This is a genomic window from Methylomonas sp. MK1 (genome assembly GCF_000365425.1).
Taxonomy (GTDB): domain Bacteria; phylum Pseudomonadota; class Gammaproteobacteria; order Methylococcales; family Methylomonadaceae; genus Methylomonas.
This window is the reverse complement of record NZ_AQOV01000001.1, coordinates 2,130,439-2,591,811: the sequence shown is the minus strand read 5'-3', so window position 1 is coordinate 2,591,811 and position 461,373 is coordinate 2,130,439. Positions and strand designations below refer to the sequence as shown.

General features: G+C 52.1%; 441 protein-coding genes, 4 tRNA genes, 3 rRNA genes, 2 other RNA genes, 2 pseudogenes and 2 riboswitches (2 of these 454 cut by a window edge). Of the genes and pseudogenes, 239 read left to right on the top strand and 213 right to left on the bottom strand.

Annotated elements, in window-relative coordinates:
* The 3 genes in view from G006_RS0112330 to G006_RS0112320 are tightly spaced (at most 3 nt apart) and all read left to right on the top strand, a layout consistent with a single transcriptional unit that may run on beyond the window.
* Nucleotides 1-55, top strand: the 3' end of a protein-coding gene (locus G006_RS0112330) for an ATP-binding protein (RefSeq protein ID WP_020483500.1). The gene continues 1,925 nt to the left of window position 1, outside the view; 55 of the gene's 1,980 nt are visible here — the last part of the coding sequence; its start codon lies beyond the left edge, outside the window; its stop codon occupies nucleotides 53-55.
* A 3-nt stretch (nucleotides 56-58) separates the two neighbouring features.
* Nucleotides 59-3,877, top strand: a complete 3,819-nt coding sequence (locus G006_RS27095; protein WP_020483499.1) for an eCIS core domain-containing protein — start codon at nucleotides 59-61, stop codon at nucleotides 3,875-3,877.
* On the top strand, nucleotides 3,877-4,842 hold the full coding sequence (locus G006_RS0112320; RefSeq protein WP_020483498.1) for a tetratricopeptide repeat protein: 966 nt from the start codon (nucleotides 3,877-3,879) through the stop codon (nucleotides 4,840-4,842). Before G006_RS27095 ends, G006_RS0112320 begins: the two co-directional genes overlap by 1 nt.
* A gap of 52 nt (nucleotides 4,843-4,894) precedes the next feature.
* On the opposite strand, the gene G006_RS0112315 is transcribed toward G006_RS0112320, so the two are convergent.
* Nucleotides 4,895-5,827 (bottom strand): XamI family restriction endonuclease, encoded by a 933-nt coding sequence (locus G006_RS0112315; RefSeq protein ID WP_020483497.1) that lies wholly within the window; start codon nucleotides 5,825-5,827, stop codon nucleotides 4,895-4,897.
* On the bottom strand, nucleotides 5,824-7,449 hold the full coding sequence (locus G006_RS0112310) for an Eco57I restriction-modification methylase domain-containing protein (protein ID WP_051067684.1): 1,626 nt from the start codon (nucleotides 7,447-7,449) through the stop codon (nucleotides 5,824-5,826). Before G006_RS0112310 ends, G006_RS0112315 begins: the two co-directional genes overlap by 4 nt.
* 872 nt (nucleotides 7,450-8,321) lie before the next feature.
* Here G006_RS0112310 and G006_RS0112305 point away from each other — a divergent pair.
* Entirely contained in the window at nucleotides 8,322-9,353 is a 1,032-nt protein-coding gene (locus G006_RS0112305) for an agmatine deiminase family protein (protein ID WP_020483495.1), read from the top strand.
* A gap of 71 nt (nucleotides 9,354-9,424) precedes the next feature.
* On the top strand, nucleotides 9,425-10,309 hold the full coding sequence (locus G006_RS0112300; RefSeq protein WP_020483494.1) for a carbon-nitrogen hydrolase: 885 nt from the start codon (nucleotides 9,425-9,427) through the stop codon (nucleotides 10,307-10,309).
* 66 nt (nucleotides 10,310-10,375) lie between these two features.
* On the opposite strand, the gene G006_RS25505 is transcribed toward G006_RS0112300, so the two are convergent.
* Nucleotides 10,376-12,604, bottom strand: a complete 2,229-nt coding sequence (locus G006_RS25505) for an Rne/Rng family ribonuclease (RefSeq protein WP_020483493.1) — start codon at nucleotides 12,602-12,604, stop codon at nucleotides 10,376-10,378.
* 418 nt (nucleotides 12,605-13,022) lie between these two features.
* Between G006_RS25505 and rluC the strand changes: the two genes are divergently transcribed.
* The 8 genes from rluC (at nucleotide 13,023) to G006_RS0112260 (ending at nucleotide 18,741) form a co-directional block, all read left to right on the top strand.
* Nucleotides 13,023-13,982: a 23S rRNA pseudouridine(955/2504/2580) synthase RluC gene (gene rluC, locus G006_RS0112290; protein WP_020483492.1), complete on the top strand. Its 960-nt coding sequence runs from the start codon at nucleotides 13,023-13,025 to the stop codon at nucleotides 13,980-13,982.
* The gene (locus G006_RS0112285) at nucleotides 13,966-14,613 is read left to right on the top strand and encodes an HAD-IIIA family hydrolase (RefSeq protein WP_020483491.1); all 648 of its coding nucleotides are present in this window, start codon (nucleotides 13,966-13,968) and stop codon (nucleotides 14,611-14,613) included. Before rluC ends, G006_RS0112285 begins: the two co-directional genes overlap by 17 nt.
* Before the next feature lie 7 nt (nucleotides 14,614-14,620).
* On the top strand, nucleotides 14,621-15,604 hold the full coding sequence (sppA, locus tag G006_RS0112280) for a signal peptide peptidase SppA (RefSeq protein WP_020483490.1): 984 nt from the start codon (nucleotides 14,621-14,623) through the stop codon (nucleotides 15,602-15,604).
* A gap of 115 nt (nucleotides 15,605-15,719) precedes the next feature.
* Nucleotides 15,720-15,816, top strand: an RNA gene (gene ffs, locus G006_RS27805) — signal recognition particle sRNA small type.
* Nucleotides 15,817-15,849: 33 nt separating this feature from the next.
* Complete coding sequence (dnaX, locus tag G006_RS0112275) at nucleotides 15,850-17,454, top strand: DNA polymerase III subunit gamma/tau (RefSeq protein WP_020483489.1); 1,605 nt, start codon at nucleotides 15,850-15,852, stop codon at nucleotides 17,452-17,454.
* Between the two features lie 17 nt (nucleotides 17,455-17,471).
* Nucleotides 17,472-17,795: a YbaB/EbfC family nucleoid-associated protein gene (locus G006_RS0112270; protein ID WP_026147014.1), complete on the top strand. Its 324-nt coding sequence runs from the start codon at nucleotides 17,472-17,474 to the stop codon at nucleotides 17,793-17,795.
* A gap of 2 nt (nucleotides 17,796-17,797) precedes the next feature.
* Entirely contained in the window at nucleotides 17,798-18,394 is a 597-nt protein-coding gene (recR, locus tag G006_RS0112265) for a recombination mediator RecR (protein WP_020483487.1), read from the top strand.
* A gap of 8 nt (nucleotides 18,395-18,402) precedes the next feature.
* Nucleotides 18,403-18,741 carry a histidine triad nucleotide-binding protein gene (locus tag G006_RS0112260; protein ID WP_020483486.1) on the top strand — a complete coding sequence of 113 codons (339 nt, stop codon included), beginning with the start codon at nucleotides 18,403-18,405 and terminating at the stop codon, nucleotides 18,739-18,741.
* 64 nt (nucleotides 18,742-18,805) lie between these two features.
* On the opposite strand, the gene G006_RS0112255 is transcribed toward G006_RS0112260, so the two are convergent.
* The 7 genes from G006_RS0112255 to G006_RS0112225 form a co-directional block, all read right to left on the bottom strand.
* The gene (locus tag G006_RS0112255) at nucleotides 18,806-19,798 is read right to left on the bottom strand and encodes a polysaccharide deacetylase family protein (RefSeq protein ID WP_020483485.1); all 993 of its coding nucleotides are present in this window, start codon (nucleotides 19,796-19,798) and stop codon (nucleotides 18,806-18,808) included.
* The gene (locus tag G006_RS0112250) at nucleotides 19,795-20,652 is read right to left on the bottom strand and encodes a hypothetical protein (RefSeq protein WP_020483484.1); all 858 of its coding nucleotides are present in this window, start codon (nucleotides 20,650-20,652) and stop codon (nucleotides 19,795-19,797) included. Before G006_RS0112250 ends, G006_RS0112255 begins: the two co-directional genes overlap by 4 nt.
* Before the next feature lie 54 nt (nucleotides 20,653-20,706).
* Nucleotides 20,707-20,973, bottom strand: coding sequence for a phosphopantetheine-binding protein (locus G006_RS0112245; protein ID WP_020483483.1), 267 nt, complete (start codon nucleotides 20,971-20,973; stop codon nucleotides 20,707-20,709).
* Between the two features lie 31 nt (nucleotides 20,974-21,004).
* Entirely contained in the window at nucleotides 21,005-22,108 is a 1,104-nt protein-coding gene (locus G006_RS0112240) for a 2-oxo acid dehydrogenase subunit E2 (RefSeq protein ID WP_020483482.1), read from the bottom strand.
* Between the two features lie 9 nt (nucleotides 22,109-22,117).
* Complete coding sequence (locus G006_RS0112235) at nucleotides 22,118-24,145, bottom strand: dehydrogenase E1 component subunit alpha/beta (RefSeq protein WP_020483481.1); 2,028 nt, start codon at nucleotides 24,143-24,145, stop codon at nucleotides 22,118-22,120.
* Between the two features lie 122 nt (nucleotides 24,146-24,267).
* The gene (gene rsgA, locus G006_RS0112230; protein WP_020483480.1) at nucleotides 24,268-25,179 is read right to left on the bottom strand and encodes a ribosome small subunit-dependent GTPase A; all 912 of its coding nucleotides are present in this window, start codon (nucleotides 25,177-25,179) and stop codon (nucleotides 24,268-24,270) included.
* Nucleotides 25,179-26,429: a M48 family metallopeptidase gene (locus tag G006_RS0112225; protein WP_020483479.1), complete on the bottom strand. Its 1,251-nt coding sequence runs from the start codon at nucleotides 26,427-26,429 to the stop codon at nucleotides 25,179-25,181. Before G006_RS0112225 ends, rsgA begins: the two co-directional genes overlap by 1 nt.
* An 89-nt stretch (nucleotides 26,430-26,518) precedes the next feature.
* Between G006_RS0112225 and orn the strand changes: the two genes are divergently transcribed.
* From orn to G006_RS0112205, 4 genes are all read left to right on the top strand, one after another.
* Entirely contained in the window at nucleotides 26,519-27,064 is a 546-nt protein-coding gene (gene orn, locus G006_RS0112220) for an oligoribonuclease (protein ID WP_026147013.1), read from the top strand.
* Nucleotides 27,064-27,771: a fluoride efflux transporter CrcB gene (gene crcB / locus G006_RS0112215; protein ID WP_020483477.1), complete on the top strand. Its 708-nt coding sequence runs from the start codon at nucleotides 27,064-27,066 to the stop codon at nucleotides 27,769-27,771. Before orn ends, crcB begins: the two co-directional genes overlap by 1 nt.
* A gap of 42 nt (nucleotides 27,772-27,813) precedes the next feature.
* On the top strand, nucleotides 27,814-29,085 hold the full coding sequence (gene serS, locus G006_RS0112210; protein WP_020483476.1) for a serine--tRNA ligase: 1,272 nt from the start codon (nucleotides 27,814-27,816) through the stop codon (nucleotides 29,083-29,085).
* A gap of 157 nt (nucleotides 29,086-29,242) precedes the next feature.
* Nucleotides 29,243-29,632, top strand: coding sequence for a group I truncated hemoglobin (locus G006_RS0112205; protein ID WP_020483475.1), 390 nt, complete (start codon nucleotides 29,243-29,245; stop codon nucleotides 29,630-29,632).
* Between the two features lie 52 nt (nucleotides 29,633-29,684).
* Here G006_RS0112205 and G006_RS0112200 read toward each other — a convergent pair whose 3' ends face one another.
* Nucleotides 29,685-31,715: a methyl-accepting chemotaxis protein gene (locus tag G006_RS0112200; RefSeq protein WP_020483474.1), complete on the bottom strand. Its 2,031-nt coding sequence runs from the start codon at nucleotides 31,713-31,715 to the stop codon at nucleotides 29,685-29,687.
* A 132-nt stretch (nucleotides 31,716-31,847) separates the two neighbouring features.
* Nucleotides 31,848-32,117, bottom strand: a complete 270-nt coding sequence (locus tag G006_RS0112195) for a hypothetical protein (RefSeq protein WP_020483473.1) — start codon at nucleotides 32,115-32,117, stop codon at nucleotides 31,848-31,850.
* A 193-nt stretch (nucleotides 32,118-32,310) separates the two neighbouring features.
* Here G006_RS0112195 and G006_RS25500 point away from each other — a divergent pair, with 193 nt between their 5' ends.
* On the top strand, nucleotides 32,311-33,036 hold the full coding sequence (locus G006_RS25500; RefSeq protein WP_020483472.1) for a pentapeptide repeat-containing protein: 726 nt from the start codon (nucleotides 32,311-32,313) through the stop codon (nucleotides 33,034-33,036).
* Nucleotides 33,037-33,086: 50 nt separating this feature from the next.
* Here the strand turns inward: G006_RS25500 and G006_RS0112185 are convergent, their stop codons facing one another.
* A complete protein-coding gene (locus tag G006_RS0112185) occupies nucleotides 33,087-33,869 on the bottom strand; it encodes a symmetrical bis(5'-nucleosyl)-tetraphosphatase (RefSeq protein ID WP_020483471.1) in 783 nt (260 codons plus the stop codon).
* A 576-nt stretch (nucleotides 33,870-34,445) separates the two neighbouring features.
* On the opposite strand from G006_RS0112185, the gene G006_RS0112180 reads away from it, so the two are divergent.
* Nucleotides 34,446-34,715, top strand: coding sequence for a hypothetical protein (locus tag G006_RS0112180; protein WP_020483470.1), 270 nt, complete (start codon nucleotides 34,446-34,448; stop codon nucleotides 34,713-34,715).
* A 239-nt stretch (nucleotides 34,716-34,954) separates the two neighbouring features.
* Here G006_RS0112180 and G006_RS0112175 read toward each other — a convergent pair whose 3' ends face one another.
* Together G006_RS0112175 and G006_RS28340 are read right to left on the bottom strand one after the other, a co-directional pair.
* Nucleotides 34,955-35,362 (bottom strand): DUF805 domain-containing protein, encoded by a 408-nt coding sequence (locus tag G006_RS0112175; RefSeq protein ID WP_020483469.1) that lies wholly within the window; start codon nucleotides 35,360-35,362, stop codon nucleotides 34,955-34,957.
* 45 nt (nucleotides 35,363-35,407) lie between these two features.
* On the bottom strand, nucleotides 35,408-35,674 hold the full coding sequence (locus G006_RS28340) for a hypothetical protein (RefSeq protein WP_152428858.1): 267 nt from the start codon (nucleotides 35,672-35,674) through the stop codon (nucleotides 35,408-35,410).
* On the opposite strand from G006_RS28340, the gene G006_RS0112170 reads away from it, so the two are divergent.
* On the top strand, nucleotides 35,667-36,875 hold the full coding sequence (locus G006_RS0112170; protein WP_020483468.1) for an HD-GYP domain-containing protein: 1,209 nt from the start codon (nucleotides 35,667-35,669) through the stop codon (nucleotides 36,873-36,875). The two genes, G006_RS28340 and G006_RS0112170, sit on opposite strands and share 8 nt — an antisense overlap.
* Nucleotides 36,876-37,013: 138 nt before the next feature.
* Here G006_RS0112170 and G006_RS0112165 read toward each other — a convergent pair whose 3' ends face one another.
* From G006_RS0112165 to G006_RS0112150, 4 genes are all read right to left on the bottom strand, one after another.
* Nucleotides 37,014-37,355 carry a hypothetical protein gene (locus tag G006_RS0112165; RefSeq protein WP_020483467.1) on the bottom strand — a complete coding sequence of 114 codons (342 nt, stop codon included), beginning with the start codon at nucleotides 37,353-37,355 and terminating at the stop codon, nucleotides 37,014-37,016.
* A 184-nt stretch (nucleotides 37,356-37,539) separates the two neighbouring features.
* Entirely contained in the window at nucleotides 37,540-38,337 is a 798-nt protein-coding gene (locus G006_RS0112160; protein WP_020483466.1) for a cobalamin-binding protein, read from the bottom strand.
* Nucleotides 38,338-38,444: 107 nt separating this feature from the next.
* A complete protein-coding gene (gene gpmI, locus G006_RS0112155) occupies nucleotides 38,445-40,085 on the bottom strand; it encodes a 2,3-bisphosphoglycerate-independent phosphoglycerate mutase (protein WP_020483465.1) in 1,641 nt (546 codons plus the stop codon).
* A gap of 92 nt (nucleotides 40,086-40,177) precedes the next feature.
* A complete protein-coding gene (locus G006_RS0112150) occupies nucleotides 40,178-40,756 on the bottom strand; it encodes a Uma2 family endonuclease (protein WP_020483464.1) in 579 nt (192 codons plus the stop codon).
* 431 nt (nucleotides 40,757-41,187) lie between these two features.
* On the opposite strand from G006_RS0112150, the gene G006_RS0112145 reads away from it, so the two are divergent.
* The 3 genes from G006_RS0112145 to G006_RS0112135 all read left to right on the top strand — a co-directional run bounded on the left by G006_RS0112145 (nucleotide 41,188) and on the right by G006_RS0112135 (nucleotide 43,703).
* Entirely contained in the window at nucleotides 41,188-41,403 is a 216-nt protein-coding gene (locus tag G006_RS0112145; RefSeq protein ID WP_020483463.1) for a DUF2283 domain-containing protein, read from the top strand.
* 107 nt (nucleotides 41,404-41,510) lie between these two features.
* Nucleotides 41,511-42,467 carry a hypothetical protein gene (locus G006_RS0112140; RefSeq protein WP_020483462.1) on the top strand — a complete coding sequence of 319 codons (957 nt, stop codon included), beginning with the start codon at nucleotides 41,511-41,513 and terminating at the stop codon, nucleotides 42,465-42,467.
* 459 nt (nucleotides 42,468-42,926) lie between these two features.
* Nucleotides 42,927-43,703 (top strand): LamG-like jellyroll fold domain-containing protein, encoded by a 777-nt coding sequence (locus tag G006_RS0112135; RefSeq protein ID WP_020483461.1) that lies wholly within the window; start codon nucleotides 42,927-42,929, stop codon nucleotides 43,701-43,703.
* Between the two features lie 112 nt (nucleotides 43,704-43,815).
* Here G006_RS0112135 and G006_RS0112130 read toward each other — a convergent pair whose 3' ends face one another.
* The 4 genes from G006_RS0112130 to G006_RS0112115 form a co-directional block, all read right to left on the bottom strand.
* On the bottom strand, nucleotides 43,816-44,148 hold the full coding sequence (locus G006_RS0112130) for a type II toxin-antitoxin system HicB family antitoxin (protein ID WP_020483460.1): 333 nt from the start codon (nucleotides 44,146-44,148) through the stop codon (nucleotides 43,816-43,818).
* On the bottom strand, nucleotides 44,145-44,399 hold the full coding sequence (locus tag G006_RS0112125) for a type II toxin-antitoxin system HicA family toxin (RefSeq protein ID WP_020483459.1): 255 nt from the start codon (nucleotides 44,397-44,399) through the stop codon (nucleotides 44,145-44,147). Before G006_RS0112125 ends, G006_RS0112130 begins: the two co-directional genes overlap by 4 nt.
* 38 nt (nucleotides 44,400-44,437) lie before the next feature.
* Entirely contained in the window at nucleotides 44,438-47,929 is a 3,492-nt protein-coding gene (mfd, locus tag G006_RS0112120) for a transcription-repair coupling factor (protein WP_020483458.1), read from the bottom strand.
* Nucleotides 47,930-48,088: 159 nt separating this feature from the next.
* Nucleotides 48,089-48,838 (bottom strand): flagellar brake protein, encoded by a 750-nt coding sequence (locus G006_RS0112115; protein ID WP_020483457.1) that lies wholly within the window; start codon nucleotides 48,836-48,838, stop codon nucleotides 48,089-48,091.
* A gap of 79 nt (nucleotides 48,839-48,917) precedes the next feature.
* On the opposite strand from G006_RS0112115, the gene G006_RS0112110 reads away from it, so the two are divergent.
* From G006_RS0112110 to rimO, 4 genes are read left to right on the top strand one after another with little or no spacing between them, the layout of a single operon-like run.
* Nucleotides 48,918-49,238, top strand: coding sequence for a DMT family transporter (locus tag G006_RS0112110; RefSeq protein WP_020483456.1), 321 nt, complete (start codon nucleotides 48,918-48,920; stop codon nucleotides 49,236-49,238).
* Complete coding sequence (locus tag G006_RS0112105) at nucleotides 49,238-49,531, top strand: DsrH/TusB family sulfur relay protein (RefSeq protein ID WP_020483455.1); 294 nt, start codon at nucleotides 49,238-49,240, stop codon at nucleotides 49,529-49,531. Before G006_RS0112110 ends, G006_RS0112105 begins: the two co-directional genes overlap by 1 nt.
* Entirely contained in the window at nucleotides 49,522-49,854 is a 333-nt protein-coding gene (locus tag G006_RS0112100) for a TusE/DsrC/DsvC family sulfur relay protein (protein ID WP_020483454.1), read from the top strand. The genes G006_RS0112105 and G006_RS0112100 overlap by 10 nt, the downstream gene beginning before the upstream one ends.
* 21 nt (nucleotides 49,855-49,875) lie before the next feature.
* Nucleotides 49,876-51,186 carry a 30S ribosomal protein S12 methylthiotransferase RimO gene (gene rimO / locus G006_RS0112095; RefSeq protein ID WP_020483453.1) on the top strand — a complete coding sequence of 437 codons (1,311 nt, stop codon included), beginning with the start codon at nucleotides 49,876-49,878 and terminating at the stop codon, nucleotides 51,184-51,186.
* A gap of 38 nt (nucleotides 51,187-51,224) precedes the next feature.
* Here the strand turns inward: rimO and G006_RS0112090 are convergent, their stop codons facing one another.
* The 5 genes from G006_RS0112090 to G006_RS0112065 form a co-directional block, all read right to left on the bottom strand.
* Nucleotides 51,225-51,434 carry a cold-shock protein gene (locus G006_RS0112090; protein ID WP_020483452.1) on the bottom strand — a complete coding sequence of 70 codons (210 nt, stop codon included), beginning with the start codon at nucleotides 51,432-51,434 and terminating at the stop codon, nucleotides 51,225-51,227.
* Nucleotides 51,435-51,893: 459 nt separating this feature from the next.
* Complete coding sequence (nhaD, locus tag G006_RS0112080) at nucleotides 51,894-53,180, bottom strand: sodium:proton antiporter NhaD (protein ID WP_081607959.1); 1,287 nt, start codon at nucleotides 53,178-53,180, stop codon at nucleotides 51,894-51,896.
* A 384-nt stretch (nucleotides 53,181-53,564) separates the two neighbouring features.
* A complete protein-coding gene (locus G006_RS0112075; protein WP_020483449.1) occupies nucleotides 53,565-57,215 on the bottom strand; it encodes an oxidoreductase in 3,651 nt (1,216 codons plus the stop codon).
* 48 nt (nucleotides 57,216-57,263) lie between these two features.
* Nucleotides 57,264-58,193 carry a protein translocase subunit SecF gene (secF, locus tag G006_RS0112070; RefSeq protein ID WP_020483448.1) on the bottom strand — a complete coding sequence of 310 codons (930 nt, stop codon included), beginning with the start codon at nucleotides 58,191-58,193 and terminating at the stop codon, nucleotides 57,264-57,266.
* Nucleotides 58,194-58,291: 98 nt separating this feature from the next.
* Nucleotides 58,292-59,749: a TrkH family potassium uptake protein gene (locus tag G006_RS0112065; RefSeq protein ID WP_020483447.1), complete on the bottom strand. Its 1,458-nt coding sequence runs from the start codon at nucleotides 59,747-59,749 to the stop codon at nucleotides 58,292-58,294.
* Between the two features lie 276 nt (nucleotides 59,750-60,025).
* On the opposite strand from G006_RS0112065, the gene G006_RS0112060 reads away from it, so the two are divergent.
* Nucleotides 60,026-60,547 (top strand): phosphatase PAP2 family protein, encoded by a 522-nt coding sequence (locus G006_RS0112060; RefSeq protein ID WP_020483446.1) that lies wholly within the window; start codon nucleotides 60,026-60,028, stop codon nucleotides 60,545-60,547.
* Nucleotides 60,547-61,587, top strand: a complete 1,041-nt coding sequence (locus G006_RS0112055) for an MJ1255/VC2487 family glycosyltransferase (RefSeq protein ID WP_020483445.1) — start codon at nucleotides 60,547-60,549, stop codon at nucleotides 61,585-61,587. Before G006_RS0112060 ends, G006_RS0112055 begins: the two co-directional genes overlap by 1 nt.
* 6 nt (nucleotides 61,588-61,593) lie before the next feature.
* On the opposite strand, the gene G006_RS0112050 is transcribed toward G006_RS0112055, so the two are convergent.
* The gene (locus G006_RS0112050) at nucleotides 61,594-62,625 is read right to left on the bottom strand and encodes a hypothetical protein (protein ID WP_020483444.1); all 1,032 of its coding nucleotides are present in this window, start codon (nucleotides 62,623-62,625) and stop codon (nucleotides 61,594-61,596) included.
* 170 nt (nucleotides 62,626-62,795) lie between these two features.
* On the opposite strand from G006_RS0112050, the gene gcvH reads away from it, so the two are divergent.
* The 9 genes from gcvH to G006_RS0112000 all read left to right on the top strand — a co-directional run bounded on the left by gcvH (nucleotide 62,796) and on the right by G006_RS0112000 (nucleotide 68,612).
* Nucleotides 62,796-63,179 carry a glycine cleavage system protein GcvH gene (gene gcvH, locus G006_RS0112045; protein ID WP_020483443.1) on the top strand — a complete coding sequence of 128 codons (384 nt, stop codon included), beginning with the start codon at nucleotides 62,796-62,798 and terminating at the stop codon, nucleotides 63,177-63,179.
* A 9-nt stretch (nucleotides 63,180-63,188) separates the two neighbouring features.
* Nucleotides 63,189-63,548 carry a diacylglycerol kinase gene (locus G006_RS0112040; protein ID WP_020483442.1) on the top strand — a complete coding sequence of 120 codons (360 nt, stop codon included), beginning with the start codon at nucleotides 63,189-63,191 and terminating at the stop codon, nucleotides 63,546-63,548.
* A 104-nt stretch (nucleotides 63,549-63,652) separates the two neighbouring features.
* Nucleotides 63,653-64,585 carry a carbohydrate kinase family protein gene (locus G006_RS0112035; protein ID WP_020483441.1) on the top strand — a complete coding sequence of 311 codons (933 nt, stop codon included), beginning with the start codon at nucleotides 63,653-63,655 and terminating at the stop codon, nucleotides 64,583-64,585.
* On the top strand, nucleotides 64,582-65,397 hold the full coding sequence (mazG, locus tag G006_RS0112030) for a nucleoside triphosphate pyrophosphohydrolase (protein ID WP_020483440.1): 816 nt from the start codon (nucleotides 64,582-64,584) through the stop codon (nucleotides 65,395-65,397). The genes G006_RS0112035 and mazG overlap by 4 nt, the downstream gene beginning before the upstream one ends.
* Nucleotides 65,390-65,854: a hypothetical protein gene (locus G006_RS0112025; RefSeq protein WP_020483439.1), complete on the top strand. Its 465-nt coding sequence runs from the start codon at nucleotides 65,390-65,392 to the stop codon at nucleotides 65,852-65,854. The genes mazG and G006_RS0112025 overlap by 8 nt, the downstream gene beginning before the upstream one ends.
* Nucleotides 65,855-65,971: 117 nt before the next feature.
* Nucleotides 65,972-66,901, top strand: a complete 930-nt coding sequence (gene msrP / locus G006_RS0112020; RefSeq protein WP_020483438.1) for a protein-methionine-sulfoxide reductase catalytic subunit MsrP — start codon at nucleotides 65,972-65,974, stop codon at nucleotides 66,899-66,901.
* Between the two features lie 2 nt (nucleotides 66,902-66,903).
* Nucleotides 66,904-67,536 (top strand): sulfite oxidase heme-binding subunit YedZ, encoded by a 633-nt coding sequence (locus G006_RS0112015; RefSeq protein WP_033193926.1) that lies wholly within the window; start codon nucleotides 66,904-66,906, stop codon nucleotides 67,534-67,536.
* Nucleotides 67,537-67,577: 41 nt separating this feature from the next.
* Nucleotides 67,578-68,093 carry a hypothetical protein gene (locus G006_RS0112010; RefSeq protein ID WP_020483436.1) on the top strand — a complete coding sequence of 172 codons (516 nt, stop codon included), beginning with the start codon at nucleotides 67,578-67,580 and terminating at the stop codon, nucleotides 68,091-68,093.
* A gap of 189 nt (nucleotides 68,094-68,282) precedes the next feature.
* Nucleotides 68,283-68,612: a hypothetical protein gene (locus G006_RS0112000; RefSeq protein WP_020483434.1), complete on the top strand. Its 330-nt coding sequence runs from the start codon at nucleotides 68,283-68,285 to the stop codon at nucleotides 68,610-68,612.
* 115 nt (nucleotides 68,613-68,727) lie between these two features.
* Here G006_RS0112000 and G006_RS0111995 read toward each other — a convergent pair whose 3' ends face one another.
* Entirely contained in the window at nucleotides 68,728-69,177 is a 450-nt protein-coding gene (locus G006_RS0111995) for a hypothetical protein (protein ID WP_020483433.1), read from the bottom strand.
* Between the two features lie 528 nt (nucleotides 69,178-69,705).
* On the opposite strand from G006_RS0111995, the gene G006_RS0111990 reads away from it, so the two are divergent.
* The 19 genes from G006_RS0111990 (at nucleotide 69,706) to hypD (ending at nucleotide 83,319) form a co-directional block, all read left to right on the top strand.
* Nucleotides 69,706-70,797: a hydrogenase small subunit gene (locus G006_RS0111990; RefSeq protein ID WP_020483432.1), complete on the top strand. Its 1,092-nt coding sequence runs from the start codon at nucleotides 69,706-69,708 to the stop codon at nucleotides 70,795-70,797.
* Nucleotides 70,797-72,593 (top strand): nickel-dependent hydrogenase large subunit, encoded by a 1,797-nt coding sequence (locus G006_RS0111985; protein ID WP_020483431.1) that lies wholly within the window; start codon nucleotides 70,797-70,799, stop codon nucleotides 72,591-72,593. The genes G006_RS0111990 and G006_RS0111985 overlap by 1 nt, the downstream gene beginning before the upstream one ends.
* A 9-nt stretch (nucleotides 72,594-72,602) precedes the next feature.
* Nucleotides 72,603-72,818 (top strand): hypothetical protein, encoded by a 216-nt coding sequence (locus G006_RS0111980; protein WP_020483430.1) that lies wholly within the window; start codon nucleotides 72,603-72,605, stop codon nucleotides 72,816-72,818.
* The gene (gene cybH, locus G006_RS0111975) at nucleotides 72,815-73,510 is read left to right on the top strand and encodes a Ni/Fe-hydrogenase, b-type cytochrome subunit (protein ID WP_020483429.1); all 696 of its coding nucleotides are present in this window, start codon (nucleotides 72,815-72,817) and stop codon (nucleotides 73,508-73,510) included. Before G006_RS0111980 ends, cybH begins: the two co-directional genes overlap by 4 nt.
* 2 nt (nucleotides 73,511-73,512) lie before the next feature.
* The gene (locus G006_RS0111970) at nucleotides 73,513-74,196 is read left to right on the top strand and encodes a HyaD/HybD family hydrogenase maturation endopeptidase (RefSeq protein ID WP_020483428.1); all 684 of its coding nucleotides are present in this window, start codon (nucleotides 73,513-73,515) and stop codon (nucleotides 74,194-74,196) included.
* Nucleotides 74,196-74,492, top strand: coding sequence for a HypC/HybG/HupF family hydrogenase formation chaperone (locus G006_RS0111965; protein WP_020483427.1), 297 nt, complete (start codon nucleotides 74,196-74,198; stop codon nucleotides 74,490-74,492). Before G006_RS0111970 ends, G006_RS0111965 begins: the two co-directional genes overlap by 1 nt.
* Nucleotides 74,489-74,911: a hypothetical protein gene (locus G006_RS0111960; RefSeq protein WP_020483426.1), complete on the top strand. Its 423-nt coding sequence runs from the start codon at nucleotides 74,489-74,491 to the stop codon at nucleotides 74,909-74,911. The genes G006_RS0111965 and G006_RS0111960 overlap by 4 nt, the downstream gene beginning before the upstream one ends.
* Before the next feature lie 226 nt (nucleotides 74,912-75,137).
* On the top strand, nucleotides 75,138-75,377 hold the full coding sequence (locus G006_RS0111955; protein ID WP_020483425.1) for a type II toxin-antitoxin system CcdA family antitoxin: 240 nt from the start codon (nucleotides 75,138-75,140) through the stop codon (nucleotides 75,375-75,377).
* Nucleotide 75,378: 1 nt separating this feature from the next.
* On the top strand, nucleotides 75,379-75,696 hold the full coding sequence (locus G006_RS0111950) for a CcdB family protein (protein WP_020483424.1): 318 nt from the start codon (nucleotides 75,379-75,381) through the stop codon (nucleotides 75,694-75,696).
* 413 nt (nucleotides 75,697-76,109) lie between these two features.
* Nucleotides 76,110-76,904: a hypothetical protein gene (locus tag G006_RS0111940; protein ID WP_020483422.1), complete on the top strand. Its 795-nt coding sequence runs from the start codon at nucleotides 76,110-76,112 to the stop codon at nucleotides 76,902-76,904.
* 138 nt (nucleotides 76,905-77,042) lie between these two features.
* On the top strand, nucleotides 77,043-77,564 hold the full coding sequence (locus tag G006_RS0111935) for a hypothetical protein (RefSeq protein WP_020483421.1): 522 nt from the start codon (nucleotides 77,043-77,045) through the stop codon (nucleotides 77,562-77,564).
* A gap of 515 nt (nucleotides 77,565-78,079) precedes the next feature.
* Nucleotides 78,080-78,928, top strand: a complete 849-nt coding sequence (locus tag G006_RS0111925) for a hydrogenase expression/formation protein (protein WP_026147006.1) — start codon at nucleotides 78,080-78,082, stop codon at nucleotides 78,926-78,928.
* Complete coding sequence (locus G006_RS0111920; RefSeq protein ID WP_020483418.1) at nucleotides 78,925-79,146, top strand: rubredoxin; 222 nt, start codon at nucleotides 78,925-78,927, stop codon at nucleotides 79,144-79,146. The genes G006_RS0111925 and G006_RS0111920 overlap by 4 nt, the downstream gene beginning before the upstream one ends.
* Before the next feature lie 2 nt (nucleotides 79,147-79,148).
* Complete coding sequence (gene hybE / locus G006_RS0111915) at nucleotides 79,149-79,610, top strand: [NiFe]-hydrogenase assembly chaperone HybE (protein WP_020483417.1); 462 nt, start codon at nucleotides 79,149-79,151, stop codon at nucleotides 79,608-79,610.
* The gene (locus tag G006_RS0111910; RefSeq protein ID WP_020483416.1) at nucleotides 79,611-80,768 is read left to right on the top strand and encodes a hypothetical protein; all 1,158 of its coding nucleotides are present in this window, start codon (nucleotides 79,611-79,613) and stop codon (nucleotides 80,766-80,768) included.
* Nucleotides 80,769-80,787: 19 nt separating this feature from the next.
* Nucleotides 80,788-81,129, top strand: a complete 342-nt coding sequence (hypA, locus tag G006_RS0111905; protein WP_020483415.1) for a hydrogenase maturation nickel metallochaperone HypA — start codon at nucleotides 80,788-80,790, stop codon at nucleotides 81,127-81,129.
* Entirely contained in the window at nucleotides 81,129-81,956 is an 828-nt protein-coding gene (gene hypB, locus G006_RS25495; protein ID WP_033193925.1) for a hydrogenase nickel incorporation protein HypB, read from the top strand. The genes hypA and hypB overlap by 1 nt, the downstream gene beginning before the upstream one ends.
* 29 nt (nucleotides 81,957-81,985) lie before the next feature.
* Nucleotides 81,986-82,213 carry a HypC/HybG/HupF family hydrogenase formation chaperone gene (locus tag G006_RS0111895; protein ID WP_020483413.1) on the top strand — a complete coding sequence of 76 codons (228 nt, stop codon included), beginning with the start codon at nucleotides 81,986-81,988 and terminating at the stop codon, nucleotides 82,211-82,213.
* On the top strand, nucleotides 82,210-83,319 hold the full coding sequence (hypD, locus tag G006_RS0111890; RefSeq protein ID WP_020483412.1) for a hydrogenase formation protein HypD: 1,110 nt from the start codon (nucleotides 82,210-82,212) through the stop codon (nucleotides 83,317-83,319). The genes G006_RS0111895 and hypD overlap by 4 nt, the downstream gene beginning before the upstream one ends.
* Before the next feature lie 73 nt (nucleotides 83,320-83,392).
* On the opposite strand, the gene G006_RS0111885 is transcribed toward hypD, so the two are convergent.
* Nucleotides 83,393-83,650: a hypothetical protein gene (locus G006_RS0111885; RefSeq protein WP_020483411.1), complete on the bottom strand. Its 258-nt coding sequence runs from the start codon at nucleotides 83,648-83,650 to the stop codon at nucleotides 83,393-83,395.
* 237 nt (nucleotides 83,651-83,887) lie between these two features.
* Between G006_RS0111885 and hypE the strand changes: the two genes are divergently transcribed.
* Together hypE and hypF are read left to right on the top strand one after the other, a co-directional pair.
* A complete protein-coding gene (gene hypE / locus G006_RS0111880) occupies nucleotides 83,888-84,931 on the top strand; it encodes a hydrogenase expression/formation protein HypE (RefSeq protein WP_026147005.1) in 1,044 nt (347 codons plus the stop codon).
* On the top strand, nucleotides 84,931-87,243 hold the full coding sequence (gene hypF / locus G006_RS0111875; protein WP_020483409.1) for a carbamoyltransferase HypF: 2,313 nt from the start codon (nucleotides 84,931-84,933) through the stop codon (nucleotides 87,241-87,243). Before hypE ends, hypF begins: the two co-directional genes overlap by 1 nt.
* A 21-nt stretch (nucleotides 87,244-87,264) precedes the next feature.
* Here hypF and G006_RS0111870 read toward each other — a convergent pair whose 3' ends face one another.
* The 3 genes from G006_RS0111870 to G006_RS0111860 all read right to left on the bottom strand — a co-directional run bounded on the left by G006_RS0111870 (nucleotide 87,265) and on the right by G006_RS0111860 (nucleotide 91,935).
* Nucleotides 87,265-90,363 (bottom strand): efflux RND transporter permease subunit, encoded by a 3,099-nt coding sequence (locus tag G006_RS0111870; protein WP_020483408.1) that lies wholly within the window; start codon nucleotides 90,361-90,363, stop codon nucleotides 87,265-87,267.
* Nucleotides 90,364-90,551: 188 nt separating this feature from the next.
* Nucleotides 90,552-91,226, bottom strand: coding sequence for a PEP-CTERM domain protein (locus G006_RS0111865; protein ID WP_020483407.1), 675 nt, complete (start codon nucleotides 91,224-91,226; stop codon nucleotides 90,552-90,554).
* Nucleotides 91,227-91,284: 58 nt separating this feature from the next.
* The gene (locus tag G006_RS0111860; protein ID WP_081607930.1) at nucleotides 91,285-91,935 is read right to left on the bottom strand and encodes a PEP-CTERM sorting domain-containing protein; all 651 of its coding nucleotides are present in this window, start codon (nucleotides 91,933-91,935) and stop codon (nucleotides 91,285-91,287) included.
* A 355-nt stretch (nucleotides 91,936-92,290) separates the two neighbouring features.
* Between G006_RS0111860 and G006_RS0111855 the strand changes: the two genes are divergently transcribed.
* Nucleotides 92,291-93,517, top strand: coding sequence for an HD-GYP domain-containing protein (locus tag G006_RS0111855; protein WP_020483405.1), 1,227 nt, complete (start codon nucleotides 92,291-92,293; stop codon nucleotides 93,515-93,517).
* A gap of 152 nt (nucleotides 93,518-93,669) precedes the next feature.
* Here G006_RS0111855 and G006_RS28850 read toward each other — a convergent pair whose 3' ends face one another.
* The 3 genes from G006_RS28850 to G006_RS0111840 form a co-directional block, all read right to left on the bottom strand.
* Nucleotides 93,670-94,347, bottom strand: coding sequence for a VPLPA-CTERM sorting domain-containing protein (locus G006_RS28850; RefSeq protein WP_020483404.1), 678 nt, complete (start codon nucleotides 94,345-94,347; stop codon nucleotides 93,670-93,672).
* Between the two features lie 453 nt (nucleotides 94,348-94,800).
* Complete coding sequence (locus G006_RS0111845; RefSeq protein ID WP_020483403.1) at nucleotides 94,801-95,364, bottom strand: VPLPA-CTERM sorting domain-containing protein; 564 nt, start codon at nucleotides 95,362-95,364, stop codon at nucleotides 94,801-94,803.
* 22 nt (nucleotides 95,365-95,386) lie between these two features.
* Nucleotides 95,387-96,550, bottom strand: coding sequence for a LamG-like jellyroll fold domain-containing protein (locus tag G006_RS0111840; protein WP_020483402.1), 1,164 nt, complete (start codon nucleotides 96,548-96,550; stop codon nucleotides 95,387-95,389).
* Between the two features lie 346 nt (nucleotides 96,551-96,896).
* Here G006_RS0111840 and dnaB point away from each other — a divergent pair, with 346 nt between their 5' ends.
* Entirely contained in the window at nucleotides 96,897-98,291 is a 1,395-nt protein-coding gene (dnaB, locus tag G006_RS0111830; protein WP_026147003.1) for a replicative DNA helicase, read from the top strand.
* Nucleotides 98,288-99,406, top strand: a complete 1,119-nt coding sequence (alr, locus tag G006_RS0111825; RefSeq protein WP_020483399.1) for an alanine racemase — start codon at nucleotides 98,288-98,290, stop codon at nucleotides 99,404-99,406. The genes dnaB and alr overlap by 4 nt, the downstream gene beginning before the upstream one ends.
* Here alr and G006_RS0111820 read toward each other — a convergent pair.
* Complete coding sequence (locus G006_RS0111820; protein WP_020483398.1) at nucleotides 99,401-100,216, bottom strand: DUF2797 domain-containing protein; 816 nt, start codon at nucleotides 100,214-100,216, stop codon at nucleotides 99,401-99,403. The genes alr and G006_RS0111820 overlap by 6 nt on opposite strands.
* 72 nt (nucleotides 100,217-100,288) lie before the next feature.
* Here G006_RS0111820 and ppa point away from each other — a divergent pair, with 72 nt between their 5' ends.
* The gene (ppa, locus tag G006_RS0111815; RefSeq protein WP_020483397.1) at nucleotides 100,289-100,834 is read left to right on the top strand and encodes an inorganic diphosphatase; all 546 of its coding nucleotides are present in this window, start codon (nucleotides 100,289-100,291) and stop codon (nucleotides 100,832-100,834) included.
* A gap of 15 nt (nucleotides 100,835-100,849) precedes the next feature.
* On the opposite strand, the gene G006_RS27090 is transcribed toward ppa, so the two are convergent.
* From G006_RS27090 to G006_RS0111795, 3 genes are all read right to left on the bottom strand, one after another.
* The gene (locus tag G006_RS27090) at nucleotides 100,850-101,617 is read right to left on the bottom strand and encodes a GGDEF domain-containing protein (RefSeq protein ID WP_020483396.1); all 768 of its coding nucleotides are present in this window, start codon (nucleotides 101,615-101,617) and stop codon (nucleotides 100,850-100,852) included.
* Between the two features lie 345 nt (nucleotides 101,618-101,962).
* Nucleotides 101,963-102,820, bottom strand: coding sequence for a transglycosylase SLT domain-containing protein (locus G006_RS0111800; RefSeq protein ID WP_026147002.1), 858 nt, complete (start codon nucleotides 102,818-102,820; stop codon nucleotides 101,963-101,965).
* Nucleotides 102,821-103,344: 524 nt separating this feature from the next.
* A complete protein-coding gene (locus G006_RS0111795; RefSeq protein WP_020483393.1) occupies nucleotides 103,345-104,232 on the bottom strand; it encodes an NF038132 family protein in 888 nt (295 codons plus the stop codon).
* Between the two features lie 285 nt (nucleotides 104,233-104,517).
* Between G006_RS0111795 and coaBC the strand changes: the two genes are divergently transcribed.
* From coaBC to argB, 4 genes are read left to right on the top strand one after another with little or no spacing between them, the layout of a single operon-like run.
* On the top strand, nucleotides 104,518-105,729 hold the full coding sequence (coaBC, locus tag G006_RS0111790; protein WP_020483392.1) for a bifunctional phosphopantothenoylcysteine decarboxylase/phosphopantothenate--cysteine ligase CoaBC: 1,212 nt from the start codon (nucleotides 104,518-104,520) through the stop codon (nucleotides 105,727-105,729).
* Complete coding sequence (gene dut, locus G006_RS0111785; protein ID WP_020483391.1) at nucleotides 105,701-106,156, top strand: dUTP diphosphatase; 456 nt, start codon at nucleotides 105,701-105,703, stop codon at nucleotides 106,154-106,156. The genes coaBC and dut overlap by 29 nt, the downstream gene beginning before the upstream one ends.
* 15 nt (nucleotides 106,157-106,171) lie before the next feature.
* Nucleotides 106,172-108,709 carry a phosphomannomutase/phosphoglucomutase gene (locus G006_RS0111780; RefSeq protein WP_020483390.1) on the top strand — a complete coding sequence of 846 codons (2,538 nt, stop codon included), beginning with the start codon at nucleotides 106,172-106,174 and terminating at the stop codon, nucleotides 108,707-108,709.
* 12 nt (nucleotides 108,710-108,721) lie between these two features.
* Nucleotides 108,722-109,615: an acetylglutamate kinase gene (gene argB, locus G006_RS0111775; RefSeq protein ID WP_026147001.1), complete on the top strand. Its 894-nt coding sequence runs from the start codon at nucleotides 108,722-108,724 to the stop codon at nucleotides 109,613-109,615.
* Here argB and G006_RS0111770 read toward each other — a convergent pair.
* The 4 genes from G006_RS0111770 to murJ form a co-directional block, all read right to left on the bottom strand.
* Nucleotides 109,598-110,602 carry a DUF4124 domain-containing protein gene (locus tag G006_RS0111770; protein WP_081607929.1) on the bottom strand — a complete coding sequence of 335 codons (1,005 nt, stop codon included), beginning with the start codon at nucleotides 110,600-110,602 and terminating at the stop codon, nucleotides 109,598-109,600. The genes argB and G006_RS0111770 overlap by 18 nt on opposite strands.
* 18 nt (nucleotides 110,603-110,620) lie before the next feature.
* The gene (locus G006_RS0111765; protein ID WP_020483387.1) at nucleotides 110,621-111,196 is read right to left on the bottom strand and encodes a YggT family protein; all 576 of its coding nucleotides are present in this window, start codon (nucleotides 111,194-111,196) and stop codon (nucleotides 110,621-110,623) included.
* On the bottom strand, nucleotides 111,196-112,023 hold the full coding sequence (gene proC, locus G006_RS0111760; RefSeq protein ID WP_020483386.1) for a pyrroline-5-carboxylate reductase: 828 nt from the start codon (nucleotides 112,021-112,023) through the stop codon (nucleotides 111,196-111,198). Before proC ends, G006_RS0111765 begins: the two co-directional genes overlap by 1 nt.
* Before the next feature lie 85 nt (nucleotides 112,024-112,108).
* Entirely contained in the window at nucleotides 112,109-113,656 is a 1,548-nt protein-coding gene (gene murJ / locus G006_RS0111755; RefSeq protein ID WP_026146999.1) for a murein biosynthesis integral membrane protein MurJ, read from the bottom strand.
* Nucleotides 113,657-113,758: 102 nt separating this feature from the next.
* Here murJ and rpsT point away from each other — a divergent pair, with 102 nt between their 5' ends.
* The 3 genes from rpsT (at nucleotide 113,759) to G006_RS25485 (ending at nucleotide 115,709) form a co-directional block, all read left to right on the top strand.
* The gene (rpsT, locus tag G006_RS0111750; RefSeq protein WP_020483383.1) at nucleotides 113,759-114,022 is read left to right on the top strand and encodes a 30S ribosomal protein S20; all 264 of its coding nucleotides are present in this window, start codon (nucleotides 113,759-113,761) and stop codon (nucleotides 114,020-114,022) included.
* Nucleotides 114,023-114,236: 214 nt separating this feature from the next.
* Nucleotides 114,237-115,253, top strand: coding sequence for a Gfo/Idh/MocA family protein (locus tag G006_RS0111745; protein ID WP_020483382.1), 1,017 nt, complete (start codon nucleotides 114,237-114,239; stop codon nucleotides 115,251-115,253).
* Between the two features lie 51 nt (nucleotides 115,254-115,304).
* Nucleotides 115,305-115,709, top strand: coding sequence for an ankyrin repeat domain-containing protein (locus tag G006_RS25485; protein WP_020483381.1), 405 nt, complete (start codon nucleotides 115,305-115,307; stop codon nucleotides 115,707-115,709).
* A gap of 50 nt (nucleotides 115,710-115,759) precedes the next feature.
* Here the strand turns inward: G006_RS25485 and clpB are convergent, their stop codons facing one another.
* Nucleotides 115,760-118,333 (bottom strand): ATP-dependent chaperone ClpB, encoded by a 2,574-nt coding sequence (gene clpB, locus G006_RS0111735; RefSeq protein WP_026146998.1) that lies wholly within the window; start codon nucleotides 118,331-118,333, stop codon nucleotides 115,760-115,762.
* A 292-nt stretch (nucleotides 118,334-118,625) separates the two neighbouring features.
* On the opposite strand from clpB, the gene G006_RS0111730 reads away from it, so the two are divergent.
* The 3 genes from G006_RS0111730 to G006_RS0111720 all read left to right on the top strand — a co-directional run bounded on the left by G006_RS0111730 (nucleotide 118,626) and on the right by G006_RS0111720 (nucleotide 120,256).
* On the top strand, nucleotides 118,626-118,829 hold the full coding sequence (locus G006_RS0111730) for a cold-shock protein (RefSeq protein ID WP_020483379.1): 204 nt from the start codon (nucleotides 118,626-118,628) through the stop codon (nucleotides 118,827-118,829).
* 136 nt (nucleotides 118,830-118,965) lie between these two features.
* A complete protein-coding gene (locus G006_RS0111725; protein WP_020483378.1) occupies nucleotides 118,966-119,889 on the top strand; it encodes a hypothetical protein in 924 nt (307 codons plus the stop codon).
* A gap of 112 nt (nucleotides 119,890-120,001) precedes the next feature.
* Nucleotides 120,002-120,256: a hypothetical protein gene (locus G006_RS0111720; RefSeq protein WP_020483377.1), complete on the top strand. Its 255-nt coding sequence runs from the start codon at nucleotides 120,002-120,004 to the stop codon at nucleotides 120,254-120,256.
* On the opposite strand, the gene G006_RS0111715 is transcribed toward G006_RS0111720, so the two are convergent.
* The 11 genes from G006_RS0111715 to G006_RS0111665 all read right to left on the bottom strand — a co-directional run bounded on the left by G006_RS0111715 (nucleotide 120,253) and on the right by G006_RS0111665 (nucleotide 129,631).
* Nucleotides 120,253-121,104 carry a radical SAM protein gene (locus G006_RS0111715; RefSeq protein ID WP_020483376.1) on the bottom strand — a complete coding sequence of 284 codons (852 nt, stop codon included), beginning with the start codon at nucleotides 121,102-121,104 and terminating at the stop codon, nucleotides 120,253-120,255. The two genes, G006_RS0111720 and G006_RS0111715, sit on opposite strands and share 4 nt — an antisense overlap.
* A 45-nt stretch (nucleotides 121,105-121,149) precedes the next feature.
* Nucleotides 121,150-121,962 (bottom strand): formylmethanofuran dehydrogenase subunit C, encoded by an 813-nt coding sequence (locus G006_RS0111710; protein WP_020483375.1) that lies wholly within the window; start codon nucleotides 121,960-121,962, stop codon nucleotides 121,150-121,152.
* Entirely contained in the window at nucleotides 121,959-122,855 is an 897-nt protein-coding gene (gene fhcD / locus G006_RS0111705; protein WP_020483374.1) for a formylmethanofuran--tetrahydromethanopterin N-formyltransferase, read from the bottom strand. The genes G006_RS0111710 and fhcD overlap by 4 nt, the downstream gene beginning before the upstream one ends.
* On the bottom strand, nucleotides 122,852-124,516 hold the full coding sequence (locus tag G006_RS0111700) for a formylmethanofuran dehydrogenase subunit A (RefSeq protein ID WP_020483373.1): 1,665 nt from the start codon (nucleotides 124,514-124,516) through the stop codon (nucleotides 122,852-122,854). The genes fhcD and G006_RS0111700 overlap by 4 nt, the downstream gene beginning before the upstream one ends.
* A gap of 10 nt (nucleotides 124,517-124,526) precedes the next feature.
* Nucleotides 124,527-125,786 carry a formylmethanofuran dehydrogenase subunit B gene (locus G006_RS0111695; RefSeq protein WP_020483372.1) on the bottom strand — a complete coding sequence of 420 codons (1,260 nt, stop codon included), beginning with the start codon at nucleotides 125,784-125,786 and terminating at the stop codon, nucleotides 124,527-124,529.
* A 10-nt stretch (nucleotides 125,787-125,796) separates the two neighbouring features.
* Nucleotides 125,797-126,174: a 4a-hydroxytetrahydrobiopterin dehydratase gene (locus tag G006_RS0111690; RefSeq protein ID WP_020483371.1), complete on the bottom strand. Its 378-nt coding sequence runs from the start codon at nucleotides 126,172-126,174 to the stop codon at nucleotides 125,797-125,799.
* A gap of 188 nt (nucleotides 126,175-126,362) precedes the next feature.
* A complete protein-coding gene (locus tag G006_RS0111685; protein WP_020483370.1) occupies nucleotides 126,363-126,746 on the bottom strand; it encodes a ClpXP protease specificity-enhancing factor in 384 nt (127 codons plus the stop codon).
* The gene (locus tag G006_RS0111680; RefSeq protein WP_409521151.1) at nucleotides 126,743-127,351 is read right to left on the bottom strand and encodes a glutathione S-transferase N-terminal domain-containing protein; all 609 of its coding nucleotides are present in this window, start codon (nucleotides 127,349-127,351) and stop codon (nucleotides 126,743-126,745) included. The genes G006_RS0111685 and G006_RS0111680 overlap by 4 nt, the downstream gene beginning before the upstream one ends.
* 174 nt (nucleotides 127,352-127,525) lie before the next feature.
* Nucleotides 127,526-128,167, bottom strand: coding sequence for a DUF47 domain-containing protein (locus G006_RS0111675; protein WP_020483368.1), 642 nt, complete (start codon nucleotides 128,165-128,167; stop codon nucleotides 127,526-127,528).
* A 14-nt stretch (nucleotides 128,168-128,181) separates the two neighbouring features.
* Entirely contained in the window at nucleotides 128,182-129,216 is a 1,035-nt protein-coding gene (locus G006_RS0111670) for an inorganic phosphate transporter (RefSeq protein WP_026146996.1), read from the bottom strand.
* A gap of 22 nt (nucleotides 129,217-129,238) precedes the next feature.
* Nucleotides 129,239-129,631: a glycine zipper family protein gene (locus tag G006_RS0111665; protein ID WP_020483366.1), complete on the bottom strand. Its 393-nt coding sequence runs from the start codon at nucleotides 129,629-129,631 to the stop codon at nucleotides 129,239-129,241.
* Nucleotides 129,632-129,792: 161 nt separating this feature from the next.
* On the opposite strand from G006_RS0111665, the gene rpmH reads away from it, so the two are divergent.
* From rpmH to mnmE, 5 genes are read left to right on the top strand one after another with little or no spacing between them, the layout of a single operon-like run.
* Nucleotides 129,793-129,927 carry a 50S ribosomal protein L34 gene (gene rpmH / locus G006_RS0111660; RefSeq protein WP_020483365.1) on the top strand — a complete coding sequence of 45 codons (135 nt, stop codon included), beginning with the start codon at nucleotides 129,793-129,795 and terminating at the stop codon, nucleotides 129,925-129,927.
* Nucleotides 129,928-130,296 (top strand): ribonuclease P protein component, encoded by a 369-nt coding sequence (rnpA, locus tag G006_RS0111655; RefSeq protein WP_020483364.1) that lies wholly within the window; start codon nucleotides 129,928-129,930, stop codon nucleotides 130,294-130,296.
* Nucleotides 130,278-130,502: a membrane protein insertion efficiency factor YidD gene (gene yidD, locus G006_RS27790; RefSeq protein WP_081607928.1), complete on the top strand. Its 225-nt coding sequence runs from the start codon at nucleotides 130,278-130,280 to the stop codon at nucleotides 130,500-130,502. Before rnpA ends, yidD begins: the two co-directional genes overlap by 19 nt.
* A 2-nt stretch (nucleotides 130,503-130,504) precedes the next feature.
* Entirely contained in the window at nucleotides 130,505-132,211 is a 1,707-nt protein-coding gene (gene yidC / locus G006_RS0111650; RefSeq protein WP_026146995.1) for a membrane protein insertase YidC, read from the top strand.
* A 5-nt stretch (nucleotides 132,212-132,216) separates the two neighbouring features.
* Nucleotides 132,217-133,557: a tRNA uridine-5-carboxymethylaminomethyl(34) synthesis GTPase MnmE gene (gene mnmE, locus G006_RS0111645; protein ID WP_020483362.1), complete on the top strand. Its 1,341-nt coding sequence runs from the start codon at nucleotides 132,217-132,219 to the stop codon at nucleotides 133,555-133,557.
* A gap of 19 nt (nucleotides 133,558-133,576) precedes the next feature.
* On the opposite strand, the gene G006_RS0111640 is transcribed toward mnmE, so the two are convergent.
* The 3 genes from G006_RS0111640 to G006_RS0111630 all read right to left on the bottom strand — a co-directional run bounded on the left by G006_RS0111640 (nucleotide 133,577) and on the right by G006_RS0111630 (nucleotide 136,226).
* Nucleotides 133,577-133,972, bottom strand: coding sequence for a hypothetical protein (locus tag G006_RS0111640; protein ID WP_020483361.1), 396 nt, complete (start codon nucleotides 133,970-133,972; stop codon nucleotides 133,577-133,579).
* Between the two features lie 125 nt (nucleotides 133,973-134,097).
* Complete coding sequence (locus G006_RS0111635; RefSeq protein ID WP_020483360.1) at nucleotides 134,098-135,690, bottom strand: SagB/ThcOx family dehydrogenase; 1,593 nt, start codon at nucleotides 135,688-135,690, stop codon at nucleotides 134,098-134,100.
* 266 nt (nucleotides 135,691-135,956) lie between these two features.
* Complete coding sequence (locus G006_RS0111630; protein WP_020483359.1) at nucleotides 135,957-136,226, bottom strand: nitrogen fixation protein NifZ; 270 nt, start codon at nucleotides 136,224-136,226, stop codon at nucleotides 135,957-135,959.
* A 196-nt stretch (nucleotides 136,227-136,422) separates the two neighbouring features.
* Here G006_RS0111630 and G006_RS0111620 point away from each other — a divergent pair, with 196 nt between their 5' ends.
* From G006_RS0111620 to nifS, 3 genes are read left to right on the top strand one after another with little or no spacing between them, the layout of a single operon-like run.
* Entirely contained in the window at nucleotides 136,423-136,779 is a 357-nt protein-coding gene (locus G006_RS0111620) for a HesB/IscA family protein (protein ID WP_020483357.1), read from the top strand.
* An 18-nt stretch (nucleotides 136,780-136,797) separates the two neighbouring features.
* Entirely contained in the window at nucleotides 136,798-137,709 is a 912-nt protein-coding gene (nifU, locus tag G006_RS0111615; RefSeq protein ID WP_020483356.1) for a Fe-S cluster assembly protein NifU, read from the top strand.
* Nucleotides 137,702-138,916 carry a cysteine desulfurase NifS gene (gene nifS / locus G006_RS0111610; protein WP_020483355.1) on the top strand — a complete coding sequence of 405 codons (1,215 nt, stop codon included), beginning with the start codon at nucleotides 137,702-137,704 and terminating at the stop codon, nucleotides 138,914-138,916. Before nifU ends, nifS begins: the two co-directional genes overlap by 8 nt.
* A 577-nt stretch (nucleotides 138,917-139,493) precedes the next feature.
* Here the strand turns inward: nifS and G006_RS0111595 are convergent.
* The 3 genes from G006_RS0111595 to G006_RS0111580 all read right to left on the bottom strand — a co-directional run bounded on the left by G006_RS0111595 (nucleotide 139,494) and on the right by G006_RS0111580 (nucleotide 141,899).
* Nucleotides 139,494-140,123 carry a PEP-CTERM sorting domain-containing protein gene (locus G006_RS0111595; protein ID WP_020483353.1) on the bottom strand — a complete coding sequence of 210 codons (630 nt, stop codon included), beginning with the start codon at nucleotides 140,121-140,123 and terminating at the stop codon, nucleotides 139,494-139,496.
* A gap of 354 nt (nucleotides 140,124-140,477) precedes the next feature.
* A complete protein-coding gene (locus G006_RS0111585; RefSeq protein WP_020483351.1) occupies nucleotides 140,478-141,455 on the bottom strand; it encodes an SGNH/GDSL hydrolase family protein in 978 nt (325 codons plus the stop codon).
* A gap of 156 nt (nucleotides 141,456-141,611) precedes the next feature.
* Nucleotides 141,612-141,899 (bottom strand): hypothetical protein, encoded by a 288-nt coding sequence (locus G006_RS0111580; protein WP_020483350.1) that lies wholly within the window; start codon nucleotides 141,897-141,899, stop codon nucleotides 141,612-141,614.
* Nucleotides 141,900-141,968: 69 nt separating this feature from the next.
* On the opposite strand from G006_RS0111580, the gene nifV reads away from it, so the two are divergent.
* From nifV to G006_RS28330, 18 genes are all read left to right on the top strand, one after another.
* Entirely contained in the window at nucleotides 141,969-143,093 is a 1,125-nt protein-coding gene (gene nifV / locus G006_RS0111575; protein WP_020483349.1) for a homocitrate synthase, read from the top strand.
* A gap of 11 nt (nucleotides 143,094-143,104) precedes the next feature.
* On the top strand, nucleotides 143,105-143,272 hold the full coding sequence (locus tag G006_RS28845; protein WP_020483348.1) for a hypothetical protein: 168 nt from the start codon (nucleotides 143,105-143,107) through the stop codon (nucleotides 143,270-143,272).
* Entirely contained in the window at nucleotides 143,272-144,045 is a 774-nt protein-coding gene (cysE, locus tag G006_RS0111565) for a serine O-acetyltransferase (RefSeq protein ID WP_020483347.1), read from the top strand. The genes G006_RS28845 and cysE overlap by 1 nt, the downstream gene beginning before the upstream one ends.
* A complete protein-coding gene (locus G006_RS0111560; RefSeq protein ID WP_020483346.1) occupies nucleotides 144,045-144,584 on the top strand; it encodes a hypothetical protein in 540 nt (179 codons plus the stop codon). The genes cysE and G006_RS0111560 overlap by 1 nt, the downstream gene beginning before the upstream one ends.
* 74 nt (nucleotides 144,585-144,658) lie before the next feature.
* On the top strand, nucleotides 144,659-144,781 hold the full coding sequence (locus tag G006_RS29370; protein ID WP_256438917.1) for a hypothetical protein: 123 nt from the start codon (nucleotides 144,659-144,661) through the stop codon (nucleotides 144,779-144,781).
* Nucleotides 144,782-144,786: 5 nt separating this feature from the next.
* Entirely contained in the window at nucleotides 144,787-145,101 is a 315-nt protein-coding gene (nifW, locus tag G006_RS0111550; RefSeq protein ID WP_026146992.1) for a nitrogenase-stabilizing/protective protein NifW, read from the top strand.
* Nucleotides 145,098-145,574 (top strand): nitrogen fixation protein NifZ, encoded by a 477-nt coding sequence (locus tag G006_RS0111545; RefSeq protein ID WP_020483343.1) that lies wholly within the window; start codon nucleotides 145,098-145,100, stop codon nucleotides 145,572-145,574. Before nifW ends, G006_RS0111545 begins: the two co-directional genes overlap by 4 nt.
* Nucleotides 145,574-146,428 carry a nitrogen fixation protein NifM gene (gene nifM, locus G006_RS0111540; RefSeq protein ID WP_020483342.1) on the top strand — a complete coding sequence of 285 codons (855 nt, stop codon included), beginning with the start codon at nucleotides 145,574-145,576 and terminating at the stop codon, nucleotides 146,426-146,428. The genes G006_RS0111545 and nifM overlap by 1 nt, the downstream gene beginning before the upstream one ends.
* Before the next feature lies 1 nt (nucleotide 146,429).
* Nucleotides 146,430-147,731, top strand: a complete 1,302-nt coding sequence (gene clpX / locus G006_RS0111535) for an ATP-dependent Clp protease ATP-binding subunit ClpX (protein ID WP_020483341.1) — start codon at nucleotides 146,430-146,432, stop codon at nucleotides 147,729-147,731.
* A gap of 74 nt (nucleotides 147,732-147,805) precedes the next feature.
* Nucleotides 147,806-148,423 (top strand): Grx4 family monothiol glutaredoxin, encoded by a 618-nt coding sequence (grxD, locus tag G006_RS0111530; protein ID WP_020483340.1) that lies wholly within the window; start codon nucleotides 147,806-147,808, stop codon nucleotides 148,421-148,423.
* Nucleotides 148,424-148,447: 24 nt separating this feature from the next.
* Nucleotides 148,448-148,978, top strand: a complete 531-nt coding sequence (locus G006_RS0111525; protein ID WP_020483339.1) for a flavodoxin — start codon at nucleotides 148,448-148,450, stop codon at nucleotides 148,976-148,978.
* A gap of 10 nt (nucleotides 148,979-148,988) precedes the next feature.
* Nucleotides 148,989-149,429: a SoxR reducing system RseC family protein gene (locus G006_RS0111520; protein ID WP_020483338.1), complete on the top strand. Its 441-nt coding sequence runs from the start codon at nucleotides 148,989-148,991 to the stop codon at nucleotides 149,427-149,429.
* A gap of 453 nt (nucleotides 149,430-149,882) precedes the next feature.
* Entirely contained in the window at nucleotides 149,883-150,044 is a 162-nt protein-coding gene (locus tag G006_RS28840) for a hypothetical protein (RefSeq protein WP_020483337.1), read from the top strand.
* Nucleotides 150,045-150,705: 661 nt separating this feature from the next.
* Nucleotides 150,706-150,795 carry a potassium-transporting ATPase subunit F gene (locus G006_RS29535; protein WP_081607927.1) on the top strand — a complete coding sequence of 30 codons (90 nt, stop codon included), beginning with the start codon at nucleotides 150,706-150,708 and terminating at the stop codon, nucleotides 150,793-150,795.
* Nucleotides 150,795-152,603 (top strand): potassium-transporting ATPase subunit KdpA, encoded by a 1,809-nt coding sequence (gene kdpA / locus G006_RS0111510; protein WP_020483336.1) that lies wholly within the window; start codon nucleotides 150,795-150,797, stop codon nucleotides 152,601-152,603. The genes G006_RS29535 and kdpA overlap by 1 nt, the downstream gene beginning before the upstream one ends.
* Nucleotides 152,604-152,622: 19 nt before the next feature.
* The gene (kdpB, locus tag G006_RS0111505; RefSeq protein ID WP_026146991.1) at nucleotides 152,623-154,722 is read left to right on the top strand and encodes a potassium-transporting ATPase subunit KdpB; all 2,100 of its coding nucleotides are present in this window, start codon (nucleotides 152,623-152,625) and stop codon (nucleotides 154,720-154,722) included.
* Between the two features lie 9 nt (nucleotides 154,723-154,731).
* Nucleotides 154,732-155,310 carry a potassium-transporting ATPase subunit KdpC gene (gene kdpC / locus G006_RS0111500; protein WP_020483334.1) on the top strand — a complete coding sequence of 193 codons (579 nt, stop codon included), beginning with the start codon at nucleotides 154,732-154,734 and terminating at the stop codon, nucleotides 155,308-155,310.
* A gap of 209 nt (nucleotides 155,311-155,519) precedes the next feature.
* Nucleotides 155,520-155,789, top strand: coding sequence for a hypothetical protein (locus G006_RS28330; RefSeq protein ID WP_152428857.1), 270 nt, complete (start codon nucleotides 155,520-155,522; stop codon nucleotides 155,787-155,789).
* A 485-nt stretch (nucleotides 155,790-156,274) separates the two neighbouring features.
* Here the strand turns inward: G006_RS28330 and G006_RS0111485 are convergent, their stop codons facing one another.
* Genes G006_RS0111485 through nhaD (G006_RS0111470) form a run of 4 tightly spaced genes read right to left on the bottom strand, consistent with a single transcriptional unit; the run spans nucleotide 156,275 to nucleotide 161,036 of the window.
* Nucleotides 156,275-156,976, bottom strand: a complete 702-nt coding sequence (locus G006_RS0111485) for a response regulator (protein WP_020483331.1) — start codon at nucleotides 156,974-156,976, stop codon at nucleotides 156,275-156,277.
* Nucleotides 156,977-158,524 carry a DUF4118 domain-containing protein gene (locus G006_RS25480; RefSeq protein WP_020483330.1) on the bottom strand — a complete coding sequence of 516 codons (1,548 nt, stop codon included), beginning with the start codon at nucleotides 158,522-158,524 and terminating at the stop codon, nucleotides 156,977-156,979.
* A gap of 12 nt (nucleotides 158,525-158,536) precedes the next feature.
* Complete coding sequence (locus G006_RS25475) at nucleotides 158,537-159,538, bottom strand: FAD:protein FMN transferase (protein WP_235048855.1); 1,002 nt, start codon at nucleotides 159,536-159,538, stop codon at nucleotides 158,537-158,539.
* Nucleotides 159,539-159,569: 31 nt separating this feature from the next.
* The gene (nhaD, locus tag G006_RS0111470; RefSeq protein WP_020483328.1) at nucleotides 159,570-161,036 is read right to left on the bottom strand and encodes a sodium:proton antiporter NhaD; all 1,467 of its coding nucleotides are present in this window, start codon (nucleotides 161,034-161,036) and stop codon (nucleotides 159,570-159,572) included.
* A 606-nt stretch (nucleotides 161,037-161,642) separates the two neighbouring features.
* Here nhaD (G006_RS0111470) and G006_RS0111465 point away from each other — a divergent pair.
* The 7 genes from G006_RS0111465 to G006_RS0111435 all read left to right on the top strand — a co-directional run bounded on the left by G006_RS0111465 (nucleotide 161,643) and on the right by G006_RS0111435 (nucleotide 169,919).
* On the top strand, nucleotides 161,643-162,011 hold the full coding sequence (locus G006_RS0111465) for a hypothetical protein (protein WP_020483327.1): 369 nt from the start codon (nucleotides 161,643-161,645) through the stop codon (nucleotides 162,009-162,011).
* Between the two features lie 48 nt (nucleotides 162,012-162,059).
* Nucleotides 162,060-162,590, top strand: coding sequence for a potassium channel family protein (locus G006_RS0111460; protein ID WP_020483326.1), 531 nt, complete (start codon nucleotides 162,060-162,062; stop codon nucleotides 162,588-162,590).
* Between the two features lie 120 nt (nucleotides 162,591-162,710).
* Complete coding sequence (locus G006_RS0111455) at nucleotides 162,711-165,452, top strand: sensor histidine kinase (RefSeq protein WP_020483325.1); 2,742 nt, start codon at nucleotides 162,711-162,713, stop codon at nucleotides 165,450-165,452.
* Between the two features lie 24 nt (nucleotides 165,453-165,476).
* Nucleotides 165,477-166,175, top strand: a complete 699-nt coding sequence (locus tag G006_RS0111450) for a response regulator (RefSeq protein WP_020483324.1) — start codon at nucleotides 165,477-165,479, stop codon at nucleotides 166,173-166,175.
* 25 nt (nucleotides 166,176-166,200) lie between these two features.
* The gene (gene dapA, locus G006_RS0111445; protein ID WP_020483323.1) at nucleotides 166,201-167,160 is read left to right on the top strand and encodes a 4-hydroxy-tetrahydrodipicolinate synthase; all 960 of its coding nucleotides are present in this window, start codon (nucleotides 166,201-166,203) and stop codon (nucleotides 167,158-167,160) included.
* 7 nt (nucleotides 167,161-167,167) lie between these two features.
* Nucleotides 167,168-167,815 (top strand): MarC family protein, encoded by a 648-nt coding sequence (locus tag G006_RS0111440; protein ID WP_020483322.1) that lies wholly within the window; start codon nucleotides 167,168-167,170, stop codon nucleotides 167,813-167,815.
* Between the two features lie 226 nt (nucleotides 167,816-168,041).
* On the top strand, nucleotides 168,042-169,919 hold the full coding sequence (locus G006_RS0111435; protein WP_020483321.1) for a potassium transporter Kup: 1,878 nt from the start codon (nucleotides 168,042-168,044) through the stop codon (nucleotides 169,917-169,919).
* Between the two features lie 279 nt (nucleotides 169,920-170,198).
* Here the strand turns inward: G006_RS0111435 and G006_RS0111430 are convergent, their stop codons facing one another.
* The 4 genes from G006_RS0111430 to G006_RS0111415 form a co-directional block, all read right to left on the bottom strand.
* Nucleotides 170,199-171,128 (bottom strand): 2OG-Fe(II) oxygenase, encoded by a 930-nt coding sequence (locus tag G006_RS0111430; protein WP_152428855.1) that lies wholly within the window; start codon nucleotides 171,126-171,128, stop codon nucleotides 170,199-170,201.
* A gap of 228 nt (nucleotides 171,129-171,356) precedes the next feature.
* Nucleotides 171,357-172,667, bottom strand: a complete 1,311-nt coding sequence (locus G006_RS0111425) for a hemolysin family protein (RefSeq protein ID WP_020483319.1) — start codon at nucleotides 172,665-172,667, stop codon at nucleotides 171,357-171,359.
* Nucleotides 172,668-172,753: 86 nt separating this feature from the next.
* Nucleotides 172,754-173,551, bottom strand: a complete 798-nt coding sequence (locus tag G006_RS0111420) for a transglutaminase domain-containing protein (protein ID WP_020483318.1) — start codon at nucleotides 173,549-173,551, stop codon at nucleotides 172,754-172,756.
* Nucleotides 173,552-173,652: 101 nt separating this feature from the next.
* Nucleotides 173,653-175,353: a glycoside hydrolase family 17 protein gene (locus G006_RS0111415; RefSeq protein ID WP_020483317.1), complete on the bottom strand. Its 1,701-nt coding sequence runs from the start codon at nucleotides 175,351-175,353 to the stop codon at nucleotides 173,653-173,655.
* 334 nt (nucleotides 175,354-175,687) lie between these two features.
* Between G006_RS0111415 and G006_RS0111410 the strand changes: the two genes are divergently transcribed.
* The 9 genes from G006_RS0111410 to G006_RS0111370 all read left to right on the top strand — a co-directional run bounded on the left by G006_RS0111410 (nucleotide 175,688) and on the right by G006_RS0111370 (nucleotide 186,428).
* A complete protein-coding gene (locus G006_RS0111410; protein WP_020483316.1) occupies nucleotides 175,688-176,206 on the top strand; it encodes a sigma-70 family RNA polymerase sigma factor in 519 nt (172 codons plus the stop codon).
* Between the two features lie 146 nt (nucleotides 176,207-176,352).
* Entirely contained in the window at nucleotides 176,353-177,378 is a 1,026-nt protein-coding gene (locus G006_RS25470) for a FecR family protein (RefSeq protein WP_020483315.1), read from the top strand.
* A gap of 237 nt (nucleotides 177,379-177,615) precedes the next feature.
* Complete coding sequence (locus G006_RS0111400; protein ID WP_235048854.1) at nucleotides 177,616-180,147, top strand: TonB-dependent siderophore receptor; 2,532 nt, start codon at nucleotides 177,616-177,618, stop codon at nucleotides 180,145-180,147.
* 78 nt (nucleotides 180,148-180,225) lie between these two features.
* A riboswitch (cyclic di-GMP riboswitch) is annotated at nucleotides 180,226-180,304 on the top strand.
* A gap of 72 nt (nucleotides 180,305-180,376) precedes the next feature.
* Nucleotides 180,377-181,165, top strand: a complete 789-nt coding sequence (locus G006_RS0111395; RefSeq protein WP_020483313.1) for a hypothetical protein — start codon at nucleotides 180,377-180,379, stop codon at nucleotides 181,163-181,165.
* Between the two features lie 153 nt (nucleotides 181,166-181,318).
* The gene (locus G006_RS0111390) at nucleotides 181,319-182,152 is read left to right on the top strand and encodes a hypothetical protein (protein ID WP_020483312.1); all 834 of its coding nucleotides are present in this window, start codon (nucleotides 181,319-181,321) and stop codon (nucleotides 182,150-182,152) included.
* Nucleotides 182,149-183,126: a hypothetical protein gene (locus tag G006_RS0111385; protein WP_020483311.1), complete on the top strand. Its 978-nt coding sequence runs from the start codon at nucleotides 182,149-182,151 to the stop codon at nucleotides 183,124-183,126. The genes G006_RS0111390 and G006_RS0111385 overlap by 4 nt, the downstream gene beginning before the upstream one ends.
* Nucleotides 183,126-184,916, top strand: a complete 1,791-nt coding sequence (locus G006_RS0111380; protein ID WP_020483310.1) for a hypothetical protein — start codon at nucleotides 183,126-183,128, stop codon at nucleotides 184,914-184,916. Before G006_RS0111385 ends, G006_RS0111380 begins: the two co-directional genes overlap by 1 nt.
* 117 nt (nucleotides 184,917-185,033) lie before the next feature.
* Nucleotides 185,034-185,615, top strand: a complete 582-nt coding sequence (locus G006_RS0111375; protein ID WP_020483309.1) for a cohesin domain-containing protein — start codon at nucleotides 185,034-185,036, stop codon at nucleotides 185,613-185,615.
* A gap of 156 nt (nucleotides 185,616-185,771) precedes the next feature.
* Nucleotides 185,772-186,428, top strand: coding sequence for a RipA family octameric membrane protein (locus G006_RS0111370; protein ID WP_020483308.1), 657 nt, complete (start codon nucleotides 185,772-185,774; stop codon nucleotides 186,426-186,428).
* A 539-nt stretch (nucleotides 186,429-186,967) separates the two neighbouring features.
* On the opposite strand, the gene ubiH is transcribed toward G006_RS0111370, so the two are convergent.
* From ubiH to G006_RS0111340, 5 genes are read right to left on the bottom strand one after another with little or no spacing between them, the layout of a single operon-like run.
* Nucleotides 186,968-188,182 (bottom strand): 2-octaprenyl-6-methoxyphenyl hydroxylase, encoded by a 1,215-nt coding sequence (gene ubiH / locus G006_RS0111360; RefSeq protein WP_020483306.1) that lies wholly within the window; start codon nucleotides 188,180-188,182, stop codon nucleotides 186,968-186,970.
* Between the two features lie 5 nt (nucleotides 188,183-188,187).
* Entirely contained in the window at nucleotides 188,188-188,424 is a 237-nt protein-coding gene (locus tag G006_RS0111355; RefSeq protein WP_020483305.1) for a DUF2442 domain-containing protein, read from the bottom strand.
* A 12-nt stretch (nucleotides 188,425-188,436) separates the two neighbouring features.
* Nucleotides 188,437-188,706 carry a type II toxin-antitoxin system toxin DhiT gene (gene dhiT / locus G006_RS0111350; protein ID WP_020483304.1) on the bottom strand — a complete coding sequence of 90 codons (270 nt, stop codon included), beginning with the start codon at nucleotides 188,704-188,706 and terminating at the stop codon, nucleotides 188,437-188,439.
* Between the two features lie 19 nt (nucleotides 188,707-188,725).
* Nucleotides 188,726-190,036: a Xaa-Pro aminopeptidase gene (gene pepP, locus G006_RS0111345; RefSeq protein WP_020483303.1), complete on the bottom strand. Its 1,311-nt coding sequence runs from the start codon at nucleotides 190,034-190,036 to the stop codon at nucleotides 188,726-188,728.
* Nucleotides 190,037-190,051: 15 nt separating this feature from the next.
* Nucleotides 190,052-190,579 (bottom strand): UPF0149 family protein, encoded by a 528-nt coding sequence (locus tag G006_RS0111340; RefSeq protein ID WP_020483302.1) that lies wholly within the window; start codon nucleotides 190,577-190,579, stop codon nucleotides 190,052-190,054.
* 102 nt (nucleotides 190,580-190,681) lie between these two features.
* Here G006_RS0111340 and G006_RS0111335 point away from each other — a divergent pair, with 102 nt between their 5' ends.
* The 8 genes from G006_RS0111335 to G006_RS0111300 all read left to right on the top strand — a co-directional run bounded on the left by G006_RS0111335 (nucleotide 190,682) and on the right by G006_RS0111300 (nucleotide 197,937).
* Nucleotides 190,682-190,909: a TIGR02449 family protein gene (locus G006_RS0111335; RefSeq protein ID WP_026146988.1), complete on the top strand. Its 228-nt coding sequence runs from the start codon at nucleotides 190,682-190,684 to the stop codon at nucleotides 190,907-190,909.
* A complete protein-coding gene (locus G006_RS0111330; RefSeq protein ID WP_020483300.1) occupies nucleotides 190,906-191,205 on the top strand; it encodes a cell division protein ZapA in 300 nt (99 codons plus the stop codon). The genes G006_RS0111335 and G006_RS0111330 overlap by 4 nt, the downstream gene beginning before the upstream one ends.
* A 22-nt stretch (nucleotides 191,206-191,227) precedes the next feature.
* Nucleotides 191,228-191,407, top strand: a non-coding RNA gene (gene ssrS / locus G006_RS27780) — 6S RNA.
* Between the two features lie 226 nt (nucleotides 191,408-191,633).
* On the top strand, nucleotides 191,634-193,532 hold the full coding sequence (locus tag G006_RS0111320; protein ID WP_020483298.1) for a GspE/PulE family protein: 1,899 nt from the start codon (nucleotides 191,634-191,636) through the stop codon (nucleotides 193,530-193,532).
* Between the two features lie 17 nt (nucleotides 193,533-193,549).
* Nucleotides 193,550-194,386 (top strand): HDOD domain-containing protein, encoded by an 837-nt coding sequence (locus G006_RS0111315; RefSeq protein ID WP_020483297.1) that lies wholly within the window; start codon nucleotides 193,550-193,552, stop codon nucleotides 194,384-194,386.
* Nucleotides 194,387-194,550: 164 nt separating this feature from the next.
* On the top strand, nucleotides 194,551-196,080 hold the full coding sequence (locus tag G006_RS0111310) for a hypothetical protein (protein ID WP_020483296.1): 1,530 nt from the start codon (nucleotides 194,551-194,553) through the stop codon (nucleotides 196,078-196,080).
* A 533-nt stretch (nucleotides 196,081-196,613) separates the two neighbouring features.
* A complete protein-coding gene (locus tag G006_RS0111305; protein ID WP_020483295.1) occupies nucleotides 196,614-197,402 on the top strand; it encodes a hypothetical protein in 789 nt (262 codons plus the stop codon).
* Between the two features lie 160 nt (nucleotides 197,403-197,562).
* Nucleotides 197,563-197,937: a hypothetical protein gene (locus tag G006_RS0111300; protein WP_020483294.1), complete on the top strand. Its 375-nt coding sequence runs from the start codon at nucleotides 197,563-197,565 to the stop codon at nucleotides 197,935-197,937.
* 277 nt (nucleotides 197,938-198,214) lie between these two features.
* Here G006_RS0111300 and G006_RS0111295 read toward each other — a convergent pair whose 3' ends face one another.
* From G006_RS0111295 to nifH, 9 genes are all read right to left on the bottom strand, one after another.
* Nucleotides 198,215-199,177 (bottom strand): hypothetical protein, encoded by a 963-nt coding sequence (locus G006_RS0111295; RefSeq protein ID WP_020483293.1) that lies wholly within the window; start codon nucleotides 199,175-199,177, stop codon nucleotides 198,215-198,217.
* Complete coding sequence (locus G006_RS0111290) at nucleotides 199,170-199,934, bottom strand: 4Fe4S-binding leucine-rich repeat protein (protein ID WP_020483292.1); 765 nt, start codon at nucleotides 199,932-199,934, stop codon at nucleotides 199,170-199,172. The genes G006_RS0111295 and G006_RS0111290 overlap by 8 nt, the downstream gene beginning before the upstream one ends.
* Before the next feature lie 9 nt (nucleotides 199,935-199,943).
* On the bottom strand, nucleotides 199,944-200,210 hold the full coding sequence (locus G006_RS0111285) for a DUF6129 family protein (RefSeq protein ID WP_020483291.1): 267 nt from the start codon (nucleotides 200,208-200,210) through the stop codon (nucleotides 199,944-199,946).
* Between the two features lie 2 nt (nucleotides 200,211-200,212).
* Nucleotides 200,213-200,905 carry a nitrogen fixation protein NifX gene (nifX, locus tag G006_RS0111280; RefSeq protein WP_020483290.1) on the bottom strand — a complete coding sequence of 231 codons (693 nt, stop codon included), beginning with the start codon at nucleotides 200,903-200,905 and terminating at the stop codon, nucleotides 200,213-200,215.
* A gap of 4 nt (nucleotides 200,906-200,909) precedes the next feature.
* Nucleotides 200,910-201,110, bottom strand: a complete 201-nt coding sequence (locus G006_RS0111275) for a 4Fe-4S binding protein (RefSeq protein ID WP_020483289.1) — start codon at nucleotides 201,108-201,110, stop codon at nucleotides 200,910-200,912.
* Between the two features lie 4 nt (nucleotides 201,111-201,114).
* A complete protein-coding gene (gene nifT / locus G006_RS0111270; RefSeq protein ID WP_020483288.1) occupies nucleotides 201,115-201,336 on the bottom strand; it encodes a putative nitrogen fixation protein NifT in 222 nt (73 codons plus the stop codon).
* A 111-nt stretch (nucleotides 201,337-201,447) separates the two neighbouring features.
* Nucleotides 201,448-203,031, bottom strand: coding sequence for a nitrogenase molybdenum-iron protein subunit beta (nifK, locus tag G006_RS0111265; RefSeq protein WP_020483287.1), 1,584 nt, complete (start codon nucleotides 203,029-203,031; stop codon nucleotides 201,448-201,450).
* 149 nt (nucleotides 203,032-203,180) lie between these two features.
* Nucleotides 203,181-204,662 carry a nitrogenase molybdenum-iron protein alpha chain gene (gene nifD, locus G006_RS0111260; protein ID WP_020483286.1) on the bottom strand — a complete coding sequence of 494 codons (1,482 nt, stop codon included), beginning with the start codon at nucleotides 204,660-204,662 and terminating at the stop codon, nucleotides 203,181-203,183.
* Between the two features lie 103 nt (nucleotides 204,663-204,765).
* A complete protein-coding gene (nifH, locus tag G006_RS0111255; protein WP_026146987.1) occupies nucleotides 204,766-205,650 on the bottom strand; it encodes a nitrogenase iron protein in 885 nt (294 codons plus the stop codon).
* A gap of 559 nt (nucleotides 205,651-206,209) precedes the next feature.
* Between nifH and G006_RS0111250 the strand changes: the two genes are divergently transcribed.
* On the top strand, nucleotides 206,210-207,532 hold the full coding sequence (locus tag G006_RS0111250) for an HD-GYP domain-containing protein (RefSeq protein WP_020483284.1): 1,323 nt from the start codon (nucleotides 206,210-206,212) through the stop codon (nucleotides 207,530-207,532).
* Between the two features lie 345 nt (nucleotides 207,533-207,877).
* Nucleotides 207,878-208,396, top strand: coding sequence for a hypothetical protein (locus G006_RS0111245; protein ID WP_152428854.1), 519 nt, complete (start codon nucleotides 207,878-207,880; stop codon nucleotides 208,394-208,396).
* A 162-nt stretch (nucleotides 208,397-208,558) separates the two neighbouring features.
* On the opposite strand, the gene G006_RS0111240 is transcribed toward G006_RS0111245, so the two are convergent.
* From G006_RS0111240 to G006_RS25465, 5 genes are all read right to left on the bottom strand, one after another.
* A complete protein-coding gene (locus G006_RS0111240; RefSeq protein ID WP_020483282.1) occupies nucleotides 208,559-211,645 on the bottom strand; it encodes a multidrug efflux RND transporter permease subunit in 3,087 nt (1,028 codons plus the stop codon).
* Nucleotides 211,642-214,764 (bottom strand): MdtB/MuxB family multidrug efflux RND transporter permease subunit, encoded by a 3,123-nt coding sequence (locus tag G006_RS0111235; RefSeq protein ID WP_020483281.1) that lies wholly within the window; start codon nucleotides 214,762-214,764, stop codon nucleotides 211,642-211,644. The genes G006_RS0111240 and G006_RS0111235 overlap by 4 nt, the downstream gene beginning before the upstream one ends.
* Before the next feature lie 2 nt (nucleotides 214,765-214,766).
* On the bottom strand, nucleotides 214,767-215,981 hold the full coding sequence (locus tag G006_RS0111230; protein ID WP_327036681.1) for an MdtA/MuxA family multidrug efflux RND transporter periplasmic adaptor subunit: 1,215 nt from the start codon (nucleotides 215,979-215,981) through the stop codon (nucleotides 214,767-214,769).
* A gap of 114 nt (nucleotides 215,982-216,095) precedes the next feature.
* Complete coding sequence (locus G006_RS0111225; protein ID WP_020483279.1) at nucleotides 216,096-216,371, bottom strand: cupin domain-containing protein; 276 nt, start codon at nucleotides 216,369-216,371, stop codon at nucleotides 216,096-216,098.
* Nucleotides 216,372-216,433: 62 nt separating this feature from the next.
* A complete protein-coding gene (locus G006_RS25465; RefSeq protein WP_152428853.1) occupies nucleotides 216,434-217,900 on the bottom strand; it encodes a GumC family protein in 1,467 nt (488 codons plus the stop codon).
* Between the two features lie 641 nt (nucleotides 217,901-218,541).
* Between G006_RS25465 and G006_RS0111215 the strand changes: the two genes are divergently transcribed.
* On the top strand, nucleotides 218,542-219,765 hold the full coding sequence (locus tag G006_RS0111215; protein WP_033194192.1) for an HD-GYP domain-containing protein: 1,224 nt from the start codon (nucleotides 218,542-218,544) through the stop codon (nucleotides 219,763-219,765).
* A 46-nt stretch (nucleotides 219,766-219,811) separates the two neighbouring features.
* Complete coding sequence (locus G006_RS0111210) at nucleotides 219,812-220,330, top strand: DUF3391 domain-containing protein (RefSeq protein WP_020483276.1); 519 nt, start codon at nucleotides 219,812-219,814, stop codon at nucleotides 220,328-220,330.
* 12 nt (nucleotides 220,331-220,342) lie between these two features.
* On the opposite strand, the gene waaC is transcribed toward G006_RS0111210, so the two are convergent.
* The 3 genes from waaC to G006_RS0111195 are packed head-to-tail and all read right to left on the bottom strand — an operon-like array spanning nucleotide 220,343 to nucleotide 223,363.
* The gene (waaC, locus tag G006_RS0111205) at nucleotides 220,343-221,353 is read right to left on the bottom strand and encodes a lipopolysaccharide heptosyltransferase I (RefSeq protein ID WP_020483275.1); all 1,011 of its coding nucleotides are present in this window, start codon (nucleotides 221,351-221,353) and stop codon (nucleotides 220,343-220,345) included.
* 3 nt (nucleotides 221,354-221,356) lie between these two features.
* On the bottom strand, nucleotides 221,357-222,382 hold the full coding sequence (waaF, locus tag G006_RS0111200) for a lipopolysaccharide heptosyltransferase II (RefSeq protein ID WP_033194191.1): 1,026 nt from the start codon (nucleotides 222,380-222,382) through the stop codon (nucleotides 221,357-221,359).
* Between the two features lie 54 nt (nucleotides 222,383-222,436).
* The gene (locus tag G006_RS0111195; protein WP_020483273.1) at nucleotides 222,437-223,363 is read right to left on the bottom strand and encodes a branched-chain amino acid transaminase; all 927 of its coding nucleotides are present in this window, start codon (nucleotides 223,361-223,363) and stop codon (nucleotides 222,437-222,439) included.
* A gap of 360 nt (nucleotides 223,364-223,723) precedes the next feature.
* Here G006_RS0111195 and G006_RS0111190 point away from each other — a divergent pair, with 360 nt between their 5' ends.
* Nucleotides 223,724-223,933 (top strand): hypothetical protein, encoded by a 210-nt coding sequence (locus G006_RS0111190; RefSeq protein WP_020483272.1) that lies wholly within the window; start codon nucleotides 223,724-223,726, stop codon nucleotides 223,931-223,933.
* 62 nt (nucleotides 223,934-223,995) lie between these two features.
* Here the strand turns inward: G006_RS0111190 and G006_RS0111185 are convergent, their stop codons facing one another.
* The 18 genes from G006_RS0111185 to G006_RS0111095 all read right to left on the bottom strand — a co-directional run bounded on the left by G006_RS0111185 (nucleotide 223,996) and on the right by G006_RS0111095 (nucleotide 243,611).
* Complete coding sequence (locus G006_RS0111185) at nucleotides 223,996-225,381, bottom strand: DUF3526 domain-containing protein (RefSeq protein WP_020483271.1); 1,386 nt, start codon at nucleotides 225,379-225,381, stop codon at nucleotides 223,996-223,998.
* Complete coding sequence (locus G006_RS0111180) at nucleotides 225,378-226,790, bottom strand: DUF3526 domain-containing protein (protein WP_020483270.1); 1,413 nt, start codon at nucleotides 226,788-226,790, stop codon at nucleotides 225,378-225,380. The genes G006_RS0111185 and G006_RS0111180 overlap by 4 nt, the downstream gene beginning before the upstream one ends.
* Nucleotides 226,787-227,512, bottom strand: a complete 726-nt coding sequence (locus G006_RS0111175; protein ID WP_026146984.1) for an ABC transporter ATP-binding protein — start codon at nucleotides 227,510-227,512, stop codon at nucleotides 226,787-226,789. Before G006_RS0111175 ends, G006_RS0111180 begins: the two co-directional genes overlap by 4 nt.
* 269 nt (nucleotides 227,513-227,781) lie before the next feature.
* The gene (locus G006_RS0111170) at nucleotides 227,782-229,752 is read right to left on the bottom strand and encodes a methyl-accepting chemotaxis protein (protein ID WP_020483268.1); all 1,971 of its coding nucleotides are present in this window, start codon (nucleotides 229,750-229,752) and stop codon (nucleotides 227,782-227,784) included.
* Nucleotides 229,753-230,151: 399 nt separating this feature from the next.
* On the bottom strand, nucleotides 230,152-230,328 hold the full coding sequence (locus tag G006_RS27765; protein ID WP_020483267.1) for a hypothetical protein: 177 nt from the start codon (nucleotides 230,326-230,328) through the stop codon (nucleotides 230,152-230,154).
* Nucleotides 230,329-230,354: 26 nt separating this feature from the next.
* The gene (locus G006_RS0111160; RefSeq protein WP_020483266.1) at nucleotides 230,355-231,269 is read right to left on the bottom strand and encodes a DUF1259 domain-containing protein; all 915 of its coding nucleotides are present in this window, start codon (nucleotides 231,267-231,269) and stop codon (nucleotides 230,355-230,357) included.
* Nucleotides 231,266-232,657, bottom strand: coding sequence for a chromate efflux transporter (chrA, locus tag G006_RS0111155; RefSeq protein ID WP_020483265.1), 1,392 nt, complete (start codon nucleotides 232,655-232,657; stop codon nucleotides 231,266-231,268). Before chrA ends, G006_RS0111160 begins: the two co-directional genes overlap by 4 nt.
* Nucleotides 232,654-233,595: a chromate resistance protein ChrB domain-containing protein gene (locus tag G006_RS0111150; RefSeq protein ID WP_026146983.1), complete on the bottom strand. Its 942-nt coding sequence runs from the start codon at nucleotides 233,593-233,595 to the stop codon at nucleotides 232,654-232,656. The genes chrA and G006_RS0111150 overlap by 4 nt, the downstream gene beginning before the upstream one ends.
* Before the next feature lie 355 nt (nucleotides 233,596-233,950).
* Nucleotides 233,951-234,517 (bottom strand): elongation factor P-like protein EfpL, encoded by a 567-nt coding sequence (gene efpL / locus G006_RS0111145; protein WP_020483263.1) that lies wholly within the window; start codon nucleotides 234,515-234,517, stop codon nucleotides 233,951-233,953.
* A 3-nt stretch (nucleotides 234,518-234,520) separates the two neighbouring features.
* A complete protein-coding gene (locus G006_RS0111140) occupies nucleotides 234,521-235,243 on the bottom strand; it encodes an arginyltransferase (RefSeq protein WP_020483262.1) in 723 nt (240 codons plus the stop codon).
* The gene (aat, locus tag G006_RS0111135; RefSeq protein WP_020483261.1) at nucleotides 235,240-235,932 is read right to left on the bottom strand and encodes a leucyl/phenylalanyl-tRNA--protein transferase; all 693 of its coding nucleotides are present in this window, start codon (nucleotides 235,930-235,932) and stop codon (nucleotides 235,240-235,242) included. The genes G006_RS0111140 and aat overlap by 4 nt, the downstream gene beginning before the upstream one ends.
* Nucleotides 235,933-236,055: 123 nt before the next feature.
* A complete protein-coding gene (locus G006_RS0111130; protein WP_026603377.1) occupies nucleotides 236,056-236,769 on the bottom strand; it encodes a response regulator transcription factor in 714 nt (237 codons plus the stop codon).
* A gap of 28 nt (nucleotides 236,770-236,797) precedes the next feature.
* On the bottom strand, nucleotides 236,798-238,384 hold the full coding sequence (locus tag G006_RS0111125; protein WP_020483259.1) for a sensor histidine kinase: 1,587 nt from the start codon (nucleotides 238,382-238,384) through the stop codon (nucleotides 236,798-236,800).
* A 5-nt stretch (nucleotides 238,385-238,389) separates the two neighbouring features.
* Complete coding sequence (locus tag G006_RS0111120) at nucleotides 238,390-238,965, bottom strand: hypothetical protein (RefSeq protein WP_020483258.1); 576 nt, start codon at nucleotides 238,963-238,965, stop codon at nucleotides 238,390-238,392.
* A gap of 5 nt (nucleotides 238,966-238,970) precedes the next feature.
* Entirely contained in the window at nucleotides 238,971-240,428 is a 1,458-nt protein-coding gene (locus tag G006_RS0111115) for a sensor histidine kinase (protein WP_020483257.1), read from the bottom strand.
* 403 nt (nucleotides 240,429-240,831) lie between these two features.
* Nucleotides 240,832-241,308, bottom strand: coding sequence for a NifB/NifX family molybdenum-iron cluster-binding protein (locus G006_RS0111110; RefSeq protein WP_020483256.1), 477 nt, complete (start codon nucleotides 241,306-241,308; stop codon nucleotides 240,832-240,834).
* Between the two features lie 129 nt (nucleotides 241,309-241,437).
* Nucleotides 241,438-241,755, bottom strand: a complete 318-nt coding sequence (locus G006_RS0111105) for a hypothetical protein (RefSeq protein ID WP_026146981.1) — start codon at nucleotides 241,753-241,755, stop codon at nucleotides 241,438-241,440.
* Nucleotides 241,756-242,711: 956 nt separating this feature from the next.
* Nucleotides 242,712-243,611: a hypothetical protein gene (locus G006_RS0111095; protein WP_152428850.1), complete on the bottom strand. Its 900-nt coding sequence runs from the start codon at nucleotides 243,609-243,611 to the stop codon at nucleotides 242,712-242,714.
* Nucleotides 243,612-244,380: 769 nt separating this feature from the next.
* Between G006_RS0111095 and G006_RS25460 the strand changes: the two genes are divergently transcribed.
* The 4 genes from G006_RS25460 (at nucleotide 244,381) to pqqA (ending at nucleotide 247,860) form a co-directional block, all read left to right on the top strand.
* Complete coding sequence (locus G006_RS25460; RefSeq protein ID WP_020483252.1) at nucleotides 244,381-246,159, top strand: PQQ-dependent dehydrogenase, methanol/ethanol family; 1,779 nt, start codon at nucleotides 244,381-244,383, stop codon at nucleotides 246,157-246,159.
* A 34-nt stretch (nucleotides 246,160-246,193) separates the two neighbouring features.
* A complete protein-coding gene (locus tag G006_RS0111085) occupies nucleotides 246,194-247,048 on the top strand; it encodes a substrate-binding domain-containing protein (RefSeq protein WP_020483251.1) in 855 nt (284 codons plus the stop codon).
* Nucleotides 247,049-247,083: 35 nt separating this feature from the next.
* On the top strand, nucleotides 247,084-247,713 hold the full coding sequence (locus G006_RS25455) for a c-type cytochrome (RefSeq protein WP_081607926.1): 630 nt from the start codon (nucleotides 247,084-247,086) through the stop codon (nucleotides 247,711-247,713).
* 72 nt (nucleotides 247,714-247,785) lie between these two features.
* Nucleotides 247,786-247,860 (top strand): pyrroloquinoline quinone precursor peptide PqqA, encoded by a 75-nt coding sequence (gene pqqA, locus G006_RS27760; protein WP_081607957.1) that lies wholly within the window; start codon nucleotides 247,786-247,788, stop codon nucleotides 247,858-247,860.
* Nucleotides 247,861-248,040: 180 nt separating this feature from the next.
* Here pqqA and G006_RS0111075 read toward each other — a convergent pair whose 3' ends face one another.
* From G006_RS0111075 to G006_RS0111010, 14 genes are all read right to left on the bottom strand, one after another.
* Nucleotides 248,041-248,361, bottom strand: coding sequence for a hypothetical protein (locus G006_RS0111075; protein WP_152428849.1), 321 nt, complete (start codon nucleotides 248,359-248,361; stop codon nucleotides 248,041-248,043).
* 145 nt (nucleotides 248,362-248,506) lie between these two features.
* A complete protein-coding gene (flgL, locus tag G006_RS0111070) occupies nucleotides 248,507-249,415 on the bottom strand; it encodes a flagellar hook-associated protein FlgL (protein WP_020483248.1) in 909 nt (302 codons plus the stop codon).
* A gap of 9 nt (nucleotides 249,416-249,424) precedes the next feature.
* A complete protein-coding gene (flgK, locus tag G006_RS0111065; protein WP_020483247.1) occupies nucleotides 249,425-251,092 on the bottom strand; it encodes a flagellar hook-associated protein FlgK in 1,668 nt (555 codons plus the stop codon).
* A 9-nt stretch (nucleotides 251,093-251,101) separates the two neighbouring features.
* Nucleotides 251,102-252,148: a flagellar assembly peptidoglycan hydrolase FlgJ gene (gene flgJ, locus G006_RS0111060; RefSeq protein ID WP_020483246.1), complete on the bottom strand. Its 1,047-nt coding sequence runs from the start codon at nucleotides 252,146-252,148 to the stop codon at nucleotides 251,102-251,104.
* A gap of 44 nt (nucleotides 252,149-252,192) precedes the next feature.
* On the bottom strand, nucleotides 252,193-253,278 hold the full coding sequence (locus G006_RS0111055) for a flagellar basal body P-ring protein FlgI (RefSeq protein WP_020483245.1): 1,086 nt from the start codon (nucleotides 253,276-253,278) through the stop codon (nucleotides 252,193-252,195).
* A gap of 22 nt (nucleotides 253,279-253,300) precedes the next feature.
* Nucleotides 253,301-254,005, bottom strand: a complete 705-nt coding sequence (gene flgH / locus G006_RS0111050) for a flagellar basal body L-ring protein FlgH (protein WP_020483244.1) — start codon at nucleotides 254,003-254,005, stop codon at nucleotides 253,301-253,303.
* A 15-nt stretch (nucleotides 254,006-254,020) separates the two neighbouring features.
* Nucleotides 254,021-254,809 carry a flagellar basal-body rod protein FlgG gene (flgG, locus tag G006_RS0111045; protein WP_020483243.1) on the bottom strand — a complete coding sequence of 263 codons (789 nt, stop codon included), beginning with the start codon at nucleotides 254,807-254,809 and terminating at the stop codon, nucleotides 254,021-254,023.
* 51 nt (nucleotides 254,810-254,860) lie between these two features.
* The gene (gene flgF, locus G006_RS0111040; protein ID WP_020483242.1) at nucleotides 254,861-255,604 is read right to left on the bottom strand and encodes a flagellar basal-body rod protein FlgF; all 744 of its coding nucleotides are present in this window, start codon (nucleotides 255,602-255,604) and stop codon (nucleotides 254,861-254,863) included.
* A gap of 16 nt (nucleotides 255,605-255,620) precedes the next feature.
* On the bottom strand, nucleotides 255,621-256,952 hold the full coding sequence (flgE, locus tag G006_RS0111035) for a flagellar hook protein FlgE (protein WP_020483241.1): 1,332 nt from the start codon (nucleotides 256,950-256,952) through the stop codon (nucleotides 255,621-255,623).
* A 13-nt stretch (nucleotides 256,953-256,965) separates the two neighbouring features.
* Nucleotides 256,966-257,646, bottom strand: a complete 681-nt coding sequence (locus tag G006_RS0111030) for a flagellar hook assembly protein FlgD (RefSeq protein ID WP_020483240.1) — start codon at nucleotides 257,644-257,646, stop codon at nucleotides 256,966-256,968.
* 7 nt (nucleotides 257,647-257,653) lie between these two features.
* Nucleotides 257,654-258,070: a flagellar basal body rod protein FlgC gene (flgC, locus tag G006_RS0111025; RefSeq protein WP_020483239.1), complete on the bottom strand. Its 417-nt coding sequence runs from the start codon at nucleotides 258,068-258,070 to the stop codon at nucleotides 257,654-257,656.
* 2 nt (nucleotides 258,071-258,072) lie between these two features.
* On the bottom strand, nucleotides 258,073-258,468 hold the full coding sequence (gene flgB, locus G006_RS0111020) for a flagellar basal body rod protein FlgB (protein WP_020483238.1): 396 nt from the start codon (nucleotides 258,466-258,468) through the stop codon (nucleotides 258,073-258,075).
* Nucleotides 258,469-258,646: 178 nt separating this feature from the next.
* Nucleotides 258,647-259,513: a CheR family methyltransferase gene (locus tag G006_RS0111015; RefSeq protein ID WP_020483237.1), complete on the bottom strand. Its 867-nt coding sequence runs from the start codon at nucleotides 259,511-259,513 to the stop codon at nucleotides 258,647-258,649.
* Nucleotides 259,514-259,551: 38 nt separating this feature from the next.
* The gene (locus G006_RS0111010; RefSeq protein ID WP_020483236.1) at nucleotides 259,552-260,484 is read right to left on the bottom strand and encodes a chemotaxis protein CheV; all 933 of its coding nucleotides are present in this window, start codon (nucleotides 260,482-260,484) and stop codon (nucleotides 259,552-259,554) included.
* Nucleotides 260,485-260,601: 117 nt separating this feature from the next.
* Here G006_RS0111010 and flgA point away from each other — a divergent pair, with 117 nt between their 5' ends.
* From flgA to istB (G006_RS0110965), 8 genes are all read left to right on the top strand, one after another.
* Nucleotides 260,602-261,291, top strand: a complete 690-nt coding sequence (gene flgA / locus G006_RS0111005; protein ID WP_020483235.1) for a flagellar basal body P-ring formation chaperone FlgA — start codon at nucleotides 260,602-260,604, stop codon at nucleotides 261,289-261,291.
* A 69-nt stretch (nucleotides 261,292-261,360) separates the two neighbouring features.
* A complete protein-coding gene (gene flgM / locus G006_RS0111000) occupies nucleotides 261,361-261,666 on the top strand; it encodes a flagellar biosynthesis anti-sigma factor FlgM (RefSeq protein WP_020483234.1) in 306 nt (101 codons plus the stop codon).
* 4 nt (nucleotides 261,667-261,670) lie between these two features.
* Nucleotides 261,671-262,165 carry a flagella synthesis protein FlgN gene (locus tag G006_RS0110995; protein ID WP_020483233.1) on the top strand — a complete coding sequence of 165 codons (495 nt, stop codon included), beginning with the start codon at nucleotides 261,671-261,673 and terminating at the stop codon, nucleotides 262,163-262,165.
* 33 nt (nucleotides 262,166-262,198) lie between these two features.
* Entirely contained in the window at nucleotides 262,199-262,978 is a 780-nt protein-coding gene (locus G006_RS0110990) for a flagellar brake protein (RefSeq protein WP_020483232.1), read from the top strand.
* A gap of 31 nt (nucleotides 262,979-263,009) precedes the next feature.
* Nucleotides 263,010-263,086, top strand: a tRNA-Arg gene (locus G006_RS0110985).
* Between the two features lie 304 nt (nucleotides 263,087-263,390).
* Complete coding sequence (locus G006_RS0110980) at nucleotides 263,391-264,122, top strand: hypothetical protein (protein ID WP_160167674.1); 732 nt, start codon at nucleotides 263,391-263,393, stop codon at nucleotides 264,120-264,122.
* 564 nt (nucleotides 264,123-264,686) lie between these two features.
* Nucleotides 264,687-266,222, top strand: coding sequence for an IS21 family transposase (gene istA, locus G006_RS0110970; protein ID WP_020481979.1), 1,536 nt, complete (start codon nucleotides 264,687-264,689; stop codon nucleotides 266,220-266,222).
* Nucleotides 266,215-267,036: an IS21-like element helper ATPase IstB gene (gene istB, locus G006_RS0110965; protein WP_020481978.1), complete on the top strand. Its 822-nt coding sequence runs from the start codon at nucleotides 266,215-266,217 to the stop codon at nucleotides 267,034-267,036. The genes istA (G006_RS0110970) and istB (G006_RS0110965) overlap by 8 nt, the downstream gene beginning before the upstream one ends.
* Before the next feature lie 106 nt (nucleotides 267,037-267,142).
* On the opposite strand, the gene G006_RS25450 is transcribed toward istB (G006_RS0110965), so the two are convergent.
* From G006_RS25450 to G006_RS0110945, 4 genes are read right to left on the bottom strand one after another with little or no spacing between them, the layout of a single operon-like run.
* A complete protein-coding gene (locus G006_RS25450; protein ID WP_020483229.1) occupies nucleotides 267,143-267,325 on the bottom strand; it encodes a type II toxin-antitoxin system RelE family toxin in 183 nt (60 codons plus the stop codon).
* Entirely contained in the window at nucleotides 267,309-267,449 is a 141-nt protein-coding gene (locus tag G006_RS28630; protein WP_020483228.1) for a hypothetical protein, read from the bottom strand. Before G006_RS28630 ends, G006_RS25450 begins: the two co-directional genes overlap by 17 nt.
* Nucleotides 267,450-267,466: 17 nt before the next feature.
* Nucleotides 267,467-267,829: a DUF1640 domain-containing protein gene (locus G006_RS0110950; RefSeq protein ID WP_020483227.1), complete on the bottom strand. Its 363-nt coding sequence runs from the start codon at nucleotides 267,827-267,829 to the stop codon at nucleotides 267,467-267,469.
* A gap of 15 nt (nucleotides 267,830-267,844) precedes the next feature.
* The gene (locus tag G006_RS0110945; protein ID WP_026146976.1) at nucleotides 267,845-268,963 is read right to left on the bottom strand and encodes a tyrosine-type recombinase/integrase; all 1,119 of its coding nucleotides are present in this window, start codon (nucleotides 268,961-268,963) and stop codon (nucleotides 267,845-267,847) included.
* 1,444 nt (nucleotides 268,964-270,407) lie between these two features.
* Here G006_RS0110945 and G006_RS0110935 point away from each other — a divergent pair.
* Together G006_RS0110935 and G006_RS0110930 are read left to right on the top strand one after the other, a co-directional pair.
* Complete coding sequence (locus G006_RS0110935) at nucleotides 270,408-270,914, top strand: hypothetical protein (protein ID WP_020483224.1); 507 nt, start codon at nucleotides 270,408-270,410, stop codon at nucleotides 270,912-270,914.
* A gap of 310 nt (nucleotides 270,915-271,224) precedes the next feature.
* Nucleotides 271,225-272,082, top strand: coding sequence for an SDR family oxidoreductase (locus G006_RS0110930; protein ID WP_020483223.1), 858 nt, complete (start codon nucleotides 271,225-271,227; stop codon nucleotides 272,080-272,082).
* A gap of 46 nt (nucleotides 272,083-272,128) precedes the next feature.
* On the opposite strand, the gene G006_RS0110925 is transcribed toward G006_RS0110930, so the two are convergent.
* The 10 genes from G006_RS0110925 to G006_RS0110880 form a co-directional block, all read right to left on the bottom strand.
* Complete coding sequence (locus G006_RS0110925; protein WP_026146975.1) at nucleotides 272,129-273,631, bottom strand: B12-binding domain-containing radical SAM protein; 1,503 nt, start codon at nucleotides 273,629-273,631, stop codon at nucleotides 272,129-272,131.
* 318 nt (nucleotides 273,632-273,949) lie between these two features.
* Complete coding sequence (locus tag G006_RS29365) at nucleotides 273,950-276,946, bottom strand: FimV/HubP family polar landmark protein (protein ID WP_020483221.1); 2,997 nt, start codon at nucleotides 276,944-276,946, stop codon at nucleotides 273,950-273,952.
* Nucleotides 276,947-277,015: 69 nt separating this feature from the next.
* The gene (locus tag G006_RS0110915; RefSeq protein ID WP_020483220.1) at nucleotides 277,016-278,038 is read right to left on the bottom strand and encodes an aspartate-semialdehyde dehydrogenase; all 1,023 of its coding nucleotides are present in this window, start codon (nucleotides 278,036-278,038) and stop codon (nucleotides 277,016-277,018) included.
* A 5-nt stretch (nucleotides 278,039-278,043) separates the two neighbouring features.
* Nucleotides 278,044-279,123, bottom strand: a complete 1,080-nt coding sequence (gene leuB / locus G006_RS0110910) for a 3-isopropylmalate dehydrogenase (protein ID WP_020483219.1) — start codon at nucleotides 279,121-279,123, stop codon at nucleotides 278,044-278,046.
* A 21-nt stretch (nucleotides 279,124-279,144) separates the two neighbouring features.
* Nucleotides 279,145-279,783 (bottom strand): 3-isopropylmalate dehydratase small subunit, encoded by a 639-nt coding sequence (gene leuD / locus G006_RS0110905; RefSeq protein ID WP_020483218.1) that lies wholly within the window; start codon nucleotides 279,781-279,783, stop codon nucleotides 279,145-279,147.
* A complete protein-coding gene (gene leuC / locus G006_RS0110900; protein ID WP_020483217.1) occupies nucleotides 279,780-281,195 on the bottom strand; it encodes a 3-isopropylmalate dehydratase large subunit in 1,416 nt (471 codons plus the stop codon). The genes leuD and leuC overlap by 4 nt, the downstream gene beginning before the upstream one ends.
* A 33-nt stretch (nucleotides 281,196-281,228) precedes the next feature.
* On the bottom strand, nucleotides 281,229-281,915 hold the full coding sequence (gene adk / locus G006_RS0110895) for an adenylate kinase (protein WP_020483216.1): 687 nt from the start codon (nucleotides 281,913-281,915) through the stop codon (nucleotides 281,229-281,231).
* Between the two features lie 167 nt (nucleotides 281,916-282,082).
* Nucleotides 282,083-282,874 (bottom strand): 16S rRNA (adenine(1518)-N(6)/adenine(1519)-N(6))-dimethyltransferase RsmA, encoded by a 792-nt coding sequence (rsmA, locus tag G006_RS0110890; protein ID WP_020483215.1) that lies wholly within the window; start codon nucleotides 282,872-282,874, stop codon nucleotides 282,083-282,085.
* Nucleotides 282,875-282,877: 3 nt separating this feature from the next.
* On the bottom strand, nucleotides 282,878-283,864 hold the full coding sequence (pdxA, locus tag G006_RS0110885; RefSeq protein ID WP_020483214.1) for a 4-hydroxythreonine-4-phosphate dehydrogenase PdxA: 987 nt from the start codon (nucleotides 283,862-283,864) through the stop codon (nucleotides 282,878-282,880).
* A gap of 86 nt (nucleotides 283,865-283,950) precedes the next feature.
* Complete coding sequence (locus tag G006_RS0110880; RefSeq protein ID WP_026146973.1) at nucleotides 283,951-284,514, bottom strand: MarR family winged helix-turn-helix transcriptional regulator; 564 nt, start codon at nucleotides 284,512-284,514, stop codon at nucleotides 283,951-283,953.
* Nucleotides 284,515-284,728: 214 nt separating this feature from the next.
* Between G006_RS0110880 and G006_RS0110875 the strand changes: the two genes are divergently transcribed.
* Genes G006_RS0110875 through G006_RS0110825 form a run of 11 tightly spaced genes read left to right on the top strand, consistent with a single transcriptional unit; the run spans nucleotide 284,729 to nucleotide 292,135 of the window.
* Nucleotides 284,729-286,309, top strand: coding sequence for a nitrite reductase (locus tag G006_RS0110875; protein ID WP_020483212.1), 1,581 nt, complete (start codon nucleotides 284,729-284,731; stop codon nucleotides 286,307-286,309).
* Nucleotides 286,306-286,617 (top strand): c-type cytochrome, encoded by a 312-nt coding sequence (locus G006_RS0110870; protein WP_020483211.1) that lies wholly within the window; start codon nucleotides 286,306-286,308, stop codon nucleotides 286,615-286,617. Before G006_RS0110875 ends, G006_RS0110870 begins: the two co-directional genes overlap by 4 nt.
* A 3-nt stretch (nucleotides 286,618-286,620) precedes the next feature.
* Entirely contained in the window at nucleotides 286,621-286,923 is a 303-nt protein-coding gene (locus G006_RS0110865; RefSeq protein WP_020483210.1) for a c-type cytochrome, read from the top strand.
* A complete protein-coding gene (locus tag G006_RS29130) occupies nucleotides 286,893-287,555 on the top strand; it encodes a cold shock domain-containing protein (protein ID WP_081607925.1) in 663 nt (220 codons plus the stop codon). Before G006_RS0110865 ends, G006_RS29130 begins: the two co-directional genes overlap by 31 nt.
* Nucleotides 287,556-287,575: 20 nt before the next feature.
* On the top strand, nucleotides 287,576-288,754 hold the full coding sequence (locus G006_RS0110855; protein WP_026146971.1) for a cytochrome D1 domain-containing protein: 1,179 nt from the start codon (nucleotides 287,576-287,578) through the stop codon (nucleotides 288,752-288,754).
* Nucleotide 288,755: 1 nt separating this feature from the next.
* Complete coding sequence (locus G006_RS0110850; protein ID WP_020483207.1) at nucleotides 288,756-289,211, top strand: Lrp/AsnC family transcriptional regulator; 456 nt, start codon at nucleotides 288,756-288,758, stop codon at nucleotides 289,209-289,211.
* Nucleotides 289,204-289,773 (top strand): siroheme decarboxylase subunit beta, encoded by a 570-nt coding sequence (gene ahbB / locus G006_RS0110845; RefSeq protein WP_020483206.1) that lies wholly within the window; start codon nucleotides 289,204-289,206, stop codon nucleotides 289,771-289,773. Before G006_RS0110850 ends, ahbB (G006_RS0110845) begins: the two co-directional genes overlap by 8 nt.
* 2 nt (nucleotides 289,774-289,775) lie before the next feature.
* A complete protein-coding gene (locus G006_RS0110840) occupies nucleotides 289,776-290,219 on the top strand; it encodes an Lrp/AsnC family transcriptional regulator (RefSeq protein ID WP_020483205.1) in 444 nt (147 codons plus the stop codon).
* Entirely contained in the window at nucleotides 290,219-290,698 is a 480-nt protein-coding gene (gene ahbB / locus G006_RS0110835; protein WP_020483204.1) for a siroheme decarboxylase subunit beta, read from the top strand. The genes G006_RS0110840 and ahbB (G006_RS0110835) overlap by 1 nt, the downstream gene beginning before the upstream one ends.
* A 3-nt stretch (nucleotides 290,699-290,701) precedes the next feature.
* Entirely contained in the window at nucleotides 290,702-291,841 is a 1,140-nt protein-coding gene (nirJ, locus tag G006_RS0110830; RefSeq protein WP_026146970.1) for a heme d1 biosynthesis radical SAM protein NirJ, read from the top strand.
* A gap of 27 nt (nucleotides 291,842-291,868) precedes the next feature.
* A complete protein-coding gene (locus tag G006_RS0110825; RefSeq protein ID WP_020483202.1) occupies nucleotides 291,869-292,135 on the top strand; it encodes a hypothetical protein in 267 nt (88 codons plus the stop codon).
* Between the two features lie 20 nt (nucleotides 292,136-292,155).
* Here the strand turns inward: G006_RS0110825 and G006_RS0110820 are convergent, their stop codons facing one another.
* Nucleotides 292,156-292,641, bottom strand: a complete 486-nt coding sequence (locus tag G006_RS0110820; protein ID WP_020483201.1) for a SixA phosphatase family protein — start codon at nucleotides 292,639-292,641, stop codon at nucleotides 292,156-292,158.
* A gap of 229 nt (nucleotides 292,642-292,870) precedes the next feature.
* On the opposite strand from G006_RS0110820, the gene erpA reads away from it, so the two are divergent.
* Nucleotides 292,871-293,203: an iron-sulfur cluster insertion protein ErpA gene (erpA, locus tag G006_RS0110815; protein ID WP_020483200.1), complete on the top strand. Its 333-nt coding sequence runs from the start codon at nucleotides 292,871-292,873 to the stop codon at nucleotides 293,201-293,203.
* On the opposite strand, the gene G006_RS0110810 is transcribed toward erpA, so the two are convergent.
* Nucleotides 293,195-294,310, bottom strand: a complete 1,116-nt coding sequence (locus tag G006_RS0110810) for an anhydro-N-acetylmuramic acid kinase (RefSeq protein ID WP_026146968.1) — start codon at nucleotides 294,308-294,310, stop codon at nucleotides 293,195-293,197. The genes erpA and G006_RS0110810 overlap by 9 nt on opposite strands.
* A gap of 4 nt (nucleotides 294,311-294,314) precedes the next feature.
* Nucleotides 294,315-295,607: a peptidoglycan DD-metalloendopeptidase family protein gene (locus tag G006_RS0110805; protein WP_026146967.1), complete on the bottom strand. Its 1,293-nt coding sequence runs from the start codon at nucleotides 295,605-295,607 to the stop codon at nucleotides 294,315-294,317.
* A gap of 147 nt (nucleotides 295,608-295,754) precedes the next feature.
* Here G006_RS0110805 and tyrS point away from each other — a divergent pair, with 147 nt between their 5' ends.
* From tyrS to rrf, 6 genes are all read left to right on the top strand, one after another.
* Complete coding sequence (tyrS, locus tag G006_RS0110800; protein WP_033194184.1) at nucleotides 295,755-296,948, top strand: tyrosine--tRNA ligase; 1,194 nt, start codon at nucleotides 295,755-295,757, stop codon at nucleotides 296,946-296,948.
* Between the two features lie 375 nt (nucleotides 296,949-297,323).
* Nucleotides 297,324-298,857, top strand: a 16S ribosomal RNA gene (locus tag G006_RS0110795).
* 60 nt (nucleotides 298,858-298,917) lie between these two features.
* Nucleotides 298,918-298,994 (top strand) — tRNA-Ile (locus G006_RS0110790).
* Nucleotides 298,995-299,111: 117 nt separating this feature from the next.
* Nucleotides 299,112-299,187, top strand: a tRNA-Ala gene (locus tag G006_RS0110785).
* A gap of 322 nt (nucleotides 299,188-299,509) precedes the next feature.
* A 23S ribosomal RNA gene (locus G006_RS0110780) occupies nucleotides 299,510-302,404 on the top strand.
* 230 nt (nucleotides 302,405-302,634) lie between these two features.
* Nucleotides 302,635-302,750, top strand: a 5S ribosomal RNA gene (gene rrf, locus G006_RS0110775).
* Together the 16S, 23S and 5S rRNA genes with 2 tRNA genes alongside form the textbook arrangement of a ribosomal RNA operon.
* A 164-nt stretch (nucleotides 302,751-302,914) precedes the next feature.
* Here rrf and G006_RS0110770 read toward each other — a convergent pair.
* Nucleotides 302,915-303,391 (bottom strand): TlpA family protein disulfide reductase, encoded by a 477-nt coding sequence (locus G006_RS0110770; protein ID WP_033194183.1) that lies wholly within the window; start codon nucleotides 303,389-303,391, stop codon nucleotides 302,915-302,917.
* 95 nt (nucleotides 303,392-303,486) lie between these two features.
* Between G006_RS0110770 and serA the strand changes: the two genes are divergently transcribed.
* From serA to G006_RS0110665, 21 genes are all read left to right on the top strand, one after another.
* Entirely contained in the window at nucleotides 303,487-305,070 is a 1,584-nt protein-coding gene (serA, locus tag G006_RS0110765; protein ID WP_026146966.1) for a phosphoglycerate dehydrogenase, read from the top strand.
* The gene (locus G006_RS0110760) at nucleotides 305,067-305,708 is read left to right on the top strand and encodes an HAD-IB family phosphatase (RefSeq protein ID WP_020483194.1); all 642 of its coding nucleotides are present in this window, start codon (nucleotides 305,067-305,069) and stop codon (nucleotides 305,706-305,708) included. The genes serA and G006_RS0110760 overlap by 4 nt, the downstream gene beginning before the upstream one ends.
* 68 nt (nucleotides 305,709-305,776) lie before the next feature.
* Complete coding sequence (locus G006_RS0110755) at nucleotides 305,777-306,529, top strand: YebC/PmpR family DNA-binding transcriptional regulator (protein ID WP_020483193.1); 753 nt, start codon at nucleotides 305,777-305,779, stop codon at nucleotides 306,527-306,529.
* 33 nt (nucleotides 306,530-306,562) lie between these two features.
* The gene (gene ruvC, locus G006_RS0110750) at nucleotides 306,563-307,060 is read left to right on the top strand and encodes a crossover junction endodeoxyribonuclease RuvC (RefSeq protein ID WP_020483192.1); all 498 of its coding nucleotides are present in this window, start codon (nucleotides 306,563-306,565) and stop codon (nucleotides 307,058-307,060) included.
* Nucleotides 307,057-307,659: a Holliday junction branch migration protein RuvA gene (ruvA, locus tag G006_RS0110745; protein WP_020483191.1), complete on the top strand. Its 603-nt coding sequence runs from the start codon at nucleotides 307,057-307,059 to the stop codon at nucleotides 307,657-307,659. Before ruvC ends, ruvA begins: the two co-directional genes overlap by 4 nt.
* Nucleotides 307,659-308,693, top strand: a complete 1,035-nt coding sequence (ruvB, locus tag G006_RS0110740) for a Holliday junction branch migration DNA helicase RuvB (RefSeq protein ID WP_200860459.1) — start codon at nucleotides 307,659-307,661, stop codon at nucleotides 308,691-308,693. The genes ruvA and ruvB overlap by 1 nt, the downstream gene beginning before the upstream one ends.
* An 18-nt stretch (nucleotides 308,694-308,711) precedes the next feature.
* The gene (gene ybgC / locus G006_RS0110735) at nucleotides 308,712-309,107 is read left to right on the top strand and encodes a tol-pal system-associated acyl-CoA thioesterase (RefSeq protein WP_020483189.1); all 396 of its coding nucleotides are present in this window, start codon (nucleotides 308,712-308,714) and stop codon (nucleotides 309,105-309,107) included.
* Nucleotides 309,107-309,784 (top strand): protein TolQ, encoded by a 678-nt coding sequence (gene tolQ, locus G006_RS0110730; protein WP_020483188.1) that lies wholly within the window; start codon nucleotides 309,107-309,109, stop codon nucleotides 309,782-309,784. The genes ybgC and tolQ overlap by 1 nt, the downstream gene beginning before the upstream one ends.
* 44 nt (nucleotides 309,785-309,828) lie before the next feature.
* Nucleotides 309,829-310,239, top strand: coding sequence for a protein TolR (gene tolR / locus G006_RS0110725; RefSeq protein ID WP_235048853.1), 411 nt, complete (start codon nucleotides 309,829-309,831; stop codon nucleotides 310,237-310,239).
* Between the two features lie 8 nt (nucleotides 310,240-310,247).
* On the top strand, nucleotides 310,248-311,771 hold the full coding sequence (tolA, locus tag G006_RS0110720) for a cell envelope integrity protein TolA (protein ID WP_020483186.1): 1,524 nt from the start codon (nucleotides 310,248-310,250) through the stop codon (nucleotides 311,769-311,771).
* A gap of 21 nt (nucleotides 311,772-311,792) precedes the next feature.
* Entirely contained in the window at nucleotides 311,793-313,076 is a 1,284-nt protein-coding gene (tolB, locus tag G006_RS0110715) for a Tol-Pal system beta propeller repeat protein TolB (protein WP_020483185.1), read from the top strand.
* A gap of 65 nt (nucleotides 313,077-313,141) precedes the next feature.
* Nucleotides 313,142-313,702, top strand: coding sequence for a peptidoglycan-associated lipoprotein Pal (gene pal / locus G006_RS0110710; RefSeq protein ID WP_020483184.1), 561 nt, complete (start codon nucleotides 313,142-313,144; stop codon nucleotides 313,700-313,702).
* On the top strand, nucleotides 313,699-314,559 hold the full coding sequence (gene ybgF / locus G006_RS0110705) for a tol-pal system protein YbgF (RefSeq protein WP_020483183.1): 861 nt from the start codon (nucleotides 313,699-313,701) through the stop codon (nucleotides 314,557-314,559). The genes pal and ybgF overlap by 4 nt, the downstream gene beginning before the upstream one ends.
* 12 nt (nucleotides 314,560-314,571) lie before the next feature.
* Nucleotides 314,572-315,216: a 7-carboxy-7-deazaguanine synthase QueE gene (gene queE / locus G006_RS0110700; RefSeq protein ID WP_020483182.1), complete on the top strand. Its 645-nt coding sequence runs from the start codon at nucleotides 314,572-314,574 to the stop codon at nucleotides 315,214-315,216.
* Nucleotides 315,206-315,898 carry a 7-cyano-7-deazaguanine synthase QueC gene (gene queC / locus G006_RS0110695; RefSeq protein ID WP_020483181.1) on the top strand — a complete coding sequence of 231 codons (693 nt, stop codon included), beginning with the start codon at nucleotides 315,206-315,208 and terminating at the stop codon, nucleotides 315,896-315,898. Before queE ends, queC begins: the two co-directional genes overlap by 11 nt.
* Nucleotides 315,899-315,998: 100 nt before the next feature.
* Nucleotides 315,999-316,613, top strand: coding sequence for a hypothetical protein (locus G006_RS0110690; protein WP_020483180.1), 615 nt, complete (start codon nucleotides 315,999-316,001; stop codon nucleotides 316,611-316,613).
* Between the two features lie 41 nt (nucleotides 316,614-316,654).
* On the top strand, nucleotides 316,655-317,383 hold the full coding sequence (locus tag G006_RS0110685; RefSeq protein ID WP_026146965.1) for an MBL fold metallo-hydrolase: 729 nt from the start codon (nucleotides 316,655-316,657) through the stop codon (nucleotides 317,381-317,383).
* Between the two features lie 105 nt (nucleotides 317,384-317,488).
* Nucleotides 317,489-318,844, top strand: coding sequence for a tRNA (N6-isopentenyl adenosine(37)-C2)-methylthiotransferase MiaB (gene miaB, locus G006_RS25445; protein WP_051067680.1), 1,356 nt, complete (start codon nucleotides 317,489-317,491; stop codon nucleotides 318,842-318,844).
* On the top strand, nucleotides 318,844-319,833 hold the full coding sequence (locus tag G006_RS0110675) for a PhoH family protein (RefSeq protein ID WP_020483177.1): 990 nt from the start codon (nucleotides 318,844-318,846) through the stop codon (nucleotides 319,831-319,833). The genes miaB and G006_RS0110675 overlap by 1 nt, the downstream gene beginning before the upstream one ends.
* Before the next feature lie 3 nt (nucleotides 319,834-319,836).
* Nucleotides 319,837-320,298, top strand: coding sequence for an rRNA maturation RNase YbeY (gene ybeY / locus G006_RS0110670; protein ID WP_020483176.1), 462 nt, complete (start codon nucleotides 319,837-319,839; stop codon nucleotides 320,296-320,298).
* Nucleotides 320,298-321,134 carry an HlyC/CorC family transporter gene (locus G006_RS0110665; RefSeq protein WP_020483175.1) on the top strand — a complete coding sequence of 279 codons (837 nt, stop codon included), beginning with the start codon at nucleotides 320,298-320,300 and terminating at the stop codon, nucleotides 321,132-321,134. The genes ybeY and G006_RS0110665 overlap by 1 nt, the downstream gene beginning before the upstream one ends.
* Here the strand turns inward: G006_RS0110665 and G006_RS27080 are convergent.
* From G006_RS27080 to glgB, 5 genes are all read right to left on the bottom strand, one after another.
* Nucleotides 321,127-324,882, bottom strand: coding sequence for a bifunctional diguanylate cyclase/phosphodiesterase (locus G006_RS27080; RefSeq protein ID WP_020483174.1), 3,756 nt, complete (start codon nucleotides 324,880-324,882; stop codon nucleotides 321,127-321,129). The genes G006_RS0110665 and G006_RS27080 overlap by 8 nt on opposite strands.
* Complete coding sequence (locus G006_RS0110655) at nucleotides 324,883-325,929, bottom strand: extracellular solute-binding protein (protein WP_033194179.1); 1,047 nt, start codon at nucleotides 325,927-325,929, stop codon at nucleotides 324,883-324,885.
* A 160-nt stretch (nucleotides 325,930-326,089) separates the two neighbouring features.
* Nucleotides 326,090-326,875, bottom strand: a complete 786-nt coding sequence (locus tag G006_RS0110650) for a hypothetical protein (RefSeq protein ID WP_020483172.1) — start codon at nucleotides 326,873-326,875, stop codon at nucleotides 326,090-326,092.
* Nucleotides 326,865-328,298: a glycogen synthase GlgA gene (gene glgA / locus G006_RS0110645; RefSeq protein ID WP_020483171.1), complete on the bottom strand. Its 1,434-nt coding sequence runs from the start codon at nucleotides 328,296-328,298 to the stop codon at nucleotides 326,865-326,867. Before glgA ends, G006_RS0110650 begins: the two co-directional genes overlap by 11 nt.
* Before the next feature lie 10 nt (nucleotides 328,299-328,308).
* On the bottom strand, nucleotides 328,309-330,489 hold the full coding sequence (glgB, locus tag G006_RS0110640; protein WP_020483170.1) for a 1,4-alpha-glucan branching protein GlgB: 2,181 nt from the start codon (nucleotides 330,487-330,489) through the stop codon (nucleotides 328,309-328,311).
* A gap of 215 nt (nucleotides 330,490-330,704) precedes the next feature.
* Here glgB and glgC point away from each other — a divergent pair, with 215 nt between their 5' ends.
* From glgC to malQ, 3 genes are read left to right on the top strand one after another with little or no spacing between them, the layout of a single operon-like run.
* The gene (gene glgC, locus G006_RS0110635; RefSeq protein ID WP_026146964.1) at nucleotides 330,705-331,985 is read left to right on the top strand and encodes a glucose-1-phosphate adenylyltransferase; all 1,281 of its coding nucleotides are present in this window, start codon (nucleotides 330,705-330,707) and stop codon (nucleotides 331,983-331,985) included.
* Entirely contained in the window at nucleotides 331,975-333,666 is a 1,692-nt protein-coding gene (locus tag G006_RS0110630) for a glycoside hydrolase family 57 protein (RefSeq protein WP_020483168.1), read from the top strand. Before glgC ends, G006_RS0110630 begins: the two co-directional genes overlap by 11 nt.
* A gap of 18 nt (nucleotides 333,667-333,684) precedes the next feature.
* Nucleotides 333,685-335,157: a 4-alpha-glucanotransferase gene (gene malQ / locus G006_RS0110625; RefSeq protein WP_026146963.1), complete on the top strand. Its 1,473-nt coding sequence runs from the start codon at nucleotides 333,685-333,687 to the stop codon at nucleotides 335,155-335,157.
* Nucleotides 335,158-335,172: 15 nt separating this feature from the next.
* Here malQ and G006_RS0110620 read toward each other — a convergent pair whose 3' ends face one another.
* The 3 genes from G006_RS0110620 to msrA all read right to left on the bottom strand — a co-directional run bounded on the left by G006_RS0110620 (nucleotide 335,173) and on the right by msrA (nucleotide 338,867).
* Entirely contained in the window at nucleotides 335,173-336,030 is an 858-nt protein-coding gene (locus tag G006_RS0110620) for a quinoprotein dehydrogenase-associated putative ABC transporter substrate-binding protein (RefSeq protein WP_020483166.1), read from the bottom strand.
* A gap of 94 nt (nucleotides 336,031-336,124) precedes the next feature.
* The gene (locus G006_RS0110615) at nucleotides 336,125-337,978 is read right to left on the bottom strand and encodes a methanol/ethanol family PQQ-dependent dehydrogenase (RefSeq protein ID WP_020483165.1); all 1,854 of its coding nucleotides are present in this window, start codon (nucleotides 337,976-337,978) and stop codon (nucleotides 336,125-336,127) included.
* 256 nt (nucleotides 337,979-338,234) lie between these two features.
* On the bottom strand, nucleotides 338,235-338,867 hold the full coding sequence (gene msrA, locus G006_RS0110610; RefSeq protein ID WP_020483164.1) for a peptide-methionine (S)-S-oxide reductase MsrA: 633 nt from the start codon (nucleotides 338,865-338,867) through the stop codon (nucleotides 338,235-338,237).
* A 75-nt stretch (nucleotides 338,868-338,942) separates the two neighbouring features.
* Here msrA and hslO point away from each other — a divergent pair, with 75 nt between their 5' ends.
* Together hslO and G006_RS0110600 are read left to right on the top strand one after the other, a co-directional pair.
* Nucleotides 338,943-339,824 (top strand): Hsp33 family molecular chaperone HslO, encoded by an 882-nt coding sequence (gene hslO / locus G006_RS0110605; protein ID WP_020483163.1) that lies wholly within the window; start codon nucleotides 338,943-338,945, stop codon nucleotides 339,822-339,824.
* Between the two features lie 7 nt (nucleotides 339,825-339,831).
* Nucleotides 339,832-340,605, top strand: a complete 774-nt coding sequence (locus G006_RS0110600; protein ID WP_020483162.1) for a hypothetical protein — start codon at nucleotides 339,832-339,834, stop codon at nucleotides 340,603-340,605.
* Nucleotides 340,606-341,231: 626 nt separating this feature from the next.
* Here the strand turns inward: G006_RS0110600 and G006_RS0110595 are convergent.
* From G006_RS0110595 to G006_RS0110580, 4 genes are all read right to left on the bottom strand, one after another.
* Nucleotides 341,232-341,573, bottom strand: coding sequence for a YdbL family protein (locus G006_RS0110595; RefSeq protein ID WP_020483161.1), 342 nt, complete (start codon nucleotides 341,571-341,573; stop codon nucleotides 341,232-341,234).
* An 11-nt stretch (nucleotides 341,574-341,584) separates the two neighbouring features.
* Complete coding sequence (locus G006_RS0110590; protein WP_020483160.1) at nucleotides 341,585-341,782, bottom strand: YnbE family lipoprotein; 198 nt, start codon at nucleotides 341,780-341,782, stop codon at nucleotides 341,585-341,587.
* Nucleotides 341,779-343,644 (bottom strand): intermembrane phospholipid transport protein YdbH family protein, encoded by a 1,866-nt coding sequence (locus G006_RS0110585; RefSeq protein WP_152428847.1) that lies wholly within the window; start codon nucleotides 343,642-343,644, stop codon nucleotides 341,779-341,781. The genes G006_RS0110590 and G006_RS0110585 overlap by 4 nt, the downstream gene beginning before the upstream one ends.
* A gap of 85 nt (nucleotides 343,645-343,729) precedes the next feature.
* Nucleotides 343,730-344,779, bottom strand: coding sequence for a threonine aldolase family protein (locus G006_RS0110580; protein WP_020483158.1), 1,050 nt, complete (start codon nucleotides 344,777-344,779; stop codon nucleotides 343,730-343,732).
* A gap of 145 nt (nucleotides 344,780-344,924) precedes the next feature.
* Between G006_RS0110580 and G006_RS0110575 the strand changes: the two genes are divergently transcribed.
* Nucleotides 344,925-345,896 (top strand): oxidoreductase family protein, encoded by a 972-nt coding sequence (locus G006_RS0110575; RefSeq protein ID WP_020483157.1) that lies wholly within the window; start codon nucleotides 344,925-344,927, stop codon nucleotides 345,894-345,896.
* Nucleotides 345,897-345,913: 17 nt separating this feature from the next.
* On the top strand, nucleotides 345,914-346,798 hold the full coding sequence (locus tag G006_RS0110570) for a 3'(2'),5'-bisphosphate nucleotidase CysQ family protein (protein WP_020483156.1): 885 nt from the start codon (nucleotides 345,914-345,916) through the stop codon (nucleotides 346,796-346,798).
* A gap of 40 nt (nucleotides 346,799-346,838) precedes the next feature.
* Here the strand turns inward: G006_RS0110570 and G006_RS0110565 are convergent, their stop codons facing one another.
* On the bottom strand, nucleotides 346,839-347,039 hold the full coding sequence (locus G006_RS0110565) for a KTSC domain-containing protein (protein WP_020483155.1): 201 nt from the start codon (nucleotides 347,037-347,039) through the stop codon (nucleotides 346,839-346,841).
* A 157-nt stretch (nucleotides 347,040-347,196) separates the two neighbouring features.
* Here G006_RS0110565 and G006_RS0110560 point away from each other — a divergent pair, with 157 nt between their 5' ends.
* The 3 genes from G006_RS0110560 (at nucleotide 347,197) to G006_RS0110550 (ending at nucleotide 350,416) form a co-directional block, all read left to right on the top strand.
* The gene (locus tag G006_RS0110560) at nucleotides 347,197-347,892 is read left to right on the top strand and encodes an SDR family oxidoreductase (RefSeq protein WP_020483154.1); all 696 of its coding nucleotides are present in this window, start codon (nucleotides 347,197-347,199) and stop codon (nucleotides 347,890-347,892) included.
* 268 nt (nucleotides 347,893-348,160) lie between these two features.
* A complete protein-coding gene (locus G006_RS0110555; RefSeq protein WP_020483153.1) occupies nucleotides 348,161-348,793 on the top strand; it encodes a carbonic anhydrase in 633 nt (210 codons plus the stop codon).
* 30 nt (nucleotides 348,794-348,823) lie between these two features.
* Complete coding sequence (locus tag G006_RS0110550; RefSeq protein ID WP_020483152.1) at nucleotides 348,824-350,416, top strand: SulP family inorganic anion transporter; 1,593 nt, start codon at nucleotides 348,824-348,826, stop codon at nucleotides 350,414-350,416.
* Nucleotides 350,417-350,508: 92 nt separating this feature from the next.
* On the opposite strand, the gene G006_RS0110545 is transcribed toward G006_RS0110550, so the two are convergent.
* Nucleotides 350,509-351,177 (bottom strand): hypothetical protein, encoded by a 669-nt coding sequence (locus tag G006_RS0110545; protein ID WP_020483151.1) that lies wholly within the window; start codon nucleotides 351,175-351,177, stop codon nucleotides 350,509-350,511.
* A 143-nt stretch (nucleotides 351,178-351,320) separates the two neighbouring features.
* Nucleotides 351,321-352,220: a LysR family transcriptional regulator gene (locus G006_RS0110540; protein ID WP_020483150.1), complete on the bottom strand. Its 900-nt coding sequence runs from the start codon at nucleotides 352,218-352,220 to the stop codon at nucleotides 351,321-351,323.
* 102 nt (nucleotides 352,221-352,322) lie between these two features.
* Between G006_RS0110540 and G006_RS0110535 the strand changes: the two genes are divergently transcribed.
* From G006_RS0110535 to G006_RS25435, 4 genes are all read left to right on the top strand, one after another.
* Nucleotides 352,323-352,922, top strand: a complete 600-nt coding sequence (locus G006_RS0110535; RefSeq protein ID WP_020483149.1) for an FMN-dependent NADH-azoreductase — start codon at nucleotides 352,323-352,325, stop codon at nucleotides 352,920-352,922.
* Between the two features lie 28 nt (nucleotides 352,923-352,950).
* The gene (locus G006_RS0110530) at nucleotides 352,951-353,832 is read left to right on the top strand and encodes a pirin family protein (protein WP_020483148.1); all 882 of its coding nucleotides are present in this window, start codon (nucleotides 352,951-352,953) and stop codon (nucleotides 353,830-353,832) included.
* A 34-nt stretch (nucleotides 353,833-353,866) separates the two neighbouring features.
* Nucleotides 353,867-354,655, top strand: coding sequence for a 4,5-DOPA dioxygenase extradiol (ygiD, locus tag G006_RS0110525; RefSeq protein ID WP_020483147.1), 789 nt, complete (start codon nucleotides 353,867-353,869; stop codon nucleotides 354,653-354,655).
* A gap of 163 nt (nucleotides 354,656-354,818) precedes the next feature.
* Nucleotides 354,819-355,682, top strand: a complete 864-nt coding sequence (locus G006_RS25435; protein WP_235048852.1) for a class I SAM-dependent methyltransferase — start codon at nucleotides 354,819-354,821, stop codon at nucleotides 355,680-355,682.
* Here the strand turns inward: G006_RS25435 and G006_RS0110515 are convergent.
* The 4 genes from G006_RS0110515 to G006_RS0110500 form a co-directional block, all read right to left on the bottom strand.
* Nucleotides 355,679-356,098 (bottom strand): type II toxin-antitoxin system VapC family toxin, encoded by a 420-nt coding sequence (locus G006_RS0110515; protein ID WP_020483145.1) that lies wholly within the window; start codon nucleotides 356,096-356,098, stop codon nucleotides 355,679-355,681. The genes G006_RS25435 and G006_RS0110515 overlap by 4 nt on opposite strands.
* On the bottom strand, nucleotides 356,085-356,321 hold the full coding sequence (locus G006_RS0110510) for a FitA-like ribbon-helix-helix domain-containing protein (RefSeq protein ID WP_020483144.1): 237 nt from the start codon (nucleotides 356,319-356,321) through the stop codon (nucleotides 356,085-356,087). Before G006_RS0110510 ends, G006_RS0110515 begins: the two co-directional genes overlap by 14 nt.
* Before the next feature lie 68 nt (nucleotides 356,322-356,389).
* Nucleotides 356,390-357,631, bottom strand: a complete 1,242-nt coding sequence (locus tag G006_RS0110505; RefSeq protein ID WP_020483143.1) for an amidohydrolase family protein — start codon at nucleotides 357,629-357,631, stop codon at nucleotides 356,390-356,392.
* Nucleotides 357,632-358,149: 518 nt separating this feature from the next.
* On the bottom strand, nucleotides 358,150-360,672 hold the full coding sequence (locus tag G006_RS0110500) for a TonB-dependent receptor (RefSeq protein ID WP_200860434.1): 2,523 nt from the start codon (nucleotides 360,670-360,672) through the stop codon (nucleotides 358,150-358,152).
* Nucleotides 360,673-361,290: 618 nt separating this feature from the next.
* On the opposite strand from G006_RS0110500, the gene G006_RS0110495 reads away from it, so the two are divergent.
* Nucleotides 361,291-361,779, top strand: a complete 489-nt coding sequence (locus tag G006_RS0110495; RefSeq protein ID WP_020483141.1) for a TlpA family protein disulfide reductase — start codon at nucleotides 361,291-361,293, stop codon at nucleotides 361,777-361,779.
* 268 nt (nucleotides 361,780-362,047) lie between these two features.
* Here G006_RS0110495 and G006_RS26650 read toward each other — a convergent pair whose 3' ends face one another.
* Entirely contained in the window at nucleotides 362,048-363,352 is a 1,305-nt protein-coding gene (locus G006_RS26650; RefSeq protein WP_200860433.1) for an amino acid permease, read from the bottom strand.
* A gap of 82 nt (nucleotides 363,353-363,434) precedes the next feature.
* Between G006_RS26650 and G006_RS0110485 the strand changes: the two genes are divergently transcribed.
* Together G006_RS0110485 and G006_RS0110480 are read left to right on the top strand one after the other, a co-directional pair.
* On the top strand, nucleotides 363,435-364,199 hold the full coding sequence (locus tag G006_RS0110485; protein WP_020483140.1) for an exodeoxyribonuclease III: 765 nt from the start codon (nucleotides 363,435-363,437) through the stop codon (nucleotides 364,197-364,199).
* A gap of 71 nt (nucleotides 364,200-364,270) precedes the next feature.
* Nucleotides 364,271-364,816 carry a uracil-DNA glycosylase family protein gene (locus tag G006_RS0110480; RefSeq protein ID WP_033194176.1) on the top strand — a complete coding sequence of 182 codons (546 nt, stop codon included), beginning with the start codon at nucleotides 364,271-364,273 and terminating at the stop codon, nucleotides 364,814-364,816.
* A gap of 73 nt (nucleotides 364,817-364,889) precedes the next feature.
* Here G006_RS0110480 and G006_RS27755 read toward each other — a convergent pair whose 3' ends face one another.
* The 7 genes from G006_RS27755 to G006_RS0110440 all read right to left on the bottom strand — a co-directional run bounded on the left by G006_RS27755 (nucleotide 364,890) and on the right by G006_RS0110440 (nucleotide 371,840).
* Nucleotides 364,890-365,192, bottom strand: a complete 303-nt coding sequence (locus G006_RS27755) for a type II toxin-antitoxin system RelE/ParE family toxin (protein ID WP_081607924.1) — start codon at nucleotides 365,190-365,192, stop codon at nucleotides 364,890-364,892.
* Nucleotides 365,189-365,419: an addiction module protein gene (locus G006_RS0110475; protein WP_020483138.1), complete on the bottom strand. Its 231-nt coding sequence runs from the start codon at nucleotides 365,417-365,419 to the stop codon at nucleotides 365,189-365,191. The genes G006_RS27755 and G006_RS0110475 overlap by 4 nt, the downstream gene beginning before the upstream one ends.
* Before the next feature lie 119 nt (nucleotides 365,420-365,538).
* Complete coding sequence (locus G006_RS0110470; protein ID WP_020483137.1) at nucleotides 365,539-365,976, bottom strand: hypothetical protein; 438 nt, start codon at nucleotides 365,974-365,976, stop codon at nucleotides 365,539-365,541.
* A gap of 103 nt (nucleotides 365,977-366,079) precedes the next feature.
* Nucleotides 366,080-366,601, bottom strand: a complete 522-nt coding sequence (locus tag G006_RS27075) for a hypothetical protein (protein ID WP_020483136.1) — start codon at nucleotides 366,599-366,601, stop codon at nucleotides 366,080-366,082.
* 502 nt (nucleotides 366,602-367,103) lie between these two features.
* Complete coding sequence (locus tag G006_RS0110450; protein WP_020483133.1) at nucleotides 367,104-368,498, bottom strand: efflux transporter outer membrane subunit; 1,395 nt, start codon at nucleotides 368,496-368,498, stop codon at nucleotides 367,104-367,106.
* Nucleotides 368,499-368,751: 253 nt separating this feature from the next.
* Nucleotides 368,752-370,689: a MacB family efflux pump subunit gene (locus tag G006_RS0110445; protein ID WP_020483132.1), complete on the bottom strand. Its 1,938-nt coding sequence runs from the start codon at nucleotides 370,687-370,689 to the stop codon at nucleotides 368,752-368,754.
* Entirely contained in the window at nucleotides 370,686-371,840 is a 1,155-nt protein-coding gene (locus G006_RS0110440) for an efflux RND transporter periplasmic adaptor subunit (RefSeq protein WP_020483131.1), read from the bottom strand. The genes G006_RS0110445 and G006_RS0110440 overlap by 4 nt, the downstream gene beginning before the upstream one ends.
* Here G006_RS0110440 and G006_RS0110435 point away from each other — a divergent pair.
* On the top strand, nucleotides 371,824-372,108 hold the full coding sequence (locus G006_RS0110435; protein WP_020483130.1) for a hypothetical protein: 285 nt from the start codon (nucleotides 371,824-371,826) through the stop codon (nucleotides 372,106-372,108). The genes G006_RS0110440 and G006_RS0110435 overlap by 17 nt on opposite strands.
* Nucleotides 372,109-372,232: 124 nt before the next feature.
* Here the strand turns inward: G006_RS0110435 and G006_RS0110430 are convergent, their stop codons facing one another.
* Nucleotides 372,233-373,882, bottom strand: coding sequence for a phospholipase D-like domain-containing protein (locus G006_RS0110430; RefSeq protein WP_020483129.1), 1,650 nt, complete (start codon nucleotides 373,880-373,882; stop codon nucleotides 372,233-372,235).
* A 101-nt stretch (nucleotides 373,883-373,983) separates the two neighbouring features.
* On the bottom strand, nucleotides 373,984-374,532 hold the full coding sequence (locus G006_RS25420) for a ribonuclease T2 family protein (RefSeq protein WP_020483128.1): 549 nt from the start codon (nucleotides 374,530-374,532) through the stop codon (nucleotides 373,984-373,986).
* 121 nt (nucleotides 374,533-374,653) lie between these two features.
* Here G006_RS25420 and G006_RS0110415 point away from each other — a divergent pair.
* A protein-coding gene (locus G006_RS0110415; protein WP_235048809.1) for an IS3 family transposase occupies nucleotides 374,654-375,837 on the top strand; the annotation gives its coding sequence in 2 pieces (ribosomal slippage) (nucleotides 374,654-374,918 and nucleotides 374,918-375,837; 1,185 coding nt in all).
* A 130-nt stretch (nucleotides 375,838-375,967) separates the two neighbouring features.
* Here G006_RS0110415 and glnE read toward each other — a convergent pair.
* Nucleotides 375,968-378,841, bottom strand: a complete 2,874-nt coding sequence (glnE, locus tag G006_RS0110410; RefSeq protein ID WP_026146957.1) for a bifunctional [glutamate--ammonia ligase]-adenylyl-L-tyrosine phosphorylase/[glutamate--ammonia-ligase] adenylyltransferase — start codon at nucleotides 378,839-378,841, stop codon at nucleotides 375,968-375,970.
* Between the two features lie 174 nt (nucleotides 378,842-379,015).
* Here glnE and G006_RS0110405 point away from each other — a divergent pair, with 174 nt between their 5' ends.
* Entirely contained in the window at nucleotides 379,016-379,489 is a 474-nt protein-coding gene (locus tag G006_RS0110405; RefSeq protein WP_020483126.1) for a cytochrome c, read from the top strand.
* A gap of 57 nt (nucleotides 379,490-379,546) precedes the next feature.
* Complete coding sequence (locus tag G006_RS0110400; RefSeq protein WP_160167673.1) at nucleotides 379,547-380,992, top strand: DcaP family trimeric outer membrane transporter; 1,446 nt, start codon at nucleotides 379,547-379,549, stop codon at nucleotides 380,990-380,992.
* Between the two features lie 75 nt (nucleotides 380,993-381,067).
* Here G006_RS0110400 and G006_RS27070 read toward each other — a convergent pair whose 3' ends face one another.
* The 10 genes from G006_RS27070 to hslV form a co-directional block, all read right to left on the bottom strand.
* Nucleotides 381,068-381,877: a general secretion pathway protein GspB gene (locus tag G006_RS27070; protein WP_020483124.1), complete on the bottom strand. Its 810-nt coding sequence runs from the start codon at nucleotides 381,875-381,877 to the stop codon at nucleotides 381,068-381,070.
* A gap of 10 nt (nucleotides 381,878-381,887) precedes the next feature.
* Nucleotides 381,888-383,483 (bottom strand): ExeA family protein, encoded by a 1,596-nt coding sequence (locus G006_RS0110390; protein WP_020483123.1) that lies wholly within the window; start codon nucleotides 383,481-383,483, stop codon nucleotides 381,888-381,890.
* Nucleotides 383,484-384,431: 948 nt separating this feature from the next.
* The gene (locus tag G006_RS0110380; protein WP_020483121.1) at nucleotides 384,432-385,097 is read right to left on the bottom strand and encodes a hypothetical protein; all 666 of its coding nucleotides are present in this window, start codon (nucleotides 385,095-385,097) and stop codon (nucleotides 384,432-384,434) included.
* 4 nt (nucleotides 385,098-385,101) lie between these two features.
* The gene (gene ubiB, locus G006_RS0110375; protein ID WP_026146956.1) at nucleotides 385,102-386,670 is read right to left on the bottom strand and encodes a ubiquinone biosynthesis regulatory protein kinase UbiB; all 1,569 of its coding nucleotides are present in this window, start codon (nucleotides 386,668-386,670) and stop codon (nucleotides 385,102-385,104) included.
* Between the two features lie 13 nt (nucleotides 386,671-386,683).
* Nucleotides 386,684-387,319 carry a ubiquinone biosynthesis accessory factor UbiJ gene (locus G006_RS0110370; RefSeq protein ID WP_020483119.1) on the bottom strand — a complete coding sequence of 212 codons (636 nt, stop codon included), beginning with the start codon at nucleotides 387,317-387,319 and terminating at the stop codon, nucleotides 386,684-386,686.
* Nucleotides 387,319-387,912, bottom strand: coding sequence for a Uma2 family endonuclease (locus G006_RS0110365; RefSeq protein WP_020483118.1), 594 nt, complete (start codon nucleotides 387,910-387,912; stop codon nucleotides 387,319-387,321). The genes G006_RS0110370 and G006_RS0110365 overlap by 1 nt, the downstream gene beginning before the upstream one ends.
* Before the next feature lie 37 nt (nucleotides 387,913-387,949).
* Entirely contained in the window at nucleotides 387,950-388,699 is a 750-nt protein-coding gene (gene ubiE, locus G006_RS0110360; RefSeq protein WP_020483117.1) for a bifunctional demethylmenaquinone methyltransferase/2-methoxy-6-polyprenyl-1,4-benzoquinol methylase UbiE, read from the bottom strand.
* An 8-nt stretch (nucleotides 388,700-388,707) separates the two neighbouring features.
* The gene (locus G006_RS0110355) at nucleotides 388,708-389,097 is read right to left on the bottom strand and encodes a gamma-butyrobetaine hydroxylase-like domain-containing protein (protein WP_020483116.1); all 390 of its coding nucleotides are present in this window, start codon (nucleotides 389,095-389,097) and stop codon (nucleotides 388,708-388,710) included.
* A 2-nt stretch (nucleotides 389,098-389,099) separates the two neighbouring features.
* Nucleotides 389,100-390,419, bottom strand: a complete 1,320-nt coding sequence (gene hslU, locus G006_RS0110350) for an ATP-dependent protease ATPase subunit HslU (protein WP_020483115.1) — start codon at nucleotides 390,417-390,419, stop codon at nucleotides 389,100-389,102.
* Nucleotides 390,420-390,423: 4 nt separating this feature from the next.
* The gene (gene hslV / locus G006_RS0110345) at nucleotides 390,424-390,984 is read right to left on the bottom strand and encodes an ATP-dependent protease subunit HslV (RefSeq protein ID WP_020483114.1); all 561 of its coding nucleotides are present in this window, start codon (nucleotides 390,982-390,984) and stop codon (nucleotides 390,424-390,426) included.
* Between the two features lie 206 nt (nucleotides 390,985-391,190).
* Between hslV and G006_RS0110340 the strand changes: the two genes are divergently transcribed.
* The gene (locus G006_RS0110340) at nucleotides 391,191-391,637 is read left to right on the top strand and encodes a hypothetical protein (RefSeq protein ID WP_152428846.1); all 447 of its coding nucleotides are present in this window, start codon (nucleotides 391,191-391,193) and stop codon (nucleotides 391,635-391,637) included.
* Here G006_RS0110340 and G006_RS0110335 read toward each other — a convergent pair.
* Genes G006_RS0110335 through G006_RS0110320 form a run of 4 tightly spaced genes read right to left on the bottom strand, consistent with a single transcriptional unit; the run spans nucleotide 391,631 to nucleotide 394,332 of the window.
* Nucleotides 391,631-392,095, bottom strand: a complete 465-nt coding sequence (locus G006_RS0110335) for a nucleoside deaminase (RefSeq protein WP_020483112.1) — start codon at nucleotides 392,093-392,095, stop codon at nucleotides 391,631-391,633. The genes G006_RS0110340 and G006_RS0110335 overlap by 7 nt on opposite strands.
* A complete protein-coding gene (metA, locus tag G006_RS0110330) occupies nucleotides 392,095-393,159 on the bottom strand; it encodes a homoserine O-succinyltransferase MetA (protein WP_020483111.1) in 1,065 nt (354 codons plus the stop codon). Before metA ends, G006_RS0110335 begins: the two co-directional genes overlap by 1 nt.
* A gap of 13 nt (nucleotides 393,160-393,172) precedes the next feature.
* Nucleotides 393,173-394,021, bottom strand: a complete 849-nt coding sequence (locus G006_RS0110325) for an ATPase (protein WP_026146955.1) — start codon at nucleotides 394,019-394,021, stop codon at nucleotides 393,173-393,175.
* Nucleotides 394,022-394,029: 8 nt separating this feature from the next.
* The gene (locus G006_RS0110320) at nucleotides 394,030-394,332 is read right to left on the bottom strand and encodes a DUF6763 family protein (protein WP_020483109.1); all 303 of its coding nucleotides are present in this window, start codon (nucleotides 394,330-394,332) and stop codon (nucleotides 394,030-394,032) included.
* A 129-nt stretch (nucleotides 394,333-394,461) separates the two neighbouring features.
* On the opposite strand from G006_RS0110320, the gene G006_RS0110315 reads away from it, so the two are divergent.
* Nucleotides 394,462-394,668, top strand: a complete 207-nt coding sequence (locus G006_RS0110315) for a SlyX family protein (protein WP_020483108.1) — start codon at nucleotides 394,462-394,464, stop codon at nucleotides 394,666-394,668.
* An 8-nt stretch (nucleotides 394,669-394,676) separates the two neighbouring features.
* On the opposite strand, the gene G006_RS25410 is transcribed toward G006_RS0110315, so the two are convergent.
* From G006_RS25410 to G006_RS28625, 7 genes are all read right to left on the bottom strand, one after another.
* Entirely contained in the window at nucleotides 394,677-395,954 is a 1,278-nt protein-coding gene (locus G006_RS25410; protein ID WP_020483107.1) for a D-alanyl-D-alanine carboxypeptidase family protein, read from the bottom strand.
* A gap of 99 nt (nucleotides 395,955-396,053) precedes the next feature.
* Nucleotides 396,054-396,956 carry a cation diffusion facilitator family transporter gene (locus G006_RS0110305; protein ID WP_020483106.1) on the bottom strand — a complete coding sequence of 301 codons (903 nt, stop codon included), beginning with the start codon at nucleotides 396,954-396,956 and terminating at the stop codon, nucleotides 396,054-396,056.
* A gap of 149 nt (nucleotides 396,957-397,105) precedes the next feature.
* Nucleotides 397,106-398,302: a PepSY-associated TM helix domain-containing protein gene (locus G006_RS0110300; RefSeq protein WP_020483105.1), complete on the bottom strand. Its 1,197-nt coding sequence runs from the start codon at nucleotides 398,300-398,302 to the stop codon at nucleotides 397,106-397,108.
* Nucleotides 398,303-398,314: 12 nt separating this feature from the next.
* The gene (locus tag G006_RS0110295) at nucleotides 398,315-400,660 is read right to left on the bottom strand and encodes a TonB-dependent receptor domain-containing protein (protein WP_020483104.1); all 2,346 of its coding nucleotides are present in this window, start codon (nucleotides 400,658-400,660) and stop codon (nucleotides 398,315-398,317) included.
* Between the two features lie 127 nt (nucleotides 400,661-400,787).
* The gene (locus G006_RS0110290) at nucleotides 400,788-401,744 is read right to left on the bottom strand and encodes a FecR family protein (protein WP_020483103.1); all 957 of its coding nucleotides are present in this window, start codon (nucleotides 401,742-401,744) and stop codon (nucleotides 400,788-400,790) included.
* Nucleotides 401,745-401,756: 12 nt separating this feature from the next.
* On the bottom strand, nucleotides 401,757-402,272 hold the full coding sequence (locus G006_RS0110285; RefSeq protein WP_020483102.1) for an RNA polymerase sigma factor: 516 nt from the start codon (nucleotides 402,270-402,272) through the stop codon (nucleotides 401,757-401,759).
* A gap of 197 nt (nucleotides 402,273-402,469) precedes the next feature.
* Nucleotides 402,470-402,625: a hypothetical protein gene (locus G006_RS28625; protein WP_020483101.1), complete on the bottom strand. Its 156-nt coding sequence runs from the start codon at nucleotides 402,623-402,625 to the stop codon at nucleotides 402,470-402,472.
* A 473-nt stretch (nucleotides 402,626-403,098) separates the two neighbouring features.
* Between G006_RS28625 and G006_RS0110270 the strand changes: the two genes are divergently transcribed.
* From G006_RS0110270 to G006_RS0110255, 4 genes are read left to right on the top strand one after another with little or no spacing between them, the layout of a single operon-like run.
* Nucleotides 403,099-403,767 carry a CerR family C-terminal domain-containing protein gene (locus G006_RS0110270; RefSeq protein ID WP_020483099.1) on the top strand — a complete coding sequence of 223 codons (669 nt, stop codon included), beginning with the start codon at nucleotides 403,099-403,101 and terminating at the stop codon, nucleotides 403,765-403,767.
* A complete protein-coding gene (locus G006_RS0110265) occupies nucleotides 403,757-405,319 on the top strand; it encodes an efflux transporter outer membrane subunit (RefSeq protein ID WP_020483098.1) in 1,563 nt (520 codons plus the stop codon). Before G006_RS0110270 ends, G006_RS0110265 begins: the two co-directional genes overlap by 11 nt.
* On the top strand, nucleotides 405,316-406,428 hold the full coding sequence (locus G006_RS0110260; RefSeq protein WP_020483097.1) for an efflux RND transporter periplasmic adaptor subunit: 1,113 nt from the start codon (nucleotides 405,316-405,318) through the stop codon (nucleotides 406,426-406,428). Before G006_RS0110265 ends, G006_RS0110260 begins: the two co-directional genes overlap by 4 nt.
* Nucleotides 406,425-409,526 carry an efflux RND transporter permease subunit gene (locus tag G006_RS0110255; RefSeq protein ID WP_020483096.1) on the top strand — a complete coding sequence of 1,034 codons (3,102 nt, stop codon included), beginning with the start codon at nucleotides 406,425-406,427 and terminating at the stop codon, nucleotides 409,524-409,526. Before G006_RS0110260 ends, G006_RS0110255 begins: the two co-directional genes overlap by 4 nt.
* 239 nt (nucleotides 409,527-409,765) lie before the next feature.
* Here the strand turns inward: G006_RS0110255 and G006_RS0110250 are convergent, their stop codons facing one another.
* Nucleotides 409,766-413,101, bottom strand: a complete 3,336-nt coding sequence (locus G006_RS0110250; protein ID WP_020483095.1) for a leucine-rich repeat domain-containing protein — start codon at nucleotides 413,099-413,101, stop codon at nucleotides 409,766-409,768.
* Between the two features lie 317 nt (nucleotides 413,102-413,418).
* Nucleotides 413,419-414,591, bottom strand: a complete 1,173-nt coding sequence (locus G006_RS0110245; protein WP_020483094.1) for a phosphoglycerate kinase — start codon at nucleotides 414,589-414,591, stop codon at nucleotides 413,419-413,421.
* Between the two features lie 136 nt (nucleotides 414,592-414,727).
* On the opposite strand from G006_RS0110245, the gene G006_RS0110240 reads away from it, so the two are divergent.
* The 5 genes from G006_RS0110240 to G006_RS0110220 are packed head-to-tail and all read left to right on the top strand — an operon-like array spanning nucleotide 414,728 to nucleotide 418,452.
* Nucleotides 414,728-416,536 (top strand): VWA domain-containing protein, encoded by a 1,809-nt coding sequence (locus G006_RS0110240; protein ID WP_020483093.1) that lies wholly within the window; start codon nucleotides 414,728-414,730, stop codon nucleotides 416,534-416,536.
* The gene (locus G006_RS0110235) at nucleotides 416,533-417,168 is read left to right on the top strand and encodes a hypothetical protein (protein WP_020483092.1); all 636 of its coding nucleotides are present in this window, start codon (nucleotides 416,533-416,535) and stop codon (nucleotides 417,166-417,168) included. The genes G006_RS0110240 and G006_RS0110235 overlap by 4 nt, the downstream gene beginning before the upstream one ends.
* Nucleotides 417,165-417,677 (top strand): hypothetical protein, encoded by a 513-nt coding sequence (locus G006_RS0110230; RefSeq protein WP_020483091.1) that lies wholly within the window; start codon nucleotides 417,165-417,167, stop codon nucleotides 417,675-417,677. Before G006_RS0110235 ends, G006_RS0110230 begins: the two co-directional genes overlap by 4 nt.
* A gap of 30 nt (nucleotides 417,678-417,707) precedes the next feature.
* Entirely contained in the window at nucleotides 417,708-417,998 is a 291-nt protein-coding gene (locus tag G006_RS28325) for a hypothetical protein (RefSeq protein WP_051067679.1), read from the top strand.
* A 37-nt stretch (nucleotides 417,999-418,035) separates the two neighbouring features.
* A complete protein-coding gene (locus tag G006_RS0110220) occupies nucleotides 418,036-418,452 on the top strand; it encodes a type VI secretion system amidase immunity protein Tai4 (protein ID WP_020483090.1) in 417 nt (138 codons plus the stop codon).
* 216 nt (nucleotides 418,453-418,668) lie between these two features.
* Here the strand turns inward: G006_RS0110220 and glgX are convergent, their stop codons facing one another.
* Entirely contained in the window at nucleotides 418,669-420,867 is a 2,199-nt protein-coding gene (glgX, locus tag G006_RS0110210; protein WP_026146952.1) for a glycogen debranching protein GlgX, read from the bottom strand.
* 217 nt (nucleotides 420,868-421,084) lie between these two features.
* Here glgX and G006_RS0110205 point away from each other — a divergent pair, with 217 nt between their 5' ends.
* From G006_RS0110205 to G006_RS29125, 9 genes and pseudogenes are all read left to right on the top strand, one after another.
* The gene (locus tag G006_RS0110205; RefSeq protein ID WP_020483087.1) at nucleotides 421,085-421,735 is read left to right on the top strand and encodes a DUF4912 domain-containing protein; all 651 of its coding nucleotides are present in this window, start codon (nucleotides 421,085-421,087) and stop codon (nucleotides 421,733-421,735) included.
* A gap of 7 nt (nucleotides 421,736-421,742) precedes the next feature.
* Nucleotides 421,743-423,332: a glycoside hydrolase family 57 protein gene (locus tag G006_RS0110200; protein WP_020483086.1), complete on the top strand. Its 1,590-nt coding sequence runs from the start codon at nucleotides 421,743-421,745 to the stop codon at nucleotides 423,330-423,332.
* A 48-nt stretch (nucleotides 423,333-423,380) separates the two neighbouring features.
* Nucleotides 423,381-424,877, top strand: a complete 1,497-nt coding sequence (locus G006_RS0110195) for an endonuclease/exonuclease/phosphatase family protein (protein WP_020483085.1) — start codon at nucleotides 423,381-423,383, stop codon at nucleotides 424,875-424,877.
* Between the two features lie 60 nt (nucleotides 424,878-424,937).
* Nucleotides 424,938-426,530: a phospholipase D-like domain-containing protein gene (locus G006_RS0110190; RefSeq protein ID WP_020483084.1), complete on the top strand. Its 1,593-nt coding sequence runs from the start codon at nucleotides 424,938-424,940 to the stop codon at nucleotides 426,528-426,530.
* A gap of 66 nt (nucleotides 426,531-426,596) precedes the next feature.
* Complete coding sequence (locus G006_RS0110185; protein ID WP_020483083.1) at nucleotides 426,597-426,839, top strand: FitA-like ribbon-helix-helix domain-containing protein; 243 nt, start codon at nucleotides 426,597-426,599, stop codon at nucleotides 426,837-426,839.
* Nucleotides 426,836-427,237, top strand: a complete 402-nt coding sequence (locus G006_RS0110180; protein ID WP_020483082.1) for a type II toxin-antitoxin system VapC family toxin — start codon at nucleotides 426,836-426,838, stop codon at nucleotides 427,235-427,237. Before G006_RS0110185 ends, G006_RS0110180 begins: the two co-directional genes overlap by 4 nt.
* A gap of 78 nt (nucleotides 427,238-427,315) precedes the next feature.
* Nucleotides 427,316-427,522, top strand: a pseudogene (locus G006_RS0110175) (type IIL restriction-modification enzyme MmeI); the annotation flags it as partial.
* Nucleotides 427,523-427,624: 102 nt separating this feature from the next.
* A complete protein-coding gene (radA, locus tag G006_RS0110170; RefSeq protein WP_020483080.1) occupies nucleotides 427,625-428,992 on the top strand; it encodes a DNA repair protein RadA in 1,368 nt (455 codons plus the stop codon).
* Between the two features lie 36 nt (nucleotides 428,993-429,028).
* Nucleotides 429,029-430,684: a tetratricopeptide repeat-containing sulfotransferase family protein gene (locus tag G006_RS29125; protein ID WP_020483079.1), complete on the top strand. Its 1,656-nt coding sequence runs from the start codon at nucleotides 429,029-429,031 to the stop codon at nucleotides 430,682-430,684.
* Nucleotides 430,685-430,882: 198 nt separating this feature from the next.
* Here the strand turns inward: G006_RS29125 and G006_RS0110160 are convergent, their stop codons facing one another.
* Together G006_RS0110160 and G006_RS29120 are read right to left on the bottom strand one after the other, a co-directional pair.
* The gene (locus tag G006_RS0110160) at nucleotides 430,883-431,653 is read right to left on the bottom strand and encodes a hypothetical protein (RefSeq protein ID WP_152428844.1); all 771 of its coding nucleotides are present in this window, start codon (nucleotides 431,651-431,653) and stop codon (nucleotides 430,883-430,885) included.
* A gap of 99 nt (nucleotides 431,654-431,752) precedes the next feature.
* On the bottom strand, nucleotides 431,753-432,865 hold the full coding sequence (locus G006_RS29120; RefSeq protein WP_235048851.1) for a hypothetical protein: 1,113 nt from the start codon (nucleotides 432,863-432,865) through the stop codon (nucleotides 431,753-431,755).
* A gap of 99 nt (nucleotides 432,866-432,964) precedes the next feature.
* A riboswitch (cyclic di-GMP riboswitch) is annotated at nucleotides 432,965-433,049 on the bottom strand.
* 377 nt (nucleotides 433,050-433,426) lie between these two features.
* Between G006_RS29120 and G006_RS0110145 the strand changes: the two genes are divergently transcribed.
* From G006_RS0110145 to G006_RS25395, 6 genes are all read left to right on the top strand, one after another.
* The gene (locus tag G006_RS0110145) at nucleotides 433,427-433,702 is read left to right on the top strand and encodes a hypothetical protein (RefSeq protein WP_020483075.1); all 276 of its coding nucleotides are present in this window, start codon (nucleotides 433,427-433,429) and stop codon (nucleotides 433,700-433,702) included.
* 289 nt (nucleotides 433,703-433,991) lie between these two features.
* The gene (locus G006_RS0110140) at nucleotides 433,992-435,365 is read left to right on the top strand and encodes an ATP-binding protein (RefSeq protein WP_020483074.1); all 1,374 of its coding nucleotides are present in this window, start codon (nucleotides 433,992-433,994) and stop codon (nucleotides 435,363-435,365) included.
* Entirely contained in the window at nucleotides 435,343-435,891 is a 549-nt protein-coding gene (locus G006_RS0110135) for a response regulator transcription factor (RefSeq protein WP_020483073.1), read from the top strand. Before G006_RS0110140 ends, G006_RS0110135 begins: the two co-directional genes overlap by 23 nt.
* 102 nt (nucleotides 435,892-435,993) lie before the next feature.
* Nucleotides 435,994-436,069 (top strand) — tRNA-Lys (locus G006_RS0110130).
* A 364-nt stretch (nucleotides 436,070-436,433) separates the two neighbouring features.
* Nucleotides 436,434-436,757, top strand: a complete 324-nt coding sequence (locus G006_RS27740; RefSeq protein ID WP_235048850.1) for a hypothetical protein — start codon at nucleotides 436,434-436,436, stop codon at nucleotides 436,755-436,757.
* Nucleotides 436,758-437,214: 457 nt separating this feature from the next.
* Complete coding sequence (locus tag G006_RS25395) at nucleotides 437,215-437,913, top strand: tetratricopeptide repeat protein (RefSeq protein WP_020483071.1); 699 nt, start codon at nucleotides 437,215-437,217, stop codon at nucleotides 437,911-437,913.
* Nucleotides 437,914-438,001: 88 nt separating this feature from the next.
* On the opposite strand, the gene G006_RS28315 is transcribed toward G006_RS25395, so the two are convergent.
* From G006_RS28315 to istA (G006_RS26640), 8 genes are all read right to left on the bottom strand, one after another.
* The gene (locus tag G006_RS28315; protein WP_152428843.1) at nucleotides 438,002-438,283 is read right to left on the bottom strand and encodes a hypothetical protein; all 282 of its coding nucleotides are present in this window, start codon (nucleotides 438,281-438,283) and stop codon (nucleotides 438,002-438,004) included.
* Between the two features lie 63 nt (nucleotides 438,284-438,346).
* The gene (locus G006_RS0110110) at nucleotides 438,347-439,765 is read right to left on the bottom strand and encodes a hypothetical protein (RefSeq protein ID WP_020483069.1); all 1,419 of its coding nucleotides are present in this window, start codon (nucleotides 439,763-439,765) and stop codon (nucleotides 438,347-438,349) included.
* 614 nt (nucleotides 439,766-440,379) lie between these two features.
* Nucleotides 440,380-441,348 carry a tyrosine-type recombinase/integrase gene (locus G006_RS0110105; protein WP_442785762.1) on the bottom strand — a complete coding sequence of 323 codons (969 nt, stop codon included), beginning with the start codon at nucleotides 441,346-441,348 and terminating at the stop codon, nucleotides 440,380-440,382.
* A 14-nt stretch (nucleotides 441,349-441,362) separates the two neighbouring features.
* Nucleotides 441,363-441,752, bottom strand: a complete 390-nt coding sequence (locus G006_RS29115) for a hypothetical protein (RefSeq protein WP_020483067.1) — start codon at nucleotides 441,750-441,752, stop codon at nucleotides 441,363-441,365.
* 152 nt (nucleotides 441,753-441,904) lie between these two features.
* Nucleotides 441,905-442,465, bottom strand: coding sequence for a hypothetical protein (locus G006_RS0110095; protein WP_020483066.1), 561 nt, complete (start codon nucleotides 442,463-442,465; stop codon nucleotides 441,905-441,907).
* A gap of 374 nt (nucleotides 442,466-442,839) precedes the next feature.
* On the bottom strand, nucleotides 442,840-443,589 hold the full coding sequence (gene istB / locus G006_RS0110090) for an IS21-like element helper ATPase IstB (protein WP_020483065.1): 750 nt from the start codon (nucleotides 443,587-443,589) through the stop codon (nucleotides 442,840-442,842).
* The gene (locus G006_RS29110) at nucleotides 443,579-443,815 is read right to left on the bottom strand and encodes a hypothetical protein (protein WP_235048847.1); all 237 of its coding nucleotides are present in this window, start codon (nucleotides 443,813-443,815) and stop codon (nucleotides 443,579-443,581) included. Before G006_RS29110 ends, istB (G006_RS0110090) begins: the two co-directional genes overlap by 11 nt.
* A complete protein-coding gene (gene istA, locus G006_RS26640; protein ID WP_235048848.1) occupies nucleotides 443,758-445,113 on the bottom strand; it encodes an IS21 family transposase in 1,356 nt (451 codons plus the stop codon). The genes G006_RS29110 and istA (G006_RS26640) overlap by 58 nt, the downstream gene beginning before the upstream one ends.
* A gap of 38 nt (nucleotides 445,114-445,151) precedes the next feature.
* Between istA (G006_RS26640) and G006_RS0110080 the strand changes: the two genes are divergently transcribed.
* Nucleotides 445,152-445,487 carry a hypothetical protein gene (locus tag G006_RS0110080; protein WP_020483064.1) on the top strand — a complete coding sequence of 112 codons (336 nt, stop codon included), beginning with the start codon at nucleotides 445,152-445,154 and terminating at the stop codon, nucleotides 445,485-445,487.
* Nucleotides 445,488-445,554: 67 nt separating this feature from the next.
* Here G006_RS0110080 and G006_RS29530 read toward each other — a convergent pair whose 3' ends face one another.
* Complete coding sequence (locus G006_RS29530; protein ID WP_442785761.1) at nucleotides 445,555-445,716, bottom strand: hypothetical protein; 162 nt, start codon at nucleotides 445,714-445,716, stop codon at nucleotides 445,555-445,557.
* A gap of 127 nt (nucleotides 445,717-445,843) precedes the next feature.
* Between G006_RS29530 and G006_RS0110070 the strand changes: the two genes are divergently transcribed.
* On the top strand, nucleotides 445,844-446,215 hold the full coding sequence (locus G006_RS0110070) for a hypothetical protein (protein WP_235048849.1): 372 nt from the start codon (nucleotides 445,844-445,846) through the stop codon (nucleotides 446,213-446,215).
* A gap of 186 nt (nucleotides 446,216-446,401) precedes the next feature.
* Here the strand turns inward: G006_RS0110070 and G006_RS0110065 are convergent, their stop codons facing one another.
* The 4 genes from G006_RS0110065 to G006_RS0110050 form a co-directional block, all read right to left on the bottom strand.
* The gene (locus G006_RS0110065) at nucleotides 446,402-448,012 is read right to left on the bottom strand and encodes a hypothetical protein (RefSeq protein WP_020483061.1); all 1,611 of its coding nucleotides are present in this window, start codon (nucleotides 448,010-448,012) and stop codon (nucleotides 446,402-446,404) included.
* A 26-nt stretch (nucleotides 448,013-448,038) separates the two neighbouring features.
* Entirely contained in the window at nucleotides 448,039-450,333 is a 2,295-nt protein-coding gene (locus G006_RS0110060) for a CHAT domain-containing protein (protein WP_020483060.1), read from the bottom strand.
* A 539-nt stretch (nucleotides 450,334-450,872) separates the two neighbouring features.
* Nucleotides 450,873-451,229 (bottom strand): hypothetical protein, encoded by a 357-nt coding sequence (locus G006_RS0110055; RefSeq protein WP_020483059.1) that lies wholly within the window; start codon nucleotides 451,227-451,229, stop codon nucleotides 450,873-450,875.
* A 51-nt stretch (nucleotides 451,230-451,280) separates the two neighbouring features.
* Nucleotides 451,281-452,261 (bottom strand): hypothetical protein, encoded by a 981-nt coding sequence (locus G006_RS0110050; RefSeq protein WP_020483058.1) that lies wholly within the window; start codon nucleotides 452,259-452,261, stop codon nucleotides 451,281-451,283.
* Between the two features lie 612 nt (nucleotides 452,262-452,873).
* On the opposite strand from G006_RS0110050, the gene G006_RS28820 reads away from it, so the two are divergent.
* Nucleotides 452,874-453,179 carry a YccF domain-containing protein gene (locus G006_RS28820; protein WP_020483057.1) on the top strand — a complete coding sequence of 102 codons (306 nt, stop codon included), beginning with the start codon at nucleotides 452,874-452,876 and terminating at the stop codon, nucleotides 453,177-453,179.
* A 158-nt stretch (nucleotides 453,180-453,337) separates the two neighbouring features.
* On the opposite strand, the gene G006_RS0110040 is transcribed toward G006_RS28820, so the two are convergent.
* Nucleotides 453,338-453,781: a DEAD/DEAH box helicase family protein gene (locus G006_RS0110040; protein WP_020483056.1), complete on the bottom strand. Its 444-nt coding sequence runs from the start codon at nucleotides 453,779-453,781 to the stop codon at nucleotides 453,338-453,340.
* A gap of 38 nt (nucleotides 453,782-453,819) precedes the next feature.
* On the opposite strand from G006_RS0110040, the gene istA (G006_RS26635) reads away from it, so the two are divergent.
* The 8 genes and pseudogenes from istA (G006_RS26635) to G006_RS0110015 all read left to right on the top strand — a co-directional run.
* On the top strand, nucleotides 453,820-455,175 hold the full coding sequence (gene istA / locus G006_RS26635) for an IS21 family transposase (protein WP_235048848.1): 1,356 nt from the start codon (nucleotides 453,820-453,822) through the stop codon (nucleotides 455,173-455,175).
* Nucleotides 455,118-455,354: a hypothetical protein gene (locus G006_RS29100; protein ID WP_235048847.1), complete on the top strand. Its 237-nt coding sequence runs from the start codon at nucleotides 455,118-455,120 to the stop codon at nucleotides 455,352-455,354. The genes istA (G006_RS26635) and G006_RS29100 overlap by 58 nt, the downstream gene beginning before the upstream one ends.
* The gene (gene istB, locus G006_RS0110030; protein WP_020483047.1) at nucleotides 455,344-456,093 is read left to right on the top strand and encodes an IS21-like element helper ATPase IstB; all 750 of its coding nucleotides are present in this window, start codon (nucleotides 455,344-455,346) and stop codon (nucleotides 456,091-456,093) included. Before G006_RS29100 ends, istB (G006_RS0110030) begins: the two co-directional genes overlap by 11 nt.
* Nucleotides 456,094-456,254: 161 nt before the next feature.
* A pseudogene (locus G006_RS29360) lies at nucleotides 456,255-456,377 on the top strand (hypothetical protein); the annotation flags it as partial.
* Nucleotides 456,378-456,386: 9 nt separating this feature from the next.
* Nucleotides 456,387-456,551: a hypothetical protein gene (locus tag G006_RS29525; protein WP_200860458.1), complete on the top strand. Its 165-nt coding sequence runs from the start codon at nucleotides 456,387-456,389 to the stop codon at nucleotides 456,549-456,551.
* Nucleotides 456,552-456,937: 386 nt separating this feature from the next.
* A complete protein-coding gene (locus G006_RS0110025) occupies nucleotides 456,938-458,950 on the top strand; it encodes a multicopper oxidase family protein (protein WP_081607919.1) in 2,013 nt (670 codons plus the stop codon).
* Between the two features lie 26 nt (nucleotides 458,951-458,976).
* Nucleotides 458,977-460,380, top strand: coding sequence for a transglutaminase domain-containing protein (locus G006_RS27060; RefSeq protein ID WP_020483054.1), 1,404 nt, complete (start codon nucleotides 458,977-458,979; stop codon nucleotides 460,378-460,380).
* 341 nt (nucleotides 460,381-460,721) lie between these two features.
* Nucleotides 460,722-461,373, top strand: the beginning of a protein-coding gene (locus G006_RS0110015; protein WP_020483053.1) for a hypothetical protein. Its footprint extends 833 nt past the window's final position; the window shows 652 of its 1,485 coding nt (coding positions 1-652); the start codon lies at nucleotides 460,722-460,724; its stop codon lies beyond the right edge, outside the window.

Sequence of the window (461,373 nt, the reverse complement as noted above, 5' to 3'; positions counted from 1 at the left end):
ATATCAAAAATTGGGTCGCAATCCGCCGGCGCAGTTAAAGCAGTTAAGGAGTTAGCTTATGACAACCTTGGCGTCCAAACTCCGCAAAAAGCAGCCGCAGCGCAAAACCAGTGCGCCGCCCAAACCCAACGAAGAGAAAAAACAGCGGAAACCGGCGTATCTGCAACGCAAGATGGCCGTCAGCCAGCCGCAGGACCCTGAAGAAAGGGAAGTCGACCAAGTAGCGCAGGAAGTCAGCCGCGCCAAAAAAACCGGCGAACAGCCGGGGGTGAAGGAAGACAAGGAGATGATTTCCAGCAAGCCGGTGCCGAGTGCTCAGCGCTTGTTGCGGCGGCTGAACCGGGCTGTGGCGGATGCAGCCAAGCCGGAAGAGGAGCAAAAACCGGTGCGCCGGGCGAAAAAGCCGGATGAGGAAAAGAAAAACCCAGCCGCGCAGCGTTCTGTGGAAACCGAGGATAAAAAACAAGATCAGGCCAAACGGCTGAGTCGTAAGGCCGAAGAAGAAAAGCCCAAGGCTGCGCGGCTATTTCGCAAGGCCGCAGGACCGGAGAAGACAGACGAACAACAAACGACTGCCGCGCGTTTGTTACGCAAATCCAAACCGGCGGATGAGGAGCAAACGGTCGCCCAAACCCGCCTGCACAGGGCTGCCGCCGAACAAGCAGAGCAGCCTGACGATACCGAATCAGCCGCGTCGGCAAACACAGTCGAGCAGTCGGTGGAGGCGCGAATCGAGGAAAGCCGGGGTAAGGGAGCGCCGTTGCCGGAAAATATCCGGCGCGAGATGGAGCAACAGCTTGGTGCGGATTTTGCCGGGGTGACCATTCATAACGATGCCGAAGCGGCGGATTTGTGCAAGCAACTTAATGCCCGTGCCTTTACCGTTGGTAACGATGTTTACTTCGCGCCCGGCGAGTTTGCGCCGGAAGCCGACGCCGGACGCGAACTGCTGGCGCACGAGTTGAGCCATGTGGTGCAACAAAGCGGCGGGGTGCAGCGCGTGATGCGCGCGCCGCCGGTGGCACCTGCTGCCGCTCCCGCCGCGGGCGGTGCCAAAAGTGCCGGTAAAGGTACGCTGAAGGGTGGGGAATTGCATGTGCCCCTGCTGACTTTGCCGCAAAAACCGGGCATGCAGGAAAAATTCAGCGCTAAATACGGCGGGCTGACCAATTGGAAACTGCCACAAGCCGACGAGCGTACCAACCAGATTGACGACTGGAAAAAGCAGATCAAACCGTCGTCCGGTGGCTGGGATTTAAAACCCTACCTCGGCAGCGACAACACTTTGCCGGATACCAACGGTGCCAGCACGCAATATGCCTTGAAGCTGAAAGCCGGGGGTGGCGGCCAAGGCTATCTGATCGGCTCCGAAAGCGACATCCGCGAGCAGGCCATTCTGCCGTGGTGGAATAGTCAGGGCGCGCCGCACCTGTTCGATGTCGATCATATTCTGGAGCTTCAATTGGGCGGTGATGCCGACAAGCTGGAAAACTTCCAGTTACTGGATGCCAGCGCCAATCGCAGTTCGGGTAGCAAGATTAAAAACGCCATCGATAAGGCGATACGCGCGGCCATCCCGCCCGAAGTGGAAGGTGGTGGCGACTTGCCGGAAAATCTCTCCAAACCGTTGCCTGGGCGGGGCAAAGCCGCCCCTGGCGCTGCACCGGCACCGGCTGCGAATGCCGCGGCGCCTACTCCGGCCCCAGCTGCGGGAGGCGGCGCAGCACCGGCTACCGCAGCCAAAGATCCGGCGTCGGCTGCACTGGACGCGATCAAAACCAGCTATCAGGATAAGCTGATTTTCGACGAAGTGAAATTCGAGGGGGCCGTCGGCGGCAATCCGGGCATCTGTTGGCAGGCCGACCGCGTCACGAAGATGGAACATCTGAAGCCGTTGGAGAAGGCCACCAAATCCAATGCGCCCGATCTGTTTGCCAACGATAAATTGCGGCTGCTGCCGCGTCCCGGCGCCGGGGTGATGTTTGTTAGCGCCATGAAGGGCGACCCCGGCAGCGAAACCTTCGACGCCGGCAGTTGGGGCGGCATGTCGGTGGTTGGCGGAACCTTCAACCGCAGCGCCGGTAGCGGTACGGTGACACTGACCATGCCCAAAACCAAAAAAGTCGATGCGCAGAACACTACACTAAATTTTGTCAGCAGCGGTGCGCCGACGCTATGCCATATTCCGCCCGGCCAAGTAGCTGATGCTTATCGCAACGCCTTTAAAGCCAAGACTTTGAGCCCGATTGCGCTGAACAACGCCGATATGGATGCCAGCGCCAATATCGTCGGCGGCGGCGTCTTAACCATCGACGGTATTCCGCTGTTGGCTGGCACGACTGTCGACGTGGCGCTGGTAGGCGGCGATCTGGTGTTCTCGAAAACCTTTTCTACCGATGAATTCGACATGAAAGGGCCTATCCAATTGGATAGCAGTTCGCTGACGCTGAGTGCCGGCGCGGCCACGCCGATTGCCGCCGCCGGCTTGGTGGAGTTTCATATCGGCGAACTAGCTAAAGGTTCTTTGGAGGGCAGTGCCACCGCCGGGGGCTTTGCGATGGCCGGCCAATTGGAATTTGATAAACAGCTGTTCACCGGTGCGGGGCGCATCGATTATGACAGCGCTAAAGGCATCAAAGCTTCGGGTACGCTCGGCCTGAAGCCGGGGGCGTTGAAAGGCATCAAAAAAGCCAGTTTTACCCTAGCTTACGACGATGCCAAAAAAGCCATCGATTTTGCCGGCGATGCCGAGGTTTCCGTGCCCGGCTTTAAAGGCGCCAAATTGTCCGCGCATGCCGACGATACCGGCAATATCAGCTTGGGCGGCGAGGCAACGCTGTCCGACACCATCCCGCGTATCAAAGCCGGCAAGCTGAATGTCTCGGCGGAGCGCAAGGGCGATGACTGGTCATTGGGCGGCGGCGGCGAGCTTGAGCCCGATTTGAGCGGATTGGACGCCAGCGCCAAAATCAAACTGGATTATAAAGATGGCTTATTGAATGGCAAACTCACGGCCAACTACAAACGCAGCATGCTGGCCGGTAATATCGATTTGAATGCCAAAGCCGTGGTCGGTGAAGGTGGCGGCGAGGCCGAACCGATCAAGGTCTGGGGCAGCGGCACGGTCGACGTGACCGCAGCGCCCTGGCTGAAGGCGACCGTTGGCTTGACATTGGACGAGACAGGCGAGATTACCGTGTCCGGCGAATTGGGTTTACCCAGTTCGTTGGAGATCTTTCCGCGCAAGGAGATCAACAAATCGCTGTTTGCCGTCGCCACGCAAGTACCGATTGTGCCGGGTATCGTCGCGGAAGTGGGCGGCAATCTCAGTGCGACGGCAGGCATTGGCCCCGGCAGCCTGGATCAGTTGAAAATCGGTTTGACCTACAATCCGGATCATGAAGAAAACACCAAAATTACCGGCGACGCGCATCTTAAAGTGCCGGCCGATGCCGGCTTGCGCTTGGCGGTGCGGGCCGGTATCGGCTTGGGTATCACAGGTGCCAGTGCCACCGGCGGCCTGGAGATAGGCGGCAAATTGGGAATTGAAGGTGCGGCGGAGGCGGGCGTGCACGTCGATTGGACGCCGGCCACCGGTCTGGATTTGACCGCCAAGTTATCGGTATCCGCTCAACCCAGCTTTACCTTCGATATATCCGGTTACGTGGCGGTGACGGCGTTGGGCTTTAGCGTTTACGATCAACGCTGGCAACTGGCCTCGTATCAATTCGGTTCGGATTATAAGTTCGGTATCAGTCTGCCGGTGCATTACCACGAAGGTCAGCCCTTCGATGTGTCGCTGGACGATGTGCAGTTCGAGGTGCCGGATATTTCGCCGGGTGACATATTGAACGGTTTGATTGCCAGGATAGCTTGATGAATGTGCTTAACGATCTGCTCAGAGAAGGGGTAATCGCCCATCACGCCGGCAATCTGGTCGAGGCGGCGCGTTTGTATCGGGCGGCGCTGGAATTGGACGCTGACAATGCCAGCGCGCATAACAATCTGGGTTTTGTGCTGGCTCAGCGGCAAGAGTGGTCGGAGGCCTTGGTGCATTTGCGTACCGCGCTACGTCTGAAACCGAATATGGCTATGGCGCATTGCAATATCGGACAGGTGCTGGTGAATACCGGTCGTGCCGGCGAGGGCTTGGCACATCTGGAGCAGGCTACGGTATGCGATCCGGATAGCGTCACGGCTTGGGACAATCTGGCCCGCATCAGAGTCTTGCTCGGCGACTTTCAGGGCGGCGAGTATGCGGCGATACGCGCCTTGAAACTGCAACCCAACGCGCCGCAGCTGCATACCCGCTTGGGCATCGCCGTGGCCGCTCAGCAACGGCTGCCCGAGGCCTTGCAGCATTATCAGCAGGCTTTGGCAATGGACAACAGACATCAAGAAGCCTGGGCGCAACTGGGTATTACCTGTTTTCTACGAAACGATCTGGGCAGCGCCCGCGACGCGTTGGAAACCGCGCTGGCCCTTAACCCGGAAGATAGCAACGCGTTGCGGCATCTGGCCTTGGTGAACCTGAGTCTGGGTAACCGTGATGTCGCCATCGCCCAGTTCGAGCATTTGCTGGAACATAATCCGGACGATGACGAATCACGCCTGGATTTGGCGGTGGTTTTGCTATCCGGCCAGCATACGGCGGCGGCGTTGGAACAGCTGGGGTCGATAAGCGAGGCTGCGCGCGCGTCCAGCAAATATCAGTTCTATTTGGGTTTGGCCTTGCAACAAAACGGCGAGCAGGAATCCGGCGCGCAATTGCTGCGGCAACTGGCCGATTTGCCGGATGATGCTTACGGGGTTAAGGCGCGGAAGATGTTGTTGGTGAGTTAGACAGAAAATAACCTATTGCGTAGTTAACACTCTACCTAAATATACATTTCTACTATGTGCTTGTTGACTGGATAAAGTCACCAAGTTTCCTCAAGTCGTGTGCCCAATACAAGGCAAGACCCCGTTCTTGCGCTTGCTCCAAGTTGAGTACGTTAAAGACACCGGAGAGTACAGCGGCAGGTACTATTTGCGATGTGCCAAATTTTTTTAGCCAGTATTCCGCCTTGACTGCTGCATCGTTGTTGAGACGTTTTACGCTGTTGGTGGCGCTATTGGATACTTTGCATTCAATGGCGAGTAAACGGGTATCGTGCAACCGGATTATGACATCTGCTTTACGATCACCAAGCTTGCATTCCACGCAAAACTGCATGGCTTGCGGTCCTTTAACAATTGTGTTGATAGTCGCGGGAGCTACTTCGGAGAAGCCCACGCTTCGAAGATAGTCCTTAACTTGGGTTTCCTGATTGGTTTTGCCATCGTTACGGCGTTCGGTAGCAATACGTTGGGCAGCAAGCAATACTGATGACGCAAGAATAGCCGTTTCAATCTGCTGTTCCGTTGGTACGCTGTCTTCTGTTTTCTCGGCCTTAAGCCATGGAAATCGATGGGGATCAATCACGCGATCAATGACACTAAACACTCTGCTTAGTGCATCTGGGTTTTGTCCAAGTATGCTGGGTTTCAGCGAATCAATATCAGCAATTACTTTTAAATCATCGTCTGAAATAGGTGGTCCTGCTAAATAGCGTAGTGCTTCTCCAAGTCCTTTGTCGTAAGCATCTGCCAAAGCGGCATTCGTAATGCTGTCTGGATTTAAGTTATTAAGATGTTGAAATAGTAGCTCAAATTTTTCACGGGCAGCTTGATAGTGAGATGTCCACGCAGTAGTGGCTGCTAGCCTATTGGATCGAAATTCTAATTTTGATGTGGTGGCATCCGTGGTTAGTTCTTCGGTGGTCCATTGTTTAGGTGATATTGTCATGTAGTTAGGGTTTCCAGACTTGGTATGCGTAATCGCTCTATTTCCTTAGGTTCAAATTTGGTAAGGCCACCAGCATATGTCCTGCCACTGTCGGTATAAATATTTTCGTTGAGCCACGTCACTAATCTGGCCATAGTATCTGCAGGCAGGTTTTCTCGTGGGTACAGACCATGGGCAATATTGATATGTCTGGCGTTACAAGTGTTCAATGTGAATTGAGGGGGACGTCGAGCCATGTAAGTGCAGAGAATCGGTGCTGGCGACTTTAATCCTACTGACCACCATGCTTTTCGATGTTGGGCGATATAACTCTGGTCGGCCCCATGGTATTTTGCCCAGGTCAGAAATTTATTAACGCATTTGAGTTCCTCGTTCGTGAACTCATCTAAATCAATCGGCAAATCAATTACGCGACGCAGTGATTGGGTTGACTCTAAACGCGGGCCAGCTTGAATCAGATCTTTAGCCTTGGTGATAGCAGGCAATTTAACGCGGTCAGGCAAAAATGTTGCGTGTTCTCCGGCAATCCAAATGCCATTTGCTCCTGTTACTTGTCCGCGATGTACGCGGAAAAATTCGCCTAATTCAATGTCGCCGGAATTGATTCGGAGGGACGGGCGCACGATGATGGACCAACGATGCACCGACTGGAGTTTTTTGCGTGGTATGTCGATGCCTTGCGTCAATCCATTAAGTTCTGATATTCCGCCTACGGATTGGACTCGTACTGGTTGAGTCGTTTCGCCGATACGAAAGCAGGTAATTGCCGCTGTGGTAGAGGTTCCTGGAAAAGCCTCGGTAGCTGGATCAAGCACATGTAATGCAATTCCCCCTAGTTCTTCCAGCAACAAGCGACGCAATGCCGAGCCATAGTTGACATCGAGCCACTCGGCCGAGGTTATGAATGTCCCCACGTCGCCAATTTTAGCTAAAAGTCGAGTTTGTAAAAAAAAATACAGGTGTAGTCCTGCTAAGGCGCTAGCGGTTATATTGAAAGTAGCAAACCGAGATGCATACCAGTTTTTCCAATTTTCCGGAATGTCGTGGTGTCGGACATAGGGAGGATTCCCTATAAAGGCTGTAACACCGTCACATTTAGGTAAGAGGGCTTCGCGGTAGTCGGTAACCATGATAGTTGTTCGGTCACTCCATCCATGCACGCAGATATTGGCTCTTAACATTAACGCAGCCAAGGGATCCATCTCTATCGCTATGAGCTGCGCTTTGGTAAAAACCTTGCCGGCAGCCATAATAAAACGTCCAGAACCCGCTCCCGGATCAATGACACGCGAGGGAGTTTCCTGGCTTGCGAGCCAAGTTGTCATCGAATGCACAATGGGGATTGGTGTATAAATAGCGCCAGAACTGCGCCTTATGTTCGACAAACGGATTAACGAGAAGCTTTCTCCGAGAGGATCGTCTCCGTTTAGAATGGCTTCACGAAATAAGTCGATTTGGTGTTGCTTAATGTTATTCGAAGTAGCTGATTGTACTAGTAGCGTTTCTTCGGCCGATAATCCAGAGTGTCCGTTGATCAGCGAAATGCATATGGCAATTAAATCTTGCTCTGTTTTTAACGTGGCAGTAACACATGCTGGGTACGGATTTGATGAACTAGCCATAAATGTTTCAACATAAAATTCGGAGCTTCGTAGAATCAATATATCAACATGATTGCTACTTGTTTAGCGTATTTGTTAATTGAATTTGTTTTTGTGTGCACGCTCGGTTTCCAAGTTAGGATGGCGGCACCCCTCAGCGATAATTGTACTTTATATTTGTATCTCGCTGAGATGAGGTATCTGCCTAAGTTGTCATTCTTTTGGGGCTTACGTAGTGCTGTAATTTCTGAAACTGCGTCAATAACCCCCCGCAAAATCAATATTCCCACTTGAAAAAATCGGCCGTAGGGCCAGAATGAAACGCAGAGCGCTACTGCGGTGTTAACACCGCGCAAGCGGTCGATGACGAGTGGAACAAATGAGCGGCAACGCGTGTCCTGTCTGAGGATTGAACGTTAGGGGCAATTACCACGTAAAGAGCGGGTACGGAAAGATTCAAATTAGTGCATAGTGGCGTCGAATCCCTCGAGCAATCGTGGTTTCGTATTTTGTTCATAATTGGCTGAAATGATGGCAGATGTCTTGGTTAGTGCGGCCTCACGGTAAATTTCGGGATTTCTGACTGACTACAGACCTCGAGTCTGACCTCGTCAACGGCATCGGCGGTAGGCTGGCGGGTTGGAGACTACAGTTTAGGCTGTCGAATCCCCCGCCGGCGGGCTCATCATCCATCTCCGGTTATGTCTCCCTTTCTGCTTTGCGAACGGCACTTCGGCTGTTTCTCGGTGTTAGCAACAATCCTGTTGAAACCTTGCTTCTGTATCCAGGCATACGCCGCAATGACATTAAAATTCCGTGGAATAGGCCTAACCGGTCAGCATTGATACAATAAGGCATTATTTCTCAAAGCCACATTATCCAGGGAGTACTTCATGATTCGCTTTCCAGCAGAATGGGAAACACAATCAGCCGTTATCATTGCTTGGCCGCACCACAGCGGCGACTTTACCAATCTGTCCGCTGTCGAAGACACCTACCATTTTGTTGCGACTACCATTAGCCGCTTTCAGCCCTTGGTGATTATTTGCAAGGACGGCGAGCATCAGCAGCATATTCAGACGCAACTGGGCCACAACGAAAAAATTCATATGGTGCAGGCCGATTACAACGACATCTGGCTGCGGGATACGGTGTTTTTGACGATGGAATGGGAGCATCCCAAAGCCAGCGTGCAGTTGCTTAACTTTCGATTCAATGGCTGGGGTAAAAAATATCCGCATGCGGCTGACGATGCCTTAAATCTGGCCTTGTTTGCGCATCCGATTTTTAAAGGTCATCCCACCGCGACACTTGATTTAGTATTGGAAGGCGGCAGCGTGGAGTCGGACGGTCAAGGTACCTTGATGACCACCAAAAATTGTCTGCTCAACCCCAACCGCAATCCGGACTTGTCGGAAGCGGCGATTGCCGGTCAGTTGCAAAATTATTTGGGCGCGAAACGGATTTTGTGGGTCGAGCAAAGCAATTTGGCCGGCGATGATACCGATGCGCACATCGATACGCTGGCGCGGTTTTGCGATGCCAATACTATTGCCTATACCAGCTGCGACGACAGCGAAGATCCGCATTTCCAAAGTCTGAAAAATATGGAAACGCAGTTAAAAACCTTTAAAACCGCAAATGGTGAAGCGTATCGGTTAGTGGCGCTGCCCTTGCCGAAGCCGATTTTTGACGAACAAGGCCAGCAATTGCCGGCCAATTACTCAAATTTCCTGATTATCAATGGTGCGGTATTGGTGCCGGTTTATGAAGACGCGATGGATGCGGTGGCGTTGGAGCGGCTGAAAACCTGCTTCCCTAATCATGAAATTATCGCCACGCCTTGTCGGCCATTAGTACATCAGTATGGCAGTTTGCATTGCGCGAGCATGCAGGTGCCGGCCTTCGTTAAATTGAATTTCTAGGTTTTTGCCTGATTTTCCGGTGCAATGCGCTGGCGTATTGCACCCTGTATAGACTTCAAACCGATCAGCCTATGAAAAAATCGATCATCGCCTGTGCCGTACAGCAGCCTTGCAATCGCGGCCGGGAAACCAATCTGGCCTATTCGATCCGCCAAATCGAAACAGCCGCCCAACAAAATGCCGACTTGGTGGTGTTGCCGGAACTGCATCTGGATCATTATTTTTGCCAAAGCGAAGACACGGCTTGTTTTGATTTGGCGCAGCCGATTCCCGGCCCGACATGCGAAACGCTGGCCGACGTAGCCAAGGCCAACAAGGTGGTGATTGTCTCGACGATTTTCGAGAGGCGCGCGCCGGGTTTGTATCACAACACTGCCGTGGTGTTTGATAAGGACGGCAGCATTGCCGGCACATTCCGGAAAATGCATATCCCCGACGATCCTGGTTTTTACGAGAAGTTTTATTTCACGCCCGGCGACCTGGGCTTTACACCGATCAAAACCTCGATAGGCAAATTGGGGGTGTTGATCTGTTGGGACCAATGGTATCCGGAAGCGGCGCGTTTGATGGCGTTGGCTGGTGCGGATGTGTTGATTTATCCGACCGCCATCGGCTGGAATCCCGAAGATGACGCCGCTGAAAAGCAGCGGCAGTGCGATGCCTGGATTACGGTACAACGCGCGCATGCGGTGGCGAACGGCATTCCAGTCATTTCGTGTAACCGCATCGGTTTCGAAGCTGCGCCGGATCAGGCGCCGGGCATTCAGTTTTGGGGAAATAGCTTTATCGCCGGCCCGCAAGGCGAGATTCTAAGCAGTGCAGACGAGAGTCAGGATGTATTGTTATTTGCCGAGCTTGATGCGCAGCGTAGCGAAGACGTCAGACGCATCTGGCCGTTTCTGCGGGATCGCCGGATCGATGAGTACGCTGATTTGAAGAGAAGGTTTATCGATTAAACGCTGATGAGTTCAGCGACTTGAGAAAGCCGGGCAACAGCAAGAACTGTTGCCCGGCTTTTTTAATCAGTCTTCGCTGGCGCTACGGCTGATAGGTTCTTGAGGTGTTTCGCTGTGGCGATTGTTGCTGCGCTCGGCGAACTCTCTGTCATAAGAGCGCGGCTGGCTGTTTGCTTCGCCGCCTTCGGAATAGCTGGGGGCAGTGGCTGGACGTTCGTCGCCTTGATTTCCCGCTTGGCTATTATCGCCAGCTTCGCCACCGGCACTTTGCTCGGGACGTCTCTCGCCGCCGTTGCGCGGGCCGCGTCTGCGGCTGCGGCTGCGTCGGCTACGTTCTTGGCCGCCGTTCTCTTTTTTGGCGGTTGCAGCGGCGTCTCCACCGTTTTCCTGATCAATAGCCACGGTTTGTTTCGGCTCGGCCGGTAAGTTGCCGGTAGCTTCACTATTTGCCGCGCCGTTGGGTGGGCGACGGTTGTTGTTACGGCGGTTGTTGTTACGACCTGATGTTGAGCGCTCGCCTCTCTCCCCTCTGTCGCCGCGATCTCCACGGTCCCGGCGATTGTTTCTACCGGATCTGGGTTTGTCTTCGCTGCTTTTTTCAGCGGCTTCAGCGCTTTCTGAGGCTTTGCTACTCCCGATCAGACGCTGCCAGAAGCGTTGAATCAAACCGGCAGAGGTTTTTTTACTTTGTACGGGGGCAGGGGAGTCTGGTAAAAACTCCTTGATAGCGGCTTTTTCGGCTTTGGGGCCGGCCTGTTTGGCAAATTCCGGTACTGAAATATCTTCTTCCTTGATATGCAAATGGCTGGCTTTTTCTTCGCTAACTTCGCCGGCCGATTTGATGCGTTCGATGTCGTAAGACGGCGTTTCCAGATGTTTGCTGGGCAACACGATAATGCCGACTTGCAGTCTGGTTTCGATTTCCTGAATCGCCGCGCGTTTCTCGTTCAACAAGAACGTCGCGCAATCGATAGGCAGATGGGCGATGACGCGCTCGGTGCCTTTTTTCATCGCTTCTTCTTCGATCAAGCGCAATACAGCCAGCGTGACGGATTCGACGTTACGGATGGTGCCTTGGCCCTTGCAGCGTGGGCAGGTCAGTTGCGTGGAATCGCCCAGTGAGGGACGCAGACGCTGTCTGGACATTTCCATCAAACCGAAACGCGAGATGCGACCGGTCTGGATGCGGGCACGGTCGATTTTCAAGGCATCACGCAGACGGTTTTCTACTTCGCGCTGGTTTTTGTTGGACATCATGTCGATGAAATCGATGACGAACAAACCGCCCAAGTCGCGCAAACGCAGTTGGCGGGCGATTTCGTCGGCAGCTTCCAGATTGGTGTTCAGCGCGGTTTCTTCGATGTCGCTGCCTTTGGTGGCGCGCGCCGAGTTGATGTCGACCGAGGTTAGGGCTTCGGTATGATCGATGACGATGGAGCCGCCGGAAGGCAGAGACACTTCGCGGCGATAGGCCATTTCGATCTGGGTTTCGATCTGGTAGCGGCTGAATAGCGGCACGCTGTCCTGATACAATTTGGCCTTGTGCAGATTGTGCGGCATCACCTGTTTCAGGAAGTTATGCACCAACTTAAAGGCGCCTTCCTGGTCGATCAGGATTTCGTCGATGTCGCCGCGCAAGTGATCACGCAGGGCGCGGATGATCACGTTGCTTTCCTGGAAAATCAGGAAGGGCGCGGTTTGCTCGCTGCTGGAACGGTCGATGGCTTCCCACAGTTGTAACAGGTAGTTCAAGTCCCATTGCAGTTCTTCGACGTTTTTGTCGGAGCCGGCGGTGCGGATGATCAAGCCCATGCTGTCCGGAATTTCCAAAGCAGCCATGGTTTCGCGCAATTCGCTACGGTTGTCGCCTTCGATGCGGCGGGAAATCCCACCGGCTTTCGGATTGTTCGGCATCAGCACCAAGTAGGTGCCGGCCAGACTGATGTAAGTCGTTAGCGCCGCGCCTTTGTTGCCGCGTTCTTCTTTTTCGATCTGAACGACGATTTCCTGGCCTTCGCGAATATTGGACTTGGAGGATTTACCTTCTTCGTTATCGCCTGTTCTATATTCAGGAGCGATTTCCTTGAACGGCAGGAAACCGTGTTTTTCGGCGCCGTAATTAACGAAGGCGGCTTCTAGGCTGGGTTCTACCCGAGTGATGATACCTTTATAAATGTTAGATTTTTTTTGTTCTTTTGAAGGAACTTCGATGTCGAAATCATATAGTTTCTGACCATCTACCAATGCCACCCGCAGCTCTTCGGCCTGCGTGGCGTTGATAAGCATTCTTTTCATTAAATTATCCTTATTGTGTTATGTATCCTACCTAGAGCTTAAACAGGTTTGGTTGTCGCGGATAAAGGCGGCGTGTTTCCCAATATGTACTTAAGTGAGCGGCCAGACTGACTGAAAACTGCAAGTGATTGTAGTTATTGTCGCAGTGGATTATCGGCAATTGCCGAGGGTGGCGCTTGAAAAATGGGATATCTGTTATACCGAACTCTATACTAAGGATGCAGCACGCTCATCATGGGTTGAGCGATAAAACCCGAAAAAATTCTTTAAGCTTAACGCGAAGCTACAGCGCTAAAACCCGGTCTTTAAATTTTTATAGTTAAAGTCTATCCAAAGATAAACTAGCCTAATATAGCAATGTTTATACACAGCAGCAATTTTAAACATGGCTGGCGGATATGTTGTTATTATTTGCCGCATGAATACCGCAGAAAATCAGACCAATCCGCAAGTACAATGGTTGGAAATTACCGAGGCAAACAGCGAACAAAGGCTCGATAATTTTCTGATCACTTATCTCAAAGGCGTCCCTAAAACCCGCATCTATCGTATGGTCAGAAAGGGCGAAGTACGGGTGAATAAAGGCCGTATCGACGTCAGTTACAAGTTGCAGTTAGGCGACATCGTAAGGATTCCCCCGGTCAGAGTCGCGGAAAAAAAAGACGAAATCATCGTCCAGCCCACCTTGAAGTTCAGTCTGGAAAACCACATTCTCTACGAAGACGACGGCTTTATCGTGTTGAACAAGCCGGCCGGCTTTGCGGTGCATGGCGGAAGCGGTGTAACGTCCGGGGTGATCGAAGGGCTAAGACAGATTCGGCCGCAGCAGAAATTTCTGGAACTGGTGCATAGGCTGGACAAGGAAACCTCCGGTTGCTTGTTGATTGCCAAGAAGCGCTCGGTATTAAAGGTGTTGCATGAACTTTTTCGCGGCGATGGCATTCAGAAGACCTATTTGGCTTTGTTGGTGGGGCAGTTTCAGCGTAAGAAACAACTGGTCGAGGTGCCTTTGTTGAAGAATGTCGCCCAGGGCGGCGAGCGGATGGTGGTGGTTAGTCAGGCCGGTAAATCCGCCGAGACCTTGTTCACCCGCTTGAAACAGTTCCAGGATGTGACCTTGGTGCATGCCGCGCCCAAGACTGGCCGCACCCACCAGATTCGCGTCCATGCCGCCTGGCTGGGGCATCCGATTGTGGCCGATGATCGTTATGGCGACGACGGCACGAATAAGGCCTTTAAAAAGCGCGGTTACAAACGTTTGTTTTTGCACGCCGAGCAATTGCAGTTTGCTCATCCCGTCAGCGGAGCCTTGCTGCACTTCACGGCGCCCTTACCCGAGGATTTACAAGAATTACTGAATCATGAAAAACCGCTTTGATTTAATCATTTTCGATTGGGACGGTACTTTAATGGATTCGGTGGACTGGATCGTGCATTGCATCCAGCAAGCCGCGATGCGTCGCAAGTGCGCAGTGCCGACCGCACAGGCAGTCAGGGACATCGTCGGCTTGAGCATCGAAAATGCGATGAAGCAGCTGTTTCCGGATGAAGATAGCGAAAACCGGCAAAAGATAGCTACCGATTACGCGCAAACCTTTTTTACCAAGCAGATCGGTCCCGAGGACTTGTTTCCCGGTGTGCATGACATGCTGAATCAGTTTCGTAGCCAAGGTTACCGCCTGGCAGTCGCGACCGGCAAGAAAAGCAAGGGTTTGCAGGCAGCGATCAAATCTACCGGTGTGGCGGATCTGTTTTGTACCACGCGCTGCGCGGACCAAACCGCTTCCAAACCCAATCCGCTTATGCTGGATGAAATCATTATGGAACTGGGCGTGGATAAGCAGCGTACCTTGATGGTCGGTGATTCGGTGCATGATTTGCAAATGGCCCTAAATGCACAAGTCGCGTCAGTCGGAGTTACTTGCGGCGCGCATCCCGCTACAACCTTGCAAAAGTACAAACCCTTGCTGTGTTTGAACTACCCCACCGACTTGATCGGAATCATATAGGAGACAAATGGTGGAGAATAAACAAGATCTTCCCGAAGATATTGCTGAAAATAGTCCCGGTTGGGAAAAGTCGGTGCTGGAGAAATTGGCGTTTGCCGCCATCGACGAACAGAAAGCTGCGCGGCGCTGGGGAATATTTTTTAAGCTGCTGACGTTTGCTTATCTAACCGTCGCGTTGGGCATAGCGGTATATCCGAAATTTAAGGAGGGTATCGATTCCGGTACGGGCGAGCATGTGGCTATCGTCGATGTATTGGGGCAGATTGTCCAAGGCGAGGCCGCCAGTGCCGACACGGTGATTGAGGGCTTGCGCGATGCGGCCAAGGATAAAAACACCAAGGGTATTATCCTCAATATCAATTCACCCGGCGGTAGCCCGGTGCAGTCGGCGTACATTTATGACGAGATCAGGCGCTTGAAAGTCGAGCATCCGCAGTTGCCGATTTATTCTGTGGTCGGCGATATGTGCGCATCCGGCGGTTATTATGTCGCGTCGGCCACCGACAAGATATTCGTGAATCAGGCCAGTATCATCGGCTCTATCGGCGTAATCATGAACGGTTTTGGCTTTACCAATGTGTTGGACAAACTGGGCGTGGAGCGGCGATTGTTGACCGCCGGCGCGCACAAAGCCATGCTCGATCCGTTCTCGCCGGTCAATCAGCAAGAAAGCAAGCATATGCAGTCATTGCTGGATCAAGTACACCAACAATTCATCGGTGCGGTGCGGGAAGGACGCGGCAAGCGTTTGAAGGAAGCCGAAGCGCCGGAGATGTTCTCCGGGCTGATTTGGACCGGTACAGAAGGCGTCAGGCTGGGGTTGGCGGACGATTTCGGCAGCGTTGATAGTGTGGCGCGCGATCAGTTCGGCACCGACGAGAAAGTGAACTTTACGCCGCAGGAGCGCCTTATCGACCGCTTGGCCGGCAAGTTCGGTGCTTCGTTCGGTCATGCCATCGCCAGTAGTTTGCCTATTCCGGCAATACAGTAGCCGAGGGGCGTTGTCGGAGTTATTTACTTAATTTTGGCAAGACAGTTGCTTATCTGTTGGCTTTTATGGATAATGCTCAACTCTTCAGCGTCTTGCTGATGTTTTATGGTTACTGTGTCGGTCCTCTCGCAACGATACGCTGTAAACCCCGCCAGGTCCGGAAGGAAGCAACGGTAGCAGCGGACTCGTGTGCCGGGATGTGGCTGGCGCAGTAGCCGCCCAACTCTTGCCTTTCCGCGTTGCTAATGGCTTATCAGGTTCTTGCCAGAAAATGGCGTCCCAGCAACTTCACCCAGCTTGTCGGTCAGGAGCATGTCAGCCAATCGCTAATGCACGCCTTGCAACATGATAGATTGCATCATGCCTATCTGTTCACCGGCACGCGCGGCGTCGGCAAAACCACGGTGGCGCGGATTCTCGCCAAAGCCATCAACTGCGAAAATCTGAAAGATTTAAATCCTTGCGGTGAATGTTCGGTCTGTTTGGCCTTTGAGCAAGGCCGCTTTATGGACTTGATCGAAGTCGACGCCGCTTCCCGCACCAAAGTCGAAGATACCCGCGATCTGCTCGACAACGCCCAATACGCGCCCAATCAAGGCCGCTACAAAGTCTATTTAATTGACGAAGTACATATGCTGTCCGGGCATAGCTTTAACGCCTTGTTAAAGACCCTGGAAGAGCCGCCCCCGCACGTCAAGTTTCTGCTGGCTACCACCGATCCGCATAAAATCCCGGTTACGGTCTTATCGCGTTGTTTGCAATTCAATCTAAAACGACTGTTGCCGGAACAAATCGACACGCAAATGCAGTTTATCCTGGGCCAGGAGCAAATCGCTTTCGAGCCCGCCGCGTTGAAAATGTTGGGCCGAGCCGCAGACGGCAGCTTGCGCGACGGTTTGAGTCTGCTGGATCAGGCTATCGTTTATGGTAGCGGCAGTGTTACAACTGAAGCGGTGATCGGCATGCTCGGTACCGTCGCCCAGCAACCGATCGACGACATGTTGCAGGCGTTGGCGGCTGGAGATGCGCGGGGATTGCTGGCAAAAGTTGCCGATGTGGCAGAGCTGACGCCCGATTTTGCCGATATTCTGCAACAGATGCTGCGAGTCTTACATCGGGTGGCGCTGTTACAGCAAATGCCGGATTTCGTCGATCAGGAATTCGATAAACAGTTACTGGATACGCTGGCCCAGAGCTTATTGCCGGAAGACGTGCAACTCTATTATCAGATTGGTTTGATCGGCCAACGCGATTTGCCGCTGGCGCCCGATCCGCGTAGCGGTTTTGAAATGGTGATGTTGCGCATGCTGACCTTTCGGCCGCAGGCCGCAGAAGCGCAAGCGCAAGCGCAAGCGCTTGAGCCCATCAAGCCGGCTGTCGTTAAACCGACTGCCAGTTTATCGGCGCCGACTGCGGCGACCGAGGCCCGGCATATCGAAGAGCCGCGTCCCATATCGGTCTCGCAAACCGAAAAACCCGGCAATTGGACCGAGATTATCGCCGCGCTGAATATTAGCGGTCGGACCCGAGAGCTGGCGAATAATTGTGTGTTGGACGGTATCGACGACAGCAGTTGCCGCTTGCTGCTCGATCCGAGCTTTCAGCAGATCGGTACTAAAGCTGAGGACAATCTCCGTGCGGCCTTACAGAATTATTACGGTAAACCTTTAAAACTGGTCATAAGCAAGCAAGCAGAGCAGCAAATGACACCGGCACTGGAAATTCAAAAAGCTCGCGAAGATCGGCAGCAAGCGGCGGTGGATAGCATTAATACCGATGAAAATGTACAGGCTTTGAAAGACACGTTTGGCGCCAGAATCATGCCTGGTAGTATCGAACCGCTGAATTAAATATTGGAGAGACGATGATGAAAAATGCGCTAGCGGGCATCATGCAACAAGCCCAAAAAATGCAGGACAACTTAAAAAAAGCCCAGGAAGAACTGGGGGCGATGGAAGTGCAAGGCGAATCCGGCGGCGGCTTGGTGACGATAGTCATGACCGGCAAACGCGAGGTGCGTAAGGTCAGTATCGATCCATCCCTGGTCGGTGACGACAAGGATATGCTGGAAGACTTGGTGGCGGCGGCGATTAACGACGCCGTACATAAAGTTGGCAAAATGAAAAAAGAAAAAATGGCCGACGTCACCGCCGGCATCCCGATTCCACCCGGTTTTCAAATGCCGTTCTAAACATGCAAAACCAGGGTTTGCTGAAAGAGTTGATCCAAAGCCTGTGCTGCCTGCCCGGCGTCGGGCCGAAATCCGCGCAACGCATGGCCTTTCATCTGTTGCAGCGCAACCGCGATGGCGGTATGCAGTTAAGCAAAATGCTCGCGAAAGCCGTCAACGAAATCGGCCATTGCCGCGAATGCCGGACCTTGACCGAAACCGAGTTGTGCGAGGTCTGCGCTAACCCGTTACGCGATTCGGAAACCTTGTGTGTAGTCGAAAGTCCGGCTGATGTATGGGTGATCGATCAAGCTACCACCTTCAAAGGTAAATACTTTGTGCTGCACGGCCGCTTGTCGCCGTTGGATGGCATCGGTCCCGATCAGCTTGGCTTTGACTTGCTCGAGCAACGCATGGCGACGGGACAGATCAGGGAAATCATTCTGGCCACTAATTCCACCGTGGAAGGTCAGGCCACCGCACATTTCATCGGCGAAGTCGCCGGCAAATTCAATATCCGCGCCACCCGCATCGCGCACGGCGTACCCATGGGCGGCGAGCTGGAGTTTATCGACAGCGGCACCTTGGCACATGCCTTTAACGGCCGCCGGGAATTTTAGGAGGAAACATGAGCGATTGTTTGTTTTGTAAGATGGCCAGCGGCGAAATCAAGCCGGATGTGGTTTACGAAGATGAGCAACTATTGGCGTTCCGAGATATTCATCCGCAGGCGCCCTTGCATGTGCTGATTATTCCGAAACGCCATGTCGCCAATTTAAATGATTTGGACGACGCCTTGCTAGGTGGGCTAATGCTGCAAACCGCCGCTAAAATTGCGGGGCAGTTTGGCTATGCGGAAAGCGGTTACCGGACAATATTCAACTGCAACGACGAGGGTGGGCAGACTGTGCACCACTTACATCTGCACCTGCTTGCGGGCAGACAGATGCATTGGCCTCCGGGTTAAATAAAATGTAAAAAAGCCGCGTAATTCGCGGCTTTTTTATGGGTTCGGGCAACCTCCGGGCGGATCAATGCTGTTCCAGCCAGTCCTTTATCTCCAGCGGGGTCATCGCGGTTCCGCCCAGTTCCCGCATAAAAAAGTCGAAGTAGCGACGGCATTTTTCCAGAAACCTTTCAAGGTCCGCATCGCTTTTTACGTAAGGCGTACCGCCTGGCATCACAGAGGGTGAGTGAAAGCTGAACACAAAGATTCGCACGCCATCTGCCAGCAAGGATTTGGTTAAGCGGCGCATTTCCGGTTCACTGTAATCCTCCGGCGACAGCCTAATCCGTTCCAATAGCCGGAGTCTGGCGACGGCTCCCGATATCTTGGCTTTTCGCAGCCAGGGATGCATCAGTTGCCGGTAAAGGGGCGTGCCGCCTGCTCGTAACCTTCCGACATAACCGCCGGAGCCCGGTAAGCCGAGCAGGCGGCGCTGGCTGCCAAACCAAAACGGGTCACTGGTGTAGCTAGAGTAGTCCGGACCGCCGTCGGCGCTGTAATCGATTGAAGCAGCAACGCTGATATCGACTTCATAGCCCAGATCCTCGAGAATCTCGCCGGTGTTGGGACCGAAGCCATAGCGGCCCGCCAGATAAGTTAAGGGTGAGGTGCCGAACGAGTTTGTGATTTGCTCGGTGAGTATCCGGAGTTTTTCATGTTCCAGAGCGCGCGGCAGGTTGCCGGGATAGGAGTTGCGCGCATTGAGTTCTTCATCGTGCGGTGGCGACACCCAGGGATGCAAATGCGCTCCGATCAGTGCCCGGCCCGAATCGGCGTAGGCTTTAAGCGGACCGAAGGCTTCTTCTTGCGAGGCAATCGGATAGTCGACCACATAGTTCGGCACAATTCCAAAACTATCGAAAACATTCTGCGCACGGTCGATGTGACGCATATGCTTGACGCCTGTGGCGTGTCTGTCGTGCGGCTTGTTCCAGTCGAACTCCTCTTCGGTATGGATGACGACGGTGAGGATGGGGCGGGTTTCGCTGTCTACGCGAATCAGTTTTCGTTCGCTCACTGGTTTAGCCCTACGATCTCGGAATAAAAGTTGCTGATGTCTGATTCGACCAGCGTGTCGCTGCGAAATACTTTGTTGCGATAGCCGGCTAGTTCGTGCGAAATCAGCGGTAACCTAGGTAGCAGACGTGATTCCACTCGCGTATAAAAACAGTCGTTTTGTAACAGGTGCCAGCCGATGGTTTGTCGGTAATTCAGAAACAGCTCGGGATCGCTGAATCCTATTATTAGCGCGCCGGGTATGCCTTTCAATCGGTTCGGTTTCCACGTCACAAGACAATACGCGCCGGGTTTCCCAACGGCAAGATGTCTTAGCCAGGGTAGGTGGCGGTGATCATGAAATACCTTGGCATCCTCTGGGGTCAGAGCGCCTTGGATTGCGTCGTAATCGGTAAGTACTTGAACACCGCCGAGTCGGGCAAATGGCCAGGGAAGATTGGGCCACAGTGCGTGGCGTTCGTTCATCGGCTTGAACTTCAGGAACTGTAGCGTCTTCGATACCACTTCCGTCGGTGTCAGGTCGGTGAAATGGAAGCCGGGTTGCGAGACGACAGCCATCGCCAGCCGCATGCTTTGGGAGCGGAAGGCCTCCAGCACGCACCAACTGGTGATATTGCAAAATTGTTCCGCTTGGCCGCGGATGATGCGTTCGGCGTAGATCGCCCCGATGCCGCCGACGATTTTGCCCTCGTCGCGGATCAGAAAACCGTTGTTGGGTTTGGCTACTCCCCAGCTCTGCTGGAAAGCTTGTGCCCATTGTTCGGCGCTGCGTTCGGAGCTGAGGTGTTCAGTGAGAAATTGGCAGAAAGCGAGCAGGTCGCCGTCTTGAATCGGTTCCAGCGTCGGCATGGCCATGATTATTCCTTCAGCGCAATGGGGTCAAATAGGCGTATGGGGTGATTGTTATGGTTACGCTGGTTTGCTGGAAAGCAGAAAGTTGGTCATCGCGTTAATCGAGCCGAGATTGTCGATGTTCATGTCTTCCTGTTTGATGCGAAAGTCGTAGCTGGCCTCGAACCAGACCACCAGTTCCAGAATGGCGCCGGAGTCGAGCAGGCCGGTGGCAGGCAGAATGTCGTCGTCGGTAATGTCGGATGCGTCCATGTCCAGCGCTTTGGCAAGCTCTATGACCTTGTTGCGAATCGCAGCTTTAATCTCGTCGGGATTTAAGTTCATTTATCGGTAGCCTCTGGTTTATATGTGTGGGTTATGCCGGACGAGACAACGCCAGCAGCACTTGTGCGACGTCAAAACCCGTAAGAACGCGATGATCGTAAGTGGCGCCCAGGACGGCCTTTTCCGAATTTTTCGGGGCTGCGTGGGCGATAATTAGCGCTGTTTGCGGCGGTAAAATGGGGGTGTGGCGGCTGACATTCCAGCGCGCCATACTCGAAAACGATAAGGTGGCGCCGGAGGCTTCCTGCGGCGGTAGCTTGTGAGCCATGGCGTGGCGCTGTACCTCGCCGAGGGCGCCGATGAATTGCGCCGCGTCCATGTCTTGAGTGTCGCGGACCACGGTCAGATAAAGCATAGAGCCGGCCTGCACGGTAAAGCCGATATTCACCGGCGTATATTGGAAACGCTGGCCGTTGACTATCGTGGAATTGATCAGCGGACGTTCGCGGCCCAGTTCGGCCAGACGAAAGGCCATCAGCGGCAGCAAGGGCGAGAGCATCAGCTTATGTTCCGCCGCATAGGCGGCGGCTCTTTCCTCCCAGGGCTTGGGGTCGTATTCGACCTCCAGATAGGCCGAGGCCGCAAAATCCCGATGCCAAGCCACTGTATGCAGCATGCCCGCGGCTTCCGGCGACAGTTCCCGCAAGTCGCCGGCAACCGTTGGCGCGTCTTCCCGCCGTATCGCCGTTTGGCTAGATACGGCGGCTTTGCCGGGCTTACCGCCCTTGCTTAACCAGGTTTCGATGTCGGCCACCGAAAGGCGTTCACCGCTGGCGGGGACGCGGGCCGGGTCGATGTCCAGTTCCTTTAGCATGGCTCTGGCTTTGGCCGTGGGTTGGCGCACAGCGCTTGCTGTTGACGAAGTGTCCTTGGTTTCTTCGGGGATGGCTTCGTCGCGCGTGGCGCCCAGCCAGAACATCACTGCACCGACGCGAATTTTTTGTCCCGGTTCGCAGTCGACCCTCAGCACGTAGCCGTCCTGTTCCGCTACCACGTCTATCATGGATTTGTCGGTTTCGACGGTGGCGACTATGTCACCGCTATTGACGAACTCGCCTTGCTTGACGTCGATGCTGACGACGTCCACGAACTCGTCGTTGATGTTCACGCAGGGGACGGTTTGGAAAGTGGGCATGGCTGTCCTTTAAAAAAGGTCGAGAATTTGGTCGATGATCGATTGTTCGTCGGGAATAATGCTGCGCTCCAGGCTGCGGGCGGAGGCGATGGGCACGGGCGGCGTGCCGATGCGCAGAAACTGGCCCTTGAATCCGGATTCCAGCAAAGCGGCGGCTATTTCGGCGCTGACGCCGAAGTCGTGGTGAGATTCCTCGATCACCACCACGCACTCCCGCGTTGCCAGATGCTTTATCAACGATTCGCGCGGCAGTGGCGACAGCAGGGACGGCGATACGATTTCGACTTCCAGCTCTTCTTCGCTTTCCAGTCTGTTTGCCACGGCTTCGGTCATCGTTAGCATGCCGCCGTAGCTTACTAATGTAAGGTCAGGTTCGGTTGCGCCGCGACGTAATGTAGGGAACAGGTGGGTAGCGACATCATCCGTTGCCGGCAGCGCGATATAATCCGCCGGATCCATTTTTTCGCCGTAAAGTAGCTTGTGCTCAAGAAACAACACCGGATAGTGCCAGCCCAGTACGGCGTCGATCAGAAGTTCGGCAACATTATGTCTGTGGCTGCCGTAAACCACGGTCAGGCCAGGCACCGAGGTAAACAAATGCTCAGGACTTTGGCTGTGTGTGGGGCCGTAACCGCGTCTGCCGCCGCAAGGTGTGCGGATTACGATAGGTACCGAGGTATCGGCGAACATGCCGGGAAACTTCACGGCATGGTTCAGCAGTTGATCCAGGCATAGCGACAGGAAATCGGCGAACATGATTTCCACGATGGGTAAGTAGCCGTCAAGCGACAAGCCGATAGACGAGCCGGTGATGCCGGCCTCGCTGATCGGTGTGGAAATGACGCGACCGGGAAATTCGCTGGACAGGCCTTGAGTGACTTTGAAGGCGCCGCCGTAGGGGTCGTGCAGGTCTTCGCCGATTAATAGCGTGCGCTGATCGGACTTGAGCAGGAATTGCAAGGCGGTGTTAAGCACCTGCCGCACATTACTACCGGCCGGGATTGGCGGATAACTGGGCAAAGGGTGCTCAAGTTGGTTGGTGAAGATGTGTGTAGGGGGTTCAGCGAGTGTGGCTTCCGGCGAGGCGTTGGCTGCTTGGCGCACTGCTTCCACGAATTCGCGATTGCGTGACTCGATAGAAGTCAGCGTATCGGCTGGCAACTGCCTGGCCAACGCCGCCAAAGGATCGCGGGCGCGAATTTCTGCAAGCTCATTTGGATCGCGCAGATCGTCGCCTTTGCTGTGGGGGCCCATCCGCCGGGTGTCGATCACAAGGAAGCCTGGGCCGCGACTCGTGCGGACTGCGCTGACTACGTCCGCCACTTTGCTGCAGAACTCGGGGTCATTGTCGGCAAGGCGCCAAGTGGGTAGTCCGAATGCCGCGCCGCGGGCTTCGATATCGCCGCCCAGGTTGTCGCGACTGACGGTAGTTTGAGAAATGCCATTGTTCTCGACCACGACCAGCAACGGTGCGTTCCAGACCGACGCCAGATTCATAGCTTCGTAGACCAAGCCCTGGCCGAGCGTGCCGTCGCCAATGATGGCCGCCACGATTCCGGAACTGCCGTGCAGCTTGCGCGCCAGCGCCAGACCCGCGCCAATGCCCAACATGCCGCCCTGCACGCCGTTACTGTGAAAATTGCGGTGAACCAGATGTTGACTGCCGCCCCAACCGCCGCAGGCGCCAGCCTCGCGACCCATAATTTCGCCAACCAGCCCGACAAAGTCGCCGGAGTACGACAGGAAATGCCCGTGATTGCGATGATTGGAGAGGACGGCGTCATCAGGATGATCCAAGGCACGCACCACCGATAATGCGGTAAGTTCTTGGCCGATGCAGGTGTGGGTGGTGCCCGAGACCAGGCCGCGGGAAAATTGATCAAGCACCAGCTCTTCGGTCAGGCGTATCAGATGACCGTAAGCATAAAGACTTTCCGGCTCAAGACCGATTTGCGGTTTACCGTGTTCGTCTCGTGTGAAGCCCGGCACTTCCCAAGTTTTATCCTCCGGAAGGCGTGCTACTTTATGTGTGTCCATTTACTGGTTCCGGCGGTCTTGGATAGTGCTTTAGTCATAAGAATATAATTTACGCGAACCGAGAATACCGTGCAAGAACCGATTGAATTGATCCGGGGTGCGAAATCATCTGTTTGGAGAGATTAGTTGCGATTGCCTGGCGGCATCTTTTCTCTGAGTTTTAAGAAGCGCTGATAGCGCTCGGAAGCAATTTGCCCCGCTTCTACGGCCAGCCGCACCGCGCAATCCTTGTCGGTGACGTGCCGACAGTCGTTGAAGCGGCATTTTGAAATGTAAGGCTGAAACTCTCTATAACCCCAAGCCAGTTGCCCTTCCGACAACCCCGCCAAGCCAAATATCGCGACGCCGGGGCTGTCGATCAGATCGCCGCCGCCGGGTAAATGGTAAAGCGTCGCGGCAGTAGTGGTGTGGCGACCGTGGCGGGTGATTTCAGATACGCTGTTGATCTTTAAATTCCGATCCGGCAATAGCGCATTAGTTAATGAGGACTTGCCAACCCCGGATTGGCCGGCGAACATGCTGGTTCGCTGCGCCAAAACCTGTTGCAAGCCGGCTATGCCGATTTTTTGGTTGGCACTGACTCTATGCAGGCTGTAGCCCAAGTTTTGATAATAGGCTAACCCTTCTTCAACCACAGGTGACAGCGGCAGATCGACTTTATTTAACACCAAAGCAGCATCGATATTGCAGTTTTCGCAGATTGCCAGGTATTGATCCAGCAGCAAAAAATCGCATTCCGGTTCGGCGGCGAAGACGATAAAAATGGTATCTAGATTAGCCGCTACCGGCCGCGTGTCGTTGCCGCGGCTGGGACGCTGCAACACCGAGCGTCTGGGTAGTATCTGCTCGATGCGGCCTTGATCGGGCGAGGACATCGACAGCATCACCCGGTCGCCGACCACCACAGTGTCCAGTTTACGTAAAGTCTGGCAGAGCACGAGTTGTTCGGCAGCTAAGCCATCATCGTCGCTCACTTCCACGGCGATACCCTTGCCGAGATGGGCGACGACCAAGCCCTGGTGCAGGTCTGCCATCAGGCGGACTGCATCTTTTCTTCGATATGCGCTATGCGGATCGCGGCGGGCGGATGGCTGTAATGGAACGCCGAGTAAAGTGGGTCGGGCGTCAGGGTGCTGGCGTTTTCTTCGTAAAGTTTCACCAAACCGCTGATCATTTTGCTGCCTTGGGCATTGCGGGTGGCAAAGTCGTCGGCTTCGAACTCGAATTTACGCTGAAAGTAGGCGCTGATCGGTTGCATGAAGGTGGTGAAGACAGGCGATACCAGCATAAACAGCAACAGCGCCGCGGCGTTGGAGTGCGTGCTGACGCCTAGGCCGTCAAAAAACCAATCCTGAGTAATCAACCAGCCCAAGACTGCAAAGCTGATTAGTGTCATCACCGACGAAGCGACCAGCATTTTAATGGTGTGTTTGCATTTGAAATGACCTAGCTCATGCGCCAGCACCGCCTCCAGTTCTTCCTCGTCCAGCGAATTGACCAGGGTGTCGAAGAACACGATACGCTTGTTATTGCCCAAGCCGGTGAAATACGCATTGCCGTGGCCGGAACGGCGTGAGCCGTCCATGATGAAAATGCCTTGGCTGTTAAAGCCGCAGCGTTCCAGCAAACCCTGAATGCGTTGTTTCAGAGAGCCTTCCTGCATAGGCTCGAATTTGTTGAACAGCGGGGCGATCACGGTCGGAAACAGCCAGCTCATCAACAGCGAAAAACTCATGATGATGGCCCAGGCATACAGCCACCAGAGGCCGCCGATGCTCTCCATTACCCACAGAATCAGCGCCAGAATCGGTAAGCCGATCACCAAGGTTAAGCCCATGGACATCATTTGGTCTTTCACGAACTGCGGCAGTTTGCTCTTATTGAAGCCGTATTTTTCTTCGATGACAAAGGTTTGGTACAAACTGAACGGGATTTCAATCACGGTCATCAGCAGAAAAATGCTGGCCATTGAGAACAAACTGGCCATCAGTGGCGACAAATCGAAGGTCGACCAGAAATCGAAGACCAGGCTGATGCCGCCACCCAAGGTCAGCGCCAGCAAAAAGACCATGCCGACCACGCTGTCGATGTCGCCCAGTTTGCTTTTCTCTATGGTGTAATCGGCAGCCTTTTGGTGGGCGCTGAGCGACACCCGGTCTTGAAAGGCGGTCGGCACCTGTTCGCGATGCTGTAAAACGTAGGATTTCTGGCGCATTGCCAGCCAGAATTGGATGCCGTAGGAAAGGGCTAAAGCTACTAAAAAAATGCCGGTAAACGTGTTCATCAAGCCTATGTAGGTGGGGTTAACAATTAGCGGTACAGATTAGCTAATGCTACAATTTGCCGCAACATTATTAATACCATGGAATGAAAATGGCTCAAGATGCCGACAATCTTATCTGGATCGATCTGGAAATGACAGGCTTAGATCCTGATAACGATCTGATCATCGAAATCGCCACGGTAGTCACCGATAAACATTTGAACATTCTTGCCGAAGGGCCGGTGATGGCGGTGCATCAATCCGACGCGGCGTTGGCGGCAATGGACGACTGGAACCAGCAGCATCATGGTCAATCCGGCCTGATTCAGCGGGTCAAAGACTCCAAAATCGATGCTGCCGAAGCGGAGGCTCGCACCATCGCGTTTTTGCAGCAATGGGTGCCCGCCAAAACCTCGCCGATATGCGGTAACAGCATTTGTCAGGATAGGCGGTTTTTGTATCGCTACATGCCCAAATTAGAAGCGTTTTTCCACTACCGTAACCTGGATGTGTCTACCGTGAAAGAATTGGCCGCGCGCTGGGCGCCGCAGTTGAAGGACGGCTTCAACAAGCAGGCCTCGCACAAAGCCTTGGACGACATTATCGAGTCCATCGAAGAACTGCGTTACTACCGGGAAACGTTCTTTAAATTCTGATGTTGCAATTGTTCGCGGTCGCTCTCGGCGGCGCTATCGGTTCCATGTTGCGCTATCTGGCCTCCAGCGGCATGTATCTGTGGCTGGGTAGGGGCTTTCCTTACGGTACCTTGACTGTAAATTTGCTCGGCTCGTTTCTGATCGGGCTGATGACTGAAGCACTGATTCTGCAACGTCTGACCATTGCCTTGGAGTACCGCACCGCGATTCTGGTTGGGGTGATGGGTGGCTTTACCACCTTTTCCAGCTTTTCCCTGGAAACTTTCTATTTGCTGGAACAAGGTCAAATCAGCAAGGCCGGGCTAAATATTGTCGCCAGCGTGTTTGGGTGTCTGTTGGCCGTATGGGCCGGTCTGGCGCTAGGCAAAGGGTTATTTTTCTATTCGCAAGGTACATTCCGCCTGTTCGATTGGCCGTTTCCTTATGCCTTGACGCTGGTTAATGGCATCGGCGCGTTTTTGATCGGCATCGTCGCCACGGTGTTGATGCACAAACTGTCCATTTCAATAGAATACCGGGCTATTTTAGTGACCGTTCTGATTGGTTTATTCATCACCCTGTCCGGTTTATATTTAATTCTCTACCTGCTGGAAAGCGGCCATTCCTTCGAATCGCATATGGGTGCAATGCTTACCGTTTTTTTGAGTAATGTCGTTTTTTGCAGTGCTGCGCTCTGGCTTGGCTTGTGGCTGGGCAAGCAGGTATAGCCGCCGTTTTCTCTCTTTTTTCAAATCAGGATACTCATCACCATGCTAGACCCCCGTTTATTCAGAAGCGACCTGGAACTGGTTCTGCAACAATTGCAAAGACGCGGTTTTCAATTCGATGCCGCTGTCTATCAAGCCCTGGAAGACCGGCGTAAAGAGGTTCAGGTCAAAACCCAGGAACTGCAAAACGAACGCAACACCCGTTCTAAAGCCATCGGCCAAGCCAAGGCCAAGGGCGAAGACGTTCAGCCTTTGCTGGATCAGGTGGCGGACTTGGGCGATCAGCTAAAAGCCGCAGAATCCGAGTTGAACGACATTCAAAACCAATTGAGTGTCCTAATGGAAGGCATTCCCAATATTCTCGACGAAGCGGTGCCGGCCGGTAAAAGCGATGCCGACAACGTCGAAATTAGCCGATGGGGCGAGCCGCGCCAGTTCGATTTTCCCCCTAAGGATCATGTCGACTTGGGCGAACCGCTGGGAATGAATTTCGAGTTGGGCGCTAAGATTGCCAGCGCCCGTTTCGTGGTACTGGCCGGCAAACTGGCGACCTTGCAACGCGCGATCATTCAACTGATGCTGAACACGCACATCAACGAGCACGGCTATCAGGAAACCTATGTACCGTTCCTGGCCAACGCCGATAGCTTGCGCGGTACCGGCCAATTGCCCAAGTTCGAGGCGGATTTGTTCACTGTCCAGAACGATCCGACTTTTTACCTGATCCCGACCGCCGAAGTGCCGGTCACTAACATCGTTCGCGATGTGATCGTCGAAGCCAAGCAAATGCCGTTGAAATTCGTTTGTCATTCACCGTGTTTTCGTAGCGAAGCCGGCGCATACGGCAGCGACGTACGAGGCATGATTCGTCAGCATCAATTCGAAAAGGTCGAGTTGGTGCAAATCGTCACGCCGGAGCAATCGGCGCAAGCGCATGAAGAATTGACCGCCCATGCCGAAACCATTCTGAAAAAGCTGAACTTGCCGTACCGTAAGGTGCTGCTGTGCGCTGGCGACACCGGCTTTTCATCGTCTAAAACCTACGATCTGGAAGTCTGGTTACCCGGTCAGCAAAAATACCGCGAAATTTCTTCATGCAGTAACTTCAAGGATTTCCAGGCGCGGCGTTTACAAGCGCGCTGGCGCAATCCGGAAACCGGTAAACCTGAATTGGTGCATACCTTAAACGGCTCCGGATTGGCAGCTGGACGGACCTTAATCGCTGTGATGGAAAATTATCAAAACGAAGACGGTTCGATCACTGTGCCGGAAGCTTTGCGACCTTATCTGGGCGGTCTCGAAAAGATTCAATAACTTACAATCAGTCGGGTCTTTGGCGGTGGTGAAATAGTTTGGATGCGAAACTATCATCGGGTATCATCGCCGCCGAGGCCGCTAAATCAGTCAAAATCAATAGTTTGCCGGTTTAGACGCCGCCTCGAAAATTAGAAAATTATAATGAGGGGGTAACATGAGTGAAGAAAACGAAGTGCAAGGACCATCGTTGTATGAACGTATCGGCGGCGAAGCGGCAGTCAACGCGGCGGTCGATGTGTTCTACGGCAAAGTGCTGGGGGATTATCGAATCAACCGCTTTTTTGAAAGAACCGACATGGCTAAACAAGCCGAGCATTTAAAAACCTTTATGACGGTGGCTTTCGGCGGCCCCAACAACTACACCGGACGTTCTTTGCGCGACGGCCATGCACGCTTGGTGAAAATGGGTTTGAACGACTCCCATTACGATGCCGTCATGGAACATCTGGGCGCAACCATGCAAGAGCTGAATGTGCCTGCCGAACTCATCGCGGAAGCTGCGGCACTGGTAGAAAGCGTTAGAGGCGAAGTGCTGGGTAAATAAAATTGGTTCCGCTACCTGGTCGCCTGCGCAAATCGGGTAGCGGCTTCTCCTGCTAGATATTCAGTTTGAATTGCGTGGTTAGTTTTTGTAAGTTTTCCGCCAGCTGATTCAACTGGTGGGCTTCAGAGGTAGTCTGATTCGCCCCGTTACTGGTGTGTTCCGATAAATTGGTAATGTGGACGATATTCCGATTGATTTCCTCGGTCACGGCCGTTTGTTCTTCGGCCGCGCTGGCAATTTGCAGGTTCATCGCGTCGATGGTTTCCACCGATTGGCTGATCGCTTCCAGGGATTGCATCGCCTCCCGAGATTTCTCCACACCTATATGAGCTTGCGTACGGCTTTGCTGCATCACAGCGACCGCCTCGCGCGATCCGGCCTGTAATTCACCTATCATGTTTTCGATTACTGCAGTTGATTCTTGGGTACGGCTTGCCAGGCTGCGAACTTCATCGGCCACTACCGCAAAACCGCGTCCGTGTTCGCCGGCGCGGGCGGCTTCAATGGCGGCGTTCAAGGCCAATAAGTTGGTTTGTTCGGCGATACTTTTAATCACGTCCACCAAGGAGCCTATGGATTCGCTGCTTTTTTCCAGGCTTTGAATCACATTGGCGGCGCTTTCGATGTCTTTAGCCAATTGGCTGATCGATATTGTGGCGCTTGCCACTATGCTTTGACCGTTTTTTGTTTGCTCGTTAGCGGTGCTGGCCGCTTGGGCCGCCGTATTGGTGGTGGAGGCAACGTCCTGGATGGTAGCGCTCATCTGGTTGACCGCCGTCGCGACCGAGGTGGTTTCTTCGCGTTGCCGGTCGAGATGAATCGCGCTTTGGCTGGCAACTGTGTAGACTTTTTGCGCCGACGTATGCAATTCGGCACTGGTATGAATGATTTCCCTCAGCAAAGCCGAACTGGTGTCTATCATGGCGTTGAAGTTTTCGGCAATCTCCCGCATTTCATCGTTGGCATCGATATGTACTCTCGCGCTCAGGTCGTTTTGAGCAACGCGTTTAGTCGCGATGTTAATAGCGGTTATGTTGCGACTGACCGACTTGGTCAAGCCCAGCAATAGCACAATGACCACCAATAACACCCCGAGTAGTCCGGCCAGCGTAAATTGTAAAAATCGGTCAGCCGCCGCGCTGCGGGTGCGAAAAAGCAGGTCGAGTTCCGCTATCAGTCCGGTGTAGAGTTGGTAAGACTGGGTGATGGCTTGGGTGGAGGTTTCGAATACCGTATCGCTACCAACAGAAATGGTTTCGCTTTCGACCAATTGCTGGCGTAATAAACCGAGCATGGTTTGTAAGGCTGTTTGGTAGTTTTCATTGGTGCCGCGCAAATTTCGCGACACCTCTGGATTTTCCGCAAACGCCACGGCCAAGCCTTCATCCACCTTGCGGGCATGGGTTTCTATATTGGCGATTAAGATTAACAACTTGGTCAATGTTTGCGGCGTGTAACTACCCTTGGCTGCGATGCCGGAGGCCAGAGCCCGCGCTTGCCCCATCACTTCGATTAATTCGGGCAAATCGGACGTTAGTACGAATCCCATATGAAAACTATCGAGCTTGGGGTCGAGGATGATGCCGGATGTATTCGAAATATGGTTTAGTAGCTTCAAACCATCGGCAATCAACACGTTATGAGCGGTTATCGCTGCACTTAACTCTTGATCCTGGGAATGTGTTTTGATGTCGTTCCATTGTTGGCTGAGCTTGGCGAGCATGCTGTCGGTTTGCAAGGCGTCATGCAGTTCGCGGTCGGTTTTTTCAAGTTCCGCAAAATAGCCATCGATTTCTTCGCGTTTACTAGTGATGCGTTCCTTAAATTGGGTCGCGCCGTTGCGAAACGCGCTGGTCATGCCCCGATGCTGTTGAATGTGCTCGATAGGTTTTCTGAGGGCGGCGATGTAACTTAGGCCATGGCGTTCTCGCTCCAAGGAGTCGATTTCCGTCTGAAATTGCCTGACCAAGGTGCCGGCCATGAACAGCATGGGGATCAGCACGATGCTGAATAGCAGCGCAAATTTTGCGGGATAGCGGAGCCTATCCATCAAAGCGATTGCGGGCGAAATAACAAAATCCATAGTTAAGATCCTGGCAATGTTGTTGAGGCGCGTTTGCAGGCAACTATAGTTGTTTTATGTTTTTTGGAAAGTATCTAGTAAATTTAATCGGCGGCTTAGCGCGGCGGTGAGCTTGTTAAGCCGTTTTATGTTCTACAGGCGGGCAATCAGCAGGATCACCGCCGAAATGATTAAACAGCTTCCCGCCAGCCAAGTGCCTGGACGGGACGGTTTTTTCGAAACTCGCAGCATGATGAGGATTGTCAGGGAAATCAGTAAGGCCGGATACGCTATCATGAACGCTAACGCCGGTAGCGCGGTGTTTGGACCGGCTTCTTCAAGCGTGTAATAGCTGAAACAGCCTAAACCGGGTAGCGCTAGTATCAGTGCCAAACTCAATAATTTATGACAGAACGCGTTCACGGTATAAAGCCTACCTTGGTTGTGTTGCGAAAAGTGTATAACTTGCCGGTAAGCCCTTAATCATGACTGGCCTGAAGTAGTGCTTCTATAGGGTGGGAAAATTTGCCTAAAGCCTGATTTATTGGATTATGATGCACTGAAACTCGCAAGATGGCGGTCCTTGTGTCCGTCTAACCCGCTTTGAGGAGTAGTTATGCAATACGATTCCGGTGTTTGCCAAACATTGGTAGCTTTCGGTTTGGGTTTTTGGCTATTGCCGTGCGCTGCGGCGGAACTCACTCGAGAAGGTGTTATCGCGATTATAGCTGAAGCCGGCAGTCAGCGGCCGAACTTGATCAAGAAAGACCTGTCGGGTTTGGATTTATCCGGGATCGATTTCAATAAAGCCGACTTGTTTTCCAGCAATCTTGACGGTGCAAAGCTAACGGCGGCTAGGTTGGTAGGTGTCAATCTGAATCTTGCGCAGATGCGTAATGCGAATTTGCAGAATGCCAATTTATCCTATGCCAGCTTATATGGCGTGCTGATGGATTATGCCGACTTATCCGGCGCGGACCTGAGCCGCAGTCGTGTGACCGGATCGCTGAACAATGTTAATTTCGCGGGCGCCAAATTAGCACAGGCCAATTTAGGTCCCAATTCCGCGAGTCCGCGGCAACTGCGCGATAAGCTGGAAATCAACAATGCGATACTGAACGATGCGGATTTGAGCGGCGCTAATTTTAATTATGCGCTGATGAGCAATACATCGCTCCGCCATGCCAATTTAAGCGGCGGTCAGTTTATCTGGGCGGACTTGTCCGGTGCTAATTTAGACGGTGCGACCATTTCCGGCGCGGATTTTAGAAGTGCCAACTTTGATGACGCAAATTTGAGTAATGTGAAAGGGGCCGATACAGCCCTGGGCTTTAAAAAATGAGTTTAAATTGGCTGGTCCGGCAGGACAGGCTGAGTTCAAACAAACGCTCATTAAGACATTGCTGCGATCATTTCGCCGGGTGTCGATAATGACAACGCCGACAAAGCGGGCAGCGGATAGAAGCCCACGCAATCACTATCGGCAAAATGCGCGTCATCGGCAAAAACTATGTTCAATTGCGATGTCAGTCGGTTGGGTACACGATACCAAGGCATTAAACCGGCTGGTTGAGAATAGACTGAGCCCGTTGCTTTAAAATCCAGCTTGCCTTGCTCGTTACAATACGCCATTTGCGTGTAAGCATTGGCAATAAAATTCAGTCGTTTCCAGCCGCGCAGTTTGGCATGCCAGCGCGACTGGTCTTGCTTGCGGTTTTCCAGAAACGCCGCGTAATTGCTTCCCGATAAAACCGATTCCACTTCATACGCAAAAGTCAGCGCCTGGCTGAAAGTCCATTCGCCAGGAAGACCGGCATTCACCAACGTAAAATTAAGCTTGGAATCGTGATGAATCAGGCTGCGCAGCCGCAGCCATTTCAATAACTCGTCCCGGTCCGGTGCGTTAAGAATTTCATCCAAATTATCATCCGGGCCCAATTGGGCGTAGCCGAGCGCAACGCTGAGGAGATGGAGTTCTTGTTTGCCCAATACCGCGACTGCCGCCTTGCCCAGACTTTTAACGTAACGCAGTACCTGCAAAGATTCCGGCCCGTGATTGACAAGATTGCCGGCAAACCATAGCCGGTCTTCCAACGGATCGAAGCCGATAGTCGTCAGAAGTTGCATAAGTCTTTGGTAATCGCCGTTTACGCTGCCGATGGCATAGGTGGTCATAGGTATTTAAATTCCAAAGCCATGTCTGAACAAATGCCCGGCCATGACCGGAAGGTCAGCGCAACGCCGGGAGATTTCCATCTTATCGTTAAACCCTATCAATTTTGATGCCATCAGTCTTGGCGCCGGATTTCTGGAGATGATGATCCTGCCAACTCACTGATTATTCGTTGGAAACAGATGAAAAGTCGGCAATAGGGTGTTGGGACTTAACTGGGTAAATCTGGTTCGTTCCCCGCCAAATCCGCAGTTTTGCGTGTGAAATGTAAAGTATTCGACAGGTTTTGCAGCGCTGATGAACAAAGCCAATCATCGCCCGCTGGCGATACTGAGAACGCCGTTATATTCGACAAGTCGGGAAGGAATTTACTATATGTAAAATCTATTGAAGCTATAAAAACAATCAATTTTATTTGTTGCAGGGGTTTGTTCACAATGGTCCCCAAGCTGGATCGGTTGAATTTCCAATCAGATTTCCAGTGATTTATTAACCCAGTCGGAAAATACCGTTCTTACCAACGGAATGTCAGTAACAGATACGGCCGGTTCATAACAATTATTACCAGGAGACTTATCATGAAAACCTTAAACACCATCCAAGTTGCTATCGTCCTTACTGCCGCTCTTGTTTCGACAAGTGTTCAAGCACAGGGTGATCGCATCGCCTCCGGCGGCTTTTTAAATAGTTGGGTTGCTGAAGTGGTTTACGACAATCCCGCGCACAATCGCGGCATACATAGTTATCCCAATCCGCTTGCGCCTGTTGTGGTAGCGGAAAAAGATATGATTTATGTCGATAAGGCCTATGGACAAGCTATTTACAGCTATCCCAGAAATACAAAATGAGCTCAACTCTTGGCGGACGCCTTCGGGCGTTCCGCCTGTATCGCCCGAATAAGCCTGCCGCTGTCATTCTCGCGAAAGCGGGAATCCAAGACCGTTGGGTTCCCATCTGCGCGGGAGCGACGATAATTAAGGGTCGGATTAGCAGATTCTTGCCTATCCGGGAACCAAGGCTTTAGGGGCGTCTAAGGGCATGGTTGATAATCTTGAAAAGGTTCAAACCAGCTGATTGGAATACGCGCTTACAAAGCCCTTACTAATAGCACCGGCATCCACGGGCTTACCAATAACAGAAAGCCGGTAAACCAGATATCGAAAGTAGGGCGCAAGGCCGGGGCTTCGAGTTGGTCGGCGGCCGGATTGCTGGGGGCGAATATTAATACCAAAGCGACCAACAGCATCAGCGGTGGCGCGAACAAAAATCCGAGCAATATTCCCCAGGCCGAAGAGCCGATGTCGCGGCAGCGTTTTATCATGGCGGATACACCGAATAAGCCGCATGCCAAGGCGATAATTAGGTAAAACGGCACGGCATATTCGTCGGACGACCCGCGGGTCGTTATCTGATGCGCATACAAGGGTAGTGCCAAAGCATTCAGCAAAGCTGGCAGCCCTAAAGCTATATATCGAGAGCGGTCGTAACGCAGCATGGTTCTGTGTATTCCCTAAATTAGCAGTTAACGGGATCGTCTAGGTTAGCTCAGCGGCTGGCGATTGCCAATTTTTGCGTGTTTTTTGATGATCCCGGCACGAGGATTAGGGATTGTTTTAGTGGCTTTATTGGTTACTGCTATGGCCACGACCACTGCTGATACACTTACAGCTAACCCGCTATGAATCCGGCCCTTCAATATCGTCGCCTGCGTCTTCGCGGGAATCACGATTCCAGGGAATTTAAGCCCCGGGTTAATAAACGTACCGCAATTCAGTCGCAATTCGGCAGGCAAATGCGCAATGATCAAAAAAATCGATGTAGCCGACCTGAAGCCCAAAATGTTTATCCACAACATCAACTGTCCCTGGATAGACCACCCGTTCTTGCGTAACAGTTTTTTCATCGAATCCGCGCAAGACATCGAAAGAATCGCCGCCTACGGCATTCGCCAAGTCTACATCGACACCACGCTCGGGCCGGATATGCCGGAGGCACCGACGGTTCATGACATAAACCGGCAACTTGATGCACATATGCAGCACTTGGGGCGAACGCTCAAGCGTGTGCCGCCACCGCTGGTTAGCGTCGAAAAGGAACGGGTTAAAGCCAAGCAAGTCTGCCGCGAAGCCAATCGCATCGTACATAACGTCCTGCAGGATTGCCGGCTGGGCAAGCAGGTTGAATTGGAGCAGGTTGAACCGGTGGTTTCCGGCATCATCGATTCGATTTTCCGTAACCCGGATGCCATTGTCAGTCTGCTCAGAATCAAGCAGGCCGATAAATATACTTTTCAGCATTCCGTGGCGGTCGGCACCTTGCTGATCAGTTTTTGCAGAGCCTTGGATATCGACCGCAAACTCATCGAACAGGTCGGGCTGGGCGGTTTGCTGCACGACATCGGCAAAATGCAGGTACCGAATAACATCCTCAACAAACCGGGAAAACTGACGGAAAGCGAATTCGAGATCATGAAAAATCATGTGCGCTACGGCTGTCAGGTATTGGAAAAAACGCCGGATATTTCACCGATCACGCTCAGTGTTGCGGCCGAGCATCACGAGTGCTACGACGGTAGCGGCTATCCATTGGGCCTGAAGGGTGATGAAATCAGCCTGTACGGGCAGATGGCGTCAGTGGTGGATGTCTACGATGCGCTGACCTCCACGCGTATCTATCACACCGGCATCGAACCGACGGAAGTGTTAAGAAAATTGTTGGAATGGAGTGACCACCATTTCAATCTGACACTGGTGCATCAATTTATCCGCAGCATAGGCATTTACCCTGTCGGCACCCTGGTGCGGTTGGAGAGTGGCTATCTGGCTGTGGTGGTCGAACAGCATCATGAAAATTTGCTGCACCCCAGGGTGAGGGTGGTATTCAATAGTCGGACTCGCCGTTACACGTCTCCCGCGGATTTCGATCTGTCCAAACCCGGTTGTAATGACCGCATCGCCTCGTTTGAAGTGCCCGCGAAATGTGGGGTAGATCCCCAGCGGTTTTTATAACGACGGGCCAGCTCAGCGGAAAAATTTAAGCGACGCCACTACTGATTTGAAGTTGCCGTCCAACTATATGACGCTGTATTGGGCTACTTACCTTAGCCCAATACAGATTTGATGATTGCTTTGGCCGGCAAAATCAGTTTATTCGGCTTCTATGGCTATAGGTTCGCCGGATTCATCGACTGGCTGCACAAATTCAAACAGTTTGGAGCCGGCGTTGATGACTTCGACGTTACCTTGAAAACCGCTACGCACAGCGACATTTTTGCAGAAAGTTCTTTTGATAAAGCCGGTTGTACATTTATTGGTGCCGTTGCTCAGGTCGTCGGCTATGGTCCAGCCGTCTGGACAAATAATCGTGGGAATATCAAAAGTCTTGCATACCGGTTTGGGTGTTGTGCCTCCACCTGTCGGCTTGGCATAGGCAGTGGCGCTGGCGCTGAGCAAAACGGCGGTCAGGAAAAATAATTCTGGCGTTTTCATGTTAGACCTCTTCGATGATTTAATGGATCAAGCTCCCTGAAATTTGGGGTGGCATGAAGAATCCCTTTCGAAGAGGAGATTAAGATTTAAGCCTGGTTTTTTATATGAACTATTCCATCTGATTCGGCGTGATTAATTAACAGCTATTGTCTGCGCTATTGAACGGGGTTGAGTACCTGTTAGGCTAAGAAAAATCTCGCTGCCAATCATCGATGATTCGGCTCAATTGGGCCAAACCGTCGCTGAGCGAGGCTGGGCCAGGTTGTAAAATATCGCAAGATTTAATTTCGTAAACCCGCTGCTGTTGCACGGCGGGAATACTATTCCAGCCGGGGCGCACAGCCAGATGATCTGGGCGGAATTTTTTGCCGCACCAGGAGCCGATGATAATATCCGGCGCGCGGCGCACCACCTCTTGCGGATCGGCGATGATACGCTGCTTGGCGGAATGTTCGGTGGATAGCTCGGCAAAGCAGTCGTCGCCACCGGCGATGCTAATCAACTCCGATACCCAGCGGATGCCGGAAATCATCGGCTCATCCCACTCTTCAAAATACACTTTAGGGCGCTTGGCAAACTTAAGACTGTTTTGGCGAACGGTTTCCAGTTGCTGCCGGTATTGAGCGACTAGCACAGCCGCTTTTTCCGGAACGCCGACCATCGCGCCCAGCAAGCCGATCATTTTCAAAATACCGTCCGCCGAGCGTTGGTTAAACACGTGCATCTCAACGCCGGCCCGGATTAAATCCGCGGCGATGTCGGCTTGCAAATTGGAAAAGCCCAGCACCAGATCCGGCTCCAGCGCCAGAATTTTGTCGATTTTGGCGCTAGTAAATGCCGAGACTTTGGGTTTTTCTTTGCGCGCTTGGGGTGGCCTGACCGTATAGCCGGAGATACCGACGATGCGTGCTTGTTCGCCCAGCAAATACAAGGTTTCGGTAGTTTCATCTGTTAAACAGACGATGCGTTCGGGATAAGCCATTGGGGTGTCCAAGTTGTTCAGTCAGTGGGGTACTGATTTGTACCAAGCAATAAAAACCGCCTAGCGGCAGGCCGGTAGGCGGTTTATAAACCAGCGGCAGTTTTCGCTTAGTTGGCTTCGATCAAGCTGGGATCGTAATCTTCCGGTGCTTCAAAACCCAGCAGATTCAAAATGGTCGCCGCCACGTTCGACAGACCCGCTTTCGGCAAGTCCTGACGTAATGTGAAACCTGGATTTTCCCCGGAAACCAGCACAAACGGCACGGGGTTTAAGGTGTGCGAGGTCTTGGCTTTGGTGCGGCCTTCGGCGTTGCGAGTCACATTGCCTTTTTTGTCCAACTCGTACATTTCATCGGCATTGCCGTGGTCGGCGGTGATGATGGCGGTGCCGTTCATTTCCAGAATCACTGGAATCAAGCGCGCCAATTGCAAATCCAGACCTTGCATGGCGGTAACCGCCGCTTCGAAGTTACCGGTATGGCCGACCATGTCGCCATTGGCGTAATTGACCCGCAGGTATTTGTATTTGCCGCTGCGCACAGCGTCTATCAAGGTATCGGTGATTTCCGCGCATTTCATCCAGGGCCGTTGTTCGAAGGGCACGACGTCGCTGGGGATTTCTACATAGGTTTCGGAAGCCTCGTCGAACTTGCCGGAGCGGTTGCCGTTCCAGAAATAGGTCACATGACCGAATTTTTGGGTTTCGCTGATCGCGTATTGGCTGATGCCGTTTTTAGCTAGATATTCGCCCAAGGTGCGGTCAATGGTGGGTGGCTCTACCAAAAAGCGTGGCGGTAATTTGGTGTCGCCGTCGTATTGCATCATGCCGGCATAAGTCACTTTCAGCAGTGGGCCGCGCTCGAATGGGCTGAATTGCTCTTCGATGAAGGCGCGGGAGATTTCGATAGACCGGTCGCCGCGGAAGTTAAAAAACACCACCGCATCGCCGTCAACGATAGTACCTAGCGGTTTGCCGTCTTTGGCAATCACGAAGCCAGGCAAATCCTGGTCGATGACGTTGGCTTCGGTGCGGAAGGTTTCAATCGCTTCGTGGGCACTGGCAAATTGTCTGCCCAGACCCAGTACGTGAATGTCCCAGCCGCGCTTGACCATGCTCCAGTCGGCTTCGTAGCGGTCCATGGTGATCTGCATCCGGCCGCCGCCCGAGGCAATCGCCACGTCGAACTCAGTGCTACGCAAACCGTCCAGATAAGCTTCGAACGGATCGACATACTCCAAGGCAGAAGTCTCGCCGACATCGCGCCCATCCAGCAGGATATGCAGGCGTACTTTGGCTACACCTTCTTGCTTTGCGCGTTCGATCATCGCTTTTAAGTGATCGATGTGCGAATGCACGTTGCCGTCGGAGAACAGACCTAAGAAATGCAAAGTGCCGCCTTGTTTGGCGGTGGCGACCACATCGTGCCAGGCTTGGCCTTGCCAGAGATGGCCGCTGCTGATGGATTCGGCGACCAATTTTGCGCCTTGGGCAAACACACGACCGGCGCCGAAGGCATTGTGGCCGACTTCGCTATTGCCCATATCTTCGTCGCTGGGCATGCCGACAGCGGTGCCGTGCGCCAGCAGTTTGGTCATGGGATAGCTGGCCATGTAACGGTCCAGATTAGGTGTGCGCGCGGCTTTCACTGCATCGCCGTCTTCGCGCGGCGAAATACCCACGCCATCCAGCACGATGGTAACGACAGGACCGGGGCAGGCGGGAAAACGGGAAGATTTTGCTAATTTCATGGTGTTATTCAATGGGTGGTACTTTGGAAGTTAAAGGAAATGGGGTCAGGTCAACAGCGGAAATCACGCTTGGGCGATGACAAAGCTGAACATCATACCTGATCGGCAAGATCCAACAGCACGTCCTCATAAATCGCGTTTAAATCCAGCGTAATGTTCAAGCCGGCTAGCGGCAGACGGTCGCCGATGTTGGAAAAACTATGCAACAACCAGCCTTGCGCGGTAAGCTCGAAACAGTCGATCGCTTGGCTTTGGCTGTCGATCAGCCAATAATGTTGTAGGCTGTCCAGTTGGCGGTAGGCGGCGAATTTGCCGCCGCGATCAAAACCTTCGGTGGAAGGAGATAGTACTTCGGCGATGAATAGCGGATGTTGTTTAAACAGGCGGTTGTCGCGGTCTTTGGCTTCGCAGGTCACCAGCACATCGGGGTAAAAAAACGCGTTGGCTTTAGCAACATTGACTTTCATGTCGGAAATATAGGCGCGGCAAGGAGTGTCTTTTAGTGTTTGTTTAAGAAGAAACGCCAGATTCATCGCAATCGAAACATGCGCATCGCTGGCACCGACCATGGCCCAAACCTCGCCGTCGAGATATTCATGTTTTATTTGCGCCGAGGCCTCGCCTTGCAGGTAGTCTTCCGCGCTTAGTTTTAATTTCTCTGCCAGAGCCATCGCTGATTTGCCTTGGATATATAAAACGATTCTAACGGTTGCCGGCAAAATGTGGAACCCTTATTAAGCTAATTACACCTGGGGTTCCTGGGTAACGGCCGCCGTTCGTAGAATACCGGGTAAACCGGTTCTGCCATACGGATTTGTGGTGGAGCAAATGAGGGCAACGCCTAACAATTCGTTATAATCCAACAATGAACGAATTAGCTACAACAGATTATTTTCGCAATGATGTATTGATAAAACGACCCTACATCAAACTGGATGTGGTGTGAAGTGGCATTATCAGATCCATTTCGACGCGAAATTCAAGATGACGGACGAATTCGGCATTGGATCTTTGTGGCCGAGCTAAACAAGTATTTGCGAGTAGTCACGTTGGAAGATGGGCTAACTGTCCATAATGCCTTTCCTGACCGGAGATTTAAACCATGAAATTACGTTACGACCAAGCGACTGATTCCCTTTACATCCATTTAGCTGACAGGCCTTCGGTCGACTCCGACGAAGTCAGCGATGGTGTGGTTTTGGACTACGATGAAAATGGCACCCTGGTTGGCATCGACCTGCAGCACGCCAGCCAAAAAGCGGATATTGAGTCGTTGGCCTTAGTGCATTTGCCGTTAAGGAATTTGCAGGCGGCTTGATTTATTTGTTGTTATCGAAGATGTGTCTTTTGAGGACACGTTCTCGTGTGGACGATGAAAAAACTCCGCCCGTGGGAACGAGATAAAAGTCTTTACGAGGTGCAGCCATGACTATATCGCAACCGCAAAACCCGCTAGAGCAGTTGCAGGAAAATTGCCGCTATTTTGAATATACCCAAGCCGCCGATCCAATTGGTTCAGGAACGATTTCCAAACTGCCGTTCGCCAATTTCGGCAGCGAACTGCATCAAACCGGCGGCACCCGGATTATCCCGCTGGATGTCAGCGCGCAATTAAATTGTCCCGGCCCGGCCACAAGTCCGGCGTTGTGCGCAAACTTTGTGAGAATTTTGGCTGGCGAGTCGCTGGCGACTAATTTCAATGCCACCTCGCTGTTGTTTTACGTGATGTACGGCAGCGGCCACACCGAATTCGATGACCTGACTATTCCGTGGCAAACCGGTGATTTTGTGGTGCTGCCGATAGGCAAGGACACCCGACATTTTGCCGACAGCGATGCGGCTTTTTATCTGGTGCACGACCAGCCCTTGTTGACTTACCTGGGTGTTAAAGCCGAAACACAATGCTTTAAACCCACGCTGTATAGCGCCGCCGATTCGCTCCGTGAATTGGCGGCGGCGCAAAAAGCGGCAGAGGCCGTGAACCGCAACCGCATCAGCGTCTTGCTAGCCAACAAAGCCATGGACCAAACCTTGACCGTGACTCACACGCTTTGGGCGATGCTGGGCGTGCTGCCCAAGGGCGCGGTGCAATTGCCGCATCGCCACCAATCGGTGGCCTTGGATTTGATTCTGGATTGCGCGCCGGGTTGTTACACCCTGGTCGGACCACAGATTTCGGCAAACGGCCAGATCGTCAATCCCACCCGCGTCGATTGGCAACCCTATTCAGCCTTCATCACCCCGCCGGGCTACTGGCATGCGCATTACAACGAGTCGGGCAAAGAGGCGCATTTGCTTCCACTACAGGATGCCGGCTTGCAGACTTATTTACGGAGTTTGGATATTAAGTTTGTGTTGCCGGATGGGAGTGTTTCGCGGTGAGGTGGAGGAAGTATAAGGGAGCGATAATTGGGCAGCCCTCCCGCCGTTACCTTAACTGTAGGACAGATGCCGATAGGCGATCCGCCAAAATGCCGCCCAAAAAAAACAACAACCATCGATCAGACCTAACGACACCGGCGTGATGACGGATCTGTTCCCATTCGGCGGAACGTCTGTCGGCTTCCGCTTTTCGGACTTGTTTACCACATCCTGCAGGCAATGCGGTCTATGATGATTTGTGCCGGAGTACGAGCTAGTCTAGGGTCATGTTAGTTATCAGGATCGTAGGAGCTAGATAGCGAAGGAAAATGTCAGTAAATTTTACACTCAACTCAGCTCAGGCGTAAGGTATCGCAATGATTTTAAGATGATAATTCTAAAGCGGCTTAATTTATGCTTTAAATAACTTGGTTTCGTAAGTAAACCGCAACAAGCTGTATTTTTAAAAAAGGAGAAATTATGAAGATTATTACTGCGCTATTTGCTTTGAGCATGCCTTTACTCTACGCAGTGCCGTCACACGCTGCTTTGGTTGCATTTTATACCTTTGATGGTAACGCAATTGATGTTACTGGGAACGGGAATGATGGGGTGGTCAATGGCGCTACGTTGGCTGGCGGTTACGAGGGACAAGCATATCGCTTCGATGGCTTAAACGATTACATTTCAATTCCACTCAACCTAAATTCATCGAATATGGCAAGTGTTACGATGGGAGCATGGGCTAACGCTTCAAATTTAGGCAGCATCAGAACAGTTATATCGCATGACGACGGAGGCTATGACCGAGATTTAAACATAGATTCTCGTGGCGCTGGCAGCGGTTACCGCTATTCTGTATTCACAGGTAGTGGGGTTGATTCAGTCGGGCCTGATCCAGCTCCTACAAATCAGTGGGTGTTTGTTTCAGCACGTTACGATAGTGCGGCCCATACTGTAACCCTGGATGTTGGTAACGAGCGAGCTACGTTTGCAGCCACTCCTGGGGCTGGATTCAATACCGCCAGAATTGGGGGAAGTCCTATTCACGGTGGAGCTGAGTTTTTTAGTGGTTTGATCGACAACGTTTTTGTTTATGACGAAGTTCTGAGCAATGACAAAATTGATCAAATTAGGCTTGGTGGCGTTGCAGCTATACAGCCGGTGCCTGTTCCTGGTGCATTTTGGTTATTTGGCGCAGGTATATCCGGATTCCTAGGCCTAAACCGTCGCAGAAGTATTAAACCAGCTCAATAAGCCAGGTAGGTCAGGGTTCGCGCTAGCGTTCCCTGACAATTTGGCTTCGATTTGTCACGTAACCGCTATCGCGTCAAAGTGACCTACAAAACTAGCCTAACGTTGAAGAATGTCAGATGTGTGACGCTTCATTCAACACTTCCGTTGCCCACTGATTCAGACTTTTCCCTTTCGCTTTAGCGGTTAATAGCGCTGCTGCATGGATTTCGGGCGGTATGCGCAGCATCAGTTTGCCGCTAGCCGGTTTTTCCGGCGATTTGCCGATGCGGGCGCAAGCTTCCAGATAGTCGTCAACCGCTTCCTCGAAAGCGCTGCGCAATTCGGTCACCGTATCGGCATGAAAGCCGATGACATCTTGAATGCCCAGCAAGCGCCCAACCAACAAGTTGTTTCTGTCGTCGAAATCGATGCGGGCGGTATAGCCTTTGTAAGTCATGGTGTTCATGGTCTGACTCCAATAGAAGATAAAAAATCGCGAGCCTGCTCGACTTGGTAGGGTTTGGCTTCCTTGCTTGGGTGAGGGCGATGGAATGTCGCGATTCGGCCTTGGAATACAAAACGTACTCGCGACCCACGCCCCTCAATTACCTCGCAACCTATTGCGGCAAAAAGCGATTCGATGCGTTGCCATTCCAGTGTGGCTGAAGTGGGTTTGGCAAAGATGGCTTGCAAGGTCTTGGTGTGCTTTGCGTTCATGCTGTTATGCTAGCAAATAATGCAAGCGTTTGTAAGCGTTAAGCCTTCGCCCCCAGCCTCGCCAACAATTTCTCCAAAAACACCACCTTATCCTCCATATCCTTAAAGGCTTGGGTAAAGCGCAACTTATCCGCGCCATCGAATTTATAAACCTGCGACTGGCTTTGAATCATCAAGATCAACTCGCCGGTATCGATTTGCGGCGTGGCGGTAAACACGATGCGGCCACCGGTTGCGTGGGCTTCGATTTTACGGATGCCTAGGTGCGCGGCTTGTTGTTTCAGTTCGGTGATGGCGAACAAGGCTTTGACTTGATCCGGCAATAAGCCGAAGCGGTCGATCATTTCGATTTTTAACTTGCGCAAATCGTCTTCGGTTTCGGCGCTGGCGATGCGTTTGTATAACACCAGACGGGCGTGGATGTCCGGCAAGTAGTCTTCCGGGATCAGCGCGGCAATTTGCAAATCCACTTCCGGGCCGGTATCCAGCGGCGCGTCCAGTTCCGGTTGTTTGCCGGATTTCAAGGCTTTCACCGCGCGTTCCAGCAACTCGGTGTACATGGTAAAACCGATTTCCTGGATCTGCCCGCTCTGCTCGTCGCCCAGCAACTCCCCGGCGCCGCGGATTTCCATGTCGTGCGAGGACAGCATGAAGCCGGCGCCCAGTTCGCCGGAGGTCTCGAAGGCTTCAAGGCGTTTGATGGCGTCCTTGGTCATCAAGGATTTCGGCGGCACGATGCAGTAAGCATAAGCGCGGTGATGCGAGCGGCCGACCCGGCCGCGCAACTGATGCAATTGAGCCAGGCCGAGCTTGTCGGCGCGGTTGATGACGATGGTGTTGGCGCTGGGGATGTCGATGCCGCTTTCGATGATGGTACTGGCAATCAGCAGATTGAAACGCTGGTGATAAAAATCCAGCATGATCTGCTCCAGCTCGCGTTCGGCCATCTGGCCGTGGGCGATCTGAATCCGCGCTTCCGGCACCAGTTCGCTCAGCTCGCGCATCATTTTCTCCATGCTTTTCACGTCGTTGTGCAGGAAAAACACCTGGCCGCCGCGTTTGATTTCCCGTTGGCAGGCTTCCTGCACTTGCGAGTCTATCCATTCGGTGACGAAGGTCTTGATGGCGTGACGGTTCGGCGGTGGTGTGGCGATGATGGAAATGTCACGCAGGCCGGCCATGGCCATGTTCAAGGTGCGCGGGATTGGTGTCGCGGTCAGCGTCAGCAAGTCCAACTCGTGGCGCAGTTTTTTGAAGTGCTCTTTTTGCGTGACGCCAAAGCGGTGTTCTTCGTCGATGATCACCAGGCCCAGGGCTTTGTATTTCATCTCCTTGGACAGCAATTTATGCGTGCCGATGACGATGTCGACCTTGCCGTCTGCCAAGTCGTCGGCGATGGCTTTTTGCTGTTTAGGCGTAACGAAGCGCGAGGTGACTTCGATGCGCACCGGCCAGTCGGCGAAGCGGTCGCGAAAATTTTGATAATGCTGTTGGGCGAGCAGGGTGGTGGGCACCAGTACGGCGACTTGTTTGCCGCTTTGCACTGCCACGAATGCCGCGCGCATCGCCACCTCGGTTTTGCCGAAACCGACATCCCCGCAGACCACGCGATCCATCGGTTGGGTGGCGGCCATATCTTGCAGAATGGCTTCGATGGCGCTGAGCTGATCCGGGGTTTCCTCGAAGGGGAAGGCGGCGGCGAAAGCGTTGTAGTCGCTGTTGTCGATGTTAAAAGCAAAGCCTTCGCGGGCCGCGCGTTTGGCGTGGATGTCCAGCAATTCGGCGGCCACGTCGCGGGCGCGCTCCATGGCTTTTTTCTTGGCCTTGCTCCATTGATCGGTGCCTAAACGATGCAGCGGCGCATTTTCGGCGCTGACGCCGCTGTAACGACCGATCATGTGCAAGGACGATACCGGCACATAAATCTTGTCATTATTGGCGTATTCCAGCATCAAAAATTCGGCGTCGATGCCGCCGACGTTGAGGATTTGCAAGCCCAGGTAACGGCCAACGCCGTGTTCCTGGTGCACCACCGGCGAACCGATACTTAGCTCGTCGAGATTGTTGAAAATGTTTTCCAGCGCTCGGGCCGCCGATTTTTGTCGGCGCCGGCGTTGTTGAACTTTTTCACCGCTGAGTTGGCTTTCGGTGATGATGGCGAGCGGCGGCAATCGTTCCAGACGATTTGCCGCACTTCCACCATCCATGGCGGTCGTACTTTCAAGCCAAAGCCCATGATCCATCGGCGCGACGACTATGCATGGTGAATGATCGGTTTGGAGAAACTCCGGCCAGCTTTGTACTTGTTTCGCAGTGAGTTTGACGCTTTTCAGTTTGTCGATAAGGCCTTCGCGGTGGCCGGCGGTCTCAGCGACAAACAGGATCTTGCCGGCAAAGCCTTCGATGAATTGGCGCAGGCGTTGGGCGGGTTCTTTCAAACGGCTGTCGATAGCGACATCCGGCAGCAACTTGCAGTCGAAGGAGTGGGCGGTTTCTGCTTGGTTGTCCAGCACTACGCGACTAAAGCTATCGGTGTGTTGCTGGATTTCCTCCGCTGACAAAAATAGGCGCGTTGGCGGCAACAAGGGCCGGTCGGTATCGTATTTGCGTTGTTGATAGCGTTCGTCGGCTTCGCTGTAAAAACGCTGGGCGTTTTCGGCAAATTTGGGCGGCAGTACGAACAATGCAGTCTTCGGTAAATAGGCAAACAGCGATTCGGTGCGTTCGACGAACAGCGGCAAGTAATATTCGATGCCGGCCGGGGCGATTTGCTTGGAAACATCCAGATACAGATTGTTCTTGGGCGAAGCGTCCGGGAATTGCTCGCGGAAGGCTTGGCGGAAGCGTTTGATGGCTTCGTCGGTAAACGGAAACTCCCGGGCCGGAAACAGCTCGACTTTCTGCATTTTGTCTTGCGACATTTGCGTGTCGGGGTCGAAGCTGCGGATCGATTCCACGTCGTCGTCGAACAATTCGATGCGGTAGGGCTGCTTGGAACCCATCGGGAACAAATCCAGGATGGAGCCGCGCACCGCAAATTCGCCGTGTTGATAGACTTGCGACACGCATTGATAGCCCACTGCTTCCAGCTTGGCGCGGGTGACTTCCAGGCTTAAAGTGCCGCCGACTTCGATCGCAAAACTATGGGCCAGAATATGCTCGCGCGGCGCCAGCCGGTGCATTAGCGTCGCCACTGACAGGATCAGCGCGCCGCGTTTGGTGTCGGGCAGCAGCGCTAAAGTGCGCAAGCGCTCGGAGATAATCTCCGGCAACGGCGAGAATACATCGTAGGGCAAGGTTTCCCAATCCGGAAAATGCAGAATCGGCAGGCTGTTGTCTAAAAAGAACGCCAGCTCGTGTTCCAGGCGCAACGCGGTTTGCGTGTCCGGCGTGACGATGACCAGCAGGCGTTTTTCCTGGGTAATTGTTTGGGCCAGCGTCAGGGAGTCGCCGCAACCGTTCAGGCCGCTCCAGAATACCGTGGTGGGTTGCTGCGGCAATGCCGCGGCGGGTATTGGCGGTAAGGACATTAGTTTGAAATCAGATTTTTGAAGCGCTCAATTATAACCAGTAAGGTCAGGCTTGGGCTAAGCATCCGCGCTTTGTCAGTGGCCGGCGTTGGAAATACTGTTTTGGTGAGTATTTGCCGCAAATTCGCGGCCTAAAACCTATGCTCAGCTGTTTGGGATTTAAATGCTCAAATTTTTCTGCTGTAACTCGATTTCCTGCATGTAACGCTGGAGGTTGTTTTCGAACACTTGGGGGATATGGGTGAATTTGCAGCCTATGCGATGTTGATAGGTTGTGGCGTTGGCTCGAACATTGGTCACGCTTTTAATCACAAAGCCTACGTGGGCCCTGCTGCCATCGTGCAAATACAAGGCGCATTCGTCTATGACGGTATCGGGCACTAAAAAGTCGGCAATTTTTGTGTCGGGATTCAAAAACGAAAATCCGGAAATACTGATGTCGGCCACGCTGAACACTTTGGTTTGCGTATCGACTTCGCCCGCTTCATTTTCTGTGGCAAGATTGAGTTCGCAGGTACTGTTTTTATGTGACAGCGGCACTTTAACCCGATAATACTGGCGGCGTTGCATCCAAAAAATGGCGTCCGGGATAGGCATCGCAAAAACCGGGTGGCCGTCGCTTTGCGACTTTTTGATGGCTTTGCCGCGGAATGAAACTTTAATACCTTCGTATTCGGTGCGGAACAGCACTTTCGCTGAGCCTAGCAGCTGCTTATTCAGTAATTCTGTCGGCGCAACATCCAGTGTAATCAGATTGGCTTTTTGATCGAGATCGATGATGGTGGTCAAAAATGATTGGTTATGTTCGCCAAAATGCGCGGAGATAATGCATTTCTTTTTGATTAGATCGCTCAAGTGGCCAAAAATCAGTCTGGCGCTTCTAACAAGATAGTCGGATTCTTTTTCCATTAAATTACTAAATTTTGCGGATAGGTGAGAGCACTGCTGTAAAATACCGCAGATTATAGTGCATAGGAAAGGAGTTTTGATGGGTTGGTTGCTATTGTTCGCCGCGGGTTGCTCGGAAATCGTGTTTGCGATTAGTCTTAAATACAATGACGGGTTTACCAAGCTATGGCCGAGCGTAGTAACCGGCGTGTCGGGGGCGGGCAGTTTTTACCTGTTAATGCTGGCGATCAGAACCTTGCCCCTGGGTACGGCCTATGCGGTGTGGACCGGCATGGGGGCAGTGGGTGTCGCGATAATCGGGATTTTTCTGTTTAAGGAATCGGCGGACTGGTTCCGCTTGGCGTCTATCCTGTTAATCATCGTCGGCATCGTCGGTTTGAAGCTGACGCATGTGGAATAATGCTGCACTTGCTGTCGCAATTGCCGTTGCAAGCGGCGGTCATCGAGCGCATTGGCAGTGGTGATGATGTTGTCTTGATGGATGGCGCGGTATGTGCCGCGCGGGCCGGGCATATTGCTAATGATTTGTTGCGGCAATTGCTGAATCAGTCGTGTCGAATTTATGCATTGCAAGAGATGTTATTGGTTCACGGCGTTGAGCCGCTAATGTTGTTGTCAGGCGTGGAATCAGTCGATTACGCGGGCTTGGTCGAGCTGACCGTGCAGAATCCGGTGATTCATTCGTGGTGTTGATAGTTGATGGTGTTGCGTTGCCAACCAGTGACGATGGTTTTTTGCGCGATGCCGGGCAATGGAATCGACAAGTCGCGGATGAGTTGGCCCGCCTTGAGTCCATCGAAATTAGCGACGCACACTGGGAAATCCTGTTGTACATTCGCGATTACTATCAAAAATTCCAGCACTTGCCCAATGCTCGGATGTTTGTGGCGGCTATCCGCAAACAATTTGGTGAAGACAAGGGCAATAGCCGCTATCTGCAAAAACTGTTTCCGCAAGGGCCGCTGAAATACGCCTGTAAAATCGCCGGCTTGCCCAAGCCACCCACCTGTTTATAAAAATGTTTTCAAGAGAGTTTCATGACTAACCCCCGTGTTGGATTTATCAGTTTAGGTTGCCCGAAGGCCTTGGTCGATAGTGAGCAGATTCTGACCCGGCTGCGCAGCGAAGGCTACCAAGTCTCGCCGAACTACAAGGATTCCGATTTGGTAATCGTCAATACTTGTGGCTTTATCGATGCGGCGGTCGAAGAGTCGCTGGATAGCATCGGCGAGGCCTTGGCGGAAAATGGTAAGGTGATCGTCACCGGTTGTCTCGGTGCGCGCCAGGATGAGATTTTGGCGCGGCATCCGCAGGTTTTAAAAATCACCGGCGCCCACGCGACTGACGAAGTGGTGTCTGCGGTGCACGAATACTTGCCGCCGGCGCACAATCCGTTTACCGACATAGTGCCGCCGCAAGGTATCAAGCTGACGCCTAAGCATTATGCCTACTTAAAAATTTCCGAAGGCTGCAATCATAGGTGCACGTTTTGCATTATCCCGTCGATGCGGGGGGATTTGGTTAGTCGGCCTATTGACGAGGTGATGCAAGAGGCCGAGAAACTGGTCGATGCCGGCGTTAAGGAGCTGCTGATCGTTTCGCAAGATACCAGTGCTTACGGTTTGGATTTGAAATACGAGAGCCGGCGTTGGCGCGGGCGGGAAATGCAGGCCCGGTTTTACGATTTGGCCGAAGCCTTGGGTGAGTTGGGTATCTGGGCGCGGATGCATTACGTCTATCCGTACCCGCATGTTGATGACGTGGTGCCGTTAATGGCGGAAGGCAAGATTTTGCCTTATCTGGATATTCCGTTTCAGCATGCCAACAGCCGAATCTTAAAGTTGATGAAACGTCCGGCGGCAGCGGAAAATAATCTGGAGCGCATCCGCGCCTGGCGGAAGATTTGCCCGGATTTGACGATCCGTAGTACGTTTATCGTCGGTTTTCCCGGTGAAACCGAGCAAGATTTTGCAGAGTTGTTGCAATTCTTAAGCGAAGCGCAAATGGATAGGGTAGGTTGTTTTGCTTATTCGCCGGTGAAGGGTGCGGTAGCCAACGATTTGCCGGATGCTGTACCGGAAGAGGTCAAGCAAGAGCGCTTGGCGAGATTTATGGAGCATCAGTCGGCAATCAGTGCGGCACGTTTGCAGCGTCGGGTTGGCAGAGTCGAGACAGTATTGGTCGATGAAGTGGTCGAAGAAGGCGCGGTTGCGCGCAGCCGAAGCGACGCACCTGAAATTGACGGTCAGGTGTTTATCGACGGCGCAAGCCATTTACAAGTCGGCGATTTCGTCGATGTGGAAATCGAGGAAGCCGACGAGTACGACTTGTGGGCTAAACTGATCTAACGAAAAAGCCGCTGGTTAGGCGGCTTTTTCAGTTCAATTTACAGCGGTGTTACGTTTTCCGCTTGTGGACCTTTTTGACCATTGGTCACTTCCATCGTGACTTTTTGGCCTTCTTTCAAGGTTTTGCGGCCGTTGCCGTTGATGGCGCTGAAATGTACGAATACATCTTTGCCGCCTTCTTGCTCAATGAAGCCGAAGCCTTTTTCATCATTGAACCATTTTACTTTGCCTTCTACTTGAACTGACATAAATCTCTCTTGCTAATAAAGTGCTATTCGCTGGTTTGTAACTAGGGTTGGTGAATAAAGCAGGTAGTGGAAAACAATGTTTGTTGATCCGATTGCAGACTTGAAAAGCGACAACGATACCGAGCTAAATCGACTCCATTATACATCGCAATCGGCGGGTATCCACAAAAACTAGCTAGATTTTGCGTGTTAAATGATTGTTACAATAGGTTCTCAGCCGCCTTTGTTGGGTGCGTATGTCAGGCTAACGCAGGTTGCGGGTGGCTATTGGCTGGCTAAGATATTGAAATGAAGTGGTTTTTTATCAGGCTTTTGGGGGGGTGGCCGTTTTGCTTAAGTCCGACTTTGGGCGATTGCAAATGCGAAATTGATCGTCGCAAAAAAGCAAAAAAATAGTGGATTTTGCAATTGACCTATTGGGCAAGCCATGAAAAAGACTGCCCAATAAAGCTTATCGTTTCAAAAATAGCTGCCGTTAATCAGAAAATGGGTAGCAATGCTGCCGAAAAAACCGATCAAAATGACCGGCATCCATTTCAAATGCGCGCTAAAGGAGTAAACGCCTTTCATTTGGCCCATCAAGCCTACGCCTGCCGCCGAGCCGATTGCCAGTAAACTGCCGCCGACGCCAGCGGTTAATGTCACTAACAGCCATTGGCCTTGCGAGATGTCGGGATGCATGGTGAGTACCGCAAACATGATGGTACCGTTATCGATGAACGCCGACAGGACGCCGACCACAATGTTGGCGATGGTCGGGTCCATGCCGACATACAATACATCCGAGGCCATGGTCAAATAACCGATGAAACTCAGGCCGCCGACGCTGATCATCACGCCGTAAAAAAACAGCAGGGTGTCCCATTCCAGCGTGGCAACACTTTTAAATACGTCGAATTTTTGGCTTGGCCTCGCGTCGGGAACCGCAACGTTAAATAACTTATACACGTGGGCGAAATCGCTAATTTTGCCGTTGTCTTTATCGGCGGTTTTTTGCAAATAAAAACCTAAGAATTTTAGATAAGTCAGGCCCGCCAGCATGCCGGCCGCAGGCGGTAGTTTCAACATGTTTTCGAAGCAGACCGCGGTAATAATCGTCAGTAAAAACAGCACGATCATCGTTATTGCACCGCGTTTCATTTTTGGGGCTTTACCCACTGCCGCCGGTTGTTGCTTGGGTATCCAGAAATGCATGATTATCGCCGGCAGTGCGAAATTGACCACGGCGGGAATGAACAGTGAGTAGAAATCTTTAAAGGGTACTACCCCGCTTTGCCATACCAGCAGCGTGGTGATATCGCCGAAGGGGCTGAACGAACCGCCGGCATTCGTGGCTACCACTACGTTGATGCAAGCCAACGTAACGAATTTGCGATTGTCCTTGCCCATTGCCGCGATCACTGCGCCCATCAGTAGTGCAGTGGTCAGGTTGTTGCAAACCGAGGACATAAAAAACGACATGATGCCGGTAATCCAGAATAGCTTACGGTAGCTGAAGCCTTTACTGAGCAACCAAACTCGCAGATTATCGAAAACGCCGCGATCTTCCATCGCATTGAGATAAGCCATGGACACCATGATGAACAAAAACAATTCCGCGTAGCCTTCCAGACAAGCACGGAATGCGTGGCCGGCCTGTTCGCTCATACCGTTATGCACGTAAATGCCGGCGATAAAGGCCCAGATCAAGCTTGCGGCTAACACCATGGGTTTGGATTTGTTTAATTCGGTGACCTCTTCGGTCATTGCCAGCAGATAGGCAACGGCAAATATACCGATAGCCAAATAACCCACCCAATGCTTAGTCAGATTAAGCGCTTGTGCTGCTTGTTCTGCGTCTGCCCAAGCTAGTAGTGGTGAGCAGGCGAGTAAAATGAGTAGAAGGATGCGCGAAAACACGGGTGAACTCCTTTCAATAACTTGGTGCTGGACAGTCACGGTAGGGGGTGAGTTCCTCGACCGTGATTGCTTTTTGCCCTGCCCGCATAGCTACGGGCCTGGCCTTCACGATGCTACAAAGTTTGTAACATTACAGCGAGTCTAGTTTAGTATTTCTAAATACGGGCATTCGGCTTCGAATGCCCGTATTTTATAGTCTACCGGGGTTAGGCTTAAAGTCAGCCTATCTTGTTACGATTGGGCTTCCAGCAAATACGTCAGCCAGAGCGAGGACAGTTTTTCCTGTACCGTGTTTTGCCGCAGACGGGCAGCCAGGTTCGGGAAATCTACATAGTCCAGCGCCTGATCCTGGTTGTAACAAGAGTACATAAAGCTCTCTTCGCCGCTTTCCGGATCCACGTGTTTGCATAAGCATTGGGCGCAGACGCCTTTCATCATGCATTGCATAGGCGAGTTGATTGAGCCGACCGCTTCGTGGCCTTCCTTCAAGTACGGTTTTAATGCGGCAAAGCGTGCCGCTTTTACCGCTGCCATCATCCGATCCGAGCCGATGACGATCAGGTGATCGACGTCTTGCAGATGTATGCTGGTTTCCCCCAATTTTCCGGTGGCATATGACACCATGGCTTCGACGATATTACCGACGAAGGTTTTATCCTGAGGTCGGGTGACGGGTATGGCGTCGTTGCCCGGCCGGTCATCGACAGCCCAAACGATCACGTCGGATGCCTCTTCGATTTCCGGCACTTTGAATAAGTCTTCGCTGTTACGGTAACCGGCGAAATACAGCACCTTGTTACCCGCATTGCGCATGGCCTTACCGATTGAGAACAATACCGCATTGCCCAAACCGCCGCCCAGCAGCAAAACGGTTTTGCCGGTTGGAATTTCGGTCGGGGCGCCTGTTACGCCCATCAACACCAGGGGATCGCCGACTTTCCAGGTTGCGCATAAGCGGCTGGAGCTGCCCATTTCCAGGGCAATCAAAGATACCAAGCCTTTTTCCTTGTCTACCCAGGCGCCGGTTAGGGCCAAGCCTTCGGCGGCTAGCGTGGTGCCTTCGACTACAGGGGCTAGTGATTCGTAATTTTGCACCCGGTAAAACTGGCCGGGCTCAAAATGTTTCGCGGCGGCGGGCGCTTTGATTACCACTTCGATGATGGTTGGTGTCAGGCGATTCACTTCAACGACATGCGCCAGGAAAGTCGCATCTAGTCTATCCTGCAAGTCGCGTAACTGAGCATCGCGTTGCGGTTGCTGTGATGCATCCAATTCAGCAATCTCGTTGGCAAACAGTTTAACGATATACGGATAACCGTCTTTCGCGCTGGCCATGGCTTTTACCACGTTGCCGGCGTAAACCGGGTGGTTGTCACCATAGAAAGTGATGTACCGGCCGTTGCTAGCATAAGACGTAAACGGTGCCGGTTTGCCCACTTTGACTTGCGCTTCGTCGGCCATCGGCGCCAGTTGCGCCTTGCCGTCCAACCAGTCGGGTTCGTGGCGTTTGTAAAATTTGCCTTCCATCGCGAACGTGCGGGGATGCTCGGACTGGTAGATCGTGTTGGGAGCGGTGCCGGCGGCGATAAACAGGCCGCGTAGCTTCACTTCCACTTCATCCGTTTTGCGCCATTTACCGTCTTGTTCGGTCAGCCTCTCAAAACGTACGGCTTGCAAATGGCCGTATTGGTCTTCGATAGCTTCCAATGGGCTCATGCCTTCGGCCAGGTAAATACCTTCCGAGAGTGCTTCGTGAATTTCTTCGTGGTTTTGCCGGTACGCTGGCGAATCCTTGATACCTTTGCGGTAGAACAGCGTTACGCCGCCCCACTGTTTCAGGAAAGGCAGGAAATTAGGCATTTCACCGGCGGCAGCCGCACGTTCGCGTTCTTGCTCGATCACACGGCCATGCGCCAAAAACTCCTCGAGGATTTCTAGCTCTTCGGCATCATAGCGGCTACGTACTGAGGCCTCGCCGTATTTAGCCACTAATTTTTCGTAGCGATGTAGAATTTTGCTGACTTGACCAGGATAGTAAGCCAGTAATTCGGTGGTGGTATCGATGGCGGTCAAGCCGCCGCCGATCACGCCGGCCGGCAGACGCACTTGCAAATTGGCTAGCGAGGATTCTTTGGCCGCGCCGGTCAATTGCAAGCCCATCAAGAAGTCGGAGGCCTTGCGGATGCCGCGGGTCATGTTGTTTTTCAGATCGATCACCGTCGGCTTGCCGGCGCCGCTGGCGATGGCGATGTGATCGAAACCCATTTCCCAGGCTTCATCGATAGTGATGGTGCCGCCGAAGCGCACGCCGCCGTAGCATTTGAATGCATTACGACGCAGCAAGGTCAGGTAAATGACTTTCAAAAAGTTTTTATCCCAACGCACGGTAATCCCGTATTCTGCCACCCCGCCGAAGCCTAACAGAACCCGCTTATCCAAGTCTTCGTAGAGGCTTTGAAAGTCCATGATAGGCATGGGCAAGTTATCGCGGTCGCCGGTCAGATGCAGGGGTAGCGGCTCGATTTTCAAGGCATCGATACCAACCACGCCAAAGCCTTCATTCAAAAGATAGTGCGACAAGGTATAGCCGGCAGGGCCCATGCCCGCTACCAGCACATTTTTGCCGTTGTAAGGCAATGTGGTGGAGCGTTTGATATTCAGCGGGTTCCAGCGGGTCAACAGGCTGTAAATTTCAAAACCCCACGGCATGAACAACACGTCGGTCAAAACATTGGTTTCGATTTGCGGAATATTCACCGACTCGGTTTTTTGGTAAATACAACCGCGCATGCAATCGTTGCAAATCCGGTGGCCGGTGCCCGGGCACATCGGGTTGTCGATGATGATCATCGCCAATGCGCCGATGTTGTCGCCCTGGCGTTTGACGACGTGCATCTCGGAGATTTTTTCTTCCAGCGGGCAGCCGGTCATCAGTGCGCTCAAATGATTGGTTTTGAACGTGCCGTCTTTTTTGTTCTTAATGCCTTTGGAGCAGGAGTCGTTATCGCGGTCGTGGCAGTAAATGCAATGATCTACTTCATACAGCACTTGGCGCTGTTTGAAGCGTTTGTCGGTCAAGGCAAAGCCGTCGCGGCGACGGTGATGGTGATCGTCGCAAGCCCAAACATCAAAACCGTTTGGCGACACGGTTTCGTGTTCAACCAGATTGTCCAGATTGGTTTTTTCCGGGATTTTGAAGCTCAGCCATTTGGCTACATAGGCTTGCAACTCAGGATCTTGCTGGGCGGCAAAACTCCAGCGGCGGACGATGTCCAGCAAGCCGGCAACCAAGGCGGCAGTGCTGTCGTAACCGGTCAATTGGTCTTTGAACGGGGCAACGCCGGCATCGGTAATCTCTGCCTGTTGCGACAAGCGCCATAAATCGGCACCGAGTTGGCTGATCGCCAATTCCGGGTCGGCCCGGAATAAATCCTGTTTGTCGGCGGCGGTTAACAAGCCATCCAGTTGCGCCCGCAATGCGGCAATATCCCATCCTTCGATAGTTTGGCCTTTGAACAGTTTGTTCAAGGTGCCGACGATTTCGGTCCGATAAACAAACACGGCATCGAATTCGCCGCGAATATTGCCGATTTGCTGCTCGCGCACATCGCTGACATTGAATAAACGCGCAACGAAGGTGCCGACCAGCGGCGCCATCTTTACCAATAACTCGGAAATGTCCTCCGGCTTCATGCCCTCGCCGCCGCAGGCGCGGTAAGCGGTAATTTCCGCAAACAAGGCTGCATCGTGTTGCTGTACCGACTGATCGAATACTGTCAACAAATCAGACAGACGTTTGGCATCGTATAAATCTTTATATTCGAAGCCGGGGATGCCGAGGGTGAGTTGGGTAAGGTCGCGAGTATTAAGCTTTTGTGTCATCAAGTTATTCCGTGAGCGTTCGCTTGAAGTGATAAATTAAAATTCGGGTTAAGGCATATCGTCGACGACGCTGTCCTTGGCGGGCGGCATCAGGTCGTCGCGGCTCAAGCCCAGGCTCAGAGCGAGTGAGCTGGCGATGTAAATCGATGAGTAGGTGCCTTTAACGACGCCGATCAGCATCGCAATGGCAAAGCCGTGGATGGTTTTGCCGCCGAGGAATGCCAGAGCCAACAGCGTTAAAAATACGGTCAACGAGGTCAGGATAGTTCGGCTCAAAGTGTCGTTCAGCGCGGTGTTAACGATTTCGTTAATGGATTCCTTGATTCGGCTAGAGCGGACGGTTTCGCGAATCCTGTCGTAGACGACGATGGTGTCGTTGATGGAATAACCGATCAAGGCCAAAATCGCCGATAACACGGTCATGTCGAATTCCCAGCCAAATACCGAGAAAAAACCCATCGTAATGATACTGTCGTGGAATAAAGCCGCGATCGCGCTCAAGGATAATTTCCACTCGAAGCGAATGCTGACATAGACCATGATGCCGACAAAAGCGAAGAATAGCGCCAGACCGCCATCGTTGACCAAATCATCCCCCACTTGCGGGCCGACGAATTCTACGCGACGCAGTTCGCCAGGTTGGCTTTGGCTGCTATTGGCGACGCTTAGCACTTTTTCGCTAAGTTCTTTTTGACTAACGTTTTCTACCGGTTTCAGGCGGATTAACACATCGGCCGCGCTGCCGAAATGTTGCAGATTGGCATCGGCGAAGCCCTGTTGCTCCAGCGTGCTGCGCATCTTGTCAAGATCGGCGGCTTGGTTGTAATGCAATTCGTAGACGCTGCCGCCGGTAAAATCTATGCCCAGATCCAGACCCTTGACGAAAAACGAAACAATGGAAATCAATAGCAGAGTGCCGGAAAAGTAAAAGGCCAGTTTTCTTTTACTAAGAAAATCAATGTGTGAAGCGGAAGTCATGCCAATGTTCCTGATAAATAATTATGGTTGTGGTCCGACCGGATTTAATGGTTCGGCAATAAAACTAAGTTTGTCTGCTTAAAGGGATGAGAATTGTACTATTTTCTCCAGAAAGCAGGCGTAAAAAGCATTATCAGAGTAAAGACTTCGAAGCGCCCCAACAGCATTGCAATCGAACAAATCCAGGTCTGAAAATCGCTTAAACCCTGGTAATTGCTGGCAGGCCCTACCTGTCCAAGGCCTGGGCCGGCGTTGTTGATGCAGGCCAATACCGCGCTGAGTGCTGAAATCGGCTCCAAGCCGGAAAATAGTAGCGAAAAAGTTAGAACTACAATCGAAATGAAGTAAAGAAAAATAAAGGCTAATACCGAGAAAATAATTTTATTGGCAACGGGAGTGCCGCCGATGCGTATGGGATTGATAGCGCGCGGATGCAGAATGCTGAACATTTCCCGTCCGGCCTGTTTCCATAACAATATGGTACGGAACATTTTGATACCGCCGCCGGTTGAACCAGTGTTAGCAACGATACAGCTCAAATAAAGCATCCACCAAGGCACAAACGGCGGCCATTTATCGTAATCGACGCTAACGAAGCCGCTGGAAGTGCCAACCGAAACCAGGTTGAAAGTGACATGGCGCAGAGCGGTTAGAAAATCGGGATAAACATGGTGATACCAGATCAGCCCGGTACACAACAAAATACTGCCGGCAATCACGCCCAACATGGGAATGGCCTCCGGATCTTCTAAATAGGGTTTAGCGCTGCGCTGATGCAAGGCTTGAAAATGCACGGCAAAATTCATCGCCGAAATAAGCATGAACACGGTTAGAACGAGTTCGATGGCCGGAGAATCGAAATAGCCGACACTGGCGTCATGGGTCGATAAGCCTCCCAGGCCCATCGTCGCGAAGCCATGGCAAATGGCGTCGAACCAGCTCATGCCGGCCAATTTCAGGGATACGATGCAGGCAACTGTAATGCCGGCATAAACTATCCAAAGCAATCTGGCGGTTTCGGTGATTCGTGGCGTCAGTTTGCTGTCTTTGATCGGGCCGGAGATTTCGGCTTTGTAAAGCTGCATGCCCCCGATTCCCAGCAGTGGCAAGATAGCTACCGCCAAAACGATAATGCCTAGGCCGCCGATCCAGTTCAATTCGTGGCGCCAGAGGTTTAGCGACGGTGCCAGATTATCCAGGCCGACGAAAACGGTAGCTCCCGTGGTGGTTAACCCCGATGTGGTTTCAAAAAACGCATCGGTAAACGATAGCCCCGGCATCCCCCAAAGCAACGGAAATGTTGCTGTTGCAGACATCAATATCCAGAAAGAGGCTACCAACAAATAGCCGTCGCGTGTTTTTACTTCGCCGCGAAAGCGCATGGTTATGCCGGATAGCAGGCTGCCGACCCCGATATTCAGCGACATGCCGTTCAAAAAATGATCGACCATGCCATCCTCGAAGTACAGCGAAGTGGCTATCGGTAGCGTGTAAGTGATGCCGAAGACCATCAAGATCAGGCCGAGTACAAACCCTAAAGTGCAAAAACGTTGCATAGTGCCCTGATTAAAACCGAAAAGGTTTTGCCGTGTTGTTATGGATCGCCGGTCGAGCGCACCAAACAGCCGAGCGCCCCGCAGCCGGCAATTGTAACAAACAATCGCCGAAATGGGCCTGTCACATAAGCTTAAACAAAGCTTCATATTGTTGTCACAAAGCATCTCTAAGCTGGCCTCGTTATCAGGGATAAACGTGAAACGGAAAATCGACGATTTTCAACTGCTGCATGAAGCTCGCGGTCGACGCGTGCGGCAAACAACGAGGGCCAGACCATGAAGCTGATTTACTCGATCCATAAGTACGACGTGACGATGTTTACTTGGCTAAACAGCGTTGCCATTCATGCCTATTTAGTGCGCTTTTGCCGCATGATTTCCCGCACCGCCGATGGTTTTCTGTACGTTATTCTCGCGGCTTGGCTTTACTGGGATCAAGGCATCAACGATGCGTTGTTGCGGGCCATGATACTGGCGTTTTTGATCGAAAGGCCGGTCTATACGCTGCTGAAAAAAGGCTTTAAGCGCAACCGCCCGCAGCAAGCGTTACCGGATTTCAAAAGCGTGATTACGCCATCGGATCAATTCAGTTTCCCCTCCGGACATACCTCTGCCGCGTTCATGGTGGCAACCTTGGTAGGGTATTTTGCGCCGTCGTTGCTGCCGGTTCTTTATGTTTGGGCCGCGCTGGTCGGTTTTTCCAGAGTGGTTTTGGGCGTGCATTTCCCCACCGATACGCTGATGGGCGTGGTCTTGGGGGTTAGTACGGCAATTTTTAGTCTCGATTACATTTTATGATGAAAATTTTTTACGGTGTGCAAGGCACGGGCAATGGTCACATCACCCGCGCCAGAGTGATGGCGAAAGAACTATATGCGGCGGGGTTTGATGTCACCTTCCAATTTACCGGCCGGCCGGCGGACAAATACTTCGATATGGAAGTGTTTAACGGCTATCAAGTCAAAACCGGTTTGACCTTTAATACCCACAACGGCCAGGTCAGTTATGTGAAAACCGCGTTGGATGCCAGCCCGATCCGTTTTGTCAGAGACATCAACAGTCTGGATTTAAGCACTTACGACTTAGTGATCAGCGATTTCGAGCCCGTTACCGCTTGGGCCGCGAAACGGCAAAAGAAAAAAGTGCTGGGTATTGGTCATCAATATGCGTTTAGACACAAAATTCCCCGCGCCGGCGGCGACCCGATTGCCGAGCAGGTGATGAAGTATTTCGCGCCAGCCGACATCGGCATCGGTTTGCACTGGCATCATTTCGGTCAGCCGATCTTGCCGCCAATCATCGAAACGCCGGCGTTTCCACAAAATACCCAAGCCAATAAGATTGTGGTGTATTTGCCCTTCGAAGACCCGCAAGCAGTGGTTAAGCTCCTGTGTCCATTCGAAAACTTCGAGTTTCATGTCTATGCGCCGGAACCGGCGGTATCGAAATATCCGCACATCGTTTGCAAACAGCTGTCCAGAGAAGGTTTTCAGCGCGATTTGTACGATTGCGCCGGCATCATCAGTAATGCCGGGTTCGAGTTGGCCAGCGAGTCCTTGCAGTTGGGCAAGAAGATTCTCGTCAAGCCCTTACACGCGCAAATGGAGCAGATTTCCAACGCCGAGGCTTTAAAGCAACTGGGCTACGGTCACACGATGTTCGATTTGGACGATGCGGTGATCGAGGACTGGCTGCACAATCCGCATGCGGTGCATGTCACTTATCCCAATATCGCTAAAGTAATCGTGCAATGGCTTCAGGACGGCATGCCAGCGATGGATGCGGAATTCACCGAGCGGGTTTGGGAGTCGGTGCAAGTGTTGCCGATAAAATACTAAGCAGGCTTAATCCTTATCTTCGTCGGGTATCAGCCCTTTCAATTGTTGCGATAACAGCGTTTGCGCGCCAGTGGTCACGATTTCCTCGCCAGGCTGCAAACCGTCGGCCACGAAATAGCCTTGGCTAGTGCTGCTGTATTGCTTGAGCGCCCGGCGGCTGAAATGCTCCGCATCGGTTTTGATAAACACAAAAGCCTGACCCAAATGCCAAACCAAGGCTGGTTGCGGGATAATGACGCCAGTATTGGCTTGGCCGCCCTGCGGAATCCAGACGGTGATATGGGTGCCGAACGGCAGGCGGCAGTCCGCGCATTTGAAGAAATAACGCAGGCCTTGCGACACCGGATCGACTTGTGGTGCTGCGGAAATTAACTCGGCTGGCAAAGCGGCCTGACGCTGGCCACGTTCGTGAATATGAATAATATTGACGCCCGGATCGAGCCGGCTATTGGCGGGCAGGGTAATTTGCAGTAACTGGGCGCGATGTTCCAGCAATTGCGCGGCGTTTTTATCCTGAGCTTTGGTAAACCAGCTGCTCAAGGTGTCGCCCCAGACCAGGCGGCTGTTGACGGCGATCAGTTGCTGCTGGTAGCTATTGGCGGCCAGGTTGGCTTTGTCCGCCTGCCAGATCGCTTGCTGTTCTTGCAGGCGGCGGGTGGAAACGATGTCTTGTTGATGCAGGTCGCGGGTGCGATTCAAGTTTTGCGCCGCCTCGCTATAGCGGGCTTGCGCGCTGTCTTGCTGGGCGCTGGCGGCCAGGAATTGCTGACGGATGCTAAGCAGCGGTTCCGGATTGAGTACTGTGCCGTATGCGGTAAATTCGGGCGTTTGTCTAACCGTTACGAGTGTTTGGGTTTGAATACCGGCCAACTTTTGAGCCGCCCGGTCCAGATGTAATACATCGGGGTTGGCATTCGGCCTGGCCTGTTTGGTTTGGGCGGTGCTTGAGGGGGGGGCGTCGTCATCGTCCGCCAACGCGGCGGTCGGAATCAGACTAAGAACGCCAAGCCAGCCGGCGAGGAAAAGTGCTATTCGCATGAATTTTATTGAATGTAGTTTGACGCCTTAATGGCCGGACTTAAGTTAGGTACTCTCCGCATGGCCCAAGATTATAAAGTTTGGGCTGGCGGGGGCTGTAATTTTTTGTTGTGTTAAAAAAATAGCCGGTTATCCTTTTGGATTACTGTTACGGCTTGAGGGAAATGCAAATGAGTGAAACACCTGAAAATTTGAAATATGCCGAGACCCATGAATGGGCCAAGCTGGAAGACGGCAATGTCGTGCGCGTCGGTATTACCGACTTCGCCCAGTCCGAGTTGGGCGACATCGTCTTTATCGGCTTGCCGGATGTCGGCAGAGTCGTGAAGGCGGGCGAACAACTGGCAGTGGTGGAATCGGTAAAAACTGCTTCCGATCTGTTCAGCCCGGTCAGCGGCAGCGTAGTTGAAGTCAACGAAGCGGTGTCGGATGAACCTGAGTTGGTGAATGACGGCGCGTATCAAACCTGGCTGTTTTGCATCAAAGCCGATAATCCGGCGGAACTGGAACAATTAATGGATGCCGATGCCTATCGGACCCTGATCGAGGAGTAGGAATAAGTAATGGCAAATCAAAATGCAAAGGGATTTAAGCGGCTGATTAATGCCTGCTTTTTTTCGGTCGCCGGCTTCAAAGCCACCTGGCAGCATGAAGAGGCGTTTCGTCAGGAAGTCGCGTTGTTCGTGGTAACGACGCCGTTGGCGATTTGGCTGGGGCAAACCGCCATCGAAAAAGTCTTGTTGATCGGCAGCGTGGTACTGGTGTTGCTGGTGGAGCTGTTGAATTCCGCGGTGGAAGCCGTAGTGGATAGAGTCGGTTTCGAACATCACGAATTATCCGGACGCGCCAAGGACATAGGCTCGGCGGCGGTCATGTTGTCCTTGATTTGGGCCGGCGTGACTTGGGCGTTGATTCTTTTGTAAGCGGTAAAGACGACGAAGCGCGGCTGATTTTGTCGCTTTCGTCTTGTGCCTATTTCAAACATCCGTTACCTTAGGGCCGCTGAAATCGTCAAACAAGGATAATAATGAGTGCATTGATCTGTGGCTCCATGGCCTACGACACCATCATGGTGTTTCACGACAAATTTAAACATCACATCCTGCCAGAGAAAGTACACATGCTTAACGTGTCTTTCCTGGTGCCGGCCTTGCGCCGCGAATACGGCGGCTGCGCCGGTAACATTGCTTACAACCTGAAATTGTTGCAGGAAGAGCCGTCCATCATGGCGACCGTCGGCCACGATTTCGAGCCCTATGCCCAATGGCTGAGCCAATGCGGCATCTCCAGTCGTTATATCAAGGTGCTGGACGATCATTACACCGGTCAGGCCTATATCACCACAGACGTAGACGACAACCAAATCACCGCTTTCCATCCCGGGGCGATGAGCTTTTCGCATTTAAACACCGTGCCGGCCGACTCTGGCATTACCATCGGCATCGTCTCGCCGGACGGTAAACAAGGCATGCAGGAGCATGCCCAGCAGTTTGTTGAGCAAGGCATTCCGTTTATTTTCGATCCCGGCCAAGGTATGCCGATGTTCGATGGCGACGAGTTGTTGGCGTTTCTGGAACTGGCCAATTACGCTACTTTCAACGATTACGAGTCGGAATTGATGCAACAACGAACCGGCTTGACGCTGGAGCAAATCGCCGAAAAAGTCGATGCCCTGATCATCACCTTGGGCGGCAACGGTTCCAAAGTGTATACCCGCGGCGAATGCATCGACATTCCGCCCGCCAAACCCAAACAATTGTTGGACCCCACAGGCTGCGGCGACGCTTATCGTGCCGGTCTGCTGTACGGTTTGATTAACGATTACGATTGGGATGTTACCGGTCGGATTGCTTCCTTGTTGGGCGCGATCAAAATCGAGCACAACGGCACCCAAAACCACACCTTTACGATGGCGGAGTTCAAAAAACGCTATCAGGATACGTTTGGTTCGACATTTTGAGTTTGACTAAAACCCAGGAACTGCTGGCTTTGATGGCCCGCTTGCGCGACCCGGAAAAGGGTTGTGCTTGGGACGTCAAGCAGGATTTCCATAGCCTGATTCCCTACACCATCGAAGAAGCCTACGAGGTGGCCGACGCCATCGAACGTAATGACTTCGACGATTTGCGCGGCGAATTGGGCGATCTGTTGTTACAAGTGGTGTTTCACTCGCAGATTGCCGAAGAACGCGGCTTATTCGACTTTGAGCAGGTGGCGGCGGCAATCAGCGAGAAATTGGTTAGCCGGCATCCGCATGTGTTTGCCGATGTCAAATTCGATACCGATGAGCAACGCCAACAAGCCTGGGACGCAGCCAAAGCTCAGGAACGCCGTTTGAAACAGCCTGCGCAGCAAACCGAAAGTGTGTTAGCCGGCGTTGCGCAAAGTCTGCCAGCCTTGGTGCAGTGCGAGAAAATTCAGAATCGCGCCGCCAGCCACGGTTTTGATTGGCCGGAAGCGGAACCTGTATTCGACAAAGTGCGCGAAGAACTCCAGGAAGTCCACGAAGCCTGGCAATCCGGCGATCAGCCGCATATTCAGGAAGAAATCGGCGATTTGCTGCTGGTAGTGGTCAATCTGGCCCGGCACCTGAAAGTCAATCCGGAAATTGCCTTGCGCGAAGCCACTAAAAAATTCACCCGCCGGTTTAATTACATCGAGAAGCAGGTGGAAGCCTCCGGCCGGGAGTTGCGCGATTGCGAATTGGCGGAGCTGGACGGCTTATGGAACGAAGCCAAGCGTCACTTAAAGCAATTGCAGAACAATGGCTAATTTGCGCAAGGGTGGCTTCAAACCCTCAAGTTACAAAGCGTGCTATTTGAGTGTGCTTTTCAGCGTCTGGGTATATAGCGGCAGCGCAACGGCCGAATTATTGGGGACAATCTCTGATGACACCGCGCCGGTTGTTAAACCGCTCGAACCCAAAACCGGCAAAAACGACGACCGGAAAATCATCTATCGCGTAATTTGCTCGCCTGAAGATCAAGACTTACCGGATTGTGACCGGTCCGCCGTTGATGACGGCAACGAAACCGCCGTATTGCCGATGCCGGATTTGCCGCCGGATAGCGCGGATCTGGCAGAGCAGTCTGCGCAGAATGACGCTGCGAAAGTGACTGCCGAGGAAAATCCGCAGAAAGCCGGGCATAAAAAAGTAGCCAAGCCCAGTAAGTCTGCAAAAAAGACGACGGCCAAAAAACCGGATAGCAAGAAAAAGCCGCGCAAATAGAGTTTAAGCTGATGCGGATCGCCAAATCGACAAAGCCCGTGGCGTGACTTTGGAGCAAACGGAACTGCCTGCTCGGTTTATGGTCGAGTAGTTCTAAACTTTTCACGAGGCGTCCCCATGAAACTTCCCGGCATCCCTGCAATTCCCGCTTCCGAAATCACCCCCCGTGAGCTGTTTTACCAGCGCCGACATTTTATGCAGTTGGCACTGGGCGGCTCCACTGCCTTGCTTGCCGGCGCAGCCTTTGGCGGTGAAAAATTAGCGAGTAGCCTCTCCGAAGCGTATGGCTTGACCGATAAATTGACGCCGTTAGAAGACGTCAGCCAATACAATAATTTCTACGAGTTCGATACCAGCAAGGAAGGTCCGGCCAAAATGGCCGGCCGTCTGAAAACCCGGCCGTGGACGGTCAGTGTGGAAGGCGAAGTCCGTAAACCTAAACAATTTGCCATAGAGGATTTACTAAAGCTGGCGCCGATGCAGGAGCGCATCTACCGCTTACGGTGCGTGGAAGCGTGGTCGATGGTGATTCCCTGGCTAGGTTATCCCTTGGCGGAGTTGCTGAAACAAGTCGAGCCGACTAGTGAGGCCCGTTATGTGGAGTTCGTCAGCCTGCACGACCCCGAACAACTGCCCGGGCAGCGGCGCGCTGTCCTGGAATGGCCGTATCGCGAGGGCCTGCGCATCGACGAAGCCATGCATCCCTTGGCTTTACTGACTTTTGGTTTATACGGCGAAGTGTTACCCAATCAAAACGGCGCGCCGGTGCGCATCGTCGTGCCGTGGAAATACGGCTTCAAAAGCGCCAAGTCCATCGTTAAGATTCGCTTGGTTAATCAGCAACCGACGACCAGTTGGATGCAGGCCGGCCCCAGCGAATACGGATTTTATGCCAACGTTAATCCGGAAGTCGATCACCCGCGCTGGAGTCAAGCCAAAGAACGCCGCCTCGGCGATTTTCTAAAGCGGCCAACCCTGCCGTTCAACGGTTACGCCGAACAAGTCGCCGGCTTGTATGCCGGCATGGATTTGACTAAAAACTTTTGACTGTGAATTGGAAAACGCTTGACGATACTCACCTGCGGCGTCTAAAACAGCTAGTGTTTTTGGCGGCTTTGTTGCCCATGGCGCTATTGTTGACGGCCGCTTGGCAAGACGAATTGGGTGCCAACCCCATCGAAAAAATCACCCATAACACCGGTTACTGGACATTGGCGTTTTTGCTGATAAGTATCGGCGTCACGCCGCTGCGGCAACTGAGCGGCGCAAGCTGGCTTATCCGGCTTAGACGTATGCTGGGATTGTTTGCCTTTTTCTACGCCTGTCTGCACTTTCTGACTTATCTGGTTTTGGACCAGTTTTTCGATTGGTCGGCAATAGCCAAAGACATCCTGAAACGTCCCTACATTACTGTCGGTTTTACGGCGTTCTTGTTCCTGATTCCTTTGGCCGTAACCTCCACGAATGCTATGCAGCGCCGGCTCGGCGGCAAACATTGGAAACGCTTGCACCGTATGGTTTACCCGATTGCAGTTGCCGGCGTGATGCATTTTGCCTGGCTAGTAAAAAAAGATCTGAGCCGGCCGCTGCTGTTCGGCGGGATACTGGCTTTGTTACTGGCCTTGCGCTGGTTTTATAAAATTAAATCTGCCCGTTTACGTCGTTCGTATTCGTCGATATAGGCTAGGCTTACACGTTTTACGATGTGCAAAGGGATGCTCAGTTGCAAATCATCAGACCGAATGTAATCGATTTCGAAGCTTCCGGGTTTGGCTTCGATAGTTATCCCATCGAAGTAGGCGTGGTATTGGGAAACGGGCAAAAATATTGCGCGCTAATCAAGCCTGCCAGTGACTGGACTTATTGGGACGCGCAGGCCGAACGGGTGCACGGCCTCAGTCGAGAGACCTTAATCAGTTATGGAAAGCCCATCGCTCTGGTAGCCAGCGAATTGAATGATTTTTTAGCCGGTAAAACGGTGTATAGCGACGGCTGGGTGGTCGATAAGCCTTGGTTATCTCGCTTGTTTTTTCGCTGCGGCGTACAACCGGGCTTTTACCTCAGCGCGTTGGAAATGATATTGAAAGAAGCGCAAATGGACATCTGGACCCAAACCAAACGGCAAGTGATTCAGGATATGGCCTTGTTGCGGCATCGGGCCAGTACCGATGCCTTAATCATTCAGGAAACCTATGCCCGTACCCGGCAATTGATTAACAGCGGCTTCACGCCGGCTTGAGGTTGAATTGATTGCCGAAATTCGCCTCTTGGAGCGCAACGAATTTGCCGAAAGTTGATAACTGGTCGTGGCCTTGATAGCCTATGCCGCCGGCCGAAGCTTAGCGGCGTATTTGGCGGAAAACAATTTGAGCCAGGGTTGGCGCCAACCCGATAATTATAATAAACGAGAAAATCGAGAGCTCGCATCATGAAACTGGAAACCCAATTTAGCAATCAGCAACTCAAACGCATCAACGTTCAGGGCATTTTGTATATGTGTTCCTGCCCGTCGCAGGTTGGCGGACAAATCGATAGCTTGCGCAAGCTGTTTGACTATCAGGCCAATTGCTCCGAGCGCAGCGGCAGCGAGGTGCAAACCAGAGTACACCAGCGCATCGCCGATGCTACCCAGAAAGCCCATTTGATCATGGAAGAATGCCTGAAAGATGTGCTGGAGCTGGAAGGCTGGGATCCGGAAACGCTGGAAATGCCGGCCGGCCTGCGGACTTTGCTGGAACAAGAGATAGACAGCGAGTGAGTAAGCGCGGGCATTCCTTGGTCGAGAACATGCGCTGGATTAACGTGAATATCCAGCGTTGATTAGCTTAGCCCATTTGATTTTTCCGCACTGCAAGCGTGCCGGGCTGCATTCGTCATTGCCCGTATTTCTTTTCCAATTCCCGCGATAGGGCTTCGGCTTCCTCATCGGACATATTTTCCAATTCTTGTAGGCTTTTGCCGGTCACTTGTTTTACCGCAGCTGCGCCTTTGCCTTGACTAAGCGCACTGCGAGCTTCCTGAGCCAAGCGAGTGGCGTCTTCCGTGGTTTGTTTGATCTTGGCGTCGTACAGACGATTCACTTCTGCATCCGATTTGCCCTTGGCCGCCGCGCCCAGGTTTTTACGCTTACTGCCCATCATCTCCCGGTTTGCCTTGGCATTGGCTTCGTTAATCAATTTTTGCGCCTCACGTGCCCTGGCTTGTTCGGCGCGCTGGGTAGCTTCGCGCTGCGCTTGTTCTTGAGCTTCCAGTTCCGGGTCCCAATCCGCCGGGGCATTGGTGTTAAAAATAGTCAGTAACATCAGCACGATAACGCGGTTCATAAGAGCTCTCCCGGCGATGCGGTGGAACGGATTTTAGTGCCGTCTCCGCTTAATTATTTTGAGTTAATCCCGTCTTCAAAGGCTTCGAGGACGGTTATTCACTTTAGTAGCCACCGCTTGGGCCTGTCAACCATGCTGACAGGTTTTCGAAGCCTCATTCTAAAAGCTATGCATATGTCGTATTTCAGGCAATCATTGTGTGGTTTTGTTGGGTTTGTTAGTTAGCAGACAGAGGCTAAGCCGCGTTAAACGCTAATAGTCCCACTAATGCAAAGGTTTTAGCGTTGCCCTATGGCCGGCATAGATGTTGCTCTGGCAAGGCGGGGCAACGCTGGTTCTTAGTGTTGTCACCTAAATAATAACAAGCAAAGGTTTTCAACCTTCCGGCGAATTCCGGCCGGCATAGCTGCGGGGGCGGCTTTGAAAACCTGCTATTAAAGCTACTGGATAACAACCATCAGCGCCTAACCTCGCGCGGTGTCGTCAAACCAGTCACTTTGCTTAGCCTTAACGACGACTGGAGTATCCATGATCGAAACCTTTTACGATGTGATGCGCAGGCAAGGCATCACCCGCCGCAGTTTTCTGAAATTTTGCAGTTTAACCGCCGCCTCGCTGGGCCTATCGCCGGCATTCGCGCCGAAAATCGCCCATGCCATGGAAACCAAGCCGCGGATTCCGGTGTTGTGGCTACACGGTCTGGAATGCACCTGCTGTTCAGAATCCTTCATCCGCTCCGGTCACCCCTTAGCGAAAGACGTGATCTTGTCGATGTTGTCGCTGGATTACGACGACACCATCATGGCTGCCGCCGGTCATAACGCCGAAGCCATCGTTACCGAGATCGTCGAGAAATACAAAGGCAATTACATCCTGGCCGTGGAAGGCAATCCGCCGCTGGCCGAGGACGGCATGTATTGCATCATCGGCGGCAAGCCCTTCGTTGATCAGCTGAAATACGCCGCCGAAAGTTGTAAGGCCATCATTTCCTGGGGCTCTTGCGCCTCCTGGGGGTGCGTACAAGCTGCCAAACCCAATCCCACTCGGGCGACGCCGGTACACAAAGTACCCGGTTTGGCTGACAAGCCCATCATCAAAGTCCCAGGTTGCCCACCGATTGCGGAAGTGATGACGGCGGTGGTGGCGTATCTACTAACGTTCGACAAACTGCCGACGCTGGACAAACAAGGCCGGCCGCAAATGTTCTACAGTCAGCGCATCCACGACAAATGCTATAGACGGCCGCATTTCGACGCCGGCCAGTTTGTCGAGCAATGGGATGATGAAGCGGCCCGCCAAGGCCATTGCCTCTACAAAATGGGCTGCAAAGGGCCAACCACATATAACGCCTGCTCCACGGTGAAATGGAACGAAGGCACCTCCTTTCCGATTCAATCCGGCCACGGCTGTATCGGCTGTTCCGAAGACGGTTTCTGGGACAAAGGTAGCTTTTACGATCGCCTCACCGGCATCAATCAATTTGGTATCGAAGCCAACGCCGATGTGGTCGGCGGAACCGCCGCAGCGATTGTCGGGGCCGGTGTTGCCGCGCATGCCGGTTTGACCGCTTTAAACAATGCCAAACAAGCCGGGGATAAACAACCAGGAGCGCAGCAATAATGACAGTCCGAAACACCCCCAACGGTTTTAACTTAAACGATGCCGGTCGCCGCGTCGTGGTCGATCCGGTTACCCGCATCGAAGGCCACATGCGCTGCGAAGTCAACATCGACGACGACAACATCATCCGTAACGCCATCTCCAGCGGCACCATGTGGCGCGGCCTGGAAGTGATTTTGAAGGGCCGCGACCCGCGCGACGCCTGGGCTTTCGTGCAACGCATTTGCGGCGTCTGCACCGGTACCCACGCATTGACCTCGGTGAGGGCGGTCGAAGATGCCTTGAAAATCAAGATCCCGGAAAATGCCAATTCGATCCGCAACATCATGCAGCTCAGCTTGCAAGCGCACGATCACTTGGTGCATTTTTATCATTTGCATGCCTTGGATTGGGTGAATCCGGTCAATGCCTTAAAGGCCGATCCGGTAGCGACTTCGGCTTTGCAGCAACAGATTTCGCCGAGCAATCCCAAGTCTTCGCCGGGCTATTTCCGCGACACCCAAAACCGTCTGAAAAAGTTTGTCGAATCCGGCCAGTTGGGTCCGTTCAAGAACGGCTACTGGACCAATCCGGCCTATTTGCTGCCGCCGGAAGCCGATTTGCTGGCGGTCACCCATTATCTGGAAGCGCTGGACTTTCAGAAAGACATCATGAAAATCCGCACCATCTTCGGCGGCAAAGATCCGCATCCGAACTGGCTGGTCGGCGGCGTGCCGTGTGCGATCAATCTGGACGGCGTCGGCGCGGTCGGCGCTATTAATATGGAGCGGCTGAATCTGGTGTCCTCCATCATCGACCGCACCATCACCTTTATCGATCAGGTTTATATTCCGGATTTACTGGCGATTGCTCAGTTCTACAAAGGCTGGATGTATGGCGGTGGTTTGGCCGGTGCCAGCATGCTGTCTTATGGCGACATCCCGGACAAAGCCAACGACTATTCTGCCGGCAACTTGCTGATGCCGCGCGGCGCGATCATCAACGGCGATTTGACTAAAGTTCATGAAGTGGACTTGACCGATCCAGAGCAAATCAAGGAATACGTGCCCCACTCCTGGTACAAATACCCGGACGAAGCGCTGGGTTTGCATCCTTATGATGGCATCACCGAACCGAACTATAAAATCGGCGCCAAAACCAAGGGCGACCGCACCAATATCCAGGAACTGGACGAAAGTGCCAAATATTCCTGGATCAAAGCCCCACGCTGGCGCGGCCACGCGATGGAGGTTGGTCCTTTAGCCCGTTATGTAATCGGCTATGCGCAAGGCAATAAAGAAATCACCGAGCAAATCAACTTTGTCCTGAAAACCCTGGACGTGCCGGTCAGCGCCTTGTTCTCGACCTTGGGCAGAACCGCCGCGCGTGGTTTGGAAGCGCAATGGGCAGCCGGTAAGATGCGTTATTTCATGGACAAGCTGATCGCCAATCTGAAAACCGGCGATTTAAGCACTGCCAATGTCGAGCGTTGGGACCCGGAAACCTGGCCGAGCAGCGTCAAAGGTGTGGGGTTTACCGAAGCGCCGCGCGGTGCCTTGGGTCATTGGTTGAAAATCGAAGACACCAAAATCGCCAACTACCAATGCGTGGTGCCAACTACCTGGAACGGTTCGCCGCGCGACGAGCAAGGCAATATCGGCGCGTTCGAGGCTTCGCTGATGAACACCAAAGTCGAGGTGCCGGACGAACCGGTGGAAATTTTGCGCACGCTGCATAGTTTCGATCCGTGTCTGGCTTGTTCGACGCATGTGATCAGCCCCGACGGTACCGAATTAACCCGCGTCCAAGTCAGATAAGGAATAGCCATGAAAAATTTGTTTTCGATTCTGTTTCTGCTGGCGCTGGCCGGCAATGCCCAAGCGCACAGCCATCCCGGTATCGATAGCCTAACGCACGCCCTTGAACATATGTTTTTACTGCAAGGCTTGTCTATGCCTTACGCCATGGGTGGAAGCCTATTGCTGCTGGTAATAGCTGCGGCAGCGGTCTGCTGGGCTAGTCGGTGGCGGAGACCGTTATGAGCGCGCCGCTGGCTCCGGTTTATGTTTACGAACTGCCGGTCAGGCTCTGGCATGCCATCAATGCGCTGGCGATCACAGTGTTGGCGGTCAGCGGTTATTTGATCGCATCGCCGCTGCCGTCCCCGGTTGGCGAAGCCAGCGAGCATTATCTGATGGGTTATATCCGTTTCGCGCATTTTGCCGCGGGATATGTATTGCTAATCGGCTTTCTAGGCCGTATTTACTGGGCGTTTGCCGGCAACGAACATGCCCGGCAAATCTTTCTGCCGCCCTTGTTGCAAGCGCATTTCTGGGATGGCGTTTTGCAAGAAGTGTTGTGGTATGCGTTTTTGACCAAGTCACCGCGTCACTACATTGGTCACAACCCGCTGGCAATCTTGGCGATGCATTTTGTGTTGGTCTGGGGCTCTTTGTTCATGATCTTCACCGGTTTTGCCTTGTACGGCGAAGGCGAGGGGCAGGGCAGTTGGCAGTATGCGCTGTTCAGTAGTTGGCTGCTGCCCCTGTTCGGCGATAGCCAAACCGTGCATACCTGGCATCACTTGATGATGTGGTTCATTGTCTGCTTCGTGCTGATTCATATTTACGTCGCGGTGCGTGAAGACAAATTGTCCGGGCAAAGCATGCTGTCCACCATAGTCAACGGTTGGCGCACTTTTAAAGACGACAAGCCGGTGGACGACGCGCATTGAGTATGACTGCCACGCCGCAAATACTGTTACTGGGTATCGGCAACCTTTTGTGGGCTGACGAAGGCTTCGGCGTGCGCGTCATTGAGCATCTGCAAAAGCACTACCGTTTCCCGGATAACGTGCAGGTTGTCGATGGCGGGACGCAGGGCGTGTATCTGATCGAGCATGTGCAGGCGGCGGACGTCTTGGTGGTGTTCGATGCGGTCGATTATGGTCTGCCGCCGGCGACCATGAAACGGGTCGAAAACGACGAGGTACCCAATTTTCTGGGCGCCAAGAAAATGAGTTTGCATCAAACCGGTTTTCAGGAAGTATTGGCGCTGGCGCAAATGCTCGGTCAATATCCCCAACGTTTACTGCTGATCGGCGTGCAGCCGGAGGAACTGGAAGATTATGGCGGCAGCTTGCGGCCAGCCGTCAAGGCACAAATTCAACCGGCTATCGATGTGGCCTTGGCTTATCTACAAGAGTTTGGTGTGAAGGCTGAAGCTGTGGCTGTCCCAGCAGAATTAGCCGACCCGATATTGAATATCCAACGCTACGAACAAGAACGACCTTCGCCCGAACAAGCCTGTCGGCTCGGGGATGAACGCATCGTGTTATCCGCTGCCTTTGAGGTGAAGCCGCCGCCCGCTTCCGACCTGCCTAGTCTGCAAGTGGATGTCGATTACCGGGGTAAATACTGATGTGTATCGGCATCCCCATGCAAGTTATCGAGCTGCGCGGCGATTCTGCACTGTGCGAGTATCGCGGCCAAACCACCCTGATCGATATGATGTTGGTCGGCGAACAAGCCCCCGGCACTTGGTTGTTGGTGTTTTTGGACGCAGCGCGGGAAGTCATCTCCGCCGAAAGAGCCGCACAAATCGCCGATGCCTTAGAAGCCATGCGCTTGGCGATGCAAGGCGAAACCAACTTCGATCATTTATTCGCCGATCTGGTTGACCGCGAACCCGAATTGCCGGAGTTTTTAAGAACATGAGCACGCCCTTGCTGGAACAACTGCAAACCCGCCATGGCCTGCCGCTGCTGAATGCCGACAGTTACGATTTATTCGTGCACGGGCATGACACTGTCGTACTGTTCTTTGCCAACGATCCGCTGATGTTTCCGGAAAGTCATGATGTGGCGGTGATTTTGCCGGAGTTGTTAAAAGCCTTTGCTGGGCGTTTACACGGTGCGCTGATCGATAAATCCATCGAGCGTGAGTTGCAGGCCAGATTTAGATTTACCAGCTGGCCGTCCTTGGTGTTTTTGCGCGGCGGCGAGTATTTGGGCGTGATTACCGGGATCAAGGATTGGGCGGAATACGGGCAGGAGTTTGCACGGATTTTAGCTGCGGAGCCGGGGCAGCCGCCGGGGTTTGATCTTGGGAAGGTTTGTGGGGTTGGGCATGCTTAGTTTTCAAAAAATGTAGGTTGGGTTTACCCGAGGGCATAAAAGCTCGATAGAGCGTAACCCAACATTCGAAGCCAAAAGCCAGTTTTCTGGCTAGCGCGCTTTTTGGTCGAGGATTAAGTTCTCACCGGCTCTTTAACAATTTGGTGTCACTATTGCGCAGTACTCCAACAGTCTTTATGTTGGAGTACAATGCGCATACTAAAGCCATATTCATGGAGACAACATCATGGCAGTCACGAATAGCGCAACAAAGAAAGCCACCAATATCACCTTGTCTGCCGATGTGCTGGCCGAGGCCAAGGCATTGAATATCAATATTTCGCAGGCCTGCGACCGACACCTGCGCGAGTTGGTGCGCGGCGAAAGAGAAAGGCGTTGGCAGCAAGAGCATGCCGAGTTTATCGCAGCCTACAACCAAACGATTGAGCAAGACGGTTTGCCGCTAGACGAATGGCGGTCTTTCTGACATGGCGCGTTTCGATGTTTACCGCAATAGCAGTACAACGTCCGACGACGTACCGTATCTGCTGGATGTGCAAAGCGATGTCTTGAATTCTTTGGACAGCCGAGTCGTCGTACCGCTGCGCCGGCTTGATCGCTTTCCGGCAGTCAAATTACCCATTAATTTGAGCCCGATTGTGGTGGTCGATGGTCTTGAGTGTGTGTTGGAAACGCCGAAATTGGCAGCTGTTCCGGCGCGGATTTTGAAATCACCCGTGATGTCGTTGGAAGCGCAGCGGTTTGAGGTTGGGGCAGCGTTGGATTTTTTGTTTCAGGGGTTTTGATTGATTTGGTGTCGCTATCGCGGTTTATTTTGATGTCGGGTCTCGGCCCGACAGCCGAAATACTTTCTTTTGCGTGGCCAAAAGAAAGTATTCAAAGAAAAGGCCACCCGACATTCCGCCTTAATCCTGCGCTTCTCGCTTTTGGCGAGGGTTTTCGGAAGGGGCTTCCCAGCCCCTCCGAAAACGAGCGGCATCCCTGCCGCTCCCCTGCGGGCTAATCTCGCCAAAAGCTGCGATGCTCGGGGCGGAATAACGGGAACAGTCCACTCCAACGGTTATTGTGCGCAGCAAAGATTTTTTGGTAGGCTGGGTTGGAACGGTAGTGTAAACCCAGCTTTGGCCTATTTTGCTGGGTTTCATGTTGTTTTGCCCAGTCTAGTGAACTCCCACAAACCTATAAGAAGTTGTTGATTATGGAAATTGGAAAACGTCCAATTGATAGCTCATATGCTCAGGCCATTAAACCAATCCGAAATAAAATGCGTCAATTTAATTTTAATGGATTACTTGATGCGATATTACGTTATTTAAATAGACCTATCTCGAATGAGATGGTAGAAGACTTATCTGGTCTTCCTTGGGTAGTAGAGAGGTTGGCAATATGGCTTTTGTCTGACAAGGCTTGTTTTTATGGTGAGAAATCAGCTAATGAAGTAGACGTAAAAATACTTGCAAATTTTGCATGGAATTCTATAGACGATCTGTTCTCAAAAAATCAAAATATTAAGTCAGTAAAGCTATTTGTGAGGCAGATTTTTTTGCCGCAAATGCCATGGCAAACTCATCTAGATCATCATGCTTTTATTTTGCAGATTTATTTAATTAAAAGACTTGAGAAAAATAGCAAGCTCTTATCATTTCTTGATAAAAAAGCTGGCATGCCAATCGATAAGTACTGCGAAATTGGCTTGATGTTTTGGTCTCGCTCAATTAGTGAAACGCCATGGTTCAATTATCACTATTTTAAAGAACTTAAACCATTTTATTCGGAAGATGAGTTATGTATTTTTTTAAGTTCAATAGCTTTGACAGAAGAAAATTTACATATAGCTTTGTCTCAACGGATAATTGAACTTGACGAATGGTATCAGCCGACACCTTTTTATAAGACGCCCTGTATTAGCCATGAAAATGCAGTAATTCCATTTGGAAGGCCTTGTTTAAGAAGGTATTTTGAAAACTTAATGGGAGATTGGCTAGAAAATTAAGATATTAGTCTTCGACAGAGCTATGACGAGATAATTTCTAGATATGTTGACTTTGGCTTTAAAAGAAGCGGAGCGAGTTATCTTAACGAATCTCAAATACAAGAATTAATTGGAAAAGATCTTAAGGTATGCGATTTCATGATAATAGAGCCTAAAGCGTATTTATTATTTGAAGTAAAAAATAAATCGCTAACGAAAGCAATTCCAACTGACTCTGCTCCCGAAACCTTGAAAGCTAAATTGAAAGGCACAATACTTAAAGCTAAGAATCAGCTTGATAGTACAAGAAGTAAATGCGCAGCTCTCTCTGTTTTTAAAAATTCTATCTGCTTTCGAATTATTGTTACAAATGACGATTTGTGGATTGGTGATGTGCAAACGTTAATTGAGGACTATGATGATCCGTTGCCAATATGGATTTTAACCTTAAAAGATATTGATTCTCTTGTGGAATTGGTTGTGCAAGGGGTAGAGACTTTTTGTGGGTTCTTTGAAAAAGTGGTGGAGTTTAACCAATATTCACATCATTCTGTTTTTTCGGCTGGAAAGCTCTTGCAAATGCCGCCGTATACTCAACAAACTCTCCCTAAGCACTTACAAGAGGAGTTGGAGATGAGTGTTGAATTATTGAAACAAAAGTTCCAAGGTGTTAGAACTTAATATTGCATCGCCTGCTTTAATCGAATGAGTGCCAATTATTTTTACAGGTCTCGTATGCTTTCGTGTGCTGCAGCTCCATTTGCTCACATTCATTTCCTTAGATTTTGGGGGGTGGTCCCGTTATTTCGCCCCGAGCATCGCAGCTTTTGGCGAGATTAGCCCGATAGGGGAGCGGCAGGGATGCCGCTCGTTTTCGGAGGGCCAGGGATGGCCCTTCCGAAAACCCTCGCCAAAAGCGACAAATTTGCCTGGAGCAAATTTGAACAGCCGATAGGCTGGCCCGAAGGGCGAAAACCATGGATGGTTTTCGTAAAGCGCAGGATTAAGGCGGAATGTCGGGTGGCCTTTTCTTTGAATACTTTCTTTTGGCCACGCAAAAGAAAGTATTTCGGCTGTCGGGCCGAGACCAGACATCAAAATAAACCGCGATAGCGACACCAAATAAACCAACAACCCAATGCCGGATGCACTTCGCTTATCCAGCCAACAAACTTAATTCAACAAACCACCAAAAAATGACCAGTATATCTCTCCCAATTTTCGGCCAAGGCAGCCAACCCGCCGAGGAAGACGGCGTCGAACTCGACTATCTGGCAATGCCGGAAGAAATGGCCACCTACCGGATGCCGACGATTTCGGTGGACTTGAACGCGGCTGATCTGGCGCAGGCCAAAACCGCGTTGCAGCAGCTTGAGGAGGATTTGGCAACGTTCCCGGCAAACAGCCAAACCATAGATTTGATAAGCCTGGACCAAACCAATCGTCAGTTCGTAGACGAACTGCTCGGCGAAGGCGAGGTCAGCATGCTCTGTAAAGGCGCGCAAACTCTGCGGATTCAGGAATCGGTGCTGGCCGGTGTCTGGCGTTCGCAACGCCTCGACGCGCAAAAGCAGATCGTTACCGATACATTGGAAGTCGGCATCATTCCCCAAGCCATCCTGCAAACCGCATTTGCCGATGCCGCCAAGCATATCGATACTGACATGAGCGCGTTGCCGGAAGGGGTGATGAACGCACCGCCGTTGTTGGCGGAATTGAATGCCAAGATCGCCGAGTATCATCCCGGTGCCGAAGCGCATATCATCAACTTGAGTTTGCTGCCGCAAACCGAGCAGGATTTGGTGTTTTTGGAGCAACGCTTGGGCAAGGGGGCGGTGACGATTTTGTCGCGCGGTTACGGTAACTGCCGGATCGACGCTACCGCCACCCGCAACGTCTGGTGGGTGCGGTATTTTAATTCGCAAGACACGCTGATTCTCAATACCCTGGAAGTTAGCGACGTGCCGAATGTGGCGTGCGCGTCGGCGGAAGACATTGCCGACAGCCACCAGCGTTTGCAGGAAATTTTGCAGGTGTATTTGTGAGCGAAGACTTCTTTGCCGGGGCTTACGGTGGCGATGCCTCGCGCTTGCCTCCCGAGGCCAAGCTGGAATGCAAGATTTGCTGGCATGTCTACGACCCGGCCGAGGGCGATGCCGTTTGGCAAATGCCGCCCGGTACCGCCTTTGCCGACTTGCCTGAGCATTGGAGTTGCCCGCAATGCGGCGCGCCCAAACAAGGCTTTTTGGTGCTGGACGACTAAGTATGCACTGGCAGGACGGTGAGCAGATTCGGCAAATGCTGGACGCTGTGTTTAACGATATCCTGGCCCAACGGATGCGCGAAATGCCGGTGCTGAATCCGGCATTAGCGGTGCGCGCTCTAGGGTTTAACCGCTACAACGCCGATTGGGTGGGGGTGTTGATTACGCCCTGGTTTATGAATCTGTTACTGCTGCCAGTCGAGGATAGCCAATGGCCGGCGCAAGCGCCAGGAAGCAAGTTTGACCAGGCTTTTCCGTACGGCAGTTTCGAATTTGTCGTCGCTGACGAAGGGCAATTGGGGCGCTACGCGCAATGTTCGCTATTTTCGCCGATGTTTCAATTTGCCGATCAGGCGGCGGCCGTGGCGGCTGCAGAAAGTGCATTGCAAGCTTTGCTAGCCGTTCCCGTGCCACGAGCCATCAGCCGCCGCGATTTGTTGCGCGGCAATTTGGTAAGACCTTAAGTGACGCCGGCGGGCGAGATTACTATCGAACTGACGCATCGCGCCGGTCAGGTCGGTGCGGTGAAGATAGACTCAACTCGGCCCGAAGCGGCGCGGGTGTTTCGCGGCAAAACCCCGGAACAGCTGTTGAGTATGGTGCCGCTGCTGTTTTCCCTATGTAGCAATGCCCAGGCTTACGCCGCATTACTGGCTTGTCGCGCCGCGCTGAGCTTGGACGCCGAGCTGGAAGCGGATGCCGCTCGGGAATGCTTGGTGCAACTGGAAACGGTCCGCGAACATGCTTGGCGGATATTGCTGGATTGGCCGGTTTTGCTGGGTCAGCCTGCCGATAAGCTCGCGCTTGCGGCGCTATTGAAATTGGATAGGCAGTTCAAACCGTGTTTATTCAAAGATGGCGAGGCGTTTAAGCTGGATAGCCAGTTGCAGATCGACGGACCGTTTTTGCAGACTTTGCTTGTTGAATTGACCAGCTTAATCGATCAAGCGATTTTTGCTGGAGGCCGCAGCGGGTTTCTGGCGATTTCGGACGAAGTGCATTTGCGCGACTGGTTGGACAGTAATACAGGATTGGCAGCGCAACTATTGAATGCTGTATATCAATGCGATTGGCCGCTGCTGGGGAACAGTCCAGTGTTGGGTTTGCCGGAATTGGATCCGGCCGAACTGAACAGGCAGATGCAAAACACAGATCCTTTGGCCTTCTGTCGGACGCCACAGTGGCAGGGCCGCTGTTTTGAGACGACGCCATTGAGTCGTCAGCAAGCGTCACCCTTGCTCGCGGATTTGCACGGCCGCTACGGGAATGGTTTGCTGCTGCGCTTTGTTGCCGTGTTATTAGAAGTGGCTGCTATCCCGCAGGGCTTAAAACCATCGCTTGGAACGATGTCGGCGTGTGCCGCCGATGGCATTGGTCTGGCACAACTGCAAGCCGCGCGCGGCTTATTGATTCATCGCCTGGCCTTACGTCAGGGCCGGGTGTACGATTACCGCATAGTGGCGCCGACCGAATGGAATTTTCACCCCGATGGCGTGCTGGCCCAAGATTTAAAGTCTTTGCAAGCGGACGATGTCGATGGTTTGCGGCAGCAGGCGGAATGGCTGATAAATGCGGTCGATCCTTGCGTGCAATACCGACTGATTTTGATGCCGGAAAACTGAAATTTACAGAGCAATCATCATGCACGAAATGTCGCTCTGCGAGAGCGTGTTACAGATTATCGAACAACAGGCCAAAGCCCAGCAATTTGCCAAAGTCAAAACCGTGTGGCTAGAGATCGGCGCCTTGTCGGGCGTGGAGCCGGAGGCGATGCAGTTTAGTTTTGAAGTGGTGATGCAAGGTTCTCTGGCCGACCAGGCCCGCTTGGAAATTATCGACGTGCCGGGTGTGGCTTGGTGCATGCCCTGCGGCTGTGAGGTGCTGGTGAGACAGTTATACGACGAATGTCCACACTGCGGCAGTCATCAATTACAGATCGTCGATGGCGATCAAATGCGAATTAAAGAACTGGAGGTAGAGTAATGTGCGGCGTATGCGGCTGCGGCGAGGGCCATACCCACTCGCACGACGAACCACACGATCACGAGCATGCTCATGATCACCACCACAGTCACGAGCATGGACATCACCATCATCACGAACATACTGCAGAACATTCACATGCTCCCGGTCTGACTCAGGCGCGGATGGTGCAGATCGAGCAGGATATTCTGGCCAAAAATAACCGCTACGCCGACGAAAACCGCCACTATTTCAGCGAACGCGGGATGCTGGCTTTGAATCTGGTGTCCAGTCCCGGCTCCGGCAAAACCACGCTGCTGACCGAAACCATTCTGCGATTGAAAGACGAGTTGAGCATCGCGGTGATCGAAGGTGACCAACAAACCGCCCGCGACGCCGACCGCATCCGAGCTACTGGCGTGCCGGCGCTACAAATCAATACCGGCAAGGGCTGTCATCTGGACGCGCATCGGGTCGGTCATGGCCTGGAAAGTTTGAATCTACCCGAGCATAGTTTGTTGTTTATCGAAAACGTCGGCAATTTGGTGTGTCCATCGGCTTTTGACTTGGGCGAAGCGCATAAAGTGGTGATATTGTCGGTCACCGAAGGCGAAGATAAACCGATCAAATACCCGGATATGTTTCACGCCGCCGATTTGATGATCTTAAACAAAACCGATTTGTTGCCTTACCTGGACTTTGATAGCGCCCAATGTATTCAATACGCGAAACAAGTTAACCCGCGCATCAAGGTTTTGTCGCTATCGGCCAAAACCGGCGAAGGCATGGACAACTGGCTAACGTGGCTGCGCGCCGAGATGGCCTTGCAGCGCATCGCGTATGCTTAAGCAACTTTGCCGCCACTTTTAATACTGCTATGTGCCTAGCCCTGCCTGCCCAAATTACCGATATCGATTTTGCGACGCAGATGGCGACGGCGTCGGTAGACGGCGTCAAGGTCGAAGTGTCGCTGGCTTTGGTGGATGACGTGAAAGTCGGTGATTATGTGCTGGTGCATGTGGGTTACGCCCTGAACAAGATCGACGAGGACGAGGCCCTGAAAACCTTGGCATTGTTTGCCGAAGCGGGGCTAACCGCATCATGAAGTACATCGACGAATTCCGTCAGCATGATGTAGCAAAGCAATTGGCGCAGGTCATTGCCCAAACCGTTAATCCTGATCGGCACTACCGGCTAATGGAGTTTTGTGGCGGCCATACCCATGCGATTTTTCGTTATGGCGTACAGGATTTAATGCCCAGCAATGTCGAGTTCATTCACGGTCCCGGTTGCCCGGTGTGTGTGCTGCCGACGGGACGCATCGACAACGCGATGCAGTTGGTGGAACAGCAGGATGTGATTCTCTGCACTTATGCGGATCTGATGCGGGTGCCCGCTTCCGAACGGAAGAGTTTGCTGAAGGCCAAGGCGGCCGGCGGCGATATTCGCATGGTTTATTCTACCCAGGACGCCTTGAAAATCGCCCGGGATAACCCGGACCGGCAAGTGGTGTTTTTTGCGATTGGTTTTGAGACCACTACGCCGCCGACTGCCGTTGCCATTAAACAGGCACAGGCCGAAGGGCTGACTAATTTTTCGGTGTTTTGCAACCATGTACTCACCCCGTCTGCAATGAAGGCCATTCTGGATGCGCCGGAACCTGTGGCTATCGACGCTTTTCTCGGGCCTTCACACGTCAGCAGCGTGATCGGTAGCAAACCCTACGAGACCTTCTCTGAACATTACGCCAAACCCATCGTCATTGCCGGTTTCGAGCCCTTAGACGTGATGCAGTCTTCACTGATGCTGATTCGGCAACTCAACGATGGCCGGCATGAAGTGGAAAACGAATACAGCCGGGCCGTGACGCGCGACGGCAACGTCAAAGCGCAAACCTTGATGGCGGAGGTGTTTGAGCTACGTCCGCAATTTGAATGGCGCGGTCTGGGACTGATTCCGAATAGCGCATTGAAATTACAAGCCGGGTTTGCCAACTTCGACGCCGAACAGCGCTTCGAGATGCCGGCTATCAAAGCCAGCGATGTGAAAGGCTGCGAATGCCCAGCCATCCTGCGCGGCGCGAAAAAACCACAAGATTGCAAATTGCTGGGTACGGTCTGCACCCCGGAAAACCCGATGGGCTCGTGCATGGTATCGTCGGAAGGCGCGTGTGCCGCTTATTGGAGTTATGGCCGGCTGCGGCAAGCTTAGGGGATAAGAAGGTGGACACCGTAAAGTATCCACCTGGATCACACCAGGTTGCACTGGGGTGAGAGGGCAGGGCTTATTTATAGATTTCTGCAGCAGCGGCTTTCAATTTGGCTTCGTTGCCTTGCATAGGTTTCATCATCTCGTTTTTAGAGGCTTTCGCGCCGGCCACTAATTCGTCAGCGGTTTTGAATTTGGTTTTCAAAGCGTCAACAGCCGGCGCCACGGAGCCGTTATGGCAACCTTTGCAGGTGTCCGCTTCGCCCGCTGCGGACAGGGAAGGAATTAAAGCAACAGAAGCAATCGCCAGCAGTGCAAAAATTTTAGTTTTCATTGTGGTTTCCTCGTGATTGTAGTTATTTTACCGAGCGGTGAGCGCTAACACTGTTTGACATCAGTATCCGGAGCCAACCGATGGTGCTGATGATTTTTTCACCGGCGGAAGTTTTCTATCACAGCCTGAAATGCGAAGCAAACATCTCGCGGTGCTGTGTGTGTTTTAAGTGGTTTGTGGTGCATGCCATTACAAGTTTGTCCGCCAATGACTTCTTTCAAAAACGAGACCTGAACCGTGCCAGACCGCTATGCAATCCCTTTAAATCTAAAATCCGGCCACGTCGATCTCAGTCACGGTGGTGGGGGTCGCGCCATGGCGCAATTGATTGATGAGTTGTTCATCAAGCATTTTGACAACGACTTGCTGCGCCAGCATAACGATCAAGCCTTATTCAATTTACCGGCTGGGCGCTTGGCGATCAGCACCGACGGTCATGTGATTTCACCTTTGTTTTTTCCGGGCGGCGACATCGGCTCTTTGGCGGTGCATGGCACGCTGAACGACGTGGCGATGTCCGGTGCAAAACCCTTATATCTCTCGGCGGGTTTTATCCTGGAAGAAGGTTTGCCGCTGGTCGATCTGGAAAAAATCGTTATCAGCATGGCCGCCGCTGCCAAGGCTGCCGGCACGCCGATTGTTACCGGCGATACCAAGGTGGTGGAACGCGGCAAGGGTGATGGGGTGTTCATTACCACGACCGGTGTGGGTCTGGTGCCTGAGGGGGTGACTATCTCCGGCGACCGCGCTGAGCCAGGTTGCGCGATTTTAATTAGCGGATCGATTGGCGATCATGGCGTGGCGATCATGGCCAGTCGCGAGAATCTGCAATTTCAGACCACTATCGTTTCCGATTCAGCGGCCTTGCATAGTTTGGTCGCCGATTTGGTGGCAACCGCACCAACGGCCTTACGCTGCTTGCGAGACCCGACGCGTGGCGGGCTGGCGACGGCATTGAACGAGTTAGCCAAACAGTCCGGCGTGGGTATGGTGATCGACGAAGCCAAGATTCCGGTCAAAGCCGAAGTCAAAGCCGCCTGCGAAATCCTCGGCCTCGATCCTTTATATGTCGCCAACGAAGGTAAATTAGTCTGCATTTGCGACGCCGCTGCCGCCGACGACTTGTTGGCGGCGATGCGACAGCACCCTCTGGGCCAAGATGCGGCTATCATCGGCGAAGTCATTGCCGACCCGCACGGCTTCGTGCAGATGATCACGGCTTTCGGCGGACGGCGTATCGTCGATTGGCCGGTCGGTGAGCAGTTACCGCGCATCTGCTGATGCCTGGCAAGGCCATTCGAGTGCGCGGTGTGGTGCAGGGCGTCGGGTTTCGACCGACGATCTGGCATTTGGCGCGCCAGCACGGTTTGACCGGTTCGGTATGGAACGACGGCGAAGGGGTGATGATACATGCCTTCGGTGACACGCAAGATCTGAGCAACTTTTTGCAACAAATTGCCCTGCGGTTGCCGCCCTTAGCGCGTTTGGATAGTTTGGAAGTTGATGAATTGCCGGGCATCGCGCCTGATGAATTTACGATTGTAGTTAGCAGTCACAATTGCATCGATACCCCGGTCGCCGCTGATGCCGCGACCTGTCCGGAGTGCTTGGCGGATATTGCCGATCCGCATAATCGCCGTTATCGCTACCCCTTCACCAATTGCACGCATTGCGGCCCACGCTTATCGATTGTACGCAGCGTGCCTTACGACCGCCAAAACACCAGCATGGCGGCGTTTGCTATGTGTCCGCAGTGTCAACAGGAATACAACGATCCAGCCGACCGGCGCTTTCACGCGCAGGCCAATTGTTGTCCAGTGTGTGGGCCGACATTGCGGTTGGAGGATCATCAAGGGCAGACTTTGGCAGCTGATGATCCGATTGGCCGTACCGCCGAATTGATCCGCCAAGGTTATATTGTCGCCATCAAAGGACTGGGAGGCTTTCATCTTGCTTGCGACGCGAGTAATGCTGAGGCTGTCGATAGAATCAGGCAGCGTAAGCGCCGTTATGCCAAACCGTTTGCGTTGATGGCGAGGGATGCGGCTATGGTTAGTCGTTATGCTTCCCTAAGTCAACTGGAGCTGTCTGCCGTGCAGCAGCGCGCTGCGCCGATTGTGCTGTTGTCAGCCCGAGGCGACCAACTTCCTCCCGGTATCGCGTCGGGTGACGACAAGCTCGGTTTCATGTTGCCTTATACGCCTTTGCATACCTTGTTGATGCAAGAACTGGACAGTCCTATCGTCTTAACCTCCGGCAATATCAGCGACGAACCGCAATGTATCGATAACAGCCAAGCACGGGAAAAACTCGCGGGCATCGCCGATTATTGGCTCCTGCACGACCGCGAGATTGTCAATCGTCTGGATGATTCGGTGGTGCGTTTGATGGATGGACAGATGCGGATGTTGCGCAGGGGGCGAGGCTTCAGTCCGGAGGCTTTGCGGTTGCCGACCGGTTTTAACGACGCAAGCAATATTCTGGCGATGGGTGCGGAATTAAAAAATAGTTTTTGCTTACTGAAAAACGGCCAAGCCATTGTCAGTCAGCATATCGGCGATTTGGAAAATGCCGTCGTGCAACACGATTACCGGCAAGCTATGGATTTGTACCGAAAACTTAACGATTTTCGTCCGAATCAGATAGTTGTAGACGTTCATCCCGGCTACCTGTCTACCCAATACGGACAGACTTTGTCTGCAACGGAATCCATCGAGTTATGTAGCGTCCAGCATCATCACGCCCATCTAGCGGCTTGTTTGGCCGAACAGGGCGTTGGTCTGGATGCACCGCCGGTATTGGCGGCGATTTTCGACGGTTTGGGCATGGGCGAGAACGGTGAGCTCTGGGGCGGCGAATTTCTGCTTGGAAATTACAATGGCTACACCCGGCTTGGACATTTTCAGCCCATCGCAATGCTAGGCGGCGCGCAAGCGATGCGCGAACCCTGGCGTAACGCTTATGCGCAACTACGGCATTATTTCGACTGGCAAACTTTGGCACGCGATTATGCGGATTTGGACATCATTCAGTTACTAGCCGAAAAACCCTTGCTGACGCTGGATACGATGTTGGCAAAAAATCTCAACTCGCCGCTCAGCAGCTCCTGTGGCCGCTGGTTCGACGCTTTCGCTGCCGCGTTGGGTTTGCATGCCGAACGGGTCGATTATGAAGGACAGGCAGCGATTGCGATGGAAGTATTGGCGACTCCTTTCTTTGGCGAAGAACAGCCTTACCCTCGAGCTTGCGCTATTGCCAACTGCACCGGCTTGGCTGTGCTAAGTTGGCCAGGCTTATGGCAATCGGTGCTGAATGACCTGCAAAGCGGCACCGAGAAGGCTCGCATCGCTGCCCGCATCCATCATAGTCTCGCCGCCGCGACGGTCGATGTGTTGAATGGCTTGAGCGGCCAAACCGGCGCGAATAGTATCGTCTTGAGCGGCGGCGTATTTCAAAACCGCTTGTTGCTGGAAGCCGTGAGCCAGCAATTGCGCCAGCACGATAAAACCGTATTGTCGCCGCAACGCTATCCAATGAACGATGGCGGGTTGGCTCTGGGACAGGCGGTGATCGCGGGAGTATCGAAAGGTTAACAAAAGAGCCTATTCTTTCCGCTAAATCTGTTTCTCAAACGCCACCTCAAACCGGCCATAACGCTGCAAAATCGCCGGCAACAATAGTAAGTTCAACACTGTGGAAGATGCCAAACCGCCGATGATGATCGCAGCCATCGGTCCCATGATTTCCCGGCCCGGATTATCGCTGCCTATCGCAATCGGCAGCATCGCCAGTGCCGTGACCAACGCAGTCATCAGGATGGCCGGCAGGCGTTCCTGGGCGCCGCGAATCAAGGTCTCCGTCGACCAGATTTGACCTTCCAGCTCGACCAGATGGCGGTAATGCGAGATCAGCATGATGCAGTTGCGCACGGTGATGCCGAACAAGGTCACGAAGCCGACGAAAGAGCCGACCGACAGCGTGGCGTCGGTGATCACGACCGCCGCCACGCCGCCCAATAGGGCAAAGGGCAGGTTTAACAAGGTCAGCAGCATGTGCCGAAGGCTACCCAAGGCGATGAACACGAAAATCAGCACGCCGGCGCCGGCCAGCAGGGCGTGGATGATCAGCGTTTCGCGGGCCTTGGCTTGTTCCAGCGCCGCACCGATGAACTCCGGGTAGCTGCCGTCGCGCCAACTCATTTCGTTTTGGACCCGTTGTTTCAATTCGATCATGAAGGCGTCCATATCCCTGTCTTCCACCTTGCAAGTAACGGTCTGAATGCGCTGTGCACCTTGATGCAGGATGTTATAGCGGCCTTCGCCGTAGCGGATTTCGGCCACTTCGCCAAGCAGCACCCGCTGGCCTTCAGTATTTTTTAACGGTAGCTGAACCAGGTAATCCGGTTGGCTGCGCCATTCCGGAGCCAATGCTACTGCGACATTGAAAATTCGGTTGCCTTGCAGATGTTTGCCGACGATGCGACCTTCGTAAGCGGTTTGCAGGGCGCTCATCACTTGGGCCGGACTGATGCCGCGAAACTTCAACTGCTCCAAATTGAGTTCGACTTGTAGCATGGCCGTGGCCGGCGGCGAGCGCAGTTGCACGTCTTCGGCGCCGGGAAGCGTATTGATGATCGCAGCCAGTTGTTGGGCCTTGCGGTCCAGTTCGGTTAGATCGTTGCCGTAGATATTGACTACCACCGGCGCGGTGTAACCGGAAATGGTCTCGTCGACCCGTTCAGTTAAAAAGGTATTGGCTTCAAAATTGATGCCGGGGAATTGTTCCAAAACCTCGCGTAAGCGGTCCTGCACCTGCTGTTGTTCTTGGCCGGATGATGGTTTTAAGCGCACTTCGTATTCGCTGTAATGGCTACCGTAGGTATCGGCGCCGCGTTCGGCGCGGCCAGCCCATTGTGACACCGATTCCACGCCGTCGATAGCCGTGATTTGCTCGGTGAGTAAACTGCCGACGCGAATCGATTCCTGCAAGGACGTACCCGGCACGCTGGCGGTGTGGACGATGAAATGGCCTTCGCGTAGTTCCGGCAGAAACTTATGATCCAAACGCAGAAACGCGGCCACGCCGATGAGGCAGGCTACCGCACCTATCGCCATCACGGCTTTGAAGTGCCTAATAGCCCAGAGTAATTGCTTGGCATACAGTGGTTTAAGCCGGCGCAACAAGGGAGGATCGCTGTCGTCCGGCAGTTTGTTACGAAACAGTAAATGGCATAGAGCCGGTGTCAGGGTTAACGCCACCAGCAACGACATCAAAATCGCCAGAATATAAGACACGCCCAGCGGCGCGAACAAGCGGCCGCTGACGCCATCCAAGGTCAGCAAGGGTACAAATACCAAGGCGACGATGAAACTGGCGTAAACCACCGAGCTACGTACTTCCAACGAAGCTTGATAAATCACCGTTTCAGCGCTATCGGGGAAGATTTTTAAACGATTTTCGCGTAGGCGTCTAAAGATGTTTTCGGTGTCGATGATGGCGTCGTCCACCACTTCGCCCAACGCAATGGCCAGCCCGCCCAGCACCATAATATTTAAGTTGACGCCGCATTCTAAGAGTACTATCGCGGCGGTCAGCAGCGACAACGGAATGGCCGTGGCGGCGATAAAGGCACTGCGCAGATTGAATAAGAACACATACAACACCACCAGTACGAACAGACCGCCGATCAGTAAATGTCCGGACAAATTATGCGCCGAGGTTTCGATGTAATCGGCTGGCCGGAACAAGTGAGAATAGAAATCCACGGACTGTTGTTTGAAAATCGGTTGAAACTCCTCCAACACCGTTTCCACCTGCCGCGACACCGACAAGGTGTTGGCGCCGTACTGGCCGATCACCATCATCACGATCCCAGGCTTGCCCATGATCTGTGCCGCGCCGATGGGCGGTTCCGGCCCATAACCGATCTGCGCGACATCCCCCAAGGTCACGTTCATGCCGTCCTGGCGTTTGACGACCAGTTGTTTGAACTGCTCGGGATTGGCCGGCTGGCCGCTGATTTGCAGTGTAAAACGCTGGTTGGCGTTTTCGATGAAGCCGGCCCCGTTCATTTCCGCCGCACCGGCCGCCGCGTTGACAATGTCGTCTATCGATAGATTGAAGCGCTGTAAGGCCGCCGGTTGTAACTGCACCTGTAGTTGCTGGATGTCGCCGCCGAACACATTCACATCGGCCACGCCCGGAACAGCCAGCAGGCGTGGCACTAAGCTCCAGTCCACCAAGCTGCGCAGTTCCATCAGCGTCTTGCTATCCGAATGCATGCCTATCGTCAATACTGTGGCCGACGAGGACGACAGCGGTACCGCTACGGGCATACCGACGCCGGCCGGCAAGCGTTGGCTTAGACTGTTCAGGCGTTCGCTGACCAATTGCCGATTGCGATACACGTCGCTGTGTTCGTTAAACGTCGCGGTGACGATTGACAAGCCCTGAATAGACTGCGAACGTAAGTTTTGCAGACCAATCAGGCCGCTGATGCTGTTTTCAATTTGCTGGGTGACCAGTACTTCCACTTGCTCTGCGGCCAGGCCGGGAGCTTCGGTCTGGATGATGACTTGCTTCGGCGAGAACTCCGGGAAAATATCCAGGCCGGCGTTCGCCAGACGGTAAATGCCGTAAGCGAATAGCATTAGGGCCAAGGCTACGACAATGCCGGAATAACGGATGGAAAAACGGACCAGAAGTGCGAGCATGAGCGACGAAAGGGATTAAATAGCGGGCTATTGTGCCTTGTCGGTCAGGATTGGTCCATGTTGATACGCCGCCTCCGGCTATGCGGGGAGAAAGAAGCGCTAGCTCTGCGGTGTTTTCCGAGCGGAATAGTGCTTAAAAAATCACCTCCGCACTAGAGGCGGAGGTGAGCGTTGTAGATTTTTGAGAATCAGGAAAGTGATTTTTTGCGGGATACGGCGATGAAACCCAATAATGCCGAACCCATTAAGCCAAAGGCCGCAGGCACAGGAACTGGGGTTGTGGTGGTTAACAGCCTGAACTGTCCATCCCACTTTGCCGGGCCGGTGAAGTTCAAGCGAAAACTATGCAGGTTGGTAAACACCGCAAGATTGGTGAAGTCGCTGAAACTTACCAAGTAATTATTGTTGCCGGTAAACGTTTTGATACCTGAGCTTGAGCTGCCGTTGGCTACCATTTCCACATTGACACCCAGGTCGATTGCCAACACCTCAAGTAGGATGGCGTTGCCGTGAGCGGTTAAATCAAGTGGGTCGAAATTCCACAGAATGGAGGCGCTCCCGGCTGAACGGCCGTCATTTGATATGATCAGCTGGTTACCGCCGGAAACGATTTCCGTGGTGTTGGCTGACGCGGTTCCCGAGGCTTCGGCGATAAAGGTCCTTGAGGCATTGCTCAGGTCCGTGCCGGTAAGAACAGATACTGTATCGCTGGTAGAGCCTGAGCTACTGCCGTCGTCGAATACGGTTTGAGAATGGCTGAAATTATCAATCGTCAGTATACCTGCTTGGCTTGGGCTGGATAGCGCTAAGCCCAGGCTTAGAAGCAAAGGCGCGAGGTTTTTGTGAAAATGTTTAGCATTCATGTGAATTATCCGTGATCAGAATTGAAATTTGGAAATCAGAAGATTTTGACGGCAGGCGTTAAACGGCTACTAATTTTTGGCGTTTGCCTACGGTAATGCCCAAAGCGCCTATGATCAATAAAGCGGTGACGGAAGGTTCGGGGACCGTTGATAACTGGCTGAAGTCAGCGTCCCAAGCGGCATTGGTACCCCGCAATTTCAGCTCCAGACTGTTTAGATTCTTGAAAGCCGCGGGATTCGAGAATTGTGAGAAGTCGAATCTAATAGTGCTGGGCGAACCGATCGCAACGCTGGCCAAATTCTGAAAACTTAGCATCGAAGTGCCGTTGGCGATCATTTGAATTTGGTAACTGGCATCGCTAGATTCGGTCGTTAGCAGTATTGCGTTAGCGAAAGCAGTAAAGTCGACGGCAGCGAAATTGTAAAAGATGCTGGCGGTACCGGTTGAATTGCTACTGTTACCGACCGTCAACAAGCCATCTTCCACAAAAATTCTGGTGGTACCGCCTGGGGTAGGGCTGGAATTTAATGTTCGTTGCAAATTACTTAGATTTGATCCGGATACATTAACTGGGCCGTTGACGGTGTTAGTGGTGGATTGACGGTTGGCAAAATTATCGATCACTGTTGCCGACTCGGCGGCTTGAGTGAATAAGGCTAAAATCAGGATTAATCCGGATAAGGGCATTTTCGGCATTCCAGAATTCATGTCGATTCCTTTTTGTCAGTGGCTGAAAGATAAGTGATTCGCTTGCAATCGATTGGGTTGCATAGTGCGTCACTCTATTCAAGCATTAGTGGTGCCAACTTAATTTAAATTAATCCAATCAATTATTTAAATGTGATTTGGTAGTAATTTTTCAGTTAAGCAGCTGACAGCCGGGGCAGATGTTGCGACAGTTTTGGCAGGCTGGCATGGCGCTGTCATGCGAGGCATATAAGAGAGCTGCGCGAAGTTGTAGCTTGTTATCTTGGTTAACGAGTGGGAATGTTTGCGATGCTTTGCCGATCTTTTCAAAGTACGATAGCATCGTACTAACACCTTCAATCTGGAGTCCAGCCTAATGGATAGTCAACATATCGATTTGCACCGCTCCATCATCTCCCTGAGTTGTGCGCTGGATTTAGTCGGTATCGACGAAGTGAAACACGGCAAGCGGGTCGCGATGATGGCTTGGCATATTGCCGGTAAGCTCGATTGGTCAGCTGTCGATAGATTGAGCATTTTATATGCCGGCATGCTGCACGATTGCGGGGTGGCGAAGGTTCGCGAGCATAGGCATTTGACCGAATCGTTGGAGTGGGACGGCGCCGAGGCGCATTGCTTACGCGGCGCGGAATACTTACAAGCCTGCCCACCGCTGGCCTATCTGGCAGAGGAGATTCGCTACCATCACACGCGCTGGGAGCAATTAGTTGAGTTGCCGCTGGCGCCTCGGGTGCGGTTGCGTGCCAATCTGTTGTTTCTGGCTGATCGGATTGATGTGTTGCAAGTCCCGTATTTGGCCAGCGAACAAATTCTGGTGGCCGCGCCCAAAATAATGGAGCGATTACTGAGCTATTCGGGATCGCTGTTTGCGCCTGAGCTGTTGGCTGCGTTTGCGGAACTGGCGAAAAGCCAGGCGTTTTGGCTGGCGATGGATCCGGATTATTTGGATGAGGATTTACGCGAATTGGGGCGCGACTTGCCGACGGTAGACTTGGCTTATCCTTCGCTGCGGGAAATGGCGCGGCTATTTTCGCGAGTGGTGGATGCGAAAAGCCCGTACACCGAGCAGCATTCTGAACGGGTTGCGCAAATCTCCAGGCAATTGGCATTGGATTTGGGGGTGACTGGTTGCGATCTGGAGCAGGTGGAAATTGCTGGTTTATTGCACGATCTTGGCAAATTGCGGGTTTCCGAAGACATCATCGACAAACCGGGTAGCCTGACCCCTGAAGAACGGGCCTGCATGCAGCGGCACAGTTACGATACTTACCGAATTTTGCAGCGGGTATTTACCGACTCTAAGATTCCGCAATGGGCTGGCTTGCACCACGAAAATCTGCGTGGCGAAGGCTATCCGTTCAAGACTATCGGCAAGTCTTTGGAGTTGGAGTGTCGGATTATCAGCGTCGCTGATATTTTTCAGGCCTTGGCGCAGTCCCGCCCCTATCGCGAGGGTATGTTATTGGCGGACATTATCGAGCATCTGCGGCAACGCGTGGCTGAAGGCGTATTGGATGGCGAGGTGGTTGCTAAGTTGATCGAGAATGCGGACGTTTATTACGAACTGGCGCAAGGCAATTGATCAATGGCTTAAACCGGCCGCCAAAGCACTGTGCTTGTCCGCGACATATAGGTCTGGGCCTTGTAAAAATATTCGCTCGCAGCCGAAAACACAAAAGCCGAAGGCATCAATACACGCCTCCGGCTTTTAGCGACAGCGAACTAAACCGCTGATTACGCTTGGCGTTGTTTTCTGGTATTAAAGCCCATCAAACCGAGTAAGCCGGAACCCATCAGCCAGGCTGCGGCAGGAACCGGTACCGAGGTAATTGGACCACCGCCATTGTTGTCTAGGCAATATTCAACATAGAGCTCTGCCGCTTTGAAAAAATAATCTTTGCTACCAGAATCCTTCACGCCCAATACGGCCGTCAATGAGGCGAAGCCGGTTTTGGAAAGAAAATCGCTAACATCCAAACTAATATATTGTTTGTAGCCATCGACTTCGGTCCAGCTTGTGGAAACGTTGGAGCCGTTAATCGATGTAATACGGGCGTATTCGTTTCTATCTTTTATCAGGCCATTTGAGTTGGAATCGTCCGCCGATGTTGAGTCATCACGCAACCATATTTTCAGTAGAGCGTTATTGATAAAGGTGGTGTCCAGTTGATAGTCGAAGTTAAGGGTGTAGCTATTATTGCTGGTATCGCTATCTGCTTTCGAAATTAGCGTGCCGTTGCTGCCGCCGGATAAAGTCAGACTCAATTTTTCTAAATCGCAAGACGCTTGGTTGCCGCAGCCACCGTGTCTGGAATCGTTGTCGTGTTCATGTTCAAACCCATTGGACGCAAAGGCGGAGGAAGTGAGCAGGGCCGAAGATAATAGGATGGAAGCAGTCAATAGCGTTTTCATGGCAAGTACTCAGAAGTAATGAATGGAAATTTATCGGAGGCGATTGGACGCAGAACAGGATGTGTGCGGCAAATCAGCTGGTGATCAGTGTATCCAGGTATGTAACTGTGTTTAATTGTCCGTTCGTGCCATGACAATTTTGTCATGGCGGACGGTTTGGACGGAGCGATTGGATTGGCGAGAACGCTTAGGTCTGTATGGATTACTGCCCTCCCGAGTCCGCTGTTGAGCGGGATGAAAACCTAACAGAGCTGAATAGCGGCATCAAAAGAGCGAATTGCTCGCTCATTTGCTTAAAGATGCTGCGGTGAATTCGAATGGTTGCAGAACTTGTATGGGTGCGTCTTAAGCACAAGCATTTAATGAATGCTCCCGATTGCCTTGCTGTGGAGAATATTTTGCGAAAACACCGCCTCAATTTTGCAGGCGGTGTTTATCTTGAGTCCTCGTATTTCAGATGCGGCGTGGTCCGACAAATCCCAATCCCGCCAATGCCGCGCCAAACAACCAGGCGGCCTCAGGTAACGGCACGGTATTGATTTTGATCGAGGCATTTGCGGTTAATAAATTACCGTTGGACAGGGTGTCGGTGTCCGGATCGAACAAGGGATTAAACGGGCTGCGGGCGAATAAATCGTAAGTCAGTACAATTTGGCCGAACACAGTGCCTTGCGCGGCGTTGTCGGCAATTCTAAAACTACCGATGCCGGTTTGGCTGGCGGCATCGAACGTTTGTCCCCAGACGGTGCTGGCGCCAAAGCCCGGTCCTACAACGAAGAAATTGTCGGGTGCGCTGATAAAGTCCGTGAATACGCCTGAGGAGGTTGAGGACTGAAATTCCGCACCGGTCACGACTAGGTAGTTTTGCGTGTTGGTGAGCAGGAAGCCCCAGCCCACGGTATCGCCTGCAACGCCTTCGATTAAGCCGTTTGTCGGCTCTAATTGTAAGGAGGTTGCGGCTTGGCTAGAGGGAAGAATAAACAGCAAACTGGCTAACAGGATAAGTTGTTTGATCATGAGAATATCTCCTTAATAAGGTCTAGCGGAATTGGTTGGTCAAGGTTTTTGATCCGGTTACTTCGCCGTTATTGCTGCTAAAGGGGATGACAGCTTTAAATCTGGCGCTATTTGGGCAGCCGCTAAAATTGATTGTGGTGGTGCCGCTCACTTTAGCCCCTGCCTGGATGTTGCCGACGCCTAACGGAAAAGATAAGGGACTTGTAATGACTGGGGTACAAGTGGCTCCGGAGGTTTGTGCAAGGGTTAAGCCGTCGATCTGGGTATTCTCGGCGATACATCCGCTCTTGTTTGATAGGGTGATAGTCCATCGGCGTTCTATTTGAGTACCCGATTTAGCGGTTATAGATGCAAACAACTCAGGAAGTTCACCTACTCCACAAACCACTGGGTTTTCTATGAACCGGTCAGAAAAATCAGTTTTAACATCGTCCCAAATAATTAAATTGTCAATCGCAACACTCGCGCCTGAGATATTGTAAAAGTAGGCGAGAGCAAGGCGTGAGCCATCAGGTATGGCACCCCATGGCGAGGCATCATGGTAGCGCTGTGTTGTGACAAGGTTTCCATCAAGATAAAGATAAAGCTTACGTCCACCAAATTGCGCAATACCTGTTTCATTCCATACCATCGCATAATGGTGCCAGGCTGAACGGTTACCAAGAATGCTATCTAATGTTCCGGATTGGGTTGCAGTGTCGACTAACCCATTACAATAGCCGTCAGTCGCAACCCCCACTGTCCCGTAAAAACCGAAGCCGCCGCAACCGTTATTAGACCCAAAACCAATTCTCCAGTGAAATATCGGAAAATTAGGTGGTGGCACGTAAAAAATCATAGTCACTGCATCAAAAAAATTACTTGGGAAATTACTGAGTTTTGCCCAGAATTCTATTGTTCCCTTACTTTTTGACACAACGGATGTGGCAGGAAAAGTTAGGGCAAACTCGTTTGAGTTCCCAACGTCATTCACAAAAGACTGACCAAAATTAGCAAAAGGGCCTGGTGCGAAATGCCCAGCTGTTTTTTGGCCTCCAGGCCCCACTTCGCTATTCGCAATCTCAGCATCACTGCCCAATTTGTTCCACAACACTAGATTCCCGGTTTCAGCTTGGCTGGCGGCAGGTGTCGACAAAGCCAGCAAGCATGCAGTGGCAGATAGGGTTTTGCGTTTAATTCCGTTCATAGAAACCTCCTTTAGGGAGTCAAGAAATACAATTTGCCGCAACCCGTTTATGGTGTCGGTTAGCCGGGTAGGGCAGGCGGATAGTTAGAATTATTTTAAGAAAAGAGGATGGAGCGAAGCGTCATGGCCGGCAACAAGCCGATAAAAGCCAGGATAGACGCCAAAATTTATGGTACGAAATATAAGGTAATTAGGCAATCGATAACTAGTGAGTTAATTCTGTGGCTTGATGACATGTAGAGTTGATTTGTCTGGTTTACCGGCATTCGGTAAAGAAATCGACGCTGCCGCGATTACCGCATAGCCGGGTATAATCCGCCGCTATTGTTTGCAACCGCTGTTCGCCATGTCCGAAGACTACTATTTCACCCCCGACCAAGCCGTCGAATCCCTAAAAGTACCGCCGCATTCCATTCAGGCCGAGCAGTCGGTGCTGGGCGGCTTGATGCTGGATAACCAAACCTGGGATTCGGTCGCCGACAAAGTGGTGGAGACAGACTTTTATCGCCGTGATCATCGATTGATTTTCCGTGCTATAGCCCAGTTGGCAGAGAAGCAAGATCCGTTCGACGTGGTGACCTTGTCAGAGGTGCTGGAAACTACCGGTGAGTTGCAAGATGTGGGCGGTTTGGCTTATTTAAGTATGCTGGCGCGAGATACGCCCAGCGCTGCGAATATCGTGGCCTACGCCAACATCGTCCGTGATCGCTCGGTTTTACGGCAACTAATCCATGTCGGTACCGAAATTTCCGATTCGGCATTTACCACCGAAGGCCGCGAGACCGCCGATTTGCTCGAAAATGCGGAACGCAAGGTATTCGAAATCGCCGAGCAGCGGCAGCGCGGGCAGGGTGGGTTTAGCTCGATCAAATCCTTGCTGGCCAAAGCCGTGGATAAAATCGAAACCCTCTACGAACTCGATGGCGACATCACCGGCGCCAGCACCGGCTTCACCGATCTGGACGAAAAAACCTCGGGTTTGCAGCCCGCCGATTTGATCATTGTCGCCGGCCGACCGTCGATGGGTAAAACCACTATCGCGATGAATATGGCTGAAAACGTCGCGCTGAAAAGCGGCATGCCGGTCGCGGTATTCAGTATGGAGATGCCGGGCGAATCATTGGCGATGCGGATGATGTCGTCGCTGGGCCGCATTGACCAGCACAAAGTCCGTACCGGCAAATTGGACGACGACGATTGGCCGCGCCTGACCTCAGCGATCAACCTGCTCGCGGAAACCAAGATGTTTATCGACGACACGCCAGCCTTGACGCCGACCGAAGTGCGTTCGCGCGCCCGCCGTTTGACCCGCGAACACGGTCAGCTGGGCTTGATCGTGCTGGATTATTTGCAGTTGATGCAATCGCCGGCCAGCGGCGATAACCGGGTGCAACAGATTTCTGATATTTCCCGCGGCTTGAAGGCGCTGGCCAAAGAGCTCAATGTACCGGTGATTGCACTGTCTCAGCTCAATCGTAATCTGGAGCAACGCCCCAACAAGCGGCCGGTGATGTCCGATCTGCGTGAGTCCGGCGCGATCGAGCAGGACGCCGATTTGATCATCTTCGTCTATAGGGACGAGGTCTATCACGAAGACAGCCCGGACAAAGGCATCGCCGAGGTGATTATCGGCAAGCAGCGGAACGGCCCTTTGGGGACGGTGCGGCTGACTTTCCTGGGCCAATACACCCGCTTCGAAAACTTTGCCGGCGTCTATAACGGCCCCGAGGATTATGAATGACGCCTGCGGCTTTTGTGCATCTGGATTTGGACGCCGTGCGCCACAATTTGGCGCAAGTGAAGCGTTACGCGCCGGACAAAAAAATCATGGCGGTGATCAAGGCCAACGGCTACGGCCACGGCATGACGCGGGTAGCCACCGCTTTGGACTTGGCGGACGGCTTTGCCGTCGCCAGGGTGGACGAGGGCGTCAGGCTGCGGCAAGCCGGATTTAAACAAGCCATCACCGTGTTGCAAGGCTTTGTCTGCGTCGATGAGTTGTTGCAGTTGTTGAAGTATCAATTGGCGGCGGTGATCCACACTCCCCAGCAAATCGCTATTTTGCAACAGCAAGCCGACTCCGAAGGCAAGCTTGCCGTCTGGCTGAAAATGGACACCGGCATGAACCGCCTGGGTTTTAAGGGCGCGGACTTCAGCGCTGCTTATCAGCAGTTATTGGGCTGCGCGCTAGTCGAGCAACCGATCAATCTGATCACCCATTTTGCCAACGCAGACGACTTGCTGGACGACAAAACCCGCCGGCAAATCGATTTGTTCAACGACGCGGTAAAAGACTATCCCGGCGAATGCAGCATCGCTAATTCTGCCGGGATTATCGGTTGGCCCAACGTCCGTTTCGGTTCAACTCAGGATAGAGCTAGCGATTGGGTGAGGCCAGGGCTGATGTTATATGGCTGCTCGCCGTTTGCCGGCAAGACCGGTGCGGATTTTGGGTTAAAACCGGTGATGAGTCTGCATTCAAGGTTGATTGCGGTAAAGGATGTGGCGGTCGGGGAAACGGTGGGTTACAGCAGCACCTGGCAATGCCAGGTCGCGACGCGCTTGGGGGTGGTTTCCATCGGCTACGGCGATGGCTATCATCGCCACACCAAAAGCGGCGCGCCGGTACTGGTTAATGGTAGGCGGATGTCGCTGATCGGCAGAGTGTCTATGGATATGATTACCGTGGATTTGAATAGTCAGCGGGATGCGCAACCCGGCGACCCCGTCACTTTGTGGGGCGATGGACTGCCGGTCGAGGAAATCGCCCGCCATGCCGACACTATTCCTTATACCTTGCTCTGCGGGATTACCCAACGGGTGCAAGTAATTGAGCAAGGTTTATCTGTCTCATAACGACACTTCTACTTCGTAGCCGGCAAATTTGCGGATATTGATCACGCCGTTGTCGAAGATCAAATACTGGCCTTTGATGCCTTCCAAGATGCCGGACACCAGCGGTTCTTTGTCAAAATTAAACGATTTTACCTTGCTAGGGTATTGCTGCACCGGATAGTCCAGCGTCAGGGATTCGGCATCGCTGAGCAATTGCGGCGGGCTGTCGGGAAATTGCGCGGCGATGCCTTGCAACTGATCCGCGCATTCTTTCAGCAATTGATCGCGGATTACAGCCAGATCCAAGGGCACGGTGTTGTTCTTCAACATTTGTTGCCAGCTGGTTTTATCGCTGACATGTTGCGCCAAGGTGACTTCGATCAAACCCGACAGATGGCGGGAAACGACCTTAAAAATGGGTAAGGCTTGCACCGCGCCTTGATCGATCCAGCGGGTTGGGGTTTGCGATTGGCGGGTGATGCCGACCTTAATTCCGGAAGAGTTCGCCAGATAAACAATATGCGGTTGAAAGCAAAACTCCTCGCCCCAACTGGGTTCGCGGCAAGTACCGGCAGCGTAGTGGCAGGTTTCCGGTTTCATGATGCACATATCGCATTGCGCCAGCTTGATGAAACAGGGGTAGCAGTAGCCTTGATTGAAGCTTTTATTGGTTTTTTTCGCGCAATGGACGCAAAAAATCTGGCCGGTGTAGCGTAACGACAGTTGTTTGCCCAGCAGCGGGTTCAATTCGATTGCTTGTGCGCCGACCGGCAAGCGGTATTGCACTGGCTCGGCCAACGCGCTGGTCATTTTTTGCAGACTGCCTAACACTTGATTTAATCCCGATAGCTTAATAACGGCGGCTATAATGACAGCGTTTCCAGCGTACTCAAAGAGGATTCGATGTCATTCATGCAAGTTGCTGCTGGTGGCAATATTCCGTTTGAAATAAATGTGGTGGTCGAGATTCCCGCCTTCAGCGATCCGGTCAAATACGAGGTGGATAAACATACCGGCGCTCTAACAGTGGACCGCTTCATGGGCACCGCCATGCAATATCCCTGCAATTACGGTTACATCCCGCAAACCTTGTCCGAGGATGGCGATCCGGTGGATGTAATGATCATCACTCCGGCACCTTTGCTAAGCGGTTGTGTGATCAATTGCCGGCCGGTAGGGGTACTAAAGATGATAGACGAAGCCGGCCCTGATCCTAAACTGCTGGCGGTGCCGGTATCGCGCTTGACACCGTTTTACAATCACGTTGCCGATTACAAGGATTTGCAACCGGACAAGCTGGCCAAAATCACCCACTTTTTCCAACACTACAAAGACCTGGAGGAAGGCAAATGGGTCTGCGTGGAAGGTTGGGGCGGTATCGAAGATGCGCGGCAGGAAATTCTGGCTAGCGTCGGCCGCTATAAAACGTCGCATAGCAGCCGCCGCTAATCCTATTTTCCGAGGTCATTCAATTTCTTGCGAGAGTTTCAGTTTTTTCGCCCGGTACATCGCGCTATCGGCTCGGTTTAGTAAGTCGAGACTGCTTTGGCCGTCGTGGTGATAGATGGCCGCGCCTATGCTGGCGCTGATAGCAACCGTTTTGCCATTAATGCTGCAAGCTTCTGCCAATTGCGACTGGATTTTTTCTATCACCGCCGCCACGCTGCGGTCAGCATCGATTTCGCCAAGCAGCACCAAAAATTCGTCGCCGCCGTAGCGGCAAGCAGTGTCGCCGCAGCGAAGACAAGCCGACAAACGCCCCGCCACTTCTTTGAGTAATTGGTCGCCGGCCGCGTGGCCGAGTTCGTCGTTGATGTTTTTGAATTCGTCCAGATCGATAAACAATAGTGCGACCGGCCGTTGCTGACGATCCGCTTGGGCCATGGCTTGTTGCAGTCTATCTAGCAACAAAACGCGATTGGGTAAGCCGGTTAACTCGTCGTGATGTGCGCAATGCAGGGCGTGTCTGTAATTCTCGTTACTTTCCAGCAGCTGCTGTTCCAAGGTTTTGCGTGTCGCGGCAAGCGATTCGATTTGTCGGCGGGCATCGGCCAACTGCTGTTGACTAATCGCCAATGCGCGTTCCAATCCGACAATCTCCGCACGGGATTGCTCTAACTGACAGCATTCGCTGTTGCTTTCGCATTCTGGAGTTTGGCTGAGCCAGCGTTGGGCGACAACCGATGAGATAAGGCTTTGCTTCTCGGGCTGGTGTCTGATTCGGCTATTCATCACAGCACCTCCATTAGGGCAGCTGCTGAATCGATGGCAGTCAACGCCGCGATGAATAAGATCGAATTATCAATTTTCATGACAATAACCTTTATGAATTGAGTGGCCGGAAAGCTCGTTAACCGAGGTTTGTTGGCTTAACACGGTCAATTCTTGTGCCAGACGCGCTGGTTTTAATGTTGTTGTCGGCTAACTGCCTGTTGTTGAAGGCGTTTAGGAGGAATGAAAAAAGGGGAGAGGAGCTGGATAATGCGAGGTGTTGGGGCTAAGTGCAGACGGTATTTCGTCAATATTACGAAATACCGTATTCCTAAGCTTGGGTAGCGTAGGTGAATTGGCGATAATTTAGGTTTTTTGTTCGATAACCAAGTTTTTTTGCAGTTCTTGCGGCGGTACCGGATGGGTTGGTTTTTGATACGCCGCCAGAATTTGCTTAACATAATTGCGGGTTTCCTGATACGGCGGGATGCCTTGATAGCGCTCCACCGCACCTTCGCCGGCATTATAGGCGGCCAGTACCAGATCTACTTTGCCTTCGAAATGCCTCAACAGCCAATGCAGGTAGGCGGTGCCGCCTTTGATGTTTTGAATCGGATTCCAGCTGTCTTTTACCCCAAAGCGTTCTGCGGTTGCCGGTATCAACTGCATCAGACCTTGGGCATTTTTGCCGGACAGTGCGCTGGGGTTGAAAGCCGATTCGGCTTGAATCACCGCCATGATCAGTTGCGGATCGATGCTGTAAATCGGCGCAATCTCTTTAACCCAGGCTTCGACCAGTTCGCGCTTAGGATTGGGTTCGGCAACCAGTTTAACTTCAGGTTCCGGTGCCGGTGGTTGGCAGGCTGGGTCTTCACTGGGGTTGACATCGCCAAAACGGGTCAGCATTTGTTGCGCATGCGTGTCGCCATGCTCTGCGGCTAATTTAAACCAATGACTGGCTAGCGGAATGCTACGGGTTAGGCCGCGGCCGTTGAAGTACATAAATCCGATGCTGTAAGCCGATTCTGCATCGCCTTGCAGCGCGGCTTTGCAGTACATATCAAATGCTTGACGGTAATCTTGTTTGACAGTGCGACCGTGTTCGAAATCGGCAGCGGTCTTGCGGATTTGTTCCAGATTAACTGGTGCAGCATCCTGGGCGTTGCCGATTTGGGCGGCGAAGCCTAAGCACATGGCAAGTAGCGATTGGCGTTTCAAGTTCATAAAATTCTCGTTCTGTATTGCTGAGACTAGGCTCTTCCAAACCCGGCCGGAAAAGGATCGAAGTGTCAATCCTCCAAGCTTCCAGCTACCGTATACATTGCAAGTGCTTGATCGCCCATATGGCCGAGTTTCCGTGCAATTGCGCTTGATTGCATCCCGCGGGATGCTGGCAAACCTTGAAATAGTTCCGGCGCCGCTGAGGGTGTTAGCTTTACCGGAACTGCTTCAAGGTTGTCCGCACTATACCCTCTGTTTTGCTGAGGCTATATTGCCCATATGGGCAGGTGAGCGTGGCGCGAATATATCACAGGGTTGAGTTTACGGCGATTTAAACTGTTGTTTTTGATGTGGTTGTGGCGGCTTCTTAGGCGCGGCGCCTGATTTAGCTCCTGGTTCTCGGCCCCCTGTTTTTTCACCGGGGGACCGTCTATCGGCGGTACGTATTCGCCCGGAGCGACTGTGCTATTCGCCAAAGTAAGTATCCAATTTGTCTGTTGCGGATTTCAAACTTGCCGCCGATTATTTCAGGACTGTCTGGTAAATTTATTTTTGCCAGACAGTACGCTCATTAAGCCCATGCCCAAAGACATCAGCAGGAAGCCGCCAGGCAGAGGTACAGCCGCTGGTGGCGGTACTATTGTGACACCGCTGAAATTCACTTGCTGTAGTCCGCCAAAATCAAAAGCGAGTGCAGTGTCAAACGCTTCGTCGCCCCAATTGATTACCCCAAACTCAAGAAAATACGATCCCGTTGCGGTGAACGAGTAAGCAGACTTAATCCAGCCGGTCGGGCCACAGGTGTTGGCGTTATCCCAGCAAACGCCGCTTGAGCCACCCAATGGGGTCCAATTTGTGCCAGCTACAGCAAAGCCAATGGTGTTACCGTCATTCAATACGGCATCGAGTTCATCCGGTAAGTTGTTATCTACCTGACGGTTCAACACATTACCCGGTACGACATTCCCGTTAGCGGAATTGGTGCTGCGCGCTGTAAACAACCAGGCGGCTGTATTGTTAGTATCCGCATTGACCAAGCGTGCCCAGGCATAGTCGTCGTAACCGCGACCATCGGTTGAAATGTAATTGAATTGTAAAGTCAAAGTGTCATTTGCATTGGCATTGAAAGCATTCGATTGAATTTTCGAGCCATTGGTTTGGTTCTCGGTGCCGCGTCCTTCATCTCTCAGAACCAAAGGCGAAACATCATAGACACCGCCAGATGTCGACACGTAACCGAACTGAGCGTTTCCCGTCGGTGAATTATTGACCGTGTTGTCCCCGTAAATCAGCCCTGCTGCGCCGCTTGCCGTCCAGGTGTTACTGTTTAAGGATATATTGGAAGCTTGTGCGGCGGGTATCACAAGCGCTCCGCTCAAACTAAGGGCGATCAGGGGAATACGCGTAATTTTCATGGTTTTGCCTTTTAAAATCTGTCTCTATAAGTAATCAGGGTTTTGTTGAATAAGCCGCGCGAATCCTATTAGGTCGTGCTATTTGCCTCTTTCAACGGCGCAACTTATTTCGCGGTGTATTCCGTGTGGCGGCTAAAAGGTTCAAAACGGGAGGCAGGTTTTAAGTGAGGCAACTGTAAAATCCACGGTTTAAGTCTCGGCGGCATGGACTGATTGCAAAATAAGCTGTTCCTATACATCAAAGGTCGAGTTTGCCATAATTCCAAGAACTGATCTTTTTGGGGCATGAACATTAACAAGCGAATTTTGTTGGGGGTTTGCGGTGGTATCGCGGCTTATAAAGCGGCGGAACTGGTGCGCTTGTTGCGTAAGCAAGGCCATGAAGTTCGCGTGGTGATGACCGCCGCCGCCCGTCAGTTTGTCACGCCGCTGACCTTTCAGGCCTTGAGCGGCCATGCCGTGCATAGCGATTTGCTGGATGTCGAGCAGGAACAGGCCATGAGCCATATTCATTTGGCGCGCTGGGCCGACCTATTGCTGATTGCGCCGGCGACCGCCGATACGCTGGCGAAAATGGCCCACGGTTTGGCGGATGATTTGCTATCCACCTTGTATCTTGCGGCCGAATGTCCGGTATTCGTTGCGCCGGCGATGAACCAGGCGATGTGGCGTAAACCGGTAACCCAAGAGAACATTGCCAGATTGCAAAGCCACGGCATTCATTGCATTGGTCCAGCTGTCGGCGAGCAGGCTTGCGGCGAGCAAGGCTTGGGACGCATGGTCGAGCCGGCCGAGATTTGTCGGCAAGTGCTGGAATATGGGCAGTCCGGTTTGCTCAAGGGCATCGATATAGTGATCAGTGCCGGACCGACCCGCGAGCCGCTTGATCCCGTGCGTTACCTCACCAACCGTAGCTCAGGCAAAATGGGTTATGCCTTGGCGGGCGCAGCCCTGTCAGCAGGCGCTAGTGTGACACTGGTCAGCGGTCCGGTGAATCTAAGCGTACCGGCCGGAGTCAAACTTATTCCGGTGGAAACCGCCTTGCAAATGTATGATGCGGTGATGGTGCATTGCCGGATGGCGGATATTTACATTGGTGCGGCGGCGGTAGCGGATTACCGGCCGCAACAACTGGCTGATGGCAAGATAAAAAAGGATGGCGACACCAGCAATATAGCCTTGGTAAAAAATCCGGATATCATCGCCGCTGTGGCTGGTTTGCAACCAAAACCCTTGGTGGTGGGATTTGCCGCAGAAACCGACGATCTGGAAAATTACGCCAAACACAAGCTGCAAAGCAAAAACCTGGATCTGATCGCCGCGAATTGGGTGGGGCAGGCCGAAGGCGGTTTCGAGAGTGATCGCAACGCCTTGCAAGTATTTTGGCCGGGCGGTCAACAAATCCTGCCGATGACCGATAAACATACCTTAGCCGCACAGCTGCTTAAATTGATAGCCGAGAAATTGCATGAAAAAAATCCAGTTAAAAATTCTTGATCCGCGCCTGGGCCAGGAGATTGCTTTGCCCGCCTACGCTACCCATGGCTCTGCGGGACTGGATTTGCGCGCTTGCCTTGATCAGGCTTTGACCTTGCAACCCGGCGAAACGGCCTTGATACCCACCGGTCTTGCTATTCATATCGACGATCCGCATTTGGCGGCGGTATTGCTGCCGCGCTCGGGACTAGGGCATAAGCACGGCATCGTGCTGGGTAATTTGGTGGGCTTGATCGACTCGGATTATCAGGGACAGATTTTTATTTCTTGCTGGAATCGCGGCAATAGCGCTTTTACCGTCGAGATAGGCGAGCGCATTGCGCAAATGGTGTTTGTGCCGGTGGTGCAGGCCGAGTTTGAGTGTGTGGCCGAGTTCGACGAAAGCCATCGCGGCAGCGGCGGTTTTGGGCACAGCGGCCGGCACTAAGCGGAGCCGCGACGGATGGGACGCATATTTAGCATAGTTGCCGGCATCGCGGCGCTGATGGTGTTATTGGCCGGCGGCGGCGCCTATTGGTTTTCGGCAGCTCAGGTTAGGGAAACCCAGCAAACCAGTACCACGGCGATTGCCAGCGGTATGACGGTCAGCATCGTTAGTCAGATCGAGACTTTACAGCGGGTTATCGATGGTCTGGCGCAGGCGCCGGATGTGGTGGCGCTACTTGCCAGCGATAGTCACAATCAAGCGGCGCTGGATAACGTCGCTATCAGGCTGCAGAACACGATTCCGCAAGCGATGCGTGTGCGTTTGCTGCCGGCCACGGTCAGCGAACCGGACCTTACCCAAGTGCCGAATATGGGCTTTGCCGATCTGGAGATGGTGCGCGCCACGCTCACCGCCAAGCAAAAGCCCTTCGTGCAAGGCGAGGGCGAGCATCGGCATTTGGCAATGACGGCTGCGGTCAGTCAAAACCAGCAGGTAATCGGCGTGATTTTGGTCAGTTTAAAGCCGGATTTGTTGCAACAGCTGATTACCAAGACTACCGTCAGTAATGGCTATGTGGAGATCAAGCAAGAGCAGGCCGTATTGGCCAGTGTCGGTATGGCGGAGTTGAAGGACGACGAGCCGCAAGTGATGCCGCTGACTAACAGCCGATGGTCGTTGGAGCTCTCGATCGGTGGCGGCACCAGTGCCGGCGACATCATTTTATTTTCCTGTATTATCCTGATCCCCGCCTTGTTGGGTTGTCTGGCGTTTTTTATCGGTTATCGTAAATTGGCCGATTATCTGCACCACGATCAAAGCAGTATTTTAAAAGCCGCCAAGGACATGATGACCGGCAAGCAGGTTGGTCACTATCCGGTGCAGCTCGATGAAATGCGGCCGATTATTTCGACTTTGGCGCAGTTCAAACGCATTTTGGAACAAGAAAAAACTCCGAATAAAGCACCTGACGAAGTGGGTGAATATGACTTTTTCGACGAGTCGTTCGACATCGATTTTATCGAAGAGTCACCTAAAACAGCCGAACAATATGCCAGTGTGCCGGTGAATCTGGGCACGGTGCCTATCAGCATGGCCGAGCAGGTGCCGCTTAGTGCGGCGGCTCCCGCCGAGAAATCGGCACCCGTAGCGATGCCCGCTGCCGTGCCGACGGCGGGGGAGTCATTTGCCGATATTTTCCGCACTTATGATATTCGCGGTATCGTCGGCAAGGGATTGACCTCGGAAACTGTGCGAAATATCGGTCGGGCTTTGGGTAGCGAGGCCAGGCAGTTGAATATCAAGACTATCGTCATGGGCAGAGATGGCCGGTTATCCAGTCCGGGGTTGGCGGATGCCTTGGCAAAAGGCATCACCGAAGCGGGTTGCGATGTGTTGAACATCGGCCTGGTGCCGACGCCACTGCTGTATTTTGTCACCCAGCACAGCGAAGGCCGCAGTGGTGTGATGATTACCGGTAGCCACAACCCGGCTGACTACAACGGCCTTAAACTGGTTTTGAACGGCGAAACCTTATCCGGCGACAAGATCCAGCAGATAAAAAAACGTATCGAAGCCGGCGATTTTAGCGAAGGTGCGCCTGGATCTATCGAGCTAAACAGCCTATTCAGTAACGAATATATCGGCATGATTTCCGACGACGTGCATTTGGTCAGACCGATGAAAGTGGCTGTCGATTGCGGCAACGGTGCAGCCGGACAGTTGGCGCCAATCTTGTTGCGTACCATGGGTTGTGAAGTGATCGAGTTGTATTGTGAGATTGACGGCAACTTCCCCAATCATCATCCCGATCCCAGCAAGCCGGAAAATCTGGCCGATCTGATCAAGGCCGTGCAGCATTACCAGGCGGATATTGGCGTAGCCTTCGACGGCGACGGCGACCGGATTGGTGTGGTCGACTCCGGCGGCAAAATCATTTGGCCGGATCGGCAAATGATGCTGTATGCCCGCGATGTGCTGGCGAATAAACCGGGAGCGGAAATTATTTATGACGTGAAATGCTCGCGGCATTTGCACGATCAAATCGTTAAGCGCGGCGGGCGGCCCTTGATGTGGAAAAGCGGTCATTCCCTGATGAAAGCCAAGCTCAAGGAAACCGCAGCGGCACTGGCAGGCGAGATGAGCGGGCATATTTTCTTTAATGACCGTTGGTTTGGTTTCGACGATGCATTGTATGCGGCGGCGCGGTTGATCGAAATTTTGTCTGGCGATATGCGTAGTAGCAGCGATGTATTTGCCGAACTGCCGGATAGTATCAACACGCCGGAGCTGCATGTGCCGATGGCCGAAGGCGAGGGCGTTCGCTTTGTGGAGCAGCTATTTAGCCAGGCCAAATTCAAAGATGGCAAGATTATCAATATCGACGGTATGCGTGTCGAATTTGCCGACGGCTGGGGGCTGGTGAGGGCCTCCAATACTACGCCGGTATTGACCGTACGTTTCGAGGCGGATAGCCAGGACGCGATGCAGCGTATTCAAACTCAATTCAGGCAGCTGATGCTGCAAATCAAACCCGACATCAAACTCCCTTTTTAATTGTTAGCGATCATGAAAGAAAAAAACGCGCACCAGATTGCCCACGTTCTTATCGAAGCCTTGCCTTATATTCAAAAATTCAAGGGCAAAACCGTTGTGATTAAATTCGGCGGCAATGCGATGGTCGACGATGCGTTGAAACACAGTTTCGCTCGTGACATCGTCTTGATGAAGTTGGTGGGTATTAATCCCATCGTGGTGCACGGCGGTGGTCCGCAAATTGGCGACTTGTTAAAACGCTTGGGAAAAACCTCCGAGTTTATCGACGGCATGCGCGTTACCGACAGCGAAACCATGGATGTAGTGGAAATGGTGCTGGGTGGCCTGGTGAATAAAGAGATCGTGAATATGATCAATATGCAGGGCGGGAAGGCCGTGGGGCTGACCGGTAAGGACGGAAATTTCATCCACGCCCGCAAGATCAATATGACCAAGGCCGGTGCGACCATGGAGGATGCGCCGGAAATTATCGATCTGGGCCATGTCGGCGAAGTCAGTAGCATCGATCCTGCGGTAGTGGAGATGTTGGGTAACAGCGACTTTATTCCGGTGATCGCGCCGATTGGCGTGGGTAAGGATGGGCACTCCTACAATATCAATGCGGATCTGGTGGCCGGCAAGGTTGCGGAAGTATTAAAAGCCGAAAAACTGATGTTGTTGACCAATATCCCAGGCATTATGGACAGACAGGGTAATTTGCTGACTGGCCTGACCTTAACCGATATTGATAATCTGATCGCTGACGGCACTATTTCCGGGGGAATGATTCCGAAAACCCGCTGCGGTACTGATGCGTTGAAGGGCGGCGTGACCAGTGTGCATATCATTGACGGGCGGGTCGAGCATGCGGTGTTGCTGGAACTGTTCACCGATCAGGGCGTCGGTACTTTATTGCTGCGCCGCTAAGCTGGATTGAATAAAAGGGGCAAAGGCCTGGCGAATGCTCTGCGCCTTTGCTCCTGAACATAATTCGTTGCCCATACTGGATTGGCGGCAGCGGATATCCAGAAATATCTGCAACGTGTTGTTACGCTCCAGCAGCGATACCGACAAGCTTAAATCATCGTCTTTCTGTGGCGCTGCGCGCATGATCAGCTTCTCGCTTTCCACGTCTTGACCGGTGGTGGAGTGAGTCGCGACAAACTCGCCGGCGATTTTCCAGGCTTTTTCGCATTGCCCGGCGTCTTGACAAACAAACAGGCCTAGCTCGTTGCTGGCGTTACTGGCCGCTAAGCTGTCGCCGTTGACCGGTTTTCCGTCGTTGCTGTTGGCTTGGGTGAGGAATTGAAAGCGGGCTATGTCGGCTTTGAATTCTTTTTCGCTGTTTTGTCTGTCTTGTTGGTGACGCAAAAGTTCTTGTTTGCCCGCTTCTATCTGTTGTTTGCTGGCGGCAATATCCGCCAGTAATTTCGGTGGGATCTTGCTGCCGCCACGCTCAAGATTGGCGGCTTGTTGCTGTTGCTGCTGCAATTGCTGCTGAATGCGTTCGATATTGCCTTCAATCACTTTTTGCCCGGCATCGAAGGACGCCATTTTATTACTCAAGGCTTTATTCATATCGTCGATGCTACGAAACGTGCTTAACAGCACCTTGTCATTGGCATTTTGCCTGGCAATGATCTTTTCCTGTTCCTTACGTAGTGCATCCAGCCGTTTTTGTTGAGCGATTTGCTCGGCGGTTTTGGCTTTTTCCAGCACATCGAGCACGCGGGCTTTCTCGCTCAATGTTTCCCGTTTGTGCTTTACCTGGTCGGGTGGCACTTGATCGGAGAAATAGACGTTACCGTTTTCATCCACCCAACGATACATTTTTTTTGCATATGCCGGCTCGCCCATTGCCAATAGCAAAGCTAGAGCGACAAATGATGTTCGTTTGAAGGTGATATGTCGCATGACAATACCAGCCGAGGCCTAACCCAGTAGGCTAACCAATTGATGCAGGGGCGGCAAAATCATCATTTTTGCCAGTTGCAACAATACCAGCGCCACCAGCGGCGATAAGTCTATCCCGCCCAGGTCGGGTAAAACCTTGCGGCACACATTCAACAGCGGATCGGTCAAACTGTACAAAATCGACGAGGCGGAGCCATAACTGCCTGGTGCGAACCAGCTCAGGATGGCGCCGGCAAAAATGGCGTAAACGAAAATATCGATCAACATTTTCAATAAGTCGGTAAACGACAATAGCGTCAATGCCACAAAACTGACCGATAAGCCTTTAATAGCCAGTATCGAAAAGTTGGCGACTATTTGCAGCAACAACGCCAGCACTAGGGAAGAGCTATCTATGCGGCCGATGGAAGGAATAAAACGGCGTAAAATCCGTAATGGCGGGTGGGTGATTTTCACCAGAAATTGCGATACCGGGTTGTAAAAATCGGCCTGGGTCCATTGCAACAAAAAGCGCAATGCCACCGCCAAAATATACAACGAAAACAGGGTGTCGATCAGGAACACTATCGGGTCGGTCATATAATTACTGCCCATTAGTCGGCTCCCAGTTGTTTTGACATTTCAATCGAACGGTCTTTTGCGGCATGTAAGGCTTTGGCAACCAGTTCGACAAAACCGTTTTGGATAAATGTTTCGATAGCTTGTTGAGTCGTACCGCCCGGAGAGGTAACTCTGGCGCGCAATTGGGCGGGCGATTCGGACGATTCCAGCGCAATTTTGGCGGCGCCCAGTGCTGTTTGCTGAATCAGCAGTCTCGCGGAGCGTTCGTCCAGGCCCAATTCCAGGGCAGCTTTTTCCATCGCTTCCATCAGCAGAAAAAAATAAGCCGGCCCGCTGCCCGATACCGCAGTCACGGCGTCGAGTTGGTTTTCGTCGTTTACCCACAGCGCCAAACCGACTGCGCGCAGAATATTTTCGGCTAGATCTTTTTGTTCGTCGTCTACATTCGCGTTGGCGTGCAATGCTGTTGCGCCGGTTTGTACCAGTGCTGGCGTATTAGGCATGCAGCGCACGATAGCCACATCGCTGCCTAGCCATTTCGACAGGCTTTGCTGGGAAATGCCGGCGGCAATCGATACTACCAGCACATTTTTTTGCTTCAGACAGGGGGCGATTTGCAAAGCAACGTCACGCAGTATTTGCGGTTTAACTGCCAACACCACCACTTCGACTTCGTTAACGACTGTCTCATTACTGGCGGTAGTATTCACGTGAAGTTGATCGGCGTGAGCCTGCAAGGTGGCGGGCGCGGTATCCGATACCCAGATCTGCTGCGGTGAATGACCGCTGGCAATCAAGCCGCTGATTAGACTGGTCGCCATGTTGCCGCCACCAATAAAACCGATTGTTTTTGTTTTCATAGCTTACTGATTATTATGTTGAATCGTTACGGAAACCGCTGTTTGCGGAGCATTCTACATGACAATGGTGGCGTCGCAGAGAATCTCAAGTCGTTACGGATTTTTGCAAGCCGATATGTCGGGGCCGGATGCCCAACAATACTAGCGTCAAACTATAAATCAATATTGCCAATCCGATTGTCATTCCCAGATGCAATCCTCGTTGCGAGGCGTTCCAATCCAGCCAAAGCGTGGCATCGACAAAATAATACAAGAACCCTGACATAACTGCGTTGGCTGCCACAATCCGCAGAATGTATGACAGCCATTGTTCGCTGGGACGGTATGTTCGGGTTTTTAGCAGTCTAAGCAACAGGAGTAGCGCGTTTAGGTATGCCGACAAAGTCGTTGCCAGGGCGATGCCGGCATGCGCGAAGGGAAATGCCAGCAATAGGCTCAACACGATATTCGCGACGATGGAATACATGCCAAAACGCATCGGCGTTTGCGTGTCCTGGCGCGAGGTGAAGCCTGGAACCAAGATCTTGATCAACATAAATGCCAATAAGCCTAGTGCATAAGCCATCAGGCTTTTACCGGACATCCGCACATCGTCGCTGCCGAATTCGTTATATTGAAATAGTGTCGATAACAAGGGTTCGGCTAGCAGTGTCAAGCCCAGGGTGGCTGGTAGGCCGATCAATAACACCAATTTCAAGCCCCAGTCCAAAGCTTTGGAAAAGGCCATCGCATCGTCGGCGGCATGATTTTCAGATAGTCTGGGTAAAATTACTGTCGCTAACGCTACACCCAAAATCCCGAGCGGAAACTCCACCAGTCGATCCGAATAATACAACCAGGAAACGCTGCCAGATGTCAAAAAGGAAGCGACCAAAGTGCCAAATAGTAAATTAACTTGCACCACGGATACCCCAAAAATGGCGGGTAGCATCTGTTTTAGCATGCGTTTCACTGCCGGATCTTGGTAACCCCAGCGCGGCCTAGGCAGCAAGCGGAGCCTTGCTAGTGCGGGAATTTGAAACAGCAGTTGCACCACGCCGGCTGCGAATACGCCCCACGCCAGCGCCATGATCGGTTGCTCCATAAGCGGCGAAATCCATACCGCAGCGCCTATCATGCAAATATTCAGAAATACTGGGGTCAGGGCCGGAATTGCGAATTTACCGTGTGCGTTCAAAATCGCACCGGCGAATGCAACCAGTGTAACGAAGAACAAATACGGGAAGGTGATGCGCAGCATCTGCACAGCCAGTTCGTACTGGCCGCCTTCCCACAGAAAGCCCGGCGCAAAAAGCAGGATTAGCAATGGGGCGGCAATGACGCCCGCCACTGTGAATAGCATCAACAAGACTGCCAACGTGCCGGCAGTGCGGTCGATAAACAGTTGCAATGCCTCGCGGCTACCTTTTTCGTTATAATCGGCCAGGGTCGGCACAAATGCCTGCGCGAACGCGCCTTCCATGAATAAGCGGCGTAGAAAGTTCGGAATTCTGAAGGCCACGAAAAACGCATCGGTTGCCGCGTTAACGCCGAAAATGTTGGCAAATAGCATGTCTCTTACAAAACCCATGATCCGCGAAATCATGGTCATACTGCTAACGATTGCGGTGGATTTAAACAGCTGCTTGCTCACTGCAGGCCTCAGATTGGGTTTGGAAACACTAAAAATTTGACAATCATAGCATCCAAAATGATAATACGCGGTTCCAGATTAACTCAAAAGAACTGATAGACTATGGCTAATTCACCACAAGCTAGAAAAAGAGCGCGTCAGGCTGAGAAAAGCCGTATTCGCAATGCCGGACAGCGCAGCAACTTACGCACTTTCGTTAAAAAAGTGATCGCCGCTGTTAGAGCAGGCGATAAAGAGCAAGCTCAAGCCGCGTTTAAAACCGCTGTTCCTGTAATCGATTCGGCTGTTAACAAAGGCCTTATCCACAAAAACAAAGCTGCTCGCAGCAAAAGCAGACTTAACGACAGATTGCGCGCGATGGCTTGATCTCGACAGTAGGTCGATAGATCAACAAGGCCTATGCAACAGATGTTGCTTGGGCCTTTTTTATGCGCGGCGTTTTCATATTGCGCACATAACCGCCTCTCTGGTTTGTAGGCTTGCGCCTTACGTTTCGTAACTTTTTTGGGTTGAGGTGCTTGCGGCGCGCGGACAAGCTGCTAATCTGATAGCTCTCAGCTCATCAGTCTAAGGTACTGTCATGAATAACCAAGACCAAGCCAAACTTCGTTGGGGCATTCTCGGTGCTGCCCGTATCAACGAGCGCCTGTTGCCGGCGATAGTCGAAGCGTCCAATGCAAAGCTGGTCGGCATAGCCAGCCGCCGGGCCGGTGCCGCAGCACAAACCCTCTCCCAATACGCCCCTTGCCATCCGGAAATACAGAGTTACGACAATCTGGATGCATTGCTAAACGACGAAGACGTGCAGGCTATCTATTTGCCGATGGCCAATCATGAGCACGCAGAATGGACCTTGCGAGCCATTGAACACCGTAAGCATGTGCTGTGCGAAAAGCCGATGGCTTTGACGGTAGAAGACATTGACGCAATCGAAACCGCCGCGCGCCGTTATCGGGTGACCGTGATGGAAGGTTTTATGTATCGCTTCCATCCGCAGCACGCCCGTGTGTTGGAGTTGATCAGGTCCGGTTTGATCGGCGAAATCCGCTCGGTGCGCGCCAGCTACTCGTTCATGATGCGTCCGGCGCGGATGTATCGATTGGCCGAAGACGTCTCGCGCGGCGGCGGGGCGATGTGGGATATTGGCTGCTATGCGATCCATTCGTTACGCATGTTCTTTCAACAAGCACCACGTACCGTCACTGCCTTATCCAAATATGTTGAAAGTGGTGCCGATATTACGACCAGCGGCATTCTGGATTTTGGCGACGGAAAGTTCGCGCATTTCGATTTCAGTTTCGAACGCGCCCGGCGCTGCGAATACGAAATTATCGGTACCCAAGGCGGAATCAAATGCCACGTGGTCTGGCAATTACCTGGGGATGTCCCGGTAATCTCTTGGTGGACCGAAGACGGACGGCAGTCGGAAGAGCGTTTGCCTGTCGCCAATCATTTCCGTTTGGAAGTCGAGCATTTCAGCGATTGCGTATTAAACGGCAAGGATCCGCAATTGTCGTTCAACGACGCTCGCGACAATTGCCGGGCCATTGTTGCCGCGCTGCAATCGGCCGCCGAGGGGCGGGTGATTAAAATTTGATTTAGCCCCACATGCGCTGGGTGTTCCGGTTCATTTTCCACGGAGACAAAAATGGTCAATAGACTCTTGCCCAGCAATCGCCGAGCTAGCGCCCTGGTCGTTTTGACTCTGGCGGTGTCCTGCCTGTTTCAAACTGAAGTAGGGTTTGCCGCGGATGCCGTAGCCGCCAGAAAAGAATTGCAACAAATGGGCATCGAATATACCGAGCCGCAATTCGCATCATCGGCCGGTGTTGGGGACATGTTGGTCGTAAAGCTGTTTCTCGACGCCGGCATGGATGTGAATGCCGGAGGCGGAGCGGCGCTGGGATTGGCCGCCGGTAGAGGGCAGTTGGAAATGGTCAAGCTTTTATTGGCCAACGGCGCTAAGCCGACAGCCAATGCGTTGCAGTTTGCCCGAACACGAGGGCATAAGGAAATTGAGAGTATTTTGGTTCAGGCTGGGGCGAAGGAGTAGTCGCCGGAAGCCGGGCTAGACTTGGTCTAACCCGGCGCTCAGAACTACATTTATTTGCTAAAAGCTAGTCCGTCGTTGGCGACATCGATTTTAATTACATCCCCAGGAATGAAATGTCCGGACAAAATTTCATTCGCTAGCGGATTTTCCAGTTGCCGTTGTATTGCTCTTTTCAACGGCCGCGCACCATAGACCGGGTCAAAGCCGGCCTCGCCAAGTAAATCCAGCGCCGTTTCGCTGACTTCCATGCCCATGTCTTTTTCCTGTAAACGTTGGTGTAGCAGCTCGATCTGTATTTTGCAGATCGCGCGGATTTGACCTTGTCCAAGCGGATGGAAGACTACTGCTTCGTCAACCCGGTTGATGAATTCCGGCCGGAAATGCTGGCCGACGATGTCCATTACCGCATCCTTCATTTCGATGTAATTACTCTCGCCAGCCAGTTCCTGGATCACGCTGGAGCCCAAGTTCGACGTCATGACTACCACCGTGTTTTTAAAGTCCACAGTCCGGCCCTGGCCATCAGTCAAGCGGCCATCGTCCAATACTTGCAGCAATACGTTAAACACATCGTTGTGGGCTTTCTCGATTTCGTCGAGCAGGATGACCGAGTAGGGTTTCCTGCGCACCGCTTCAGTCAGATAGCCGCCTTCCTCATAGCCGACATAACCGGGAGGTGCGCCGATCAAGCGGGCCACCGAATGTTTCTCCATGAACTCCGACATATCGATGCGGACCATGGCTTCTTCGGTGTCAAACATGAACTCAGCTAGAGCCTTGCATAACTCGGTTTTACCGACACCGGTCGGACCTAAAAACAGGAACGAGCCGTTGGGCCGGTTCGGATCGGACAGGCCGGCCCGAGAACGGCGGATGGCATTGCTGACGGCTTTTAAGGCTTCGGTTTGGCCGATCACCCGTTTGCCCAATTCTTCTTCCATGCGCAGGAGTTTTTCGCGCTCGCCTTCCATCATTTTCGAAACTGGAATGCCGGTCCATTTCGAGACCACTTCAGCGATTTCTTCTTCGGTCACCCTGCTGCGAAGCAAGGTCGTTTCTTGCATTTCCGCTTGCGAAGCCAGGTCCAGCTCTTTTTCCAGCTTAGGAATTTCGCCGTATTGCAGTTCCGACATGCGCGCATAATCTTGGCTGCGGCGGGCTGCTTCCAATTCCAGGCGGGCGCGCTCCAGATTTTCTTTTATGCTGGCGGTGCCTTGCAGCGCGGCTTTTTCGGCCTTCCAGATTTCGTCCAGGTCCGAGTATTCTTTCTCCAGATCGGCGATTTCCACTTGCAGTATTTCCAGACGTTTTTTCGAGGCCGCGTCGGTTTCGTTTTTCATCGCCTCACGCTCAATTTTCAGCTGTATCAAACGGCGGCTGAGTTTATCCATAGCCTCGGGCTTGGAGTCCATTTCCATGCGGATCCGGCTGGCGGCTTCGTCAATCAAGTCGATGGCTTTGTCCGGCAGCTGGCGGTCGGAGATGTAGCGGTGCGACAGCATAGCTGCTGAGACAATGGCCGGATCGGTGATTTCGACACGGTGATGAATTTCGTACCGTTCTTTTAAGCCGCGCAAGATAGCGATGGTGTCTTCGACGCTGGGCTCGTCGACCAGTACTTTTTGAAAGCGCCGTTCCAAAGCGGCGTCTTTTTCGATGTATTGCCGGTATTCGTCCAGCGTGGTGGCGCCGACGCAATGCAGTTCGCCGCGGGCCAGAGCTGGCTTCAGCATGTTGCCGGCGTCCATCGCGCCTTCGGCCTTACCGGCGCCAACCATGGTGTGCAACTCGTCGATGAATAGGATGATCTGGCCTTCCTGTTTGGCAACGTCGTTCAATACAGCTTTCAAGCGTTCTTCGAACTCGCCGCGAAACTTGGCGCCAGCAATCAGCGCCGCCATATCCAGCGACAGCAATTGCTTGCCCTTGATACCCTCGGGTACTTCGCCGTTGACGATGCGCTGTGCCAAGCCTTCCACAATCGCGGTTTTGCCGACACCGGGTTCGCCAATCAAGACCGGGTTATTCTTGGTGCGGCGCTGCAAGACCTGGATCGTGCGGCGGATTTCGTCGTCACGACCGATCACTGGGTCGAGTTTGCCTTGCTCAGCGCGTTCGGTCAGGTTGATCGTATATTTTTTCAGGGCTTGACGTTGATCTTCGGCGTTCGCGTCGTTGACATTTTGGCCGCCACGCATGTTTTCTATGGCTTTTTCCACAGCCGACGCGGTGACGCCGGCCTGTTTCAGGATTTTTTGCAGGGAACTGCTGGCTTCCAGGGCTGCCAGCAAAAACAATTCGCTGGAAATGAACGCATCTTTACGTTTCTGCGCCAGTTTGTCAGTCAGATTTAGCATCCGCGACAGCTCATTGGAAATTTGCACGTCGCCGCCGGACCCGGAGACGCTGGCCAGGCGGTCGATTTCCTTGCTTAGTTCGTTACGCAACGCGTTGACCTGAATGCCGACCTGCATCAGCAATGGCTTGATGCTGCCGCCTTCCTGATCGATCAGCGCCAACATCACATGCACGGGCTCTATGAATTGGTGATCCTTGCCCAATGCCATGCTTTGCGCGTCGCTGAGCGCTTGTTGAAATTTACTGGTTAATTTATCCATTCGCATGTTGCGTACCTCATTTGGAATATAAATTGTGTTGCCGCAGAGATGGGGCGCTACGTAGCGCTTTTCAAGCGAGGACTGGCGGATAATTCCACTATTTTTTGGGTGAAATTATTGCTATTGCTTGGCGGGTTGAGATGGACATCGTTGGTAGCCTTGATAAATGTTTCAAAGTACAATGTCGCCGCTCAGATAACAGATGTTGAGGGATTATGGCCATTGCTAGTCAGCAGGTCCGGTTGTCAATATTGTCGGTCTGCGTAACCATTAGTTTTATTTTGTAGGAGTTTTAGAAATGGCAACAGGCACTGTAAAGTGGTTTAACAATACCAAAGGGTTTGGATTTATCGAGCCTTCCGAAGGCAAGGAAGATGTTTTTGTACATCATTCCGTTATCAAGGGCGAAGGTTTTAAGACCTTGTCGCCAGGCCAATCGGTTCAATTCGATATCGAGTCCGGTCCTAAAGGTTTGACTGCCGCGAATGTCCTGCCCAGATAAGCGTTAACGGTTACGGGTAAAAAGGCTCTTGCTTGCAAGGGCCTTTTTTATGCCCGCAACAATATGGAATTTTCGGTTAACGGTAATATAACCAAGCTATAATGCAGCCACCCCTCTCTTTTCGGTGTAACTGACCATGGCACGCGAATTTTCTTCTTTAAAACAAATGGATACCCCTGTCAAAGTGCTGTTTACCGGCTATTTGACTACCGTGGCGGTCGGCTATCTGATGGCCTTGATCCAAATTCTGTTTACTCACGGTATGGCTGACGGCAAGTTTGGCCTGTCGATAGACGATATTGTCTACAGTTATTACGGCAACCGCTCGGGAACGATGCTGGAAACTCAATTAAACGGGGCTATGAAAGAAAACGCCTCGGAGCAGGAGCGTTTCGCCATCATCCAATGGGTGCGCGATGGTGCGGATCAGGATGATTTTGTTGATCGCGGAGTCGATAAAATCATCGAGAATCGTTGCGTGATGTGCCATAACAAGGATGCATCCATCCCCAATTTGAGTGATTTCAAGGTGTTGAAGGAATACACCAAGGAAGATGAAGGTGCCACCTTTAGCTCTCTGACGCGGGTTTCGCATATTCACTTGTTCGGCATCAGTTTTATCTTCATGTTTGTTGGCTTGATTTTCAGCTTTTCGGAAACCAGTACCATAAAGTACAAATGTATCGCTATCGGCATGCCGTATGTGTTTTTACTGGTGGATATATTGTCGTGGTGGTTGACGAAGCTGGATCCGATCTTCGCTTGGCTGGTGATCGTGGCGGGTGGTGGCATGGCGGTATCGTTTGCGTTTATGTGGACGGTGTCCGTGGCGGAAATGTGGTTGTTTGATAGGGTGTTTCTGGATGCCGATGGTCAGCCCAGACCACAGTGGAGTACGATAGTCGAAGCTAAATTTAAGCAGGTTGGCGGGGAAGCTGCGGTTAAAAAATTAGCTCAGTTACTGAAGCAAGCCGGTGTTTATGCCTGGTCGATATTCCAGAGCCAAGGTCTGCCGTTTTTGAAAGATCTCTACGTAAAAATAGTTAAGAAAGACAAATAGTTAAGTAAGTGTGACTGGCTAGGCAAAACGGTGTTGAGAAGTTAAAGCTCTGCGCTTGGCAAGCCGATAACCTGAGCGGTATGATGCAAACTCGATTTGCAGGAGGTGTACCATGATTAGCAATGTACTGAATAGCGCAACCACTCTGATCAGCAATGCTCAGCAAAAAGCCAGTACCGCCGCGCAAACGATTGCGAATTTGCCGGTGCAAGCTCAGGAAGTCGGTGGTTCAAAAGATGTCGGTTCAGCTGACTTATTTAAGCCGGTGTTGAGCTTGAAAGAAGCAGAGTTGGAAACCTCAGCTGGCGCCAAAATGATCAAGGCTCATGAAAAAATGCTCGGATCTCTTCTCGATGTTATGGCCTAATGGCTAACGCTGACATCATAGCCCAGCGCTTTGATGTCAGCGGCAAACGCATTCATCTCTTCAATATTCATTCTTTCTAGCTCGTTTGCTTCCGCTTGGAACGATTGTCTGGCCACGCTGTAAAGCATAATTTCTTGCAGTTTAATCTTGCTAGCTCGTAATTCCTGCAAAAGCGCTAAATAGGCTTGTTTTTCACTGTCAGACCACGCTTGCCGATAACGCAGCATGCAGGTTTGTAGTTTGGTTGGGCAAAGGCTGGTGGCAATCTTTAGGTGTTCTAATAATTTGTGCTGACTCTGGCCGGTGTTGTTGATCAGTTTACGGCCCTGTTCGGTCGCACTGTCCAGCTTGAACCAGAGTTCGCCGTGATACCGGCCGAATTCCGCCAAGCCTGCTTGCACTGTTGATTGGTGTATTAAGCTGCCATTACTGATCAAGACGAATTTGCTGGCAGGAAATACGCCTGATTCTGTGGCAATCTCGCCGATCAGATGTACGGCTTTATCGAAATCCATCAGGCTGGTCGGCTCGCCGTTGCCGGAAATGGCGATATCCTTGATAACACGCTGGTTGATTTCTACGTTAAATTGCTCGAAAAAATCACCGTGCTGCACGTATTCCAGAAAGAAACGCAGTTCCTGCTCCAGCAATGCAAAATCCATTTCCGGTGCGTTGCCGCGCTGTAACTCCGGTACTTGGCAATAAATGCAGCGCCAGTTGCAGGCACTATTTGGGTTGAAATTTACCCCAATAGACAAACCGCCCGCACGACGCGAGATGACCGGATACACATATTTCAGACCGGCAACGTTGCGGTTATGATTTGTGGTGGTTAGTATCGGCTTCACTTGAGATGCGCCGCGCAAACCGTAATCGGTTTGCGCGGCAATGGGTTAGATTCGGATCAGCACTTCGCCGCGTCCGGTTTCCGCCATGTCGCCGCCGTAACGCTGCACGCGGTTAAACGCCGCACCACTGTCGGCAAACCGGGAGTTGAAGGATTTGAACGATGCGAACAGTATGGGCAGGAAGGCCAGGGTATGTGAGCCACAGTCGTTGAAAGTCGCTGATAATTGCGGCTGATTCCACAGCAACAAAGTGCCGCGCCGCATGGCATAGCCCAGATAGCGGCCGGTGTTACCCATCACGGCAATAGTGCCTGCTAGCATGCGCGAGCCGCAATAATCGCCGACATTGCCTTCGATCAGAATCTGGCCGCGCCGCATGTGGTCGCCGGCGCGCTGGCCGACATTGCCTTTCACCAGCACCGTGCCGCCTTTCATACCTTGTTTGTTGCCGGGTAGGGCGCCGCCCAGAAAATCTCCGGCATCGCCTTCGATTTGCAGAAAGCCGTTTTTCATTTCACAAGCGGCGTACAAGCCCGCATCGCCACTAACGTTGATAGTGCCCGATTTCATTTGCATGCCCAGATAAGCACCGGCATCGCCTTGCACACTGATGCTGCCGCCGTCCAGTTCTTTACCGATAAAGTCCAACTTGCCGTCACTGTAGGCAATGATGATTTCCTGGGTGTTCATGCCGGTTATATAAAACAATTCATCAACTCGCATCCGCCGCTTGCCGTTTTGAAGTTCGATAGCGGCAATCGCATCCACATCCAAACCTTGCAGCTTTTGACAGACCAGCGGAGACATGTCGATGCGCTGGTCGGTTGGCTGTTTCAGGGTAAAGGTTAATGCGCTCATGCCATGATCTCCTGCAAATGAAAGTGGAACGGGCCCAGTTTGCCGCCATAGTTGCCGGCGCTGATACGCTTGATGCCATTGGCGGCGCCCAAATCGCAAACCGCTTGAATACCAACGCGCATGGCCTTGTCGATGTCTTCCTTGCTCAAGCCGTCGATGACAATTTCCATCACTGACTCGATTTCTGGTGAAAGATCGGTCTTGGTAATGCCCTTTAACGTCGGGCAGAACGCATCGTTGGTCGATGCGCCCAATGAGGCGTATTTGGACCCGACCTTTGAGCCGGAGCGCACGACACCACCAGGGAAGGGCATGATAACATTCGGGATTTTACGCATTTGTTCGATTGCTGCCTCGCAGGCCGCTAAGGCTTGCGGTTGCGATTCCGCCAGTACCAGAAAGTTGCCGCCACCAACCGCATCCACCATGCCGGTCGTGGCTTCGGTCAAGAACTCGCCGTCCATTACCGGCACTCGCCAATAACGCTTGCCGCCGATTTTCTTGGCGATTTGAAAGCCGTCGCCGAAGTAGCGCAGGTTCTTACCCAAGGGAATTGGCTTACCGCCTTCGATGCCTGCAAATAGTGCTGAGGTCGGCGAGGTCAATACGCATTGGCCGGCACGGGTTTCCAATTGCTTGGCCAAACCTTTGCCGCCCATCGCATAAATCATGATGGCGACGCCGGGCCGTCCGTCCGGCGTTTCGTTCGGGCTCAACACCCGTTCGATCCCAGCCTCGCAACCGCAAGCGATCACCGATGTGGCAAAACCGGTCATCGCTTGCGCGGAAATCATCGCCCATTTTTCGTTTTGCGCGGTGATGATGGCGCGTGTCGCCTTCATCGGGAAGGCTTCGGCGAAGGTTTTATCGATGGTTACGCCGTTAATGATCATGCTGCACCTCTTAATGGATGTGCCGTCAAACTGCCGCGCCCGTCCTCGCTAATTTCATCGTCGCTGATTTTAAAGTTGCCGAGTTTCATGGTCAGGTATTTGTCGAAATAAGGTTTGAGGTCTTTTTCGATGGATAGATCGTAGTCCGGTTTGACGATGTGGGTGGTGCCCCAGGTGACTTTCACGACTTCGCCGTCTTTGACTATCAGTTCACCGTCTTTGAACACGTAATCCGGTTTGGTAAACATGGTCTGACGGTCCGCGTTTTCGGTGTAAACGGTGATGTCGGCGAAGTTACCGGCACTCAAGGCGCCGCGGTCCTTCAAACCGATGATGCGGGCCGCGCCAGCACGGGTCATGATGGCGATTTCATTCAATGTATATTCGCGTTCAATCGAGGCCAGCGTAGTCATCTTTTGCGCTTCCGGATGGATGGTCGCCAGCATGTCGTTACGGAAGCTGCGGTCCATCAGCAAGCGGATCAAATGCGGATAGCTGGTGAACGGCGCGCCGTTGGGGTGGTCGGTGGTCAGGAAGATTCGCCAGGGGTCTTCGACCAACAGGAAGATTTCCAAACCAATCGCCCACTGCAAGGCATTGACGAAGTTTTGGTCTTTGTATTTAAACGGCACCACGCCGCAGCCGGCATCGCATTCGATGTCCATGCATACCCATTTATTGGGGCTGGCGAAGCGATGGTTGGCATGTTGGCGCATGTTGTCGCCGGAGGCGGTGACGGTCTGGCCGAACAGGATTTGGCCGACGTCGGCGGTGATGTTCGGATTACTATTGATCGCTTCGGCAATTTGCGCGGCCCCGGAGGAGAATTTGAAATCGCCTTCTTTACCGTAGCTATGGAACTGAATATGCGTCAAGTGCATCGGCAAGCCGTCGATGCCTTCGATAGTGTTTAGGGTTGTTTCCAGATTGCCGGGGACGCCCAGGTTGCAACCATGCACATGTAGCGGATGCGTGATGCCCAACTCTTGCACGGCTCTGGCTAGGGTTTGCAGGATTTGTCTTGGCGTCACAGCGTAATGGCTGTTTTGCTCGTCCAAATCCAGTTTGCGCTGGTTAAATTTAAACGCGCTGATGCCGCCGGCATTCACCACTTTAATGCCGATACCCTTGGCGGCGTTAAGTGTCCAAGCTACGTAATCATTGATGGCTTTTTGATCTTTGTTGGCGGTCATCATGCGCAGTAAAAAGTCATCGCTGCCCAGCATCACGTAACCGCCCTTGTCGACTATCGGCGTGTCGCCCATTTCCATGTGTGCTTGGCGGGCGTTGATCGGCAATACCGCCGGTTCGAAGCAGGCGGTATAGCCCATTTCCGCGTAACGATAGCCGGCGACATAGGTGCTGGGCATCGCGTGGCCGTTGCCGGAGCGGGTGATGGGTGTGCGGTGCACCGGGTCCTGGCGATGGTCTTCAGGCAGCAGGGTGCGGGCGATATTGCCTTTGCCGCCGCCGATATGCGTGTGCATGTCGATGGCGCCGGACATGACTACCTTGCCGAGCAGATCGTATTCTTGATCGACCGGTCTGCCGTCTTTTGGCGCATCGATAATGCGGCCATCCTGTACGTAAATGTCTTGCTGTTGCCCGTCGATGCCGCTGGCCGGATCGTAAACGGTTCCACCTGTAAGTTTTATCAGCATGTGTTTGATCCTAAAGTGCTTGTTCGATAGCGGTCAGGACTTCGGCGGTGCTGGGTAGGCCGGAGTCGCGCAATTTTTTCAGGCGGATCGCTACCACGTTGTCCAGGCGATAAGCGTGTCCGGCATGGTCGATGCCGGGCGTGCCGACCGGAATGAACACATCCGGCTCGTTCTCGAACTTCATGCCTGAGCGGCCGATGACGATGGTCGGTAAGTCGGTTTTTGGCGGCAGTGCGCTGCTGTTAAAGGTCTGAACCCACACCAAGGCATCGGCCTCGCCGTTATTTAGCAGCGCTTGGGTGTCGTACAGATAAGGATCGTACTCAGGGTAGCCTCGGGCAAAATTGACGCGCGCCGGGTAGCCGGTAGTCCAGCCGCAGACTTGGTTGGCGGTTTGATCGCCTTCCTTGCCGCCCAATGGAAAACCGGAGCAGCGTGTGCCTAACTGGTTAAGGTCTTTGACAATACTACACAGAGTTTGTACGGTCAGTTCGGCTTGCTCGAATGCCAATGCCGCCGCGCCCCATAGCACTACGCCGTAATGGGCGGCTTTCAGTTTGTCCGCGATGGCTTGCAGATCAGCTATCGCAATGCCGGCGACGTTTTGCGCGTGTACTATGTGGCCTTTGACCAGGGCTGACAATACGGCGGTCACATTCGGCAAGTCGGCGTCAGCACAAGGTAGTACTCTGGCTTTTTGGCCGGTAGGAGACGTTGAGGCGTTTCCTGAGGGGGCTTTACCCAGATAAATAATTTCCCGGTTGGCAGTGCTGTCGAGGAACATTGATTCCTCATTCCACAAATACTTCTCGAAAAAGCGCGGGGCAAAGGCTTCCAGGTCGGTGCCGACTACCAGCAACAGATCGCAGCGGTTTTTCAGCTCGGCCAGCGTGGTGTTCATCCAGCCGGAGTCTTGCAAAGCCAGCAAATTGCGGCGGGCGTTACTAAAATTGAGGTTATCGACCACCGCGCCGCTCTTGTCGGCTAAAGCCAATAGGGCGCGCATGCCGTTAACATCGGTCGCGCAGCCGCCGATCACAGGTTGATTAGTGTCTCGTAGCAATTCCGCAGCTTTGCTGGCCGCCGCTTCCAAGCTCGCTGCCTGCCCGGCAATGCGCGGCGAGGTGTCTGCTATGGCCTGTTCGAATGCCGGTTTATTGACTGAGCAACCGTTTGCGGTCACTTTCAAGGTTGTGCCGTCCACCCGTATGCTCAGGTCGTCGGTACCAATGCCGCAAAAAGGGCTGGGTACCTCGGTAATTTCAGTCATAGAAAAGTCCTCAATCTTTTTTAATGTATTTGAATCGTGGATCGTCGGGTGTACCTTCAAAGATGCCGGCGGAGGTTTCCGCTGCATCCCACAACAACACTTCTTCAATTTTTTTGGCCAGCAGAAAATCTTTATCCGTGATGCCTTTTGCCGAATGCGTGACCAGTTTGACGATCACAAACGCATAGGAAACAGTTAAATCCGGGTGGTGCCAGGCTTTTTCGGCCAAGTGGCCGACTGTATTGACAACCATTAAAGTCGCTTTCCAGCCGCTGGTCTTTATTTTGCGGCGGATCCAGCCGTTTTCGTAATACCAGTGCGGCAGTTCCTGTGTTAAACGCTCGGCGATTTCGGTCTCACTATAGACCTTGGCAGTATCGTGCGACATCGTTTATCCCCCGGATTGAAATGACTCGGCATTCTATCGCACAGTTTAGTCGGTGTCTTTAAGGTGTACAGGTGTTTGGCTGGGTTTCGGTGCCAATTGTCGGTAACTGGAGGAGGCTTTTTTACAGGTTTGCTTAGGCTGGCTGAAGAATGCCTCGGTACCGAGGCATTCCTTTCGGCATACGTCTGCTATTTAACCACTCTTAATTGCGGTTTTTGCGGAGGTTTGGGTTCTGTCGGTGTCGGTGGGGTTTCGTCATCATTCTCTTCCGGGTCGAAAATCATACCCTTGCCGTTTTCCTTGGCATAGATGGCCAACACCGCTTTGCACGGCGCGATAATGCGCATGGGTTTGCCGGAAAAACGGGCGTTGAATTGGATTTCTTCATTGCCCAGCACCAAGCCTTGAATGGCTTCCGGGCGCATGTTCAGCACGATTCGGCCGTCTTCCACGAAGTCGCCCGGCAGCGTTACGCCGGGGTAGTCGGCATTGACTAACAGATGGGGGGTCAGGCTGTTGTCGACGATCCATTCGTAGATGGCGCGAATCAGATAGGGTTTTAGTGGGGTCATTTGCTTGGGGCTTGCATCATGTCTTTTTCTTCGCGGCTCAGGCTTTCTTGAAAAGCCCGTCTGGAGAAAAGTCGGTTGGCGTAGGCAGTGATGCCTTTGCCTAGGCCGGCAATATCAATGCCGATGCTCGGTAGTCGCCACAAGAACGGCGCCATCGCACAATCGATCAGAGAATACTCCTCGCTCATGAAATACGGTGTGGCTTCAAATACCGGCGCGGCAGCCATCAAACTTTCCCGGAGCTGTTTTTTAGCTTTGGCGGCCTTTTTGTCACCGTTGACGAGAACGTCATCCAGCAGCGGATACCACTCCTGATCGATGCGTTTGATCAGCATCCGGGCGTTGGCGCGGGAGACCGGGTCCATTTGATGCAAGGCGGGGTGAGGGAAGCGTTCATCCAAATATTCCATGATGATGCGGGCGTCGTACAGCACCAAGTCGCGTTCCACGAAAGTCGGGGCATTACCGTTGGGGTTCAGTTCCAGCAGGTCTTCGGGCGGGTCATTCGGGTCGAAAAACTCAACTTCCGCTGGCACGCCTTTTTCGTATACAACTAGCCTGGCGCAGTGGCTCATTATGCAGGCTGGCGATGAAAAAAGAGTCATTGCGGATTTTCGGCTGGTGATGTTTGCCACGAAGTGAACCTCTTTGAGTAACAGGATTTAAACCGGGGCAGATTGTAGCATGGATGATAGGGCTTTTGGGGGCGATGCCGGACGCATTCGCCCGTTGAAAATAACGGGCTGCACGGGGCTATTTTAAACGGCTTGTCGCACTATTCAGCCCAGTTTGACGATGATGTCTTCCAGTACATTCGCGGTGGCATGAACCTTGTCGGCGGCATTGGACAGATGCCGGTAAAGCTCGCGTTGTTTAAACATGTTTAAGTAGTCTTCGCCTTGGAATAAGTCGGCGATGGCCTTGCGGTACATCTTCTCGATACGGCGTTCCGAATGGCGGGCGGCAAAGGCGTGTTGTTCGGCCTCGGAAGGATGTTTGCCCAAGACTGCGAAGCCGCGCTCCAGCGCTTTGATGCCCACTTGCAGCTCGATGACCATCGCCTGTGAATGGCTGTCGGGGTTCAGTTCCAGTGCTTCCATCTCGTTATAAGTGCTTTTGCAATAGGTAACGATGCTGTCCATGGAGGCGATGGCGCGATAAATGTCTTCGCGGTCTATCGGCGTGGCAAACGAGCTGTTTAGTTCGTGCAGGTTGTGAATGCGGATCCGGTCGGCTTCGTGCTCGTCTTCTTTCAGCATCTTGCCGGCTTCCACCGATTCGCTAGCCATGAAGCGGACCAGATTGTCGACGGTGACGCAGACCTGCTGGCACTGTTGGTGCAGTAACAGATAAAAGTCTGCGGTTTTGGGGAATATTCTCTGGAACAGCCGTGAGGCCAGTGAAAGCTTGGGAGATGACATGAAGATTGCAGTGGCTATTTAAGAAGGTAATCGAATATCAGAAAACTGATGCAGGCGATCATTGCCGAGCCGGGGATGGTGATCAGCCAGGTTCGCAAAATTTCCAAGGCTTTTCCCCAGCGCACCGCTCTTGGGCGATCAGAAGCGCCTATGCCCATAATCGAAGACGCCACCACGTGTGTCGTCGAAACCGGTGCGCCCATCAGCGAGCTGCCGAAAATGGTCAGGCATGCGCTCAGTTGGGCATTTAGGGCGTGGATCGGGCGGATTTTATAGATGGCAAAACCTAAGGTCCGCACGATGCGCCAGCCGCCGGTCAGCACGCCGGCGGTCATGGCGCAAGCGCAAAACAACATCACCCAGCCTGGCACTTTAAAGCTGTCGATTTCCCCGCTAAGTAACAAAATCAAGGTCAACACGCCCATGCTTTTTTGCGCGTCGTTGGCGCCGTGAGCAAAAGCCAGCGCGGCGGCGGTTAGCCACTGGACGTTACGAAGCTGCCGATTAATGCTTGGCGATGCGGACCGCAATAAGAACATCGTCATCCGCTGAATTACAAAGCCCACCAGAAAGCCCAAGACGGGCGAGAGCAATAAAGCCAGTAGAATTTTGCTGAAGCCATGTATTCGGCCGTCGCTTAATTCGTTGAATCCCCAGGCGATGGGTTCGCTGCCTATGCCGATTAGCGTGGCGCCGATCAAGCCGCCTACCAGTGCGTGCGAGGAGGAGGATGGCAGGCCGCGCCACCAGGTAAACAAATTCCAGAACACCGCGGCAAAAAGGCCTGACACCACGATTAACAGCGCATCGGCTTTGGGGATAAAGGAAAGGTCGAGCAAGGTGCCTACTGTATTGGCGACAGCAGTTCCGCCCAGTAGCGGTCCCAGGAATTCGAAGATTGCAACCAGCATAACCGCCTGAGCCGGCGTCATCGCGCGGGAGGCGATGACGCTGGCAATGATATTGGAGGCATCATGAAAACCATTGGTGTAATCAAATACCAGTACAATGATGATCGCAACACCGATAAACGGAACCAATGCCTCCAAAATAGCGACGGGTTAATGCGGATTAATTGACGACGTTGTGACCGCGTTGTCTGAGGCAGTTGCGGTAGGCATTTTTATAGCTGTCGTTGGAATGTATGCCTTGTTGAGCGCCGCCGCCAATACCGCCGGCCGCGGCGCCAATGGCAGCGCCAGTGCCAGGGTTGCCGACTACCGCGCCAATTGCCGCGCCGCCCGCCGCGCCTATCAAGCCGCCGACGGCTGCACCGGTCGCAGTGTCCTTAACCGTGCTGGCCGACTGCGAAGCCAACTGTTCGCATTCCTGCATGTCTTGATTCAAACGGAACGCATTGGGATCGTTATAGGTGTCCACGGTGGGAGTCCAGCCGGTGGTGGTGGCGCAACCCGCGACTAACAAGCTGGTTGCTAAAATCGATTTAAACGGTAATTTATGCATAATAAGTCTCCTTCAATAATGCTGAATGCATCGGTAGTGTTCCAGAGAGTAGTTCATTTTGCACTGTTTTGGAAATTTACAAGTCAAATTGACACTGGCAAGCCTGTCACGTATGATTCGCAGCCTTTTTTATCCGTTTTTATCACCATAGGCACTAGCACATGAAAAGAACTTATCAACCCAGCAAAATTAAACGCGCAAGAACTCACGGCTTTCGTGCCAGAATGGCTACCGTAGGTGGCCGCAAAGTGATCAATGCGCGCAGAGCCAAAGGCCGCGCTTCGCTGACGGTTTAATTGTCGGCGGAAGATTTCGGCTTTCCCGATCAGTATCGGCTAGGGACGCCCGCTGAGTATAAAAAAGTATTTACCAATCCCGTAAAGTCCACAGATAAATATTTTACGGTATTGGCGACGAGCAATATCCTGCCGCATCCGCGGCTGGGTTTGGCCATCGCAAAAAAAACTATAAAAAAAGCAGTCGCACGGAACCGCATAAAAAGGGCTGTCAGGGAAAGTTTTAGATTACAGCGTCAACATATCGTCAGCATTGATATTGTTGTTTTGGCACGAGGCGATGCAGCAAATGCAGCCTCGCCGATATTGAGGAAGTCATTGGAAAGGCATTGGCATAAACTGGTAGATCGATGCGATTCCTGCTCATAACCCTGATCAAGCTTTACAAATACTTCATAAGTCCTTTGCTGGGGCCCAGATGTCGTTTTTTTCCCAGCTGTTCAAGTTATGGCTTAGAGGCAATCCAGATTCATGGTGCTTTCAAAGGCTCTTACCTCACGCTTCGACGATTATTGAAATGCCACCCGTTCCACGAAGGTGGCATCGATCCCGTTCCGGAAAAATTGAGTAAATAACAATGGATAACATAAGATTTGTACTTGTCATGGCGATGTTGATGATCTCCTACATGTTGTGGGAGTCATGGCAGATTGATTACGGTCCCAAGCCGCAGGCCATCATCTCCGACAAGCCCATTGTAGCCGGCGATGCCGGGACTGTGGCTAATGCGGATCCCGCCCAGCCAGGTACACAACAAATTGCCGGTCAGGCTGCTGCTGCGCAAGTTGCCGCCGACAAAGTCGTCAAAGTCAAAACCGATGTGTTTGCACTGGAAATCGATACCGAAGGCGGTACCTTACGCAACCTGGATTTGTTGCAATATCCGCACGAGAAAGAAAATTCCGCAGTCAGCGCGGCTTATGCCTTGATAGGTATGCAAGCGCCGGCGAAAGATTTATCGCCGATTCGGCTGTTCGATAGCAGTCCGGAAAAAATGTTTTTGGCGCAAACTGGTCTAGTCGCCAGTCAGAATTCCGCTGCTGCTCCCGATCATCACGCGGTGTTCACTGCCGAGCAAACGTCCTATGAGTTGGCAGACGGTCAAGAGCAAATCAGCATCCCGTTAACGTGGACTAATCAGCAAGGTTTGAAGGTCACCAAAACCTTTACGTTCAAACGCGGCAGCTATTTGGTGCAAGTCGAGCAAAAAGTCGCTAACCAAACCGCTAACCCTTGGGTCGGCAAACAATACGACCAACTGTTGCGGGTCGAGCACAGCGATAAAAGCAATAACAACTTCATCAGAACCTATTCCGGTGGCGTGGTTTACACCGAGAAAGACAAGTACAAAAAAGTTAAATACGAAGACATGGCAGACGACACCTTAAACGTCGTTAGCCAAGGCGGTTGGAGCGCGTTTATCCAGCATTATTTCGCTGCTGCCTGGATTCCGCCAGCGGATCAGGAAAATCATTTTTACACCAAAGCCCTGAACGATGCCCGTTATGTCATCGGTTCCTATTCGCCTGATGTCAGCGTGCCGGCCAATGGCGAAGCGGTGCTTAAATCGCAATTGTTTGTTGGTCCCAAAATTCAGCCGGTCATGGAAGCCATTGCCCCAGGTCTGGAATTGACAGTCGATTACAGTTGGTTGACCGTGGTCGCCAAGCCTATCTACTGGCTGTTGAACCAAATCTACGGCTATGTCGAAAACTGGGGTGTGGCAATTTTGGGTGTGACTCTGTGTATCAAATTGCTGTTCTTTAAGCTGTCGAAAGCCAGCTTCCAGTCCATGGCAAAAATGCGCAAAATCCAGCCGCGCTTGAAAGAGCTGCAAGAGCGTTATCCCGACGACCGCCAGAAGTTCAACACCGAAATGATGGCGATGTACAAAAAGGAAAAGGTCAACCCCTTGGGCGGCTGTTTGCCGATCATGGTGCAGATTCCGGTGTTCATTTCCCTGTATTGGGTATTGATCGAAACGGTGGAATTGCGTCAGGCCGAGTTTGCCTTGTGGATACATGACTTGTCCGCGCAAGACCCATTCTATCTGTTGCCGATCCTGTACGGCATCACCATGAAGATTCAGCAAAGCTTGAATCCAGCGCCTATTGATCCGCTGCAAGCCCAGGTGATGAAAATGTTCCCTATCGTTTTCACCGTGTTCTTCCTGTTCTTCCCGTCCGGTTTGGTACTGTACTGGATCTGCAACAACAGCTTGTCGATCATCCAACAGTGGTACATCACCAAACACGTGCTTGCCGAAGACAATCACGCACACTAAAACCCATGCTTGACGGCGACACCATAGCCGCCATTGCCACGCCGCCCGGTAACGGCGGCGTTGGCGTCATCCGCATCTCCGGGCCATCCGCGCCCGGAATCGCGCAAAGCCTCACCGGCAAAACGCTGCCCAGGCCCCGCTACGCACAATATACCAATTTCCTTGATGCTGATGGCCAGGTAATCGACAGCGGCTTGTTGTTGTATTTTGCTGCGCCGGCTTCGTTTACCGGCGAACAGGTAGTAGAACTGCAAGGGCATGGCGGCAGCGTGATGCTGGATATGCTGTTGCGGCGAGTATTGGCTCTAGGCGCGCGCTTGGCCAACCCAGGCGAGTTCAGCCAGCGAGCCTTTCTAAATAACAAAATCGATCTGGCTCAAGCCGAAGCCATAGCCGACCTGATCAGCAGCGGCACCGAACAAGCCGTGCGCTCTGCCCAGCAATCCATGCAGGGCGTGTTTTCCGAGCAAATCAACGAACTGATCGACGAACTGATTGAGCTGCGGGTGTTTATCGAAGCCGCCATCGATTTTGTCGATGAAGAAATCGACTTCCTCGGTGATGGCGTCGTGGCCGGGCGGATCCAGCGCTTGCAAAGCAAACTTGCCGAAATCTGTAAAACCGCTCAGCAGGGCAGGCTGTTACATGACGGCATGACCGTGGTGCTGGCCGGCAAACCGAATGCCGGCAAATCCAGTTTACTAAATGCTTTGGCTGGTCACGACGCCGCCATCGTCACCGACATAGCCGGCACCACGCGCGACGTGCTGCGCGAGCGGATTCAATTGGATGGCATGCCTTTGCATATTATCGATACCGCAGGCTTGCACGACAGCGACAACCCGGTCGAGCAGGAAGGCATTCGCCGCGCCCGCCAGGAAATCGCCAAAGCCGACCGGATTTTATTGCTGATAGACAGCACAGATCCGGACAGCGCCAGCCTGGACGCCAGTCTGCCTGCCAATATAGCGGTCACCAAAGTCTTCAATAAAATCGATTTGGTCGGCAGTCAACCGCAAATTGTGGAAACCCAGCAAGGTTTGGAAATCCATTTGTCCATCAAACACCGGCTGGGCTTGGACTTACTGCGCCAACACCTGAAGCAAAGCATGGGCTTCACCGAAAGCGCGGATAACGTGTTTGTCGCTAGAACGCGCCACATCCAAGCCCTGCAACTGGCGGCGCAGGCCGTCGACCGCGCCGCCGAGCAATTGCAGCATCAAGCCCACGAACTGGTTGCCGAAGAACTGCGCCAGGCGCAAACCAGCTTATCCGCCATCACCGGCGAATTTACCTCGGATGATCTCTTAGGCGAAATTTTTTCCAGCTTTTGTATCGGCAAATAAGCGCTTGGCGCGGCCCGGATCAATCAATTTGTTCCAATACCACCGGCTTGGCGCTAAATACTTCGGCAACCAGTTCTAGTTGCGCGGCAAATAGCGGCAGGGTTGGAATTTTCCAGGCTTTGCCGGTGAATTTGGCCAGGATGTTGTTCAGCCAAAGCCGGTCGGAATTGGCGCGGTGAATAATAAAACGATAGGACTCGCCGTCGTTGAATACCGCAAAGTCTTCCAGCGTGACTTCTATGGTGTGCTCCTCGCCGTAAAGCCGGGTCTGCACATAAACCTTACGGGCATCGAGATCGAAATTAAATTGGGTTAACTCCGCGATACCTTTCATGATGATGTTCGCGCCCCAAATGATCAGGGCGTTGGGCGTTAATTTGATGATAAAGCGGATCACGTTGGATTTAAAACTCATGGCGGGCCTTCATATGGTGGCAGGGATAAAGTCATGATTTTAAACATTGTTGGCGGGATTGTTTCGTAAATATTTCAACGCGGTTCGCCCGCTCGCCAAACCCAAGCTAATCGGGCGTTCGCGACCTAATAGCTCAAATGCGTATAGGCCGGAAACGTTTGCAAACGACTGTCTTCCAGCGGTTCGCCGATAGTAAAATGATACAGACTTTGCCAGTCGTTATGCTTTAAACCCAATATGCCATGTACCGCATCGTCGAAGAAGCAGCCGATGCCGGTGCCGCGCACGCCGGCAGCTTCGGCTTCCAAATACAAAATCTGTCCCAGTAGGCCGCTTTCCCAAAATAGCCGGCGATAGCGCCAAGCTTCGGCTTCTACATTCTCGGCAAAATGCGCCAACATGCCTAAGCTAAACGCGCTGTCACTGGCGATGGGTTGGTGGCAGGACAAGGTTTTTGCGGCTTGTCTGACGTTGCCGGCCGTCAGCCGATAAAATTCGAACGGTGCCTCCACCCTTTGCCATTCGTAGTCGGCAGAACAAGCCTGTTTTAATTCCGCCGCCGCATCCGTGGTACGCGGTAGTAAATAAAGGCCCGGTTCCAGACCATCCACCCGATGCACAAATAAGACTATATTGACTTGTGCATCCCAATTCCAGGCGGTAAATGGTGGCTTGGTATTAGGCAGCAGCGCCGCCAGCATTCGATGAAAATCTGCCAAAGGTAGATCCGGCGATTTGCCATTAAAGTGCTGGGCGCTGCGGCGTTGGCGAATCAGGCTGCTGGCAGGGAGGTTGTGGCTGGGCGCCGGTAAATCCAGACTCGGCGGCGCTAACCGTTCAGCAACGGTGGCAGGCTTGATGACCTGGGCGGCAACTTCGTCGATAATCGGCCAGCGATAAAAATGCCGGCCGCTCAACCGCTCGGCTTTCCCAATCCATTCCGCACTTTGGGCAAGCTCCGGCAAATGTGCGGTGGAAAACTCGCCGTCGGCAGTTTGGGTCGCATGCAATCGGCAGAACAAATCCGGTGCTTCGTGTTCGGTAGCGACAAAATCATCGCTGCGGTCCAGTCCCAGCCAGGTGGCGATGTCAGCATCGGCAGTCTCGCCGAGCAACTCTATCGACCAACCCAAGCAAGCGGCAGCGTAACTTAACGCTGCCAAAGCGTGGCCTATATCATGTTGGCAATAGCGAAAGGCCCGTTCGCCGTATTTCCAGGCTTCTCGCCAGTGGACGGATGACAGACCGATATAAACTTCCTTAGTCGCCGTATCGGCCATAAACCTGCTGCGGCGTTCCAGATGATGATCGTGACTAACGTAGTGATACGCGCCTGGTTGTAATAAGTCCCGGTCAGTGCAAAGCAAATAAGCCTCGGTCGGATGCAAGTTGCCGCTGGACGGATTACAGCGCAAGGCCCAGCGGTCCGGACCGAATTGCTTCCAGGCCGACAAACCGAAAGACAATTCCAATAACAGACCCAAATTGGTCAGGTTTAAAGGCAGCCGCTCTATCCGTTCCGGTTTGTCCAAATCAGCGAACAAACAACTTAGTTCGGCGCCAGGCGGCGGCAGTTTCACCGCTTCGCAGCCGCTAAAACGCCGAAACGGATTGGGTTGGTCGTCCCAATCCAACGATTCCGGGCCTTTGGCGTAGGCATTTAATTGATGTTTGGTGCGGTTGTGGTATTGGATAACGGACTCGGAAGGAGTTGGCATGAGTTGGCCTTAATTAAGCTGAGTGTATATTCATTCAAGCACACACCATGCCTCGGCGCATGCAAACCTTTGATTGCGGCGATTCCTGACGCTTGTTGGAAGGCTGCGCGGCGGGACATTGGTGGGCCGGGCACGGCATTCCCACGCGAGAGCGTAGGAATGTTACAAAGCCAGTCGCCACTTGGCCCAGGGCAAACCGCCAATACCTCGGCGGGACGAGACGCTCGGCGGCTAAATCACCCTTTTTAATGGTGGGCGGAATCGGGTTAATGGGTAACCAACTCGTTTTCCGGGACGATCAAGTCTTCGGTCCAGCAACCTATCGGCCGGCCCAGATTTAGATCCTGGTCTTCGAAGCGAACTAAAAAAACCGTGAGTCCAGGATCTTCCTCGACATGTCCTTTCATCACGATCACGCCGCGGGCGCCTTCTTGCGCCAGCACTTCGCCTTCTTCGCTGTCCGGCATACTGCCATCGTCAACAATCGTATGCGCGGCGTACACCACGTCGCCCAAATCCAAATCTTCTACGTTCATGCTGTGCTCCTGTGAGAGTTTTGTAGTAAAGCCGACAAACGCTCTCGGTTTGTTGTGAAACGGCGTGCCGATTAAGGTTGGCCATCTGCCGGCGAGTGAGCAATTTCAGCGGCTTAGCCGAAATTTTCGCGTATGGCATGCTGGTTGCTTTATCTGTTTACAAAATCAATGCCAAACCCGTTCAGGAGACTTAAAGATGATTACATTAACCGAAAGCGCCATTCAAGCCGTGGGCCGTTTTATCAGCAGTTCCGACAAGCCGACCGGTGGGCTGCGCATCGAAGTGACCGATGGCGGTTGTTCTGGTTTGTCTTACGGCATGAAGTTGGAAGCAAAAGAAAATCAAGATGACACTGTCATCGATTGTGGCGCCGTCAAAGTGTTTGTGGACCCGTTGAGCCTGCCCAGCCTGGACGGCATGTCCATCGATTTTGTCGATAGCCTGGAAGGTTCGGGCTTCAAATTTACCAATCCCAACGCGGTTAAAAGCTGTGCCTGCGGATCATCGTTTACCACCGGAGACGCCGGCGGTACACCAAAAACCTGTTCTTAAGAATTCGAGGAAATAGCTATGTGGGATTATTCAGATAAAGTAAAAGATCACTTCTTCAACCCAAAAAATGCCGGCGCGGTTGCGGGTGCTAATGCCATTGGCGAAGTGGGTTCCATCAGTTGCGGCGACGCTTTGCGTTTGACCTTGAAGGTCAACGACGACACTGAAGTGATCGAAGATGCCGGTTTTCAAACCTTCGGTTGTGGCTCGGCGATTGCGTCTTCTTCAGTGCTGACCGAAATCATCAAAGGCCTGACTTTGGACGAAGCTTTGAAAGTGACTAACCAAGACATTGCTGCCGAGTTGGACGGTCTGCCACCTGAAAAAATGCACTGTTCGGTGATGGGGCGCGAAGCGCTGCAAGCCGCTGTTGCCAACTATCGCGGCGAAGAATGGAAAGACGACCATGAAGAAGGCGCCCTGGTCTGCAAATGCTTTGCCATCGATGCCGTGATGATCGAAGAAATGGTCTGGGCCAACAAGTTGCGTACTGTTGAAGACGTGACCAACTACACTAAAGCCGGCGGCGGTTGCGCGGCCTGCCACGAAGACATCGAAGCAATCCTGGAAAAAGTTCTGAAAGAGCGCGGCGAGACTTTCGATCCGAATGCGGCGCCGGTCGCCAAACCCGAGCCTGTGGTTGCCAAAGGCCCGCTGACCAACCTGCAACGCATCAAGAAAATCGAAGAAGTGATCATGTCCTTCCGTCCGCAATTGATGGCCGACGGCGGCGACGTGGAATTAGTGGAAGTGGTCGACAAAACCGCTTACGTCAACATGACCGGCGCTTGCAACGGTTGCCAAATGTCTGCCATGACCATTGCCGGCATTCAGCAACGTTTGATGGAAGTGATGGGCGAATTCATTAAAGTCGTGCCGGCCTCGCAAATGCCGAAACTGGTCACGATTGAGGAGGCCAGTCATGCCTGATATTTATCTGGATAACAACGCGACCACCAAGGTGGACAGCGCGGTGGTCGATGTGATGATCCCTTATTTTACCGAGTACTTTGGTAATCCATCGTCTATCCATCGCTTTGCCGACGGCGTGGCCAAAGCCATCAAGAAGGCGCGCTCGCAAGTACAAGAGTTGATTGGTGCCGAGCACGATTCGGAGATTATTTTCACATCCTGCGGTACGGAATCCGATTCGACGGCAATCTTGTCGGCGATCAAGGCCCAGCCCAATCGTAAGGAAATCATCACCACCTCGGTGGAACATCCGGCTATTTTGGCTTTGTGCGAAAACCTGGAGAAAGAGGGCTACACGATACACCGCATGCCGGTGGACAAATGCGGCCGCTTGAATCTGGAAGCTTACAAAAACCTGTTATCCGACGAAGTGGCGATTGTGTCGGTGATGTGGGCGAACAACGAAACCGGCACCATCTTTCCGGTGGTGGAAATGGCCGAAATGGCCAATGCGGCCGGCGTGATGTTCCATACCGATGCGGTGCAGGCGGTTGGCAAGATTCCGATGATGCTGCAAGACACCAAGATCGATATGTTGTCGATTTCCGGCCACAAATTGCATGCACCGAAAGGTATAGGTGTGTTGTATCTGCGCCGCGGTACCCGTTTTCGTCCGTTATTACGCGGCGGTCATCAAGAGCGCGGTCGTCGGGCCGGTACTGAAAATACCGCGTCGATTGTCGGCTTGGGTAAAGCCTGCGAACTGGCGCTGGAGCACATGGAATACGAAAACGTGCAGGTCAAAGCCATGCGCGACCGGCTGGAGCAAGGTATCATTGCCGCCGTGCCGCACTGCTTTATCACCGGCGATTTGAACAACCGCTTGCCCAATACCACGGACATTGCTTTCGAATATATCGAGGGCGAAGCGATTTTGATGCTGTTGAACAAAGCGGGAATCGCGGCTTCCAGCGGTTCGGCGTGTACCTCGGGTTCTCTGGAGCCTTCGCACGTGATGCGGGCGATGGACATTCCTTACACCGCCGCGCACGGTACTATCCGCTTTTCCTTCTCGCGCTATAACACTATGAGCGAAGTCGACGAAGTGCTGAAAGTGATGCCAAGCATTGTCGCCACTTTGCGGAAACTGTCGCCTTATTGGGATAGCGTGAACAATTGCCCGGTTGCCGACCCTGAGCAGGCTTTCCAGCCCACGTACGCGTAAAGATCTTTGCAGTTAATCGACGCTCCCGCTTTTGCGGGAGCGTCTTGTTTAAAGCCCGCCATAAACTCTGTTTACTATCCGGTAAAACCACTGCGGTCTACTCAGGATGATCACAAATGCGACAACCGGTGTCACCGGTACCGGCGCAATATCGACAATGAATAATCCCAATAGGCTTAAAAAGCACTTGGTTCTGCTCTGTCTGGTTTGTTCGACGGAATAGGTCGGGAATATATCGGCGGGTGCGCCGGCGTTGGCGTATATATTCTCAATTAAGGTCCTAAACCAGCGCGGCCGCAGCGCAACCACATACATACCTATCAAGCAACCCGGTGAAACGGGCCCGAAGCCTATGATTGCAAACAAGGAAAACACGGCAAGGCATTTTATTTGGAATGAATTCATAAAGCATACTGGGTATGAAAAAAAATTAAGATTAATATCAATAGCTTATAATATAATTATCGCTCGTAAACTAAATGGGAATAGCTGTGGTTGTTGCGCTACGCCTCCCTAGACGGTTAACAAAAAAGGCGGTTGTTTAACCGCCTTTTCTGGATTTGGACGAGCTATTTGATCAAACTTTCCGGGTTTTTCTGGTAAGACCCAGACCGGCTAATGCGGTGCCGAACAACCACACGGCGCCTGGTAGAGGAACGGCGGCAACGGTAAAGTTGATATTGTTAATGCCGTTGTTCCAGTCGGTTCCCAATATAATATTTAGCGAATGTGCGGTCAGGTTGGGTGAAAAAGTCTGTGCAGCGAAACGAGAAACCTCGTAGGGCCCGTAATTGACCAGAATATTGGAAAAATCATTGCCATCGACCACTCGGAAATCAGTAGCAGTCAATGTGGAGTTAACGGCTCCCGTTGGATATGCCGCAACGTCGAAACTATTAAGGGTTACAGATTGATTAGGATTAACCGCAGTCAGCGTGATGCTTAAAAGCAAGCCGCTGGTATGGGCAAACGCTGCGGTATTGAGGTCTGCGTATCCGTCATTCCACAACAAAACATCTGCATAGGCCACCGAGCCGTCCGGGTTCAAGCTTGAGTAAGATACTGTCACATCAGCTGTAGAGCCATATCCAGCAAGAATTGGATCATAATCGTTAAAGGGCTGTAAGGCATCGAAATTAATTATGGCTGCCTGAGAGTCAAATGCGGCGGCAATCAGAATGAGTGGATAAATTTTTTTGGATAACATCTAAAAACTCCTTCAATCTTTGTGTAAGTTAAGTCTATCGATTCACTGCAATCCGGCAAAAGTAGGCACAGTTTTTGGTTCACTAAACAGTTCAGCAAACAACGGGCCATTTTTAATTGTTTCTTTAATGTTGGTTTTATTCAACGGCTTAGTGGCGGCTTTCTGTCGAAATTCTATACGTAGGTACTTTAAAGGCCGGGTTATGTAAATAAAGCTGACACTGTTGGCGAGGGGCAATATTTCGACTGCATCGATTAAACGCTATTTCCGGAACACGCCAATATTTTCCCGGTTTGCAAACACTGGAAAAGGGGAAAACAGCGAAAGGATTGGCTGCGTTCCCCACGCTTTGACTTACGCCGGACGGCGTTTGCCGAAAAGCAAGCCTATTACTCCACTGATCAAGAACACAATGGAGCCAGGCAGCGGTACCTGGCTGACTACCGCGCCGGCAAATAGCGCATGCACTTGTGTAGTGGGATGGAAATCGTCCCAAAACACTCGGCCAGCCGGATCGGCACAAACATCCGGCAAACTTACGCAGGCTTCGGTGCTATTAGTAAATCCGTAAGCGGTCGGGTTCTGAACCAGATTATTAAAAAAACTATAAGAATCGAATTGCACGATTTGCGTGTCGGGGAACAGCGTGGACAAGGTACCGAGTTTGTCCGCCAACTCTTGGTTGAATTCTAGGGAATAGTTTTGTGCTGCCGCTGTGGCGATTGGAGGTAGTGATTGCGCAAAGGGTGTAATGCTCAAATCCGGTAAATTCGGCACCACGATGTGTTGCGCGCCAATGCCGATTAACGCGCCGACGTAGCCGGCGATATTCCGTGCTGCCAATGTCGCGGAATCGCCGGTCAAAAAATCATTGGCTCCAGCCCATACAAAAAACAGCGAGTCAGGGGTGACGGCGTTGGTATAGCTCGATGAAAAAAGGCCTAATTGTTGCGTCATGCCAGGCGCGAATTTCGTGCCTAAGCTGGTTTGGCTGCCGCCATCGCCCTCATTGCCTATCCCCGTGGTCGAACCGGCGACCGCGAAATTAAAGAAATTGCCGGCATTCCCGCCACCCGAAAGAACCGAGTTGGCTAAATACTCCACGGCGGTCGGGCCGTTGCTAATGCGCCCTTGATAATAGGTCGGGCATGGGTGGTTCGGATCGCATTGCCCGGCCAGATTGTAAGCACTCAATACCGAGGACGCGCTAGATCCGCTGTCGGAGAGGCTATCCCCGAAAACGAATATATTTGCAAAAGGCGTAGCGCCAGCTTGGCTGCTTGCCAGGAAAAACGTGAAAAATAGCGCGAGAGCATAGGGTTTCTTCGTCATGTCTATCTCCAGTGAGTTATGTATGAATCTACAAGACTTAGTAAATAAAGCCCCTCGCTGCTTAAGCCAAGATCCGGGAAGCTCAATATGTTTAAGTCGCGTTTGTAGCAGTGCATTGGCGTGCTTCTCCGCGCTTTAAATAAGGTACGCGTTCCGTCAAAACGCCCGAATCGGTACCTTGTGCGCTATCTCAACAATCGCCACCGAATTGAGACGGTGCCAGCGTAACCCAGGCTTAGCGTTCTCGGCAACTTCTAACGCTTTAGCCGTGTTGCGGGCCTTTTCTTGTGCATGTGGACCGACGGATTTGCCTATGTGTTGATCGATTGTCGCATTTCTGACAATTTCGTCTTCAACTATTGGGATTGTCTTGTCGGCATTGCGCCAACCCCTCGTTCCAACCCTTAAATCTCCGCAGTTTTTCAGTTGGCAAGTCTTTTGCATTAGTCCTATCGAAGGCGTTATTCACGCACCGGTTTTCAAGTATTTAACTTTGCGACTCAAGGTTCCACCATGAAAAGCAACTCCCGCACCATCATCATCGACGACACTACGCTCCGCGACGGCGAACAATCGGCCGGCGTAGCGTTCTCGCTGGCGGAAAAGTTGGCGATTGCCGCACAGTTGTCCGCGTTGGGTGTGCCTGAATTGGAGATTGGAATTCCGGCCATGGGCGCACAGGAACGGGACGAAATCAAAGCCATCGCTGCGTTAAAACTGCCCAGCAATTTATTGGTGTGGTCCAGAATGCGCGATGACGATTTGCAGCATTGTCTGGGTTTGGGCGTAACCAGTATCGATCTGTCCATTTCCGCTTCCGACCAACACATTCAACACAAACTCAAACAAAGCCGGGCCTGGGTGCTGGCCACCATCGAACGCTGTGTGAAAACTGCGGTCGATGCCGGTATGCAGGTGTGCGTGGGTGCCGAAGATGCGTCCCGCGCCGACAGCGATTTTCTGGCTTTGATGGCCGAAGCCGCGCAAGCAGCCGGCGCCTGCCGGATCCGCTTTGCCGATACGGTCGGCATCATGGAGCCGTTCGGTGTATTCGAAGCCATTCGCAAACTGCGGGCCGTCACCGATATGGACATCGAAATGCATGCCCACGACGATTTGGGTTTAGCAACCGCCAACACGCTGGCTGCGGCGTTCGCCGGCGCGACCCATGTTAATACCACGGTAAACGGTTTGGGCGAACGGGCCGGTAATGCAGCTTTGGAAGAAGTAGTCGTAGGCTTGAAGCAACTGTACGGTTTCGAAACCGGCGTGGATTTGCGTAATTTCCCAATGCTGTCGCATCAAGTAGCCACGGCTTCCGGCGACACGATAGGTAGCCGAAAAAGCCTGATCGGCCGCGATGTGTTCAGCCACGAAGCCGGCATCCATGTCGACGGTTTGCTGAAAGACCCCAACAATTATCAAGGCGTCGATCCTGCTCTGGTAGGCCGCAGCCACCAACTGGTGCTGGGCAAGCATTCCGGCAGTCAGGGCGTGATGCACGCTTATAAACAACTGGGCATCCAAATTAACCGCTGGCAGGCCGGCCGCCTGCTGCCGCTGATTCGCGAGTTTGTCAGTCTTAACAAACGCGCACCGCAATCGACCGATTTAAATCAATTTTTACATAGCCTATAGCGAGGTGTCCGATGAGTAGCAATCGTCAAAAACCAGCCGTGCCCAGCACTGCCAAAGTAGACGTACCACAGCACAATACGGCTCAAAACGAGCTGCAGGATGATCGTTATCCCGGTACTTTCTTCCGGGTGCCTGGCGTGCCGATGCCCGGCAAAACCACCTGGAGCTTGGCAAAATGATGTTCTTCTCGCCGTCGCGTCCAAGCGTTGCGTTTGGACTCTGGCAAGACTGGCGCGACGATGTGGCCTGCGTGTTTGCCCGAGACCCGGCGGCACGCGGTTTGCCGGAAGTATTACTGGCATATCCGGGGGTGCACGCAGTGTTGCTGCACCGGGTAACCAATCGCTTGTGGCATGCGGATTGGAAGTTGACGGCGCGTTTACTGGCGGCTTTTGCCCGCTGGCTGACCAATGTCGATATTCATCCGGGCGCGACGATAGGCAAACGCTTTTTTATCGATCACGGCGCCGGCGTGGTGATCGGCGAAACCGCCGAGATCGGTAACGACGTGACCATGTACCACGGGGTCACCTTGGGCGGCACTACCTGGAACAAGGAAAAACGCCATCCCACATTGGGCAATAACGTGTTAATCGGTGCCGGCGCCAAGATACTCGGCGCGATCACGCTGGGCGACAACGTCCGTGTCGGCGCGAATTCGGTGGTGATAAAAGACGTGCCGCCTTGCTGCACCGTCATCGGTATTCCCGGCCGGATCATTCAGCAAAAAGGCTTGAAGATTCAAGATCCGCGCGGTATCGATCTGGATCACCATCTGGTGCCGGACCCGGTCGGAAAAGCGCTGAGTTGTTTAGTTGACCGCCTGGATGAGCTGGAAAGTAACCAAAAACGTTTTGTAGTGGCGGAAGAGACTTGCGGCAGTTGCGAAGCGGAAGGCGTCTGTCACGGTGAAGATCTAGTGGTACTGAAACAAGCGGCGGGCGGTAAGTGATGGAAATGGATCTGTTGCAATTCGACGCCAAGGACCTGTACTACGAGAAGGCCGACAGCCAAGAAGTGGAGGACTTGATCCAATACGCTTCCGAACTTTACGCCACGGGCGAAGCGGAACTGCCGCTATTACAAGCTTACTTGCGGGCACCGGAATCCTTGAATGTGCTGGTGTCGTTGAATCGATTTTATTACTACCAGCATCGCTTGGCCGAAGCTTTGTTGATTTCCGAGAGAGCGTTGGAGCTGATTCGCCCCGGCATCGATTTCCCGGAAGATTGGCGGCAATTGGAAAGAGAGCATATCAGCGAAGCGCCGAAAGACTTGCTGACCCGGATCAGGCTGTATTTGTTTACGTTGAAATCGATCGGTTTTTTGAACATGCGTTTGGAGAACCTGGAACTGAGCAAGGCGATTTTTGAAAAATTGGTGTCATTGGATGACAAAGACCGGATCGGTGCACGCGGCTTGCTGGAGTTAGTCGTGCGTCGTCAAGAAGCGGCAGAAGGCATTTTCCGGATGCCGGAAGTTTTCGGGTAGGCATCGCCCACTAGTCAGATGCAAACGATAAGTGATGTTTGTTGTTCCGCGCAATTAACCTAAAGGTGATCGCCATGATGAAGAAACAAAAATCCGATCCATTTTTGGCCCAAACAGCTGTGATGCTGGTGGTTTTATTAGTGGTGTACGCATTGGGAGAACAACCTGCCAATCTTGATCACCTGATGATGAGGTAATGACGATGAGTTTAGAAGAAGATATGGAAGAGCTGGAGGCCGCGGAAGATTTTCTGCGGTATTTCGAGCTGGAATACGATACTACCGTCGTCCACGTCAACCGGCTACATATCCTGCAGCGCTTCCACAATTATCTGAGTCAAGCCGGCGAGAACATGCCGGAAGACGAAGATGCGCAACGGGAAGTCTACAAAAAGCTGCTGCATCGGGCTTACAGCGACTTCGTGGACTCCGACGCACAGACCGAAAAAGTATTTAAGGTCTTTAAGATGATGGAGCCGCAAACCGTGTTTGTTTCCCTAGGGGATATTAAAACATGATAGACGAACGTTACGATGAAGAGCGCTTCGAATTCGGCGAGCGTGTTAGGCTGACACGTAACGTCCGCAACGATGGCACCTATCCGGGCATGGATGTCGGCGACTTTTTGCTGCGCCGGGGTAGTGTCGGCAACGTGATTGAAGTGGGCACTTTCTTGCAAGATCAAGTGATCTACACCGTACATTTTTTGGATGCGGGACGCATGGTAGGCTGCCGGGCCGAAGAATTGATCCCGGCCGATGCGCCCTGGAACCCAAGCCGTTTCGAGTTCCGCGACCAGGTGGTGTGCACGATAGACATCCCCACCCAAGAGGGCAGTTACCCCGCCGGCACCCAAGGTGAAATCCTGAAAGTATTGCGGGACAGCGATCCCATGCTCTACCACGTGCGTTTTCCGGGTAAAACCATGCAGGTACCCGAGAGCGTGCTGGAGCCGGCGGACCCGGCTACGTTTAAAGAACCGGAGGCATAATGATGAGCCAGACGTCGATAGAGCCTTACACCCTGTTGCGCGCCGCCTTGAGCCTGTTCCAGAAGGCGCCGGCCGAGTTGGAGCAACTGCAATTGCGCCAGGTGGAAGTGCAAGCCAAAAACGAATACGAAATCGAAGGCCGAGTATTGAATTCGGCCGAAGCGACTGGTGTGGTGATTTCCGATACGGAACTGGACAGAGCTTATAAGGAAGTGCGCGGCCGCTTCGAAGACGAAGATGCATTTCTTGCGGCGCTGAGCGCCAACGATTTAGATATTGAAAAACTCAAAGCCGCCTTATATCGGCAGTGCAAAGTGGATGCGGTGATGGATAGAGTGGCGGCTCGCGCGCCCAAGGTCAACGAGGTGGAAATCGGGATTTTCTACCACTCTCACCCGGAAAAATTTCACAAACCCGAAACGCGTCAGGCCCGACATATCTTGATCAGTATCAATCCGGATTATCCGGACAATACCCGCGAGGCAGCCTGGGCGCGAATTAATGAGATCGCCGGCACCTTGAAGCGTAAGCCGCATAAATTCGCTGATCTGGCGCTGAAATATTCGGAATGTCCGACGGCGGTGCAGGGCGGCGAAGTGGGTACAGTAGCCAAAGGTACCTTGTTTCCGGAGCTGGATGCGGTATTGTTCAGTTTGAAAGAAGGCGCCATCAGCGATGTGGTGGAAACCGAGATGGGCTTTCATGTGATTCATTGCATGAAAGTAATCCTCGCCGAAACCATGTCCTTAAAAAAAGCGACACCGAAGATTCAGCAGATCATGCAGGATCGTTACCGCAGAAATTGCCAGCGTACGTGGCTGGCCAGTCTGCCCGCAGTCAACAGGAGTGCCTAACATGGTAAAAGAACCCAAGCATTGTTCGTTTTGCGGTATCGAAGCGTCGGCGGCAGTGCCGATGATCGCCGGCACGGAAGGCTACATCTGCGAAGCTTGCGTGATGTTGGCCAGCCAGGTGGTATCCAGCTGGGGCAAGAAAAAAGAATTAGCCGATATGCAAGGGCCCCTGCCCAAGCCGGCGGAAATGAAAGCCATGCTCGATCAGTATGTGATCGGTCAGGATTTGGCTAAGGAAATTTTGTCGGTAGCGGTGTATAACCACTACAAACGTTTGAAAAACGTCAGCCGCAAAGCCGGCGGTCTGGGCGAGTCCGATGACAGCGTGGAAATCGGTAAATCCAATATCTTGATGATCGGTCCCTCAGGCACCGGTAAAACCTTGCTGGCCAGTACGCTGGCAAAAATTGTCGGTGTGCCGTTTGCCGTCGCTGATGCGACGACCTTGACTCAAGCCGGTTACGTCGGCGACGACGTCGAAAATATCCTGGTGCGCTTGCTGGACGTGGCCGACGGCCAGATCAGCAGAGCGGAGTGGGGCATGGTTTACATCGATGAAGTAGACAAGATTGCCCGCAGCCCGGAGCAAGCCTTCGGTACTCGCGACGTCTCCGGCGAGGGCGTGCAGCAAGCTTTGTTGCGACTGGTGGAAGGCTCGCAAGTCAAAGTCTCCGCCAAGGGCCGGCGTAAGGATCACAGCGGTAACGACTCGGTGATGATCGACACCAGCAATATATTGTTTATTGCCGGTGGGGCGTTTCCGGGCTTGGAAAAGCATGTCGAAAAACGTTTGTTGCCGCCGAAAACCGCTATCGGTTTCCATGCCGAAGTCAGCAATCCCGACGACAAACCGACGCTGGAAGCGATGTTAAACGCCACGCAGCCCGACGATTTGAAACGCTTTGGCTTGATCCCGGAATTTATCGGCCGCTTCCCGGTACTGGCACCGTTGGAGCCGTTGGACGTGGACGCCTTGATTCAAGTCTTGACCGAACCGAAAAACGCCTTGGTCAAACAATACCAACATCTGTTTGCCTTCGACGATGTCGAGCTGGAGTTCACCCAGGATGCGTTGGCGGAAATCGCCGAAAAAGCCATCGCCCGCAACACCGGCGCCAGAGGCCTACGCGGCATCATGGAGCACGTTTTGCGCCGCACCATGTTCGATTTACCCTCCAGGCCCGACGTCGAGCGCTGCATCGTGAATGCCGAGGTGATACGCGGTGAAGCGGAAATTGAAGTGGTGCCGCGCGACAAACCTACTGACGGTGATGATTTGAAACGCTTATCGGGCGGGGAATAATTTTGGCGGCCGGGCTGCGCAAGCTGAAGCCCAGCCGTTGCATTGAAAAGTTTTAGTTAATCGAGAAACCTACTATGAGCGTTAAAGAAAAAATCTTGCAACAACTTGCCGAAAATCCGGTGATTATTTATATGAAAGGCGTGCCTAGCGCTCCGGAATGCGGTTTTTCCGCGAAGACTGTCGGCATCTTGAATGAAACCAAGATTCCTTACGCTTATGTCAACGTCTTGCAAGCGCCGTTCATCCGCGAAAAACTGCCGTCCATTTCCAAATGGCCGACGTTTCCGCAAGTGTTCATCAAAGGCGAATTGGTCGGCGGCGCCGACATCGTCGAGTCCATGTACAAGGACGGAACTCTGTTACCGCTGTTGCAAGCGACAGTGCAGCCCGCCGAGAATGCGGACGCCAGTCAAACCATTACCCATTCCGAAGTGGAAGCCTTGATTCTGGCCTCTTATCCGGGAGCGACCATAGGCATTGAAGGTGCGGGTTGCGACTTAAACATCACAGTGGTCAGCGAATTGTTCGCTGACCAACCTATGATCAAACAACATCAAGGCGTTATGGCGACTTTGAGCGTGCCGCTGGCTTCCGGCCGTTTGCATGCCGTCACTCTGAAGACTCATACGCCTGAAGCTTGGGCCGCGCTCCAGCCGGCGGCCAATCCGGGCTTACTGCAAATTCAAATCTGATCTAGTTAACAAGGAGACAACACTATGGCAAAAGTAGGCATTTTTTTCGGAACCGATACCGGCAACACGCGTAAAGTGGCCAAAACCATTGCTACGAAGTTGGGCGATGCAGCCGACAAACCGGTCAATATCAACAAAGCCTCCGTGGACGATTTGTTGGCCTATGATGTATTGATCGTCGGTTCGCCCACCTACGGTGAAGGCGAATTACCGGGCATGAGCGCCGGACACGATAACGAGAGCTGGGAAGAGTTTTTACCAACGCTGGCTGGCGCCGATTTCTCCGGCAAAACCGTGGCTATTTACGGTTTGGGCGACCAGGAAGGTTATCCCGGCAATTTCGTCGATGCCTTGGGCTTTTTATATGACGCCTTTGCCGACGCTGGCGCGACCATCGTCGGCATGACCAGCAGCGAAGGTTACACCTTTAAAAAGTCCAAAGCGCTGTTGGGCGACCAATTCGTCGGTTTGGCCTTGGACGAAGATAACCAGAAAGAACTGAGCGAAGGCAGGCTCAGCGCTTGGCTGGATTCGATTTCCTCCGCCTGGGCTTGATAGGCGAGCCATGATCGAAGAAGCGGCCGTCGTTACCCGCGTTAGCGATGGTCGCACTTGGATTAAAAGTCTGCAAACCAGTGCTTGCAGCGGCTGTGCGCAACATCAGTCCTGCGGCACGGCCACGCTGGCAAAAGTCCTCCCCAAACGCGAGTTTCCAGTCGATTGCGATTTAACATTGCAAGCCGGCGATCATGTGATGGTGGCGATAGACGATGGTCAACTGCTGCTCACATCGTTGCTACTCTACCTGGTGCCGTTGGTTTTTATGCTGGTTGGTGTGGGCCTGGCCGAAGCCTGGCTACCCGAGCCATATAATACCGATTACCTACCCGAAGTGGCGTTAACAACATTGCTGGCGGGCTTTTGGTTGATCAATCGCAGTCAAAATCTGTTACTGCTCCACCTTTGTTTTAAGCCGCAAATTGTCAAGAAACTCGGTAACGAGTGATTTTTCGCTTGTTGATACCGGTTGCGATAAAACCCGTCACCCATTCCGATACAAAGGCAGCTAGATTTTGAATGCCTCGGATCGGCCATTTCGGCATATTCAAGACTCTATTTCACTCTCTCCAGGACCATATGCTCTGCGACTCTGCCAACAACCCAAGAGTCGAAGTCCAAAAATTCATGCCCTAAATTTCAATCGGGTACACGCGAACTAGGCGAACGGTTTTATTGGCATTGGTAGGCAAAGAACACAGCAGTCAATCAAATTTTACATTCTCTTTATAAGCAAGCTACTGATTTTTACGATCTTTTTATTCGTCTTTCTGTAAATTAAGCAACATGCAATTAAGGACAATTGCTTAAATCGGTGAAGGGATACGTTTTATATTTTACTAACTGCTATCGATGAACATTGTGTTCTATTATCGACGGCGGTGGTCCTTTAGGGGGCAAAATGAACAAATCGAACAATTTATACAGAGACATTTTTACCGGCATTACCTTTACAGCGGGTATGTTTGTGTTTATGTCCGGCGAATTCATTATTTCTACCATGCTGTTTTGTCTGGCTAGCATCTCCAGTAATCTCGATTTCGGTTCATCGCTCCGCGCTTGACTTCTAGTCATGCTCAACATCGTTAACCCTTAGGTAATGCCATTTGGTAACAGCATTGCCGCGGCAAGCTTTCTCGTAATCAATTCATTGAAGGCTATTTTAATAGGCGGGACCAGATCACTTAGCAGAGCGCCTTATTAACTTTCAAAAATAGGTATTGCGAGTAAATATCGTTTTTTTGCTATTCATGGCAGCAGTTAGGGGCGTGACAGCGTTGGGGATGATCACGTAAACATCACAACAATTCACAGGTTATTGATGGTGGTCTGGCTTGATCACAAACTGCTTTTCACCTGGAACACAGGTTTCACGTTCCTGATTTCATGTTGGCTCCTGCTTGTCGGTCAGCAGCAACACTGCGGATTGACCTCTGCCCCTTTTCCTAGGTGAAGGGGCCTTTTTTGTCCTGAAAATCTGTCCACAGTTTCGGCTACATTTATTTTTATATTTCCTTTATATCGGGCATGGATATTTTTACGACTTTTTTATCGATCAATCTGTACATTGTTTAACTGGCGATCAGGGGCGATTGCAAGGTTGAGTTTTTTCACTTTTTTCAAGAGGTCATGTAGATGGACATGGTGTATTTGCTATTAACAGCGGCGTTCTTTGTCGCGACGGCGTTATTGATCGCTGGTTGCGAAGCATTAAGGGGGCAATCATGAGCTGGATTTATCTTTTGAGCGGAGGACTGACTCTTGCTGTGTTCGTCTATTTACTGGTCGCGTTGTTTTATCCGGAGAAATTCTGATGACTGGTCAAGGTTTTTTACAGATTGCTATTTACGTCATCGCCCTGGTGGCGCTGGCCAAGCCTTTGGGCATTTATATGGCGCGGGTTTATCAAGACGAATCGGTGGGATTGAACCGTTGGTTCGCCGGGATTGAGCGACTGTTCTATCGTCTGAGCGGCGTCAAACCCGAACAAGAGATGCGTTGGACCCAATACGCGCTGGCGATGCTGGCGTTCAATCTGTTTGGTTTGTTGGCGGTTTATTGCTTACAACGTTTCCAAGACGTGTTGCCGCTAAACCCCCAAACGCTGCCGGCTGTGACGCCGGACTCTTCGTTCAACACCGCCGTCAGTTTCGCCACCAACACCAACTGGCAGGGTTATAGCGGCGAAGCGACGATGAGTTATCTGACCCAGATGCTGGGTTTGTCGGTACAAAACTTTGTCTCCGCCGCCAGCGGCATGGCGGTACTGGTGGCTCTGATTCGTGGCTTCGTGCGCCGTAACAGCAACAGCATCGGTAACTTCTGGGTGGATATGACACGCAGTACGTTATACATCCTGCTACCGTTGTCGTTGGTGTTGGCGCTGGTATTGGTCGGACAAGGCGTGGTGCAAACTTTTAATCCCTACCAAACGGTTAATTTGCAAGAAACAGTCAGCTACTCGGCGCCGAAATTGGATGCTGACGGTAAGGCCTTGTTGGATGCCGAGGGCAAGCCGGTGACTGAAACGCTGCAAACGCAACAACAAACCTTGGCATTGGGACCTGCTGCATCGCAAATCGCTATTAAACAATTGGGCACCAATGGCGGCGGTTTCTTCAATGTCAACTCCGCTCATCCGTATGAAAATCCCACACCGCTTTCCAATTTTCTGGAAATGCTGGCGATCCTGCTGATTCCGGCCGCGCTGTGCTACACCTTCGGGCTGATGGTGGGAGACACTCGCCAGGGCTGGACGATATTGGGTGCCATGACGCTGGTGTTTGTCGCCTTGATCTTTGTCACTGTACCGGCCGAGCAAAGCGGCAACCCGGCGTTAACTGCCTTGGGTGTTGATCAAACTGTATCGGCACAGCAGCCCGGCGGCAATATGGAGGGCAAAGAAGCGCGCTTCGGCATCGTCAACTCCGGCTTGTGGGCGGTGGCAACCACGGCCGCTTCCAATGGATCGGTTAACTCGATGCACGACTCCTTCACGCCACTCGGCGGCATGGTACCCATGTGGCTGATGCAATTGGGTGAAGTGATCTTTGGCGGTGTCGGTTCCGGTCTGTACGGCATGATCGTGTTTGCCATCGTCGCGGTGTTTATCGCCGGCTTGATGATAGGTCGCACCCCGGAATACCTCGGTAAAAAGATCGAAGCCTATGAGATGAAAATGGCCGCCATCATTATTCTGATACCCCCTTTGATGGTATTGGGCGGTACCGCAGTGACACTGATGCTGGACGCCGGCAAAGCCTCCATCTTCAACCCCGGCGCCCATGGTTTCAGCGAAGTGTTATACGCCTACTCCTCGGCGGGCAACAACAACGGCAGCGCCTTTGGCGGTCTGTCAGCCAACGTACCGTTCTATAACTTCATGCTGGGTCTGGCGATGCTGTTCTCTCGCTATTGGTTGATGATTCCGGTATTGGCGATTGCCGGCTCCTTGGCGGCTAAAAAGACTGTGCCGGTTGGTCCCGGTACGCTGCCGACTCATACCCCATTGTTTGCCGTTTTATTAATCATCACTGTGTTGATGGTCGGCGCACTGACCTTCGTCCCGGCACTGGCTTTGGGGCCTATCGTCGAGCATTTGCAAATGATCGGTCATCAATAATTTCAGGACAGGTAATCCTATGACTAGCAAACCCGTTTCAACATCCTTAATGGATCCGCAAATTTTGCAACAGGCGTTCATAGACGCTTTTGCCAAGCTCACGCCTAAGCAGCAATGGAAAAACCCGGTGATGTTCGTGGTCTACTTGGGCAGTTTGCTCACCACTGTATTGTGGCTGCAAGCCTTGAGTGGCAACAGCGAAGAATCGGCTGGATTTATTCTGAGCATCACGCTGTGGCTGTGGTTCACGGTATTGTTCGCCAACTTCGCCGAAGCGGTGGCGGAAGGCCGCAGCAAGGCTCAGGCCGCGTTCCTGCGTAGCGCCAAGCGCGACATTGCTGCCAAAAAGCTCGATGAACCCAAATATGGTAGCAATTACAGCAAAGTCGAAGGCTCCAGCCTGCGCAAAGGCGATGTGGTCTTGATCGAAGCCGGCGATTTCGTGCCCGGCGACGGCGAAGTCATCGAAGGCGTGGCCTCGGTGGACGAGAGTGCCATTACCGGCGAAAGCGCGCCGGTGATCCGCGAATCCGGTGGTGACTTCAGTTCGGTGACCGGCGGAACTAGGGTGCTGTCCGATTGGCTGGTGGTGAGCATTACTACCAATCCCGGCGAGACCTTCCTCGACCGCATGATAGGCATGGTGGAAAGCGCCAAACGGCAAAAAACCCCCAATGAGATTGCTTTGACCATTTTGTTAGTGGCGTTAACACTGGTGTTTTTGATGGCGACCGTCACCTTGCTGCCGTTTTCGTTGTATAGCGTGCAAACCGCTGGTACCGGCAACCCGATCAGCGTCACAGTGTTGGTGGCTTTATTGGTGTGTTTGATTCCAACCACCATCGGCGGTTTATTGTCTGCCATTGGTGTGGCCGGTATCGGCCGGATGATGCAGAAAAACGTTATCGCCACCTCTGGCCGCGCCGTAGAAGCAGCCGGCGACGTCGATGTACTGCTGCTGGACAAGACCGGCACCATCACCCTGGGTAACCGCCAAGCCTCCGGTTTCTTTCCGGTCAAAGGCGTGACGGATCGCGAGCTGGCGGATGCCGCGCAATTGGCTTCGATGGCCGATGAAACCCCGGAGGGTCGTAGCGTGGTGATCTTGGCCAAGCAAAAATACGGTATTCGCGAACGCGATATTCACTCCTTGGGCGCCACTTTCGTGCATTTCAGCGCCCAAACCCGGATGAGCGGTGTCAATTTACCCGGAGAGGAATGCAAAATCGGTGAGCCTTGCCGGCAAATCCGTAAGGGTGCGGCTGACTCGATAAGACAACATATCGAAGAGCAAGGCGGCAAATTTCCGCCGGAATTGAAAACGCTGGTCGACGACGTCGCCCGTCGCGGTAGTACGCCGCTAGTCGTCGCCGATGGTACGCGCGCCCTGGGTGTGATCGAACTGAAAGACATCGTCAAGGGCGGCATCAAGGAGCGCTTCATTGAGCTGCGGCAGATGGGTATCAAAACCATCATGATCACCGGCGACAACCGCCTGACCGCCGCCGCCATCGCCGCCGAAGCCGGCGTCGATGACTTCTTGGCAGAAGCCACACCGGAAGCCAAACTCAGCCTGATCCGCCAGCACCAAACCGATGGTCGCTTGGTGGCGATGACCGGTGACGGTACTAACGACGCTCCGGCATTGGCCCAAGCCGACGTCGCGGTAGCGATGAACAGCGGCACCCAGGCCGCCAAGGAAGCGGGCAATATGGTCGATTTGGACTCCAATCCGACCAAGCTGATCGAAATCGTCGAAACCGGCAAACAAATGCTGATGACCCGTGGCGCATTAACCACGTTTAGCATTGCCAACGACGTCGCCAAGTATTTTGCGATCATCCCGGCGGCCTTCGCCACTACCTATCCGGCTTTGAACGTGCTGAACGTGATGGGCTTGGCGACACCAGCCAGCGCTATCCTGTCGGCGGTGATTTTCAATGCATTGATCATCATCGCCCTGATTCCATTGGCTTTGAAAGGTATCAAATATCAACCCGTCGGGGCGGAAAAGCTGCTGCAAAACAACTTGCTGGTCTATGGTGTCGGCGGCTTGATTGTGCCGTTTATCGGTATCAAGGCGATTGATTTAGTCTTGGTTGCTATGAATTTGGTGTAAGGAACGAATATGTCTACCTATTTAAAACCCGCAGCGATGATGTTATTCCTGTTGACCTTGGTCACCGGCGCCGCTTACCCGGCCCTGGTCACTGTCTTAGCCCAAATGCTGTTTAACGATCAAGCTAACGGCAGTTTGATCCAGGATGACAAAGGCCAACTGATTGGTTCGGAACTGATCGGCCAAACCTTCAGCGAGCCGAAATACTTCTGGAGCCGGCCGTCGGCGACCGGGCCCTACAGTTACAACGCCGCTGCCTCCAGCGGCTCCAACCTGGGCCCGACCAATCCGGCGTTGACCGACGCCGTCGTGGCCCGTATTCAAGCCTTAAAAGATGCCGATCCTGACAATAAAGCGCCGGTGCCGGTGGATTTGATTACCGCCTCCGGCAGCGGTCTCGATCCGCACATTAGTATCGCCGCCGCGGAATACCAGATCAAACGCATCGCCAAGGTGCGCAAAATCAACGAAGCCAAGTTGCAAGACTTGGTCAATGCCCATACCGAAGGCCGGCAATGGCTGGTGTTTGGCGAACCTAGAATCAACGTCTTGAAGTTGAATCTGGCCTTGGATCAAGCAGGCCGCTAGTTGATACAGCCTGGGAGTTATCCATGAACAAGATGGCCTATATGGGCAAAGTTGAGCGGCAAAAACCGGCAAAAGTGTCAATGGCAAATGTCCTTGCCAAAAGCAGGCGTAGGGTGAGGTTACGAACCGCACTAATCGTGATCGATGCGGTGCACGCTGTTTACCGCATCCTACCGGGCTGGGTTATGAAATTAAGTTGGAGCGGGCTAATGCTACTTGCATCAGTGCAAGTCGTTAACGCCGACGTCGGTAAAACTGATAGCTATGCCTTACCGCCAAGTAAGGTTCATCTAAAAACTTGCCAACACGAAGCGCTGCGATTGCATCCGGGTTTGATCGATGAATTACGGGTGTTACCGCAACCGAAAAGCTTCTGGATTCGCTACAAAATACAGATGCGTGGCGGGGCGGAATGGTCTGTGATATGCGACTTGTCTAACGGACAAATTGTTCGCGATCAATCGCTCGAAGTGAATTGATAAGCTTCTGATCGGACGGCTACGGCTGTGCTCAAGTCGGCAAATAACCGGCTAATCAGAAGCCCTAAAGCCCAGTCATCCCAATTTGGCTTTCAACAATGACGCAATAATACCGACAGTCATTAGGCAGACGCCCCAAGCAAAATAGCGTAACAATTGCCCATCGCCGGCAGAGTTTCGTTTATGCCGAATCAACACGTGATGACTGACTACGAAAGTTGTAAAAGCGGGAACTTGCAGGATCGGACTTAAGAACCGTTCCCAAGGATCGACGGGCAGCACTGCGAAAAATGTCGCCAAAGACAAGAACAGCGCAGCCAGCGAAAAACAAATGCAAATCTGAAATATCCAATAATGTCTTATTTTATCCAGCGCCGCTTGGGAAAACCCATAGCCGCATGGACATTGGCTTGTTGTCCCTAATCGTCCCTCGCCATGGTTTTCCCTTCCGCAGTTCGGACAAACGCACCGGCCCAAGCGCAACATCAATTTTCCCCGTCGTTCAGGCGGTAACCAACCCCCGCTTCGGTTAGCAAATAGCGGGGGCGGGTGGGGTCGGCTTCCAGCTTATGGCGCAATTGCCCCATGTAAATACGTAAATAGTGGCTGTGTTCGACATAGCTCGGTCCCCACACTTTTTCCAGCAATTGCCGATGGGTGACGACAAAACCGGCGTTGCGGACCAGTTCGGCCAACAAGCGAAATTCAAGTGGCGTTAAATGCACTTCGCGTTCGCCGACAAACAAGCGGCGTTTGCTCAGTTCTACTATTAGGTCGCCGGCTTGGAAAGACATCTGCTCATTAGCGGCGGGCGCAGTCACGCGCCTGAGCAAGGCTTTGATTCGCGACAGCAGTTCGGCGTTGCCGAATGGCTTGGTCAGATAATCATCGGCTCCGTTATCCAAGGCCTGCGTGATGTCATTTTCCTGATCGCGTGCCGACAGCACAATGACGGGCAACTTCGACCATAGACGTAACCGGCGTATGACTTCCTGGCCGTCGAGATCGGGCAAGCCCAAATCCAGTATCAGCAGGCTGGGATGCTGGTTGCGCGCGGCGTTGAGCCCTTCTCGCCCGCTCGCGAACGCCGACACGGCGTAATTTTGATTCTCCAGTGTCGTCGTCAACAATTGACGCAGAGGCGGATCGTCTTCGATGAGCAAGATTCTGGGCTTATCGGTTTTCATTTATTCCCCTTCATTCTCTTCCAAGACGATAGTCGGAGGACATTCGGAATACGGCAGCCAGAGTCGAAAAATAGAGCCGCCGCCTTGGCGGCGACTAGCGGTAATTTCCCCACCGTGGGCTTCGATAATGGCCCTGCAAATGGATAGCCCCAAACCAACGCCGCTTTGTGCACCTTCGGGATGAATTTGGAAAAACTTATCGAAAATTTTTTCCTCGTATCCGCTGCCGATGCCAATCCCGCGGTCCGCTATTTGAATGCCGACGCCTTGCGCGCTGGTTTCGACCGAGATGTCGATGGGTTTGCCGCTTGGCGAATATTTGTCAGCGTTATCGAGCAAGTTGACGATGACTTGTTGCAGCAATACCGCATCGACATGGATCAGGGCCTGGTTATTGGCGATTTGAATATTGACCGGACGCACTTTTAGGTTTTTGTCCAGTCTGCGTAAGGCGCTGCCGATGATCTCCTCCGGCTCGTACCATTGCCGATTGAGAATGACTTCGCCGGCTTCCAAACGCGCCATTTCCAGGATTTTGGTGGTCAGATCGGACATGCGATGCGCTTCGCGGCTAATCGTCCTTACCAGGTTTGTTCGGCTGCTATCCGGCAGGCGTTCTTTGTCGGTTTCCAGGGTGCTGGCAGCAGCGACGATGGTCGCCAACGGTGTCCTGAGGTCGTGGGAAATACTACTCAACAAGGAATTACGCAGCGTTTCGGATTGAATTTTTAAGCTGGCTTCCTTGGTTTGTTCGACCAGATAAGCCCTTTCCAAGGTATTTGCGATCTGGCCGATAAACGTATCCAAAAATAAGCGTTGCTCCTCTTGTGCGAGTTTCTCTGCTTCGGATAGCTCTAAAACCAATACGCCGATGCTGCGGATAGCGCCTTTGAGAGGTAAGTAAACGGCGTTCTCTTCGGCAAAATAGTCGCTGCCATGGCCCGCGCTCTTACCGTGGCTAAAAACCCAACGCGCTACGTTCAAATTGGTGCCGCGCAAGGAAATAGGCCAGATCGTTTGCGTTGGATAAGATAGTTCCCCAGCGCGATTGGCCAACAGTAGCGTATTTTTGCCGCCGAATTCGGCATGGATGTGGCGCACGCCAATTTCGACTATGTCCCGTTCCAAGCTGGCTTCTGCCAGTTCCTTGCTTAATCGATACAGCGCGGAGGCGCGTTTTTCTCTTAATGTCGCCGCGAGAGACTGCACACGCACGGTTTCGGCGAGTTTGCTGGTTACGGTGCCGATAACCAACATCACGGCTAAGCCGAGCAGATTGTCTTGATCGGCGATTGCAAACGAAAAAATAGGCGGGGCAAAAAAATAGGCGAAGGCGCCGGCACAGGTCAACGATGCCAACATCGACGGCCATAAGCCAAAACGCAAGGCGACAAAAAACACCCCCAGCAAATAAATCAACAAAATATTGCTGGGCTTGAGGACATGTCTGAACGGCCAATCGAGCAGGGTCAACAACAGCGGCGTAGCCAAGCTAACCAGCAAATTGCCGAAAACTTTTGCGATGTCCTGGCGCCGGGTCTTCATCATTGTAGGTTCGGGCTATTGCGCAGCATCGAAGGCTTTGCTGGTGTATTCCTTTAACTTGTTGTCGTTCTTGTAGACCAACAGCACTCTCAGGTTTTCAGCTTCGGCGATTTGCATGGCTTTGCTTTCACCGACACAGAGCAAGGCAGTATCCCATGCATCGGCCCAGGTTGGATTGTCGTGAATGACGGTCACAGAACGCAAATGATGGTCCACGGGTTTGCCGGTTTTTGGATTCAAGATATGAGAATAGTTTTGTCCTTGGTCCTCAAAGAAATTCCGGTAAGTGCCGGCGGTCATGATGGCTGTGCCTTTCGTTTCCTTGATGTCGATGATTTTCTGTAGATCCCGAGTAGGGGATGTGGGCATTTCGACGCCGATACGCCAATCGTCGCCATTCGCTTTGCGGCCTTTCACCAGCATTTCGCCGCCTATTTCGACCAGATAATGTTCAATCCCTAGAGCATCCAGGCGCTGAGCAATCATGCCGACGCTGTATCCTTGGGCGATAGAAGATAGATCGATTTTGAGTTTGGGGTCTATTTTTCTGATCCGATGCCCGGCCGCATCGATTTCCAGTAAGGGCATGCCGATATGCGGGATCAGTTCGGCAATTTCTTGATCGGTCGGCACCCGGTTTTCATGTTTGGAAAATCCCCAAAGATCGAATAGCGGTTTTACCGTCAGATCGTAACAGCCTTCGGAGCGCCGATAAACCTGATCGGCAATGGCTAACAATCCGGCGATCTCCGGCGATACCGACAACCAGTCGGAGCTCTCTTGGCCGTTCAGCCGCGAGATTTCAGAGTCCTCCCGGTAATTGGACATTTGAGCGTCTATTTCAGCCAGCACCGCGGTGATTTGATGGCTAACTTCCTCCAAAGAAGCGGAGCCTTCGTTTAAAACTAGCTTAATGTGATAAGTCGTCCCCTGGGCATCGCCGGAGACTTCAGCCTCGCGCGGCGTATCTCTGCAACCCAGCAAAATCAGACTCAATAGTAACAATGAAAACAACATTTTCATTTCCGGGTTCGGCAAGGGCTCAGGTCTAGAATTGACCGCCGTTGATGATATAAAGGGTGAAAATACTGGCGATAAAACCCAATAAGATGGCAGGCATCCAGCGTAAATGAAGGGTAAATGTGTAACCTTCGCCTTCTTCCATGTTGCCTTTCATCAATCCCAGGACATGCAGAGCAGGCGCCGAACCGATCGCCAGCAAACTACCGCCGACGCCCAATGTCAGTGTCAATAACAGCCATTGACCCATCGGAAAAGGCGGATGCATATTTAACACCGCAAACATCAATGTCCCATTATCGATACAGGCCGATGACAGACCGATTAGTACGTTGGCAAGGGTCGGGCTAATTTGGGTAAACAAATAATGGGCCATTGCATCCAAATAACCCAGGAAACTGAGTGCGCCAACGATCATCATCGCGCCGTAGAAAAATAACAAAGTATCCCAATCGACGCCGGCTATACACTTGAAAACATCGAAACCTTTTTGCGATTCAATATAATCCTGTTTTTCATGGTCTGTTAAAAAATGATGAATTCTTTCGGATTTATGTTCAGACTTAGTTAAATAATACGCAAAGAATTGCAATAACGCTAAACCAAATATCATCCCTGCTATTGCCGGCATATCAAGAAAGACGTTCGATAAAATGGTTATGCTGAAGGTGAGGATAAATATAAAAATGATCCGTTTGCTACCGCGTTTTAAAACTGGGGTTTCTTTAGAAAAACTAGGCGTTTCTTTGCTGACAGCAAAGTGCATAATCGCTGCCGGCACAAAAAAATTCACAATGCACGGAATAGTCAGAATAAAAAAATCAGTAAAATGCAACATATTCTGTTGCCAAACGAAAAATGTAGAAATACCTCCCAATGGGCTCATCGTGCCACCGGCATTGGCAGCGATCACGGCGCTCAAGCCGGCTAAGCCCACAAATTTGGGCTGGCCTTTTCCTATCTGTAAGATGATGTAGCCCATCAGCAAGCCCACCGTTAAGCTGCTGATCACCAAAGACAGTAAAAAGGCTAATACACCTGTAATCCAAAATAATTGCCGATAACTGTACTGTTTATTGGCTAATACAATACGCAATGCATCGAAAATACCCCGCTCTGTCATGGAGTTTAAAAAAGTCATCGACACCGTGATAAACAGAAATAATTCCGCATAAGCCGTTAAATTACTTTGAAAAACAGCGGCGACATTTTTTGCCGTTCCATATTCGGATGAATAATAAATAAAAATTGCAAACCAAATTAAAGCCGAGCCTAAAACCATCGGTTTTGCCTTGCTCAATTGATGTAAATCTTCCGTCATCGCCAATATATAAGCGATAACGGTGACTGCAACCGCAAAGTAACCCACGAAATGATCCTTCAAATCCAATTGATTTGCCGCAGCTGTTTCTTGGGCAAAGCTTATCTCTGGAATAATGAGTGCTAACGTTAATAGAATAAATTGATAGAAACTGATAATCCGAGATTTTTTCACTTGGTTTGCCGATAAATAAAAAGGATCGCACTTTCCACTTAAGCCGATTAGGCATGAATGGATATTTTGACGGCTGAAATCGTTAATGCGATAAGTTCTGAAATTAACGAGACTGACGGGCTTTTTTGAGCTATAAAAATCGCTTGGACTGATTTCGGCGCGAGGGAATAGTAAATTTTCCGAGATAAAGATTTCGTTAAGATATGCCTACCACGGTGTAACGCATTGTTTCCGATTTGCAAACAGTCGTAGGAGCGTGATCCGCGCCTAGGCCTTTGGAAAAGAGGTCAAGAAGGTCTAAATCCTCAATAGTCCTAGCTCGGGGAGACCGTAACAAGGCGGATAACCTCCAAGCCCCCACCTATCGATGTCGTACCGACTTCCCCTTAACAAGTTTCGGCTATGTGACGCGGGCCGGAGGCCGCCTCAAGAATTGGCAACGGCGTCATGCTGGTCGATTTTTCGAATTGGGATGCCAGAAACCATTGAATTCAGCATTCATCCCGCGAATTTTTATATTTTCTTTATGTTTATGCTTTGAATATTAACGACCTTTTTACGAGCTTTTTCATAAACTGTAGACGTTTTCAACTCCAGGGGTAACCCATGAACGAGCGAAGTTACGTAGGTATCGACAACACGGATAAAAACGAGTGGATAGTGGTTTTGTGGTGCGAGGGGAAAAGCATTTTTTCCAGACCGTACGGGCATACTCCCGCCGAACTCGAAGCCTTGGTGCGCTTCATTAACGAACGTTGCGACAGGCCGAAAATCTGTTTGAACCCGACGAATCCGCATGCTTTCGAAGTAGTGAAATATATCAGCGGTATCGCTGGCGTCGAAGTGGTGTTGATGTCCAATGCCGGTTTAAGACTGCACCTGGATTGGTTGCCAACAGAATCGACAGCGCCCGCATTTCAGGCGAATTCGCGTCGCGCTTATCTGCTGGCCTGCTGCGCCGAACGCATGATTTGATCATGGCGTTATTTGAAGAATCACTGTCCGTATATCGAGAGAAAAATCATGAGTGGAATAAGCGACTTTTATCAAGCGCTACATTGGGCTAATCACCTACGCGCCGATCTGTTCAAATCCAAACATCTGGGTTACCTGATGCTGCTGGCGTTGGCTGCGACCTTGACGGTCGGCATGCTGCTATTTTTGATCGACGTCAATATACATTCGCCGCTGGATGGCATTTGGTCGGCTTGGGTAACAATGACTCATGTCGGCTATGGTGATGTGGTGCCGGTATCGTTTCTCGGTCGTGTATTGGCGGCGGGATTGATTTTATTGGGTATGGTGTTATTTTCGTTGTTCACCGCACTGGTCTCGGTGACTTTAATCGGCAGAAATAAGGATATCTTGGGTAGCCTTCCGTTGGGACGCGAAGCGGAGAGCAACCGTTTACAAGGTAGCCATGAGCTGATTCTCGACGAATTGGCCCAATTGCAACTGCGCATGGAAGTCTTGCAAAAGTTATTGGTGAACAATGCCGGCCATACCAAAACGGCTAGCCGGACCATCGGCGAAGCAATTGAAGAGTCGGTATGACGCGGTTCGAACACAACAGAACTCCTGCTGCGCCATCAGAAATACGTGAGCTAAATTTCCACCAGCGATAGCTCTTTTTTATACCGACATCCAACTTGCAGCTAACACCGGAAGGCGACGATGAATGCAGAACGACCCGATCCCGACCAACTCCTGGCCCGCGTCGAGCGGGATCAGGCCAAAGCTAAACGCGGCCGGTTGAAGATTTTCTTCGGCGCTGCTGCCGGCGTTGGCAAAACCTTCGCGATGTTATTGGCGGCGCGAGAGCGACGTTCCGAGAACCTAGACGTGGTTATTGGTGTCGTGGAAACCCATGGTCGGAAGGAAACCAAAGCCTTGCTGGATGGACTGGAAATTCTGCCGCCCCGGAAGATCGATTACAAAGGCACCGTGCTGCAGGAATTCGACATCGATGCCGCGCTAAAGCGCCGGCCAGCCATCATTTTGGTTGATGAGTTGGCGCACTCCAATGCGCCGGGTTGCCGGCACCCGAAACGTTGGCAGGATATACACGAACTACTAGAGGCCGGTATTGATGTCTACACAGCGCTCAATGTGCAGCATCTGGAAAGCCTGAATGACGACATCGGTCAGATTTCCGGCATACGGGTTTGGGAAACCGTGCCCGATACCGTATTTGAAGAAGCCGACGAAGTGGAACTGGTGGACTTGCCGCCGGACGAATTGTTGCTGCGCCTGAAAGAAGGCAAGGTGTATCTGCCGCAACAAGCCCAGGAAGCGGTCAATCACTTCTTTCGTAAAGGTAATCTGATTGCCTTGCGAGAATTGTCTTTGCGGCAAACGGCCAATCGCGTTGACGCGCAGATGCTGGATTATCGCGAAGACAATGCGATACGCGAAGTATGGCAGGTCAGCGAACGCATTTTGGTTTGCATCGGCCCCAATGATTTGGCCGAGCGATTAGTAAGGGCCGGTAAGCGTTTGGCGACTAGTCTGCGTGCCGAATGGATTGTCGCGTATGTTGAAACACCGCAATTACAACGCATGCCGGCGGTGAAGCGCGACGGCATCTTGCGGATTTTACGCTTGGCCGAACAACTCGGCGCCGAAACCGTTACCCTCAGCGCACCGGAGATGAGCGAGGCGCTGATCCGTTTCTCCCGCGAGCGCAACATCAATAAAATTGTGATCGGCAAGCCGAGTCGGCGGGGCTGGCGGCGCTGGCTAATGGGTTCGGTCGTCGATGTGTTAATTGCACATGCTCACAACATCAATATTTATCTATTGGGTAGCCCTCAAATCCGGGGGCGCACCACAGAATTACAGTCCGAGTTATCCTTACTAAGAAAGACCTCTTTGCCGGGGTTGAAGCAACGCATACCGACCAAAACTAAAAAACGCTACGGCGGTTATTTCTGGGCTGTGGCGGTCACCCTATTGAGCACGGCCGTCGGCCGTTTGCTGCTCGGTCATGTTGAGTTGGCCAATCTGGTGATGGTGTATTTACTGGGCGTGGTGTTTGTGGCCACGCGTTTCGGGCGCGGACCGTCTATTCTGGCATCGTTATTGGGCGTCGGTAGTTTCGATTTTCTGTTCGTACAGCCTTATTACAGTTTTTCCGTGTCCGACAGTCAGTACCTGATAACCTTGCTGGCCATGCTAGTGGTCGGTATCGTCATCAGCAACCTGATGATTAACGTTCGTTCGCAGGCCAAAGTAGCGGCGCATCGGGAAAGACGGGCGGCGGCGCTGTACTCGATGAGTAAAGAGTTGAGCAGCATCCAGTCGGAAGACGAGGCCGTGCGTATCGCCGTCAAACATCTGTACTCGGAATTCAGCAGTCCCAATGTGATCTTGTTTCCCAATAGTCATGGCCGGGTGGTTTTTCCCCGGAAGCCGGGTATTGCCGTGTCATTAAGAGGCGCCGATCTGAGTGTTGCCCAATGGGTATTCGACCACAAAGAAATTGCCGGGCATGGTACCAACACCTTGCCTGGCGCCGATGCGGTTTATTTTCCGATTCATAACGAAGACAAAGTGTTAGGGGTGTTGGCGCTGTTGCCGGTCAATTTGCGTCGGGTTTTTCTACCTGAGCAACAGAAACTACTGGAAACTTTTTTGCGCCAGATCGGCCAGGCGGTGGCCCGGATACGCTTTTCGGAACAGGCCCGTTCCACCCAATTGCAAATGGAAGCCGAACGCTTGCGTAACTCCCTGCTTAGCGCGATTTCCCATGATTTGCGCACCCCGTTGGCAACGATTATCGGCTCCGCCAGTGCGCTGGTGGAAGACAAGGGCCAATTGCAACCGCAAGATAAATTGGATCTGAGCCGAGGCATTGTTGACGAAGCGGAACGTATGTCGAATCTGGTCAACAATATTCTGGACATGGCCAGGTTGGAAGCCGGTGTGTTGGAATTGAACAAGCAGTGGTATCCGCTCGAGGAAATCATCGGCACGGTGTTGACGCTGTTGCACACGCAACTGCTGGGCAGACCCGTGAAAGTCAAATTGCCGGAAGGCATACCGATGATTCTGGCCGATGCGGTGATGATCGAACAGGTGCTGATTAATCTGTTGGAAAACGCTGTGCGTTATACACCGCCAGGCAGCGGCTTGGAGATTGTTGCCGAGATAAACGATTCTTCGGTGGAAATAGCGGTTGCCGATCACGGTCCCGGTATCCCCAAGGGCCAGGAAGAGCGGCTGTTCGAGAAGTTTTACCAAACCCGTCATGAGACCGCGCAAAGTGGCGTAGGCCTGGGCTTGGCAATCTGTCGAGCTATCATAGAGGTGCATGGTGGCCGGATTGTGGCGCGTAACCGCGCTGACGGCGGGGCGGTATTTATTTTTACCTTGCCGCTGGATCAAACACCACCTACAGTGGAGCCGGAAGAATAATGCCCACGCTAAGGATGTTTTGTTATGGCTAAAACCGATCCTGTCATTATTGTCATAGAAGACGATCCCTCCATTCGGCGTTTTCTGCGCACCAGTCTCAGTACTCACGGCTTTAACGTATTTGATGCCGATACCGGCAAACGAGGTATCGTCGAGGTTGGTGTGCGCAAGCCCGACTTACTGATACTCGATCTGGGGTTGCCGGATATGGATGGTGTCGAGGTGATCAAGGCTATTCGCGCCTGGTCAGCCGTGCCCATCATTATTCTATCGGCGCGGAGCAGCGAGCAGCAGAAGATCGACGCCTTGGATGTCGGGGCCGACGATTATTTGACCAAACCGTTCGGTTTTGGCGAATTGTTAGCCAGGATACGCGTGGCGCTGCGGCATGCGAGCAGGCCGCAGGAACAAAGTCAGTCTGATGTGTTCAGCACCGGCAATCTGAAAGTGGACCTACTCAATCGCGTGGTCAGTGTCGATGACCAAGAAATTCACCTCACCCCGATTCAATACCGCTTGCTAACGGTCTTGGTTAAAAATGCCGGCAAAGTCCTGACCCATCAGCAAATCCTTAAGGACGTCTGGGGGCCTTCTTTCGAGGAGAACGCCCATTATCTGCGCATCTACATGAGTCAACTCCGCCAGAAACTGGAAGCAGACCCCACCCAGCCAAAATTGTTACTGACTGAGTCCGGTGTCGGTTATCGACTGAAAGTCTCGTAACACCTCAATCGAGGATAAAAACACTATGCAACTATTGAACGGCTCCGTTGTAGCGCTGGTTACCCCTTTTCATGGCGATAACGACCAATCCGTCAACCGGGAAAAACTTGTCGAATTAATCGAGTTCCACGCCATCAGTGGCACGGTGGCCATCGTTCCTTGCGGCACGACCGGCGAGTCGCCGACTTTGTCGGACGACGAGTGGGCAACTGTGGTGTCGACAACAATCGAAGCCGCCCGGTCTACCTCTCTCAAAATCATTCCGGGCACCGGCTCGAACAGTACCCGAGAAGCCGTGCGACGGACCGAGCAAGCCGCCAAGTTAGGTGCAGATGCTTGCCTGGTTGTCACGCCGTATTACAACCGGCCTAGCCCGGAGGGGATACTGGCGCATTATCAAGAACTGGATAAAGTGGGTCTTCCCATCATTCTTTACGATATTCCCAGCCGAACCGGTGTCGAGTTGGGCGTCGAGCTGATCATGGCGCTTTGCGAAAAATGCCCGTCTATTATCGGATTAAAAGCTTCTAATGGTAATCTCGATCAAATCACCGAAATTGTCTACCGGTCTTATCAACTTGACCGGCCTTTCTCGGTGTTTTCCGGTGACGACTCGCTGACTTTGCCGATTCTTGCGGTGGGTGGCGTGGGCGTCATTTCCGTGGCGGCCAACGTGATGCCTAGCGTGATGAACGAACTGGTCGCCAGTTTCGAGCGCCGGGAACTAAATCAATCGAAATTTATTGCGCAAGCCATTCATGGTTTTTGCCGGGCATTGTTAAAGTCAGGGTCGAATCCCGCACCCATTAAAGCCATCATGAATCATTTGGGTCTTAATGTGGGTGGATGCCGCTTACCTTTGTCCGGCATTAGCAATGAGAAGATGGCGGCACTGTTGCACGAACTTCAGATCATGACTGCAAAACTCACTGCCCCACATATTCCCATCGATGACATCCTGATAAAAGGCCAAAATCTACCGTGAAAGAACCATGATTGTGGAAGTAGATGAATACATCAAATTGCTTGCGGGACTCTTGTCGGTAGTGGACCCTATCGGCGCTATCCCGCTTTTCATCAGCTTGACCGATCACCGCAGCTCTGAGGAGAGGCGACGTATCGCCTGCGTTTGTGCTTTGTCGGTTGGCGCGGTACTGCTATTTGCACACACTGCCGGCAATAGTTGGCTGGCATTTTTTGGGATCAGCATTCCGTCGTTTCAAATTGCCGGTGGCATAGTCATCATGTTAATGGGCGTTTCCATGGTCAAAGCGTCGCATGATCGATCCAGAAACACGCCGGAGGAACGGGCCGAGTCTGTCGATAAAGAGTCTATCGCGGTCGTGCCAATGGCCATTCCCTTGCTCAGTGGGCCCGGCGCAATGAGTACCGTGATCGTCAACCATAACCTAAATCCGTCCTGGAATTATGACGTCTTGGCCGTTTGCGTCATCGCCACCATAGCCTTGATCGTTCTGACATGCTTGTTAATGGCCGAGAAAATAGCCCATTTGCTGGGCAGAACCGGCATGAATGTAATTACACGGGTTTTTGGATTGATCATTTTGTCGATAGCCGTGGAGTTTATTACTAAAGGATTGGGCGCTGTTTTCCCGATATTGGTGAAACCGTTGGCGTAACCGCAGCCAAATACTGATTCCAAACCAACAATTTGAGCGTCAGAATCGAAAATTTCCGAATTTACAGGGCAAATTTTTACAATTTTTTTAGATGAAATTGCGTATAGTCGCGCGCTTTTCCTAGTAAGACTCGGGTTTGCTAAACCAATTGTTTCGAGCCTTTCATTTGATTCAGATCCAAAAACGGTCTGCTTGATTTTCTCCTGATCTACACAGGTTTTTTGTAATGTCTGCTGACAATAAATCTCAACCATTAACCGGATTAACGCTGAGCGCGATAGGTGTCGTCTTTGGCGATATAGGCACCAGCCCCCTATACGCCGTTAAAGAAGTCTTTCATGCCGGATTAACGACGGATACCACCCACATTCTTGGCGCGCTGTCACTGATCTTTTGGTCACTGACGCTAGTCGTCACCACCAAATACGCGATTTTCATCATGCGTGCCGACAACAAGGGCGAGGGCGGTATCATGGCTTTGCTGGCTTTGGCCCTACAAACTGCTAAGGACAATCCGCAAAAAACCAGTTTCATCGTCACTACCGGCTTGATTGGCGCGGTGCTGTTTTATGGCGACAGCATTATCACACCGGCTATATCGGTGTTGAGCGCGGTGGAAGGGCTGCAAATCATCGCGCCAAAGCTGGAGCATTACGTGTTGCCGATAACCTTTGCGGTATTGGGGGGCTTGTTTTTGATTCAAGCCAGGGGCACCGAGGCGGTCGGCAAATTGTTTGCGCCTATCATGTGTGTTTGGTTTGCGGTCTTAGCGATCATGGGCCTAGTCAATATTGTCCAGCAACCTGAAGTATTACAGGCTATCAATCCGTATTACGCGATTAGTCTACTAGGTGAATTGGGTTGGAAAGGATTTTTAATCATGGGTTCGGTGGTGTTGGCCATTACCGGTGCCGAAGCGCTGTATGCCGACATGGGCCATTTTGGTTTAAAGCCGATTCGGTATGCCTGGTTTAGTTTTGTGTTTCCTGCCCTGCTGCTCAATTACTTCGGACAAGGGGCGCTGTTGATGGGCCATCCCGACGCGATTGAAAATCCGTTTTATCTGCTCGCGCCAAACTGGGCACTTTACCCGCTACTGATTTTGTCGACATTGGCCACGGTGATTGCCTCGCAAGCGGTTATTTCCGGGGCATTCTCATTGACCAGACAGGCTATCCAGTTGGGCTATTCGCCACGCATGAATATTCTGCATACCTCGGGTGACGAAATGGGCCAAATCTATATTCCAGCCGTGAACTGGTTGTTGATGGCATCGGTATTTATTCTGGTAGCAGGTTTTAAATCATCCACCGCATTGGCTTCTGCCTATGGCTTGGCGGTAACGGGCACGATGATTACCACCACGATACTGGCGTTTATCGTCATTTCGGAATTGTGGCGGTGGAATAAAGTCACCAGTATCAACTTTCTGTCAATTTTTTTGACCCTGGATATTTTATATTTCTTGGCCAACACGCTGAAAATACCCGAGGGCGGTTGGTTGCCTTTGACCGTGGGTGTCGTATTGTTCCTGATCATGACCACCTGGATTAAAGGTCGCGAGTTACTGGCCAGAAATATGGATGAAAAACGGGTGATGTTTGAAGAACTGGAAGACAAAGTTCAGGGCCAGAAGCTAGCCAAAGTGCCCGGTACCGCGATTTATTTAGCCAAAAATCTACACGGCGTACCGCAGGTGCTGCTACACAATTTGGCACACAATCATGCGCTGCATGAGCAAATGATTGTGCTGACGATAGTCACCAAAGACGAGCCGTACGTCGATGAGTCTCACCGTATCAAAATTCGCGCTTTCGGTGACGAGGGCAATTTTTATAGGGTGAAGATGTATTTCGGCTTTCAGGAAGAACAGGATGTGCGTCGCGCGCTCCAGCTATGCAGCCATGAGGGACTGGTAATTGATCAAAAAGCTGCATCGTTTTTCATCGGTAACGAGAGAATATCGTTTCGCCGGAGAAGCCCCATGCCGAAATGGCGCAGGGCGCTATTTAGATTCTTGCTCCACAACGCATCCAGCGCTATCGAATATTTCAAAATTCCGGTCGAACGCGTGATTGAGGTAGGTATTCGCCTTGAGTTGTGACGAAACAAATAATCCTATGGAATGTGTAATTTCGTATCGTGGTGACGAAGTCAATTCTTTCCGAACTAAAATCTATCGCGGTTTCAAAAAATAGGAAAACCACCGATGGCCTATGGGCTTTGCGCAGCCGCCGCGCCGTTTTAAGGGATAATATTTGCCTGTCGGCGAATTGAATTAATGCAGAGATAGGTTACTGAGATAGACGAAAGACCGCTTGTGGGTCGATTGCGACAATCCGTTACGGGAATGGGTGGCAGACTTTCCATTGCCAAGCCATCTCTATTCCGGCAGACAATGCTGCCATGTAGGCTTCAGGCGTGTAAACATTTCCATTCCTTCAAGCTCGTTTTGCAAGATTTGCCAACGGGCCAGATCAAACGAATCCCGATACAAAGACGCAACCCAATCCGCCAGCCGCACGGCTGAAAAGGTCTCGGCAGCGTTGGTGTCACAGACAGAAAGCCCGGCGCTGTGCCGGTAGCCCGCGATAACGGTAGTCTCGTCATAGCCCCAGCGATGGAGTGCAAGCGCAGCCAATCCGGCATGAAATGTTGCATCCTCGGGCAGACTCGCTTCGGCAGCCGAGGCTACGGGGTTAAGTGTTGCCGGTAGCTCGGAAAAATGCATGTCGGCAAACAAACTTTGCACGTGTTCGGCAAGCTCGGGTGTATTGGCCGCGTGCCAGAAATTGAAGACCACGGTTTGTCGCGGCTGAATAGCCGCCGTGACGCCGTGGTATGAATCGCCGTGCAGCAGAAAGCCGAAAGCTTTGTTGTGCTCTGGATTAACCCTAAAAACCGCTTCACTCTCCGGCGAAGAAAATAATTCCAGCACCCCGCCATGCTCGGCTTGCCATTGCTTATTCAGTTGCACGACCAGTCGGGCAATCTCATAACCGACTAGTGGCCGGTCGCTGTGTATGCCAATCACTTGTCCAGGCAGCATCCGTTGCGCCGTGACCAAAACACGATTGGTGAGTGGTAATCCGGTAATCTCGCGCATTCTAGCGAGGACTTCTGCTTGAAAAGCGGCGGGAATGTTCTCAGTAACGTCCTTGAGAGAGCAGCGATAAAACGCCCCATCCCGATGCTGCCAATCACCGTCTTGCAAAAATAAATCTTCAAGCGCAGCGCACTGCTCCGCAGAAAATGCGGAATGGTCATAAAAAAACGGGAACGGGGTATCGTGGTGGATGGGCTGCGAGAGCAACGGCTAAGCTCCTATTAGAATCAAATTGAGAGGTAGCAATACAGGCTTGAGTCTTACGGAAAACGGCGTCTAGGATTGTTTCACCAAGTTTTCAGTTTTGATTAGTTTAGAGGGGAGAATCCAAGGGCGCAGCAATCCAACTACAACTGAATATTCCCGCGATTACGCTTTGCTAATCGCGGCTACAAGGGGTGGCTGAGTCGCTAGCTACACTGTGAGCTTTTCACATTATTGCTTAGGATAAACCTGCACCCACTCGATACGTGGGCCGCTCATTTCCTTGACGACGATTTCAAAGTCGTTAAAGGCGATGCGCTCGCCGGCTTCGGGGATGTCGCGCAATTGCGCCAGGATCATGCCGCCCACGGAATCGACGTCGTCAAGATCCAGTTCTTCGTTTTCCACATCGATACCTAGAATCCGCTCCAGCGAGAAAATCGGCAAGCTGCCTTTCCCGAGCAAGCTGCCGTCGTCTTGACGGGTCCAGTCGCTTTCGGTTTTTCGAAATTCGTCGCGGATTTCGCCGACCATGGCCGACAACAAATTGTCCAGCGTGATAAAGCCGTGCGGCTTGTGGCCTTTCTGGCCGATGACGGCAAAATGCGGCGAGCCTTGAGTAAAGCGTCGGAATAATTCCAAGGCCGGCATATGCGCGGAGATATGTTGAATCGGGCGTAAATAAGGTTCCAAATCGTCGATTTGCTGGCCGTGTTGTTGCGCCAAGAACAAATCTTTTAAATGGATAATGCCCAGCACATCGATACCGTTACTGTCGAAATACGGGTAACGGCTAAAACAGCTGCTATAAACCGTTTCCAGCATTTGTTGTTGAGATTGGCCTTGATACAGCGCGGTAATTTCGTGAATCGGCCGCATCAGATCAGAGACCTCCAACTTGCCGAAATCCAGCGCCTTGGCCAGCACGTTGCATTCGTCGCTGGTCAGGTTCTCGCCGGCCCGGCTGGAGCGCAGAATCAGTTTCAATTCCTCGTTGGAATAATGACTGTCCAGGTTGTGACCATCGCTAAGTCCGGCGATGCGTAACACCAGGTTGGCGCTGCCGTTCAACAACCATATAGCCGGATACATCAACCAGTACAGCGCGTAAAGCGGTCCGGCGCTCCACAGGCCTATGCCTTCCGGATTGCGGATGGCCAGCGACTTGGGGGCTTGCTCACCAACGACGATATGCAGAAAGGAGATCGTGCAAAACGCAAACGCAAACGAGACGTTATGGATGATTTCCGGGGAAGTGATTTCGGCCTTGGCAAATAGCGGTATTAACAGATCAGCGAAAGCCGGTTCGCCTATCCATCCCAGCCCCAGCGAGGCTAGGGTAATGCCGAGTTGGCAGGCTGATAGATAGGCATCGAGTTTTTTGTGTACTTTTGCGAGAATCCGGCCACGCCAGCCTTCGGTTTGTTCGATGGTCTTGATTCTGGTCTGCCGTAGTTTGACCAGACTGAACTCGACCGCAACAAAGAAGCCGTTTAGAAATACCAGCAACAAGGCGCAGGCGACCAGAACAAGATTACTCATAAATAAAGCGTTGATTACAGCGGAATGGCCATTATACCGGGAATCCGCACCTTTGCTCGATGTGTGATGGCGCCGCCGGGCGCGCGCTAATCCGGCGGGCCAGGCAGGCGTTCGACATTGGCGGCCATATGCATGGGATAAAGCGCCGGTCCGAATTGGGTAAAGATCGCCACATCCGCCGCGTCGTGGCCGTAAGCGACGATGACCCTACCGCCGCACGGTTCGGCTTGGGTCGGGTCGAAGGTATACCATCGACCGCCCACATAAGCCTCGAACCAGGCGTGAAAATCCATAGGCTGCAAGCCGTATAGATAGCCCACCACCATCCGTGCCGGAATGCATAAGGCCCGGCACAGAGCGATGCCCAGATGGGCAAGTTCGCGGCAGACGCCTTCGCCGGCCATATTGGTTTCGACTGCCGAGAGCTGGAAATGCGGCGAGTCCGGATTGAAACGGATATTGTCACGCAGCCAGCGATGCAGCGTCGCGACTTGGTCGTAGCCGGGTAAGGCGTCGGCGACGATTTCCTGGGCCAGATCGATAAACCGGTCGGATTCGCAATAGCGGGTCGGGATCAGATAGGTCAGTACCGAATCGGGCAGACTCTGCACTTCCGTAAACGGTGCGCCGGGGCAGACGTCGATATGCTCGTTAGTATGAATATCGGCGCTGGTGCGCACGGCAAACTCGCCGGGTGGCGCAATCAGGCGCTGGCAGAGATTGCCGTAGTAGTCGGTATATTCGAATACCGGCACCGTCGGATTCAATGTATACGACTCGCGGGCTACCCATTGATTGGCGCCGTTGCGCGGTCGCAGCATCAAAATGAACGGAGTCTCGATGCTGACATCGAAGGTTATTTCGCAACTAGTGCGCAGCCACATATGGGGTGTCCTTGTGTTGATTACCGAAAAATTAGCCTTGGGGCACGCGCCGATAGGCGCGTTGCCGGAGCCAGCCGCTTGAGCAACATTGATCGTACGTGCTAAATCTTGGCTTTGCCTGAGCGGAGGGGCCAGAACGGGATCGACAGCACCAGTATACACAGCAACCAAGCGATGAGTTGCTGATTGTAAAACGTGTAACCCAGGGCTACCGGTAAACCTTCGCTAAAGCCCGGATGCGCTTGGATAAAGTCGTAGGCAGCCATGAATTCGTGCGTCTCACCTATCACCACGGCGACAGTGCCGAAACTTAAAAAATACGCCAACAAGCGGTCGCGCGGCGTTTGTGAATCACCGCTGGACAGGCTGTCGAAGCGCAGCATCTGCCAGTTTAGCCGGCGTTGAGCCAGGTATAGGCAAACGCTCAAAGCGCAGATGCCAATGGCCGGAATCGCGAATTGTTCGACAGGGAAACTCAGATACCGGCCGTTCAATGCCAGACTGTAGGTTTTATACAGCGCCAGCACCACGAAAAACAGATAGGCGCTTCTCAAGCGGTTTGCCAGGGCCGGCAGCGCGGCTTGGTTGGCTAAAATCGCATAACCGCGTTGCAGCAACAAGCCGCTTAATAGGGTGTTGGCTACTATTAGCAAAATGGTGTAAGCCTGTTGCCAGATGCTATAGCTGGTAAACCACAGAAAGTCCGCCAGCGTCACCAGGCAAGCGCCAAACACTTGGGCCAAGGCTAAAAACACCAATAGGCGCGGCAGCGACAGCTTTGATAATTTCTTGAAGTAGACCGCAACCAGCAACAGCCACAGGCCGGTCGCCCAGGCAAAATGCAGCAACCAGTCAGGGTTTTCGTAAACCGGGCCGGTCAACGGAAATACCGGTTCGCGGTCGATAGTCAACAAGCCCCAATTCGCGCCGACCACGCCTTCGTTATGACTTTTCCAGGGCTGGTTAAAGGCTTCGACGATGTTGTAGTCCAAGCCGTGCCGGTTCACGACTTCGATCAGGCTGCGTATGAAGCGGGTTTCGTTAACGACGCTGGGAATGGCTCGGCCGCGTTGGCGGCCGGCGGCGGGCCAGCCGGACTCGCCGATCAGAATCGGTTTGTTCAGGCCCATGCTATGTGCTTTGTCTTCGATCTGCTGGACGATTTTCTCGACATGGCCTGCGGCATCTTCAATAGCCACCGGCTCGTCTTCCCAGTAGGGCAGAATGTGTACGGTGATGAAATCCACTTCCTGCATCAGTTGCGGGTATTTCAGATAAATCGACCAGACATCGGCATACGATACCGGCTGTTTCACCGCCTGTTTGACCTGGCGGATATAACCGATCAGCGTGTCTACATCCATGTCTTTGCGCAGCAGGACTTCGTTGCCGACCAGCACCCGTTTCACCACATCCGGATTGGCGTTCACCGCTTCGATCAGCGCGGCGATTTCCTTTTTATTACTGGCATGGCCGTCGCCCAGCCAGCCGCCTTGAATCATCTCCACGCCGTGTTTGCGCGCAAATTCGGGAGTAGGCTGCATACCGCCGAGAATCGAGTAGGTACGGATGGTATGGGTTTTATCCGCAATCAAGCCCACGTCCGCGTCGATATGTTCCGGCAGCGGAAATTTTTCGTCTATCGGGCTAAAACCGTCCCGGTAAGGCGCAAACGACAAGCTGCGCAATTTACCCGAAGGTACATCGACCCCGGCGTCTTGCGGGCGATTCAGGCTCCAGGCGATAGCGCCGTGAACGACAACGATGAAAACCAGGCAGAACAAAAGATGGGTGGGGCGCATTACAGGAGATGGTTAAGCTGAGTGAATAAAAACGTGGGTTTGCGGGGATTATACAGGCTTGGCGCGCGCTAAAAATCAAAGTCGGTGAGGCAGACGGCGATTCTCGATAAAACTATGTTATCTGCCGGCCATTTCGCGGGTTATTTGCCGCATTCCCGGATTGCAAGCAAGCAAGGTTCAAAGCCAGGCTGCATGTATGGTGGGGCCTGCCAAGCAGCATTTGTCGTTGGTTCAATTATTGCAAACGCTCTGACGCAAGGCTGCGCTGCGACATTTTGGTGGGGTATCAGCCAGTCGCTGTTTTTGAATAAAGCTTTGGATATTTTCGATACGCATGAGTGCACAGCCATTGACCGATATTTCCGCGTTCTGGACCGAGTCCTTGGCCGATGAGTTATTGCGTTTTTTGACCGGACGCTTGAAATGCCCGGACATTGCCGCTGAATTAACTCATGACACGTATCTGGGGTTACGGCAGATTGCCGAGAAAAGTCAGCCGGATAATGCCCGAGCCATGGCGTTTCGGATCGCGATCAATCTTGCCATTGACCATCAGCGCAAAACCATAGTCAGGGACCGTTACGGCGCTGACGAAGATTTCGATGCGCTGGCTGAAACTATTCCCGGTAACGCCGTGCCACCGGAACAGGTGTTGATCAGTCAACAACGTTTGGCCGCATTGCAACAGGCGCTGGACGAGTTGCCGCAAGCCTGCCGTAGTGTGTTTTTACTACATGGGGTCGATGGCCTGACCTATACGCAAATTGCCGAACGCTTGGGGATTTCCAAATCCCAGGTCAATAAGTTACTGGCCAAAGCCATGGCGCATTGCGCCCGGCAACTGGCCGATTGAACAAAACGCCCGCATTATTTTTCCGCAACCTGCTTCACACCGATGCCGTTAACGCCTGCCGCTTGTTTGCAAAGCCCGTCTTGCTATGATCGCTTTCGTGCCTGGCACGTCTTTATCAATAATACCCCTGCTTAATTGGAGCTCGCATGCCCGCGCCGTCCGACAAATCCGCTCATACAAGTCTGCAAGATCAGGCCATCGCCTGGCTGGTTTGTCTGCGCGACGACAGTTTGAGCGATGCGGAACTCGAAGCGTTCGCCGATTGGCTGAGCCGCGACACCTTGCATGCCGAAGCGTTTACCGAGGCGGAGAATTTGTTCAGAGATATGGTGCTGGCCGGCAACCAGTCCAGACAGGCCGAGGCCCAACAACCAGCGTCTCGGCAAATCGCCCCGGTGACATTCCGCGCCGCTAAAATCAAGCCAGCCAAACCCCAATCGCGCCGGCCCTGGTTTACTGCCGGGCTTGCCTTTGCTGCGATGTGGCTGCTGGCGATTGGTCTGATCATGCCGCAGCAAGCGCGCTTATTTAGCGATTATTTATGCGACTACCGCACGCAAACCGGCGAAATTCGCCAGATTCAGCTCAGCGACGGCAGCCGTTTGCTGATGAACACCAATAGCGCGGTTTCGGTAGCGTTCACCGCCGCGGCCAGGCGTATCGTTTTGCACCACGGCCAAGTGCAGTTTACGGTGGCAAAGGATAGTCGGCGGTCTTTCGAAGTGGTGGTCGACGACTTGACGGTACGCGCGTTGGGTACCGTGTTTGAAGTGTATAAAACCGCAGAGGATCATACCGAGGTGACTGTCCAGGAGCATGCTGTAGCGGTCAGCAGTGCGGGTCTCGACAGTGACGTTACCGTCGCCCAGGGGCAGGGCTTGGTCTATCAACCCGGATTGCCGTTACCGCATCCGCGGGCCGTGGGTGCGGAACAGTACGCTTGGCAGCAACATCGGCTGGTGATCAACGATAGGCCTTTAGCCGAATTGATCAGCGAGTTGGAGCGTTATCGCTTCGGACGGATATTTCTGGCCGATGCAGCCCTTAAAAATCTACGGGTGACCGGAGTGTTTTCTCTGGATACGCCCGATGAGGCGCTGTCCTCGGTGCGCATAGCGCTGGGTTTGCAAGAAACCCGTATCGGTCCCTGGTGGGTGTTATTGCGTCGCTGAGTTTTTGGCGCGGAAACCCTGCGTGCATATTTCGTCAACCCAGCCCTTGAACATCGTCGCTCCCGCACAGACGGGAACGACGATGCGGCTTTAATTTGGAGTCGAAAGCTCGAGCGCATAAGCTCAAACCGTCCGCTTCGACTCCCTCATTTCGAAAATAGTTAAATTTTTGTGATCGATTTTTGTGCTGAAACGACTTCTATGTTGAGAAACATTTTTTTTCGGACAGGACGGATCTTGAAAGCACGGATTAACGATTTTCGCTACCAGCTTGCAGTCGGCGTATGGCATCGGCCAGCCGTATATCTTTGCTATGCGCTGAACGGCAACCGTGTCGGCGTCGATACCTGGGTGTTGATTGGGCTGGTGGCGGCCGGCGGACAATTGAGCAGCAGCCAGGCGGTTGCCGCGGAAGTTATCCGTCACTTCAACATCAGCGGTCAGTCCTTAAATAACGCGTTGATTCAATTTGCCGCGCAAGCAGAGTTGGAATTGATTTTTTCAGCGGACATGTTGCGTGAGCTCGCCAGTCCCGAGCTGCGCGGTGACATGTCGGCGGAGCAGGCATTAACACACTTGTTGCATGGCAGCGGCTTTACCTACCGTTTTATCGATGCCGATACGGTGACTTTGGAACGCAGCCTGACGGCAACGGAGTCATCTAACCTGCCGCCCGTTACCCTGGATGCCATGACTGTCGTGGGCTTGAAAACAAGGGAGGCCGGTGCGGAAATCCTCACCGAGCCGATGCTTGACGAGGCGCGGACCTATGCCGTCAGGCATATTGCCAGCGCTACCGGAACGGACACGCCAATCAAGCAAATCCCGCAGTCGGTGCATGCGCTTAACCGCCCTTTGTTAGACGACCAGCAAACGATCAACGTCAGCGAATCCTTAGTCAATGTCAGCGGCATAGTGGCGCGCAATGAGCTCTACAGTCCGGTTATCGAGGGTACATTGATTCGCGGTTTTCGTTCCGAACAACTGATGGACGGCTTTACCCAGTACTACAACCCCGGCGACCGGGAAAGCACCATTAATATCGAGAGAATCGAGGTGCTGAAGGGGTCTAATGCCTTGCTCTACAGCGGCGGTTCGGGTTCGCCGGTGGGCGGGGTGGTGAATCTGCTTTCCAAATTGCCGCAGGCCAAAGCCTTCGGCGAAGTGGGTTTTAGAATCGGCAGTCACAGCTTTTATCAGCCGTTTTTCGATGTCAATCAACCGCTAAACGCCAATATTCTGTTGCGCATGACTGGCGAGTACACCAACGCCAGACATAACATCGACATGATCGAAACTCAGCGTTTCAACATCAATCCGGCGCTGACGCTGACCGATAACGACAAAACCCGTTTAACGCTCCAAGCCAAACTGTCGCGCTGGCAGCAACCGGAGTATCAGGGCTTACCCGCCACCGGCAGCATTGCCGGCGATTTTGCTACCCGGCCCGACCTGTTCTTGGGGCCGGCCAATCTGCCCGATAGTCATTCGAATGCCGATGCGGTGTGGGCCTCGTTGGAAAGGAGCATCAATCGGAGCTGGCGCTTAAACCTGAAGGCGCGCTATGCGCACTCGGAATTCGACGAGAAAATTCAGACCCTGTTCGGCAGCGATGGCCTCATCGCGGACCGGCCCTTGCTACCGGCATCGAGCTGGGCATTGGTCAATGCCGAATTGTTTCAACAACAGCAAGAGCGCAGCGTGCTGGGCAATTTGCAGGGTAATTTCAAGCTGGGTCCGAGCGAAAACAATCTGTTGCTGGGCGCGGATTACAGTCGCTTGTGCGATGCAGGCTTTATCGAGGGCGATTTTGGCCCCTTGGGTTTGGGTGTCGGTACGGTCGATCTGCGGGCGCCGATATTTGACACCCCTTATGCTGTGCCGGGGCCGGGCCTGGAAAATCAGTTCATCGAAAACATCACTTACGGCGCTTACCTCCAGTGGCAAAGCACTCTGTACCGGCGTTTGCATTGGCTGTCCGGTGTCAGGCTGGGCAAGGTTGGCATCGATTTTAATAATGCCCAAACCGGGGTACACGCTAAAACCGATACGCTGAAATGGCTGCCGCGACTCGGTGGTGTGATCGATCTGAGCGACGAGGTTTCCTGGTTTATTTCCTACAGCGAAGGCATGCGCGGCCAACCCTTTGTGAATTTCGTCGATACGCCGGCGCCGGAATTGTCGAGTCATCTGGAAACCGGCCTGAAATTCAATTTTTCACATCAATTCAGCGGCCAGCTGGCGCTGTATCAAATCGAGCGCAGCCAGGTCGCGGTCACCGACAGCAGCGATTTTCAGCGGCGTTCGGTCGCCGCCGGCCAGCAACGCTCGCGTGGTGTTGAAATGGATTTGCTCTGGCAACCGGTCGAGGGCTTCAGCGTGCTGGCGAACTATGCGCATACCGACGCCCGGTTCATGGACGACGAAGCCGGGGTGGCTGCCGGCACTCGCTTAGCCCAAGTCCCGGAGGATGCCGGGCGGCTCTGGGCGCATTACCGTTTTCAGCAGGATGCGCTGCAAGGCTTTAGCTTGGGTTTCGGCGTTTATGCCCGTGCCGGGGCGTATTTGTCCGACGACAACCGCTTCAAAACCGCCGGCTACCACAGCTTCGACGCGGCGTTAGCTTACGAAACCGGGAGTTTCAAATGGGCGGCTACCGTCAAGAATCTCAGCGATGAGGATTATTTTCAGCCCTACGGCTATTTCGAGGGCCGGGTGGCGCCGGCACCCGGCCGCGCGGGATTCCTGAGTCTTTCGATCAAGTATTGATGCCGTCGTTATCTATTTGCCACAGGAGTTTTTCAGGAGCACCTCACTCAGGGATTTAGAGTGATGTCGTAAGGACCGCGACAAACATGCCACATCCGCCGCGAGACGGAGCCGGAAAGCCACGGGTCTTGGAGATTAAGACAGCCGGGTTACCTGCAAGTTAAATGCCCTAAATTCGGGTTGGCGATTTGCAGATTAACTTTAACCGTAATTTATTAAGGAATAAAAAATGACAATCTTGCACTACAACCGCACTCAACTGGCAAGCGCCGGCCTGTTAGCCTTCAGCGCATTGACCGCCGTTTTAGCGCCTGCAACAGCGAGCGCTGCACAAGTTAGCGGCGATGCCACCATCACCATCAACAATGCCGCTTTTGCGGCGGCATCTGTCAATGTCGGCAGCGGGTATCCGAATGGCTGGATTGTCGCGAAACATTGGGGCGCCAGCGATAATTTACTCGGCATTACCGGCGCAACCAACGGCGGAACGGCGCTATCGGCAACCGCTAGCACAGCGATGTCGTTTGCGGTTAACAGCAACACCACGACCAACAGCTATCCGGCTGCCGGCCCCTATGGCCGTACCGAACAAGCCACAACGATGGACGCCGGCAACACCTCGATCGGTCAAATCGGTCTGAGCGGCGCCTGGTTGTTGACCAGCCAAGGCGGCAGCGGCATTTTGACGCCCTACGACTTTAGCCTGGTAAAAACCGGGAGCACCTGGAATATAAAAACCTTCGATACCGGTTTCGGTTACCAAAATTTCTTGAAGCTGACCAACGTCGCCGAGTCGTTGAACAGCAATGGCGAATTACTACTGAGCGGCGATTTGCAATGGACCGGGTTGTGGGCCGGTTTGGTTGGTGCCAATACCAATGCCGTGGTCGGTACTTTTAGTCTGGCTCCCAGTACTGCGCCATCGGCGGTACCGGTACCGGCGGCGGTCTGGATGTTCGGCAGCGGTCTGCTGGGCTTGCTGGGTGCAAGTCGCAAAAAAGCCTCTGTCGCGGCTTAACTCGAAAGTGGGCTTGGGGCGGTCGCCAAGATTCGCTCCGGGCCTTAGCTTATTGAAATAAATCCTTCTTCTTGCCAGCATGCCGTGCACTGCGGCTGTTTGCGTATTCAGGCAGGGAGAGGGCTTATTCTGACTATCCGCTGTAGGGCTTTTATGAAGATCAACAAAAACCACGGCTATCCCGTTTTGGCCGTGCTGGCTATCGGCATGGGGATGGTATCTCCAAGCGCCGATGCCGCGATATTGAATGCGCCATCCGGCGGCACTTTTACGATGAACCTGGACCGCAATGCGCTGGCGCCTTACGCCGGGGGTTATTACTTGTCGACGTTTTGGAGTACTGCAACGTCCAATGCCGATAATCCGGCCAATACCGGCGACCATTTGCTTAGCCAACTCAACAACACCGAGATTTCCGGACTTAATCAGGTGTTCGAGTTGACGGCTATCGGTAACGATCCTAGTCCGCAAGCCAGTCAGCGTCATGTCAAAGCGACGTCAGCCGAGTTTGCCATCGATACCGGCACTCTGGCCGGTATGGCCGGGGCGCAAGTCGGTATGAGCGGCGTGCAGGGGTTTTATGCGCCCAACTGGCCACCCGGCGGGGCCGGCTTGGTCAACGGCGATTTTTCGCTGCTATACGATGCCGGCCGGCAAACTTTGGGCCGCACCGGCTGGTACCTAGCCAATAACATTTATTTCACGATGGCGGTGTACGACTTAAACAACCTAAGCCTGAGCTTTACCAACGCCGAAAACTGGCAGTTTAGCGGCGATTTACTGATGTCGCCGGAAAACGCCGGCATGTTGCAAGGCGTGCAACTGGTCGATGTCGGCAGTTTCTGTTTGGGCACGGGTGCCTATGCCGGTTGCGGTCAGGTATCGGCGGTGCCGCTGCCCGCTGCGGTCTGGTTATTCGGTAGCGGCTTTTTGGGCTTTATCGGCATAGGCCGTAGGCCATATCTTTCAAGGAGTGTGACATTATGAAAATCAATAATCATCGATCATCCGGCATGCTGTTGGCCGCGAAACTATTAAATTCCCTGGATTCGCCATTCCCGTGCAGGTTGGAATCCACTACAGTCGCTCAACCGCCGTCTGCACCGGAACGACGCTATTTAGGAGCCGGGTTACTACTGGCGGTTTGCGGTATTTTAATGTCCGGCCATGTCCACGCCGCGACAGTAAGCGGCGGTGCGCTGGTCCTTAACCTAAACCGCGATGTGCTAATCGCCAGCGTCGATGTGAATGACTATCCGGACACACCCACCGCCGACTTTCCGATTTGCTGCCGGCCTTCTATTTATCTGGAAGAGTTTTACGACGCTTCGGCCGCATCAAAAACCTTTGTACAGTTGCGGGACGGCAATGCTCCGGATTTATACGATCTGGTATCCGATGAAATTCCGGCGACCGGGCTGCAATTTAGTGTCAACGGGTTGAGTCCGATAGTTAATCCGGGCGGGCGGCAGAACAGAAATACCACTTTCCAGTTCGAACCCGGCAATTTGTTCGGCACTGCCAGCGGTAGTATCGGTCTGGGTGGCGTCATGCGGTTTAGAGTGGACGTCGAGCCACCAACTAATAGAGTGTTGTTGGGCGACATGACCTTGGAATACGATCCTGCTCTGGAAGCGGCTACGCCCGGGCGTTCCGGTTGGGTGATTACCAATCACATCGGCTTCGATGCGGGCGGTTTTGAGCTGTTTGATGTCACCACCGCAATAGTCGGGGATACTTTAAGTCTCAACGGCAATCTGGGTTTAGGGTGGGGCTTCGATCATCTGGGCGCTCGCGACGCCCGTTTGCGCGATACCCGCATCGGCACCTTCAGCTTTCAAACCACGGTGGTGTCCGGAGAACTGCCGGCGGCAGTGCCGGTGCCGATGACGGTATGGCTGTTTGCCAGTGGTTTGGCTGGACTGGTTCTGAATGGTCGTTCTAAAAGAGAGATCGTCTGATGAAACAGGATGAAGTTACAGGATTGACTCGGCCGCGAACTGCTGTGTGCTCCGAGCCTGGCGAATGGCGTATACCCTTTTTCCGTAACGTCAGGCTGGTAAAAATCGCGGCAGGCGTAGGCGTCGGTTTGACATTGACGACAGCCGCGCAGGCAGGGCCTTCCCCGGTAATAAGCTTTGGACAGTATCGTAGTCATCAGGTCAATGTCGATGCCGGCGGGCAAAACATCATCGGTGACAAAGGCAACGAGCCAACGCTGGCCCTGAACCCGCTAAATCCCGCCAATATTGTCGTGGGCTGGCGTAAGTTCGATTCACCGCCCACTGCTGTCAAACACGGCGGCTATGCCTATAGCTTTGACGGCGGCGCGAGTTGGACTACCGGTATGCTGCCGGCCTTACCGCTGCAAACCCGCACCGATCCGGTGTTGGAGGTCGATGGCCAGGGGAATTTTTATTACCAGTCCCTGGCAATATCGGATAGCACGTCGGTGTTTAAATCCGGCGACGGCGGCGTGACCTGGTCGGAGCCGGTGTATCAGTTTAAAGGCGACAAGAACTGGCTGGCCATCGATAAAACCGGCGGTCCCAGCGGCGGGCATATTTACAGCACCTGGCGGCGGCCTGCCGACAGCAATCCAGACCCACATTATGTGCCCAAATATTTCAGCCGTTCCACAGATGGTGGTTTGAGTTACCAGGAGCCGGACGCGGCATTGCCGGTGGCAAACTTCGGTTTCGGCCGGCTGGCCATCGGCCCGGACGGCGAGGTTTATTTATTTGGCGTCGATGAAACGATTTTGTCCGTCAGTGCCTTGGGCATAGTGCGTAGCGGGCATTATTTCCTGAAATCGGTTGATGCCAAAGATCCTAATACCTCGCCCAGCTTTAGCGCGCAAAAAGTCGATATGGGCGGCCACGGCATGATGTTCCTGTCGCCGAGTTTGCAGTTACCCAATCCGTTGGGCGGCGACGGTGATGTGCAAATCGCTGCCGATCAATCGGCCGGGCCGTTGCGCGGCAATATTTATTTGCTGGCACACGTCACGTCCTACGCTTGGCAAGCGGGCGACGATCCGCAGGATATACATTTCGTGCGCAGCAGCGACGGCGGCGCCACTTGGTCGGCACCGGTACGCGTGAATGACGACCCTCCCGGCGCCAATGCGTATCAATGGTTTCCGATGCTAGGCGTGGCGGCCAATTCCCGCATCGACGCGGTGTGGTACGACACCCGCAACGGCAGCGGCAGCGCGCCGTACCGCTATTCCCAACTTTACTACGCCTACTCCTGGGATGGCGGCGCAACCTGGAGCAAAAACCAGGCGGTCACGCCCGTGTTCAATACGCATCTGCCGTATAACATCGTGAACGGCGAAGAGCGGCAAAGCGACAAAATGGGCGATTACACCCAGTTAGTCTCCGACGCCAACGGCGCACACATTGCTTACACTGCCACCTACCACGGCGAGCAGGATGTGTATTACTTAAACGTATTTCCGGATTGCAATAGCAATGGCAAGTCGGACGTGCTGGATATTCAAAACCGCGTTAGCGGCGATACCAATTTGAATCATCTACCGGATAGCTGCGAGAACATCGCGGTAAAAGGCGATCTGGACGGCGACCGCGATGTCGATCAACTGGATTTGAACGTGGTCATTGCTGCCCGCAACAAACCGGCTTCCGGCGTAAACGACCCGCGCGATCTGGACAAAAACGGCGTGATCAATGCGTTGGATGTGCGCAAGCTGACTTTACTGTGTACGCGGTCACGCTGTGCTGTGTAACCAGACCGGCGCCAGTCGGCCCGCCATCGACACACCTGCCCGGCTAAATGAACCGAAAGTATCCCGTCATTCCCGCGCACGCGGGAATCCAGGATGCCGAATATAGGAATAACAACGATGATGAAACAATTCAAAGCCGGCCTGGCCGGCATAGCTTTATACGCGGCCAGTGGTGTCGCCGATGCTGCCATTGATTTACATTTTGTGCCGCTTGACCAAACCGCCGAAGCCATTGAAATTGGCCTGAGCATTTCCGGCTTGGGCGACGCTGCGTTAGGAACGTATGACTTTAATATTCAGTTCGATCCGACGCATTTGGCGTTTGCCGGCGTGGCTTTCGGCGACCCGCTTCTGGGTGACGAGTTGGATGTGTTTGATTTGGGTGGAAACAGTGTCGCCGCCGATTTGCTTGCGCCCGGCGTGCTGAACCTGTTCGAGTCGTCCTTGGACGACGCGGCGGATTTACAAACCCTGCAAGCCGATAGCTTTACGCTGGCAATCATCCGCTTCAATGTGCTGATCGGGGGTAGCAGTCAGCTTGATTTACTGATTAACAGTTTGGCGGATGCCAGCGGGGATGGCTTGTCGGTAAACACCGCGCCGCTTAACGTCAACACTGCCGCCGCCGTGCCCTTGCCGGGGATGTTTTGGCCGATGGTTGGTGGGTTTTGGATGGTGTTGAGGCGGCGTAGGGTTTAGTCTAATGTAGCCTGGATGAAGCGAAGCGTAATCCAGGGGGCGATTCGGTGAATAACCTAGATCGAATTGTACTTCATGCGGGCTAGTTGCTAAGCATGTGTTTGGGTGATATACGGAAACTTTATAATCACTTGTTAGAACTCATAGGAGGCTTTGGTGACTTCGGAAGAAAAATACAAAGAATCGTTCGGTCTCGGCACAACTCCAGATCCGAAGAAAACCGATAGCGCACTTCAGCACGCCCTCGATATCAGAAAATTTGAAATTTCCCTGTACTGGCAACGCGCCACGTATTTCTGGACGCTCATTGCAGCCACGTTCGCAGGGTACTTCGCTGTGTTATCTGCCGAGCACATGAAAGACAAGGAATTTAATGCCTACGTACTCGCTTGCGTGGGCTTGATCTTCTCTCTTGCTTGGTTTCTTACAAACAGAGGGAGCAAGTACTGGCAAGAGAACTGGGAAAACCACGTTGACATGCTTGAGGATGGAACTACCGGCCCTCTATATAAGACCGTTCTTCACAGGCCAAAAGCGAAGGGCGTTTTATCTTTAATTGAAGGGCCTGCACCATTCTCTGTTTCGCAGATCAATCAATGGGTAAGCCTGTTCACTCTTGCCGTATGGCTACCGCTGATAGTGACCGTATTGCCCGAGTTTGACTTGAAATCCGGTGTTTCCGGGAAACATGCTGTCATCGGCACCATCACATTGGTAGCAGTTGCCATGATGCTATTCCGAACAAGATCAAACATCGTCGAAGGTCACAAACATTCAATGTCAGTGAAACGCACTGTGGTCATAGACGAATGACTTCTAACATGGTGCTCAACCTCGCTCCCTTCGGTCGCTGGACGCTGCGCGATAAAGCCCCGCAGCGCCGGTTGGCCTGGTAGCTCATGGTGAGCGTTAACATTCCCTGTCATATCCAAAAGCTAATATTGAAATGTCACATAACCGCTTACGCGGCAATGTGACCTACGGCTACGATTTGCACGAAATTCGAAAGCCGCATTCCATGTTGGTATCAAGCGCGACATTTTTTTCGGGGAGGGTCAAATCGGTTTCAGATGGCTATTGCACCTGGCAGGTGTAATTCTCGCAGTCGCTTTGGACGTCGGCTTGTGGAAACAGTGGACATTAATCTGCAACGAAGCTTGTGCGCCGTGGCGGGCGTTAATGATGATTTTACTGAGCTTCTTGCTGCCGGCCGCGGCGTATTCGACGCAGTTGGTATGGACTGCTGCACGTCCCAGGCCCGTTGCCCGAGTTATCTGCGCTGCTTTGACTTTAGCCAGTCTGGTGGCGGCGATTTGGCTAAGTTTCTTTGAGTGAGGCGGCGCGATTTGGGTTTATTTGCGTTCGCCGATCTTAGGCAACCGCCCCGCCAAACCCATCGCATGCCGCGTCAGCAATTGTTTGGCAAACGGCAGGTGGTCCAGCAAGGTCAGGCCGGCGTTGCGGACGGCGGCCAGGGGTAGGTTGTCGTTGGAGAACAGCTTGACCACGCTGTTGGTAAAACCGATGGTTTTACCGTGATCTTGCTGACGTTGCCGGCTGTAGTTTTTCAGCAGGCGGGCGTCGCCCAAATCGCCGTGTTTCTCTTGTTGGTCGAGCAGCATTTCCGCCAGTAAGGCCACATCGCGTATCCCCAGGTTAAAGCCTTGGCCGGCCACCGGATGCAGTTGATGCACGGCGTTGCCGATGATGACGGTGCGGCCGGAGACCATGCTTTCGGCGCGGATCAGGCTTAACGGAAATGCCCGGCGCGGTGCGGCCAGTTTTAGTTCGCCCAAGCGGTAGCCGAAGCAGTTTTGCAGCTCGGCGAGAAATTCGCGGTCGCTAACGTTAATCAAGGTTTCGGCTTGCTCGTGAGTGCGCGTCCACACCACCGCCGATTGTTTACCCGCAACCGGCAGCAGGGCTAGCGGACCGAATTCGGTAAAACGTTCGAAGGCGATGTTGCGATGCGGCAGGGCCGATTGCACGGTGGTGACCAGCGCGGTCTGGCCGTATTCGGTGACTTGCTGCGGTATTTCCAACAGCTTGCGCACGGTGGAGTTGCCGCCGTCCGCGCCGACCAACAATTGCGCGCTGACATTCAAGGAACTGCCGTCGTGCTGTTTCAAACTGACATTCACCGCGTCACGGCCGGACATCAAGCCGGCGACTCGGGTTTGATACAGGCAAACGGTGTCGGTTTTCTCGACCAGGTCGGCCATGTGCTGTTCGATGTCGCGGGCGACGATCACATAACCTAAGGCTTCCACGCCCTGATCTTCAGCGGCTAGCCGGGTTTTCCCAAAATGGCCGCGATCCGAGACGTGAATATGTTTGATGGCAGTGGCTTTATCGGCGACACCGCGCCAGGCGCCTAAGTCATTGAGCAGTTCAACGGTGCCGGCCGCCAACGCCAGCGCGCGGTCGCCGGCCGGCGAGTGACGCAGTTGTTCGCGGCTATTGGCTTCGACCAAGGCTATCTTTAAGCCGCTGTTTTTCAGCGCCAGGGCCAGACAGTTACCGGCTAGGCCGGCACCAACGATGATCAGGTCGAAATCGTGCTGCATTTGTTTTAGCCCAGCGCTATTGATCGATCATAAAGCGTTTCCGGCGCGACATCTAGCTCACCCGGCCAACACACGGTACCCAGTCCGACATAGGCTTGATCGAATAGCGAGCGGTCCTTAAGCTGAATGAAAACGCCTTTGTTCAGATAAGGGGACATGTCGAACAAGCGGTGCTCGCCGTTATCGAACCAAAGTTCCAGTTTATAGTTGTCTTTAGGTAGCACTTGAATCACGGATTCCATAATGACCTTCCTTTAGCGTAAAGGATCGATAGGGAAGAGTTTTTCGCCATTGATCGCCAAGTTCCAATCGGCTAACAAAGATTCCCGATGAATTTCAATCCAGGCCTGCACCAGCCTGGATTTGGCAACCGGCAGGTCGCCGCCAAGTAATGCGCCGTCGGCTATGGAGAACGAGGCATTGTAGTCTTGATATTTGGCGTGGATATGCGGAAGTTTATGACGCTCATCGTCGAAGAAATACATACAAACAACGATGCCATAAAACATGCTGATGGTTGGCATATCGAATATCTCCGCCTTGCTAGCTCGATTGCATTAACGCTTCGATGGCTTCTATCGACTTTGGCACGCCGCCGGTCAGTATCTCGTGGCCGTCTTTAGTCACCAAGACATCGTCTTCGATGCGAATGCCGATGCCGCGCCATTGTTTGTCCACTGTTTCGCAGTCGGCCGGCACGTACAGGCCGGGTTCCACGGTTAACACCATGCCGGGTTCCAGCAAGCGCCATTCGTCCTTAATCTTGTAATCGCCGACGTCATGTACGTCCATGCCCAGCCAGTGGCCGATGCGGTGCATGTAAAACTGTTTATATTTTTCGTCTTTGATCAGTTTTTTGGGTTTGCCTTTTAACAGGCCCAGTTCGATCAGGCCCTTGGTCAGGGTTTCCACAGAGGCGTCGTGGGCTTTGTTCCAAGGGTTGCCGGGTTTGATCTCGGCCAGCGCGGCGGCTTGGGCATCCAGCACCAATTGGTACAACAACCTTTGCGGTTCGCTAAATTTGCCGGATACAGGGAACGTGCGGGTGATGTCGGCGGCGTAATGGTCGCATTCCACGCCGGCGTCGATCAGCAGCAAATCGCCTTTGTTGAGTTTGTCTTTGTTTTCCACGTAATGCAGCGTGCAGGCGTTTTTGCCGCCGGCGACGATGGATGGGTAGGCCACTGCACGCAGGCCGTCTTGGATAAATTCGTGGATCAATTCGGCTTCGATTTGATACTCGTACAAGCCGGGTTTGCAGGCCTGCATGGCGCGAATATGCGCCTTGGCCGATACTTCGCCGGCGCGGCGCATCAATTTCAGTTCTTCCGTGCTTTTGAACAAGCGCATCTCGTGGACGATGTGTTCCAGCGACACCAATTCGCCCGGCGCGGTGACGCCGGTACGCGACTGCTTGCGGATGTGGTTGATCCACTCCAGCAGTTTGTGGTCCAAATCACTGTCCTTACCCATCGGGTAGAACACCTTGCTTTTGTTTTCCAGCATGCCGGGCAGGATGTCGTCCAGATCGTCGATCGGGAAGGAATCGTCGGCTTCGTAGTGTTTGGTGGCACCTTCCAGGCCGGCGTGGGCGCCTTCCCACTGCGCTTTTTTCTCGTCGAACTCGCGGCAGAACAGAATGTATTCGCCTTGTTCGCGGCCGGGGATGAATACGGCCATGGATTCGGCTTCGTTAAAGCCGGTTAAGTAATAAAAGTCGCTGTCTTGGCGGAACGGGTAGTGCACGTCGCGATTGCGGGTGCGCTGCGGCGCGCTGGCAATGATGGCGATATTGCCTTTGCCGATTTGCTTCATCAGGCTCGCGCGGCGTTTTTTGAATTCGCTTTGTTTCATGGTCGATCTACCTGATTAATGCGTTTGCGAATGGCCGAGTTCGGCAAATTGATCGCGGACGGTAAACACGGCGGCGCGCACATATTCGCGCAGTTCTACCAAGGCATTTTCGTCGTCCTCGTCGCCGACATCGGTGTCGATTTTGGTGAGCTCTATCATGTCGCGCATCACTTCGGCGGTATCGCCCGGCCAGTCGGCGCCGGTTTGTGCGTAACCCACGCCAAACAAAAAGCCCTGGCACCAACAACGTAGTGCTTCCACTTGTTCGTCCAGTGGATCGTCGTCTTCAGGCATCAGCAAGTCGAAGGCAAAATCCTCATTCTGATTTTCCAGCAATACGCGGGTTTTTTCGAATACGCCATGCAGTAGCGCTTTGTCTTCGTCAATCAATTGTTGCTCGTCGTCGATCAGTTCGCGTAGCCAGTTTTCGGCGTCGGCGCGGATTTCGACGCAGAGCATGCCGGTGGCGATACCGTGCGCCTCGGCAGCGCCGATATCGGCGTCTTGTTGCTCTAAAATTGCTTCAACCGAACGGTAGGTCATCTGGGCTGTGTTTCCTATTAAAGCTGTTTAATAACATGGCTTATGCTAACATTCTTAGCCATCTACGATGATTATAACGTCATATCGGCCCATACTCTTGCTATGTCTGAAACAGAAAAAGATCCGTCAACCGAACTCGAAGCATTGGAAGCGAAACTGGATACGCTCATTGCCCAGTTCAATCAAGTCAAAAGCGAGAATAAGTCCTTGAAAGTTAAGCAGGATGCCTTGGTTAAAGAAAAAGCCAAATTGCTGGAAAAAACTACGTTGGCTAAAACCCGAGTGGAAGCGATGATTGCCCGTTTGAAAGCCATGGAGCACGATTCGTGAGTAAAGCCGTCCAGCCTGTTTCGCTGAATATCCTGGATAAGGAATACAAAATCGCCTGCGCCGCCGACGAAAAAGAGACTTTGATCAGTTCCGCTCGTGAGCTGGATAGGCAAATGCGTAAAATTCGCGACACCGGCAAGGTCAGCAGTACGGACCGCATCGCGGTACTGGCCGCCTTGAACTTGGCCCACGACTTGGTGGCATCCAATAAAACCGAAAGCGGTGGCGGCATCGACATATGTGCGCGTTTGGCGGATTTGCGCAACAAAATAGAAAACGTTTTGGAAAACCCGTAAATCCCCGGTAGACTATAAGTCCAATCTCCTGCGGCGTTCGAGCAGTACTGGGTGTTTCCTGAACCTGTTTTTACCCCGGAAACTTTTTGCCATTCATGGTGCGCATGCCTGTTTATTCAGGAAGCCTGATTGACTGGATTTGGTTTCCACTTGAACCTTCGGTTCAAGGACGAAAGTATCAGACGGCGCAGGCGGGAGATCTCTTGATTTTTCTTGTCTCGATTTCCCGTGCTCTTTCGATATTCCCCCACGTGTTTGTTGTTAGTCTGCTGCTAACCGGCGCCCAGGGTGGTATAAGGCACGGCGACTATATCGCCGGCTTAAAATTCGGTTAGCTAGCGCTGTATTGACTAAGTCCGTCCCCCAGCATCTCTTGATAACATGCCCCTTTCCTTTTCGCTCCGCTGGACAACAACGATTACGCGATAATGAACATAAGCGACACGAACACTGGCGATTCCGGTAAAAGCTTTACAGAAAACTTCTTGGGCCTATTGGTTGGTCAGGGCCTGATCGATGCGGAAAAACTGAAATACGCCTTGCGGGTGCAAAGCAAACTGGAGTCGCCAAAGCCGATTTTGTTGGTGCTTTGCGATCTGGGTTATGTCACTCACAACCAGCTGGTCGAGTTGTTTCGTAACCATCCGGTCAAAGTCAAATTAGGCCTGTTCTTGGTGGAGTTCGGGTACATCACCAACACCGACTTGGAACTGGCGCTGGCCGAGCAACGGCAGAAAGCAGGGCGCAAACGCCTGGGCGAAATTCTGGTGGAACGCAATCTGATATCAGAAATGAAAATGCTCGAGGTTTTGGCGGACCTGATGGGATTTTCGGTTATCGATTTAAGTACTGCCGTGATCGATCAGACGCTGATGACCAAGCCGATGTTGAGGTCCGCCAACAAGCATTGTTTTTTGCCTATCGAAAAACAAGTGGACGGCGTATTGGTGGCTTTTGGTGATCCGCTGGATCAAAACGCCATCGAAATGGCCCGGCACGTCTTGGGTGCCGAGATCATTCCGGCGGTGGGGCGTTATTCGCAGATCATGCGTTTTCTCCTCAATTACGAGCGCAACACCGGCACCGAAAAAGCAGCAGTGGGCGAGCAGTCGGCCGTCGCGGTTGCCAACCGGATCTTTGAAGACGCGATACGCCAGGGAGCCAGCGACATTCATATCGAACCGCTGGAGCACAAGGTCCGGGTTCGGCATCGGATCGATGGCGTAATGGTGCACTACCGGGATTTTCCGCTCGAAATCGCCCAGGCTTTGATTAGCCGGATCAAAGTAATGGCCGGCGCCGATATTGCCGAAAAGCGCCGGCATCAAGACGGTCGGGTCATGTATGAACAGGCCAGCAGCAACCGCGTGATCGACATGCGCGCTTCGTTTTTCAGTACCATCAACGGCGAAAAAATCGTGTTGCGGCTATTGAACCGCAAGACAGAATTGCTGGACATACACGAAGTGGGCATGGCGCCCTTGATGCTGGAACGTTTTATTCTAGATTCGCTAGACGTGCCGACCGGCGTTATCATTATCACCGGACCGACCGGTTCGGGTAAAACCACGACGCTGTATAGCGCAGTGGATTATCTGAACGCCCCGGAAGTCAGCATCGTTACCGCCGAAGACCCAGTCGAATACGTGATCGACGGCGTCGCGCAATGTTCGATCAATCCGAAGATCAATCTGACTTACGAAGAAACCCTGCGCCACATCGTGCGTCAGGACCCGGACAACATCGTGCTCGGCGAAATTCGCGATAAGTTTTCTGCGGACACCGCGATCCAGGCGGCCCTGACCGGCCACAAAGTGTTGACCACATTTCACACCGAGGACAGCATCGGCGGCCTACTGCGGCTGCTGAACATGGAAATCGAGGCCTTTCTGATTTCTTCGACCGTGGTTTCGGTAGTTGCCCAGCGCCTGTTGCGCCGGGTGTGCCGGCATTGTGCCGAACCGTTCAAGCCCGATCCGGCTTTGCTGCGTCGACTGAATGTGACGCCGGATGACATTGCCGGCGCCCAATTTTTGCTGGGCAAAGGCTGCGAAAAGTGCCGTTTTACCGGATACTCCGGCCGGGTATGCGTGTTCGAACTGTTGTCGATGAACGAATTGGTCAAAGATGCGATATTGCAGCGTAAAACCTCCTACGAAATCCGTCGGGTTAGCCTGGAGACGGCGGGCTTGGTTACCCTGGTCGAGGATGGTTTGGTAAAGGCCGCCGCCGGCGCAACTTCGCTACAGGAAGTGATCCGCAATCTGCCGCGTTTTGGAAAACCCCGTCCTCTTTACGAGCTGCGCCGCTTGTTGGGCAGTCGATGAACGAATAAAACAATCCTATGACTGAAAAAACGCTTTCCGAATTGATAGACGAGGCCATTACCTCGGGGGCCAGCGCCTTGCCGGTATTTCCGCGGGCGATAACCGAGCTGCGTTTGGCCTTGCAAGACGAAAATAGATCGCTGGACGCGATTGCTAAACAATTGGCGATGGACGCCAGTTTGGCCAGCCAGATTTTGCGCGTTGCCAACTCGTCATTCTATGCGGGCTTGGGATCGATCAACACGGTCAAGGACGCCCTCGTCCGCTTGGGTTTGCCGCGCATCGTCCAGATTGCCACCTTAGTCATGCAGAAAGGCTTGTTTGCGGCAAAAGATGCCGCAACTCAGCAATACATGGTCAAACTTTGGCAGCATAGCGTCGCGGTAGCCTTGGGCGCCGAATGGCTGGCCAAGCGTTTGTCGTTCCACGCGATAGCGGAAGAAGCCTTTATGGCCGGCCTGTTTCACGATATTGGCGAACTGTTGCTGCTGCGCTGCCTCGAAGATCTGGCGGCCAAGGACCCCAATCTAAATTTACCCGCCAATTTGCAACGAGAACTGATAATTCGCCAGCACGAGAGCAAAGGCGCATGGCTGCTGCAAGAATGGAATTTACCGGAAACCTATCGTACGGTTGCCGCCAACCATCATCAGCCGGCCACCGAACATACCGGCACGGTGGAATTGTTGGTGCGAGTAGCCGACATGGTGGCCTACAAGCTGGGTATTGCGCCGCGGCCGCAGCCTGATCTGGTGATCTCCAGCAGCGAGGAAGCCAGTCGGCTCGGCCTATCGGAGATTATGCTGGCCGAATTGGAAATTGCGCTGGAAGATTCGCTGGCCTTGTCTGTCTGACGCGCCAACCCCTCATACACCTGCGATGCGGGGGCAACCCTGCTGGTACCGGTTCCAAATACCGGGTCGACCAATTGCCGTCGCTAAAACGCAAGGCTTTGCTTTAGAATGGCTGTCAGCCGGCATGGCCGCTTTCCCAAACTTTGCACAATCACGTTGGAACAATGACCATCGAATTTCTGATCAATTTTCTGATTCTGTTGCTCGGCACTCTGGCCGCCGGGTTTTTGGCTTACCGCTCGTTTCAAAAGCGCCGGATCCAGCTCGGAGCGGAACCCACTTTGCCGCAGTACTTTATCCGGCGCGGCACTTACTGGAGCGGAGTTGCCCTTTACTGCGCGTTAATGGCCGCTTTGTTCTATTTGCTGACCTGGCAGTGGCTGCCTTTGGAGCCGCTGGTAACCTTGATTGTTAGCCATCTACGCGCCGGCGAGCTGGTGAATCTGCTCTTCGGTTTGGACGGCAATAAACTGTTGCCGTTGATTGCTGCCGGCATCATGTTGTTTTTTGTCGCCTGGGAAAGCCCGTTTAACCCCTTGCTGATTTTACGGGACAGTATTCACGACGCTTTTGCCATTCCGACTAAAGCGGTCGAAGTGTATAACGCGCTGATCAAATCCAGGCTGTCGGCGGTTGACGATAAAATCAAAGCCCAAATCGCTGATCGGCTGTTGGTGCAAAGCATCGACGCCGGCGATTTCGATAAATCCGGCGCCACGGTCGAATACAAATGGGCCCATAACAGCCTGCTGTTCGACCAGATTCAACATTACGCCGACCAATCCTCTTATCGACGCTTGTTCAGCGAGCCTTCGCTGAAATGGGGCGAAATCTGCATTTCCTATAATGCAATGTCGGAAAAAGTGAATATTTGGAAAGAAGCCGAACCGCATTACACCAAGACCGTCAACTTGCTGAAGGACTTGGACCGACTGACTAGTCTGCTGTGCCGATTGCTAGCGGCGGCGGTGGTATTCGGCAGCCCCAGCGAAAACGACATGTGGGAAACGGTCAGAAAGCTCGGCGGCAATGTGCACGAAGCGCGCTTGAAGCACACCTATAAATACTTGCTGATATTCGCGGCGGCGACCGCGTTTGGCGTGATTTTGGGGCGCGAAGTGTCGGTGGCGTTGCACAATGTATTTTTGTTTCCGGATAAACCGTTGCCGCACTTTAGCTATACCACCTTGCGCTGGATAGCCTATTCGATCGCGATTTACGTGGTGCCGATCACGCTGGTTTTCGCTTTGCGCAGTGTCGCATTCCGGCACCAACAGGAGCCCGTCGAACAGAATTACGGCTTCTACATGGCAATCATGTTCGTCTGCTTCCTGGTCAGTACCACCATCTCGACATTTATTCTGGAGTTAACCTTTTATCGCCGGGATGATTTTAATTTCCTGGACAGTTTCCTCGACCATGCCCGCTGGGGGATTATGCCGGCGCTGATTTGCGGTTTCGTCGCCTACCGGATGGACGCGCCGGCCAGCGAATCCGAAGCCTTGAGCAAAACCATTCTGTCCGCCGTGTTGGGCTTTCTGGCCTGGGGCGGGATTGCGGTGATTTTCATGCTGTATGCGACGGATGATTTGGCGATTGAGAAGTTGAATTTGCGGTTTACGTTGGTGGGGACGGCGTTTTTTGTATCGGGTTTGTTGGGGGCGGCGGCGCGGTTTAAGACGGCTAGTGATTGATGTTGGGTTTGTAATTTGTAGGGTGGGCACGGCTTTTTGTGCCCACGTGGGTTTGATGTTTTTTGTGTCGCTGTCGCGACGGTTTTTTTGAACGTCGGTTCGCGGACCGACAACCGCGATACTTTCTTTTGCTCCGCCAAAAGAAAGTATCCAAAGAAAAGGCGGCCCGGATGCCGCTTTGATCCTGCGCGCCGAAGCTTTTATCGAGGGTCGGCAGAAGGGGCTTCCCAGCCCCTCCACCGACGTGCGGCATCCCTGCCGCACCCCTTCGGGCTATTCTCGATAAAAGCTCCGGTGCTCGGCGCGGCATACGGGAGAAACCCCCGCGCCAAATCCGACAGCTTATTATTTACGAAGTTTTGTAGAATGATTTAAGGCTAACATACGACACAATATGGCTACGCTTATTGGCCTCCTACGAATTGCAACTCACAGTCTTTAAATTCACAGAATTAAATATCGTCTAATACAGAAAGATATAAGGAAACCATGTAGTTATTTGTTAGGCGATATTCACACTTGGTATCAAATATATGTTCGACGATGATTGGGTAAATTCCGTTAAAGGTGCTGAAAATAGTTGGGTATCTGCCGTTTTAGAGGATATTCATGGGCCTGGGGGCGTTTATCTAAAATGTATCCAAAGATGGTTTGCTGAGTTACCTGGGTCCAATAAGCAAAAAAATCATCTAAAAGCTTCCTTGAAAAGCATAAACAATCCTGATCACTTGGGCGCAGTTAATGAGTTGTCCTGGTGGAGATTTTTAATATCTCGTGGCTTTGAACTGGAACCTGTTCCTACCGGAAAGATGAAGACGCCAGACTTTAAGCTAAAAGTCGACAAGTCGTGCGTGTTTTTCGAAGTTACAACATTAAATCCAGCTATGAACCCAAATTGTAGCGAAATTAATTGCTCTCAAAAGAATGGTCTGAAGCGAATTGTGGCAAAAGCATATAAAGAGAAAGCTGAGCAGTTCGAATATGGATTGCGGAAGCAATGTCCATCGGTGCTCGTTCTCTTTAATTATGATGAATGGAGCGGACTCGGAACCTCGCTCCATACGTTGATGGACAGCATTACTTTATTTTCCACTCCACTCCCGGAACTGTCCGCAATCATTTACGTTGAGCGATTTGTTATTGGTGGAAAACCACATTTCAAAAAAGATACCATTATGATCGTCGATAACCCTAATGCGCGATTTTCACTTGTATCGGATATCAAATTGCGGCTTGTAGGCGGGGGTGATAATGAAAAATTGATTGACTGTGAAAATGCAGCCAGTTTAGTTTGGAATAGCGAAGCGTATTCGGACGAATGAAGGGCTTTAAATTAGTCCAATTATCGGTCCTACGGTCCTATAGATTTACCTATTCTCAAAGTGTGAAGAATTTTATGAAGTGCTAAGATTGTTTTTATTAACTCGTTTGATATTAAAAATAACTTATTTTCTTTAAAACCAAGTATTGCACTATTTTAAAATGAATAAACGATCCATCTATTTGTTGTTCATCTGCATTGCCTTCTTGGCTGGATGTGGTCCAAAGAATGCCTCTGAATGCAAAGATGAATATTTGGAAGAAACAAATTTTCAACCTGGTAAACAGGTTATTAGGAAAGCTTGTTATCTAGGGTATGAGCAAAGCCAATCTGATGATATTGACAAAGTTGCAAGATGTGTATTATCGGATGCCAGCGAGCTTTATTCGAAGGAGTCAGCTTTCAAAATAATCGATAGCTGTGCAAAAAAGTACAAATCCAAATTAGGCTACAACAAGCTTACGGCACCTTTGCTAGAGGATATTGAAGAGCTTGAAGACCGCTTAAGTGATATTGAATATAGGCTCGATAATTGATGATACTGTGGTGTACCTTTTTCCCGTATGCCGCGCCGAGCACCGGAGCTTTTGAACGGAATAGCCCGAAGGGGTGCGGCATGGATGCCGCACGTTGCCGAAGGGGCAGGAAGCCCCTTTCGGCAACCCCGTTCAAAAGCGAGGAGCGCAGGGAATAAGCGGCATTCGGGTGGCCTTTTCTTTGGATACTTTCTTTTGGCCAAGCAAAAGAAAGTATCGCGGCTGTCGGTCCGCGAACCGACATATAAATAACCGTCGCGTTAGCGACACAAAAAAATCAAACGTTATAAGGCGTAGAAATCCAATCCCTCAACACCGCCTCATCCCGCTCCGGCAAATAAGCAAAATCCCCGGAAATATCCTTATAAACCGACTCAGCGCTATAGGTCGAAACCAACTTGCCTTTCACCATGTAAAAAAACCAGGCAAACGGATAGCCGGCCTGACGATCAAACCGACTTAGCACATTGCTTAACGCGCTGCCTTTCTTGCCGGCAAAGTCTTCCAGATGCGGCAGGTTGTTTTTGTGGGTGTTGACGATTTCCACGTTGACGATTTGTTCGCCAAAGCGGCCGGTGTGCCGGTAGGGGCGGATGATCCAGTCTTCGGACATGCTGTGTTTCTGGCCGGCGCTACTGCGGTTCCAGTCTTCCATAAAGCGTTGTACCGGGTGTTCGCCCGGATGCCGCTCGTTGATGACTTCCATGAATAGCTTGACATCGGTTTTGCGCCGATAGGTATATCGTGAATGCCCGAAGCCGAAGCTCTCGATGCAAAAGGGTTGCAGCGGGTCGATGAATTCTTCCAAATCGTCGGGCGGATTGTTTTCGTCCACCAGCATCCGGTCCGAAACCTCATGGGTTTTATCGATTTCGATCAGCGTGAAGTCTTCGGCTTTAGTACCGGTCTGCACCACAAAATACAGGGTTTTGCCGGTCTGTTTGGTGGCGATCAGCTTTTGTTCCAGGGTGTAATCGATCAGGGTTTGCAGGTTTTGCCCGCATTCCAGATAGGTGCGCTCCACCCATTCGATTAAGTCGTTGGCGATGCGCTTGCCGTCCATGTCCACCACGCCGCCCAGCCGGTACCATTCGTCGCCGGTTAAGGCTAGGCGGATGGGGTGGTCGGGTATCAGCGCCTGTAGTTTGCTGAGCAGCAAATCGTCGGTTTGACCGGGGATGATTTTTTTACAGCAATCGGTAATGTCTTGTCCGGCAAGATTGAGTCGTGATTCAGTCATGATCGGCTTCAGGAGTGGAGTTTGAATTTAAGCGTTGCTGCACGAGTTCGCGGACATCCGGTTCCGGATCGTCGGCTAGCCCGGCCAAATGTGCCGGATCGACCTTTAAGGCCGCGGTGTAGCGCACGACCCAATCGCTGTCGTTTAACAGCATGGTGGCGTCTTCCGGGGCCATGCGTTCCGCGACGATGCGGCGCACGTCCGGCGAGAGGTCATTGGCCATCAGCCCCAAGCTGACTTCCGGCAGCCTTTCGGCTACGCGTTTGCGTACTTGTAAGTCTTCGTCTTTGATGAAACGGAACAAGCGGCCGGGCGCCAAGCGTTTGGCTACCATTAAGCGCACGATATAGTCTGGGTCGTCAGCCAGCAATTCCAGTTGTTCGAGGTCGATGCGGTCCGCTACCGTCATGCGTACTTCGCGGTCCGGGTCATCGATCAAGGCGCTTAATTGCTGGGCGGGCAGCCGAAAAGCCACGGCGCGGCGCACCACTTCGTCTTCGTCGGTAATGAGCGCCGACAAGGCTTTTAGCGGGGCGTAACGTACGGCGATGGCCCGGCGCTCCCAGAACGGGTCTTGCAGATAGTGTGCGGCATAGGCAGGGTTGACCCGAAAGAAGCGATCGATTTGCCGGCCGCTATTGATGAACACGCAGGTATCGCCGGGCATGCAACGGCCCATTAGCAGGGTTTTTCCCCGGAATGGGCAGAGGCTGCAATCGGCGACGGGCAGGGTAACAGGGCTGTCTTGTTCCGCCATGTTATCGCCTTATTCGCCGATAACTTCTGCGATCACAATGCCGGAGGCATTCTCGTAGTTATCGGTAATCCGTAGGCAATGTTCGCGGCCGTCGACCAGATAAAGATTGAAGCCTGCGCCTTCCAATAAAGGTTCATTGTTGGGCAGGTCGTCGTCCATGCAATAGGTGAAATGGACGCCGGGGTATTCGCCGCGCAGTCCACTTACCACGGTTTCGTTCAAGTCTTGGCCGTTAATTTTGTCGGCTATGGTTTGCAGTTGCTCTGGACTAATCATCGCTAGGATTCCTGTTCGAAACAAACGCGTTGCACGGGCTGGATGCCCATCGATTTAGCCAGCCACGGTGGCGGAGCGTGCGCTAAAACGATTTGCAGCTGCTTGATAATTTGAGTTATGGCTTCGCCCTGATCGGCTTTGACCGGATGAATGCCGTATTTGATAATTTTCGCCGCCGCCGGGCCGCCGATAGAAGCAATATACAGCACTTGGCAATCGGCTATCAGTTCCGCGCGATAAACATTCTTGTCATCATGCTGTCTTTGGGCGTCGCTATCGATGCTGCGCACATCGATGAGACGGGCGTCGTCTGCGGCAATCTGGTAAACCAAAAATTGCCGGCATGAGCCGAAATGTCCGCTGATTAACTGTGGATCGTCGCTGCCGATGGCAATTCGGATCGAGCTGGCCGATTCAATTGCCTGAGCGAGTTCAGCTTTTGGTGCTTGTGCCTCGGCGTTTTGCAGGATGTGCAACGACTCGCGGATGCTGTCGGTGTCGGCCACGATGCCGAAATTGTTCAAGGCTTGTTGGAACTGTGCTTTGCCGAGTTCGGCCAGGCTTTTGTCGTTTAAAACCGTGCCGGTACAGGCACGTAGCACGGAGATAAACAGCTTGGGTGGGGTATCGGGCAGGGCGCGAGCCGCAAGCCCGATGCGCAGTGCCAGTTCCCGGGTTAAGGTAGACTGGCTCATGGCGTCACGCCACTAAAGGCAGAATGCAGTTGTCGATCGGACAAACCTTGACGCATTGCGGTTCGTCGTAATCGCCATTGCACTCGGTGCAGGTTTTTTTGTTGATTTCAAAAACAATCGCCCCTTCCTTGATGGAGTCGGTAGGGCATACCGGCAGGCAATCGCCGCAGGAGATGCATTCTTCGGCAACAATATACAGAGACATAGCTTTATTCCTCCGATAACCGTTTAGCTTGTAACGTCGTAGGGATTTTAGGCGGAGGTGACAATGGATCAAAGTAATATTTGGATCCGTCACCCAAAACCACTTCGCCGCCCCATTTATCGGCGCTGTCGAATTCTAAGGATTCGATGGTTTCTTCAAGGTCTTTTTTGGCAATATAGAACAGCAATTTGCCGTCTTCGCGTTTCCTGAGCATGACGCTAGGCATTGGGATTCTCCAGACAAGAGTAGGTCGGGTTAGGCGTTAGCCGTAACCCGACACGAGGGCTTTGAAATGTTGGGATACGCTGTGATTAGGCTCAGCGTATCCCAGGCTACATTAACGAATCAAATCGTAGTTGTAGTCGGTGGTTCCCATACCTTTGGTTTCTTTATCCAGCTGTTCCAACAAGGCGTTGACGATGGTGGTCAGCAGATACATACCGCCTTCGTAACCCAGAGTCGTCATCCGGTGCAGATGGTGACGATCGAAGATGGGGAAGCCGATACGGATCAACGGTACTTCGAACTCTTCGCCTTTGTAGAAGGTGTCGCGTTGGATAAATTTACCGTAGGAGTTGCCGATCATGAAGTCCGGTTTGTTGGTGAACATCAATGAACGGAAGTGCCACAAATCCTTGCCGATATGAACGGTAGCTGTTTGGCCGTAAGGAGAGGCTTTCAACACTTCTTCAACCGCTTTTTTGTAACGTTTGTTCGCGTGGTTGACTAACACGTCTGTTACCTCGGCGCCCATTTCCAGCAGGAATTTGGTCATACCCAAAGCAAAGTCCGCGTCACCGTACAGGGCAAACTTTTTGCCGTGTAACCAAGCGTGGGAGTCGGTCATCATATCAACATAACGGCCGCGTTCAACTTCCAGAGATTTTGGAATCGGTTTGCCGGTCAGTTCGGAGATTTTCATCAGGAACTGGTCGGTCCACTCCAAGCCCATTGGGATGTTCAGCTTAGGCGCGTCATGTTTCCAACTGGTTTCCAAGAATTTTTTGGTTTTTTCCAATTGCCAAGGTTGCAACAGAATGGTCGTAATCGCATTCGGCGCGTCTTTGACTTCATCAATGGTGGTGCCGCCGGCATACATGTTGAAGTGACCGTCAGCAGGCGTATCCAATACTTCGGTAGGATCGCTCAACAAGGTATGGTCGACGCCCATTTCGTTCAGCATCCGGTGAATTACGCGGAAGTTGCCCAAATAGGTTTCAAAGCCAGGGACTAAGTTGATTTTGTTGTTACTGCCAACTTCGTATTTACCTTCAGGCATCACACCTTTCTCAAGGGTGAAGTAGCGGGCAATGCCTTCGAACATATTGTCCCAACCGGTGGTATGGCTACCAACGAAGCTAGGAGTGTGAGCGAATGGTACAGGGTAGTCTTGATCGACGTGACCTTCTTTTTTGGCGTTGTTGATGAACGCGTTCAAGTCGTCACCGATAACTTCCGCCATACAGGTGGTCGATACCGCGATCATGGTAGGTTTGTACAAGGCTTTCGCGTTTTCCAAACCGGCGAACATATTTTTCTGACCGCCGAATACCGCCGCGTCTTCAGTCATCGAGTCGGACACGCAAGAGATAGGCTCTTTGAAATGACGGTTGAAGTAAGTACGGAAGTAAGCCACGCAACCTTGCGAACCGTGCACATAAGGCATGGTTTTTTCGAAACCCAGTGCGCACAGTACCGCGCCCAAAGGTTGGCAAGCTTTTGCAGGGTTAACAGTAATCGCTTCGCGTTGGAAGTTCAGTTCTTGGTATTCCTTGGTGGTCGTCCATTGGAATACTTCGTCTATCGTGTCTTGCGGATGACGTTCTTCGTACTGTTCGCGTTTGTTGGCCAGACTCTCCTTATATTCGTCGTTTCTGAATAAAGGATAACTTGGTTCTATTTTATCGACATTTTGGCTCATGATAATCTCCTAACGCGCCACTAATCTGTGGTCCGGCGTTGATTGGATTTTGCCGGGAATGAAATCCCGACCGACATTTTGGCACCTGGTAAGGTGGACACAAGCCCACCTTACCGGGAATTAAGGTGGGCTTTCACCCACCTTACGGATTACGCAACCGCTTTAACAGGTTCGCTCTCGGTGGCCTCGGTTTTCCAAGGTGCTTTGAAGCTTTTCCAGCAAGGGTTGTTGATGGTCATGTCCATATCGCGGGCAAAGATCGCAAAACCGTCGTAGCCGTGATAAGGGCCTGAGTAATCCCAGGAGTGCATTTGGCGGAAAGGCACACCCATTTTTTGGAAAATGTATTTTTCCTTGATGCCGGAGCCGACCAAGTCAGGTTGGACTCTTTTTACGAACTCTTCGAATTCGTAGCCTGTGACGTCGTCATACAACAATGTCGCATTGCCCATTTCTTTAATGGTACGGTCGTAGTCGTCGTTGTGACCGAATTCGTAACCGGTACCCACTACTTCCATGCCCAAATCTTCGTACGCGCCGATCACGTGGCGAGGACGCAGACCGCCGATGTATAACATCACGCGTTTGCCTTCCAGGCGGGGTTTGTATTTAGCGATGACTGCATCGTATTCGGCTTTGTAGCGTTCGATCACGCGCTCAGCACCTTCTTTGATGGTGTCATCGAAGTGAGCAGCGATTCTGCGCAAAGACTCGGCGATTTTAGTCGGGCCAAAGAAGTTGTACTCGATCCAAGGGATGTTGTACTTTTCTTCCATATGGCGCGCGATGTAGTTCATCGAACGGTAGCAGTGAATCAGGTTCAGTTTCACTTTTGGGGTTTTTTCGATCTCGGCAATGGTACCGTCGCCGGACCATTGAGCAACCACGCGCAGACCCATTTCTTCCAGCAAAGTACGTGATGCCCAAGCATCGCCGCCGATGTTGTAGTCGCCGATCACGGCTACGTCGTATGGAGTGGTTGGGAAGCTTTCGTCGCCGTCGCGATTTTCCAAAACCCAGTCGCGGATTGCGTCGTTAGCGATATGGTGACCCAAGGATTGAGATACACCACGGAAGCCTTCGCAGCGCACTGGCACGATGGTTTTGTTGTACTCTTTGTTTTTAACTTTAGAAACCGCTTCGATGTCGTCGCCGATCAAACCGATTGGGCACTCAGATTGAATGGAGATACCTTTGTTGAGCGGGAACAAAGTTTCGATTTCGTCGATACATTTGGCCAGTTTTTTGTCACCGCCGAATACGATGTCTTTCTCGGTAAAGTCCGAAGTAAAGTTCATCGTACCGAAGGTGTTGACGCCTGTGGTACCAACGTAATAGTTACGGCGGCCGGCGCGGGAATATTGTCCGCAGCCAACCGGGCCGTGAGAAATATGAATCATGTCCTTAATAGGACCCCAAACCACCCCTTTGGAACCGGCATAAGCACAACCACGGATGGTCATGACTCCCGGCAGGGATTTACGGTTGGACGTAATACATTTATTTGATTTTTCCAAGCTTTGATCGTTGATGGCCAAATGTTTGGCGCGATCAGCTTTGGCTTTTTCGGGATAGACTTCCAGCACTTCTTGAATAAGCGCTTCGGTCTCTTCTCTTGTCATGGCTGCCATGATGAAATCCTCCTGGTAGTCGTGGGTAATCCCCCACAGACCTGTTAGGAACAATGCGAAAGCAAGTTGGGTCGGCTAATAGCCAACCCAACCTACATAGTGATTAAGCTGTGGCTTCTGCTGCTGCGGTTACACCAACAACGCTTTCATCCACTTCTTCCATGACGCCAAATTCCATCAACAGGTCTTCCAGTTCGTCCATAGTGATTGGAGTTGGAATAACCAGGTTTGTGTTGACGATGATTTTGTTCGCCAGGTCGCGGTACTCTTGCGCTTGTTTAGCTTCTGGTTCGTACTCGATAACTGTCATACGACGAATTTCAGCGCGTTGTACAACGTTGTCACGTGGTACGAAGTGGATCATGTGAGTGCCCATTTTTCTGGCCAATTCCATGATCAGTTCGTCTTCACGAGCGGTTTGACGTGAGTTGCAGATCAAGCCGGCTAAACGTACGCCGCCTGAGTTAGCGTATTTCACGATACCTTTAGCGATGTTGTTGGCAGCATACATAGCCATCATCTCGCCTGAGCACACGATGTAAATTTCTTGCGCTTTGTTTTCACGAATTGGCATCGCGAAACCGCCGCATACAACGTCACCCAATACATCGTAGAATACGAAGTCTAGGTCGTCGGTATAAGCGCCTTCTTCTTCCAAGAAGTTGATCGCGGTGATAACACCACGGCCGGCGCAACCTACACCTGGCTCTGGACCGCCGGATTCAACGCATTTGATGTCGCGGTAACCCACTTTCAATACGTCTTCCAGTTCCAAATCTTCTACGCTGCCGGCGTCGGCTGCCATTTGCATGATAGAGTTTTGCGCTTTCGCATGCAGGATCAAACGAGTAGAATCGGCTTTAGGGTCGCAACCGACGATCATTACTTTTTTGCCAAGCTCTGCCAAGCCAGCAACCAGGTTTTGCGTGGTGGTAGATTTACCAATACCACCTTTACCGTAAATAGCACATTGACGTAATTTCGCCATGATCTTCTCCTCTTGAGTAGGTGTTGTTAATAACAACCTGATAAGAGCAATGGCCGTGCCAAAGTTTTGATTCGTTTTAAGTAATTGAAAAATATAGATAAAAAATAATATTTCCGGCTTTTTCGATAGTCGGATTAGCAACATTCTTTGTAAGGCCTGTTATCTAACCAACATAAATCGCGGGGTTTTTGTATTGAGGCGGGGGTTAGGTGCATATCCGCCTCGGATTATGGCTCCGATCTCTCAATGGTTGTCACTCGCGCGCTGAGCTCGTAGAAGCGAGTTGGTTAGCCCTTCGATAGATTCAGTACCCTCAAGCACATTAAGGCGAACGGTATTTATGGGCCGATAACGGGAGTCTGTTGCGTTGCACGGGCGACTTCGGAGAATAATCGGCTACACACTCTATAATTGATGGCAATCTCGGGCGCCGGGCATAAGCAGGCGTGTACCCGGTTTTGTCATAGGACTTGTAAGTGGCGGTTTGCAGCCACATTTTTTAACTGGGAACGGTTACCCATGCGGTATTTCTCATATTTAATAATGATATTTTCTATGTATGTTTTTTAAGAATTGGTGGCCTTTCCGCCGGAAGCTGAAAAATCAGGCAAAGAAGGATGATTCCTTCGACGTCAACCAGCGGATCTACACACCTGTTAGTCAGTTGACAATTGGCATGTATGTCATCGAATTGGACCGGCCTTGGCTGGAGAGCCCGTTTTTGTTTCAAGGATTTGAACTGGAGACCGAAGCCGATATCCGCGCGGTAAAAGACGTTTGCCAGTATGTTTACATCGACGCCACCCGAAAAAGAAAACGCCCTGTCCAAGCGAAAACCACACAAGACAGTTTACTAAGCGAAAGCAATATCGATTTTGGCGCGCCGCCGCCGCCAAAATTAAGCGTTTTCGAGAAAGAATTTGCCCGTGCCGAACACGTTCATAAAGAAGTCGGTCAGTTGGTTTCCAACTTTATGGAACGCATCGCCAATGGCGAAGGCATAGACACCAAGGCCGCCAAAGAAGCGGTCGCGCAATGCGTAAACAGTATTTTGCATTCGCCGGATGCGTTTTTGTGGCTGAATCAGCTAAAGAACAAAGATAAATACACCGCACAACATAGTTTGAACGTTTGCGCCTTAGCGATTGTATTGGGTCGGTACCTGAATTTTTCCGTAGCCAACCTCAACAATGTCGGCTTGTGCGGGATGATGCACGACATGGGTAAAATGTTGGTGCCTTTGGATATTCTGAACAAGCCGGGCAAGTTGGAGCCGGATGAATTATTGATTATGCGCTCGCATGCCGCTTTGGGCTACGAACTGCTGAAATCCAGCGACCAAATGTATCCCGGTGCGATAGACACCGCGTATTCTCATCATGAAACCCTGGACGGCAAGGGCTATCCCCGACAAATCGGCGAGAGAGGTATTTCGCTATTTACCAGAATGGTTACCATCGTTGACATGTACGATGCCATCACCAGCGACAGGGTGTATCAAAAGGGCCGGACTCATCTGGAAGCGACCAATATCCTGGCAAATATGGCCGGCTCTCAACTGGACGAGCGTTTGGTGATCAAATTTATAGAATGTCTCGGCGTTTATCCGCCCGGCAGCATCGTAAAAATGACCAACGGTTACATCGCGATTGTGGTGGAAGTGAACGAATTGCAGAAGCTCCGACCGAAAGTCATCATGTTGCTCGATGCCCAGAAACAGCGGATCCCGGAAAGAATCGTCAATCTTGCGGATATGTTGCTGGACGAACACGGCAAGGTGCTGACTATCAAAGGCATTGTCAAAGCGCAAGATTACGACATCGACATCAAAAAATATTATCAACAGGGCGTATTGCAAAAGGGGTTTGCTAACGACAAATGATGGGGGCAATGGGTGATTTCGACCCGTTGCGGCCTGTCGTCCGAAGTGGTTCAATGGCTGAAATCTGGCCATTACCGGCCATTATTTCTGATCACCGAATGATATATAGCCAATCAGTTATCGCACAAATGAGTCTTAGTTTGGTGGCATACGGAAACTACTTAATTATTAGTTAGAGCACGCCAGCATGACATTCCGCCGTCAAGACCTCGCCAGCCTAGATCTGACCCCACTCGGGGTTGACCGGTACAAGAAAACTGGGAAGAATGCGTAGTAGATTCGTTGCGGGACGCCGTAGTGATCAGGTGCTGGACGCACCATAGCGACTACCCAGATCAGGGATTCTTGCTTTTTCTTCGCAAACGAAAGACCGTTTTCATCTTCTCGCACTCACGGAACCATACACCAGAGCAGCCGGACCTCACGTATTTTGATGCGCGCTGGACAGTTCCAGACGATATTTCAGAACACGAGATTGAGGAACACAATGACGTAATAGCGGAAGCCATTCGATGTCTGTACGGGTTCGACGGGAAATCGACGGATGGAAACGCTCGAGAAATTAGGGTGACGGCCAACCGACCAGTCCCACCCACGTCTCTGACGCTCGAAGCCATTATTTCCAGGATCAATACATTGGTTGAATTATCGTACTCTGCTGATCATCTGAAGGGCCGTAAGAAAGACGAACTCGCCAATAGCAGCACATTTCAGGCGGAGGTCGTGGACCGCTTGCGGAAGGTGATTCTCCAAAATCCCCGATCTCGCGCACTGCTGCTTGACTATCTTTCGAGAAACCACGAAGGCGCATTCACCAAAGAGGCACAACGTGCCGTCGACTGGTGGAAAGCTTCCGAGCATTGAAGATGCGACTTGGGCTATCTCCGTTGGAATACTCTAACCCGAGTATGAACACGAACGCTCAAGCAAACGGTTAAACTAGCAACTTCGGACATAAACCGGCCATTCAAAAATCAACCTCGATGGTCTGCAATTGGCCGTTCGGAGCTCCTTGTCTTAAGCGCTTTAACCTGGTTTGGCTGTCTTGCTAAAAAATCGGCGGCCCCAGGCACTTAATCCATCTAAATACAGATACACCACCGGCGTGGTGTACAACGTCAGCATTTGGCTGACCAATAGGCCGCCGACGATGGAAATCCCCAAGGGCTGGCGCAGTTCTGCGCCGTAACCCGAACCCAAAGCCAAAGGCAGCGCGCCCAGCATCGCCGCCAGCGTGGTCATCATGATCGGCCGGAAACGCAATAGACAGGCTTGGAAAATGGCTTCCTCAGCGCTCAGGCCATGGTGGCGCTCGGCGTCCAGCGCAAAATCGATCATCATGATCGCATTCTTCTTGACGATGCCGATCAGCAAAATCACCCCGATCAAGGCGATGATGCTGAATTCGGTATCGCAGGCCAGCAAGGCCAGTAAGGCACCGACCCCAGCTGAGGGCAACGTGGATAATATGGTCAGCGGATGAATATAGCTTTCGTAGAGTATGCCCAGCACGATGTAAATGCTCAACAGCGCTGCGGCAATCAGCCAGGGTTGGTTACGCAACGATTCCTGAAAAGCCTTGGCCGAACCCTGGAAGCTGCCGCGCACCGCAGCCGGCGTGCCGAGGTCGCGCAGGGTCTGTTCGATTAATTGCGTGGCGACGGACAGCGAGGTGCCAGGCATTAAATTAAACGACACGGTGGCGGCGGCAAACTGGCCTTGATGATTGATGGTCAACGGCGCGTTGCTGGTCTGGAAGCTGGCCAGCGTTGCCAGTGGAATCTGCTTGCCGTTGCTGGAGCTGACGTAAAGTTGTTGCAGGGTGCGCGGGTCTTGCCAGTATTCCGGCGCCAGTTCCATCACCACCCGGTATTGGTTCAGCGGCTTGTAAATCACCGAGACCTGACGTTGGCCGAAAGCATTGTTCAGTGCAGTATCGATGGCCGCCTGACTGACGCCCAAGCTGGAGGCTTTGTCTCTATCGACTGCCAGGGATATTTGCCGGCCCTTGTCTTGCTGATTGGTGTTGACGTCGGTTAGCTCCGGCCGCTTGCGTAGTGCCGCGACAATTTTGGGCGTCCATTCGCGCAGCAGGCTCAAGTCTTCGGATTGCAAGGCAAACTCGTACATTGCCGCCGAGCCGCGGCCGCCGATGCGTAAATCCTGCACCGGCTGTAAAAACAAGCTGGCGCCGGGTTCGTCGGCCAGTTTTTCCCGCAGCCGCTGGCTGATTTCGGCTATCGGTGCGTCGCGCTGCTCGGGTGGCTTGAGTACCGCAAACATCAAACCGGAATTGGTGTTTTGCATGCCGCCGGCAAAGCCGACCACCGCAGTGACGGCGGAGTCTTGCCGTAAAATATCGACAAAATCATGTAACTTGGTCTGCATGGCCTGGAAAGAAATGCTCTGGTCGGCCTGGATGGTGCCGCTGAGCCGGCCGTTGTCTTGTACCGGGAAAAAGCCTTTCGGGACGATGATGTAAAGGTAGATATTCAAGCCGATGCAGGCCAGCAGCACTATCAGCATCAGCTTAGGATGGTGTAGTGCCCAGCTTAAACTGCGGCGATAGCCGTTGTGAAGGCGCTGGAACTGCAATTCAATCCAAGCCGACAACCGATTGGGCCGGCGTTGTGCTTCCGGCTCCAGCCAGCGGGCGCAAAGCATCGGCGTGACGGTCAAGGACACCACCAGCGACACCAGCACTGCTGCCGACAAGGTCACGGCAAACTCCCGAAACAGCCGGCCGACGATGCCGCCCATCAACAATATCGGCGTGAATACTGCGATTAGCGACAAACTCATCGCCAGCACGGTAAAACCAACCTCGCCGGCGCCGCGCAACGCCGCCTGGAATGGCGGCACGCCGTTTTCGATATGCCGGCTGCTGTTTTCCAGTACCACGATGGCGTCATCCACGACAAAACCGGTGGCGATGGTCAAAGCCATCAACGACAAATTGTCCAGGCTGTAATCGCATAAATACATCACCGCGCAGGCGCCGATCAGCGATACCGGCACGGCGATAATCGGGATCAGAGTTGAGCGCAGCCGGCGCAGAAACAGCAATACCACCAGAATCACCAGCACCACCGCGATCAACAGGCTGCGCTCGACTTCATCGACCGAGGCGCGGATGGTTTGCGAACGATCCGAGACAATCGACAATTCCATCGCTGCCGGCAACAGCGCTCGTAATTGCGGCAGCATGGCTTTGACGTGTTCGACGGTGTCGATGATATTGGCGCCGGGCTGTTTATTGATGATCAGCAACACCGCCGGTTGGCCGTTTTTCAGGCCGGTGCTGCGCAGATCTTCCACCGAATCCACTGCCGTACCCAGATCGGCGATGCGCACCGGCGCGCCATTTCGGTAAGCAACGATCAGCGGCAGGTAGTCGGCGGCGTGTTCGGCCTGATCGTTGGCGTGGATTTGCCAATGTCGCTCGCCGCGTTCCAGCGCGCCTTTTGGCCGGTTAGCATTGCTGGCGTTGATGGTCTTGGCGACCTGATCCAGGCCAATACCGTATTGCGCCAATGCGCCGGGATTGAGTTCCACCCGTACCGCCGGTAAGGAACTGCCACCGACATTGACTTGGCCGATGCCGGGTAGCTGGCTGATTTTCTGCGCCAATATCGTCGAGGCGGCGTCGTACATCTGGCCGCGGCTGAGGGCGGTGGAGGTGAGTGCCAGAATCAGAATCGGCGAATCGGCCGGATTGACTTTGCGGTAATTGGGCCGATTGGGCAGATTGCTGGGTAGCAAACTGCTGGCGGCATTGATCGCGGCTTGTACGTCGCGCGCCGCGCCGTCGATGTCGCGATTTAAATCGAACTGTAAGGTAATTCGGGTCGAACCCAGCGAACTGGCCGAGGTCATTTCACTGATGCCGGCGATGCGGCCCAACGCCCGTTCCAGCGGGGTGGCGACCGTGGCGGCCATGGTCTCCGGACTGGCACCGGGCAGGTTGGCGGATACCGAGATGGTCGGGAAATCCACTTGCGGCAGAGGCGCGACCGGCAGTTGCAGAAAGGCGATGATGCCGGCTAGCGCCAGGCCCAGCGTCAGCAGTGTCGTAGCGACCGGGCGGTAGATGAACAGCGCGGAGAGGTTCACAACTGGGCGGGGCCGCTGTCGGCTACTGTCGGTTCGGCAGCGCCGCGCAGGCGGCGGGCAAGCCGGTCCAGGCTCAGGTAGATTACCGGCGTGGTGTATAGCGTCAGCAACTGGCTGACCAACAAGCCGCCGACCATGCTAATCCCCAATGGGTGGCGCAACTCAGAACCGACGCCGCTGCCCAGCATCAAGGGCAGGGCGCCTAGTAAGGCCGCTAGCGTGGTCATCAGAATTGGGCGAAAACGCAGCAGGCAGGCCTGGAAAATCGCCTCGCGCGGGGTCAGGCCTTGTTTGCGCTCGGCGTCCAAGGCAAAGTCTATCATCATGATCGCGTTCTTCTTCACAATGCCGATCAATAGCACGATGCCGATCACCGCGATGATACCCAAATCGTTGCCGGACAGTTGCAAGGCCAGCAGCGCGCCGACCCCGGCCGAAGGCAACGTGGACAGAATGGTGATGGGATGAATATAACTCTCGTAAAGCACACCCAACACGATATATACCGTGACGATGGCGGCCAGGATCAACCAAAGCGTGCCACTCAGCGAGGCGTTAAATGCCAAGGCCGCGCCTTGGTAATCGCTTTGCACGGCCAGCGGCAAACTAAGGTCCTGCTTGGCTTGCTCGATCGCATTGATCGCATCGCCCAAGGCGGCGCCAGGCGCCAGATTGAAGGAAATGGTCGCGGCGGGGAACTGATCCAGGTGGTTGATGGCCAGCGCGGTTTGCCGCTCGGATACGGTCGCCAAGGCCGATAGCGGTACCTGAGTGCCATTGCTGGAGGGAATGCGCAATTGCTGCAAGGCTTCCGGGCCGCTCTGCTGCTTTGGGTCCACTTCCAGCACCACCCGGTATTGATTGGACTGGGTGAAGATGGTCGAGACCAGGCGTTGGCCAAAGGCGTTGTACAAGGCGTTGTCGATGTCGGCGGTGCTGACGCCCAAGCGGCTAGCGCTGGCGCGGTCGATTTCGATATAAACTTGCAGGCCTTGATCCTGTACGTCGCTGGCAGCATCGACGATGCCGGGAACTTGGCGGATGCGTTCGACCAGGCGCTGGGTCCAGCGGTTCAGTTCTGCCAGATCGACGGTCTGCAAGGTAAATTGAAATTGGGTGCGGCTGACTTTGTTTTCCAAGGTCATGTCTTGCACCGGTTGCAGATAAACCGAGATGCCAGAAACCTCGGACAGACGTGGCCGTAAACGTTCTATCACCGCCGTGGCGCTGTCGCGTTGGGCTTGGGGCTTGAGGTTGATCAGGAAACGGCCGCTGTTCAAGGTCGAATTACTGCCGTCCACACCAATGAACGACGATAGGCTGGCGACTGCCGGGTCGGCTAATATCTGTTTGGCCATGGCTTGCTGGCGTTCGGCCATCGCCGCGAAGGAAATGCTGGGCGGTGCCTCGGAGATGCCTTGAATCAGGCCAGTGTCCTGGATGGGGAACAGGCCTTTAGGCATGGCGATGTATAACAACACGGTCAGTGCCAATGTGGCGATGGCGACCAGTAGCGTCAGGCCTTGCCGCTTTAGCACCCATTCCAGGCTGCGGCCATAGCCGGCGATGACTTTACCGATGAAGTAGTCTCGTTTTTCATGGTCGGCCTGAAGCGGCCGCAACATCTTCGCGCACATCATCGGCGTCAGGGTCAGCGAAACTACCGCTGAGATCAGAATCGCCACGGCCAAAGTGATTGCAAACTCGCGGAACAAACGGCCGACCACGTCCCCCATGAACAGCAGCGGAATCATTACCGCCACCAGCGAGACAGTCAAGGAGATGATCGTAAAACCGATCTGCTCCGAGCCTTTCAAGGCAGCCTGCAGGGCCGATTCGCCGCGTTCCAGGTAGCGGGAGATGTTTTCGATGACGACGATGGCGTCGTCCACTACAAAGCCGCTGGCGATGGTCAGCGCCATCAAGGTCAGATTGTTGATGCTGAATCCAGCCAGATGCATCACCGCAAAGGTGCCGACCAGCGACAGCGGTACCGCGACTGCCGGGATCAATGTGGCCGGTAGGTTGCGTAGAAACAGAAAAATCACCATCACCACCAGTGCCACGGCCAGCAACAACTCGAACTGCACATCGTGCACCGAGGCACGGATGGTCACGGTGCGGTCGGTTAATGGCATCACGTTGACCGCACTCGGCAGTGTCGCTCGTAGCTGCGGCAGCAACTTGTTGATGCGGTCCACCACTTCGATGACATTGGCGCCGGGTTGGCGTTGGATGTTGACGATGACGGCGGCGCTGTCGTTGGCCCAGGCCGCCAGCTTGACGTTTTCGGCCGCGTCGATGGCGTCGGCCACTTCCGCAAGGCGCACCGGCGCGCCGTTGCGGTAAGCTACCACCAAGTCGCGGTATTCGGCTGCCGAACGCAGTTGATCGTTGTTGTCGATGATGGCGGAACGCTGTGGGCCGTCGAACATGCCTTTGGGTTGGTTGACATTGGCTGCGGCGATTGCGCTGCGCAGGTCTTCCAGACTCAGGCCATAGGCGGCGAGAGCTTGGTGGTTGGCTTGGATCCTGACCGCCGGCCGCTGGCCGCCGCTGATGCTGACCAAGCCGACGCCGGGCAGTTGGGCAATTTTCTGCGCCAGACGGGTATCGACCAAATCTTGAACTTTGGGCAAGGGCAGGCTGGACGAGGTGACAGCCAGGGTCAAAATCGGCGCGTCGGCCGGGTTGACCTTGTTGTAGATCGGCGGCAGCGGCAGGTCGTTGGGCAGGAAATTGTTGGCGGCATTGATCGCCGCTTGTACGGTTTGTTCGGCGATGTCCAAATCCAGTTCCAGATCGAATTGCAGCGTCACCACCGAGGCGCCGCCGGAGCTGGTCGAGGACATCTGCCGCAGTCCGGGCATTTGCCCGAACTGGCGTTCCAGCGGGGCGGTGATTGCCGAAGTCATCACTTCCGGGCTGGCGCCGGGGTAGAGCGTAGTAACCTGGATGGTCGGGTAATCGACTTGCGGCAATGCGGAAATCGGTAATAAACGGTAAGTCAAAATCCCGGCCAGCAGCAGCGCCACCATCAGCAAGGAGGTGGCGACCGGGCGCAGAATAAAGTGTCGTGAAGGGTTGAAGCCGGTAAGCGGGTTTTGCTCGGCGGACATGTTCAGTTGGCGGGTTTGCCGGGGCTGGGAGCGGCCGGCTTGGTTTTATCGATGACCTTAACTTGGCTGCCTTCGCGCAGCTTGTCGGCGCCGTCGATCACTAGCTTGTCGTTCGGTGCCAGACCTTCCAGGATAGCGACGGTTTCGCCGTCCGCCGGTCCGGTTTTTACCCGCCGTACCGTGATGCTGTTGTCGTCCTTCACCAAATACACGAAGGCGCCGTTGGCGCCGTGCTGGATCGCCGCGCTAGGCGCCAAGGTGGCGGCGCGCAGGGTGTCCAGACGCATTTTGACGTTGACGAACTGGTTGGCGAATAAGGTGCGGTCTTCGTTATCGAACTGGGCTTTTAATTTTAGTGTGCCGGTACTGGCGTCGATCTGATTGTCCACCGCCATTAGTTTGCCGCTGGCCAATTTTTGCTGGCCGGTCCGGTCGTAAGCGTCGATGACTAGCGTGTCGCCGGAGCGCCAGCGCCGCATCACCGCCGGTATCTCGTCTTCCGGCAGGGTGAATACCACCGAGATAGGCTGGACTTGGGTAATCACCGCTAGGCCATTCACATCGCCGGCGCGGACCATGTTGCCCTGATCGACCAGGCGCAGTCCGATGCGGCCGCTGACCGGCGCGGTGATGCGGGCGTAACTGAGTTGCAGCTTGGCGTTGTCGAGTTGGGCGCGGTCGATTTCGACGGTGCCGCGATATTGTTTGACTAGCGCGGCCTGAGTGGCGGTTTGTTGGGCGGCGATGGAGTCTTGCTCCAGCAAGGTTTGGTAGCGGTCTTGGTCTAATTCGGCGTTTTTCAGCAGCGCTTCGTCGCGCAGCAATTGGCCTTCGGCCTGTTGCATGGCCACTTGATAGGGGCGGGGGTCGATTTCGGCGAGCAGTTCGCCCTGTTTAACTGCTTGGCCCTCGTTAAACGCCACCCGGATCAGTTCGCCATCGACGCGTGAGCGCACCGTGACGGTGTGCAGCGGGGTAACCGTGCCCAAGCCGTTCAGGTAAATCGGCAGGTCGCCTTGTCGGGTCAGTGCTATGGCCACGCTGACCGGGGTGTTTTCATAGGGGTTACTGCGTGCATCCTTGTTTTCCTGATTTTGCTGGCCGGCGCGATGCAAATAATAGCCGCCTACCGCAGCAAGCAATGCGAATACTAACGCCCAGCGCCAGCGCGACCTCCGCGGTAATGCGGAAAAATCCTGATCCTTGTTCATAGCCATGCGAATATCAGTAAGTGGAGTCTGGCATCGTGCCAGTTAGCCAAGTCTACCGGCACAACTAAAAAAGGCATCCTGAAGATGCCTTTTTCGGATTGTCGACCGATGTGGCGACGATCAATCGTAGTGGTAATGCTTGCGCAAAGGCTTAACCACTTCCCAATGACTATCCAGGCCCTCGTGGAACATGACCAAGTCGCCCGGTAAAATCCGCACCGGCTCGCCGCCGACTGGGGTGACGATGATTTCGCCTTCCAGTACATAAGCGGTCTCGGTCTCGTCGAAATCGATGGTGAATGTGGAAATTTCTTTTTCCCAGATCGGCCAGCTTGATACGCCCAGCTCCTGTAAACGTTCTTCGCTAGGGTTGTGTTCGACGGTAATTTGGCTCATGGGTTTCCTGTTTGAATGAAGTTGATCGAGCGGCGAATTTTAGCATTGTTGCCGCATTGCAGCTATGAATCGGTGGTTTCGTCCGATAATCGCTTGGGATCGTCCGCGCGGCGCAGCCTATGACGCCGTTCTGTCCCGACAGTGCGGTGACCGGCTTGGTTCTCCAACTTGGGCTCGCTTTGCTGGTAGATTTGAAATTCGGTGACCGAATTTATCGTGGTCTGCGTCGGCTCCTTATTCAGATAATCGTTAAGCCAGACCACCAATAACGCGATTGCCAGGCTGGCAGCGCCGGCGATGCCGGCGTCCTGTCCGTAATCGGGTTTCACCGGCTTATCGGGTAGTGACGCCCAATCCACGACGTCCAATTGCGGATTGCTTTGGCGTTGTTTGACGTCGATTTCCACCAGGCGTTGTTTGGTTTGCTGCAATAATTCCTCCAATTTAACCAATTCTTCCTGCATGGCTTGGTGTTTGGCGAATTGATTGGTGTATTCGGTGGCTTTTTGTTTATGCTCGGCCATTTGTTTTTGAATGGTCAGTACGGTGCGATGTGCTGCGCCGTAGGCGTTTTCCGCTTCTTGCGTCGCATAGCTCGAGCCGGCTTGTTCCTTGCTGGCGATTTTTTCATCCAGCTCGGCCAATTGGGCTTTTAAATTGCGCAAGCTGGGGTGGAATTCGATGTATTCGTCGGTGTATTGGCTTCTTTGCGCTTCCAGGCGTTCGCGCAGGCGTTCGGCTTGCTGGGTTAACACTGCCAGACTTTGCGAATCGGCTTCCGGTACCACGGCTTTGCCTTCTGCGATGGCTGCACGAATGGCGTCCAGTTTGGCCTTGGCTTTCGCTTCTTCTTCCAACGCGGCATTCAAGGAATTATTTAAACCTTGCAAGCGGGCGTGGGCCTCGTTATCGGTGCTCTCCAGGGAGAGAATGTCATGCTGCAAGCGGAACGATTCAATGTCCTGGCGTTTGTCGCGCACTTGTTGTTCGAGGCGAGTCAATTCCGATTTAATCGAGGTACTCGCTTTATCGGTGATTTCGGCGATGTACTCGGCGCGAATTTGTTGGTAGGTCTTGATCCAGGTATTTAAGGCCATTTGCAGAAATTGCGGATGCGAGCCTTCCGCTGCCAATTGCACCAGATTGGTTTCCGCTACCGGTTTTACTTGGAACAGCTCTTTTAGCTGGTTGACACTGGGATGCTCAATATCATTCTGCTGCTTCAGCGTGTCGGCGGTTTTTTCCAATACCGGTTGTCCCAGCAAGACCTGCTTTTGAATGTTGACATGCTCCAGGTCGGCCTCTGCATGAGTTTGATCAATGTCGGTTGCAGCGGTCGTCAATACTAAGGCTCGGCTTTCAAAAATGGCCGGCTGCAGAAAGACATAGGTTTCGGTAATCAGCAGCAATGGCAGAAGTACCAGCAAGAATAAGGTTCTACGCCTTAAGCGGCGTGGCCAAGGCGTGGGATTGGAACGGTAAAAATCGTCTCCGACGATGTGGAAATCATGGCGATATGGAAGCATCACGATTTTCTCCCTGGCGCTAAGTCCGAAGGTTATAGTTTTTATTCTGGCCCACCTGACGGAATTTTAGAAAATCCTACTAAGCTATCCATGTCGGTGAAAGTCAGTTTCGATAACGGCACTTAAATGAATATCGTGTTTAGTGTTGTCGATATTGACTGCTGACCTCTGAAGCAATAGGGCAATCTTGATTGTGCTTTACGCCTGTAAAGCCATTTTCAGGGCCGTAGACCCAAGATCCACGCTGGTAGGCCAACTTTGATAACGGAACAGTCAATATCGCCGAGCCGCCAGTTTAAACCAATCCAAAAATCTAGCAATTCTAAATTTGCTAACGGCTTTAACGGGTTGTCATCAGTCCCAGTTAAGTTGTGAGCCGAAAAACGATTAGCGGGGCGGTGTGGGAGCAGCTTTCAAATCCGAGATATTAAGCCACGATAAAATATGCTTCGCCTATACTAAAAAGCCAATTGGATTTGTGATCCGCCGCCGGTTTGCGGGCTTTTGGTTCGGACAAGAACGACTGAACTAGGTATGCTGGCTAACTGGCGTCTGAGGTTAGGCGGACACAATTTTCCTTGATGCCGTTTTTGCGGCTGTTTTTCAAATTTTTGGATTTCCACAAATCCCCCGATTGGATTCGTATGGCAGATAAAGAGGATGGAATACTCAGAATTCATGTATATGAACTGAGAGTTGGTATGTGCGTAAGCCGTTTGGAAGCGCCGACGGCAGATTCACCTTTTTTATTGGATAGAATCGTTATTGAAAGCCATGCGGATATTCAGGCCATTCAGGCGATTTGTGATTATGTCTATATCGATGTCAAATACCAAAAATCCTTCTCCGGCGCGATTCCAACCAGAAACACTGAAGCGCGTAAACATCTGAGTTTTGCGCGATCTTTTAACCAAACCGCCAATACCTTTCAACGCACCGGTAATTTAATTAAAACGGTGATGGACGATATTCGTTTCGGTAATCAATTTAGTGTCAGTGCGGTTAAACAAGCTGTTTCCGAGTGTGTCGATAAAGTATTGGCAAATCCCGATACGATGCTGCTGCTGACCCAAATTAAAGATCAGGATCAATATACGGCACAACATAGTATGAATGTTTGCATATTGTCGATTCTGTTGGGTCGTGAGTTGAATTTTTCGATGGAAGACCTGAATAAAGTGGGTTTTTGCGGCTTGATGCACGATGTCGGCAAAATGAAAATACCTTTAGAGATACTTAATAAGCCAGGCTCTTTAGAAGACTATGAGATGGACATTATGCGTAAACACACGCTATACGGACGCAACGTGTTAATGTCGGCCCGTAATGTATATCCCGGTGCGGTCGACGTTGCCTACGATCATCATGAACATTTGGCCGGCACCGGTTATCCGAGAGGTTTGAACAAAACGACCTTATCGATATTTACCAAGCTGGTAGCGGTGGTCGATACCTACGATGCCATCACCAGCGACCGGGTGTATCAGCGTGGTAAGCCGCATCTTATGGCTTTGGGGATTTTGGTAAAAGGGATGGGGCAGCAATTTGAAGCTAATTATGTTACGCAGTTTATTAACTGTATTGGCTTTTATCCGCAAGGTAATTTAGTCGAATTAAGCAGCGGCGAAATTGGCTTAATCGTCGAGCAAAATAAAGCCGATAGGCTAAAGCCAAAAATATTACTGATTCAAGATGGTAATAAAAATCCTATTGAAGAGAAGATACTCGATCTGTCCTTGAATATTGCCGATGCAAGCGGTAAGCGCTATGGAGTCAAACAGGTGATAAGGCCGCAGGATTGCGGTGTCGATTTAGCCAAATATTATCAAGACGGCAAATTTACGAAAGAATATGCGGTAGTTGGCTAAGGTTTTAGTTCTGTAAATAACATGCCTTGGATATTATTTTTTCAACATGGTTAAAAAAATTAATATTAACCAGCTCAGAAAAGGCATGTTTGTTTGCGGCACTGATCGGAAATGGATAGATACACCTTTCTTTCGAACCAAATTTCTGATTTCATCTGATAAACAAATTAATACTTTAAAAGAGTATTGCCAAACCGTTTCTATCGATACCGGCAAAGGTATCGATGTGGAAAAGCCCGCTGAAACCGACATAATCGATTCCGGCGGTTCTGCGGCTACGGAGATGCGCAGCCGCGCCAAGGAAAATGATTCTGCTTACCTGGTTAATTGCATCGTCGAATTGCAGACTGATGAACTAGCTATAGTGGTCAAGGAAAATTCACAATTTCCCCAGCGTCCATTATTAAAGGTGATCACCAATCCGCAGAAACAATTGCTGTTCCAAGAACGCCTGCTTGATCTGGCCGATGAGCAGCAAAACCAGATCAACATAGTCAGAGTGTTGGCTAGTGATGAACCGATTATCGACCTACTGAAAATGTTTGTCGAACTGGAAAAAACTTAGGCAGCCAATCACTCAGGCGAGTTGTTGGGTCTTGCCGAATAGTTCATTACTCAGGGCAATGACGGCGCGAGGATCGATTTCGGCAATGGAGAAATCGTTTTTATCGAGTTTGAATGGATTGACCTGTGAAGGCGACTTCAACGCTTTATTGATGTCGGTTTGGTAAATCCGGCTGACCGGCGTTGGTCCGAACAAGGTAATCGACGGCCGATTCAAACCCCAAGCCATGTGGGTGGGCCCGGTATCGTTACCGATCACTAAGTCGGCTTTGGCCAGCGCCGCTTTCAAATCATTGAGGCTCAATTGCGGTAATACCCGTGCCAGGCTGCGTTCGGCCAGCCACTGCGCCATCCAGTGTTCCTTCTCGTTGCCCCAACTGATCAGAAAATTAGCTTCCAGGCCGAAGATGACCTGTAGAAATTTTTCTAAAGGGTAGTTACGGCTGGGCCAAGTAGAGCCAATGACCAGAATGATGTTGGGCTGACCGGCTGGAAAATACTCATCCAACGCGGTTTGCGGCGGCTGAAAAAACAAAAACGGCTGCTTTGCCTGGATTTGCTCAGTTGTCACATTCAGACCCAGCGGCTGGGTCAGTACGGCGACATTTCGATCGATGGTATTGGCGTCGTAAGGGTACGCGACATGCCGGTTGTAAAAAAAAGCCGCCCATTTTTCCCGGATCGAATCCTGATCGAAACCGGCGCAATTGGCCGACAGCAAACGCGCGACCACTGCGGACTTAATCAAACCTTGCGCATCCAGAACTAAGTCGTAGCCCTGCTCGGCATAAGTGCGTATCTTGCTGATCTCGGCAAAGACACGCCATTTGTCGGTTTTCAGGGCTTTTAAATTCACACCCAAAATATTATCCAGGTGTGGATTGTCGGCGAGCACGCCGGCGAAGCGTTCCTCGACTATCCAGTCGATTTGTGCCAGCGGCAATGCGGCTTTGATGAATTGCAAGGCTGCCATCGCATGCACGATGTCGCCCAAGGCTGACAGCTTGACGATGGCAATTTTCATCTCTCAGGCGTCCAGCGCTGCCAGCACCTGTTCCGGCCGGATTTCCGTCAAGCAGCGAGTATGGCCTAACGGACACTCACGCTTAAAGCACGGCGAACACTCTAGGTGTAAATCCAGAATCTCCGCCTTGGCATGCAACGGCGGGGTAAAGCCGGGGTCGGAAGAGCCATAAACCGCGATCAGTTTTTTATCCAGTGCGGCCGCGACGTGCATCAGACCGGAATCGTTGCTGACGACCGCGTCGGCCAAGGACAGCAAATCCACCGCATCGGCCAGCGAGGTAATGCCGGCGAAGTTGCGGCAAACGCCGCCCGATAAGTCATTGATTTGCTCGGCGACTGCTTTGTCCTTATCCGAACCGAATAACCAGACTTGCCAGCCTTGTTCTTCCTTGTGCCGGGCGACGGTGGCGTAATGTTCGCTCGGCCAGCGTTTGGCCGGGCCATATTCTGCGCCGGGACACAGGGCCAGGATTTTGCTGACGATAGGGCGTAATTCCTCCGAACCGTCAAGCAGCGCGCTGGGGTGGGGGATTTCGATTAAATCTGCGCCGGTAATCTCGAATTTCCGGCAGACATTTAATTGTTGCTCGGTCGTGATAGTCAACCTCGGAAATTCGTAAGTTGGCGGCTGAGGCGCTTCGTTCGGCAACCCCAGTGCGACGAAGCGCTGCACGGTCATGGTCAGCACGGTCTTATCCAGCGTGCGAACATCGTTCAACAGGCCGCGGCGTAGTTCGCCGATATAACCGGTCCGTTTAGGAATGTGCGCAAAAAACGGAATCAGAGCTGACTTCCAGGAGTTGGGCAGCAAAATCGCCTGATCGTAATGCCGACTTTGCAATTCCCGGCCTATGCGGATACGCCCACGCAAATCAAACTGCCCGTGGCCCAGCGGCATCGTCAGACCTTTATGCACTTCCGGCATGCGCTCCAATAGAGGCAAGGACCAAGCCGGGGCCAGCACATCAATGAGACAAGCGGGATGTTGTTGCTTAAGGGTGATGAACAGGCTTTGCGCCATCACCATGTCGCCGACCCAGGACGGGCCGACGACCAGGATTTTATAGGGTTGCTCCGCCACTTAAGAAACGAGCGTCAGCCATTCCTTATGGTCGGCACGACGGCCTTGGACGTAGTCGAAATACAAGGCTTGCAGCTTTTCGGTGATCGGGCCGCGGCTGCCGGAACCGATGTCGCGGTTGTCGTATTGGCGAATCGGCGTGACTTCGGCGGCGGAACCGGTGAAGAAGGCTTCATCGGCGACATAGACTTCGTCACGGGTGATGCGTTTTTCGATCACTTCATAGCCCTGTTCGCGGGCGATGGTGATCAAAGTGTCGCGGGTGATGCCTTCCAAAGCCGATGTTGTTTCCGGGGTGTAGATTTTGCCGTTACGGACGATGAACAGGTTCTCGCCGCTGCCTTCCGCGCAAAAACCTTCGTGGTCCAACAACAAAGCCTCGTCATAACCGGTGGACAAGGCTTCCTGCAAGGCCAGGATCGAATTGATGTAATTGCCGTTGGCCTTGGCTTTGCACATCGTGCTGTTAACGTGGTTACGGGTATAGGACGAGGTGCGGATGCGGATACCTTTTTCCATGTTTTCCGCGCCCAGATACGCGCCCCAGGTCCAGGCGGCTACCATCACGTGTACTTTCAGATTGTCGGCGCGCAAGCCCATGCCTTCCGAGCCGAAGAACACCATGCTGCGGATGTAGGCACTGTCCAGATTGTTTTTGGCAACCGCGTCGCGATGCGCCTGGTTAATCTCTTCTTTAGAGAACGGCATTTTCATGTTCATGATATGCGCGGAACGAAACAAGCGATCAGTGTGCTCGGCCAGCTTGAAAATCGCGGTGCCGGCATCGGTTTTATACGCGCGTAAGCCCTCGAAGACGCCGCAACCGTAATGTAGGGTATGAGTTAATACGTGGACTTTTGCATCGCGCCAATCAACCCATTTTCCGTCTAGCCAAATCAACCCGTCTCTATCATCCATCGTTGCCATTATCTGAACCTGTTTTGTTTAGTGATTATTGCTGCGCCGCGTCGGCTTAAAAGTGACGGAAATTGTACTATAAAGCGCTCGCCGGCAATACCGGCTGCGCAGAAGTCCTAAATTTGGCGAGGGAATGAGTTTGGCAGCCTCAAGATGCATTGTGTGCACGGGTGAAATAATTCACTGGTTCCTCGTGGCATAGGCTACCGACGGCAAGTGCTGTTTGCGATAAATTAAACTCAGCGTCAATTTTTAGAAGTTGCCTAAGCTTGGAAAAATCTTACGGGTATGATTTTTAAAGGCTTTTGTTAGTTGGCGTCAATTATGCTCAAGATTTATTAGTCAAATCGGCAGATTCGGGAGAGCGTCATGAAAACAAGCAATGAAGTCAACGAAATCAGCACGCTGCGTATCGTGTTTATCGAAACGTTAAGTCGGCAGTTTATCGCCATTACCGGTTGCGGTATTTATGTGTACCTCAATCCGCTTACTATTAACGAATTGTTCAATCGCTATTTAAGCAGCAGCGTGCCTATCAATGTGTTTGCCAGGCAATGCGTCAGAAATATAGTGGCTTAAAGTTGCGCAGCCGACCCGGACGACTAGAGTCGTCCAGGACGTCTCTTGAGCAAATAGCGTCGTCAGGCTTTGGCAAAGCGCCGGCGTGAGCCAAAGAGTACCGCCAACAACACAAACGCCAAAGCCGCTTGTCCGGCAATCAAGTTTTGACAAGCCGCCGGATTTACCGGATGCGCAAATGCAAAGCGTGGTTGATCGTGACTGTGCTCATCGCTCCAAGCGCTATCGCTCATGATCTTCGGTACGAAATAGTCGCGCCATTGATCTTCAAAGTGATTGACCGCCTGAATATACTCGGCATAGCGCGGTGCATCGATGCCGGCCAGCCTATCCGCCATTTGCACAGCTGCCAGCGCCGGCGACAGCCAAGACCACGCTTCCAAAAACTCGAATTGCGCTTGGCGGGCGCTGTCGAAGCGGTACATCACCGGTCTGATCTGTTGGTCCAGAACCAAGCCGGCAGGCAAACCGGCGATTTCGCGCGGCAACTCTTTGCCCGTTTGCGGCATCGTCAGGTCGGGATGATCGCTATACCACTGCGCCAGCAGCGCTTGGCGTTGTTGATTGTTTTGCTCCTGGAACTGGCGGATGGCGATGATGCTATCCAGCCGGGAAGGCATCGGTGCATGTTGGCCGGCTGCCCAGGTCAGCAAGGCCGGGCCGGCAAAGGTCAGTATCAACCAGACGCCAAGCATGCCGATGGCCGCCGCCCCTGAGGAGAAGGGCAGCAGCAGAAACAGGCCGGCGATGCCAAACCACACCAGTGTGTATATGCCTGCGAACACCAGCCAATAAGCCAGGGTATCCGCGCTAAATTCGGGATCGAGCCATAGCGCCAACAGCGAACTGCTGAAAACCACCAGTACCACCACGCTGTACCGCACGCTCAGCGCTGCACACACCAAGCGCCAGGGGGCCGACATTTGCGTGCAGACCAGTCGCCAGACCCCACTCTCTCGGTCTTCCTGCACCAGGCCGTAGCTCAAGGCAATCACCATCAGCGGCGTCAGTAGCGCGAACACGGTGGCAAAATCCAGCATACCCAACTCATGCAGCATTGGGTTGAACAACTGATCGCTGTTACGACCGTCGGTGTGGCGGCTGCGAGTGGAGATTTTGATGCCGGTACTTAAAAAATCCAGTTGCCGTAAGCTCAAGGCCAAACCGCTCAGGGCCGGCAGCCGCAAAGGCGGCGCGGCGGCGCTGGTGGAGAAGGCATTGGCTTTGGGCGTGTGATCCGCCGCTTTCGGGGCGTCATGCATCTCCGCTTGATTAGACATGGCGTTGACGGTCTGCGGCGCTGGCGTGCCGTGTTGACGGAATTCACGCGCAGCCAAACCCGACCAGACTGCGCTACCCAGCATCACTAGCAGAAATAAACCTGTCACCCACAGGTTTAAGGTGTTGCGTTTAAAACGCAGCCATTCGATGGCGATTAATGGCATCATGGCACCAGCCTCCGTGCGGAAAGGCTTAATAAGCCCACCGATAAGCCCAGCCACAGCAATAACACCCATAGATCCAGCTGGGCGGCCTGTAAGGCGAAACCGATGTCCGGTGCTTGATAACTAAAATCCGCGACGCTACGCCAATCGGTCTCGGCACCGGTGGCCTTGCGCTCCGTGCCGCGGCTGCGTTCGCGGTCCCAGTCTTCGGTCAGGTTGATAAAATAGTGCCGATATTGTTCGGCGGCGTCCTCGAAATGCCGTTGATGTGTTAAATCCGTACCGGCCAAGGTCATGGATAAAGACCGTAGCGCCAGGCTGGGGCCCAGCCAGGAAGCCAGATGGCTCAAGTGTTGTTGTTTAATAAAATTGTCGCGCAAGGCGTCGAAATGCAGCGCGTGCACCTTAACGGAATAGGCGTCGTTATACTGACGACTTAAGGATACGAAACCGACCGGCAAATCTTCCTTGCGGGAAACCCCGTACTGCGCCAACACTTGTGCTTCGAAGGCTTTGGCGCGTTGCTCATGGTCGCCGTCGTGGTCCAGACCGTGGTCGATGTCATCCTTGATCTCACGCCAGAATTCGCTGGCGCTGGGATTGGGCGCCAGCATTTCCGCAGTTACGGCGCCCAGGCGCGGGGCGATAAACACGCTGGCCAACCAAAAGCCCAGCAGGCAAAACAAAGTCGTGCGGCTGGTGTTGAAAGACGCGGAAGCGGCGATGGCGACTGCGGCGAAGACAGCGTAGTACAGATTCAACAGCAGCATCAAAACCAGCAGGCGCAGCACGTCGTCCAGCGTAAATGCGAAGTGGCCCAGCAGTATCACGGCGGCTACCAACAGCGCCGGTGCCAAGACCAGGGCAAACGCGCTCAGCAAGCCCAGCAATTTGCCGAACAACAACTGGCCGGCGTTCACCCCCAAACTGTGTAACATCCGCAACGTGCCGGATTCGCGTTCCTGGCTGACCGAGTTAAAAGTCAATGCCACAATCAATAGCGGCAATAGCGCGGTCAACACAAAGCTGGTAGTGGCTTGACCGAAGCGGCCGGCCAACACTTGGTCCGCTGCCGGGCTGAACCGGGTTAGGTTGCGCTTATGCGGCTCCAGCCATAAAGACTGGCCGATATAAGGCCGCAAACCCGGATCCAGGGCCGCCACCGGCGTGTCTTGCTTAAACACGTAGATGCCGTAATGCGCGGCGGAGTGCGGGTTTTTCACACTCTGAGTATTCCACTGTTCTTTGGCGGTGCTGCCGACGCTGAGTTTTTCCGCGCGCAATAGCTGCAATTCGTAGGCTGACGCCAGGAAAAATCCAAGAAACAATAGCAATAGCGCTACGCCCAAAGTCAGCAAGCGGCCGTCGCGCAGTGTGGCGAGAAATTCTTTGCGGATGATGGTCTTGATCATGCCAACCCCCGGGCATGAGCCAGATATTTTTGCTCCAGTTCGTCGTGTTGTACGGTGTGGGCGTCGAATTCTTCCACCAGCCGGCCGCTTTTCATGATGCCGATGCGGTCGGCGACTTGCTTGGCGTTGAACAAGTCGTGCGTCGCCATCAGCACTGCCATGCCGCGATCGGCGGCAGCGCGGATGCGTTGGGCAAAATCGTTGGCGGCGCTAGGGTCCAGGCCGGAGGTCGGTTCGTCCAGCAACATGGCTTTGGCTTGCTTGGCGGAGGCGATAGCCAAACCGACTTTTTGGCGCATACCTTTTGAATAGGCCGCCACCCGTTTCTGATGGGCATCGGCTTGCAAACCGCTGTCCAGCAATAAGCTGTGGGCTTGCTCGCTGCTCAAACGAATATGGGCCAAGGTGCAAAAATAGGTCAAATTCTCTAGGCCGCTCATCACGTCATATAGCGCGACGTTTTCCGGCAGATAGGCCAGTTTTGCCCGCACTAGATCGGGATTGGCGTGTGGCGATTCACCTTCGATCAAAACCTGTCCGCTACTGGGCTGGTTGAAGGTCAAAAAGGTGCTGATGGTCGTGGACTTGCCTGCACCGTTCCCGCCCAGCAGCGCGTAAACGCAGCCTTGGGGAATTTGTAAATTTAAATTATCGACCGCGCGGTGCTGTCGGTATTCGACAACCAGGTTGTTTGCGGCTAAAACGGGGGGAATTGTAGTCATGACAGGATCTGGGTTACGGTAAATGAGCGCTGGCGTCCGATTCAGAGCGTCGCATTTTGCGTCCAGCGGCGTTGGCATCGTGGCGACAGCCTGACATATAACGTCCGCTGTGCCAATACTTCGCCCGTGGTTAGCATGCATCATCTGCTGATTAAAACTTCAATCCGTCTGATTTGGCGGCACCTTCCCGGTCAGATTATCAAAATTGTCCCGCCTTGTCTGGTTCGAAACGAATGGTCGAACACCTTGCCGCGCGGGCTGTGTTGAGCTTATTTCAGCTTGAATTGTACGACCAATTGTTCCAGGTTGTTGCTGACGCCTGTCAGGGAAGATGCACTCAACATATTGGTTTTTGCCGCCTCCGTGGTTTTCTTTGCCAGTTCGGCGGTTTGTTCGAAATTACCGGCGATTCGCTCAGTGGCTTTCGATTGCTGGATGGTTGCCTCGGAAATCTGCGAACTTTTATCGTAAATGTGGTCGATGGATAAATTGATACCCTTTATTGCGTCGTTGACTTGTTTTACCGCTTGGGTAGTGCGGGTAGCCGCGGCTTGCTGATTGTTCATCATAGTGACTGTCGTTCTCGTGGCCGAGCCGAGCTTCTCGACCAGGGCTTGAATCTGACTGGCAGAATTGGCGGTATTTCCAGCCAGGCTTCTGACCTCATCTGCCACCACCGCAAAGCCTCGACCGTGCTCACCGGCACGCGCCGCCTCGATAGCGGCATTTAGCGCCAACAGATTGGTTTGTTCGGCAAAGCTTTGGATCATGCCCAGGACGCCCTCAATTGCCGAGGCGTCACGTTGCAACAACAATAAGGCGTCAGCGGTTTTATTGATGACTTGCTCAAGTTCGGTGACTTGCTGGTTGGTATGCACGATATGTCGAACGCCAAGCTCGATAAGGTTTTTTGCCTCCGTGGTGCAGTTCTGCGATTCCGCGGCATGATAGGCTACGCCGTTGAAGGATTTGGATAGATCGGCCATCTGCCGGGCGGCGACTTCGGTGGCCTGCTGTTGATCAGCGATGATAGCATTCAAATTCTGGGCTACCGCCTCAATGTTTCTACCGTATTCTTTTAAGGCCTGCGATTCTCGGTTGATGTTGTCAATCAACGAAGTGAAATACGCGTGCAGTTTCTCCAGCGAAGTGCGCAATTGCACAATTTCTGCGATTCGACTCTCCAAGGTAAATTTCGAACTTAAGTCGCCATTCGCCAATTTGTCGACATAGATCGAGAACCGGCTGATGATGGTAGCCAGATGGTGCTTGACCAACAGGGTGATGCCGCTCGTTACCAGTATCAACACCGTGCAGGCGATCATGACGGCATACAGCATGTGTTCATAGTCTTGATACTCCCGGTTGATGTTGTCTTCCAAGCCCAGGAGTTTTTCTTGAAATGCCTGCATTTGTTGATTGATATTGCTCTGGCTGAGCTGTTTTTGTTTGACGATATTCCGGGCATTAGCCAGATCTTTTTCGTAACGGCTCAACAAGTAGCGCATTTCGGCAATGGGTTCGAGCGCCATATCTTCCGCTTTGGCCATAGTCGTTTGATTGCCAAGCGTAAACTCTTGGTCTTCGCTAGCCTGAGTTTTCATTACCCCGAGCAGTGGCAAATGCTCGATGGTTGCAGCTGCGTCAGAAAGTTGCTTTAAATAATTCAGAACATTGTCAGTCGATGCTTGTTTCCGCTCTGAAAAAAAGCTTTGTCGGGCGCGGGATAGATTTTGCAAGGCGAGTTGAGTCTGGCTAATCGCCATGAGGTAGCTTCGTTGCTCGCTGAGTCCGGCGCTGCTGGCTTTCTCTACATAGTTCTGCAAGGTTCGCAAATGCGCCGAAAGTTGTTGTTCGTTGTTGACCAGTAAAATCTGCGGGTCCGCAAGCTTTCCAGCTGCGCTCAGTTCAGGTAATGCGGTTTGTTGGACGTCGACGATGAGTTGAGTCAGGGCGGTCTTTATGGTCTCTGAAAGCGCGGTATTGGCGTTGATGTCATTACTCAGTCGATTGAGATTGTTCGCCAACTCAGCGAGTAACGTGGTGTCGCCATTCTGTAAATAGGTGGAAATCGGCTGACTGATTTCGAGGTAAATCTTATCCTTTTGTTGGCCAAAGAACGCGACTGTGGCAAATGCTTTGTTCAGATGATTTAACGACCAGCTGACCGTAATCCCGAAGCTAATGATCACAATGAGCAGCGCCAGCGTCACGAGCTTGGAAATTTGGCTGATTTTCATGCGTTGTTTTCGGCGGAATGTTGACTAAGGTTAGAAGTTAATCCAGTTTCATTACGGTTAGATGACAGTTTTGGCGCAGTTCGACAAATTTCGTGATTTATCTAACAGATGCGGTGAGTTAAGCACCGCAGGCGGGGAAATTGGCAGATTTAGCCAAGGAATGGGTAGTCTGAGTTAGTGCGTTGGAAAAGATTGGGCGGGCGATGAAGAGAGACATAAGCCTTGCGATTGCAGATCCGTTTTGTAGCGGATCGTGGTATCCATGGCAGGCAAGCGCATTAGCAGTTTATCGACGGTGTTGGTGAGAGTGCGGACAATGTACGGACAACAAGAATGATTTGCCGGACTCCGCGGCGGATGGGGGCGATGCCCGCCGCCATCCGGCAAGGGTAGCTGCGTCTAAGCCCTGGAAGAATACTTGCCAGTCTCGGTATTAATCTTCTCCATCTCGCCGCTTTCGATATATTCCGGCACCTGAACTTCCAGGCCGGTGGTCAGTTTGGCCGGTTTAGTGCGGTTGGTGGCGCCGCACGAATCAGCCACGTACAAGCATACGGTCAATTTTGGGCCGTTCACGGGTAATCCACTTCATGACCAATGCCTCAGCTTTTGGGTAATGCGGCTTTAAAGGCCTTAGCCAAATCAACGGCGTGCCCTTCGCCCCAATAGTGCAGAAAGACGATTCTGGGCGATTCCCCCACCATGTGATTGTGAATCGAGGTAATGGCGATGCCGGAAGCCCGTAATGACTTCAAAACACCTTGCAGTTCGGCTTCCAAAACAGCGAAATCACCTTCAACAACAGCTTTGTCGTCACTGCCCGCGAACACCGCCCATGTGTTGACGCCCATGGTTTTACCGACGCTATGCCCATCCATCATTTGCGTGGTGCGGCCTATCGTCACCTTATAGACTTCTCCTGTCTTTTCGGGCGGAACGCCCAAGATTTGTTCGAGCGGTTTGGGATCAAGCGAGGTTTTGGCGGCGTCGAACGATTTGGCTTTGCGTTTCGGTTTGGTGCCAGCGGTTTCCCGAATTTTGGCAAACACTTTGCCAATGCCGGTGGCCAAGGTATCAACATCGCCGGTGCCGCCGATGTGCATGAACATCACCTTGGGCGTATCCCACAAAAAATGATTATGCAATGCCGTCACTTCGATGCCATTGTCCAGTGCGGTACTCATCACCGGATTGATCTGATCTTCCGCCAGCACCATGTCGCCCATGACCATGGTTTTGTCCCCTGCCTGGGTAAAGCTGGCCCACGAGGTAAAACCGGTGGCGGCTGTCATTTTGACTCCAGCCACGCTGACAGCGAGATCGTTGCGCGGCATAGCCACTCGAAATACATTTTCGGCGCTATCCAGTTTGCCTTTGGCTCCGGTGAGTTGTTCGATTTTGGCGGTATCCAACGATGCGGCTGCTGCATGTTGCGTAGGCTCTTGAGCCATGGCATTAGCCGTCAATAGTGATGCCATTGCCAGCGATAAGATAGGAAGCTGACGAATGCTGTTCATAAAACCACCCCTTGCTGAGTCAGCCAGATTTTGGCGAAATGAACCAATAGTCCCGCAATGCCGCAGAACATGATCACCGGAATGACATTCACCTTGTAACGGAACAGGACCCAGAATGCGCATAGGCTGGTCAACGCGGAAAAGGCATCGAAATGGCCGCTAAAACCTTGCGGCCAGAACACATGCCAGGCAAAAAACACCGCCAGATTGAGAATCACGCCGACCACGGCAGCGGTGATGCCGGTCAACGGTGCGGTGAATTTCAGATTGCCGTGGGTCGATTCCACGATCGGGCCGCCAGCCAGAATGAATAGGAAGCTGGGTAGAAAGGTGAAGTAAGTGACCACGGTCGCCGCCACCGCGCCTGCCAGCAGCACTTGCTCCGCGCCGAGGACTTGTTGGCCCCAACCGGCCACGAAGCCGACGAAGGTCACCACCATGATCAAGGGACCTGGCGTGGTTTCACCCAGTGCCAAACCATCCATCATTTGCTGCGGTGTCAGCCAGTGAAAATGCTCGACCGCGCCTTGATAGACATAGGGCAGCACGGCGTAAGCGCCGCCGAAAGTCAGCAAGGCGGCCTTGGTAAAAAACCAACCCATTTGCGTCAGTGTACCGTCCCAACCGTACTCGGCACATAACCAACCGATAACAGCGCCCCATAAAATTAAGCCGATGACGGTGATTTTGATTAGGCCGGACCAGGAAAACAGCGCATGGAGTGGTGTCGGCGTATCGTCGTCAATCAACGCCGGACCGTAACTTTGTTTGGCTGCACCGTGCCCGCCGCCTAATGCAAATTTCTTGGGTAGCCATTTACCGCCCATCGCTCCTAGAATCGCGGCCAGCAAGACGATCAATGGAAACGCTGCATTGAATATGAAGATGGCCAAAAACGCCAAGGCTGCCATGGTCCAAAGCAGTCCGTTTTTCAAAGCACGAGAACCAATCCGATAAGCGGCAAACAGTACAATCGCCGTCACCGCCGGTTTAATGCCGTACAGTACCCCGGCTACTGCCGGGACATCGCCGTAGGCCATATAGACCCAGCTCAAGCCGATCAGAATCAGTAGCGATGGCAGTACAAATAAGCCACCGGCCACGATGCCGCCGACACTGCGATGCATCAACCAGCCGATATACGTGGCTAATTGTTGCGCTTCCGGCCCTGGCAACAGCATGCAGTAATTCAACGCATGCAGAAAACGTTGTTCGGAAATCCAGAGCCGCCGTTCCACCAGCTCCTGATGCATGATGGCGATTTGCCCGGCCGGGCCACCAAAGCTGACGAAGCCCAATTTCAACCAGAAACGAAAGGCTTGCCAAAAGCTCACGGGATCAGGCCGGTCTTGGGGATTATCGGCAGAAGGCGTATTGAATTCGCTCATGAATGGGATGCTCCTTTTTCGAAACTGATCAGCAAGCTGTCAAATACCGCACTGGCCGCTACCAATAACTGGTCATCGTCTTGGATGGCATCGCGTAAGCCCGCCAGTACGCTCTCGATACCCACGGCTTCGGGTGGCTGTACGCCACCGACATCCAAAAAGTGAACCAAGCCGCCTAAGCGTTTCAGGGCTGTCGTTGCCAAATCAAAGCTGGCGACTAAGACTTCAAACGTCACCTGACCATCGCTATGGCTAAATCGAGCGCCGTCGAAATCAAAGCCAATGGCGTCCTGCGGGCAAGCAGTAGGCGAAGGCAACCAAAGTAACTGGGCTTGCGGGTCAATGAACCGCCGAATCAGCCAGGCACAGGCTAACCGATCTACCCAGGGGCGTTGCCGGGTTGCCCAGGTTTTGCCTTGAAAATCGTTGATCGATAGTTTACTGATCAACCCTGCGACGGGTTGCGGTTCATCGGGCGATAACAAGCGGGCGATTGTCCACTCAAGCTGGCGTAATGCGGATTCAGTTTGTTGCTGCGCTTCACCTGGAAAAAAGTCGATAACCGCGAGACCGGTAAACGCTTTGCGTAGTTTTCGGGCTTGCTTGAGCTGGTCTGGAGCTGAATCAATAGCTAAATCACTGCTCAGCTTGGAAATATCGGCCAATAACGAAGCGTACTCATCGCTACGATCAAAGAGCGCAACGAAACTTTCAGATTCCGGCTCATCGGTTTTCAACACCAAGGCCATGCCGCCCGATGCTTTGACCTCTAAAGCTAGACCTTTGAATGTTTCCAGGCATTCAGCACGACCCGGCATCAAATAGACGCCATCACGCAGCACGGCAGTGCCCGACGCTTTCAAGGATCGCCAAATGCGCATCCTCGCGGTGGCGTTCTCGGTAGGCAGGCTGATTATTAATAGATACCATTTATTCATGTAATTAACTATACATTTATGTAAATTATTTTACAAAAACAAAATCAGGGTATGACCTTTCCAAGCTTAAGAGTAGGCAAAGCAGGGACGGCGTGGGTCAGCTAAGCCCTTATGCTGGCACTGGTTGCTTTGGTTTTTAAGGAATAAAAGTTTGCATTGGCTGAACTCGCTCAGTCAGAACGATATGCCTGTGAAATATCCCAATAGAGCCGGGTTAATCATTGCGGCTCCGACACGAATTCGGGCATGCCGCCAATCATGATTTGAGGTGTGCTGAGCAACGAGCGAGGTGATTTAGTGAAGCCGTTGCCGCCGACGGCTGATTCGGTCGGCGGTTGGGGCGGGGTGGGCGGTGTTACGCCCGCGATGAAAACTCGCCGGTGTCGGTATTGACCTTGATCATCTCGCCGGATTCTATATATTCGGGGACTTGCACTTCCAGCCCGGTACTGAGTTTGGCGGTTTTGGTGCGTTTGGTGGCGCTGGAGCCTTTCATGGATGGCGGGGTTTCGACGATTTGCAGCGTGATGGTGGTGGGTAACTGGATGCCCAGCGCCGCGTCGTCCATCAGGAGCATGATGATGCCTTCCAAGCCGTCCGATAAATACTCGGTCTGGCCTTCCAAATCTTCCGCAGACAAGCTGTATTGCTCGTAGGTTTCGGCGTTCATGAAGTAATAGGTGTCGCCGTCTTGATAGGAATATTGCACGTTGCAACGCGAGCAATCGGCGGCTTTCAACATCTCGTCGCTTTTGTAGGTTTCGTCCAGCTTCTGCCGGGTTTTCATGTGGGTGAAACGGACTTTGTAAAGCGTGGTGGCGCCGCGCGAAGTGGGGTTGCGCACATCGATGTTTTTGACCACATACGGTTCGCCGTTGATTTCGATGGCGGTTCCCTTTTTCAGTTCGTTGGCTTTTGGCACGGCTTAGTCCTCGTTGAATGTTTGTTTTGAAATAGCTTGCCACTGGCCGTCTATCAGGCCGGACAGTGGTTGATAATCGATTTTGTAGCGCATTTTACGACAGTCTTTGATCCAGTAGCCCAGATAAACATATTCCAGGCCCAATTGTTTGGCGGTTTCGATTTGCCAACACACGGCGTAAACGCCGGGGCTGTAGTCGGCAAAATCCGGGTCAAAAAAGGTATACACCGCCGACAAACCGTCGGCTACCACGTCGACCACCGCTACGGCCGCCAATTGGCCGCCAATCAAAAACTCCACAAACATCGTGTCGCACCAACTGCTACCGAGGAATTTGATGTAGTCATCCGGCGTGGTTTCGGTATCTTCGCCGGGTTTGTCGTGACGGGCGTTTAGATAGCGTTGATACAGCTGGAAATGACGCGGGTCGAACTCGGCGTCTTTGACCACTATCCGGGTTTGCGCATTGCGCTTGATGCAGCGCTTTTGCTTACGGTCCGGTAGGAATGACGACACCGGTAAGCGCGTCGGCACGCAAGCCTGGCAAGCTTCGCAATAGGGTTTGTAGACATGGTCGCCGCTACGCCGGAAGCCTTGGGCGATGAGTTGCGAATACAGCGCGGTGTCCATCTCCACCGACGGATGCACGAAGCCGGAACGTGCCAGACGGTCGTCCAGATAGCCGCAGGCATGGCCGCTGTCCAGCCAAATCGGGATGGAACTCATGCTTGCCAAGCGTCGGGCGTCGGTGTTTGATCGCAAAGCCTGTCCAGCAGTTCTACAAAGCGGCTGCGAGGGATTTCCGCCGCGCCAAGGCTGAGTAAGTGTTCGCTGCTGACCTGACAGTCGATGACTTGATAACCCCAAGCGCTGAGTTGCTGAACCAGATGCACAAACACCACTTTGGAGGCGTCGGTTTTACGATGAAACATCGATTCGCCGAAAAACACTTGGCCAATGGCAATGCCGTACAGGCCGCCCACCAATTGGCCGTCCAGCCAGGCTTCGCAGCTGTGCGCGATACCCAGGTGGTGTAGGGTGATATAGGCTTGGCGGATGTCGTCGGTAATCCAGGTGCCGCCGTCTTCGCTACGCGGCGCCGCGCACGCATCGATCACTTGGCGAAAAGCGCTGTCGTAACGAATCTCGAATAATTGCTTACGCAGGGTTTTCGCCAGGCTGCGAGAAATATTCAGATGTTCGGGAAACAATACCAATCGCGGGTCGGGCGACCACCACAGAATAGGCTCGCCGGGATTGAACCAGGGAAATACCCCGTGCCGGTAGGCGTTGACGATGCGCTGCGGCGACAGACAGCCGCCAAAGGCCAATAAGCCGTTGGGTTGTTTCAAGGCCTTATGCAGTGGCGGAAAGGCTTGGTGCGGATGATCCGGGTCGAGCAGGGTGAGTTGCATAGGAGGCGCGTGGGTTCGGGTTGGCGCTGGTTTGTGTAATGACTTAGCTTACCAAGGTTTGTGGGCGGCGGCCGGCTAGGCTGCTGTTAGCGGCGCCTGGAGACAAAATCTCGCGGATCTAACTCAAGACGCATCCATTTTGTAACCAAAGCCGCGCACGGTTTTCAGCAATTTCAGCTCGTAATCGTCGTCGATTTTACGCCGTAGCTGGCGAATATAAACATCCACCACATTGGTCAGCGGATCGGCGCTATAGCCCCAGACTTGTTCCAGAATTCGCGTGCGGCTCAACACTTTACCCGGCATGCGCATAAAGCATTCCAGCAAAGCAAACTCCTTGGGTGTTAACTCGATGACGTTATCGCCGCGGCGTACCTCGTGGGTTTCGCCGTTGAGTACCAGGTCTTCGATACGCAATTCTTTATCGTCCTGCTTCACTTCGCCGCCGCGCCGCCTGAGTAAAACTTCGATACGGGCCAGTAATTCTTCAAACGCGAACGGCTTGGTCATATAGTCGTCGGCGCCGGAGCGTAGGCCGGCCACTTTGTCTTGCACAGTATCGCGCGCGGTCAGCATCAAAATCGGGGTGTCGATGCTGTTGCTGCGCAAACGTTCGCAAATCTGCCGGCCGTTCATGTCCGGCAGGCCCAAGTCCAGAATGATCACCTGAAAGCTGCCCTCGGTACCCAAGGCAATGGCCTCTTGCCCACTGCGGGCCACCTCTACGGCATAGCCCTCGGCTTTTAAGCCGCGTTGTACGAAATCGATGATGCGCTCGTCGTCTTCAACCATCAGCACCCGCATATAGCCTATCCCCGTCAGAGTATTGGTTGTCATGTATTTCTCATTCATATGAAAATCCCTCTTATGCTACCGTAAGCAGGGGTAGTGTAACCGTAAATGTCGATCCGGCGTTTTCGACACTACGCACCGCGATTTGCCCGCCGTGAGCTTGCAGGATGGATTTGGCCATCGGCAAACCCAGGCCGGAGCCGTCATCTCGCGAATGTTGGGCGTTGCTGCTGCGGAAGTGGCGTTCGAAAATGCGCTCCAGATCCTCGGTCGGTATGCCTATGCCCTGATCGGTCAGGCTGAAACAGGCCTGTTTGCCGTCGCGCCATAAAGCCACGGCGATATGGCCGAGCGGTTTGGAATAGCGGCAGGCATTTTCGCCCAGAATGAACAGCACTTGCCGTAGCCGCTGCTTATCGCCTCGCACCAGTAGCGGCCCGGACGGCGCGTCCAGACTGACCGAAATCGAATACTCTTGCGCCATCACCTGAAAATCCTCGACGCTGCTGGCCACCAAATCCGCCAAGTCGACTTTATTCCATTCGAATTGCAGATTGGCCGTGTCGGCGCGGGCCAGAAACAGTAAATCGTTCACGTATTTGCCCAACTGCATCGATAGCTCCACGATGCGCTGCAATGCGTCTTTATATTCTTCGGCGTCGCGGTCCTGGCCGCGTAGCGTCACTTCCGCCTCGCCGCGAATCACCGTGATCGGCGTGCGCAGTTCATGGCTGATGTCCGCCAAAAACTCACGGCGGGCATTATCCATGCGCTTTAATTCTTCGTTCAACAGATTAAGTTCAAAGGTCCGCTCGGTCACTCGCTCTTCCAACACGGCGCGGCCTTCGCGTAGTTTATCTTGTTGGACTTCCAGTTCCTTGGCCATTTGATTGAAGTGGCTGGCCAGATACGCAAATTCGTCCCGGCTGTCTAAGGCAATCCGGTAATCCAGGTTGCCGGAGGCGATTTCGTCCGTGCCTTTCATTAGCGCTTCGATAGGTTTTTTAAACGCGCGGAGCAACATGATGCCGGCTACCAAGCTGAATAACGCCGCGGTTAACGAAGCTAAAATCGCCGTCCAGCGCGACTTTTCGACCAAAATCTCCAACTCCCGCTTGGCTTTCCTGGCTTTTTCCCGCTCGGCGTTAATGGCGGCGTCAATCAAGGGTTGAAACTTACCGTCGATTTCTTCCTCGGTGAATTTAGCCAAAGCCTGCACGGCGGTAGTTAGCTTACCTTGCAAGCGCAGCCGCTCGACTTCTTCGAAGCGATATTCGCTGGCTTCCAGGAAAGCGGTGAGATGGGCGACTTTCTCCAATTCTGCGGGTTTATTGGTCCAGTCTTCGCTGGCGCTGTCTGTACCCGGCGTTTTGACGGCAGTGTCGCGTAGCGTTTGCATGGCCTCGTAAAGACGGCGCTTGGAAGACTCCACGCCGGTTTCCGAATTAGGGTTGGCCGTGATCAGCCGGTCCATGCGTTGTTTGAAATGGCGATAGGCTTCTTGCGACAGCTGTTCGTAATCGTCGAAGGTTTCGTAAGCGGTTTGGCTGTGCTGAAAATAGCGAGCTACTTCGTTGGCTCCCCAATACAAGGCAATGCCCAAACTCAACACAAAGCAGAAAGAAACAACAATGACTATCGCCAAGCGAAACCGAAACATTGGCTTTATTTGCCTTCGCTAGTCTCGTCCAATTGCTTTTCCATCGAACGGATGGCTTCCAGTTTTTCGCGCAGCAGTCTTGATTCTTCTTTCTTGGAACCGGCGGCGTCTTTGGTTTCCAGCACGTTTTGCACGGTTTTTTGTTTCCGTTCCAATGAGCCGAGTTTCCTTGATGCGCTGTTGATGCGCTTTAAGGCTTCGGTGTGAATGGCAACCAGGTGGCGCATGCGTTCGTCGCTCAAGCCCGAGGGGGGGATGCCGGCAATTTCATCCAGAATTTTGGGAATGTCGCCGCAGGCATCGGATAACAGGCGGCCCACCATCAAATGCAATAACACTCCAATCTCGGGTTCGTCTTTTTGGCGTTTCACTAAAGACCGGCAAGTCTCGGTGCGACCCGCCGTGGTCATGTTGGCCAGGTTGTTGCCGAATTCCAGCAGCTCGTCTATATCGGAATGCACCACCGGGGCGCTGTGAATGGTTGGAAAATGTTCCCTGACGCTGGAATCCACCTCGGCGCAGCCGCTGATGGCCAACAATGATGCGATCAGCGTCAATACGCGCATAAATAGTGCCTGCATGTTCCTCAATTCTCCCCGTTTAACGGAATTTGAACCCGGATGCGGGCTCCTTGTTGGTCTTGACGGGCATCGATGACTTCGACTTTGCCTTGATGATTGGCGACGTATTCCTTGACGATGGCCAAGCCCAGGCCGGGGCCATCACTATCGCCTGTATCGCCAGCCTTGCCGCGATAAAACGGTTCGAAGATATGATCGCGTTCGTCGGCGGCGATACCTGGGCCTTCGTCTTCCACTTCCAGTTCCATTAGCGTGCCGGCGTCGCGCAATATGACGCGAATTTCGCCGCCTTCCGGCGAAAATTTCACGGCGTTGGTCAGCAATTGTTCGATGATCGCACGCAATTGCTCGGGAATGCCGGAAATTTCCACCGGCCGTGCCAGCATGCGGATAGCAATAGCTTTACTGCTTAAAACGGGTTGAAAATCGTCAATGACGGTTTCCAGCAAATCTTTGATGTTTACACTTTCCTTGCGTTTGCTGTCGGGCAGGGAGTTGATCCGGCTGTAGCGCAGCAGTTCCTCGGATACGGTGTTTAACTTTTCGATATTGGCGCATAAATGCAACACCGTGTTTTCCCGCTTGCTGTTGGGGTCGTAGTCGGTTTCCCCGGCCAACAGTTCGGCATCCTGGCGCAGGCTTGCCAACGGCAGTTCTATCTCGCGGGCGACGTTTTGCATAAATTGTTGTTTGGACACTTCCAGTTCCAGCAAGTGAGTGCGCAGCCACTCCAAACGGTTGCCCAGATAACGTAAATCCGACGGACCGTTGACCAGAATCGGTTCGGCCAATTCGCCCGCGCCCAAACGCCGTATCGATACGTCAAGTTGCCGCATCGAACGCGATAACACGATCAACAGGATGGCGATCACGCTGAACGAAATTGCCAGCAATACCGCGCCCTTGACCAACAGACCATGCTCCAGCGATTCCGACAATTGGTGCAGTTCGTTGAATTCGTGATCGACGTGGTTTTCAAACTCGCGGGATAGGGTGGCGGCCGATTCGCGCAAACCCTGGAAAGCCTCGTCTATCGGCAATTCCAGATTGTTTTCGTCATCCGAGCCGATGATTTGTTGATAAATCAGATTTTCCTTCTCGGATAATTCGTTGACCAGCAGTGCGATTTTGTTGTCGACATGCAATTTAAGCAAATCGCCTAACGCCTGTTTAAACGAGGCCCGCACTGTTTCGTAGGATTGCCGTTCGTAGGGTTGGCGCAGTGTCGGGTCGGACAGCAACACAAACAGCTTGGCCTTACGCTCTATATCGGAGGCTTTTTGTAAAACCAGGCGGATGGTTTTGGTTTGTTCGAAGACATGCGTGTTGACGGTGCGGCCCAGCGCCGAGGTTTCGCGCATGCCGAAAGCGGCGTACATGACGGCCAGAAACAGCGGAATCACCGCAATGACAAAGCCCAGGACGATCAGGGACTTTAACGATAAAAAATTTTTAAATTTCATCCGTGTGCGAGAAGCAATAAATCACGCCATAGTATAGATGAAACGGCAGTCTAAAAATTGGTCATAAATCAGTCACAAACGGCATCGCCTAGGGGCCAAAAGGCTGGCGATTGAAAATCGCGGGGTAAAGACCGAAGGCCCTGAGTTTAGAAAAAGCTAATTGAACGGTGGCGGCACTGGCGTCAATGCCGCTGGCGAGCACAAAAAATGCGATGGTTACCGATGTCGCCGAGAGACGGGGGAGGGCAACGCGCACGTTAGAGCAGGCGGTAGGCTGACGAACCGGATTCAGTAGTATGTGATGGCGAGCTTCCTCAGTGTCGGCTAGCGAAACCGAGCCGAGAGAAGGCCGAGTTGTAAGATGAATGCTTGGATTGCGTTTAGGCAAAATTGCCGGGCATCCTTATTCAGCCCAGTCTTCGTCAGCCATCTCTGCAAAACGGCTACTATCTTTAACCGTTTTTTGTTTAAAAATGCGTTCCAGCAGCGGCGACATGGCCCCGGAAATGTCTTGTTGTAACTCGGTAATGATTTCTTCAATGTCGGGACCGCCTTTAACGATGACAGGATGCGCGCCCAATTTGATCAACTCATTGGTCGCCGTGCCGCCGACGGAGCCGCAATAAACCATATCGCAGCCCGTTAACCAGGCCAGCTTAGGCTTTAATTTGTCGTCATTCCCGTCTCGTTGTTCCTTACCAAACGACTTAGCCGCCAAAGGCGTCGCGGAACTGCCGTCTATAGCGTAGACATGAAATCCCAAGGATGACCCGAAATGCTGATTGACCATTTCCCCATCGGAACTTGCAAAAGCCACGATCAGCTTATCTGCGTCGACTTCAAGCTCCGCGACACTGTTTACATCGGCAAGTTGATTCATATGACACTCCTCAATAAAAATATTTGGGCCAAAGGACGACTAAGGCTAGGTCTTAAAATCGATGGTCTTTGGTGTTTTAATCCGCGCTCTGCCGAAGCCATTGGGCCGGGTCGGTAATCACAAACCGCGTTACTTGCGTTGCTGGTATTCCGCAACCAGCACTTTAATCTTTAGTCGCATAATGTCTTTCAGCATTTGTATTTTTCGGTCATGTTCCTGATGCGCAATATCGTAAATTTGTTTCCTGAGAGTTTCGTTACTATCCGCGGGTAGACTCAAGGACCATTCAGAAAAAAAGGCATCGTAGCCGTCTATCGTTTTGATCAACTCAAACCTGAGCTTTTCTCGGTCTTGCCTGGGGATGGCCTTTAACGCTTCATCGATAAGCGCATCAAGATCTGATTTTTGTTGTTTGTTGGGAACGGGAAACGGGATGATTTCAGACATAAGCACCGTAAAAGAATGAGTAACCGAACATAGCATCGATTTTTGTATGGCTTGCTTAATTCATATTTCGCACCAATTTTTAAGTAATTGATTAATCAGTGAAAAAAGTTGTGGGTATATGTTGCGTTTGTAACAAATAAGACCCTGTTGAACCGCAGATGTTTGAATGACAGCGGTTATGCTTAATCATCTGCCGCAATCTGCTTGAAAATGTTAGCACTCCAGCAGGTGCAACTTGGCGGAACTTGCTCAGTCAGGATTGACCGGGTAAAACCGATCCATTTTTGCCGGTCGCGCTTCTCCAAACTGGACAGTCTGCCAAAGCCAGATTCTGAAAAATGGCGGACTACAAAGCTTCCCTTGGCGACCGCATCCAACAGCCAATTTGCGACATTCGATAACTTCGGAGAATTTACGGGAATAACCAGAAAGATGTCTCTGGAGAACGATGTTTAGCACAAAATATTGAAATGCTGCTTACCTTTTTCGATAGGCTCTTAACATATCGTTGTTTGTTCTTGTCGAGCCTGCCTGCAACGTTTTATACATGGAATGCTCTATAAAACCATTCGGTGCGTGGCCTCTTTAAGCAAAGTTGAGGGGTATCTTTCGGGTGTTGCTGGAATGCCCCAATTTGCTACGGACATTTATTGATGACAACATTCTGAAAGCTCATCAACACAGAAGCGGCGCCGCCCATGAGCAACAAACAGCAACAGGAAAATCGGTCGCGGGTAACGCCACCAAAATCAATATCGTGGCGTACTCCAACAGACTTACGATTTGAAAGTGTTATCGCACTGACATCCACTTTTTTTGGCTACCATGTAAAACGGCATCAGCCCCCTATTAAAATCGGATTTACCTCAAGAATTGAAAGACTTCCACACTGAATTTTGCGATTGATAGCGGATCGATATAAGCGACCGATCTAATTGATCAGTCGCTTCATTGCCTTAATAGTCGACTGTTAAATTACCGCCGGTCAGGCCATAGCGCATCTGGTTCCGTTGCTTGTATTGGCGATAAGCTTCTTTAACACTGACGGTGATTGGCGTTCCGTTCTGGTCTGTTGTGGCACCGGTCACGGTGACAATGGTTATCCCAGGGTGCGCTGTGTTGGATTTTTCGATAACAAACACTGGGTTTAGCAAAGTGAACGACAACGAGGCCGATGTGTAAACTACTTCTTTGTTTGTGCCGTACGGAATTACTTGAATCACGCCACCGTTAGCTGTGGTTGTGCCAGTATCAACCGGCAGAACATTACCGATGCCGTTGCCCACCCAGTTATCGGTATATTGAACTGGGGTAACCGGTGTCGAATCATTTATTACAATATCGCCAACGGCGATCCGGTTATTTAAGCTGTAAATTTCAAACTTAACCATCCCCGCAAACTCCATCGGCAACGCAACGGTCGATACGCCGGCAACATAGGGAATAGGATAGGTAAAGTAGGTTCCATCAGGATAGTTAGCGTATGCGGTCAACGTATTCCCAACGCCATAATCATTGACGGTAAACGACGAAACATCAAAAGTAATCTCGGAAGGTGGGTTTACCGCTACCTGAGCACCTACCGATGGACTGGTACCGTACTTGCCTGCAGTCACTTTGCCCGCATCAACAGTTGGAAGCACATTGGCGGGTGTGCAGGTATTTGATGTACCGGCAAGATTCGCACCCAGCATGGTTACGTCGACAGCATATCCGGACACAACAACTTCGCACATTGGAATGGTGCTAATGGGCGATCTAGTAACTGGCAGATTGCCCGGAAACGTGAGGGTCAGTTGCTGAGCTTGGGCCAGATTAGAGAACAGTAGAACGAGTAAAAGCGTAAAGAATCTCATCAGGATGCATCCTTAGAATTTTGGGTAATAAACTATCTGGACGATTCATTACGAAATCAGCCCGGAAAAATAACGAACCACTTTAAATTTGCCTGGGTAAATTCTTTGCGGAATTACCAAGACAACATAAATCTTCATTTATCGGATGTGCCTGGATAAGCGGGGATTAATTATCTACTAAACACATCAAAATAACTCTATTACGCCAATATAAATTCAAACTGAAATAAACATTAAGATTTGGTTAAATGTTCTTTAGACAAAATAAATACTTACTTGGCTGTTAGCATGCATCTGCATATGAATTTTTGATTGAAATCAAAAAATTGACTCGAATATATTTCATTTTATCCAATGCAAGTCATTTGCTTTTGAGCATTAGTTATCGGAACAGCTTGTGATTCTTTCTTGCCATCCTTCATGAAATATCTGTATTTAAGTCATTGTACTTGTTGGTAATTATATTTTATCACCAAGTATATTTAATGTGTTTTTAATTAATATCTAATGTATTTTTAATCAAAACATAACTTAAATAATGGGTTTTTGTCATATTTGTTCAAGTAGAATAAAAAATGCGGTGGCAAGGACAATAATGGAGTTAGCCAGAATTTTCTAAGGATGTTTATGTTAAGGACAGACTCACTCGTTTCAATTCCGGGTCACACATTTCTCTAACAACAAAATATCTCTAGAAAATCATTGGCTTCGACGGTATTCCTTTGAATAAAGGAATGCCAAATCTTACTTTTTATCTAAGGAGGCATAGATGCTTATTCAACAACGGCTTAGCGGAAATCAGCAGCCATCGCGAGCGTCTCAATTTCAGCTAAAAAGCGCGGTGAGCGCTATCTTAATCGGATCAGCCTGTTTGATCGGTTCGGCGCAGGCCGGCACGGATTGGACAACCCCAGGCGGAACCCCGGATGGTCAACGCTACAGCGAACTTGATCAAATCAATACCGCCAATGTCGCCGGTTTGGCTGAAGAGTATTCGGTGGATACCGGGGTTAAGGGTAGTCATATGGGTGAGCCATTGGTGATTGGCTCTAAACTTTACGTCGTGACGCCTTTCCCGAATAAATTGATTGCTTACGATCTGGCGAACAAAGGTAAGGTCCTGTGGACCTATGTACCCAAAATTAATAAATACGCCAAAGGCGTACATTGCTGTGACGCCATCAACCGTGGCGCTGCTTACGCCGATGGCAAGATCGTGTTCAATTTACTCGATAACACCACAGTGGCTGTTAACGCGGTAACCGGCAAGGAAATCTGGCGTAATACCACAGCGGACGTGCGTTCCGGAGTTACCATGTCCGGTGCACCCGTCATCGTTAATGGCAAGGTCATTAGCGGTACAGTCAGCGGCGAAATGGGGGTCAGAGGCTGGGTGCTAGCGCTAGACTTGAATACTGGTAAAGAACTATGGCGCGGTTACAACACCGGACCGGACAAAGATGTTTTGATCAATAGCCAAACCAAATTGCCCTATACCACAGCCGGTCAAAATACCGATTTGGGCCAAAAAAGCTGGCCTGGCAATACTTGGCAACAAGGTGGCAGCTCGGCCTGGGCTTATCTGACCTACGACAAGGAAACCGACACCGTATTCTATGGCACCAGTCAACCGGGCGTCTGGAACCCTGACGTCCGCGCGCCCGGCGACAACAAATGGGGCTCGTCAATATTTGCCCGCGACCCCAATACCGGTGCAGTGAAATGGGTGTATCAAACCACGCCGCATGATAACTGGGATTACGACGCTGACAGCGAAAACATATCGGTTACGCAAACTATCAACGGTGTGGCCCATAAACTCCTGGTGCACTTCGATAAGAACGGCTTTGCCTATGCGCTAGATCGGGAAACCGGCGAAATTGTCAGAGCCGACCAATTTATTCCCGAAGTCAACTGGGCTAGCAGCATCGATTTAACCACCGGACGTCCTGTGGTTAATCCGGATAAGCTGACGCACACCGGCAAAACTACCTTTGACATTTGTCCATCAGCCCTGGGCGCCAAAGGCTGGGAGCCCGGTGCATTCTCGCCAAAAACCGGTTTGTTCTACATGCCGACCTTTAATCTGTGTATGAACATGCACATGTTGAAAGCCGAGTACGTTTACGGTGCGCCTTACATGGCAATGGACATGGCAATTGCACCGGCCTCCGACACTTCCTATACCAGCGAGTTGATTGCCTGGGATGTGACCAAAGGCCAGAAAGCTTTTGGTTTGAAAGAGCGTAGTGCCATATACGGCGGGGTACTCAGCACGGGCGGAGGACTGTTGTTTTACGGCACCCAAGACAAAGTCTTTAAAGCCATCGACGCTCGTCCTGAACAAGCCGTGAATGGCGTGCCCAAGCTGTTGTGGTCTAAAACCATGGAGTGCAGTACTGTCGGTAACCCCATTACGTTTACCGGTCCCGACAACCTGCAACGCGTCGCGGTGTTTAGTGGCGTCGGCGCCATGGCGGGTGGCTTTGGCGGCGGGGCCTGCACGGCCAAGACCGGTGGTAAAGTCCACGTCTACAAACTGCCTTAACTCTGCTGTTTAAATTCCAAGTCGAGGTATTGGCATGATTACAAGTTTTTTAAAGCGCCATCGCTGGCAGAGTCTGCTACCCGCAGTTTGCCTGCTAATTCTGGCTCAATCGGCGGTTGCGCAACCGGAACTACGTGTTTGTGCCGACCCTGACAATCTACCGTTTTCCAATCGCAAGCAAGAAGGTTTTGAGAACAAAATCGCTGCGTTGTTGGCTGAACAGTTACACGCCAAATTGCGTTATACCTGGCAGCGGCAACGAAATGGCTTTATTCGTCAGACTCTGGGTGCGGAGCGATGTGATTTGGTCATGGGAGTTCCTCATGGCTACGAACGGGTATTGCCCACCGAGCCCTACTACTGGTCTGGTTATGTATTTGTTACAGCACGTAATCGTCATCTGAATATCACGTCATTTGATGATCCGCTTCTGAAACAATTAAAAATCGGACTACACGGTTTCGGTAATGACGGCTCGAACTCGCCACCGGCTAGCGCCTTGGCGCTGCGCGGTATCACGGATAACATCGTCGGTTATTCCCTGTGGGGAAATGGCTCCGCCAAAAATCCGCAAGGCAAGATCATCGACGCCGTGGCCAAGGGAGAGATTGACGTCGCCGTCGTTTGGGGGCCCATCGCGGGTTATTACGCCAAACCGTATGGTCAACGCCTGGAAATTGCCTTTGCGCCGCATGATGCCAAGCTGCCTGACATGCCTTTTGACTATGAAATTTCCATGGGCGTCAGAAAGCAGGATCAGGCCTTTGCCGCGAAACTGGACGGTATTCTGGAACAACAGCATTACAAAATTCACGACATTCTGACGGCTTATCACGTGCCATTGATAGCGCCGATGATCGGCCAAGTTGCGGCCGATACGCACAAATGATTGTCTATTGAACATCCTATTACGAGGTTATCAACATGAAAGTTAGACCTATGACTATCCAACAGATGCTGGGTTTTATCACCCTGGCTTCCGTTTTAAGTCTGGCGACTGCCGATCCTAGAATCATCAGTACCTACAAAGCATCTGAATCCGAAGGAAAACCCAGTACGAAGGGCGACCGTTCCAGGACTGGTTCCGGCACAAGCGGAAGTGGTGAGGAGAGTAGTAGCGACAGTAGCAGTACCAGTACCAGTACCAGTTCGGGAAGCACTAGCGGCTCGACGTCGGGCACGCAAACCTCCGGCAGCGGAACTGCATACACCCTGCCTAGCAATTTTAATTTTAACTGTAACACCCGCAATGCAAATGCTGATGCGATCGAAAACGGACGCCGAGCTTACCTAAGACTGAATTGCTCCGTTTGCCATTCCAGCAATGGCCACGGCGGCACCATGGGGCCAAGTTTGGTGGGAGAAGGCGATGAAGTGGCGGAAGCTGTCACTCAAGGCGAAGGAGAGGGTATGCCAGCGTTCAAAAAATATCTTTGCCCCAACGACCTGGCGGATTTGAAGGCTTATGTCGATTCACTAGGCAGCAAGACGTCACCTGATTTTACCGACTGGTGGGTCCCCAATCCGCCGGCTCGCTGGGCTGACAGCCAGTAATTTTGATGTTTTTAACATGCGCTAATTCTTTGGATTTAGCGCATTCTCCAATGTAAACCTGAGGATATTAAGATGAAATGGGAAACACCAAGCTATGCCGATCTACGTTTTGGTTTTGAAGTAACTATGTATATCTACAACCGATAAGCAAACTTAAGCGGAGCTAACAACATAGTGTTACTCCGCTTTATTGATTCTACTCATTTCATTTTGGCGTTTTGACACAGCCTCGGCCGAAATCTGCCCATCAATCCGCTCCAGAACGCCTACCGGAAAATCAAGCTTTGGGGTAGGTTTTAAGGCAATTCAAAAAGTCCCGGAACTACATCAGGCTTCAAAGCCAATCTCGAAGGAAGAAAAGCCCGACTCGTCGCCGTATATCAACGATAGACCGGACGGGTCAGGAGTTTTGATTTGTTTGGCCGAATAGGCGTCCAAGATTGGCGTGATGTGGCGTACCGATCTAGGCGTGGTGTAAACCAGGAAGGCGGTGTCGTCGTCGGACCAGCCGCCGAACATCGCCATGCCCTCGGGGCCGTTTCGCGCCACATAGGCAGCTCGGAACGCGCCTAACAGCACGTAGATTTCGCCGGATTCGTATTCCTGGCGCGAGAGTGTGATGCGGTGCCAACTCATGGTTTTTGCCATTGCATTCCTTCCGTCACTAAATCAGCTTAATTGACCTACATCGCGTTGTTGCCGGATTTTGGTAGGCCTTAAGAATCTTAGCATCGGAAAGCCGTACAGGCCATACAAGTGCTCACCGGGCTGTCTAAAGCCTCGGGCCAAAAACTTAAGAAATGTAATTAAACAAAGACAGATTTTGCACCTTGGTAAAGGCTTGCTGGGCGGCTTGCAGCGATATTTGTTGCAGATTGAATTTGCTCAAGGCTTCCGCATAGTCCAGATCGCCGATGTCCGAGGCGGTGGATTTATTGTCCAGTATGTAGTCGGCGTTCAAGTTTTCCTGGTCGTCCAATGCGTTCAAGCGGGCGCCGGCCGATGCGCGAATGGTATCGAAGCGCACCAGCGCGGTATCCATGTCGTTCAGAGAGTTCTTATTGGGGGTGTTGGCTTTTAAATCAGCGGATATTTGCGCGACGGCCTGAAACACGTTGCTAATGCTGCCGGCTGTCAGCGGCGCGGCTTGAATGCTGCCGAATACCGATTCGCCGGGATCGCCGTCGGTTACTTGCCGACTGGGGCCTATCGCGATACTGCGTTGGCTGGTGTCGCCTTGATAGGCGTAAGCCGGGGTGTCGGTAAATGCGGCTTGATCGGTTTTGTACCCGGAAAAAATATACTCGCCGTTGGCATTTTTGGTATTGGCGATACTTAACAATTGCTTGTTCAGCTCGTCGATTTCCATCGCGATTTGCTTGCGGTTGGTGGCGGTGTTGCTGTCGTTCAAGCCTTGCACGGTCAATTCTCTAATTCTATGCAACACGCTACCGGCATTATCCAGACCGGATTCTTCCAGGTTCAGCCTTTGCCGCGCCGCGCCGATATTGACCTGATATTGCTGATTTTCCTTAATGTTGTGATTCAGGTCGATCATGCTGGTGGCGGCCACCGCGTTTTCCGCCGGGCTGAGGTATTTCTTGCCGGAGGACAGTTTTAGCTGAGTCTCGCTGAGTTTGGATTGCTGATCCAACATCGCATTTAGGCCGAGCTGATTATTCCATGAGGTTGAAATGCGCATAATAATCTCCTAGCGGAATGCCCCGATCAGGGTGTCGAACAATGAATTAGCCACCGAAACGGCTTTGGCAGCCGCCTGATACGAATTTTGAAAATTGATGAGATTGGCCGCTTCTTCATCCAGATTGACGCCGGATACGCTTTCTTTAGCGCTGGTGGCTTGCTTTAACAGGGTTTCCTGGGCAGTGCGGCCAACCGAGGCGGCATGAGTTTGCGAACCCACATCGGAGATCATTTGCCCATAAACTTGAGTAAAGCTGGCTTTGCCGCCGAACATTTTTGCTTGGGTTTCCAGGTTAGCCAATTTCAGCGCATTGCTGTTGTCGCCTGGCAGGCCGGTGGCGCTGGCGGCGGCGATTTGTCTGGGGTTGGTGATAGCCGAGTTAAGTTTGATTTTGGCGGCAGCGTTAAAGTTGGGGCTAATTTGGAAGGAGTCGCCAATGGTCAGCGAACCGCCGCTAAAGCTGATGCTAAAGCCGTTAGTCGCGGCGGTAGTCGCCAGGGTGGCGGCGCTTAAGCCCGCGGTAGTGGTGTTGTCGCTTAAATTGGTCAGGCTGAAAGTGGCCGCCGGTACCGTTGCGGTCACATCAAGCCGATAAGCGGCGCCTAAACCGGCTACGGTGGTCGGCGCGACAAATGCGCTGGAAACCACCAGGGTGCTGTCGCTGACGGTGGCTTTAACTTGGGGAGTCGGCGAATTCAAATCAAAAAACGCCACATTGGTGTTGCCGTTGATGTCGTAGCCGGCTTTATGGATGTTGTTAAATTCGGTAGCCAAACCGGTTGCCAGCAAACCCAGCTGTTGTTGCGCGGGGTCCAGTACTTGATCTCTAAAACGAAGATTGCCGGAGAGTTCGCCGCCGGACAACTGTTTGGAAATATCCTGGCCATTCAGCATGATCAGCTTTTGATTGACGTCGTTACTGTCGCCGACCACAGACAGTGAGGAGGCCGCACTGCCCAGCACCAAGGGTTGGCCCTTGCCGATAAACACGTTGTATGAGCCGTCGGCTTGGCTGACATAAGTCACGTCGGCTTTTTCGGCGATTTTGGTCAGCAATAGATCGCGTTGATCCATCAACTCATTGGGCATTTGTTTGCCGGACGAGCGGCCGATGTCCGAGACAATCTTCACATTCAATTCGGCCAGGGTTTTGGCAAAGCCGTTCAGTTCTTGCACCGAGCTGGTGATGTTATCGTTGACGCGCTTACGCAAATCGCCGAAGCGGGCGCTCATGGTGTTGAATTGCTGCGTTAGGGATTCGGCTTCGGTCAGCATCACTTGGCGGGCGGCCACTGAACTGGGATCGTTGGCAACGCTGTCTATCGCATCGAAAAAGCTCTTCATGGCCGGCGCCAGACCGGTGGTTTCGTCGGCGGTGATGTTGTCGATTTGCGACGACAAGGTGTAAAAACTGTCTATATCGTGAAATGTGGCGGTGCTGGAACGGACTTGATTGCTGATGAACTGGTCGTAGCTGCGGGTGATGTTGGCAACTTCGACACCGTTGCCCATATAGCCGTTGCCGGTAAATTGCTCGGGGCGAGTGGCCAGTTCGACGCGTTGCCGGCTGTAGCCTTCGGTGTTGGCGTTGCTGATGTTGTTGCTGGTGGTTTCCAGCGAACGCTGGAATGCGGTCAGCCCCGATAGTGCGTTGCCTAGAATGCCAATAGCCATGTTCGCCTCCTAACCCGCGCTTTTCAGAGCTGCTACCTGGGCCGCGGTTTGGCTGTGGTAGATCGTCATCACTTTTTCGGCATACCGCGGATCGGTGGCATAACCGGCTTGTTGCAGTTCGTGTAAATACTGGCCGGCGTTGCCGGCGCTCTTCAAGGCTTCGCTATAACGCGGATTGGTTTTTATAAAATTCACGTAATCGTCGAAGCTGTCTTTGTAGGACTCGTAAGCGCGGAAGCCGGCCATTTCTTTTTTGGCAACGCCGCCGTCATATTCAAGCGTCATGGTTTTGGCTTGTTTGCCTTGCCAGGACCTATCGGCCTTGATATTGAACAAGTTAAAGCTGTTATCGCCTTGGGCATTTTTTACCATGCCTTGGCCCCAGCCGGTTTCCAATGCCGCTTGAGCCAGCAACACGTTGGGATCCACTCCCAGACTGCGCGCGGCTTGTTCGGCATGCGGCCGCAGTTGGTTAACGAACTCGTCCCTGGACGTTAGCGGCCGATCACTATCGCTGCGCACTTTATCGTCCAGGGTTTGCCATTGGTCGGCCAGGACTTTCTGGCTGCGTTCCAGGCGGGCCAAGCTGCGCTCCAGGCTACTTAAGCCGGAGGCATCCAGCGGCATTTGCTCTTCGGTTTCCTCGCCGGCCCGCAGCGACTGGTGATTGTCGGGGTTATTGCTGGCGCCGGTGCCGGCCGCGCGATTCAAGAAATCGCTAGCGGACAGTTGCTCGTCCTTTTCTTCGTCCTTGTTTTGTTTGGGCGACAATTGTTGGGCAATTAAATCCGCAAAACCGATGCCGGGTTTGCCGGCCAGATGCACGGACATCTGTTGGTCGTACATGTCTTGATAAAACTGGGTTTGCTGGCTGTCCAATATGCCGTCGGCCAATTTAGCTTGACGCATGTTTTTCATGACCATGCCTAAAAACACCGACTCGAATTGTTTGGCGACTTCCTTGATCGCCTCGGGCGATTGCTCGCGGGCGCCTTGTTTAAGTTTCGCCAGGCCGTTGAAGTCGGTATACACCGAAGCACTGTCTACGTTTAACATGGGAATCTCCAATAATTCATCTAATCACTGCTTTGTTGCGTTCTTTAAATCACTATCAACTCGGCTCTAAGCGCGCCGGCGGATTTCAATGCTTCCAAAATGGCCACCAAGTCGCTGGGGCCGGCGCCGACGCCGTTTACCGCTTGGACGATCTCGTCTAGCGACACGCCGGGGTTGAAGACAAACATGTGATTGTTATCTTCTTTTACGGACACATTGGATTGCGGTGTCACTACGGTACTGCCGCCCGATAATGGGTTAGGTTGGCTGACTTGTGGATTCTCGCTGATAGTCACGGTCAAGCTGCCGTGAGAAACCGCTGCCGGTTGTACTCTAACTTTGCTGTTGATAATGACCGTACCGGTGCGGGAGTTGACAATCACTTTGGCGGGCGCATCGTCGGGCGCCAATTCCAGGTTTTCGATCACCGAGGCAAAGCCGACCCGTTGGTTGGGGTTAACCGGTGCTCTGACGCTGACCGAGGTGGCATCGACGGCTTGCGCGGTTTCAGCGCCCAGCGCCTTGTTGATGGAGTCCGCCATGCGTTGCGCGGTGGTAAAGTCTGACGAATTCAAATTAAAAACCAGGTCAGCGCTTTGATCGAATGAGCTAGGTACGATGCGTTCCACCGTGGCGCCGTTAGGCACCCGGCCCACTAGTGGGTTATTGACGGTAATTTTCGAACCGTCCTGGCCGCTGGCGCTGAGGCCACCCACCACTAAATTGCCTTGCGCCACCGCGTAGACATTGCCGTCGGCACCGCGTAGCGGACTCATCAACAGCGAGCCGCCGCGCAGACTTTTCGCATCGCCTATAGACGATACAGTGACGTCAATTTTTTGACCGGGTTTGGCGAAAGCAGGCAGATCGGCGTGAACGCTGACCAGCGCGACGTTTTTGGATTTGGGGTCCGTATCGGGTGGCAAGGTCAGGCCCAGCTTGCCCATCATGCTGCGCAAGCTTTGGCCGGTAAATTTGGTTTTGTCGCCGGATTTATCCAGGCCGGTGACCAGGCCGTAGCCCACCAATTGGTTGCTGCGCACGCCGGCGATGGAGGCAATGTCTTTGATACGTTCCGCCTGGGCGGCGTTCGCTAACAAAAGCATGGCGATTAGACATATTTTGTTCATTTGCATTCTCCGTCAGCTCAGGCTAGAAGGGAAACCATGGGCTGGACAATACCCTGGAAATCCAGCCGGGTTTGTTACTGTCGGCCAACGCGCCGTCGCCGGTATACATGATGGTAGCGTCCGCTACTTTGCTGGAGGGCAGGGTGTTGGCGACGTTGATGTCGATCGGACGCACTATGCCGGACAGGCGAATATATTCGCTGCCGTCGTTCAGCGTGACGCGTTTTTCGCCGCGTACGCGCAGATTGCCGTTAGGGAGTACGTCGACCACGGTGACACTGATGCCACCGGTCAGTCTGTTACTTTGCCGGGCGTCGCCTTTGCCTTCAGTGCTGCGGTCCATGCTGTAGTCAATGGATGTTGCCAGGTCGTGACCCAGCAGCGCGGAACTGGCTAAACCAAAAATGGTGGGGGCGCTGCCCGACGCTTGAATATCGCTGTTCTTGCTGGCTTTGGAGTTGGCTTGCTTGGTGGCGTTGGTGTTCTCGTCGAATGTTACGGTCAAAATATCGCCAACCCGGCGCGCGGCATGATCTTCGAATAAGCGCATGTCGTAGCCGGCCTGGTAAATCGCGCCGTTGCTTTGTTGGGGCGGGCGCAGGTCGGCGGGTTGTACCGGAGCGAAGTCGGGGTCGCGTTTCGGCAAAGTATCGCAGCCTGCCAGTAACGCGATTGCCGCTAACAGCAAAATTTTGCCGCCTGCTTGCCGTGTGATGAATTTGGTCATGAGCTTTGTCCTGAATTAAAGTTGTTGCGTGACAAAGGACAGCATTTGGTCGGTGGTGGAAATGGCTTTGGAGTTCATCTCGTAAGCGCGCTGGGTTTCTATCATGTTGACCAGTTCTTCCACTACGTTGACGTTCGAGGTTTCCAGAGAGCCTTGTATCAAAGTGCCTAGCTCGTTTTCGCCGGGCGCGCCGATGATCGGCGCGCCGCTGGCCACGGTTTCGCGGAACAGGTTGTCGCCAATCGGTTCAAGGCCTGCGGTGTTGATGAAGTCGGCAATCTGAATCTGTCCTACCTGATTGGCTGCCGCAGCGCCCGGTTGGGTCACCGAGACCGTGCCGTCCTGGCCGACCGTGATGCTCAACGCGTCCTGCGGAATGGTGATGGCCGGTTCCAGCGGCATGCCGTTGGAGGTCACCACCTGACCGGTCGAATCCATTTTGAACGAGCCGTCGCGGGTGTAGTTGATGTCGCCGTTGGGCATTAAAATCTGCATAAAACCGCGTCCGCTGACCGCGATATCCAGCGAGTTGCCGGTTTGCAGAATATTGCCTTGGGTGTGCAGTTTTTCGGTAGCCACCGTGCGCACCCCGGTGCCAAGCTGTAAGCCGGTGGGTAATTGGGTGTTTTGGGTGGACTGCGCGCCGGCCTGACGGACGTTTTGATACATCAAGTCGGCGAAAATAGGTCTGGCTTTCTTGAAGCCGGTGGTGTTGACGTTGGCCAGGTTATTGGAAATAACCGCCATGCGGGTTTGTTGGGCATCCAAACCGGATTTTGCGACCCATAATGCTCGTTCTGTCATGACAATCTCCTAATCTGACAATTTTTTGTCTTATCAGGAGTAATGCAGAAACTATGCCACTTGCATCAGCTTGGCGCTGGCGCCTGATGTGTCGTCGATGTTTTTCATGACTTTGGATTGCAATTCGAAGTTTCGAGATAGCTCTATCATTTCCACCATCGCCGCCAAAGCATTGACGTTGCTGGATTCCAGCGAGCCTTGAATCAGCGTGACATTGGCGTCGGGCGGGATGGCGCCGGCTTGCTTGGCGTGCATCAAGCCGTCTTCGCGTTTTTCCAGATTGGCCGGATCGGGGTTGACCAGCTTGATCCGTTCGACAATCACGCTGTTGGTGGCATTGACACCTTGCGGGACGATGGAGATGGTGCCGTCGGTGCCGATTTCCATTTTTTGAGCGGGCGGAACGGTGATCGGTTCACCGCCTTCGCCGAGCACCGAGAGTCCGGCGCCGTTTTGCAATAAGCCTTCGGGGGTTAGCCGAAGATCGCCGGCGCGGGTATAGGCTTCCTGGCCCTCTGCATTACGTACCGCGATCCAGCCCTGGCCGTTGATCGCGACATCCAGGTCGCGGCCAGTGGTGTGGATGCTGCCGCTAGCCATGTTGGTGCCGGGGCGTTCGGTCATCGAATAAACCCTTGAGGGGTAGCCGGGACCGAAAGCCGGCATCGCGCGGAATTGCTCGAAATCGGCTTTGAAGCCGGTGGTTTGAGCGTTGGCCAGATTATTGGCGTTGGCGCCTTGCGCCAGCAAGGTCTGCTTGGCGCCGTTCATCGCGATATAAAGGCTACGGTCCATGGCGGTTTCCTATGAATTACCGAATTTGCAGAATGGTTTGCATGATGCTGTTTTCCGTAGTAATGGTCTGGGCATTGGCCTGATAATGCTGTTGGGCGACGATGAGATTGACCAATTGCGCGGATAACTCGACATTCGAGCTTTCCAACGCGCCGGCCTGAATCAGACCAAAGTTATTCGCGCCTGCTTCACCGGGAATCGGTTCCCCGGAGTTGGCGCTTTGTCCCCAGGCGGTATCGCCGATTTTGGCCAAGCCGTTGGTATTGGCGAAGCGTGTCAATGCGACTTTACCCATGGTTTGTGAGCCGCCGTTACTGAAACGGGCAAATATTACCCCTTCATCGTCAATATCAATGCCCGTCAAGCGTCCGGCCGGTAAGCCGTTTTGCGTCATCGTATTCACGCTGAACTTTTCCTGAACCTGAGTGGATCCGAAGAAGTCCATGGTACCCACCTTAACCGGTGCCGCGCCGGTTGCCGGCAATATGGTGTAGTCACTCAGGGCGAACCTACCGGATACCGGGGTTTGTAATTTACCGGAGGAGTCGAAGGTCATCACGGCCGGCGTCGGCAATGTGGAGGGGGTGGCCGGAGCGGCAACCGCAGTGCCATAGGTGCCGGCATTGATCGAGGTTCTGGCTGTCGGTGTGGCCGGTTCGGCCATATAGTGGTAAACGCTCCAATCCGTAGTTGAGGCGGTTGAGGCGCCTTTCACATAGTATGTAGACAGAATATGCGGCGAGCCCAGCGAATCATAAACGGTCACCGAGGTTTGCGAGTTGTAGGAGTTATTGTTGGTTGGGTCGAACGGCGTCACCGTCGGAACTGTTTCGTTGGCATTGAGATTCACCGCCAGCGATACGGTGTCCGTGGCGCTGGGCAGGCCGGTAAGGGTATTGATCTGAACTGGCTGTGTTACCCCGGTGCTGAAACCATCCGCGACGGCAGTGCCGTTGGGTTTGTAGACCATCAGCGATTTGCCCTGATTGTTGACCAGATAGCCGTCCTTATCCAGTTTGAATTCGCCGGAGCGAGTATAAGTAATGTCATTGGTTTCTGTTGGGCTTTTGGCCATGGTGAAGAAGCCTTCGCCGCTGATCGCCAAATCCAGATTGTTGTCGGTGAACGACAAACTGCCTTGATTGAATTGCTGGGCGACGTTGGCAACTCTGACGCCAGCGCCGGCAGTGGTGTTGCTGACGCCGCCCAGGCTGGACGCATAAACGTCTGCGAATTCCGAGCGTGATTTTTTAAAGCCCACGGTATTGGCGTTGGCAATATTATTGCCGGTCACCGCCAGGTTGTTGGATGCGGCGTTTAAGCCGCTTAATGCTGTTGTAAAAGCCATGATGCCTTCTCCTTCACAAGATTTGTTTGATTTGACTGAATTTTACGGTGCCGAGTCCGTCTAGGTTGACTTGTACGCTATTGCTGCCAGTGCTCATGTTGACGCTTTTCACCAGCGATTTTATATTGGTTGCCAATACGGTGTTGGCGCCGTCCAACCAGGCGGAAGCCTGAACTTTGTATACTCCAGGGTCGGCGAGGTGGCCTTGACTGTCCTTGCCGTCCCATTCGAATTTGGTGGTGCCCGACGACTGTGCGCCCAGATCGATTTCCCGAACAGTGGCGCCTGTTTTGGGGTTGATAATTTTGACGTCGACATTGGTGGAACTGCTCGGTAAGACGAAATCGCCGGAAACTGTGCCGCCGGCGCCTAGCAGTGCTTCCTTGCTTGGGGCGGACACGTAGCGACCCACCAAACTCGCGGCCTGCAAGGCTTGGTTGGAACTGATCGAATCGGCAAAATCCTTGAACGAAGCTTGCAGATCCTGAATGCCGGAAACGGTACTAAACTGGGCCATTTGGCCGAGAAATTCGCCGTTATCCATGGGTTTCATTGGATCCTGATGGGTCATTTGCGTGGTCAGCAGTTTCAGAAATTGATCTTGTCCCAGGGTTTGTTTTTGCACGCCTTTTGCTGTGCCGGAACCGGTAGTGGCTAGGCCGAGGTTGTTAAATGTATCGATTGCGCTGGTCATAAGTGCCTCACTGTCCCATTTTCAGGGTTTGCAGAATCAGGTTTTTAGCGGTGTTCAACACCTCTACATTGTTCTCGTAGGAGCGGGAAGCGGACATCATATTGGCCATTTCTTCCACGGTATTGACGTTGGATTTATAGATGTAGCCGGTGGCGTCCGCCAGCGGATGATTAGGGGCGTATTCCATCACCGGCGGTGCCTGGTTTTCGACGACGCCCAGTACGTTGACGCCGCTGGTGGTGCTGTTCTTGTCCATCGCGTTTTTTAGTTCGGCGGCAAACACGGGTTGGCGGGATTTGTAGACCTGGTCGATGCTGCTGCTGACGCTGCTGGCATTGGAAATATTGCTGGCCACCAGATTCAGTCTCAGGTTTTGCGCGTTCATGCCGCTGCCGGCGACATCGAAGATGCGAAATGAAGACATGGTTATTCTCCTTTAATGGCCGACATCAAGCCGGAAAACTTGTTGTTGATAAAGCGCAAGCTGGCTTCGTATTGCACGGCGTTTTCCGCGTATTTGGCTTGCTCGATATGCGACTCGACGGTATTGCCGTCCAGCGAGGCTTGTTGCGGATTGCGATAGAGCAGGTCGGCGCCGAGCACGTTGTTTTGGTTTTGCAGATGGCCTTGCTGGCTGCGTTTCAGTTCCGAGCCGTCCCCGGCCAGGGCTTGTTGAAACACCGATTTGAAGTCCAGATCGCGGGCTTTGTAATCGGGGGTGTCGGCGTTGGCCAGGTTTGAAGCCAGAATCTCGCTGCGCTTTTCGCGCAACGCTAGTGCTTGCGGATGTATGCCTAAGGCACTGTCGAAATTAATAGCCATAATTGCCACCTTTGGGTTTTTTAAACCTAAAAGCAGTTAATGTGCCATAAAATAAATATGCTTTTATTTCATTTGTATAGCAATTTGAATGGCTGGCGTGAGTGTCAAAAAACAGTGTTTCAGGCGTGGCGGCAAAATGCTGCCGCTTGCTTAAGTCGTCAATAAACTGGCGAGCGGCTTAACCGACTTTTTTGAAGTAGCTGGTTAAGCCGGAGCGAACCAATTCAAAGCTGTTTAAGCCCGTTGGCATCGCTTCGGTACTACTGAGGAACAGATAGCCGCCCGGTTCCAGACTGTCGGCCATGCGGGTGAGAATGTCGCGTTTGACTTGATCCGAGAAATAGATCAGTACGTTGCGACAGAAAATCAGGTCAAAACGGCCCAAGGCAGTGAACGATTTGAGCAGATTGAATTGTTGAAAACGCACGAGTTGGCTGACTTCCGGGCTAAGTAAGTAGCCGTCGTAATTTTTGTGGAAATACCGTGCTTTTGCCGCGCTATCCATGCCACGCGACAGCGCGGCTTCCGAATAAACCGCTCTCTTGGCTTCCTCAAGAATAGCTTCGGAGATGTCCGTGCCGATAATTTGCACGGAGCGGGATTTGGCAGAGGCCCTGATTGCTTCCAGGGCGCAGATGGCTATCGAGTAGGGTTCCTGGCCGGATGAGCAAGCGGCGGACCAAACTCTGACGTTGCCATTTTTGCGATTTAGCAAGCTGGGTAGGACCTGGTCTTTGAGTTCGACGAATTGCCGTTCGTCGCGAAACCAGAAGGTCTCGTTGGTGGTCATTGCGTCGATGACGGCGCTTTTGATTTTTTGCGCGGAAAATGACGCAGATTGCAGGCTGTTGACCAGTTCAGCAAAGCTTGCGAATTCAAATTTGCCCATCAAGGGCAATAACCTGCTTTTTACCAGGTATTGTTTGCTGTCACCCAACTCAATGCCGCAATTTTGGCTGAGGAACTGCTGTATAGATTGATACTCCGCGGCGGAAATGTCGATATTTTTACCCACCGGACTACCCGGTTCAGCCTGGTTCAACATGTCTGAATTTTGCGGGTGGACGGCGCCTTGAGTATCGGTCAGGAATGGGCTGCATGATAAAGTTTGAGCTGGTGCTGGATGGAATTCATCAACGAGTCGGGATCAAATTTGGCCAGAAATTCGTTGGCACCGACTTTTTGGACCATCGATGTGTTAAACACGCCGCTTAATGAAGTATGCAAAATCAAATAGATTTTTTTCATGTTGGGGTCGGCCTTGATTTTGGTGGCTAGGGTATAGCCGTCCATGCGCGGCATTTCCACATCGGAAATGATCATCGAGTATTTGTCCTGAATATCGATGCCGTCGGCCACCAGTGCATTTAAATGATCCCAGGCTTCTTGGCCGTCTTTTAGCAGTGTACATTCGATGCCAATTTGCTGGCAGACCCGCTTAACTTGGTTTCTGGCCACCGATGAATCGTCCACCACCAGTATGTGATCGTTTTTGCTGGTTACTTCCATGTCGATGATTTCTGCAGAAGCTTCTTCGCGGCCGCCGATGACTTCTTTCATGACTTTTTCGACGTCAATCACTTCTATCAGCTCACCGTCTATTTCAGTTACTGCGGTTAGGTAGCTTTCTTTACCGGTGCCGGTAGGTGGGGCTTTTACTTGTTCCCAGCCGATATTGATGATCCGGTCTACCGAACCGACCAGAAAGCCTTGAATGGAACGGTTGTATTCGGTCACGATGACGTAGCAGCCGGCGTCGCGCACCAAGGGTCTCATGCCGATAGCCATCGACAAATCGAGTACGGGAATGGTTTTGCCGCGCAGGTGAGCAACGCCGCAAATCACAGAATGTGAATTGGGAATTTGCGTTAAGGGTGGGCATTGAATCACTTCCTGAACTTTGAAAACATTAATCCCAAATCGTTGTTTACTAACAAGTTTAAACAACAAAAGTTCGAATCTGTTGTGCCCCGCCAGTTTGGTGCGCTGATCGACTCCGTCTAAGACTCCGGCCATAAAACCCCCTGAAATATACTGCTTGCAATTATAGACACTTTGCTTTTTTTTACTTTATAAAATTACTGGTATGTTTCGTGCTTTATCCTTGCAAAAGTCAAAAAAATGGCGACTGCAATGAAGAGCAAAAACTTGAGAGTGATTTGGCTGTTGGTCTGCGAAACAGCGTTAGCGGGGCCGATGCAATCGGTGCCGTTAATCCAGGATGCGGTTAACCAATACATCAGTAACAGCCTTGCTCCTGGCGGCAAGTACGAAATAGGCGGCGCGCAAATCGACCCGCGTTTGCAATTGCCGCAGTGCGAACAACTATTGCAAGTATTTACTCAATCCGGCGAGATAAAGCCGGGCAGGAATACGGTGGGAGTGCGTTGCCAGGGCGAAAGAGGTTGGACGATCTACAGCATGGTATCGGTAAGGTCGTTTAAAGAAGTATTGGTCCTGAATCGATCATTACAGCGCAGCGATGTGATTCGTGCCGAATATTTGACTGCGGAAACCCGCGATATTGGCTTGTTGCAACAGGGCTATCTGACCGAGCTGGATGACGTCGTCGATAAACAGGCGGTGCGCAATATTCCCGCCGGCAGCGTGTTAAGCAAACTGCACGTTACCGAGTTGACATTGGTGAAGCGCGGCGAGCGGGTAAATATTCAATCAGGCAAGGCCGGAGTGCTGATTAGCGCGGTTGGCACGGCGATGGCGGATGGAGCCAAAGGTCAGAAAATCAATGTAAAAAACCTGTCTTCGCAACGCGTAATCCAGGCTACCGTGGTCGATTCCGGTCAGGTATCGGTTTATTTTTGATAAAGCGTTAAAGGAATTTATGATGATGCCGCTAAATGCTACAGATAAAACTAATTTAGGAATTCCGTCATGGCTATCGACCCTATCACCAGCAAATCTGTTAGCACACCGCTACCGGCAAAATCAGCGGTTAAGGACTCGGCCGAATTTAAAGAGAAGCCCGTCAACGGCCCCTCCACGGACACAGTCAACATCACCGCGACCGCTCTGGACATTAAATCGGCAACCGCTTCAAGCGCTGCCGCCCCCGTGGTGAACGAAGACCGTGTGGCGGCCATAAAAGCCGCTGTGCAGGATGGCAGCTATCAAGTTAACGCCGAGCGCGTTGCCGAGAAAATGTTGCAATTTGAAGGTCAACTAACCAATAGCACATGACGTCATGATAGAGAAAACTTACCAAATCACCGAGAAACTATTAAATAACGGTTTAAAAGCAACGCAAAATTTGCTCGAGCTGCTAAACGCCGAAGCCGCAAGCCTGAAACAAAAAACCGATGCGGATGCGATTTCCGCACTGGCTACCCACAAAAAAGATCTGGTTGCCCAACTTGAGCAATTTACTAAGCAATTAGGGCAAGTGCTCGCCACCGAGCAATTGGTGGTGAGTAACGATGGCATCAAAGCCTATCTGGTCAAAGCCAAAGCCGCCGGTATCAATATTTCCGAGTCCTGGAACTATTGGAATCACATCGTTAGACTTTCCCAAACCTGTCGCACAATCAACGAACAAAACGGTGCCAGCATCGCGTTATTGAGTCGACATACGCAAAGATCGCTGCAAATCTTAAGAGGTAAGTCGCCGTTAGCCGCTACCTACGGGCCCGATGGCGTTACCCGCAACGAGCTGTTTTCGCATACATTAATTTCGGTGTAGACTGAACGACGAATAACCAGAAAGGTCGCTCTTATGCTGCGAAAACTCAAGCATTTATTTTCAAAACCGTTGCCGACGGAGCCCGCTCAAGATGACGATGACGAGCTATTAAGTTTTGAGAACCCCAACTTTATTACCGATCCCGACAAGATTGCCAAGTTACTGGGTGAAATTGAAAATAGTTCGCCGCTATGTACTGTTCAGGTGGAGGGGGAGGACTTTAGCTCCTCGATATTGGCAGTCAAACTGGATAAGAAAGTCATTATTCTCGACGAACTGATGCCCAAGCACGGTAACGATTTTTTGTTGCTTAGTCGCTCGTTGAAACTTTCTACCTTTCACAAAGGCATTCATTTATCGTTTAATCTGACTGGAATCGAAGTCGGTCATTCACGAGGAATCAACTACTATAAAGCGCCGTTGCCTGATCGCGTGTTTTATCCCCAGCGGCGGCGCACCCCGCGTCTGGAAATAAGCAGTATCGATATTCCGTTTTCCGGCGTTGTGCAGCGCACGGGTATTTCGGTCGGAGGTAGTCTGTTCGATTTATCCAGAGGCGGCGCAGGTATTACCGTTCCCGTCAACAGAGCGCGGGTTCAGCGCGGCGATATCGTCAAAAACTGTCAAATTACCTTTGAAGATTACGTAATGGATTTTGATCTGTCGGTGCGTTTTGTAAAGCCGGTGTCAGCGGCATCAGCCAAAGTGCAAATCGGCGGACTATTTGAAAACCTGTCTTCAAAAAGCCAATCCAAGCTGTCCTATTTCATCACTTCGCTTGAACGCGTAGAGATTAGAAAACAGAAAGCTTAGCCTTTTACCCTGTGATAAAATTGCAACCCAGGTCCCGGTAGCTCAGCAGGATAGAGCGGTCCCCTCCTAAGGGACAGGTCGGACGTTCGAATCGTCTCCGGGACGCCATAAAATCAAAGGGTTATGGATTTATGAGGTTGGTTTTTTTGCAAATGTCCCAATTTTGTCCCATCTAGGAATAAAAAGCCCAAATAAACGGCAATCAATGAGTCGGTGCTACCCGGCCTTTATGCATGCTCAGCGCTAACGGCTTAAAATGCTTCGTTGTATGCAAAGTCGCCAAGACCGCTTTTTCAATCTTCGCAAATCGCTCAATAAGTTACGTTATGTAAGTGTCACTTGGTTTTGCCGAACGTTATGGTTATATGCCATGATTAGCCTATTGCTAAATTCAGGCAAAGGGAATCGGGCTATGCAACGCAAACAAATTTTGACAGCTTTATCTTTTGCGGTTGGAGCTGGCTTTGGCTCAGCATCCGAGGCTGCGCTTTATGATCGAGGGAATGGCTTGGTTTACGACGATGTGCTTAACGTTACTTGGGCTCAAGACGGCAATTTATTTAAAACGCTGGCAAAAAATACTCCAAATTTAGTCAACAACATTATCGCTAATGCTGGGGGGTTGCCAGACAGTGCTGATGGTTTACATCAATCCCTTACATCAAGAGACTTCAATGCCTATTCAGGCTACATGAGTTGGCTGGGAGCTAAAGTCTGGACTGATAATTTGATTTATGGCGGCTATGATGATTGGCGGCTACCTAAATTCACGGGCGATACAACATGTGCGGGATATAATTGCAAGGATAGCGAACTAAGTTATATGTTTTACATAAACTTGGGAGTTAGAGCTGGACAATCTGTCTTATCTGGTTCGAACGCTGAGAATTTAGCTTTATTCACAAACCTTCAAAATTACTACTGGACAGGGGTTGAGTTTTCCCTTGGACCAGGAAACGTATGGACATTTCAATATGGCGGTTACCAGCAACCATTCGGTTCAGGGCTAGGCTACGGTTTGTATGCTTGGGCTATACGTGACGGCGACGTTGCCACTGTGCCTGCCCCCACCACATCCTGGTTATTTATTTCTGGGTTTATCGGCGTCTTTGGATTTGCTAAGCGTGCTCGGCAAAAATCTTGACAAGCAATTCAAGCTGCCCAACTTTTGCATCTATAGCTGCAAACCCGCCAATTAAGTGCTTCATGTCGATAACGCGGATAGCCGCGAGATTGCCTAGACCACTTTTATTTAAGCTATTCCTAGCTACCGCTCACGACGCTCTGCTTTTGATAATCTGTGATATGTCTAAATAGCAACTAAGCTACTCTATAGCTCTGTTACATTTTTTCGGTCTGAGTCAATTTATCAGCCAGTTACTCAGCGCTCATGCTCCAAAACTAACCGGAAGCTTTTTATGGATAGAATGAAGCTAAAATACTTCATAACGATTGCGCTTTTGTTGTTCACTCAAAACTCCTACTCTCGGTCTTTGGTTGCCAACAAGTGGAACTGCATGAAGATTACCGACGTGTCAAACGAGTATTTATCCGCTGTTTCCAAGAAATTACAGGAAAGTAAACGAGATATATTGTTGACGCCGGTTGAAAATTGACCAAGTAAACCGGTAAATTCCGGCTGAAGATTGACCAGGGTTATTAACCTGTCCTGTCCAGAAATTAGACAGGAACCTAAAGGGTGATAACCATGATCCTATACGCCAAAATCCGGCGGATGTATTTCCGCGATAAGTTGTCCATTAATGAGATTGCCAGACGCACCAGTCTGTCTCGCAATACCGTCAAAAAATGGCTGAGAATGCCTAATGGCAGCGAACCTGCTTATCAACGTCGCTCGGTACCCACCAAGCTGACGCCTTACGAAGAGCAGCTCAAGCAAGCCCTGATAGCCGATAGCTATCGTCCCAAGCGCGACAGACGTACCGCATTGAGGTTGTTGGAAGAGTTGCGGAAAGCCGGCTATGACGGTGGCTATACGCAGTTGACCGATTACATTCGGGCGTGGCGCAAGGCCGGTACCAGCGACGCCGGCAAACACGCGTTCGTGCCGTTGAAATTCCGTTGGGGTGAGGCCTTTCAATTCGATTGGAGTGAAGAGTCCTTGGTGGTCGGCGGTATTTACCGGCGCTTACAAGTCGCTCATACCAAACTCTGCGCCAGTCGGGCTTTTTTGCTGGTGGCCTATCCCAGCCAAAGCCACGAAATGCTGTTCGATGCCCATAGCCGTGCCTTTCGGGTACTGGGTGGCGTACCGTTGCGCGGCATCTACGACAACATGAAAACGGCGGTCGATAAAGTGCAGAGCGGCAAGGAGCGCATTGTCAACGCGCGCTTTGCGGCGCTGACGGCTTATTACCTGTTTGATCCGGACTTTTGCAATGTGGCGTCCGGCTGGGAGAAAGGTATCGTCGAGAAAAATGTGCAGGATAGTCGGCGCCGTATCTGGCAGGATGCAGGGCAACAATGCTTTGGTAGCTTTGCAGAGTTGAACGTGTGGTTGGAAAGTCGCTGCCGGGCATTATGGGCTGAAATTCCTTGCCCGGATGCCAGCGGCATGACCGTGCAAGAGGCCGTGGAGATCGAGCAACCCCATCTGATGCCAATGCCCGGAATGTTTGACGGCTACATCGAGGTGGTGGCTCGCGTATCCAGCACTTGCCTGGTGACCGTGAAGCGCAATCGTTATTCGGTACTGTGTCGCTGGGCCAACCGTCGAGTCAGTGTCAGGCTGTATCCGGAAAGGCTCGATCTGTACGCCGACGATGCCCTGATTGCCAGTCATGCACGGTTGTTCGACCGCGACCAGGTCAGCTATGACTGGCAACACTATATCCCGTTGCTGGAGCGCAAGCCGGGCGCGTTACGCAACGGTGCGCCGTTTGCCGAGATGCCGTCGCCATTGTTGTCTTTGCAGCGTGCATTGCGTAAGCGCCCCGGCGGCGACCGGGTGATGGCCGAGGTGTTGGCGTGCGTACCGGTTCACGGCCTGGACGTTGTCATCGCCGCTGTCAATCGATGCCTGGAATCGGGGCATACCAGCGTTGAACAGGTACGCCATCTGTTAACTCGCCTGCCAGAAAATCATGAGCCAGAGCCAGCCACCATCACCACACCGGATGCCTTAAAGCTAAACGAGGTCCCTATTGCCGATACCGGGCGTTATGATTTGTTGAGCGAAAACCTCAGCCCCATCCGTTTAGCTGAGGAGAGCGGAGATGCTTGATATTGAAGCCGAATTGAAATCGCTCAAACTCTATGGCATGGCCGCAGGCTATGCTGAGGTCGCCAGTCAAGCCGGCACTAGCCTGCACACGTCGGAATGGCTGCTTAGGCACTTGTTACAAGCCGAGACAGAGGATCGGCATATCCGCTCCATTCGTTATCAGCTACAAACCGCGCGATTCCCCATGCATCGTGATTTAGCGGGCTTTGACTTTGAATCCGCCAACGTTGACCGCTCGCTGATCGATCAACTTGCCAGAACTCAATTCACCGATGCTGCCCATAACGTGGTTTTGGTTGGCGGTACTGGCACAGGTAAAACACATCTGGCTACAGCTCTCGGTGTCAAAGCCATTACCGATCACGGCAAGCGAGTACGATTTTACTCGACGATTGATTTGGTCACCCAGCTTGAACGAGAAAAAGCGACCGGCAATCAGGGCAAGTTGGCGTACAGACTGATGCAAGTGGACTTGGTCATTCTGGATGAACTGGGCTATCTACCGTTCTCTCAGGTCGGCGGCGCGTTGTTGTTTCACCTGCTGTCGAAACTGTACGAGCGCACCAGTGTGGTGATTACCACCAATCTAACCTTTGCCGAATGGTCCAGCGTGTTCGGCGATGCCAAGATGACCACGGCGTTGCTGGATAGGTTGACTCACCATTGTCATATCATCGAAACCGGCAATGAGTCCTACCGCTTTCGGCACAGCACCGAGCAAGCCAAGGTAAGAATACAGGCCCGGGAGCAAGCTAAGCGAGGCGGTAGTAAAAATCCATCGAATGAGGAAATGTCAGAGGAGAATAACGTCTAAATAATCCATGGAAGCGGATAATGAAACTTCCTTCCCATTATCCGTTTCCGTTACACTTATCCACGGCCGGCCATTCAAAAAACCGGCTCCATCCCCTAGTCAAATTTCAACCGGTACGGGTGATCAAATTTCTCCCGGCGCCAACAGACAAGGCTTTGCCACTGGCGCGCGGGTTGTCGGCGGGCTGGATGCGCTCTTGCAGAAAGGTAACGATGCACTTTTGTACAGGCTTATCCAGTTTCGATAAGTCCCGCTTGACGTCATCCGATAACTTAATTGTCCAGGTCAAAGACTTTCACCACGTCATCAAGGCTATGGGTAACCTTGCCGCTGTCTAGGTAGCGCTGATAGGCCGCTTCGGCGCGTTTGGTGTCTTGGCTATCTTCCAGGTAGTCGAGTTCTAAAGTCATCATGGCGGGTTCTCGAGCGACTAAATCAGGTGGGCGATTTTTAGCAATACGCCAATAATCAAACTGGTTTGTAGAAACCCAGCGCCGATAATCCAGCGTGTTAAATCCGCCTTGGTTTCCGCTATTTGTCTGCCAGTTTCGGCAATTTGCCGTCCTGTTTCAGCCCTGAGCATTTCAATATCATGGCGCAACGCGGTTTCAATCTCTTTCAAGTCGCGCTTGGTGGCTACGTCGTCTAAATGGTAATCATGCCGCGCCTGTTCAAGGGTGCTGTCGGTGGCGCTGCGCTGTAGCTCGGTTAATACTTGCGCTTGGTCGTCACTAAAGCCCGCCGCTTTTAGACGGTTGGCAAATTGCAGGGTGTCAAATGGGATGGCGTTCATGGTTGTTCCTGTGGGCTAAGGGTTAGCGCCGAATATCCGGCTGTTCATGCGTTCGACTACGCCGGCAATATGGCCGTCTGACAAGTGCGCGTAACGTTTCACCATGTCCAGGGTGCGGTGACCGAGTACGGCGGCAATATCGACCATCGAAGCGCCGCCCATTGCTAAATAAGATGCTGTGCAATGTCTAAGGTCGTGCCAGCGAAAATTATTAACCTCGGCGCATTGTAAGGCATTCAACCATGCCTTTTTTAGCTCGATGGGCTTATGTGGGTGAGTGGGAGAGGGAAAGACTAAAGCCGTGTCTAATCGTCTAACCTTGCTCAGTTTTTGCAGTTCGGCCAAAGCTTGATTGGCTAACGGTACGCGCCGCCTGTCGCCGTTCTTGGTTGCTTGCAGAATGATGCAGGACTCGGACAGATTGACCACGCCCCACGCGGTTTCAGTCGGCGGGCTTTCCGGTTCCCGCCAATACAGGTTCATGGTTTCCGATTGCCGCATGCCTGTAGAGATAGCCAACACAAAGGCGGGGTAAAGCAATTCGTTTGGCGACTCCTTGCATGCCGCCGTTAGTCTGGATAATTCGCCGTCATCCAAAAACCGAACGATACCGCGCGGCAACTCTGGCATTTCAATGATGCCATCCTTGAGCGGGTTTTTCTCAATCCAGCGCCATTCTAAATGGCATATTTTCAAAACGTGACCGATTGCGACAAAGTGGCGCTTGACGGTTGCAGCGGCAAGCGGTCTGCCTTTATTGCCGCCGTGGTTTATCAGTTTGTCCCGGCATGTCACAAAATCCGTGATGCTCAAATCGGAAAGGCGAAGGTAGCCTATTTCAGATTTCCACCATTCGAGAATCGGGCCCCGTATGCGTAGCTCGTTAGGTTTGAATTTGTTGGGGGCTACGTCGGTTGCATACCGGTCTAGCATCTTTGCGACCGTGTGTTTTTTTGCTTCCGATGTATTGAAGTGGCGACCATTCCGCATATCGGACTCTTTGTCTTGAATCCACTTTTTAGCGTCAGTCAGGCGCTTAAATGTCTGCGATACGGGTTTAAAGCCCTTCAGCCTGATTTCAGCCGTATAGTTTGGCTTGCCGTCTTTACCTAAGCGTTCTTTGATTCGTGCCATGCTGCCGCCTATGGGACAGCAATCGGCCATTTGATATGATGTGCCTAGCCATTGCTTAACCCTGCTCGTTAAGTGAATCGGTTAGGGCTTGTCGGTGCTGGTAACACCTTCAGGCCCGCGTTGTTTCTAGGCTTAGATTATATACCTTCGTCCCAAATTTGTCCCAATTCATCAAAATAACAGGCAAAAAATCACAACTAACAGCAAGCCTCAATTGTGCCTAAGTTATTGATTAAATGATTTTCTATTGTTGCGGTGTTTTGTGGTTTTTGGAATATAGCGCACTCCTAAGGGACAGGTCGGACGTTCGAATCGTCTCCGGGACGCCATAACAGCCATTACGAACTGCTTATTTGGCTGACCAAAACCCTCGCAATCGTTGCATTAAATGCCGGTTTAAAGTCCGGATATGAGGCATAGTTTTTTGCAAATCCAAATCCCATCTGAGCTCGACGCTGATGGCGCTCTGAAACAGTTTTCCCGGGCGGGCTTACTTGTTATCTTCATCATAAGTCTTAGAGCCGGTGTGATCCATGTCCCGTTGGCATGTTGATAAACTTCAACTGTTGGTGGGCTGCCCAGCCCAGCCAGCAAATTATCGTTCGTTAAAGGCTTTGATAATTTCATTCTGCGGATTTTTGCTGCTGCCGCCCGTGCGCGCCGCGCAGATTGGGGTTTTGTAGGTCCAATTCGCTGCCGCTACCTGTGAATGTATGTGCGAACCTTGTATAAACAAGGTGATGTATTTTTGGAATATTTCTTACCCACGAGCCCTGGTCTCCGCAAACCGAGCCGGCGTCTGCTGCGTTGAGTTTGTGTTAATCAATGGTATATGAATTTAATGTCGGGAAGGCTTTAATCTAAACTTAATCTTTTGTTAATAAAGGATTAAGTTGCCGGCTGTAGAATCTCCGCATATCCAATTTCCTATTGCAGTTTTTAGTCTTGAACAACCGATTTGTCCGACAGATGCACGACTCTTCATAGATTTTAAGGGCCATTTCTGTCTTAGCAATGGATTGTGGCGCATTACGTTGCGCGGTAGAGTCAGGAACGAGTTGTGGTGGGTAGCGGGGCCCCCATCAAGTGGTTTATGACGTTAAATATGGGTAAGTCTCTGGAGAAAGCCGGAGGGCCTATGTGCCCTGCGTAGCCAGGTTATTCAAGTAGTTGCCATGGCTTTGTAAAAAGCTTCGTTTCAGTAAAGTCGTTTGAATATATCAATTCATCTATTGAACTTGATCTCTGTTTCAGGGATTAACCATTTTGAGTATTGCCTTGCGATCAACGAATGTTCGGCAATAGCTGCTTACGAGAGTTAAAGACTCTTTGTAGGCAGACAGAACTCTGCTAAAGCTGATGTTGTTATGCGATATCGGCTTCGGAGTATAAGGTGGCTAAAGGATAGCCGTTTGTTAACGTAAGTGAAAATGGGGAACAATCCATGAAAATGCTTTTATCTTTAAAACTTTGGCTTGCTGTTTGCCTGTTTGCAGTTTCGACTGCAAGCTCAGCAGGTATCATTTGGGAAGCTACTGACGGCGATAGTAATTTTATCTCCTTCGGTTCCAGTTCATTCCCATTTACTTCAAGTGACACCTTCGGTATCTTCGCTGCTACCGCTGATCTGGCTGCTGATGCTCCTGTGTACACTTTTAATGGTGTAGGCAGCTTTGCTTCTGCTAGCCCTTTTAAATTGGGCCTGTTGACAGCAAGCGGCTGGGTTAGCGAAGCCGGTAATTACGAGCTGAGCGCTTCTAATACGTTCTTGTTGACCTTTGTAAAACCCGGTGTGATCACCAACAACTTAAGCTTTCTGTTTGGATTTGATCTGAAAGCAGCTGCTAATCAAAACCCTGTCACTAGCGTGCCTCTCCCTGCTTCTGTATGGTTTATGACAAGTGCATTGATGGGCTTTCTGTATATAGGTCGTCGTAAACAGGTCGTTTAATCCCAAGCTATCAGTGGGCTTTTAGGCCGGTTGGAGTCTAGTACTCCACCCGGTTTTTTTATGCCTATTGAATATTCCAGGCTGGTCTGTTCAGAAGTGCTTAAACAAAGCTGTGAGCGAATCCGGCAATACATCCCACTATAGGAAAGTCGTTTTGGCGGACTTCCAAAAATACCTATTCCTCGTTCTCGCAAAAATCGGGAACGCAGTGAAATCAGCACGCATGTGTTCGAGACACGGATTTTTGTAGTATTTATCTTGCTGCGGCAGGCCATAATAGGCAGTGTGCACATTCTCCAGGGTAAAATCTATGGCAAAAATACTAGTGATCGGTTGTGGTGATATTGGCTATCCGGTGGCCTTGCGTTTGCATCAGCAGGGACATCAGGTAACCGGGCTGAAGCGCAGCGCCCCAACTATCCCAACGCCGTTTCCTATCTTTATTGCCGATATAAGATCGGCCTCGTCATTGGCTTCCTTGCCGAACAATTTTGATGCGGTGATATTTATAGTGGCTCCCGGTAGCCGACTGGCCGAAGAGTATCAGGCTCTGTACGATCTCGGTCTGAGCAATTTGTTGGTGCATTTTACGGCAGCTGAAAGATCACCCAGTTGGTTGATGGTATCTTCAACCAGTGTATACGAGCAGAATCGCGGTGAATGGGTCGATGAAACCAGTGTGGCTGAGCCAGTTGGCGCCACTAGCCGGTGGCTGGCTGCGGCGGAGAAACGGTTGTGGGCTGCGAGTGATCGCAGTTGCGTCGTGCGTTTTTCCGGAATTTACGGGCCGGGTCGTGATTGGTTGATACGCCGAGCTGAGCGGGGGGAGAGCGTCCAGCAACAACCGCCCAGTTATACCAACCGCATTCACGCCGAGGATTGCGTGGCGGTTTTGCTATTTTTACTGGAAAAACAACTCGCCGGTTTAGCCTTAGAGCCTTGTTATCTGGCGACCGACGACGAGCCGGCTCCGCTTTGGGATGTGATGAGTTGGTTGGCCGAACAATTTGCTTGTCCTCAGCCTTCACCGTTGTCAGTAGCTCTGGATGCCCCGCAAAACAAACGCTGCCGCAACACTAGGCTCAAGGCCTTGGGTTACCGCTTTTTGTACCCTAGCTATCGGGACGGTTATGCAACCGTGCGACCCTTGCCGGGCGCGGATGGGTGAACTCAATACCTTTAAGCCCCTTCATGTTATTCAAGCACAAGCAAGGTTATAAGTGTTGTGTTTGCCGCCTATTCGCCACGCCACGTTTTGTCGCAATCAATGTTGTGGCTTGTTGTAAGAACGCTGGCGGACTTTTTTCGCCGCTCCTTTGATAGTCCTCGTCTAATGTAGCCATAGCTTCGGCGGGCGGTACAAGCAGTGTGTCGGTCATGACCGAATAGGTTAATTCGAATAAGCGCTTCAAAGCAATTTGCCAGGTGCTGTCTGTTAAGGCGTATAGCGCATCGCTAAATTGTAAAAATCGGGTAAACGGTTGTTCGGCGACAATGAGCGGCAAGGTCGCGGTAAACCGGCCGGAGTTGCCGATCAAATCCCAAAAGCGAGCGAATCGTGTAACACGTTGCAATTCGGTAAAGCCTATATCTCGGGTGCTGAGAATGGCATAGGGCGGCTGTGGGTCATAACGTAGCTGGTAGTCGTCAGTGTGTCGATTGATTGGGGCACCGCGCAGGCGTTTTAAAATCCCGACCTGAATTTCTTGGGGATGCAGCGCAAACAATTTATCAAAACTGGCGCCGAAGCCGGCCAGGGTGTCGCCAGGCAGGCCGGCAATTAGATCGGCATGAATATGGGCGTTGGAATGGTGCCGGAGCCAGCGTAAATTGGTTTCGGTCTTTTGGTTATCCTGTTTGCGGCTGATCAACTGTTGAATGGCAGGATCGAAGGTTTGTACGCCCACTTCAAATTGCAGTACACCGGGCGGGAATTGGCTGATGGCCTGCTGCAGACGCGCAGGCAAATTGTCCGGAATCACTTCGAAGTGCAAATATAAATCTTCGTTCAAGTGTGCCAAAAAAAATTCGAGAATAGCGACGCTGCTGTTTACTTTTAGATTAAACGTGCGGTCTATGAATTTAAAATGTCGTGCGCCGCGCTGATACAGAATCTCCATCTCGCGCAAAAAGCCGTTTAAATTAAACGGTTTGGCAGTAATATCCAGGGATGACAGGCAAAATTCGCATTTGAATGGACAGCCTCGCGAGGCTTCCACGTAGATAATTCTTTGACGAATGTCGGTGTCGGAATAGTGTGGATATGGCGATGCCAAGTTGTCCAATGCGGTCATTTCGCCGGCTATGATTTTTTCTGTTGGTTTGAGCCCTGACAACAACTGCCGGCATAATTTCGGAAAACTTATTTCGCCGTTGCCGGTGACGATATAGTCCGCCAATTCGGCAACGTTCGGTAAATCCGGCGGATGACTGACTTCCGGTCCGCCAAGCACGATGATAATGTCCGGTGCGACTTGTTTCAGGATGGCTACCACTGCGCTGATTTCCGCCACATTCCAGATATAAACGCCAAGGCCGATGATCCGCGCTTGTTGTTGCAGTAGTTTTTCGACAATTTCGATCGGACGCTGCTGGATGCCGAATTCTAATAAAGCCGTGTCGGTTTGTAACGTGCCCATGTTGGCGTAGAGATAGCGTAAGCCAAAAGCAGTGTGAATATATCGGGCGTTGAGAGTGGTGATAACTATGCTGGGCATATCTGATGAGGCGGATTGCGTCTTGATTGGTTTAATGCGCCAGCATAGCACCAATTTTGGTGTCGGAAACAGCTCTAGGCAGGTTGGTAAGTGCAGGTTACGCGATACTGCAAACTATTTATAAAAAAGTGGCTTTGCGGTGAAAATGCTGGGCCGTATCAGCTTGGCTCGGTGAATTATGTTGCCGATTTCTGATTAGGCCAGTGCTAAGTGGGGGATAAAACGCTTGTGCTAATCGGCCTATGAATTAACTGAACGGCGACCGATTTTTCCAAAAAGCGGGAGCTAATAATTCAGAAAATCGGCTGCAATCGATGCTTATTTAAGTTCGTCAAGTAAAGCCTGTGCAGCTTGCTGTTGTTGTTTTGAGCCTTTGGACAATACATCTTCGGCTATCAATTTTGCAGCCTCGGTATCGCCCATGTCGATATAAGCTTTCGCCAAATCGATTTTGGTTTCGAATTCGTCCATATCGGTCAAATCAGAAACTCCCAACTCAAACTCGTTGTTGTCAGTGGTACTGATTATTGGCGTGTCGAAGTCGAAGTTAAAATCAAACTCGCCGCCTGATTGCGCTGGTGTTTCCAAAGCTTTGTCGGAGGATTGCGCTGGTTTAGGCGTGATATTGTCAAAATCGGAAAAATCGAATGTTTCCAGTTTCAACTGCGACTCTAAATTCAGCTCCGGTTCGATGCTTAGACTATCGTCAGCTTGTGCTTTGGAGGTGATGCTGTCGAAGTCGAAATCGAAACTGTCTGCGTCCGCTAACGCTTCTTTGCTGGTATCAGCCAGGTCTGAAGTGGTCTTTTTTATGTCATCGAAATCGCTAAAGTCGAATGACTCTAAATCGGTTGGTATCTCGGACTTTGCTGCATCCGTGTTGGCTTTATCGGCTGTCGCTGCGGAGTCGGCATTGTCAATGTCGAAGTTAAAATCGAAACTCTCCAAAGCGTCCAGAGCATTAGGAGATTCCTCGGTGCTGTCAGCCGGTCCGGAGGCAGTATCTGCACCTGTTCCTGCAAAATTGGCGAAATCCAGAGATTCCAGTTCCAAGGCAGCTGAATCCGCTTCAACTTTTTCCGAGTCAGTATCTAACGCAAAGTCGAAGTCGAACGATTCTATGTCGTCGTTGCTGGAAACTGCGATACTTTCAGTGGTTTCGGTAGTATCCGCAGCAGATTTGGAAGCAGATGGCTGATCGAAATCGATACTTTCGATATTTACATCGGCTTGTTTGCTTTGGTCCGACGATTTGGCGCTACCGCCGAAACTTCCCAAATCAAAATCCAGTCCGTTATCCTCCAGCGCTAAATCCTTATCGATATCCAGATCCGACAAGTCGTCGTCGAGCATCGCAAAGCTTTTATCTAAATCGATAATTTCCGTATCGGCCGCCGTGGAGGCCGCCACGCCAACGCTAGTATCGCTTTTGCTGGCAGGGGCGGTGGTAGCGGCAAAACTGCCGCCAAACAAGGCTAAATCAGGGACAATTTCTTTAGCCATGTCCGTGACTTTTTTCCAGAATGGCTTATCGGCCTGTTTGCCGGCATCGGCTAGTTCTTGTGCATAGCTGGCAAAACTGTCTTTGTTTTCACTGGCGTAATAGATTTCCAGTAATTTCAGTTTGCATTCGTCGCGGTTAGGTTGTTCGCTTATCGCATGACGAATCAGTTCCTCAGCTTGTTGGTATCGGCCATATGCCAAGTAAACGTCAGCTTCCGAGATCGGATCAACTTCATTTTGATCGGTGTCGAAGGCATCGAAATCGCTAGGGGTAAAGTCGCTGATAAACGAGCTTTCGCCTACAGTGCCGACGTCGTATTCGTCGGTACTGCTGATGTCCATAATCGGTACGGAAAGGCTACTTTCCGAATCGGGCAGGCGAATTTGGCTGGCCGAGGCGAACATGCTTTCGGTGTTGGTGCGCTCGTCGATTTTACGTTTGCGCCAGAGTAACCAGCCCAGTAAGCCAAAAATGCCAGTGCCTAAGGTGCCGGCAACCCAGTAATAAGCGTCCGAGCCAAATAAGCCTTCGTCTTCCGCAACAACCGGTGGAGGTGGCGGTGGGGTAACCTTAGGCGCGGGTGGAACAATAGGCTTGGGCGTCGGTGGTGCCACCACTGCAGGTTCGGAAACCGGTGGTTGCGGCGTGGGCGCTACGGCCGGCGTTGGAGGCTCGGGGCTGACGACGGGCGGCTGAGGAGTTGGTTGCGCAGGCTGCGGGCTAGGCTCGGCCTGTGCTGGTTTGTTATTTTGTAAAGTGGCCAGTTGCTGATCTTTTAAGGCCAGCAATTGCTGCATCATCCCCAGTTGTTGTTCCAGTTTTTCGATGCGAGCTTGTAGCTCCAAATCCTTCCCATCGCTGGCTTGATCAGTAGTGCTATTTAAAGCTGGGTTAGCTGCGGCAGCCGCGGCTTGTTCGGTTTTTGTCGAACCGGTTCCGGCGGCCTTGGCTTCGGTGGGTGCTACCAATTCAAGCGCTTTCTTGGTCGTTTCGGCTTGAGCGGTTTCCGGCTTGACCTGTTTACTGGTGGCTTTTCGCTCATTTTGCGCTTGTCTTTGCGCCGGATTCATAATCGCATCCGGCTCAGGAATTTTTAACGTGGCGCCTTCTTTCAAGGAATTGATATTGCCGTTGTTAAATGCGTCCGGATTGGCTCTGTATAAAGCGGTCAGCATTTTTTGGGTAGGAATGTTTTTTTCCTGACCCACTTGGGTTGCGATACTCCACAAGGTGTCCGATTTTTGGATTGGGCCGAATTCGCCGCTGGTGGGCGTTTGTGGGGTAATGTCGTCGGTAGGGGCTGCACGTACCGCTCTTTTTGGTGCGGTTCGAGGTTTCCTTACCGGGCGCTCTAATGGCTCAATGGGTTCGGCGCTGTAACCGCTAGTTTCCGCGACAGGCATTACCGGCTGGTTATAAGCCGTCGGCGGGTCGATAAGCAATGTGAACTCGCGCATCATGCTGCCTTGCGGCCACGTCACTTCCAGCAGGAAGTCCAGAAACGGCTCTGTCAAGGCTTCCCGAGAGGAGACTTTGACGATGATGGAACCGTTTGCTTGGACTACCGGTTCTAGCTTGATTTTGGATAGGAAATAATTCCACACCACGCCGGCTTGGTCGAATTTTTCCGGTGGGGCCAATTTCACTGTGACATCGGCCGGGTTTTCCCCCGGTGCGACGCTCAGTCTGATTTCGGCATTGAGTTTTTGGTTAAGGGCAGAATGTAATTCAATTTCGCCGATACCTAAGGGTTGGGCACTGACTGGTGCCAGTAAAGATACAACCGCTAAGGCTTTAGTTAAATTGCTCACATTGCTTTCCTTCACTTGTAATACCTCGGTACTTACTGACCCACTATAAAACACAGAGCTAAGCGTAGACTAGATATAGCTTTTTACCAGCACTTCGGCTATTTGCACACTGTTAAGCGCAGCACCTTTTCTGACGTTATCGCTAACGACCCACAGATCGATACCGGTCGGATGCGAAATGTCCTCGCGAATTCTGCCGACAAACACGTCGTCATTACCAGACGATTCAGTAACTGCGGTTGGATAGCCGCCGTTCTCGCGCTCGTCCAACAAAGTGACGCCGGGGGCTGCGGCCAATAGTTCGCGAACCTGCTCTGCGGAGATTTTCTGTTTAGTTTCGATATGCACGGCTTCCGAGTGCCCGAAAAACACCGGTACTCGAACTGCGGTCGGATTAACTTGGATATCGGCATCGCCCAGGATTTTTCGAGTTTCCCAGACCATTTTCATTTCTTCCTTGGTGTAGCCGTTGTCCATAAACACGTCGATTTGCGGCAACACATTGAAAGCAATCTGCTTGGGATACACGCTAGGTGTCACCGGTTTGGCGTTCAGCAGGTTGGCGGTTTGCGTCGCCAGTTCCTCGATTGCTTCCTTACCGGTGCCGGAAACGGCTTGATAGGTGGCAACATTGATGCGGCTGATACCGACGGCATCGTAGATTGGTTTCAAGGCCACCAACATTTGGATAGTCGAGCAATTCGGGTTGGCAATAATGCCGCGATTTTTGTAGTCGGCGACTCTTTCCGGATTAACTTCGGGCACTACCAATGGAATGTCGTCGTCGTAGCGAAATTGCGAGGTGTTATCGATGACCACGCAGCCAGCGGCGGCAGCTTTGGGTGCATACTCGGCGGAAACGGACGCGCCGGGCGAAAACAGGCCAATCTGCACTTTAGAAAAATCGAACGTCGCCAAATCTTCAACGACCAACGAACCATCTTTAAATGGGATGCGTTTGCCAGCCGAGCGCTCGCTAGCCAAGGCATAGACTTTGCCAACCGGAAAATTACGTTCTTCCAGGATGGCAATCATGGTTTCGCCGACCGCACCCGTGGCGCCGACGACTGCTACATCATAAGTTTTAGACATATTAATTATCCTTTTAAGGCGTTGAGTACGGCATCGCCCATGCCGGAAGTGCTGACCTTGATCATGCCTTCCGAGTAAATGTCCGCGGTTCTGACTTTACTGTCCAGTGCGGTATTCACCGCGCGTTCTATACGTTCGGCGGCTTCCGGCTGATTAAATGTATAACGCAGCATCATCGCCACCGACAGAATGGTTGCCAATGGATTGGCGATACCCTGGCCGGCAATGTCCGGTGCCGAACCGTGAATCGGTTCATACATGCCCTTGGCATTAGCATCCAATGAAGCCGACGGCAACATGCCGATAGAGCCGGTCAGCATCGCCGCGATGTCGGACAGAATGTCGCCGAACATATTGCTGGTAACGATCACATCGAATTGCTTCGGTGCCCGCACCAATTGCATCGCCGCGTTGTCGACATACATATGACTCAGTTGCACGTCGGGGTATTCTTTGCTCACTTCGGTCATCACGCTACGCCACAATTCGGTCACTTCCAGCACATTGGCTTTATCTACCGAGCACAATTTTTTGTGGCGTTTTTGCGCAATTTTGAACGCGGAATGCGCGATGCGGCGGATTTCCGATTCGCTGTAAATCTTGGTATTGATGCCCACTTTCTCGCCGTTTTCAGCGACATGCACGCCGCGCGGCTGGCCGAAATAAATGCCCCCGGTCAATTCGCGGACGATCATCAGGTCCAGACCCGAGACCACTTCCGGTTTCAAGGTCGAAGCGTCAACCAATTGCGGATACAAAATCGCCGGACGTAGATTGGAAAATAGATTTAGCTCGGAGCGAATACCCAATAAGCCGCGCTCCGGACGTATCGCATGCGCTAGCGGTTCCCATTTAGGTCCGCCAACCGCACCTAGTAAAACAGCGTCGGCGTTTTTGCAGAGATTCAGCGTGGTTTGCGGCAGCGGCGTACCGAAAGCGTCGTAAGCGGCGCCGCCAATCAAAGCGTTTTCGAATACCAAACCCAAGTTCATGTCGGTATTCAGAAAACTCAATACTTTGATCGCTTCGGCGACAATTTCCGGTCCGATGCCGTCGCCGGCCAGAACTGCAATTTTTTTGGGCATTTTTTTACCTTTCAATGGAGCTTACGCGTCTTTGAACAACCACGGGGCGCGTTTGGCGCGCTCAGCTTCATAGCTTTTAATTTTGTCGGCGTGTTGTAACGACAGCGCAATATCGTCCAGACCATTCAGCAGGCGGAAGCGGCGGTTTTCATCGACGGTAAACCCAATGTTCTGACCGCTGGGCGTGGTGATGTTTTGCGCTTGCAAATCGATGGTCAGCTGGTAACCGTCTACGACTTCCTGGAATAACTGGTCGACCGTTTCAGCTGGCAACACGATGGGCAAAATGCCATTCTTGAAGCAGTTGTTAAAGAATATGTCAGCAAAACTCGGGGCGATAATCGCCCGGAAACCGAAGTCTTCCAGTGCCCAAGGCGCATGTTCGCGCGAGGAGCCACAGCCAAAGTTTTCGCGGGTCAGGAGGATTTGCGCGCCTTGATATTGTGCCTGATTGAGGACGAAGTCTTTGTTTAAGGGCCGGTTGGTGCAATCCATTTCCGGTTCGCCTCTATCCAGATAACGCCATTCGTCGAATAAAAAAGGACCGAAGCCAGCGCGGCGGATCGATTTCAAAAATTGTTTGGGGATGATCGCATCGGTATCGATATTCGCTCTGTCCAAGGGCGCAACCAAAGCGGTCAAGGTAGTAAAAGCTTTCATGCGACTTCCTCCGCAATGTTGACAAAATGACCCGCAATCGCCGCCGCCGCGGCCATGGCCGGGCTGACCAAGTGGGTACGGCCGCCGTAGCCTTGCCGGCCTTCAAAGTTACGATTCGAAGTCGACGCGCAATGCTCGCCGGCTTCCAGGCGGTCGGCGTTCATCGCCAGGCACATCGAGCAACCAGGATCGCGCCATTCGAAATCGGCGGCGGTGAAGATTTTGTCCAGTCCTTCAGCTTCGGCTTGTTGCTTGATCAAGCCTGAGCCAGGCACAATTAGTACCTGTTTCACGGAAGCCGCTTTTTTCCGGCCTTTGATGACTGCCGCAGCGGCACGCAAGTCTTCGATGCGCGAATTGGTGCAGGAACCGATAAAAACTTTGTCCAGCTTGATGTCGGTAATTTTCTGACCGGCTTGCAAACCCATGTAATGCAAAGCGCGTTCGATGCTTTGGCGTTTCACTGGATCAGATTCTTGAGCAGGATCGGGCACATTGGCATCGACTGCTACGACCATTTCCGGCGAAGTACCCCAGCTGACTTGCGGTTTAATCGCTGCGGCATCGATGTCGATGACTTTGTCGAACAAATCGCCGCTATAGCTGTCGGAGCGCAGGTTTTGCCAGTAACGCACAGCCATATTCCAATCATCGCCTTTGGGGGCATAGGGGCGGCCTTGATAGTAATCGATGGTAATGTCATCGACCGCAATCAAACCGGCGCGGGCGCCCGCTTCGATAGCCATGTTGCAGACCGTCATCCGGCCTTCCATCGACAAAGACCAAATCGCGTCGCCGCCGAATTCGATGGTGTAGCCATTGCCGCCGGCTGTGCCGATTTGGCCGATGATCGCCAACACGATGTCCTTAGCGGTGACGCCTGGGCCGGTTTTGCCGTTGACCTTGATCAACATGTTTTTCGCTTTTTTCTGTACCAGGCACTGGGTGGCCAGTGCGTGCTCGACTTCGGAGGTGCCGATACCAAACGCCAAAGCCGCCGAAGCGCCATGGGTAGAAGTATGGGAGTCGCCGCAGACGATGGTCATGCCGGGCAGCGTGGCGCCTTGTTCCGGGCCGATCACATGCACGATGCCTTGGCGAATGTCGGCCATATCGAATTCGGTAATGCCGTACTCTTTACAGTTGTTTTCCAGTGTCTCTACTTGCAATCTTGAAACCGGATCAGCGATGCCTTTGTCGCGGTCGGTCGTGGGTACGTTGTGATCAGCAACCGCCAGGTTTCTGGCGATGCGCCAAGGTTGGCGACCGGACAGGCGTAAGCCGTCGAAAGCTTGCGGCGAAGTCACTTCGTGCAGCAATTGTCTGTCGATATAGATCAGGCAGGAGCCGTCGTCTTCGGTATGGACGACGTGGTCGTCCCAGAGTTTGTCGTATAAGGTTTTACCAGCCATCTAAGTTTCCGATAAAGAGGTTAACAATACTGCTTAGCCCAAAATGGCGAGCAATTTAGTGGTAATGTCGCTGACCGAGCCGACGCCGGCAATCGAAGCGAATTTAGCGTTTTGACCGGGCGCGGACGACTGCATGGATGCAGGAGATAGGGCAACGCCGGGAGCGGTTGCCGAATAAAAGCCGACCAACGGTTTGGTTTGCTCGTGATAGACGCTCAGGCGTTTGCGCACCGTTTCTTCCTTGTCATCGTCGCGTTGGATCAAAGGCTCGCCGGTAACATCGTCCAAGCCTTCCTGTTTCGGCGGATTGAACACTACGTGATAGGTGCGGCCGGACGCCATGTGCACGCGTCTGCCGCTCATGCGTTTGATGATTTCCTCGTCGTCCACGGCGATTTCGATCACATGATCCAGTTCCACGCCCATTTTCGCCAAACCTTCAGCCTGAGCGATAGTGCGTGGAAAGCCGTCCAGCAAAAAGCCGTTTTTGCAGTCGTCCTGGGCTATGCGTTCCTTAATCAGTCCCAGGATAATCTCGTCGGACACCAGGCCGCCGGCATCCATGACTTTTTTGGCTTCAATACCCAGTGGGGTGCCTGCGCGGACGGCGGCGCGCAGCATGTCTCCGGTGGAAATTTGCGGAATCGCAAATTTTTCCGTGATGAACTGGGCTTGGGTGCCTTTACCCGAACCCGGGCTGCCTAACAGGATAATGCGCATATCAATCACTCCAGAGTATGAATCAGGCTTGTTGCCTTTTATATATAAAGAGAGCCGGCTCAAGCGCATCAGTTCGTGAGCCTGGCGGAAAAATTCGGCATTTTATCGCACTTGCCCTGTAAATGCCGTCAAATCTTGTCGAACTGGCGACCTGGGGAGTTGCGAACTTAACTGGCGGTGTTTGCTTGGCTGTGAGTGCTGAGCAGGGCGAACTCGGCGAGACTGATCGATTCCGCGCGCAGATTGGCGTCGATTCCCAGATCGATAATCTGCTGCTCGGAGATGAAGTTTTTCAGCGAATTGCGGATGGTTTTACGGCGCTGCGAAAAGGCTTGAGTCACCAATTGGCTAAAGCTTTTCAGGTCCGGAATCTCGACCGGCGGCTGTGCGTGCGGGGTCAGGCGGACAATGGCCGACATGACTTGCGGAATCGGGTCGAAACTTTCCGGCGGCACGTCGAACAGTAATTCCGTTTCGCAGTAATACTGCATCATCACGCTCAGGCGGCCGTATTTCTTGCTGCCGGGCTCCGCACAAATCCTGTCTACCACTTCTTTTTGCAGCATGAACAGCATGTCTTCGACGCAGTCGGTGGTCTCCAGGAGATGAAACATCAGCGGTGTGGAAATGTTGTAAGGCAGGTTGCCGATGATGCGTAGCTTCTCGCCGGCTTGCGCCAGCGCGGCAAAATCGAACTTCAACGCATCCGCGCTATGCACGGTTAAATTGCTGTGGCCGGCAAACTGTTTTTGCAAGCGGCTGACCAAATCTCGATCCAATTCGACGACATCGAGTTTAGCGCCGGACTCCAATAAAGGCAGGGTCAACGCGCCGAGACCGGGGCCGATTTCCACCCAATGTTCGCCTGCTACCGGATGGGCACTGGCTAGAATGTTGTAAATAATGCTGTGATCGTGCAGAAAATTCTGGCCGAAGCGTTTGCGGGCGGTGTGGGTCATGTATTAATTTTTTAAGTGAGGAATCATATCCAGCGCAGTCTGCAACGCAAACTGCAAACTACCGAGATTGGCTTTGCCGGTGCCGGCCAGCTCCAGAGCGGTGCCGTGGTCTACCGAGGTGCGGACGATGGGTAAGCCGAGGGTGATATTCACGGCTTGGCCGAAGCCTTTGTATTTTAGTACCGGCAGGCCTTGATCGTGATACATCGCCAATACGGCGTCGGCGGTTTCCAGGTACTTTGGGGTAAATAATGTGTCGGCGGGTAACGGGCCGTAAAGGTTGATGCCTTCGCAGCGCAGAGTTTCCAACGTAGGCTCGATGGTGTCGATTTCCTCGTGGCCCAGATGACCGCTTTCGCCGGCATGCGGATTCAGGCCGCACACCAATATTTTCGGTTTGTCTATCGCAAAGCGGTGCCTTAGATCGCGGTCCAGCAAGCGGATAACTGTTGCCAGTGAATCCGGGGTGATTGCCGCGCTAACCTCTGACAACGGTAAATGAGTGGTCGCCAAAGCGACGCGCAGGCCGGTTGTCGCTAGCATCATGACAGGAGTGCCGCCGGTCAGTTCGGCGATAAACTCGGTGTGTCCGCTGAACGGAATGCCGGCGTCGTTGATCGCGCCTTTATGCACTGGGCCGGTAACTATTCCGGCAAACGCGCCGCTCATGCAGCCCAAGGTGGCCTGGCGAATGGTTTCCAGCACGTATCGGCTATTGGCGGGATTGAGTCGTCCACAAACAGCCGGCTCGCTTAAGCTGATTGGCAATACGGTTATTGTGCTGGCTGGCTGTTTGTTGGCTGCTTGATCGATGTCGAAAAGTTGAATTGTAAGCGGCAAGCCGAGTTGATCCGCCCGTTGCTTTAATAATTCCGGGTCGGCAATGGCGACGAGTTGGCAAGCCGATTCTTGCTGCGCCAGCTGTATGCATAAGTCCGGACCCACGCCGGCCGGTTCGCCTGGGGTCAAGGCGATGCGAGGTATGGACATATTAACTCTCCAATCGAACCGGTGAATGGCGCAGTGTAAGCCGAACCAGAATTTGTTTATTGTCTATCTGTACGCCGGCCGAATAACTAGACAGGGTTGTGTTCCTGGCAAATTTGTTCGCTATCGTCTGTGCTGAGCTTCTCCTGGGTAAGCTGGCAGAAAAAACCGCCGTCTTTTTCGCTGAAGTTGCGGCAAGTTTTGCACACGCCAAACGACTGCGAGTGGTTGGCTTTTTGCAGGGCAGTCAAGGCTTGTTGGAAAACATTGGCGTCTGACGGCGGCGAATCGCTGCTTTGCAAGATAGAAGTGGCGCTGTGGAATAAATCCGAAGGCCGGGCTTGTTTTAGTATCGCCGCGCCATCGGGCAGCAACTGCAAATGCACTACGCGCTTGTCGTTGGCATCCGGCGTTTTGCCGATATAACCTTTCTTTTCCAGAATAATTAGCGATTGCGATACCGTGCCGCGCGTCATACCTAAGTAGTTGGCGACAGCAGCAGGCGTATTACTGTATTTGTTGCAGCGCGAGAGGTAATTGAGCACTTGAAAGTGTACTGGCTGCAAGCCCAGTTCCGTACATTTTTTCCGTTCCTCGGAACGGATCAAGGTGGTCATGCACTCAATAAGTTCGTAAATATCAGTTTGTTGCATAAATTGCATTCTCATCATGATCCACAAGGTTGACAAGGCGATGGTTCAGGGAGTAAATTGATAGCGAATCGAAACTTTACTTTATAACATCGGCCTGGAGTCAACAAGCTGTTATTTTACCATGCTAAATCGGGCGGCTGTTCGTCCTGGTCTTTTATGGTTTAATGCACCAAGTTGGCTCTTTTTTTTAACTTGCGGGTGGCAGGAATTTTAAATGAAAAATACTATAAAAATGCTGAATAAATCCCTACTGGCGAGTTCTATCGCCATGCTGTTGTCATCCGGAGTGGTGATGGCAAAATCTGACGATTTTCACAAACTCTACCAAGACAACTGTGCCAGTTGCCACGGTTCCGATCACGGCGGTTATCTGGCGCCAGCGCTGAACTCGGCTACCTTGAAAGGCCGCAGTCCCACCGCATTGCGTACCATCGTGATGGCTGGCAGCTTCGATACCTTGATGCCTCCGTTCTATGGCAAACTCGATGACGACCAAATTCGCGGCGTGATTAAACACCTGCAAGAAACCCCCAAACAGCCCAATCCGGCCTGGACGATCGACGATATGAAAAAGTCGCTGAAAGTCTATGTCAAGGACGAAAGCACGCTGCCGGCCAAGCCGACTTTCCAAATCGACGATAAATTCGAAAACCTGATCGGCGTCGCGGCGCGCGGTAAATACGGTCGTGGCGAAGGCTCCAAAGCGATCTTTATTAATAGCTCCACGCATCAAAAAGTCGGCGAAGTGCCCACCGGCACCGCTGCGCATATTATCGATTTCAACCCGGCCAATCCGCGCTGGGCTTATGTAAAAACCGATACCGCCGAGATTTTTAAGGTGGATTTATATTCCATGCAAGCGGTGCGCAGCATCAAAACCGGCTGGAACGGCCCAGGCATGGGCGTATCGCGCGATGGTAAATACATCATGGCCGGTTCTTTCGTACCGCATAATGCCGTGATTCTGAATGCCGATACGCTGGAGCCTTTAAAAACCTTTGAATTAGAAGGCATAGATCCGGACGGTAAACACGTTTCTTCCGACTCAGGCATGATCATCGGCACGCCCTATGCGGACATTTTCGCGATTGCGCTGGAAAATGCCGGCCAGGTTTGGGTTATCGATTTGAATAAGGAAGGTTTCCCGGTCACTCGGATCGAGAACGTCGGCCGGCATTTGCATGATGCTTTCCTAACGCACGGTGGCAAAAAATTGATGATTGCCTCTTACGACGACAGCATCGTGGCGGCCATCGATCTGGAAAAACGCGAGATTATCAAAAAACTGGAAGCCGGTTGCGTACCGCACGTGGGCGGTGGTTCTGCGGTGAAAGTGGATGGCCGGACCTTGGGCTTTGGTACCAATTTCGGCGATTGCGATAAAACCGTGGTCAGCGTTTGGGATTTGGACAAAATGGAAGTCGTCAAACAAGTACCGGTTTCCGGCGGCACCGAATCACCGGCTGCACATGCCAACGCGCCTTATGTCGCAGTGGACATCATCAGTAAGGACAGACGCGCCCGCACCGTGCAATTGATCGATAAAAAAACCTTGGAAGTGGTTAAAACCCTGGATGTTGGTGGTCACGCCTACTTCCCGGAATATAGTGCCGACGGCAAATTCTTGTATATCAGCGCCGGCTATAACGGTGACGAAGTGGTGGTTTACGACTCCAACACCTTGCAAAAAGTCGCTACCGTGCCAATGGAAAGCCCGGCGGGCATTTTTTCCCGCGGCCGGGTTAAATACATGACGCGCGGCTTGTCGCCTGACGAAATGGAGCAATCAAAATGAAGATGACTCCTTTTATTGTGACGCTGTTGGCGGGGGTGTTCGCCGCCGGTAGCGTTCAGGCGACTAGTCTGTATGTCGGTCAAGCCAAGGCAGGCGCGGTGTGTGCGCAATGTCACGGTATCCGGATGCCCAGCGCCGATGCGCCGTTCCCACCGTTAGGCGGTCGCGATTCCGAGTATTTGAAAACCGCGATCAAACAATATCGCGACAAGACGCGGAAATCCGACATCATGAACGCGATTGCCGGTTCTTTGACCGACGCGGAAATCAACGACATAGCCGCGTATTACGGCAGCGTTAAACCCTAGTCAATGCGTTATTGCTGGCTGTTGATCGGTTTGCTATCCACCTGTGCCGTTGCGGAACAACCCAATCTGCAACGGCAGCAGGAGCTGTTGAATATGCTCAAGCATGATTGTGGTTCCTGTCACGGCCTGCCGCCGAAAGGCGGCTTGGGGCCATCGTTGATGCCGGAAGCATTGGCTGACAAAAGCGACGCGCTATTGGCGGATGCGATTCAGAACGGTCGAGCAGGCACGGCTATGCCGCCGTGGAAGAGTTTTCTGACTGTAGATGAAACTGCTTGGCTGATTCAACGCTTACGGCAACCTTAGATTCGATTAGTGTGCAAAAAGGTATTTTAAAACGTTGGATCGATGATAAAGGGTATGGTTTTATTGCGCCCGACGATGGCGGTGATGATGTGTTTTTTCATATATCATCGTTGAGAGGTGCAATCCGACGGCCGGTTGAAAGCGACATAGTTTATTTCGATGTAATCATCGACCTAACAGGCCAAAAAAGAGCCGTTGGCGTTACTATCGAAGGGATGCAAAGCGTATTCTCGGAGCGGAGGCTCGTGAAGCTAGTCCCAATAGCTCCGCGAAAAAATGCAAATAAACCCCAACCTTATAAGGCTCGTGCTTATAGGCATAAAAACAGCAATTATCGATCGGTATTTAGTTCTATTGTTATTGCAGTGCTTGTCGTTGGATTTGCGGTTAATAAATTTAAAAGTCGTGAGACTACTATTTCTTTGTCGCAGCCGGCCACTGAGGTCAGTCATCAGGCGCTAGAACAGCCTGAAATACAGGTTTCTAAGAGATTTACATGTGAAGGCAAAACGCGGTGCACGCAAATGACTTCATGCGAAGAAGCAATGTTTTATTTGAATAATTGTCCTGGCAGTGTGACGGATGGTGACAATGATGGGCGGCCCTGCGAAGACCAATGGTGTGGGCATTAAAAATTTTCCTTGGCGTCGATATGAACCAAATAATTCGTAAAGTTACCATTGCTGTTTCGTTATTTTGGGTTTGCCAAGCCAATGGCGATCTGCGTGGCACCGGCGATCTCGGCGTAGTGATTGAACGCGAAACCGGCAGCATACAGATCGTCAACACCACTAAACCCTCGTCGCTGAGCCGTATCGAAGGCTTGGGCGATTTGTCTCATGCATCGGTGGTGTTCTCCCGCGATCAGCGTTACGCCTATGTATTCGGCCGCGACGGCGGTTTGACCAAGATCGATTTACTCCAAGACAAAATCGATAAACGCATCATCCAGGCCGGCAACAGTATCGGCGGGGCGATTTCTCAGGATGGCAAAGTTATTGCTGTTTCCAATTACACACCCGGCGGTGTGAAACTGTTCGACGCCGTGACGCTGGAACAGTTGGCCGAAATCCCTGCTGTTTACGGCGAAGACAATAAGTTATCCAAAGTGGTTGGCTTGGTGGATGCGCCGGGTCAACGCTTCGTCTGCAGTCTGTTCGAAGCTAACGAAATCTGGTTGATCGACGCTAAAAATCCGCGCCAACCCATCGTGAAAAAGTTTAAAGACATCGGCAAGCAGCCGTACGACGCTTTATTGACGCCGGACGGCCATTTCTACGCCGCCGGGTTGTTCGGTGAAAAAGGCTTGTCTTTGCTGGATTTGTGGCAACCGGAAAAAGGTGTCGAACACATCTTGGAAGATTACGGCAAGGATGACGAGCAAATGCCGGTCTATAAAATGCCGCACCTTGAGGGCTGGACCGTGGCCGGCGATTGGCTGTTGGTGCCGGCGGTTGGCTTGCATGAAGTGTTAGTGATCGATACGCGCGAATGGGAGTTGGTCAAGCGCATTCCGGTCGCCGGGCAGCCAGTGTTTGTTAGCTCGCGGCCGGATGGCCGGCAAGTGTGGGTGAATTTTGCTTTCCCGGACAATCAGACCTTACAAGTAATCGATTTGAAAGATTTTAACATCGCAAAAACCCTGCAGCCCGGAAAGGCCGTATTGCATATGGAATTCAGCCCGCGCGGCGAGTCGGTGTGGCTGGCGGTGCGCGACGAGGATCGGGTGATGGTTTACGACACCGAGACTTTTCAAGAGACCGCCCGTCTACCGGCGCAAAAGCCCAGCGGGATTTTCTTCACTGATCGCGCCAATCGCATAGGCTGGTAACATGCTGGCGCCCTTGCATAAACGCCTGCTCAACGATTATCAGCAGGATTTTCCGTTGAGTCCGACCCCTTACCGGGACATCGCCGAGCAGCTTGGGGTTAGCGAAGACGAGGTGCTGAATGCATTTCAAACCTTATCCGAGCAGCAGATGATCAGCCGCATCGGCCCGGTGATCGCGCCCAATAGCATCGGCAACAGCGCGCTGGTGGCGATGGCGGTGCCGGAATTTGATTTGGCGAGAGTTGCGGAATTGGTGAGCGCTTATCCGGAAGTCAATCATAACTACGAGCGCGAAAATCGCTTCAATTTGTGGTTTGTGTTGATTGCCGATAGCGAAACCCATCTTAAAGCCGTTATTGCGGATATCGAGACTCAAACCGGCTATCCCGCGATGTTGCTGCCGATGCTGGCCGACTATTTCATCAACCTGGGATTTGAGCTAAATCTGCATGATTGACGCTATCGATTATCAACTGATTGCCGCCGTGCAAGCCGGCTTACCGATTGCAGCGAGGCCGTATGCGGCGATAGCCGAGCAATTGGCGATCACCGAGCAGGACGTAATCGAGCGCCTTGCACGCTTGAAGACTCAGGGATTGATCAAGCGTTGGGGAGTAGTGGTCAAGCATCGTCAGCTGGGTTACCGGGCCAATGCGATGATCGTGATGGATGTGCCGGACGAGCGGGTAGCTCGGGTCGGCGCGTTGATCAGTCAGCAGGCTTGCGTGAATCTGTGTTATCAACGCCCGCGCCAAGGTGAAGTCTGGCCCTACAACCTGTATTGCATGATCCATGGCAAGAGCCGGGAGGTGGTGCTTGAGCAATGGGCAGAGTTGCGGCATGACTGCAATTTAAGCGATTATTCTTTTGAAGTGTTGTTTAGCCGGCGTTGCTTTAAACAGCGGGGCGCTTTATATGCTCGCCAGATGACAAAAGGCGATGGGCCAACCCCCGTTTTTGCTGGAGAGGGCAGGGAGGAGATTCAAAACAAACAGTCTTTGCGTATGCACTTCGCCTAAACATGGACGCCACAGACAAAGCCATCGTCAACCGCTTGCAGCAAGGTTTCCCTATCTGCGTATCGCCCTACCAACGGGTTGCCGCGGAATTGGGCCTGCCGGAAGCCGAATTGCTGTCAAGATTGCAAGCCATGTTGGCCGACGGAATATTGTCGCGTTTTGGGCCGATGTATCATGCCGAACAAATGGGTGGGGCCTTGACTTTGGCGGCGCTGAAAGTACCGGATGAGCGCTTCGACGAAGTCACCGAAATCGTCAACGCCTTCCCCGAAGTGGCGCATAACTATGCTCGCAATCATTTACTCAACATGTGGTTTGTGCTGGCCACCGAAAAGCCGGAACAGGTGCAAAGTGTGATTGCCGAAATTGAGCGGCAGACCGGATTGGCTGTATACAACATGCCGAAGATCAGCGAATACTACGTTGGTCTGCAATTGGAAGCCTGATGCCAATCGACGAGATAGACCGCCAAATTATCCAAGCCACCCAGGCCGGCCTGCCCCTGGTTAGCGAACCGTATCAAGCGGTTGCCGAGCAACTGGGTTTGTCTGCACAAGTGATCATGTTACATCTGGCTGAAATGCAGCAGACCGGGACCATTCGCCGTATTGCTGCGGTGCCCAACCATTACAAACTGGGTTACCGCTACAACGGTATGACGGTGTGGGATGTTGAGGATAGCCATGTCGACGAACTGGGACAAAAGGTAGCCATGCTGTCGTTTGTTAGTCATTGCTATCAGCGTCCCCGTCATTTGCCGGACTGGCCGTACAATTTGTTCGCCATGGTGCATGGTAAGACCGAGCAGGATGCCGAACGGCAAACCGCAATCATCGCCGAATTATTAGGCGAACAGGCGCGTAGTCACGAGGTGCTGTACAGCACCAAAATTCTTAAAAAAACCGGTTTGCGAATCGGGGGATAGGGCATGTTCAGACTTAGCCAATACATGCGCGAATTGCTTTACCCGACGCCGTTGACCGCGCCGCGCAAGCCCTCGGGGCCTGTGGTGATCTGGAACCTGATCCGCCGTTGCAATCTGACCTGCAAACACTGCTATACCACGTCGGCCGACATCAATTTCCCTGGCGAACTCAGCACGCCGGAAATCTACACGGTGATGGATGACCTGAAAGCCTTCAAAGTGCCAGTGTTGATTTTGTCCGGCGGCGAGCCGTTGCTGCATCCGGATATTTTTGCTATCTCGCAGCGCGCCCGCGACATGGGCTTTTATGTGGCTTTGTCCAGTAATGGCACGTTGATCGATCAATCCAATATCGAGCAAATCGCCGCGATCGACTATCAATACATCGGCGTCAGCCTGGACGGCATTGGTCAGACCCATGACACATTCCGCCAGAAGCAAGGTTCGTTCGAGGCTTCGCTGGCTGGTATTCGTTTATGCCGCGAACACAACATCAAAGCCGGCGTCAGGTTTACGCTGACCCAAGACAATGCTCACGATTTCGAAGATCTGTTGCAATTGATGGACGACGAAGACATCGACAAATTCTATCTGTCGCATTTGAACTATGGCGGTCGCGGTAATAAGAACCGCAAGGACGACGCCGAGTTTCAGTTGACCCGCAAGGTAATGGATAGCTTGTTCGAGAAGTCGTTAGCTTGGGAACAACAAGGCTTGCATCGCGAAGTGGTGACCGGCAACAACGACGCGGATGCGGTTTATTTTTTGCACTGGGTTAAGCGCCGTTTCCCCGAGCAAGCGGAGCATATTCAGGCAAAATTGCAGCAATGGGGCGGCAATGCTTCCGGCGTGAATGTCGCCAATATCGACAATCTCGGTAATGTCCACCCGGACACGTTCTGGTGGCATTACGGTTTGGGTAATGTCCGTGAACGGCCGTTCTCTGAAATCTGGCCGGACATCAGCGATCCGCTCATGGCCGGATTGAAAGCTTCGCCCAGGCCGCTGAAGGGTCGCTGTGGCGATTGTCATTATCAAAATATTTGCAACGGCAATACGCGTGTTCGTGCGCAGCAAATGACCGGCGATTTTTGGGCCGAGGATCCTGGCTGTTATCTGCTGGACGAAGAGATCTTCGCTTAGACAGATTTGCGCCGTCTCAGATGAGTAATGATTAGTCTGGAAAAAGTTGCTATTTACAGAAAATTTGCCGGGGACATTGATGGCTGGGCCAGGATGGCTTCCGCTTCGGAAAAGGCCATATTGACTGGCGACGACTGGCGGCAAATCGATAGCATTGCTCAGGATTTTGGCTTGGTTCAGGCTGGCTTGGCATCAACACGCTATGCGGAGAATTTGCACAAGCGGATTGCGGAGTCTGTTACCGATGCCGAAACCCTGGCAGCACTGAAGGAGTTGGTCGAACAATTGGCTTGAAACTTAGATGTGCTGGTCCTTTAGTGCATCAATGAACACGGGACGCTCCACAGCAATTTAGCTGAAGCTTGATCGGACAAGTCGGCATCCAGGCGGGTCAGGGAGGCTTTTTTGATGACAATATTGTCGGGAACAGTGCCTAACAAAAGGGATATGGTAATCGAGAAGTCCGGTTCGTGCCCGACCAGCCAAACGTCGTCCAGACCTTGATCGGCCAGTTTGGCAAGTTCTCTGAGTATGGTTGGTGCAGAAGTATCGATGCCCAGCCACTCAACGGTCTGTGGTGCAGGGCTGTCAGGCAGGTGTTGGTGGAGTATCCTCGCGGTCTGTTGGGCGCGTAACAGTGGACTGCAATAAAACGATCCCGGAATCAATCCGTTGGCTAAACAAAATGCCGCCAAGCGTTTCACCTGCTTTTCGCCTTTATCGATTAAGGCTCTATCCGCATCGGGTATCGATAAGCCGCCATCTTCTGCGGTAGCGTGTCTGAGGAAGGTGATAAGCATGGTATGTCTCCTTGTCGAGCGATTTTAAGTCTGTCGATACTTTCTGGTTTTAGGCGAAGCTATGGAGTTTGTTAATAGAGTTCCAGCTAAATTTAGCGTAAATATTAGCGCGGTGGTTGCTTCGTTGGGGCTTTAATCGCAGGTCTGGAAAATATAGTTGATAATTCTTGACTGAATTACTGGGTATAGTCATAATCATTTAATCTTTCAATTGCTTATAGAGTTTTATATGTCCGATCCTATTGTGTTTACCGACAGCGCCGCTCATAAAGTTGCGGGTTTAATTCAGGAAGAGGGTAACGATAATCTTAAGCTCAGAGTCTATATCAGTGGCGGCGGCTGTTCGGGATTTCAGTACGGTTTTACTTTTGACGAAGATGTTAATGAAGACGATACCCAAATTGTCAAAGATGGCGTGACAGTGCTGATTGATTCAATGAGTATTCAGTACCTTAGCGGTGCCGAAATCGATTACAAGGAAGACCTGTCTGGTGCGCAATTCGTGATTCGTAATCCTAACGCCACGACGACCTGCGGTTGCGGCTCGTCTTTCTCAGCGTAAACCGTTTCTACCCGGATAAATCCCACCTAAAATCACGGGCGCCCCTGCGCCCGTGACGCTACATAAGTTTCCCGGCAAATTGTTAAGGGTTTGGCGTGCCAGCCAGGCAAACGCAATTGCTTCGACATGATCGGGATCGATTCCCCTTTCAGCTGTTGAAATCACCGGCATATCGAGGAGTTTTCGTAACAGGGTCATCAATTGGCTGTTATGCGTACCGCCACCACAAACCAAAGTTTGCAAGGTATTTGGCGCATATTGGCGAATGGCGTCGGCGATAGTATTGGCGCTGAATTGGTTGAGCGTGGCTTGAATGTCTTCAGCCTTAAGGCTGGGAAATAAGCTGAGCTTCTGCTGTAACCATGCAGGCGAAAAATATTCTTTGCCAGTACTTTTCGGTGGCGCTAGCCGGAAATAGTCGTCGTCTTTTAAAGCATCGAGCAGGGCGGGATAGGGTTTGCCCTTGGCTGCCCAATCGCCATTGCGGTCATAAGGCTGGTTGCAATGTTTCTGACACCACCAGTCCATTAAGCCATTGCCGGGGCCGGTATCGAAGCCGATGACCGGTTTATCGTTTAACACTGTTATGTTGGCGATGCCGCCAATATTGACGACTACCCTGGCTTGTGTGACATCGCTAAAAACTGCTTGATGAAAGGCTGGAACCAACGGGGCACCTTGGCCGCCAACGGCAATGTCGCGGCGGCGGAAATCGGCGACGGTGGTGATGCCGGTAATTTCGGCAATGCGATTCGGGTCGCCGATTTGCAGAGAAAAGCCATTGACAGTTTCTGGGGAGTGATAAACGGTTTGGCCGTGACTGCCGATACCCTTGATCGAACTTGCCGGAATGTTGGCATTATCAAGCAGAGTCTGCGCTGTTTCGCCGAATAAACGACCGATCTGGCTATCGAGAGAGCCGTAATCGGTTAGCAGAATAGGCTGGCCAGGTTGGCTTAGATTTTGAATTTTTTGTCGGAGTTCGACGGAGAATGGTTGGTAATGGAATGCGACAAGTTGTGTTTTGCCGTCGCTAAAATCGACAAGACCAGCATCGATACCATCGACGCTGGTCCCTGACATTAAGCCTATATAGAGCTCGGACACTGTATTAGTTTTGAGCAACCAACGCGTCGCCTTTGGCTTGTTTCAATTGCGCCAAAAATGGCTGGGTTTGTGCTTTGAATTTTGCCAGTAAAGCGTTATCCATAGGCATGGAGCGCGGTATTTTCGCGGTAACCGGATTGACGTGCTCGCCGCCAATGCGGAATTCATAATGTAGATGCGGGCCGGTGGCCAAGCCGGTTTTGCCGACGTAACCAATTACATCGCCTTGTTTAATGGTGCTGCCGAGTTTCTGACCGGATTTGAAGCCGGACAAGTGGGCGTACAAGGTTGAATATTTTTGGCCATGCTCGATCTCCACTACATTGCCATAGCCGTTTTTCACGCCGCGGAAGACGATTTTACCGTCGCCGGTGGTTTTAACCGGAGTGCCGATGGCTGCGGAATAATCGACGCCTTTATGCGCGCGGATGGTGTTCAGGATCGGATGCTTGCGGTGCAAATCGAAATGCGAGCTGATTTTGGCGAAGTCCATCGGGGTTTGCAGGAAGGCTTTGCGTAAGCCGTTGCCTTCCGGCGTGTAGTAGCCTGTATTGCCTTGATTATCTTCAAAGCGCACGGCGGTATAAGTTTTGCCCTGGTTGACGAATTCAACCGACAGGATTTCGCCAGTATCGAACTCTTTGCCATCCACAAACAGCTTTTCATAGACAACGGTAAATTGGTCGCCGTCTCTTAAATTCAGCGCAAAATCGATGTCCCAGGCAAAAATGTCGGCTAGTTTCAGGATTAGTTTTTCCGGTAGGCCTGCTTCCTTGCCGTCTTCGAATAGCGAAGAGTCAATCGTGCCTTTACTATTGGCTATTTGATAATCGACTTTTTTGCTTAACAACGCCACATCGAATTCGTCGTCATGCCGGGTGGCAATCAATGTTTCGAAAGGGTTTTTACTGTAAGTTAGCTGTTCCAATTCGCCCGACGCATTCAGGGTGGCAACAACGTCCTGGCCGGGTTCGACGTCGGCAAACTGCTTGCCGGTGGCGTTGGCGTGGATAATTTTGTGCAAATCTTCTCGGCTAAGATTTAAGGCTGAGAAAATGCTGGAAAGGTTTTCACCTGATTTAACGGTATGTTCCAGTTCTTCAGTGATGTCCAGATGTTGTACTTCGGTTGGTGCAACGTATTTGGTGTACTGGTTGATCTTGGATGAGATCAGTCTGTCTTGCTCCAAGGTCTTTGCGTCTTCAAAACCTTTATGCGGTATCAATCCGTAACTTGCGCTTGCGGCAACAACGGTGCAGGTGCCTAAAAGCACCGACTTGAGTATTCTGTTCTTCACAGTAATCACACTTCATTGTTTGTCGAGCGTTTCATTGTAGGCAATTTTGGTGCATAAGGCCAACAAAAGGCCATTTTTTATCCTTCCGTACAATTGCATCACTTATAATGCGCGCCCAGAACTAAAGGCTATCGGGAGAATAAATTGTTGCAAGAAACCTTGGCTCAGTTGCGTTATGGCGCTGAAGAAATTTTGCTGGAATCTGATTTGATCAAAAAGCTGGAGGAAAATCGGCCGTTAACGATTAAGGCTGGATTCGATCCCACAGCGCCCGATTTGCATCTGGGGCATACGGTGCTAATTAATAAACTGAAGCAATTTCAGGATGCCGGCCATAACGTGCAATTTTTGATCGGCGATTTTACCGCGATGATAGGTGATCCGACTGGCAAAAACGTCACGCGTAAGCCGTTGAGCCGCGAAGAGGTGGCGGAAAACGCGAAAACCTATCAGGCGCAGGTGTTTAAGATTCTTGATCCTGATAAAACCGAGGTGAAATTTAATTCGGCGTGGATGGGCTCTATGACGAGTGCCGAATTAATCCAGTTAGCAGCGAGAAATACCGTGGCGAGAATGCTGGAGCGTGATGATTTCAGTAAGCGTTACAAGGGGGGGCAGCCCATTGCGATTCACGAATTCTTATACCCATTAATACAGGGCTATGACTCGGTGGTCATGAAAGCGGATGTCGAGCTGGGTGGCACGGATCAGAAGTTTAACCTGTTGATGGGTAGGCAATTGCAGGAAGGTTATGGGCAAAAACCTCAGGTCGTGTTGACTATGCCGATTTTGGAAGGGCTTGATGGTGTCCAGAAAATGTCCAAATCGCTAAACAACTACATAGGTATAGCCGACGTTCCTGATGACATGTTTGGCAAGATCATGTCGATCTCAGATGAGCTGATGTGGCGTTACTTTAAGTTATTGAGCTTTAAGCCAATGACTGAAATAGAGAATTGGCGAACTGCGTGCGAGGATGGCGAAAACCCAAGAAATTACAAAGTTTCGCTCGCTCAGGAGATTGTTGCCAGGTTTCATGGGTTTCAGGCTGCAAAAACGGCGCTTGAGAATTTTGAGGCTCGGTTTCAGCGCGGGGCTTTGCCGGATGATATCGAGGAAGTTCGAATTAAAGTCGATGAGCAGGGCATGCCGATTGCTAATGTGTTGAAAAATGCTGGGTTAGTGGAAAGCACGTCTGAAGCATTACGTTTGATCAAACAAGGTGCGGTAAAGATTGATGGTGAAAAACTGGAAGACCCGAAAACCTTAATTTCGGCGCCGGCCACGCATGTTTATCAGGTAGGCAAAAGAAAATTTGCGCGGATAGAAATAATATCTTGACGCGGGGAGTATGGGTGATTAGAATGCACGGCTCTTCACTGCTCATGTTTTTGGGTTTTAGCGGTGAAGCGGTCGGCTTAGTTCGGCGGGTTTAAGGTTGTGAGTGGCGGATTTGTTTTAAGTGTTTCGGTTTTTTGAAATGGCTTAAAAATAAATTTGACAGGAATTGAAAACGCTGTAGAATATGTCGGCTCAACAGGGCGAAATGCTCTGGCTCTTTAACAAACGAAATCGAAATAATTTGTGTGGGTATGTGTAGCGACTATGTGCTGTTAGAAATAGTCGACACAGAAACCACGTCAATTCGCAAGAAAAGATGTTCTGTAGTCGAGACCAAGATTGGTCACTCATCTTATTGAGTGACAAGTTAAAATTAAACTGAAGAGTTTGATCATGGCTCAGATTGAACGCTGGCGGTATGCTTAACACATGCAAGTCGAACGGTAGCAGGCCTTCGGGCGCTGACGAGTGGCGGACGGGTGAGTAATGCATAGGAATCTGCCTATTAGTGGGGGACAACGTGGGGAAACTCACGCTAATACCGCATACGCCCTACGGGGGAAAGCTGGGGATCTTCGGACCTGGCGCTAATAGATGAGCCTATGTTGGATTAGCTAGTTGGTAGGGTAAAGGCCTACCAAGGCGACGATCCATAGCTGGTCTGAGAGGATGATCAGCCACACTGGGACTGAGACACGGCCCAGACTCCTACGGGAGGCAGCAGTGGGGAATATTGGACAATGGGCGAAAGCCTGATCCAGCAATACCGCGTGTGTGAAGAAGGCCTGAGGGTTGTAAAGCACTTTCAATAGGAAGGAATACCTGCCGGTTAATACCCGGTAGACTGACATTACCTATACAAGAAGCACCGGCTAACTCCGTGCCAGCAGCCGCGGTAATACGGAGGGTGCAAGCGTTAATCGGAATTACTGGGCGTAAAGCGTGCGTAGGCGGTTGTTTAAGTCAGATGTGAAAGCCCTGGGCTTAACCTGGGAACTGCATTTGATACTGGGCAACTAGAGTTTAGTAGAGGGGAGTGGAATTTCAGGTGTAGCGGTGAAATGCGTAGAGATCTGAAGGAACACCAGTGGCGAAGGCGGCTCCCTGGACTAAAACTGACGCTGAGGTACGAAAGCGTGGGTAGCAAACAGGATTAGATACCCTGGTAGTCCACGCCGTAAACGATGTCAACTAACTGTTGGGTTCTTAAAGAACTTAGTAGTGGAGCTAACGTATTAAGTTGACCGCCTGGGGAGTACGGCCGCAAGGCTAAAACTCAAATGAATTGACGGGGGCCCGCACAAGCGGTGGAGCATGTGGTTTAATTCGATGCAACGCGAAGAACCTTACCTACCCTTGACATCCAGAGAATCTGTTAGAGATAGTAGAGTGCCTTCGGGAACTCTGAGACAGGTGCTGCATGGCTGTCGTCAGCTCGTGTTGTGAAATGTTGGGTTAAGTCCCGTAACGAGCGCAACCCTTATCCTTAGTTGCCAGCGGGTCATGCCGGGAACTCTAGGGAGACTGCCGGTGATAAACCGGAGGAAGGTGGGGACGACGTCAAGTCATCATGGCCCTTATGGGTAGGGCTACACACGTGCTACAATGGCCGGTACAGAGGGCTGCGAACTCGCGAGAGTAAGCGAATCCCAAAAAGCCGGTCCCAGTCCGGATCGCAGTCTGCAACTCGACTGCGTGAAGTCGGAATCGCTAGTAATCGCGGATCAGAATGCCGCGGTGAATACGTTCCCGGGCCTTGTACACACCGCCCGTCACACCATGGGAGTGGGTTGCAAAAGAAGTAGGTAGTTTAACCTTCGGGAGGGCGCTTACCACTTTGTGATTCATGACTGGGGTGAAGTCGTAACAAGGTAGCCCTAGGGGAACCTGGGGCTGGATCACCTCCTTACAAAGACGGCACACCGTTACACGTACTCACAACAAATTATTTCGATTGAAAGACGCACCTGGGTCTGTAGCTCAGTTGGTTAGAGCGCACCCCTGATAAGGGTGAGGTCGGAGGTTCAACTCCTCCCAGACCCACCAACGCATAAAAGGCGAAAGCAATAAGGCGGAAAACGATCAGACAACACTCCTGGTTAGAATAGGTAAGGTTGTGCATAGTTGGGTTTCGGCTTGAGTCTTGGTCTTTAGTCTGTTTTAGGGGCCATAGCTCAGCTGGGAGAGCGCCTGCCTTGCACGCAGGAGGTCGGGAGTTCGATCCTCCCTGGCTCCACCATCACGCTGAACGCTGAGGGTAAACCAGTACGTCACCAGTAGATAGTCGATGTTAGAACATCAGCGCTATGAGGTTTTATCGTAATCAAGAGATAAAGACTTTATAGCATTGGTATTCGTGCCGATAGCTCTTTAACAATATGGAAATCTGTAACTATAGTAATGATCAGCAATGATCAAAACTAAAACGAGTTGCGGTTTGAATGAAGTCATTCTCCAAAGAGAACGGCGGAAAGCAAACAGCATGTCGTTCTCAAGCAGAAAAAATCAGCGAAAATGTCAGCTGACAGTATAACCAAAGTACAGACGTATTCGGGTTATATGGTCAAGTGAATAAGCGCATACGGTGAATGCCTAGGCAGTAAGAGGCGATGAAGGACGTTGTAGCATGCGAAAAGCTTTGGGGAGCCTGCAAACCGGCTGTGATCCAGAGATGTCCGAATGGGGAAACCCGGCGTGCATAAGCACGTCATCTTTGAGTGAATACATAGCTCACTGAAGCGAACCCGGAGAACTGAAACATCTAAGTACCCGGAGGAAAAGAAATCAACCGAGATTCCCTAAGTAGTGGCGAGCGAACGGGGACTAGCCCTTAAGCTAGGATAAGGTTAGTGGAACGGTCTGGAAAGTCCGGCGATACAGGGTGATAGCCCCGTACACGAAAACCTTTTTTTAGTGAAATCGAGTAGGTCGGAGCACGTGAAACTTTGACTGAATATGGGGGGACCATCCTCCAAGGCTAAATACTCCTTACTGACCGATAGTGAACTAGTACCGTGAGGGAAAGGCGAAAAGAACCGCGGAGAGCGGAGTGAAATAGAACCTGAAACCGTATGCGTACAAGCAGTGGGAGCCCCTTCGTGGGGTGACTGCGTACCTTTTGTATAATGGGTCAGCGACTTACATTTTGTGGCAAGCTTAACCGAATAGGGGAGGCGTAGCGAAAGCGAGTCTTAATAGGGCGTTTAGTCGCAAGGTGTAGACCCGAAACCGGGCGATCTATCCATGGCCAGGCTGAAGGTTGGGTAATACTAACTGGAGGGCCGAACCCACGTCTGTTGAAAAAGACGGGGATGAGCTGTGGATCGGAGTGAAAGGCTAATCAAGCTCGGAGATAGCTGGTTCTCCTCGAAAGCTATTTAGGTAGCGCCTCGTGTATCACTGCTGGGGGTAGAGCACTGTTTCGGCTAGGGGGTCATCCCGACTTACCAACCCGATGCAAACTCCGAATACCAGCAAGTGCAAGCACGGGAGACACACGGCGGGTGATAAGGTCCGTCGTGAAAAGGGAAACAGCCCAGACCGTCAGCTAAGGTCCCCAAATCTATGCTCAGTGGGAAACGATGTGGAAAGGCACAGACAGCCAGGAGGTTGGCTTAGAAGCAGCCATCCTTTAAAGAAAGCGTAATAGCTCACTGGTCGAGTCGGTCTGCGCGGAAGATTTACCGGGGCTAAGCATAGTACCGAAGCTACGGATTTACACGTAAGTGTGAGTGGTAGAGGAGCGTTCCGTACGCCTGCGAAGGTTCATTGAGAAGTGGGCTGGAGGTATCGGAAGTGCGAATGCTGACATAAGTAACGATAAAGGGGGTGAAAAACCCCCTCGCCGAAAACCCAAGGTTTCCTGCGCAACGTTAATCGACGCAGGGTTAGTCGGCACCTAAGGCGAGGCTGAAAAGCGTAGTCGATGGAAAACAGGTTAATATTCCTGTACCAGTAGTAACTGCGATGGGGTGACGGAGAAGGCTATATCAGCTGTCGGTTGGAAGTGGCAGTTTAAGCAGGTAGGCATGCATCTTAGGCAAATCCGGGGTGCTCTATGCCGAGACGTGATGACGAGCGGTTCGAAAGAACAGCGAAGTGATAGATGCCCTGCTTCCAGGAAAAACCTCTAAGCTTCAGGTTACTAGTGGCCGTACCCTAAACCGACACAGGTGGGTGGGATGAAAATTCTAAGGCGCTTGAGAGAACCCAGGTGAAGGAACTAGGCAAAATGATACCGTAACTTCGGGAGAAGGTATGCCCTCATTACGTGAAGGTCCTCGCGACTGGAGCGGAAGGGGGTTGCAAAAAATCGGTGGCTGCGACTGTTTAGCAAAAACATAGCACTCTGCAAACACGAAAGTGGACGTATAGGGTGTGACGCCTGCCCGGTGCTGGAAGGTTAATTGATGGGGTTATCTTCGGAGAAGCTCTTGATCGAAGCCCCAGTAAACGGCGGCCGTAACTATAACGGTCCTAAGGTAGCGAAATTCCTTGTCGGGTAAGTTCCGACCTGCACGAATGGCGTAACGATGGCCACACTGTCTCCACCTGGGACTCAGTGAAATTGAAATCGCTGTGAAGATGCAGTGTACCCGCGGCTAGACGGAAAGACCCCGTGCACCTTTACTATAGCTTGACACTGGACTTTGAACCTACTTGTGTAGGATAGGTGGGAGGCTTTGAAGCGGGAACGCCAGTTCTCGTGGAGCCAACCTTGAAATACCACCCTGGTATGTTTGGAGTTCTAACCTCGACCCGTTATCCGGGTTAGGGACAGTGTCTGGTGGGTAGTTTGACTGGGGCGGTCTCCTCCTAAAGAGTAACGGAGGAGCACGAAGGTACCCTCAGCCTGGTCGGAAATCAGGCAATGAGTGCAAAGGCATAAGGGTGCTTGACTGCGAGACGGACAAGTCGAGCAGGTACGAAAGTAGGTCTTAGTGATCCGGTGGTTCTGTATGGAAGGGCCATCGCTCAACGGATAAAAGGTACGCCGGGGATAACAGGCTGATACCGCCCAAGAGTTCATATCGACGGCGGTGTTTGGCACCTCGATGTCGGCTCATCACATCCTGGGGCTGAAGCAGGTCCCAAGGGTATGGCTGTTCGCCATTTAAAGTGGTACGCGAGCTGGGTTCAGAACGTCGTGAGACAGTTCGGTCCCTATCTGCCGTGGGCGTTTGAGATTTGAGGGAAGCTGCTCCTAGTACGAGAGGACCGGAGTGGACGAACCTCTGGTGTTCCGGTTGTCATGCCAATGGCATTGCCGGGTAGCCACGTTCGGACAGGATAACCGCTGAAAGCATCTAAGCGGGAAGCCCCTCCCAAGATGAGATCTCACTGGGACTTTAAGTCCCCTGAAGGGCCGTCGGAGACTACGACGTTGATAGGCACGGTGTGGAAGCGCAGTAATGTGTGAAGCTAACGTGTACTAATTGCCCGTGAGGCTTGACCATATAACACCCAATGCGTTTGGGTAGCGTCAGAAGACAACAGTAGCTGAACACGCAAGAGAACAACAAACTCAATACAGATTTCCATGAAAGCAGGTCAAAGGCTAAAGCCGTCGTGAACACCTATCAAAAGTGAACGCGCGAGAAAAAGCCCAAAAGGAACACAGCCAATGACGCTGAAAACCTAACCTGTTGCATGACGGTTGGATAAATCATCCAGCCAAACCAGTTTGCTTGGTGAACATAGCAAGCGTGAACCACCCGATCCCATCCCGAACTCGGAAGTGAAACCGCTTAGCGCCGATGATAGTGTGGCAGGTTGCCATGTGAAAGTAGGTCATCGCCAAGCGCCTATCCCAAAAGCCCTGCTAACACTAGCAGGGCTTTTTTTTGACTCTAAAATCCCTTATCAATAATCACGCTTCAATAATCCCTGGACACATAATCACTCTTCAAATTTGTCGTTTGCTGTTGTCAGACAAGGCTTCTGATGTTCAATTGCTGCGGAGTTTTTTATAATTGTGTCAGAAGTATTTTTAAAGATGCTAAATCGAAAGCGCCGATTTTGTGCATGACGATCACGCCTTGCCTATCTATTAAAAACATCGTGGGGGTCAACTGCACATCGCCAAAAGCGTGTACAAGACTACCGTCTATATCAAGAGCCACTGGATAGGGAAGCTGTTGTTCTTTGGCTAACGTTTGCACGCGGCTAGGAGGGTCGTATGGCATTGCCACCGCAATGATTTTTAGGCCTTGCTGATGCAATGCGATCAAATCAGGAATTTCCTCAATACAGCTAGGGCAGTCGGTTGCCCAAAATGTTATCAATACGGGCTTGCCTTTTAGCTCGGAAATTGCCAGTCGTTCACCTGTCAATGTTGTAAAAACGGCGTTGGGAGCAAAGCTTTTAGTGTAAGTCAGCCACCAGGCTATTGCGCCAAGTAAACAGATCACCGATAGGACGCCAAGCGCCGCTTTTATTTTCATAAGCATAGATTCGGTAGTTTGTCGGGAACGCGCATTACGGCGATTATAGCAAAGCTGCTAGAATGCCTGCCTTATCCAATAATCCAGTCATGGCGATGAAAAAGATACTAATTTCAGACAAGCTTGCGGAAGATGGCATTAATTTTTTGAATGCCCAGGAAGGCATACAGATACACATTCAAACCGGGCTGAGTGAAGACGCTTTATGTGAAATTATTCCCGAGTACGATGCCTTATTGATTCGCAGCGATACTCAGGTGACGGCTAAAGTTTTAAAAGCTGCGACTCGTCTGAAGGTAGTCGGGCGCGCCGGCATAGGTGTCGATAATGTTGATTTAAATGCCGCGACAGAGCAAGGTGTTATCGTAATGAACACCCCCGATGCCAATGCTACGACGACGGCGGAACTCGCTATTGCGCATATGTTTTCGCTGAGTCGCAATCTACCGGTTGCCAATCAATCGGTCAGAGAAGGTAAATGGGAGCGCTCTAAGTTGATGGGCGCCGAAATTACTCATAAAACGCTAGCAGTGCTGGGTTTCGGAACGATAGGCCGAATAGTTGCTCAACGAGGCAACGGTTTGGGAATGCGGGTGATCGCTTATGACCCGTTTGTAGCACCGGATGTTTTCACCAAGCATGGCGCGGAAATGGTCGATTTGGAAGCCTTGGTTAGGCAAGCTGACTATTTGACCCTGCACTGTCCTTTACTGGAAAAAACCAAAAATATCATAGGCCGTGAGCAATTGGCGATGATGAAAAAATCTGCACGCTTGATCAATTGCGCGCGGGGCGGCTTGGTCGATGAATCGGCATTGTTCGATGCCTTGAAAGAAGGGCATATCGCCGGCGCGGCGCTGGATGTATATGAGCAGGAGCCTCCCAAGGATTCGCCGCTGCTTACATTGGATAATGTCGTATTTACTCCACATTTGGGTGCTTCGACCAAAGAAGCGCAAGTGGCTGTGAGTGTCGAAATTGCTCGCCAGGCGGTTAAATATTTACAAACTGGCGAAGCTGTGAATGCTTTAAACCTCCCTAGGTTGTCGGCAGAAGAGCTTTCCAAGGCTCAACCATTTATGAATCTAGCCAATATTCTCGGCAAGGTTTTAGTGGGGTTGATCGATCAACCGATTCAAAAATTGGAAGTTGCTGTATATGGAAAGGCTGCTGAGGTAAAAATTCGGCCGATTTCTGCAGAGGCGATGGTCGGCTTGCTGGGTGGGCAACTTTCCACGCCGGTTAACCGCGTAAATGTTGAGAACATTGCCAAGCGCCAGGGCATAACGCTAATTGAGTCGCAGACAGAGGAATCGGAAGGCTATCAATCCTTGATCAAAATCACCGGACATTGCGCCGATAAGTCGGTGTCCTTGGCGGGCACTTTGCTGGGCAATCAACACCCTCGCTTGGTCAGCATCAATCATTTCGAAATCGAAGTGGTGCCGGAAGGCGCGCTACTGATCACTCGCCACGATGATAAGCCGGGCGTGATCGCCGCGATTAGTTCTATTTTAGGTATCGCCAATATCAATATCACCCGTATGCAGGTCAGCATAGCTGACGAGCATCAACTGGCGATGATGGTCATTAGTGTTTCGGATCCATTAAACGAGCACGTGTTGAAATCGGTCTGCAAAGTGCCGGCGGTACATACGGCGAGGCAAATTGCTTTATGAGTTATGACGTCATTTGTTTCGATTGCGATAGTACGCTAAGCCGAGTCGAAGGCATCGATGAATTGGCGCGCCGTAACGGTTTATTCGAGCAGGTTGCGGCATTGACTGATGCCGCCATGAACGGTGAATTGCCTCTTGAGGACGTTTACGCTAACCGACTGGATTTGATCAAGCCGGACAAAGCGGCGATAGATTGGTTGGCCGACTTGTATATTGCCGAAATGGTAGAGGGCGTCAGTGAAACGATTGAGACCTTACAGGCAAATAACAAGTTAATTCACATCATTAGCGGTGGTTTGCGTCAGGCGATACTACCTTTGGCGAAGCAGTTGGGGATACCGGAAGAACATGTGCATGCGGTGGATGTGTTGTTTGATGAAGACGGTAATTATCAGGGCTTTGCTCGACATTCGCCCTTGGCTGTCAGTGGCGGCAAAGCCAGGATTTGCCGGCGGCTGAGGATGCATCATTCATCTTTAGTAATGATAGGCGATGGTAAGACCGATTTGGAAGCTAAATTGGCCGGCGCCTATATGATCGGTTTCGGCGGCGTAGTCCGCAGGCCGTTGGTGGAAGAGCAAGCTGATAGTTACGTCTTGGATGCTTCTTTAGCGGCGATATTGCCACTAGTACTATAAGCAAGGGTCGATAAGCTGGCGGGACGATGGTAAAATTCCCAAATTTTTAGAAGATTCAGAGAGATAGAATGGCAGGGCATAGTAAGTGGGCTAACATCAAGCATCGTAAAGGCGCGCAGGACGCAAAACGCGGCAAGATTTTTACCAAAATGATTCGCGAGATTACCGTGGCTGCGAAAGGATCGGGTGGTGGTGATCCTGCCAATAATCCAAGTTTGCGCACCGCTATCGATAAGGCGCTCGGTGCCAATATGAAGCGCGATACCATCGATAACACCATAAAAAAAGCCATAGGCGCGGTTGATGGCGTGGTCTACGAAGAAGTACGTTACGAAGGTTACGGCCCAGGAGGTACGGCGGTGATGGTCAATTGCTTGACCGATAATCGCAATCGTACCGTTGCGGATGTTAGGCATGCGTTTTCCAAGGCCGGCGGCAATTTAGGTACTGATGGTTCGGTGGCTTATATGTTTCGTAAAGTGGGTATCATCAGTTACTCAAATGAAGTCGATGAAGATGCGCTGATGGAAGCGGCTATGGAAGCGGGCGCCGAGGATGTGGTTACCAATGATGATGGTTCTATCGATGTCTTTACCACGCCGGAAGACTATATGACGGTCAAGGAAGCCATGGTTGCTGCCGGCTTCGAGCCGGAAAATGCCGAAGTGACGATGCATGCCGACGTCAAAACCGAATTGGATGCCGATGCCGCCGAAAAAATGCTGAAACTGATCGACCGTTTGGAAGATCTGGACGATGTGCAGGATGTTTACTCTAATGCCGACATCAGCGACGACATCATGACGGCGCTCGATGCTTAACCACGCTATTCAATTACCTGCACCAATACACTGTTGACCAGAATTTTAGGTATAGATCCCGGCTCGCGCATCACCGGATACGGTGTGGTGGAGTCAACGCCGCGCGGTATTCGCTACGTAGCAAGCGGCTGCATTCGTATTAAATCCGATGAATTTCCCGAGCGCTTGAAGCAGATTTTCGATGGCGTTAGCCAGGTGATCGAGTTGTACCGTCCCGAGCAGATGGCCATAGAACAAGTGTTTATGCACAAGAATGCCGATTCGGCTCTGAAGCTGGGTCAGGCGCGTGGCGCGGCTATTTGCGCCACCTTGAACCGCGATTTGCCGGTGTTCGAATACGCCGCGCGGCAGGTGAAACAGGCCTTGGTTGGCAAAGGTAATGCCGATAAGCTGCAAGTTCAACATATGGTGAAGATTTTGTTGAGTATTCAAGGCGATATGCAGATCGACGCCAGCGATGCGTTGGCTATCGGCCTGTGTCATAGTCATTATCGGGAGACCGCAATGCGTTTGCAGAAGGCGAGTTCGTGATCGGTTTTTTGCGCGGTAAATTGATTCACAAAGCGCCGCCACAATTGTTGCTGGATGTACACGGTGTTGGCTATGAAGTGGAAGCGCCGATGAACACCTTTTACGACCTGCCGGCATTGGGTGAAGAAGTTAAACTGCATACGCATCTAGTGGTGCGAGAAGATGCGCACATTTTGTTCGGTTTTGCCACGGAAAGCGAGCGCATGCTGTTCAGGACCCTGATCAAGGTCAATGGCGTTGGTCCGAAGCTGGCATTGACGATACTTTCAGGGCAAAGCACCGAAGAGTTTTATCGTTGCGTGCATGATAACGATGTAAAAGGTTTGGTGCGCTTGCCGGGTGTCGGCCAAAAAACCGCCGAGCGCTTGATAATAGAAATGCGCGGTCGTTTGCCGGAATTGAACAAGCTATCGGCATCTAATGATCGGCCAAGTTCGCTTCCTGGTTCTGCAGACAGTCCCAAGCAAGAAGCCATTAGCGCGCTATGTGCCTTAGGGTATAAGCCGCCGGATGCGGCGCGAATGGTACAATCGATTTCTACCGAAGATAAAAGCTGCGAGGACATTATTCGTCTGGCGCTACGCGGTGCGGTTAAATGATCGAAAGCGACCGATTGGTGACTGCGCAGGGCAATAATGACGAAGAGCGAGTGGATCGAGCTATTCGTCCCAAACGCCTGAAAGACTACGTCGGCCAAAAAGAGCTCCGTGAGCAAATGGAAATCTTTATCCAGGCGGCGGTAACGCGCTCGGAAGCATTAGACCATGTATTGATCTTCGGTCCGCCCGGCTTGGGGAAAACCACCTTGGCTAACATCGTCGCCATGGAAATGAATGTCAACATTCGGCAAACCTCAGGCCCCGTGCTGGATAAAGCCGGGGACTTGGCGGCTTTGCTGACCAATCTGCAAGCACACGATGTGCTGTTCATCGACGAAATCCATAGGCTCAGTCCGGCGGTGGAAGAGGTGCTGTATCCAGCTATGGAAGACTACCAAATTGATATTATAATAGGCGAAGGTCCGGCAGCCCGCTCGATTAAGCTGGATTTGCCACCCTTTACGCTGATAGGCGCTACGACCCGAGCCGGTTTGTTGACATCGCCTTTACGCGACCGTTTCGGTATCGTTCAACGTCTTGAATTTTACACCGTCGAGGAACTGGCCAGTATTGTCAGTCGTTCAGCGAAGCTGCTGAATATTGGGATGGACAGCGGTGGTGCGGACGAGATTGCGTGTCGCTCGCGCGGCACGCCGAGGATTGCTAACCGGCTATTACGCCGCGTGCGCGACTTTGCCGAAGTTAAAGGCAACGGCACGGTTAGTCGTGAGATCGCCAAGCAAGCCTTGGATATGCTGAAAATAGACCAGCAAGGCTTCGATATGCTGGACAGGAAGTTATTGACAGCCATGATAGAACATTTTCAAGGCGGTCCGGTTGGGCTGGATACGCTGGCCGCTGTGATCAGCGAGGAGCGCGGTACCGTGGAAGATGTGCTGGAACCTTATTTGTTGCAACAAGGCTTTATCATGCGCACCCCCAGAGGACGGGTGGTCACGCATAAGGCATACAGCCACTTTGGCCTGCCAGTGCCCAAGCAGCAACTAGGCACCGATGATATCTTCGCCAATTAATAATTCGTTAAGAGACGAATGAAAGAATTTACTTGGCCTGTGAGGGTATATTACGAAGACACCGATGCGGGCGGTGTAGTGTTCTACGCTAACTATTTGAAGTTTTTTGAACGCGCTAGAACCGAAATGCTGCGTAGTGTCGGTTTCGAACAGGACAGACTGATTATTGAGCAAAACCTGATTTTTGTCGTGCGTTCGGTAAAAGTCGATTATTTGAAGCCGGCGCGCTTCAACGACCTGTTGGATGTGAATGCAAAAGTTATTGAACACAAAAAAACGAATTTTACCTTTGAGCAATCGATTACTCGGCAACAAGACCTGTTGTGCACTGCTGAAATTCGAATTGCCTGTCTTGATGCGCAAAGCATGAAGCCCAAACTGATTCCCTCTGCTATTTTGGAACATTTAAACTAATGAATACCGATTTATCCATCCTGACGCTGGTCAAAGAAGCCAGCATCGTCGTGCAGTTTGTTATGTTCATTCTGTTGTCGGCATCGGTTGCTTCCTGGACCTTCATCTTTTCCAAGCGTAAAGAATTGAAGCAAGCCATCGCCATCACCGACGACTTTGAGGAGGAGTTCTGGTCCGGCGTCGGTCTGGCCGAGTTGTATAAAAAAATGTCCAGCGACCGGTTCGAGCCGGAAGGTATCGAAAAAATCTTCTTGGCCGGTTACCGCGAATTCGCGCGTATGCGTCAAAAGGGCGATGTCGAACCGTCGGTCCAGGTCGAAAGCGCGCAGCGGGCGATGCGTATCGAGTTATCCCGCGAGTTGGATCGACTGGACGAAACTTTACCGTTTTTGGCGACAGTAGGTTCGACCAGTCCTTATATAGGCCTGTTTGGCACCGTCTGGGGGATCATGAATTCGTTCCGCGCCTTAGGCGAAATCAAAAATGCGACGTTGGCAAATGTCGCTCCTGGTATTTCCGAAGCCTTGATCGCCACCGCGATTGGTTTGTTTGCGGCGATTCCGGCGGTTATTGCCTATAACCGCTTCTCCACGCGTTTGGATCGTTTGGCCGGTCGTTACGAATTATTCGTCGACGAGTTCGTGGTGTTACTGCAAAGACAGGCGCACAGCAAATGAATGTCGGTGGCAGCAATCGCAGATCGCGCAAAAAGCGCGGGGTAATGGCCGAAATTAACGTCGTTCCTTATATCGACGTTACCTTTGTGCTGTTGATGATTTTCATGATTACCGCCCCGCTGGTGCAAACCGGTGTCGAGGTCGAATTACCCCAAGCCGAGGCTGATTCGGTTGATTTACAGGATCAGGTGCCGGTGATTGTTTCGATCAAGAAAGACGGTAGTTTGTATGTCGATATTGGCAATGGTGATGAGGAAGCCGAGACACCGGTCGATGTCGATACCGTTAAAACCAGAGTCGCTGCGGTATTCAGAAATAATCCCAAAGCCCAGCTATATGTGCGCGGCGATCATGAAGTGGATTACGGCAGTATTGTCAAGGTGATGGTGGAACTGAAGAAAACCGGCGCCCCCAAAGTGGGTTTGATGACCGCACCGCCGCCAGACAGCAAATAAACACAACCATGAAAAGTTTTAAACCCTCGCTTGCGCAGGCGGTAGCGCTACATATTCTGATTGTATTGTTGTTCAGTTTTAGTTTTCTAACAGAGACTGACGATGCGCAAATGGCGCCGCCTGCGGATATTATTGAAGCGACTGTATTGGATGGCGCGGAAATCGATGCGGAAGCCGAACGCTTAAAGCAGAATGAAGCAAACAAGCAACAAGCGGAAAAGCAGCATCAAGAGCAACTGGAAAACGCCAGAAAAACCGAAGAGCAGTTGTTGCAGCAAGCTAAAAAGCAACGCGTGCTTGAAGAACAGAAAATTCAGGAAGCCGCCGAAAAGCGTAAGCAAGAAGCGCTAGAAGAGAAGAAACTGCAGGAACAACTGGTCGCCAAGCGTAAGGAAGAGGAAAAAAAGTTAGAGGAAGCCAAGGAACGGCAAGCTCTGGAACAGAAAAAAGCCAAGGAAGTCGCGGAAAAGCAGAAGCAAGCCGAACTGGACAAACAAAAGGAAGTCGCGGAAAAACAGAAACAAGCCGAACTGGAAAAGCAGAAGGAATTGACGGAAAAGCAAAAGGAAGCCGAGAAACAAAAGCAACTGGAAAAGCAAAAACAACAGGAAGTGGAGCGCGAAGCCAAGTTGAAGGAACAAAAACTGGCGGAAGCGGCGCGAGAGAAACAACAGCAGGAAGCCGAAATCAAAAAGCTGGAACAGGAAAAGAAGTTACAGGAACAAAAAGCCCTGGAACAGCAAAAAAAGCTTCAGGAGCAAAAGAGCGAGGAAGCCAAGCGCCAGGAACAAGCAAGACAAGCGGAAGCCAAGGCAAAAGCGGAAAAGGAAAGGCAATTAGCTGACGAAAAAGCTAAAGCCGAGAAAGAAAAACAGGCCGCGCTTAACGCTGAAAAAGCCAAACAAGCGGCGGAAGCCGAGGCAAGAGCCAAGGCGGAAAAAGATAAACAACTCGCCGCCGAAAAAGCGGAGAAAGAGCGCCAAGCCAAAATAGCGGCAGAAAAAGCCGAAAAAGAACGCATGGCGGCCGAAGCCGAAGCTAAAGCCAAGGCGGAGAAAGAACGTCAGGCCAAGCTGGCTGCGGAAAAGGCCGAGAAAGCCGAAAAAGAACGGCTCGCGGCGGAAGCGGCTGCTAAAGCCAAGGCAGAACAAGAGCGCCAAGCGGCGATAGCCGCGGCTGAAAAAGCGGAAAAAGAACGCCAGGCTGCGGAAGCTGCCGCTGCTGCAGCGGCAAAAGCGGCTTCGGATAAGCAAGCTGTAGATTCCGCGAAGCAAATGATAGCCCGCAAAGTCGAGGGGGCTTGGACGCGGCCGATCAACGCAACGCAAGGCTTGAGATGCACAATTCAGGTAAAATTGTTGGCTAGCGGTGATGTGATGGACGCAGTGGTGATTGGTAGCAGCGGCGATCCGATTTTTGACCGTTCGGCGGAGAATGCAGTAAGAAAAGCTTCGCCTTTGCCGGTACCGCAAGATAGAAATTTATTTAATCAGGAATTTAGAGTTTTCACCTTCGTGTTTAAACCGGAATAATCAGTAAACGGAAACGAGAGAATGATGTTAATCACAAGAATTTTAGTCGGCGGCATTTTGGCTGGGATGTTCACAGTGGCGCAGGCGGCCGGTTTAACCATAGAAATTACCAAGGGTTCGCAAACTGCGGTGCCGATCGCCATTGTACCCTTCGCTCAGCAAGGCTCTATCGGCAATGTCAAATTGTCCGATGTGATTAGTTCCGATTTGGGTGGTAGCGGTTTTTTCAAGGCTTTACCTGAAGACGATATGTTAACCAAGCCGAGCGAGCCGGAGCGGGTCAACTTTAAGGATTGGCAGGTGCTGGGCCAAGACTATATGGCGATAGGTCAAGTAGTCGGCAATGGTGGCAGCTACAACATCCAGTTCCATTTGTTTAACGTCCATAACGGCCAGTTGTTAATGGGTTACCGGTTGACTGCCGGCGCCAACGAATTACGCCGCGCCGCGCACCACATTAGCGATCTGATTTATGAAAAACTGACCGGCCGCAAAGGTGCGTTTAACACCCGGATTGCTTATGTGACCAGCGTTCGCCGCGGCAACGGCAAGCAGTTTATGCTGCAAGTAGCCGATGCGGATGGTTATAACCCTAGGACGATTGCCGAATCGCCAGAGCCTATCATGGCGCCGGCTTGGTCGCCGGATGGCAGTAAAATAGCCTACGTATCTTTCCATACCAAGCGTTCGGAAATTTGGGTGCAAACCTTGGCAACCGGACAACGGGAAAGCGTTTCTTCATATCCCGGTATCAACGGGGCGCCGGCTTTCTCACCCGATGGGAGTCGTCTGGCAGTTACGCTTTCAAAAGACGGCAGCCCGGATGTTTACGTGTTGAATTTGGGTAGTCGCTCTTTGACGCGCTTGACCAGCGGTTTGTCCATCGATACCGAGCCGACTTGGTCGCCTGACGGCAGTTCAATCTTATTTACCTCCGATCAAGGCGGCAAACCTCAGCTTTACCTGATGCCTGCTTCCGGAGGCAAAGCTAGTCGCGTGACATTCCAAGGCGACTACAACGCTAGAGGGCGTTTTTCTGCCGATGGTAGAAGCTTGGCGATGGTTACTAGCAGTGGTGGAGGCTACAAAATTGCAGTAATGGATATGGCCTCTCGCACGGTGAACGTACTGACCGAGGGTAATCTTGACGAATCTCCCAGCTTTGCGCCGAATGGCAGTATGGTTTTATTTGCCGCGAATCGCGGCGGTCGGTCGGCCTTATCAGTGGTGTCTACCGATGGCGCGATGCAACAAAAATTGGCATTCGAGAGTGGCGAGGTCCGTGAACCGGCCTGGGCACCTTGATTGCAATTGCGATAGCCCTCAAACTATCGCTACCTGAGTTTTAATTTATATATTGGAGAAAATTGATGAGATTTAACAAAACCTATTTGGCTTTAGCCATGACTGCGATTTTGGTAACGACCGGTTGTAGCTCAACCGAAGAAGAAGGTTTGGCGGATTCTACCCAAGGTACTGATGCTTCAACCAGCGGTCTCGCCGATGGATCTATGTCCGGTAGCCAATTCGGCTCAGGTAATGGCAGCAGCTTCGGTTCCGGTTCAAATCTTGGGCCGGAATTTAGTGATCCTAACAACCCATTGTCCAAACAAGTTATTTACTTCGAAATCGATAGCAGCCAAGTCAAGCAAGAATACGTGCCTGTCGTGGCCGCGCATGCGCGTTATTTGGCTTCACATCCAAATCAACACGTTATCCTGTCCGGCCATGCCGACGAGCGTGGTTCCAGCGAGTACAACATCGCGCTGGGCGAGCAACGTTCCAAATCAGTAGAAAGAATGATGCGTTCGCAAGGCGTCACCGCGAGCCAATTGGAAGTAGTTAGTTACGGCGAAGAAAAACCTGTCGTGTCCGGTCATGATGAATCAGCTTGGCAGCAAAATCGCCGCGTGGAAGTTGGCTATCAATGAGTAAGCGTGCGCTTCTGATCCTGAGTCTCGGCTTTGGCTTATGTGCCGAAGCCGGTGCTGCGCCTAATGGTGCCGGTTATCCGGCTGCGAATGCTTATGCGCAGCCGGCCGCTACTGACAATGCTATTTTTGAGGTATTGGGCAGATTGGAGCAGTTACAGTCGGAAGTGCAACAATTGCGCGGCATGGTCGAGGAGCAATCTCAGACCATCGCCGACTTGCAAAGAAAACAAAGCAATATGTACTCCGATCTTGATGATCGGATGCAGGCGCTTACTGCGGGTGGACAAGCGCCGTCGAGTCAATCGCCCACGTCAGCTCCTGCCGATACGGCTGCGACTGGACAAGCGGCGGTTACTGCTGCTCAACCTTCAGCACCAGCGGCCCCGGTTGCACCAACTCCGGTACCAGTCGTCACGACGACGCCAGCTCCTGCTGCGCCCGTAGTGGACAATAAGCCGGCTGCGACGTCCGCACAAGGCAATGAAAAGGAACGGTATCAGTCAGCTTATGACACTTTGCGCAATGGCCACAATGCCCAAGCCATAAAAATGTTTCAGGATTTGCTGAAAGATTTTCCGGCCGGCGAGTTTGCCGACAATTCTCAGTATTGGTTGGCGGAAGCGCATAAGATCAACCGGGAATTCGACGCGGCGCGCGCCGCATTCAATAAAGTGGTCAGTCAATACCCCAACAGCTCTAAAGTGCCGGATGCCTTGTTGAAACTGGGCTATATCGAATTCGATCTGCAAAACACCGCAAAAGCTCGCGATTATCTAACGCGGGTGACTACCAGCTATCCAGGCACCACTGCTGCGCATTTAGCGGAAAAAAAGCTGGCGCAAATGCCGCAATAAATTGGCGTTAGGATGGAGCAAACGCTACGTATTACCGAAGTATTCTATTCCCTACAGGGTGAGGCGAATACGGTGGGGTTGCCCACCGTCTTTATTCGCTTGACCGGCTGCCCCTTGCGCTGCACCTATTGCGATACTGCCTATGCTTTCAGCGGCGGCGATAAACTTAGCCTCGACGATATTCTTCAGCAGGTTGGCCGCTACAACACCCGCTATGTGACGGTAACCGGTGGCGAACCTTTAGCTCAACCTGCCTGTAATCCTTTGATGCTTCGCTTGTTGGATGCCGGTTACCAGGTTTCGCTGGAAACCAGCGGTGCCTTGGATGTGTCGATGGTTGACAGCCGGGTCAGTAAAGTCATGGATTTGAAAACGCCGAGCTCAGGTGAACTTGAGCGCAATCGATATGACAATATCCAGTATTTAACGGCGCACGACCAAGTCAAATTCGTGATTGCCGATGCCGCCGATTTCCAATGGGCCAAACAGCAACTTGAGCTCTATCGCTTAGCGGAACATTGCCAAGTACTGTTCTCGCCGGTGATGGATGTGATGTCGCCGACCGAGCTGGCCGAGCGTATTTTGGCCGACCAACTGCAGGTTCGGTTTCAAATTCAATTACATAAATTTCTTTGGAACGACGCGCGTGGAAAATAACAGCAGTTCCAGACCGGCAATCATTTTATTGTCCGGTGGCCTGGATTCCATTACGGTGTTGGCACTTGCCAAACAACAAGGCTTTACTTGCTACGCCTTGAGTTTCGATTACGGCCAGCGCCACAATGCCGAATTGGAAGCTTCGCGGCGAATCGCTAAGCATTACCAGGTCGCTGATCATAAGATCATCAACCTCGGGTTGAGCGCAATAGGCGGTTCTGCGTTGACCGATGCCAGGATCGATGTGCCGACTTCGCCGCAAGCCGGCATTCCGGTGACTTATGTGCCGGCCAGAAATACTATATTTCTGGCCTTTGCCCTGGGTTGGGCGGAAGTAGTGAACGCTCACGATGTGTTCATCGGCGTGAACGCCGTCGATTATTCCGGTTACCCCGATTGTCGGCCGGAATTTATCAAAGCTTTTCAAGATATGGCCAACCTGGGCACCAAAGCGGGAGTGGAAGGCCATAAAATTCAAATTCACACACCGCTGATAGCTCTGAGCAAAGCTGAGATTATTCGAAAAGGTTTGGAGCTGGGCGTCGATTACGCGGATACCGTATCTTGTTACTCTGCTGATATGAAAGGTAGAGCCTGTGGCGTGTGCGATGCCTGCAGATTGCGCGCGGCCGGTTTTCAAAATCTGGGCGTGGCCGATCCGACGCATTATCGACCTAAATAACCGGGGTTGACGCGCATTTATTAGAAACTCAAATAGCACGGGTATTTATTTGTCGGCTAAGCTATAAATAAATTTATCGTCGATCTGAGGGTCTTTGAGTATGCAAGTCAAACAAACCAAGTCCCAATTTGTCGCCGTGGCTTCCATAGCCGCCGAATTGAGCGCGGTGATGGAAGTGGCCAAGGAAATTTCCCTAGCGGCAGCCAATGCCAAAGCCATTGCCTTTCGAGCCGGGGAAAAGGCCAAGGGTTTCCAACCCATCACCGACTTCATTAACGAATTGGCCAAGGATACGATCGAATTGGTCAATAACATCAACGAATACGCTTTCCACCTTTATCGCCTGACAGTCAATGAACAACGTATGACCGAAGCGTGCAGACGCTTCGAGAAAGTTGGACAGTTGGCCGTTGGCGCCAGATATGCCGATTCCTTGGTCACCCCGTTGCAGGAAGTCAGGCTAAGAACTCAGATTTGTCATCGAGAGTTTATTATTCAGGTTTCGGAATTATTGATTAAGTTGGCTGATGTGATGCATCCGGCCAGGGCAGCCCGGGTGATTGCTGCCAACTCCCGCATCGAGGCTTCGCAAGCGGGAGAGTATCTGCAAAGTCTGCAAGCGGTCGCCGAGAGCGTCGATAATGCCGCGCAAATAATCAACGATAAAGTACATAAATGCCGGAGTGCATTGACGATTATAAACGTCGCCGAATAGCGCACCCACCAAACCCAGTCTGGCCAAGAGGTACAGTTAGCATGAGAATGACCAAAATTTATGAGGGCGCCTACCAATGGATAATGTTTGGCCGCGACGTACATAAGCCCGAAAAAATTATCGATACCAACCAGTATATGGTGAGGACGGCCAATCGCTGCTTATTGATCGATCCCGGCGGCATAGAACTGTTTGCACCCATGCTGGCGGCGGTTTTACACCATGCGCCGGTAGAGGAAATTACCGATTTGTTCGCATCGCATCAAGATCCGGACATCATTTCGTCTTTAGGTTTATGGGATCAAGCGCTGCCTCACGCCAAACTGCATGCGGCAGCGTTATGGGAAGGTTTTTTAAGGCATTTCGGCTGCGAAACTATCGAATATGTGCCGATTCCCGATCATGGCGGGGTCATCAATCTCGGTACTACCGAGTTGCAGATCATCCCTGCGCACTACCTGCATGCCTCTGCTAATTTCCATATTTACGATCCACACGCCAAAATCCTGATGTCCGGCGATGTCGGTGCAGCCTTGGAAGCGCCGGGTACGCCGGTATTTGTGGACAACTTCGATATGCACGTTGAGAAGATGCGTTTCTTTCATCAGCGTTGGATGCCCTCTAACCAAGCTAAGCGCGCTTGGATTGATCGGGTCAGGAAGTTGGATATCGACATACTGGCCCCGCAACATGGTCGGATGTTTAAAGGCGATGATGTGAAGCGTTTTCTGGATTGGTTCGAGGCCCTACAAGTGGGGATTGCCGTATAAAACAAGCATTTGCCGAAAATTGGGTTTATAATCCGATCATTACGAGCCCCCGTCGCGAGATGGGGGTTTTTTGTTAGTGAGAGTAGTTGAGGTATCTCATCAAGCATGGCGCAAAAACTTTACATACAGACTAACGGCTGTCAAATGAACGAATACGATTCCGATAAAATGCGGGACGTATTGATGGCATCGCATGGCATGGAATTGACCGATACTCCGGAACTCGCCGATGTGCTGCTGCTTAACACTTGTTCGATCCGTGAAAAAGCCCAGGAAAAGGTGTTTTCTGCGGTCGGGCGCTGGAAAAAAATCAAAGACAAACGCCCCGGTGTGATTATCGGCGTCGGTGGCTGCGTGGCCAGCCAGGAAGGTGCCGCGCTGCAAAAACGCGCACCGTATGTAGACATCGTGTTTGGCCCGCAAACCCTGCACCGCTTGCCTGAATTGTTAAATCAAGCGCGGAGCGGCGGTAAGCATGTCGTAGACATTTCTTTTCCGGAAATCGAAAAATTCGATAATTTACCGGAACCGCGTGCGGAAGGTCCTAAGGCCTATGTGTCGGTAATGGAAGGGTGCAGTAAATATTGCACCTATTGCGTAGTGCCATACACCCGCGGTGAAGAAGTCAGCCGGCCGCTGAACGATGTGATTGCCGAAATCGAAACGCTGGCCAGACAAGGTGTGCGCGAGATCAACCTGCTCGGCCAAAACGTTAATGCATATCGCGGTGCGATGGAAGACGGCGATCTAGCTAGTTTTGCGCTGCTGTTGCATTGCGTCGCTGCCGTCGATGGTATAGACCGTATACGTTTCACCACATCGCATCCTTTGGAATTCACTGACGATATTATCGAAGCGTTTGCCGAAATTCCGCAGTTGGTCAATCATTTGCATTTGCCGGTGCAAAGCGGCAGTAATCGGATTTTGGCCGAGATGAAGCGCGGCCATAGGCGCGAAGATTATCTGGAAATCATGCGCAAGATGAAAGCGGTGCGGCCGGGCATTAGTTTGTCGTCGGATTTCATCGTCGGCTTTCCCGGCGAAACCGAACAAGATTTCGAAGATACCATGGCGTTGATCGAGGAAGTCGGCTATGACCTGTCCTACAGCTTTATTTTCAGTGCTCGGCCGGGTACCCCGGCGGCTAATTTTGCCGACGATGTCAGTATGGCGGTTAAGGAACAGCGCCTGAAGCGCCTAAAAGACCGGCTTAACGAGATGTTCATGGCAATTTCCGAAGCGATGATCGGTAGCGTGCAAAGCGTACTGGTAGAAGGCATTTCCAAGAAAAATCCGCTGCATCTCACTGGTCGCACCGAAAATAACCGCGCCGTAAATTTTGCCGGGCACCCGCGCTTGATAGGGCAGTTCGTCGATGTCTACATTGCCGAAGCCTTGCCCAATTCGTTACGCGGCCGTCTGGTGGAATCGTCCATCGAAAAAATCCAGCAGACCGCCTAGTGTTGAACGCCAACCATTTTTCGCAAGAAATTACCCTGTTACCCGCTGATGCGCAGCGGTTGTCCAATTTTTGCGGACAATTGGATGCGCATATCCGCCAAATCGAGCAACGCTTGCAGGTAGAGATCGCCAATCGCAGCAATCATTTTAAGGTGACGGGTGTCGATGCAGCCGTCACGGCAGCTTGCGCGGTGATTCAGAAATTGTTTGAACTGACCGAATGGGAGGAAATTACTCCCGAGCAAGTGCATTTGAGTTTGCAGGATGCCAGTATCGACCAGTTACTACAGGCTGCTCCGAACGTGAAATTGGAGCCGGTGGCGATTAAAACCAAGCGCGGAGTGATCAAGGGACGCGGTTTTAATCAGCAGGACTATTTGCGCAAGATCATTTCGCACGACATTAATTTTGGCGTCGGTCCCGCTGGTACCGGTAAAACCTATCTGGCGGTGGCGTGTGCGGTTGACGCGCTGCAAAACGAGACGGTACGGCGGATTATCCTGGTGCGGCCGGCAGTCGAAGCGGGCGAAAAATTGGGTTTTCTGCCGGGCGACATGGCGCAGAAGGTCGATCCCTATTTACGGCCCTTGTACGATGCGCTTTACGATATGTTGGGCTTCGAACGCGTCGAGAAATTACTGGAAAAAAATGTCATCGAAGTTGCGCCCTTGGCCTTTATGCGCGGCCGAACCTTGAACGATTCCTTCATCATTCTGGATGAAGCGCAAAATACCACAGTCGAACAGATCAAGATGTTTCTGACCCGGATCGGTTTCGGCTCCACCGCCGTCATTACCGGCGATGTCACGCAAATCGATTTACCCAACGAAAAAATGTCCGGCTTGAAGCATGTGTTGAAAGTGCTGAAGGATGTAGAGGGTATCAGTTTTACCTTTTTCGGCGTGCGCGACGTGGTCCGGCATCCTTTGGTGCAGCGGATAGTCGCCGCCTACGAGCACTACGAAAAAGAGCACACGCCCTCGGTTTAGTGTATGAATTATATCGACATGCAAATTGCTACGTCGGCGCCTCACCCCGAATTGGAGCAGTTTCAGCAATGGGCGGATATCGCCCTGGCAATTTTTGAAGATGGCGCGGACAGCGAACTGGTGATTCGTTTAGTCGATGATGCGGAAAGTGCGCAACTCAACCAACAATATCGCCACAAGAATGGGCCGACCAATATCCTGAGCTTTCCGTTTGAAGCGCCGGCGGGTATGGATATAGACTTGCTGGGCGATTTGGTGATTTGCGCGCCGCTGATTGCGCAGGAAGCGGCGCAGCAAAACAAATTGGCCGAACATCATTGGGCGCATATCACTATACACGGCGTATTGCATTTGCTAGGGTATGACCATATAGAGGATCAGGATGCCGAACAAATGGAAGCTTTGGAGATTGAGATTTTGAGCAAATTAGGTATAGCAAACCCTTATAAGGAGGATGGAAAGTAATGAGCGATGGTAACCCCCCGAGTAGTCAACCCCATAAGAGCTTGATCGAGCGCATCGGTCATTTTCTGAGTGGGGAACCGCAAGATCAGGAAGACTTGCTGGAGATATTGAGAGAATCGCAAGAAAAACATCTTTTAGACTCCGACGCGTTGGCCATGATGGAAGGCGTAATGCACGTAGCGGAGATGCGGGTCAGAGACATCATGATTCCGCGTTCGCAAATGGTGGTCGTGCCCCGGGATGCGGAGCTGGAAACCATCTTTCCTTTAGTTGTCGAATTTGCCCATTCCCGTTTTCCGGTCATCGAAGAAGACCGTAGTAAGGTGGTCGGCGTGTTACTGGCCAAAGACTTGCTGGCTCATGCATTGCGGGATAAAACCCTGAAAGTCGAAGATGTGATGCGTCCGGTCAACGTGGTGCCGGAAAGCAAGCGCTTAAACGTGTTGTTAAAAGAGTTTCGCACCGAGCGCAACCACATGGCTATCGTCGTAGACGAATACGGCAACGCCGCCGGCTTGGTGACGATTGAAGACGTCCTCGAGCAAATCGTCGGCAAGATCGAAGACGAACACGACGACGATGAAGTACAAGAATTTATTTCTCAGCGTAGCGAAAAAGAGTTTATCGTCAGCGCGCTAACACCCATCGAAGAATTCAACGATTATTTTTCCGCTACGCTGGAAGACGACGAATACGATACGCTAGGCGGTTTGATCGTGCAGCGCCTTGAGCATTTTCCCAAGAAAGGCGAAAAAGTGGAGCTGGAAGACTTCTGTTTCGAGGTATTGCGGGCCGACAATCGGCGGGTGCATTTACTGAAATTGAAGCTCAAATAAGTGTGTTCTGTGCGCTGGTGCCTGAGGCTAGTAGTTCCTCGAATGCATCGGCCGGCAGGGCTCTGGAGAATAAATAGCCCTGTCCATAGTCGCAGTCCGCTTCGAGCAATAGTTGGCGTTGTTGTTCGGTTTCTATGCCTTCCGCGATGACCTTTATGCCCAGCTTGTGCGCCATGACGATAATCGCTTCGCAGAGTATCTTGTCGCTGGAGTTCGGCGACAAATTACCGACGAAAGACTGATCTATTTTCAGATAGTCGATATCGAATTTCTTCAGATAAGCCAGCGACGAATAGCCGGTGCCGAAATCGTCCAGCGATACTTGAATTCCCGCATCTCGAAAAGCCAGTAATTGATCTTTTACCACATTGCTGGCGTCCAGCAGCAAGCCCTCGGTAATTTCCGCCACGATGCTTTGTCCGGGCAACTCAAGTGTTTGCAAGTGATCCAGCCAAGTGCCGTGGGACTGGTCGTCGTAAAACTGCACCGGCGATTTGTTGACGCTGATCTGAAAATCCGGATGGTACCGGGAACGCCATTGTTTGACCTGTCCCGCCGCTTGTTTAAATACCCAATCGCCGATTTCGGCAATCAGGCCTATATCTTCGGCAATATGCACAAATTCTGCGGGACTGACCATGCCGCGCGTCGGGTGTTGCCAGCGAATCAGCGCTTCGGCTTTATGGATGGCGCCGGAGCCCAGTTCCACGACCGGCTGGTAATACACTTCGAACTGGTTGGCCTCCAGAGCGTTACGCAAATCGTCGGCAATCAGCATGCGCGCTAGAGCGGCTTCCTGCATTGACGGAGTGAAATAACAATAGCGATTACGGCCCTGATGTTTCGCGGCGTACATTGCTTGATCGGCGTTTTTGATTAATGAATCGATTCTCTCGGCGTCCTTGGGGTAGAGCGTGATGCCGATACTGGCGGAGATGTAGGCCACTTTGCTTTTCAGCTGAAAAGGTTCGGCCAATCTTTGCAGGATGTTTTTGACGACGCGTTCGGCGTCGTCGGCATCATCAAGTTCGCCGAGGATAACTGTGAATTCGTCGCCGCCCAATCTGGCGACAGTATCGGAATCGCGTACGCAACGCAGTAGCCGTTGCGAGGCATCTTTTAGCAATAAATCGCCCATATCGTGCCCCAGTGTATCGTTAACTTCCTTGAAACGGTCAAGATCAAGCAATATCAAAGCGACCTGTAAGCCGCTGCGATGTGCCTTTTTGATTTCTTGATCCAGTCTGTCGTGAAACATGCGGCGGTTGGGCAGGCCAGTGAGCGGATCGAAATTGGCTTGGGTCCAGATCAGTTCTTCGGACTGTTTTTTTTGCGTGATGTCGGAAAACAACGCAACCCGCCGCTGCGGCACGCCATCCGGGCTAAATATGGTATTGATGGTCAGTTGCTCGGCGAAAATCTCGCCATTCTTCCGGCGATTCCAAATTTCGCCTTTCCAGTGACCGCCAGTGTTGATGGCGTGCCACATGGCTTGATAAAACTGTTCGCTCTGCCGCTCGGAGTTCAGAATGTTATGGTTTTTACCGATGACTTCGTCCAAGGTGTAGCCGGTCAACGCGGTGAAAGCCGGGTTAACATTGATGATCATGCCTTGTGCGTCGGTTACGGCCATGGCTTCGCTGCTGTTTTGATAGACTAACGAAGCCAATTGCAGCTCTTCATTACTGCGGCTACGGTCGATCGCGATGCCGGCCAGATGCGAAGCCTGTTCAATCATCTGAATATCGTCGGCTCCCGGTGACGCTGGCTGGCGCTGGTAAATAGCGAACGTGCCCAACAATTGGCCGGAGGAGCCTCGGATTGGTTCCGACCAGCACGCCCCTAAGTCGGCCCGTGCCGCAAGCTCGGTAAAAGGTCCCCAATACGTATGGTTTTGAATATCTTCGACAATGACGCGTTGGCCAAAGTAAGCGGCGGTGCCGCATGAGCCGACGCCGGGACCTATGAACAAGCCGTCTACGGCGGCATTGTAGAAGTCGGGCAGGCGCGGTGCCGCACCGATAAATAGGCGATTGCCTTCGCTATTCAATAACAAGATTGAACAGAGTAAGTCCGGATTTTGGGTTTCCACACCCCGCACTACCGCTTGCAGGATATCCGGTAATGCCGCACCTTTTGACAGTAATTCCAGTACGTGGTTATGGGCGCGCTCGCGATTAGCCGCTTGTTGGCGATCACTGATATCCATGGCAATACCGATAATGCCGACCGTTTCTTGGTTAATGTCCTGTAATTGGGTGCGGGTTATCTGGATGGTATGCCGTTTGCCGTCGGCAAATTTAATTTGCTCGAGAGATTGATGCGGTTGGTTCGCTTGCGCTAAACAGGCTTGATCGGCGCTTAGGAAACGGGCGGCCATTTCCGTACCAAACAGCTCGGCAAGTTGCTCGTTAGCAATGAAGCGGGCTTCCGGCAGGCCAAGGGCGTCGCAAAAGGTATGGTTTACAAACAAAAAGCGCGTATCAAGGTCGGCCAGCCAAATGCCGACCGGTGCGTTGTCGAGAATGGCATGCAACTTGGCTTCGGAGGCATGTAGCTCAGCTATTTGCGAGTTTAGTTGCTCAGTCATCGACATGAAGCTATTAGCCAGGTAGCCGATTTCGTCGTTACGCTGCGTCGGTAGCCCGGTCAGCGGCGTGCCCAGCTTGTATTGACCGATGGCGGTCGTCATCGAATTTAGCGGTTTGGCCAGGACGCGCGCCAACAGCAGCGAAATTGCACTTGCCAGCAGGCTGAACAAGAATGTTATTTCGATAACGCCTATTCCCAGGGCTTTACTTTCCTGCAAAACGTTTTTCAGCGGCGTGTACAAGCCCAGCATCGCGAAGCGCCCGCGGCTTTCCGAGCCCAACGGCAGTTTTACGAAAGCGGCCAGTGAAGAAGCGGCCAGACTTTGCTTATCGCTGGTCGCGAATACCAAATGCGCTTGTTTGCCAGCCAGAATCGCTTTTATGTTCGGGATGTCATCCTGAATCAGGAAATTGCGGCCGCTTTCAAATCCAAAGGTTTTTGCCGCGTCGGGGTGCATCAAGTAGTCCCCTCTGTCGTTGCTGAGCAGCAATTCAATATCGTCGGGAATATCGCCGCGCACTTGCTCGAACAACCCTTGTAAATCGACATTGATGACGATCACCGCGATGGTGGAGGCGTTCTCCGACTTGATGGGCATCGCTATCCGCAGAGTGGGTTTGCCGAATCCCAGGTGAGTGCCTAATTCTTGATTTAAATTGATTTCGGAAACGTAGTATTGCTCGGCGGCTAGCGGCATGGTTTCGAATACGTATGGGAAATGGTTCTTCTCTTGTAATTGTGCCTCGTCAATGACTTTGAGGTTGTCTCGGTCTCTATCGACTCTGACCAATTCCTTGCCGTAATGTTGTGTGTCGATCAAACGGATTTGACTGTATTCGGGATGGGCATTCAGCAGGCTGACAAAAATCTCCGCCAATTGATTTTTGCGTATGCTCAACTTTGACTCAGGTTTCGCCGAGACGATGTCGGCGCTGACCGGCAGATGGGTTAGAAACTTTACGTTGCTGGCGGTAGCTGCCAACGCATCCGCAAATCGGTGTCCTAAGGCTTGGGTGTCGTTTAACAGCTTATCCTTGGCCGTTCCCACCAGCATGGTCCGGCTGCGGTCGTAAACATAATAACCGGTTAGGCCTGTGGATAGTGTGCCTAGCAGTGCCAGCCAGAAACCCAGTTTTATGCCTATGCTGGAGCGCACTCAGAATGCCTCGGGTGCTTCGCCGGAAATGATTCTATCCCATAGCGTTTTGCGCGCTAACGGATTGAGTATCGGTTCCAGCCAAATGATGGGCTGGTTTTGGGGGCTGTCGTTCTCCGGCGCTGTAAGGGTGTTTGCCAAGCCGTGTTGCTGGGTGAGTCGCTCGCTGACCACTTTTTCCAAGGTGTAATTAATCCATGCTTCCGCTAATTCAGGGTTTCGGCTATTTTGGGTGATTGCCCAGCAATCCAGCCAGGCCAGCGCGCCTTCGCGGGGAATCACATAGCCGATGTCGGCACCTGCTTCGCGCAGGGCTTTCAATTGTTGGGCGCCGTAATTACCGAAAATCAAGGCTATATCATATTTGACAAAAAGCCTGGTCGCTTCCTCGGCAGTCGCGTAAAAAGTCAAAACATTACGGCGTAACTTGGCCAATTCGCGAGCGGCCTGTTGTAGCTCGGTATCTTTCATCCGGAATGGATTGGAGACGCCCCTCAGTAAACCGACCATGGAAAAATTGTGATTACTGGCGTTAAAAGCCAGCACGCGGCCCCGATAAGCGGTGTCCCACATAGCCGACATGGATTGTGGCGCAGCGTTAACTAGTTTGCGGTTATAGATCAGCCCCATTTCCGAGTAGGTGTAAGGAACGGCATACGTGTCGTTCCCACGAACCAGACCGGGGATAGCTTGCAAGTTTTGGAAACGCGGCAATTGCCGGGCATGGTTGGGGATATTCGCCATGCTGATCGGTCTGCTCAGGCCATGATCGATATAACGCTGCAATTCCGCAGTATTGACAGCAAATACGTCATAGCTGCCGCTATTGATTTTCTGCCAAAGGTCGTCGTCCGACGTTACCAGGGTCAACTCTACCGCAACGTCGAACCGCTGCTGGAATGCCGAAATCACTTCATTATCGGCGTAACCGTCCCAAGTGAGTATCCGCAACGTTTCCTGGGCGGACACCCAACCGGATATTGCCAGACATATGATCGTTAGAAAATATGTAAAAACGGTGGCGGAACGTTTGGCAGTAATGCTCATAAGGCTGTCGGCATGAATTTGTCGGGCCATCATAACCAATTAGTATGCGCTTTCCGCCAATTACGATATTGATATTATGTTGCCGCGCACAGATTCCGAAAATAATACCGTGACGCTGCCGGGTAGGATTGTTCAGATGGTAGTTGAGTGCGGGTCCGGATCAATCCGCTTGATCGACTTTGATCATAATGCGTAAAACGTTTTGCCGGGTACTGTGGTTGAAACTGTTGAAGCCGCGGCTGTCGGATTGTTCGGTGTCGGCATTGCCGGCAAGTTCCACCCATTCGCCGAGATTGGCGCGTAAAGTGGTGTGTGCGGATTGGGTTTCGATATGGCCGTTGCGCTGAAAGGTGTCCGACCACGGTTCGATATCGAGAGTGACTTGGTTGCCGGTCAAGCGCGGCGTAACAGCGAAGCCGGTACTGGCTTCAATCATCTGGGTATTGCTGCTCACCGCGGAACCATAGCCTGAGTCGTAGACGCTGTAATTTTGCACCGGCCGCACCTGTCCGGTTTTGATATGGGCCGCCTGACCTTCCAGGGTGCGTAATTGTTGATGTTGCTGCCGGTTTTGCAAATCCTCGGTGTTGCCCATCATGCCGCGCATCCGAATCGTATTCGGCGCTGCGGCAATGGCCGCTTCGGCGTTCAACTCGGCTGCCGTTTTGCTGCTGGTTTGTAAGACGCTGATGACTAGATTGCTCATCCGGGCATCGAGTTTTTGAATGAGGGCCCTGATTTCGCGGAGTTTGGCGGGATTGGTTTTAACGATCAGACTGGAACCGTTATCGATGACGCGATCATCTGCATCCAGCAAGGGCGCCACTAAAGCCTGTACTTCTGAGGCGGGGCGGTTGGCGAGCGGGATGACTTCCATCACAGATTCGTCGGCAACCGCGAGGCCGGCTATCAACATCAAGCCGGCCAAGCAGGGTTTAGATTTCATTGTAAAGCGCGAGATATTGATTCGCACTGTTTTGCCAGGAGAAATCCTTGATCATCGCGTTACGTTGAATTTTCTTCCAGACCGGTCGGTTGTGGAATAACACCAGGCTGCGTTTGATGGCTTCTATCAGCGCTGCCGCTGACGCATCGTTAAACGAGATGCCGCTGGCGCTGCCATTGCTGATGCTTTCCGGCAGTGCATCGACCACCGTGTCTGCCAAGCCGCCGGTTTTTCTGACAATCGGTATCGTGCCGTAGCATTGGCTATACATTTGGTTCAAGCCGCAAGGTTCGAAGCGCGATGGCATCAGGAAGATGTCTGCGCCTGCTTCGATTTGATGCGCCAAGCGCTCGTCGTAGCCTATGGTGATGGACACTCTTTCTGGATACAGGCGGGCAAACTCTTGCAGGCGGTATTCGATGCTTTTATCGCCGCTGCCCAGTAAGGCAAATTGCAAAGGTAGGGTGGTCATCTCCTGTAGACAGCTTAGTACCAGATCGATACCTTTTTGCTCGACCAGGCGGCCAATCAAGCCGAACAAGGGGGTTTCCGAGTCCACCGGCAAGCCCAGTTGTTGTTGTAGCGCCGTTTTATTGATTAGCTTGTCTTTTAGCGTATCGACGCTGAAAGGTTTAGCAATATACGCGTCGTTCGCCGGGTTCCAGACCGACACATCAATACCGTTCAGAATGCCGCGCAAGTGGCTTTGTTTATGCGCCAATAGTCCTTCCAAGCCGTAACCGAACTCAGGGGTCTGGATTTCCTGGGCATAGGTGGGGCTCACCGTGGTTATGCGGTCGGAATAGCTCAGGCCCCCTTTGATAAAGGAGAGCATGCCGTGGAATTCCAGGCCGTCGGGGTGTAGTAATTGCCCAGGCAGATTTAACTGGGCGTAGGTGCTGCCGGGGAACAGCCCTTGGTAGGCCATATTGTGAATGGTAAAAATCGTCGCCGGCGGGTTGGGTTCCAATGACAGCAGCGCCGGCACCAAGCCGGTCTGCCAATCGTTGCAATGCACGATATCGGCGTGCCAGTTTAAATATGCCCGGTTGGTGGCCACTTCCACGATGATGCGGCAGAACAGCGCAAAGCGCTCACCGATGTTCGGCCAGGGTCGCCCGGCTTCATCGAGATACGGATTACCGGGAAAATTGAAGAACGGCGGATAGTCGACCAACCAGACGATGACGTCGCTGTCCGGCAAGCGGGTCTCCAAAAGATTGACGTCGCAATTGTTGACGCGCACCGTGCATAGGTAACGGCCGGGCTCGCAGTTCTTGATGCCCTGGTAATTGGGCATGATAATCCGTACGTCCTGGCCCAGTTCGGCCAAGGCCAAAGGCAGGCTGCCGGCGACATCCGCCAGGCCGCCGGTTTTGATCAGGGGATGAGTTTCGCTGCTCGCGAACAGAATTTTTTTCATGGCGATAAAACTACATTTTCAAAATAATGCCGGCCAGGGGCGGCAAGGTGACGGAAATGGAGTGGTCTTGGTTCATCCACGGTTGCGGTTCGGACAGCACTGCGCCATTACCGGTGTTGCTGCCGTCGTAATACTGCGAATCCGAGTTGAATATTTCGTAGTAAGTACCTGGGTTAGGCACGCCGATCCGGTAGGCTTCACGCGGCACGGGCGTAAAGTTCAGGATCACGATCAGATCTTCATGCGCTGATTTGCGCCGATAGCTAATAATGGATTGCTGATAGTCGTGGCAATCGATCCATTCGAAGCCGTGATGATCAAAGTCGTAGCGGTGCAGGGCCGTATGGCTGGCATAGAGCTTATTCAAGTCTTTGACCAGCGTTTGCAGACCTTTGTGATGCGGATAATCCAAAACGTACCAATCCAACGTGCGGTTGCAACTCCATTCGGTGCCTTGACCGAATTCGCAGCCCATGAACAACAGTTTTTTGCCCGGATAGGTAAACATCATCGTGTACAGCAGGCGCAAATTGGCAAAGCGCTGCCATTCATCGCCGGGCATTTTGTTCAACATCGAACCTTTACCGTGCACCACTTCGTCGTGCGAAAACGGTAGCACGAAGTTTTCGGTGAACGCATATAGCAAACCGAAGGTCAGCGAGTCGTGATGATAAGAGCGGTGAATCGGTTGCTCCTGCATATAATGCAGAATGTCGTGCATCCAGCCCATATTCCATTTCATCGAGAAGCCCAGGCCGCCAGTCCAGGTCGGGCGAGTGACTTGCGGCCAGGAGGTTGATTCCTCGGCCATGATCACCGTGCCGGGATGCTGCTCGTGGGTGACGGTATTCATCTGACGCAGGAAGTCGATCGCTTCCAGATTCTCGTTGCCGCCATACATGTTTGGAATCCAGTCGTTGGCGTCGCGGGAATAATCCAGATACAACATCGAGGCCACCGCATCGACGCGCAGACCGTCCAGATGGAATTCCTCCAGCCAGAAGAAAGCGCTGGACAGCAGGAAGTTTTTCACTTCGTTGCGGCTGTAGTTGTAAATCAAGGTGCCCCAGTCGCGATGCTCGCCCTTGCGCGGGTCTTCATGTTCGTACAATGGTGTACCGTCGAAGCGGCCCAAGGCGAAACTGTCTTTGGGAAAGTGGGCCGGCACCCAATCCAAGATCACGCCGATGCCGTTTTGATGGCAATGATCGACGAAATAGCGGAAATCGTCAGGGGTGCCGTGACGACTGGTCGGCGCAAAATAACCAGTGGTTTGATAACCCCAGGAAATGTCCAGCGGATGCTCGGTGACCGGCAATAACTCGATATGAGTAAACCCCAGTTCCTTCACGTAATCCACCAATTGCTCGGCCAGTTCCCGGTAATTCAGGAAATTGCCGCGATGGTCGCGCCGCCAGGAGCCCAGGTGTACCTCGTAAATCGACATCGGCTGATGCAGCCAATCGTGCTGCGGACGGTGATCCATCCAGCTGCCGTCTTGCCAGGTATAACTGTCTTCTGCTGTGACAATCGCGGCGGTTTGCGGACGGAATTCAAATTGTTGGCCGTAAGGGTCAGTTTTGACCAGTAGTTGGCCGGTATGGCGATTCAGAATTTCAAACTTGTACAGGCAGCCGACGGTCAGGCCTGGAATGAAAATTTCCCAGATGCCGCTACTGCCCAGGCTGCGCATCGGATGGCACCGGCCGTCCCAGCGGTTGAAGTCGCCGATCACGCTGACCCGCTGTGCGTTCGGTGCCCAGACCGCAAAATGTACGCCGGGAATATCGGCTACGCTGTGTAGATGCGAGCCCAGCTTTTGATAGATATGCCAATGCCGGCCTTCGGCAAACAGATGCTGGTCGAATTCCGGCAGTACCGGGCCGAAGCAGTACGGATCGTAGTGTTGGTGGTCATAGCCGTCCTTATCCGTCCAAAATAATGGGTAATGTTCGGCGATGGCTTCGCTACCCGGATGGTATTCGAAAAAATCGGTGTCGGGAATACGAGAGAATTCAGGGCCTTGGGGACTGTTGATTCGCACGGTTTCCGCATAGGGCAAATACACTCTGATGACATTATCGCGGCCTTGGCCATGACGGCCTAGCACTGAGAAAGGATCGTGATGCTTTGCTTCGGTGAGTTTTATTAGTTCTGAATCAAGCGTGTTGGTTTTGCTTGGCTTGTTCATTTTGCAATGCCTCAGTTATAGTTAGTTATCGGTTGGCAGGAATAGCAATTTTGGTAATGACCGACTTTTCAGCATCAAATCGCTTGAGTTTTTACTTTTCCGTGAAGAGTAACGATAATGGCTCTACGCGGCAAGTGGCAGGTAGAGAAATCTGTTAAATGTCGGTTGCAGTCGGTTTTGGGCGGTACAGCTTATTTAATTGAAAGAGGATACACATGTCAGTCGTCGATACACATCAAACGGAGAGACGGGTCAATGATTTAACCCGCAACACCATTGCGTTAATTCTGGCTGGTGGACGCGGATCGCGGCTAAAGGATATGACCGACTGGCGGGCCAAGCCGGCGGTGCCGTTTGGTGGTAAATTCCGTATCATCGACTTCCCATTATCCAATTGTATCAACTCCGACATTCGCAAGATCGGTATCCTTACCCAGTATAAGGCTGATTCGCTAATTCGCCACATTCAACAAGGCTGGGGTTTTTTGCGAGGCGAGTTTGGTGAATACGTGGACTTGATGCCTGCGCAACAACGGCATGACGAACATTCCTGGTATCAAGGTACCGCCGATGCGATTTACCAAAACATCGACATCCTGCGGGCCCGTAATCCTGAGTTTGTATTGGTGTTGGCCGGCGATCATATTTACAAGATGGATTATTCGGTGATGCTGGCCGATCACGTCGCCAACAAGGCGGATCTGACTATCGGTTGTATCGAAGTTTCGCTGGAAGACGCCAAAGCGTTCGGCGTAATGCATGTTGACGAAAACCGTCGAGTTAAGGCTTTTGTGGAAAAGCCCGAAAATCCACCCGTCATGCCTGGCCGCGAAAACACCGCGCTGGCGTCCATGGGTATTTATATTTTCAATGCCGGTTTCTTGTTCGAACAACTGATCAAAGATGCCGACACCAAAGGTTCCAGCCGCGATTTTGGTAAGGACATCATCCCATCGGTGATCGAAAAGTACCGGGTCAATGCTTATCCGTTCCTGGATTTACAAAGCGGCCAGCAAAGTTACTGGCGCGATGTGGGAACCATTGATGCCTACTGGGCGGCCAATATGGAATTGGTCGGTGTTAAGCCTGATATGAATCTGTACGACAACACCTGGCCGATCTGGACCTATCAAGCGCAAACGCCACCGGCCAAATTTGTGTTTGACGATGACGATAGACGCGGCCAGGCGATCGACTCCATGGTCTCCGGCGGTTGCGTGATTTCCGGCGCCACGGTGCGGCACTCCCTGCTGTTTTCCATGGTGCGGGTCAACTCATATAGCTCGGTGCAGGATTCGGTGGTATTGCCAGAGGTGAATATCGGCCGACACTGCCGGATTACCAAAGCCATCATCGAAAAAGGTTGTCAGATACCGGAAGGTACGGTGATCGGTGAAGACCGAGCCGAAGACGAAAAGCGTTTTCATGTCAGCGAGGGCGGCGTGGTGTTGGTGACATCCGATATGCTCGGACAAAGACGGAATTATGTCCGATAAAAAGCTTAAGCTGGTGCTGTGCTGGCACATGCACCAGCCTGAGTACCGCGACATGCAGAGCGGCGAATTCAAGCTGCCATGGACCTACCTGCATGTGATCAAGGACTATGTGGACATGGTCGCACACCTGGAAGCAGTGCCGGGTGCCAAAGCGGTAGTGAATTTTGCGCCTATCCTGCTGGAGCAGATCGAAGATTATTCCAACCAAGTCAGCGGATATTTACACGATAGAATTGCCATCAAGGACCCCCTGCTGGCAGCATTGGTCGAGCCTTCGGTGTCCGCGGATCCGGAAAAGCGCTTAAAGTTGTTGCGCGATTGCCGAAAAGCCAATCGCGAACGGCAGATCGAACGCTATCCGGCTTTTCGTAAATTAACCGATATGGCCGACTGGATTGAAGGGCATCAGGATTCTGTCAATTATCTGAACGCCCAATTCATTTCCGATATTTTGGTTTGGTATCACCTGGTCTGGATGGGCGAGACTGTCAAGCTCAATGATAAGCGCGTGAAACGCTTAATCGAAAAAGGCTGCGGTTTTAGTCTGCATGATAGGATCGAGATTGTCGAAATTATCGGTGATCTGCTATCGAAAGTTATCTACCGTTACAAAGCTTTGGCCAGAAAAGGCCGCATCGAACTATCTGTGACGCCTTATGCGCATCCGATCATGCCGTTGATGCTTGAGATAGACAGTGCGCGCGAGGCAATGCCCGGCGTAATCTTGCCGGGTATTAGTCATTATCCCGGCGGTGAAGAACGGGTGCGTTGGCATTTGCAAAAAGGTTTGGCGACTTTTCGGCATTTTTTCGGTTTCGAACCGCAAGGTTGCTGGCCGTCTGAGGGCAGTATCAGTCAGCGCACCCTGGAAGTGTTAGCTGATTTTGGTTTCAAATGGGCCGCCAGTGGCGGTAATGTCTTGCATAACAGCATACGCGCCAGCGCGGTCGGCGAAGCGGTTGCGGTGCATCGACCCTTCAAGTTGGGTTCCGCAGAGATCGCCTGCTTTTTTCGTGACGACGGCTTGTCGGATTTAATCGGATTTGAATATTCAAAATGGCATGCCGATGATGCGGTGGCAGATCTGATTCATCACTTGGAAAATATCGCCGATTATGAGCCCCAGATGCCCTTGGTTTCGATAATCATGGATGGTGAAAATGCTTGGGAATATTTTCCGGATAACGGGTATCATTTTCTTAGTGCGCTGTATAAGCGGCTCAGCGAACATCCACGTATCGAATTAACCACTTTTTCGGACTATCTGGATAGCGCCGCTCCCCAATGTGGATCCTTGCCGAAATTGGTGGCCGGTAGTTGGGTGTATGGTACGTTTTCGACCTGGATTGGCGATGCCGATAAGAACTGCGGCTGGGATATGTTGGCCGATGTCAAAATCGCTTTCGACAAAGCGGTCGCCAACGGTAAACTCTCCGAGCAACAGCTGGCGGTCGCACAGGTGCAATTGGGCGTCTGCGAGGGATCGGATTGGTTTTGGTGGTTCGGTGATTATAATCCGGGCGAAGCGGTCAGCGATTTTGAAAAACAGTATCGGCTTAATTTGAGCAATCTCTATCGTTTGCTGGGTGAAGAACCTCCGCCGTATCTGGCCTTATCGTTTACGCAAGGCAGCGGCAGTCCGGCGATGGGTGGCGCAATGCGGCGCGGTATTCAAATATAATAAAACGGAACAAACAACATGGGTGCTCTCTTGGATAAACGCCGCGCAGGTGTTTTGCTACACATAACATCGCTCCCGGGCCGTGGAGAGTGTGGCGATTTGGGTAAGGAAGCCTTCAATTTTGTTAATTTTCTGCACGATATAGGCGCCACTGTCTGGCAGACCTTGCCGCTAGGCATGACGCATGGCGACGGTTCACCTTATCAGTGCTTATCGGCACATGCCGGCAATCCTGCCTTGATTAGCATTCAATGGCTAGCCGACAAGGGTTGGCTGCAAACCACAGACCGTTGCGGCGACTGCCACACCAATGCGGAATACACCAAAAGCTGTTTGGTAACCAAAGCGTTCTATGGTTTTCAAAGCTTGGCTGATGCCGAGCAGCAGCACGATTTTAAACAGTTCTGCGTGGAAAAAGCCGATTGGCTGGACGACTTTGCCTTGTTTATCGCCTTACGTAATGTGTTTGGACATAAAAGCTGGAACCAATGGCCGGACGCGCTGAAGCAACGCGAGCCGAACGCGCTTAATGAATCGAAGCAGTTACTGAAGGCTGTGATCGAAACGATCAAATTCGAGCAGTATGTGTTTTTCCGGCAATGGCACGAGTTGAAAGATTACGCGGCCAAGCATGGCGTGTTGATGTTTGGCGACATTCCGATCTTTGTGTCGTACGACAGTGCCGACGTTTGGGCGAACCGGGCGGTATTTAAACTTAACGATTTGGGCGAAATGGATACGGTGGCCGGCGTGCCGCCGGACTATTTCTCTGAGAACGGTCAGCGTTGGGGTAACCCGCACTATGACTGGAAATATTTGCAGAAAACCGGTTTTAAATGGTGGCTGGATAGAATCAAATCCCAGTACGAAATGTTCGATATTTTGCGAATCGATCATTTTCGCGGTTTAGAGGCTGCATGGGAAATTCCGGCCAGCGAGCATACCGCAATCAACGGGCGTTGGGTTAAAGCGCCGGGTGCTGAGTTGCTGGCGGCTATTCAGGAGCAATTTGCCTCTCTGTCCTTGGTGGCAGAGGATCTAGGCATTATTACCGAAGAAGTAGAAGCTTTGCGCGACGACTTCGATTTGCCGGGGATGAAGATTTTGCAGTTTGCTTTCGGTGACGACAGTCGCAATCCCTATTTGCCGTGCAATTACCAGAAAAATAGCGTGGTCTATACGGGTACCCACGATAACGATACCACGCTGGGCTGGTTCGAAGGGCTTAATGACGGCGAGAAACAGCGCATATACGATTATCTCGGCTGGTCCAGCTTGCCTATGCCCAGTGCCTTGATTCATGCCGCGTTCGGGTCGGTTGCCAATCTGGCGGTGATTCCGATGCAGGATATTCTGAAGTTGGGATCGCCCGATAGAATGAACACGCCAGGCACAACCGAAGGAAATTGGCGCTGGCGGTTCGATTGGTCGCAGTTAACCGATGATAAAGCCGGACATTTTGCGCATCTGGTTAGATTGTTTGGACGCTAACCCTTAAATGGCATTTCAATCGTCGTCTTTTTTGCCGGTGTCTGCGGGGATCGGCAACACAGCGATGTCGTAACTTGCGATGATGGCTTGGATTTTGTCCAGGTTCTTGTCGATCAATTCATTTAGTTGTTGCTTGCGTTTGTTGTCGCCTTGACGCAAGCCCATGGCTATTGAAAAATCAAACTTCAGGCCGGGTGAAGATTGCATAGGTATCGCAATATAGCTGCCTTTGGGGGCTTGCGATTGCACATATCCCGCCATAGGTCCCCAAAGTATTACCATGTCTATTTTTTGGGCGCGTAAGTCTTTTTCGATTTGCATGGCGGTGTTGTGTTCGCTGTCTCCGGTCATGCTTTGGTAGGGAATTCCTTGCTCTAGTAATCCGCTTTTTTGCAGCCATTCGGTGCCCGGGCCGCGGTCGAACATTGCTATTTTTAGCTTTTCCTGTCTTTCCAGGGGGAGATTAGCTAGCTGTGCGCTGTCTTTGATATCGTCCCAGCCACGGCCTTTGGCGATCAGCAGCACATAAGTCGAGTGGAAGTAGGGTTTGCTGGTATCTGTAAGATCGTAGCCGGCCGGCACGCCCATCACTACGTCGCATTTAAAACCTTCGCCGTTATCGTTCTCGGCTTTCAATGTGTTGCGGATAAAGCCGATTCTTTCCGGTAGCCAAGTGTATTCCAGTTCCTGTCCTAACTGTTCGGCAAATAGAGCGGCAATTTTGTTTTCGTAGCCGGTTTGTTCTTTGGTCGAATAGGGCGGGTTTAACGGGTCGGCGCAAACCCGGAATTTATCTTGGGCATTCACGGAAATAGTGGCTAACGCCAAGGTCGCCGTCATTAACAGTCTTGATGCGGTTGAGAACATTTTCATCGCAGTTTCCTTTTAGCTTGGGTCTATACGTAAAAAAGCCTTGGCCGATTGCTCGGCCAAGGCTTGCTTCACTGACGATCTAAGGAATTAGATCTTAGTTAGGCAGAGCGAATACAGTCAGTGTACCACCCAATTTGGTGTAAGAGCTCAGGCTTCTGTACGCACCTACCGCACCCAGACCTTCCGAATTGGTAGCGGATGTACCGTCGTCCAGACCGGCTGCGATACCGATACCGGCCCAGCCACCGATACCCGACAGAACGCCAACATACTGTTTACCTTCATATTCCCAGGTATTAACGTTACCGATGATGCCTGATGGGGTTTTGAATTTGTACAATTCTTTACCGGTTTTGGCATCAACCGCTTTCAGGTAACCTTCCAGGGTGCCGTAGAATACGACGCCGCCGGCGGTAGCAACCGAACCTGACCAAACAGAGAATTGCTCTTTGTTAGACCAAGCGATTTTGCCGGTTTTGGCGTCAAAAGCGGTAAATTGGCCCAAGTTTGTGGAATCGTCCTTTTTACCGGTCAGAACGTCGACGCCAGGAGGCATCATACTCACGGTGGAGCCAACATAGGGTTGACCTGCGGTGTAAGAAACTTCAAATGGTTCATAGTTCATGCAAATGTGGTTGCCTGAGATGTAGAACAGACCGGTTTCTGGCGAATAAGAAACAGGTTGTTGATTTTTCGCGCCTAATGCTGCGGGGCAAATACCGACAGTGGTAACGTCCTCACCATGGAATTCAGGGCTGAACTCAGGAACAACAATAGGACGGCCGGATTTCATGTCCACGTGGGAAGCCCAGTTCACGGCTTTGTCGAATTTTTCGGCAACCAGTAATTCCCCGCTTTCACGGTCCAGCGTATAGCCGAAACCGTTGCGGTCGAAGTGAACCATGGTTTTACGCATTTTTCCGTTAACTTCTTGGTCAACCAGAACGGATTCGTTGATGCTGTCGTAGTCCCACTCATCGTGGGGGGTTACTTGGTAAACCCATTTAACTTCACCGGTGTCGGCATCGCGAGCCCACAATGACATGGACCATTTGTTGTCGCCTGGACGTTGTACAGGGTTCCAGGTCGATGGGTTGCCTGAGCCGTAATAAACCAAGTTCAGTTTAGGATCGTAAGAGTACCAACCCCAGGTGGTGCCCCCGCCGATTTTCCATTGGTCACCTTTCCAGGTGCTGGTGCCTGAATCAGCGCCAACAGGAGTGACTTTGCCGTTTTCCCAAGTGGTGGATTTACCTGGTTTCAACAGAGTATCTTTGTCAGGACCCATGCTGTAGCCTTTCCATTCCAGTTGACCGGTACGGATGTTGTAAGCCGCCAAAAAGCCGCGAACACCAAACTCACCGCCGGAAATACCGGTAATGACTTTATCTTTAACAACCAATGGTGCGTTGGTGTTGGTCATACCCAGTTTCGGGTCGCCGTTTTGTACGCTCCATACGCGTTTACCGGTTTTGGCATCCAGTGCAGTCAGAACGGTGTCTGATTGTTGCAGGAAGATTTTGCCGTCGCCGTAAGCCAAACCACGGTTAACGGTGTCGCAGCACATCACAGGGATGGTTACGTCAGCGTCCATGGTAGGAGTGAACTCCCAGATGACTGCTTTAGTTTTTTGGTCGATCGCGTAAACGGTGTTAGGGAACGGAGTGTGGATGTACAGAACGCCGTTAACAACTAAAGGACCACCCTCGTGACCACGCAGAACGCCGGTAGAGAAAGACCAGGCAGGTTGCAGGTTTTTAACGTTTTGAGCGTTGATTTGCGACAGTTTGCTATAACGAGTGCCGGCGTAGTCGCCGCCCCAAGATGCCCAGTTAGCAGGGTTTTGGGTTAATTTTTCTAAGTCGTCGTTAGCGGTAGAGACAGTTGGTGCAGCAAGTAAAGTCGCTACAGTCGAAGCAAGCAGCCAGTTTTTTACAGGCTTCTTCATATGTTTCCTCCTGGTAATCTGTTGATGAGACAGAGTACGATTTTGTGTTGTTAAGACTAATATTAGTTTTAAAGCTCTGTTTGGATGACTGCCCTTTAGGGCTTGTTCGGCTTTAGCCGAGCGCAGAGGGAGAGCCACACCAGACGCGTAAATTGAAGGATTTTTTCCTAAAAGTCAACCGGAAAAACTCTCCGGGGATGGCGGTGAAACAATAATCTCAAGTCTTATAATGCCTTAGCATTTCTCGGCGATTCCGCTATCTGGAAAAACACACGCCCAGGCCGCCCAAGCCGCAGTATCCGGATGGGTTTTTAGCCAGATATTGTTGATGATCTTCCTCGGCATAATATAAAGTCGGGGCATCGCGGATTTCGGTGGTTATTTCATTAAAACCGGCTGCCACTAACTGCGCTTGATATTGTTGTTGGCTTGCCAGTGCCAATGGATATTGGTCGTCGTGACAGTAGATGACGGACCGGTATTGGGTGCCGACATCGTTGCCTTGCCGCATGCCTTGGGTGGGATTGTGAGACTCCCAAAATATTGCCAGTAAATCTTGGTAAGTGACCAGGGCCAGATCGAACACGACCAACACCACTTCGGCGTGGCCGGTTAGACCTGTGCAAATTTCCTGATAAGTTGGGTTGGGCGTAAAACCGCCGGCATAGCCGACTGCGGTGCTGAATACACCGGCTTGTTGCCAGAATTTGCGCTCGGCGCCCCAGAAACAACCCATGCCGAACACGGCTTGTTGCAGATGCTCCGGAAATGGCGGATGGATAGGATGTCCGTTGACGGCGTGAACTCGACCGCTATCTATGGCCTGCTGGCGTCCCGGTAAGGCTTGATCGGCGCTGGGCATGGCGGTTTTTTTGAATAGAAAAGACATAAGTGCATCCCGAGGTCGAATGATGGGGTAGTGCGGATTATAATCGCGGCTCAGTTAAGAGGAATCAACTAAATCATGAAACAACAAGATTGCTTACGCCGCTTTATTTTTGAAGAACACGGAGTGCGCGGCGAATGGGTACGGCTGGAAAAAAGCTGGCAACAAGCCAAGCAGCATCAACATTTGGTCAATGATGCCGTCGATGCACAAATGGGGCAAGCTTTGGCTGCGGTGGTTTTGCTGTCGGCAACCATCAAGTTCAAAGGCGCAATGATCATGCAGATTCAAGGCGGCGGCGATTTGAAAGCCCTGGTGGCGCAATCCAGCAACGAAAGGCAAATCAGAGGCTTGGTGCGTAGCGAAACCAGTGTGGCCGGCGCGAATTTGCAGGAAATGATAGGCGAGGGCGGCCGGCTGGTGTTGACGGTGGAGTCGGAAAACGCCGAGCCATATCAAGGTATCGTCGGCGTCGAGGCGGAAACTCTGGCCGATGTATTGAGAACTTATTTCACGCAGTCCGAGCAGCTCGATACCCGTTTGTGGCTGTTTGCAAACAAAACCCATGCGGCCGGCCTGTTCATCCAGGAGTTGCCGAGCGGCAATCGGGATATAACCGACTGGGAACGCATTGAGATACTGGCCAACACTGTTACCGCCGACGAACTGTTGAGTCTGGATTGCGAAGATTTATTGCATCGTTTGTTTCATCAAGAGAAGGTCAGAATTTACGAACCGGAAGCGGTGGAATTCAAATGCAATTGCTCCAGGCCAAAAATTGGCGGCACTTTAGTCGCGTTGGGGCGGTCGGAGTTACAGGCAATTTTGCAGGAACGCGACGACATCGAAGTCGATTGCCAATTTTGCGGAGCGCAATACCACTTCGACAAGGTTGATGTGGAGAACCTGCTGACCAATCCGGCAGCCGAAACCGATACTAACTCGCCTACCCGGCATTGAGGGGGCTATGCATAAAATTAACCGCTTTTTTCGCCTGTTCCTGGCTTTCGCATTGCTCAGTACGATGACCGGGTGTTTACACTGGTTGCACGCCTACCAGACTTATTTGCAAATGGACGAGTTTGATCGTTATTTTGCGGTGACGTCTAAAGAGGATTTCACGGTGCATTTCAAACAACCCAAACTGCTAAGCGAAGATTTTGTGTCGCTGGCCAAGCTGCACGCCAGCAGTGAAGAACACACCGGCGACGGCAAACGCTGGCGCTATTGGTTTCGTAAGATAGACAAAGACAGCAAGCTGATTGCGCCGGAGATTAGTTTTTATCTGGATCTGGCTTTTAACAAGGAAGATAAAATCACCGACTGGACGTTCTCCAACCTGTTTTTACAAATCGCCCCACCGGAGTTTCTGGAGGCGTCGTTTCGTTCCTTGGGCGGTGCGGAAATCAACGAAGAGAAAAAACAGCTGAGAGCCAAAGCTGATCAAATGGAAAAAATCGCCGCGCTGCTACCAAAAAAAGCCACGGTGATTAAACAATTGGGCGAACCGCTGGAAATCACCGATGAAGAAAAACAGGAAGTCTATCTTTACCACTTTCGGCTGGACGCCAAAGATATCGAAGAAGGTTACGAGGATAGGGCTTTGAGCGAAGTCAGGCTGATGTTCGATAAAACCACGTCTGAATTGATCAAAATGTCCGGACGGTTTGCCGGTTTGAAAATATCGATAAACTACAGGAATTTTCAGGAAGAAGACGATAAAAAAGTGGCGGGCATGTGAGCTAGAACGGCAGGCATAAAAAAGCCCACATAAAGTGGGCTTCGTCCGGTCTTATTTTTTATATTGATTGGACGCCTACCGTTGAACAGTAGGTTAATTTCTTGCGTTTATTGTTGTTGTTATACCGGATTAACGGTCGCCTATCCCCCCCCTCATTTAACGATCAGGATTCTTTCGAATCGTCTGCGCTTCGCTGAAAGTGGGCGAATTCTATTGGATTAAAATGCCCTTGTCTACAAAAAAGTGTGACAATTTGTCGCACATTGATTTTGTGGGCATTGTGCCTGGTTTTTCTTCGAGAAATATACTCGCACCAAAGACCCGAACAGCTTAGATTCTTGGAATAACCAGAACGTATTGGCATGGGCGAATGTCCGAATCGTCTGATTTTCGTAGTTTGATAGGGCTAAACGATTGTCAGGCAAGAGATTTTAACGCGTGTCGCTCGCCTTGACTAAGTTGGATCGCAAGGTAACTTCTCCCGAGTGGTGCTGGTGATGTTCAGGTTTAGGTCGGGAGATAGCTAAATTTGACTTATTAGTGCCACTGCGAACAAATGACGGTATTTATACTTTGCTGTAGGCCTTACTAAGAGCCGTTTTAAATACCAGTACTGGCACTAGCCCTCAGCGCTGCGTCCAGCCAGAAGGCGTTTCTACAAATTGTCCTGGTGCCGCTTGCCCTATAACTTTCTGCGCAGTCAGTCGGCCCACTTCCTCTACTGGAACGCCGTTTTTAGCAGCTATGCGCTGGTACTCGGTCAGGCGTTGGGCATTAATGCTCTTGACCAGTTCTTGTATCTCGGCGGACGCATCGGCTTTCACCAGACCCAGGAAACCGTTCATTTGTTCGCCCACCAAGCCAGCCGATTTTGCCTGGGCCAGATCGGCTGCATTAACCGGCAGGGCGACCAGACATAAGCCTAAAAATAGTGACGGTAAAATTGATAGCAAATTTTTGTTGTTCATCATTAGCTCCTTTAAAACAAGCCTTTCTGGCTGGAAAGCAATTCGTCTACGTCTTTTTCCACTTTCAAGCGGATTTCGTGTTCGATCTTTACATTCATATTAATTTCAATCGGTTTGTCCGGTGCTTCCAGTCTGACTGAAGGCGAACACCCCGTCAGGTAGATGCTGCCGCACAAGATGGCAGCGCTACTTACTGCTTTCCAGTTCATTGACTCCTCCGATCCGCCGGCGGCGGTTTGGGTGATTGATCCCCTGTTGGGGTGTTCGGCGATTTTTCCAGATTAGCCGGTTTGGCGATGGCCTGTTCCAGAATGGTTCGTTCCAAATCGCCGGCTAAAATCCCTTTTTGCAACAACTCGGGCAGTTGACCGCTGATATTCAAGTTAAAGGCTAGCGGATGGCCGGATAATACTTCCGGGTTACTGCCTTCCAGGCGTAAGCCCAGATGATAGTCGCCGTTCGGGCGATAATTTACCTTGGCTTGCAGACTCCGATAAACCAGGTTTTTAAGAGCCTTAAAGGCGATATTCTGACTATCGGCTGGTCCGGCATAGCGTAACACACCCGGCTGCGTGCCGCTGAGGCTGCCGTCTTGCAAGTCTATGGCCCCCGCGGATAGCCGCAACGGTAGTTCACCGTCTATCGTGCCGGTGCCGGAAATATTCGGGTAATGCAGGCTCATTAAAAGTTGCGACAGATCGACGTCGTGCAGTCGTAGGGTCAACAGAATCGGCGTTTGCTCCAAGCGTATCGTGCCCGGCATCAATTCCATCGTGCCGCCGAATAGTGCCAGGCTGGCCTGATTTAGGGTCAGTGCCTGATCGAGATAGCGGGCTTTGACATTAAGGTTGCGCGCTATCAAATCTTTACCCAATCCCAGCGTCGGCACTTCGGCAGACAAGTCTACGGCCTGACTCGCCAACTCCGGAATGTTCAGTTCGACCTTAGCGTTCTCGATTTTTGCCAGACCGGCTGCCATGGCCAAATCGGTAATAGTCAATTGTGCCGTCCCGGAAGCATCTTGATTGCTCGGCTTTTGCAGTTGCAGGTTTCCCAGCACTGCGCCGCCGGTAACTGTCCCGCTAGCTGCCATGGCCGGTAACCAGGGTTTGATTAAATCGAATGCCTCGCTGGCGGGCATGTCCAGGCGGCCGATCGCATCGATAGTCTGCTTGTTTGTCATCGCTATATCGACAGCAACTAGAGGCTGCTTATTGCGTTTCAGCATGGCTTCAGCCTGCAGACTGGCGAAGTTGTCCGTTGTTTTGGCGTTTACGCTTAGCTGCGCAGCACTTAGCAAAGGGCTTAACTTCGATACATCATAGGTCTGGGTTTTTACCCGCAAAGTTTGCGGTATCAGTAAGCTGCTGCCAAACCACTCGATAAGCCCCAGTGCGCCAGCATGCAGACTGATTTGCTTGGCGGGGCGATCCAGTTGTTGGGCTTCCAGTGCGAATATATTGCCACTTGGTAGCCGATCGACGCTGAGTTTGGCTGCGCTAAAACCCGGATCGATATGCAGATGAAGGGATTGTCGGGCATCCTGAAATTTTGCGTCGATGGCATCGGCCGCACCGCGTTTAATCTCAGCTTGACCGGCGAAGCTGCTCAGTCCCCAGGGTGTGTCGATGTCAATTTCCAGTTTCGCGATGCTCAATCGGTCCAGCGGTAAACTGATAGGGGCGTTTTCCGTGGTTTTAGTTGCGGGTGGGTCGGCAGGGTTATAGTTAGTTTTCAACTCGGCGTGGCCGATGCTGACGCTGTTGAGTATGCGCTTTTCCAGATCGTAATCGGTGGCGACCTCCTGCATCGCGACTGTTAAGTCGCCAGCCGGCGTTGCCACGCCGAAGCTGATTTCAGCCAGCTTGGCTTGCTTATAGTCAAACGACAGTCCCGATAGCGAAGGTGAGCTAAGTACGGTGTGTTTCAGGGCCTGTTGCAGTATTAGCTCAAGTAAAACCGCGCGTTGCCACCAGACGGCCAGGCACAACAGCGCAATTACCAGGAGCGCAACGCCGACTGTTCTGAGCCATGAACCGCGCTGTTTCAAATTTTTTGCGGCGGGCGGCAAGGTCACAACCTACCTATCGGTAGCATTGCCAACAGGTGGACGATAATGTTGAGGTTAGGACGATAGCGGCGCAAATCGATAACCCTCAGCCCAATAGCTCGATAAAGGCATCGACTTGCTCCGCTTCCGTCGCAAAACTGGTGACCAAGCGTACCAACACTTCCTGGTCATCTACTAGACCAGGGTTCGCCCGTGGTGGATTCCAGGGATAAAACACCGCGCCTTGTTGTTGCAAACGTTCCGCATGCCCTTGATCTAATACAGCAAACACTTCATTGGCTTCTGCATGCCAGGCCAGTCGGGCGTGTTTCGAGTTAATAATACCGTCTTGCAAACGTGCCGCCATCGCATTGGCGTGGCGCGCCAGTTCCAGCCAAAGCCCCTCGTCTAAATAAGCCTCGAACTGACAGGCGATAAACCGGCTTTTAGACATCAGTTGCGCAGCGCGCTTGCGGATAAAAGGCAAATCTTTTGCCTGTGCCGGATTCATAAACACCAAGGCTTCCGCACACCAGCAACCGTTTTTGGTGGCACCGAAAGAGACGATGTCTACCCCTAGTTTCCAGCTCATTTCCGCAGGCGTTAACTCTAGCGAGACCAGTGCATTGGCAAAACGCGCGCCGTCCATATGCAGCGGTAAACCGTAAGTTTGGGCAATGTCGGCGATAGCGGCAATCTCATCAGGTTGATAAAGCGTACCGATTTCGGTCGCTTGGGTGATGGAAATGGCCATGGGTTGGCCGGCATGCACAAAATTGGGCGGGAAACGTTCGATTTCCGCTTTTAGATTGTCGGGGGCGATTTTGCCATGGTTGCCGTCCACCGGCGCCAGCCGCGCGCCATGGGTAAAAAACTCCGGTGCGCCGCATTCGTCTTCTAACATATGCGCTTCGCGGTGACAAAAGGATACGCCGCCCGGACGGTTGACGGCAGCCAGTGCCAGCGAGTTGGCGGCCGTGCCGGTGCTGACGAAATAGACCGCGACTTCCCGTTCGAATAGCTCGTTAAACTGTCGCTCGATTTGGCGATCCAGAGCGCTGGCGCCGTAGGGTGCCGAAAATCCCGCCGAAGCGGCCAACAGGCGTTGGGAAATGGCCGGGTGCGCGCCAGCCCAATTATCGGATGCAAAATTCATGGTCGGTATCATGGCGGTGATGTTTAATGTGTTGGCGATGCGACGGTATGAACTATACCAACGATACCGCAATCCGACACGTAAGCCTGGCTTTCGTTCGGCGTATTCCCGGAAAATAGCGATTCTTTAGGCACTTACCATCCCTATGCAAAATACCATACACGACCTCGTGCTTAAGGCCTCCGGCGCCAATGATGCATTTCAACTTGAGACTATTCAAAGCCTATGGAGCGGCTACGGTTATATTTTTCGCTACGGTTTAAGCGGCGGCGACAGCGCTAGCGTGATAGTCAAACACGTAAAACTGTCGGCACAAAGTCTGCAAACGCCCGGTTCCAATGAAGATTTGTCGCATCGACGCAAAGTACGCTCTTATCAGATTGAGACAGTCTGGTATCAAACTTGGGCGAAGCATTGCGACGCCGATTGCCGTGTGCCGGCTTATTTGGCATTCGAGACCTTTGGCGAGGATATCGTGATGGTCTTGGAAGACCTGCACCCGGTGGGATTTCCACAACGCCGTTCTAGGGCCGGCGAACAGGAATTACGTACTTGCCTCGCATGGCTGGCAAATTTTCATGCCACGTTTATCGGCGAAAAGCCCAAGGGTTTGTGGCCCACCGGCACCTATTGGCATCTGCAAACCCGGCCCAACGAATTGGAGGCATTGCAGGATATTGCTTTGAAAAATGCCGCGTCGGCGATAGATCAAAAGCTGCGTGATACCCCTTATCAAACCTTCGTCCACGGCGATGCCAAATTGGCTAATTTCTGTTTTTCGGCGGACGGCAGCCGGGTAGCGGCGGTGGATTTTCAGTATGTTGGCGGCGGATGCGGGATCAAGGATGTCGCGTATTTCATAGATAGCTGCTTAGGGCAGGACGAGTGCCAGCGTCGGGAGACTGAATTGCTGGATATTTATTTTCAAGCCTTGCAACAAGCGTTGCGGCGCAAACAGAAACCCGTAGATGCCGATGCCGTGGAGCAAGATTGGCGGGCCTTGTATCCGCTGGCTTGGACCGATTTTCACCGCTTCTTAAAAGGCTGGAACCCCGGCTATTGGTCCCCCAACAGCTATAGCGAGCGGCTGGCGCGGCAAGTCATCGCGCAATTATAAAACTACAAGGAGAACCGATGCGCTTGTCGACGGACGATCTGTATTTACTTGGCCAATCCGCTATTTCTGCGGCGATGCAGGCCGGAGCATTGATTGCCAGGCATGCGCAACGCGCAGTCGCGGTCAATACCAAAGACGGCGGCACCAGCCTGGCGGCTCAGGTAGTGACGGAAATCGATCACCTAAGTCAGGACAGTATTTTGCAAACCTTGCGGCCGACCTGCGTCAGATACGATTTGGCCTTATTGTCGGAAGAAAGTCCCGACGACGGCGCGCGGCTGCAAAAGGATTATTTTTGGTGTATCGATCCTTTGGATGGCACCTTGCCGTTTATCGAAGGTGTGCCGGGTTACTCGGTGTCCATTGCCTTGGTGTCGCGCGCCGGACAAGCATTGATCGGTGTGGTTTACGATCCGTTGACTCGCACGCTTTATCGCTCGATTAAAGATCAGGGCGCCTGGCAAAACCAACAGCCTTTTAAGCCGGCAACGCCAGCCCAAACTCTGACCTTCATCACCGATAAAAGCTTTGCTCAGGACCCGTTGTATCATGCTACGCAGCCCGAACTGGAACGCATCGCCGTTGAGTTGGGCTATGCCGGCGCCAAGCTGCGTCTGCAAGGCGGCGCGGCTTTGAATGCCTGCCAAGCGCTGACGCAGGCTCCGGCGTGTTATTTCAAATTCCCCAAACCGGATAAGGGCGGCGGCAGCGTTTGGGATTACGCCGCCACAGCCTGTTTGTTCCAGGAAGCCGGCGCGCCGGTTAGCGATATACACGGCAAACCGCTGGTGTTAAATCCGGATGGCTCGACATTTTTGAATCATTGCGGCGTGTTATATGGCTCCAACCCAGCTATCGTGCAGAGTATGATGCAGCTGTATCGGCAGCTGCACCCTGGGTAGCTGTTTCTACCGCCGCTTCAAGGTGTTGACTTGGTATTTCTCAGCAGGGAAAAAAGTTCTGTAGGTGACGTTTATAAAACCGATTTTTGGAGCGCGCGTTCAGAAAGGCGGCGAACAGGTGTTCAGGAACGTGGCAAAAATCTTGGGCTTGCTTATCTTTGAAACACACCCGCATTTTGTGGGTTTGTTCGTCGTAGCCGATCACTTCGATAGTGTTGGATTTCACTGACTGCATTTGCATAGTAGCCTCCCGGAATGTCATGCTAAAACTGTGTCGGTGAGGCATGGCTAAATACGAATAGTTCAATCGGCAATTACTGATCAAGATTGCGGTAAACACCTCAGCAAACCGCGTAAGCTTCCCTAATTCTTTCAATCACTCGTTTGGAGACGTAACGATGCAAACTGTTTTAATCACCGGTGCCAATCGCGGCTTGGGTTTGGAATTTTGCAGGCAATATGCTGCGGCCGATTATAAAGTCATCGCAGCCTGCCGTAACCCGGGCAAGGCCGAACAATTGGCCGCACTTGCCCAACAATATCCGCACATTCAAATCGAGACGCTGGATGTAGCGGATTTCAATCAAATCGATGCGCTGGCAAGCAAACTATCCGACTGCAAAATCGATGTGTTGCTGAACAATGCCGGCGTATACGGCGACCAAGCCGGTCGCGGTTTTGGGCAACTTGACTACCAAATCTGGGCGAGCGTGCTGGCGGTCAATGTGATGGCGCCACTCAAATTGGCCGAAGCCTTCTTGCCGCAGGTGCAACGCAGCGACAAACGTTTGATCGTGACCTTGAGCAGCTTGATGGGCAGCATGACCGACAACACCAGCGGCGGCAGCATCTTGTATCGCTCCAGCAAGGCCGGTTTGAATGCGGCTTTGAAAAGCCTGTCCATCGATTTGCGGTCGGCAGCGGTTGGTGTGTTGATTCTGCATCCGGGCTGGGTCAGAACCGATATGGGTGGGCCGAACGGCTTGATTGATGCTGAAGAAAGCGTGTCCGGCATGCGTAAAGTGATCGACAATTTCAGTTTGGCCGATACCGGCCGGTTTGTTAAGTATGACGGCTCCGCCTTGCCCTGGTAGAGCATACCCGTTTTAAATTTGTCACATCCCTAAATCATCCTGCCTGTCCTCTACGCACTGCTCGCCCGGCCTGAGCAGCGCGCTTCACGGCTAATCTGATCCGTTGTTGGTGTCATTAGGTAGCGATTCGAAACTTTATTGCTTGCGTAAAAATTTCGATTCGCTATTATTAGCTCGCCGCCGGCAAGATATCGATCTATACCGGTTGCTTTAGTGCGACGCCCAAGAATCGCATCGATTAATCGCAAAGACTCAAGAGGAGGGGTTTATGCAGACTCCCAATAAATTACTGCTGGAAAACAAAGCCTGGGCGGAAGCCATGACCGGCAAACAGCCGAAGTACTTCGTCAATATGGCCAAGGAGCAACATCCGGAGTTTTTATGGATAGGCTGTTCGGATAGCCGCGTGCCGGTCGACACCATTGTCCACGCCCAACCCGGCGAAATATTCGTGCATCGCAATATTGCCAATCAAGTCATCACTACCGATTTCAACGGTTTAAGCGTGTTGCAGTACGCGGTTAACGCCTTAAAGGTTAAGCATGTGATTGTCTGCGGTCATTACGGCTGTGGCGGCGTGGAAGCGGCATTGCGCCAACAACGCGGTGATTTGGCTATTGCCAACAAATGGTTGACGCACATCAAGGAAGTGTATCGTTTGCACCAAGACGAACTGGACAATTTGCAGCCCGAACGCAAACTCAACAAATTGATCGAATGGAATGTCATTGAACAAGTGCAACGTCTGGCCCAGCTTTCTATCGTGCAATCGGCCTGGATGTCCGGTCAAAAAGTCAGTTTGCGCGGCTGGGTATACGGTTTGCACGATGGTTTGCTGAATGAATTGATACACATCGACGCCACGTCGCCGATTCACAACATCTACCAATACGCCCATTAAGGCTCCCAGTTACCCGCACGGAGACCGTCTATGAAAATGCAGTTTAATGATTACCTGAAATATTTTCGTCAGGATTTTTCGGCCAGCATCGTGGTGTTTCTGGTGGCCTTGCCCTTGTGTCTGGGTGTCGCGTTGGCGTCCGGCGCACCTTTATTCGCCGGGGTTATCGCCGGCATGATCGGTGGTATCGTCGTGTCGTGGTGTAGCGGGTCGCAGCTCAGCGTCTCCGGCCCCGCGGCGGGCCTGACGGTCATCGTCTTCAACGCCATCGAAACCTTGGGCAATTACAAGGCTTTTTTGTTGAGCCTGATGTTTGCCGGGATTTTCCAAATCCTGTTCGGTTTCGTTCGGGCCGGGGCGATTGCGGCGTTTTTCCCTACCGCGGTGATCAAAGGTATGTTGGCGGCTATCGGCATGATCCTGATCATCAAGCAAACCCCGCACGCGACAGGTTACGATGAAGGCTACGCGGCGGATGAGAGTTATATGCCGGATACCGCCGGCTCCAGTTTCATCGAGTTTACGCAATCCTTGCACGGTATTTCGCCCGGCGCGACCCTGGTGGCTTGCGTAGCCTTGTTGATTCTAATTTTTTGGGAAAGCGCTTTCATCAAACAATTTAATGCCTTACGGATGATTCCGGGGCCGCTATTGGCGGTGATTTGGGGAGTATCTTTCAATGCCTGGGCCTTGGCGGCGGCGCCGGAATGGTCTATCGGCGTCAAGTATCTGGTATCTTTGCCGGAACTGGGTTCCACCGGTAATTTTGTTAACCAGTTGCGCTTGCCGGATTTCAGCTATCTCGGCAATCCCAAGATTTATAGCATCGCGCTGACTCTGGCCATCATCGCCAGCCTGGAGACCCTGCTAAGCGTCGAAGCGGTGGACAAGCTCGACCCGCATAAACGCGTTTCGCCGACCAATCGCGAATTGAAAGCCCAGGGCCTGGGCAACCTGCTCAGTGGTTTGATGGGCGGCTTGCCGATCACGGCCGTGATTGTGCGCAGCTCGGCCAACATCAATGCGGGCGGCCAAACCCGGGTATCCAGTTTTTTCCATGGGGTGCTGTTATTGATCAGCGTATTGTTTTTCGCGCATTTTCTGAACATGATCCCATTAGCCTGTCTGGCGGCGATTTTGCTGCAAACCGGTTACAAGCTGGCGAAGCCGGCCATGTTTGTGGAGTTTTACCAAAAAGGTCTGAATCAATTTGTGCCGTTTGCGATCACCGTGTTCGCGATTTTATTTACCGACTTGTTGGAAGGTATCGCGATAGGCATGGTGTGCGGTATTTTTTTCGTATTGCGGGCCAATTTCCATGCGGCTATCACCTTAACCCAACATGGGCCCAACTACTTGCTGAGGCTGCACAAGGACGTGTCTTTTTTAAATAAAGCCTTGCTTCGTAATTATCTCGGCAGTATCGCCGATGATAGTGAATTGATCGTTGATGGTGGCAAAGCCTTGTTTATCGATCACGACATTCTGGAAACGCTAAGCGATTTCCTGCAAGCGGCACCGGATCGGAATATCCAAGTGGAGTTACAAGGTTTTGCTCTGGAATCTCGATTGCTTGAGCAGGATGCCGTCTTCATACCCCGCTTGGCTGCAGCCGGACATTAGCTGGAAACACGCCTGTTAGGATCAGGCAAACGCATGGCTTTGCATCAATCCAGCAAGATGCAAAGCCATAGGCAGATCCGATGCCTTGCGAACTATTTAATGACTCGCTGTTTTCTTTGCGTGATGCCGGCCATTCCTAGGGCTGAAGCAAACAGCCAGACGGCTCCCGGCAACGGGACCACGGAAGCGGCTATCTGATAGGTGTAACCCGCTTTTATGTTATCTACCGCCGCGAAGCCGACAATCGTTATCGATTGATTGCTCAATGTTCCGGACCAAAAAGACGGGTTTGGATTGGGATTGGTCGTGCAGGAACTGCCCGGAAGGCTCGAGCAAACATCCGGGACGATCAAGGTTTGAAATGCCGTGTCACTGGTCATGCCACTAAAAAAGCTCGGAAAGTCGAAGCTATGGGTTGCGCCGTTCAGCGTGACATGGGCATTGGTAAACAATAGTTTGTTGGTAATTTGACCGCTTGCCGGCGTTGCAGAAGGGCTCGCCGTACTTTGATAGCGTTCGACGTCAAATGAACCGGCTATGCTGAACGGCCCAAAGTTCTCACTTGGCTCTGAGCCATCTGCGCCGATTACGATAAAAGAGGGGGTGTAGGTAGCAAAGCTTTCCGCTGAGTTAATAACGTAATGAGTAGTTGCGGTCTTGACAAAGTCGGAGCCGGCAACCACGGTCGCCTGGGCAGAGCCAATCGCCATCATCCCGCCTAACAGAGCGATGCCGCGTGAAATAGCCAAAAATCTAAACATGAATTTTCCTTGAATTGTTGAAATGACAGGCTTCCTAACCATGCGTTAGGCCACGCGGATTCTATAGACACGGGTAATTTCAGTCAAACAAATAAGCTATGCGGCCAGGCGGCTTTGCGGTTTACCCAGTTGCCTATAACGTTTCATGCAAAGGCTTTTAAATGCGTTTCCAAAAAATCGATAAACACCCGGGTTTTGGTCGGCATCAAACGTCGGCCGGGGAACACCAGCCAAGCCGTGGTTTGCGGCAAGCACCATTCCGGCAGCACGCGCACCAGTTCCTGGTTCGGCACGGAAGTGTTGGCGTAAGAGTCCGGCGCGGCGACGATGCCTTGGTCCTGCATGGCCAGTTTGACCAATAATTCCGGCGAGTTGGCTTTAATGCGTACCGGCGGCATGCCCAGCCATTGTTGTTCGCCCCTCGTCAAACGCCAGGCCGGCGCTTCCCGATTGCCGGCTAGCAGGCTGAGGGCATCGTGTGCTAATAATTCTTCAGGATGCTTAGGTGTGCCGCGTTTATGCAAATAGGCTTGGGACGCATACAAACCCCAGGTTTGCAGGTTCAGGCGCTTGGCCGTTAAGGTGGCGTCGTCAGGCAGATCGCCCATCCGAATCGCCAAATCAATACTCTCGCTAAGCAAATCCACCCGCCGCGCGGATAGATCGATTTCTAAGGCAATGGCCGGGTAGGTATCGCTGAATTTGGCCAGCAAGGGCGCCAGAAACAGATTGGCAAAGTCGTTAGGCATCGAGATGCGCAGCACACCGCTAGGCTGGATTTGCCGGTGTTGCGCCAAGGCCATCGCCGCTTCGATTTCTTCGCCCACTTGCCGGCCATGTTGCAGCAAGCGCAAGCCAAATTCGGTTAGATTCAGTTGCCGGGTGGTGCGTTGCAGCAGACGTTCGCCCAGCTGTTTTTCCAGATTGCTGATACGTCGCGACAGGGTAGATTTGGGCAAGCCCAGCAATTCGCCGGCTTTAGAAAAACTGCCGGCATCGGCAATTTTGGCGAATAGCCACAGGTCGTTAGGTTCTATCTGCATTATTGTTCCTCCAGTGGAACAATGTTATCCATTTTCCGGTCTTCTGCCCAATATTATCCAGGCGTATAGTCAACCCAACTTCAACACCTTTGGGAGACTTAAATGAACATTCTGCAAATTAACTCCAGCATCCGCGCCGAAAACGCGTATTCCAGCCGCCTGGCCGACAATTTGGTTGCCGGTTTACGCCAGCAAGCACCGGGTGCGCAATTGACCGTGCGCGACTTGGCGAAAACTCCGCATCCATTGCTCGATGAAGCGGCTTTGATTGCGTTGAGCACGCCCGCCGGACAGCGTAGCCCTGTACAAGCACAACGGGTAGCGCTGGACGACGCGTTAATTGCCGAAATTCAACAAGCCGACATCGTGGTGTTGACTGCGCCGATGTATAACTTCGGCATTCCGGCACAATTGAAAGCCTGGATAGACGCTATCGCCCGCGCCAGAGTGACGTTTCAATACACTGAAAACGGCGTGGAAGGCTTGCTGAAAAACAAACAGGTGTATGTCATCCAAACCGCCGGCGGCAAACACAGCGGCACCGAGACGGATAGTCAAAGTGCTTATTTACGCACCGTCCTGGGATTTTTGGGTATGACCGATGTCACCTTTGTTTATGCGGAAAATTTGGCGAAGGGCGACGCCGCCGAGCAACTTGCCCTGCAAGCCGCCGCCAGCCAAATCGCCGCGTTGGCAGCCTGATCGTTAACCTGATTATGGGAGATTAGTGATGAACACAGAAACAGTTAAAACCGATGTGGTTCAGCATTCGCGCGCTATCGAACAACTGGTGGTGGGGCACGCGACTTCGGACGGCGCCGGCGTGAAATTGACCAGGGTGTTGGGTCAGGCTTTACAGCAACGTCTCGATCCGTTTTTGATGCTGGATGCCTTCGGCAGCGATAAACCTAACGATTACATCGCCGGCTTTCCGAACCATCCGCATCGGGGTTTCGAGACTTTGACCTATTTGATTGCCGGGCGGATGCGGCATAGCGACAATGCCGGTCATCAAGGCTTGTTGGAAACCGGCGGCATTCAATGGATGACCGCCGGGCGCGGGATTATTCACTCGGAAATGCCCGAGCAAAAAGACGGCTTGCTGGAAGGCTTTCAGTTGTGGATCAATCTGCCTGCCGCCGAGAAGATGCAGTCGGCGGGTTACAAAGACGTGCAAAGCGAGCAGATTCCGGAATTTGTCACGGCTGACGGCGTCAAGGTGCGGGTGATAGCCGGCAGTAGCCATGGCGCAGCGGGGGCGATTCAACGGCCTGATACCGAACCGCTGTTTCTGGATGTGCATATACCGGCTGGCGCTAGTTTCAGTCAGTCTCTGCCCGTTGGCCATAACGCTTTTTTCTATGTGTATCACGGCGAAGTGGCTGTGGCCGAGCGGGCGGTTTCCGCGCAACGCATGGGCGTTTTGAACAACGATACGGTGGCGGATGGGGTGATCTTGCAAGCCAAGCAAGACAGCCGCTTGATATTGGTGGCTGGCGCGCCGCTACGCGAGCCTATCGTGCAACACGGGCCGTTTGTGATGAATACCCGCGAGCAGATTGAGCAAGCCATAGACGATTACCAGGCCGGTCGCTTTAACGCAGCCGCTTAGTAGCTTACAGAAGATTTTCATGGGAGTAGAGACGATGAATTCGGCCAAGCCTGACAACCGCAACTTGCCAAGGATGCCGGCCTTATTCATCGGTCACGGCAGCCCGTTGAATGCGATTGAAGAGAGCGAATTCAGTCGAGCTTGGGCGGCGCTGGGACAAAGCCTGCCCAGGCCCAAGGCCATTTTATCTGTCTCCGCACACTGGCAAACCAAGGGTACTTGGATTACCGCGATGCCGCAGCCCCGGACCATCCACGACTTTTACGGCTTTCCGCAAGCCTTATTCGATTTTGCCTATCCGGCGCCGGGCAGTCCGGATTTGGCTACAAAAATTCAGTCTGAGATGCCAGACGTCCAACTCGATCAGAACTGGGGCTTGGATCATGGCACCTGGTCGATTTTGTGCCATCTGTATCCAGACGCAGATATTCCAGTGTTGCAACTCAGTCTGGATAGCAATAAGTTGCCGGAAGAACACTATCAACTGGGCAAAGCCTTGCGCTGGCTGCGCGATGAAGGTGTTTTGATCGTCGGCAGCGGCAACATCGTGCATAACTTGCAGGCAGCGATTTGGCGGGATACTGCCCATGACTGGGCCGTAACGTTTGCCGAACGGGTTAAACAGCTGCTTATCGATGGCGATCACCGCGCTGTAATCAAATACCGCGAGTTAAGCGATGCAACTTTGGCTATTCCTACGGACGAGCATTTTCTGCCCTTGCTGTACCTCCTGGGTTTGCAAGACGAGGGCGATAAGCTGAGTTTTTTAACCGACAAAACCACGCTGGGCGCCATAGCCATGTTATCTGTCCAATTAGGTTAATCGGGCGAAACGATGTTTCTGCTTAGCCTGTTCGCCGTCAGTGTTGGTGTGCCGCCGCATTCGAGCATAAAATTGCCGGCTTAACCATCCTCTGCATCTGCCCACCGCTATGTCCAAGCACCAACTTCACCGCCAATCATCTGCAAGCAAACCCGCTAGTAGCGTGGCAATTTCTGGAAATGAAGATCGGGAATACGCGGTTAGCTGGCCCGATTACGAGTTACTGGATGCCGGTGACGGTAAAAAACTGGAGCGCTGGGGCGAGGTGATAACCATCCGTCCGGAGATTCAAGCGCAGTCCAAGCCGGGTTGGTCATGGCTAGAATGGCAGGACAGGGCGCATTGGGAGTTTGTAGAGCTATCATCCACCCAAGGTAGCTGGAAAAGTCTGAAGCCGAATTCACCGGACCACTGGCAAATTGCCTATGAGCAATTGCAGTTTGGCTTGAAACTCACCAAATTTAAACATGTCGGCTTATTTCCGGAGCAGCAGGCTAACTGGAAGTTTATCGCTGAACATTTGCAGCCAGGGCAAAAAATGTTGAATCTGTTTGCTTATACCGGCGCGGCCTCGTTGGTGGCGCGGGCGAATGGCGCGGAGGTGGTGCATGTGGATTCAGTCAAGCAGATGTTGGATTGGGCCAACGACAACATGGCGCGCAGCGGGCTGACCGACATTAAATGGGTACTGGAAGATGCCTTGAAATTTGCCAAGCGCGAATTGAAACGCGGTAACCATTACGACGGCATCATCATGGACCCGCCGGCCTGGGGTTTGGGGGCCAAGGGCGAAAAATGGAAACTGGAAAATCAGCTGGCCGAGTTGATCGAAACGGCGCGCGGCTTGATGAATCCCGGCGGGTTTCTAATTCTGAATACTTACTCGCCGAAAGTGGAATTGGCGGATTTGGCCAACACCGCCGCCCCATGCTTTGCTAAAAACCAAATCGAAATAAAACAGCTCTGGATGCAGAGCAAAACCGGCAAGGCCTTGTTTTACGGGAATTTGTTGCGGGCGATAGCTTAATCCGTAAATGGATTGAGGACCCGAGTGCCGGTGCCGGCAAAGTCACCAACATGCCGGGTGACAACGGTAAGATCGTAAATTAACGCCGTAGCAGCGATCAATTTATCCAAGGGGTGTTGAGGATTTGGTACGCGCATTTTCCCCCAAACCAGCGCAATCTCGGTGTCCATAGGCAAGACATGATGGCGATATTCCTGCATAAGCTGGTTTAGCCAGTTCTCGAGTAACTTGCCTTGGCTAAAATCGCCGCGGTGATAAATCAGATCCACGCCGCGCCGCAATTCACCGACGGTGACGACAGAAATATACAGCTTGTGATCATTTTGGGCGACGCCGGCAAAGAACTGGTTAACGCCCGGATTTGTCTTGCTGCCTTTGCGGATTTCGCTAATCACATTCGTGTCAATCAAATACATCAGCCAAATCGCTCTCGGTATCAACACGCAGAAAGTCAGTATCCGTGCCGACATTGGGCATGGCGGCTAGCGCTTCCGTAAAAGATTTCCGTTGCGGCCCGGTCAAAACCTCCGCCAGGATGGCGCGATGTTCTGCTTCTGTGGAACGATGGTGGGCGGCAGCTCTGGCTTTCAAAGCCTTAACTAGCGTTTCATCAAGATTTCTAACAACAAGGCTGGGCATAGCTAACTCCAAGGGCGTGGTGCTATCAATGCTAGTACGCGCTTTGGCGTAGCGGTAGTCTTTTAACTCTAACGTTGTTGGCCCGTAAAAAACGGCCGAGTCGCAAAGATGCCTTCCGCAAAACGTTTACCCTGCCAGGCCAAACTGCGTTTCAACACAAAATCGAAGCGGAAGGGGTGGTATTCCTGTAAGGCCAATAGCGGTTCGATGGCGTCTGCCGCCAGCAAGCCGGCTTTGGCAAAAGCTTCGGGTGAAATCAACGGCAAAATCCCGGTCAGGGGGTAGTCCGAGCCATATAACAATCGGCTATGCCAGCTTGTTTCCGTCAGCAAGGCCTTAATGACTTCCATGTCACGATTGCGCAAGGTAATCGCGGAAATATCCCCAAATAGCCTATCCTGCCATTGTTTATCGGTCATCAGCTTAGCAAACAAATCAAAGCTTCTGACTTCCCGGCCGTCTTCATCCACATCCGTGCCCAACGTCGCGCAATGGGCGATCACAACCCGGACGCCGGCATCGAGAGCCCGCCGCAAGCGCAACGGATTGCCGAACAAGGGCTGGTCGGCGCCATGCAGCGCATTCTCTTCACCACCGTGGGTAATGATCGGGATGTTCAATTGCGCAGCCGCTTTATAAAACCGGTCGCATTGCGGCGAAGCCGGGTCTATGCCCATCGCCGGCGGCAGCCATTTGACGGCACGCGCGCCGCTCGCCACGGCTTTTTCCAATACCGTCACGCAATCCTGGCGATAAGGATGAATGCTGGCCACCCATTCGAAGCGCTCCGGATAGGCTTGCGCCAGACTCTGAGCGTACTCATTGGGGACAAAAAATGCGGTATTGGCATGATCCGGGTCGCCGCTGGCGCCGTGGGCGCGGTCGAAGGCATACAGCATGACTTTGGCGCCCTTGGGCGTGGTGTCCATCAGTGCGCGTAGGCGATTGACGAATGCGGCGTCTTGGTCGGTGTCGGGGATGCAGGCTGCGTTGGCGTAGGCCCATTGTTGCAGGGTTTGCACCGGGTGCTTTAGCGGCGCGTGCATATCCGGTGTTTGCGTGATGCCGCTACCGCCGTCGCCGGAGCCGACGATATGCGTGTGGCAATCCCACCAGTCAGCCGGATTTATGCCTTGCCAGGCGGCGGTTTCCAGGGCTGATGTCGGCGTCCCGGCCGGATCGAGACACTGGTTGGTTAAGCGAAACAGTGCCGAAGCCGGCACGCTGGCGGTTGCCAGACCGGTTGCTGTCAGTTTTAGAAAACGGCGGCGGGCTAGGCTTAAGGCTGGCAGGCGATGGTTTGATTTCATGGTGTGTATTCTAGGTCGGACGCTGTGGCGATAGGATCCGAAAAATCAAATCGGTTGTAAAGAGGTTGGGGATGGGGTGGATGCTTTTGCCGAAATCCTATCTTGCCAGAATCGTCGGATTATATTCATTCCCGCCTGAAACGCGGGTGAGTCTTGGGTGTGTTGGACATGTCCGGAGAACTTTCAGATTCCTCAAATAAGCTCTGCAAGGCGTAAAGAGCTGTTGCTAGCTGATCATGCACTTAAATATCGTCGTTCCCCTGCGGGCGGGAGCCCAGTAATAATGCTGGATTCGTTACGCGGCCTAACGGCTCCCGCTTTTGCGGGACTGACGGCTACAGGGAGTTTAAAGGCCGGGTTAATAATTCGCTAAAGCCTTGTGTCCGGGAGTTTCGAGACCGGAAATATACCAGGGTAAATTTCCGCATTTACACTTGCTGATCGTTGAAGCCAGTATCTAAAGAACGCGAACCAAGTCAGTAAGACTTGGACGTCATAGATACTGGCCGTTTTCATCACTAGAAACTTATTGCGCCTTCAAGAAAGAACGTTCTTTGTGGATAAGGATGGAACACATAAGCCGTTTTGTCCGTCAGGTTGTTGATACCGAATGAGATGCGACTTTTCGCGGGTTTACCGAGCAAATCGTATTTGAAGCGGTAACTGGTTTTGAAGTCCAGGAAGAAAAATCCGTCTTGCGCGCCGAATACATTGTTGACGTGATCTTTGTTATCGATATCGTTGTATGAGTCGCTGGTATACCGGCCCGCCATCGAGACATCCAGTGCTTCGTTCACATGATAGGTCGCCAGCGCATTAAAACGCCATTCCGGCAAGCGGATACGTTCTTTGCCGGTCAGGTTAAAGCGAGTGAGCGAGCCATCCGCTTCTTGAAAGTTAATGTCCGGCCCGCCGTCTTCCACAATAGCGTTCATCCAGGTAGCGTTGAAATTAAGATCGAAGTCAGAATCGAGAACACGAGCCTGGTCATACACCAACTCCACGCCGGTAGTGCTGGTGGCGGGAATGTTTTGGAAGGCATTCTCTGTCAGGATGCCGGTTGCGCGTCTAACCTGTTGGATGGTATTGCGAATATCGTCGCGGAACACATTGACCCGCACGTAACCGTTATCCAATCCGTATTCGATCATGAAGTTATGATGCCAGCCGTCCTCCGCTTTTAGGTTGGCGTTAGCTGTTGTTATGCTTGTCGGCGATTGCAGGTTTTGATACATCTCGGCGATGACCGGGAAGCGGTAGGCGCGACCAAACGAATAACGGAATTTCCAATTGGACGGCTCAAATCCCAACGATGCTTTCGGGGAGATGGCATCGTCGCTACGATCTGACAATGCACGGTTAGAACCCACGCCACTTGACGCCAGCCACCATTCGTAACGCGCGCCCAATGTCAAATCCCAGTCTGGCGCAAAGTGATACGCGAACTGACCAAACATAGCATTGGTGGTTACTTCGCCTTGATTGCGCCGACCTATGGTTTCTGAGCCTATCTGATCGGCTGAATAGCTGTTATAGGAGAACTGTTTGAAGTTCATGTTGTAGTTGTCGAAGTGGTAACCACCCAAGAACTCCAACGGCTTCCAGCCTAAAAACTCCCGGGTGCTCAATTTCAGGTCGTAGTTTTTCCAATTGAAGTCGTCAAACACTTGCAACTGGCCCGTGTTTTGGTTGCGCGGATCGTCGGGATTAAAAAAAGCGGTTCTGCGCTCGTCTTTGATTACATCCAAGTAGCTGAACGTGGTGTCGATATCCCAGGTGTCGGTGATGGCGCCTTTAACCTGCATGCCGATTTGCATGGTTTGCCTTTCGTCATCGGACGGCCCGAAGCCGCTGTTCAACACGTTGAACGCTCTTCCCCCATAAACGGCGTCACGAGAGTTGTTATTGTTATCGCCGTAATAAGCGTTGCCGTTTGCAGAGGTCAGATAATTGCGCGGTTTTTCGGATTTGCGGGTACGTTCCTCGAACGCACCGGTAAAGATGGCCTGCAAATCCGGCGTGATGTCGTAACCTACTTTAAGTTTAACCAAGTCTGTATTGACCAATTCAGGGCCAGTGTCACCGTAGATGTAACTGGGAGTGCCGCGGGTGTCCAGTGTCGGTACTGCGCCATTTACTGCGGTCGTTACGCCGGTAGGATTGCGCAAACCGGTATTATCGATGAAGTAACTCATCGGCTGGCTTTCCGCTTCCAAGCGATTATAGGAAAGCAGCGCCGACCATTTATCCAGGCGGTTGCCGTACGAGAAATATTGCCGATTGCCGTCAAAGGTGCCGCTATCCGCGCCAATGTTCTCCCAAGGCTGCACGAAGTAGCTGGTTTCTCCGTAGTACTCTTCTTTCATCGGCATGTGAGTTTTGATATTTACCACACCACCGATAGAGTTGCCGCTGTATTCCGCGGAAAAAGGACCGTAAACTACGTCAACCGCGTCGATTTCGTTTGGGCCCACCATGGACCAGCGCGGCGCACCGTTGAAAGAAGCTTGCAGTTGATTGTGCAGGGGTAGGCCGTCGGCGTAAACCATGTTTCTGGCCGTTGAGAACATGTCAGCACCACGGATACCCAATACGCCATTGGGGTCGCCGATGTAGCGTTGGCGAATTTGCAAGCTGGGTTGGTACTTAACGGCTTCTTCAGTGGTTTGGGCGTTTTGCCGTTCAATTTCGGCGCGTGATAAGCGGGTGGATGGCGAGGTGAAATGCGAGTCTTTCGCCACTTCACCGGTGATCACCATTTCTTCCATCACCTCGTCTTTGGTGTTACTGCCCGCGGCAGGAGTTTCCGACGACACTAGTTTTGATGCTGTTTGGCTATCGCTAACAATGGACTGGTCCGTTGGCTTGGAAGCTTCTGCATTTTTTGCCGCATGTTTCGTCGCGTCGCCAGTACTTTTCTTCTGTGTTTCAGCGATGGCTAAATTGCTGGTAATGGCCAGCAGAACAGCAGTAGACAATAAAGAACGCATCGGCAATCTATGATGTGCTGATTTCTCAAGTGTTTCGGATTGATTTTTCACGTTTAATCTCGGTTGTAATTATTATTTCTGGATTATTGCTAAGTTTTTTAGCCTTCTGATCTAATCACTTTTAGCGATTCTCAGAGCTTGATCTTGCTGATAGCCAACAGGTTTTCCGGATAAAAGATATTCCGAAATTCCGGCAAGATTGGGGCCAAGATTAAATGGCTTTGATTTTATTGATAAATAATTAATAGTTGCGGCTTATTTTTAATAAACTGTGTTATTTGACTGATTTTTTGGTTTTTTTTGGGTGATACGCCTCGTTATTCCAAGACACTATGCTTGGGACCCATATCCTTTAAACCAGCGAGATATTTACAAGATGCTGAATAGTTAAATATTTTCAACAATTTGATGTGCACACCGGCTTATAAAAGATTGAGGTGCTTGCGTAGTGAAATTATTAAGTGTCTAGTCACAAAGGGTCAGGCATGCAGAAACAAAAAATAAAACTATGTTAAAAAACGATGTTCCGTGGATTGGATTTAGACGACAGCAACTTTGTCGTCACATCCTCCGTTTAGGCTTGAATGTCGTCCTAACTGGCGTTAAGGTGCTTGCTGATTTTGATGTCTACAATCGGCCTGCGATAGCAGCTTATTTAATAAGGATACTATGAACATAAGAACCATTCTGGTTGGTCTAGCTTTAAACCTAATTGGCAGTAACGCGGTTTGGGCGGATCAGGTCGAAATAAAACCCTTCATCCCCGGCAGTTACCAACAGATTTTGGCGGCAAGCCCCAATCAGCCTTTAATGCTGGCGATCTGGTCGGTGGATTGTCCATCCTGTCTGAAGGACATGGACATCCTAGGTAAACTGCATGAGAAACATCCGGCTTTGAAAATCGTCATGTTAGCCACAGATGACGCGGAAGCCTTGCCGGAGATTAAGCGGATTATTGATAGCCACAAGTTGGGCGGGCTGGAGAACTGGGCGTTTGCTTCGGACAATCCGGAAAAGCTGCGTTACGAAATCGACCCGGCCTGGTACGGCGAATTACCCAGAACTTATTTCTTCGACGCTGGCCATCAGCGTGTGGGAAAGAGCGGGGCGATGTCGCTGGAAGAATTCGAAGCGCAATTCAGTAAGTTGAAGATGTGATGTCTCTAGGGAAGCTATAAACAGCCCTCTCCCTCTGGGAGAGGGCTAGGCTGATGGATGTAAATAATTGGTTTTATTCCCCTCATCCCAACCTTCTCCCGGAGGGAGAAGGAGGTTTTTTAATTTTCAGAAGTCCCCTCCATAACTGAACTAGAGCAAAGGCAGGTATTAGCCCGTCTTTGCGGTTTGCCGCGAGCCATACCAGTAATAGACCGCAACCCCTATCAAATTCCAGAACAGAAAATACAGCTGGGTGGTAGTCGGCAGGCTAATAAATAGATACAGGCAGCCGATTATCGCAATCGGTCCGGTGAACCCAGGCCATGGGTGCCGAAAATTTCCGAACCAATCCCGGCTGCCTGCGCCGCAATAGCAGCATACAGACCGACACCGTGATAAAGGCCAGCAAAGTGCCGGCATTGGCCAGTGCGGCGATCTCGGCCAAGGGAAATAGGCCGGCGATAATACTGACTATGACGGCGGTAAATAACACGGTGCGCACCGGCATGCCGCGGTGCGAGACCTTGGCCAGACCGCGCGGCAACAAACCGTCGCGGGCCATCGCAAAGAAAATCCGGCTTTGCCCATAGAAAAACGCCAGCACCACGGTCGGCAAAGCAATTACCGCGGATGCCGCCAACCAGCGTGCGGCGTTGGGTTTGCCCAACTCGCGCAAAATCAGCGCTAAGGGTTCCGGGCTGTCGGCGAAGCGCTGATAATCCAAAGCACCCAGCGCCGCCACCGCCACGACGACATAAATCAGGACGCAGATCAGCATCGAACCGACAATGCCCAGCGCCAAATCGCGGTCTGGATTACGGGTTTCCTCGGCGGCAGTGGCAATCGCATCGAAGCCGTAAAAGGCGAAAAAGATGATGGCTGCCGAGGCCATCACCCCGCGCTCCACGCCGTCCGCACCCAGGGTCTTGATGAAGCCAAACGGCATGAAGGGCTGAAAATGGGCGACGTTCAACAGCGGCAACACCAGCGCGATAAACACCAGCAAAGCGGTGAGCTTTACCACCACCAATAGGGCATTAACGCTGGCGCTTTCCTTGGTGCCGACTAGCAGTAGCGCGGTGACGACCAGGATGATGAAAATGGCCGGCAGGTTGATCAGCCCGCCCAGTTCCGGGCCTTGCATCCAGTGCATCGGCACGCCTAGTCCTTCTTGCAACAGCGGCGCCGCGTAACCGGACCAGCCGACTGCTACCGCGCTGACCACCAGCGAATATTCTAAAATCAAACTCCAACCCACAAACCAGGCCGCCCACGCGCCGATGACGATGTACGCATAGGTGTAAGCGCCGCCGGCGGCAGGCATAAGCGTGACCATTTCCGCATAAGCCAAGGCTGCGCAGGCGCAAATCACGCCGGCGATGATAAACGCCAAAATCACCGCCGGCCCGGCTTTGGCGGCGCCAACCCCGATCAAGGTCAGAATGCCGGTGCCGACAATCGCCCCCACGCCCAGCGCAATTAGATGGGGCCAACTCAAGGCTGCGTTCAATCGATGTTCCGTGGCCACCTCATTCAGCGACGACCAAGGCTTGCGTGTGCGCCAGTTTTTCACGGTCCGGATCTCCTTTGTGGCTGGGCAATTGCCAAGCCGCTAAAATACCCGGCTACTTCAGTCAATTCAAACGGAATCGTCTATGAAAATCATCTCCTGGAATGTCAACGGCATCCGTGCCGTGCAAACTAAAGGTTTTACCGAAACGCTGGCCGCGCTCGATGCCGATTGCGTCCTACTGCAAGAAACCAAGGCCCAGGACGATCAAGTCAAAAAAGCCCTTGAAGGCGTGGATGGCTACCATCTTTACAGCAATTCCGCCGACCGCAAGGGTTATTCCGGCGTGGCGATATTGAGCCGGCAGCCGCCGCTGCAAGTGGTGCACGACATGGGCATCGCCGAGCACGACCAAGAAGGCCGGGTCATCGTCGCGGAATTCGAAACGTTTTATCTGTTGAATGTCTACGTGCCCAACTCCGGCGACGGCCTGGCGCGACTGGATTATCGGCAGACCTGGGACAAAGAGTTTTTGGCGTACATGCAAAAGCTGCAAAGCCAAAAACCGCTAATTGCCTGCGGCGATTTCAACGTCGCCCATCAAGCCATCGACATTGCCCGGCCCAAAGCCAACTACAACAAGTCTGCCGGCTATACCCAAGTCGAGATCGACGGCTTCAGCAATTTTGTTGAAGCAGGTCTAATCGACAGCTTCCGCCATCTGCACCCCGATACTGTGGCTTACAGCTGGTGGAGCTACCGCGCCAATGCCCGCGCCAACAACATCGGTTGGCGGATTGATTACGTACTGACCAGTCAGGCCTTGACCGGTCAGATCAAGGATGCCTTTATTCTGCCGGACGTGACCGGTTCCGATCATTGTCCGGTCGGCATCGAGCTGGCGCTTTGAACCTTAGCGACCGCCAATACCTGCTAGAGCAGCATCGTCAAACCCTGCTGGCCTGTAGCCGATGCCCGGCCATGGTCCGCCCGGTGGTCAGCGGTAAGCCGGTGTTGTCGCCCATCTTGCTGATCGGCCAGGCGCCGGGCGACAAGGAAGGCGCGCTCGGCCGGCCATTTGCCTGGACGGCGGGCAAGACCATGTTTAAATGGTTTGCGCAAATCGGGCTGGACGAAGCCTCATTTCGGGAGCGGGTGTATATGGCGGCGGTGTGCCGCTGCTTTCCGGGTAAAAATCCCAAGGGCGGCGACCGCGTGCCCAACTCGCAGGAAATCGAGCAGTGCGGGACTTGGCTGCAAGCGGAAGTAGAGCTGTTACAGCCCCAGTTGATCATCCCGGTCGGCAAGTTGGCGATACAGCAAATGCTGCCGGTCGATAAACTCAGCGACGTCATCGGTGGCCTGCATCGCCTGAATTTTCACGGCCACGACACCGACGTCATCCCGCTACCGCATCCCTCCGGTGCCTCCACCTGGCATCGCACTCAGCCGGGCGCCAGTTTGCTGGAAGCGGCGTTGGCAACCATTCAGGCGCATGCGGCCTGGCAGCGTGTTATGGCCGGTTGATTTTAAGTGCCTTCAATGGTTGGTCCTGGCGCATAACGTAAAGTTAACCGGAGCATCCGAATTGAACGCCGGGTTAGAAACTAATGGTACGACCGACCCAGTAACGAGGTTTCCGGGAATTATGTGAAGTTGCAAAAACGACTATGCCTTCGGCATCTTGTCGGTAGAAAAGCGAGAAAGGAAACCCTTTGAGAAAAACGTGCCTCGTATTTGAAGCTGATGGTGTCCCAGATAGCGGAAAAGTCAGAGCTCGGGCAGTTGCTTCTTCGACTGCTTTGGTAAAGCGGTCTCCTAAGCCCGGTTGTGCTTCGTTGTAATAAGCGACCTCAGCGAGAAATTCTTGGCGAGCTTCTGCGACAAAACGTGCTCGCTTCACTGGGTCATGCGCCTTGCTTCAGAAAACACATCCTCTGCCGGATAGGTCTGTAGCTCCCCCCTGTCGAAAGCGGCGGTGCGCTTCTCAATTTCTCGTTCCCACTCTGTTTCGATTTCGGATAGGGGGGTGTCATGTAGTGACTCAAGAAGAACCTCAGCAAGATGTGCTCGCTCTTCAGGCGAAAGTGAACATGCTTGTTTCTCTAACTCGACTAGTAACGCGGACATGGTGAATACTCCTTTGGCTGAGGCTAGGGTATTTTACGCTTGGCGTTCCCAGTTGTCTTCGTGTGGCCGCTAACGTAAAGCTAACCGCGCGGCACGAAAAGCTGAAAAATAAAACTGTATTACAACCGCGCTCCGGTTGAGCGCGATGTTAGATGATGCAACGAAACACCAGCCCACACCGCAAGTGGCAGTTCGATAAAACCCCAAATAACGGTTGTCACTGCGATGGTTGGCGAAACGTACCCGGCTAGCAGCATGCCCCATTGAACCCAGGCCCAAACAAGAAACCAGACGATAAGCCCTGTGACAATGCCCGCGTTACGGGGAGACACATGGGCAGGCTTGAATGTAATGGCGAGCCAGACAGAAAAAAACCCAAGAAGAATTAGCTTCAGTACGCCCTGCGCTGCGATGGCGACTGTTGGCTGGGGCAGGGCGAGTTGAGAAAATAGCTTAGCCCACTCGTCTGCGAGTAGTAACAGATTCAAGACTGCCTCACCTGCAACGATAAGCAACCCGGCAACAATACCACCGGCAGCTATTTGGAGAACCCTCATGAAAAAATCCTCTGGAAAAGATATTTAACGTAGAGCTAACCGGCGCTGCGCGGCTCTATCGCGCAGCGTCCAGCGACCGAAGGGAGCGGCCTTGACCGCAGTGTTAGGCATTGACAGCCTCGACATGCTTTGCGAGTAGTTCCTTGATGGAAGCGCGGGCGAGTTCAATGGAATAACCGCGAGCAACGCACTCAAAGGTGGTGTCGTGAAATGTAAGGATGAAGTGCCGTTTGCCCTCCATGTACCTTTTTGGGCCATGCCTCGGATGAACAGAATTCATCTTCTCAAGCTGCCGAATCCACTGAGAGTTCAGGATCTCGAAGGCGCCATACGGGCGAAGGCCTTTTGACGCCAGACGGTGACCAGCAAATGCCTCATCATTTGGCGGGCCAAACGTGTGAATAGATGGCCGCTCAAACGACACAACCGCAGCGGGTTCAACGGAAGACTCGACGCCGACCATACGCACATAGGTTCCATCCCAGTTGGGGTCCGGTTCGTCGACATAGAACAGGACAGCCAACGAGTGTTCAGTGGCAACAATTGCGGGGCATGGCGCACCAACGGATGATTGGGGAAAGCCTTCCAGAGCGACAACTTTTTCGGCGGATCGTAGAGAGAACATTGCGATGCTTAATGTGGAGTTGATAGGCGAAGCGTCCCTTCAAACGTAAGGTTATGTTGCTGAACCTGCATAAGGCCCCCAGTTGTTATAGATTGCAATGGTTGACCAAGTAACAAACAGGACCCCCGTCCCGACACCAGATATTAGATTGACATCCTTTTCTAGTTTATCTCCTCGTGGATAGTTACCTAGTGTGACCAACAATAGAAATATCCGTCCGAGATTGAACAGAAGTAAGCACCAAAAGATTTGCCAGAGTATAAATTTAATAAATTCAACAATTCCCTCAAGAATGCTATCCATTATTTACTCGCAACATAACTAAAATTAGGCGTCCTAAATGACGCAAAACATTGCGTCAAACTGCGGTCTAATCGGTTTGTTAAATAAAAAATTCATAGATTATCTCAATCTGTTATCAAAATTTAATCTATCCTAAGCTCCCTGACAAATACGTCAAATTCCGGGCGCTAGTTATTTCTATAGCCGAATTCTAATGTGTCTATGGCCCCGGCGCCAAGTCGGACAAATCAGTATTTTGTTCATTCAAAGACCAACCGCCACCCAAAGCTTTATACAGCTGCACCTGAGCAACCAGAACATCCAAGCGGGCCTGCACCCGGCTGTTTTCGGTGCTGAGGTAACTGGTCTGGGTGTTTAACAAGGCTTGATAGTCGATGGCGCCCAGCCGGTAGCGCTCCTGGGAGATGTTGTAAGCCAGGCGGGCTTGCGCGGCGGCGATTTCCAGGGCGCTTAGGCGGCGGCTGGAGTTGTTGTAAATGGAGGCGGCGTCTTCGACTTCCTTAAACGCCGTCAGCACGGTTTTCCGATAAATTTCCGCCAATTCCGCATTCGCGGCCAGGGCGTTACTCAACGCGCCTTCCAAACGACCGCCTTGAAACAAGGGTTGGGTCAAGCCGGCTGCCAGCGTCGCCGCGACCCCAGCGGGTTGCGGGTTGGCTAATACGCTGCCCAGGCTAAGTTGCAGTTTGGGGTAAAACCCGGCGCGGGCCACGGCGATGTCGGCATTGGCGGCAATCAATTGCATTTCTACTTGGCCGATGTCAGGCCGGCGTTGCAGTAGGTTGGCAGGTTGCTCGGCGGCGATGTCGGGCACGGTTAAGTCGGCGAAGCGGGCAGCCTCCAGCGCCTGGGTTTGCGGCGGATGGCCCAACAAAATTGCCAGGCTGTTTTCCGCCAGCGTTTGCTGTTGTATCAATAAATCCAGGCTGGCGCGGGCGTTGGCTTGCGCGGTGCGCTGCTGCGCAACTTCCAGTTCGTAAGCCGCGCCGGCTCGTTGCCGGGCTTCGATGATGGTCAAAATCGCGTTGACGGTGTCCAGAAAATCGCTGGCGATTTGCCGACGTTCCTGGATCGCCAACAGGTTGAAATACGCCTGGCCGACATCGGCCATCACCAACAATTGCAAAGCATCGCGGGCGAAGATTTGGCTGAGCATCAATGCGGTGCCGGCATCGCGTCTGGCGCGGTTGGCGCCCCATAAATCCACTTCGTAAGCAATGTCGATTTGGCCGCTGCTTTGCTGGCTATCGGTTTTGTTGTTGCGGTTGTCGCTGAAATCGCCGCTCAAAGTAGCCGCCGGCCACAACCCGGCACCGGCTATTTTCGCTTGGGCGCGGGCTTGGGCGACGCGTTGCGTAGCGGCGGCTAGGTCGTTGTTGTAGGCCAAAGCCTCGCGCATCAAACGGTTGAGTTGATCGCTGGCAAAGGCTTGCCACCATTGCGGATCGACGGTAGCCGAAGCGGTTTGCGCGGGTTCGTGCCATTGCGCCGGGGTTTCCACGTATGGGCGTTGGTAGTCTGTCAATAAATTACAGCCACTCGTCAACAGCACGGCGCCGGCAAATAGCAAGCTAACAGGCTTGATTAATCTCATTCTTGAGTCCAGATTGGGCGTCATTCCCGCGAAAGCGGGAATCCAGTGTGATAACTGGGCTCCCGTATGCGCCGGAGTGACGAGTCCAAGGAATTTAAGGGAACCTCTAAAAATACCCTCTCCCTCAGGGAGAGGGCTAGGGTGAGGGATGTAAATTGTTGATTTGATTCCCTCATCCCAACCTTCTCCCTGAGGGAGCAGGAGTCTTTTTGAGTATTTAGAAATTCCCGAAAGGCTGGGTTAATAAATTTACTCATTCCGCCGCCAAGGCCACGACCGGGTCCAGATACGCCGCCTTGCGGGCCGGTAAATAACCAAACAGCAAGCCGGTGCCGAAGGCGCAGGAAAACGCCAAGATGGCCGGCAGCGGGGAAAACAACACCGCCATTTCAAAATACTTCAGGACATAACCGGCGGCAAAGCCCAGCAGTACGCCCATCAGGCCGCCCAAGGTGCAGACCACAGCGGCTTCGGTGTTAAATTGCAGCAAAATGTCGCGGCGGCGAGCGCCGGTGGCGATGCGGATGCCAATCTCGCGGGTGCGTTCGGTGACGCTGACCAGCATGATATTCATCACACCGATGCCGCCGACCAGCAAGGAAATGGCCGCGACGATGCCCAGCATCATCGTAAAGGTATTTTGGGTTTCAGTGGCCGATTCGATGATGGAAGCCATGTTACGGATGCGAAAATCCTCTGTTTGATGGCGGGCAATCAGCAAATCGCTGATGGCTTGCTGGGTGGTGTCGATTATGGAGACATCCTTTACCAGCACGGTAATCCCGCCTAAATACTTTTGCCCAAACAAACGGATTAAACCGGTACTGATCGGCACGAACACCGAATCGTCGCGGTCGGTCCCCATGGCGTCGGCACCTTTGCTGGACATTACGCCGATCACTTCGAAGGGGATATTGCCGATCATTACATAGCGGCCCAGCGGGTCTTCGCCGTCTACAAATAACAATTTGCGCACGGTCTCACCCAGCACCATTACCGGCGCATAGCGGCGCTGGTCGCGCTCGTCGAAGAAATCGCCGCTGCCCAAGGGCCAGTCACGCACTTGCGGCATGCTGGAGGCCACGCCCTGCACGCTGGTGGCGTAATCGACATTGCCGTAGCGCACCGTCATGCGGCTGCTGCGTTCCGGCGAGGCCCACAGCACGTTGTCCAGTTCGGCGATGGCGTCGGCATCCGCCGGCATCAAGGTGGCGATATCGCCGCCGCCGCGAAAGCCGGTAATGCCGGGGCGGATAGACAGGACGTTGGTGCCCATGGCTCGCATCTGTTCCAGCACTTTTTCCTGACTGCCCTGGCCGACCGCCAACATGGTGACCACGGCGGCAACGCCAATCACGATACCCAATAAGGTCAAGGCGGTGCGAAACAGGTTGGCGCGCAATGAGCGCAAGGCCGTTTTCGCAGCTTCGCCAAGTTCGGCCAGCAGGCCGGCAGCGCCGATCCCGCGATGCACGGTGGGGGCCAGCAACTGGCCGCTGCGATTGGCCACGCCATCGCTGACGATTTTGCCGTCGGCGATAGTGACGATGCGTTGCGCGTGTGCGGCGACTTTGTCGTCGTGAGTGATCAATAAAATGGTGCGGCCTTCCTGGTGCAGGGCTTTTAGTAAAGCCATCACTTCCATGCCGCTCTGGCTGTCCAGCGCGCCGGTGGGTTCGTCGGCCAGGACCACCGGCGGATCGTTTACCAAGGCGCGGGCGATGGCGACCCGTTGTTGCTGGCCGCCGGAGAGTTGCATGGGCTTCTGTTCGCTGCGGTCTGCTAAGCCTAGTTTGGCGAGTAATTGCAAGGCGCGCTGCCGGCGCTCTGGCTTGTTGAGGCCGGCGTACAGGGCGGGGATTTCGATGTTTTCGGCGGCGCTGGCGGTATTTAATAGGTTGTAGCGCTGGAAGACAAAGCCAAAACTTTCCCGGCGCAGCGCCGCCAGTTGATCAGGGTTTAAATCGGCAACGTCCTGATCTAACACCCGGTAGCTGCCGACGTCGGCTTTATCCAGACAGCCGATCAGATTCATCAACGTCGATTTGCCGGAACCGGACTGGCCGATGATGGCTACAAACTCGCCAGGCCAGATGGTCAGTGATACATCGTCCAAGGCGCGGACGATGCTGTCGCCGTTAGGGTAAAAACGCTGAATATGTTTTAGTTCCAGCAGGGGCAGGGCGCTCATAGCCTGGGAACCCCGGCACCAGGATAGCCTTGGTCTTTTTTGCGGTTTTTGGCTTTATCCTCTTTGCCGGCAGCGATTTGCACCCGGTCGCCGGCTGCTAGCCCTTCAAGTACTTGCACGAAGCGGCGGGTTCTCAAGCCAATTTGCACGATTTTGTCTTGCGGGCCTTGCTCGGTCAGGACTTTTACCTGGTAAGCATGACCGTTGCCTTGATCCTGGTTGCGCTGGCGCGGCCCCAGGACATTGACGGGAATCAGCGGCACTTGTTCGGCTTTGCCCAGCACGAAAAACATCTGCGTGCTCATGCCGGTCATCAGTTGCCGGTCGCTGTTATCGACATCAACCAATACGTTGTAGAGCACCACATTATTGATCACTTCCGGTGTCGGCAAAATTTGCCGCACTGTGCCTTGCCAGCGTCGTTCGCCGGAACCCAGCGTGGTGAAATACACCGGCATTTCGGAACGTAAACGCATCACGTCGGCCTCGGCCACCTGAGCGCGCACCGTCATCGTGTCCAGCTTGGCCAGTTGCAGGATGGTCGGGGTAGTTTGGTTGGCGTTTAAGGTTTGGCCTTCGCGGGCTTTCTGATCGACCATGGTGCCGTCCATCGAGGCAAAGATTTTGGTAAAACCCAGATTGGTCTTGTCGCCGTTTAAGGTCGATTGCACCTGCTCAATTTGCGCTTGCAGCGACTCAGCAGTGGCTTTGGCGTTTTTTAAGGTGAACTCGCTATTTTGAAAGTCCTGGACGCTGACGCCCTTGCTTTGCAACAACTCGCGGTTGCGGTCGTATTGCTGTTGAGCAAACACCACTTGCGCCTGTTGACCGGCCAGTTGTGCCTGCAAATTCTTGATATTGGCTTCGTCCGCCGCGACTCGAGCGGCATATATGCGAGGGTCGATCTGCGCCAACAGTTGGCCGGCCTGGACGTTATCGCCGATTTTGACGTAGATTTTTTGCAGCTGGCCGGTGACCTGCGCACCGACATCCACGTATTCCTTGGGTTCCAGCTTGCCTTGGGCGGTGACGTTTTCTTCCAGGTCGCCGAGCGTCACTTCAACAGTTTCGGCGTGGTCCTGGTCGGTATTTTTGGGTTGCTTGGCAAGATACCAGCTGCCAACAGCAACGGCTATGGCCAATAAAAACATGACAAGCCAGCGCAGGCGCCGGCGGTTTGACGATGAAGCGGGAGATTGCGGCATGGCACTAATCAATGGCTACTTTAGGATTACGGATAGTTTCCCGACCAGCAGTAGTGGCGATGGCTTCGACAGCGGTATCTGGGGAGTGCGCTGCATCAACCCGTTGCAAATCGGCGGGCGAGCGGCTTTTGAAACTAGCTTGCAGTGTATTATCTGCCACTTTGCTTGGCAAGCCGGCAAACCTCTAGGAAAGGTAAAGCTTGGTAAAGTTTGATTAGCGCCTGTCTACCTAGACGTAGATTGATAGGCAAGATTTAGGGGGATCTCTAAATATATTGCATCATACCGGCCTCCTCCCAGAGGGAGATGGAGAGTCCTTTACTCCTTAGAGGAACTTTTCAACCAAAAAACGCCAACCTTGCAGCCTCCCGTTCGCCGCCGTCGAAAAAGCGTAAAGCCCATTGGTCTGTGCCGTCCAGAAAGCCGGCCTGCGGATTGAGCTTTTTCTGCTTGGCGGCCCAGGCGGAATAGTCGCGGAAATAGTAATGATCGAACATGCGCATGAATTCGCCCAGATAAACATCGGCGACCGCCGTATCGCCGATGATGAATAACTGGTTTTCGTCGTTGTAACGGCAGGAGTTGGTGCTGAAGTTGGCTGAGCCGGTGACGACCAATGGGTTATCCGAGAGCGGGTCAACCAGCAGGATTTTGGTATGTACGTGTACGCCGGAATGATGCTTGGACTCAGCTAATAATCGGCCTTGCCATACTTCCAGGGTGGATTTTTCGTTAATGGCGGCGCTGGCCGCGAGTTGGGTGTTGGGGGCGTCGTGCAAGGCTTTGTCTACCACGCTGCGGGTATTCAACAAACCCAATACGTGCGCAGGTGCTTTGACTAGGGCGGCTTCCAGTTCGTCGTGCATCGCAAACGGCGCGGTAAAGCAAATCATGCGTTTGCTCGCCGTTACCCATTCCGCGCATTCGCTGATGGCTTCGGTAGATTTGCGGGGACTCAGTACTAGATGCGAGCCCGCAGCAGTCGTTGCAGGCGGTTGGGTTAAACCCATTACTATTTTCCGCGAATCGGCACCCGGCAAACTGGGGCTTTTCCAAACGGCTTGGTGCCAATCGAAATATTGTTTGGCGACTGTGGCGTCGCTGATGACATGGCCGACATTGGATTGCCCGTAGATTGCGCCATCGGTGAAATTGGTGGAGCCGGTCCACACCGAAATCGGCTGGCCTTTGCCGTTGCTGAGCACCATGAATTTGTTATGCGAGATAGTCAAGCCGGCGCCGGTGCGGGCCTTACAGACGCTTTTTAAGCCGTATTTTTTGATCTGCGGCAGCGCGTCGAGCGAGGGGCCATCGCCTTTGGCGTCCAGCAAGCCGTCGTACAAAATCTCCAGTCTGACTTTGCGCAACTTGGCGCGTTTTAACGCCTGGAAAAAGGCGTCTTTGGCAAATTCGTACAAAAATAAATGTAGGCCCTGTTTGGCTTTGGCAGTGTCGATATAGGCGATCAGGGCTTCCTCCAAGCCGCGTGATAACCAACGGCGGGCGTTTTCATCGACAATTTCGCCGGTCGGCAAATGTGGAAACCTCGATGCAAAAGCCTGGCTGGCAGCTGCGCTGCGATTGAAATGCACGGCATGTCCCTGGTTGCCGACGGCGACCGGGTGTTCGCAACTCACTTGCACTGCCACCGACTCGAAAGTTTTTAATGCGCCCGGTTTTCCGGTCAGGGCGTGTATGGTGTAAGTATACGTACGGCCAGGTTTGGTGGTGTAGTCACCCCAATGAAATTTCTGGATCGGATGGTCGCGGCTGCTGACGCTGTAACCGTCGTCACCGGGCAGGTCGAAGCGCTTCAAGCCGCGCAGCCAAGTCACTTCGCCGTTTTCATGATCCTCGCGACGGATACCGAAGCCCAGTAACCCGCCGCAGTAGGCTTTGGGGCAGGTAAACGCCAACAGCACCACGTAAGTGCCGGCGATCGCTCTGACTTGCAAGCCCTTGGGGCTAATGTTGATTTCGCTACGCATGGCCGTCTCCGTTTAGATAGAGTGGATAGCAAGTTTACGTCTTTTAGCCTTACGGTTGCGAGGCTGGCAAACATTAAAAAATAGCGGTAGAGCCAGCGCAGCTATTTAATATTCCGCACCAAAAAATCCTTTTGCCCGCAAGATTTCGCCGCACTTTTCACCACGTCGGCGCCGCAACTGGCTGTCGCGCCGCTCTTATCCAGACACACGAACATTTCCTTGAAAAACCGTCCACCGCCGCTGCAAAACGGGACGATGGCTTGTTCTTTCAGCCAAGGGTTGGCCTCGGCAAAGGCGCTTTTCAACCCTTCCGCTGTGGTTCGGAAAGGTTTTTGCGGCCGCTGATAGCTAAGCGGGATGGCGACCTTGCTCTTCAGCGCTTGCGATAACTGAAAATAGCCGGTTTGGGTCAATCCGGAGCAGGTGCCGTGTTTTTCCCATTCGTGTTCGAATAGAAATTCGGAGGGATATAGCTCTGGAAACGCTTGGGCTTGGCTAGGTGCATAGGCTTCCTTGGTGCAAAAGCTTGGATAGCCGATGTTGTATTGCGGCCATAGGCCATGCAGCACCAAACCCAGTTTCTTGCCGCACTGTTCGCGGTCTTTGGGTTGTTCCTCGCAATAGGTGGGCGACCAGGATAAGGCCAACACATAAGCGTCGAACCTGCCGGGCTTGCCGTTGGCGGCTAGGCCGGTCGAGAATGCTGTAGTGGTCTAATAAAAACGGACACCCGAATAGGTTGATAAACTATCAACCTTCAAGGTGAAACGAATGAAACGAGAAAGGCGAAGTTTTGATGCGGCGTTCAAGCTGCAAGTAGTACAAATGATCCATGAACAGGGACTCACGGTTCCTCAGGTTTGTCAGGAGCTGAAGCTGGGCGAGACTGCGGTACGTCGCTGGCTGAAGCAGGTGCAGGCCGAGCAATCCGGTCAACCGGGCATAGGTAAGCCGTTAACCCCTGACCAGCAGCGGATTCGGCAGCTGGAATTAGAAAATCGGCAACTGCGTTCGGATAACGAATTGCTAAAAAAGGTTTCGGCCTTCTTTGCCAAGGAACTGCGATGAAACACCAAGTGATTCACCAGTTAACGGCAGAGAAGGTCGTCACGGTGCAGCAGGGTTGTCAGTTACTGGGCGTCAGTCGGTCGGGATGGTATGCGGCCCAGAGACGAGCACGGCAGCCTCAAGCGCTTTGCGGCACGCGGGTTCGACTGCGCAGTCTGTTCGAAGCCACCGGTCAATGCTATGGCAGTCGTCGTCTGCGCAAGGAACTGGCGGAACAGGGAATCGAGATTGGCCGTCATCGGGTGCGCAGCCTGATGAAGGAACTCCAGATCAAGCCGATCTGGAAACCCAAGTTTGTGCATACCACCGATAGCAACCACAACCTGCCGGTGTACGAGAACGTGTTGGATCGCCAGTTTGAGCAAGCCGAGGCCAACCGAGCTTGGGTCTCGGACATTACTTACATACGGACCCTGAGCGGTTGGCTGTATCTGGCGGTGGTGTTGGATCTTTATTCGCGCAAAATCGTCGGTTGGGCCATGGCACCCAACATGCCGACAGAACTGGTCTGCACCGCCTTGCAAATCGCCATCGCCCAGCGCCGACCGCCGCCGGGCCTGATCGTCCATTCCGACCGGGGTAGTCAGTACGCCAGTCACGAATATCGGGCGTTACTGGCCCATCATGGTTTTCAGGGCAGCATGAGTCGTAAGGGCAACTGCTGGGACAATGCCGTAATGGAGCGATTCTTTCTGAATCTTAAAATGGAGCGCGTCTGGCACCGCCAGTATGCCAACCATACCGAGGCCATCCGAGACGTGACCGACTATATCGTCAATTTCTACAACAGTCGGCGCTTGCATTCGTCATTGGGCTACCTGCCGCCCAACGGCTATGAAATGAAAATGGCAGATCAACAACCTATTTTGGTGTCCGAAAAAAGTTGACCACTACATGCTGCCAAACACAGCAGTAACCAAGTTTTCATAAATTGCTCCAGGGGTTAGAGTTTTGAGCGAATCACGTCATGCCGAGAGGGCGAATGAATTTGCCCCCTACATTTTCATCCCATCAGCATCACAGCATAAACTGTTGCCAAATCCGTTCTACTTCAGCGCGTAACTCGTGAAATTCGTCACCGTGCGCGGTCGCGCTGAGGCCTTGCAAAACCTGATGATGACCGTAATCGCGATAGGCGCAATAGGCTTGTTTTAACAGCGCGGCATCGGTTGGCGAGATAAAACCGTGCTCCTGCAAACCTTCCAGCAGGCGGACGTTATCGGTGTAAGTCGCTAGACTCGGCTGCTGCGCGGTTTCTGCGAGCACGCCAAACTGGACGATGAACTCAATGTCGGCGATGCCGCCCTGGCTTTGCTTCAGATCGAATACCGCCGGGTCTTTGGGCGCTAGGTTTTCGCGCATTTTTTCGCGCATCTCCCGCACCTGGGTTTTCAACTCGTCGCGGTCTCTGGGTAAGGCTAAAATCCGGCCGCGAATCGCTTCGTAGCTGTGCTTTAAGTTTTCGTCGCCGGCCACGAAACGGCCGCGCACCAGGGCTTGGTGCTCCCAGGTCCAGGCCTCGTTTTTTAAATACGCTTCGTAATGGTCGATATGCGTGACCAGCAAACCGGAATCGCCGTTGGGCCGCAAGCGTAAGTCGGCTTCGTAGAGGATGCCGGACAGCATTTTTGTATCCAGAATATGGCGGATTTTTTGGCCCAGGCGTAAATAAAACTGGCCGGAATTGATCGGTTTTTCGCCGTTGGTTTGCGCATCGCCGTCGGCGCAGGCGTATAAAAACACCAAATCCAGATCGGAGCCGTAGCCCAGCTCGATTCCGCCGAATTTACCGAAGGCAATGATCGCAAAGTTCTGCGGATTAGGGCCGGTGCCGGGCGGGTGACCGTGTTTGCTGACCAGCATGTGCCAGGCGCATTGCAATACCTGCTCCAGAATGGCTTCGGCGGTCCAGGTTAGGTAGTCGCTGACGATCATCACCGGTATCACGCCCATGATGTCGGCGGCGGCCACCCGCAACACGTTCAAGTGCTTGAACTGGCGTAGCGCAATCATCAGTTGTTCGCTGTCCTGGGTATCGACGCGGGCGAGTTCGCGTTGCAAGTCCTCGCGCAAGGCCTGTTTTTGCAGCGGATCGTAGAGCGAACGGGTATCCAGCAATTCGTCGAATAGAATCGGATACAGCGACAGATATTCGCAAATCCACGGGCTGGCTGCCGCCAGTTTGATCAGCTGATTCAGCGCATCCGGATTTTCGGCGAGTAAGGCCAGATACACGTTGCGGCCGGCTACGGCTTCGAATAAATCTAAAATGCGCAGCAAGGTCGCGTCGGCGTTTTCGCTGTTTGCTACTTGCTCTATCAGTTGCGGCATTAAGCGGTCCAACACCCCGGCGCCCTTGCTGGTCATGCGTTTAATGGCGTGCGATTCCTTAAAATCGACGAGGGCTTTTTGTAGGCTCGGCGGGTCGGCAAAGCCATAGTCTGCCAGCGCTTCCAGGGCCAGTTCGTTGTCGGCGGGGCTGGACCATATCAAGCGGGCGCTTTGTTGTTTGTTGTCCTGGTCGCTGAGCGAAAACACCTGTTCGAAAATATCCTGCACCGATGCACGCACCTGGTCCAACTCGGCTTTGAACGCGCTCCAATCCTCGAAATCCAGCGAATAGGCCAGAATCCGCTGCACCAGCGGATTTGCCGGCAGGTCGTGCGTTTGTTTGTCCTGGTATTGCTGGATATGGTTTTCCACGCGCCGCAAAAACCGGTAGGCAAATTTTAAGGTCGCCACATCCTCGACAATCATCAACCCCAGTTCTTCCAACACGGTGAGGACGGTCTGAATTTCACGTTGCTGCAAGGCGACGTCTTGGCCGCCGCGGATCAGTTGAAAGGCCTGGCCGATGAATTCCACTTCGCGGATGCCGCCGGGGCCGAGTTTGACATTGTCGGCGCGGTCACGGCGTTTCAGCTCCTGGGCAATCTGGAATTTTAACGAGCGCAGTTCCTCGAACGCGCCGTAATCCAGATAGCGGCGATAGACAAACGGTTTAATCAGCGCCGCCAGTTGTTTGCCGGTATGGAAATCACCGGCTACTTGGCGGGCCTTGATCATCGCATAGCGTTCCCATTCCCGGGCTTGGGTCAGATAGTATTGCTCCATGCCGTCGAAATTCATGATTAACGGGCCGCTATCGCCGAAGGGCCGCAAGCGCACGTCGGTGCGGAACACAAAACCGTCCACGGTTATCTCGTCCAGCATTTTGACCAGCGACCGGCAGATGCGGGTAAAAAACTCGCCGTAGCTGATTTCTTTTTTCTCGGTCAGTACGCCGTCCTCGGCGTAGGCAAATATCAGGTCGATGTCGGAGGAATAATTCAGTTCCCAGGCGCCGAGCTTGCCCATCCCCAGCACCACTATATTAAACGGTGTGCTGTCGGCCAGCGTCGGCGTGCCCCAGCGCGTGCAAGCTTGGCGGTATAAAAAATCCAGAGCGGTTTGAATGCAGGCCTCGGCCAAGGCGGTTAAATCAGTTAGCGTTTCGTCCAGGTCGGACCAGCCGGCCAGATCGCGCCAGGCGATTCTGATCATCTCCCGACGGCGGAACAAGCGCAATTGCTTGGCCAGAGCGGGTTCGCCTTCGGCGTTGCCGCCTTGTTGCAATGCTGCGGCGTAATCTTCGCGGCGCAAAGGGGCGAACAGATCGGTCGATGTCACCAGCTCCGGAATCAGCTCGGGATTGCGCAGCCAGCTTTCGCTAATGAATTGGCTGCAAACACACACTTTTAGCACCGAAGCGGAAAATACCTCGTTGTCGAAAATTTGGCGTTGCTCCTGACTCAGTTTTTCGTCGAGCTGAGAACAAAAGTCGGCGGCCAAGGTCCGCAGTTCATCCGGCAACATTACCGTGTGCTGGGACAGAGAATCGAGAAGTGACATAGGCGGTATCCTGTCGGAAGAACGGAAGCAGCATGATACCTAAACTGCGAACGCTACCCTAGATAGCGACTGAAAAAATATACCTACAGGATTCGGGTAAACTTAAACTAGGCCATGATGCGGCTGGGAGCCGCATCTTTCAGATTTCAGATTGATCGAACCGGAGCGCGATGCATGAAAACCCTATATCTATCGGCACTAGTATTGATATTGAGCGCTTGTAGCCAAAATAATCAGTATGCGCATTTGGAGGGCGGACGTAGCCAAACCGGCCAGCCGGCCTTACATGCGGTGCGGGACAATCGCTTGCATGAACTGATGGACAGGATGGACAGCCTGATGCAGGAGCGGTTTATGACCGAGCAGCAATTAGACGTGGAGCGCCGCAAGTATTCCCGGCAAATCGGTGAAGCAGCGCGGGATTTGGCGGCTAATGTCGAGACGATGATTGCTCAGTTGCCCCGTTTGCAGTTAAACGCGGTCGAACAAACCACGTTTCTGGCCCTGGCCGGCAAGCTGAGGGAAGAGATGCGCCAATTGCAGCAGCTTGCCGAGCAAAATCATATAGACGCCATTCCGGATAGTCTGCATGAAATCAATACCACCTGTACCTCTTGTCATGCTTTGTTTAGAAAGCTTGGGGGTTAGAAAATGAGCCAATCGCCGCTATTGCCTAAACTATTTTCAATGCTGTTGTGTTGTTGGATGGTTAGCCCTGTGCACGCCGCCGACGAAGACATCAAGACTTTGCTGAAAGCCTTGAGCCAGCAAATGACTCAGTTACAGAGCCAGGTTGATCGTTCCAACTCGAGGATAGAGCAGTTGGAGCAGGAGTTACAGCATGTCCGCGCCGAGCAAGTCGCCGTCAACAAGCCAGTGGTTGGCAACACCGTTCAGGCGACGACGGCAGCGCCGACCAAGGTGGCAGGGGTATCTGCGAGTCCCGGTCCAATTACCGATAAAGCCAAAGAGAAGCCGCCGGTAACGGTCGGCGATGTGAAAGGCACGTTTAAAATTCCCGGTACGGATACTTCGGTGGGCCTGGGCGGCTTCGTGAAAATGGATACCTTGTTCAATAGCGTCAGCGCCGGACGAGACAGGCTGGGCGACCAGCAGTTGGCCATGTCGCAAATTCCGGTGGGCGCTGCCGGGGAACGAGGTCAGGTCGCCTTCCATGCCAAGGAAAGCCGCTTGTGGTTCAAGTCGTTTACGCCGACTAGCGACTGGGGTGACATAAACACCTATATGGAGTTTGATTTTTACGGTGATCCGGCAACCTACGCCTATACGCCGCGGTTAAGACATGCCTACGGCTCCATCGGTCATTTTTTGGCCGGGCAAACTTGGACCACCTTTCTTAACGTAGCCGCATTGCCAGATACTTTGGATGTCGGTGGTTCGGCAGGTGCCTTGACCAGCTTGCGTCAACCCCTGGTGCGCTGGACCGAACCATTTAGCTGGCTGGGTACGCCAATGGAATGGCAAGTGGCGTTTGAGGCGCCGCGCAGTCGTTTATGGGTCGATACTGCGCTGGAGACTTCTTCCAGTAAAAGCACCAATCCCAATCTGGATGCGGCTTATTACACCACGCCCAACGCTGACCGCTATCCGGATTTGATTGCCAGGCTAAACCTGAATCCTGATTGGGGCAATGTGTCGTTGGCGGCGGTTGGTAGGCAGGTCCGCTACACCAATGGTACGACCGGCTACCGGCAAGCCGAATGGGGCGGCGGTGTCAATCTGGCGGGCCGGATTAATACCTTTGGCTTGGATAATATCCGCTTTATGGCGCACTACGGCAAAGGCGATGCGCGCTATGTGTCCACCAATAATACCTTCGCTGACGCAGCGCTTGACCAATATGGCGCTATCGAGTTGGTCGAAGCGTATGGCGGAATGTTGTCTTATCAACATTGGTGGGATAAACAATGGCGCTCCAGCGTTACTTATGGCTTTGCGCAGGGGGATTATCCGACGTATGCGAATACAGTGTTGAGCCATCAAGTGCAGTCCGTGCATGCCAACCTGCTCTGGAGCCCGGTCAGTCAGGCCATGTTGGGAGTGGAATATACCTATGCGACGCGCGAGTTGATAGATGGTCGGGACGGCGTGTTACAGCGGGTGCAGTTTTCAGCTAAGTACAGCTTTTGAGCTTGGCTGTGAACCAATACAAACCGGTTGAAATCGGGGCCGGGCGGAAGCCGATAGGCATTCCGTCAGCAGCTATTAGCGTTTGATCTTGAACACTCGGCCCTCGTAACGGACGATAATTCCGTCCTCTACTATTTCCTTCAGTTCCAACTGGTTTTTGATGGTCTGGCCGGGTACGTATTTGATCATGTCTATCATCACGAAACGTTCTGCCGGCGTTGATGAATAGCTAAATACATTGATCGGTAGGCTGGGCAACGATTGGCGCAGCTCCGGCGGCAAGTCTTGTATTGTGGGCAAATCGTTCTGCACCCGTGCGGTTGGGACGGGTTCCGGTTTTTTGGCCGCCGCTTCGCCGGGTTCCGCAGGTTGTTGCGGAATCATGCTTGCATGCGGTTCCGGCTCGGCAATCGGTTTGCTAGTTGGCGTTGGTTGGGCGATTACGGTCGGAATAGGCTTTACCGACTGCTGCGGGGCAACGGGCGGTTTAACCCTCACGGCCGGCTCGACCGGTTGTTTCGCGTTAGTTGCAAGTTTCTCGGGGGCCGGCGTAGGATTCCGAGGCTGCTCAATTTTGGGGGCGGAAGAAATCCTAGCCGGTTTCGGAAGGCTATCGGGTGCAAGCGGCGGATTTGTTTTCGCCAGCAACGGCGATGGTTTTTCGATGTTGGCGACCGGCGGCACTTTGTCTGCGGGTGGCTGCGGCGCGATGCCCAGAAAATAGGTCAGAATCGCCAGGTTTATCAGGACCAACACAACAATGATCTTGGTTAGGCTGTGCCGCTCGGGTGTTTGCTGAATAGCGATGCGACTGGTCACCGTCTCCGGCTGTATGGCTTGGCGTTCTCGTTCGGATTTGCGTAATGCATTCAAGATGTAAGACATATCAACAAGCCTAGCGAGTGGTTAGTGCCAAATGGGGCGAAGCAGCGGCTCCGCTTTGGTTATCCAGATGAATTAATGTGTGGGCACCGGCTATGCCGTCGGGTGTTAGATGTTGCCGACGTTGGAAAGCAACCAGCTCGGCTTTGAGGGTTTCATCGAACATTTGAGAGGCCATGTTGCCGTCAGGTTTTCCGGTGATCTTAGCGAGCTGTTCGCGCAGCCAGAGCACAGCTGCGGATTGCTGCAGCGGCGCGATTTCCGTGATCCCAGGATGCGGCGGCCGCCACAGCAGCAGATAATTGCCGTCCCAGTTCGTTAACAGCTCGGCTAGCGGAATTTTGCGGGTATCATCCTTGACGCGGAGTTCAGCATGATCGCGGTCGATACCGATCAACAAGGCGTAGCGCTTTTGCTCGGCAGGGCCTGAAAACGCCAAAATGGCTGGGCGGTCTATGCTCAGCAATTCCTGCCAACTGGCCTTTCCTGACAAGCAACTCAATCCCAGAGCGGCGACCGCATGGCAGTCCAGCGCTTTGTCTGCTGGCGCCGGTTCCCGCCAAACTTGCAGTGCTTCAGCTAATGCGCCCGTCAATGTCAGTCCCGCATTCTCAAGAATTTGATTGAGGCTGGGTACTGCTAGCTTGGCGGTCACTGGCGCCGGCAAGGCAGTTTGTTGGGTCGCGACCGGCTTGGCAGGCTTGAACAAGGATAAAACCGGACGCCAAAGCTCAAATCCCATCACCGCGGCAAAGCACAACACTAAAGCGGCCGCGCCATACCATCGCGGTATAGACCGGGCCGAGCCCATAACTTCCGCCGCCGCCCGGCGAATAATCGCCGGCGTAATCAGTCCTGCATTGGTTGCGTAGGCGCCCAGCAAAGCTCGGTCGCACAAAATATTGATTAATCGCGGCACGCCGTTCGAATACTGGTAGATCTTGCGGATTGCCGCTGGGTTGAACAAACGATAGTTGCCTTTGCAGACTCTCAGCCGATGTTGAATATAAGCCCGGGTCTCTTCCAGGGAGAGCGGCAGTAAATGGTAGCGCGCGGTGATGCGCTGATTGAGCTGCCGCAAATCCTGGCGCGCCAGCATGTTGTTTAACTCAGGTTGGCCGACCAGAATGATTTGCAGCAACTTGGCCTTGCTGGTTTCCAGATTGGTCAACAGCCGGATTTGCTCCAGCACTGTCATGCTCAGGTTCTGGGCCTCATCAATCAGCAAAACCGTCCGCCGGCCATTGGCATACGCGGTCAGCAGATAGTGATTGATGGCATCGATCAGATTTTTTGCCGTTATCGGCATGCTGTTGTGGCGGATGCCCAATTCGTCGCAGATGGTTGCCAACAGTTCCAAAGCAGTTAGCTTGGGGTTCAATATCAGGGCGATATCGACGTTATCCGGCAACTGCTGGAGTAGGCAATGGCACAGCGTCGTTTTCCCGGTACCCACCTCGCCGGTCAAGGCCACGAAACCGCCGCCCCGGTTAATGCCGTACAGCAAATGCGCCAGACCTTCCTGATGCCGCTCGCTCATGAACATGAAATGCGGATCGGGCGAGATCGAGAAAGGCAATTCGCTGAAATTGAAGTATTGCTGGTACAAAGTTCGGGTGCTTCAAGAAAATGGTCGCACGATGCTAATTCAAACTGGGGTAAATTGCACTTAAAAGTCTGTGCAACTCCACTGGTAACTGCGATTGGCGAGTGTAATCGGGGGACGATTTGTAAAGCTTGCTCATAGGTGTCGCTAACGCGACGGTTGTTTTAATGTCGGGTCTCGGCCCGACAGCCGAGTAACTTTTCTTTGTTTGGCCAAAGAAAAGTCACCAAAAGAAAAGCCACCCGGATGCCGCTTGTTTCCTGCGCGCCGAGGCTTTTATCGAGGGTCGGCAGAAGGGGCTTCCCAGCCCCTCCGCCGACGCAGCGCATCCATGCGCTGCCCCTTCGGGCTTTTCTCGATAAAAACATCGGTGCTCGGCGCGGCATACGGGGAAACCCCGTCGCGAGTTCAAAGGGCTTTAACTGTTCTTTTGGATTTAGAGGAATGATGGTGTAGCTCCGAATAGCGAAGCGTATTCGGAGGAACGAGGGATATGTGAAACTTCGTTTGGACCACTTGCGAGGTAGCACAGGCCCTAACTGATTGAGGCGTTGCCAATATGCGTCCGATTACGCTATCGCTAACCAGACCTACAGAGGGCCACTGAAAATCGGGATGATTTTCTCCCGTATGCCGCGCCGAGCACCGGAGCTTTTGAACGGATTGGCCCGTAGGGGCGCCGCAGGGATGCGGCGCGTTGCCGAAGGGGCAGGAAGCCCCTTTCGGCAACCCCGTTCAAAAGCGAGGAGCGCAGGGAATAAGCGGCATCCGGGTGTCTTTTCTTTTGGATACTTTTCTTTGGACAAGCAAAGAAAAGTATCTCGGCTGTCGGGCCGAGACCCGACATTAAAATAACCGTCGCATTAGCGACACCAAACATGAAAGCCTATTGACCGCGTGGGTACAAAAACCGAGCCCATCCTACGCGGCTCCCAGCATTGACGCTTCGTGTCAGTTGCTCCAATCCCCGGACAAGAGCAAGGGAAGTGCATCGTTGCGCGACACCAACTCTTGAAAAGGGATAGCATGGTTTGCGCCACAGATAAACAGGACCGGCCAAACATCTTTTTCCAAAATGCATTTGAGCCAATAAGCCTCTCTATTGCGATAGGACTCTTGAATATTTCGCGCGATCTCTTCTTTGCTATGCCCATTAAGTAAGCCGGAGATTTGAATCCCACTTTCCTGTTCCATTCCATTCTCAGCGCGCGACTTTCTATCTAGCTCACAAAAGAGATGTTCTACAGAATGGATTTTGGCAAGTTTCTGGATGGTGGACTGCGCTAACCCATTTTCTTGAACGAATTGCTCGTTGTTCTCTTCGGCCAAGAGCGCTATTTTCTTTTCGAGAACGATTCCTCCGATATATCTCTCGAAGTCCTCATGTTGAAGCTCAGTGAGCTCGCAGCTCCTGTGCTGGTATTTATGATCGGTTCCAACTATGAAGAGAGGCTTGGTCACTGAGGCACTAGCAAGTAATTTGATGGTTAACTGTAAATCTACTACTAATGATCTTTTCCCTATATAAGCCTTTTCTATGTAAAGTTTATTGCCTTCTGTCCATGTTCCTCGCCAGCGTAAAAAGCAAGCTAGATTCCGCCCTGAGAAAAAAACCAACCACTCACCCCCCCAACAACGGCGACTGCAACACTATCGCCGCCGCAATCAACACCGCCGCGCTGAGAATAGCCCGCAACGTGCGGGTATTATTTCGCTTCAGTTGTTTACGTAGCTCCAGCATATCTTTCTGTTGCTGTTGCAACTGCTGCTCCATGTGTGCGGCGCTTTGCAGGGCTTGGAATATCAGGCCGGGCACTTCCGGAATTTGTTCGCCGATTTCCGGGAATTTGGCGAACAGCTCCTTGATCTTTTTCGTTGGTCCGACCCGTTGTTTAAACCAGTTTTCCAGGAAGGGTTTGGCGGTTTGCCACAGATCCAGATCGGGATAAAGCTGGCGGCCCAGGCCTTCGATATTCAGCAGGGTTTTTTGCAGTAACACCAATTGCGGTTGCACCACCATGTCGAAACGGCGGGCGGTCTGAAACAGTCTGAGCAGCAGCAAGCCGAAAGAAATGTCTTTCAGCGGCTTCTCAAAAATCGGTTCGCAAACGCTGCGGATCGCTGCTTCGAATTCTTCCACCCGCGTCGAAGCCGGCACCCAGCCGGATTCGATGTGCATTTGCGCCACGCGGCGGTAATCGTGGTTGAAAAACGCCAGGAAATTTTCGGCCAGATAGCGTTGGTCGGTGCTGGACAGGCTGCCGACAATGCCAAAATCCACAGCCAGATACTTGTCCGGCAATTGCACGAAAATATTGCCCGGATGCATGTCGGCATGGAAAAAATTGTCGCGAAACACTTGGGTGAAGAAAATCTCCACGCCGCGCTCAGCTAACTTTTTGAAATCCGCATTGCCTTTGCGCAGGGCCTCGATGTCGCCAACCGGGATGCCGTAGATGCGCTCCATCACCAACACTTTGCGGCGGGTCAGTGGCCAATGAATTTCCGGGATGTAGAGCATCTCGGAATTCTTGAAATTGGCGCGGATGGCGCTGGCGTTGGAGGCTTCTCGCACCAGATCCAGTTCGTCGAGAATGGTCTTTTCGAACTCGGCGACGATTTCCATTGCCCGCAACCGGCGAGCATCACTCCAAAAGCGTTCCGCTAGCCGCGCCAGTTCGTACAACAAGCCCACATCGGAATGAATTTTGTCTTCGATGTCCGGGCGCAAGACTTTAACAATGACTTTTTCGCCTGTGTTCAGCGTGGCGGTATGCACTTGCGCCACCGACGCCGAGGCCAAGGGTTGCGGATCGAATTCGGCAAAGGCCTCTTCTATCGATTGCCCCAGCTGTTGTTCGATGATTTTGCGGGCGGTCTCTGCAGAAAACGGCGGCACTTTATCTTGCAGTTTGACCAGTTCTTCCGCGATGTCTTCAGGTAGCAAGTCCTTGCGAGTCGACAGGGTTTGGCCGAATTTGACGTAGATCGGTCCCAGGTCTTCCAGGGTTTTACGAATACGCGCACCGCGCGGTTCGCGAGCTTTGCTGGTCCAATAATTCGGCGACAAAAACGCGATATAACGGATAGGGCGAAATAAATGGGTTTTTAAAACAATTTCATCCAAGCCATGGAACATCATCACCCAGTTGATATGGATGAGGCGCATCAGAATTTTCGGGCGAATCACGGGCAGGTCCTTGTTATTGAGGCGCAGATGTTGGTTGGGTCAAGGCTTCCAGGCGGTCGAGGCGGGCGCTGAGGCGGTCGCAATCACTGCGGCAAGTGTCGATTTCTCGAAAGATTAACTCGGCTTCCGATTTGGCCGGCAACTCGCGGGTTTCTTCTTGCAGAAACTCTTCCAGGTTTAAGCGAAAAGTCGTCAAGCTATGTTGCGTCCAGTCGCGGCTGCCGCGAAACAACTTACCCAGGCGCTGGGCAAAGGCATCGCCAGTGTAGCGGGCAATTTTGCTTTCCAGATTGATGTCCAGTTTTTCGAATAGCCTTTGCAGACGGCGCGCGAGTTGGGTGTCGCCTTCGATGCGAACTTCGCCTTTGAACAGGGAACGCATCGGCGCTGCGCTTAGGCCCATCAATCCCAATGCCGATAGAGAACCGCTCAGCGTGGCATCGACAGCTCCCGGATAGCTTTCCAGAATTTGTATGCCTTGTGAGCTAGGGCAGAGATACAGACTGCTGCTGAAAGTGTCGATTCGCAGTTCTATGACTTTTCCGGCCATCGGCGTCAGATATTGCTCGATATGCTCGTCCAGGGTCAAATACCGATTTAGCGCGGCTTCGAGGCTGGCGAGAAATAATGACTTAACGCTGCTCGACATTACTGTGACTTTGCTTGCTGTTGTTGCAGGAACTCTTGCATGTCTTCGTTATTAACGCGGTGGTATAAATCGCTGACTGTCATGGTTAGGTCTATTGATTCCAGGGTCAAGCTGTCGCCGAGGAAGTAGTGTTCCGATAGCCAGTGCGTCGAACGGCGTAAGATTTCGATATCGACAAAATCCTGTTCGATCAGCACATATTCTTGCAGGCTGGGCAAGGCTTTGTAGGCCGCGAGTTTGGTGGATTTGTCCATGCGACGGGTGGCCTTGGACAGTACTTCAACGATAATGGTCGGCTTTTCGGTGTAGTATTCGTCGCCGTTTTCATCGGCGCAGACCACCATGACATCGGGATAAAAAAAATTAGCCGCAGCCTTGATTTTTAAATCGGACGAAAAAGTCGCGCAGGGACCGTCTTGCAAATGGTTGCCAAACATTCGCACAATATTGCTAACCAATAAATTATGGTTACGGCTGGCGCCGGCCATCGCATAAGCTTCGCCATCAATCAGCTCGTGCTTTACGTCACTGATCATCTCGCCCTGCAAATATTCGGCTTCGCTGATGTAATGCTGAGACTGTTTCAGGGCCATGGGCTTTCCTCCGTTGTCAGGTCGGCGAGAAGGATGCTTAAAATTTATAACCTCTGTGCACCGCAACAATACCTTGCGTCATGTTGAAATATTCGCAACGTTCCAGGCCGGCATTCTCCATCATTTGTTTCAGTTCGTCCTGTTTCGGGTGCATGCGGATCGACTCGGCCAGATAACGGTAGCTGTCTTCGTCTTTAGCCACAATCGCGCCGATTTTCGGCAGCAGATTGAAGGAGTAAAAATCGTAAACTTTTTCGGTAATCGGATCGATGGGATGCGAAAACTCCAGCACGATGACGCGGCCGCCCGGTTTCAATACCCGGTACATGGACCGCAAGGCGGCGTCTTTATCGGTGACGTTGCGTAAACCAAAGCCGATGGTCACGCAGTCGAAGGTGTTGTCGGCAAATGGTAGGCATTCGGCATTGACTTGGGCGTAGCGGATATTGCCGCTCAAACCATGGTCGATCAGTCGGTCGCGGCCGGTGCGCAGCATCGCCGCGTTGATGTCCGCCAAAACGACTTGGCCGGATTTGCCCACGCGTTTTTCATACAGCTTGGTCAAATCGCCGGTACCGCCGGCCAAATCCAGCACGCTGTCGCCTTCACGAACGTTAGCCAATTGCACGGCCACTCGTTTCCAGATGCGGTGGATACCCATGGACATCAAGTCGTTCATGACATCGTACTGGCTGGCAACTGAGTCGAACACGCCACGCACCAGGGCGACTTTTTCCTGTTTGGGAACCTGTTTGAAACCAAAATGGGTGGTATTGTCGTTTGTCATGATGTTCTTTAATTGGTTAGGGGCGAGCGGCGGCTGAGGCCGGCGGCTTTCAATTCTTCCAGATAATTCGACCACAAAAGCGGGAAATCCGAACCCAGTTTGTAAAGCAAATCCCAGCTATAAATGCCGGTGTCGTGACCGTCGCTGAACACCAGCTTGATCGCGTAATTGCCCACCGGCTGGATGTCGGTGATCGTGACGTCTTGCTTGCCGATTTGCAGGGTTTCCTGGCCGGGGCCGTGGCCGACCGCTTCCGCCGATTGAGTAAACACCCGCAGATATTCGCTGGGCAGTTCGTAAATGCTCTCGTCGTCGAAATGAATTTCCAGGATCGCCGAAACCTTGTGCAACTTAATTTCGGTCGGGACGCGATGAGTGGGGGTGATTTTTACGCGCATAATTACAATATATACCGGCTGAGGTCTTCGTCGTCGGCCAGTTCCATCAGATGCGCATCCACGTAAGCGGCGTCAATATTGATGGATTTTTCGACCAGGTCCGGGGCGTCGAAGGAAATATCCTCCAACAGCTTTTCCAGAATGGTGTGTAATCTGCGGGCGCCGATGTTTTCGGTTTTTTCGTTGACTTGCCAACCCAACTCGGCGATGCGTTTGATACCGTCCGCACTGAATTGCACATCGACGCCTTCGGTTTTCAGCAGTGCCTGATATTGCTCGGTCAGCGACGCGTCAGGTTCAGTCAGAATGCGCACGAAGTCGTCCGCGCTCAAGGCATTCAATTCCACCCGAATCGGGAAGCGGCCTTGCAATTCCGGGATCAGATCGGACGGTTTGGTCAAATGAAATGCACCGGAAGCGATAAACAAAATATGATCTGTCTTGATCATGCCGTACTTGGTGGTGACGGTGCTGCCTTCTACCAGCGGCAATAAATCGCGTTGCACGCCTTCGCGGGAGACTTCGCCACCGCCCATTTCCGAGCGCTTGCAAATCTTGTCGATCTCATCCAAAAACACGATGCCGTGTTGTTCGACAGCTTCTAGCGCAGTCTGCTTGATTTCTTCTTCGTTGACCAGTTTGCCGGCTTCTTCTTCCTGCAATTGTTTCAAGGCATCCTTGATTTTTAATTTGCGGGTTTTAGTGCGGCCGCTGCCCAGATTTTGAAACATGCCTTGCAACTGGCTGGTCATTTCTTCCATGCCCGGTGGGGCCATGATTTCCACACCTACTGCTGGTGCGGCGACGTCGATTTGAATTTCCTTGTCGTCCAAGTCGCCTTCACGCAATTTTTTGCGCATTTTCTGCCGCGTCGATTCCTCGGTTTCCGAGAGCATGCCGCCTTCGGCGCGCGGTAATAGAATGTCCAGAACCTTCTCTTCAGCGGCATCAGCGGCGCGGTTTTGCACGCGTTCCATAGCCGAGATGCGGGTGGATTTCACAGCGCTATCGATCAAATCGCGAATAATCGATTCCACATCGCGCCCGACATAACCCACTTCGGTGAATTTGGTGGCTTCGATTTTGATAAATGGGGCGTTGGCCAAGCGCGCCAGACGACGGGCGATTTCGGTTTTGCCGACCCCGGTGGGGCCTATCATTAGTATATTTTTCGGGGTGATTTCGTCGCGCAGTTCGGCGGCAACTTGGCTGCGGCGCCAACGGTTACGTAGGGCAATGGCGACGGAACGTTTGGCTGCGGCTTGGCCAATGATGTGTTTGTCCAGTTCGCTGACGATTTCTCTGGGGGTCATTTGACTCATGGTTTTACTCTTGTGCCGGTTGTGGTTCGGCGTCTAATTCTTCGATACGCAGATTGTGATTGGTATAGATACAAATATCGGCGGCAATGCCCAGGGACTTTTCGACGATCTCGCGCGCGCTCAGTTCGGTGTTTTCCAGTAGAGCGCGGGCGGCGCTTTGCGCAAACGCGCCGCCGGAACCGATAGCAATAAAGTCGTATTCCGGTTCGATCACGTCACCAGTGCCGGAAATCACCAGTGAGGTTTTACTGTCGGCGATGATCAGTAAGGCTTCCAATTTGCGCAAGGCTCTGTCAGTGCGCCAGTCTTTGGCCATTTCCACGGCGGCGCGGGTCAGATTGCCGCGATGCTTTTCCAGCTTGCCTTCAAAATGTTCGAACAGGGTAAACGCATCTGCGGTGGCGCCGGCAAAGCCAGCGATCACTTTGTCGTGATACAGGCGTCTGACTTTACGGGCATTGCCCTTCATCACGGTGTTACCCAGGGTGACTTGGCCATCGCCGCCGATCACGACTTTGTCGCCGCGTCTGACGGAAAGAATGGTGGTGCCTCTGAAATTCGTCATGTCTGTGAATGAAAAAGGGAAAGGCGGCGATTTTACATGTTCTCGGCGGCGATGGGGTAGAAGTTTAAAACCGCAAGTATGGTGGGTAAAAGGCGCAAATATTGAACAAAGCAAGAAAACTGATTAAAGTTCAAAGTGCTGGTATTTTAAGGAGGTGCCGCATTGACCGGCGTTTCCAACATTACAATAACAACAAGAGGGTAGTCATGAAATTGTCAAATCGCTGGAGAGGTGCGTGCTTACTGAGTGCTATGGTGTTTTCAAGTGCGGCGCTGGCTTTGTCGCCGGATGAAGAAGAAAGGTTAAAAGAGTGTAAAAGGCCGAAATTCCGGGATTTTGTGCCCGAGCAAAAAACCGAGGTCGATGCGGGTTCAGATGTCTCGTTTCATGTCTCCCACAACGCTGATCCTTTGACTGTGACAGCCGAAGCGCGTGGCGAAAAAATGAAAGTCAATGTGGTGGATAAAAAGACCTTTTATTTTGTGTCTGCCAAGTTGCCGCCATTGACTCCGGGGTTTGCCCGAGTGCATATCACCGCTAAATCAGCGGAAAGTAAACTGGAAAGCGGTTGTCTGGGCCAGGATGGCTGGTTACTTAAAATCAAAGGCGAAGAAGCCGCTAAACCGGCGGAGCAGCCCGCTGCCGCTCAGTAGCGAATTTTATCTGTTTTGATCCGCCACAATTCGAAAGGGCGGTTGGCGGCGTCTAGCCCTAGCTGTTGCATGGCGATCCGCCGTTGTTGGGCGGGTTTGTCGATTTCGGTATAAATAAAACCGTCGTCGAACCCGGCTTTAGCGGCGTCAAAACGGTCGCAGGCGAAATAAACTGCCTGCAGTCTTGCCCAATAGATGGCGCCCAAGCACATTGGGCAAGGCTCGCAGCTGGTGTAGAGTGTGCAATCGCTTAATTGAAAATCGCCTAGTTTCTGGCACGCAAGCCGAATCGCCACAATTTCGGCATGCGCGGTCGGGTCCAGATCCGGCGTGACCCGATTTCCGCTAGCGGCAATAATTTTGCCGTCTTTGACCACAATCGCGCCGAACGGCCCGCCGCCGTTTTCGATGTTCTCGCAGGCCAAGGCGATAGCTTGGTTCAGAAAGCCTTGATGCATTACAAATCCAGCGGATTATCAGGATCGATGCCGTCCATGAACGGTACCCGGCGGTCTTCGTTGGTAATCTGATAAACCTTCCCCAGCCAGTTATTGAACACGGCCTTGGCCGAGTCTCGCCAGGTGATGTCCAGATGCGCGGTGATCTGTGTTTCCGGCATGGCTTCCAGCGATCTGCCATCGAGTTTGGCGGCTTTGACGTGCTCTGCATAGTCGGCTAGCAGGCTTTGCACTTCGCTATCGAAATAGTGCTCGGGGTAGGGCGGATAATCGTCGCGCTCGCCATGGTAAAACCTAAGCACTTCGCGCTTGTATTCCTTGAGCAGGCTGATGTCGTCGTATTCCGGGTGGCCCTGGAAGAAGACGATGCGAAAGCCATCCGGACTGACCGCCAGATGTACGCCGGCAGTTTCGCTGGCTACCAATACCTGCAAGCCGTGTGTCTCCATGTCGCGCTGAAATACTTCGTTGAAACGCGAATGCGGCACGTCGAAGCGGGTATTGATTTCCGCGACCAGAGGATGTTGTCTATCGACCACCTTGTGCGAAAAAACGCCCCAGCGTTTGGCCGGCAGACGAGTGCGCTCCACGCCGTAACAATGCTGAATGAATGCATGGGTAGCCAGGCAAGAGCAAAGTACCGAGGTGACGTTTTGCGTGGCCCATTCGAACACTTCGGTCAGGGGCTGCCAAAAATCCTCTTCCTGCAAATGGTCGTGGGTGACATTGGCGCCGCTGATAATTAGGGCGTCCAGGCCATCCTGTTTAATTTGCTCAAAGGATTCGTAGAACCTATGAATATGTTCCTGGGCTTGCGGACTTCTTTCCAGGCCGTTTATCGTAAACGGATGTACATGGAACTGCGCGATCTGATTACAGGCGCCGACCAGCCGGAAAAATTGGCGCTCGGTGGCCTCCAGGGCTGCGTCCGGCATGATATTCAGCAAGCCGATATGCAATTCTCTGATTGATTGATGGCTGGCGCGGTCCGGGCTGAGAATTTCTTCGCCTTCTTCGTACAGACGCTGAAAAGTGGGTAAATCGGTATGGGCAACTAGCGGCATTACAAGAACGGTCTCAGGATTGTTGCCGGGCAATCGCCTCGGCAATCAGACGGATAAAGTCGTCTTCATTATTAACTTTGGCGGTTTCGTCGGCGCTGATGGTGTAGCCGTACTGGGCGGCAATCGCTTCGTAGCGCGGCACCCGGGCTTTGAACAGCTCTGGAAACACCCAGCTGACGAATTCGTCGGGTGGAATCTGGTCTGTAGAGCTGTAACCGTGCTCAGCCATAAATTGGTTCAGTTTTTCATCGACAAATTCCGGCCGGTAATACAAGGGTTTTGGGTCTTGTTTGGCGCGGTCTATGATGGTTTGTTCCAAGGCAGGCGGAATTTTGATGTAGACGATTAAAGTGTGTTTGGCCAGGTTTTCCAGGACTTCCGGGCAATCCAGTTCGCAAACGCTGCCGCCGGCGTCGTTAATGAAGTGCTTGTAGCCGTAGATGTCTTCGGCTTTGTGGATGAAATCGGGCACGTCGTTCATTGCCGCGATTTCGGCTTGATGATGCAGCGCTTGGCGGCGTTTGAATTCGGCTTGCGACAAGCCGCCCTTGGCCGGATCGCCGATTTTGCCCAGAAAGCTGGACACCGGCGCCAGGTTTTCCACGGTGATATTGCTGCAAATGTAGATGGAATCGGATTTGAGCAAGTCACGTAAAAACGGTACACCCATGGCTTGCTGCTTGATGTTGTCCAGAATCGGCTCTTCCAGGTATTTGGTGCCGATACGGTAATCGCCCGAGTAATGAAACCACTTATCCCTAGGCAACTTGGCCGAGAGGGTGGTTTTGCCGGCGCCGGACATCGCCAGCAGAGTGATGCTTTTGGATTCCCAATCCAAAAATTGTTGCGGGGTCATTCTCATAAATTATCTCAATCCAACAAATCGCTAATATCCAAATCTTCCGCATCCGGGCGGGCGTGGCGATCAGGATCGGTGTAGCCAAGATCGTCGGCTTCCAGATCGTCGAAGGGTGCGCTCCAGTCTTCCGGGTCTTCTATATAATCGATAGTGGAACCATACCAGGATTCGTTGTCGTACTCGCCCAAGTCGCCGTTGGCGAATTGCACTTCCACCGATTCGTCGTTACCTTCAATCGCTACGACCTTGAAGGTGAGATTACTTTCCAGGTCTTTATACCAACGGCCAATGACCGGATCTGTAATGGTTGCCATAGTTGCATCCTCGCTATGTTGATGACTTATCAATGATAGCGAGTTTATAGAAGCTGTGCGAGTACATGGGGGCAAAACTGCCGAGATTTTCGATTAGAATGGCAAATTTACAGATTTTCGGGCGAGGCCATGAGCGAAGAGAGATTCATCGAATTGGAGATCAAACAAGCGTACCAGGAAGATTTGATTCAGGCCTTGAACCAAGTGGTGGCAGACCAGCAAAAGCAAATCGGCAAACTGGAGGAAACCTGTAAATTGCTGCACGACAAGATCAAAAGCCTGGCGCTGGATGATCGCCAAGCCGGAGCGGTCGACGAGCGTCCGCCCCATTACTGAGGTATAAATTACGACTTACGCTGGCTGACGCGGCGTAGCTGCTTGGTTGGGTTGGAAGCTGTCGCCAAACTTGTTCTGGGTTGTGGCGAGGCGCTGCAATCCATGCGTTTGGCGCGCAAGCGCCGACAAAAATCCTGACTGTCGTCTTGTTGTAAGCCGGTCCATTGGGCTCGCCAAGCAGTGCTGCCTTTTGATTTGGTTTTGACGATGCCGGCCCGCCCGGATTTAGCTAACGGACCAAGAGCATTACGCGCACGCTGTAGATTGACATCGGCATCGATTTTTCTCGGATAACTGCCCATGCTAACCGTCCAAACGCTGCCGTGGCTTTGCGGCTTGGCTTGCGCCAATTGCGTGAGTTTTTCGCGGCGGCTGTTGTAAGGCGCATTTATTCGAATCGGCTCATATCGGCTGCTGCCGGAGTCGGCGCCCATTTGTTCCGCACTGCCGGCGCAACGGTTGGACGATAATTGAAACGGCGGCGGCAGGGCGCTGTAATCCTTCAATTGCGAAATATGTTCGCCGAACAGACCTTTTTCGCTATTGGCAAAGCCCATATCCAACAGATTGCCCATTTGTTCAAAGCGTTCGCCGCTGCTGTGCGCGCCCAATAACACGCCGATCAAGCGGTGGCCGTTGCGTTTGGCCGAGGCGATCAGGTTGTAGCCGGAGCCGCAGGTAAAACCGGTTTTCAGACCGTCGGCATCCGGATAGCTTTTCAGGATGCGGTTGGTATTGGGCATTACCCGCCCTTTGTAGTTAAATTCCGTCGCCGAAAAATAATGATAATGTTGCGGGAAATCGCGAATCAAGGCGGCAGACAACAAAGCCAGGTCGCGGGCGCTACTGATTTGACCGTCGTTTGGCAAGCCGCTGGCGTTTTCGAACGAGCTGTTGTACATGCCCAGGGTTCGTGCTTGCTGGGTCATCATCGTCGCAAAATTGCTTTCCGTGCCGCCCAGTTTTTCCGCCAGCACCACCGCCGCATCGTTAGCGGAACGGGTGGTGACGGCCATGATGGCTTGTTCTACCGTCAAACTTTGGCCGGTGCGCAAACCCAGTTTGGAAGGCGGTTGCGAGGCGGCGTGTTTTGACGCAAACACGGTATCGGTCAGTCGCAGACGGCCATTTTCCAATGCCGACAGCGTTAAATAAATAGTCATGACCTTAGTCAATGACGCCGGATACCAGCGTTGGGTAGATTCGGTTTCGTGGACCACGCGGCCCGTGTCGGCGTCGATCACGATTGCCGCGTATCTGGCGGCCGCAGGAGCGCTCTGCAACATTAGGCAAGCTAGAGAAAGTAGCGCTAAACGGGTTTTCGGTAGGGTGCTCAAGTTATTACTTTGCTCCAGATATGTGGCCTAAACATTTGACTGTATTATTTAATCAGAATTATCGATTTCGAAAAAGACCCAATTCACGCGAGGATGGTCGATTTTGATCTGTTTTTCCATTCCGTTAATTAATTCAACAGCTTCCCCCACGCTTAAATCCGCCAGCAATTCGGCTTTAATCGCCAGCATCACTTGGCTGCCGTGGCTAACAGCCCAAATATTCAGCACACGGTTGATACAGCCTTGTTTTTCCAGATAGCTTTGCACTGCATCGCGAATCGTGACATCGGCTTCGCCGAGCAGTAAAGAATGCACTTCTCGGCCGATTAACACCGCCACTACCACCAACAATGCGCCGATCAACATCGAGCCAACCGCGTCGTAGGCTGAATTGCCGGTAAGCATAGTCAAACCCAGCATCGCCGCGGCTATCACCAAGCCAAGCAGCGCGGCCAAGTCCTCGCCGATCACCACCATCAATTCGCTGGATTGAGTTTCTTTAAACCATTGCCAAATGCCCCGTTCGCCACGCTCGTTTTCCATCGCTGCCAAGGCAGCGCGCAACGAAAATCCTTCCAAAACCACGGCGATAGCCAATATCGCCAAAGCCATACCGGCGTTTTCCACGGTATGCGGTTCGTGATAACGCAACCAACCCTCGTGGATCGAGAATAATCCGCCCACCGAGAATAGCGTAATCGCTACCATCATCGACCAGATATACGCTTCCCGGCCAAAGCCCATGGGATGGTGCTGCGTTGCTGCCCGCGCCGAGCGTTTCATACCAATAAACAACAAGACCTGATTGCCGCAATCGGCAAAGGAATGAATGGCTTCCGCCAGCAGCGAGCCGGAGCCGGTCCAGACTGCCGCGCCGGTTTTGGTCAAGGCGATGCCCAGATTGGCGGCGAACGCATAAATGATGGCTGAGGCCGAATTACTGTGAGACATGAGTTTTGTGCTTTTAAAATCAAGAATTGAGTAGCGACCATTTACGGCAAACGCCACCGAAACGGATCGAGTAATTATGCAGATTTTAGATGAGTCGAGCGAATTTGCCGCAAATACTTAGCCGTTACCAGCCATAAACCACAAAGGTGTTATCGATTCAGCATTTGGGGCGATAGCGGCTGGTTTTTTGCGCTGAGCGACTGCCGTTTGGTCGTACGCCGACCGCGACGTTTTTGCAGCCAGCGTATCAGCCCGGTGATAAACAGTATTGGGCAGACGAGGCCGGAGAATAACACCAGCAATTGGCCGGTCAAACCAAACGCTTCGCCGGTATGCAGCGGATGCAGCCAGTTAATGACGGTATCGGAGCCGCCAAGCTCATCCGGATTGCTGATGGCCAACACCTGGCCGGAATATTGATCCACCCAGACATTGGTTTTGGGAAAGCGCAGACTGGGTTCGCCGGCTTGGCGCAGATTGATGCGATAGCTGCCGTTGGTGTCGTGCGGCGTTTCTATCCAGCACAGGCGCGCCTGCGGAAACCGGGCTTGGCCCACCGCGACGGCTTGATCCAGGCTGATCCGGGCTGGGTTGTTTTGGGTTATGGCCGATTTTGGCGCGGGCGATGCCTGCAAAGGCGAGAAATAGCCGAATAGTGGATTGACGTATTGCGGAATCTCCAAGGCTATTCCGGTCAGGGCTAACAGCAACAGCACGATAAAGCTGTAGACGCCCGCCAGTTTATGTAGATCGTAATTCAAGCGCTCGCGGCTGGCGTGGCGTTTTAGGCTCAAAGCGCTCTTTAATTTGTGCAAGGGCGGCCACCACAGGTAGATGCCGCTGACTAAGGACATCAGCAACAAGCCGCCCACGATAGCCATCAATATCTTGCCGGTTTCGTCCAGCAATAATTTGTAATGCAGATCGTAAAGCCAGGTCATCGCAAATTCGCCCCAGAAACGATTGGCCAGTACCGAGCCGGTATAAGGATCGACCGACAGCATCAGCGGGGCAAAGCCGTGATGCTCGGTTTCTTGCGGCTGATAGTAGCGGGCGGTGATCGCGCGGCGCGGATCATCGGGTATTTCCAGCCGCCAGCCGCGTTGCCGCGCAGGTTCTGCCCGGCGTAAGGCTTGAAAAATATTCTCGTAGCTTTGCCGTTGGGGGCCGGGTTCGGAAATGATCAATTGCGGATTCAGCCACTCGTCCAGATCGATATAAAACACCAGCAGGCTGCCGGTTAGGCCGACCAGGGAGATGACCAAGCCAAGCGACAGCCCGAGGTATAAATGCACGGCCAGCCAGAATTGGCGTCTAGCCTGTTTTTTGCCGGCCGTTGATTTCATGGTGATGCGAGCTTAGTAGTCGAACTTGACGTTGACGGCGCCGTAGAAGGCAATGCCGTCGCCCGGCGAGAAGAACGGTTGGGCGGTGGCGCCGAAAGTTTCGTCGTACCAAACGTATTCCCGGCGCGCATCGGTCAGGTTTTTGGCTTGAAATTGCAATTCCACTTCCTTGGTCACCTGATAGCCCAAATCGAGGTTAAGTAGGGCGTATTCCCCGTATTGGCCGCGTTGATTGGCTTGATCGACAAAGTAATCGCCTTGGCCGCTGGTCCATAGCGACGAACGCAGTTGCGGCAGAATTTGGTAGTCGATACCGGCCGAAAACAAATAATTCGGGGTATTGACCACTTGATTGCCGGCGACGTACTCCATTGTGCCGGCTGCGACTGTCGGCGGATTGGTGACTTTCGCTTCCTGCAAGGAGTACGAGGCCCAAACGCCGACTTTGTCGGTGGGGTAGACCTTGACCTCAATGTCCACGCCTTGGCGCTTGGTGGCACCGATCATCGTCGAATCGACGCTAGCCAAATTGCGGCTGATTTCGTTGCTGGCGTCTTGTGCCCAATAGGCGACCCGGCCCTCGGCCCAATCCACCGGTTTCAGCTTGACCCCAACTTCCCAGCCATCGTTCAAGGAGGGGCCAATGTTGGCTTGGTTACGGCCGATGAAGGTTGCCTGTCCCAGGCCGACCTGGAAGGTGCGGCCCCAGTTACCGTAAAGGCTGTAACCTTCGATTGGCGTAATCACCGCGCCGATTTTCGGCTGCGAAATCGTGCCGTAATCGTTCAACGGTGAAGAGCCGAAGGTCGTGCCGGGGCGATAGTTGAAAAAGCTGCCGTCGATGATATCGGCACGGTAACCCGGCGTCAGCTTCAACCATTTGAAGGGTTTGATGATCGCCTGGATGTAGCCGCCGTAGTTCAGGAAGTCCCATTTCTCGTCGTTACGCAAACCGCTGCTACGGCGAACCCTGCTATCGGTCAGATAACGCAGGTATTTGTTTTCCTGTTGCTGGAAGTCGAAGCCGGTTTCCAGCGAAAAGTCGTCCAGCCAACTGACGACCGGATGGTAGGTCAGCGAAGTCATTGCGCCGTACTGGATTTCGTCGCGGTCGCGTTCTTGCTGTGCTGCGCCTGGACCATAGGTCACGTAACGTTGGTCGTCGAATAAGTTACCGTAAACCTTGGACGACCAGAATAAGGTTTTGCTGATATTGACGTCCAAATGGGTGCTGACTTGACCAACCGTACGTTTGCCGCCGTCGGTGGCATTTCTGGCGAAGGTTTGGGTTTGATTGAGCAACTGTTCCTGGTAAGTCATATAGCCGGGTTCTTGGGCGCCGGCTTCGCTCCAGCGGGCGATCAGACCAATTTTGTATTTTTGGTCGTCCGGGGTGTAAAACCACTTGCCGGAAAAGCTGTTTTTGTCGGTATCGCTGTGGTGGCGGTAGCCGTCGCTGGCGCGATAGGATATTTGATAGTTTTGCGAGAGACCGTCTTTTTCGTAACCCAGACCGGATTGAATGTCGTGGGTGTTGAAACTGCCGTAACTGAGCCGGCCCTTGGCGTAGTTGCCGCCAGTGGTGGTGTTCATGCTGATGTTACCGGCAAAAGAGTGCAGGCCGTAGCGGGCGTCGTTGGTACCGCGCACCACTTCAATCGACTCGATGTCCAGCGGAAACAGCGAGTCGATGAAATAGGTGTCGCCACTGTTGGTGTTGCTGGGAACGCCGTCGATCAGTAATTTGACCGCGTTAACCCGGCCTTCGCCATTGAAGCCGCGAAACGACATTTTTCCGGTCGTGATGCCTTGGCCGAATTGAGTAACTTGGACGCCGGGCATACGGTGGAATAAGTCGTAGGCCGTCAACACGTTTTGGTCGGCGATCTTATCGGCGTACATGATGTCCACCGAAGTGGCGATGTCCTTGCTGGTTAATTTTACGCTCTCGGCTTGATCGCTAACGGTGACCGCACCCAGCTCGAAAATCGAATCGTCCTTGATGGCTTGTGCTTTTGGTGCTGGGACTTTTTTAACCGCAATGACGCCTTCGCCCACTTGCTCGTACTGTAAGTCGTTCTGACTTAACACTTTTTCCAAGGCCTGTTGTACGGTGTAATTGCCCTTCAGCGGCTGGGCTTGCAAGCCTTGCACCACTGAGTCGGCGTATATCAGTTTGGTATTGGTGGACTTTGCCAGGTTCTCCAACGTAGCTGCCAGCGGCTGCGCGGGAAGGTCTATGCTCGCGCCGGTGCTGTCTGCCGCGCTTGCGTCTATTGAAGCAGCTAGGGCCAAAGCCAGCAGCGGCGCCCGTCGGCGCGGTTTTTTCTCAGGTGGGGTGTTAAGTTTGCAATCCATGATCATCTCCTGTTAGTCGTGGGTGGCAATATTTTTTGACTCGCCATACCCCATTAACGAAGCAGACTGGTCAAACTGGACATTTTTGCGGAATATTTTTTTGAGCCCGAAAGCGCACACCTGGTTGTTAGCGACTGTAAAGCACGATGGTTTGCTTTTGGCGTTGTACGCGGATAGGCAGGATTTTTTCCAGGGCTTGCAGAAACGGCTTCAGATCGGTGCTATTGAAACTGCCGCTTAGAGTTTGTTTGGCCAAAGCAGGATCGGCAAACGCAAAACGCACGGCGTGATAACGCTCCAATTCCGCGGCGACTTCGGTCAGCGGGGTATGGTCGAACAACAGCTGGCCGTTAAGCCATGCCGCCACTTGTTCGGGATTGGTTTTTTCGGATTTTTCCCAGTGGCCGTTTTGGTCTATTTTGCGGCTGAATCCGGCAGGTAAATTTTCGCCAAACCAGCTGCGGCCGGCGTGCAGGGCCACTTCGCCTTCCAGTACCGATACGGCGGTGCCCCGAGCATCGTGCCGCACGTTAAACACGGTGCCGATGTCTTTAATTTGTAGATTGCCGGTATGTACGTTAAAAGGGCGCCAGGCCTGATGGGCGACGTTGAACATCGCTTCGCCTTGCTGCAATTCGATCTCGCGGCGCCACCAGGACAGTCGCACACGCAGTTGTGTGTCTGTATTCAATTGCAGTTGGGAACCGTCGGCTAGCAGCACGGCTTGCCGTTCGCCAATGCCTGTTTGGTAAGCCATGCTGGGCGCGCTGTGGTCCAGCCACGCGCCACTTAATATCGCGGCAAGCAGCAGGCTGCCGGTTAAGGTTTTGCCGTTTCGCCAGATGCGGGGCCGCGCTGAGCGTGCGGCACTCAAACCTGCTACCTCGCGGGTTTTTAGCTTATCCAGGTTTCCCCAAAGGCTGGCTATGTCATCGTAAGCCTGCTGATGCGCGGGGTTTTGCAGAAGCCATTGCGCGAATGCTTGCCGCCGCTTGTCGTTGCAGTATTCGGACTGCAACTCCACAAACCATGTCGCGGCTTGTTTAAGAATCTGTTGTTCTTGCGAAAGGTTAGGCGCCTTCATTGATTGGCCGGTTTAGTAACGCACGTCGTTGAACATCTGATGGCAGTGCAGCATGGCTTTGACCAATTGGCGTTGCACGGTCTTTTCGGAGATGCCCAGTTGTCCGGCGATTTGCGTATAAGTTAATTCGTCGATCTTGCGCAGCAACAAAATATGTCGGCATTGCCGTGGCAGGCTGGCGATAGCCAGTAACAGGCGCTCGCATTGCTGGCTAAGAATGGCAAAGTCCTCGGGTTGCATAAGCGGGCAGGTCAGCTCGTCGTCTAAGCCTTGAGTCTTTACGCCGCTGCGCTGATGGTGGCGAATAAAGTCTATCGACAGTCGTTCGGCGGTGCGAAACAGATAACCGGGCAGATTGTCGGTATGCGCCAGACTGTCCTTGCCCAGTAAACGTAAATAAGTCTCCTGGCTCAGATCTTGCGCGGCATCGGGGCACTTTACCTTTTGCAGCAGAAAATCGACGATGGCTTCTTTATGATTCAGAAATAATTCGGCTATCTGATCGTGCTGGATGGCGATGACGGACAAGCGACAGGCTCCGGATTTTGTGAAGGGAAGACGGAAATTGCCGCAAGCTGTGTGCCAATAAACGCAGACAGCCGGCCAATCCAGGTAATGCTTGGCTGTAAGGTTGTTGATGGCGAGGCGTAGGGGGAGGATTACATCTAAAACTATGTCATATAACGCAGTTTCGTGCGGCATATGACCTGGTGTTTCTGCTTAAATCAGCCGCAATGGAAGCTATTTTCGGCAGGAATCCAGGGAAAGTTGTCCTTGAGCATATCCAGATGCTCGGTCATGCTACATACCATGGCCGTTACTGAAGTATCGACATGAATACTTTCAGCTTTTCCAACCCAGACAGGTTTGTTTTCAAACATCGCCAAATCGGCATCGTGGCGTTTTCAGGTGTAAAAAGCTTGGATAAGCCGGCCGTTCGACGTATTCAGCTTTGCAAGTTTTACGTTAAGAACTTTGGGTATCTCTGCGGCCGGGCGGTCAATCACAATTTAATATGTATTTGACGTGCGAAGCCAGCCACCGCATGGTGCGGTACGCGGTCGTTTCAGTAGATGGGTAAGTCGGTGGCGGGCTCAATTGCGTTACCGACATCTCATCGTTCAGTAATAAGGTATTCGTCTTGGGCGTCGGTTAACTCCTCGGCCTTCAAATTGGCAGCCAGTGCTTCAGTCAGGCCATTTCCAAAATCTTGCCCAGTAAAGCCGAATAATATCGCTCGGCATTCAAGCTCAAGGTATGCGTCATATTTTAGTTTGACAATCAATCGATTGATTGATAAATTTAAAATCAATCGATTGATTTATTTTTCAGCATACACTTTCGCCGAGGCAGCATGGTCACAACCGAAAACTCCGAAATAGAAACTCACGACGCTCGCAGCCGGCTGGTAATGGCGGCATTGCGGCTATTTGCCGAAAAAGGTTACAAGGCCGCTTCCACGCGGGAAATTTCCGACGCGGCGGGGGCAAACATTTCGGCCATTCGTTATTACTTCGGCGACAAGGCCGGTCTATATCGCGCCGCATTCTTCGAACCGATGGGCGACACGCCTTGCGGCTCCGATGTCGCGGCCTACGCCAACTTACCGTTACCCGAAGTGTTGACCCGATTTTTCGGCGAATTCCTCGAACCGTTGAAAAAAGGCGAGGAGCTTGGGCTCGTGATGAAACTGCACTTCCGGGAGATGATCGAGCCGACCGGCGCCTGGCAACAGGAAATCGATGCGGAAATCAAACCCCAGCATGAAGCCTTGGTGTCGCTGCTCAAGGAACATTTGGGATTAAGCAGCATCGACGAGGATTTACATAGGCTGGCTTTCGCGATGATAGGCATGGCGGTGTATTTTTATGTGGGGCAAGACGTCATCTCGATGATCTCTCCGCAAATTTTAAATTCCCCACAACACATCGACGTGCTGGCCGAACGTCTGGCCGGCTATGCGCTGGCCATGATAGACAGCGAAGCCGCGCGCCGTGCTCGGGATGGCAGCCATGAGCAATAAAGCGCTGCCGCCGCTCGGCTTGAGTCTGATCCCCTTACTGCTTTCGGCCTGCGGGTCCGGCGGTTTATTGACTACCGTCGGCCCGGATTATCAAGCCGAACCGCTGCCCGCACCGGCAAGCTGGCAAGTGCCGCAAGCCGATGCAGCCAATCGGCAACAGGCTCATCAAGGCGATCCCGCCGAGCTGATGCGCTGGTGGGAGCGTTTTCAGGACCCGGCCCTGACTCGCCTGTTGAGCGCCGCCGAGCAAGTTAGCGCCTCGGTTGCCGATGCCAGAGCACGTATCGAAGAAGCTAGAGCCAATCTCGTGGGCGCCGATGCCGCCTTACTCCCTAAATTGGACTCCGAGCTCGCCTCCAAACGCTCTTCGTCCTCGTTTGGCGGCACACCGTTCATCTGGAACCAGTTTTCTGCCGGATTGCAATCCAGCTGGGAAATAGACCTGTTCGGCGGTTTGGCCCGGCAGCAGGAAGCGGCCCAAAGCCAACTGGCATCGCGCAACGCCTCCTGGCACGATGCCAGGGTCGCGGTGGCGGTGGAAGTCGCCGATGCCTACCTGGCTTATCGTTATTGCGAAGCGCAAGTGCAACTATTGCGTACCGACAGCGCTTCGCGCCTCGAATCGGCGCGGGTGGCGGCGGTTGCCGGCCAGAGCGGCTTCCGCTCGCCGGGCGACGTGGCCTTGGCTACCGCCAGTGCCGCTGAAGGCAGCAGAACCTTGCTACAGCAACAAGCTCAATGCGAACGATCCATCAAAAGCCTGGCGGCGATGACCGGCCTCGCGGAAGCCGACTTGCGCTCATTACTGAACGGCTCGACCGATCAGGCGGCGAAACTGCCCAATCCACCGGCGTTCGAAATCGCCTCGTTGCCGGCCAAGGTGTTATTGCAACGGCCCGACGTGGCGGCCGCCGAGCGCGACCTTGCCGAGGCCAGCGCCAATGTCGGCGTGCAACGGGCCAAGCAATTTCCGAAACTGAGCCTGTCGGGCAACATTACCCCGACGTTGCAAAACATCAACGGCGCGGCGCTGATGCTGGCGCAGACTTGGGCGATAGGGCCGACCCTGAGCTTGCCGCTGTTCGACGCCGGTAAGCGCGCGGCCGATGTGGAAGTCGCCAAGGTGCAATACCAAGCGGCGGAAAGCCGCTTCCGCGCCAAAGTGCGCACGGCGGTCAAGGAAGTCGAAGACGCTCTGGTGCGTTTGGATAGCACCCGCCAACGCTTGCCGCAAGGCCGCGAGGCGGTCAACGGCTACCGGGCAAACTTTCAGGCGCTGCAAACGCTCTACCAAAGCGGATTGGGTAATTTGCTCGACGTGGAAACGGCCCGCCGCAACGTGCTTGCCGCCGAACTGGCGCTCGAAGAACTTGAGCAGGAACAGGTCGGGGCCTGGATCGCGCTTTATCGCGCGGCCGGCGGCGGCTGGGCGGACGGAGGCGACTCGCCGAATCCTGACACGGCAGCAGCGGACCCAACCAAACTTAGAGCCATCGGCAACACGCATTTATTTCCGAATCAATTCGACACGCTCAGCGGAGGAAAATCATGACCAAGGGAAAAATAGGCGCGCTATTCGTCGCCTTACTACTATTAATCGGTATTGGCGTGGCTATCGGCCGCGTCAGCCAGCCCGCGCCATCGGCCGAAGCACCGGCGGCTAATCCGGCGCTCAGCGTTTCGGCGATTCGTCCGCAAACGCGTGATATTCCGCTCAGTCTTACGGCTAACGGTTCTATTGCAGCTTGGCAGGAAGCCGTGATCGGCGCCGAAATCGGCGATCTGCGCCTGAGTGCGATTAATGTGCAAATCGGCGAAGCCGTTAAAAAAGGCCAGGTGTTGGCAACCTTTTCGGACGAAAGCGTATTGGCCGATGTCGCCCAAGCCCGAGGCGTAGTGGCCGAAGCCGAAGCCAATCTGGCCGAAGCCCGGCTCAACGCCGAGCGGGCACGGAAGGTCTCGGTATCCGGGGCGTTGAGTGCTCAACAAGTGGACCAGTACCTGACCGGCGCCAAAACCGCGGAGGCCAAACTGCAATCCGCCAAAGCGCAGTTGGATGCGCAATTGCTGCGGCTGAAATATACCAAGGTATTGGCCAGCGACGACGGCGTGATTTCCGCGCGTAGCGCCACCTTGGGCGCGGTCGCTACGAAAGGTCAGGAATTGTTTCGCTTGATTCGGCAAAACCGCCTGGAATGGCGCGGCGAGCTTACCGCCGCGGAAATGACGCAACTGAAACCGGGCAACAGGGTGAGGGTGGAAGTGCCGAATGTCGGCAGCATAGAGGGAAGCGTACGTTTCCTGGCGCCAACCCTCGATGTGCAAAATCGCAATGGCTTGGTTTACGTTGATTTACCTCATGCTGCGCAAAGCGGTTTGCGTGCCGGTATGTTCGCCCGTGGTGAATTTGATTTGGGCAGTTCCACGGCTCTAACCGTGCCGCAAGATGCGTTGTCGCTGCGGGATGGCTTTAGCTATGTGTTTCTGCTGACCGAACAAACCGAAGACCGGGCCCGCGTCAAGCAGGTCAAAGTGCAACTGGGCCGCAGAAACGGCGACCAGCTGGAAATTTTATCCGGAGTGGCCGCCGAAGACCGGCTGGTGGCCGGCGGTGCCTCGTTTTTGGCCGACGGCGACAGCGTACGGGTGGTAAAACAATGAACGTTTCAGCCTGGTGTATCCGCAACCCCATTCCGGCCATGATGTTGTTCGTGCTGCTCAGTTTCGCCGGTTTGCTTAGCTTCAAAGCGATGAAAATCCAGAATTTCCCCGATCTGGATTTGCCCACCATCACGGTCTCGACCTCGCTGCCCGGCGCTTCGCCGTCGCAACTGGAAACCGAGGTGGCACGGAAAATCGAAAACGCCATCGCCACCTTGCAGGGTTTGAAACATATCACCTCCAAGGTCCAGGATGGCAGTGCCACCATCACCGCCGAATTTCGCCTGGAAAAGCCGGTACAGGAGGCCTTGGACGATGTGCGTTCCGCCGTTTCCAAAGTCCGTGCCGACTTGCCTGGCGACCTGCGCGATCCGATTGTCACCAAGCTGAATTTGGCCGGTTCGCCGATTTTGGCCTTAACCGTCAGTTCCGCGCAGCGCGATGAAGAAGCGCTGTCCTGGTTTGTCGAAGACACAGTTGCCAAACGCCTGTTGGCGGTACGCGGCGTCGGTGCGGTCAACCGCGTGGGCGGTGTCAGCCGGGAGGTGACGATTGCTTTGGACCCGGTCAAGCTGCAAGCCTTGGGGGCGACTGCGGCAGACATTTCCCGGCAATTGCGGCAAATCCAGCGCGAGAGCGCCGGCGGTCGCATCGATTTGGGTAGCGGCGAACAACCGGTGCGCACCTTGGCGAACGTGGCGTCGGTCGATGAGATACGGCCCTTGCAGCTTTCATTGGCTGACGGCCGCCATATTCGGCTCGATCAAGTCGCCAAGGTGGACGACTCGGTAGCAGAACCGCGCGCGCTGGCGCTACTGAACGGCAAACCGGTAGTGGGCTTTGAAGTGACTCGCAGCCGGGGCGCCAGCGAAGTAGAGGTGGGCGCCGGCGTACAAAAAGCCCTGGCGGAACTGCGCGTTGCCAACCCGGATATCGAATTCACCGAAGCCTTCAATTTCGTCACCCCGGTAGAGGAGGAATTCCAAGGCTCGATGACCATGCTTTACGAAGGCGCATTGTTGGCGGTTTTGGTAGTCTGGTTGTTCTTGCGCGATTGGCGGGCCACTTTTATTTCCGCCGTCGCGCTGCCGCTGTCGGTGATTCCGGCTTTCTTGGGCATGGATTATTTGGGCTTCTCGCTAAATGTCATCACGCTGTTGGCCTTGTCATTGGTGATCGGCATTTTGGTCGACGATGCTATCGTCGAAGTGGAAAACATTGTCCGCCACTTGCGGATGGGCAAAACGCCGTATCAAGCTGCCATGGAGGCCGCCGACGAAATCGGCTTGGCTGTGGTGGCGACCACTTTTGCGCTGGTCGCAGTATTTCTGCCGACTGCGTTCATGAGTGGGGTGGCCGGGCGGTTTTTCAAGCAATTTGGTTGGACGGCCGCGCTGGCGATATTGGCCTCGCTGGTGGTCGCCAGGATGCTGACGCCGATGATGGCGGCTTATATGTTGAAAGACCTTGGTCACTCCGAGCCTAAGGAAGGCGCGCTGATGCGCACCTATATGAAGTTGGCGAGCTGGTGTCTACATCATCGGCTGACCACGATTGGCGGCGCGGCGGCATTTTTTATCGGCTCGCTGTTTTTGATTCCGTTATTGCCTACCGGCTTTATCCCCGCGGACGATAACCCGCAGACCCAGGTGTTCGTGGAATTGCCGCCCGGCTCCAGCTTAGCGCAAACGCGCGCTTCCGCCGAGGCTGCCAGGCAATTGGTCGCCGGTATCGATTACGTAAAAACGATTTACACCACCATCGGCAGCGGCTCGGCGGGTAGCGACCCTATGGCCGGCAATCAAGGCAGCGGTGAGGTGCGTAAAGCCACCTTGACGATTACCTTGGCCAATCGCCAGGACAGACCGGTACGCAAACAGGTCATCGAGCAAAATATCCGCCAGGTCCTGCAAAAACTGCCCGGCGTGCGTACCAAAGTGGGTTTGGGCGCTTCCGGCGAAAAATACGTTCTGGTCTTGAGCGGCGACGATCCGCAAGCTTTAAGTACTGCCGCCCGCAGCCTGGAACGCGATTTGAGGACTATTCCCGGCCTGGGCAGCATCGCCTCCAGTGCAGCGCTGGTGCGTCCGGAAATCGCCGTAAGGCCAGACTTTGCCCGCGCCGCCGATCTGGGCGTGACTACCACCGCGCTGGCGGAAACCCTGCGTATCGCTACGCTGGGCGATTACGACTGGTCGTTGTCCAAACTCAATCTGGCGCAACGGCAAGTGCCTATGGTGGTGAAATTGGCTGATGAGGGCCGGCACGATTTGAGCGTGTTGGAACGCTTGGCTGTGCCGTCCGCTAAGCCGGGCATCGGCGCGGTGATGGTCGGCCAGGTGGCGAAGCTGGAACTGTCCAGCGGACCGGCCGTGATCGATAGATACGACCGTTCGCGGAATATCAATTTCGAAATCGAATTGTCCGGCCAGCCGCTCGGCGACGTTGCCACGGCGGTGGAAAACCTTCAGAGCATTAAAAATCTGCCGGCCGGCGTGAAGCGCATCAACATTGGCGACGCGGAAATGATGGGCGAACTGTTTGCCAGCTTTGGCTTGGCCATGCTGACCGGCGTGTTGTGTATCTTTATCGTGCTGGTCTTGCTGTTTAAAGACTTCCTGCAACCCATCACAATATTGGCGGCATTGCCGCTATCCTTTGGCGGCGGCTTCGTGGCGCTGTTAGTCACCGGCAAGGCCTTTTCGATGCCATCACTGATTGGTTTGGTGATGCTGATGGGTATAGCGACCAAAAACTCCATCTTGCTGGTCGAATACGCCATCGTCGCCCGCCGCGAGCACGGCATGAGCCGTATGGATGCGCTATTGGATGCCTGCCATAAGCGGGCCAGACCAATCGTGATGACTACCATTGCGATGGGTGCGGGCATGTTGCCGATTGCGATAGGCATGGGCAACGCAGATTCATCCTTCCGCAGCCCAATGGCGGTCGCGGTGATCGGCGGCTTGGTGACATCCACCTTGCTGAGCCTATTGGTGATTCCGGTGGCTTATACTTATCTGGACGATTTCAAGAATCTAGGTCTGGCACTTTGGAAACGCTATACCGCGCCCAAAGCAGCCGCTGTCGAATCGTGATTTTCGAAACAGGGCTTCATCAATAACGCATTCGTAAAGATGAAACAGAAGCGGTCGGGCTAGGGTAGGGCTTCAGGATCTATTGCAACAAGCCTGCCTATCATCAAGCTAACATCGGCAATTGAGAGGTTGTTGGCTTTTGGAGCCTCGATTCCATCGAGGCTTGCTTTAGGCTGTTCAGTACATCCTCCCGACCTGTTTGCCATGCTTTCGATTCATTAAATCGGTAAACGACAGCATCAATACTCCTGCACAAACTGAGGATGCACCCACAGGAACTCCTGGCGCTTGTTCTGCACCCGCACCAACCCGCCGAAGCTCGGGTCCTTCTCCTTCAGCCAAGCGTGTAACTGCCGCAGCACTGCTCCTTGCGCCCGGACTGCATCCCCGTGTTCCAGGTCCGGCGCGTCGCTGCGTCCCAGCCATTCGCCGGATGTCTCTCCGCCTTTCAGCACCGATTCGATACTCTTCTCACCTAGTTCCAGTTCATTCTCCAGTCCCTTGTAAACGGCATCATCCATCACCAATTTCGTGGCCGACGCCGCCACTGGCAGCACCAGGCTCAAGGTGCCGGTGAGCACCTTCAGGAATGGCGCGGCCTTCTCAAACCATTCGCGCGGTAGATTCAACTCATACACACCCTTCTTGCTGCCTTTGTCATACAATTCCGGCAACGGCAGGCGGCTGTGCTCGCACCACAGTGTCAAGCGGAACTTCTGGTTGATCCAATTGGGCCGATCGAAGAAACCAGGGTCGATCGGATGGAAACTGAACAGGCGCGGACCTTCCCTAGCCTCATCGGTCAGTGCCTGCATCAGACGCGCGTAACTTTCACTCACTTTGCCTAGCGTTGCGCGTGTGTTCGCGTCCACGGTATCAAAGCGTCCCATGGACTCTCCATGTTGCTGCTGAAGAAGCACACGCACATTATTGAGTTCGGCAAGCACGGCGCGTGAGCCGAGCAGTTCTCTCATCGGCTCGGGCTGTGCGGCGGGTGCGTTGCGTAAGAGACAATCGATGCTTTGCCATTCGCTGCAAACGGCGCACGGATATTCGGGGCGGCGTTTTTTCTTGCTCTCAATCAGTTTTTCCACCTCGAAGAGTCCTGTTCCTGGCGTGTTTCTTCCGCAGGGTGCCACGCACGGGACCATCACATCGCAGCGTAGGCCTGCCCAGAAGCTTTCCACCAGCCACTTTACTTCGCGGGTGAGGACAGAGAGGAAGGCCTCGGGATACGCAGCACGCACTGTGATCTTCACGTCGTTCCCGATGTGCTCCAACAGCGCACGTCCATTGTAATCATCGTCCAGCACCAGGCCGCGCTGCCAGTGTAGGCTTTCGGCGAAGTTGACCCGCCCGAGCGAGTATTTGTGCAGACGCACGATTAGCTGGTAGAAGAGTCCCTCCGCCGATGCCGACTGACCGTTCTTGTCCTCCACAATCCGGCAAATTTGCACACGCTCCTCGTCCCCGTCCGCTATGGCGGCTGTCCATCCTTGCCGTATTTCGCTGTCGCTCGGGCGAATGTCGGGAACGAGCTGCGCGATCAGAGTGGTGCCATCGGGCTGACCTTTAACCGGAAGGCCTGCCACCACATAGGACAGATCGTAGCGCTCCATCAGTGCGACAAAGACATGGTGAAGCGCCGGCGGGTAGCGAAACTCCTCTTCACGCGCCGGATCGTTCCACAGCTCGCCGAGCCGGGCAAAGCTTACCAGCCCGTGCGCGTCGCGTGTCAGCTTGTCGTCGAGCACGAAGCTCATTGCCGTCGCCAGCCAGTCGGGCTTGAGCACCACAATATCGCGCAATGCCGGGTCGTGCTCATAGTGAATCAAATGACCCAGCCTGTGCGACACCGTCACGAAGAGTTGAGCTTCTTCGTCATCCATTTTCAGCCCCTTGCAGAGCGCCAGCACCTCATCGAGCGGCAGGTAGGGTGCACCGTTTGATTTCAAAGCTTCACGCGCCTCCTGCCAGCGCTTCGGCACCGCACGGCCCGTTTCCGGCAACGCTACCGCCACCTTCACAATCGCATCTTTTAATGCTTCGACCCCATCACACTTGCCAGTTTTCTCGTCTGGCTTGCTGTCCACGAAGAAGAAATCGATCACCGTATCCCTGCCAAACAGGTCCCAAAGTTCCTGCCTGTCGATGTCCGGCTGGCGAGCGCCTGGGCCACCGTGGGTGGCGACGACGAGGATTTTGGCGTCCGGCTCGCGGTGCTTCACCAGCTTGATCCACTCCTTCACGAAGCCCTGCTGCGGGCCTTCGCGCGGCTTCCACACCACCAGATAGACCGCCGGGGCGCTGAAAAACAACTGGTGCGTGGGCCGATAGACCCTTTGCCCGCCGAAATCCCAGCCGTTCAGTGTGATCTCGGTGCCTGTGGCGGGATCCTTCACCTGCACCGGTTTGATCTCGATGCCGTGCGTGGTCAGGCGGCCTTCTTCCCACGGATCACCACGCAACGCACCGAGCAGGCAACTCTTGCCCACCTCGCCCTCGCCGATCAGGATCAGTTTGGCCTCGTTCAATACCACCTGCGCTTCCGCCTTTGCCCGCAGGTAGCGTTTAACAGCGTCAAGGCCCTCCTTGTTGGCGGCGCTTAGTTCGGGATTCAGTGGATTGTCATCAATAGCGAGCCCTTTTAGGTTCGCCAAGTATTCGAGAGACGCAGGCAGGTCACGCAGTTTGTTGCCATCCAGTTTCAGGGTTTCAAGTTGTGTCAATTCCCCAATCCAATCTGGTAAAAGGTCGAGCCCGCAACGCGCGGCCCAAAGCAACCTCAATTGCTTGAGTGATCGGATTCCTTCAGAGAGTGTTTCAAGAGGGTTTCCTGCTACGCTGTCTCCCAGATAGAGGTCGGTGAGACTAGGCATTTCTCCAAGGTACTGAGGGATATTCCTAATTAAGTTCCCGCACACATCCAAGTAGGTGAGCCGCCGCAATTTTCGGTAAGAGTCCGGCAACGATGATAGCCGGTTGAAATCTGCGTCGATTCTCTCGAGGTTCTCTATCCTACTAAGGCACTCAGGCAGTGCGGTTAATTGATTTCGTGTAAGCTGGAAATGTCTCAGATTAGTGAGTCGGCCAAGTGATTCCGGTAGCGTCTCTAGTTGGTTCATGCCAAGGTAAAATGACTGCAAAGACGTTAGTTGTCCAAGCGACTCCGGCAGTGCCGTCAGTTGGTTGCTGGAGAGGTCCAGCGTCTGCAACTGAGTGAGCTGGCCCAGCCACTCCGGCAGCGCCGTCAGTTGATTGCCGGAGAGGTCCAGCGTCTGCAACTGAGTGAGCTGGCCCAGCCACTCCGGCAACGCCGTCAGTTGGTTGCCGGAGAGGTTCAGCGACTGCAACTCAGTGAGCTGGCCCAGCGACTCCGGTAGCGCCGCCAGTTGGTTGCGAGAGAGGTGTAGCTCACGCAGTTGCGTGAGCTGGCCGAGCGATTCAGGCAGTTCAGTGAGTTTCTCTGATTTTTCGGTGCCGTAGCTGCAGCTCAGATCGAGTTCGGTCGCCCCGTCTCGTAAGGCTTTCGCGACTTTCTTCTCTGCTGCTTGAAGTGCTTTGTCCGTAGCCATGAGCAGTGTCTCCAGGTTAAGCCACAGCCCGTATCTTCATCAGGCGAACAAGGAATTTGATAGTTTCTGTATCACTACTGGAAAATAACCATCGAAACCATAATTTATTGACCAACATATGATTTTCCCTTCTGTAATTAATGGTAGCGAGCAGATAAGGCCTTTAACCAGCGAATTCTTTTCATTTCATAAGATAAACCGATACACCCCGCAGTGCCGCAACCAGTCAATCAACAACTCCTCACGCTGATCAACTGGTATACAGTTTCATTAATTATGAGATTGGACAGGGTCGATTAGCCCCGCAAGACCAACACTTAGCCGCGAGTCTGCAGAATAGCTACCGCCGGCAATTCCTTACCTTCCAGGAACTCCAGGAACGCGCCGCCACCGGTTGAGGTGTAAGACACTTTATCGGCGATGCCGTATTTGTCTATCGCCGCCAATGTGTCGCCGCCGCCCGCGATGGAGAAGGCAGGGCTTTCGGCAATTGCCAACGATAGCGATTTGGTGCCTTCGCCGAATTGGTCGATTTCGAATACGCCGACCGGGCCGTTCCAGACGATGGTACCGGCGGTTTTCAGGATTTCCGCGTATTGCTTGGAGGTTTCCGGTCCAATGTCCAGAATCAAATCGTCAGCTTCCACGTCGGCCACGTTTTTCACGGTAGCCGCCGCGCTTTCGGAAAACTCTTTCGCGCAGACTACATCGACCGGTACCGGAATATCCGCGCCGCGTTCTTTTGCCGAAGCGATCAAACGTTTGGCTTCCGGAATTAAATCCGCTTCATACAAGGATTTGCCGACCGGGTAACCGGCTGCGGCGATAAAGGTGTTGGCAATGCCGCCGCCGACGATCAGTTGATCGACTTTAGACGATAAGGATTCCAGCACGGTCAGTTTGGTGGATACTTTGGAACCACCGACGATGGCCACCAAGGGGCGGGCAGGGGTTTCCAGGGCTTTGCCCAGTGCGTCCAACTCCGCAGCCAACAGCGGACCGGCGCAAGCCACGGCGGCGTGTTCAGCTACCGCATGGGTCGAGGCTTCGGCGCGGTGCGCGGTACCAAAGGCGTCCATCACGAATATGTCGCACAGTGCAGCCATTTTTTGGCCCAATTCGGCATTGTTTTTCTTCTCGCCTTTATTAAAACGCACGTTCTCGCAAAGCACGACTTCGCCGCGTTTTACTTCGATGCCTTCTAGCCAATCTTTCACCAAGCGCACTGGTTGGCCCAGCAATTGTGAAAAGCGCTCGGCGACTGGTTTCAAGCTGGAGGCTTCGTCGTATTCGCCTTCAGTGGGGCGGCCCAAGTGCGACATCAAAATTACCGCCGCGCCGCCGGCCAATGCGGCTTCCACGGTCGGGACGCTGGCCTGGATGCGCAAGTCGCTGGTGACTTTGCCGTCTTTAACCGGCACATTCAAATCTTGGCGGATTAATACGCGCTTGCCGGCCAAATCCAGGTCGACCATTCGTTTGATAGACATAAGTTCTCCTTTGGTTGAAATAGTGAAAACATTATAAAGTGTAATGCCGGCCGCAGCCTGATTTAAAAAATAATAGAACAGTCAGATGCTTGGGCTATATTTGCTATCCATTGCCTAAACTTTTGTTGGCGGACTTATGTTCAAGTCGATTGTATTTTCGGTTTTCTGCGTGTTGGTATTAAGTGTCGATTCCGCGCACTGCCAGCCCGCGCCTGCCGCTGCCGGCGCCGATGAAATTCAGGTGTTGATAGATGTATCCGGCAGCATGAAACAGAACGATCCGGAAAATCTGCGCATAGACGCCAGCCGGTTGTTGGTCAATTTGCTGCCGGACGGTGCCAAGGCGGCGTTCTGGCTGTTCGCCGAAAAAACCGCGCCGCTGTCCGCGACCGATGCCGTCAGTTCTGCCTGGAAACAGCAGGCCAGCAAAGCTACGGCCAATATTCATTCTCGCGGCTTGTATACCCATATCGAAGACGCAATTCAGACAGTGCTTAGCCAAGGTTTTACCGGGAACGGTAAGAAACACCTGATTTTATTAACCGACGGTTTTGTGGATATTTCCAAGGACATCATGCAAAGCGCGGATTCCCGCGAACGGATTCTTAGCGAGTGGATCCCCAAACTCCAGCAGCAAAATATCAACGTGCAAACCATTGCGCTATCGGCACAGGCCGACAAAGAGTTGCTGGAAAAATTGGCGTTCGAGACCGGCGGCTGGGCGGAAACCGCGCAAACGGCCGAGCAGTTACAGCGAGTGTTTTTGAAGATGGCACAAAAAGCCGCGCCGAAAGAAACCTTGCCGCTAACCGACAATAAGTTCAAGGTCGATAGCGGCATCCACGAATTTTCGGTGTTGGTGTTCAAAAAGCCGCATGCCGCGCCGACGCAATTGGTTGCGCCGGACGGTAAAAGCATCAGTAAACAAAGCATGGTCGCCAATGTGTCCTGGCTGGAAAGTCAGACGTACGACCTGATCACCGTCAAGCAGCCATTGATCGGCGAATGGCGCTTGGTGGCGGAAGTCGATCCCGATAACCAAGTCATGATCGTCACCGACCTGAAACTGCAACTTAGCGAAATTCCCAATTTTCTGGGCGAGAATGAAGCCTTGCCAATCAAAGCGCACTTCACCGATAAAAATAAGCTGATCGACCGCGCCGATTTTCTGGGCATGTTGACCCTGGAAATTATCCAAGATCAGCAAGCGCCGGCAAAAATGCAGGCTGTGGCAGCCGAGCCCGGTTTTTATCAGCATAAAGTCGAGCATTTGAGTTTGGGTAAACATCTGCTGAAAATCGTCGCCGACGGCAAGACCTTCAAGCGCGAAATTATTCACGAGATCGAAGTGGTTGCCACGCCTATTACCGTCGAGAAGCACTTGGATGTTGCGCAGCGCCAGGTTAGCTTAAAGCTGCTGCCGGATACCAAACTGATCGATCCCGCCGGACTGGTGATCAATGCGGTGATTAATCAAACCGGGCACGAGCCGGAAACCCGCGCACTGACAAATAAGGACGGGGTCTGGTTGCTGGATTTGGCCGGTTTGCCGCCGCAGACCACCACGCATGTCAATTTCAACGTGATGGCGAAAGACCATGACGGTAAACCGCTGACGCCGGCGATCAAACCGCTCACTATCGATGACAGTTGGTTCGTTGCTGCCGAGAAAGTCGAGGTTGCCGCACCGGCGGCGGAGACTGATGCACATCACGAGTCAGGCGATCATGAAAAAACCGATCAGAAAACCGATGCCGAGCAGCATGAGCAGACTGACCATGAGCAACATCCGCCGCCGGACGCCCCGGAAACCAATTGGTTATTGGTTGGCGGCATCCTGTTGACCATCAATCTGATACTGGGTGTTGGTGGGTTTTTTACCTATCGTTACCTGAAAAAAAGCCAAGCAGAAAAACATCAGCAGTTACTGGAGAGATTGTCATGAATCCATTCGATTCCGTGGTAGTGATATTGGCGGCGGAGGCGTTGGGGTTTTTGACGCTGCTGGTCGTCGTACTGTTTTTTATCTCGAGAAACCGGCGAGGGAAGGAGATGGCCGAAATTGATCATTTCATTACCGAGCTTGAAGAGCAGGCCTTCGTCAAAAATCGCTGGCTGGAGCAATTTCTGGAAGAAAACTGCGGATTGGCTACAACGGAGATCGAGCCATTGTTGCAAGAAGTCAACGCGTCTGAACGCGCTGTGTTTGAAGGGGTGATTCGCTTGTTTCTGAAACGCGAGTTGGTGTTGTTGAGTGAGATCGAGCAACGTATCGGCCGCCTAACCGAGCCTTATCAGAATTTGCTGGCGAATCGGGGCGCGGCTGCGCCGGTTGCTGCGGGGCAGGATTCGCCGCAAGCGCATCAATTGGCAGGCTTGGAGCGTATTAACCAACAACTGGTGCGGCAACTGGATAACGCGATGAAAACCATCGACGAAATGTCCGCCGAATATACCCGTGTGTTTAGCGGCAATCAGACTGCCTTAGAGTTGGAAAACAGCAGTAAAAAGATGCTGCAAATTTTCCATGATGCCGAACGTGGTGTACGCGAGAGCATTACGGAGTTGGGCAAATGAATCAATCTCTGCTGCTTATCGGCTTAGGAGAATTGTCGCTGTTGTTGTTGGCCGGCCTGATCGCCGTGCTGGTCGTTAATCGTCGGAATAAACGCCGGCGGCTGGCCGGCATCGAAGAATTGCTGGAAGACATTAAGGACAGGCAGGAACGGCGCGGTGACCGGTTGGCCTTGGCCTTGGCCGGTAAACATCACTTAGACGAACAAACCGCGCAGGCTGTCAGCGAAAATCTGATTGCGGCGGAAAAGCAGTTTTTGTATGGGTTTATAGAGCAGCAAATGCAGCAGCAGACGGTGGGCAGTTTTTACGAAAATCTGTGCAGTTTGCTGGATAGTTATCTGGACGGCTTACCCAAAGCGGGTGAAAAACCGGTTGCCGACGAGCCGGCTGCCGAGACTGAACAACAGCATGCCGGCACCGATTCGGAGCAGCCAAAACCGGCGGACGCTGACGCAACGCCAGCCGAAGAGGCCCCACCACCACCGGATTGGGGCGACGTGTTCGATTGAGGCAACAACTATTCTGACTCAGGGGGAAGATTGGCCCCCGTTCAAGCTTGCGTGATCATCCCGGCGACAGCGGGGAAAGCCAAGAAAGGTGGGGACCATCGAAACTATTTTTACCGGGTAAAAGACGTGATTTCCTTTCTGAACCTCAAATGGGGGCCGCCGGAAGCCGTTGCGTATCCGCCCGCTGGCGGTGGTACGCTGTCAGGCAAAAAGGGTTTGTCCTCTTCGAAGTTCATGGCTGGAGTGATGCTAGCGGTCATGCAACGCTATTCGACGGAACGACTTGTTATGACCACTGCTATTTCAACGAGCCAGGCGTGACATATCGCACTAGCCAGGCAAATTTCCGGGTGCTCAAATGAAAGCCATACACACATTCGTTGCCGTGGGGCTATGTTGCTATTCACTGACGGCTATCGCCGATTCCATCGCTGCCACACGACGTAGCAACGCCGAAAATTATAAAGACAGGGCGCTGGCCGCCTGCTTATCAACCGCTTACAAGGATTCGCCGGCAGGCGAGGATGCTGACATTACCAAGAGCGCGTTTTTGGAATGGACGTATTACAACGACGATAAAGGTAATCCGGCAATCGATCAACTTGTTGAGAAATATCTGCATCGAGACTACAGCAATCCGGTGGAAGGTTACGCTGGGGCGAAATTCAACCTGCTTAAGTGCCTGGACATGTATCACAGCCAAGAACTTGATGCACAGGTTCATAAGTACGTCCCACACCCTAACTGGGTAGGGGACAAGCCGGCCAAGCGCTAGTAATTCGCTGCTTTGGCGTGTTCATGGGCAATCCAGGCCGCAGAGTCGGAGTCAAAATTTTCGCAGGCACGAAAATTCTTGCTCATGGGGCGGCGATGCCGCTATCGCGACAATCTCGCCTGCGAAATTGGGTTCCGGTCATCCATGCCAGTGATAACGCGATAAGTCCGGTAGGTCAGGGTACGCGATAGCGTTCCCTGACAACAGGCTGTCTCATTAACTTGTCGGTATTTCCGTCGCCGGCTGGTCGAGCAACTTGATGCCGGTCAATTTGCTGAAAAAACTGGCGGACCGTTTCGCCACGCTATCGCCACCATCGATACCGGCTTGTTGGATGTTTTCAAACACCACAATCGAATGCGGCTCCACGGTATACCAGGGTTTGCTCAGCGCTTTTTGTTCCGCAGGCTCGATAATATCTTTGGGCGATGTTTGTGCGGTATCCAAAGCCAGACACCAGCTTTTGCCTTCAACCTCCGGCAGCTGCATGTTGTGTTTGCTATCGGACATGTTCATTATCGCGTGCAGGTCAGCTTCATCTTTGCCCAATGCAGCCAGCGTAAAGGCTAGAATCCGCGTGTTCGGGTCGTCCCAACGCGGCGGTTGATCTACTTCCAGGCCATGCCAGCTAATGTCGGCCATATCTTTGCCTTCCATTTTTCGGCCGGTGAGGAAATTTCGACGCATCAAGGCCGGATGGCGTTTGCGCAAGCGGATCATCTGCTGCACAAAATGCAGCACGTCGGCATTTTCCTTGGCTTTATCCCAGTTCAGCCAGCTTAATTCGTTGTCCTGGCAATAGCAGTTGTTATTGCCTTGCTGGGTGTGCAGAAATTCGTCGCCAGCCAGCAACATCGGTACGCCATGGCTAAGCAGCAAAACCGCAAAGGCGTTTTTCACCTGCTGCCGCCGCAGTTTGCCTATGGCCGGGTTGGGGGTCGGGCCTTCCGCGCCGCAATTGCTGCTGAGATTATTGCTACAACCGTCCCGATTGTTTTCGCCGTTCGCGGTGTTGTGTTTTTCGTTGTAGCTGAACAGATCTTTCAACGTAAAACCGTCGTGGCAGGTGACAAAGTTAATGCCGCTGATCGGCAGGCGGTGCTGATGTTGATAGAGATCGCTACTGCCGCAGATACGCGTGGCTACTTCGCTGATGATGCCGGTGTCGCCGCGTAGGAAGCGGCGAATCACGTCGCGGTAACGGCCGTTCCATTCTCCCCAGCGATAGCCGGGAAAGTTGCCGACTTGATAAAGGCCGGCCGCGTCCCAGGCTTCCGCAATCAGCTTGGTTTTGGCCAGTTGTTCGGATAGTTCTATGCCCCAGACCAGCGGCGGATCCTGCAGTACGCTGCCGTCTTCGCCGCGGGCCAGTGCACTGGCCAGGTCGAATCTAAAGCCGTCGACATGCATTTCCCGCACCCAGTATTCCAGGCAGCTGATGATGAAGTTGGTCACCAGCGGGTGATTGGCATTCACGGTGTTACCGCAGCCGGTATAGTCGTGAAAGATGCGTTTATCGTGCTTGTCGGTCAAATAAAAGCTGTTGCCGGTAATGCCTTTGAAGTTAATTACCGGGCCGTCGGCGCCGGCTTCCGAGGTGTGATTGAACACCACGTCCATGATTACGCCGATGCCGGCCTTATGCAAGGCTTTGACCAGATCGCGGAACTCGCGGATATGCGTACCCTGTTCCGGTGTGACGCAATAGCCGGGATGCGGACTGAAAAAGCTGTGCGTGCTGTAGCCCCAATAGTTTTTTAATCCAAGATCGGCGGTATGCGGCGGCACGTCTTGCTCATCGAAGGCCATGATGGGCAGCAATTCGACATGGGTGATGCCCAGCTTTTTCAGATAGGGGATTTTTTCGATCAGGCCGATAAAGGTACCTGGGTGCTTCACCTTGGCGGACGCGTGGCGAGTAAAACCGCCGACATGCAACTCGTAAATAATGGCTTTTTCGCTACGGATTGCCAGCGGTGTATCGCCTTCCCAGTCGTAACGATCATCTACTACCACCGCGCGCATGGCATGCTGGCTATTATCGCCGGGCTTGCAGGCGGCGGCGCGGTTCCATAGCTTGTCGCTGATTGCGCGAGCCCAAGGGTCTAGCAATAATTTTTCGCGATCAAAACGCAAGCCCGACTCGCGGGTGTTGTCCGGGCCGTCGATGCGCCAGGCGTACCAGATGCCTACCGGCAGTTCTTCGACAAACACATGCCACGAGAAAAATGTATGGTTTTTATCTTTTTGTAAGGGTATGACTTGTAAGGGATTTGTGCTGTCAGGCTCGGCAAATAGCAGCAGTTCCACGTCCGTCGCATGGCGGCTGGAGATGGAGAAGTTTACGCCGCCCTCGCTAACCTTGGCGCCGTGAGGATAGGGACTCCCTGACTTTAAACTGTATGGTTTGTGCATGCCCTTTACCGAGAAACTGTGAATTAGTCCTGATTTTACTGCATATAGGGGCTGCGGGCCTACGCCTTGCGTAAATAATCGACAACGGTTAGAGTCTATAAACGCCGGTCGCTGCGGCGATACGTCGCGGAATGTCCGCTATCCACAGGATAAAACCTAGTCACCCGACCCGTTAACATTGCCGATGGCCTTTTCCTCCTCACCGTCTCAAGTCCGCATGCCGCTTTCTGCGGAGGAAATGCGGGCTATTAGTCTGGAGATTAGCCGGGGCTTTGCCCCGCGCCGGTTTAGAGCTGGTGCGGCGCGGTTGACGAGTTTCGGCTTTTCGCCGCAAGAGCTGTTAAGTATTAGTCAGCAGATTAATCGCGAGTTCGCGCCACGCCAGCAACTCACTGCCGCCAAAGTTGAAAGCGCCAAGTTGGTTGCGTTGCCGGTCGATCCGGAACATATCCATGTCTATTGGCATCTTGATGACGTGGCACAGGCGTCTACGTCGCCTGCCGAACCGCCAGATGCCCAGCCTTTGACCTTGAGAGTTTACAGTCGGCCTGCGCCGGCTGAAGCGGTCTCGTCGCCGCAAGACTCGGCCAAGACTTGGTTCGATGTGCCGGTCGCTGCCGAACGCAGCCAGCAGCAGATTACGCTGCCCAGCGGCGACAACTGCATCGCCGGGATTTACCAGGTGGCGATTGGCCGGCTAAACGCTCAGCAGGAATTCAGCCCCTTCGCTTATTCGCAGGCTACCGCAGTCGCACCGCAAGTGTCGCCGATGACGGAAAGACTGTCGCCGACGATGGCGCAGTTTATAATACCGCCTTCCCAAGCGTCTTCGGCGCTTGCCGTAACCGCGTCCGGCCAACAAAACTAACTCCGCGATGAACAAAGGCTATCTCAGCATCGTTCTGCATGCCCATTTGCCCTATGTGCATCATCCCGAACACGACAGTTTTTTTGAAGAAAACTGGCTGTTCGAAGCGATTACCGAATGTTATCTGCCCTTGTTGGCGATGCTGGAGCGCTTGCATGTCGACCAAGTGCCGTATCGGCTGACCTTATCCCTGTCGCCAACACTGATGACGATGTTGCGCGACCCTTTGTTGCAAAGCCGTTATCTGCATTATCTGCAAGGCAGGCTGGAATTGGCGGAGCGGGAGTTGGAGCGCACGCGCCGGCTGCCGCAGTTCGAGCCGCTGGCGCAGATGTATATGCAGTGGTTTCAGGATGCTCTACACCGCTACCAGCAGCGCTATCAATGCGATTTGCTGACCGCGTTTCAACGCCATCACAGCGCTGGCGGCCTGGAATTGATTACCACGGCAGCCACCCACGGTTTCTTGCCCTTGTTGAATGTCAGCCCGGTGTCGGTGCGCAATCAAATTGGCGTAGGCATTGCCAGTTTCAAGAGCCAATTCGGTTTTGCACCGAGCGGCTTTTGGTTGCCGGAATGCGGCTACTATCCAGGCCTGGAACAGCTGCTGAAAGCCGAAGGTATCGATTATTTTTTCGTCGATAGTCACGCGATCATGGACGCCGACCAGTCGCCGCGCTATGGTGTGTATGCGCCGCTGGACTGCGGCAACGGCGTGGCGGCGTTCGGCCGCGATCCGGCGTCGTCGCGACAGGTCTGGAGCGCGGAGGAAGGCTATCCGGGCGATGGCGATTATCGCGAGTATTATCGCGACATCGGTTTCGATTTGCCTCTGGAATATATCGCGCCTTATATTTTGGACGGCGAAACCCGGATTAACACCGGCATCAAGTATTTCCGCATCACCGGCGCCAAGCAAACCAAGCAGGTTTACCAGCCTGAACTGGCCAGGCTAAAAGCGCGCCGGCATGCCGAGGATTTTATCTTGCGCCGCCAGCAGCAAATCGACGCGCTGGCTGCGGAAATGCCGCAAGCGCCGATTATCGTCGCACCTTACGATGCTGAACTATTTGGACATTGGTGGTTCGAAGGGCCTTTATGGCTAGAGCAAGTGTTACGCTTGGCAGCCAGCAGCGAAAACGGTGTCCAGACCGTCAGTTGCGGTGATTATTTGCAATTGCCTTTGCAGCACGTGCGGGCTACGCCGGCCGCTTCCAGTTGGGGCGAACACGGTTATTCCAGTTACTGGCTGAACGAAAGCAACGACTGGATTTATCCCTTATTGCACAAGGCCGCCGCCGAAATGGAAAAGCTGGCGGGCGATTTGCGCGGCTTTGGCGTGAGTGATTTGCAGCGGCGCGCTTTAAATCAGGCCGCCCGATCACTGTTGCTGGCGCAGTCTTCGGATTGGCCGTTTATCATGAAGGCCGGCACCACGATCGATTACGCGCGCAAACGCATCACCGATCATTTGGCCCGTTTTAATTATCTGCATGATGCGATCCGCAAAAACCGTATCGATGAACGCTACCTGACGGCGCTGGAGATCATGGACGATATTTTTCCGGATATTGACTTTCGCCATTATGCCGCCTAGACAGACGCCCGTGGCGGGCACTGCCTAACTCAACCTCCAGGGGGAGCTATGAATAACATCCAATTGTTGTATGTAGCCAATAATGTGACCGGCAAAGCTGTGGCCTGTCAGCAATCCTTACTGTTTTTGATTCAAGTCGCAGACCTGGATTATCACAAGCAGGTGGAAGTGCTCTGGGCCGGCGAAGATGGCGTCTGGCACTTTTTGCCGGCCTTGTTTAACCGCAAGGCGGAAGATGGTTGGGAGTATTGGCAGGCCGAAATCGTTTTTCCGCCGCAGGCGCACGCCGACATACCCGGCGACATTCGGTTTGCCTTGCGGCTGCAATCGGCCGGTAGCGAATATTGGGACAACAACGAGGGCGGCGATTATTTCAGCGGTGCGGGTAGTGGCGGCAGATTGACCGGCGCCGCGTCGATACTACAATTGAGCCACGCCGAGCAACTTCTGGATGGTCAGCATTCCGTGCCGATCAAGCTGGCGGTAGACGCCGCTCTGGAGATAGAGAAAGTCACCATCCACTGGACTATCGATAACTGGCAACACAGCCATACGACCAGTTGCCGCCGCCAGGCGCAAAGAAAATCCGCCAGTAAAGCCCTCTATGCCGGCCTGCATCTTGCCCAAGTGTGGAGCGGGCGGATCAGGGTGGGGGAGGCGTTTCGTCTGCAATACAGCATCAGCTGCGAAAGTAAGGAGCAGACGCGGTGGGACAACAACGCCGGCCAAAATTACACCCTAAGCCGCAGGCCGCTGCGGCTGTTGATTTTGAATCTGCATTGTTATCAGGAAGACGAGCAAGACCGGAAGTTCTGGCAAATCGCCACTGCCATTGACGAATTGGAAGCCGATATAGTTTGCCTGCAGGAAGTGGCGGAGTATTGGAATGACGGTCGCGGCGATTGGCCGTCGAATTCCGCGAATATTATCAACCAGCGCTTGCCGCAACCGTTTCATCTGTACACGGATTGGTCGCACCTGGGGTTCGACAAATTCCGCGAAGGTGTGGCCATACTCAGTCGCCATCCCTTGGCCGAGCAAGAAGCCCGCTACGTGTCGGATAGTCACGATGCTTACAGCATTCATTCCCGTAAAGTGGTGTCGGCGCGGATCAACGTGCCGTATATCGGTACTCTCGATGTGTTTTCCGCGCATTTGAGTTGGTGGGAAGACGGCTTCCAGCAACAATTTCAACGGCTATCCGCTTGGGCTAACGGCAAACGCAGCGCCGAGGTGGATGCCACCTTGCTGTGTGGTGATTTCAATATCGCCGCCGGCTCGACCGGCTATCAGTTGGTAGTCAACGGCCATCAATACGAAGATCAATATCTGGCCGCCAACGCCCCGGCGCTGTTCGAACAGATTTTTCGGGTTAACGACGCGCATTGGCAGGATTATCTGGCCGACGATTATCGAATCGATTACATTTTCATGGACAGGAATAGCGGCTTGCGGGCTAGCTCGGCGCGAACCGTGTTCACCGAGCAGGATTACGGGCCGGTATCCGATCATTGCGGCTATCTGATGACCTTTGAGCCGCTATAGACTGAATTGCTAAGGCGATTTTACAATTAAAATAAAGCTTGTTTAATTAGGCAGCACCATATGCAAGTAGCAGAACACTACGCCAAACCGGTATTTGGCAAATTGGGCGGTTGTTTTCAACGCGGTAACGATTTTAGGGAAACCTTCGACGTGCGCTGGGGCAAGATAGACTTCGACATGTCGCACGGCATTGCCGCTAATTTGAAGGTGGTGCTAAAGGTGTATCGGGAGTCGATCTGCGAAACTTATATCGTCGACACCGATGCTTACGATGTGCAGTGGGATAGGCACAAGCGCTCGACGCGGGATTTTTACGTGATGCCGCACTCCGGGCAATTCGGCAAGATCAGCTGCATCAAATTTTCGTTTATCGTGCATTTGGGCGAGCATTCCATCGCCTCGCGCCATGATTATATTTTCATGGATGGCGACCAGTTGCGCGACAATCATCCGCAGCAGCGCCATATTAACGAGCATTGGGCCACGCCCAACCATTTCCGCAGTTACGAGCTGGACCCCGGCCAGTTGCAAAGCGATGTGGATTGGTACAACCATCATTTCGACTCCTTGCAACTGACGCCCAAATTTACCAAGGGCCAGCAATTTCACCCCTATCATCCCAAGCGCTTTATTCACGATCATATCGATAAAGTCATCGCGGCCAAACACAGCCAGCCCGACCGCTTATGCACCATTAAAGTCAGCGTGGATTGCATCGACGACGGCGATTTTATTAACCACTTGATTCACGCCAGCCAGCAGGGCGTATGGGTGCAATGCATCGTCGATTGGCGGAAAATGACGCTGACCAACAGCCAGAATTACGCGCGCTTGAAGCGCTCCGGTATCGAACTGGTCGGCGTGTTTTGCACCCCCAAACACCACTTGATCGAAGTGGAACCGGACATGCACACCAAGTTCGTGATCTTCAACGACGACGATTGCATTATCGGCTCGTTCAACATCACTTTCGATCGCTGGTGGGCCAACTGGGAATCCGGGATGAGTTTTCATTCCAAGGGCGTGTGCCGTTTGCTGGACAACATCTTCCAGAGCCAGCGCGGCGGTGTGATTCAAAAGTATGGCGTCGACCCGCTCAGCCCATTCAACTTGTTATATACCTTTGGCCGCCACACCATGGCTAATGGCAGGGTTTACCGGCCGCATCACGCTATATTGGCGGAAATTCATAGAGCGCGCCGCTCCTTGAAGTTGTGTTTGTTTTTGATCGGCGATTTGCTGGGCGATCACCACGATAGCGTCGTCAACGCCTTGATCCAGGCCCGCGACCGGGGTGTTGACGTGCAATTATTGTTCAACGGCCACTTGGCTCGGCAGGGCAAAATCGGCGTCGAGCGCAGCATGGCCGACGAACTGGCAAGGCCGCTGTTACCGGCCGTACAACGTCTGCGCGATGCCGGGATACGCGTGGGCTTGGTTTACGGCCAGGACGATCTGCCGGTGCCGTACTCGCCCATCCACAGTAAATACTGCGTGATCGACGATTACATCGTCATCGACGGTAGTTTCAATTGGTACAACACCTCGGTGTTCTCCCACGACTTGATCGTCGTCGCCGCCAACCGCGACGTGGCGCAGCCGTATTTGTACGAGTTTGGGCAGATTCAGCGCTTGTTTAGGGTGTTTTACTGATCGGCCGCTTGACAGGTATTGATTGGGTTCCATAATGGAACCTATTTGATTTTCCAGGTGAGCGTCATGGCAACCTTGACCCTAAAAAACATCCCCGACGATTTATACGAACAGCTAAAAACCGCAGCGAAACTGCACCACCGCAGCATTAACAGTGAAGTCATTTACTGCGTGGAAAGGGTCATCGATCCGCATCGGCTCAGTGTCGATCAGCATCTCGCTCAGGCCCGGCAACTGCGCGAGAAAACCGCGCATTACCTGTTAACCGACCAGGACATCGACCAAGCCAAATTTGCCGGCCGGCCATGATTGTTGCCGATACCAACACGATTGCTTATCTTTACCTCAATAGCGAAAAATCCGCACAAGCCGAACAGCTGCTAAGACAGGAAGCGCAGTGGATTGCACCCAATCTGTGGAAAAGCGAATTTCGCAATGTCCTGGCTTTGTATCTACGCAAAAATCTGTTGGCCTTGGACGACGCCTTACGGATTGTGCGCCACGCTGAAACCTTGCTGCAGCAAAACGAATACGAAGTCTCATCCGCCCAGGTTTTGCAATTAGTGGCCGGCAGCGATTGCTCGGCTTACGACTGCGAATTCGTCGCGCTGGCCAAACTGTTGAACGTCCCACTGATTACCGCCGACCGAAAAGTGCTGCAAGCCTTTCCGGAGATTGCTCGGACGATTGAGGATTTTCTTGAGTGAAGCACGTTTCGCCAAAAGCGCCTACCAGCCCTAGAGCGGCGGCAGTTTCGGGAACTCATCTAACAGCGCACTGCAGAAGACGGCCAAGACCTCGCGCAATTGCTGGTCAACCTGTTTGAAGTGTTGGACAAACCCCACGGCAAACGCCTGAAAACCTTGGATGAACAGCTAGCCGCCTTCCCTTATGTCAACGGCAAGCTTTACTTCGAACGCATATTGATGGCGGCCTTCGACCGAGAAATGCGGGACATGAGGCGAAAGGCAAGGCTGCCGTGCATTGTGTGATTGTCGGCTTCGCCTTAAATGACAGAACATACAAAAGGCTTTTTGAGTATGAAAGCCTAACCGCCTCTTGCGACGTTTACCAACCAGAAATCGAATATCGTTATGGCTAAAAAAACCAAATCCGCCTACGTCTGCACCGAATGCGGCGCCGATTTTCCCGGCTGGTCCGGGCAGTGCAATCAATGCGGGGCCTGGAACAGCATTAAGGAAGTGAAGCTGGGTAGCGGTAAAAGCGCGCGCGATAACTCCGGCTATGCCGGCAGCCGCAGCGAAGTGCGTTTGTTGTCGGAAGTCAATCTGGCCCAAGCCGAGCGGATTTCCACCGGTCTGGCCGAGTTCGACCGGGTGCTGGGCGGCGGCATCGTCACCGGTAGCGTGGTGTTAATCGGCGGTGCGCCGGGGGCCGGCAAGAGCACTATCCTGCTGCAAGCCATCGGTCATATTGCCCAGCAACTGCCGGTGTTGTATGTGTCCGGCGAAGAGTCGCTGCAACAGATCGCCGAGCGCGCCCATCGTCTGCAATTGAATACTGCCGGCATCAAGATGTTGGCAGAAACCTCGGTGCAGCAGATTTGCCAAGTCTTGGACGAGGAGCAGCCCAAGGTGGTGATCATCGATTCGATTCAGGTGATGTATACCGCCGATTCGGACTCGGCGCCGGGTTCGGTGTCGCAGGTGCGCGAGTCTGCCAGCTATCTGACGCAATACGCCAAACGTACCGGCGTATCGTTTTTTATGGTGGGTCATGTGACCAAGGATCAATCGCTGGCCGGGCCGATGACACTGAGCCATATCGTCGATGCGCAGGTGGTGTTGTCGTCCACCGACGATTCACGATTTCGGGTATTGCGCGCCGACAAGAATCGCTTCGGCAGTGTCGGTGAGTTGGGTTTTTTTGCAATGGAAAGCAGCGGCTTGAAGGAAGTGAAAAACCCGTCGGCAATGTTTTTATCTCGCGCTGAAAAGCCCTCGCCGGGCAGTGTGGTGACCGTATTATGGGAAGGCACCCGCCCGTTGCTCGTGGAGATTCAAGCATTGGTCACCGAAAGCCAGTACGGCAATCCGCGCCGGCTGGCGGTGGGTTTGGACCAAAACCGGCTGGCCATGTTGCTGGCGGTGTTGTCGCGCCACGGCGGGATATTCACCGGCAACGATGAGATTTACGCCAACGTGGTTGGCGGCATAAAGGTATCTGAAACCAGCAGCGACTTGGCGATCATGATAGGCGTGGTGTCCAGTCTGCGTGATCGCATCATTCCTTACGACACGGTGTTCTTCGGTGAGGTGGGTTTAAACGGCGAAATTCGCCCGGTGGCTAATGGACACGCCCGGCTCAACGAAGCGGCTAAGCACGGTTTCAAGCGGGCGATCATACCGAAAAGCAACAAACCCAAGGATGCGGTGAAGAACTTGCAAATACATGCGGTCAGCAATATTCAAGAAGCGTTGGCAGTGCTGGCGGATTTATAATTGCCGCCAATAGTCTATGCCTCGTCAGGGAACGATATGAAAAATACAACAGCAGCCGGCAACGGTAAATTTGGCCGCAACGATCCGTGTCCATGCGGCAGCGGCAAAAAATATAAAGCCTGTTGCCTGAAGCAGGCCGAAGCCGCCGCAAGGCCGGTTCAACCCAGCGTGAACGATGCGTTAACGCAAGCCTGGCAGGCCGTGGCGCGGCGCGATATGGTGGGTACGCTGCATGGGTTTCGGCAAGTCTTGGCGATCCAGCCCAATCATGCGGAAGCGCTGGCCGGTTTGGGGCAGGCATTGTGCTGGCAGCAGCAGCGCCGGGAAGGTTTGGCCTATCTGCAACAGGCCGCTCGCCAACTGGAAATTGACGCTCAGCAAACGCGTAATATCCGTTTTATTCTGGAGCTGGCCGAGCAATTGCATCACTGGGGCGATCTGGATACCGCGCTGAAACTGACCGCGTTGGCGGTTAAGCTGGAACCTGCAAACCCGGCGGCGCTGAATAACCGGGCCCTGTATTTGACGAGGGTTAATCGATTCGAAGAAGCCTTGCCTTTCGCCAGCAAGGTCTGTGAACTACGTCCAGACGATCCAGCCTGCAATAACATGTTGGCGGTGCTGGAAGCGCATTTAAACCGTTTGCCGGAAGCGAAACAGCGCTTTCAGAATGTGGTAGCCGCCAATCGTAATATGCAGCAGACCGCACGCGCCTGGCAGGAGTTGGTAGGGGTGTTGGATAAGCTGGAAGAATACGAGGCATCGTTTGCGGCTTGCCAACAAGCAAAGGCTTTGTATAAGCAATTACCTGAAGTCAGCTCGCTTGATGCCGGACAGGTTTTTCGCGCGATTCAATGCAACAAACAGGGGTTTGATCGGGATTTACTGCTCCGTTGGACGGTAAGCGACTTTGCCGATAGTTTGCCGGCGCCGACGTTTCTACTGGGCTTTTTGCGTTCCGGCACGACGTTGACTGAGCAAGTCCTGGCAGCGCATCCCGATGTGTTTACCTCCGATGAAAATGATTTGATTCATGGCTTGATTCAAGAGCTGCAAAGGTTGAGCGGTTTTCGAGAGGACATTCCAGCCGCTCTCCGCCGACTGGGTTTGGACGATGCCCGAAAGTTGCGCGCTTACTATTGGCGACGGGTTAGCGAGGAATATGGCGCGGATGCCTTAAACAAACGCTTCATCGATAAAGTGGCACTGAATAGTATCGATATTGGCCTGATTAGCTGCCTATTTCCGGAGGCCAGGATCATCTTTGCTCTGCGCGATCCGCGCGATGTCTGTCTCAGTTGCTTCCAGCAAGCGTTTAAGCCGTCTAGCGTGACAGTCAATTTGCTGAGCTGGGAAGGTGTGGCCAAGCAATATGCGGCCGTGATGGCGCTGTGGCTTTACATGAAGCCGATGATTCAGCCGCGTTATATGGAATTGCGTTACGAGGATACCGTCAACGATTTCGAAAACAGTTTTCGCCGGGTGTTTGCGTTATTGGATTTGGAATGGGTGGCCGAAGTGAGCGCGTTTCATGAAAAGGCTAAAGGCCGTTACATTGCCACGCCGAGTTTTGCTGCTGTTTCTCAACCGATTTATTCGCGCTCGGTTGCACGTTGGCAGCACTATGAAAGTTTTTACGAACCGGTTTTGCCGATCTTGGCGCCGTATATCGATGCGTTCGGTTACGCATGAATGAAGCGAATGGGAAGGGTAGATTAAGCTTTTGGGCCAAGCGGACTTGGATCGAGCGGATGTAAAAATGGAGCTTCCGTGCCCCCGGTCATCCTTGACCGAAACCGAACTGATTTTTTACTGATTAACCCGGCCCTCAATAACACGGGTATTCAAGGACATCGGGTTAAAATCAGTCTTAAGTTACATAGAAACGCGTCAGACGTTTTCTGCCGTTTTGCGTTTGCCGAAACCTACTAAGCCCGCCATCGCGCTACCGAACAGCCAAACCGCGCCCGGTACGGGTACGGGTGACGCAGCAGCGGAGATTGTGGCTGTATAGGCCAGATTGGCCCCGCCTACCGTGCCGTCGTAACCGCCCAAAATCAGCGTGTAATTACCGGCGGTCAGGAAGCGGGTCAGCGTCGCGGTAGCGGTGGTGCCTTGAGTGGCCGCGAAGGTCCAGGCGCTTGCGTCAACCAAAGCCAGCGTTGTGCCCAGTGGGCTGGCAGCCATTGGATTTAGTGCGCCGTTGTTCAGGTAGCTTTGATGGCGACTGCTGCTGCCCGCGGTATCCCAGCCGCTCCACAAACCAAAAGCCGGACGCAGATTGGAGCCGTCCGACGATACGGTGATGGTCACTTCCGCGTCGGCATGCAATTCAAACAAACCGTAATCGGCGGTATGCCCCCAGTTTGTCGCGCCATCTTTATAAGCTTTGGCGCCCATGCCTATGCCGTGGCCGCTGGCGGTTTGCGAGTTCGCTACGCCGCCGTCGTTGTGGATCATCGCGACCCAGGTGGCGGGCAAATTGCCAATATAGCCTGGATCGCCATCAGACCATGGGCCCGTGGCGGAACCGTCCGGTGGGAAGGTATCGCCGGCGGCCAAATTGTAGGTTACGTGAGCGCTAGCCAAGCCGCTGACTGACATCAACGCGCCCATGGCGCCCGCTAATGCTAGTTTTTTTAATGGTGAGTTTGCAGTCATTTTGGATCTCTATCGAATGAAATAAATGAGAGGAAGCCTTTCGTTAAACAATGCTTGGTGAGGGGATTGCCGTTGTCTGGCGGCAATCCCGCTTGGCAATTAAGCCGCTAGTGGTTGTTTGCGGCGACCGAAACCGATCAAGCCGGCCATGGCGCTGCCGAACAGCCAGACTGCGCCTGGAACAGGCACGGCCGAAGTAGTTACCAATACGTCGTAGGTTACGCCATCGAGTGCGCCGCCACCGTGTGCGCCGACCACCAAGGTATAAAAGCCATTGGTGTGCAGCCCGGGTGTGCCGGTTGCATTCCATTCGGCTTGGTCGAACACAAACGAGTAGAACAAGGTGTCGGAAGTACTGCTCATGCTGGCCGTCCAGATAGCTTCGCCCAAGCTTGAGCCTTGCAGGCCGGTTTCGCCGATTGTGGCAGCCGCGTTACGGTCAGATGTGGAGCTGCTGTCTACATTGCGATACAGGGCAACATCCAATAAACCGTTAAATTGGCTGTAATCGGCGTCGTTTTTCACGGTAATGGTGGTTTTGATATTGCCGGCGCTGGCGCAGTTAGCGCTTGCTGTGTTTGCGCCGCAGCTAATATGAATCAAACCGTAATCCAGTCCCAGGCCGGTTGATGCCGAATTGCCTGCTACCGCCAAGTAAGGATGGTCGCCATCAGCGGGCAAATCAGCCATGATGGTGCCCCAGGTAGCGGCGTTGGTGCCGCCGTTTTTGTCCGAGTAAGCTTTCCACAAGCTACCGATAGTGTTGGTGCCGAAGCTAGGGTTTGAGCTAATGAGGTTTGCTGTCAAGGCGCCAGTGTTGTCTGTAGCGCTTGAGCCGGTATGCAATTCGCGCTTGGTGAAACCGGTAGCGGTTGTGTGCTGACCGGAGTACCACATATAAGGTAGGTTACCTGCTACTTCTGTGGCTGTCTCAGCCGCTGTACCTGTGCCAGGGATCAAGGTGTTCGCGCTTAAGTCGCCCACTGTATAAACGTTGGTACCGTTCGCGATTCTATTGGTGCCGTTAGAGTTGGCGGAAACACCGTCGGTGCCGTTGATGCTGTTGGCGATGCCGAAGCCGATTGCTGAGTTACCCGAGGCTACTGTACCCGCGCCGGTCAGATTGTAGTAAGAATGTGCAAACGCTTGGCCTGAAACGCCCGCTAGGCCAGCTGTCAAAATAGCTGCTATAGCCGTTTTATGAAAGATCATGATCGTCCTCTTTGTTATTGGAATTAAAGGTAACAGCGAAACTGACAAAACTTGACCAATTGCATCGAGCCAAATTTTGTCCTCGCCCATGGCGCGCATGGGGGCAATCCGGCCTTCTTTAAATCGTTTTATAAGAACCGTGATTTTCCGGCCCCGCCTCACGACGGGTGTGGCAATTCTTGCTTTCAGAGATTTGCTAATTACGCCAGCGGCAGACATGGCAGGGATAGAGACCTACTAACCGCTTTTTTTAAAGCAAACCACGAAGCAAGTACACTAGTTGAAGCGAATAGTGGGCCAACTTAATAAAATATATAAATTTCATTGCATTACTGCTTATTTTGCCTGGGATGGCGTGAGTGAGCGGCGAGCGAAACTCAGCGAAATAGCTCAGACGCTTGCTTCATATAACACAGTTCAATTATTGGGGAATATTCCGGGGTTGGCGCTGAAGCTTGTTTTGGTGGATTTGATAAGGAATTTCTTTATTTTCTAGTCGTTTATTGTTAGGTTGTTGCGCCGCTAATTGGGTTGGCACGAGATTTTTCAGTGGAGAGATGTATGCAAAAAACCGATAAAACCCCGTTGTGGGTGTTTCTGGCACTGTCCAGTATAGAAACCCGCAAAGGCGCATTACTGTTGATCTGGAGTAGTATTGTTTTTACTCTGTACTGTGTGCCTTGGCCACTCTATTTCGATGGCAACGGCTGGGTTGCCAAATTATTTTTAATCGACGATTGGGAATGGTTTGCGATGATGCTGCCCATGACGTTCTGGTATTGGCTGAGCATGAGATGGGTGGATAAAAACGGCGGCTGGCGTTTGGCCGGTGCGTGATATGCCGCACTATTTTTTAGGGGCATGATTCGTCAGACCTTTGTGTTTGCTCCAGAAAGATTAGCTCGTAGATTCTCTTTCGATCTTTTAAGCGGCTAGCTTAATTCCGTATTTGCCAAGGCGCGTAGGGGTTTATATCGGGTGAGCAAACGGGGTTAAGGTTTTGCTACCAAAAATCGATTGTGAATACTCAGGTGGCCGCCATCCAAGTTTGGTTGGCTTTCCACCTTATTAAGCGAGCGGCGGTAGTATATCGCTGCGGTGCTTTCTTCAATTTAGTGTTGTTTCTATGCTTTCACACATTCTGCCCAAAGCCGAAATCTCCATTCGCGAAAACCTGCGTTGGTTATACATTCTTAGAAATTTGATGCTGTTTGCCGTCACGGTAGCGGTATTTATCGCGGTGAACGGTTTGGGTATCAATTTGCCGCAAAATCAGTTGTGGCTGGCGATTTTTGCGATTTCCATACTCAATCTATACACCTGGCTGCGACTGAGAACGCCGGAAGAAGTAACCGAGCACGAGATTTTTTCGCAAATATGCATGGATGTGTTGGCGCTGGCCTATTTGCTTTATCTCACTGGCGGCGCGTCAAACCCGATTATTTGGGTGTTTCTTTTACCATTAATTGTTACCGCTATCATGCTACCGCAGGCTTATGCCTGGAATATGGTAATCATTACGTCCTGCGTCTATACCGTGCTGATTGCCTACAACGTACCCTTGCCGGCCGTGGAGCCGCATATGGCGCATCCGGCAATGGCGGAGATGACGCCGGAAATGAGTCTGCAAATGCATTTGATGAACGACAGGCGGTATTTCAATCTGCATGTATTTGGTATGTGGTTTGGTTTTGTGTTTAGCGCCGGCTTGGTGGCTTTTTTCGTAGTCGAACTGTCCAAAACCTTGAAAGAACGTGAGCGAAATTTAGCGGATGCCCGCGAGAGTGCGCTACGCGACGAACGAGTTGTATCCCTGGGCACCTTGGCGGCTAGTGCCGCGCACGATATGGGCACACCGTTGGGGACGATTGCCATTTTGACGCATGAGATGGCGGAAGAGTTGTCGGAGCATCGTTACCCGGATATGCATCAGAAGCTGGTGATAGTTCAGCAGCAGATTGATCGCTGTAAGCAGGCCTTGTCGGTGATGTCGGCCTCCGCCGGCGAGATGCGGGCGGAATCCGGCAAGGTGATGCTGGTGAGCGAGTACATCGATGAAGTGTTGGGGCAGTGGCGCACGCATAAAGCCGCTACCCGGCTTAAACTATTTATATCGCCGGATGTGGATATGGACGCGCGGGTGATTGCGGAGCGTACTGTGACACACTCCATCATCAATATTCTAAATAACGCAGCAGAGGCATCGCCGGTCGACGCGGGCATCGAGTTTCATGTGGAATGGGACGAGGAAACACTAAATTTGAAAATCAGGGATTTCGGTCCAGGTTTGCCCGCTGAATTTATCGAGTTTGCCGGGCATCAACCGGTCAAGAGCAATAAGCAAGGCATGGGGGTTGGCTTGTTTTTGACTTATACCACTATCAAGCGGCTCGGCGGTAAAATACAGTTCAGTAATTTAGAGTCGGGCGGCGCCTGCGTCGAAATCAGTTTGCCGCTATTAGCTAAGGAGAGTACGCATGAACGAATTACCTACGGATAAGCCCAATTTACTGCTGGTCGATGATGACGTCACCTTTTGTTCGGTGCTGAAGCCGGCGTTGGAAAAGCGCAATTTTCAAGTGACTGTCGCCAATGATGTCGATACGGCAATGAAACTGGCGGAACAAACCGAGCCCGAATATGCGGTAATCGACTTACGAATCGGTTTTGACTCCGGTCTGGAAATGGTCAAAAAATTGATTTCCTTGGATGACAATACCCAAATCGTCATGTTGACCGGCTTTGCCAGTATAGCCACAGCTGTAGAGGCTATAAAATTAGGTGCTATCCATTATCTGACCAAGCCGGCGAATGCCGATGAGATTGTTAGTGCCTTATACAAAAACGAAGGCGATGCGTCGGTAGCTATCAGTGACAATCCGCTATCGGTAAAGCGCTTGGAGTGGGAGCACTTGCAAAAAGTGCTGATGCAGCACGACGGTAACATCTCAGCCGCCGCCAGAGCATTAAATATGCACAGAAGAACCTTGCAAAGAAAGCTGGAAAAAAGGCCGGTAAAAGAGTAAAGGACCGGCATTATTTAGGAAGGGAAAGCATTGTTTTTGTATTTATTACAATTAGTCGTTGCAAAGCTAATATTTCTGAGTATAATGGGCGGCTCATTCAGGGGGTCGTTAGCTCAGCCGGTAGAGCACCGCACTTTTAATGCGATGGTCGTGCGTTCGAATCGCACACGACCCACCATCAATTCGATAAGCAAATCAACCAGTTACTGAGAAATCAGAGCTGGTTTTTTTGTGCCTGAAATTCGGCTTGCGTGATTTTTGCGTGACTTGATTGTCACTGCGGCCTACGCCAACTTTGTCGCCATGCTGAATCACCATTTCAGCCGATAGCAGCTTTCATTCAAACCAATACAATTAAGTCACCGATTGCTATCATCGGTGACAATCACTTAGCTCAGCTTGCTATTGCCATTGTTCGACGCTCAGTTGCAAATCGCTTCCCCTTCTTGGAAGATCGTAAAGCCCTTCCTAAGTTTGGCATTAGCCAGTAACAGGCCTACACTGACTTTCCACATAAGCTTCCATTGGAAAGCGAGCATGGTATGACAACATCAATGAGCTGGAGCTGGCACCGAATCACTCTTTCCCGTCAAGAATATGAATCTGGCGAATTGCACGTCCTTCAGGGAGCATTTCATGCCGCCTATATTGCCAGAAATGGGCCTGAAGGTATGGCGATGTTTGGCTGTTGGGCGGATGATGATTGCTATTTCGTTTATATCAGCCCCAGATCAGTCCGACATGTCTTGCCAATACTTGATGCGTATTCGGCAAAGGCATGTGATATGCCAGAAATTTCTTGTTTGTCTTTGATATATGGAGATGAGTCAAGTCACTCATATTTCGATGTCGAGTTCGAAGCGTGATGCATCGACCAGCAGCTGACGACCCACAAGAGTCAGTTATACTAATTTTATCGATGACTCAATACTGACGGAAAGCAGCCAATCAAATTTAGAATACTAAAAATATTAACCTTTGTCGCTAGTTGATTTATGGTGGTCATGGGTAGAATATAGAGCGATAAGTATTTGACCAAAAATGCTTTTTCGCCGGAGTCTCGCCCATGACCACAGACGACTTTATCATTGAATTGTTTTGACGAATAGATGACCGAATGACCGATGTTTCTCGCCACAGTCAAGCCGATCTCTAGCAATAGGTGTGTGTTTCGCAACGAGTTCAAGTGCATCAAAAAAATGGCCTGAGAGCTTCCTAAATCTGGATTGATCTCAAAGTGGCCTTGAGATAATGCAGTAGCTTTTAAACTATTTTGTTTTATATTTATTCAAATCATGTGATTTATTATAAAGGCCGCTACTTATGAGTATGAAAAATGAAAAATATAAAGTCTTTTGCCTAATCATTATGATTGTTATCGGACTAAATCATCAATCCAAAGCTGATTTAGTAGATGGATTAAAGGCTGAAGCCGATGGAGACTTTAATAAAGCCATTAACGAGTTCATATTAGCTGCCAACAGCGGGGTTTCGCAAGCACAATACAAACTTGGTGTTTTATATTCTGAAGGGAAAGGTGTGCGTAAAGACTATAAAGTCGCCATTGATTGGTTTAATAAGGCCGCTAATAACGGTTACTCTGATGCAAACAATGCATTAGGGGTTATGTATATGAATGGGCATGGTGTTACTCAAGACAATGCGAAAGCATTTTTATTAATTAGTAAAGCCGCCAATGATGGTGTTATAGCAGCATATAATAATATTGCTTACATGTATGAGAGGGGCAAAGGAGTTGTCCAGGATTACGCAAAAGCCGAAGATTGGTATTTGAAAGCAGCCAAGAAAGGTTCTGCACTTTCTCAATATAATCTAGGACGCATGTATTCTCAATATAGTTATGGAAAATATAATGTTGAAATTGCATACATGTGGTTTAATTTAGCAGCATCAAATGGTAATAAAGATGCCCCGGGGGCTAGAGATGCAGTTGCAGGTGTTATGACCCCTGAGCAATTACGTAATGCGCAGAACCTTACAGAGCATTGGTTGAAAGAATAGCCATTTTTAAATGTGTAGAAGTAGTGCTGAAAATTGTGACACTACTAGTAGAAATAGTGTCACAACAGTAAATCATTTTTTTTAAAATCTATCGTGCTGAACCTGCACAGGTTTGTCCAGAAGGACAAGGTCTGCTAATAGAACGCTCTTTTTCGCAAGTAAAATCAGCCTGATTACATGCAGAAATCTTTTGTTCAAGAATAGGTCCGCAAGCAATCTTTGTTCTATCCAGGCATTCCGCTGCTTTTTTTCTGGCATCTTCACAAACTTGCTGTGCAGCTAAACAGTCTGCTTTAGCTGTGGGCAATATAGTTACCATGCTTATAGCATTGACACTTATAAATAAAAGATTTTTTATACCTAATTTCATATTTACCCCCTTCTGTTTAGTAAATTATGGATGTTAGCTAACAATCAAGAGAGAATAAGTCTATCAATCCATCATTTTCAGTCTTGTTCTTGTTGTTCTAAACTGTTGACCAATAACCGAGCCAGGCTGTTCCCAAGTCAGTATTTTGTATGTCAACAGTGTTTGGTTGCCAACATCTTGCCGAGTCTCTAGCTGGAAAGCTCTATTTCCCACGTCTGGATTGAATTGCTCAGAAATACCATTCCGCCAAGTTGCATTGAGTTTGTGATGTTCTCCTTTGGGTATGGAAACAGTAAACCTGCCCCCTAATGGTAGATCGAATGTTTTTACTGGGTCCTCTCTATCTTGCTTGGAGTAGGTTTGTTGTTCAGCACAGATCTTTAGGCTTGCCTGATGAGAGCCAAAATAAAGCTCAGCTTGTGCTCTTGAATCAGATGTAGTCCATTGTGCATTTGCAATATTCCCTCCGTTCCAATTGCAACTACCGTTAGCATTGTCGTTACAGTTAATATATGGTTTCACAAGGCGAACAAATTTATCAGCCTCCGGTTTTTCAGCTGTAAGAGCGACTCCATATTTACCTAAACAATAATCGCCAGTAAGAGCTGCGCATCTACCATCGTCATGATTTTTCCAGTTATGAAAGAATTCCGGAGTGTTGACAGGATCTCCGCAGACTGGCTTAGTACTGATCGTTTTATCTTCGGGAGTTAGTTTAACTTGTCGAACATTAACATAAGGACGAACCTCCCGAGTCACTGAGCTAACAACATCACCTCTCGTAGTGATAGCAGTAAATATTGCTTCACCAGCATCTTCAGTTGCCCATCGGCATTCAAATACTATTCCGTCACCTTGACTTGGAATTACCATGTTCTTCCACCGGTCGTTCTTACCGCTACAACGGAGTCTGGCAGGATTTATATCCTTGAGACGTGGTTTATCTCCACCGAAGTTCGCATCAAATCGAACGGAAAATTGCAGCATTTCACCAATCTCTTGAACCGAGATTTTGACTGGATAGCTACCTGTCGTACTACTCGCGTATTGAAAAACCTGATGAATGCAAAGATTGTAACCAGATTGTGAAATTGGATCAGCAGAACGCCTCCAAAACTCATCATTAAACTCTTGCCTGACCTTGTAATTAGTGTTCTGGCAGTACTCTATTCGCGATACCGTCTTTTGTGATTTACTTGAATCCGCTGAACCAGATGCACTAACAATTAATACATCGATTCCCCCGCCCGCGGAATTCTTTGCCTCTTCTTCATGCTCGGTATACCATTTTCCACACATGGCATCGCGGAAAGCGCTTTCATAATTAGAGCCAAACTTTTGATATATTTCCAGCGGGATAATTGATTTACGACATTCATTCATCCGTTGCGATATAACGTCATTTTGAGCTTGTGCAACTGATGCAAATAATCCTACTGTGCACACGAATAAAGCATTGAAGTTAAGGAATATTGATTTCATGTTTACTCCTGATTGCTTATTGTTGGTAACAACATTAACTCTATCGCGCATTAGAATCTATTGATACCAATTAGGTGCGACCTAGTTAACTTCTCCTCAAACGGATCGCTTGACTGCGACTGTTGTAAATCGACCGCAACTTGCTTGTGCCCTGCGGGGCTTCAACATAATTCGGAGTCATGAAAAAAAATTCTGTTTTTTCAATTCAATACCAAGAGTCGTTTGAATTTAATGACTTGCTTTCAAGTAACTCGCAGATATAGCCATCATTCATTTCATACGAAAAGGTTCGTAACCTCACCACACCCTTGCTATCGGCTGGACAGTTGACATCGAAATTTTGACGGCTATTGGCTGAAACTTCGCAATCAAAAATCTAGACCCAAAGCAAATATTATTTTAAATTCCGATGTTTGTCTGAACTTACTTTCCGGCCATTAATTATGCATAAAGGTTAACTTTTAAAAAAGTTCTTCATATAAGTACGTTTACTTACTAATGTTTGGAATCATTCAAATTCAATTATGTTACATCTGTCATGGCAACACAATCGTAAGATATGGACCAACAACTTGCTGTTGGCGGCCTTAAAGAAGACCGCCAGTTCAGCGATGTTATTTGGCTTTTGTTCCTCGTCTCAGTAACGTGATCGGAATACCGGCATCGGCTTCGCAGATGCTTTCGACCGCAGCAATCAGCTCTCGAAGCTCAGCACCGGAATAATGCGTGGTAATGTCACCTGACTTGTGGTGAAGCAACACTTTGCGTGTTTCCAAAGGCACGCCAGCAGAACGTAAGCGACGCCCAAAGGTATGCTTGAGATTATGTGGCCCTTTATTATGCGAACCATCGACCGGCAGACCTGCTTTGCGCCATGCATTTTTCCATGCCGTCGTATGGATGGCACCGATCCTCCGCCCTTCATAAGGAAACACGTAAATCGGATGCAAGCCGCGTTGTTGCTCGATAATGCCTCTGGCCACTTGGTTGAGCACCACGATTTGGTCTTCCTTGTTTTTCTCTCCTCGCCAAATGCCATCTTCATATTCGATGCGTTTACCGGGGGTGATGAAAATCGACGTGTTCAACTCCGACACTTTGACTTCCCAGTCCCGGCGCAACCAACAAACACCTTGTTCACGCAAGCCGGTATTGACTTTGAACAGTGCCATCACGCGAAGATGTTCTGGCAGCAAGTCAAAGAACCGGGCTTGCTCTTGCCAGTTCAAGGGATAAGGTTCGGCACCATCCTCCCAATTTGGCATTGCCAACAAAGGTGGTATATCGATCCAAGGCTTGTTTTGTTCGTCTCGCCACGACCGAGCAGCCAAAGTGAGAATCCGACGTAAAACAGCGAGGTCTCTGCCGATGGTTTTACTTTTGATGCCCGCCGCTTTCCTTGCTTCAATATAGGGCATCAAAGTGCCCATATGCACATGCATAATGTCCATATCGCCAATGAAGGGATCAAGGTTTTTGAGGCAGTACGCATCTCTAGCTAAACTGCGTTTTTCGGTTTCCTGCAAATATTTCGTCGCCGCTTCTCGAAACGTGCGTTTAGGCCTGGCACCGTAGACCGTCACTTGCCGAATCTCATCTATGATTTTCGCGAGGAAGTTTTCGGCTTCCTGGAGATTGTCTGTTCCAGTACTGAGGCAAACACGTCCTTTGCCTTTGATGACTTTATCAATGTGCCAAAATTCGCCTCTTTTGACGAGACCTGGGATTTTCTTTGCCATGATGATTTCTCTTGTTTATCTTGTTTTTTCATACTTGATTTACCGAAGCGACGAACGTATTCGTCGGCCCAGGCGTCGAGTTCAATACGATCGAAGGCAATACCTTGCTGGCCGATTTTGATTTCGGTAAGCGAAGGTCTGACTTCGGTGTTAAAACGGTTTTTGTCCATCCCGAGATAGAAAGGCGCATCGCGGATGCGAATAAATCGGGGAAGAATGGAATGTGTTGAAATGTGTGTTTCGGACATGATTTGCACCGCGTTTCGTTAGGGTGCAAGTCATTTACAGCTTTAGAATTGGCTTTTTTGGCAGTGGTTTTTGCCGGTAAAAAAGCTAAAAGATGGCGCTGATAAGGCAATCAACACCGTCTTTTGGACAGTTTGAGCAAAACTTTGGTTTTTTAGCTTTTCTCCGGGTTATTGGTGCCAATGATGAACAGAATTGCATCCATCGTTTTTTGTACGATCTGTATTATCCATTTTGAAAGGTCTTCAATCGTCATGGATGGATCAATCAGCAAGCTTTCTTCGAGATCGAGGGTGGCGGTAAAGTGAGGTTCGTTTTCTATTTCCCAGTCGTCATCGGCGTCAGCACAGTGCGCGACGACATGGTCAAATGAAGATGGTACAAATGGAACATCACAAGCAATCTGCAATTCGAGCCAAAACGCTTCCGTCCAAACCGATTGATAAAGACTGATGACGGTTTCACCGATAGAAGAAGCTGCATCACCAAACATGCCTTGATTTGAAATGAGCTTGAGTCCGCCATGTTGGTAACGCAGTGTGTTTCGGTCATCAATCAGCAATTGCCACTGAAAGTCGGCAAATGGTGGTTCGCCGAGTTTTGCTTGAATCCCTCGGTGAAGAAGGTTCCAGGCAATCAACCGTAACGATGGCGAGTCCTTGGTCGCCATCGCCATTTTTTCGTAATGCCAAATCGTGACATCCAACGTTGCCATCGACTGTCGACAATCGTAAAGACGCAATCCGGCATTATCTAAATGGGTTAATAAAAAGCAGCGTGATTCCCGCCAAGGGTGCTGACTTAGTTGCGCAATGCCTCACTGCCGTTTGCGGGCGTCAGGAACTGGGATTGCAAGTGTTAAAAATGGAGCAGAACGAGGTATATCAGTATCAGCTTGCTGGTGAGCTTAAAGGATCGAAGGGACAGGGTACAGTGATTGCTATGTTTCTCTATTTGCTGATTAGCCAATTGCGGGCCGATACTCAAGCCCGAACCAAACGTGGTGGAGGCGGGCTGTCAAACGGCTTAGAAAACTTTCCAAAAGTATCCAGGAAAGATCGTCGAAAAGTTTGCAGTTACAGCGACGGGTTATTGGTTTTCCACCGCCTTTTTTCGTTGCTTGAATCGATAGGAATCATTGCCGGTTTCCAAAATATCGCAGTGGTGGGTAATACGATCTAAAAGCGCCGTGGTCATCTTGGCATCGCCGAATACCTGAACCCATTCGCCGAAATTGAGATTGGTGGTGATGATCAAGGATGTTTTTTCATAGAGTTGGCTGATCAGGTGGAATAGCAAGGCGCCACCGGATGCGGGAAAAGGTAGATAACCCAATTCATCTAGGATGACAGCATCCATGGTGGTCAGTTGCTTCGCGAGATTACCGGCTTTGCCCTGCTGTTTTTCTTTATCCAATTGGTTGACGAGATCGACGGCGTTGTAGAAGCGTAACCGTTTGCCTTGGTGAATGGCCGCCACGCCCAAGGCCGTTGCGAGATGGATTTTACCGGTGCCAGTACCGCCGACTAAAATGAGGTTGTAGGCTTGATCCATGAAGCCAGCGGTCGCGAGCTGTTCGATTCTGGCTTTGGGCAGCGGTGTTTCTACCCAGTCAAAATTCATCAAGTCACGATGGATGGGAAAGCGCGCCGCTTTGAGTTGATAATTTAAACTGCGCGCCTGGCGATCCGCTTGCTCCGTGGCAATCAAGCGATCCAACCAGACTTCCGGCATAATGGGTTTTTGTTGAAGTCCATATTCGGCTTGCCATTCGTTCCAGGCAGCGGCCATACCGAACAGATGCAGGGTTTTCAGTTGCGCAGCGCGATCAATGGACATGGCGTGCGCTCCGTAAGGTGTCGTAGCGACTGCAATCGGCGACGGGTTCGAGCGTGAGTGTGGGTGTCGATGCCGGTGTATTCGTCAACGGTTTTGGCTGAGCAGCTTCCGTTAGGCGTCGCATTTCATTGAGTACGATGGCCGCGCTAATCACGCCGGTTTGCAAGGTCAGATCACAGGCCACATCCAGCGTATCCAGACCGGTTTCCCCCAGGTCTCTCGCCACTTGTGCCCTGTGGGTATTAACAGCAGATCGACAAAGGCTCTATCGCCCCTATCTTGTTTAAGGATACGATCACGCACCACCTTGATCGATACCGGCAAATCCCAGGTCACAAACGGTGCGCCATGGCGTAATGCACCGGGCTTTTTCTCCAATACCGGCAAATAGTGCCAAGGATCACAGATTAACTGATCTCGCCCAAAGCGACGTTCATGGTCGGCAAGCACTTTACCATTCGCCACCATACAGACGCGATGAGCCGTGAGTCTTACCGATACCACGCGATTGGCCCAGGCTGCCGGGACACTATACCGATTGCGATCAATACAGATCAGGCACTGGCTGGATACTCGGCGCATCGATTCCACATAACCCTCGAAGGGCGCCTTGATGGGCAGTAGCACTGGCCGCTCTTCCGCGAAGCATTCCGCTGTTGAGCGGCTAGTCTGTTCGGGATGCGGTCGTGCCGACAGCTCCTGGCAACGTCTTGCCAGCCAAGCATTCAACTCGGCAAAGTTGGCACAATGCGGCAGTGGCGTGAATAACCATTCGCGAATATTGCCGACCTGATTTTCGACCTGCCCCTTCTCCCAGCCCGCTTCCGGCGTACAGGCTATAGGCTCAAACAAATAGTGATTGGCTAAGGTGAGGAAACGGCGATTAAAGCGCCGCTCCTTGCCAACAAAGATCGCATCCACCACGGTTTTCAGATTGTCGTACACCATGCGTTTGGGTACGCCGCCGAAGAACGCGAATGCCTGATTATGGGCGTCCAATACCATTTCTTGGGTTTCACGCGGATAAGCAATGACAAACATTTGCCGACTGTAGGTCAAACGGAAATGCGCCACCTTGACGATTTGTTCCACGCCGCCAAGCACGGCCGTTTCATGACTCCAGTCGAACTGGCACGTTTCACCAGGTGGGAAGCATAAAGGCACGAAGGCCTGTTTGGCGATGGGTTTGCCAGAGTGATTTAGCTTCCAGTCTTTGACACGACGCTGCACCGCCGTGTACCCACCGATATAACCTTCAACCTGCAAACACTCGAATAGCCTTTGAGCGGTACGTCTCTGCTTGCGAGGTAAGCAAGCGTCTTTTGCTAGCCAGTCATCTAGCAGCTTGAGATAGTCGCCTAGCTTCGGGTGAGGTTGCTCCTTTCGGATTGGATAAACCGGCTCTTCGAGTGTATTGAGGTGCTTACGAATAGTGGGACGGGACAGCTTGAACAATTTCGCCAAGGCGCTGACGGTGACATTCTCAACAAAATGCAATCGCCTGATTTCGGTTATGACTTCCATTTTTATCACTCCAGGTTTCTCCGGCAAAAAGCCGGTCATTGAACAACCTGGGGTGGAAACTTTTCAACGCTCTTTTCCCCAGGAACCTGGAAAGTTTTGCACGCCGTTTTGCAGGCGGGCCACTTATTCTTGACAACCCATTTGCCAAAGTTCAGACCCGTGCTCTCATTGATGTGCAGCGATTATTAGCCAAAGAAATTGGTGTGCAGCTGATTTTCTTCACGGCGAATGCTGATTACAACATTTTGTCCGGATTCCGACGAGTTATCCGTCTAAGAAAATCCGGCGCTAATAGTAAAACCAATAGATCCCACATCGAAATGGTATCTGCCACGTTTGAAGATCTGACAGAAACCAAGGAAGCCGTAGCGTGAATGCCGAATTTCTTTTGGCCTTACAGGCAGTACGTCGTAAACGCATCGATTTGTCAGATCTTCGGCGTTACTGGTTACAGGTTAACCCTGAACAATTACAGCACCCAGAACGCGATGCCCTCATGATGGCTTCGCTGAAACAAATGGCAAGCCACGGGTACATTGCATTACCAATGATCGTAGAAAAGTTGATGACAGCGGAAATGATGTGACCGATTGCTAACCACAAGCCAGCAAATATAAACCAAATCAGGTTGCCGAGTAGGCCTAATGCGCCTGTGCCAATGTCATCGTGTTGATTCAATTCGCGACGACTAATTGCTTCCTGACCAAACGGAAAGAACGAAAACTGTCCGATGACAAAACACGCTTTGGCCCAAGGAATATCTACTGGTTATCACCATGACAACGAAACGTCCATGACTAACAAAATTGTATTCATGACATTATTGCTATTTGCATTAGATGCAAACGCAGCACTAGGCGATGGCGACAAAATTGACTTTCTTCCGATTCCGGGTGAATTTTGCAATGCGGAGAGTAGTAGCAAACATCGCGAGCTATTTAAGCAGTACCCAAATGATGAAGGCATCATCAATCTTTATGCGTTGTATCTAGGGTTATGTCGATTGGTCAATGACGGCAGCATCACGGAACAAGCTGCAAGTGTTCATTGGACTGTGCAACGCAACGAGCTGATTGAGAAGCGCAGATCGGCTGCAAACTAATATGACGATCATTAGAACAGCACTGTTGCTACATTACATTTGCTTGTCAGCATAAATGGTATCAACCAGATGTTTAAACCAGTGTGGTCGGAATATCACAATCAATAGTCCTATGGTACTGGTCACAGGAATCGGTACAACGCTAATTGCTAATTAAATGGCAAAGAATCTACTTAAAGCAATTGTTCATTTGCTCTGAGGCAGGTTAAACAACGTCCGCTGTGCCACATCGGCTGAGATACCCCACAGAAATAGCCCCAGATAATCATACAAACCACCCGAGCCAAAAGTTGAACCGGATTTAACATAGAGTGTCTGTAAACCGAGTAACATAAGCAAAACAAGAATCAACAATGAAATTAACGGCCGAAATATCCAGTACCGCGTCTCAGCGGTCACGTATGCCCCAGATAAGCCGACCATCGACCTACGCAATAAACTATTCTGAAACTTTATTGCTTTGTCTAATACGTTCTTTGCATTACTCATTGATTCATCGGTAAATGAGCTGATCCTAGCAATTGCAGCCTTAACATCTTCCCTCATGCCCATAGTCCCATCGCTTCTTAAGTTAACAATTTCTAAAAAGATTGCTTTTTTACTGTTATTTGCGTCTTCAATTTTACCTGCCAACATTTGTTTGCGACAATTATCAATCAACTCAATGAAATGATCTTTTTGTAAATCATCCGGTAGGTCATCTTCAATAGTTTGAAGGTCCAGAAAAAAGTCAACTTTGAAAGCTAATTCATCCAAGCGCTTGGATGCTACTTCTATAGTGTCGTAGCTTGAGTCAATAGATTCTCTGGCACCAAGCAAATCTTTTCGGAGGGATTGTTGAACGGATTGACCAAAAATCTTATAGAATCCATCGTACTGCAGCTTATACCAACGAGGTAGTAAACTCGTCTGTTTTTGGGCAATGGGCGATTCCATATCACGCGCCATGCGTCCAACCAAGATACCAACTAAAATTGTAACCAAAGCCAAAAACGGGCCATCGCGAACACTCAAGTTTGTCTGAATAATAACAGGATCATCTAATCCAGCTACCGAAAATCGCAAATGTCCTTTATAACTGTTTGGCGGTATATAATCAGATACAAATTTAACAGGGATAGAGTTTAAATCAGTAGTTAGTATTTGGTTAGGATTGGTTACTTGCGGTGGCAGAATCGCACTGTCGTTCATAATTGCTAGATTAGCTTCAGTAACCTTAACCTCTGTTTGTTTTGTAAGATTATTTAGTCCTACTTGCCATTGATTGTCGGTTTCACTCTCTGGCAAAACAAGTTTGGCTAAAAAACAATCAAAAGACCAATCACATCGTGTTATTTGGTACGATATATTCTCGTTTAAGGGTTTCACTTGTATCTTTTCGGCAATATTTAGCTTGATTGGAATTAGTAATGCTTTATCATAGCCTTCGCTTTGAGTCCAAATTCTTAAGTTGCCTGTAAAATTACCGATCTGGTTAATATTATTGATGGTTATCTTTATATCTTGAGGTTGGTCCTTGGTTAGCGAAATTGCAGGAATGCTGATGTTATCCCTGAAAATCGTAACATCGCCATCTATCAAATTGTCGCCTACAGCATATATTTTAGTATTGACATCCCCGGCTTTAAGGGTGATGCGCACAGTGCCACTAAGGGTAATTGCGGTTTTATCATCGAAAATGCCTTTAATTATCAATGGATAATCAGTTTTCTCTACAATCAACTCTTCTTCTGCCCTCGCTAGCGAAACTGAACTGAAAAAGATAAAAAAAAACCAATATTTTAATAAACTGTTCATAATGAGGCATCCTCTAAATTCGCTTTTTAATTAATAACACGTGTAGACAGCTTCAAATCAGCGGCGGCAAACAAACTATAAGCTAACCCCCGGGGATCGGGCCTGTCAGCAAACATCAAAGATTTTCGAGCAGCCAGCAGTGCCTCACCAGCTGTTTCTTGTTTAAGGAAACTAGCAAGGAAACAAGTCATCATTGAATTTACCAATATCTCCTTTACATCACATTGAACGCCAATAACCCCAGCGGCTCCACGGCTGCAAAAGAACTGGATAAAGCTCTCAAAGTCATCTGGCGTATAGTCAGCGGACTCGCAAGTGTTTAACAAAAATAATGGTGAGTTTTGACTGAAGCTAATTTTTTGGGCATTTAAATCAGTTACTGTTATTAAAGTATTGTCGGTGGCGAGCTTTAAGCAAGGTCTATTTGTTACATCTTTACCACCATGAGCATAGACATAAAAGATATTCACTTTTTTCTCCTTCATAGCGGCAAAGATTTCATCTAGTTGATCACAATCCCTTAGGGTGAGCTCTTGTGAGCTGGCAAGATTCATGAGCCTTTCCTTATGATCGATCCAATTACTTAAATTCGGATTACTGAGAGCATATATATTTAACGGGATGTGATTTTTAATATACAAGGGCAATGTCGATCCCGACAATTGGCTACGCTCCAATCGACAGGGCAATTGCTCAATGATGTACCTGAATCCCCAAAAGCCATGTGGACAGACTACATACGGATCATCATGGTGAGGGCAATCCTGCCAGTTTTTTCCGTGGCTGCGGAAGGATGAGCAAAGTTTAGTTTTTGTTTGATGAAAACTCATCATAGGTCGTTCATATAATAACTCCCAGGGAATACTTAATTGTTTAGATAAGGGGGCAACTTGAATAATCATTCCCGCTACCATTTTTGTTTTAAGTAGCAGGATTTCCTGTCTCTCATTAATAGTATTGCTTAAACCAGGGAATAGTGAACAATAAAAGCTGTAACCTGCATTAGCCAGTTTAGCCAAAGGTTTACGGAGTTGCTCATCATTACCCCCTATCGTACCAGCATAATAATTCATGACATCTTCAAGTTGTGCTCGAACGTAGCCCAAAATTGTAGCCAAATTTGTATCCGATAAAGTTGACTGTTCAAAGGCTATAGACTGTTCTTTTGTGTTTTCTATCGTATAAAAACGCAAACCAATCGAGTGCTCATCTAAGCTCTTTTCTGCAACAATTGTTAATTGTCTAGGTCGTTTAGCAATCGTCTTTAGAGATTCAGCATCCAACGCATCGGTACGAGTAAACGTCAAATAAGAATCTTGCACAGGCCAGGCCGACTCGGGTGGTGTCTCATCTATTGTTTCAACAAGATAAACTTCTACGCGGCGAGATTGGAGCAGATTCCCCTGATAAATTATGTCAATTTCTATGGCATGACGACCTATGCCAGGAAACTCTATAGGGAAAAACAACAATTCGCTGTCGCCTTTTTCCGCAAGAATTAGAGGTTGAAAAGGTATGGGTAGTTTAACTGTGAATGAGCGCACCACTAGATATGTTTGCAAGACAGGATTCTTTTTAAATTCCTGTCTTAAAATATCATCGGGAAATTGCTTTTCCGCCGCACCTAATCCCCATGACCGACCTATATTTACTCCTAGCTGATAGCTATTTACTGTCCTTACCAGTGGTTTATCTTTAGCAATAATGGCTCTTTCAGATTTGCTAGAGAAGAACCCAGCATTGAAATAACGACCCTCTGAAGAGTTAAGTGTTTTAACAATTTCGTTGTTTGTATTTAAAGTAGAAATGCGATCAATATCATTTTCTGTTTTCGTCAATTTTTCAACTGGATGATTAGGTTTATTTAAATTAAGCCGGGGACCAACTTTTAGATCATGATCCAGAAAGGGAATGCTAAAATCATCCTTCTTGTGGTGTTTTATTGTTCGGGTATTATCGCTATAGGTTATTGAAGTTTCTATGTCGGGATTAGAAGAACCTCTAGAAAAAGATATTGTAGATTCAATCCTTAAATTTACTGCTTGAATCGCATGCTCTGCTTTATTAATAGCATCAGAAATTTCCAGAATATCAATTTTAGATTTCTCGAGATGTTGTGTTGCGACGGATAATGCAACTACAACATCATTGACATTTATCATTTCACTGTCTAAGTTTAGGACTTGGATCTCATTCAATAACACATCATATCTGAAGTACAGATTTCTTAAATGTATTCTGTTGACTTGGTCAATGGGCATATTAAGAAGCTCATTGATCGCATTTAAGGCATTTTTGATCGCATTTATTATTCCTTTCATAAATATCTCCAGATTGGAACTGAGCACTTCAAGTTTTTAAAGGGGTATGTCTTGATAGTTTTTTGTTCTAGTAAAAGAACCCCTTTAAATGCAATAGCAGTCTATCAATGAAAAACAAAAGAGTAACTTCAAGCCTAATTTAGCCCTGGAATGGTAATTGCTTTAAATGTGTCTTTAATCTGATTGTCTATTAATTCAGTTTCTGAAGTTATCTGCCTTACCTCTGTCAGTAAGGAGACATCTGTAATAATTAGTCGAACGGCGGCTATTGGTCGGGTAGTGCTTTAGCTTGGTAAAAAATCCTCAACGACAACTATCGAGAGTTGCGAATTCAAAGAGCAGATCAATACCGGTCTGTCAAGGCGGCTTTTTGAATGACTGGTTAAATATGTAATTGCTCATTCATAACGCTATGAGAAACCTTCACATATGTAGTTCAAGTTTCTCAATACATATGCGGAGGTTAATCATTTGTTAGGCTGTGTATTTTATAAATGACACAGCACTTTCGGCTTTAATTCGTAAAACCTGGGCTTTGTTCATGCAAACGCAACAGCTAAAGCAGCGGCAAGTTGTAGGAGTCCAGCAAATAAATTGATTGCCTCAGTAGTGTCTTTAAGACTCTTTGCCATTTCCCCAACTATCTCCGCTTCCTTTTCAAGGTTTGAGGCTGTTTCCTCAAACAAAGGTCCGGTATGTAAAAGTGATTTATTCAAAGAATTGAGATAAGCTAGAACTATAATATCTCGATCTCCAATAATCTTATGCTTTTCCTCTTCTTTCTCACACTTAGAGAGTGCTGCTGGTAATGATTCAGTTGCACGCTGCGCGGCAAGACGTAAACTTCCGAGAGCTTCGTCTCTAGTTAACTTGCCATCATGAAAAATTGTAGTCATCGATTTTCTCCAAATATTTTAGCGACTTGAATGGTGGTATAACTCAGCAAATTAGGATTTTGCCAGGAGAGCCGCTATCCCTTTTAATCTGGACACAATTTCTCGCAGACGAGCTAAATCCAACTCTTGGCCTTCCTCAAGTTTTTTATGCTCAGCAATTAAGTTTCTTATTGATGAAAGGCTGACATCATATGAACGTTCAATTAACTCGCTTTTATGCGTAAGCCGCTTGTCGATTATTTCTCCCATTGCACCTGTAAGTACCGGGCTTGATGCTAACAGCTTTGATGCATCCTTTTGTGCGGTTAGACCCACATCCGCACCTATGTCGTTGAGGAGAGGTGTTGGATCATACAGTCCTGCATTCCATAATGTGATTATTGCTGTTTTCCTATCAGACGCTAAAAACTGTTTAAATCCATTCATTTGCTCACGGACGAGAGGAGTTTCTAGAAGTTGTAAAAATTCCTCGAGATTACTTCGAATTTGCTTGCTCGCCTCTTTAATTTTTGCCTTTTGAATTTCTTCAGCTATGAGTCCACCAATCTCTGATATTACTGCTGTAGTATCAGATGAAATAGGTGGCTTACTGTTTACTGCTTTGGCGTATTCATTAATGGCGCCCCCGAGGTTTCCTAAAGCGGCCTGAGTTTCCTTTGATGCTTCTAATCCAGCGAGATCACCAAATGAATCGTAAACATCACTAAGTTTTTCAAATACAACTGTGCGCGTCAAAAGCTCCTGATGTATATTGCTGAAAAGGGCAAGGATATTATTGTAGCTCTCCAAACCCACAGTCCCGCTAACGCCATGCATTAATGCCTCTGAATCTCGTGCGCGAAGATATTCATTGTCAGATACGAAAATGTTTTCTTGCGTTTGAGTGGCAACATTTTTGCCAGTTACACTTAACGACTTGGCAGCATCAAGGCTGATACTGGAGCACCCCGTTAAAAACAATACTAAAACTAAAGAAACCCCATTTTTAAAGGTTTCATTACTTAGTTTTCCAGCTGATACGGATTTAAACATTTGTTCTCCTAGTTAATTTCGTCTGTTGGCTAAAAGTAATTGATTTAGTATCCGTATGCCTCGAAACTAAGGCTTATTTGAGCAATAACAGATTGTTTAGCAGTCTGTTGAAAAACTGATTTTTAGTGCTAGCTCATCACAATATATGGCGCAGTCTTTAAAAATAAAACACTAAATTAGTGTGCAACAATTCGTTTTTTGCAAAAATCAACAGCCTGTTAGTATAGGGTTATCCCTCCTGTGAATCATTTTGTTAACAGAAATTATGGTCGCTAATAGCCATATCGCCGCCATTTAATCACTGCGGACGACGGACTACAACGATTGGATAACACCGATTCAATTAAATCTAAATCTGAATTTATCTTGTAATAAATCGTTTCACTAATCAACGTTACATTCGTACCAGTACAAACGTACTAAGTCGTTGGACAATAAAAATATTAATGACTTTGATTAGTTGCGAAGGAATGTCTGTATTCCGCTCAAATGCCGCCATCAATAGGTTTGTCGTATACGGCTCGTACCGAGGCAGTAAAGGTCAATACCTCCCAAAATAGCGCATTGCAATGTAAGATCAAGCCCCGGTTATTACATTAGTGAGCTATACGCATGAGAACAATCGGCAACTTCTTCTGGTTCATATTGGGCGGCGCGTTTATGGGGCTCGCTTGGTGGCTAGTTGGTATCGTAGCGTTTATGACCATTGTTGGCATTTTACCGACTAAATCAGATGATAGAGGTAATCTCATGCGTAGTACCGTTGCTAGAATAAAAACGGCCTTAGTCCTGATCGTGTTGATGGCTGTTAGCGTTGTACCGATTCCTGTTACCAGTACTATAGGACTACTGATTGTAATATTCCGACCTAACTGGTTTAAGCGATTAGTAGATGCGATTTATTCAGACAAAATGTGATCGATTTGTAGCTGTACGTGAAAAAATGTACTGGGGGTAGGGCCACTGTTTGTTAGTCAACTGATCCCTATATGTTAGTTTGTCTACACCATATATTCTTTTAGACGTAATGGAATTAACGCATAAAATCAGCTGCTAATTGATTTCATATTCACCTGCTAAACAATGTGTACCCATCTTTGGTAACAGCCAATTCCAGCATTATGCTTCATCAAGTCGTTCGCGCATTGTTCCATTAGTTTTGTCGTTGGCACAACCAAACAGACATATTCACCCTGTTTGTACAATTGCCATACTTTTGGATGCATAGCAAAGGTTTTACCGTAACCGGGATTAGCAGTGAGTACAGAAAGATTAAATGCCTTTTGAAAATTGATTCTGTAGTTACGACCACCATGCGCAAAGGAACGAATAAAAGGATGACCTTTACGTTTAATCAACTGCGCAGTGGTTGTACCGTATTCAGTGCCTTCAATCGGATCAGCCAGGTATTCACCATATAATCCTTGCTCAATAGCCTCTTTGACTGCAAAACGGCGTGCAAAGCTTTCCAGGTTCCTGGGGAAAAGAGCGTTGAAAAGTTTCCACCCCAGGTTGTTCAATGACCGGCTTTTTGCCGGAGAAACCTGGAGTGATAAAAATGGAAGTCATAACCGAAATCAGGCGATTGCATTTTGTTGAGAATGTCACCGTCAGCGCCTTGGCGAAATTGTTCAAGCTGTCCCGTCCCACTATTCGTAAGCACCTCAATACACTCGAAGAGCCGGTTTATCCAATCCGAAAGGAGCAACCTCACCCGAAGCTAGGCGACTATCTCAAGCTGCTAGATGACTGGCTAGCAAAAGACGCTTGCTTACCTCGCAAGCAGAGACGTACCGCTCAAAGGCTATTCGAGTGTTTGCAGGTTGAAGGTTATATCGGTGGGTACACGGCGGTGCAGCGTCGTGTCAAAGACTGGAAGCTAAATCACTCTGGCAAACCCATCGCCAAACAGGCCTTCGTGCCTTTATGCTTCCCACCTGGTGAAACGTGCCAGTTCGACTGGAGTCATGAAACGGCCGTGCTTGGCGGCGTGGAACAAATCGTCAAGGTGGCGCATTTCCGTTTGACCTACAGTCGGCAAATGTTTGTCATTGCTTATCCGCGTGAAACCCAAGAAATGGTATTGGACGCCCATAATCAGGCATTCGCGTTCTTCGGCGGCGTACCCAAACGCATGGTGTACGACAATCTGAAAACCGTGGTGGATGCGATCTTTGTTGGCAAGGAGCGGCGCTTTAATCGCCGTTTCCTCACCTTAGCCAATCACTATTTGTTTGAGCCTATAGCCTGTACGCCGGAAGCGGGCTGGGAGAAGGGGCAGGTCGAAAATCAGGTCGGCAATATTCGCGAATGGTTATTCACGCCACTGCCGCATTGTGCCAACTTTGCCGAGTTGAATGCTTGGCTGGCAAGACGTTGCCAGGAGCTGTCGGCACGACCGCATCCCGAACAGACTAGCCGCTCAACAGCGGAATGCTTCGCGGAAGAGCGGCCAGTGCTACTGCCCATCAAGGCGCCCTTCGAGGGTTATGTGGAATCGATGCGCCGAGTATCCAGCCAGTGCCTGATCTGTATTGATCGCAATCGGTATAGTGTCCCGGCAGCCTGGGCCAATCGCGTGGTATCGGTAAGACTCACGGCTCATCGCGTCTGTATGGTGGCGAATGGTAAAGTGCTTGCCGACCATGAACGTCGCTTTGGGCGAGATCAGTTAATCTGTGATCCTTGGCACTATTTGCCGGTATTGGAGAAAAAGCCCGGTGCATTACGCCATGGCGCACCGTTTGTGACCTGGGATTTGCCGGTATCGATCAAGGTGGTGCGTGATCGTATCCTTAAACAAGATAGGGGCGATAGAGCCTTTGTCGATCTGCTGTTAATACCCACAGGGCACAAGTGGCGAGAGACCTGGGGGAAACCGGTCTGGATACGCTGGATGTGGCCTGTGATCTGACCTTGCAAACCGGCGTGATTAGCGCGGCCATCGTACTCAATGAAATGCGACGCCTAACGGAAGCTGCTCAGCCAAAACCGTTGACGAATACACCGGCATCGACACCCACACTCACGCTCGAACCCGTCGCCGATTGCAGTCGCTACGACACCTTACGGAGCGCACGCCATGTCCATTGATCGCGCTGCGCAACTGAAAACCCTGCATCTGTTCGGTATGGCCGCTGCCTGGAACGAATGGCAAGCCGAATATGGACTTCAACAAAAACCCATTATGCCGGAAGTCTGGTTGGATCGCTTGATTGCCACGGAGCAAGCGGATCGCCAGGCGCGCAGTTTAAATTATCAACTCAAAGCGGCGCGCTTTCCCATCCATCGTGACTTGATGAATTTTGACTGGGTAGAAACACCGCTGCCCAAAGCCAGAATCGAACAGCTCGCGACCGCTGGCTTCATGGATCAAGCCTACAACCTCATTTTAGTCGGCGGTACTGGCACCGGTAAAACCCATCTCGCAACGGCCTTGGGCGTGGCGGCCATTCACCAAGGCAAACGGTTACGCTTCTACAACGCCGTCGATCTCGTCAACCAATTGGATAAAGAAAAACAGCAGGGCAAAGCCGGTAATCTCGCGAAGCAACTGACCACCATGGATGCTGTCATCCTAGATGAATTGGGTTATCTACCTTTTCCCGCATCCGGTGGCGCCTTGCTATTCCACCTGATCAGCCAACTCTATGAAAAAACATCCTTGATCATCACCACCAATCTCAATTTCGGCGAATGGGTTCAGGTATTCGGCGATGCCAAGATGACCACGGCGCTTTTAGATCGTATTACCCACCACTGCGATATTTTGGAAACCGGCAATGATTCCTATCGATTCAAGCAACGAAAAAAGGCGGTGGAAAACCAATAACCCGTCGCTGTAACTGCAAACTTTTCGACGATCTTTCCTGGATACTTTTGGAAAGTTTTCTAAGCCGTTTGACAGCGGTTGATACAGTCATTTCACCGAAAGCTGAAATGTTTTACTGGATCACCATCATGTTTTCTCAAACCTTTTGAACTACACTCGGTGATTGGACGGCAGATTCAGCTGGCCTTGGCTACAGTGGCAGCGCCGTTGTTTTTGGCTTGATGTTGGTAATCATTGCGGTGGCCAATCACAAATCAGCAATTTCACACACAATTCTGTTTTAGTCAGCCTTTATTCTCACCCGGCCACTGGGAGCCGTAGTCGGCGATTTTCTGGATAAGCCTTTTAGTAAGGGTGGTTTGGAATTCAGTCGTTATTCGGCATCAGCAACATTATTTGTGTTAATGGCCTGTTTTATCTTCTTTTTTTCACAAAAACCTGCAAAACAAGGCCATTGAGCTGAAATCAGAGTAATCACGAAGCCTTAACAATTAACGTGGCTCCGAGTTAGGGTATTGTATTTTTAGGTATGCCGCTTTTGCTGGAAATAAATCAGTGCTGAATAATCAGCAGGTATTCACTTATGAGCGTTCACAAGATTAGCCGACAGATACTGATACACGGCCTGTTTGAGTGGATTTAGGAATTGCAAAGCTTTTATTTCTAGGGTTACCACTTTGCGCTCATGATTAAAAGTACTTTCAAAATACTTATACAGTACAAATGTACTAGTACGTTTTGGTTGATAAGAGTCATTGTATTTTTTCAGGTTAACATCTAGTCTAAATGCGCTCAGTTCTTATTTGTATTGTTAGCGATTTTACACCTTAGCCTAGGTTAACTTATGCCGATCAAACTTTCAGAAATCTACGCACAATATTTATTTACTGAAATACTAACATTTCCAGTCCGTATGCTGCCGTCCGCACCCGTCGGTACGCCACCACTCGACCCTTGGCGAGTTTCGCTAAAGCTTCAACCGGTTGGCGCAAAAGTTCACGGCACCATGCCCCCCACCAATTTCTGGAGCTATGAAGGCAGCGTCCCAGGCCCCACCATTGTGGTTAATACCGGCGAGCGGATTCGCGTCAAATATATAAACCAACTTTCCACCGCTATTGGTCCCGCAAACATCCCCTTCGCCAGCTATGTGGTTCCTGATCCTGATCCAGACTTGCCAATGCTCTATACGGGCAACGAAAACGCGGCTAAGGACACGCGCCTCGATACCTTAATCGCTTGGACAGTGACCCATTTGCACGGCGCTCCGGCCCAAGGCGACAGCGATGGCTGGACTGACAATATGGCAAGCGCCGGCGAAATTGCCGAGAAAGTATATGATTTCCCGGTAGAACAATATTGGCTGTTGGACAAAAGCAATAAATTTTCCGGCGGCATTGCCCCCACATTTTGGTATCACGACCACGCGATGGGCGTGACACGCTTTAATGTGTACGCTGGACTTGCCGGTATGTGGTTAGTGCGTCATCCCATTGAGCATGAACTGAGCCTGCCGACACACAAACACGAGCTGCCGCTGGTTATTCAGGATAGAAACTTTGACACGGTTAACGGCGACCGCGATGGCCTGCTGACCGGGCAACTACTCCATAAGGTGCAAGAAAACATTATGGAGTGTTTTGCGCCAGCGACTTTAGTAAACGGTAAGTTGTGGCCGCATGCCCGCGTGGAACCGACATTGTATCGACTGCGTATCGTCAATGGTTCCAATGCAAGATTCTATCGATTGCATTTCATGGGCTTAAAATCTCAAGCGCAACAGGTACCCGAGGTGTTACCGGCCAAGTTTGTGCAGCAAATTGGTACGGACGGCGGATTACTTGGCAATTCAATAGACTTGCCAGTTGATGGTGTTCCAAACGCAGGCTGTTTGCTGCTGGCCCCTGGAGAACGTGCTGATGTGTTAATCGATCTGGGTGGTGTCAGACAGGCCGGCTGGCAACATGTTGTGGTTTATAACAGCGCGCCGGCACCATTTGGATCTGGATCATCCGATCCACAGCCGCTTGAGACTATTTATACACCCGACCCTGACAATTTGCGCCCATATCCGGCAGTGATGCGCTTTGATATTGCATGTGAGGACGTAAAACCAAAAAATATCCAGGGCATGAAACTGTTAGGTGACAAATTTCATCGCCTCGATCATCACCAGTTACCGCAAACCCATGACCATACACTTATCGTGCTGCGCGAAGAGAACGGCATGTTGTTTATGCACGAAATGATGGAAGAGTCAGAGGCGGATGCGATGGGTATGAATATGCACAAAGTGTTTGCGACAGGCTCTCCAACACCAACGGGCATCCGCCTAGCGATTCCAGAAATACAGCCCGATGGTACGCTTGCGCTTGCAGCGTATGTGACTGTCGCGAAAGGCTTTAACGACACCGCGACAATTCACATCGAAAAAGACTCTTGGCGGGTTTGGCGCATTATCAACCTCAGCCCGGATACCCATCCGTTTCATATTCATCTGGTGCAGTTTCAGGGATTAAAGCGCTATACCCTGACTCCCAAGTTTGCTGCTGGACAAACCTCCTATCCAAAAGATGAATACAGCTTCGAGTTCGAACTTCAATTACCTTCTGCGGATCTAGCCAATAACGAACAAGGTTGGAAGGACACCATTCGGGTAAATCCAGGCAATCGCGAAGCCGATACAGACAATATCCAAACGGCAGAAATGCTCAGCTTGGCGGCGCAATTTACCGGTCACGCCGGACGCTACATGTACCACTGCCACATCCTTGAGCATGAAGACCAGGAAATGATGCGTCCCTTTGTTGTTACTCCATCAGCAATAATGAAGTTCATGAAAAATCATTCCCACTAATAATAGAAAATGGGCTACTTATGTGCATGCAAACTAACAATGTCAGACCCTATCAAAAGTGGCGCTGGGCAGGCGACCAAATCTTTCACGATACTATTATTCCGGCTAGCCGGACAATTCCCGGCACTAAAATAAAAAACTACAGGATAGACATCCGCGAATTCCTGTCATTTAGTAATAACGCAGTGGTGGGAGAAGCCATAAAAGCAGCCACAGAAAATCTAGCCGATCCGCTACGCTTACGCTTTTTTACCAATGGCCACGGCCATTTCGATTTTCGGGCCGATGTTATTTTTGAGTGGTTCAGATCGCTAAATTATATTCCCGGAAAAAGACGCTTTGACCAATGGTATTTTCCCGAAGAAACGCTAGCCTTGGGCGGTGGCGACTGTGAAGATTTGGCATTCTTGTTTGCGGCTCTACTGTTACAGAGCGGTATAAGTTCTTATTGTGTTCGCGTGGCGCTGGGCGCCGTCATGGTGCACGATATTACGGGTGCCAAAAAAAGCAAAAAACACGACCATGCTTGGGTGGTCTATCAAAAAGAAAGCGGCGGCTGGGAAATATTCGATCCACTCGCCAGAGTGCAAAATCCCGACGCAAGCGACCAGCCGCAAACGGCAACTACCGAGGTTGAATATGTTCCGGTGTTTGTCTTTAACAATGATCACTTATGGATGGCCAGCACCCCGGAAGCCTCTGACACCACCGATAACTTACAAACCTATTTAGAACAAAGAAGCTTTTGGAAAAACTTCAATCCCACATTCGCAGCGGGTGTGCATAACAGCATTTTCGATGAAGCGCTTTCCAAAATGACTGTGTGGAATCGCTTGTATGTAAAATCAGTAAGCTTGGGCATTGATGTAAACACCGCGGCCTATGATCCTCGCGATCATTTCGATTCGGCGTATATCGACGAAGGTTGGGCTCGGGTGCAAACTCATCTTGCGACTGGCAATTTAGCCGATTTTGGTTTAGCTGCCCATGCAATCGGCGACTTCTACGCGCATTCCATGTACGGTGAATTTGCCAAGCTGCAAACCGGAAAAAATACCATGCAATTATATGACCCAGCTATCAATCCCGCGACCCAGTGCGGCAAACCGCTTAACTATAATTTCGTCGGACTGGATTTGCCCGGATCGACTTTAAGTGCTCAAGACGCCGCGCAACACTGGAATGGCAAACTAATTAGTGGCCAATGGTTTAGGTGGTTTGCCGGTTATCCTGCCGACCTTAACGGCCAACGCCAGGATCGGCAAACCTTACCGGAACACGATTGTATTGCGATAGACGCACCGACTACCGATAATAAAAATCACTATTTCGTAAATCAGGGAACCTACGTAAATCAATTTTATTTACGCCGTCAGGCAGCTATAGAGCATATTCAAAAGGTATATGTTAATTGGGAGGGCCAAGGTTGAGTTTAAGTAGATATAAAGTGATCCCCACTACCAAAAATGAACAGGTCAATAAGCTAGCGATTGTTTAGACCGCGTTTGAATGATGGTGGTTTGTATTGGTTGGTTTCCACCAGACTGTTAGATTGATGGGCAATGGAGTAAAGGGGGACCTATCTTGATAGTCAATTAAACTAAACCATTGATTGAATATTTTTCTTGGAAATCTGGAAAGATTCATTGCATTATCAATACTCAACTGATTTCGTTTACAGTTGTTTCAACGAGCAATCGAATATATTCTTTGATCCCTTTTTTTAGGGAACGATACTCCAAAAGTTACTTTCACTAATTAGGTAGAAGGCATGAAAAAATTACATTTTTGCGGCAAAATTGTTTTGTTTTTAGCTGTTATCTCACCATTTGCGACTAACCGAAGCTATGCGGAGGAAGAATGCACTCCAGATAAAGCTTGGTTGCATCCCACCTCACCGCCCGACCTTACACTGACACCGAAATCGCACCCAGAAGGTGACGATTGCCCCTTTTATCAAGCTGCTTGGAGCACATTCCTCTACGCGACCAATCCAGATGGTGGACTTCCTAAGTTTGTGTCGAAATTTGATACGATCGAAAGCGCCTTGGGTACGGCAGCGAAGGGTAAGTTTCCATCGCAGAAACTTGGCAAGCTTGCGCTGCTTCCTCGGGGTGATAAGCAACCGGGGCACGCCCAAATTAACGCAGGGGTTGCGCAGGCTGGAGATCTGGCGGGCATTTTGATTGACCGCGATGGCTATCCAGTTTATTACGCGATTCACATGGATCCCTTTGTGTTCACGAAATTTCTACGCGACAACAATTTAATTAATTCAGACCCTAAAGTAGTAAAGTCAGCAGTACAGTCATTCGATAAAAATAAAGGGTTTCCTGCAGGCGCAATAGAACTCAAATCGGCCTGGAAGGTCGTTCCCGCTGGCTCCAAGCTCGATGAGAAGTATTTCACCGTTGATGCGCAAG

Coding starts and splice junctions, on each gene's coding strand:
- G006_RS27095 (WP_020483499.1), top strand. CDS start 59: ATGACAACCTTGGCGTCCAAACTCCGCAAAAAGCAGCCGCAGCGCAAA.
- G006_RS0112320 (WP_020483498.1), top strand. CDS start 3,877: ATGAATGTGCTTAACGATCTGCTCAGAGAAGGGGTAATCGCCCATCAC.
- G006_RS0112315 (WP_020483497.1), bottom strand. CDS start 5,827: ATGACAATATCACCTAAACAATGGACCACCGAAGAACTAACCACGGAT.
- G006_RS0112310 (WP_051067684.1), bottom strand. CDS start 7,449: ATGGCTAGTTCATCAAATCCGTACCCAGCATGTGTTACTGCCACGTTA.
- G006_RS0112305 (WP_020483495.1), top strand. CDS start 8,322: ATGATTCGCTTTCCAGCAGAATGGGAAACACAATCAGCCGTTATCATT.
- G006_RS0112300 (WP_020483494.1), top strand. CDS start 9,425: ATGAAAAAATCGATCATCGCCTGTGCCGTACAGCAGCCTTGCAATCGC.
- G006_RS25505 (WP_020483493.1), bottom strand. CDS start 12,604: ATGAAAAGAATGCTTATCAACGCCACGCAGGCCGAAGAGCTGCGGGTG.
- rluC (WP_020483492.1), top strand. CDS start 13,023: ATGAATACCGCAGAAAATCAGACCAATCCGCAAGTACAATGGTTGGAA.
- G006_RS0112285 (WP_020483491.1), top strand. CDS start 13,966: ATGAAAAACCGCTTTGATTTAATCATTTTCGATTGGGACGGTACTTTA.
- sppA (WP_020483490.1), top strand. CDS start 14,621: ATGGTGGAGAATAAACAAGATCTTCCCGAAGATATTGCTGAAAATAGT.
- dnaX (WP_020483489.1), top strand. CDS start 15,850: ATGGCTTATCAGGTTCTTGCCAGAAAATGGCGTCCCAGCAACTTCACC.
- G006_RS0112270 (WP_026147014.1), top strand. CDS start 17,472: ATGAAAAATGCGCTAGCGGGCATCATGCAACAAGCCCAAAAAATGCAG.
- recR (WP_020483487.1), top strand. CDS start 17,798: ATGCAAAACCAGGGTTTGCTGAAAGAGTTGATCCAAAGCCTGTGCTGC.
- G006_RS0112260 (WP_020483486.1), top strand. CDS start 18,403: ATGAGCGATTGTTTGTTTTGTAAGATGGCCAGCGGCGAAATCAAGCCG.
- G006_RS0112250 (WP_020483484.1), bottom strand. CDS start 20,652: ATGGCCATGCCGACGCTGGAACCGATTCAAGACGGCGACCTGCTCGCT.
- G006_RS0112245 (WP_020483483.1), bottom strand. CDS start 20,973: ATGAACTTAAATCCCGACGAGATTAAAGCTGCGATTCGCAACAAGGTC.
- G006_RS0112240 (WP_020483482.1), bottom strand. CDS start 22,108: ATGCCCACTTTCCAAACCGTCCCCTGCGTGAACATCAACGACGAGTTC.
- G006_RS0112235 (WP_020483481.1), bottom strand. CDS start 24,145: ATGGACACACATAAAGTAGCACGCCTTCCGGAGGATAAAACTTGGGAA.
- rsgA (WP_020483480.1), bottom strand. CDS start 25,179: ATGGCAGACCTGCACCAGGGCTTGGTCGTCGCCCATCTCGGCAAGGGT.
- G006_RS0112225 (WP_020483479.1), bottom strand. CDS start 26,429: ATGAACACGTTTACCGGCATTTTTTTAGTAGCTTTAGCCCTTTCCTAC.
- orn (WP_026147013.1), top strand. CDS start 26,519: ATGGCTCAAGATGCCGACAATCTTATCTGGATCGATCTGGAAATGACA.
- crcB (WP_020483477.1), top strand. CDS start 27,064: ATGTTGCAATTGTTCGCGGTCGCTCTCGGCGGCGCTATCGGTTCCATG.
- serS (WP_020483476.1), top strand. CDS start 27,814: ATGCTAGACCCCCGTTTATTCAGAAGCGACCTGGAACTGGTTCTGCAA.
- G006_RS0112205 (WP_020483475.1), top strand. CDS start 29,243: ATGAGTGAAGAAAACGAAGTGCAAGGACCATCGTTGTATGAACGTATC.
- G006_RS0112200 (WP_020483474.1), bottom strand. CDS start 31,715: ATGGATTTTGTTATTTCGCCCGCAATCGCTTTGATGGATAGGCTCCGC.
- G006_RS25500 (WP_020483472.1), top strand. CDS start 32,311: ATGCAATACGATTCCGGTGTTTGCCAAACATTGGTAGCTTTCGGTTTG.
- G006_RS0112185 (WP_020483471.1), bottom strand. CDS start 33,869: ATGACCACCTATGCCATCGGCAGCGTAAACGGCGATTACCAAAGACTT.
- G006_RS0112180 (WP_020483470.1), top strand. CDS start 34,446: ATGAAAACCTTAAACACCATCCAAGTTGCTATCGTCCTTACTGCCGCT.
- G006_RS0112175 (WP_020483469.1), bottom strand. CDS start 35,362: ATGCTGCGTTACGACCGCTCTCGATATATAGCTTTAGGGCTGCCAGCT.
- G006_RS0112170 (WP_020483468.1), top strand. CDS start 35,667: ATGATCAAAAAAATCGATGTAGCCGACCTGAAGCCCAAAATGTTTATC.
- G006_RS0112165 (WP_020483467.1), bottom strand. CDS start 37,355: ATGAAAACGCCAGAATTATTTTTCCTGACCGCCGTTTTGCTCAGCGCC.
- G006_RS0112160 (WP_020483466.1), bottom strand. CDS start 38,337: ATGGCTTATCCCGAACGCATCGTCTGTTTAACAGATGAAACTACCGAA.
- gpmI (WP_020483465.1), bottom strand. CDS start 40,085: ATGAAATTAGCAAAATCTTCCCGTTTTCCCGCCTGCCCCGGTCCTGTC.
- G006_RS0112150 (WP_020483464.1), bottom strand. CDS start 40,756: ATGGCTCTGGCAGAGAAATTAAAACTAAGCGCGGAAGACTACCTGCAA.
- G006_RS0112145 (WP_020483463.1), top strand. CDS start 41,188: ATGAAATTACGTTACGACCAAGCGACTGATTCCCTTTACATCCATTTA.
- G006_RS0112140 (WP_020483462.1), top strand. CDS start 41,511: ATGACTATATCGCAACCGCAAAACCCGCTAGAGCAGTTGCAGGAAAAT.
- G006_RS0112135 (WP_020483461.1), top strand. CDS start 42,927: ATGAAGATTATTACTGCGCTATTTGCTTTGAGCATGCCTTTACTCTAC.
- G006_RS0112130 (WP_020483460.1), bottom strand. CDS start 44,148: ATGAACACCATGACTTACAAAGGCTATACCGCCCGCATCGATTTCGAC.
- G006_RS0112125 (WP_020483459.1), bottom strand. CDS start 44,399: ATGAACGCAAAGCACACCAAGACCTTGCAAGCCATCTTTGCCAAACCC.
- mfd (WP_020483458.1), bottom strand. CDS start 47,929: ATGTCCTTACCGCCAATACCCGCCGCGGCATTGCCGCAGCAACCCACC.
- G006_RS0112115 (WP_020483457.1), bottom strand. CDS start 48,838: ATGGAAAAAGAATCCGACTATCTTGTTAGAAGCGCCAGACTGATTTTT.
- G006_RS0112110 (WP_020483456.1), top strand. CDS start 48,918: ATGGGTTGGTTGCTATTGTTCGCCGCGGGTTGCTCGGAAATCGTGTTT.
- G006_RS0112105 (WP_020483455.1), top strand. CDS start 49,238: ATGCTGCACTTGCTGTCGCAATTGCCGTTGCAAGCGGCGGTCATCGAG.
- rimO (WP_020483453.1), top strand. CDS start 49,876: ATGACTAACCCCCGTGTTGGATTTATCAGTTTAGGTTGCCCGAAGGCC.
- G006_RS0112090 (WP_020483452.1), bottom strand. CDS start 51,434: ATGTCAGTTCAAGTAGAAGGCAAAGTAAAATGGTTCAATGATGAAAAA.
- nhaD (WP_081607959.1), bottom strand. CDS start 53,180: ATGACCGAAGAGGTCACCGAATTAAACAAATCCAAACCCATGGTGTTA.
- G006_RS0112075 (WP_020483449.1), bottom strand. CDS start 57,215: ATGACACAAAAGCTTAATACTCGCGACCTTACCCAACTCACCCTCGGC.
- secF (WP_020483448.1), bottom strand. CDS start 58,193: ATGACTTCCGCTTCACACATTGATTTTCTTAGTAAAAGAAAACTGGCC.
- G006_RS0112065 (WP_020483447.1), bottom strand. CDS start 59,749: ATGCAACGTTTTTGCACTTTAGGGTTTGTACTCGGCCTGATCTTGATG.
- G006_RS0112060 (WP_020483446.1), top strand. CDS start 60,026: ATGAAGCTGATTTACTCGATCCATAAGTACGACGTGACGATGTTTACT.
- G006_RS0112055 (WP_020483445.1), top strand. CDS start 60,547: ATGAAAATTTTTTACGGTGTGCAAGGCACGGGCAATGGTCACATCACC.
- G006_RS0112050 (WP_020483444.1), bottom strand. CDS start 62,625: ATGCGAATAGCACTTTTCCTCGCCGGCTGGCTTGGCGTTCTTAGTCTG.
- gcvH (WP_020483443.1), top strand. CDS start 62,796: ATGAGTGAAACACCTGAAAATTTGAAATATGCCGAGACCCATGAATGG.
- G006_RS0112040 (WP_020483442.1), top strand. CDS start 63,189: ATGGCAAATCAAAATGCAAAGGGATTTAAGCGGCTGATTAATGCCTGC.
- G006_RS0112035 (WP_020483441.1), top strand. CDS start 63,653: ATGAGTGCATTGATCTGTGGCTCCATGGCCTACGACACCATCATGGTG.
- G006_RS0112025 (WP_020483439.1), top strand. CDS start 65,390: ATGGCTAATTTGCGCAAGGGTGGCTTCAAACCCTCAAGTTACAAAGCG.
- msrP (WP_020483438.1), top strand. CDS start 65,972: ATGAAACTTCCCGGCATCCCTGCAATTCCCGCTTCCGAAATCACCCCC.
- G006_RS0112000 (WP_020483434.1), top strand. CDS start 68,283: ATGAAACTGGAAACCCAATTTAGCAATCAGCAACTCAAACGCATCAAC.
- G006_RS0111995 (WP_020483433.1), bottom strand. CDS start 69,177: ATGAACCGCGTTATCGTGCTGATGTTACTGACTATTTTTAACACCAAT.
- G006_RS0111990 (WP_020483432.1), top strand. CDS start 69,706: ATGATCGAAACCTTTTACGATGTGATGCGCAGGCAAGGCATCACCCGC.
- G006_RS0111985 (WP_020483431.1), top strand. CDS start 70,797: ATGACAGTCCGAAACACCCCCAACGGTTTTAACTTAAACGATGCCGGT.
- G006_RS0111980 (WP_020483430.1), top strand. CDS start 72,603: ATGAAAAATTTGTTTTCGATTCTGTTTCTGCTGGCGCTGGCCGGCAAT.
- cybH (WP_020483429.1), top strand. CDS start 72,815: ATGAGCGCGCCGCTGGCTCCGGTTTATGTTTACGAACTGCCGGTCAGG.
- G006_RS0111970 (WP_020483428.1), top strand. CDS start 73,513: ATGACTGCCACGCCGCAAATACTGTTACTGGGTATCGGCAACCTTTTG.
- G006_RS0111965 (WP_020483427.1), top strand. CDS start 74,196: ATGTGTATCGGCATCCCCATGCAAGTTATCGAGCTGCGCGGCGATTCT.
- G006_RS0111960 (WP_020483426.1), top strand. CDS start 74,489: ATGAGCACGCCCTTGCTGGAACAACTGCAAACCCGCCATGGCCTGCCG.
- G006_RS0111955 (WP_020483425.1), top strand. CDS start 75,138: ATGGCAGTCACGAATAGCGCAACAAAGAAAGCCACCAATATCACCTTG.
- G006_RS0111950 (WP_020483424.1), top strand. CDS start 75,379: ATGGCGCGTTTCGATGTTTACCGCAATAGCAGTACAACGTCCGACGAC.
- G006_RS0111940 (WP_020483422.1), top strand. CDS start 76,110: ATGGAAATTGGAAAACGTCCAATTGATAGCTCATATGCTCAGGCCATT.
- G006_RS0111935 (WP_020483421.1), top strand. CDS start 77,043: ATGATAATAGAGCCTAAAGCGTATTTATTATTTGAAGTAAAAAATAAA.
- G006_RS0111925 (WP_026147006.1), top strand. CDS start 78,080: ATGACCAGTATATCTCTCCCAATTTTCGGCCAAGGCAGCCAACCCGCC.
- hybE (WP_020483417.1), top strand. CDS start 79,149: ATGCACTGGCAGGACGGTGAGCAGATTCGGCAAATGCTGGACGCTGTG.
- hypA (WP_020483415.1), top strand. CDS start 80,788: ATGCACGAAATGTCGCTCTGCGAGAGCGTGTTACAGATTATCGAACAA.
- hypB (WP_033193925.1), top strand. CDS start 81,129: ATGTGCGGCGTATGCGGCTGCGGCGAGGGCCATACCCACTCGCACGAC.
- G006_RS0111895 (WP_020483413.1), top strand. CDS start 81,986: ATGTGCCTAGCCCTGCCTGCCCAAATTACCGATATCGATTTTGCGACG.
- hypD (WP_020483412.1), top strand. CDS start 82,210: ATGAAGTACATCGACGAATTCCGTCAGCATGATGTAGCAAAGCAATTG.
- G006_RS0111885 (WP_020483411.1), bottom strand. CDS start 83,650: ATGAAAACTAAAATTTTTGCACTGCTGGCGATTGCTTCTGTTGCTTTA.
- hypF (WP_020483409.1), top strand. CDS start 84,931: ATGCCTGGCAAGGCCATTCGAGTGCGCGGTGTGGTGCAGGGCGTCGGG.
- G006_RS0111870 (WP_020483408.1), bottom strand. CDS start 90,363: ATGCTCGCACTTCTGGTCCGTTTTTCCATCCGTTATTCCGGCATTGTC.
- G006_RS0111865 (WP_020483407.1), bottom strand. CDS start 91,226: ATGAATGCTAAACATTTTCACAAAAACCTCGCGCCTTTGCTTCTAAGC.
- G006_RS0111860 (WP_081607930.1), bottom strand. CDS start 91,935: ATGAATTCTGGAATGCCGAAAATGCCCTTATCCGGATTAATCCTGATT.
- G006_RS0111855 (WP_020483405.1), top strand. CDS start 92,291: ATGGATAGTCAACATATCGATTTGCACCGCTCCATCATCTCCCTGAGT.
- G006_RS28850 (WP_020483404.1), bottom strand. CDS start 94,347: ATGAAAACGCTATTGACTGCTTCCATCCTATTATCTTCGGCCCTGCTC.
- G006_RS0111845 (WP_020483403.1), bottom strand. CDS start 95,364: ATGATCAAACAACTTATCCTGTTAGCCAGTTTGCTGTTTATTCTTCCC.
- G006_RS0111840 (WP_020483402.1), bottom strand. CDS start 96,550: ATGAACGGAATTAAACGCAAAACCCTATCTGCCACTGCATGCTTGCTG.
- dnaB (WP_026147003.1), top strand. CDS start 96,897: ATGTCCGAAGACTACTATTTCACCCCCGACCAAGCCGTCGAATCCCTA.
- alr (WP_020483399.1), top strand. CDS start 98,288: ATGACGCCTGCGGCTTTTGTGCATCTGGATTTGGACGCCGTGCGCCAC.
- ppa (WP_020483397.1), top strand. CDS start 100,289: ATGTCATTCATGCAAGTTGCTGCTGGTGGCAATATTCCGTTTGAAATA.
- G006_RS27090 (WP_020483396.1), bottom strand. CDS start 101,617: ATGAATAGCCGAATCAGACACCAGCCCGAGAAGCAAAGCCTTATCTCA.
- G006_RS0111800 (WP_026147002.1), bottom strand. CDS start 102,820: ATGAACTTGAAACGCCAATCGCTACTTGCCATGTGCTTAGGCTTCGCC.
- G006_RS0111795 (WP_020483393.1), bottom strand. CDS start 104,232: ATGAAAATTACGCGTATTCCCCTGATCGCCCTTAGTTTGAGCGGAGCG.
- coaBC (WP_020483392.1), top strand. CDS start 104,518: ATGAACATTAACAAGCGAATTTTGTTGGGGGTTTGCGGTGGTATCGCG.
- dut (WP_020483391.1), top strand. CDS start 105,701: ATGAAAAAAATCCAGTTAAAAATTCTTGATCCGCGCCTGGGCCAGGAG.
- G006_RS0111780 (WP_020483390.1), top strand. CDS start 106,172: ATGGGACGCATATTTAGCATAGTTGCCGGCATCGCGGCGCTGATGGTG.
- argB (WP_026147001.1), top strand. CDS start 108,722: ATGAAAGAAAAAAACGCGCACCAGATTGCCCACGTTCTTATCGAAGCC.
- G006_RS0111770 (WP_081607929.1), bottom strand. CDS start 110,602: ATGCGACATATCACCTTCAAACGAACATCATTTGTCGCTCTAGCTTTG.
- G006_RS0111765 (WP_020483387.1), bottom strand. CDS start 111,196: ATGGGCAGTAATTATATGACCGACCCGATAGTGTTCCTGATCGACACC.
- proC (WP_020483386.1), bottom strand. CDS start 112,023: ATGAAAACAAAAACAATCGGTTTTATTGGTGGCGGCAACATGGCGACC.
- rpsT (WP_020483383.1), top strand. CDS start 113,759: ATGGCTAATTCACCACAAGCTAGAAAAAGAGCGCGTCAGGCTGAGAAA.
- G006_RS0111745 (WP_020483382.1), top strand. CDS start 114,237: ATGAATAACCAAGACCAAGCCAAACTTCGTTGGGGCATTCTCGGTGCT.
- G006_RS25485 (WP_020483381.1), top strand. CDS start 115,305: ATGGTCAATAGACTCTTGCCCAGCAATCGCCGAGCTAGCGCCCTGGTC.
- clpB (WP_026146998.1), bottom strand. CDS start 118,333: ATGCGAATGGATAAATTAACCAGTAAATTTCAACAAGCGCTCAGCGAC.
- G006_RS0111730 (WP_020483379.1), top strand. CDS start 118,626: ATGGCAACAGGCACTGTAAAGTGGTTTAACAATACCAAAGGGTTTGGA.
- G006_RS0111725 (WP_020483378.1), top strand. CDS start 118,966: ATGGCACGCGAATTTTCTTCTTTAAAACAAATGGATACCCCTGTCAAA.
- G006_RS0111720 (WP_020483377.1), top strand. CDS start 120,002: ATGATTAGCAATGTACTGAATAGCGCAACCACTCTGATCAGCAATGCT.
- G006_RS0111710 (WP_020483375.1), bottom strand. CDS start 121,962: ATGAGCGCATTAACCTTTACCCTGAAACAGCCAACCGACCAGCGCATC.
- fhcD (WP_020483374.1), bottom strand. CDS start 122,855: ATGATCATTAACGGCGTAACCATCGATAAAACCTTCGCCGAAGCCTTC.
- G006_RS0111700 (WP_020483373.1), bottom strand. CDS start 124,516: ATGCTGATAAAACTTACAGGTGGAACCGTTTACGATCCGGCCAGCGGC.
- G006_RS0111695 (WP_020483372.1), bottom strand. CDS start 125,786: ATGACTGAAATTACCGAGGTACCCAGCCCTTTTTGCGGCATTGGTACC.
- G006_RS0111690 (WP_020483371.1), bottom strand. CDS start 126,174: ATGTCGCACGATACTGCCAAGGTCTATAGTGAGACCGAAATCGCCGAG.
- G006_RS0111685 (WP_020483370.1), bottom strand. CDS start 126,746: ATGACCCCACTAAAACCCTATCTGATTCGCGCCATCTACGAATGGATC.
- G006_RS0111680 (WP_409521151.1), bottom strand. CDS start 127,351: ATGACTCTTTTTTCATCGCCAGCCTGCATAATGAGCCACTGCGCCAGG.
- G006_RS0111675 (WP_020483368.1), bottom strand. CDS start 128,167: ATGTCATCTCCCAAGCTTTCACTGGCCTCACGGCTGTTCCAGAGAATA.
- G006_RS0111665 (WP_020483366.1), bottom strand. CDS start 129,631: ATGCATAAATTACCGTTTAAATCGATTTTAGCAACCAGCTTGTTAGTC.
- rpmH (WP_020483365.1), top strand. CDS start 129,793: ATGAAAAGAACTTATCAACCCAGCAAAATTAAACGCGCAAGAACTCAC.
- yidD (WP_081607928.1), top strand. CDS start 130,278: ATGCGATTCCTGCTCATAACCCTGATCAAGCTTTACAAATACTTCATA.
- yidC (WP_026146995.1), top strand. CDS start 130,505: ATGGATAACATAAGATTTGTACTTGTCATGGCGATGTTGATGATCTCC.
- mnmE (WP_020483362.1), top strand. CDS start 132,217: ATGCTTGACGGCGACACCATAGCCGCCATTGCCACGCCGCCCGGTAAC.
- G006_RS0111640 (WP_020483361.1), bottom strand. CDS start 133,972: ATGAGTTTTAAATCCAACGTGATCCGCTTTATCATCAAATTAACGCCC.
- G006_RS0111635 (WP_020483360.1), bottom strand. CDS start 135,690: ATGCCAACTCCTTCCGAGTCCGTTATCCAATACCACAACCGCACCAAA.
- G006_RS0111630 (WP_020483359.1), bottom strand. CDS start 136,226: ATGAACGTAGAAGATTTGGATTTGGGCGACGTGGTGTACGCCGCGCAT.
- G006_RS0111620 (WP_020483357.1), top strand. CDS start 136,423: ATGATTACATTAACCGAAAGCGCCATTCAAGCCGTGGGCCGTTTTATC.
- nifU (WP_020483356.1), top strand. CDS start 136,798: ATGTGGGATTATTCAGATAAAGTAAAAGATCACTTCTTCAACCCAAAA.
- nifS (WP_020483355.1), top strand. CDS start 137,702: ATGCCTGATATTTATCTGGATAACAACGCGACCACCAAGGTGGACAGC.
- G006_RS0111595 (WP_020483353.1), bottom strand. CDS start 140,123: ATGTTATCCAAAAAAATTTATCCACTCATTCTGATTGCCGCCGCATTT.
- G006_RS0111585 (WP_020483351.1), bottom strand. CDS start 141,455: ATGACGAAGAAACCCTATGCTCTCGCGCTATTTTTCACGTTTTTCCTG.
- G006_RS0111580 (WP_020483350.1), bottom strand. CDS start 141,899: ATGCAAAAGACTTGCCAACTGAAAAACTGCGGAGATTTAAGGGTTGGA.
- nifV (WP_020483349.1), top strand. CDS start 141,969: ATGAAAAGCAACTCCCGCACCATCATCATCGACGACACTACGCTCCGC.
- G006_RS28845 (WP_020483348.1), top strand. CDS start 143,105: ATGAGTAGCAATCGTCAAAAACCAGCCGTGCCCAGCACTGCCAAAGTA.
- cysE (WP_020483347.1), top strand. CDS start 143,272: ATGTTCTTCTCGCCGTCGCGTCCAAGCGTTGCGTTTGGACTCTGGCAA.
- G006_RS0111560 (WP_020483346.1), top strand. CDS start 144,045: ATGGAAATGGATCTGTTGCAATTCGACGCCAAGGACCTGTACTACGAG.
- G006_RS29370 (WP_256438917.1), top strand. CDS start 144,659: ATGATGAAGAAACAAAAATCCGATCCATTTTTGGCCCAAACAGCTGTG.
- nifW (WP_026146992.1), top strand. CDS start 144,787: ATGAGTTTAGAAGAAGATATGGAAGAGCTGGAGGCCGCGGAAGATTTT.
- G006_RS0111545 (WP_020483343.1), top strand. CDS start 145,098: ATGATAGACGAACGTTACGATGAAGAGCGCTTCGAATTCGGCGAGCGT.
- nifM (WP_020483342.1), top strand. CDS start 145,574: ATGATGAGCCAGACGTCGATAGAGCCTTACACCCTGTTGCGCGCCGCC.
- clpX (WP_020483341.1), top strand. CDS start 146,430: ATGGTAAAAGAACCCAAGCATTGTTCGTTTTGCGGTATCGAAGCGTCG.
- grxD (WP_020483340.1), top strand. CDS start 147,806: ATGAGCGTTAAAGAAAAAATCTTGCAACAACTTGCCGAAAATCCGGTG.
- G006_RS0111525 (WP_020483339.1), top strand. CDS start 148,448: ATGGCAAAAGTAGGCATTTTTTTCGGAACCGATACCGGCAACACGCGT.
- G006_RS0111520 (WP_020483338.1), top strand. CDS start 148,989: ATGATCGAAGAAGCGGCCGTCGTTACCCGCGTTAGCGATGGTCGCACT.
- G006_RS28840 (WP_020483337.1), top strand. CDS start 149,883: ATGAACAAATCGAACAATTTATACAGAGACATTTTTACCGGCATTACC.
- G006_RS29535 (WP_081607927.1), top strand. CDS start 150,706: ATGAGCTGGATTTATCTTTTGAGCGGAGGACTGACTCTTGCTGTGTTC.
- kdpA (WP_020483336.1), top strand. CDS start 150,795: ATGACTGGTCAAGGTTTTTTACAGATTGCTATTTACGTCATCGCCCTG.
- kdpB (WP_026146991.1), top strand. CDS start 152,623: ATGACTAGCAAACCCGTTTCAACATCCTTAATGGATCCGCAAATTTTG.
- kdpC (WP_020483334.1), top strand. CDS start 154,732: ATGTCTACCTATTTAAAACCCGCAGCGATGATGTTATTCCTGTTGACC.
- G006_RS28330 (WP_152428857.1), top strand. CDS start 155,520: ATGCTACTTGCATCAGTGCAAGTCGTTAACGCCGACGTCGGTAAAACT.
- G006_RS0111485 (WP_020483331.1), bottom strand. CDS start 156,976: ATGAAAACCGATAAGCCCAGAATCTTGCTCATCGAAGACGATCCGCCT.
- G006_RS25480 (WP_020483330.1), bottom strand. CDS start 158,524: ATGATGAAGACCCGGCGCCAGGACATCGCAAAAGTTTTCGGCAATTTG.
- G006_RS25475 (WP_235048855.1), bottom strand. CDS start 159,538: ATGTTGTTTTCATTGTTACTATTGAGTCTGATTTTGCTGGGTTGCAGA.
- G006_RS0111465 (WP_020483327.1), top strand. CDS start 161,643: ATGAACGAGCGAAGTTACGTAGGTATCGACAACACGGATAAAAACGAG.
- G006_RS0111460 (WP_020483326.1), top strand. CDS start 162,060: ATGAGTGGAATAAGCGACTTTTATCAAGCGCTACATTGGGCTAATCAC.
- G006_RS0111455 (WP_020483325.1), top strand. CDS start 162,711: ATGAATGCAGAACGACCCGATCCCGACCAACTCCTGGCCCGCGTCGAG.
- G006_RS0111450 (WP_020483324.1), top strand. CDS start 165,477: ATGGCTAAAACCGATCCTGTCATTATTGTCATAGAAGACGATCCCTCC.
- dapA (WP_020483323.1), top strand. CDS start 166,201: ATGCAACTATTGAACGGCTCCGTTGTAGCGCTGGTTACCCCTTTTCAT.
- G006_RS0111440 (WP_020483322.1), top strand. CDS start 167,168: ATGATTGTGGAAGTAGATGAATACATCAAATTGCTTGCGGGACTCTTG.
- G006_RS0111435 (WP_020483321.1), top strand. CDS start 168,042: ATGTCTGCTGACAATAAATCTCAACCATTAACCGGATTAACGCTGAGC.
- G006_RS0111425 (WP_020483319.1), bottom strand. CDS start 172,667: ATGAGTAATCTTGTTCTGGTCGCCTGCGCCTTGTTGCTGGTATTTCTA.
- G006_RS0111420 (WP_020483318.1), bottom strand. CDS start 173,551: ATGTGGCTGCGCACTAGTTGCGAAATAACCTTCGATGTCAGCATCGAG.
- G006_RS0111415 (WP_020483317.1), bottom strand. CDS start 175,353: ATGCGCCCCACCCATCTTTTGTTCTGCCTGGTTTTCATCGTTGTCGTT.
- G006_RS0111410 (WP_020483316.1), top strand. CDS start 175,688: ATGAGTGCACAGCCATTGACCGATATTTCCGCGTTCTGGACCGAGTCC.
- G006_RS25470 (WP_020483315.1), top strand. CDS start 176,353: ATGCCCGCGCCGTCCGACAAATCCGCTCATACAAGTCTGCAAGATCAG.
- G006_RS0111395 (WP_020483313.1), top strand. CDS start 180,377: ATGACAATCTTGCACTACAACCGCACTCAACTGGCAAGCGCCGGCCTG.
- G006_RS0111390 (WP_020483312.1), top strand. CDS start 181,319: ATGAAGATCAACAAAAACCACGGCTATCCCGTTTTGGCCGTGCTGGCT.
- G006_RS0111385 (WP_020483311.1), top strand. CDS start 182,149: ATGAAAATCAATAATCATCGATCATCCGGCATGCTGTTGGCCGCGAAA.
- G006_RS0111380 (WP_020483310.1), top strand. CDS start 183,126: ATGAAACAGGATGAAGTTACAGGATTGACTCGGCCGCGAACTGCTGTG.
- G006_RS0111375 (WP_020483309.1), top strand. CDS start 185,034: ATGATGAAACAATTCAAAGCCGGCCTGGCCGGCATAGCTTTATACGCG.
- ubiH (WP_020483306.1), bottom strand. CDS start 188,182: ATGCAGCACGATTTCGACCTGATCATCGTTGGTGCCGGCCTAGCCGGT.
- G006_RS0111355 (WP_020483305.1), bottom strand. CDS start 188,424: ATGGAATCCGTGATTCAAGTGCTACCTAAAGACAACTATAAACTGGAA.
- dhiT (WP_020483304.1), bottom strand. CDS start 188,706: ATGCCAACCATCAGCATGTTTTATGGCATCGTTGTTTGTATGTATTTC.
- pepP (WP_020483303.1), bottom strand. CDS start 190,036: ATGAAACAAAGCGAATTCAAAAAACGCCGCGCGAGCCTGATGAAGCAA.
- G006_RS0111340 (WP_020483302.1), bottom strand. CDS start 190,579: ATGACCTACCGTTCGGTTGAAGCAATTTTAGAGCAACAAGACGCCGAT.
- G006_RS0111335 (WP_026146988.1), top strand. CDS start 190,682: ATGTCTGAAACAGAAAAAGATCCGTCAACCGAACTCGAAGCATTGGAA.
- G006_RS0111320 (WP_020483298.1), top strand. CDS start 191,634: ATGAACATAAGCGACACGAACACTGGCGATTCCGGTAAAAGCTTTACA.
- G006_RS0111315 (WP_020483297.1), top strand. CDS start 193,550: ATGACTGAAAAAACGCTTTCCGAATTGATAGACGAGGCCATTACCTCG.
- G006_RS0111310 (WP_020483296.1), top strand. CDS start 194,551: ATGACCATCGAATTTCTGATCAATTTTCTGATTCTGTTGCTCGGCACT.
- G006_RS0111305 (WP_020483295.1), top strand. CDS start 196,614: ATGTTCGACGATGATTGGGTAAATTCCGTTAAAGGTGCTGAAAATAGT.
- G006_RS0111300 (WP_020483294.1), top strand. CDS start 197,563: ATGAATAAACGATCCATCTATTTGTTGTTCATCTGCATTGCCTTCTTG.
- G006_RS0111295 (WP_020483293.1), bottom strand. CDS start 199,177: ATGACTGAATCACGACTCAATCTTGCCGGACAAGACATTACCGATTGC.
- G006_RS0111290 (WP_020483292.1), bottom strand. CDS start 199,934: ATGGCGGAACAAGACAGCCCTGTTACCCTGCCCGTCGCCGATTGCAGC.
- G006_RS0111285 (WP_020483291.1), bottom strand. CDS start 200,210: ATGATTAGTCCAGAGCAACTGCAAACCATAGCCGACAAAATTAACGGC.
- nifX (WP_020483290.1), bottom strand. CDS start 200,905: ATGAGCCAGTCTACCTTAACCCGGGAACTGGCACTGCGCATCGGGCTT.
- G006_RS0111275 (WP_020483289.1), bottom strand. CDS start 201,110: ATGTCTCTGTATATTGTTGCCGAAGAATGCATCTCCTGCGGCGATTGC.
- nifT (WP_020483288.1), bottom strand. CDS start 201,336: ATGCCTAGCGTCATGCTCAGGAAACGCGAAGACGGCAAATTGCTGTTC.
- nifK (WP_020483287.1), bottom strand. CDS start 203,031: ATGAGCCAAAATGTCGATAAAATAGAACCAAGTTATCCTTTATTCAGA.
- nifD (WP_020483286.1), bottom strand. CDS start 204,662: ATGGCAGCCATGACAAGAGAAGAGACCGAAGCGCTTATTCAAGAAGTG.
- nifH (WP_026146987.1), bottom strand. CDS start 205,650: ATGGCGAAATTACGTCAATGTGCTATTTACGGTAAAGGTGGTATTGGT.
- G006_RS0111250 (WP_020483284.1), top strand. CDS start 206,210: ATGTTTTTTAAGAATTGGTGGCCTTTCCGCCGGAAGCTGAAAAATCAG.
- G006_RS0111235 (WP_020483281.1), bottom strand. CDS start 214,764: ATGTCCGCCGAGCAAAACCCGCTTACCGGCTTCAACCCTTCACGACAC.
- G006_RS0111230 (WP_327036681.1), bottom strand. CDS start 215,981: ATGGCTATGAACAAGGATCAGGATTTTTCCGCATTACCGCGGAGGTCG.
- G006_RS0111225 (WP_020483279.1), bottom strand. CDS start 216,371: ATGAGCCAAATTACCGTCGAACACAACCCTAGCGAAGAACGTTTACAG.
- G006_RS0111215 (WP_033194192.1), top strand. CDS start 218,542: ATGGCAGATAAAGAGGATGGAATACTCAGAATTCATGTATATGAACTG.
- G006_RS0111210 (WP_020483276.1), top strand. CDS start 219,812: ATGGTTAAAAAAATTAATATTAACCAGCTCAGAAAAGGCATGTTTGTT.
- waaC (WP_020483275.1), bottom strand. CDS start 221,353: ATGAAAATTGCCATCGTCAAGCTGTCAGCCTTGGGCGACATCGTGCAT.
- waaF (WP_033194191.1), bottom strand. CDS start 222,382: ATGGTGATGGCGCAAAGCCTGTTCATCACCCTTAAGCAACAACATCCC.
- G006_RS0111195 (WP_020483273.1), bottom strand. CDS start 223,363: ATGGCAACGATGGATGATAGAGACGGGTTGATTTGGCTAGACGGAAAA.
- G006_RS0111190 (WP_020483272.1), top strand. CDS start 223,724: ATGAAAACAAGCAATGAAGTCAACGAAATCAGCACGCTGCGTATCGTG.
- G006_RS0111185 (WP_020483271.1), bottom strand. CDS start 225,381: ATGATGCCATTAATCGCCATCGAATGGCTGCGTTTTAAACGCAACACC.
- G006_RS0111180 (WP_020483270.1), bottom strand. CDS start 226,790: ATGATCAAGACCATCATCCGCAAAGAATTTCTCGCCACACTGCGCGAC.
- G006_RS0111175 (WP_026146984.1), bottom strand. CDS start 227,512: ATGACTACAATTCCCCCCGTTTTAGCCGCAAACAACCTGGTTGTCGAA.
- G006_RS0111170 (WP_020483268.1), bottom strand. CDS start 229,752: ATGAAAATCAGCCAAATTTCCAAGCTCGTGACGCTGGCGCTGCTCATT.
- G006_RS0111160 (WP_020483266.1), bottom strand. CDS start 231,269: ATGAACAGCATTCGTCAGCTTCCTATCTTATCGCTGGCAATGGCATCA.
- chrA (WP_020483265.1), bottom strand. CDS start 232,657: ATGAGCGAATTCAATACGCCTTCTGCCGATAATCCCCAAGACCGGCCT.
- G006_RS0111150 (WP_026146983.1), bottom strand. CDS start 233,595: ATGAATAAATGGTATCTATTAATAATCAGCCTGCCTACCGAGAACGCC.
- G006_RS0111140 (WP_020483262.1), bottom strand. CDS start 235,243: ATGAGTTCCATCCCGATTTGGCTGGACAGCGGCCATGCCTGCGGCTAT.
- aat (WP_020483261.1), bottom strand. CDS start 235,932: ATGCAACTCACCCTGCTCGACCCGGATCATCCGCACCAAGCCTTTCCG.
- G006_RS0111130 (WP_026603377.1), bottom strand. CDS start 236,769: ATGACAACCAATACTCTGACGGGGATAGGCTATATGCGGGTGCTGATG.
- G006_RS0111125 (WP_020483259.1), bottom strand. CDS start 238,384: ATGTTTCGGTTTCGCTTGGCGATAGTCATTGTTGTTTCTTTCTGCTTT.
- G006_RS0111120 (WP_020483258.1), bottom strand. CDS start 238,965: ATGCAGGCACTATTTATGCGCGTATTGACGCTGATCGCATCATTGTTG.
- G006_RS0111115 (WP_020483257.1), bottom strand. CDS start 240,428: ATGAAATTTAAAAATTTTTTATCGTTAAAGTCCCTGATCGTCCTGGGC.
- G006_RS0111110 (WP_020483256.1), bottom strand. CDS start 241,308: ATGAATCAACTTGCCGATGTAAACAGTGTCGCGGAGCTTGAAGTCGAC.
- G006_RS0111105 (WP_026146981.1), bottom strand. CDS start 241,755: ATGTCTGAAATCATCCCGTTTCCCGTTCCCAACAAACAACAAAAATCA.
- G006_RS0111095 (WP_152428850.1), bottom strand. CDS start 243,611: ATGAGATTCTTTACGCTTTTACTCGTTCTACTGTTCTCTAATCTGGCC.
- G006_RS25460 (WP_020483252.1), top strand. CDS start 244,381: ATGCTTATTCAACAACGGCTTAGCGGAAATCAGCAGCCATCGCGAGCG.
- G006_RS0111085 (WP_020483251.1), top strand. CDS start 246,194: ATGATTACAAGTTTTTTAAAGCGCCATCGCTGGCAGAGTCTGCTACCC.
- G006_RS25455 (WP_081607926.1), top strand. CDS start 247,084: ATGAAAGTTAGACCTATGACTATCCAACAGATGCTGGGTTTTATCACC.
- G006_RS0111075 (WP_152428849.1), bottom strand. CDS start 248,361: ATGGCAAAAACCATGAGTTGGCACCGCATCACACTCTCGCGCCAGGAA.
- flgL (WP_020483248.1), bottom strand. CDS start 249,415: ATGCGCATTTCAACCTCATGGAATAATCAGCTCGGCCTAAATGCGATG.
- flgK (WP_020483247.1), bottom strand. CDS start 251,092: ATGGCTATTGGCATTCTAGGCAACGCACTATCGGGGCTGACCGCATTC.
- flgJ (WP_020483246.1), bottom strand. CDS start 252,148: ATGTTAAACGTAGACAGTGCTTCGGTGTATACCGACTTCAACGGCCTG.
- G006_RS0111055 (WP_020483245.1), bottom strand. CDS start 253,278: ATGAACAAAATATGTCTAATCGCCATGCTTTTGTTAGCGAACGCCGCC.
- flgH (WP_020483244.1), bottom strand. CDS start 254,005: ATGACCAAATTCATCACACGGCAAGCAGGCGGCAAAATTTTGCTGTTA.
- flgG (WP_020483243.1), bottom strand. CDS start 254,809: ATGACAGAACGAGCATTATGGGTCGCAAAATCCGGTTTGGATGCCCAA.
- flgF (WP_020483242.1), bottom strand. CDS start 255,604: ATGGACCGTAGCCTTTATATCGCGATGAACGGCGCCAAGCAGACCTTG.
- flgE (WP_020483241.1), bottom strand. CDS start 256,952: ATGGCTTTTACAACAGCATTAAGCGGCTTAAACGCCGCATCCAACAAC.
- G006_RS0111030 (WP_020483240.1), bottom strand. CDS start 257,646: ATGACCAGCGCAATCGATACATTTAACAACCTCGGCCTAGCCACTACC.
- flgC (WP_020483239.1), bottom strand. CDS start 258,070: ATGTCTTCATTTCGCATCTTCGATGTCGCCGGCAGCGGCATGAACGCG.
- flgB (WP_020483238.1), bottom strand. CDS start 258,468: ATGGCTATTAATTTCGACAGTGCCTTAGGCATACATCCGCAAGCACTA.
- G006_RS0111015 (WP_020483237.1), bottom strand. CDS start 259,513: ATGTTGAACCAGGCTGAACCGGGTAGTCCGGTGGGTAAAAATATCGAC.
- G006_RS0111010 (WP_020483236.1), bottom strand. CDS start 260,484: ATGGCCGGAGTCTTAGACGGAGTCGATCAGCGCACCAAACTGGCGGGG.
- flgA (WP_020483235.1), top strand. CDS start 260,602: ATGAAGAGCAAAAACTTGAGAGTGATTTGGCTGTTGGTCTGCGAAACA.
- flgM (WP_020483234.1), top strand. CDS start 261,361: ATGGCTATCGACCCTATCACCAGCAAATCTGTTAGCACACCGCTACCG.
- G006_RS0110995 (WP_020483233.1), top strand. CDS start 261,671: ATGATAGAGAAAACTTACCAAATCACCGAGAAACTATTAAATAACGGT.
- G006_RS0110990 (WP_020483232.1), top strand. CDS start 262,199: ATGCTGCGAAAACTCAAGCATTTATTTTCAAAACCGTTGCCGACGGAG.
- G006_RS0110980 (WP_160167674.1), top strand. CDS start 263,391: ATGCAACGCAAACAAATTTTGACAGCTTTATCTTTTGCGGTTGGAGCT.
- istA (WP_020481979.1), top strand. CDS start 264,687: ATGATCCTATACGCCAAAATCCGGCGGATGTATTTCCGCGATAAGTTG.
- istB (WP_020481978.1), top strand. CDS start 266,215: ATGCTTGATATTGAAGCCGAATTGAAATCGCTCAAACTCTATGGCATG.
- G006_RS28630 (WP_020483228.1), bottom strand. CDS start 267,449: ATGATGACTTTAGAACTCGACTACCTGGAAGATAGCCAAGACACCAAA.
- G006_RS0110950 (WP_020483227.1), bottom strand. CDS start 267,829: ATGAACGCCATCCCATTTGACACCCTGCAATTTGCCAACCGTCTAAAA.
- G006_RS0110945 (WP_026146976.1), bottom strand. CDS start 268,963: ATGGCACGAATCAAAGAACGCTTAGGTAAAGACGGCAAGCCAAACTAT.
- G006_RS0110935 (WP_020483224.1), top strand. CDS start 270,408: ATGAAAATGCTTTTATCTTTAAAACTTTGGCTTGCTGTTTGCCTGTTT.
- G006_RS0110930 (WP_020483223.1), top strand. CDS start 271,225: ATGGCAAAAATACTAGTGATCGGTTGTGGTGATATTGGCTATCCGGTG.
- G006_RS0110925 (WP_026146975.1), bottom strand. CDS start 273,631: ATGCCCAGCATAGTTATCACCACTCTCAACGCCCGATATATTCACACT.
- G006_RS0110915 (WP_020483220.1), bottom strand. CDS start 278,038: ATGTCTAAAACTTATGATGTAGCAGTCGTCGGCGCCACGGGTGCGGTC.
- leuB (WP_020483219.1), bottom strand. CDS start 279,123: ATGCCCAAAAAAATTGCAGTTCTGGCCGGCGACGGCATCGGACCGGAA.
- leuD (WP_020483218.1), bottom strand. CDS start 279,783: ATGAAAGCTTTTACTACCTTGACCGCTTTGGTTGCGCCCTTGGACAGA.
- leuC (WP_020483217.1), bottom strand. CDS start 281,195: ATGGCTGGTAAAACCTTATACGACAAACTCTGGGACGACCACGTCGTC.
- adk (WP_020483216.1), bottom strand. CDS start 281,915: ATGCGCATTATCCTGTTAGGCAGCCCGGGTTCGGGTAAAGGCACCCAA.
- rsmA (WP_020483215.1), bottom strand. CDS start 282,874: ATGACCCACACCGCCCGCAAACGCTTCGGCCAGAATTTTCTGCACGAT.
- pdxA (WP_020483214.1), bottom strand. CDS start 283,864: ATGTCCATACCTCGCATCGCCTTGACCCCAGGCGAACCGGCCGGCGTG.
- G006_RS0110880 (WP_026146973.1), bottom strand. CDS start 284,514: ATGCAACAAACTGATATTTACGAACTTATTGAGTGCATGACCACCTTG.
- G006_RS0110875 (WP_020483212.1), top strand. CDS start 284,729: ATGAAAAATACTATAAAAATGCTGAATAAATCCCTACTGGCGAGTTCT.
- G006_RS0110870 (WP_020483211.1), top strand. CDS start 286,306: ATGAAGATGACTCCTTTTATTGTGACGCTGTTGGCGGGGGTGTTCGCC.
- G006_RS0110865 (WP_020483210.1), top strand. CDS start 286,621: ATGCGTTATTGCTGGCTGTTGATCGGTTTGCTATCCACCTGTGCCGTT.
- G006_RS0110855 (WP_026146971.1), top strand. CDS start 287,576: ATGAACCAAATAATTCGTAAAGTTACCATTGCTGTTTCGTTATTTTGG.
- G006_RS0110850 (WP_020483207.1), top strand. CDS start 288,756: ATGCTGGCGCCCTTGCATAAACGCCTGCTCAACGATTATCAGCAGGAT.
- ahbB (WP_020483206.1), top strand. CDS start 289,204: ATGATTGACGCTATCGATTATCAACTGATTGCCGCCGTGCAAGCCGGC.
- G006_RS0110840 (WP_020483205.1), top strand. CDS start 289,776: ATGGACGCCACAGACAAAGCCATCGTCAACCGCTTGCAGCAAGGTTTC.
- ahbB (WP_020483204.1), top strand. CDS start 290,219: ATGCCAATCGACGAGATAGACCGCCAAATTATCCAAGCCACCCAGGCC.
- nirJ (WP_026146970.1), top strand. CDS start 290,702: ATGTTCAGACTTAGCCAATACATGCGCGAATTGCTTTACCCGACGCCG.
- G006_RS0110825 (WP_020483202.1), top strand. CDS start 291,869: ATGATTAGTCTGGAAAAAGTTGCTATTTACAGAAAATTTGCCGGGGAC.
- G006_RS0110820 (WP_020483201.1), bottom strand. CDS start 292,641: ATGCTTATCACCTTCCTCAGACACGCTACCGCAGAAGATGGCGGCTTA.
- erpA (WP_020483200.1), top strand. CDS start 292,871: ATGTCCGATCCTATTGTGTTTACCGACAGCGCCGCTCATAAAGTTGCG.
- G006_RS0110770 (WP_033194183.1), bottom strand. CDS start 303,391: ATGAAAATAAAAGCGGCGCTTGGCGTCCTATCGGTGATCTGTTTACTT.
- serA (WP_026146966.1), top strand. CDS start 303,487: ATGAAAAAGATACTAATTTCAGACAAGCTTGCGGAAGATGGCATTAAT.
- G006_RS0110760 (WP_020483194.1), top strand. CDS start 305,067: ATGAGTTATGACGTCATTTGTTTCGATTGCGATAGTACGCTAAGCCGA.
- G006_RS0110755 (WP_020483193.1), top strand. CDS start 305,777: ATGGCAGGGCATAGTAAGTGGGCTAACATCAAGCATCGTAAAGGCGCG.
- ybgC (WP_020483189.1), top strand. CDS start 308,712: ATGAAAGAATTTACTTGGCCTGTGAGGGTATATTACGAAGACACCGAT.
- tolQ (WP_020483188.1), top strand. CDS start 309,107: ATGAATACCGATTTATCCATCCTGACGCTGGTCAAAGAAGCCAGCATC.
- tolR (WP_235048853.1), top strand. CDS start 309,829: ATGGCCGAAATTAACGTCGTTCCTTATATCGACGTTACCTTTGTGCTG.
- tolA (WP_020483186.1), top strand. CDS start 310,248: ATGAAAAGTTTTAAACCCTCGCTTGCGCAGGCGGTAGCGCTACATATT.
- tolB (WP_020483185.1), top strand. CDS start 311,793: ATGATGTTAATCACAAGAATTTTAGTCGGCGGCATTTTGGCTGGGATG.
- pal (WP_020483184.1), top strand. CDS start 313,142: ATGAGATTTAACAAAACCTATTTGGCTTTAGCCATGACTGCGATTTTG.
- ybgF (WP_020483183.1), top strand. CDS start 313,699: ATGAGTAAGCGTGCGCTTCTGATCCTGAGTCTCGGCTTTGGCTTATGT.
- queE (WP_020483182.1), top strand. CDS start 314,572: ATGGAGCAAACGCTACGTATTACCGAAGTATTCTATTCCCTACAGGGT.
- G006_RS0110690 (WP_020483180.1), top strand. CDS start 315,999: ATGCAAGTCAAACAAACCAAGTCCCAATTTGTCGCCGTGGCTTCCATA.
- G006_RS0110685 (WP_026146965.1), top strand. CDS start 316,655: ATGAGAATGACCAAAATTTATGAGGGCGCCTACCAATGGATAATGTTT.
- miaB (WP_051067680.1), top strand. CDS start 317,489: ATGGCGCAAAAACTTTACATACAGACTAACGGCTGTCAAATGAACGAA.
- ybeY (WP_020483176.1), top strand. CDS start 319,837: ATGAATTATATCGACATGCAAATTGCTACGTCGGCGCCTCACCCCGAA.
- G006_RS0110665 (WP_020483175.1), top strand. CDS start 320,298: ATGAGCGATGGTAACCCCCCGAGTAGTCAACCCCATAAGAGCTTGATC.
- G006_RS0110655 (WP_033194179.1), bottom strand. CDS start 325,929: ATGAGCATTACTGCCAAACGTTCCGCCACCGTTTTTACATATTTTCTA.
- G006_RS0110650 (WP_020483172.1), bottom strand. CDS start 326,875: ATGAAATCTAAACCCTGCTTGGCCGGCTTGATGTTGATAGCCGGCCTC.
- glgA (WP_020483171.1), bottom strand. CDS start 328,298: ATGAAAAAAATTCTGTTCGCGAGCAGCGAAACTCATCCCCTGATCAAA.
- glgB (WP_020483170.1), bottom strand. CDS start 330,489: ATGAACAAGCCAAGCAAAACCAACACGCTTGATTCAGAACTAATAAAA.
- glgC (WP_026146964.1), top strand. CDS start 330,705: ATGTCAGTCGTCGATACACATCAAACGGAGAGACGGGTCAATGATTTA.
- G006_RS0110630 (WP_020483168.1), top strand. CDS start 331,975: ATGTCCGATAAAAAGCTTAAGCTGGTGCTGTGCTGGCACATGCACCAG.
- malQ (WP_026146963.1), top strand. CDS start 333,685: ATGGGTGCTCTCTTGGATAAACGCCGCGCAGGTGTTTTGCTACACATA.
- G006_RS0110620 (WP_020483166.1), bottom strand. CDS start 336,030: ATGAAAATGTTCTCAACCGCATCAAGACTGTTAATGACGGCGACCTTG.
- G006_RS0110615 (WP_020483165.1), bottom strand. CDS start 337,978: ATGAAGAAGCCTGTAAAAAACTGGCTGCTTGCTTCGACTGTAGCGACT.
- msrA (WP_020483164.1), bottom strand. CDS start 338,867: ATGTCTTTTCTATTCAAAAAAACCGCCATGCCCAGCGCCGATCAAGCC.
- hslO (WP_020483163.1), top strand. CDS start 338,943: ATGAAACAACAAGATTGCTTACGCCGCTTTATTTTTGAAGAACACGGA.
- G006_RS0110600 (WP_020483162.1), top strand. CDS start 339,832: ATGCATAAAATTAACCGCTTTTTTCGCCTGTTCCTGGCTTTCGCATTG.
- G006_RS0110595 (WP_020483161.1), bottom strand. CDS start 341,573: ATGAACAACAAAAATTTGCTATCAATTTTACCGTCACTATTTTTAGGC.
- G006_RS0110590 (WP_020483160.1), bottom strand. CDS start 341,782: ATGAACTGGAAAGCAGTAAGTAGCGCTGCCATCTTGTGCGGCAGCATC.
- G006_RS0110580 (WP_020483158.1), bottom strand. CDS start 344,779: ATGAATTTTGCATCCGATAATTGGGCTGGCGCGCACCCGGCCATTTCC.
- G006_RS0110575 (WP_020483157.1), top strand. CDS start 344,925: ATGCAAAATACCATACACGACCTCGTGCTTAAGGCCTCCGGCGCCAAT.
- G006_RS0110570 (WP_020483156.1), top strand. CDS start 345,914: ATGCGCTTGTCGACGGACGATCTGTATTTACTTGGCCAATCCGCTATT.
- G006_RS0110565 (WP_020483155.1), bottom strand. CDS start 347,039: ATGCAAATGCAGTCAGTGAAATCCAACACTATCGAAGTGATCGGCTAC.
- G006_RS0110560 (WP_020483154.1), top strand. CDS start 347,197: ATGCAAACTGTTTTAATCACCGGTGCCAATCGCGGCTTGGGTTTGGAA.
- G006_RS0110555 (WP_020483153.1), top strand. CDS start 348,161: ATGCAGACTCCCAATAAATTACTGCTGGAAAACAAAGCCTGGGCGGAA.
- G006_RS0110550 (WP_020483152.1), top strand. CDS start 348,824: ATGAAAATGCAGTTTAATGATTACCTGAAATATTTTCGTCAGGATTTT.
- G006_RS0110545 (WP_020483151.1), bottom strand. CDS start 351,177: ATGTTTAGATTTTTGGCTATTTCACGCGGCATCGCTCTGTTAGGCGGG.
- G006_RS0110540 (WP_020483150.1), bottom strand. CDS start 352,220: ATGCAGATAGAACCTAACGACCTGTGGCTATTCGCCAAAATTGCCGAT.
- G006_RS0110535 (WP_020483149.1), top strand. CDS start 352,323: ATGAACATTCTGCAAATTAACTCCAGCATCCGCGCCGAAAACGCGTAT.
- G006_RS0110530 (WP_020483148.1), top strand. CDS start 352,951: ATGAACACAGAAACAGTTAAAACCGATGTGGTTCAGCATTCGCGCGCT.
- ygiD (WP_020483147.1), top strand. CDS start 353,867: ATGAATTCGGCCAAGCCTGACAACCGCAACTTGCCAAGGATGCCGGCC.
- G006_RS0110515 (WP_020483145.1), bottom strand. CDS start 356,098: ATGTATTTGATTGACACGAATGTGATTAGCGAAATCCGCAAAGGCAGC.
- G006_RS0110510 (WP_020483144.1), bottom strand. CDS start 356,321: ATGCCCAGCCTTGTTGTTAGAAATCTTGATGAAACGCTAGTTAAGGCT.
- G006_RS0110505 (WP_020483143.1), bottom strand. CDS start 357,631: ATGAAATCAAACCATCGCCTGCCAGCCTTAAGCCTAGCCCGCCGCCGT.
- G006_RS0110495 (WP_020483141.1), top strand. CDS start 361,291: ATGAACATAAGAACCATTCTGGTTGGTCTAGCTTTAAACCTAATTGGC.
- G006_RS0110485 (WP_020483140.1), top strand. CDS start 363,435: ATGAAAATCATCTCCTGGAATGTCAACGGCATCCGTGCCGTGCAAACT.
- G006_RS0110480 (WP_033194176.1), top strand. CDS start 364,271: ATGGTCCGCCCGGTGGTCAGCGGTAAGCCGGTGTTGTCGCCCATCTTG.
- G006_RS0110475 (WP_020483138.1), bottom strand. CDS start 365,419: ATGTCCGCGTTACTAGTCGAGTTAGAGAAACAAGCATGTTCACTTTCG.
- G006_RS0110470 (WP_020483137.1), bottom strand. CDS start 365,976: ATGAGGGTTCTCCAAATAGCTGCCGGTGGTATTGTTGCCGGGTTGCTT.
- G006_RS27075 (WP_020483136.1), bottom strand. CDS start 366,601: ATGTTCTCTCTACGATCCGCCGAAAAAGTTGTCGCTCTGGAAGGCTTT.
- G006_RS0110450 (WP_020483133.1), bottom strand. CDS start 368,498: ATGAGATTAATCAAGCCTGTTAGCTTGCTATTTGCCGGCGCCGTGCTG.
- G006_RS0110445 (WP_020483132.1), bottom strand. CDS start 370,689: ATGAGCGCCCTGCCCCTGCTGGAACTAAAACATATTCAGCGTTTTTAC.
- G006_RS0110435 (WP_020483130.1), top strand. CDS start 371,824: ATGGCCAATAAAAACATGACAAGCCAGCGCAGGCGCCGGCGGTTTGAC.
- G006_RS0110440 (WP_020483131.1), bottom strand. CDS start 371,840: ATGTTTTTATTGGCCATAGCCGTTGCTGTTGGCAGCTGGTATCTTGCC.
- G006_RS0110430 (WP_020483129.1), bottom strand. CDS start 373,882: ATGCGTAGCGAAATCAACATTAGCCCCAAGGGCTTGCAAGTCAGAGCG.
- glnE (WP_026146957.1), bottom strand. CDS start 378,841: ATGTCACTTCTCGATTCTCTGTCCCAGCACACGGTAATGTTGCCGGAT.
- G006_RS0110405 (WP_020483126.1), top strand. CDS start 379,016: ATGAAAACCCTATATCTATCGGCACTAGTATTGATATTGAGCGCTTGT.
- G006_RS0110400 (WP_160167673.1), top strand. CDS start 379,547: ATGGTTAGCCCTGTGCACGCCGCCGACGAAGACATCAAGACTTTGCTG.
- G006_RS27070 (WP_020483124.1), bottom strand. CDS start 381,877: ATGTCTTACATCTTGAATGCATTACGCAAATCCGAACGAGAACGCCAA.
- G006_RS0110370 (WP_020483119.1), bottom strand. CDS start 387,319: ATGTCGAGCAGCGTTAAGTCATTATTTCTCGCCAGCCTCGAAGCCGCG.
- G006_RS0110365 (WP_020483118.1), bottom strand. CDS start 387,912: ATGGCCCTGAAACAGTCTCAGCATTACATCAGCGAAGCCGAATATTTG.
- ubiE (WP_020483117.1), bottom strand. CDS start 388,699: ATGACAAACGACAATACCACCCATTTTGGTTTCAAACAGGTTCCCAAA.
- G006_RS0110355 (WP_020483116.1), bottom strand. CDS start 389,097: ATGCGCGTAAAAATCACCCCCACTCATCGCGTCCCGACCGAAATTAAG.
- hslU (WP_020483115.1), bottom strand. CDS start 390,419: ATGAGTCAAATGACCCCCAGAGAAATCGTCAGCGAACTGGACAAACAC.
- hslV (WP_020483114.1), bottom strand. CDS start 390,984: ATGACGAATTTCAGAGGCACCACCATTCTTTCCGTCAGACGCGGCGAC.
- G006_RS0110340 (WP_152428846.1), top strand. CDS start 391,191: ATGAAATTGTCAAATCGCTGGAGAGGTGCGTGCTTACTGAGTGCTATG.
- G006_RS0110335 (WP_020483112.1), bottom strand. CDS start 392,095: ATGCATCAAGGCTTTCTGAACCAAGCTATCGCCTTGGCCTGCGAGAAC.
- metA (WP_020483111.1), bottom strand. CDS start 393,159: ATGCCGCTAGTTGCCCATACCGATTTACCCACTTTTCAGCGTCTGTAC.
- G006_RS0110325 (WP_026146955.1), bottom strand. CDS start 394,021: ATGAGAATGACCCCGCAACAATTTTTGGATTGGGAATCCAAAAGCATC.
- G006_RS0110320 (WP_020483109.1), bottom strand. CDS start 394,332: ATGGCAACCATTACAGATCCGGTCATTGGCCGTTGGTATAAAGACCTG.
- G006_RS0110315 (WP_020483108.1), top strand. CDS start 394,462: ATGAGCGAAGAGAGATTCATCGAATTGGAGATCAAACAAGCGTACCAG.
- G006_RS25410 (WP_020483107.1), bottom strand. CDS start 395,954: ATGTTGCAGAGCGCTCCTGCGGCCGCCAGATACGCGGCAATCGTGATC.
- G006_RS0110305 (WP_020483106.1), bottom strand. CDS start 396,956: ATGTCTCACAGTAATTCGGCCTCAGCCATCATTTATGCGTTCGCCGCC.
- G006_RS0110300 (WP_020483105.1), bottom strand. CDS start 398,302: ATGAAATCAACGGCCGGCAAAAAACAGGCTAGACGCCAATTCTGGCTG.
- G006_RS0110295 (WP_020483104.1), bottom strand. CDS start 400,660: ATGGATTGCAAACTTAACACCCCACCTGAGAAAAAACCGCGCCGACGG.
- G006_RS0110290 (WP_020483103.1), bottom strand. CDS start 401,744: ATGAAGGCGCCTAACCTTTCGCAAGAACAACAGATTCTTAAACAAGCC.
- G006_RS28625 (WP_020483101.1), bottom strand. CDS start 402,625: ATGTTTGAAAACAAACCTGTCTGGGTTGGAAAAGCTGAAAGTATTCAT.
- G006_RS0110270 (WP_020483099.1), top strand. CDS start 403,099: ATGGTCACAACCGAAAACTCCGAAATAGAAACTCACGACGCTCGCAGC.
- G006_RS0110265 (WP_020483098.1), top strand. CDS start 403,757: ATGAGCAATAAAGCGCTGCCGCCGCTCGGCTTGAGTCTGATCCCCTTA.
- G006_RS0110260 (WP_020483097.1), top strand. CDS start 405,316: ATGACCAAGGGAAAAATAGGCGCGCTATTCGTCGCCTTACTACTATTA.
- G006_RS0110255 (WP_020483096.1), top strand. CDS start 406,425: ATGAACGTTTCAGCCTGGTGTATCCGCAACCCCATTCCGGCCATGATG.
- G006_RS0110250 (WP_020483095.1), bottom strand. CDS start 413,101: ATGGCTACGGACAAAGCACTTCAAGCAGCAGAGAAGAAAGTCGCGAAA.
- G006_RS0110245 (WP_020483094.1), bottom strand. CDS start 414,591: ATGTCTATCAAACGAATGGTCGACCTGGATTTGGCCGGCAAGCGCGTA.
- G006_RS0110240 (WP_020483093.1), top strand. CDS start 414,728: ATGTTCAAGTCGATTGTATTTTCGGTTTTCTGCGTGTTGGTATTAAGT.
- G006_RS0110235 (WP_020483092.1), top strand. CDS start 416,533: ATGAATCCATTCGATTCCGTGGTAGTGATATTGGCGGCGGAGGCGTTG.
- G006_RS0110230 (WP_020483091.1), top strand. CDS start 417,165: ATGAATCAATCTCTGCTGCTTATCGGCTTAGGAGAATTGTCGCTGTTG.
- G006_RS0110220 (WP_020483090.1), top strand. CDS start 418,036: ATGAAAGCCATACACACATTCGTTGCCGTGGGGCTATGTTGCTATTCA.
- glgX (WP_026146952.1), bottom strand. CDS start 420,867: ATGCACAAACCATACAGTTTAAAGTCAGGGAGTCCCTATCCTCACGGC.
- G006_RS0110205 (WP_020483087.1), top strand. CDS start 421,085: ATGCCGCTTTCTGCGGAGGAAATGCGGGCTATTAGTCTGGAGATTAGC.
- G006_RS0110200 (WP_020483086.1), top strand. CDS start 421,743: ATGAACAAAGGCTATCTCAGCATCGTTCTGCATGCCCATTTGCCCTAT.
- G006_RS0110195 (WP_020483085.1), top strand. CDS start 423,381: ATGAATAACATCCAATTGTTGTATGTAGCCAATAATGTGACCGGCAAA.
- G006_RS0110190 (WP_020483084.1), top strand. CDS start 424,938: ATGCAAGTAGCAGAACACTACGCCAAACCGGTATTTGGCAAATTGGGC.
- G006_RS0110185 (WP_020483083.1), top strand. CDS start 426,597: ATGGCAACCTTGACCCTAAAAAACATCCCCGACGATTTATACGAACAG.
- G006_RS0110180 (WP_020483082.1), top strand. CDS start 426,836: ATGATTGTTGCCGATACCAACACGATTGCTTATCTTTACCTCAATAGC.
- radA (WP_020483080.1), top strand. CDS start 427,625: ATGGCTAAAAAAACCAAATCCGCCTACGTCTGCACCGAATGCGGCGCC.
- G006_RS29125 (WP_020483079.1), top strand. CDS start 429,029: ATGAAAAATACAACAGCAGCCGGCAACGGTAAATTTGGCCGCAACGAT.
- G006_RS0110160 (WP_152428844.1), bottom strand. CDS start 431,653: ATGACTGCAAACTCACCATTAAAAAAACTAGCATTAGCGGGCGCCATG.
- G006_RS29120 (WP_235048851.1), bottom strand. CDS start 432,865: ATGATCTTTCATAAAACGGCTATAGCAGCTATTTTGACAGCTGGCCTA.
- G006_RS0110145 (WP_020483075.1), top strand. CDS start 433,427: ATGCAAAAAACCGATAAAACCCCGTTGTGGGTGTTTCTGGCACTGTCC.
- G006_RS0110140 (WP_020483074.1), top strand. CDS start 433,992: ATGCTTTCACACATTCTGCCCAAAGCCGAAATCTCCATTCGCGAAAAC.
- G006_RS0110135 (WP_020483073.1), top strand. CDS start 435,343: ATGAACGAATTACCTACGGATAAGCCCAATTTACTGCTGGTCGATGAT.
- G006_RS27740 (WP_235048850.1), top strand. CDS start 436,434: ATGACAACATCAATGAGCTGGAGCTGGCACCGAATCACTCTTTCCCGT.
- G006_RS25395 (WP_020483071.1), top strand. CDS start 437,215: ATGAGTATGAAAAATGAAAAATATAAAGTCTTTTGCCTAATCATTATG.
- G006_RS28315 (WP_152428843.1), bottom strand. CDS start 438,283: ATGAAATTAGGTATAAAAAATCTTTTATTTATAAGTGTCAATGCTATA.
- G006_RS0110110 (WP_020483069.1), bottom strand. CDS start 439,765: ATGAAATCAATATTCCTTAACTTCAATGCTTTATTCGTGTGCACAGTA.
- G006_RS29115 (WP_020483067.1), bottom strand. CDS start 441,752: ATGTCCGAAACACACATTTCAACACATTCCATTCTTCCCCGATTTATT.
- G006_RS0110095 (WP_020483066.1), bottom strand. CDS start 442,465: ATGGCAACGTTGGATGTCACGATTTGGCATTACGAAAAAATGGCGATG.
- istB (WP_020483065.1), bottom strand. CDS start 443,589: ATGTCCATTGATCGCGCTGCGCAACTGAAAACCCTGCATCTGTTCGGT.
- istA (WP_235048848.1), bottom strand. CDS start 445,113: ATGGAAGTCATAACCGAAATCAGGCGATTGCATTTTGTTGAGAATGTC.
- G006_RS0110070 (WP_235048849.1), top strand. CDS start 445,844: ATGACAAAACACGCTTTGGCCCAAGGAATATCTACTGGTTATCACCAT.
- G006_RS0110065 (WP_020483061.1), bottom strand. CDS start 448,012: ATGAACAGTTTATTAAAATATTGGTTTTTTTTTATCTTTTTCAGTTCA.
- G006_RS0110060 (WP_020483060.1), bottom strand. CDS start 450,333: ATGAAAGGAATAATAAATGCGATCAAAAATGCCTTAAATGCGATCAAT.
- G006_RS0110055 (WP_020483059.1), bottom strand. CDS start 451,229: ATGACTACAATTTTTCATGATGGCAAGTTAACTAGAGACGAAGCTCTC.
- G006_RS0110050 (WP_020483058.1), bottom strand. CDS start 452,261: ATGTTTAAATCCGTATCAGCTGGAAAACTAAGTAATGAAACCTTTAAA.
- G006_RS28820 (WP_020483057.1), top strand. CDS start 452,874: ATGAGAACAATCGGCAACTTCTTCTGGTTCATATTGGGCGGCGCGTTT.
- istA (WP_235048848.1), top strand. CDS start 453,820: ATGGAAGTCATAACCGAAATCAGGCGATTGCATTTTGTTGAGAATGTC.
- istB (WP_020483047.1), top strand. CDS start 455,344: ATGTCCATTGATCGCGCTGCGCAACTGAAAACCCTGCATCTGTTCGGT.
- G006_RS0110025 (WP_081607919.1), top strand. CDS start 456,938: ATGCCGATCAAACTTTCAGAAATCTACGCACAATATTTATTTACTGAA.
- G006_RS27060 (WP_020483054.1), top strand. CDS start 458,977: ATGCAAACTAACAATGTCAGACCCTATCAAAAGTGGCGCTGGGCAGGC.